The sequence below is a fragment of the Citrobacter telavivensis genome, from assembly GCA_009363175.1.
Taxonomy (GTDB): domain Bacteria; phylum Pseudomonadota; class Gammaproteobacteria; order Enterobacterales; family Enterobacteriaceae; genus Citrobacter_A; species Citrobacter_A telavivensis.
Map to the genome: position 1 here is coordinate 572,008 of CP045205.1, position 461,373 is coordinate 1,033,380.

At 53.9% G+C, this 461,373-nt stretch carries 419 protein-coding genes, 10 tRNA genes, 9 rRNA genes, 5 pseudogenes and 2 riboswitches (2 of these 445 cut by a window edge); of the genes and pseudogenes, 258 read left to right on the forward strand and 185 right to left on the reverse strand.

What is annotated here, in order from left to right:
* From GBC03_04925 to GBC03_04935, 3 genes are all read right to left on the reverse strand, one after another.
* Positions 1 to 325, reverse strand: the 5' portion of a protein-coding gene (locus GBC03_04925; protein QFS69595.1) for a DUF2628 domain-containing protein. Its footprint begins 56 nt before the window's first position; 325 of the gene's 381 nt are visible here — the first part of the coding sequence; its start codon is at positions 323 to 325; its stop codon lies beyond the left edge, outside the window.
* A gap of 205 nt (positions 326 to 530) precedes the next feature.
* Positions 531 to 1,427 (reverse strand): EamA family transporter RarD, encoded by an 897-nt coding sequence (gene rarD / locus GBC03_04930; GenBank protein ID QFS69596.1) that lies wholly within the window; start codon positions 1,425 to 1,427, stop codon positions 531 to 533.
* A gap of 43 nt (positions 1,428 to 1,470) precedes the next feature.
* Positions 1,471 to 1,938: a thioesterase family protein gene (locus GBC03_04935; protein ID QFS69597.1), complete on the reverse strand. Its 468-nt coding sequence runs from the start codon at positions 1,936 to 1,938 to the stop codon at positions 1,471 to 1,473.
* A gap of 164 nt (positions 1,939 to 2,102) precedes the next feature.
* On the opposite strand from GBC03_04935, the gene pldA reads away from it, so the two are divergent.
* The 3 genes from pldA (at position 2,103) to rhtC (ending at position 5,574) form a co-directional block, all read left to right on the forward strand.
* Positions 2,103 to 2,972, forward strand: coding sequence for a phospholipase A (gene pldA, locus GBC03_04940; protein QFS69598.1), 870 nt, complete (start codon positions 2,103 to 2,105; stop codon positions 2,970 to 2,972).
* Between the two features lie 84 nt (positions 2,973 to 3,056).
* Entirely contained in the window at positions 3,057 to 4,886 is a 1,830-nt protein-coding gene (recQ, locus tag GBC03_04945) for an ATP-dependent DNA helicase RecQ (protein ID QFS69599.1), read from the forward strand.
* A gap of 67 nt (positions 4,887 to 4,953) precedes the next feature.
* Positions 4,954 to 5,574 carry a threonine export protein RhtC gene (gene rhtC, locus GBC03_04950; GenBank protein ID QFS69600.1) on the forward strand — a complete coding sequence of 207 codons (621 nt, stop codon included), beginning with the start codon at positions 4,954 to 4,956 and terminating at the stop codon, positions 5,572 to 5,574.
* Between the two features lie 42 nt (positions 5,575 to 5,616).
* On the opposite strand, the gene rhtB is transcribed toward rhtC, so the two are convergent.
* A complete protein-coding gene (gene rhtB / locus GBC03_04955; protein QFS69601.1) occupies positions 5,617 to 6,237 on the reverse strand; it encodes a homoserine/homoserine lactone efflux protein in 621 nt (206 codons plus the stop codon).
* 111 nt (positions 6,238 to 6,348) lie between these two features.
* On the opposite strand from rhtB, the gene pldB reads away from it, so the two are divergent.
* The 3 genes from pldB to bioP all read left to right on the forward strand — a co-directional run bounded on the left by pldB (position 6,349) and on the right by bioP (position 9,160).
* On the forward strand, positions 6,349 to 7,371 hold the full coding sequence (pldB, locus tag GBC03_04960; protein QFS69602.1) for a lysophospholipase L2: 1,023 nt from the start codon (positions 6,349 to 6,351) through the stop codon (positions 7,369 to 7,371).
* 8 nt (positions 7,372 to 7,379) lie between these two features.
* The gene (yigL, locus tag GBC03_04965; protein QFS69603.1) at positions 7,380 to 8,180 is read left to right on the forward strand and encodes a sugar/pyridoxal phosphate phosphatase YigL; all 801 of its coding nucleotides are present in this window, start codon (positions 7,380 to 7,382) and stop codon (positions 8,178 to 8,180) included.
* An 80-nt stretch (positions 8,181 to 8,260) separates the two neighbouring features.
* A complete protein-coding gene (gene bioP, locus GBC03_04970; GenBank protein ID QFS69604.1) occupies positions 8,261 to 9,160 on the forward strand; it encodes a biotin transporter in 900 nt (299 codons plus the stop codon).
* Here bioP and metR read toward each other — a convergent pair.
* On the reverse strand, positions 9,048 to 10,001 hold the full coding sequence (metR, locus tag GBC03_04975) for an HTH-type transcriptional regulator MetR (GenBank protein QFS69605.1): 954 nt from the start codon (positions 9,999 to 10,001) through the stop codon (positions 9,048 to 9,050). The genes bioP and metR overlap by 113 nt on opposite strands.
* A 235-nt stretch (positions 10,002 to 10,236) precedes the next feature.
* Here metR and metE point away from each other — a divergent pair, with 235 nt between their 5' ends.
* Positions 10,237 to 12,498, forward strand: a complete 2,262-nt coding sequence (metE, locus tag GBC03_04980; GenBank protein ID QFS69606.1) for a 5-methyltetrahydropteroyltriglutamate--homocysteine S-methyltransferase — start codon at positions 10,237 to 10,239, stop codon at positions 12,496 to 12,498.
* Positions 12,499 to 12,536: 38 nt separating this feature from the next.
* On the opposite strand, the gene GBC03_04985 is transcribed toward metE, so the two are convergent.
* Positions 12,537 to 13,346, reverse strand: coding sequence for a prolyl oligopeptidase family serine peptidase (locus GBC03_04985; GenBank protein ID QFS69607.1), 810 nt, complete (start codon positions 13,344 to 13,346; stop codon positions 12,537 to 12,539).
* Between the two features lie 260 nt (positions 13,347 to 13,606).
* Here GBC03_04985 and GBC03_04990 point away from each other — a divergent pair, with 260 nt between their 5' ends.
* The 9 genes from GBC03_04990 (at position 13,607) to tatD (ending at position 21,553) form a co-directional block, all read left to right on the forward strand.
* Complete coding sequence (locus GBC03_04990) at positions 13,607 to 14,368, forward strand: uridine phosphorylase (protein ID QFS69608.1); 762 nt, start codon at positions 13,607 to 13,609, stop codon at positions 14,366 to 14,368.
* Between the two features lie 151 nt (positions 14,369 to 14,519).
* On the forward strand, positions 14,520 to 15,947 hold the full coding sequence (gene rmuC / locus GBC03_04995) for a DNA recombination protein RmuC (GenBank protein QFS69609.1): 1,428 nt from the start codon (positions 14,520 to 14,522) through the stop codon (positions 15,945 to 15,947).
* 94 nt (positions 15,948 to 16,041) lie between these two features.
* Positions 16,042 to 16,797, forward strand: coding sequence for a bifunctional demethylmenaquinone methyltransferase/2-methoxy-6-polyprenyl-1,4-benzoquinol methylase UbiE (gene ubiE / locus GBC03_05000; GenBank protein QFS69610.1), 756 nt, complete (start codon positions 16,042 to 16,044; stop codon positions 16,795 to 16,797).
* A gap of 13 nt (positions 16,798 to 16,810) precedes the next feature.
* Complete coding sequence (gene ubiJ, locus GBC03_05005) at positions 16,811 to 17,416, forward strand: ubiquinone biosynthesis protein UbiJ (protein ID QFS69611.1); 606 nt, start codon at positions 16,811 to 16,813, stop codon at positions 17,414 to 17,416.
* A complete protein-coding gene (ubiB, locus tag GBC03_05010) occupies positions 17,413 to 19,053 on the forward strand; it encodes a ubiquinone biosynthesis regulatory protein kinase UbiB (GenBank protein QFS69612.1) in 1,641 nt (546 codons plus the stop codon). The genes ubiJ and ubiB overlap by 4 nt, the downstream gene beginning before the upstream one ends.
* A 78-nt stretch (positions 19,054 to 19,131) precedes the next feature.
* Entirely contained in the window at positions 19,132 to 19,401 is a 270-nt protein-coding gene (gene tatA, locus GBC03_05015) for a Sec-independent protein translocase subunit TatA (protein ID QFS69613.1), read from the forward strand.
* 3 nt (positions 19,402 to 19,404) lie between these two features.
* A complete protein-coding gene (gene tatB, locus GBC03_05020; GenBank protein QFS69614.1) occupies positions 19,405 to 19,935 on the forward strand; it encodes a Sec-independent protein translocase subunit TatB in 531 nt (176 codons plus the stop codon).
* A gap of 2 nt (positions 19,936 to 19,937) precedes the next feature.
* Positions 19,938 to 20,729 (forward strand): Sec-independent protein translocase subunit TatC, encoded by a 792-nt coding sequence (tatC, locus tag GBC03_05025; protein QFS69615.1) that lies wholly within the window; start codon positions 19,938 to 19,940, stop codon positions 20,727 to 20,729.
* A 41-nt stretch (positions 20,730 to 20,770) separates the two neighbouring features.
* On the forward strand, positions 20,771 to 21,553 hold the full coding sequence (gene tatD, locus GBC03_05030; protein ID QFS69616.1) for a 3'-5' ssDNA/RNA exonuclease TatD: 783 nt from the start codon (positions 20,771 to 20,773) through the stop codon (positions 21,551 to 21,553).
* Positions 21,554 to 21,560: 7 nt separating this feature from the next.
* Here tatD and rfaH read toward each other — a convergent pair whose 3' ends face one another.
* A complete protein-coding gene (gene rfaH / locus GBC03_05035; GenBank protein ID QFS69617.1) occupies positions 21,561 to 22,049 on the reverse strand; it encodes a transcription/translation regulatory transformer protein RfaH in 489 nt (162 codons plus the stop codon).
* 168 nt (positions 22,050 to 22,217) lie between these two features.
* On the opposite strand from rfaH, the gene ubiD reads away from it, so the two are divergent.
* Entirely contained in the window at positions 22,218 to 23,711 is a 1,494-nt protein-coding gene (gene ubiD, locus GBC03_05040) for a 4-hydroxy-3-polyprenylbenzoate decarboxylase (GenBank protein ID QFS69618.1), read from the forward strand.
* 38 nt (positions 23,712 to 23,749) lie between these two features.
* Positions 23,750 to 24,451: an NAD(P)H-flavin reductase gene (locus GBC03_05045; GenBank protein QFS69619.1), complete on the forward strand. Its 702-nt coding sequence runs from the start codon at positions 23,750 to 23,752 to the stop codon at positions 24,449 to 24,451.
* A 169-nt stretch (positions 24,452 to 24,620) separates the two neighbouring features.
* On the opposite strand, the gene fadA is transcribed toward GBC03_05045, so the two are convergent.
* Together fadA and fadB are read right to left on the reverse strand one after the other, a co-directional pair.
* Positions 24,621 to 25,784, reverse strand: a complete 1,164-nt coding sequence (gene fadA, locus GBC03_05050; GenBank protein QFS69620.1) for an acetyl-CoA C-acyltransferase FadA — start codon at positions 25,782 to 25,784, stop codon at positions 24,621 to 24,623.
* A gap of 9 nt (positions 25,785 to 25,793) precedes the next feature.
* Complete coding sequence (gene fadB, locus GBC03_05055; GenBank protein ID QFS69621.1) at positions 25,794 to 27,983, reverse strand: fatty acid oxidation complex subunit alpha FadB; 2,190 nt, start codon at positions 27,981 to 27,983, stop codon at positions 25,794 to 25,796.
* Positions 27,984 to 28,171: 188 nt separating this feature from the next.
* Between fadB and pepQ the strand changes: the two genes are divergently transcribed.
* The 9 genes from pepQ to rrf (GBC03_05100) all read left to right on the forward strand — a co-directional run bounded on the left by pepQ (position 28,172) and on the right by rrf (GBC03_05100) (position 37,716).
* Positions 28,172 to 29,503, forward strand: a complete 1,332-nt coding sequence (gene pepQ / locus GBC03_05060; GenBank protein ID QFS69622.1) for a Xaa-Pro dipeptidase — start codon at positions 28,172 to 28,174, stop codon at positions 29,501 to 29,503.
* The gene (locus GBC03_05065) at positions 29,503 to 30,117 is read left to right on the forward strand and encodes an IMPACT family protein (protein ID QFS69623.1); all 615 of its coding nucleotides are present in this window, start codon (positions 29,503 to 29,505) and stop codon (positions 30,115 to 30,117) included. Before pepQ ends, GBC03_05065 begins: the two co-directional genes overlap by 1 nt.
* A 38-nt stretch (positions 30,118 to 30,155) precedes the next feature.
* A complete protein-coding gene (trkH, locus tag GBC03_05070; protein ID QFS69624.1) occupies positions 30,156 to 31,607 on the forward strand; it encodes a Trk system potassium transporter TrkH in 1,452 nt (483 codons plus the stop codon).
* An 11-nt stretch (positions 31,608 to 31,618) separates the two neighbouring features.
* Entirely contained in the window at positions 31,619 to 32,164 is a 546-nt protein-coding gene (hemG, locus tag GBC03_05075; GenBank protein QFS69625.1) for a menaquinone-dependent protoporphyrinogen IX dehydrogenase, read from the forward strand.
* Positions 32,165 to 32,543: 379 nt separating this feature from the next.
* Positions 32,544 to 34,095, forward strand: a 16S ribosomal RNA gene (locus GBC03_05080).
* 60 nt (positions 34,096 to 34,155) lie between these two features.
* Positions 34,156 to 34,232: transfer RNA gene (locus tag GBC03_05085), tRNA-Ile, on the forward strand.
* Positions 34,233 to 34,338: 106 nt separating this feature from the next.
* A tRNA-Ala gene (locus GBC03_05090) sits at positions 34,339 to 34,414 on the forward strand.
* 170 nt (positions 34,415 to 34,584) lie between these two features.
* Positions 34,585 to 37,517, forward strand: a 23S ribosomal RNA gene (locus GBC03_05095).
* Between the two features lie 83 nt (positions 37,518 to 37,600).
* Positions 37,601 to 37,716, forward strand: a 5S ribosomal RNA gene (rrf, locus tag GBC03_05100).
* Together the 16S, 23S and 5S rRNA genes with 2 tRNA genes alongside form the textbook arrangement of a ribosomal RNA operon.
* A gap of 143 nt (positions 37,717 to 37,859) precedes the next feature.
* On the opposite strand, the gene mobB is transcribed toward rrf (GBC03_05100), so the two are convergent.
* Positions 37,860 to 38,366: a molybdopterin-guanine dinucleotide biosynthesis protein B gene (gene mobB / locus GBC03_05105; protein ID QFS73918.1), complete on the reverse strand. Its 507-nt coding sequence runs from the start codon at positions 38,364 to 38,366 to the stop codon at positions 37,860 to 37,862.
* The gene (gene mobA, locus GBC03_05110; GenBank protein ID QFS69626.1) at positions 38,363 to 38,947 is read right to left on the reverse strand and encodes a molybdenum cofactor guanylyltransferase MobA; all 585 of its coding nucleotides are present in this window, start codon (positions 38,945 to 38,947) and stop codon (positions 38,363 to 38,365) included. Before mobA ends, mobB begins: the two co-directional genes overlap by 4 nt.
* A gap of 69 nt (positions 38,948 to 39,016) precedes the next feature.
* Here mobA and GBC03_05115 point away from each other — a divergent pair, with 69 nt between their 5' ends.
* From GBC03_05115 to dsbA, 3 genes are all read left to right on the forward strand, one after another.
* Positions 39,017 to 39,286 (forward strand): DUF1040 family protein, encoded by a 270-nt coding sequence (locus GBC03_05115; GenBank protein ID QFS69627.1) that lies wholly within the window; start codon positions 39,017 to 39,019, stop codon positions 39,284 to 39,286.
* A gap of 76 nt (positions 39,287 to 39,362) precedes the next feature.
* Positions 39,363 to 40,349, forward strand: coding sequence for a serine/threonine protein kinase (locus GBC03_05120; protein QFS69628.1), 987 nt, complete (start codon positions 39,363 to 39,365; stop codon positions 40,347 to 40,349).
* Positions 40,350 to 40,363: 14 nt separating this feature from the next.
* Positions 40,364 to 40,987 carry a thiol:disulfide interchange protein DsbA gene (dsbA, locus tag GBC03_05125; protein QFS69629.1) on the forward strand — a complete coding sequence of 208 codons (624 nt, stop codon included), beginning with the start codon at positions 40,364 to 40,366 and terminating at the stop codon, positions 40,985 to 40,987.
* Positions 40,988 to 40,999: 12 nt separating this feature from the next.
* Here dsbA and GBC03_05130 read toward each other — a convergent pair whose 3' ends face one another.
* Positions 41,000 to 41,908 carry an acyltransferase gene (locus GBC03_05130; GenBank protein ID QFS69630.1) on the reverse strand — a complete coding sequence of 303 codons (909 nt, stop codon included), beginning with the start codon at positions 41,906 to 41,908 and terminating at the stop codon, positions 41,000 to 41,002.
* Positions 41,909 to 42,299: 391 nt separating this feature from the next.
* On the opposite strand from GBC03_05130, the gene polA reads away from it, so the two are divergent.
* Positions 42,300 to 45,086: a DNA polymerase I gene (gene polA, locus GBC03_05135; protein ID QFS69631.1), complete on the forward strand. Its 2,787-nt coding sequence runs from the start codon at positions 42,300 to 42,302 to the stop codon at positions 45,084 to 45,086.
* Positions 45,087 to 45,533: 447 nt separating this feature from the next.
* Here the strand turns inward: polA and GBC03_05140 are convergent, their stop codons facing one another.
* Positions 45,534 to 46,166, reverse strand: a complete 633-nt coding sequence (locus tag GBC03_05140) for a YihA family ribosome biogenesis GTP-binding protein (protein ID QFS69632.1) — start codon at positions 46,164 to 46,166, stop codon at positions 45,534 to 45,536.
* Positions 46,167 to 46,451: 285 nt separating this feature from the next.
* Here GBC03_05140 and GBC03_05145 point away from each other — a divergent pair, with 285 nt between their 5' ends.
* The 3 genes from GBC03_05145 (at position 46,452) to hemN (ending at position 48,817) form a co-directional block, all read left to right on the forward strand.
* A complete protein-coding gene (locus GBC03_05145; protein QFS73919.1) occupies positions 46,452 to 46,640 on the forward strand; it encodes a hypothetical protein in 189 nt (62 codons plus the stop codon).
* Positions 46,641 to 46,743: 103 nt separating this feature from the next.
* On the forward strand, positions 46,744 to 47,256 hold the full coding sequence (yihI, locus tag GBC03_05150; GenBank protein ID QFS69633.1) for a Der GTPase-activating protein YihI: 513 nt from the start codon (positions 46,744 to 46,746) through the stop codon (positions 47,254 to 47,256).
* Positions 47,257 to 47,443: 187 nt separating this feature from the next.
* Positions 47,444 to 48,817: an oxygen-independent coproporphyrinogen III oxidase gene (gene hemN, locus GBC03_05155; GenBank protein ID QFS69634.1), complete on the forward strand. Its 1,374-nt coding sequence runs from the start codon at positions 47,444 to 47,446 to the stop codon at positions 48,815 to 48,817.
* A 78-nt stretch (positions 48,818 to 48,895) separates the two neighbouring features.
* Here the strand turns inward: hemN and yshB are convergent, their stop codons facing one another.
* The 3 genes from yshB to GBC03_05170 form a co-directional block, all read right to left on the reverse strand.
* Positions 48,896 to 49,006 carry a YshB family small membrane protein gene (gene yshB, locus GBC03_05160; GenBank protein QFS69635.1) on the reverse strand — a complete coding sequence of 37 codons (111 nt, stop codon included), beginning with the start codon at positions 49,004 to 49,006 and terminating at the stop codon, positions 48,896 to 48,898.
* Between the two features lie 110 nt (positions 49,007 to 49,116).
* A complete protein-coding gene (locus tag GBC03_05165; GenBank protein QFS69636.1) occupies positions 49,117 to 50,526 on the reverse strand; it encodes a nitrogen regulation protein NR(I) in 1,410 nt (469 codons plus the stop codon).
* Between the two features lie 8 nt (positions 50,527 to 50,534).
* The gene (locus GBC03_05170; protein ID QFS69637.1) at positions 50,535 to 51,584 is read right to left on the reverse strand and encodes a nitrogen regulation protein NR(II); all 1,050 of its coding nucleotides are present in this window, start codon (positions 51,582 to 51,584) and stop codon (positions 50,535 to 50,537) included.
* A 33-nt stretch (positions 51,585 to 51,617) separates the two neighbouring features.
* Between GBC03_05170 and GBC03_05175 the strand changes: the two genes are divergently transcribed.
* The gene (locus tag GBC03_05175; protein QFS69638.1) at positions 51,618 to 51,938 is read left to right on the forward strand and encodes a hypothetical protein; all 321 of its coding nucleotides are present in this window, start codon (positions 51,618 to 51,620) and stop codon (positions 51,936 to 51,938) included.
* Here GBC03_05175 and GBC03_05180 read toward each other — a convergent pair.
* Entirely contained in the window at positions 51,935 to 53,344 is a 1,410-nt protein-coding gene (locus GBC03_05180; GenBank protein QFS69639.1) for a glutamate--ammonia ligase, read from the reverse strand. The genes GBC03_05175 and GBC03_05180 overlap by 4 nt on opposite strands.
* A gap of 376 nt (positions 53,345 to 53,720) precedes the next feature.
* Between GBC03_05180 and typA the strand changes: the two genes are divergently transcribed.
* Positions 53,721 to 55,544 carry a ribosome-dependent GTPase TypA gene (typA, locus tag GBC03_05185; GenBank protein ID QFS69640.1) on the forward strand — a complete coding sequence of 608 codons (1,824 nt, stop codon included), beginning with the start codon at positions 53,721 to 53,723 and terminating at the stop codon, positions 55,542 to 55,544.
* A 60-nt stretch (positions 55,545 to 55,604) separates the two neighbouring features.
* On the opposite strand, the gene ompL is transcribed toward typA, so the two are convergent.
* The 9 genes from ompL to yihU all read right to left on the reverse strand — a co-directional run bounded on the left by ompL (position 55,605) and on the right by yihU (position 66,405).
* Positions 55,605 to 56,297 (reverse strand): porin OmpL, encoded by a 693-nt coding sequence (gene ompL, locus GBC03_05190; protein QFS73920.1) that lies wholly within the window; start codon positions 56,295 to 56,297, stop codon positions 55,605 to 55,607.
* Positions 56,298 to 56,364: 67 nt separating this feature from the next.
* On the reverse strand, positions 56,365 to 57,783 hold the full coding sequence (locus tag GBC03_05195) for an MFS transporter (protein ID QFS69641.1): 1,419 nt from the start codon (positions 57,781 to 57,783) through the stop codon (positions 56,365 to 56,367).
* 39 nt (positions 57,784 to 57,822) lie between these two features.
* Complete coding sequence (locus GBC03_05200) at positions 57,823 to 59,211, reverse strand: hypothetical protein (GenBank protein QFS69642.1); 1,389 nt, start codon at positions 59,209 to 59,211, stop codon at positions 57,823 to 57,825.
* Between the two features lie 41 nt (positions 59,212 to 59,252).
* On the reverse strand, positions 59,253 to 61,292 hold the full coding sequence (locus tag GBC03_05205; GenBank protein ID QFS69643.1) for an alpha-glucosidase: 2,040 nt from the start codon (positions 61,290 to 61,292) through the stop codon (positions 59,253 to 59,255).
* Between the two features lie 119 nt (positions 61,293 to 61,411).
* Complete coding sequence (locus GBC03_05210) at positions 61,412 to 62,287, reverse strand: TSUP family transporter (protein QFS69644.1); 876 nt, start codon at positions 62,285 to 62,287, stop codon at positions 61,412 to 61,414.
* A gap of 90 nt (positions 62,288 to 62,377) precedes the next feature.
* Positions 62,378 to 63,268 (reverse strand): aldose-1-epimerase, encoded by an 891-nt coding sequence (locus GBC03_05215; protein ID QFS69645.1) that lies wholly within the window; start codon positions 63,266 to 63,268, stop codon positions 62,378 to 62,380.
* 86 nt (positions 63,269 to 63,354) lie between these two features.
* Complete coding sequence (locus GBC03_05220; GenBank protein QFS69646.1) at positions 63,355 to 64,596, reverse strand: sulfoquinovose isomerase; 1,242 nt, start codon at positions 64,594 to 64,596, stop codon at positions 63,355 to 63,357.
* A 20-nt stretch (positions 64,597 to 64,616) separates the two neighbouring features.
* The gene (locus tag GBC03_05225; GenBank protein ID QFS69647.1) at positions 64,617 to 65,495 is read right to left on the reverse strand and encodes a sulfofructosephosphate aldolase; all 879 of its coding nucleotides are present in this window, start codon (positions 65,493 to 65,495) and stop codon (positions 64,617 to 64,619) included.
* Positions 65,496 to 65,514: 19 nt separating this feature from the next.
* Positions 65,515 to 66,405: a sulfolactaldehyde 3-reductase gene (gene yihU, locus GBC03_05230; GenBank protein ID QFS69648.1), complete on the reverse strand. Its 891-nt coding sequence runs from the start codon at positions 66,403 to 66,405 to the stop codon at positions 65,515 to 65,517.
* A gap of 166 nt (positions 66,406 to 66,571) precedes the next feature.
* Between yihU and GBC03_05235 the strand changes: the two genes are divergently transcribed.
* From GBC03_05235 to GBC03_05265, 7 genes are all read left to right on the forward strand, one after another.
* Entirely contained in the window at positions 66,572 to 67,468 is an 897-nt protein-coding gene (locus GBC03_05235) for a ribokinase (GenBank protein ID QFS69649.1), read from the forward strand.
* 32 nt (positions 67,469 to 67,500) lie between these two features.
* Positions 67,501 to 68,304 (forward strand): DeoR family transcriptional regulator, encoded by an 804-nt coding sequence (locus GBC03_05240; protein QFS69650.1) that lies wholly within the window; start codon positions 67,501 to 67,503, stop codon positions 68,302 to 68,304.
* Positions 68,305 to 68,740: 436 nt separating this feature from the next.
* Positions 68,741 to 71,362 (forward strand): autotransporter outer membrane beta-barrel domain-containing protein, encoded by a 2,622-nt coding sequence (locus GBC03_05245; protein ID QFS69651.1) that lies wholly within the window; start codon positions 68,741 to 68,743, stop codon positions 71,360 to 71,362.
* 142 nt (positions 71,363 to 71,504) lie between these two features.
* The gene (yihX, locus tag GBC03_05250; protein QFS69652.1) at positions 71,505 to 72,104 is read left to right on the forward strand and encodes a glucose-1-phosphatase; all 600 of its coding nucleotides are present in this window, start codon (positions 71,505 to 71,507) and stop codon (positions 72,102 to 72,104) included.
* Positions 72,098 to 72,970: a virulence factor BrkB family protein gene (locus tag GBC03_05255; protein QFS69653.1), complete on the forward strand. Its 873-nt coding sequence runs from the start codon at positions 72,098 to 72,100 to the stop codon at positions 72,968 to 72,970. The genes yihX and GBC03_05255 overlap by 7 nt, the downstream gene beginning before the upstream one ends.
* Positions 72,967 to 73,404 (forward strand): D-tyrosyl-tRNA(Tyr) deacylase, encoded by a 438-nt coding sequence (gene dtd / locus GBC03_05260; protein QFS69654.1) that lies wholly within the window; start codon positions 72,967 to 72,969, stop codon positions 73,402 to 73,404. The genes GBC03_05255 and dtd overlap by 4 nt, the downstream gene beginning before the upstream one ends.
* Positions 73,401 to 74,390: a GNAT family N-acetyltransferase gene (locus GBC03_05265; protein QFS69655.1), complete on the forward strand. Its 990-nt coding sequence runs from the start codon at positions 73,401 to 73,403 to the stop codon at positions 74,388 to 74,390. Before dtd ends, GBC03_05265 begins: the two co-directional genes overlap by 4 nt.
* A 16-nt stretch (positions 74,391 to 74,406) precedes the next feature.
* Here GBC03_05265 and GBC03_05270 read toward each other — a convergent pair whose 3' ends face one another.
* Entirely contained in the window at positions 74,407 to 75,339 is a 933-nt protein-coding gene (locus GBC03_05270) for an alpha/beta hydrolase fold domain-containing protein (protein ID QFS69656.1), read from the reverse strand.
* 22 nt (positions 75,340 to 75,361) lie between these two features.
* Between GBC03_05270 and GBC03_05275 the strand changes: the two genes are divergently transcribed.
* The 3 genes from GBC03_05275 to GBC03_05285 are packed head-to-tail and all read left to right on the forward strand — an operon-like array spanning position 75,362 to position 76,175.
* A complete protein-coding gene (locus GBC03_05275) occupies positions 75,362 to 75,544 on the forward strand; it encodes a hypothetical protein (GenBank protein QFS69657.1) in 183 nt (60 codons plus the stop codon).
* On the forward strand, positions 75,541 to 75,789 hold the full coding sequence (locus tag GBC03_05280) for a ribbon-helix-helix protein, CopG family (protein QFS69658.1): 249 nt from the start codon (positions 75,541 to 75,543) through the stop codon (positions 75,787 to 75,789). Before GBC03_05275 ends, GBC03_05280 begins: the two co-directional genes overlap by 4 nt.
* Positions 75,789 to 76,175 (forward strand): PIN domain-containing protein, encoded by a 387-nt coding sequence (locus GBC03_05285; GenBank protein QFS69659.1) that lies wholly within the window; start codon positions 75,789 to 75,791, stop codon positions 76,173 to 76,175. The genes GBC03_05280 and GBC03_05285 overlap by 1 nt, the downstream gene beginning before the upstream one ends.
* A gap of 30 nt (positions 76,176 to 76,205) precedes the next feature.
* Here GBC03_05285 and fdhE read toward each other — a convergent pair whose 3' ends face one another.
* The 7 genes from fdhE to fdnG all read right to left on the reverse strand — a co-directional run bounded on the left by fdhE (position 76,206) and on the right by fdnG (position 85,598).
* Positions 76,206 to 77,135: a formate dehydrogenase accessory protein FdhE gene (fdhE, locus tag GBC03_05290; protein QFS69660.1), complete on the reverse strand. Its 930-nt coding sequence runs from the start codon at positions 77,133 to 77,135 to the stop codon at positions 76,206 to 76,208.
* A gap of 144 nt (positions 77,136 to 77,279) precedes the next feature.
* The gene (locus tag GBC03_05295) at positions 77,280 to 77,966 is read right to left on the reverse strand and encodes a response regulator (protein ID QFS69661.1); all 687 of its coding nucleotides are present in this window, start codon (positions 77,964 to 77,966) and stop codon (positions 77,280 to 77,282) included.
* A gap of 4 nt (positions 77,967 to 77,970) precedes the next feature.
* Complete coding sequence (locus GBC03_05300; GenBank protein ID QFS69662.1) at positions 77,971 to 79,467, reverse strand: sensor histidine kinase; 1,497 nt, start codon at positions 79,465 to 79,467, stop codon at positions 77,971 to 77,973.
* Positions 79,468 to 79,484: 17 nt separating this feature from the next.
* Positions 79,485 to 80,822: a VWA domain-containing protein gene (locus GBC03_05305; protein QFS69663.1), complete on the reverse strand. Its 1,338-nt coding sequence runs from the start codon at positions 80,820 to 80,822 to the stop codon at positions 79,485 to 79,487.
* Positions 80,823 to 80,997: 175 nt separating this feature from the next.
* Positions 80,998 to 81,633: a formate dehydrogenase cytochrome b556 subunit gene (gene fdoI / locus GBC03_05310; GenBank protein ID QFS69664.1), complete on the reverse strand. Its 636-nt coding sequence runs from the start codon at positions 81,631 to 81,633 to the stop codon at positions 80,998 to 81,000.
* Positions 81,630 to 82,535: a formate dehydrogenase subunit beta gene (fdxH, locus tag GBC03_05315; protein ID QFS69665.1), complete on the reverse strand. Its 906-nt coding sequence runs from the start codon at positions 82,533 to 82,535 to the stop codon at positions 81,630 to 81,632. The genes fdoI and fdxH overlap by 4 nt, the downstream gene beginning before the upstream one ends.
* 12 nt (positions 82,536 to 82,547) lie before the next feature.
* Positions 82,548 to 85,598, reverse strand: a complete 3,051-nt coding sequence (fdnG, locus tag GBC03_05320; protein QFS69666.1) for a formate dehydrogenase-N subunit alpha — start codon at positions 85,596 to 85,598, stop codon at positions 82,548 to 82,550.
* 192 nt (positions 85,599 to 85,790) lie between these two features.
* Here fdnG and fdhD point away from each other — a divergent pair, with 192 nt between their 5' ends.
* The gene (gene fdhD, locus GBC03_05325) at positions 85,791 to 86,627 is read left to right on the forward strand and encodes a formate dehydrogenase accessory sulfurtransferase FdhD (protein QFS69667.1); all 837 of its coding nucleotides are present in this window, start codon (positions 85,791 to 85,793) and stop codon (positions 86,625 to 86,627) included.
* A 128-nt stretch (positions 86,628 to 86,755) separates the two neighbouring features.
* On the forward strand, positions 86,756 to 86,968 hold the full coding sequence (locus tag GBC03_05330) for a DUF1471 domain-containing protein (protein ID QFS69668.1): 213 nt from the start codon (positions 86,756 to 86,758) through the stop codon (positions 86,966 to 86,968).
* 54 nt (positions 86,969 to 87,022) lie between these two features.
* On the opposite strand, the gene GBC03_05335 is transcribed toward GBC03_05330, so the two are convergent.
* From GBC03_05335 to GBC03_05350, 4 genes are read right to left on the reverse strand one after another with little or no spacing between them, the layout of a single operon-like run.
* The gene (locus GBC03_05335; protein QFS69669.1) at positions 87,023 to 88,768 is read right to left on the reverse strand and encodes an HTH domain-containing protein; all 1,746 of its coding nucleotides are present in this window, start codon (positions 88,766 to 88,768) and stop codon (positions 87,023 to 87,025) included.
* A complete protein-coding gene (locus tag GBC03_05340) occupies positions 88,768 to 89,838 on the reverse strand; it encodes an aminopeptidase (GenBank protein QFS69670.1) in 1,071 nt (356 codons plus the stop codon). Before GBC03_05340 ends, GBC03_05335 begins: the two co-directional genes overlap by 1 nt.
* Positions 89,828 to 91,273 carry a PTS fructose-like transporter subunit IIBC gene (locus GBC03_05345; GenBank protein ID QFS69671.1) on the reverse strand — a complete coding sequence of 482 codons (1,446 nt, stop codon included), beginning with the start codon at positions 91,271 to 91,273 and terminating at the stop codon, positions 89,828 to 89,830. Before GBC03_05345 ends, GBC03_05340 begins: the two co-directional genes overlap by 11 nt.
* A gap of 10 nt (positions 91,274 to 91,283) precedes the next feature.
* Positions 91,284 to 91,730, reverse strand: a complete 447-nt coding sequence (locus GBC03_05350) for a PTS fructose transporter subunit IIA (GenBank protein ID QFS69672.1) — start codon at positions 91,728 to 91,730, stop codon at positions 91,284 to 91,286.
* Between the two features lie 482 nt (positions 91,731 to 92,212).
* Between GBC03_05350 and GBC03_05355 the strand changes: the two genes are divergently transcribed.
* The 7 genes from GBC03_05355 to GBC03_05385 are packed head-to-tail and all read left to right on the forward strand — an operon-like array spanning position 92,213 to position 97,064.
* On the forward strand, positions 92,213 to 93,193 hold the full coding sequence (locus tag GBC03_05355) for a permease (GenBank protein QFS69673.1): 981 nt from the start codon (positions 92,213 to 92,215) through the stop codon (positions 93,191 to 93,193).
* A gap of 11 nt (positions 93,194 to 93,204) precedes the next feature.
* Positions 93,205 to 93,519 (forward strand): PTS lactose transporter subunit IIB, encoded by a 315-nt coding sequence (locus GBC03_05360; GenBank protein ID QFS69674.1) that lies wholly within the window; start codon positions 93,205 to 93,207, stop codon positions 93,517 to 93,519.
* Entirely contained in the window at positions 93,512 to 94,879 is a 1,368-nt protein-coding gene (locus GBC03_05365; protein QFS69675.1) for a PTS sugar transporter subunit IIC, read from the forward strand. Before GBC03_05360 ends, GBC03_05365 begins: the two co-directional genes overlap by 8 nt.
* Positions 94,866 to 95,708, forward strand: a complete 843-nt coding sequence (locus tag GBC03_05370) for a ketose-bisphosphate aldolase (GenBank protein QFS69676.1) — start codon at positions 94,866 to 94,868, stop codon at positions 95,706 to 95,708. The genes GBC03_05365 and GBC03_05370 overlap by 14 nt, the downstream gene beginning before the upstream one ends.
* Positions 95,709 to 95,767: 59 nt before the next feature.
* Positions 95,768 to 96,037 (forward strand): hypothetical protein, encoded by a 270-nt coding sequence (locus GBC03_05375; GenBank protein ID QFS69677.1) that lies wholly within the window; start codon positions 95,768 to 95,770, stop codon positions 96,035 to 96,037.
* A gap of 32 nt (positions 96,038 to 96,069) precedes the next feature.
* Entirely contained in the window at positions 96,070 to 96,507 is a 438-nt protein-coding gene (locus tag GBC03_05380) for a PTS fructose transporter subunit IIA (GenBank protein ID QFS69678.1), read from the forward strand.
* The gene (locus tag GBC03_05385) at positions 96,504 to 97,064 is read left to right on the forward strand and encodes an AAA family ATPase (protein QFS69679.1); all 561 of its coding nucleotides are present in this window, start codon (positions 96,504 to 96,506) and stop codon (positions 97,062 to 97,064) included. The genes GBC03_05380 and GBC03_05385 overlap by 4 nt, the downstream gene beginning before the upstream one ends.
* Positions 97,065 to 97,110: 46 nt before the next feature.
* Here GBC03_05385 and GBC03_05390 read toward each other — a convergent pair whose 3' ends face one another.
* Entirely contained in the window at positions 97,111 to 97,434 is a 324-nt protein-coding gene (locus GBC03_05390) for an AzlD domain-containing protein (protein ID QFS69680.1), read from the reverse strand.
* A complete protein-coding gene (locus GBC03_05395) occupies positions 97,434 to 98,093 on the reverse strand; it encodes a branched-chain amino acid ABC transporter permease (protein ID QFS69681.1) in 660 nt (219 codons plus the stop codon). The genes GBC03_05390 and GBC03_05395 overlap by 1 nt, the downstream gene beginning before the upstream one ends.
* 98 nt (positions 98,094 to 98,191) lie before the next feature.
* Here GBC03_05395 and GBC03_05400 point away from each other — a divergent pair.
* Both GBC03_05400 and GBC03_05405 read left to right on the forward strand, forming a co-directional pair.
* A pseudogene (locus GBC03_05400) lies at positions 98,192 to 98,737 on the forward strand (helix-turn-helix domain-containing protein).
* Between the two features lie 341 nt (positions 98,738 to 99,078).
* Positions 99,079 to 100,470 (forward strand): porin, encoded by a 1,392-nt coding sequence (locus GBC03_05405; GenBank protein ID QFS69682.1) that lies wholly within the window; start codon positions 99,079 to 99,081, stop codon positions 100,468 to 100,470.
* Between the two features lie 42 nt (positions 100,471 to 100,512).
* Here the strand turns inward: GBC03_05405 and rhaM are convergent, their stop codons facing one another.
* The 9 genes from rhaM to rhaB form a co-directional block, all read right to left on the reverse strand.
* On the reverse strand, positions 100,513 to 100,827 hold the full coding sequence (gene rhaM / locus GBC03_05410; GenBank protein QFS69683.1) for an L-rhamnose mutarotase: 315 nt from the start codon (positions 100,825 to 100,827) through the stop codon (positions 100,513 to 100,515).
* Complete coding sequence (gene fucO, locus GBC03_05415; GenBank protein QFS69684.1) at positions 100,824 to 101,972, reverse strand: lactaldehyde reductase; 1,149 nt, start codon at positions 101,970 to 101,972, stop codon at positions 100,824 to 100,826. Before fucO ends, rhaM begins: the two co-directional genes overlap by 4 nt.
* Before the next feature lie 60 nt (positions 101,973 to 102,032).
* A complete protein-coding gene (locus GBC03_05420) occupies positions 102,033 to 103,037 on the reverse strand; it encodes an ABC transporter permease (GenBank protein ID QFS69685.1) in 1,005 nt (334 codons plus the stop codon).
* Positions 103,034 to 104,038: an ABC transporter permease gene (locus GBC03_05425; GenBank protein ID QFS69686.1), complete on the reverse strand. Its 1,005-nt coding sequence runs from the start codon at positions 104,036 to 104,038 to the stop codon at positions 103,034 to 103,036. The genes GBC03_05420 and GBC03_05425 overlap by 4 nt, the downstream gene beginning before the upstream one ends.
* On the reverse strand, positions 104,038 to 105,543 hold the full coding sequence (locus GBC03_05430) for an ATP-binding cassette domain-containing protein (GenBank protein ID QFS69687.1): 1,506 nt from the start codon (positions 105,541 to 105,543) through the stop codon (positions 104,038 to 104,040). Before GBC03_05430 ends, GBC03_05425 begins: the two co-directional genes overlap by 1 nt.
* Before the next feature lie 119 nt (positions 105,544 to 105,662).
* Positions 105,663 to 106,649: a rhamnose ABC transporter substrate-binding protein gene (gene rhaS, locus GBC03_05435; protein QFS69688.1), complete on the reverse strand. Its 987-nt coding sequence runs from the start codon at positions 106,647 to 106,649 to the stop codon at positions 105,663 to 105,665.
* Positions 106,650 to 106,748: 99 nt separating this feature from the next.
* Complete coding sequence (gene rhaD, locus GBC03_05440) at positions 106,749 to 107,576, reverse strand: rhamnulose-1-phosphate aldolase (protein ID QFS69689.1); 828 nt, start codon at positions 107,574 to 107,576, stop codon at positions 106,749 to 106,751.
* Between the two features lie 110 nt (positions 107,577 to 107,686).
* Complete coding sequence (rhaA, locus tag GBC03_05445; GenBank protein ID QFS69690.1) at positions 107,687 to 108,946, reverse strand: L-rhamnose isomerase; 1,260 nt, start codon at positions 108,944 to 108,946, stop codon at positions 107,687 to 107,689.
* Positions 108,943 to 110,412: a rhamnulokinase gene (rhaB, locus tag GBC03_05450; GenBank protein QFS69691.1), complete on the reverse strand. Its 1,470-nt coding sequence runs from the start codon at positions 110,410 to 110,412 to the stop codon at positions 108,943 to 108,945. The genes rhaA and rhaB overlap by 4 nt, the downstream gene beginning before the upstream one ends.
* Before the next feature lie 300 nt (positions 110,413 to 110,712).
* On the opposite strand from rhaB, the gene GBC03_05455 reads away from it, so the two are divergent.
* Complete coding sequence (locus GBC03_05455) at positions 110,713 to 111,549, forward strand: HTH-type transcriptional activator RhaS (GenBank protein QFS69692.1); 837 nt, start codon at positions 110,713 to 110,715, stop codon at positions 111,547 to 111,549.
* Between the two features lie 154 nt (positions 111,550 to 111,703).
* Complete coding sequence (gene rhaR, locus GBC03_05460) at positions 111,704 to 112,552, forward strand: HTH-type transcriptional activator RhaR (GenBank protein QFS69693.1); 849 nt, start codon at positions 111,704 to 111,706, stop codon at positions 112,550 to 112,552.
* Here the strand turns inward: rhaR and rhaT are convergent.
* The gene (gene rhaT, locus GBC03_05465; protein QFS69694.1) at positions 112,549 to 113,583 is read right to left on the reverse strand and encodes an L-rhamnose/proton symporter RhaT; all 1,035 of its coding nucleotides are present in this window, start codon (positions 113,581 to 113,583) and stop codon (positions 112,549 to 112,551) included. The genes rhaR and rhaT overlap by 4 nt on opposite strands.
* A gap of 286 nt (positions 113,584 to 113,869) precedes the next feature.
* Here rhaT and sodA point away from each other — a divergent pair, with 286 nt between their 5' ends.
* Both sodA and kdgT (GBC03_05475) read left to right on the forward strand, forming a co-directional pair.
* Positions 113,870 to 114,490 (forward strand): superoxide dismutase [Mn], encoded by a 621-nt coding sequence (gene sodA / locus GBC03_05470; GenBank protein ID QFS69695.1) that lies wholly within the window; start codon positions 113,870 to 113,872, stop codon positions 114,488 to 114,490.
* 193 nt (positions 114,491 to 114,683) lie between these two features.
* Entirely contained in the window at positions 114,684 to 115,667 is a 984-nt protein-coding gene (gene kdgT, locus GBC03_05475) for a 2-keto-3-deoxygluconate transporter (GenBank protein ID QFS69696.1), read from the forward strand.
* An 85-nt stretch (positions 115,668 to 115,752) separates the two neighbouring features.
* Here kdgT (GBC03_05475) and GBC03_05480 read toward each other — a convergent pair whose 3' ends face one another.
* On the reverse strand, positions 115,753 to 116,643 hold the full coding sequence (locus GBC03_05480; GenBank protein QFS69697.1) for a dihydrodipicolinate synthase family protein: 891 nt from the start codon (positions 116,641 to 116,643) through the stop codon (positions 115,753 to 115,755).
* Between the two features lie 153 nt (positions 116,644 to 116,796).
* Here GBC03_05480 and GBC03_05485 point away from each other — a divergent pair, with 153 nt between their 5' ends.
* The gene (locus tag GBC03_05485; GenBank protein QFS69698.1) at positions 116,797 to 117,471 is read left to right on the forward strand and encodes a 6-N-hydroxylaminopurine resistance protein; all 675 of its coding nucleotides are present in this window, start codon (positions 116,797 to 116,799) and stop codon (positions 117,469 to 117,471) included.
* Positions 117,472 to 117,585: 114 nt separating this feature from the next.
* Here GBC03_05485 and cpxA read toward each other — a convergent pair whose 3' ends face one another.
* A complete protein-coding gene (cpxA, locus tag GBC03_05490) occupies positions 117,586 to 118,959 on the reverse strand; it encodes an envelope stress sensor histidine kinase CpxA (protein ID QFS69699.1) in 1,374 nt (457 codons plus the stop codon).
* Positions 118,956 to 119,654 (reverse strand): envelope stress response regulator transcription factor CpxR, encoded by a 699-nt coding sequence (gene cpxR, locus GBC03_05495; GenBank protein ID QFS69700.1) that lies wholly within the window; start codon positions 119,652 to 119,654, stop codon positions 118,956 to 118,958. Before cpxR ends, cpxA begins: the two co-directional genes overlap by 4 nt.
* A 150-nt stretch (positions 119,655 to 119,804) precedes the next feature.
* Between cpxR and cpxP the strand changes: the two genes are divergently transcribed.
* Entirely contained in the window at positions 119,805 to 120,305 is a 501-nt protein-coding gene (gene cpxP, locus GBC03_05500; GenBank protein ID QFS73921.1) for a cell-envelope stress modulator CpxP, read from the forward strand.
* A 176-nt stretch (positions 120,306 to 120,481) separates the two neighbouring features.
* Here the strand turns inward: cpxP and GBC03_05505 are convergent, their stop codons facing one another.
* Together GBC03_05505 and GBC03_05510 are read right to left on the reverse strand one after the other, a co-directional pair.
* Positions 120,482 to 121,462: a tyrosine-type recombinase/integrase gene (locus tag GBC03_05505; protein QFS69701.1), complete on the reverse strand. Its 981-nt coding sequence runs from the start codon at positions 121,460 to 121,462 to the stop codon at positions 120,482 to 120,484.
* Between the two features lie 69 nt (positions 121,463 to 121,531).
* A complete protein-coding gene (locus GBC03_05510) occupies positions 121,532 to 121,852 on the reverse strand; it encodes a transcriptional regulator (GenBank protein ID QFS69702.1) in 321 nt (106 codons plus the stop codon).
* A 100-nt stretch (positions 121,853 to 121,952) separates the two neighbouring features.
* Between GBC03_05510 and GBC03_05515 the strand changes: the two genes are divergently transcribed.
* The 8 genes from GBC03_05515 (at position 121,953) to GBC03_05550 (ending at position 126,692) form a co-directional block, all read left to right on the forward strand.
* Positions 121,953 to 122,234, forward strand: coding sequence for a regulator (locus tag GBC03_05515; GenBank protein QFS69703.1), 282 nt, complete (start codon positions 121,953 to 121,955; stop codon positions 122,232 to 122,234).
* A gap of 10 nt (positions 122,235 to 122,244) precedes the next feature.
* Positions 122,245 to 122,448, forward strand: a complete 204-nt coding sequence (locus GBC03_05520) for a hypothetical protein (GenBank protein ID QFS69704.1) — start codon at positions 122,245 to 122,247, stop codon at positions 122,446 to 122,448.
* A 10-nt stretch (positions 122,449 to 122,458) separates the two neighbouring features.
* On the forward strand, positions 122,459 to 122,665 hold the full coding sequence (locus GBC03_05525) for a DUF4761 family protein (GenBank protein QFS69705.1): 207 nt from the start codon (positions 122,459 to 122,461) through the stop codon (positions 122,663 to 122,665).
* Positions 122,655 to 122,885: a hypothetical protein gene (locus GBC03_05530; GenBank protein ID QFS69706.1), complete on the forward strand. Its 231-nt coding sequence runs from the start codon at positions 122,655 to 122,657 to the stop codon at positions 122,883 to 122,885. The genes GBC03_05525 and GBC03_05530 overlap by 11 nt, the downstream gene beginning before the upstream one ends.
* A gap of 85 nt (positions 122,886 to 122,970) precedes the next feature.
* Positions 122,971 to 123,183, forward strand: a complete 213-nt coding sequence (locus GBC03_05535; protein QFS69707.1) for a hypothetical protein — start codon at positions 122,971 to 122,973, stop codon at positions 123,181 to 123,183.
* A gap of 1 nt (position 123,184) precedes the next feature.
* Positions 123,185 to 124,159 carry a Dam family site-specific DNA-(adenine-N6)-methyltransferase gene (locus tag GBC03_05540; protein QFS69708.1) on the forward strand — a complete coding sequence of 325 codons (975 nt, stop codon included), beginning with the start codon at positions 123,185 to 123,187 and terminating at the stop codon, positions 124,157 to 124,159.
* On the forward strand, positions 124,159 to 124,338 hold the full coding sequence (locus GBC03_05545) for a hypothetical protein (protein QFS69709.1): 180 nt from the start codon (positions 124,159 to 124,161) through the stop codon (positions 124,336 to 124,338). The genes GBC03_05540 and GBC03_05545 overlap by 1 nt, the downstream gene beginning before the upstream one ends.
* Entirely contained in the window at positions 124,335 to 126,692 is a 2,358-nt protein-coding gene (locus GBC03_05550) for a replication endonuclease (protein QFS69710.1), read from the forward strand. The genes GBC03_05545 and GBC03_05550 overlap by 4 nt, the downstream gene beginning before the upstream one ends.
* 102 nt (positions 126,693 to 126,794) lie before the next feature.
* On the opposite strand, the gene GBC03_05555 is transcribed toward GBC03_05550, so the two are convergent.
* From GBC03_05555 to GBC03_05570, 4 genes are all read right to left on the reverse strand, one after another.
* On the reverse strand, positions 126,795 to 127,253 hold the full coding sequence (locus GBC03_05555) for a type II toxin-antitoxin system death-on-curing family toxin (protein ID QFS73922.1): 459 nt from the start codon (positions 127,251 to 127,253) through the stop codon (positions 126,795 to 126,797).
* Positions 127,254 to 127,274: 21 nt separating this feature from the next.
* Positions 127,275 to 128,288, reverse strand: a complete 1,014-nt coding sequence (locus GBC03_05560; GenBank protein QFS69711.1) for a DNA-binding protein — start codon at positions 128,286 to 128,288, stop codon at positions 127,275 to 127,277.
* Between the two features lie 468 nt (positions 128,289 to 128,756).
* Positions 128,757 to 129,803: a phage portal protein gene (locus GBC03_05565; protein ID QFS69712.1), complete on the reverse strand. Its 1,047-nt coding sequence runs from the start codon at positions 129,801 to 129,803 to the stop codon at positions 128,757 to 128,759.
* A gap of 2 nt (positions 129,804 to 129,805) precedes the next feature.
* Positions 129,806 to 131,521: an oxidoreductase gene (locus tag GBC03_05570; GenBank protein ID QFS69713.1), complete on the reverse strand. Its 1,716-nt coding sequence runs from the start codon at positions 131,519 to 131,521 to the stop codon at positions 129,806 to 129,808.
* A 146-nt stretch (positions 131,522 to 131,667) separates the two neighbouring features.
* Between GBC03_05570 and GBC03_05575 the strand changes: the two genes are divergently transcribed.
* The 18 genes from GBC03_05575 (at position 131,668) to GBC03_05660 (ending at position 143,500) form a co-directional block, all read left to right on the forward strand.
* Positions 131,668 to 132,507 (forward strand): phage capsid protein, encoded by an 840-nt coding sequence (locus GBC03_05575; protein ID QFS69714.1) that lies wholly within the window; start codon positions 131,668 to 131,670, stop codon positions 132,505 to 132,507.
* Positions 132,508 to 132,546: 39 nt separating this feature from the next.
* A complete protein-coding gene (locus GBC03_05580; protein ID QFS69715.1) occupies positions 132,547 to 133,593 on the forward strand; it encodes a phage major capsid protein, P2 family in 1,047 nt (348 codons plus the stop codon).
* 44 nt (positions 133,594 to 133,637) lie between these two features.
* Positions 133,638 to 134,483: a terminase gene (locus GBC03_05585; GenBank protein QFS69716.1), complete on the forward strand. Its 846-nt coding sequence runs from the start codon at positions 133,638 to 133,640 to the stop codon at positions 134,481 to 134,483.
* A 99-nt stretch (positions 134,484 to 134,582) separates the two neighbouring features.
* A complete protein-coding gene (locus tag GBC03_05590; GenBank protein QFS69717.1) occupies positions 134,583 to 135,071 on the forward strand; it encodes a capsid assembly protein in 489 nt (162 codons plus the stop codon).
* On the forward strand, positions 135,071 to 135,274 hold the full coding sequence (locus tag GBC03_05595; protein QFS69718.1) for a phage tail protein: 204 nt from the start codon (positions 135,071 to 135,073) through the stop codon (positions 135,272 to 135,274). The genes GBC03_05590 and GBC03_05595 overlap by 1 nt, the downstream gene beginning before the upstream one ends.
* 40 nt (positions 135,275 to 135,314) lie before the next feature.
* Positions 135,315 to 135,704: a hypothetical protein gene (locus GBC03_05600; GenBank protein QFS69719.1), complete on the forward strand. Its 390-nt coding sequence runs from the start codon at positions 135,315 to 135,317 to the stop codon at positions 135,702 to 135,704.
* Complete coding sequence (locus tag GBC03_05605) at positions 135,688 to 136,008, forward strand: phage holin family protein (GenBank protein ID QFS69720.1); 321 nt, start codon at positions 135,688 to 135,690, stop codon at positions 136,006 to 136,008. The genes GBC03_05600 and GBC03_05605 overlap by 17 nt, the downstream gene beginning before the upstream one ends.
* A complete protein-coding gene (locus tag GBC03_05610; GenBank protein QFS69721.1) occupies positions 135,998 to 136,390 on the forward strand; it encodes a M15 family peptidase in 393 nt (130 codons plus the stop codon). Before GBC03_05605 ends, GBC03_05610 begins: the two co-directional genes overlap by 11 nt.
* Positions 136,387 to 136,923, forward strand: coding sequence for a DUF2514 family protein (locus GBC03_05615; GenBank protein ID QFS69722.1), 537 nt, complete (start codon positions 136,387 to 136,389; stop codon positions 136,921 to 136,923). Before GBC03_05610 ends, GBC03_05615 begins: the two co-directional genes overlap by 4 nt.
* Before the next feature lie 2 nt (positions 136,924 to 136,925).
* On the forward strand, positions 136,926 to 137,393 hold the full coding sequence (locus GBC03_05620; protein QFS69723.1) for a phage tail protein: 468 nt from the start codon (positions 136,926 to 136,928) through the stop codon (positions 137,391 to 137,393).
* Entirely contained in the window at positions 137,394 to 138,026 is a 633-nt protein-coding gene (locus tag GBC03_05625; protein QFS69724.1) for a phage virion morphogenesis protein, read from the forward strand.
* Between the two features lie 180 nt (positions 138,027 to 138,206).
* Positions 138,207 to 138,842 (forward strand): phage baseplate assembly protein V, encoded by a 636-nt coding sequence (locus tag GBC03_05630; GenBank protein ID QFS69725.1) that lies wholly within the window; start codon positions 138,207 to 138,209, stop codon positions 138,840 to 138,842.
* Complete coding sequence (locus tag GBC03_05635) at positions 138,839 to 139,204, forward strand: baseplate assembly protein (protein QFS69726.1); 366 nt, start codon at positions 138,839 to 138,841, stop codon at positions 139,202 to 139,204. The genes GBC03_05630 and GBC03_05635 overlap by 4 nt, the downstream gene beginning before the upstream one ends.
* Positions 139,201 to 140,112, forward strand: a complete 912-nt coding sequence (locus tag GBC03_05640) for a baseplate assembly protein (GenBank protein QFS69727.1) — start codon at positions 139,201 to 139,203, stop codon at positions 140,110 to 140,112. Before GBC03_05635 ends, GBC03_05640 begins: the two co-directional genes overlap by 4 nt.
* Positions 140,105 to 140,722: a phage tail protein I gene (locus GBC03_05645; protein QFS69728.1), complete on the forward strand. Its 618-nt coding sequence runs from the start codon at positions 140,105 to 140,107 to the stop codon at positions 140,720 to 140,722. Before GBC03_05640 ends, GBC03_05645 begins: the two co-directional genes overlap by 8 nt.
* Complete coding sequence (locus tag GBC03_05650) at positions 140,712 to 141,719, forward strand: phage tail protein (GenBank protein ID QFS69729.1); 1,008 nt, start codon at positions 140,712 to 140,714, stop codon at positions 141,717 to 141,719. Before GBC03_05645 ends, GBC03_05650 begins: the two co-directional genes overlap by 11 nt.
* On the forward strand, positions 141,719 to 142,312 hold the full coding sequence (locus GBC03_05655) for a tail fiber assembly protein (protein QFS69730.1): 594 nt from the start codon (positions 141,719 to 141,721) through the stop codon (positions 142,310 to 142,312). Before GBC03_05650 ends, GBC03_05655 begins: the two co-directional genes overlap by 1 nt.
* 159 nt (positions 142,313 to 142,471) lie before the next feature.
* Entirely contained in the window at positions 142,472 to 143,500 is a 1,029-nt protein-coding gene (locus tag GBC03_05660) for an acyltransferase family protein (protein QFS69731.1), read from the forward strand.
* A 125-nt stretch (positions 143,501 to 143,625) separates the two neighbouring features.
* Here the strand turns inward: GBC03_05660 and GBC03_05665 are convergent, their stop codons facing one another.
* Genes GBC03_05665 through GBC03_05690 form a run of 6 tightly spaced genes read right to left on the reverse strand, consistent with a single transcriptional unit; the run spans position 143,626 to position 149,220 of the window.
* Positions 143,626 to 144,075, reverse strand: coding sequence for an oxidoreductase (locus tag GBC03_05665; protein QFS69732.1), 450 nt, complete (start codon positions 144,073 to 144,075; stop codon positions 143,626 to 143,628).
* Positions 144,076 to 144,086: 11 nt separating this feature from the next.
* Positions 144,087 to 147,017: a phage tail tape measure protein gene (locus tag GBC03_05670; GenBank protein QFS69733.1), complete on the reverse strand. Its 2,931-nt coding sequence runs from the start codon at positions 147,015 to 147,017 to the stop codon at positions 144,087 to 144,089.
* Complete coding sequence (locus GBC03_05675) at positions 147,018 to 147,134, reverse strand: GpE family phage tail protein (protein ID QFS69734.1); 117 nt, start codon at positions 147,132 to 147,134, stop codon at positions 147,018 to 147,020.
* Between the two features lie 8 nt (positions 147,135 to 147,142).
* Complete coding sequence (locus GBC03_05680) at positions 147,143 to 147,481, reverse strand: phage tail assembly protein (protein ID QFS69735.1); 339 nt, start codon at positions 147,479 to 147,481, stop codon at positions 147,143 to 147,145.
* Positions 147,482 to 147,495: 14 nt separating this feature from the next.
* On the reverse strand, positions 147,496 to 148,011 hold the full coding sequence (locus GBC03_05685) for a phage major tail tube protein (protein QFS69736.1): 516 nt from the start codon (positions 148,009 to 148,011) through the stop codon (positions 147,496 to 147,498).
* A gap of 12 nt (positions 148,012 to 148,023) precedes the next feature.
* Complete coding sequence (locus tag GBC03_05690) at positions 148,024 to 149,220, reverse strand: phage tail protein (protein QFS69737.1); 1,197 nt, start codon at positions 149,218 to 149,220, stop codon at positions 148,024 to 148,026.
* Between the two features lie 161 nt (positions 149,221 to 149,381).
* Here GBC03_05690 and GBC03_05695 point away from each other — a divergent pair, with 161 nt between their 5' ends.
* Positions 149,382 to 150,509 carry a phage late control D family protein gene (locus tag GBC03_05695; protein QFS73923.1) on the forward strand — a complete coding sequence of 376 codons (1,128 nt, stop codon included), beginning with the start codon at positions 149,382 to 149,384 and terminating at the stop codon, positions 150,507 to 150,509.
* A 46-nt stretch (positions 150,510 to 150,555) separates the two neighbouring features.
* Positions 150,556 to 150,798, forward strand: a complete 243-nt coding sequence (locus GBC03_05700; GenBank protein ID QFS69738.1) for a hypothetical protein — start codon at positions 150,556 to 150,558, stop codon at positions 150,796 to 150,798.
* A gap of 283 nt (positions 150,799 to 151,081) precedes the next feature.
* Here the strand turns inward: GBC03_05700 and GBC03_05705 are convergent, their stop codons facing one another.
* Positions 151,082 to 152,215: an acyltransferase family protein gene (locus tag GBC03_05705; GenBank protein ID QFS69739.1), complete on the reverse strand. Its 1,134-nt coding sequence runs from the start codon at positions 152,213 to 152,215 to the stop codon at positions 151,082 to 151,084.
* 90 nt (positions 152,216 to 152,305) lie between these two features.
* Here GBC03_05705 and fieF point away from each other — a divergent pair, with 90 nt between their 5' ends.
* The 10 genes from fieF (at position 152,306) to GBC03_05755 (ending at position 163,788) form a co-directional block, all read left to right on the forward strand.
* Positions 152,306 to 153,208, forward strand: a complete 903-nt coding sequence (gene fieF / locus GBC03_05710) for a CDF family cation-efflux transporter FieF (GenBank protein ID QFS69740.1) — start codon at positions 152,306 to 152,308, stop codon at positions 153,206 to 153,208.
* Between the two features lie 184 nt (positions 153,209 to 153,392).
* Positions 153,393 to 154,355 carry a 6-phosphofructokinase gene (gene pfkA, locus GBC03_05715; GenBank protein ID QFS69741.1) on the forward strand — a complete coding sequence of 321 codons (963 nt, stop codon included), beginning with the start codon at positions 153,393 to 153,395 and terminating at the stop codon, positions 154,353 to 154,355.
* A gap of 203 nt (positions 154,356 to 154,558) precedes the next feature.
* A complete protein-coding gene (locus GBC03_05720; protein ID QFS69742.1) occupies positions 154,559 to 155,548 on the forward strand; it encodes a sulfate ABC transporter substrate-binding protein in 990 nt (329 codons plus the stop codon).
* Between the two features lie 103 nt (positions 155,549 to 155,651).
* A complete protein-coding gene (locus GBC03_05725; GenBank protein ID QFS69743.1) occupies positions 155,652 to 156,407 on the forward strand; it encodes a CDP-diacylglycerol diphosphatase in 756 nt (251 codons plus the stop codon).
* 266 nt (positions 156,408 to 156,673) lie between these two features.
* Positions 156,674 to 158,008 carry an MFS transporter gene (locus tag GBC03_05730; protein QFS69744.1) on the forward strand — a complete coding sequence of 445 codons (1,335 nt, stop codon included), beginning with the start codon at positions 156,674 to 156,676 and terminating at the stop codon, positions 158,006 to 158,008.
* Between the two features lie 10 nt (positions 158,009 to 158,018).
* Positions 158,019 to 158,969 (forward strand): aminoimidazole riboside kinase, encoded by a 951-nt coding sequence (locus tag GBC03_05735; protein QFS69745.1) that lies wholly within the window; start codon positions 158,019 to 158,021, stop codon positions 158,967 to 158,969.
* Between the two features lie 18 nt (positions 158,970 to 158,987).
* Positions 158,988 to 160,028: an ADP-ribosylglycohydrolase family protein gene (locus GBC03_05740; GenBank protein QFS69746.1), complete on the forward strand. Its 1,041-nt coding sequence runs from the start codon at positions 158,988 to 158,990 to the stop codon at positions 160,026 to 160,028.
* Positions 160,029 to 160,090: 62 nt separating this feature from the next.
* A complete protein-coding gene (locus GBC03_05745) occupies positions 160,091 to 160,813 on the forward strand; it encodes a UTRA domain-containing protein (GenBank protein QFS69747.1) in 723 nt (240 codons plus the stop codon).
* Between the two features lie 85 nt (positions 160,814 to 160,898).
* Complete coding sequence (locus GBC03_05750; GenBank protein QFS69748.1) at positions 160,899 to 162,203, forward strand: citrate transporter; 1,305 nt, start codon at positions 160,899 to 160,901, stop codon at positions 162,201 to 162,203.
* 112 nt (positions 162,204 to 162,315) lie between these two features.
* A complete protein-coding gene (locus tag GBC03_05755; GenBank protein ID QFS69749.1) occupies positions 162,316 to 163,788 on the forward strand; it encodes a DASS family sodium-coupled anion symporter in 1,473 nt (490 codons plus the stop codon).
* A gap of 44 nt (positions 163,789 to 163,832) precedes the next feature.
* Here GBC03_05755 and tpiA read toward each other — a convergent pair whose 3' ends face one another.
* Together tpiA and GBC03_05765 are read right to left on the reverse strand one after the other, a co-directional pair.
* Positions 163,833 to 164,600 (reverse strand): triose-phosphate isomerase, encoded by a 768-nt coding sequence (gene tpiA, locus GBC03_05760; GenBank protein QFS69750.1) that lies wholly within the window; start codon positions 164,598 to 164,600, stop codon positions 163,833 to 163,835.
* A 229-nt stretch (positions 164,601 to 164,829) separates the two neighbouring features.
* On the reverse strand, positions 164,830 to 165,432 hold the full coding sequence (locus tag GBC03_05765) for a DUF1454 family protein (protein ID QFS69751.1): 603 nt from the start codon (positions 165,430 to 165,432) through the stop codon (positions 164,830 to 164,832).
* A gap of 100 nt (positions 165,433 to 165,532) precedes the next feature.
* Between GBC03_05765 and GBC03_05770 the strand changes: the two genes are divergently transcribed.
* Positions 165,533 to 165,952 (forward strand): DUF805 domain-containing protein, encoded by a 420-nt coding sequence (locus GBC03_05770; protein QFS69752.1) that lies wholly within the window; start codon positions 165,533 to 165,535, stop codon positions 165,950 to 165,952.
* A gap of 43 nt (positions 165,953 to 165,995) precedes the next feature.
* Here GBC03_05770 and GBC03_05775 read toward each other — a convergent pair whose 3' ends face one another.
* The 4 genes from GBC03_05775 to glpF all read right to left on the reverse strand — a co-directional run bounded on the left by GBC03_05775 (position 165,996) and on the right by glpF (position 170,387).
* Positions 165,996 to 166,742 carry a ferredoxin--NADP(+) reductase gene (locus GBC03_05775; GenBank protein ID QFS69753.1) on the reverse strand — a complete coding sequence of 249 codons (747 nt, stop codon included), beginning with the start codon at positions 166,740 to 166,742 and terminating at the stop codon, positions 165,996 to 165,998.
* Positions 166,743 to 166,839: 97 nt separating this feature from the next.
* Positions 166,840 to 167,850, reverse strand: coding sequence for a class II fructose-bisphosphatase (glpX, locus tag GBC03_05780; GenBank protein ID QFS69754.1), 1,011 nt, complete (start codon positions 167,848 to 167,850; stop codon positions 166,840 to 166,842).
* A 160-nt stretch (positions 167,851 to 168,010) separates the two neighbouring features.
* Complete coding sequence (glpK, locus tag GBC03_05785; protein ID QFS69755.1) at positions 168,011 to 169,519, reverse strand: glycerol kinase GlpK; 1,509 nt, start codon at positions 169,517 to 169,519, stop codon at positions 168,011 to 168,013.
* Positions 169,520 to 169,541: 22 nt separating this feature from the next.
* Positions 169,542 to 170,387 (reverse strand): glycerol uptake facilitator protein GlpF, encoded by an 846-nt coding sequence (glpF, locus tag GBC03_05790; GenBank protein ID QFS69756.1) that lies wholly within the window; start codon positions 170,385 to 170,387, stop codon positions 169,542 to 169,544.
* A 388-nt stretch (positions 170,388 to 170,775) separates the two neighbouring features.
* Here glpF and zapB point away from each other — a divergent pair, with 388 nt between their 5' ends.
* A complete protein-coding gene (zapB, locus tag GBC03_05795) occupies positions 170,776 to 171,021 on the forward strand; it encodes a septal ring assembly protein ZapB (protein QFS69757.1) in 246 nt (81 codons plus the stop codon).
* 204 nt (positions 171,022 to 171,225) lie between these two features.
* Here zapB and GBC03_05800 read toward each other — a convergent pair whose 3' ends face one another.
* The 8 genes from GBC03_05800 to priA form a co-directional block, all read right to left on the reverse strand.
* Positions 171,226 to 171,969: an SDR family oxidoreductase gene (locus GBC03_05800; protein QFS69758.1), complete on the reverse strand. Its 744-nt coding sequence runs from the start codon at positions 171,967 to 171,969 to the stop codon at positions 171,226 to 171,228.
* A 191-nt stretch (positions 171,970 to 172,160) separates the two neighbouring features.
* Positions 172,161 to 172,646 carry a ribonuclease E activity regulator RraA gene (gene rraA, locus GBC03_05805; GenBank protein ID QFS69759.1) on the reverse strand — a complete coding sequence of 162 codons (486 nt, stop codon included), beginning with the start codon at positions 172,644 to 172,646 and terminating at the stop codon, positions 172,161 to 172,163.
* A 92-nt stretch (positions 172,647 to 172,738) separates the two neighbouring features.
* Positions 172,739 to 173,668 (reverse strand): 1,4-dihydroxy-2-naphthoate polyprenyltransferase, encoded by a 930-nt coding sequence (gene menA / locus GBC03_05810; protein ID QFS69760.1) that lies wholly within the window; start codon positions 173,666 to 173,668, stop codon positions 172,739 to 172,741.
* A gap of 66 nt (positions 173,669 to 173,734) precedes the next feature.
* The gene (gene hslU / locus GBC03_05815; protein ID QFS69761.1) at positions 173,735 to 175,066 is read right to left on the reverse strand and encodes an HslU--HslV peptidase ATPase subunit; all 1,332 of its coding nucleotides are present in this window, start codon (positions 175,064 to 175,066) and stop codon (positions 173,735 to 173,737) included.
* Positions 175,067 to 175,075: 9 nt separating this feature from the next.
* Positions 175,076 to 175,606 (reverse strand): ATP-dependent protease subunit HslV, encoded by a 531-nt coding sequence (hslV, locus tag GBC03_05820; protein QFS69762.1) that lies wholly within the window; start codon positions 175,604 to 175,606, stop codon positions 175,076 to 175,078.
* A gap of 91 nt (positions 175,607 to 175,697) precedes the next feature.
* Positions 175,698 to 176,681: a cell division protein FtsN gene (ftsN, locus tag GBC03_05825; GenBank protein ID QFS69763.1), complete on the reverse strand. Its 984-nt coding sequence runs from the start codon at positions 176,679 to 176,681 to the stop codon at positions 175,698 to 175,700.
* 85 nt (positions 176,682 to 176,766) lie between these two features.
* A complete protein-coding gene (gene cytR, locus GBC03_05830) occupies positions 176,767 to 177,792 on the reverse strand; it encodes a DNA-binding transcriptional regulator CytR (GenBank protein ID QFS69764.1) in 1,026 nt (341 codons plus the stop codon).
* A gap of 156 nt (positions 177,793 to 177,948) precedes the next feature.
* Positions 177,949 to 180,147 carry a primosomal protein N' gene (priA, locus tag GBC03_05835; GenBank protein ID QFS69765.1) on the reverse strand — a complete coding sequence of 733 codons (2,199 nt, stop codon included), beginning with the start codon at positions 180,145 to 180,147 and terminating at the stop codon, positions 177,949 to 177,951.
* 262 nt (positions 180,148 to 180,409) lie between these two features.
* On the opposite strand from priA, the gene rpmE reads away from it, so the two are divergent.
* The 3 genes from rpmE (at position 180,410) to GBC03_05850 (ending at position 183,198) form a co-directional block, all read left to right on the forward strand.
* Positions 180,410 to 180,622 carry a 50S ribosomal protein L31 gene (gene rpmE, locus GBC03_05840; protein QFS69766.1) on the forward strand — a complete coding sequence of 71 codons (213 nt, stop codon included), beginning with the start codon at positions 180,410 to 180,412 and terminating at the stop codon, positions 180,620 to 180,622.
* A 353-nt stretch (positions 180,623 to 180,975) separates the two neighbouring features.
* Positions 180,976 to 181,656: a hypothetical protein gene (locus tag GBC03_05845; GenBank protein QFS69767.1), complete on the forward strand. Its 681-nt coding sequence runs from the start codon at positions 180,976 to 180,978 to the stop codon at positions 181,654 to 181,656.
* A gap of 117 nt (positions 181,657 to 181,773) precedes the next feature.
* Positions 181,774 to 183,198, forward strand: a complete 1,425-nt coding sequence (locus GBC03_05850; protein ID QFS69768.1) for an MFS transporter — start codon at positions 181,774 to 181,776, stop codon at positions 183,196 to 183,198.
* A gap of 72 nt (positions 183,199 to 183,270) precedes the next feature.
* On the opposite strand, the gene GBC03_05855 is transcribed toward GBC03_05850, so the two are convergent.
* Both GBC03_05855 and metJ read right to left on the reverse strand, forming a co-directional pair.
* Positions 183,271 to 183,879, reverse strand: a complete 609-nt coding sequence (locus GBC03_05855) for a YiiX family permuted papain-like enzyme (GenBank protein QFS69769.1) — start codon at positions 183,877 to 183,879, stop codon at positions 183,271 to 183,273.
* A gap of 67 nt (positions 183,880 to 183,946) precedes the next feature.
* The gene (gene metJ / locus GBC03_05860; protein ID QFS69770.1) at positions 183,947 to 184,264 is read right to left on the reverse strand and encodes a met regulon transcriptional regulator MetJ; all 318 of its coding nucleotides are present in this window, start codon (positions 184,262 to 184,264) and stop codon (positions 183,947 to 183,949) included.
* Between the two features lie 276 nt (positions 184,265 to 184,540).
* Here metJ and metB point away from each other — a divergent pair, with 276 nt between their 5' ends.
* Both metB and GBC03_05870 read left to right on the forward strand, forming a co-directional pair.
* Positions 184,541 to 185,701: a cystathionine gamma-synthase gene (gene metB / locus GBC03_05865; protein QFS69771.1), complete on the forward strand. Its 1,161-nt coding sequence runs from the start codon at positions 184,541 to 184,543 to the stop codon at positions 185,699 to 185,701.
* 2 nt (positions 185,702 to 185,703) lie between these two features.
* Entirely contained in the window at positions 185,704 to 188,136 is a 2,433-nt protein-coding gene (locus GBC03_05870; protein QFS69772.1) for an aspartate kinase, read from the forward strand.
* A 62-nt stretch (positions 188,137 to 188,198) separates the two neighbouring features.
* Here the strand turns inward: GBC03_05870 and GBC03_05875 are convergent, their stop codons facing one another.
* The gene (locus GBC03_05875) at positions 188,199 to 188,570 is read right to left on the reverse strand and encodes a carboxymuconolactone decarboxylase family protein (protein ID QFS69773.1); all 372 of its coding nucleotides are present in this window, start codon (positions 188,568 to 188,570) and stop codon (positions 188,199 to 188,201) included.
* A gap of 89 nt (positions 188,571 to 188,659) precedes the next feature.
* Here GBC03_05875 and GBC03_05880 point away from each other — a divergent pair, with 89 nt between their 5' ends.
* The 4 genes from GBC03_05880 to GBC03_05895 all read left to right on the forward strand — a co-directional run bounded on the left by GBC03_05880 (position 188,660) and on the right by GBC03_05895 (position 193,974).
* Positions 188,660 to 189,553 carry a LysR family transcriptional regulator gene (locus tag GBC03_05880; protein QFS69774.1) on the forward strand — a complete coding sequence of 298 codons (894 nt, stop codon included), beginning with the start codon at positions 188,660 to 188,662 and terminating at the stop codon, positions 189,551 to 189,553.
* A gap of 169 nt (positions 189,554 to 189,722) precedes the next feature.
* A complete protein-coding gene (gene metF / locus GBC03_05885) occupies positions 189,723 to 190,613 on the forward strand; it encodes a methylenetetrahydrofolate reductase (protein QFS69775.1) in 891 nt (296 codons plus the stop codon).
* Positions 190,614 to 190,779: 166 nt separating this feature from the next.
* Positions 190,780 to 192,960, forward strand: coding sequence for a catalase/peroxidase HPI (gene katG, locus GBC03_05890; protein ID QFS69776.1), 2,181 nt, complete (start codon positions 190,780 to 190,782; stop codon positions 192,958 to 192,960).
* Between the two features lie 108 nt (positions 192,961 to 193,068).
* Entirely contained in the window at positions 193,069 to 193,974 is a 906-nt protein-coding gene (locus GBC03_05895; GenBank protein QFS69777.1) for an EamA family transporter, read from the forward strand.
* A gap of 45 nt (positions 193,975 to 194,019) precedes the next feature.
* Here the strand turns inward: GBC03_05895 and GBC03_05900 are convergent, their stop codons facing one another.
* The 3 genes from GBC03_05900 to ptsP are packed head-to-tail and all read right to left on the reverse strand — an operon-like array spanning position 194,020 to position 198,311.
* Positions 194,020 to 195,123 (reverse strand): iron-containing alcohol dehydrogenase, encoded by a 1,104-nt coding sequence (locus GBC03_05900; protein QFS69778.1) that lies wholly within the window; start codon positions 195,121 to 195,123, stop codon positions 194,020 to 194,022.
* Between the two features lie 12 nt (positions 195,124 to 195,135).
* A complete protein-coding gene (gene fsa, locus GBC03_05905) occupies positions 195,136 to 195,798 on the reverse strand; it encodes a fructose-6-phosphate aldolase (protein QFS69779.1) in 663 nt (220 codons plus the stop codon).
* Between the two features lie 11 nt (positions 195,799 to 195,809).
* Positions 195,810 to 198,311 (reverse strand): phosphoenolpyruvate--protein phosphotransferase, encoded by a 2,502-nt coding sequence (gene ptsP / locus GBC03_05910; protein QFS69780.1) that lies wholly within the window; start codon positions 198,309 to 198,311, stop codon positions 195,810 to 195,812.
* A gap of 308 nt (positions 198,312 to 198,619) precedes the next feature.
* On the opposite strand from ptsP, the gene GBC03_05915 reads away from it, so the two are divergent.
* From GBC03_05915 to GBC03_05935, 5 genes are all read left to right on the forward strand, one after another.
* On the forward strand, positions 198,620 to 199,699 hold the full coding sequence (locus tag GBC03_05915) for a PTS fructose transporter subunit EIIC (GenBank protein QFS69781.1): 1,080 nt from the start codon (positions 198,620 to 198,622) through the stop codon (positions 199,697 to 199,699).
* Positions 199,700 to 199,714: 15 nt separating this feature from the next.
* A complete protein-coding gene (locus tag GBC03_05920) occupies positions 199,715 to 200,035 on the forward strand; it encodes a PTS fructose-like transporter subunit IIB (protein ID QFS69782.1) in 321 nt (106 codons plus the stop codon).
* A gap of 224 nt (positions 200,036 to 200,259) precedes the next feature.
* Complete coding sequence (locus GBC03_05925; protein ID QFS69783.1) at positions 200,260 to 202,557, forward strand: formate C-acetyltransferase; 2,298 nt, start codon at positions 200,260 to 200,262, stop codon at positions 202,555 to 202,557.
* Positions 202,523 to 203,401: a [formate-C-acetyltransferase]-activating enzyme gene (locus GBC03_05930; protein ID QFS69784.1), complete on the forward strand. Its 879-nt coding sequence runs from the start codon at positions 202,523 to 202,525 to the stop codon at positions 203,399 to 203,401. The genes GBC03_05925 and GBC03_05930 overlap by 35 nt, the downstream gene beginning before the upstream one ends.
* A 1-nt stretch (position 203,402) precedes the next feature.
* The gene (locus tag GBC03_05935) at positions 203,403 to 203,759 is read left to right on the forward strand and encodes a PTS fructose-like transporter subunit IIB (protein ID QFS69785.1); all 357 of its coding nucleotides are present in this window, start codon (positions 203,403 to 203,405) and stop codon (positions 203,757 to 203,759) included.
* Here GBC03_05935 and GBC03_05940 read toward each other — a convergent pair.
* From GBC03_05940 to argE, 4 genes are all read right to left on the reverse strand, one after another.
* Positions 203,746 to 204,597, reverse strand: coding sequence for a helix-turn-helix domain-containing protein (locus GBC03_05940; GenBank protein ID QFS69786.1), 852 nt, complete (start codon positions 204,595 to 204,597; stop codon positions 203,746 to 203,748). The two genes, GBC03_05935 and GBC03_05940, sit on opposite strands and share 14 nt — an antisense overlap.
* A gap of 87 nt (positions 204,598 to 204,684) precedes the next feature.
* Positions 204,685 to 206,418, reverse strand: coding sequence for a phosphoethanolamine transferase CptA (gene cptA, locus GBC03_05945; protein QFS69787.1), 1,734 nt, complete (start codon positions 206,416 to 206,418; stop codon positions 204,685 to 204,687).
* Between the two features lie 206 nt (positions 206,419 to 206,624).
* Positions 206,625 to 209,276 carry a phosphoenolpyruvate carboxylase gene (locus GBC03_05950; protein QFS69788.1) on the reverse strand — a complete coding sequence of 884 codons (2,652 nt, stop codon included), beginning with the start codon at positions 209,274 to 209,276 and terminating at the stop codon, positions 206,625 to 206,627.
* Between the two features lie 357 nt (positions 209,277 to 209,633).
* Complete coding sequence (gene argE, locus GBC03_05955; protein QFS69789.1) at positions 209,634 to 210,785, reverse strand: acetylornithine deacetylase; 1,152 nt, start codon at positions 210,783 to 210,785, stop codon at positions 209,634 to 209,636.
* Positions 210,786 to 210,873: 88 nt separating this feature from the next.
* On the opposite strand from argE, the gene argC reads away from it, so the two are divergent.
* The 3 genes from argC to argH all read left to right on the forward strand — a co-directional run bounded on the left by argC (position 210,874) and on the right by argH (position 214,146).
* Positions 210,874 to 211,878 (forward strand): N-acetyl-gamma-glutamyl-phosphate reductase, encoded by a 1,005-nt coding sequence (gene argC / locus GBC03_05960; protein ID QFS69790.1) that lies wholly within the window; start codon positions 210,874 to 210,876, stop codon positions 211,876 to 211,878.
* A gap of 7 nt (positions 211,879 to 211,885) precedes the next feature.
* Positions 211,886 to 212,662 carry an acetylglutamate kinase gene (gene argB / locus GBC03_05965; protein QFS69791.1) on the forward strand — a complete coding sequence of 259 codons (777 nt, stop codon included), beginning with the start codon at positions 211,886 to 211,888 and terminating at the stop codon, positions 212,660 to 212,662.
* A gap of 110 nt (positions 212,663 to 212,772) precedes the next feature.
* The gene (argH, locus tag GBC03_05970; GenBank protein ID QFS69792.1) at positions 212,773 to 214,146 is read left to right on the forward strand and encodes an argininosuccinate lyase; all 1,374 of its coding nucleotides are present in this window, start codon (positions 212,773 to 212,775) and stop codon (positions 214,144 to 214,146) included.
* A 63-nt stretch (positions 214,147 to 214,209) separates the two neighbouring features.
* Here the strand turns inward: argH and araD are convergent, their stop codons facing one another.
* Complete coding sequence (gene araD / locus GBC03_05975) at positions 214,210 to 214,902, reverse strand: L-ribulose-5-phosphate 4-epimerase (GenBank protein QFS69793.1); 693 nt, start codon at positions 214,900 to 214,902, stop codon at positions 214,210 to 214,212.
* Between the two features lie 441 nt (positions 214,903 to 215,343).
* Here araD and GBC03_05980 point away from each other — a divergent pair, with 441 nt between their 5' ends.
* From GBC03_05980 to oxyR, 8 genes are all read left to right on the forward strand, one after another.
* Entirely contained in the window at positions 215,344 to 216,156 is an 813-nt protein-coding gene (locus GBC03_05980; GenBank protein ID QFS69794.1) for a DeoR family transcriptional regulator, read from the forward strand.
* A 142-nt stretch (positions 216,157 to 216,298) separates the two neighbouring features.
* Entirely contained in the window at positions 216,299 to 217,303 is a 1,005-nt protein-coding gene (locus tag GBC03_05985; protein QFS69795.1) for a substrate-binding domain-containing protein, read from the forward strand.
* Between the two features lie 63 nt (positions 217,304 to 217,366).
* On the forward strand, positions 217,367 to 218,881 hold the full coding sequence (locus GBC03_05990) for an ATP-binding cassette domain-containing protein (GenBank protein QFS69796.1): 1,515 nt from the start codon (positions 217,367 to 217,369) through the stop codon (positions 218,879 to 218,881).
* Positions 218,874 to 219,866: an ABC transporter permease gene (locus GBC03_05995; protein ID QFS69797.1), complete on the forward strand. Its 993-nt coding sequence runs from the start codon at positions 218,874 to 218,876 to the stop codon at positions 219,864 to 219,866. The genes GBC03_05990 and GBC03_05995 overlap by 8 nt, the downstream gene beginning before the upstream one ends.
* A gap of 13 nt (positions 219,867 to 219,879) precedes the next feature.
* Positions 219,880 to 220,932 carry an ABC transporter permease gene (locus GBC03_06000; GenBank protein QFS69798.1) on the forward strand — a complete coding sequence of 351 codons (1,053 nt, stop codon included), beginning with the start codon at positions 219,880 to 219,882 and terminating at the stop codon, positions 220,930 to 220,932.
* Complete coding sequence (locus tag GBC03_06005; protein QFS69799.1) at positions 220,925 to 221,806, forward strand: L-ribulose-5-phosphate 3-epimerase; 882 nt, start codon at positions 220,925 to 220,927, stop codon at positions 221,804 to 221,806. Before GBC03_06000 ends, GBC03_06005 begins: the two co-directional genes overlap by 8 nt.
* Positions 221,807 to 221,816: 10 nt before the next feature.
* A complete protein-coding gene (locus tag GBC03_06010; protein QFS69800.1) occupies positions 221,817 to 223,301 on the forward strand; it encodes a carbohydrate kinase in 1,485 nt (494 codons plus the stop codon).
* Between the two features lie 264 nt (positions 223,302 to 223,565).
* Positions 223,566 to 224,483: a DNA-binding transcriptional regulator OxyR gene (oxyR, locus tag GBC03_06015; protein ID QFS69801.1), complete on the forward strand. Its 918-nt coding sequence runs from the start codon at positions 223,566 to 223,568 to the stop codon at positions 224,481 to 224,483.
* Here the strand turns inward: oxyR and GBC03_06020 are convergent.
* Positions 224,466 to 225,866 (reverse strand): Si-specific NAD(P)(+) transhydrogenase, encoded by a 1,401-nt coding sequence (locus tag GBC03_06020; protein ID QFS69802.1) that lies wholly within the window; start codon positions 225,864 to 225,866, stop codon positions 224,466 to 224,468. The two genes, oxyR and GBC03_06020, sit on opposite strands and share 18 nt — an antisense overlap.
* Positions 225,867 to 226,064: 198 nt before the next feature.
* Here GBC03_06020 and fabR point away from each other — a divergent pair, with 198 nt between their 5' ends.
* Positions 226,065 to 226,718, forward strand: a complete 654-nt coding sequence (fabR, locus tag GBC03_06025; GenBank protein QFS69803.1) for an HTH-type transcriptional repressor FabR — start codon at positions 226,065 to 226,067, stop codon at positions 226,716 to 226,718.
* A complete protein-coding gene (locus GBC03_06030; protein QFS69804.1) occupies positions 226,715 to 227,074 on the forward strand; it encodes a YijD family membrane protein in 360 nt (119 codons plus the stop codon). The genes fabR and GBC03_06030 overlap by 4 nt, the downstream gene beginning before the upstream one ends.
* 57 nt (positions 227,075 to 227,131) lie before the next feature.
* On the opposite strand, the gene trmA is transcribed toward GBC03_06030, so the two are convergent.
* Complete coding sequence (gene trmA / locus GBC03_06035) at positions 227,132 to 228,232, reverse strand: tRNA (uridine(54)-C5)-methyltransferase TrmA (GenBank protein QFS69805.1); 1,101 nt, start codon at positions 228,230 to 228,232, stop codon at positions 227,132 to 227,134.
* A gap of 114 nt (positions 228,233 to 228,346) precedes the next feature.
* Positions 228,347 to 228,541: riboswitch (cobalamin riboswitch) on the forward strand.
* Between the two features lie 64 nt (positions 228,542 to 228,605).
* On the opposite strand from trmA, the gene btuB reads away from it, so the two are divergent.
* The 9 genes from btuB to birA all read left to right on the forward strand — a co-directional run bounded on the left by btuB (position 228,606) and on the right by birA (position 238,980).
* Positions 228,606 to 230,444, forward strand: coding sequence for a TonB-dependent vitamin B12 receptor BtuB (gene btuB / locus GBC03_06040; protein ID QFS69806.1), 1,839 nt, complete (start codon positions 228,606 to 228,608; stop codon positions 230,442 to 230,444).
* Positions 230,389 to 231,240 (forward strand): glutamate racemase, encoded by an 852-nt coding sequence (murI, locus tag GBC03_06045; GenBank protein QFS69807.1) that lies wholly within the window; start codon positions 230,389 to 230,391, stop codon positions 231,238 to 231,240. The genes btuB and murI overlap by 56 nt, the downstream gene beginning before the upstream one ends.
* A 382-nt stretch (positions 231,241 to 231,622) precedes the next feature.
* Positions 231,623 to 233,174, forward strand: a 16S ribosomal RNA gene (locus tag GBC03_06050).
* Positions 233,175 to 233,234: 60 nt separating this feature from the next.
* Positions 233,235 to 233,311, forward strand: a tRNA-Ile gene (locus GBC03_06055).
* Positions 233,312 to 233,417: 106 nt separating this feature from the next.
* Positions 233,418 to 233,493, forward strand: a tRNA-Ala gene (locus tag GBC03_06060).
* 170 nt (positions 233,494 to 233,663) lie between these two features.
* Positions 233,664 to 236,596, forward strand: a 23S ribosomal RNA gene (locus tag GBC03_06065).
* An 84-nt stretch (positions 236,597 to 236,680) separates the two neighbouring features.
* Positions 236,681 to 236,796 (forward strand): 5S ribosomal RNA (gene rrf, locus GBC03_06070).
* A gap of 196 nt (positions 236,797 to 236,992) precedes the next feature.
* Positions 236,993 to 238,021, forward strand: coding sequence for a UDP-N-acetylmuramate dehydrogenase (murB, locus tag GBC03_06075; GenBank protein ID QFS69808.1), 1,029 nt, complete (start codon positions 236,993 to 236,995; stop codon positions 238,019 to 238,021).
* On the forward strand, positions 238,018 to 238,980 hold the full coding sequence (gene birA / locus GBC03_06080; GenBank protein QFS69809.1) for a bifunctional biotin--[acetyl-CoA-carboxylase] ligase/biotin operon repressor BirA: 963 nt from the start codon (positions 238,018 to 238,020) through the stop codon (positions 238,978 to 238,980). Before murB ends, birA begins: the two co-directional genes overlap by 4 nt.
* Positions 238,981 to 239,010: 30 nt before the next feature.
* Here birA and coaA read toward each other — a convergent pair whose 3' ends face one another.
* Positions 239,011 to 239,961: a type I pantothenate kinase gene (gene coaA, locus GBC03_06085; protein ID QFS69810.1), complete on the reverse strand. Its 951-nt coding sequence runs from the start codon at positions 239,959 to 239,961 to the stop codon at positions 239,011 to 239,013.
* A 402-nt stretch (positions 239,962 to 240,363) separates the two neighbouring features.
* Here coaA and GBC03_06090 point away from each other — a divergent pair.
* From GBC03_06090 to rpoC, 13 genes are all read left to right on the forward strand, one after another.
* Positions 240,364 to 240,439: transfer RNA gene (locus GBC03_06090), tRNA-Thr, on the forward strand.
* A gap of 8 nt (positions 240,440 to 240,447) precedes the next feature.
* Positions 240,448 to 240,532: transfer RNA gene (locus GBC03_06095), tRNA-Tyr, on the forward strand.
* A gap of 114 nt (positions 240,533 to 240,646) precedes the next feature.
* Positions 240,647 to 240,721, forward strand: a tRNA-Gly gene (locus GBC03_06100).
* Between the two features lie 5 nt (positions 240,722 to 240,726).
* Positions 240,727 to 240,802: transfer RNA gene (locus tag GBC03_06105), tRNA-Thr, on the forward strand.
* 117 nt (positions 240,803 to 240,919) lie between these two features.
* A complete protein-coding gene (gene tuf / locus GBC03_06110) occupies positions 240,920 to 242,104 on the forward strand; it encodes an elongation factor Tu (protein QFS69811.1) in 1,185 nt (394 codons plus the stop codon).
* A gap of 239 nt (positions 242,105 to 242,343) precedes the next feature.
* Positions 242,344 to 242,727, forward strand: a complete 384-nt coding sequence (gene secE, locus GBC03_06115; protein ID QFS69812.1) for a preprotein translocase subunit SecE — start codon at positions 242,344 to 242,346, stop codon at positions 242,725 to 242,727.
* A gap of 1 nt (position 242,728) precedes the next feature.
* On the forward strand, positions 242,729 to 243,274 hold the full coding sequence (gene nusG / locus GBC03_06120) for a transcription termination/antitermination protein NusG (GenBank protein QFS69813.1): 546 nt from the start codon (positions 242,729 to 242,731) through the stop codon (positions 243,272 to 243,274).
* A gap of 157 nt (positions 243,275 to 243,431) precedes the next feature.
* Positions 243,432 to 243,860 carry a 50S ribosomal protein L11 gene (gene rplK, locus GBC03_06125; GenBank protein QFS69814.1) on the forward strand — a complete coding sequence of 143 codons (429 nt, stop codon included), beginning with the start codon at positions 243,432 to 243,434 and terminating at the stop codon, positions 243,858 to 243,860.
* 3 nt (positions 243,861 to 243,863) lie between these two features.
* Positions 243,864 to 244,568, forward strand: a complete 705-nt coding sequence (gene rplA / locus GBC03_06130; protein QFS69815.1) for a 50S ribosomal protein L1 — start codon at positions 243,864 to 243,866, stop codon at positions 244,566 to 244,568.
* Positions 244,569 to 244,919: 351 nt separating this feature from the next.
* On the forward strand, positions 244,920 to 245,417 hold the full coding sequence (gene rplJ / locus GBC03_06135) for a 50S ribosomal protein L10 (GenBank protein QFS69816.1): 498 nt from the start codon (positions 244,920 to 244,922) through the stop codon (positions 245,415 to 245,417).
* A gap of 66 nt (positions 245,418 to 245,483) precedes the next feature.
* Positions 245,484 to 245,849 carry a 50S ribosomal protein L7/L12 gene (rplL, locus tag GBC03_06140; protein ID QFS69817.1) on the forward strand — a complete coding sequence of 122 codons (366 nt, stop codon included), beginning with the start codon at positions 245,484 to 245,486 and terminating at the stop codon, positions 245,847 to 245,849.
* A 319-nt stretch (positions 245,850 to 246,168) separates the two neighbouring features.
* Entirely contained in the window at positions 246,169 to 250,197 is a 4,029-nt protein-coding gene (rpoB, locus tag GBC03_06145; GenBank protein QFS69818.1) for a DNA-directed RNA polymerase subunit beta, read from the forward strand.
* A gap of 76 nt (positions 250,198 to 250,273) precedes the next feature.
* Positions 250,274 to 254,497 carry a DNA-directed RNA polymerase subunit beta' gene (gene rpoC, locus GBC03_06150; GenBank protein QFS69819.1) on the forward strand — a complete coding sequence of 1,408 codons (4,224 nt, stop codon included), beginning with the start codon at positions 250,274 to 250,276 and terminating at the stop codon, positions 254,495 to 254,497.
* A 117-nt stretch (positions 254,498 to 254,614) separates the two neighbouring features.
* Here rpoC and GBC03_06155 read toward each other — a convergent pair whose 3' ends face one another.
* From GBC03_06155 to GBC03_06205, 11 genes are all read right to left on the reverse strand, one after another.
* Entirely contained in the window at positions 254,615 to 254,932 is a 318-nt protein-coding gene (locus GBC03_06155) for a PTS lactose/cellobiose transporter subunit IIA (protein ID QFS69820.1), read from the reverse strand.
* Between the two features lies 1 nt (position 254,933).
* On the reverse strand, positions 254,934 to 255,242 hold the full coding sequence (locus tag GBC03_06160; protein QFS69821.1) for a PTS sugar transporter subunit IIB: 309 nt from the start codon (positions 255,240 to 255,242) through the stop codon (positions 254,934 to 254,936).
* 179 nt (positions 255,243 to 255,421) lie between these two features.
* Positions 255,422 to 256,960, reverse strand: a complete 1,539-nt coding sequence (locus tag GBC03_06165; GenBank protein QFS69822.1) for a diguanylate cyclase — start codon at positions 256,958 to 256,960, stop codon at positions 255,422 to 255,424.
* A complete protein-coding gene (locus GBC03_06170) occupies positions 256,960 to 257,247 on the reverse strand; it encodes a hypothetical protein (protein QFS69823.1) in 288 nt (95 codons plus the stop codon). Before GBC03_06170 ends, GBC03_06165 begins: the two co-directional genes overlap by 1 nt.
* A gap of 59 nt (positions 257,248 to 257,306) precedes the next feature.
* Positions 257,307 to 258,440, reverse strand: a complete 1,134-nt coding sequence (gene thiH, locus GBC03_06175) for a 2-iminoacetate synthase ThiH (GenBank protein QFS69824.1) — start codon at positions 258,438 to 258,440, stop codon at positions 257,307 to 257,309.
* Positions 258,437 to 259,207 (reverse strand): thiazole synthase, encoded by a 771-nt coding sequence (locus GBC03_06180; protein ID QFS69825.1) that lies wholly within the window; start codon positions 259,205 to 259,207, stop codon positions 258,437 to 258,439. Before GBC03_06180 ends, thiH begins: the two co-directional genes overlap by 4 nt.
* A gap of 1 nt (position 259,208) precedes the next feature.
* Entirely contained in the window at positions 259,209 to 259,409 is a 201-nt protein-coding gene (gene thiS, locus GBC03_06185; protein ID QFS69826.1) for a sulfur carrier protein ThiS, read from the reverse strand.
* Positions 259,390 to 260,148, reverse strand: coding sequence for a molybdopterin-synthase adenylyltransferase MoeB (moeB, locus tag GBC03_06190; GenBank protein QFS69827.1), 759 nt, complete (start codon positions 260,146 to 260,148; stop codon positions 259,390 to 259,392). Before moeB ends, thiS begins: the two co-directional genes overlap by 20 nt.
* Positions 260,141 to 260,776: a thiamine phosphate synthase gene (gene thiE / locus GBC03_06195; protein ID QFS69828.1), complete on the reverse strand. Its 636-nt coding sequence runs from the start codon at positions 260,774 to 260,776 to the stop codon at positions 260,141 to 260,143. The genes moeB and thiE overlap by 8 nt, the downstream gene beginning before the upstream one ends.
* Positions 260,776 to 262,677 (reverse strand): phosphomethylpyrimidine synthase ThiC, encoded by a 1,902-nt coding sequence (gene thiC, locus GBC03_06200; protein QFS69829.1) that lies wholly within the window; start codon positions 262,675 to 262,677, stop codon positions 260,776 to 260,778. Before thiC ends, thiE begins: the two co-directional genes overlap by 1 nt.
* 84 nt (positions 262,678 to 262,761) lie before the next feature.
* A riboswitch (TPP riboswitch) is annotated at positions 262,762 to 262,885 on the reverse strand.
* Positions 262,886 to 262,936: 51 nt separating this feature from the next.
* On the reverse strand, positions 262,937 to 263,425 hold the full coding sequence (locus GBC03_06205; protein QFS69830.1) for an Rsd/AlgQ family anti-sigma factor: 489 nt from the start codon (positions 263,423 to 263,425) through the stop codon (positions 262,937 to 262,939).
* Positions 263,426 to 263,522: 97 nt separating this feature from the next.
* Here GBC03_06205 and nudC point away from each other — a divergent pair, with 97 nt between their 5' ends.
* From nudC to GBC03_06235, 6 genes are all read left to right on the forward strand, one after another.
* Complete coding sequence (gene nudC, locus GBC03_06210) at positions 263,523 to 264,296, forward strand: NAD(+) diphosphatase (GenBank protein ID QFS69831.1); 774 nt, start codon at positions 263,523 to 263,525, stop codon at positions 264,294 to 264,296.
* A 168-nt stretch (positions 264,297 to 264,464) separates the two neighbouring features.
* Complete coding sequence (gene hemE / locus GBC03_06215; protein QFS69832.1) at positions 264,465 to 265,529, forward strand: uroporphyrinogen decarboxylase; 1,065 nt, start codon at positions 264,465 to 264,467, stop codon at positions 265,527 to 265,529.
* 9 nt (positions 265,530 to 265,538) lie between these two features.
* Positions 265,539 to 266,210 carry a deoxyribonuclease V gene (locus GBC03_06220; GenBank protein ID QFS69833.1) on the forward strand — a complete coding sequence of 224 codons (672 nt, stop codon included), beginning with the start codon at positions 265,539 to 265,541 and terminating at the stop codon, positions 266,208 to 266,210.
* 41 nt (positions 266,211 to 266,251) lie between these two features.
* The gene (locus GBC03_06225) at positions 266,252 to 266,842 is read left to right on the forward strand and encodes a DUF416 family protein (protein ID QFS69834.1); all 591 of its coding nucleotides are present in this window, start codon (positions 266,252 to 266,254) and stop codon (positions 266,840 to 266,842) included.
* Positions 266,843 to 267,028: 186 nt separating this feature from the next.
* Positions 267,029 to 267,301, forward strand: a complete 273-nt coding sequence (hupA, locus tag GBC03_06230) for a DNA-binding protein HU-alpha (protein ID QFS69835.1) — start codon at positions 267,029 to 267,031, stop codon at positions 267,299 to 267,301.
* A gap of 12 nt (positions 267,302 to 267,313) precedes the next feature.
* Positions 267,314 to 268,009 carry a DUF1481 domain-containing protein gene (locus tag GBC03_06235; protein QFS73924.1) on the forward strand — a complete coding sequence of 232 codons (696 nt, stop codon included), beginning with the start codon at positions 267,314 to 267,316 and terminating at the stop codon, positions 268,007 to 268,009.
* Positions 268,010 to 268,094: 85 nt separating this feature from the next.
* Here GBC03_06235 and zraP read toward each other — a convergent pair whose 3' ends face one another.
* The gene (gene zraP, locus GBC03_06240) at positions 268,095 to 268,526 is read right to left on the reverse strand and encodes a zinc resistance sensor/chaperone ZraP (protein QFS73925.1); all 432 of its coding nucleotides are present in this window, start codon (positions 268,524 to 268,526) and stop codon (positions 268,095 to 268,097) included.
* A 250-nt stretch (positions 268,527 to 268,776) separates the two neighbouring features.
* Between zraP and zraS the strand changes: the two genes are divergently transcribed.
* Entirely contained in the window at positions 268,777 to 270,183 is a 1,407-nt protein-coding gene (gene zraS, locus GBC03_06245) for a two-component system sensor histidine kinase ZraS (protein QFS73926.1), read from the forward strand.
* Positions 270,180 to 271,505: a sigma-54-dependent response regulator transcription factor ZraR gene (gene zraR / locus GBC03_06250; GenBank protein ID QFS69836.1), complete on the forward strand. Its 1,326-nt coding sequence runs from the start codon at positions 270,180 to 270,182 to the stop codon at positions 271,503 to 271,505. The genes zraS and zraR overlap by 4 nt, the downstream gene beginning before the upstream one ends.
* Here the strand turns inward: zraR and purD are convergent.
* Positions 271,502 to 272,791: a phosphoribosylamine--glycine ligase gene (gene purD, locus GBC03_06255; protein ID QFS69837.1), complete on the reverse strand. Its 1,290-nt coding sequence runs from the start codon at positions 272,789 to 272,791 to the stop codon at positions 271,502 to 271,504. The genes zraR and purD overlap by 4 nt on opposite strands.
* Before the next feature lie 11 nt (positions 272,792 to 272,802).
* Positions 272,803 to 274,392, reverse strand: a complete 1,590-nt coding sequence (purH, locus tag GBC03_06260) for a bifunctional phosphoribosylaminoimidazolecarboxamide formyltransferase/IMP cyclohydrolase (protein QFS69838.1) — start codon at positions 274,390 to 274,392, stop codon at positions 272,803 to 272,805.
* Between the two features lie 624 nt (positions 274,393 to 275,016).
* On the opposite strand from purH, the gene GBC03_06265 reads away from it, so the two are divergent.
* From GBC03_06265 to rrf (GBC03_06280), 4 genes are all read left to right on the forward strand, one after another.
* Positions 275,017 to 276,568 (forward strand): 16S ribosomal RNA (locus GBC03_06265).
* Between the two features lie 75 nt (positions 276,569 to 276,643).
* Positions 276,644 to 276,719: transfer RNA gene (locus tag GBC03_06270), tRNA-Glu, on the forward strand.
* A 223-nt stretch (positions 276,720 to 276,942) separates the two neighbouring features.
* Positions 276,943 to 279,869, forward strand: a 23S ribosomal RNA gene (locus tag GBC03_06275).
* A gap of 87 nt (positions 279,870 to 279,956) precedes the next feature.
* Positions 279,957 to 280,072 (forward strand): 5S ribosomal RNA (gene rrf / locus GBC03_06280).
* Positions 280,073 to 280,164: 92 nt separating this feature from the next.
* On the opposite strand, the gene GBC03_06285 is transcribed toward rrf (GBC03_06280), so the two are convergent.
* Positions 280,165 to 280,620: an acetyltransferase gene (locus GBC03_06285; protein ID QFS69839.1), complete on the reverse strand. Its 456-nt coding sequence runs from the start codon at positions 280,618 to 280,620 to the stop codon at positions 280,165 to 280,167.
* A gap of 156 nt (positions 280,621 to 280,776) precedes the next feature.
* Here GBC03_06285 and metA point away from each other — a divergent pair, with 156 nt between their 5' ends.
* From metA to aceK, 4 genes are all read left to right on the forward strand, one after another.
* A complete protein-coding gene (metA, locus tag GBC03_06290; protein ID QFS69840.1) occupies positions 280,777 to 281,706 on the forward strand; it encodes a homoserine O-succinyltransferase in 930 nt (309 codons plus the stop codon).
* 267 nt (positions 281,707 to 281,973) lie between these two features.
* The gene (aceB, locus tag GBC03_06295; GenBank protein QFS69841.1) at positions 281,974 to 283,575 is read left to right on the forward strand and encodes a malate synthase A; all 1,602 of its coding nucleotides are present in this window, start codon (positions 281,974 to 281,976) and stop codon (positions 283,573 to 283,575) included.
* A gap of 158 nt (positions 283,576 to 283,733) precedes the next feature.
* Positions 283,734 to 285,038: an isocitrate lyase gene (gene aceA, locus GBC03_06300; protein QFS73927.1), complete on the forward strand. Its 1,305-nt coding sequence runs from the start codon at positions 283,734 to 283,736 to the stop codon at positions 285,036 to 285,038.
* Between the two features lie 102 nt (positions 285,039 to 285,140).
* Positions 285,141 to 286,865 (forward strand): bifunctional isocitrate dehydrogenase kinase/phosphatase, encoded by a 1,725-nt coding sequence (gene aceK, locus GBC03_06305; protein ID QFS69842.1) that lies wholly within the window; start codon positions 285,141 to 285,143, stop codon positions 286,863 to 286,865.
* A gap of 112 nt (positions 286,866 to 286,977) precedes the next feature.
* On the opposite strand, the gene iclR is transcribed toward aceK, so the two are convergent.
* Positions 286,978 to 287,802: a glyoxylate bypass operon transcriptional repressor IclR gene (gene iclR, locus GBC03_06310; GenBank protein QFS69843.1), complete on the reverse strand. Its 825-nt coding sequence runs from the start codon at positions 287,800 to 287,802 to the stop codon at positions 286,978 to 286,980.
* A gap of 193 nt (positions 287,803 to 287,995) precedes the next feature.
* Here iclR and metH point away from each other — a divergent pair, with 193 nt between their 5' ends.
* The 3 genes from metH (at position 287,996) to GBC03_06325 (ending at position 294,110) form a co-directional block, all read left to right on the forward strand.
* Positions 287,996 to 291,679: a methionine synthase gene (gene metH, locus GBC03_06315; protein ID QFS69844.1), complete on the forward strand. Its 3,684-nt coding sequence runs from the start codon at positions 287,996 to 287,998 to the stop codon at positions 291,677 to 291,679.
* 130 nt (positions 291,680 to 291,809) lie between these two features.
* Entirely contained in the window at positions 291,810 to 292,211 is a 402-nt protein-coding gene (locus tag GBC03_06320) for a hypothetical protein (protein ID QFS69845.1), read from the forward strand.
* Between the two features lie 267 nt (positions 292,212 to 292,478).
* Complete coding sequence (locus tag GBC03_06325) at positions 292,479 to 294,110, forward strand: Na/Pi cotransporter family protein (protein ID QFS69846.1); 1,632 nt, start codon at positions 292,479 to 292,481, stop codon at positions 294,108 to 294,110.
* 98 nt (positions 294,111 to 294,208) lie between these two features.
* Here the strand turns inward: GBC03_06325 and pepE are convergent, their stop codons facing one another.
* A complete protein-coding gene (gene pepE, locus GBC03_06330) occupies positions 294,209 to 294,898 on the reverse strand; it encodes a dipeptidase PepE (GenBank protein ID QFS73928.1) in 690 nt (229 codons plus the stop codon).
* Between the two features lie 926 nt (positions 294,899 to 295,824).
* Here pepE and GBC03_06335 point away from each other — a divergent pair.
* The gene (locus GBC03_06335; protein QFS69847.1) at positions 295,825 to 296,370 is read left to right on the forward strand and encodes a hypothetical protein; all 546 of its coding nucleotides are present in this window, start codon (positions 295,825 to 295,827) and stop codon (positions 296,368 to 296,370) included.
* Between the two features lie 109 nt (positions 296,371 to 296,479).
* On the forward strand, positions 296,480 to 299,320 hold the full coding sequence (locus GBC03_06340) for an autotransporter outer membrane beta-barrel domain-containing protein (protein ID QFS69848.1): 2,841 nt from the start codon (positions 296,480 to 296,482) through the stop codon (positions 299,318 to 299,320).
* A gap of 63 nt (positions 299,321 to 299,383) precedes the next feature.
* Here the strand turns inward: GBC03_06340 and GBC03_06345 are convergent, their stop codons facing one another.
* The 8 genes from GBC03_06345 to GBC03_06380 form a co-directional block, all read right to left on the reverse strand.
* The gene (locus tag GBC03_06345; GenBank protein QFS69849.1) at positions 299,384 to 300,196 is read right to left on the reverse strand and encodes a shikimate 5-dehydrogenase; all 813 of its coding nucleotides are present in this window, start codon (positions 300,194 to 300,196) and stop codon (positions 299,384 to 299,386) included.
* Position 300,197: 1 nt separating this feature from the next.
* Positions 300,198 to 301,418 (reverse strand): zinc-binding dehydrogenase, encoded by a 1,221-nt coding sequence (locus GBC03_06350; GenBank protein ID QFS69850.1) that lies wholly within the window; start codon positions 301,416 to 301,418, stop codon positions 300,198 to 300,200.
* Positions 301,419 to 301,471: 53 nt separating this feature from the next.
* Positions 301,472 to 302,296 (reverse strand): PTS mannose transporter subunit IID, encoded by an 825-nt coding sequence (gene manZ, locus GBC03_06355; protein ID QFS69851.1) that lies wholly within the window; start codon positions 302,294 to 302,296, stop codon positions 301,472 to 301,474.
* An 11-nt stretch (positions 302,297 to 302,307) separates the two neighbouring features.
* Positions 302,308 to 303,105, reverse strand: a complete 798-nt coding sequence (locus tag GBC03_06360; protein QFS69852.1) for a mannose/fructose/sorbose family PTS transporter subunit IIC — start codon at positions 303,103 to 303,105, stop codon at positions 302,308 to 302,310.
* A 64-nt stretch (positions 303,106 to 303,169) separates the two neighbouring features.
* Positions 303,170 to 303,664 carry a PTS fructose transporter subunit IIB gene (locus GBC03_06365; protein QFS69853.1) on the reverse strand — a complete coding sequence of 165 codons (495 nt, stop codon included), beginning with the start codon at positions 303,662 to 303,664 and terminating at the stop codon, positions 303,170 to 303,172.
* Positions 303,664 to 304,071: a PTS sorbose transporter subunit IIA gene (locus tag GBC03_06370; protein QFS69854.1), complete on the reverse strand. Its 408-nt coding sequence runs from the start codon at positions 304,069 to 304,071 to the stop codon at positions 303,664 to 303,666. The genes GBC03_06365 and GBC03_06370 overlap by 1 nt, the downstream gene beginning before the upstream one ends.
* A gap of 9 nt (positions 304,072 to 304,080) precedes the next feature.
* Positions 304,081 to 304,887 (reverse strand): SDR family NAD(P)-dependent oxidoreductase, encoded by an 807-nt coding sequence (locus GBC03_06375; GenBank protein QFS69855.1) that lies wholly within the window; start codon positions 304,885 to 304,887, stop codon positions 304,081 to 304,083.
* 70 nt (positions 304,888 to 304,957) lie between these two features.
* A complete protein-coding gene (locus tag GBC03_06380) occupies positions 304,958 to 305,911 on the reverse strand; it encodes a helix-turn-helix domain-containing protein (protein ID QFS69856.1) in 954 nt (317 codons plus the stop codon).
* A 468-nt stretch (positions 305,912 to 306,379) separates the two neighbouring features.
* Here GBC03_06380 and rluF point away from each other — a divergent pair, with 468 nt between their 5' ends.
* Positions 306,380 to 307,258, forward strand: coding sequence for a 23S rRNA pseudouridine(2604) synthase RluF (gene rluF / locus GBC03_06385; protein QFS69857.1), 879 nt, complete (start codon positions 306,380 to 306,382; stop codon positions 307,256 to 307,258).
* On the opposite strand, the gene GBC03_06390 is transcribed toward rluF, so the two are convergent.
* From GBC03_06390 to GBC03_06410, 5 genes are all read right to left on the reverse strand, one after another.
* Positions 307,255 to 307,527: a DUF3811 domain-containing protein gene (locus tag GBC03_06390; protein ID QFS69858.1), complete on the reverse strand. Its 273-nt coding sequence runs from the start codon at positions 307,525 to 307,527 to the stop codon at positions 307,255 to 307,257. The genes rluF and GBC03_06390 overlap by 4 nt on opposite strands.
* A gap of 63 nt (positions 307,528 to 307,590) precedes the next feature.
* Entirely contained in the window at positions 307,591 to 308,349 is a 759-nt protein-coding gene (locus tag GBC03_06395; protein ID QFS69859.1) for a DeoR family transcriptional regulator, read from the reverse strand.
* Positions 308,336 to 309,199, reverse strand: coding sequence for a Cof-type HAD-IIB family hydrolase (locus GBC03_06400; protein ID QFS69860.1), 864 nt, complete (start codon positions 309,197 to 309,199; stop codon positions 308,336 to 308,338). Before GBC03_06400 ends, GBC03_06395 begins: the two co-directional genes overlap by 14 nt.
* A 15-nt stretch (positions 309,200 to 309,214) precedes the next feature.
* Positions 309,215 to 310,057, reverse strand: coding sequence for a histidine biosynthesis protein (locus GBC03_06405; protein QFS69861.1), 843 nt, complete (start codon positions 310,055 to 310,057; stop codon positions 309,215 to 309,217).
* A gap of 27 nt (positions 310,058 to 310,084) precedes the next feature.
* Complete coding sequence (locus tag GBC03_06410) at positions 310,085 to 311,560, reverse strand: PTS sugar transporter (protein ID QFS73929.1); 1,476 nt, start codon at positions 311,558 to 311,560, stop codon at positions 310,085 to 310,087.
* 482 nt (positions 311,561 to 312,042) lie between these two features.
* On the opposite strand from GBC03_06410, the pseudogene GBC03_06415 reads away from it, so the two are divergent.
* Both GBC03_06415 and GBC03_06420 read left to right on the forward strand, forming a co-directional pair.
* Positions 312,043 to 312,398 (forward strand): annotated as a pseudogene (locus tag GBC03_06415) (type II toxin-antitoxin system RelE/ParE family toxin).
* Positions 312,395 to 312,733 (forward strand): XRE family transcriptional regulator, encoded by a 339-nt coding sequence (locus GBC03_06420; GenBank protein ID QFS69862.1) that lies wholly within the window; start codon positions 312,395 to 312,397, stop codon positions 312,731 to 312,733. Before GBC03_06415 ends, GBC03_06420 begins: the two are co-directional and overlap by 4 nt.
* Positions 312,734 to 312,765: 32 nt before the next feature.
* Here GBC03_06420 and panS read toward each other — a convergent pair whose 3' ends face one another.
* From panS to GBC03_06435, 3 genes and pseudogenes are all read right to left on the reverse strand, one after another.
* Complete coding sequence (panS, locus tag GBC03_06425) at positions 312,766 to 313,707, reverse strand: ketopantoate/pantoate/pantothenate transporter PanS (protein ID QFS69863.1); 942 nt, start codon at positions 313,705 to 313,707, stop codon at positions 312,766 to 312,768.
* Between the two features lie 236 nt (positions 313,708 to 313,943).
* Complete coding sequence (locus GBC03_06430) at positions 313,944 to 315,524, reverse strand: AAA family ATPase (protein QFS69864.1); 1,581 nt, start codon at positions 315,522 to 315,524, stop codon at positions 313,944 to 313,946.
* Positions 315,525 to 315,630: 106 nt separating this feature from the next.
* Positions 315,631 to 315,838, reverse strand: a pseudogene (locus GBC03_06435) (hypothetical protein).
* A gap of 139 nt (positions 315,839 to 315,977) precedes the next feature.
* Between GBC03_06435 and GBC03_06440 the strand changes: the two are divergent.
* Genes GBC03_06440 through GBC03_06450 form a run of 3 tightly spaced genes read left to right on the forward strand, consistent with a single transcriptional unit; the run spans position 315,978 to position 319,129 of the window.
* Positions 315,978 to 317,105, forward strand: a complete 1,128-nt coding sequence (locus GBC03_06440; GenBank protein QFS69865.1) for a slipin family protein — start codon at positions 315,978 to 315,980, stop codon at positions 317,103 to 317,105.
* A gap of 5 nt (positions 317,106 to 317,110) precedes the next feature.
* Positions 317,111 to 318,337, forward strand: coding sequence for an RtcB family protein (locus GBC03_06445; protein QFS69866.1), 1,227 nt, complete (start codon positions 317,111 to 317,113; stop codon positions 318,335 to 318,337).
* 6 nt (positions 318,338 to 318,343) lie between these two features.
* The gene (locus GBC03_06450) at positions 318,344 to 319,129 is read left to right on the forward strand and encodes a nucleotidyltransferase (GenBank protein QFS69867.1); all 786 of its coding nucleotides are present in this window, start codon (positions 318,344 to 318,346) and stop codon (positions 319,127 to 319,129) included.
* 98 nt (positions 319,130 to 319,227) lie between these two features.
* Here GBC03_06450 and lysC read toward each other — a convergent pair whose 3' ends face one another.
* Positions 319,228 to 320,577: a lysine-sensitive aspartokinase 3 gene (lysC, locus tag GBC03_06455; protein ID QFS69868.1), complete on the reverse strand. Its 1,350-nt coding sequence runs from the start codon at positions 320,575 to 320,577 to the stop codon at positions 319,228 to 319,230.
* Positions 320,578 to 320,869: 292 nt separating this feature from the next.
* On the opposite strand from lysC, the gene GBC03_06460 reads away from it, so the two are divergent.
* The 6 genes from GBC03_06460 (at position 320,870) to psiE (ending at position 327,325) form a co-directional block, all read left to right on the forward strand.
* Positions 320,870 to 322,516: a glucose-6-phosphate isomerase gene (locus GBC03_06460; GenBank protein ID QFS69869.1), complete on the forward strand. Its 1,647-nt coding sequence runs from the start codon at positions 320,870 to 320,872 to the stop codon at positions 322,514 to 322,516.
* Between the two features lie 450 nt (positions 322,517 to 322,966).
* The gene (locus GBC03_06465; protein QFS69870.1) at positions 322,967 to 323,209 is read left to right on the forward strand and encodes a hypothetical protein; all 243 of its coding nucleotides are present in this window, start codon (positions 322,967 to 322,969) and stop codon (positions 323,207 to 323,209) included.
* Between the two features lie 63 nt (positions 323,210 to 323,272).
* Complete coding sequence (locus GBC03_06470) at positions 323,273 to 323,911, forward strand: hypothetical protein (GenBank protein ID QFS69871.1); 639 nt, start codon at positions 323,273 to 323,275, stop codon at positions 323,909 to 323,911.
* Entirely contained in the window at positions 323,908 to 324,645 is a 738-nt protein-coding gene (locus GBC03_06475; GenBank protein QFS69872.1) for a hypothetical protein, read from the forward strand. Before GBC03_06470 ends, GBC03_06475 begins: the two co-directional genes overlap by 4 nt.
* A complete protein-coding gene (locus GBC03_06480; GenBank protein ID QFS69873.1) occupies positions 324,645 to 326,741 on the forward strand; it encodes a YjbH domain-containing protein in 2,097 nt (698 codons plus the stop codon). The genes GBC03_06475 and GBC03_06480 overlap by 1 nt, the downstream gene beginning before the upstream one ends.
* 173 nt (positions 326,742 to 326,914) lie before the next feature.
* Positions 326,915 to 327,325 (forward strand): phosphate-starvation-inducible protein PsiE, encoded by a 411-nt coding sequence (psiE, locus tag GBC03_06485; protein QFS69874.1) that lies wholly within the window; start codon positions 326,915 to 326,917, stop codon positions 327,323 to 327,325.
* Here the strand turns inward: psiE and GBC03_06490 are convergent.
* The 4 genes from GBC03_06490 to malE form a co-directional block, all read right to left on the reverse strand.
* Positions 327,253 to 327,489 carry a hypothetical protein gene (locus tag GBC03_06490; protein QFS69875.1) on the reverse strand — a complete coding sequence of 79 codons (237 nt, stop codon included), beginning with the start codon at positions 327,487 to 327,489 and terminating at the stop codon, positions 327,253 to 327,255. The two genes, psiE and GBC03_06490, sit on opposite strands and share 73 nt — an antisense overlap.
* Positions 327,490 to 327,528: 39 nt before the next feature.
* Complete coding sequence (malG, locus tag GBC03_06495) at positions 327,529 to 328,419, reverse strand: maltose ABC transporter permease MalG (GenBank protein QFS69876.1); 891 nt, start codon at positions 328,417 to 328,419, stop codon at positions 327,529 to 327,531.
* A gap of 100 nt (positions 328,420 to 328,519) precedes the next feature.
* The gene (malF, locus tag GBC03_06500) at positions 328,520 to 330,064 is read right to left on the reverse strand and encodes a maltose ABC transporter permease MalF (GenBank protein ID QFS69877.1); all 1,545 of its coding nucleotides are present in this window, start codon (positions 330,062 to 330,064) and stop codon (positions 328,520 to 328,522) included.
* A 126-nt stretch (positions 330,065 to 330,190) separates the two neighbouring features.
* Complete coding sequence (malE, locus tag GBC03_06505; protein QFS69878.1) at positions 330,191 to 331,381, reverse strand: maltose/maltodextrin ABC transporter substrate-binding protein MalE; 1,191 nt, start codon at positions 331,379 to 331,381, stop codon at positions 330,191 to 330,193.
* Between the two features lie 368 nt (positions 331,382 to 331,749).
* Here malE and malK point away from each other — a divergent pair, with 368 nt between their 5' ends.
* The 5 genes from malK (at position 331,750) to GBC03_06530 (ending at position 336,935) form a co-directional block, all read left to right on the forward strand.
* A complete protein-coding gene (malK, locus tag GBC03_06510) occupies positions 331,750 to 332,859 on the forward strand; it encodes a maltose/maltodextrin ABC transporter ATP-binding protein MalK (protein QFS69879.1) in 1,110 nt (369 codons plus the stop codon).
* A 74-nt stretch (positions 332,860 to 332,933) separates the two neighbouring features.
* Positions 332,934 to 334,235, forward strand: a complete 1,302-nt coding sequence (gene lamB / locus GBC03_06515) for a maltoporin LamB (protein ID QFS69880.1) — start codon at positions 332,934 to 332,936, stop codon at positions 334,233 to 334,235.
* 192 nt (positions 334,236 to 334,427) lie between these two features.
* Entirely contained in the window at positions 334,428 to 335,372 is a 945-nt protein-coding gene (gene malM, locus GBC03_06520; GenBank protein ID QFS69881.1) for a maltose operon protein MalM, read from the forward strand.
* 180 nt (positions 335,373 to 335,552) lie between these two features.
* Complete coding sequence (gene ubiC, locus GBC03_06525; GenBank protein ID QFS69882.1) at positions 335,553 to 336,050, forward strand: chorismate lyase; 498 nt, start codon at positions 335,553 to 335,555, stop codon at positions 336,048 to 336,050.
* A 12-nt stretch (positions 336,051 to 336,062) separates the two neighbouring features.
* The gene (locus tag GBC03_06530; GenBank protein ID QFS69883.1) at positions 336,063 to 336,935 is read left to right on the forward strand and encodes a 4-hydroxybenzoate octaprenyltransferase; all 873 of its coding nucleotides are present in this window, start codon (positions 336,063 to 336,065) and stop codon (positions 336,933 to 336,935) included.
* A gap of 135 nt (positions 336,936 to 337,070) precedes the next feature.
* On the opposite strand, the gene plsB is transcribed toward GBC03_06530, so the two are convergent.
* Complete coding sequence (gene plsB, locus GBC03_06535) at positions 337,071 to 339,491, reverse strand: glycerol-3-phosphate 1-O-acyltransferase PlsB (GenBank protein ID QFS69884.1); 2,421 nt, start codon at positions 339,489 to 339,491, stop codon at positions 337,071 to 337,073.
* A 170-nt stretch (positions 339,492 to 339,661) separates the two neighbouring features.
* Between plsB and GBC03_06540 the strand changes: the two genes are divergently transcribed.
* The 4 genes from GBC03_06540 to GBC03_06555 all read left to right on the forward strand — a co-directional run bounded on the left by GBC03_06540 (position 339,662) and on the right by GBC03_06555 (position 342,521).
* On the forward strand, positions 339,662 to 340,030 hold the full coding sequence (locus GBC03_06540; protein QFS69885.1) for a diacylglycerol kinase: 369 nt from the start codon (positions 339,662 to 339,664) through the stop codon (positions 340,028 to 340,030).
* A gap of 123 nt (positions 340,031 to 340,153) precedes the next feature.
* Positions 340,154 to 340,762 carry a repressor LexA gene (lexA, locus tag GBC03_06545; GenBank protein QFS69886.1) on the forward strand — a complete coding sequence of 203 codons (609 nt, stop codon included), beginning with the start codon at positions 340,154 to 340,156 and terminating at the stop codon, positions 340,760 to 340,762.
* A 93-nt stretch (positions 340,763 to 340,855) separates the two neighbouring features.
* A complete protein-coding gene (gene dinF, locus GBC03_06550) occupies positions 340,856 to 342,181 on the forward strand; it encodes an MATE family efflux transporter DinF (GenBank protein ID QFS69887.1) in 1,326 nt (441 codons plus the stop codon).
* Between the two features lie 130 nt (positions 342,182 to 342,311).
* A complete protein-coding gene (locus GBC03_06555; protein QFS73930.1) occupies positions 342,312 to 342,521 on the forward strand; it encodes a CsbD family protein in 210 nt (69 codons plus the stop codon).
* 77 nt (positions 342,522 to 342,598) lie between these two features.
* On the opposite strand, the gene zur is transcribed toward GBC03_06555, so the two are convergent.
* Positions 342,599 to 343,114 carry a zinc uptake transcriptional repressor Zur gene (zur, locus tag GBC03_06560; protein ID QFS69888.1) on the reverse strand — a complete coding sequence of 172 codons (516 nt, stop codon included), beginning with the start codon at positions 343,112 to 343,114 and terminating at the stop codon, positions 342,599 to 342,601.
* 312 nt (positions 343,115 to 343,426) lie between these two features.
* On the opposite strand from zur, the gene GBC03_06565 reads away from it, so the two are divergent.
* Positions 343,427 to 344,641: a conjugal transfer protein gene (locus GBC03_06565; protein QFS73931.1), complete on the forward strand. Its 1,215-nt coding sequence runs from the start codon at positions 343,427 to 343,429 to the stop codon at positions 344,639 to 344,641.
* 30 nt (positions 344,642 to 344,671) lie between these two features.
* Here GBC03_06565 and GBC03_06570 read toward each other — a convergent pair whose 3' ends face one another.
* Both GBC03_06570 and GBC03_06575 read right to left on the reverse strand, forming a co-directional pair.
* A complete protein-coding gene (locus GBC03_06570) occupies positions 344,672 to 345,004 on the reverse strand; it encodes a toxin-antitoxin system HicB family antitoxin (GenBank protein QFS69889.1) in 333 nt (110 codons plus the stop codon).
* On the reverse strand, positions 345,001 to 345,222 hold the full coding sequence (locus GBC03_06575) for an addiction module toxin, HicA family (protein QFS73932.1): 222 nt from the start codon (positions 345,220 to 345,222) through the stop codon (positions 345,001 to 345,003). The genes GBC03_06570 and GBC03_06575 overlap by 4 nt, the downstream gene beginning before the upstream one ends.
* Positions 345,223 to 345,410: 188 nt before the next feature.
* On the opposite strand from GBC03_06575, the gene dusA reads away from it, so the two are divergent.
* The gene (gene dusA, locus GBC03_06580; GenBank protein QFS69890.1) at positions 345,411 to 346,406 is read left to right on the forward strand and encodes a tRNA dihydrouridine(20/20a) synthase DusA; all 996 of its coding nucleotides are present in this window, start codon (positions 345,411 to 345,413) and stop codon (positions 346,404 to 346,406) included.
* A gap of 133 nt (positions 346,407 to 346,539) precedes the next feature.
* Complete coding sequence (pspG, locus tag GBC03_06585; GenBank protein ID QFS69891.1) at positions 346,540 to 346,782, forward strand: envelope stress response protein PspG; 243 nt, start codon at positions 346,540 to 346,542, stop codon at positions 346,780 to 346,782.
* 298 nt (positions 346,783 to 347,080) lie between these two features.
* On the opposite strand, the gene GBC03_06590 is transcribed toward pspG, so the two are convergent.
* Complete coding sequence (locus GBC03_06590) at positions 347,081 to 348,064, reverse strand: NADPH:quinone reductase (GenBank protein ID QFS69892.1); 984 nt, start codon at positions 348,062 to 348,064, stop codon at positions 347,081 to 347,083.
* A gap of 64 nt (positions 348,065 to 348,128) precedes the next feature.
* Here GBC03_06590 and dnaB point away from each other — a divergent pair, with 64 nt between their 5' ends.
* The 6 genes from dnaB to GBC03_06620 all read left to right on the forward strand — a co-directional run bounded on the left by dnaB (position 348,129) and on the right by GBC03_06620 (position 353,608).
* Complete coding sequence (gene dnaB / locus GBC03_06595; GenBank protein ID QFS69893.1) at positions 348,129 to 349,544, forward strand: replicative DNA helicase; 1,416 nt, start codon at positions 348,129 to 348,131, stop codon at positions 349,542 to 349,544.
* Positions 349,545 to 349,575: 31 nt separating this feature from the next.
* Complete coding sequence (gene alr, locus GBC03_06600) at positions 349,576 to 350,655, forward strand: alanine racemase (GenBank protein QFS69894.1); 1,080 nt, start codon at positions 349,576 to 349,578, stop codon at positions 350,653 to 350,655.
* A gap of 66 nt (positions 350,656 to 350,721) precedes the next feature.
* Positions 350,722 to 350,958, forward strand: coding sequence for a hypothetical protein (locus tag GBC03_06605; protein QFS69895.1), 237 nt, complete (start codon positions 350,722 to 350,724; stop codon positions 350,956 to 350,958).
* Positions 350,959 to 350,988: 30 nt separating this feature from the next.
* On the forward strand, positions 350,989 to 352,182 hold the full coding sequence (locus GBC03_06610) for an aromatic amino acid transaminase (protein ID QFS69896.1): 1,194 nt from the start codon (positions 350,989 to 350,991) through the stop codon (positions 352,180 to 352,182).
* Positions 352,183 to 352,416: 234 nt separating this feature from the next.
* A complete protein-coding gene (gene aphA, locus GBC03_06615; GenBank protein ID QFS69897.1) occupies positions 352,417 to 353,130 on the forward strand; it encodes an acid phosphatase AphA in 714 nt (237 codons plus the stop codon).
* A 127-nt stretch (positions 353,131 to 353,257) separates the two neighbouring features.
* The gene (locus tag GBC03_06620; GenBank protein ID QFS69898.1) at positions 353,258 to 353,608 is read left to right on the forward strand and encodes an MmcQ/YjbR family DNA-binding protein; all 351 of its coding nucleotides are present in this window, start codon (positions 353,258 to 353,260) and stop codon (positions 353,606 to 353,608) included.
* 41 nt (positions 353,609 to 353,649) lie between these two features.
* Here the strand turns inward: GBC03_06620 and uvrA are convergent, their stop codons facing one another.
* Positions 353,650 to 356,472, reverse strand: coding sequence for an excinuclease ABC subunit UvrA (uvrA, locus tag GBC03_06625; protein QFS69899.1), 2,823 nt, complete (start codon positions 356,470 to 356,472; stop codon positions 353,650 to 353,652).
* Positions 356,473 to 356,724: 252 nt separating this feature from the next.
* Here uvrA and GBC03_06630 point away from each other — a divergent pair, with 252 nt between their 5' ends.
* Both GBC03_06630 and GBC03_06635 read left to right on the forward strand, forming a co-directional pair.
* Positions 356,725 to 357,252 carry a single-stranded DNA-binding protein SSB1 gene (locus tag GBC03_06630; protein QFS69900.1) on the forward strand — a complete coding sequence of 176 codons (528 nt, stop codon included), beginning with the start codon at positions 356,725 to 356,727 and terminating at the stop codon, positions 357,250 to 357,252.
* 248 nt (positions 357,253 to 357,500) lie between these two features.
* Positions 357,501 to 357,932, forward strand: coding sequence for a universal stress protein UspG (locus tag GBC03_06635; protein ID QFS69901.1), 432 nt, complete (start codon positions 357,501 to 357,503; stop codon positions 357,930 to 357,932).
* A gap of 66 nt (positions 357,933 to 357,998) precedes the next feature.
* Here GBC03_06635 and GBC03_06640 read toward each other — a convergent pair whose 3' ends face one another.
* Positions 357,999 to 360,707 (reverse strand): HAD-IC family P-type ATPase, encoded by a 2,709-nt coding sequence (locus GBC03_06640; protein ID QFS73933.1) that lies wholly within the window; start codon positions 360,705 to 360,707, stop codon positions 357,999 to 358,001.
* Positions 360,708 to 361,262: 555 nt separating this feature from the next.
* Positions 361,263 to 361,544: a hypothetical protein gene (locus GBC03_06645; protein ID QFS69902.1), complete on the reverse strand. Its 282-nt coding sequence runs from the start codon at positions 361,542 to 361,544 to the stop codon at positions 361,263 to 361,265.
* 594 nt (positions 361,545 to 362,138) lie between these two features.
* On the opposite strand from GBC03_06645, the gene GBC03_06650 reads away from it, so the two are divergent.
* A complete protein-coding gene (locus GBC03_06650; protein QFS69903.1) occupies positions 362,139 to 363,725 on the forward strand; it encodes an EAL domain-containing protein in 1,587 nt (528 codons plus the stop codon).
* A 2-nt stretch (positions 363,726 to 363,727) separates the two neighbouring features.
* On the opposite strand, the gene soxS is transcribed toward GBC03_06650, so the two are convergent.
* Positions 363,728 to 364,051 (reverse strand): superoxide response transcriptional regulator SoxS, encoded by a 324-nt coding sequence (gene soxS, locus GBC03_06655; protein QFS69904.1) that lies wholly within the window; start codon positions 364,049 to 364,051, stop codon positions 363,728 to 363,730.
* Between the two features lie 85 nt (positions 364,052 to 364,136).
* On the opposite strand from soxS, the gene soxR reads away from it, so the two are divergent.
* The 6 genes from soxR (at position 364,137) to GBC03_06685 (ending at position 369,884) form a co-directional block, all read left to right on the forward strand.
* A complete protein-coding gene (gene soxR / locus GBC03_06660; GenBank protein QFS69905.1) occupies positions 364,137 to 364,601 on the forward strand; it encodes a redox-sensitive transcriptional activator SoxR in 465 nt (154 codons plus the stop codon).
* A gap of 254 nt (positions 364,602 to 364,855) precedes the next feature.
* A complete protein-coding gene (locus tag GBC03_06665) occupies positions 364,856 to 365,524 on the forward strand; it encodes a glutathione S-transferase (protein ID QFS69906.1) in 669 nt (222 codons plus the stop codon).
* A 346-nt stretch (positions 365,525 to 365,870) separates the two neighbouring features.
* Positions 365,871 to 367,220 carry a permease gene (locus tag GBC03_06670; protein QFS69907.1) on the forward strand — a complete coding sequence of 450 codons (1,350 nt, stop codon included), beginning with the start codon at positions 365,871 to 365,873 and terminating at the stop codon, positions 367,218 to 367,220.
* A gap of 148 nt (positions 367,221 to 367,368) precedes the next feature.
* Positions 367,369 to 369,015 (forward strand): Na+/H+ antiporter, encoded by a 1,647-nt coding sequence (locus tag GBC03_06675; protein ID QFS69908.1) that lies wholly within the window; start codon positions 367,369 to 367,371, stop codon positions 369,013 to 369,015.
* Positions 369,016 to 369,025: 10 nt separating this feature from the next.
* On the forward strand, positions 369,026 to 369,232 hold the full coding sequence (locus GBC03_06680; protein QFS73934.1) for a hypothetical protein: 207 nt from the start codon (positions 369,026 to 369,028) through the stop codon (positions 369,230 to 369,232).
* A gap of 160 nt (positions 369,233 to 369,392) precedes the next feature.
* Positions 369,393 to 369,884, forward strand: a complete 492-nt coding sequence (locus tag GBC03_06685) for a transposase (GenBank protein ID QFS73935.1) — start codon at positions 369,393 to 369,395, stop codon at positions 369,882 to 369,884.
* A 100-nt stretch (positions 369,885 to 369,984) separates the two neighbouring features.
* Here the strand turns inward: GBC03_06685 and GBC03_06690 are convergent, their stop codons facing one another.
* A complete protein-coding gene (locus GBC03_06690; protein QFS69909.1) occupies positions 369,985 to 370,878 on the reverse strand; it encodes a LysR family transcriptional regulator in 894 nt (297 codons plus the stop codon).
* Between the two features lie 103 nt (positions 370,879 to 370,981).
* Between GBC03_06690 and GBC03_06695 the strand changes: the two genes are divergently transcribed.
* Positions 370,982 to 371,392 (forward strand): CidA/LrgA family protein, encoded by a 411-nt coding sequence (locus GBC03_06695; GenBank protein ID QFS69910.1) that lies wholly within the window; start codon positions 370,982 to 370,984, stop codon positions 371,390 to 371,392.
* Positions 371,385 to 372,074: an LrgB family protein gene (locus GBC03_06700; GenBank protein QFS69911.1), complete on the forward strand. Its 690-nt coding sequence runs from the start codon at positions 371,385 to 371,387 to the stop codon at positions 372,072 to 372,074. The genes GBC03_06695 and GBC03_06700 overlap by 8 nt, the downstream gene beginning before the upstream one ends.
* A 79-nt stretch (positions 372,075 to 372,153) precedes the next feature.
* Here GBC03_06700 and GBC03_06705 read toward each other — a convergent pair whose 3' ends face one another.
* From GBC03_06705 to acs, 4 genes are all read right to left on the reverse strand, one after another.
* Positions 372,154 to 372,696, reverse strand: coding sequence for a DUF3828 domain-containing protein (locus tag GBC03_06705; GenBank protein QFS69912.1), 543 nt, complete (start codon positions 372,694 to 372,696; stop codon positions 372,154 to 372,156).
* A 195-nt stretch (positions 372,697 to 372,891) separates the two neighbouring features.
* Positions 372,892 to 374,541: a cation/acetate symporter ActP gene (gene actP, locus GBC03_06710; protein ID QFS69913.1), complete on the reverse strand. Its 1,650-nt coding sequence runs from the start codon at positions 374,539 to 374,541 to the stop codon at positions 372,892 to 372,894.
* Positions 374,538 to 374,852: a DUF485 domain-containing protein gene (locus GBC03_06715; protein ID QFS69914.1), complete on the reverse strand. Its 315-nt coding sequence runs from the start codon at positions 374,850 to 374,852 to the stop codon at positions 374,538 to 374,540. The genes actP and GBC03_06715 overlap by 4 nt, the downstream gene beginning before the upstream one ends.
* A 240-nt stretch (positions 374,853 to 375,092) precedes the next feature.
* Entirely contained in the window at positions 375,093 to 377,051 is a 1,959-nt protein-coding gene (acs, locus tag GBC03_06720) for an acetate--CoA ligase (GenBank protein QFS69915.1), read from the reverse strand.
* Between the two features lie 432 nt (positions 377,052 to 377,483).
* Here acs and nrfA point away from each other — a divergent pair, with 432 nt between their 5' ends.
* The 8 genes from nrfA (at position 377,484) to gltP (ending at position 385,719) form a co-directional block, all read left to right on the forward strand.
* Positions 377,484 to 378,920 carry an ammonia-forming nitrite reductase cytochrome c552 subunit gene (gene nrfA / locus GBC03_06725; protein QFS69916.1) on the forward strand — a complete coding sequence of 479 codons (1,437 nt, stop codon included), beginning with the start codon at positions 377,484 to 377,486 and terminating at the stop codon, positions 378,918 to 378,920.
* Between the two features lie 102 nt (positions 378,921 to 379,022).
* Positions 379,023 to 379,586: a cytochrome c nitrite reductase pentaheme subunit gene (gene nrfB / locus GBC03_06730; protein ID QFS69917.1), complete on the forward strand. Its 564-nt coding sequence runs from the start codon at positions 379,023 to 379,025 to the stop codon at positions 379,584 to 379,586.
* Positions 379,583 to 380,254 (forward strand): cytochrome c nitrite reductase Fe-S protein, encoded by a 672-nt coding sequence (gene nrfC / locus GBC03_06735; GenBank protein QFS69918.1) that lies wholly within the window; start codon positions 379,583 to 379,585, stop codon positions 380,252 to 380,254. Before nrfB ends, nrfC begins: the two co-directional genes overlap by 4 nt.
* On the forward strand, positions 380,251 to 381,207 hold the full coding sequence (gene nrfD / locus GBC03_06740) for a cytochrome c nitrite reductase subunit NrfD (protein ID QFS69919.1): 957 nt from the start codon (positions 380,251 to 380,253) through the stop codon (positions 381,205 to 381,207). Before nrfC ends, nrfD begins: the two co-directional genes overlap by 4 nt.
* Before the next feature lie 26 nt (positions 381,208 to 381,233).
* The gene (nrfE, locus tag GBC03_06745) at positions 381,234 to 382,961 is read left to right on the forward strand and encodes a heme lyase NrfEFG subunit NrfE (GenBank protein ID QFS69920.1); all 1,728 of its coding nucleotides are present in this window, start codon (positions 381,234 to 381,236) and stop codon (positions 382,959 to 382,961) included.
* Positions 382,962 to 383,061: 100 nt separating this feature from the next.
* Complete coding sequence (gene nrfF, locus GBC03_06750) at positions 383,062 to 383,457, forward strand: heme lyase NrfEFG subunit NrfF (GenBank protein ID QFS69921.1); 396 nt, start codon at positions 383,062 to 383,064, stop codon at positions 383,455 to 383,457.
* Positions 383,454 to 384,074, forward strand: a complete 621-nt coding sequence (gene nrfG, locus GBC03_06755; protein QFS69922.1) for a heme lyase NrfEFG subunit NrfG — start codon at positions 383,454 to 383,456, stop codon at positions 384,072 to 384,074. Before nrfF ends, nrfG begins: the two co-directional genes overlap by 4 nt.
* A gap of 334 nt (positions 384,075 to 384,408) precedes the next feature.
* Positions 384,409 to 385,719 (forward strand): glutamate/aspartate:proton symporter GltP, encoded by a 1,311-nt coding sequence (gltP, locus tag GBC03_06760; protein QFS69923.1) that lies wholly within the window; start codon positions 384,409 to 384,411, stop codon positions 385,717 to 385,719.
* Positions 385,720 to 385,831: 112 nt separating this feature from the next.
* Here the strand turns inward: gltP and GBC03_06765 are convergent, their stop codons facing one another.
* Complete coding sequence (locus GBC03_06765) at positions 385,832 to 386,521, reverse strand: hypothetical protein (protein ID QFS69924.1); 690 nt, start codon at positions 386,519 to 386,521, stop codon at positions 385,832 to 385,834.
* A 102-nt stretch (positions 386,522 to 386,623) separates the two neighbouring features.
* Positions 386,624 to 388,771, reverse strand: a complete 2,148-nt coding sequence (locus GBC03_06770) for a formate dehydrogenase subunit alpha (protein QFS69925.1) — start codon at positions 388,769 to 388,771, stop codon at positions 386,624 to 386,626.
* A 343-nt stretch (positions 388,772 to 389,114) separates the two neighbouring features.
* On the opposite strand from GBC03_06770, the gene GBC03_06775 reads away from it, so the two are divergent.
* Positions 389,115 to 389,444 carry a hypothetical protein gene (locus GBC03_06775; GenBank protein ID QFS69926.1) on the forward strand — a complete coding sequence of 110 codons (330 nt, stop codon included), beginning with the start codon at positions 389,115 to 389,117 and terminating at the stop codon, positions 389,442 to 389,444.
* Positions 389,445 to 389,465: 21 nt separating this feature from the next.
* Here the strand turns inward: GBC03_06775 and phnP are convergent, their stop codons facing one another.
* From phnP to GBC03_06855, 16 genes are all read right to left on the reverse strand, one after another.
* Positions 389,466 to 390,224, reverse strand: a complete 759-nt coding sequence (gene phnP / locus GBC03_06780; GenBank protein QFS69927.1) for a phosphonate metabolism protein PhnP — start codon at positions 390,222 to 390,224, stop codon at positions 389,466 to 389,468.
* Between the two features lie 63 nt (positions 390,225 to 390,287).
* Positions 390,288 to 390,722: an aminoalkylphosphonate N-acetyltransferase gene (gene phnO, locus GBC03_06785; GenBank protein QFS69928.1), complete on the reverse strand. Its 435-nt coding sequence runs from the start codon at positions 390,720 to 390,722 to the stop codon at positions 390,288 to 390,290.
* The gene (phnN, locus tag GBC03_06790) at positions 390,709 to 391,263 is read right to left on the reverse strand and encodes a ribose 1,5-bisphosphokinase (GenBank protein ID QFS69929.1); all 555 of its coding nucleotides are present in this window, start codon (positions 391,261 to 391,263) and stop codon (positions 390,709 to 390,711) included. The genes phnO and phnN overlap by 14 nt, the downstream gene beginning before the upstream one ends.
* Before the next feature lie 2 nt (positions 391,264 to 391,265).
* The gene (gene phnM / locus GBC03_06795; GenBank protein QFS69930.1) at positions 391,266 to 392,402 is read right to left on the reverse strand and encodes an alpha-D-ribose 1-methylphosphonate 5-triphosphate diphosphatase; all 1,137 of its coding nucleotides are present in this window, start codon (positions 392,400 to 392,402) and stop codon (positions 391,266 to 391,268) included.
* Entirely contained in the window at positions 392,399 to 393,079 is a 681-nt protein-coding gene (gene phnL / locus GBC03_06800) for a phosphonate C-P lyase system protein PhnL (protein ID QFS69931.1), read from the reverse strand. Before phnL ends, phnM begins: the two co-directional genes overlap by 4 nt.
* 189 nt (positions 393,080 to 393,268) lie before the next feature.
* On the reverse strand, positions 393,269 to 394,027 hold the full coding sequence (gene phnK / locus GBC03_06805; protein ID QFS69932.1) for a phosphonate C-P lyase system protein PhnK: 759 nt from the start codon (positions 394,025 to 394,027) through the stop codon (positions 393,269 to 393,271).
* The gene (phnJ, locus tag GBC03_06810; protein QFS69933.1) at positions 394,024 to 394,872 is read right to left on the reverse strand and encodes an alpha-D-ribose 1-methylphosphonate 5-phosphate C-P-lyase PhnJ; all 849 of its coding nucleotides are present in this window, start codon (positions 394,870 to 394,872) and stop codon (positions 394,024 to 394,026) included. The genes phnK and phnJ overlap by 4 nt, the downstream gene beginning before the upstream one ends.
* Entirely contained in the window at positions 394,862 to 395,929 is a 1,068-nt protein-coding gene (locus GBC03_06815) for a carbon-phosphorus lyase complex subunit PhnI (protein ID QFS69934.1), read from the reverse strand. Before GBC03_06815 ends, phnJ begins: the two co-directional genes overlap by 11 nt.
* Entirely contained in the window at positions 395,929 to 396,513 is a 585-nt protein-coding gene (gene phnH / locus GBC03_06820) for a phosphonate C-P lyase system protein PhnH (protein QFS69935.1), read from the reverse strand. Before phnH ends, GBC03_06815 begins: the two co-directional genes overlap by 1 nt.
* Entirely contained in the window at positions 396,510 to 396,962 is a 453-nt protein-coding gene (gene phnG / locus GBC03_06825; GenBank protein QFS69936.1) for a phosphonate C-P lyase system protein PhnG, read from the reverse strand. Before phnG ends, phnH begins: the two co-directional genes overlap by 4 nt.
* Positions 396,963 to 397,688, reverse strand: coding sequence for a phosphonate metabolism transcriptional regulator PhnF (gene phnF, locus GBC03_06830; GenBank protein QFS69937.1), 726 nt, complete (start codon positions 397,686 to 397,688; stop codon positions 396,963 to 396,965).
* 20 nt (positions 397,689 to 397,708) lie between these two features.
* Complete coding sequence (phnE, locus tag GBC03_06835) at positions 397,709 to 398,488, reverse strand: phosphonate ABC transporter, permease protein PhnE (protein QFS69938.1); 780 nt, start codon at positions 398,486 to 398,488, stop codon at positions 397,709 to 397,711.
* A gap of 98 nt (positions 398,489 to 398,586) precedes the next feature.
* Complete coding sequence (gene phnD / locus GBC03_06840) at positions 398,587 to 399,603, reverse strand: phosphonate ABC transporter substrate-binding protein (GenBank protein ID QFS69939.1); 1,017 nt, start codon at positions 399,601 to 399,603, stop codon at positions 398,587 to 398,589.
* 60 nt (positions 399,604 to 399,663) lie between these two features.
* Complete coding sequence (gene phnC, locus GBC03_06845; GenBank protein ID QFS69940.1) at positions 399,664 to 400,452, reverse strand: phosphonate ABC transporter ATP-binding protein; 789 nt, start codon at positions 400,450 to 400,452, stop codon at positions 399,664 to 399,666.
* 132 nt (positions 400,453 to 400,584) lie between these two features.
* Positions 400,585 to 401,031 (reverse strand): VOC family metalloprotein YjdN, encoded by a 447-nt coding sequence (yjdN, locus tag GBC03_06850; protein QFS69941.1) that lies wholly within the window; start codon positions 401,029 to 401,031, stop codon positions 400,585 to 400,587.
* Positions 401,032 to 401,112: 81 nt separating this feature from the next.
* Positions 401,113 to 401,448: a phnA family protein gene (locus GBC03_06855; protein ID QFS69942.1), complete on the reverse strand. Its 336-nt coding sequence runs from the start codon at positions 401,446 to 401,448 to the stop codon at positions 401,113 to 401,115.
* Positions 401,449 to 401,973: 525 nt separating this feature from the next.
* On the opposite strand from GBC03_06855, the gene crfC reads away from it, so the two are divergent.
* A complete protein-coding gene (gene crfC, locus GBC03_06860; GenBank protein ID QFS69943.1) occupies positions 401,974 to 404,328 on the forward strand; it encodes a clamp-binding protein CrfC in 2,355 nt (784 codons plus the stop codon).
* Positions 404,325 to 405,215 carry a hypothetical protein gene (locus GBC03_06865; GenBank protein ID QFS69944.1) on the forward strand — a complete coding sequence of 297 codons (891 nt, stop codon included), beginning with the start codon at positions 404,325 to 404,327 and terminating at the stop codon, positions 405,213 to 405,215. Before crfC ends, GBC03_06865 begins: the two co-directional genes overlap by 4 nt.
* A 17-nt stretch (positions 405,216 to 405,232) precedes the next feature.
* Here GBC03_06865 and kdgT (GBC03_06870) read toward each other — a convergent pair whose 3' ends face one another.
* Entirely contained in the window at positions 405,233 to 406,231 is a 999-nt protein-coding gene (gene kdgT, locus GBC03_06870) for a 2-keto-3-deoxygluconate transporter (protein QFS69945.1), read from the reverse strand.
* A gap of 701 nt (positions 406,232 to 406,932) precedes the next feature.
* Between kdgT (GBC03_06870) and proP the strand changes: the two genes are divergently transcribed.
* Positions 406,933 to 408,435, forward strand: a complete 1,503-nt coding sequence (proP, locus tag GBC03_06875) for a glycine betaine/L-proline transporter ProP (GenBank protein QFS69946.1) — start codon at positions 406,933 to 406,935, stop codon at positions 408,433 to 408,435.
* A 62-nt stretch (positions 408,436 to 408,497) separates the two neighbouring features.
* Positions 408,498 to 408,587: an LpxT activity modulator PmrR gene (gene pmrR, locus GBC03_06880; GenBank protein ID QFS69947.1), complete on the forward strand. Its 90-nt coding sequence runs from the start codon at positions 408,498 to 408,500 to the stop codon at positions 408,585 to 408,587.
* On the opposite strand, the gene pmrB is transcribed toward pmrR, so the two are convergent.
* The 7 genes from pmrB to melR all read right to left on the reverse strand — a co-directional run bounded on the left by pmrB (position 408,584) and on the right by melR (position 418,043).
* Positions 408,584 to 409,666 carry a two-component system sensor histidine kinase PmrB gene (gene pmrB / locus GBC03_06885; protein QFS69948.1) on the reverse strand — a complete coding sequence of 361 codons (1,083 nt, stop codon included), beginning with the start codon at positions 409,664 to 409,666 and terminating at the stop codon, positions 408,584 to 408,586. The two genes, pmrR and pmrB, sit on opposite strands and share 4 nt — an antisense overlap.
* Positions 409,667 to 410,341: a two-component system response regulator BasR gene (basR, locus tag GBC03_06890; GenBank protein ID QFS69949.1), complete on the reverse strand. Its 675-nt coding sequence runs from the start codon at positions 410,339 to 410,341 to the stop codon at positions 409,667 to 409,669.
* Entirely contained in the window at positions 410,338 to 411,981 is a 1,644-nt protein-coding gene (gene eptA / locus GBC03_06895) for a phosphoethanolamine transferase EptA (protein ID QFS69950.1), read from the reverse strand. The genes basR and eptA overlap by 4 nt, the downstream gene beginning before the upstream one ends.
* 99 nt (positions 411,982 to 412,080) lie before the next feature.
* Positions 412,081 to 413,418 (reverse strand): arginine/agmatine antiporter, encoded by a 1,338-nt coding sequence (gene adiC, locus GBC03_06900; GenBank protein ID QFS69951.1) that lies wholly within the window; start codon positions 413,416 to 413,418, stop codon positions 412,081 to 412,083.
* Between the two features lie 128 nt (positions 413,419 to 413,546).
* Complete coding sequence (locus GBC03_06905; protein QFS69952.1) at positions 413,547 to 414,308, reverse strand: AraC family transcriptional regulator; 762 nt, start codon at positions 414,306 to 414,308, stop codon at positions 413,547 to 413,549.
* Between the two features lie 335 nt (positions 414,309 to 414,643).
* Complete coding sequence (gene adiA, locus GBC03_06910) at positions 414,644 to 416,911, reverse strand: arginine decarboxylase (protein QFS73936.1); 2,268 nt, start codon at positions 416,909 to 416,911, stop codon at positions 414,644 to 414,646.
* 199 nt (positions 416,912 to 417,110) lie between these two features.
* Positions 417,111 to 418,043, reverse strand: coding sequence for a transcriptional regulator MelR (melR, locus tag GBC03_06915; protein QFS69953.1), 933 nt, complete (start codon positions 418,041 to 418,043; stop codon positions 417,111 to 417,113).
* Between the two features lie 268 nt (positions 418,044 to 418,311).
* On the opposite strand from melR, the gene melA reads away from it, so the two are divergent.
* The 3 genes from melA to GBC03_06930 all read left to right on the forward strand — a co-directional run bounded on the left by melA (position 418,312) and on the right by GBC03_06930 (position 421,439).
* Entirely contained in the window at positions 418,312 to 419,667 is a 1,356-nt protein-coding gene (gene melA / locus GBC03_06920; GenBank protein QFS69954.1) for an alpha-galactosidase, read from the forward strand.
* 84 nt (positions 419,668 to 419,751) lie between these two features.
* Positions 419,752 to 421,182 (forward strand): melibiose:sodium transporter MelB, encoded by a 1,431-nt coding sequence (gene melB / locus GBC03_06925; protein QFS69955.1) that lies wholly within the window; start codon positions 419,752 to 419,754, stop codon positions 421,180 to 421,182.
* A 2-nt stretch (positions 421,183 to 421,184) separates the two neighbouring features.
* Complete coding sequence (locus GBC03_06930) at positions 421,185 to 421,439, forward strand: hypothetical protein (GenBank protein ID QFS69956.1); 255 nt, start codon at positions 421,185 to 421,187, stop codon at positions 421,437 to 421,439.
* 26 nt (positions 421,440 to 421,465) lie between these two features.
* Here the strand turns inward: GBC03_06930 and GBC03_06935 are convergent, their stop codons facing one another.
* The 6 genes from GBC03_06935 to GBC03_06960 form a co-directional block, all read right to left on the reverse strand.
* Entirely contained in the window at positions 421,466 to 422,095 is a 630-nt protein-coding gene (locus GBC03_06935) for a DUF2238 domain-containing protein (GenBank protein QFS69957.1), read from the reverse strand.
* Positions 422,096 to 422,241: 146 nt separating this feature from the next.
* Positions 422,242 to 423,888 carry a class I fumarate hydratase gene (locus GBC03_06940; GenBank protein QFS69958.1) on the reverse strand — a complete coding sequence of 549 codons (1,647 nt, stop codon included), beginning with the start codon at positions 423,886 to 423,888 and terminating at the stop codon, positions 422,242 to 422,244.
* A gap of 76 nt (positions 423,889 to 423,964) precedes the next feature.
* Positions 423,965 to 425,305 carry an anaerobic C4-dicarboxylate transporter gene (locus tag GBC03_06945; protein ID QFS69959.1) on the reverse strand — a complete coding sequence of 447 codons (1,341 nt, stop codon included), beginning with the start codon at positions 425,303 to 425,305 and terminating at the stop codon, positions 423,965 to 423,967.
* Between the two features lie 636 nt (positions 425,306 to 425,941).
* Complete coding sequence (dcuR, locus tag GBC03_06950; protein QFS69960.1) at positions 425,942 to 426,661, reverse strand: two-component system response regulator DcuR; 720 nt, start codon at positions 426,659 to 426,661, stop codon at positions 425,942 to 425,944.
* A complete protein-coding gene (gene dcuS, locus GBC03_06955) occupies positions 426,658 to 428,289 on the reverse strand; it encodes a two-component system sensor histidine kinase DcuS (GenBank protein QFS69961.1) in 1,632 nt (543 codons plus the stop codon). The genes dcuR and dcuS overlap by 4 nt, the downstream gene beginning before the upstream one ends.
* Positions 428,290 to 428,408: 119 nt before the next feature.
* The gene (locus tag GBC03_06960) at positions 428,409 to 429,359 is read right to left on the reverse strand and encodes a nickel transporter (GenBank protein QFS69962.1); all 951 of its coding nucleotides are present in this window, start codon (positions 429,357 to 429,359) and stop codon (positions 428,409 to 428,411) included.
* Between the two features lie 483 nt (positions 429,360 to 429,842).
* Between GBC03_06960 and GBC03_06965 the strand changes: the two genes are divergently transcribed.
* The 26 genes and pseudogenes from GBC03_06965 (at position 429,843) to GBC03_07090 (ending at position 455,158) form a co-directional block, all read left to right on the forward strand.
* Positions 429,843 to 430,349 carry a molybdopterin-dependent oxidoreductase gene (locus tag GBC03_06965; protein QFS69963.1) on the forward strand — a complete coding sequence of 169 codons (507 nt, stop codon included), beginning with the start codon at positions 429,843 to 429,845 and terminating at the stop codon, positions 430,347 to 430,349.
* Positions 430,350 to 430,399: 50 nt separating this feature from the next.
* Positions 430,400 to 431,097 (forward strand): annotated as a pseudogene (locus GBC03_06970) (IS1 family transposase).
* A 16-nt stretch (positions 431,098 to 431,113) separates the two neighbouring features.
* Positions 431,114 to 433,051 (forward strand): annotated as a pseudogene (locus GBC03_06975) (molybdopterin-dependent oxidoreductase).
* A 13-nt stretch (positions 433,052 to 433,064) separates the two neighbouring features.
* Positions 433,065 to 433,691 (forward strand): dimethylsulfoxide reductase subunit B, encoded by a 627-nt coding sequence (gene dmsB, locus GBC03_06980; GenBank protein ID QFS69964.1) that lies wholly within the window; start codon positions 433,065 to 433,067, stop codon positions 433,689 to 433,691.
* The gene (locus GBC03_06985) at positions 433,684 to 434,457 is read left to right on the forward strand and encodes a dimethyl sulfoxide reductase (protein QFS69965.1); all 774 of its coding nucleotides are present in this window, start codon (positions 433,684 to 433,686) and stop codon (positions 434,455 to 434,457) included. Before dmsB ends, GBC03_06985 begins: the two co-directional genes overlap by 8 nt.
* A gap of 92 nt (positions 434,458 to 434,549) precedes the next feature.
* Positions 434,550 to 435,146: a dehydrogenase gene (locus GBC03_06990; protein ID QFS69966.1), complete on the forward strand. Its 597-nt coding sequence runs from the start codon at positions 434,550 to 434,552 to the stop codon at positions 435,144 to 435,146.
* Positions 435,143 to 435,676: a ferredoxin-type protein NapF gene (napF, locus tag GBC03_06995; GenBank protein QFS69967.1), complete on the forward strand. Its 534-nt coding sequence runs from the start codon at positions 435,143 to 435,145 to the stop codon at positions 435,674 to 435,676. Before GBC03_06990 ends, napF begins: the two co-directional genes overlap by 4 nt.
* A gap of 494 nt (positions 435,677 to 436,170) precedes the next feature.
* Positions 436,171 to 436,701 carry a fimbrial protein gene (locus GBC03_07000; GenBank protein ID QFS69968.1) on the forward strand — a complete coding sequence of 177 codons (531 nt, stop codon included), beginning with the start codon at positions 436,171 to 436,173 and terminating at the stop codon, positions 436,699 to 436,701.
* A 74-nt stretch (positions 436,702 to 436,775) separates the two neighbouring features.
* Positions 436,776 to 437,324: a fimbrial protein gene (locus GBC03_07005; GenBank protein QFS69969.1), complete on the forward strand. Its 549-nt coding sequence runs from the start codon at positions 436,776 to 436,778 to the stop codon at positions 437,322 to 437,324.
* A gap of 63 nt (positions 437,325 to 437,387) precedes the next feature.
* A complete protein-coding gene (locus GBC03_07010; protein QFS69970.1) occupies positions 437,388 to 439,862 on the forward strand; it encodes a fimbria/pilus outer membrane usher protein in 2,475 nt (824 codons plus the stop codon).
* Positions 439,863 to 439,934: 72 nt separating this feature from the next.
* Positions 439,935 to 440,648, forward strand: coding sequence for a fimbria/pilus periplasmic chaperone (locus tag GBC03_07015; protein ID QFS73937.1), 714 nt, complete (start codon positions 439,935 to 439,937; stop codon positions 440,646 to 440,648).
* 17 nt (positions 440,649 to 440,665) lie between these two features.
* On the forward strand, positions 440,666 to 441,289 hold the full coding sequence (locus GBC03_07020; protein ID QFS69971.1) for a fimbrial protein: 624 nt from the start codon (positions 440,666 to 440,668) through the stop codon (positions 441,287 to 441,289).
* Positions 441,289 to 442,344 carry a fimbrial protein gene (locus GBC03_07025; protein QFS69972.1) on the forward strand — a complete coding sequence of 352 codons (1,056 nt, stop codon included), beginning with the start codon at positions 441,289 to 441,291 and terminating at the stop codon, positions 442,342 to 442,344. Before GBC03_07020 ends, GBC03_07025 begins: the two co-directional genes overlap by 1 nt.
* Positions 442,345 to 442,353: 9 nt before the next feature.
* Positions 442,354 to 442,902 carry a fimbrial protein gene (locus GBC03_07030; protein QFS69973.1) on the forward strand — a complete coding sequence of 183 codons (549 nt, stop codon included), beginning with the start codon at positions 442,354 to 442,356 and terminating at the stop codon, positions 442,900 to 442,902.
* Between the two features lie 23 nt (positions 442,903 to 442,925).
* On the forward strand, positions 442,926 to 443,585 hold the full coding sequence (locus GBC03_07035) for a DNA-binding response regulator (protein QFS69974.1): 660 nt from the start codon (positions 442,926 to 442,928) through the stop codon (positions 443,583 to 443,585).
* 89 nt (positions 443,586 to 443,674) lie between these two features.
* Positions 443,675 to 443,875 carry a DUF4762 domain-containing protein gene (locus GBC03_07040; protein QFS69975.1) on the forward strand — a complete coding sequence of 67 codons (201 nt, stop codon included), beginning with the start codon at positions 443,675 to 443,677 and terminating at the stop codon, positions 443,873 to 443,875.
* A 59-nt stretch (positions 443,876 to 443,934) separates the two neighbouring features.
* Positions 443,935 to 444,606: a thioredoxin domain-containing protein gene (locus tag GBC03_07045; GenBank protein QFS69976.1), complete on the forward strand. Its 672-nt coding sequence runs from the start codon at positions 443,935 to 443,937 to the stop codon at positions 444,604 to 444,606.
* A 5-nt stretch (positions 444,607 to 444,611) separates the two neighbouring features.
* Positions 444,612 to 445,562, forward strand: coding sequence for an ABC transporter (locus GBC03_07050; GenBank protein ID QFS69977.1), 951 nt, complete (start codon positions 444,612 to 444,614; stop codon positions 445,560 to 445,562).
* A gap of 8 nt (positions 445,563 to 445,570) precedes the next feature.
* Positions 445,571 to 447,679 (forward strand): ATP-binding cassette domain-containing protein, encoded by a 2,109-nt coding sequence (locus GBC03_07055; protein QFS69978.1) that lies wholly within the window; start codon positions 445,571 to 445,573, stop codon positions 447,677 to 447,679.
* Positions 447,676 to 448,827, forward strand: coding sequence for an efflux RND transporter periplasmic adaptor subunit (locus GBC03_07060; GenBank protein QFS69979.1), 1,152 nt, complete (start codon positions 447,676 to 447,678; stop codon positions 448,825 to 448,827). The genes GBC03_07055 and GBC03_07060 overlap by 4 nt, the downstream gene beginning before the upstream one ends.
* 3 nt (positions 448,828 to 448,830) lie before the next feature.
* A complete protein-coding gene (locus GBC03_07065; GenBank protein ID QFS69980.1) occupies positions 448,831 to 450,762 on the forward strand; it encodes an ATP-binding cassette domain-containing protein in 1,932 nt (643 codons plus the stop codon).
* On the forward strand, positions 450,759 to 452,138 hold the full coding sequence (locus GBC03_07070; GenBank protein QFS69981.1) for an efflux transporter outer membrane subunit: 1,380 nt from the start codon (positions 450,759 to 450,761) through the stop codon (positions 452,136 to 452,138). The genes GBC03_07065 and GBC03_07070 overlap by 4 nt, the downstream gene beginning before the upstream one ends.
* Positions 452,125 to 453,378, forward strand: coding sequence for a beta-ketoacyl-[acyl-carrier-protein] synthase family protein (locus tag GBC03_07075; protein QFS69982.1), 1,254 nt, complete (start codon positions 452,125 to 452,127; stop codon positions 453,376 to 453,378). The genes GBC03_07070 and GBC03_07075 overlap by 14 nt, the downstream gene beginning before the upstream one ends.
* Positions 453,375 to 454,181 carry a protein dehydratase gene (locus GBC03_07080; GenBank protein QFS69983.1) on the forward strand — a complete coding sequence of 269 codons (807 nt, stop codon included), beginning with the start codon at positions 453,375 to 453,377 and terminating at the stop codon, positions 454,179 to 454,181. The genes GBC03_07075 and GBC03_07080 overlap by 4 nt, the downstream gene beginning before the upstream one ends.
* Positions 454,168 to 454,419: an acyl carrier protein gene (locus tag GBC03_07085; GenBank protein ID QFS69984.1), complete on the forward strand. Its 252-nt coding sequence runs from the start codon at positions 454,168 to 454,170 to the stop codon at positions 454,417 to 454,419. The genes GBC03_07080 and GBC03_07085 overlap by 14 nt, the downstream gene beginning before the upstream one ends.
* Before the next feature lie 16 nt (positions 454,420 to 454,435).
* Positions 454,436 to 455,158, forward strand: coding sequence for an SDR family oxidoreductase (locus GBC03_07090; protein QFS73938.1), 723 nt, complete (start codon positions 454,436 to 454,438; stop codon positions 455,156 to 455,158).
* Between the two features lie 33 nt (positions 455,159 to 455,191).
* Here the strand turns inward: GBC03_07090 and GBC03_07095 are convergent, their stop codons facing one another.
* The 3 genes from GBC03_07095 to GBC03_07105 are packed head-to-tail and all read right to left on the reverse strand — an operon-like array spanning position 455,192 to position 457,604.
* Positions 455,192 to 456,364 carry an HD domain-containing protein gene (locus GBC03_07095; GenBank protein ID QFS69985.1) on the reverse strand — a complete coding sequence of 391 codons (1,173 nt, stop codon included), beginning with the start codon at positions 456,362 to 456,364 and terminating at the stop codon, positions 455,192 to 455,194.
* 51 nt (positions 456,365 to 456,415) lie between these two features.
* Positions 456,416 to 456,883 (reverse strand): hypothetical protein, encoded by a 468-nt coding sequence (locus tag GBC03_07100; protein ID QFS69986.1) that lies wholly within the window; start codon positions 456,881 to 456,883, stop codon positions 456,416 to 456,418.
* Positions 456,876 to 457,604 carry a winged helix family transcriptional regulator gene (locus tag GBC03_07105; protein QFS69987.1) on the reverse strand — a complete coding sequence of 243 codons (729 nt, stop codon included), beginning with the start codon at positions 457,602 to 457,604 and terminating at the stop codon, positions 456,876 to 456,878. The genes GBC03_07100 and GBC03_07105 overlap by 8 nt, the downstream gene beginning before the upstream one ends.
* 168 nt (positions 457,605 to 457,772) lie before the next feature.
* On the opposite strand from GBC03_07105, the gene GBC03_07110 reads away from it, so the two are divergent.
* Positions 457,773 to 458,138, forward strand: coding sequence for a regulator (locus tag GBC03_07110; GenBank protein QFS69988.1), 366 nt, complete (start codon positions 457,773 to 457,775; stop codon positions 458,136 to 458,138).
* A 276-nt stretch (positions 458,139 to 458,414) separates the two neighbouring features.
* Here the strand turns inward: GBC03_07110 and GBC03_07115 are convergent, their stop codons facing one another.
* The 4 genes from GBC03_07115 to GBC03_07130 form a co-directional block, all read right to left on the reverse strand.
* On the reverse strand, positions 458,415 to 459,050 hold the full coding sequence (locus GBC03_07115) for a hypothetical protein (GenBank protein ID QFS69989.1): 636 nt from the start codon (positions 459,048 to 459,050) through the stop codon (positions 458,415 to 458,417).
* Positions 459,043 to 459,780: a hypothetical protein gene (locus tag GBC03_07120; GenBank protein ID QFS69990.1), complete on the reverse strand. Its 738-nt coding sequence runs from the start codon at positions 459,778 to 459,780 to the stop codon at positions 459,043 to 459,045. Before GBC03_07120 ends, GBC03_07115 begins: the two co-directional genes overlap by 8 nt.
* Positions 459,781 to 459,831: 51 nt before the next feature.
* Complete coding sequence (locus GBC03_07125) at positions 459,832 to 460,281, reverse strand: hypothetical protein (protein QFS69991.1); 450 nt, start codon at positions 460,279 to 460,281, stop codon at positions 459,832 to 459,834.
* Between the two features lie 363 nt (positions 460,282 to 460,644).
* A tRNA-Phe gene (locus tag GBC03_07130) sits at positions 460,645 to 460,720 on the reverse strand.
* Between the two features lie 169 nt (positions 460,721 to 460,889).
* Between GBC03_07130 and GBC03_07135 the strand changes: the two genes are divergently transcribed.
* Positions 460,890 to 461,373 carry the 5' portion of a helix-turn-helix domain-containing protein gene (locus GBC03_07135; protein ID QFS69992.1) on the forward strand. 362 nt of this gene lie beyond the right edge of the window, so only the first 484 of its 846 coding nucleotides appear in the window; its start codon is at positions 460,890 to 460,892; its stop codon lies beyond the right edge, outside the window.

Here is a 461,373-nt window from a genome sequence, read left to right on the forward strand (position 1 = left end):
CTTTGAAACCGACTAATGCGGAAATTGCGTATCCGATGATACTTATGTCATAGGCCATGGAGATAGCACCTACCGCCAGAAAGAGGAGTAATACGGTAATGCCTTTCTTCCACAGGCCTAAATAAAAAAGGTAAATGAAAGAAAACACTAATGCCCAAATATTTAACCCCATACTCATTTTCTGGCTGAAAGAGAGGGTTTTGTAGCCTGAAGCGTAAAGCGGAGGTGTCTTCCAGAAACCAGGAAGACCGTACTGGTCATAGAATGCAAATCTGGCCCGCCACTTTTCGCTAAGTTCTCCGATCGTATCCTCGTTCTTTTCCATAACATTCCCTTCTTCGCGACATAATAAACATGCTAAGCATCTGTCAGTGAAAAAAAGAACGAAACAAGATTATAGGGAAGTGGTGTTATTTCAGAATTTATAAAGATTCTTCCGACAGAAGAACGCTGCCGGATGGCGGCTACGCCTTATCAGGCCTACAGGTAACGTAGGCCTGATAAGCGAAGCGCCATCAGGCCTATCACGACTACATTCCCTTGCGCGTTCTGCGCTGGGTATAAATCGCATCCGTCACGAAGATCGCCAGTGCGACCCAGATAAAGGCGAACGTCACCATTTTATCCGATCCTGGAACCTCCCCGTAGAACGTCACGGCCAGCAGGAACATTAGCGTCGGGCCGATGTACTGGAAAAAGCCCAGCGTAGAAAGCCGCAGACGGGTCGCCGCACCGGTGAAGCACAGCAGCGGCACCGTGGTCACCACCCCGGCAGCAATCAGCAGCAGGTTGAGCGACATCGGGTTCTGTCCCATATGGCTGGTTGAGCTGTCGGCGATGCCGAACAGGTAGATTGCGGCAATGGGCAGCAGCCACAGGGTTTCCACCAGCATCCCGGTTTGCGCTTCAACGGCGATTTTCTTGCGCACCAGACCGTAAAAAGCAAAACTGAACGCCAGTCCCAGCGCGATAATGGGCAATGAGCCGAAGGTCCAGAGCTGCACCAGAACGCCACAGGTCGCCAGAATCACCGCCAGCCACTGCATCCGGCGAAAGCGTTCACCGAGAAAAAGCATCCCCAACACAATATTCACCAGCGGGTTGATAAAGTAACCCAGGCTGGCTTCCAGCATATGGTGGTTGTTTACCGCCCAGATAAACAGCAGCCAGTTACCCCCCACGAGTACCGCAGAGAGCGCCAGCAGGAAGATCTTTTTCGGCGTTTGCAGCAGCGCCTTCACGCTCGACCACTGACGGCTGATGCTGATCAGCGCCACCATAAAGAAAAACGACCAGATCACGCGATGGGTCAGGATTTCATCTGCGGGGACGTAATAAATTAGCTTGAAGTACGCCGGAGCGATCCCCCAAATAAAATAGGCGGCAAGAGCGAGTAACACGCCCAGCCGCGTTTGTTTTGCATCCATCGGGAAAACTCATGTCTGAAATGTAACAGCAGTTTACCTGTTTTTACCCCACCATATAAGTGGCGGTAGCGCTGGCAATATAAAGCCGGTCTTCGTTATGCAGTTCCACACGTGCCACGGCGACTTTGTTCCCTGCGCGCAGCAGACTGCTGGTGGCGGTAAAGCGATTGCCCCGACCCGGACGCAGGTAGTCCACGCGCAGATCGATGGTCCCCATGCGGGACAGACGCTGACGCAGTTCGTCTTCACTGATGGTTTCATGGCGCGTCAGGGTACTGCCGACACACACCAGTCCGGCTGCCACGTCCAGAGCAGAGGCGATCACTCCGCCATGCAGAATGCTCTGCGCCCAGTTCCCGACCATCATCGGCTGATTATTAAAGGCCAGTTGGGCAAATTCTTTTTCGTAGCGCTCCAGTTCCAGTCCCAGCGCCCGGTTAAACGGCATGTGATAGACAAACATTTCGCCCACGAGCTTCAGGGCTTGCTCAGCAGTCAGTACGGCAGACATACGATTTCGACACTCCAATGGTTAATGAAATGTTGATGTTATGCTTCTTAAATGTTGTTTTCCACTTTAAGACGGGATAACTAACGAGGTGGTGTGTAAATATGTAAAATGGTTGGCAGAATAATAAACAAATCAAAAATCTTTCGTTCAGGAGAACAACAAGAATGCGGGCGATTCTGGCTTGGTTGCTACCAGCAGCAATGCTGCCGCTGACGGCGTATGCGCAAGAGGCGACGGTGAAAGAGGTTCATGATGCACCGGCGGTGCGGGGCAGTATTATCGCCAATATGCTGCAGGAGCATGATAATCCTTTTACGCTTTACCCCTACGATACGAACTACCTGATCTACACCAATACCAGCGACATGAACAAAGAAGCGATTAGTTCCTACAACTGGTCCGAAAACGCCCGCAAAGATGAAGTGAAGTTCCAACTGAGTCTGGCGTTTCCGATCTGGCGTGGGATTGCAGGGCCAAACTCGGTTCTGGGCGCCTCGTATACGCAAAAGTCCTGGTGGCAGCTATCCAACACAGAAGAGTCGTCGCCCTTTCGTGAAACCAACTACGAACCGCAGCTGTTCCTGGGCTTTGCGACGGATTATCGCGTTGCCGGATGGACACTGCGCGACGTGGAAATGGGTTACAACCATGATTCGAACGGGCGTTCCGATCCGACATCACGTAGCTGGAACCGACTTTACACGCGCCTGATGGCGGAAAACGGCAACTGGCTGGTGGAGGTCAAACCGTGGTACGTCATCGGCAGTACCGACGATAACCCGGATATCACCAAATACATGGGCTATTATCAGCTTAAGGTCGGCTATCATCTGGGTGATGCGGTGCTGAGCGCGAAGGGCCAGTACAACTGGAATACCGGTTACGGCGGTGCGGAGCTGGGGCTGAGTTATCCGATGACGAAGCATATTCGTCTCTATACTCAGGTGTATAGCGGGTACGGCGAATCGCTGATCGACTATAACTTTAATCAGACGCGTGTCGGTGTGGGCGTGATGCTCAACGATATCTTCTGATCGATGATTGTGTTTTAAACATTGCAGTTTCTCCCTCAGGCGCTGAAAATAGCGCCTGTTTTGATTTAAGCGAACGGGGTTAATGTGGCGCAGGCGGAAGTGTTGAATCTGGAATCAGGTGCTAAACAGGTTTTGCAAGAAACCTTTGGCTACCAACAGTTTCGCCCGGGTCAGGAAGCGATCATCGACACCGTCGTTTCGGGGCGCGACTGCCTGGTCGTGATGCCGACCGGGGGCGGAAAATCCCTCTGCTATCAAATCCCTGCCTTATTGCTCAACGGTCTGACCGTAGTCGTTTCGCCGCTGATCTCCCTGATGAAAGATCAGGTCGACCAACTGTTGGCGAACGGCGTGGCGGCCGCCTGTCTGAACTCGACGCAAACCCGCGAGCAGCAGCTTGAGGTGATGACAGGGTGTCGCACCGGGCAAATCCGTCTGCTCTATATCGCCCCTGAACGCCTGATGCTGGATAACTTCCTTGAGCATCTGGCGCACTGGAATCCGGTGTTACTGGCCGTGGACGAAGCGCACTGCATCTCGCAGTGGGGGCATGACTTCCGCCCGGAATATGCCGCACTCGGGCAGCTCAGACAGCGTTTTCCTGCACTGCCGTTCGTCGCGCTGACCGCGACAGCTGATGAAACCACGCGGCTGGACATTGTTCGCCTGCTGGGGCTGAACGATCCCTTAATCCAGATCAGCAGTTTTGACCGGCCAAACATTCGCTACATGCTGATGGAGAAGTTTAAACCGCTCGATCAGTTGATGCGCTATGTGCAGGAACAGCGCGGTAAATCCGGGATTATTTACTGCAACAGCCGTGCGAAGGTGGAAGACACCGCCGCGCGTCTGCAAAGCCGGGGTATTAGCGCCGCCGCGTACCATGCGGGGCTGGAAAATCACATCCGTGCCGACGTGCAGGAGAAATTCCAGCGCGACGATCTGCAAATCGTGGTGGCGACCGTCGCCTTTGGCATGGGCATCAACAAACCCAACGTGCGTTTTGTGGTGCATTTCGATATTCCCCGCAACATTGAATCTTACTACCAGGAAACCGGTCGCGCCGGGCGTGACGGCCTGCCTGCGGAGGCAATGCTGTTTTACGATCCGGCGGATATGGCGTGGCTGCGCCGCTGTCTGGAAGAAAAACCGCAGGGGCAGCTACAGGATATTGAACGGCATAAGCTAAACGCGATGGGCGCGTTTGCCGAGGCGCAAACCTGCCGTCGTCTGGTGCTGCTTAACTACTTCGGTGAAGGACGTCAGGAGCCGTGCGGCAACTGCGATATCTGTCTCGATCCGCCAAAACAGTACGACGGTCTGATGGATGCGCGCAAAGCGCTGTCGACGATTTATCGCGTTAACCAGCGCTTCGGGATGGGCTACGTCGTGGAGGTGCTGCGCGGCGCGAATAGTCAGCGTATCCGCGAACTGGCACACGATAAACTGCCGGTGTATGGCATTGGTCGTGAGCAGAGCCACGAACACTGGGTGAGCGTGATCCGCCAGTTGATTCACCTGGGGCTGGTGACGCAGAACATTGCTCACCATTCGGCGCTCCAGCTCACCGAAGCCGCGCGTCCGGTGCTGCGCGGCGACGTCGCGCTGCAACTCGCCGTGCCGCGTATTGTCGCCCTGAAACCGCGCGTGATGCAGAAATCCTTTGGCGGCAATTACGATCGCAAACTGTTCGCCAAACTGCGCAAGCTGCGTAAAGCCATTGCCGATGAAGAGAACATCCCGCCATACGTCGTCTTTAACGATGCCACGCTGATTGAGATGGCGGAACAGATGCCGGTTTCCGCGAGCGAAATGCTCAGCGTCAACGGGGTGGGAATGCGTAAACTGGAGCGCTTCGGTAAAGAGTTTATGGCGCTGATCCGCGCCCACGTCGATGGTGATGACGAAGAGTAGTCAGCCGGGCAAAAAAGTGCCAGGATGGTGACTCACTGAACTGTTTCCCCCGCGAGTATTTTCGATCATGCTAATGTTATTTCTCACCGTGGCGATGGTGCACATTGTGGCACTGATGAGCCCAGGGCCGGATTTCTTTTTTGTCTCGCAGACGGCGGTCAGCCGCTCGCGCAAAGAAGCGATGATGGGTGTGTTGGGCATTACCTGTGGCGTTATGGTCTGGGCGGGCATCGCGCTGCTCGGCCTGCATCTGATCATCGAAAAAATGGCCTGGTTACACACCATTATCATGGTTGGCGGCGGTCTGTATCTGTGCTGGATGGGTTACCAGATGCTGCGTGGGGCGTTGAAAAAGCAGGATGTTGCCGCCCCCACGCCGCAGGTTGAGCTGGCGCAAAGCGGCCGCAGTTTCCTGAAGGGGTTACTGACGAATCTGGCTAACCCGAAAGCCATCATCTACTTCGGTTCGGTCTTTTCTCTGTTCGTCGGCGACAGCGTCGGTACCGCCGCGCGCTGGGGGATTTTCGTGCTGATTATTGTTGAGACCTTCGCGTGGTTTACCGTGGTCGCCAGCCTGTTTGCGCTACCGAAAATGCGTCGCGGCTATCAGCGCATGGCGAAATGGATCGACGGTTTTGCCGGGGCGTTGTTCGCTGGATTTGGTATCCACCTGATCATTTCGCGATAAGGCTTCGTGCCGGATACGCGCCAGCCGCTATCCGGCAACCTGTCAGGCATGGCGAGCCGACGCCAGTAGTGCGCCCACCAGCATAAACAGTGAACCGAACACTTTGTTTAACGCTTTCATCTGCTTCGGCCCTTTGATCCACAAGGCGATACGCTGCGCCAGCGTGGCATAGCCGATCATCACCACGATATCGACCACAATGGTGGTCACGCCAAGCACGATGTACTGCATCAGCTGCGGTTCCTTTGGCATCACGAACTGCGGGAAAAGGGCTGCCAGAAAGACGATGCTTTTGGGGTTCGTCAGATTCACGAATACCGCGCGTTTAAACAGGCGACCGCGTGACTGGGTCTGGGCCATTGTATTCAGGTCAATGGCCCCGGCGGCGCGCCATTGCTGAATACCTAACCAAATCAGATAGGCGGCGCCCGCCCATTTCAGCACCTCAAAGGCGATGACGGAGCGCGAAAACAGGGTACCCAGACCCACGCCGACCAGCACGATATGAATGCCCAGCCCGGCCTGTAACCCGGCAATCGACGCCGCTGCGCCGCGATAGCCGTGATTAATGGAAGTCGTCATGGTGTTGATGGCGCCGGAACCGGGTGAAAGGCTCAAAATTATGGATGTCAGTAGGTAGGCGAACCACCATTCGAAGGTCATGAGAAACTCCCTGATTGTCTGTTTTTATGCCACAATACGCTACTGTCACAGTAAAGTGTTACGCGCTACTGAAAAAACGATTTTTACCTGGTAAACGAGGCTGGATACCCGATGTTTCAGCAGCAAAAAGACTGGGAAACGAGAGAAAACGCGTTTGCGGCTTTTTCCATGGGGCCGTTAACAGACTTCTGGCGTCAGCGCGAGGAAGCGGAATTGACCGGTGTGGGCCGGGTGCCGGTGCGCTTTGTCCGGTTTCGCGCTGAGCATAACGATCGTGTCATCGTCATCTGCCCGGGGCGAATAGAAAGCTATGTGAAGTACGCCGAACTGGCGTATGACCTGTTTCATCTGGGCTTTGATATCCTCATTATTGACCATCGCGGCCAGGGACGTTCAGGGCGTATGCTATCGGATCCCAATCGCGGTCATGTCGACAATTTCAACGACTATGTTGATGATTTATCGGCGTTCTGGGAACAAGAAGTTCAGCCGGGGCCGTGGCGTAAACGTTATATTCTGGCGCATTCGATGGGCGGGGCGATTGCGACGCTGTTTTTGCAGCGTCATCCGCATCAGTGCGATGCTATCGCGCTCTGTGCGCCGATGTTTGGTATTGTAATGCGGCTGCCGGACTGGATGGTCCGCCATATTCTGGACTGGGCTGAAGGGCATCAGCGTATCCGGGAAGGGTATGCGATAGGCACCGGACGCTGGCGGGCATTGCCTTTTAGCATGAATGTATTAACCCACAGTCGACAGCGCTATCGGCGTAATTTACGTTTTTATGCGGATGAGCCGCAGCTGCGTGTCGGCGGCCCGACCTATCACTGGGTACGGGAAGGCATCCTGGCAGCTGAACAAGCGCTGGCAGGCGCGGGCGATGACGCCACGCCAACTCTGCTGATTCAGGCCGAAGAAGAGCGTGTGGTGGATAACCGCATGCACGAACGTTTTTGTGAACTCCGCGCCGCAGCGGGCCATCCTGTCGAAGGGGGTCATCCGCTGGTCATTAAAGGCGCTTACCATGAGATCCTTTTTGAAAAGGACGCTATGCGCTCAGTTGCGCTTCAGGCTATTGTTGGTTTTTTCAACAAGCATAACTCATCAGCGGAAACCGCTTTGCTCAGAGGTTGAATTTTTATATGTATCAGGTTGTTGCGTCTGATTTAGATGGCACACTGCTTTCTCCCGACCATACCCTATCTCCCTACGCGAAAGAAACGCTGAAGCTATTGACCGCGCGCGGCGTTAATTTTGTCTTTGCGACGGGTCGTCACCATGTCGACGTGGGACAGATCCGCGATAACCTGGGGATTAAGTCCTGGATGATCACCTCCAACGGTGCGCGTGTACATGACATGGACGGAAATCTGGTGTTTACCCATAACCTGGATCGCGATATTGCCAGCGATCTGTTTGGGGTGGTGAACACTAACCCGGATATCATTACCAACGTCTATCGTGATGACGAATGGTTTATGAACCGCCATCGTCCGGATGAGATGCGCTTTTTCAAAGAGGCGGTGTTCCATTACACGCTGTTTGAACCCGGTTTACTGGAGCCGGAAGGCGTCAGCAAAGTGTTCTTTACCAGCCATTCTCATGACATTCTGCTGCCGCTGGAACAGGCTATTAATGCGCGCTGGGGCGATCGCGTCAACGTGAGTTTCTCCACGCTCACCTGCCTGGAAGTGATGGCGGGCGGCGTGTCGAAAGGTCATGCGCTGGAAGCGGTTGCCAAAGCGATGGGTTACAGCCTTAAAGACTGCATCGCCTTTGGCGACGGCATGAACGACGCTGAAATGCTGTCGATGGCGGGTAAAGGCTGCATTATGGGCAATGCGCACCAGCGTCTGAAGGATTTGCATCCGGAACTGGAAGTGATTGGCATCAACGTCGATGACGCGGTACCGCACTACCTGCGCGATCTTTTCTTGCGCTAAAATGAATGCTTATTAATTAACCAGTCGTCAACTTAACTCTCCGCTACAATGGATACTCCTTATTCTCAGAGATATCCATTGTGGCGTTACTGATCATTACTACGATCCTGTGGGCCTTCTCCTTCAGTTTGTTTGGGGAGTACCTTGCCGGACACGTCGATAGCTACTTTGCGGTGCTGGTTCGGGTCGGTCTGGCGGCGCTGGTATTCCTGCCTTTCCTGCGTACCCGCGGGCACAGCCTGAAAACTATCGGCCTGTATATGCTGGTGGGGGCCATGCAGCTTGGCATCATGTATATGCTGAGTTTCCACGCTTATCTCTACCTGACCGTTTCTGAACTGCTGCTGTTTACCGTGTTGACGCCGCTCTATATCACGCTGATTTACGATCTAATGAGCAAGCGTCGCCTGCGCTGGGGCTATGCTTTCAGCGCGCTGCTGGCGGTGATTGGCGCAGGGATTATTCGCTATGACCAGGTGACCGATCACTTCTGGACGGGCCTGCTGCTGGTCCAACTTTCCAACATTAGCTTTGCCATCGGGATGGTGGGCTATAAGCGCCTGATGGAGACGCGCCCGATGCCGCAGCATAATGCATTTGCGTGGTTTTACCTCGGCGCGTTTCTGGTGGCCGTGGTCGCCTGGTTCATGCTGGGCAATGCGCAGAAAATGCCGGAGACGACACTCCAGTGGGGCATTCTGGTGTTCCTCGGCGTGGCGGCTTCAGGGATCGGCTACTTTATGTGGAACTACGGTGCCACACAGGTCGATGCGGGCACGCTGGGTATTATGAACAACATGCATGTGCCCGCAGGACTGCTGGTCAACCTGGCGATTTGGCACCAACAGCCTCACTGGCCGAGCTTTATTACGGGTGCGGCTGTGATACTGGCGTCACTGTGGGTGCATCGAAAATGGGTCGCTCCGCGCTCCGTACAAATGGCAGATGATCGCAGGCGTGATTGCGCGCCGATCGAATAAACGCCTCAGTCACCGGCTGACGCTGCTCTCCGTCACGCACGGCGGCGTACAGCCGGCTCCATAAGCCATCCCCCAGGGTTCTGGTCACCACCAGACCCTGGCGTTCAAAACTTTCCACGACCCAGTGCGGCAGGGCGGCAATGCCCATGTTTGCTGCCACCATCTGAATCAACAGCAGGGTGTTATCCACACTTTTCAGTGACGGGCTGACCCCCGCTGGCTGAAGAAAATGGCGCCAGACGTCCAGTCGACTGCGCTGTACCGGATAGATCAGCAGCGTTTCGCTGGCTAAATCTTCCGGCGTTACCTGTGTCTTGCTGGTCAGCGGATGATCGGGGGCCAGCACCAGGCGAACTTCAAAATCGAACATTGGCGAATAGTGCAGCCCGCTGCGCGGCAGAATGTCAGAGGTCATTACCAGATCCAGTTCGTCCTGCTGGAGCGCGGGCTGGGGGTCAAACGTCACGCCGGATTTAAAATCCATCTCCACCTGCGGCCATTTAGCGCGGAAGTTTTCCAGCGCCGGGGTCAGCCACTGAATACAGCTATGACACTCAATAGCGATGCGCAGACGAGTCTGCTGCGGTTCGTTGCAGGCCTGCAACGCGCGGTTAATTTGCGGCAGGACCTGACTGGCCAGCTGTAGCAGGATCTCACCCTGAGGGGTGAAACGTAGCGGCTGGCTTTTACGAATAAATAGCCGAAAGCCAAGGCGCTGCTCCAGATCGCTGAACTGGTGAGACAAGGCGGATTGGGTTTGATGCAGCGTCGCCGCGGCGGCTGCCAGCGACCCGGTATTCCGCAACGCCTGGAGCGTTTTCAGGTGTTTAATCTCGATCATGAAAGTCCTTCACTTCGGCATGAACAAATTGCGCTTGAGGAATATACAGTAACTGTCAAATATGGATGTGTAAACATCTGGACGTCCAAAATCCTTCGTCTTTTAAATTTATGGTGCGTTGGCTGCGTTTACTCACCCCGGTCACTTACTTCAGTAAGCTCCCGGGGATGAGCAAACTTGCCGCCTTCCCTAAATTCAAAATCCATAGGATTTACATATAATTAGAGGCAGTAAAATGACAATATTGAATCACACCCTCGGTTTCCCTCGCGTTGGCCTGCGTCGCGAGCTGAAAAAAGCGCAAGAAAGCTACTGGGCGGGTAATGCGACCCGTGAAGAGCTACTGGCGGTGGGCCGCGAGCTGCGAGCGCGCCACTGGGATCAACAAAAGCAAGCGGGTATTGATCTTCTGCCGGTGGGTGACTTCGCCTGGTATGACCATGTTCTGACCACCAGCCTGCTGCTCGGCAACGTGCCGGCTCGTCATCAGAACAAAGACGGTTGTGTCGATATCGACACGCTGTTCCGCATTGGTCGTGGTCGTGCGCCGACCGGTGAACCTGCGGCAGCGGCGGAAATGACCAAGTGGTTTAACACCAACTATCACTACATGGTGCCGGAGTTCGTTAAAGGTCAGCAGTTCAAACTGACCTGGACACAACTGCTGGATGAAGTGGACGAGGCGCTGGCGCTGGGTCACAAGGTGAAACCCGTGCTGCTGGGGCCGGTGACGTATCTGTGGCTGGGGAAAGTGAAAGGCGAATCGTTCGACCGCCTGAGCCTGTTGAATGACATTCTGCCGGTGTACAAACAGGTGCTGGCTGAGCTGGCAAAACGCGGTATCGAGTGGGTGCAGATTGACGAACCGGCGTTAGTGCTGGAGCTGCCGCAGGCGTGGCTGAACGCCTTCAAACCGGCCTACGATGCACTTTCCGGGCAGGTGAAACTGCTGTTGACCACTTACTTTGAAGGTGTGACGCCGAACCTTGATACCATTACCGCGCTGTCGGTACAGGGGCTGCACGTTGACCTGGTCCACGGTAAAGATGACGTGGCGGCGCTGCACAAACGCCTGCCGTCTGACTGGCTGCTGTCTGCCGGTCTGGTCAATGGACGTAACGTCTGGCGTGCCGATCTGACAGAAAAATATGCCCAGATTAACAATATCGTAGGCCTTCGTGCGCTGTGGGTGGCTTCTTCCTGCTCGCTGCTGCATAGCCCGATCGACCTGAGCGTCGAAACGCGTCTGGATGAGGAAGTGAAGAGCTGGTTTGCCTTTGCTCTGCAAAAATGTGGCGAACTGACGCTGCTGCGCGATGCGCTGAACAGCGGCGATACCGCCGCCATCGCCGAATGGAGCGCACCGATTCAGGCGCGTCGCCATTCAACCCGTGTACACAATGCGGCAGTGGAAAAACGTCTGGCGGCCATCACCGAACAGGACAGCCAGCGAGCGAACCCGTATGAGGTGCGTGCTGAAGCCCAGCGTGCGCGCTTCAACCTGCCGGCCTGGCCAACGACCACTATCGGTTCTTTCCCGCAGACCACTGAAATCCGCGGCCTGCGTCTGGACTTCAAAAAGGGCAATCTCGATGCCAACCACTACCGCACCGGCATTGCGGAGCATATCAAGCAGGCGATTGTTGAGCAGGAGCGGCTGGGGCTGGACGTGCTGGTTCACGGTGAAGCCGAGCGTAATGACATGGTGGAATATTTTGGTGAACATCTGGACGGTTTCGTCTTCACCCAGAACGGCTGGGTGCAGAGCTACGGTTCCCGCTGTGTTAAACCGCCGGTGGTGATCGGTGACGTTAGTCGTCCGGAAGCGATTACCGTCGAGTGGGCGAAATACGCCCAGTCTCTGACCGACAAACCGGTGAAAGGGATGCTGACCGGCCCGGTGACGATTCTTTGCTGGTCGTTCCCACGTGAAGATGTCAGCCGTGAAACGATTGCCAAACAGATCGCGCTGGCGCTACGTGACGAGGTGGCAGATCTTGAAGCGGCAGGCATTGGCATCATCCAGATTGATGAACCCGCACTACGTGAAGGGCTTCCGCTGCGCCGTAGCGACTGGGCCGCCTATCTGGCGTGGGGCGTGGAGGCATTTCGTATCAATGCAGCGGTGGCGAAGGATGATACCCAGATCCACACCCACATGTGTTACTGCGAGTTTAACGACATCATGGATTCTATCGCCGCGCTGGATGCCGACGTGATAACCATTGAGACCTCACGTTCCGACATGGAGTTGCTGGAGTCATTTGAAGAGTTCGACTATCCAAACGAAATTGGACCGGGCGTGTATGACATTCACTCGCCGAACGTCCCGAGCGTAGAATGGATTGAGGCGCTGTTGCAAAAAGCGGCGCAGCGTATCCCGGCTGAACGCCTGTGGGTGAACCCGGACTGCGGCCTGAAAACCCGCGGTTGGGCAGAAACCCGAGCCGCGCTGGCAAACATGGTCCAGGCAGCACAGAATCTGCGTCAGGCGTGATCCTGAAAAATCTGGCCCGGGTGTTTCCGGGCCAGAACTTATTTCTTACTTCCGTACTGCGCAAACCATGCCAGCATTCTTTGCCAGCCGTCTTTGGCGGATTCTTCGTGATAGCTCGAGCGATAGTCGGCATTGAAGGCATGACCGGCATCGGGATAGACGATAATCTCCGTGTTGGCGTTAGCGGCGCGTAGCGCCTGGCGCATGGTCTCCACGCTTTCCTGCGAAATACTGTTATCCTGACCGCCGTACAGACCCAGCACCGGGGCGTTCAGATCGGTCGCCACATCGACAGGATGCTTCGGCGAATTCAACGACTTATCACCCACTAGCTTTCCATACCAGGCCACTGCGGCTTTCAACTGCGGGTTATGCGCCGCGTACAGCCAGGCAATACGTCCGCCCCAACAAAAGCCGGTGATCATCAGGCGATGAACATCCCCACCGTTACGGGACGCCCAACTGGCAACGTGATCCAGATCGGCCAGTACCTGAGAATCCGGCACTTTCGCCACCAGACCGCTGAGCAGGGTAGGAATATCGGCGAAATCATTCGGATCGCCCTCGCGGAAATAGAGTTCTGGCGCGATAGCCAGATACCCGTCCAGCGCCAGGCGACGGCAGACGTCGCGGATATGTTCATGCACGCCAAAGATTTCCTGCACTACAATGACCACAGGCAGAGGGCCATCGCTCTTTTTCGGGCGCGCGTGATACGCCGGCATGTCGTCACCCTGGGAAGGGATCGACGTAATGCCCGCGACAATAGTGTCGTCCGGGGTATGAACTGAGGTAGAGGCAATCGGGGATGCTGCAGGTGCAAAACCGGTTTGTTGTGTTGATGTCATGGTATTCTCCGTACCCTTAGAAAAATAGCGCACTATTAACTATAGACAGCCTTTAACCATTCACACTGCCTCAAACGGCTCGCTTTTTGTGCGGAGAAAGAAAAAATCGGGCTGTTAATGTGACTTAAATCACTATTTATCGGTAAGTTTATGCAACTGATTTGTGTCATGGTGATGAGAGTCACGAAAATATCTTAAGTCCTTCGGTAAAGTGTCTTTTTGCTTCTTCTGACAAAAACCGAATCACAGAGGAGTTTTATATGTCCAGGTCTGACGTTTTTCATCTCGGCCTCACCAAGAACGATTTACAAGGGGCTACGCTGGCTATCGTCCCTGGCGATCCGGAACGTGTGGAAAAGATCGCCGCGCTGATGGAGAAGCCGGTTAAGCTGGCATCTCACCGTGAATTCACCACCTGGCGTGCAGAACTGGACGGTAAAGCCGTCATTGTCTGCTCGACCGGTATCGGCGGCCCGTCTACCTCTATTGCGGTGGAAGAACTGGCTCAGTTGGGCATTCGTACCTTCCTGCGTATCGGCACCACCGGTGCTATTCAGCCGCATATTAATGTCGGCGATGTGCTGGTCACCACGGCGTCCGTTCGTCTGGATGGCGCGAGCCTGCATTTTGCGCCGATGGAGTACCCGGCAGTCGCTGACTTTGAATGCACCACCGCGCTGGTTGAAGCGGCAAAATCCATCGGTGCCACCACTCACGTGGGCGTGACCGCCTCTTCTGACACCTTCTACCCAGGTCAGGAACGCTACGACACCTTCTCCGGTCGCGTGGTGCGTCGTTTCAAAGGCTCTATGGAAGAGTGGCAGTCAATGGGCGTGATGAACTACGAAATGGAGTCCGCCACGCTGCTGACCATGTGTGCAAGCCAGGGCCTGCGCGCCGGGATGGTAGCGGGCGTGATCGTTAACCGTACTCAGCAGGAGATCCCGAATGCTGAGACGATGAAACAGACCGAAAGCCATGCGGTGAAAATCGTGGTGGAAGCGGCGCGTCGTCTGATCTAATCCTCTTCCCTTCCATAAAAGGCCGACGCGTTCGGCCTTTTGCTTTTACGCGATTATTTGCGTAGCGCCTCGCAGGAAAGTTCTTTAAAACTGGACGTTTATACAGCACAATTCTATTTTGTGCGGGTGATGTATGGCGTCAGGAGGCATTTTGGATATCTCAATCATTATTTATGCGGTTATTGCGCTGGTGGGTATTGCGCTTGGCTGGCTGCTGGCCAGCTATCAGCATGCACAACAGAAAGCCGAGCAATTCGCTGAACGTGAAGAGATGGTTGCGGCATTAAGCGCAGCAAAACAACAGATAGCCCAAAGCGAACACTGGCGCGATGAGTGTGAGTTGCTCAATAACGAATTACGTAGCCTGCGCAGTATTAACACCTCGCTGGAAGCGGATCTGCGTGAAGTGACTACGCGGATGGAAGCGACGCAGCAGCATGCGGAAGATAAAATCCGCCAGATGATCAACAGCGAGCAGCGTCTGAGCGAACAGTTTGAAAACCTGGCGAACCGAATCTTTGAACAGAGCAATCGCCGGGTTGATGAGCAAAACCGACAGAGCCTGAACGGTCTGCTGACGCCGCTGCGAGAACAACTGGACGGTTTTCGTCGCCAGGTCCAGGAGAGCTTTGGTCAGGAAGCGCGCGAGCGTCATACCCTGGCGCATGAAATTCGCAATCTCCAACAGCTTAATGCGCAAATGACCCAGGAAGCGGTCAACCTGACCCGTGCGCTAAAAGGCGATAACAAAACGCAGGGGAACTGGGGCGAGGTGGTGCTCACCCGCGTGCTGGAGGCGTCCGGACTGCGTGAAGGGTACGAGTACGAAACGCAGGTCAGCATCGAAAATGACGTCCGTTCCCGTATGCAGCCTGACGTGATCGTACGCTTGCCACAGGGCAAAGATGTGGTGATCGACGCCAAAATGACGCTGGTGGCCTATGAGCGCTATTTTAACGCGCAAGATGATGACACCCGCGAAAACGCGCTCCAGGAGCACATTGCCTCGGTGCGTAACCATATTCGTCTGCTGGGACGTAAGGATTACCAGCAACTTCCGGGGCTGCGCACCCTGGATTACGTGCTGATGTTTATCCCTGTGGAGCCCGCTTTTCTGTTGGCGCTTGACCGACAGCCTGAACTGATTACCGAGGCGCTTAAAAATAATATTATGCTGGTCAGCCCAACGACATTACTGGTGGCGTTGCGGACCATTGCGAATCTGTGGCGCTACGAACATCAAAGTCGTAATGCGCAACAGATTGCAGACCGTGCGAGCAAGCTCTATGACAAAATGCGCCTCTTTGTCGATGATATGTCCGCCATCGGGCAGAGCCTGGATAAAGCGCAAGATAACTATCGTCAGGCGATGAAAAAACTCTCGTCGGGACGTGGTAACGTGCTGGCGCAGGCCGAAGCGTTTCGCGGCTTAGGAGTCGAAATTAAGCGCGAGATTAATCCTGAACTGGCGGAACAGGCCACGACGCAGGATGAAGAGTATCGGTTGCGATCGGTACCCGAAGAGCAGGAAAACACGTCTTATTCCGACGATGACGGGATAAAGCAGCAATCGAATTAGTCCGTTCGGGGCAGCCGGGACGGGCAGAAGGGTAGGGCAATGCGCCCCAATCTGTTACACTTCTCGAACAATTTTTAGATGAGCAGGCACTGAGATGGTGGATAATTCACAAGAAACGACGCACTTTGGTTTTCAGACTGTCGCTAAAGAGCATAAAGCGGACATGGTGGCCCACGTTTTTCATTCTGTGGCATCAAAATATGATGTCATGAATGATTTGATGTCTTTTGGCATTCATCGTTTGTGGAAACGCTTCACCATCGACTGTAGCGGCGTTCGCCGTGGTCAGACAGTGCTGGACTTAGCCGGGGGGACCGGCGATCTCACGGCCAAATTCTCTCGCCTGGTCGGTGAGACCGGCAAGGTTATTCTGGCGGACATCAATGACTCAATGCTCAAAATGGGTCGCGAGAAGCTGCGCAATATCGGCGTGATTGGCAACGTGGAATACGTTCAGGCCAATGCGGAAGCGCTACCGTTCCCGGACAATACCTTTGACTGCATTACCATTTCCTTCGGTTTGCGTAACGTCACGGACAAAGACAAAGCCTTGCGCTCCATGTACCGAGTCCTGAAACCGGGCGGCCGTCTGCTGGTGCTGGAATTTTCTAAACCGATTATCGAACCGCTGAGTAAAGCGTACGATGCCTACTCTTTCCATATCTTGCCGCGTATTGGTTCTATGGTCGCCAATGATGCCGACAGCTATCGCTATCTGGCGGAATCCATCCGTATGCATCCCGACCAGGACACATTGAAAGCGATGATGCAGGACGCCGGGTTCGAAAGCGTCGACTATTACAACCTGACAGCGGGTGTGGTTGCGCTGCATCGCGGCTATAAGTTCTGACAGGAGAACGGGGATGCCTTTTAAACCCTTAGTGACTGCAGGAATGGAAAGTCTGCTTAATTCATTCCTGTATCGTTCGCCGGCGTTGAAAACGGCGCGAGCGCGTCTGCTGGGAAAAGTGCTGCGTGTGGAGCTAAAAGGCTTTTCGACATCATTAATTCTGCTGTTCAGCGAACGTCAGGTTGACGTGCTGGGCGAGTGGGCTGGCGAGGCCGACTGCACGGTAATCACGCATGCCAGCGTGTTGCCAAAATTACGCGACCGCCAGCAACTGACCGCACTGATCCGCAGTGGCGAACTGGAAGTGCAGGGTGATATTCAGGTTGTACAGAATTTCGTTGCCCTTGCCGATCTGGCGGAATTCGATCCTGCTGAACTGCTGGCTCCTTATACCGGCGACATCGCAGCAGAAGGGATCAGCAAAGCGCTACGCGGCGGGGTCAAATTTATCCGACACGGGATCCAACGTCAGCAACGCTATGTTGCCGAAGCCATTACGGAAGAGTGGCGAATGGCGCCCGGATCGCTTGAGGTTGCCTGGTTTGCGGAAGAAACGGCAGCCGTGGAGCGTGCTGTCGATGCACTGACCCGGCGGCTGGAAAAACTGGAGGCTAAATGACGCCAGGTGAAGTACGGCGCCTATATTTCATCATTCGCACTTTCTTAAGTTACGGACTTGATGAGCTCATCCCAAAAATGCGGATCACGCTGCCGCTGCGGTTATGGCGTTATTGCCTGTTCTGGATGCCAAACCGACATAAAGAAAAACTACTGGGAGAGAGACTGAGACTGGCTCTGCAGGAGTTAGGGCCGGTGTGGATCAAGTTTGGTCAAATGCTCTCGACCCGACGCGATCTCTTTCCCCCGCATATTGCCGATCAGCTGGCGTTGTTACAGGACAAAGTCGCTCCCTTCGATGGAAAACTTGCGAAAGCGCAAATCGAAGAAGCCATGGGCGGACTGCCTGTTGAAGCCTGGTTTGATGAATTTGATATTCAACCGCTGGCGTCGGCGTCGGTTGCCCAGGTGCATACGGCGAGACTGAAATCGAACGGCAAAGAGGTTGTCATCAAAGTCATCCGCCCGGACATTCTGCCGGTTATCAAAGCGGATCTGAGACTGATCTATCGTCTTGCTCGCTGGGTGCCACGCTTGCTGCCAGATGGCCGCCGCCTGCGTCCGACGGAAGTCGTGCGGGAATATGAAAAGACATTGATTGATGAGCTGAATCTGCTGCGTGAATCCGCCAACGCTATCCAACTGCGGCGAAACTTTGAAGACAGCCCAATGCTCTACATCCCGGAAGTGTATTCTGACTACTGTAGTGAGAATATGATGGTGATGGAACGCATTTACGGTATCCCGGTTTCCGATGTGGTGACGCTGGAGAAAAACGGCACCAACATGAAGTTGCTGGCGGAGCGCGGCGTACAGGTATTCTTCACTCAGGTCTTTCGTGACAGCTTCTTCCACGCGGATATGCACCCCGGTAACATCTTTGTCAGCTATGAACACCCGGAAAACCCGAAATATATTGGCATTGATTGCGGCATTGTTGGCTCGTTAAATAAGGAAGATAAGCGTTACCTTGCGGAGAACTTCATCGCGTTTTTTAATCGTGATTACCGCAAAGTTGCGGAACTGCACGTCGATTCTGGCTGGGTACCACCGGATACCAACGTTGAAGAGTTTGAATTTGCGATTCGTACGGTGTGCGAGCCGATATTCGAGAAGCCGCTGGCGGAAATCTCGTTTGGCCACGTTTTGTTAAACCTTTTCAATACGGCGCGTCGGTTTAACATGGAAGTGCAGCCGCAACTGGTATTGTTGCAGAAGACATTATTGTATGTTGAGGGTGTAGGCCGCCAACTCTATCCGCAGTTGGATCTCTGGAAAACAGCGAAGCCTTTTCTGGAGTCATGGATCAAAGATCAGGTCGGTATTCCAGCGCTGATCAGAGCATTTAAGGAAAAAGCGCCGTTCTGGGTCGAAAAAATGCCAGAACTCCCTGAACTGGTGTACGACAGTTTGCGCCAGGGCAAATATTTACAGCACAGTGTTGATAAGATTGCGCGCGAGCTTCAGGAGAATCATGTCCGTCAGGGGCAATCCCGTTACTTATTGGGAATTGGCGCAACGTTGCTGTTAAGTGGGACGTTCTTGCTGATTAATCGCCCTGAATGGGGCTATATGCCCGGTTGGTTAATGGCGGGCGGCCTGGTTGCCTGGATTGTCGGCTGGTGCAAAACTCGCTGATTTTTTCATCGCTCAAGGCAGGCCGGGTAACGTATACTACGGCCTTATTAATTCATCATCTATCACAGAGGAACATGTATGGGTGGTATCAGTATTTGGCAGTTGGTGATCATTGCCGTCATCGTTGTACTGTTGTTTGGCACCAAGAAGCTCGGCTCCATCGGTTCCGATCTTGGCGCATCCATCAAAGGCTTCAAAAAAGCCATGAGTGATGATGATGCTAAACAGGATAAAGCCAGTCAGGACGCTGACTTTACCGCGAAATCTATTACTGACAAACCGGCAGACGCTGATAAAGAAACTGCGAAAAAAGAAGACGCGAAAAGCCACGATAAAGAGCAGGTGTAATTCGTGTTTGATATCGGTTTTAGCGAACTGTTACTGGTGTTTATTATCGGCCTCGTTGTTCTGGGGCCGCAGCGATTGCCGGTAGCCGTCAAAACGATAGCTGGCTGGGTACGCGCACTGCGATCCCTTGCGACAACCGTTCAGAATGAACTGACCCAGGAGCTTAAGCTCCAGGAGTTTCAGGACAGCCTGAAAAAGGTTGAGAAAGCGAGCCTGGAAAATCTGACTCCCGAGCTAAAAGCCTCGATGGATGAACTGCGTCAGGCGGCAGAGTCAATGAAGCGTTCCTATAGCGCAAACGAGCCCGAAAAAGCGAGCGACGAAGCGCATACCATCCATAACCCGGTGGTGAAAGGGAACGAAGAACAGCATGAAGGGGTCACCCCCGCCACTGCTGAAGTCCAGGCCAGTGCACCGGAACAGGCTCCTGAGATTGCCGGGGAGACACCCCCAATTGTCAACGTGAAGGACGCTGAACCGAAATCCGCTGCCCCTGTTGCTGGCTCCTCCCCTACGTCGAGTGATAAACCGTAAACATGGCTGTAGAAGATACTCAACCGCTTATCACGCACCTGATTGAGCTGCGTAAACGTCTGCTTAACTGCATTATTGCGGTTATCGTGATCTTTCTGGCATTGGTCTATTTTGCCAATGACATCTATCACCTGGTTTCCTCGCCACTCATCAAACAGTTGCCGCAGGGTGCGACCATGATCGCGACGGATGTCGCATCACCGTTTTTCACCCCGATCAAATTGACCTTCATGGTGTCGCTGATCCTGTCTGCGCCGGTGATCCTTTATCAGGTCTGGGCGTTTATCGCGCCAGCGCTGTATAAGCATGAACGCCGCATGGTGGTACCGCTGCTGGTCTCCAGTTCGTTACTGTTCTATATCGGTATGGCGTTTGCCTATTTTGTCGTGTTCCCGCTGGCGTTTGGCTTCCTTGCCAATACCGCGCCGGAAGGTGTGCAGGTCTCGACGGATATTGCCAGCTATCTAAGCTTTGTCATGGCGCTGTTCATGGCATTCGGCGTCTCGTTTGAGGTGCCTGTTGCCATCGTGCTGCTTTGCTGGATGGGTGTGACTACACCGGATGACTTGCGTAAAAAACGGCCTTACGTGCTGGTTGGTGCGTTTGTGGTAGGGATGCTGCTGACGCCGCCGGATGTTTTTTCGCAGACGTTACTGGCGATTCCGATGTACTGCCTGTTTGAGGTAGGCGTTTTCTTCTCACGTTTCTATGTCGGCAAGCGACAGACGCGGGATGAAGATAACGAGGCGGAATCAGAAGCCGAAGCTGAGAAAGCCGAGAAGACAGAAGAGTAAATTCAACCGCCCGTCAGGGCGGTTGTTATATGGAGCGAAGCATGTTTGATATCGGCGTTAATTTAACCAGTTCGCAGTTTTTGAAAGACCGTGATGAGGCCGTCGCACGCGCGACTGCTGCTGGCGTGAAGGGGCTGCTTCTTACCGGAACCAATCTACATGAAAGCCAGCAGGCGCAGCGGCTGGCGCAGACTTATCCTCACTGTTGGTCGACGGCCGGTGTTCACCCGCATGACAGCAGCCAGTGGCAACCTGAAACAAAGGATGCGATTGTGGCACTGGCGAACCAGCCGGAGGTCGTGGCGATTGGCGAATGTGGCCTCGATTTCAATCGCAATTTTTCCACTCCGCAGGAACAAGAGCGGGCGTTTGACGCGCAGTTGCGTATTGCCGCTGAGTTACAAATGCCGGTCTTTATGCATTGTCGTGATGCGCACGTGCGATTCATGACGCTGCTGGAACCGTGGCTGGACAAACTCCCGGGCGCGGTGCTGCACTGCTTTACCGGTACGCGCGAGGAGATGCAGGAGTGTGTCGACAGGGGCATGTACATCGGTATTACGGGCTGGGTATGTGATGAACGTCGTGGGCTTGAGCTGCGCGAATTGCTACCGTTTATTCCGGCCGAACAACTGCTGATTGAAACCGACGCGCCGTATCTGTTGCCGCGCGATCTTTCGCCGAAGCCCGCGTCGCGGCGTAACGAACCGGCACATTTGCCACATATTCTTGAGCGTATTGCTCACTGGCGTGGAGACGATCCGCAATGGCTTTCCGCCACAACGGATGCGAATGTCAGGAAGCTGTTTGGAATTTCGTTCTGAGTCGACGTTAAAGCTTACGGAAACCGGTATTTATCACGCTCTGCTTCACCTCTTTATTTAGCAGGTTGAGCAGTAGCATGGAACGCGCCTCGCCGTCCGGTTCAGTGAAAATAGCCTGCAGGCCTTCAAAAGCCCCTTCCGTGATGACCACGCGGTCGCCGGGGTAAGGCGTTTCGGGATCGACAATGCCTTCCGGTTTATAAACGGAGAGCTGGTGAATCACCGTGGAAGGGACTATCGCGGGTGATGCGCCAAAGCGGACAAAATGGCTGACGCCGCGCGTGGCATTGATCGTCGTGGTATGAATCACTTCCGGATCAAATTCCACGAACAGATAGTTTGGGAACAGCGGTTCGCTGACTGCAGTACGTTTTCCTCGCACCATTTTTTCCAGGGTGATCATCGGCGTCAGGCAGCTCACTGCCTGTCTTTCGAGGTGTTCCTGAGCACGCTGAAGTTGCCCGCGCTTGCAGTACAGTAAATACCAGGATTGCATAATAACTCTTATCCGCTTGTCCGGGGCGCAAGCATAGCAAAAGCAAAGCGTGAAGTTAATTATAATTCCGGTGGAGCCGGTGGGCTGCCAGAGTTCACGCTAATTTAACAAAAATACAGCATCACGATGGTGAACGCCGTATAATGAGGCGCTTACGAAGAGGCCATAATGGACGCCATGAAATATCACGATTTACGCGACTTCCTGACGCTGCTTGAACAACAGGGTGAACTCAAACGCATCACGCTTGAAGTGGATCCGCACCTGGAAATCACCGAGATTGCTGACCGCACGCTACGTGCTGGTGGCCCTGCACTGCTGTTTGAAAACCCCAAAGGCTATTCGATGCCGGTGTTGTGCAACCTGTTTGGTACGCCAAAACGTGTCGCGATGGGCATGGGGCAGGATGATGTCTCCGCGCTGCGGGAAGTGGGTAAATTACTGGCATTTTTGAAAGAGCCGGAGCCGCCGAAAGGCTTTCGCGATCTGTTTGATAAGCTGCCGCAGTTCAAGCAGGTGCTGAATATGCCGACGAAACGACTGCGTGGTGCGCCTTGTCAGCAAAAAATCATCTCTGGCGATGACGTCGACTTAAACCGAATTCCTGTCATGACCTGCTGGCCTGAAGACGCCGCACCGCTCATCACCTGGGGGCTGACCGTGACGCGTGGCCCGCATAAAGAGCGGCAGAATCTGGGTATTTATCGCCAGCAGTTGATTGGCAAAAATAAACTGATCATGCGCTGGCTGTCCCATCGTGGCGGCGCGCTTGATTATCAGGAGTGGTGTGCGGCGCATCCGGGTGAACGTTTCCCGGTCTCCGTTGCGCTGGGTGCCGACCCTGCCACCATTCTTGGCGCGGTGACGCCGGTACCGGATACGCTCTCAGAGTACGCGTTTGCCGGTCTGCTGCGTGGCACAAAAACCGAAGTGGTCAAATGCCTGTCTAACGATCTTGAAGTGCCCGCCAGTGCGGAGATTGTGCTGGAAGGGTATATCGACCCGGGTGAAATGGCGCCGGAAGGCCCGTATGGCGACCATACGGGGTATTACAATGAAGTGGATAGCTTCCCGGTTTTTACCGTCACGCATATTACCCAGCGTGAGGACGCGATTTACCATTCGACCTACACCGGTCGTCCACCGGACGAACCCGCCGTGCTCGGCGTCGCGCTAAACGAAGTGTTTGTGCCGATTCTGCAAAAACAGTTCCCGGAAATCGTCGATTTTTATCTGCCGCCGGAAGGATGCTCTTATCGTCTGGCCGTCGTCACGATCAAAAAACAGTACGCCGGTCATGCGAAACGCGTCATGATGGGTGTCTGGTCATTTTTACGCCAGTTTATGTACACCAAATTTGTTATCGTTTGTGATGATGACGTCAATGCACGCGACTGGAATGATGTGATTTGGGCGATTACCACCCGAATGGATCCGGCCAGGGACACGGTGCTGGTAGAAAACACGCCAATTGATTATCTGGATTTTGCCTCGCCGGTTTCCGGCCTGGGTTCAAAAATGGGGCTGGATGCCACGAACAAATGGCCAGGTGAAACCCAACGCGAGTGGGGACGTCCAATTAAAAAAGATCCTGACGTTACCGCCCGTATCGATGCGATTTGGGATGAACTGGCCATCTTTAATGACGGTAAAGGCGCCTGAGGCGCTCGTTTTGCCCTACAGACCCATAGAGGGAGCGCATGACAACCTTAAGCTGTAAAGTGACCTCGGTAGAAGCTATCACTGATACCGTATACCGTGTTCGTTTAGTACCCGATGCGGCATTTTCCTTTCGCGCCGGTCAATATTTGATGGTCGTGATGGATGAGCGGGATAAACGTCCGTTCTCGATGGCCTCTACGCCGAATGATCAGGGTTTTATTGAGCTCCACATTGGTGCATCAGAAATTAACCTCTATGCCAAAGCGGTGATGGATCGCATCCTGAAGGACCATGAAATTACGGTGGATATTCCACACGGCGACGCGTGGCTGCGTGACGATGAAGAGCGTCCGCTGATCCTGATCGCCGGGGGCACAGGCTTTTCCTACGCCCGTTCCATTCTGCTGACGGCGCTGGCGCGTAATCCCAATCGTGAGGTCACGATTTACTGGGGCGGTCGTGAAGAGAAGCACCTCTACGATCTCTCTGAACTTGAAGCGCTCTCTGTCAACCATCCTAACCTGCGCGTTGAAGCGGTGGTGGAACAGCCTGAAACCGGCTGGCGTGGGCGTACGGGAACGGTCTTAACGGCGGTGATGCAGGATCACGGAACGCTGGCTGAGCATGACATCTACATTGCGGGCCGCTTTGAGATGGCGAAAATCGCGCGTGACCTGTTCTGTAATGAGCGCAGTGCGCGGGAAGATCGCCTGTTTGGCGATGCGTTTGCATTTATCTAAGAAGAAAAATGAAGCAGAAAAAACCCGCCCCTGACAGGCGGGAAGAACGGCAACTAAATTGTTATACAGTGACGTTTTCGTTGTAGGCCGGATAAGATGCTTTAGCGTCGTCATCCGGCAATCGAGCCGGGGGCGCTTCGCTTACCCGGCCTACAATGAGTGAATATCTTTAAACCCGCTCAAACACCGTCGCGATACCCTGACCCAATCCGATACACATCGTCGCCAGACCGAACTGGACATCTTTGCGTTCCATCAGATTCAGCAGCGTGGTGCTGATACGCGCACCGGAGCAGCCCAGCGGGTGACCGAGCGCGATCGCACCGCCGTTAAGGTTGATCTTCTCGTCGATCTGCTCCATCAAGCCCAGATCTTTAATGCACGGCAGGATCTGCGCGGCAAACGCTTCGTTCATCTCAAACAAACCGATATCGCTGGCGGAAAGTCCCGCTTTTTTCAGCGCCAGTTTTGATGCCGGAACCGGACCGTATCCCATGATGGAAGGATCGCAGCCCACCACCGCCATTGAGCGCACGCGGGCGCGCGGTTTCAGACCCAGCTCACGCGCACGACTTTCGCTCATCACCAGCATGGCGGCCGCGCCATCGGAGAGTGCGGAAGAAGTACCTGCCGTAACCGTACCGCTGACCGGATCAAACGCCGGACGCAAGGTGGACAGCGTTTCAATCGTGGTTTCCGGACGAATCACTTCGTCATAGGTAAACTGCTTCAGCACGCCATCGGCGTCATGCCCGCCGGTTGGGATAATTTCATTCTTAAACGCGCCAGACTGCGTTGCAGCCCAGGCACGGGCGTGTGAACGTGCGGCAAAGGCATCCTGCATTTCTCGACTGATACCGTGCATGCGGGAGAGCATCTCTGCTGTCAGCCCCATCATGCCCGCCGCTTTGGCGACGTTGCGGCTCAGGCCCGGGTGGAAATCAACACCGTGGCTCATCGGCACATGGCCCATATGCTCCACACCGCCCACCAGACAGGCCTGCGCATCGCCGGTCATGATCATCCGCGCCGCGTCATGCAATGCCTGCATGGAGGAACCGCACAGCCGGTTGACGGTCACCGCCGGAACGGAATGCGGGACTTCCGCCAGCAGCGCCGCGTTACGGGCGATGTTAAAGCCCTGCTCCAGCGTCTGCTGCACGCAGCCCCAGTAGATATCGTCAAGCGCTGCCGCTTCCAGCGCCGGATTTCGCGCCAGCAGGCTACGCATCAAATGCGCGGAGAGATCTTCCGCGCGCACGTGGCGAAATGCGCCCCCTTTCGAACGGCCCATCGGGGTACGGATCGCATCAACAATTACAACCTGTTCCATTGTGACTCCTTAAGCCGTTTTCAGGTCGCCAACCGGACGGGCAGGCTCAACCGGGGGATAATACGGTTCGTTATGACGCGCTTTATTACGCAGACCTTCCGGAACGTCGTATAACGGACCGAGGTGCTGATACTGTTGCGCCATATCGAGATATTTCGCGCTGCCGATCGTATCCAGCCAGCGGAACGCCCCGCCGTGGAACGGAGGGAAGCCCAGACCGTAAACCAGCGCCATGTCGGCCTCTGCCGGACTGGCGATAATGCCTTCTTCGAGACAGCGCACCACTTCGTTGACCATCGGGATCATCATGCGGGCGATAATCTCTTCGTCGCTGAAATCCCGCTTCGCTTTACTGACGTCAGCCAACAGGCCGTCAACGGTGGCATCCTCTTCTTTCTTCGGCTTACCTTTGCTGTCTTCTTTATAGCGCCAGAAGCCCAGACCGTTCTTCTGACCAAAACGACTGGCGTCAAACAGCGCATCAATCGCGTCGCGATAATCTTTTTGCATTCGCTGCGGGAAACCTGCGGACATCACGGCCTGTGCGTGATGCGCGGTATCAATGCCCACGACGTCAAGCAGGTACGCCGGGCCCATCGGCCAACCGAACTGTTTTTCCATCACTTTGTCGACTTTGCGGAAGTCCGCACCGTCGCGCAGTAACTGACTGAATCCGGCGAAGTAAGGGAACAGCACGCGGTTAACAAAGAAGCCAGGGCAGTCGTTGACCACGATCGGCGTTTTACCCATTTTGCTGGCCCAGGCGACCACTTTCGCGATGGTTTCATCGGCGCTTTTTTCGCCACGAATGATCTCAACCAGCGGCATCCGGTGAACCGGGTTAAAGAAGTGCATCCCGCAGAAGTTTTCCGGGCGCTTCAGCACGCTTGCCAGCTCGCTGATGGGAATAGTGGAAGTGTTCGATGCCAGCACGGTGTCCGGGCGAACTTTATCTTCCGTCTCCGCCAGTACCGCTTTTTTCACTTTTGGATTTTCAACGACCGCTTCGACGACGACGTCTACGCGCTCAAAACCGGCGTAGTCCAGCGTAGGATGAATGGTCGAAATCACGCCAGCCATCTTCAGACCGTCAATTTTGTTGCGCTCAAGCTGTTTGTTCAGCAGTTTCGCGGCCTCGGTCATCCCGAGGGTCAGGGATTTGTCATTGATATCTTTCATGATAACCGGCACGCCTTTCCATGCCGACTGATACGCGATGCCGCCGCCCATAATGCCCGCGCCCAGCACTGCAGCCTGCTTCGGCGTCTCAACGTTTTTGGTCAGCGTCTTCGCTTTGCCTTTCACATACTGATCGTTTAGGAAAATACCGACCAGCGCGCGGGCTTCATTGGTGTGCGCCAGCGGGACAAAACTTTTGTTTTCCAGATTCAGTGCTTCTTCACGACCAAAGCGCGCGGCGGCTTCAATGGTTTTCACCGCTGTCATCGGAGCCGGGTAGTGTTTACCTGCCGTTTGCGCGACCATGCCTTTAGCAATGGTGAAGCTCATGGTGGCTTCAATCTTGCTGAGCTTCAGCGGTTCCAACTTCGGCTGACGCTTCGCTTTCCAGTCCAGATCGCCGTTGATGGCCTGACGTAATACCGCTTTTGCGCCCTCAATCAGCTTTTCTGCTTTCACAACGCCATCGACCAGGCCGATTTTCAGCGCCTGCTCGGCCCCAACGTCTTTACCGGCTGCAATGATCTCCAGCGCGCTGTCCGCGCCTAACATGCGCGGCATACGTACGGAGCCGCCAAAGCCTGGCATGATACCCAGCTTTGTTTCTGGCAGACCGATACGCAGATCCGGTGTCGCCAGACGGTAATCAGTCGCCAGCACGCATTCGCAGCCGCCGCCCAGCGCATAGCCGTTAACGGCCGAAAGGGTCGGGACCGGTAGATCTTCCAGACGGTTAAAGACGCTGTTGGCGAAATGCAGCCACTGGCTGAGCTGTTCTTCGGGAACGAGAAACAGCGACAGGAATTCGGTGATATCCGCACCGACGATAAAGGCCGCTTTGTTCGAACGCAGCAGCAGCCCTTTTAAATCTGTTTGTTTTTCCAGTACGTCCAGCGCCTGGCCGAGGCTGGCGACGGTTGCCGTGTCGAGTTTGTTCACTGAGCCTGGGGCATCGAACACCAGTTCGGCGATGCCATCTTCCAGCCAGTCGAGGTACAGGTTGTCGCCTTTGTAAAGCATGTCAGTCTCCTGAATCCGCAAGGTGATCTGGTCATACCAGATGAAGCGAAGTGTGTATTTTATGTTAATAAAATGCAAATGACTGATTAAAGAAATGCCGATCCGATCACACCTGGCAGAAATCACGCTCTCTCGAATCGATGTGCTAAGATGCGGAGACTTGAGGTCGAAAAACAGAAGGATAGAAAATGGAATCACTGGCCGCACTCTATAAAAATCATATCGTTACCCTACAAGAACGGACGCGTGATGCGCTGGAACGCTTTAAGCTTGATGCGCTTCTTATTCACTCCGGCGAGCTGTTTAATGTTTTCCTCGACGATCATCCTTACCCGTTTAAGGTCAATCCGCAGTTTAAAGCCTGGGTACCGGTGACTCAGGTGCCAAATTGCTGGCTGCTGGTTGATGGGGTGAACAAACCCAAACTGTGGTTCTACTTGCCGGTCGACTACTGGCACAACGTTGAGCCGCTGCCAACCTCCTTCTGGACTGAAGAAGTTGAGGTGATTGCCCTGCCGAAAGCGGATGGTATTGGCAGTCAACTGCCTGCCGCTCTTGGCAATATTGGTTATATTGGCCCGGTTCCGGAGCGTGCGCTGCAACTGGAGATTGCGGCCAGCAACATCAACCCGAAAGGGGTGATCGACTATCTGCATTATTACCGTGCCTACAAAACGGATTACGAACTGGCCTGCATGCGTGAAGCGCAGAAAATGGCGGTGAATGGGCACCGTGCGGCGGAAGAAGCCTTCCGTTCAGGGATGAGCGAGTTCGACATCAACCTGGCTTATCTGACCGCAACCGGTCATCGCGACACCGATGTGCCGTACAGCAATATCGTGGCGCTGAACGAGCATGCGTCGGTTCTGCATTACACGAAACTGGATCATCAGGCACCGTCTGAAATCCGCAGCTTCCTGCTGGATGCCGGTGCGGAGTATAACGGCTATGCCGCAGACCTGACCCGTACCTGGTCGGCGAAAAGCGACAATGAGTATGCGCAGTTAGTGAAAGATGTGAATGACGAACAGCTGGCGCTGATCGCCACTATGAAAGCGGGCGTCAGCTATGTGGACTATCACGTTCAGTTCCATCAGCGTATTGCGAAACTGCTGCGTAAGCACCAGATCGTCACCGATCTGAGCGAAGAAGCGATGGTCGAAAACGATCTCACCGGACCGTTTATGCCGCACGGTATCGGCCATCCTCTGGGTTTGCAGGTGCATGATGTTGCTGGCTTTATGCAGGATGACTCTGGTACGCATCTCGCCGCGCCGTCTAAATATCCGTATCTGCGCTGCACCCGTGTGCTCCAGCCGGGTATGGTGCTGACCATTGAACCAGGCTTTTACTTCATCGAATCGCTGCTCGCGCCGTGGCGTGAAGGGCCGTTCAGCAAACACTTCAACTGGCAAAAAATTGAAGCGCTGAAACCGTTTGGCGGTATTCGTATTGAAGACAACGTGGTGATCCACGAAAACAACGTTGAGAACATGACGCGGGATCTGAAACTGGCGTAATGGACAGTTGGTTAATCCCTGCGGCGCCGGTCACCGTTGTTGAAGAGATCAAAAAAAGCCGCTTCATTACGCTGCTGGCGCATACCGAGGGCGTAGAGGCGGCAAAAGCGTTTGTGGAGTCAGTGAAAGCGGAGCACCCGAGCGCCCGCCACCATTGCGTGGCGTGGGTGGCGGGCGCGCCGGATGATTCACAGCAGCTGGGCTTTTCTGATGACGGTGAACCGGCGGGAACGGCAGGTAAGCCGATGCTCGCGCAGTTGATGGGCAGCGGCGTTGGGGAAATCACCGCCGTTGTGGTGCGCTACTACGGCGGAGTCTTGCTCGGCACCGGCGGACTGGTTAAAGCCTACGGCGGTGGCGTAAACCAGGCATTGCGTCAGTTAACGACGCAGCGCAAGACGCCATTAACCGAATATACTTTGCAGTGTGAGTACGCGCAGTTGGCTGGCGTTGAAGCACTTCTGGGTCAACATGACGGCAAAATCGTCACCAGTGATTACCAGGCATTCATTCGGTTACGGGTGGCGCTTCCTTATGCGAAAGTGGATGAATTTTCAGCAAAGCTGGCGGATTTTAGTCGTGGTTCATTGCAATTGTTAGCGATTGAAGAATAATCCCCACCTCATTTTGAAGAACTAAGGAAGCGGCAGAGATGCATTTTCGCGCCATTACCCGAATCGTAGGACTACTGGTCATCTTATTTTCGGGCACGATGATCCTCCCGGGGCTGGTAGCGCTTATCTATCGTGATGGGGCGGGACGCGCATTTACGCAAACCTTTTTTGTCGCGCTGGTGATTGGCTCCATGTTGTGGTGGCCGAACCGTCGTGAGAAAGGCGAACTGAAATCTCGCGAAGGGTTTTTGATCGTCGTGCTGTTCTGGACTGTGCTGGGCAGCGTGGGTGCGTTGCCCTTCATCTTTTCTGAAAGCCCGAACCTCACGATTACCGATGCGTTCTTCGAATCATTCTCCGGACTGACCACGACCGGTGCCACTACGCTGGTGGGGCTGGATTCGCTACCACATGCGATCCTCTTTTATCGCCAGATGCTGCAATGGTTTGGCGGGATGGGGATCATTGTGCTGGCCGTCGCGATTCTGCCAATACTCGGTGTCGGTGGGATGCAGCTCTATCGCGCTGAAATGCCCGGACCGCTGAAAGATAACAAGATGCGCCCGCGTATTGCCGAGACGGCAAAAACGCTGTGGTTGATCTATGTCCTGCTGACGGTGGCCTGTGCACTGGCGCTATGGTTTGCCGGCATGCCGGCGTTTGATGCCATCGGACACAGTTTTGCCACTATCGCGATCGGCGGGTTTTCCACCCATGATGCCAGCGTGGGCTACTTTGACAGCCCAACGATTAACACCATTATTGCTATCTTCTTATTAATCTCCGGCTGTAACTACGGTCTGCACTTCTCGTTACTGAGTGGCCGCAGCCTGAAGGTTTACTGGCGTGACCCCGAATTTCGTATGTTCATTGGTGTCCAACTGACGCTGGTGGTCATCTGCACATTAGTGCTCTGGTTCCATAACATCTATAGCTCCGCGCTGACGACGCTCAACCAGGCCTTTTTCCAGGTAGTGTCGATGGCCACCACGGCCGGATTTACGACCGACAGTATTGCGCGCTGGCCGCTTTTCCTGCCGGTACTGCTGCTATGTTCCGCGTTTATAGGTGGCTGTGCGGGCTCAACGGGCGGGGGATTGAAGGTTATCCGTATCCTCTTGCTGTTCAAACAGGGGAACCGCGAACTGAAGCGTCTGGTGCATCCCAATGCGGTCTATAGCATCAAGCTGGGGAACCGCGCGCTGCCGGAACGTATTCTTGAAGCCGTCTGGGGATTTTTCTCGGCGTATGCGCTGGTCTTCATTATCAGTATGTTGGCGATTATCGCGACCGGTGTGGACGATTTCTCCGCCTTTGCCTCCGTGGTGGCGACGCTGAACAACCTTGGGCCTGGGCTGGGCGTCGTGGCGGACAACTTTGCCAGTATGAATCCGGTGGCGAAATGGATCCTGATTGCCAACATGCTGTTCGGTCGTCTGGAAGTCTTCACTCTGCTGGTACTTTTTACCCCGACTTTCTGGCGTGAATAATGGAGTAACACGTGAAAACACTGATTCTTTTCTCATCCCGTGACGGGCAGACCCAGGAAATCGCCGCTTATCTGGCGTCAGAACTCAAAGAACTTGGTATCTGCACGGATGTGGTCAATCTGCATCGTACCGATGAACCTGACTGGGAACGCTATGACCGGGTAGTCATTGGCGCATCGATTCGTTATGGGCACTATCATTCTGCCTTCCTCGCGTTTGTGAAGAAACATGCAACACGCTTGAATCACATGCCAAGTGCGTTTTACTCCGTCAACCTGGTGGCGCGGAAACCGGAAAAGCGGACGCCGCAAACCAACAGCTACGCGCGCAAGTTTTTAATGAACTCGCAGTGGCGGCCAGACCGTTCTGCAGTTATCGCCGGGGCGCTACTTTATCCGCGCTATCGCTGGTATGACCGAATGATGATTAAACTCATTATGAAAATGTCGGGCGGCGAAACGGATACGCGTAAAGAAGTTATTTATACCGACTGGGAACAAGTCGCGAGTTTTGCCCGAGAAATCGCTCAGTTAACCCCCGATTCGTTGGTTAAATAAACGTAAAGAATAAAAAATGCGCACTCGGAAAATTATTTTAAATTTCCCCTTGTCAGCCTGAAATAACTCCCTATAATGCGCCTCCACTGACACGGAACAACGGCACGCAAGCCGCCGGGTCAGCGGGGTTCAGAGATGAACGCCCACAGAGAAAAGCGAAATAAATGCTTGACTCTGAATGAGGAAAACGTAATATACGGGACCTCGCGACAGAGCGCTAAAGCGCGTCGCAACTGCTCTTTAACAATTTATCAGACAATCTGTGTGGGCACTCAAAGTGACATGGATTCTTAACGTCCTCGGACGAAAAATGAATACCAAGTCTCAAAGAGTGAACACGTAATTCATTACGAAGTTTAATTCTGTGAGCATCAAACTTAAATTGAAGAGTTTGATCATGGCTCAGATTGAACGCTGGCGGCAGGCCTAACACATGCAAGTCGAACGGTAACAGGAAGCAGCTTGCTGCTTTGCTGACGAGTGGCGGACGGGTGAGTAATGTCTGGGAAACTGCCCGATGGAGGGGGATAACTACTGGAAACGGTAGCTAATACCGCATAACGTCGCAAGACCAAAGAGGGGGACCTTCGGGCCTCTTGCCATCGGATGTGCCCAGATGGGATTAGCTAGTTGGTGAGGTAACGGCTCACCAAGGCGACGATCCCTAGCTGGTCTGAGAGGATGACCAGCCACACTGGAACTGAGACACGGTCCAGACTCCTACGGGAGGCAGCAGTGGGGAATATTGCACAATGGGCGCAAGCCTGATGCAGCCATGCCGCGTGTATGAAGAAGGCCTTCGGGTTGTAAAGTACTTTCAGCGGGGAGGAAGGTGTTGTGGTTAATAACCGCAGCAATTGACGTTACCCGCAGAAGAAGCACCGGCTAACTCCGTGCCAGCAGCCGCGGTAATACGGAGGGTGCAAGCGTTAATCGGAATTACTGGGCGTAAAGCGCACGCAGGCGGTCTGTCAAGTCGGATGTGAAATCCCCGGGCTCAACCTGGGAACTGCATTCGAAACTGGCAGGCTTGAGTCTCGTAGAGGGGGGTAGAATTCCAGGTGTAGCGGTGAAATGCGTAGAGATCTGGAGGAATACCGGTGGCGAAGGCGGCCCCCTGGACGAAGACTGACGCTCAGGTGCGAAAGCGTGGGGAGCAAACAGGATTAGATACCCTGGTAGTCCACGCCGTAAACGATGTCTATTTGGAGGTTGTTCCCCTGAGGAGTGGCTTCCGGAGCTAACGCGTTAAATAGACCGCCTGGGGAGTACGGCCGCAAGGTTAAAACTCAAATGAATTGACGGGGGCCCGCACAAGCGGTGGAGCATGTGGTTTAATTCGATGCAACGCGAAGAACCTTACCTGGTCTTGACATCCACAGAACCTTGTAGAGATACGAGGGTGCCTTCGGGAACTGTGAGACAGGTGCTGCATGGCTGTCGTCAGCTCGTGTTGTGAAATGTTGGGTTAAGTCCCGCAACGAGCGCAACCCTTATCCTTTGTTGCCAGCGGTCCGGCCGGGAACTCAAAGGAGACTGCCAGTGATAAACTGGAGGAAGGTGGGGATGACGTCAAGTCATCATGGCCCTTACGACCAGGGCTACACACGTGCTACAATGGCATATACAAAGAGAAGCGACCTCGCGAGAGTAAGCGGACCTCATAAAGTATGTCGTAGTCCGGATTGGAGTCTGCAACTCGACTCCATGAAGTCGGAATCGCTAGTAATCGTGGATCAGAATGCCACGGTGAATACGTTCCCGGGCCTTGTACACACCGCCCGTCACACCATGGGAGTGGGTTGCAAAAGAAGTAGGTAGCTTAACCTTCGGGAGGGCGCTTACCACTTTGTGATTCATGACTGGGGTGAAGTCGTAACAAGGTAACCGTAGGGGAACCTGCGGTTGGATCACCTCCTTACCTTAAAGAACCTGCCTTTGTAGTGCTCACACAGATTGTCTGATGAAAATTAGCAGTAAAAAATCTCTGCAGGCTTGTAGCTCAGGTGGTTAGAGCGCACCCCTGATAAGGGTGAGGTCGGTGGTTCAAGTCCACTCAGGCCTACCAAATTCCTTCTGATACTGCGTTGCGGCAACGCTCATATACTGATGTATGCTTCGCGTTACCACGCCTTGTCTCAGAACGAATTAAGGTTGATGAGATTAACTACGATGGGGCTATAGCTCAGCTGGGAGAGCGCCTGCTTTGCACGCAGGAGGTCTGCGGTTCGATCCCGCATAGCTCCACCATATTTACTGCAAAACCCAAGAAAACTTCAGAGTGTACCTGAAAAGGTTCACTGCGAAGTTTTGCTCTTTAAAAATCTGGATCAAGCTGAAAATTGAAACGACACACAGTCAATGTGTGTTCGAGTCTCTCAAATTTTCGCAACACTGACGGTGTTTTACGAAACATCTTCGGGTTGTGAGGTTAAGCGACTAAGCGTACACGGTGGATGCCCTGGCAGTCAGAGGCGATGAAGGACGTGCTAATCTGCGAAAAGCGTCGGTAAGGTGATATGAACCGTTATAGCCGGCGATGTCCGAATGGGGAAACCCAGTGCAATTCGTTGCACTATCGTTAAGTGAATACATAGCTTAACGAGGCGAACCGGGGGAACTGAAACATCTAAGTACCCCGAGGAAAAGAAATCAACCGAGATTCCCCCAGTAGCGGCGAGCGAACGGGGAGCAGCCCAGAGCCTGAATCAGCATGTGTGTTAGTGGAACGGTCTGGAAAGGCCGGCGATACAGGGTGACAGCCCCGTACACAAAAGTGCATATGTTGTGAGCTCGATGAGTAGGGCGGGACACGTGGTATCCTGTCTGAATATGGGGGGACCATCCTCCAAGGCTAAATACTCCTGACTGACCGATAGTGAACCAGTACCGTGAGGGAAAGGCGAAAAGAACCCCGGCGAGGGGAGTGAAAAAGAACCTGAAACCGTGTACGTACAAGCAGTGGGAGCCTCTTTTATGGGGTGACTGCGTACCTTTTGTATAATGGGTCAGCGACTTATATTCTGTAGCAAGGTTAACCGAATAGGGGAGCCGAAGGGAAACCGAGTCTTAACTGGGCGTTAAGTTGCAGGGTATAGACCCGAAACCCGGTGATCTAGCCATGGGCAGGTTGAAGGTTGGGTAACACTAACTGGAGGACCGAACCGACTAATGTTGAAAAATTAGCGGATGACTTGTGGCTGGGGGTGAAAGGCCAATCAAACCGGGAGATAGCTGGTTCTCCCCGAAAGCTATTTAGGTAGCGCCTCGTGAACTCATCTTCGGGGGTAGAGCACTGTTTCGGCTAGGGGGTCATCCCGACTTACCAACCCGATGCAAACTGCGAATACCGAAGAATGTTATCACGGGAGACACACGGCGGGTGCTAACGTCCGTCGTGAAGAGGGAAACAACCCAGACCGCCAGCTAAGGTCCCAAAGTCATGGTTAAGTGGGAAACGATGTGGGAAGGCTCAGACAGCCAGGATGTTGGCTTAGAAGCAGCCATCATTTAAAGAAAGCGTAATAGCTCACTGGTCGAGTCGGCCTGCGCGGAAGATGTAACGGGGCTAAACCATGCACCGAAGCTGCGGCAGCGACACTATGTGTTGTTGGGTAGGGGAGCGTTCTGTAAGCCTGCGAAGGTGTGCTGTGAGGCATGCTGGAGGTATCAGAAGTGCGAATGCTGACATAAGTAACGATAAAGCGGGTGAAAAGCCCGCTCGCCGGAAGACCAAGGGTTCCTGTCCAACGTTAATCGGGGCAGGGTGAGTCGACCCCTAAGGCGAGGCCGAAAGGCGTAGTCGATGGGAAACAGGTTAATATTCCTGTACTTGGTGTTACTGCGAAGGGGGGACGGAGAAGGCTATGTTGGCCGGGCGACGGTTGTCCCGGTTTAAGCGTGTAGGTGTGTGTTCCAGGTAAATCCGGTTCACTCTAACACTGAGGCGTGATGACGAGGCACTACGGTGCTGAAGTAACAAATGCCCTGCTTCCAGGAAAAGCCTCTAAGCATCAGGTAACATCAAATCGTACCCCAAACCGACACAGGTGGTCAGGTAGAGAATACCAAGGCGCTTGAGAGAACTCGGGTGAAGGAACTAGGCAAAATGGTGCCGTAACTTCGGGAGAAGGCACGCTGATATGTAGGTGAAGTGATTTACTCATGGAGCTGAAATCAGTCGAAGATACCAGCTGGCTGCAACTGTTTATTAAAAACACAGCACTGTGCAAACACGAAAGTGGACGTATACGGTGTGACGCCTGCCCGGTGCCGGAAGGTTAATTGATGGGGTTATCCTTAGGGAGAAGCTCTTGATCGAAGCCCCGGTAAACGGCGGCCGTAACTATAACGGTCCTAAGGTAGCGAAATTCCTTGTCGGGTAAGTTCCGACCTGCACGAATGGCGTAATGATGGCCAGGCTGTCTCCACCCGAGACTCAGTGAAATTGAACTCGCTGTGAAGATGCAGTGTACCCGCGGCAAGACGGAAAGACCCCGTGAACCTTTACTATAGCTTGACACTGAACACTGGTCCTTGATGTGTAGGATAGGTGGGAGGCTTTGAAGTGTGGACGCCAGTCTGCATGGAGCCAACCTTGAAATACCACCCTTTAATGGCTGGTGTTCTAACGTGGGCCCGTAATCCGGGTTGCGGACAGTGTCTGGTGGGTAGTTTGACTGGGGCGGTCTCCTCCTAAAGAGTAACGGAGGAGCACGAAGGTTAGCTAATCCTGGTCGGACATCAGGAGGTTAGTGCAAAGGCATAAGCTAGCTTGACTGCGAGCGTGACGGCGCGAGCAGGTGCGAAAGCAGGTCTTAGTGATCCGGTGGTTCTGAATGGAAGGGCCATCGCTCAACGGATAAAAGGTACTCCGGGGATAACAGGCTGATACCGCCCAAGAGTTCATATCGACGGCGGTGTTTGGCACCTCGATGTCGGCTCATCACATCCTGGGGCTGAAGTAGGTCCCAAGGGTATGGCTGTTCGCCATTTAAAGTGGTACGCGAGCTGGGTTTAGAACGTCGTGAGACAGTTCGGTCCCTATCTGCCGTGGGCGCTGGAGAATTGAGGGGGGCTGCTCCTAGTACGAGAGGACCGGAGTGGACGCATCACTGGTGTTCGGGTTGTCATGCCAATGGCACTGCCCGGTAGCTAAATGCGGAAAAGATAAGTGCTGAAAGCATCTAAGCACGAAACTTGCCCCGAGATGAGTTCTCCCTGACCCTTTAAGGGTCCTGAAGGAACGTTGAAGACGACGACGTTGATAGGCCGGGTGTGTAAGCGCAGCGATGCGTTGAGCTAACCGGTACTAATGAACCGTGAGGCTTAACCTTACAACGCCGAAGCTGTTTTGGCGGATTTGAGAGAATTTTCAGTTCAGCTTGATAACAGATTATGTCACTTCGAGGAAACGGGGTGATAAAACAGAATTTGCCTGGCGGCTGTAGCGCGGTGGTCCCACCTGACCCCATGCCGAACTCAGAAGTGAAACGCCGTAGCGCCGATGGTAGTGTGGGGTCTCCCCATGTGAGAGTAGGGAACTGCCAGGCATCAAATAAACAGGAAAACCTCATGCGAAAGCATGGGGTTTTTTTGTTTTATCTGCTGTTCAGTGAAGAGGCCATCCTGCGGATGGCCTTTTTGCGTTTATCGGGATGATTACTTGAGCGGAGAAAGAGACGCTTTATTGGGTTTACTGCGCCTTTAGCCAGCGTAAAATGAATGCTGAAATCTGCTGTATATCATTGATATTTAATTGCGGAATATCCACGTCAAGTTGAACGTCACTGGCAATCGCAATAACGTGTTCATCAATGGTCAGTTCTTCCACACTGCGTCCACATCCCTGTCGAAACAATAAGATCTTCGCGACGGCTTCGTGCTTAAATCCCTCAACCAGCACCATATCCAGCGTGGTAGTCTCCATCCTGCTGACCAGGTACGCTAAATCCAGCTCGGATGCTTCTGGCGTCTCGGTCATCAATGCCCAACGTTGCTGACTGGCGACCAGGGTTTGCGCTGCCCCCGCTTTGCGTAGCTCGTAGCTGTCTTTGCCGGGCTTATCCACGTCCATATCGTGATGCGTATGCTTGATAAGTCCAGGACGGATCCCTGCGGCGCACAGAGCCGGGATGAGCTTCCTGAGCAGTGTCGTTTTTCCCGTTCCGCTCCACGCGGCGATAGCCAGGAGAGGGATCATTGTTTTTCCTGCCATTTATCGAGCTCCTCAAGGGTATTCACATTCACAAACGCGTCCTTATAGTCGCTAAAATCAACGGCATGTCCACCGGCCTGACGCATAAAAACCATTACCCGTCGCTCGCCAGACTGTAGATAAGTCTGCAAAAACGGCTGAACCGAGCGGTGAACCAGCGCAATGGTGGGGTGATCCCGTTCGCCATCGTGCACCCATACCACCGGTGCCTGATTGCGTCGGGCACTTAATCGGGCAACCAGCGTCTGCGGGATAAAAGGGGTGTCACAGGGACAAAACAGAAACCAGTCGCCATTCTCCTGTTGGAAAACAGAAAGCATACCCGCCAGCGGACCGGGAAAATCCGCGATCACATCCGAAATGACTTTCAGGCCGCCAGAGCGATAAATATCCTGATGGCGATTGGCATTCACAACTACCGTTTCCAGTTGCGATAACAGCGTATCGGCGACATGTTTCCACAGCGGTTTCCCTTTAAGCTCAAGCAGGCCTTTATCAATGCCGCCCATCCGCCTGGCCTTTCCGCCAGCAAGTACAACCCCTGTTATTGCACTAACCTGATTCACTGATATCGCCTCTTTTATTGTGGGATTGACCCTGCTAACGTGTCTGTATCAAGAGTAAGGAGCACGACCATGAAATGTAAACGCCTGAATGAAGTTATTGAACTCCTCCAGCCAGCCTGGCAAAAAGAGCCCGACCTTAACCTGATGCAATTTTTGCAGAAACTGGCGAAAGAGTCAGGTTTTGACGGTGAACTGGCGGATTTAACCGACGACATTCTGATCTATCACCTGAAAATGCGCGACTCTGCAAAAGACGCTGTTATTCCCGGTATCCAAAAAGACTACGAGGAAGATTTCAAAACGGCGCTGCTGCGTGCCCGTGGCGTAATTAAAGAGTAAAAGCTTGTAAGTGGGGCCACCGAAGTTGTTATGAAATGATATCCTGAATCATTCGACGTATTTTCCGGATGATGGGATGAACAACAACGCTTTCAATTTCCAGACATTACACCCGGATACCATCATGGATGCGCTGTTTGAGCAGGGGATCCGGGTGGATTCTGGTCTTACTCCGCTTAACAGCTACGAAAACCGTGTCTACCAGTTTCAGGATGAAGACCGTCAGCGTTTTGTCGTTAAATTTTATCGCCCTGAGCGCTGGTCGGTTGATCAGATCCTGGAAGAGCATCAGTTTGCGATTGAACTGCTCGAAGATGACGTCCCGGTTGCCGCGCCGCTGGCTTTTAAGGGGCAGACGCTGTTGTCGCATCAGGGGTTCCACTACGCGATTTTTCCAAGCGTAGGTGGTCGGCAGTTCGAAGCGGACAATATCGATCAAATGGAAGCGGTGGGCCGTTATCTGGGGCGTCTGCATCAGATCGGTCGTAAGCGACCATTTACCTGGCGACCGACCATTGGGCTGGACGAATACCTCGTCGAGCCGCGTAAACTCTTCGAGTATGCTCGCCTCATCCCGTCAGGACAAAAGGCCGCCTTCCTGAAGGCGACGGATGCGCTGATTGTGGCCGTCACTGACCGGTGGCATACGAATTTTGACATGTTACGTCTACACGGCGACTGTCACGCCGGAAATATCCTCTGGCGCGAGGGGCCGCTGTTTGTCGATTTAGATGATTCCCGCAATGGTCCTGCCATTCAGGATCTGTGGATGCTTCTTAATGGTGATAAAGCTGAGCAACGTATGCAGCTTGAGACGATTATTGAAGCTTATGAAGACGTTAATGAGTTCGAAACGTCTGAAATTGAACTGATTGAACCTTTACGTGCCATGCGTTTGGTTTATTATCTTGCCTGGCTGATGCGTCGTTGGGACGATCCTGCGTTTCCTAAAAACTTCCCGTGGTTGACCGGGGAAGATTACTGGCAACGACAGACCGCGACATTTATCGAGCAGGCAAAAGTTCTGCAAGAACCCCCATTACAATTAACACCTATGTATTAATCGGAGACGTAATCATGAAAAAGATTTGGCTGGCGCTGGCTGGTATGGTTTTAGCTTTCAGCGCATCGGCAGCGCAATTCGAGGATGGTAAGCAGTATACCACCCTGGAAAAGCCCGTTGCCGGTGAACCGCAGGTGCTGGAGTTTTTCTCTTTCTATTGCCCACACTGCTACCAGTTTGAAGAAGTCCTTCATGTTTCTGATAACGTGAAGAAAAAACTTCCGGAAGGCGTCAAAATGACTAAGTACCACGTCGAGTTCCTGGGCCCGCTGGGCAAGGATCTGACGCAAGCGTGGGCTGTGGCGATCGCGCTGGGTGTTGAAGATAAAGTGACTGTGCCGATGTTTGAAGGTGTACAGAAAACCCAGACCGTACAAAGCGTTGCGGATATCCGTAAAGTATTCGTGGATGCCGGCGTTAAAGGCGAAGATTACGATGCGGCATGGAACAGCTTTGTCGTGAAATCACTGGTTGCGCAGCAGGAAAAAGCCGCTGCCGATCTGCAACTGCAGGGCGTACCGGCGATGTTTGTTAACGGCAAATATCAGGTGAATCCGCAGGGTATGGATACCAGCAGCATGGATATCTTTGTTCAGCAATATGCGGACACGGTGAAATACCTGGTCGGTAAGAAATAAAAGCAACGCCGGTCAGTGACCGGCGTTTTTACTTGTCGCTTTAATCTCTTCTATTAGCAAGTCTTTTTCTCCCCACAGCGTATTTAGCCATAGCTGGAAACGGCGCTTAAAACCTTTATCGTTCACGTAGTCACCGTGCAGATCTTCCTTAATGGGTTGCATATCCACGCGAACCACAATGCGCGTCAGTTTCCCGCTTAGCATATCGAAGAACGGCGTACGGTCGTTTTCTGGATAGCACAGCGTAACGTTAAGTAATTTATCGAATTGCGAACCTAACACGTTCAGCGCCATTGCGATGCCTGCTGCTTTTGGCGGTAACAGGTGTTTATACGGCGAGCGAGTCTGCTGACGTTTTTCTTCGGTAAAGCGAGAGCCTTCGACGAAATTGACGATCGTGGTGGGATGCGCCCGAAATTTTTCGCAGGACCGGCGGGTGGTCTCAACATCCTTACCCCGACGTTCTGGATGCCGCAAGAGGTACGCGCGTGAGTAACGTTTCATAAACGGCATATCCAGCGCCCAGCAGGCGAGACCGATAAAGGGCACCCAGGCCAGTTGCTGTTTGAGGAAATACTTATTCATGGGAATGTGTTTACGGAAGAGCACACACAGCACCACGATGTCAGCCCAACTGTGGTGATTACACACCAGCAGATACCAGTTTTTCTTGCTGAGACCTTCCAGACCTTGCACATCCCATTTCAACCACGGGTTGAGATGCAGCAGCAGGGCGAGCCCTTCACACCAGCAGTACATCATGAAATTACAAAACAAAGACACCTTGCGCCAGACGAAAGGAACGGGTAGCAGGAGCTTTACCAGTCCAGCAAGAATGATCGGTACAGAGCATAAAATCGTGACCACAATGGTCAATGCGATGCTCAGCAACAGGGTGACTGTAGCGAGCAATCTCGCCATGATTAAATTATTCAAAGGATTAGCCATAAACAGTACGCTAAAGTCGCGCAAGGGGGCTGATTTTATCAGAAAATAACTCAAATGACGGTTCTTCACGACAGAGAAAAATACGCCATATCTATCCACATTCCGTAATTCAATGAAAACATAAAGGGTTTATTTTGTTGTTTTTATAACTTATTGAAAATAATCAATAAAATAAATGATGATAAAATCATTGATTTGATATTAATGTGATGAAAATTAATTATGCACAAAGTTATCCACAGGCGGCTTTGCGAGCGATCCAGAAGATCTACAAAAGATTTACGACAAATGTGGTGAAAAACTCATGTTTTCATCCCGTCTGTGGCATCCTTTATCCATAATCTGATAAACAGGCACGGACATTATGGTTCAGATCCCAGAAAACCCACTTATCCTTGTAGATGGCTCCTCTTATCTCTATCGCGCATACCATGCGTTTCCACCGCTAACCAATAGCGCGGGTGAACCGACGGGCGCGATGTACGGTGTCCTCAATATGCTGCGCAGCCTGATCCTGCAGTATCAGCCAACACATGCCGCAGTGGTATTTGATGCCAAGGGTAAAACCTTCCGTGACGAATTATTTGAGCATTACAAATCGCATCGCCCGCCAATGCCGGACGATCTGCGGGCGCAGATCGAACCGTTACATGCGATGGTGAAAGCGATGGGGTTGCCGCTGCTGGCCGTATCCGGCGTGGAAGCGGACGATGTTATTGGCACCCTGGCACGTGAAGCGGAAAAAGTGGGGCGTCCGGTGCTGATCAGTACCGGTGATAAAGATATGGCCCAACTGGTTACGCCAAACATCACACTCATCAATACCATGACTAACACTATTCTTGGTCCGGATGAAGTTGTGACGAAATACGGCGTGCCGCCCGAACTGATCATCGACTTTCTGGCGCTGATGGGGGATTCCTCCGATAACATTCCGGGCGTACCGGGCGTTGGGGAAAAGACCGCTCAGGCGCTGTTACAGGGACTGGGCGGGCTGGATACGCTTTACGCTGAGTCAGATAAAATTGCCGGGTTGACGTTCCGTGGTGCGAAAACCATGGCGGGTAAACTTGAGCAAAATAAAGAGGTTGCCTATCTCTCCTATAAACTGGCGACGATCAAAACAGACGTTGAGCTGGAACTAACCTGCGAACAGTTGGAAGTACAACAGCCACAGGCTGACGAACTGGTCGGGCTGTTTAAAAAGTATGAGTTCAAACGCTGGACCGCTGATGTTGAAGCGGGCAAGTGGCTACAGGCGAAAGGGGCAAAACCGGCGGCAAAACCGCAGGAGACGATCGTTGTCGATGACGCACAGGAAGAAACCGCTGCTGTGCTTTCCTACGATAACTACGTGACGATTCTCGATGAACCGACGCTGGAAACGTGGATTGCGAAGCTGAAAAAAGCGCCCGTGTTTGCCTTCGATACCGAAACCGACAGTCTGGATAACATCTCTGCCAATCTGGTGGGGCTCTCATTCGCTATTGAACCAGGCGTGGCGGCTTATGTGCCTGTGGCGCATGACTATCTGGATGCGCCGGATCAAATTTCCCGCGATCGTGCGCTGGCGATGCTCAAGCCGCTGCTTGAAGATGAAAACGCGCGTAAGGTTGGACAAAATCTGAAGTACGATCGCGGTATTCTGGCGAATTATGGCATCGAACTGCGTGGCATCGCTTTTGATACCATGCTCGAATCGTACATTCTGAACAGCGTTGCCGGACGTCACGATATGGACAGCTTGTCCGATCGCTGGCTGAAGCACAAAACCATCACCTTCGAAGAGATTGCGGGTAAAGGGAAGAACCAACTGACCTTTAATCAGATCGCGCTGGAAGAGGCCGGGCGTTATGCGGCAGAAGATGCTGACGTCACCTTACAACTGCATTTGAAAATGTGGCCAGAACTGCAGCAGCATAAAGGGCCGTTGAATGTCTTTGAAAACATCGAAATGCCGCTGGTACCGGTGTTATCTCGCGTAGAGCGTAACGGTGTGAAGATAGACCCAGCGGTACTGCATAAGCACTCCGAGGAGATCACCCTGCGTCTGGCGGAGCTGGAACAGAAAGCGCATGACATCGCAGGAGAAGTGTTTAACCTCTCTTCAACTAAGCAGTTGCAGACGATCCTGTTCGAAAAACAGGGCATTAAGCCACTGAAGAAAACCCCAGGCGGCGCGCCATCGACGTCTGAAGAGGTGCTGGAAGAGCTGGCACTGGATTACCCGCTACCTAAAGTGATTCTTGAGTATCGTGGCCTGGCGAAGCTGAAATCGACCTACACCGACAAACTGCCGCTGATGATTAACCCGAAAACCGGGCGTGTGCACACGTCGTATCATCAGGCCGTGACCGCGACGGGCCGCTTGTCATCGACCGATCCAAACCTGCAAAACATTCCGGTCCGTAACGAGGAAGGTCGTCGTATCCGTCAGGCATTTATCCCGCCGAAGGATTACCTGATTGTTTCTGCGGACTATTCACAGATTGAGCTGCGTATTATGGCGCACCTGTCACGCGACAAAGGTTTGCTGACAGCGTTTGCTGAAGGGAAAGATATTCACCGCGCCACCGCTGCAGAAGTATTTGGTCTGCCGCTGGAGACGGTAACAAGTGAGCAGCGTCGCAGCGCGAAGGCGATCAACTTTGGCCTGATCTACGGCATGAGCGCGTTCGGTCTGGCGCGTCAGTTGAATATTCCGCGTAAAGAAGCGCAGAAGTATATGGACCTCTATTTCGAACGTTATCCTGGCGTACTGGAGTACATGGAACGCACTCGCGCTCAGGCGAAAGAGCAGGGCTATGTTGAAACGCTGGAAGGCCGTCGTCTCTATCTGCCGGATATCAAATCCAGCAACGGCGCGCGTCGTGCTGGTGCTGAGCGTGCGGCGATTAACGCCCCAATGCAGGGAACCGCAGCCGATATCATCAAACGAGCGATGATTGCGGTCGATGGCTGGCTGGAAACAGAGAAACCGCGCGTGCGTATGATCATGCAGGTGCACGATGAACTGGTGTTTGAAGTACATAAAGACGACCTGGATGCGGCAGCGAAAAGGATCCATCAGTTGATGGAAAACTGCACGCGCATTGATGTGCCACTGCTGGTGGAAGTCGGGAGTGGTGAAAACTGGGATCAGGCGCACTAAGTGGCCGCTGGATAACGCGCTTTTTTCGTAATTAAGCAACATAAGTGCACGCATTTTGTGATGGGTATTGGAATTACCTATGTAAAGAATGAAAAAAAATTACAAAAAGTGCTTTCTGCGCTGCTCAAAAAAGAGTAAAGTTATTCGCGTAGGGTACAGAGGTAAGATGTTCTATCTTTCAGACCTTTTACTTCACGTAATCGGATTTGGCTGAATATTTTAGCCGCCCCAGTCAGTTTCTGACTGGGGCGTTTTTTATTTTACTCTTCATACTTCACGCTGCAGGTGCATTGGTTTCCTCTCTCACCTCAGCCACTTACTGATGTAAGCCCCTGAGCATTCACTGCGTCGCTGCCTTCCTGCAACATGAATTATTTTGAGTAAAAGCGAAACACGATCTGTGGGCTGGATAAGACGCGCTGCGTCGTTATCCGCCCTCGCGATGAATTACTCTCCGTCCTGATCCTCTTCAACCGGTGCCAGTTCGCTAAACCAGCTGTCCAGCTTCTGCCGTAATTTGTCCACGCCCTGCTTTTTCAGCGATGAAAAGGTCTCAACCTGCACATCGCCGTTAAAGGCTAACACCGCTTCACGGACCATATTCAACTGGGCCTTACGCGCCCCACTTGCCAGTTTGTCCGCTTTTGTCAGCAGCACCAGCACCTGGATGTTACTCTCAACGGCCCACTGGACCATCTGCTGGTCGAGATCTTTCAGCGGATGGCGAATATCCATCAACACCACCAGTCCCTGCAGGCTCTGGCGTTTTTCCAGGTACTCACCCAGTGCGCGTTGCCATTTGCGCTTCATTTCTTCCGGCACTTCGGCGTAACCATAGCCGGGTAAGTCAACAAGTCGTTTGCCGTCGACCACTTCAAACAGGTTAATAAGCTGAGTACGGCCAGGCGTTTTCGAGGTACGCGCCAGGCTCTTCTGATTGGTCAGCGTGTTCAGTGCGCTGGACTTACCTGCGTTGGAACGGCCAGCAAATGCCACTTCGATTCCAGTATCGGAAGGTAAATGGCGAATATCAGGCGCGCTCATTACAAAGTGCGTCTGTTGATAATTCAGGTTAATCAAAGCGGTCGTCTCCGTCAGTTAAAGCTTTGCCGCGATTATACCTGAACAGGAGCAAAAGACTGATTTTTCGACATGGGCCTGCTGTGAGTAAAAACCTTGCTCGTTGTGAGACATTGCCGATCGTTCTTATACGAAATTTAGGAGTAATTGCAGGGCAAATAATTAAATAAATCAACTAAATCATGGTATTAAAAGTATGTAATATTCTGAAAATATCAGAACTGTGCGACCAGTGACTTGTTACTTTACTTCAAAAGAGTAGAGTAGCCCCCATAGCGAGGATAGCTGTACAGGAAGACGACTCAGGATGAGGGTCAGGAGCGCCAGGAGGCGAAGACACAGGATTGTCAGGATGACAGGCGTTCGGAGACGTTGGTATACGGAAACGGAAAAGACACGGAATGTTCCAGGCTGAAGGATAAACAGGGTGTGTTGACAGCCGACAGGGAATGTAGGACCCGTTCAGGGTTGTGAGTAAGGTGAAAAGGCGACAGAGCAATCTGTCGCCTTTTTTCTTTATTTCTGCTAGATTCCGGCGCAATTGTATACTGAATAAAACAGCCAAAGACGAATCACTATGAAATCCACTTCTACACCACGCGGCAAAGGTCCTGCAAAGGCACGCCGTAAAACCCGTGAAGAGCTGAACCTGGAAGCTCGTGACCGCAAGCGTCAGAAAAAACACCGTGGACACGCGGCGGGTAGCCGTGCGACCGGTGGCGACGCGGCGTCAGGCGGCAAAAACAAGAACCAACAGAAAGATCCACGCATCGGCAGTAAAACCCCTATTCCATTGGGCGTGACCGAAAAAGTCACCAAACAGCACAAACCGAAGAGTGAGAAACCTATGCTTTCACCGCAGGCTGAGTTGGATTTACTGGAAACGGATGAGCGCCTGGATGCGCTGTTAGAGCGTCTGGAAGCAGGCGAAACCCTGAGCGCGGAAGATCAGTCCTGGGTAGATGCCAAACTGGATCGCATCGATGAACTGATGCAGAAGCTGGGCCTCTCCTACGATGATGACGAAGAAGAAGAGGAAGATGACGAGAAGCAGGAAGATATGATGCGCCTGCTGCGGGGCGGTAACTAACGGTTTACGCCGTGGGCCTGCCCGTCCTGCTTATAACCCTTCCGGTTATATGTTATCTGGTGTGGTTATTCGTTAAACTACAGCGGTTGTCGCGGCGACAGAAGTGGCTGCGCAGCCGGCTTAGCACTCGAAATGGAGTGAGGCCGGTACGCCGTACCCGCCAGAGACGCCATCGGAAGGAGTGAGCATGTCTGAACAACAAATAGACTGGGATCTGGCCCTGATCCAGAAATATAACTATTCCGGGCCACGCTATACCTCGTACCCGACCGCGCTGGAATTTTCAGACGCGTTTGGCGAATCGGCGTTTTTACAGGCCGTCGCGCGCTATCCTGAGCGCCCGCTCTCGCTTTACGTTCATATTCCGTTTTGCCACAAACTCTGCTACTTCTGTGGCTGCAATAAGATTGTGACCCGACAGCAGCATAAGGCCGATCAGTATCTGGATGCGCTGGAACAGGAAATTCTTCATCGTGCGCCGCTGTTTGCCGCACGCCAGGTTAGCCAACTGCACTGGGGCGGTGGCACGCCAACCTACCTGAATAAAGCGCAAATCAGCCGTCTGATGACGTTGCTGCGGAATAATTTCCACTTCAATGCGGATGCGGAGATTTCGATCGAAGTCGATCCCCGAGAGATTGAACTGGACGTGCTCGATCATTTACGCGCAGAAGGCTTTAATCGTCTCAGCATGGGCGTGCAGGACTTCAACAAAGAGGTTCAGCGACTGGTTAACCGTGAACAGGATGAAGAGTTTATCTTTGCGCTGCTTAATCACGCGCGTGACATCGGCTTTACCTCGACCAATATCGATCTGATCTATGGTTTACCCAAACAGACGCCGGAAAGTTTCGCGTTTACCCTGAAGCGGGTGGCGGAATTGAGTCCCGATCGTCTGAGCGTCTTTAACTATGCGCATTTGCCAACGCTGTTTGCCGCACAGCGCAAAATTAAAGACGCCGATCTGCCCAGCGCACAGCAGAAGCTGGATATTTTACAAGAAACCATCTCCTCGCTGACAGAGACCGGTTATCAGTTTATCGGCATGGACCACTTTGCCCGCCCGGATGACGAACTGGCAATTGCCCAGCGCAAAGGTGTTCTCCACCGTAATTTCCAGGGGTACACCACCCAGGGGGACACCGATCTGTTGGGGATGGGCGTTTCTGCCATCAGCATGATTGGCGATTGCTATGCCCAGAACCAGAAAGAGCTGAAACTCTACTATCAGCAGGTGGATGAACAGGGGAATGCCTTGTGGCGCGGCATCGCGCTAACCCGTGATGACGGTATCCGTCGTGACGTCATTAAGTCGCTGATCTGCAACTTCCGTCTCGACTATGCCGCAGTTGAGCAGCAGTGGGATCTGAACTTCGCGGATTACTTTGCCGAAGACCTGAAGCTGTTGGCACCGCTGGCGAAAGATGGGCTGGTGGATGTGACAGAGAAGGACATTCAGGTCACGCCGAAAGGCCGCCTGCTGATTCGTAACATTTGCATGTGCTTTGATGCGTATCTGCGCCAGAAAGCGCGGATGCAGCAGTTTTCGAGAGTGATTTAATCTGTTGCCGGATGGCGCTTCGCTTATCCGGCCTACAACGTGTAGAGCCATTAAGCATTAGCGCCATCCGGCACAGCGTTAGCTGAACAGCCCAACCAGCGCGGCGCACAGTACTGCGGCGACCGCAGTTTGTGGCGTATGGCTGTCGACCGCTCCGCTTGATAGCAGATTTATAATCGATTCCAGCATGGTAAGTCCCCCGTTTGCCGGGCACGATCATACTGAACTCATCGGAACAGTAAAGCGCAAAATAACGGCAATTTGCGCTCAATTATTAATCTTTACACAAGCGTGTGACGTTACTCCATTCCCAGCTCTTTTAACTTACGCGTCAGGGTATTACGCCCCCATCCGAGCAAGCGTGCCGCTTCCTGTTTATGGCCCTGTGTATGACGGAGCGCTGTGGTCAGCAACGTGCGTTCCATTTCAGGCTGTGCCTCTGACAACAGGTTTTGATGACCGGAACGCAGCGCCCGATCCGCCCACTGCGCCAACAGCGTAGCCCAACTGTCCGGCTGGAGATGAGACGGACTTTCCGGCGCGGTGGCTTCGAACAGCTCTGCAGGGAGATCCTGAATCAATACCTCTTGCCCGGCCGCCATCACGGTTAGCCAGCGACAGGTATTTTCCAGTTGGCGAACGTTGCCAGGCCACGCCAGTCGCGTCAGCGCGGCTTCGGTTTCCGGGTGCAATAGCTTGGCTTCTACGCCCAGTTCGCGAGCCGCAACTTGCAGGAAATGGCGAGCCAGGCGCGGAATATCCTCCCGACGCTCGCGCAGCGGTGGAAGGTGCACACGGATGACATTCAGACGATGGAACAAATCCTCACGAAACTTGCCTTCCTGGACGCGTAACTCCAGGTTCTGGTGGGTCGCAGCGATAATTCGCACGTCCACCTTCACCGGCGCATAGCCGCCAACGCGGTAAAACTGACCGTCGGCTAACACACGCAACAGGCGTGTTTGCACATCCAGCGGCATGTCACCGATCTCATCAAGAAACAGCGTGCCGCCATCGGCCTGTTCGAAGCGTCCCTGACGAATAGTATTTGCCCCGGTAAACGCCCCCTTTTCATGACCAAACAGTTCAGACTCGATCAAATCTTTGGGTATCGCTGCCATGTTCAGTGCGATAAACGGTGCTTTGGCGCGCGGGCTGTGGCGATGCAGGGCATGCGCAACCAGTTCTTTACCCGTCCCGGATTCTCCGTTGATCAACACGCTGATGGAAGAGCGAGAGAGCCGCCCGATAATACGAAACACATCCTGCATGGCCGGCGCTTCACCGATGATGTCGGTGGTCGGGCCGTTGAGCTGGATATTGCGCGGCTGCTGCTGTTCCTGATAATGGCTGATGGCGCGTTCAACCAGCGCCACTGCTTCATCGATATCAAAGGGTTTCGGTAGATAATCAAACGCCCCTTGTTGATAGGCGCTGACGGCGGCATCCAGATCGGAATGTGCGGTCATTATGATGACCGGAAGCATCGGATGACGCTGTTTAATCTGCTTTAACAGCGCCAGCCCGTCCATCCCCGGCATCCGAATATCGGACAACAGTACGTCCGGCGTTTTGCTGGCCAGCGCACCCAGCACGTCGTTACCGTTTTCAAAGGTCGTACAGCTCAGACCCGCTCCGGCGAGAGCACGTTCAAGCACCCAACGGATGGAACTATCGTCATCAACTACCCAGACTATCCCTCGTTGCATAAGCACCTCTATTTCCGAATCGGCAGATAAACCGAGAACTCGGTATGACCTGGCCAACTGGTAAATTCAATTTTGCCGGAATGCTGATCGATCAAATTACGGGCGATGGATAATCCCAGCCCGGTACCGCCTTCGCGGCCGCTGACCATGGGGTAAAACAGCGTATCCTGTAAGTGGGAAGGGATCCCCGGCCCGTTGTCCTCGACGTCAATACGCGCCGCCAGGCGATAGCGCTCGCCGTGCAGCGTGAGCTGGAAAGCCGTGCGGGTACGCAGCACGATCTCCCCGCCGTCGGGCCCCAGCGCCTGCAACGCATTGCGGACAATGTTCAACAACACCTGCTCTATTTGTTCCGGATCGTGCGGCAGTTCCGGCAGGCTGGGATCGTAATCACGGACCAGCGTGACGTTGGCCGGTAACTCCATAGAAACCAGAGCCACCACACGCTCTGCCACTTTATGGATGCTTTCCGTGACATGCGTGCCTGGCATCTGCGGGCCTAATAACCTGTCGACCAGATTACGCAGTCGGTCAGCCTGTTCAATAATGACTTTGGTGTATTCCAGCAACGCCGGATCGGGCAGGGCTTTGCTTAATAGCTGTGCTGCGCCGCGTAAGCCACCGAGCGGGTTTTTAATCTCGTGCGCCAGTCCACGTACCAGATCGCGCGCGGCGACCTGCTGAGCGTGCTGTAGCTGCTCCTGGCTCAGGCGGCGCTGGTTATCCATCGGCGCCATTTCAAGCAGGATCTGTCCGTCCGGCAAACGCTGCGCAGTGAGCGACAGAATGTGCGAGCGCCCGTCAATCACCAGCGTGACCTCATTGTCGGTAAAACCTTGCCCCGCCTCTAAGCTTTCGCGCATCAGCCCGATATTCAAAGAAAAATAGCTCAGGAGTTCAGGAAGCGGCGTACCAAACAGTTTGCGGGAGCTTTGAGCGAGTAACTGCTGCGCAGCCGGGTTGGCGTAATGCACTGCAAGCTCATCGTCGACCAGTAAGATGCTGTTGATTAAAGAATTGAGGATCTGCCCAGCATCGGGCAGCGTGCCTGTTGCCATATAGCAGTCTCCTGAATAGTGTGCACCAATTTAGTGCATTATAGCTTTTTATGTAGAAAAAGCGCGAAGGATCAGGTTGTTGACGGTGAAAAAAGCCCATCGTGTGATGGGCTAAAAGTTTCCACGGCAACTAAAAAACTCCTGACGCCTTTCACGCCGCTGCTGCGTTGGCTACGGGTTACTCGGCTCATCCATGAGCCTCGCCCTTACGGGCCGTCACTCCGTGACGTTCAAATCTGTTCCAGACAGATTTGTCGCTCACCCCAGTCACATAGTTATCTATGCTCCTGGGGATTCGCTCCGTTGCCGCCTTGCCGCAACGCGAAATTCGTCGGATTTTTAAGATACTGTTAAACGCTGTAGTACAGCTCAAACTCTACCGGGTGCGGCGTCATGCGTACGCGGTCATTTTCTTCAATGCGCAGCGCGATGTAAGCATCGATGGCTTCATCAGTAAACACGCCACCCGCTTTCAGGAATTCGCGGTCCAGATTCAGTTCGTTCAGTGCTTCTTCCAGAGAGCCAGCAACCTGTGGGATCTCTTTCGCTTCTTCCGGCGGGAGGTCGTACAGGTTTTTGTCCATTGCTTCGCCCGGGTGGATCTTGTTCTTAATACCGTCAAGACCCGCCATCAGCAGGGCAGCAAAGCACAGGTACGGGTTCGCTGCGGGATCCGGGAAACGGACTTCGATACGACGTGCTTTCGGAGAAGCCACCACCGGAATACGGATAGAAGCAGAACGGTTACGGGCAGAGTAAGCCAGCATGACCGGAGCTTCGTAACCCGGGACCAGACGCTTGTAAGAGTTGGTGGTCGGGTTCGCCAGGGCGTTGATCGCTTTAGCGTGTTTGATTACGCCGCCAATGTAGTACAGCGCTTGCTCAGACAGGCCCGCATATTTGTCGCCAGAGAACAGGTTGGTGCCGTTTTTGGACAGAGACATGTGGCAGTGCATGCCGGAACCGTTATCACCAAACATGGGTTTCGGCATGAAGGTCGCAGTTTTGCCGAAGCGGTGAGCGACGTTGTGCACTACGTATTTGTAGATCTGAATTTCGTCCGCTTTTTTGGTCATGGTGTTGAAGCGGGTCGCCACTTCGTTCTGACCTGCGGTTGCTACTTCATGGTGGTGAGCTTCAACAACCAGGCCCATCTGCTCCATTACCAGACACATTTCAGAACGGATGTCCTGAGCGGAGTCAACGGGTGGAACCGGGAAGTAGCCGCCTTTCACCGCCGGACGGTGACCTTTGTTACCACCTTCGTACTGGGTGGAGGAGTTCCATGCGCCTTCGATGTCATCGATGGCCACGTGAGAACCGGAGATTGACGCGCCGAAACGGACGTCATCAAACAGGAAGAATTCAGGTTCTGGCCCAAACAGAACGGTATCCGCGATACCCGTGGAGCGCAGGTACTCTTCAGCACGCTTGGCGATAGAACGCGGGTCGCGGTCATAGCCCTGCAGGGTGCCAGGTTCCAGGATATCACAACGGATGATCAGCGTAGAATCCGCGAAGAACGGGTCGATAACCGCGGTAGATGCATCCGGCATCAGCACCATGTCGGATTCGTTGATGCCTTTCCAGCCACCAATCGAAGAGCCGTCAAACATTTTGCCTTCTTCGAAGAATTCGGCATTTACCTGATGAGCAGGAATCGTGACGTGCTGTTCTTTACCTTTGGTATCAGTGAAGCGCAAATCAACAAACTTCACTTCGTGCTCATTCAGCATCGTCAAAACGTGTTCAGCGGACATACTTAACTCTCCAGATTGGTCATAGTCGTCGTGGTAACGAGGTGTTCAATTCTTTATTCATTGGCCGTGTCGCCGTAAAAAAGATAAAGCGAAATCTGTGCCAACTTTTAAATTGCCCCTAAAAGGCGTTATCATGCGCACCATCGTGCAAAAGGGTTGCACCATGTTGTGTATGTTGCACCAGTATAGTGCTTTAATGTGAACATTGAGCACCATATTGGTGCAATGAACCGTGTATAACCCTTTTAACGCTCCGTGAAAGCGATCACAAAGAATCTCTGCAATACTTGTTTGCGGAGGATGTTTGTGATCCTGTTTTGTAGTGCGATTAATCCGTGTACAATAACGCGCTATTTCTAATGCCTGAGGCAAAGTTGTGATCGAAAATTTGCGTAACATCGCCATCATCGCGCACGTTGACCATGGTAAAACTACCCTGGTTGATAAGCTGCTGCAGCAATCCGGTACGTTCGACTCTCGTGCCGAAACTCAAGAGCGTGTGATGGACTCCAACGATTTGGAGAAAGAGCGTGGGATTACCATCCTCGCGAAAAACACCGCTATCAAATGGAATGATTACCGTATCAACATCGTTGATACCCCTGGGCACGCAGACTTCGGTGGTGAAGTTGAGCGTGTCATGTCCATGGTTGACTCAGTGCTGCTGGTGGTTGACGCATTTGACGGCCCGATGCCGCAGACGCGCTTCGTGACCAAAAAAGCCTTTGCGCATGGCCTGAAGCCAATCGTGGTTATCAACAAAGTTGACCGTCCCGGTGCGCGTCCGGACTGGGTTGTCGATCAGGTATTTGACCTGTTCGTGAACCTCGACGCGACCGACGAACAGCTGGACTTCCCGATCATCTACGCTTCCGCGCTGAACGGTATTGCCGGTCTGGATCACGAAGATATGGCGGAAGACATGACCCCGCTGTATCAGGCGATTGTCGACCACGTACCTGCGCCGGACGTTGACCTTGATGGTCCGTTCCAGATGCAGATCTCTCAGCTGGACTACAACAACTACGTTGGCGTTATCGGCATCGGCCGCATCAAACGCGGTAAAGTGAAGCCGAACCAGCAGATCACTATCGTGGATAGCGAAGGCAAAACCCGTAACGGTAAAGTCGGTAAAGTCCTGACTCACCTGGGTCTGGAGCGTATTGAATCCACCGAAGCTGAAGCAGGTGACATCATCGCGATCACCGGTCTGGGCGAGCTGAACATCTCTGACACCATCTGCGATCCGCAGAATGTGGAAGCGCTGCCGGCGCTGTCTGTTGATGAACCGACCGTCACCATGTTCTTCAACGTCAACACCTCTCCGTTCTGTGGTAAAGAAGGTAAATACGTTACCTCTCGTCAGATCCTTGACCGCCTGAACAAAGAGCTGGTGCACAACGTTGCGCTGCGTGTTGAAGAAACCGAAGATGCAGACGCGTTCCGTGTATCGGGTCGTGGTGAGCTGCACCTGTCCGTTCTTATCGAAAACATGCGTCGTGAAGGTTTCGAAATGGCGGTTTCCCGTCCGAAAGTTATCTTCCGCGAAATCGACGGCCGTAAACAAGAGCCGTTCGAAAACGTCACACTGGACGTCGAAGAGCAGCACCAGGGTTCTGTCATGCAGGCACTGGGTGAGCGTAAAGGCGACCTGAAAAACATGAATCCAGATGGTAAAGGCCGCGTACGTCTCGACTACGTGATCCCAAGCCGTGGTCTGATTGGCTTCCGTTCAGAATTCATGACCATGACCTCCGGTACGGGTCTGCTGTACTCCACTTTCAGCCACTATGACGACGTACGTCCGGGTGAAGTGGGTCAGCGTCAGAACGGTGTACTGATCTCTAACGGTCAGGGTAAAGCCGTCGCGTTTGCGCTGTTCAGCCTGCAGGATCGCGGTAAGCTGTTCCTGGGCCACGGTGCAGAAGTGTACGAAGGCCAGATCATCGGTATTCACAGTCGTTCTAACGACCTGACCGTAAACTGCCTGACCGGTAAGAAACTGACCAACATGCGTGCTTCCGGTACTGACGAAGCAACGGTTCTGGTTCCGCCGGTTAAGATGACCCTGGAGCAAGCTCTGGAGTTCATCGATGACGACGAACTGGTAGAAGTGACTCCGCAGTCTATCCGTATTCGTAAACGTCACCTGACGGAAAACGATCGCCGCCGCGCGAACCGTGGTCCGAAAGAAGATTAATTCATAATCTTGTGATGAAAAAGCCGCTGATATCAGCGGCTTTTTTTTACCTCAATGTAATTAAAAGAAATATTTCACCCCAACGCGAATCTGGTTTTGTTCGCGGTGATAGGGTTCCACGTTACGGTCCAGCCAGCGCAGTTCGAAGTAGGGTAACCAGTTCTGGTTGATCCGATAACGGAAGGTATTGGTAATTTCCCAGTGATGATCCTTGCCATTGCTGCTATTAAAATCATTCACCCGCATAAAATAGTGGGGTTCAAAGGTATACGAAAACTTATCGGTAATAATAAAGTTCCAATAGTTGCCGATCTCATAGGTATCGTTATTATCCCGCTCCCCGTTTAAATCAACCGAGCTGTAATTATTATGGTTATAGCGGTTACGCACGGTCAGGTTAAACCACGGTGCAAACTTGTAATTGACGTCCAGATAGACAGCGCCGCTGGAACCTATGCTCTTGTCGGTAATCAATCCGCCGGGTTGGATCGTTAATTTATCCGTGGGTTTGAATAACGGGTACCAACCCTCGATCTCGTTATAGCCGTGCTTTAACTCGTCTTCGCGCTGGAGCGTGTAGGTGTTGGTGAGCATAATGCCTGCTCCCATATCGAAGTTATAGCCAACGCGTAACATGATCTCTTGCTGGTCAGAGGCCAGATTATAAGCTTCCCGGTTTTCGACATAAGCACCGGCAAAAACAGAGGTTGATATCACTGAAGATAACAGAATGATTGAGTTTAATGTTTTCATCATAAATCCATTTTTTAAGCGTAGGGATGCCGCCATCCATCAGGATGGAAATAGCGGCAAGGTTTATTTATAGATTTACAGTAGCGATATTTTTATTGTTATTGGTTACATCAGGAATATTGTTATTCTTTTTTCGTTGATTAATTTCCTCGATAATAAAGGCGAAACGCGCTTCGTTGAGTTTATAAAAGAAACCCATGGTCAATGCGGCAATAATCGCCAGACCACAGGGCCAGAGAAATATTAACTGACGTAATCCCTGTAGAGTGGTATCGCTTTGCGCGATGTTTGGCACATAGCCAATCTGGGTCAACATAATACCGGGCAGAAACCCCGCCAGCGCAGCAGAAATCTTCCGCGAAAAGGTATATCCCGTGTAGACGGTACCTTCCGCGCGAATCCCCGTTTTCCATTCGCCGTAATCTACGGTATCCGGTACCAGCGCCCAGTTCAGGCTATTGACGAAGGCGGTGCCGAAGAAGGCAATACAGGAGAAAATGATAAAGGTGAAGGAACTGTTACCCCAGAAATAATTCAAGATATCGCCAAGCGCCCATAACATCATGCCGGCTAAGTACACCTGCTTTTTACCGAAGCATTTAACCGTCCAGGGGACAAGAATGACGCCAATCAACACACATCCCATGCTGAAGAATCCCATCCATGATAATAGATGCGGATCGTTCAGGACATATTGTGTGTAATAAACTTGAATGGCTAATTTGATATTAAATGCGGCCAGCGTGCATAAGTTCGCGATACAGAGCACGAGCAGTGGCGGATTATGAAAAATAGCGAAGAATGATTTAAAAATACCCATCTTATGTTCTGTTGAAACCGTTGCCCGGTAATGTTCCTTAACGCCTTTAAAGCATAGCATCATGAACCCGAATCCGCAGGCAGAAAAAATGAAGGCGGCACAAGCATAACCGAAGGCTGAAGAGGAAAAGAGCGCTTGCAGAGGAATAAATGCCACCGTGCAAACTAATAAACCTATGGTCGCGCCTCCCTGCCGAAAAGCAGCGAGTTGCGCTCGCTCGTTTGAGTTTTTAGTCATCGCCGGGATCATCGCGCCATAGGAGCAATTCATCAGACTATAGAACAGGCCAAATAACATAAACAAACCCGTCGCGAGAGCTGTTTTGATTGGCAGACTAAATGTCGTGGTAATAAATTGTACCGTCGCAATGATCGCTGAAGGGATTGCCGCATACAGGATAAAGGGGCGGAATTTTCCCATTGGTCCAATATTTCTGCGTGAATCAAGCAGGAATCCGGTGAGCATGTCGGTGAATGCGGTAAAGAATTTTGCCACCAGAAAGATAATTCCACCGTACCAGGCGGGCATTCCCAATTCATCAGTATAAAATTTCAGCAGATATAATGTGCCGACGCTCAGCATGAGATTGGAGCCAATATCACCCACGCCGTAGGCCAGCTTTTCTCGCAAACTCAGTTTCAGGGTTAGTGGATCATGGTCAGACATAATCAATCCTCGTGAAGTCCCGCAAGTTGCCATTCATTTTCACTCTGCAATGGCGCGTTTGCGGGCTTCGATTTCGCCAACGATACGGATGTACATCTTTTCGTTGAGATCGTAGAAACAGCCCATCGCAATAATGGTGACGACTGCCAGTGCACACGGATAAATAAAGATCAGTTGTCGCAGGCCCTCGACCGTTCCCGCCGATTGCACCACGTTGGGCACATAGCCGATTTGGGTCAGCATCCATCCCGGGAAGAAACCTGCCAGCGCCTGCGAAACCTTACGGAAGAAGGTAAAACCGGTGTAGACCGTCCCTTCAGAGCGCACGCCGGTACGCCATTCACCGTATTCCACCGTGTCGGAGACCAGCGCCCAGTTCAGGCTGTTCACAAACGCGGAACCGAAGAACGCCAGGCAGGAGAAAGCGACAAAGCTGACCGACCCTCCGCCGAAGAAGTAGTTGAGCAGATCCCCTGCGACCCAGATTAGCAGGCCGCCGATATAAACCTTTTTCTTACCGAAGCGGCGGACCATCCCCGGCATTAAAAAGACGCCGATGAAAATACATCCCATGCTGAAAAAGCCCATCCACGACAGCAAGATCGGGTCGTTCAGCACGTACTGGGTGTAATAGACCTGGATAGCCAGCTTGACGTTGAACGCGCCGAGCGTGCAGAGGTTGGCAATACACAAAATGAACAGCGGACGGTTGCCGGCGATGGCGCGAAATGACTGCAATAATCCGGGTTTCTGTGCCGCGTCGACGGGGGTCACTTCAACATAGCGCTCTTTTACACCGGCATAGCAGCACCACATAAAGAACAGTCCGCACAGGGAAAACAGCGTCGCGGCGAAGATATAGCCCAACTGCGAATTGCCTTCGATCAGATTCATCACTGGCACAAAGCCGACGGTGCACAACAGCAGGCCGAGCGTCGCGCCGCCCTGCCGCCAGGCAGCGAGCGAAGCGCGTTCATCCGGGTTTTTGGTAATGGCAGGCACCATTGCCCCGTAGGAGCAGTTCATCATGCTGAAGAACAGCCCGTAGAGCATAAACAGTACGGTCGCCATTACCGTTTTACCGGTGATTTCAAACGGCGTACCGACAAAATTAGCAATAGCCAGCAGGGTCACCGGAAACGCGGCATACATCACGAAAGGTCGGAATTTCCCTTTTGGACCGATTTTACGCCGTGAATCGAGCATAATACCGGTTCCCATATCGGTAAATGCGGTAAAAAACTTGGCGATAAGGAAAATGATGCCACCATACGTGCCCGGCAAACCGAGGACATCGGTATAAAACTTAAGTAAATAGAGGGTACCGATATCCAGAAGGATATTGGAGCCTAAATCACCTATCCCGTAGGCGATTTTTTCCTTAAAAGGCAAGCGTAGGGTTGCCGGATTGGTTATGTTTTGACTCATGATAATCTCTCGTTTGCCCGTGGTTTTCCCACGGGCGAGTCTTACGCGATGTGGCGCAAAGACGCGAACAGCGACGCCCACTCACTTTTCGCGCGATAAAAGACCGGCGGTTTGCCCAACGGCGCGTCCACGGTTACCTCGCCACCACGGTGGGTTTCACCGGTCCAGAGGTTCACCCAGTTATCCTCCGGCAGATACAGCGTCCAGTCGCTGCGGTCCTGCTCATGTACCGGAGCGACCAGCAGATCCTGTCCCAGCAGGTACTGGTATTTCAGGGTGTAGGTGTGCGCATCGTCTTCGTAATGCAGGAACAGCGGACGCATAACTGGCAGGCCGGTTGCGGCGTTTTGCGCGACGGCTTGTTTGAGATACGGCTTCAGGGTGGTGAAGATGGTCGTCATTCTGGCGAAATGGGCAATGGTTTCGCCATCGCCGTCAAACTGCCAGTTATCACCGGGACGGTTACCTTCATGGGTACGCATCATCGGCGTGAAGGCGCTGAAATCACACCAGCGCAATAGCAGCTCTTTGCTACGCTTCATCTCAAACAGGGTGGTGTAGCCGCCGATGTCGCTGTGGTGCAGGCCGTGACCGGTCATGGCTAACGAGAGCGCAGCGGGGACGACGGAAGCAAGACCATCATCCAGACTCCAGTCCACGTTCTGATCGCCAGCCCACATCATGGTGGAGTACTTCTGACTGCCGGTATAACCCGCACGCATGAAGAACAGGATTTCGCCAAGCTTGCCGGTTTCCTCGAGCGCCTCGTAGTTACATTTTGCCCACAGTGCAGGCCAGGCGTTATGCATGATCTCAGCACTGACGCCGTTATGCAGAACCGTGTCGGTCGGCAGGTACTCGCCAAAGTCCGCCATCCAACCGCCGCAGCCGAGTTCGATCATATTTTTCTTGATGACGTCTTTGAACCAGTCATAGGCCGCCGGGTTGGTTAAATCGACCACACCGCCGTAAAACTCACCAAATTCAACGAGGTAATCATCACCCGCCGCATTTTTTGCCAGATAGCCGTGCTTTGCCGCTTCGGCGCACAGGTCTTTATCGCTGGCGACATACGGGTTGATATAAGTGAGGAACTGCACGCCTTCGGCATTCCACTGTTTGATACGGCTGTCCAGTTGCGGGTAGTTGTCGCTGTTCCACTTCCAGTTCCACATCACGCGCTTACCGAATGAGGTCATGCGGATCCCGGACCAGTCCTGCGCCCAGATGCCATTTACCTTCACGCCTGCACGACGCATCGTATCCAGTTTCTTCTGGCAAACCTCGGTGCCGCCCTGAATGCCCAGCGTGACGCCATCATAAATCCAGTCCGGCAGTTCCGGCTGGCGCCCCAGCAGCGCAGTCAGTTTTTCCAGCAGTGCAATATAGCTGTCGGCACATTCAAAACGCAGAGTAGTTTTATCCTCCCACAGCGCCAGTTCGTGATAATCCGGCGCGCTGAAGTCAAAATTCATGTAGCAACTGTTCTCAACATGACAGTAGTACTTTTGCGTACTGACAAACGTGGGCTGCGGGAAGAAAGTCCAGTAATAGTCGCCGCCAGCGTTCTCTTTGCAGTCGGCCTGCCAGGTGACGTAGCTGGTTTTGTTACGGCCCACCCCCTGCTCACTGGTCCACAGCGGGAAAGGTTTGCCGCGCAGGTCGAAGTAAGAGAACTGTTCGCCGCAGCCGTAGATATGGTCGTCCGGGTTAGCCGCCAGCCGTAGCCAGATACGGTTATGGTTGCGATCGTCATTGTGCAGATCCAACTGTAGGCGACCTGCCTCATCGACAGAAATAAGCAGCGTCGCATTGACGGTATCACCACGGCTAAAGCGTATCCGCCAGTCGTCGGCTGATTCGTTGATCGTGGCATCGGTCAGCGCAATTTTCTCGTTAAGCTTATCTTTAATACTGAAGTTACCGCGAAACATGTCGATATCAGCGACGCCAGCACCGACCCACAAACAGGGGTTTTCTGACGTATGGCGTAAGATCACACGCTGCCGATAACGTAATGCAAAACCATCAATAATTTTTTCGACCTGGACAAAGGATAAATGTCGGGTTTGCGTACTCATATAAAACACTCCATGAATTTGGGAACGCGAGCACAGTAATGGATTATGGTTTGCTATTTTTCATTCGCTTTACATCGTTACGCGCGACCGTCAGGTAGCGCGTAAAAAAATAACTCGTATTATTTTTCGGCATCCGCTTTACGGATCTCCGCTATTTTTTTACCCAGCAATAAATGTAATACCGCCAGCAGGACAAAAGGTGGCAGGAGCGCAGTGAGCGCGGAAATACCCATTGCCCCTTTAATTAGCATGGCACCTGAAGCGATCAATAATAAAAATACCAGAGTACGGAATACTTTTACTGAAATACGTTTATGCACATACTGTCCCACCAGTGAACCGAGGATCATGGTAGGAATACAGAAAATGACCAGTTTAAACGTTGAGATTGTCAATATTCCACTGGTTGCCAGACCGCCAACCACGGCAATATTATTCGCCGTAAAGAACGCATTCAACGTACCGCGAAAAGCCGCCGGGCCTAAATTACGTAACATGCCGTACATCACAACCGGCGGTCCATTTGTGGAGAAGGCGGCCCCCAGCGCACCCGCGACAGCACCCAACGGCGCAGCAATCCAGCGCCGGTCATAAACGGGCAGGCGAGGAATAAACATGCTGTAGAATGAGTAGAGGATCAGAAACCCACCCAGTCCCATTTTCATGATGTGATCGGGCAGGTAAGACAGCGCGTACAGGCCAACCGGGATCCCAAGAAATGAGAAACCGATCAGTACCGCCGCCGAACGCCAGTCGGTCTCTTTACGTGATAGCCAGGTGGCATAAATGGCCGTCGCCGTACCGACAATAACGGAAAGCGGAGTCGCCATTTTAACCGGCAGCATCAGAGTGATGAGCGGCATGGTAGTTAATCCGCCACCAAAACCTGCACATATCCCCACAAAGGTATAAAGAAACATTAATGCAATGACGGTATAGACAACCTGGTTATCTAGCATCACGCCATCGGGAGTAAATAAAGTAAAGAAATCCATCGTCATTCCTTCATTATCAAATAAAGCTTCAAAATGTGACCCCGTTTTTTTTAATTCCGGAGCGGTGAGCTTTTTACATTAAATGCGTTATTACACTGCTGTTTTTCCTCGAATATTAAAAAATAACTGATGTTGTTCTTCTGGTTTGAGTAATATTAAATCTGTTCCAGAGTTAAACGCATTTGGCGGACAACTCATAGGTTCGACCGCTAATCCCTGACGGTTTAATTTTTCACCACTGTAAACCTGTAACCACGGCTGATCGGAAAATAGACTGACAGACAGTGCCTGTTGTTGATGAATCATCTGCATTTCCCACGGATTACCGTGAGTTCTGAAGGTATGATCGATTTGTTTATCACCGACGGCACGCAGAATGGAGTAGTCCAAATCCATTTCTTCAACGGGATATAACGTCGTGGGGTTCGCCTGGGCATCGACGGCAAAAACCTGCTTCGCCGGAAGGTGCAGCATACAGTCATCAACAGGCGCTAAGTTGCAGGTTAAATAGGGGTGGATCCCGACGCCGTAGGGTGCAGGTTGTTTACCCCTGTTTTTACTGACGATGGTGACCGAAAGCCCCGTCTCAGCATCCAGTGAGTAGATAACCTGAGACATCAACGTGAAGGGGTAACCATAGCTGGGCGGTAAAAACAGCGTCAGAGTGGCCCTTGTCGCCGTTAACGCCTCAATCTGCCAGTCGCGCCAGGCGAGCAGGCCGTGAATGGCGGCCTGAGAACTGTGCTCATTGATCGGTAACTGGTAGTCCTGCCCCTCATACTGATAGCAACCGTTGGCAATACGATTAGGCCAGGGGATCAACACCTTGCCCAGATGAGCCAGCGGCATCTCTTCTGGGTTATGCGGTATGACCAGATGTTTGCCCTGCCAGGTCAGTTCGGCAAGACCTGCACCGACAGAAACAATCTGCGCCCGGTAATCACCCGCAGCGAGTAAAATCGTATTCCCACTACTTTGCATATATATCACCTGTCTATGAGAGCCCCTTCGTGAACAACGGCACAGGCAACGTTCGCATGTTGCTATGCCGTATTTCTCAGGCGGATTTATTTCGCATTAATATCCAACAGGCCCGCTGCAACGGCAGGTGCCAGACCTGGCGCTAACGGGATGCGCGGAATGACCAGACAGTGCAACAGGTGATAAATATCCTGCTTACCATCCCACACCCGAGTGGTGACCTTGTTGTCCGCATCCAGTTCCTGCCACCAGGAGCCATTTTCGTAATCCATCAGGTATTTAATGCAGTAGTCCCACCATGTCTGATACCAGGTTTCGTACTGGCGATCGCCCGTTACTGTATACAGCGCATAGGCAGTGCCCATCGCTTCCACAATGGGCCAGCGCACACGTTCACGAACAATGGGTTTGCCATCCCAGCCAACGGTGTACACGATGCCGTCAGCCCCATCGGGTGCCCAGGCATCACGAATGGTGGCGTGGAAGAGACCTTTCGCGTCTTCCAGCAACCAGGCAGGAGGCTGTTCGCATCGAGCTTCTAACGCGGCGTGGATGTGCAGCATCAGGCGGCCCCATTCAATCCAGTGGCCTGGGGTGCCGCCATAGGCACGGAAACGGTGGGCAGGGTTGTCTTTGTTGTAATCGCGGACCGGGTTCCAGTTCACGTCGAAATGCTCATTGACGCGGTATTCCCCTTTGCGGGCGACATCGTGAATGATGACCGAGGCAATGCGGATAGCACGATCCAGCCATTTTTTGTCATGGGTGACGTCGTAAACAATCAGGAAGGCTTCGACGGCGTGCATATTGGCATTGCCGCCGCGATAGTCTTCGGTTTTGCTGAACGCCTCATCCCAGGATTCCAGACACATTTGCTCTTCTTCACTCCAGAAGTATTTCTCAATAACTTCAATGGTGTAATCGAGCAGTTTCCTGGCCTCAGGATGTCCGGTAGTGACCGCGCTGGCAGCGCCCAGTAGCGCAAAAAAGTGTTGGTATCCCTGCTTGGACGCATCCACAACGCCTTCGTCATTCACACAGGCGTACCAGCCACCGTATTTTTTGTCCCGCAGCGCGCCGTTCATGGCATTGATGCCGTGATCGACCAGGGCGTAGGCGCCCGGTCTGCCCATCGCGGCGGCAACGGAATAGACGTGCAGCATGCGTGCGGTGATCCACAGATGCGTGCCCATCTCTTCTTTGATTTGTCCCTTGTTACCCAGCCAGCCGAATCCGGTTGGTACCGCCGCATTCTTACCAAAATTGAAGATGCGGTCAGTTTCTTGTTCCAGCCAGCGGTTGTGGCTCATTGTGTTAAACCATTTCATTCTTTGCTCCTCGTATCGTATTAACGGCGGCGGGCCATCATTTCATCGACAATTTCACCTAAGCGTTGCAATTTAGGTGCAGAAACATCTCGCAGCATCAGCTCGCTGTCCGGCAGGCCAACCACTGAAGACCAGACCGCACGACCGGCCAGGAAGCCGGAAGCGCCTGCGCTCATCGCGACGCTGACCGCACGTGGAAACAGCTTTTCGTCAACGCCGGAAGAGAGAATGACCCACGGCATGTTGATGTGTTCGTTCAGGTGCTGAGAGGCACTGAGCAGGGCTTGCTGTGTGCCTTTACCGTGCAGTGGCATTTCAACCTTGTAGAGATCGGCGCCGCTGTCGCCCAATTCTTTGGCGGCATCGATAATTGCCTGTTCGCGATCGAAGTTATCTCCGCGACGGGGCGGGCGGACCACCGGTTCGATGATGCTCAACAGGCCATTGGCATGGCACAACGTATTGAACTCTTTCACCATCGCCAGACGTTGCTGCGCGTCTTCATCACTGCGCCAAAGCACCAGCAGCTTTAAGGCTTTCGCACCATCCTGCTTGACGGCCTGCGGATTGATGCTTTTATCAATCACCACGCTATCGACGGGAATGCCGTTGCCCGGGATGAAGGCGTCGGCGGCGACAATCATGCCGCAGCTTTTGGCGACGGCTTTTTGCTCCACTGCCTGGCGGTAACAGAACTGTTGGTCCAGCAGGATCGCGGAGGCATACGGCGAGAGAATTTTTGCAGCATTGACTTTGAAATCCGTGAGATGTTGATCGGTGACCGGCGTTGGCGCGCCTGCTGCGGCAAACATCAGGCGCATCGCTTCACGCTGGTCAACGGCCAGCATGGCGAAACCGCCGGAAGGTCGGGTGATATCTTTCAGGGTGTACGTGGTCATTCTTCAGTCCTTTTACCTGTCAATGGTGGTTTTTCAGTCCGGCAGTAGTGCGAACCTGTTCGAGAATGGCGGTCCAGTCTTCCCGCCCACGGCCAGCGGCTCGCGCCTGGTTATAAACTTCCCTGGACGCCGCGCCGAGCGGCATAGGAACGTGCAGTTGATTGGCGACATCCAGCGCGATACCAAGATCTTTATGGGCCAGGTCGATCATGAAGGCCGGTGAAAGATCGCCCTTCAGCACTTTGTTCGGCCACGAGGTGGTGAAGTGGCCTTTTCCGGCAGGCGTCCCGCTCATGACCTGTAGCGCTACATCGAAGGAAAGGCCCAGTGCTTCACACAGTACGGCGGCTTCGGCTGACAGGGCATTTAGCGCGATGCTCATGTAGTTGTTAATCAACTTCACGCGGATCCCCATTCCCGGACCGCCGGCGTTAATCAACTCATTCCCCATCGCCATCAGCACCGGCGTGGCGCGCTCGACCTGGTTCGGCGTGCCGCCTACCAGCAATAGCAATGTGCCAGCAACGGCGTGATCGGAGGTCCGCCCGACCGGTACATCCATCATGGCGAAACCTTTGGCATGCAGTTCGGCGATCAATTTGTCGGTCTGCAAGGGATGGATGGTTGACATATCGATCACCAGCGCCTGCGGGGAGAGGCTTTCGCAAACACCGTCTTCACCCAACAACACGCGGCGAACCAGATCGCCATTGGGCAGCATCGTGATGACAAACTCAGCGCCTTGCGCGGCCTGTGCTGGAGAGCAAGCGGGTTGCGCCCCTTTTTCGACCAGACGTTGTACGGCATCGGCGTTAACGTCAAAAACGCTGAGTTGGTGACCCTGCCTGAGCAGGTTGCTCGCCATCGGGGAGCCCATCTGCCCTAATCCGATAAATGCTATTACTGCCATATCGTTCTCCTGAGACGGTGATGTCATTTTTTGTCATTTCAGATCGGTTGTTTTTGTCTGTTTTTGATCGTATTTGTAATTTATGGTCAAAAAATTGACAGCCGTCACTTTTTAAACATTTAGTGAAATTAAAATAACCTCATCCCAACATGCTTAAGGAACGACCATGATTCGTATTGCTTGTGTAGGTATTACCGTGCTGGATCGCATCTATTACGTAGAAACGTTACCGACAGAAGGCGGTAAATATGTGGCGCATCGCTATACCGAGGTCGGCGGTGGGCCGGCCGCGACAGCCGCGGTGGCGGCGGCGAAGTTAGGTGCGCAGGTAGACTTTATTGGCCGCGTGGGTGATGACGACACCGGAAACCGTCTGCTGTCGGAGCTGGAATCCCTGGGGGTCAATACCCGCTACACCCGGCGCTATGCCGGCGCGAAGTCGTCACAGTCGGCCATTACGGTCGACGCTCACGGGGAGCGAATTATCGTCAATTTCCCGAGCCCCGATCTGCTGGCGGAGGCAGACTGGCTTAACGACATCGACTTTTCCCAGTGGGATGTGGTACTGGCGGACGTCCGCTGGCATGAAGGGGCAAAACAGGCATTTACGCTGGCGCGTCAGGCGGGCGTGAAAACGCTGCTGGATGGTGATGTGACGCCGCAGGACATTAGCGAGCTGGTGGCATTAAGCGATCATGCCGCATTTTCGGCCCCAGGTTTGGCGCGTCTGACCGGTATCAGTGAGGTCGCCAGCGCATTAAAACAATCACAAACGATCACAAATGGACATGTCTACGTCACGCAGGGTCGCGAAGGGTGTTACTGGATAGAAGATGGCATGCTGCAACACCAGGCCGGTTTTACGGTGGATGTGGTGGATACGACCGGGGCAGGCGATGTTTTTCACGGTGCGCTGGCATTCAGCCTTGCATCAGGAAGCGAACTAAAAGACGCTGTCAGATTCGCCAGCGGCGTTGCAGCGCTAAAATGCACCCGACCCGGTGGGCGCGCAGGAATCCCTGACTGTGATCAAACCCGATCTTTTCTGTCACTTTTTGTATAAAATGCAGGGCAATGGTTTTTTGAGGAATTTTCATGAGTTTTACCGAACTGACCGGTAACCCACGGCACGATCAGTTGCTGTCGCTCATAGGTGAGCGCGGGTATATGAACATTGATGAACTGGCGGCTTTACTGGATGTCTCCACACAAACGGTGCGTCGTGATATTCGTAAATTAAGCGAGCAGGGGTTGATCACCCGTCATCACGGGGGTGCCGGTCGCGCGTCCAGCGTCGTGAATACTGCCTTTGAGCAACGTGAAGTTTCATGGACGCAAGAGAAAAAAGCCATCGCGGAAGCGGTGGCAGACTATATTCCGGATGGTTCAACGGTGTTCATCACCATTGGTACCACCGTGGAGCAGGTGGCGCGGGCATTGTTGAACCACAATCATCTGCGCATCATCACCAACAGCCTACGGGTTGCGCATATTCTCTATAACAATCCCCGCTTCGAAGTGATGGTTCCCGGTGGAACGCTGCGGCCACATAACAGCGGTATTATTGGTCCTTCTGCGACCGCGTTTGTCGGCGATTTCCGGGCGGACTACCTCGTCACCAGCGTGGGGGCGATAGAAAGTGATGGGGCGATGTTAGAATTTGACGTCAATGAAGCCAGCGTGGTGAAGACCATGATGGCCCACTCCAGGCATATTCTGCTTGCTGCCGACCATACTAAATACCACGCCTCAGCAGCGGTTGAAATTGGCAATATCTCTTCCGTTACCGCATTGTTTACGGATGAACTTCCCGGTCCGGCGCTCCATACGCTTCTCCAGTCTAATCAGGTGGAGATTGTACAGGTGAGCCCAGACCAGGATGATAGTGTTTCTGCGTAACAGTCCCCTTTTGAATAAACCGTCGTTTCAGGCGGTTCTTATCACAAAAAATAGAAATAGCTAAACATCCTGGTATGATGTGTAAAATTCCTAAAGCCTGCGTAATTTATCAATAAGTGCCTTTAATTCTTCTTGATTTATAAGCCTTTTTAACCTTCTGCATTCATTTTTTTATCTGTTTAAAAAAACACCCAGGAATAGTGCGAATAAATTGATGGCCTTTTATTAATTTGCTTTTTCCGTCAACTGAAGCCCCGTTGACATGATATTTGAATAATTGTATTAATCGCGCAAAGGAAAAATTTAGTAATTTTAAGGTAAGTGAATCTTTAATTTTTAAAGATGAACAGACCCGCTTTGCCTTTTAATTAAATTATTTTTTGCCGCGTCTTTTATGCTCTTATCCGAAAAAGAGTGGTACGGAAAAGGTATTCCTATGAAAACACAAAAAATGAAATGCAAAACACCCTCACCAGGTAAATTGGCACTCTGTATCGCGAGTGCGCTGGCTCTGGGGAGCCTAAGCGGACAAGCGATTGCTGCGGGATGTAGTTACACGACTACGGCCCAATTTTTCTGTGACGATCAGACGATTTACTATAATGGTAACCCGCTGTTGTCAAATAGCCGCGACTACACGTCATTTGACGAAGTCTTAATTAATACAAGCCAGAATGGCATAACCACGCCTTTGCAAGGTTGGGGTGTATACCTTGATAGTACGGGTTATAAATTTAAAAATCTGGTCATTAACACGACTGGCTCGGAAGCGGATGGGATCCACTCTAAAAACGCCGGCGGTCGATTAGAAGCAGAAAATATTACCATTACGACGACCGGAACGAGTTCTGATGGGATAAACCTCGGTCGTGAGCTTTCAAGTGCTTATTCTGTTGTCGAAGTTAGCGGCAATGTTTCTGTCGACGCTTCAGACGGCATGGGGCTGCGTGCCAATATCTCCAGAGCAAACACAAGCGCGTACTCTTCAATCATTGTTCACGGCGATGCTGATATTGTTACTCGCGGTAGCGGTGGCATGAACTCCGGATACGGGATTTATGCGGGTAAAGACCTCGGTGACCTATTCGGTAGCGCTGCGGGGATCGCCGATGTCACAATCGGTGGAACCACAACCATTACGACTTCCGGTACAAATGCTTATGGGGTTTACGCCGGGAGAAAAGGTGAAGTTAACCTCAATAACCTGGATGTTACTACCACTAATAGTGGGGCGCATGGCATCTATGCTTCCGCCAGTAGTGATTTCGCCACGGTGAATCTGGGGGGAAACACGGCTATTGATGCTACAGGCAACAACGCTTACGCGATGTATGCCTATCAAAGTAAAGCGCTCATTCGCTCCTGGGATAAGGCAACAGATACTGCAGCTTCAGGCGTCTATGACATTAAAGGTAATCTGTACGCGCGTTCAAGCGGCGTTATTGACCTGACCATGGATGACGGTAGCCAATTCGTCGGTAGCGCCAACTCTTCACAACTGGAAAACACGGCTTCTTATCGTGCAACCATTAATCTGGATATGAAAGGGGCCAGCAGCGAATGGAAAATGACCGGAAACTCCGTCGTTTCTAACCTGACGCTGGATCAAGCCACGCTGCGCTACAGCCCTGACGGCGTTTCTCGCGACGATGCAACCACCTTCAAAACGCTGACTGTTGTGGGCAACTATATCGGTACCAACGCACTGTTAGTGCTGAACACGGTGCTGGAAGGCGATACTTCCCTGACGGATAAACTCGTCGTCCAGGGCGATACCTCTGGCAATACCAAAGTGGGCATCAACAACATTGGTGGTGCCGGTGAACTGACTGTCGACGGGATTAAAATCGTTGAAGTTGCCGGGAACTCTGACGGTACCTTTACGAAATCAGGGCGTATCGTTGCCGGCGCGTATGACTATGACGTGGTGAAAAAAGCCAGTGACTGGTATCTGACAAGCGAACTGTCACCGGTGGATCCGCCACCGCCGCCGCCACCACCGCCAACCGAGCCAGAACCCGATCCCGCGCAGCCAGACCCAGAGGATCCTCCTGGACCGCCAGTGCCAACACCGCCCTCTACAGAGCACCAGTATCGCCCTGAATTTGGGAGCTACCTGGCGAACAACTATGCGGCCAATACCCTGTTTATCACCCGTCTGCACGACCGTCTGGGTGAGACGCAGTATACCGACATGCTGACCGGCGAAGAAAAAGTCACCACCATGTGGATGCGTAATGTAGGTGGCCATAATCGCTTCACTGACGGCAGCGGACAGCTGAAAACCACCGCTAACCGTTATGTTCTGCAGTTAGGTGGCGATCTGGCGCAGTGGAGCAGCGACGGCCTCGATCGCTGGCATCTGGGTGCCATGGCGGGTTATGCCAACCAGAAAAGTAAAACCCATAACAGCTACACGGGCTATGCGTCCCGTGGACAGGTAGACGGTTACAGCGTGGGTCTGTATGCCACCTGGTATGCAAACGAAGCGGATAAGACCGGGACCTATCTGGACAGTTGGGTGCTGTACAACTGGTTTGATAACACCGTGCGCGGCGATCATCTGGCCAGTGAAAACTACAAATCCGACGGTATCACGGCGTCTGTTGAAGGCGGTTATAGCTTCCTGGTCGGGGAAAGTGAAAATAAAACCTACTGGATCCAACCGAAAGCGCAGGTTATCTGGATGGACGTGCAGGCTGATTCACACCGTGAACACAACGGGACTCAGGTGAAAGACAAGACTGACGGTAACCTGATGACGCGCCTTGGCGTTCGTGCTTACCTGAAAGGTCACGCGGAGAAAGATGCCGATAAAGGCCGTGATTTCCAACCGTTTATTGAAGCGAACTGGATCCACAACACCAATAACCAGACCGTACAGATGGGCTCCATCAAGGATGAAATCAGCGGGACGCGTAACATTGGTGAGCTGAAAGTGGGTATGGAAGGGCAGATCAATCCACGTCTGCAGGTGTGGGGTAACGTTTCGCAGCAGGTCGGCGACAACAGCTACAGCGATACCTCCGCGATGCTCGGGGTGAAATACAGCTTCTAAGAAACCGATAAATATCACACCAGAACAAGGCGATGCTGTAAGGGCATCGCCTTTTTTTCCGTCATCTTTCCCTGACGGGCACATAGTCAAAACGTCCCTTTCCCGCTACAGTTATTCATCCACGGCAAGTAAGGAGAGGGACATGCTCTATATCTTTGATTTAGGAAATGTGATTGTCGATATCGACTTCAACCGCGTATTAGGTACCTGGAGCGATCTGAGCCGTGTGCCGCTGGCGTCGTTAAAGCAAAGTTTTACGATGGGTGAGGCCTTCCATCAGCACGAACGAGGCGAAATCACCGACGAAGCGTTTGCCGAGGCCCTTTGCCATGAGATGGATCTGTCGCTGAGCTACGAGCAGTTTTCTCACGGCTGGCAGGCCGTTTTTGTCGCGCTGCGACCTGAGGTTATCGACATCATGCAGAAACTGCGTGAACAGGGACATCGCGTGGTCGTCCTGTCGAATACCAACCGGCTGCATACAACATTTTGGCCAGACGAATATCCGGAGATTCGCCGGGCGGCGGATCATATTTATCTGTCGCAGGATCTGGGTATGCGAAAGCCGGAGACGCGGATTTATCAGCATGTTCTACAGCAAGAGGGTTTTTCAGCGAGCGATACGGTCTTTTTTGACGACAACGTCGATAATATAGAAGGGGCCAACCAGTTGGGGATAACCAGCATTCTGGTGACCGATAAAACCGTCATCCCGGATTATTTCGCGAAGCTGTTATGCTAAAAACGGTACATCAAAAAGCCAGGCATCATACCCGACCGATATGGGCCTGGCTGAAACTCCTCTACAAGCGCATTGATGAGGACAACATGACGACGCTGGCAGGGAATCTTGCCTATGTTTCGCTGCTCTCATTAGTGCCGCTGATCGCCGTCGTATTTGCACTTTTCGCCGCTTTTCCGATGTTTTCTGATGTCAGTGTCCAGCTGCGCCACTTTATCTTTGCCAACTTCATCCCGGCAACCGGTGATGTGATCCAACGCTACATCGAGCAGTTTGTCGCCAACTCCAACAAAATGACGGCGGTGGGGGCCTGCGGGTTAATCGTTACCGCGCTGTTGTTGATGTATGCCATTGATAGCGCGCTGAATACTATCTGGCGCAGTACGCGCGTGCGGCCAAAAGTGTACTCCTTTGCCGTGTACTGGATGATTTTGACGCTAGGGCCATTGCTGGCAGGGGCCAGCCTGGCGATCAGTTCGTATCTCCTCTCATTACGTTGGGCCAGCGATCTCAATACGGTCATCGATGATGTATTGCGCCTCTTTCCGCTGATCCTCTCCTGGCTCTCATTCTGGCTCCTCTACAGCGTGGTGCCGACCACGCGCGTACCGAATCGTGATGCGATTGTCGGCGCCTTTGTTGCTGCGGTACTGTTCGAAGCAGGAAAGAAAGGTTTCGCGCTTTATATCACCATGTTCCCGTCATATCAGCTTATTTACGGCGTATTAGCGGTGGTGCCCATTTTGTTTGTCTGGGTGTACTGGACGTGGTGTATCGTCTTGCTTGGCGCGGAAATAACTGTCACTCTCGGGGAATACCGCAAACTTAAACAAGCCGCAGAACAAGAAGAAGCAGACCAACCATGATTGCATTAATTCAGCGCGTAACCCGTGCCAGCGTCACCGTGGAGGACGAAGTGACGGGTGAAATTGGCTCAGGACTTTTAGTGTTGTTGGGTGTCGAAAAGGATGACGACGAGCAGAAAGCGAATCGCCTGTGCGAACGCGTGCTCGGCTACCGTATTTTTAGCGATGCCGAAGGCAAGATGAACCTGAACGTGCAACAGGCGGGCGGGAGCGTGCTGGTGGTGTCACAATTTACGCTGGCGGCGGATACCGAACGCGGCATGCGTCCGGGGTTTTCTAAAGGGGCGACGCCGGAGCGGGCGGAAGCCCTGTACGACTATTTCGTCGAACGCTGCCGCCAACAGGAAATGAACACGCAGACCGGACGCTTCGCTGCGGATATGCAGGTTGCGCTGGTGAATGATGGCCCCGTGACGTTCTGGTTACAGATATGAATCAGCTTCCGGCGTGGCCGCGGGTAACAAGAGAGAGTACAGCTATGTATCACCTTCGAGTACCGCAAACAGAAGAAGAATTAGAGCGTTACTATCAGTTTCGCTGGGAGATGCTGCGCAAGCCGCTGCATCAGCCGAAGGGGTCCGAGCGTGATGCCTGGGACGCGATGGCGCATCACCAGATGGTGGTGGATGAAGAGGGGAATCTGGTGGCCGTCGGGCGTTTGTACATCAATGCCGATAATGAGGCTTCTATCCGCTTCATGGCCGTCGATCCGACCGTGCAGGAGAAGGGGTTGGGTACGCTGATGGCGATGACGCTGGAGTCCGTCGCGCGTCAGGAAGGCGTCAAACGGGTGACCTGTAGCGCACGGGAAGATGCGGTTGAATTCTTCGCCAAACTTGGGTTTGTCAATCAGGGTGAAATCACCACGCCACAAACCACGCCGGTTCGCCACTTTTTGATGATCAAACCGGTTGCCTCGCTCGATGACATCTTGCATCGCGGCGACTGGTGCGGACAACTGCAGCAAGCGTGGTATGAACACATCCCGCTGAGCGAGAAGATGGGTGTGCGCATTCAGCAGTACACCGGGCAGAAATTTATTACCACGATGCCAGAGACGGGCAATCAAAATCCGCACCACACGCTGTTTGCCGGGAGCCTGTTTTCACTGGCCACGCTGACCGGTTGGGGGCTTATCTGGCTGATGCTGCGCGAGCGCCATCTCGGGGGCACGATTATTCTGGCCGATGCCCATATCCGCTATAGCAAACCGATTAGCGGCAGGCCCGCAGCGGTTGCCGATCTCGGCTCTCTGAGCGGCGATCTTGACCGTCTGGCGCGGGGGAAAAAGGCGCGTGTCCAGTTGCTGGTGGAGCTATCAGGTGACGAGACCACCGGCGCCATTTTTGAAGGTACCTACATTGTCCTGCCCGCCAGACCGTTTGGCGCCTATGAAGAAGGCGGAAACGAAGAAGAGTAGGGGGAAACCCCCCTCTTTATTTGATAACGTTTTTTGTGCGCTGAATACCAATCCGCCAGGCAATATCCTGCATTGCGCTGCGCGCCGCATGGCTGATGCCAGCTAGCTGGAAAAAACCGTGAATCACGCCGAGATAGCGCTGGCAGGTGCAATCGACGCCTTGTGTCGTAAGTCGGTGATACAAAAGTTCACCTTCGTCGCGCAGCGGATCAAATTCAGCGGTGATGATGTGCGTGGGCGGTAAGCCGCTGAGATCGTCTCGCCAGAGTGGGCTGGCTTCGGGGTGTTGGCGTTCAGTATGGGGCAAATACATCTCATATCCGGTAAGCAGCGTATCGCGGGTAATGATGTAGTCCAGACCATTGCGGATATAGCTTTCACATTTTGCGGTCGCGTCAAGCATCGGGTAGATCAGTACCAGTTGTGTTGGCTGCCATTGCGTCGCAGCCTTCAGGCGCAATGCCGTTACCAGCGCCAGGTGTCCGCCCGCACTGTCCCCGGCAAGCGTGATGCGCTCGCGTTCAACGCCAAGTTGTTCTGCGTATTGCCAGATCAGGTTGGCCCCTTTTTCGGCATCGTCATGCGCTGCCGGAAACGTGTGTTCAGGCGCGAGGCGGTACTGCACGGCAATAACCCGGCAACCGCTGATATACGCTAACTGCCGCAACTGATTATCGTGGGTGGCGTATCCGCCGCTCACGAAACAGCCGCCGTGGTAGTAGATAACACAGGGCAGGGAGCCTGACGCGTGGCGCGGTGATACGACGCGCAACGTCATCCCCTCCAGCTCAACATCGCTGACCTCTACACGCGTTTCAGTCTCTCCGGCCAGCACGGTACTCGCGATATAGCCCGCCCTCCGGTCATCAATACTTTGCCGACGCGCTGATGGGCGCCCCGCTGCGATGAATTCCTCGACCTGTTGTGCGATGCCGTTTTCAAGCGCCATTTTCTTAATCCCTTAAATCTGTATGAATATACAGTGTTATAACCTGGTTTTTCGTGAAAGAGAATGGTGGATTTTGGTCAGGGTGAAATTCTGGAAAGCGCCTCGCAAAAGGAAAAGTCACTGTGGGGATCACTTTTTTCCTGCTTGTCGACGGTGTATGTTGTTTGAAAAATATTCGCCACTGATATACTGGAGGTATATGTGAACACAATGGCTGGAATGGACATGGGCAGAATATTACTCGACTTATCGGATGAGGCGATCAAACGCCTTGATGATCTCAAGCAACTGCGGAATCTGCCGCGTGCGGAGTTGCTGCGCGAAGCAGTGGAACAGTACCTTGAAAGGCAAGGCCAGGCTGAAACCATGATTTCCAATGCGCTAGGAATCTGGCAAGGCTGTGAAGAAGATGGCGTTGAGTATCAGAAGAAGTTGCGCGAAGAATGGTAATGCACAAGAAACCCGTGCTGTTCGATACCAATATCCTGATTGATTTATTTAGCGGTCACCAGGAAGCGCAGCGAGCACTGGACGCGTATCCGCCGCAGAATGCCATCAGCCTGATCACCTGGATGGAAGTGATGGTGGGAGCAAAAAAATACCATCAGGAATATCGTACGCGCGTGGCGTTGAGTGCGTTCAACATCATCGGCGTTTCACAGGAAATTGCTGAGCGAAGCGTGAATCTCAGGCAGGAATATGGGATGAAACTTCCGGATGCAATCATTCTTGCCACCGCGCAGATTCATCGGTTTGCACTTGTGACGCGCAACACCCGAGATTTTGCAGGGATCCCTGGCGTCATCACGCCTTATCAGTTGCAGGCCGGACGGTAAGCACCGTCCGGCCTCACGTGTTAAAGGCGTTTACTCCCCTTCTCCCGGGAACAGGAACGGGTTGATGGAACTGCGGGCGAAGCCTTCTTGCTCCATGCGCGCGTCCAGTACCAGCGACGCGAGGTCGTCGGCGACGGCTTCCACTTTCGGGTCTTTTTCCTGATAGAGGATCTTCAAGTAGGTCCCGCAGTCACCACAGCTTTCGGCTTTGACAGCCGCCTGCTCATTGTCCAGTGACCAGTAGTGCAAGTCACGGCTTTGCTCGCAGTTGCTGCATTTAACACGAACCACATGCCACTCGGTTTCGCAGAGGTTGCAGTGCAGGTAGCGCAGCCCCTGGGTGGTGCCAATTTGCACCATGCTGGAGACCGGCATCGAGCCGCACACCGGGCAGTACTGACGTTGTTCGCCGTATTCAGCGCGAGCTTTACCCGGGATCAGGCTGGCCATTTGCGCCCAGTACAGCGACAGCGCGGCCCAGATGAACGGGGCCTTATCACTGCTGACAGAGGCGAAATCAGAGGCAAACAGGGCGCTGGCCATCTGCTCCAGCTCCTGTTCGGAGGCTTTTTCCAGATTCTCGATCACCGCTAGCGCAGGGCCGCTCATCTCGGGTTTCAGTTCGGCGATCAGCGAGTGCAGCAGTTTTTGCCAGTGCTTATCGCGCGGCAGAACGTGGATATCCAGCGGCGGTTTACCCTGATCGTTGGCTTCTTTGATGCGTGCGGTCAGATCCATCTGCAATGGATGGTCATACAGCACCACTTCCTGGGCATGGGCGATCAGCGCAGCAAAGCGCAGGTAATCTCCCAGCGGGTTGTTCTCAGCCAGTTCGCGCAGACGTTCGGCACGACGGTTATACAGGTTTTTGAGCCGGGGGAATAATAACGGTGGAATCATATCCGTCGCGCGCTTCTCGCTCTTTTCCAGCTCATCTTGCGGGATGATACGAATGCTCATTCAGTCACTTCCTGGTTAGGCAGATTTAGCTATGTGTAATCCGCTCTGTGAATTGGCGGGCATTTCGCGCCCGCTCTGGTGAATGTCATTAATGATAACCGCAATCGGCCTGCAGGTTATACCTGTGACATCGCAATGTGTGCGTTACGATACCTGATATCGATACCCCAGACCATGCACCGTTCGGATTAGCTGCGGGTGATTGGCATCCCGTTCGATGACTTTACGTAGCCGGGAAATGTGCTGATCCAGCGTGCGGCTATTGGGTAAATAGTCGTATCCCCACGCCGCATCGAACAGCATATCGCGCGTAACCACCTGATTTTGATGACGCTCCAGGCAGCTTAAAATGCGTACTTCCCGTAGTGTCAGTTCCAGCTTTTGCTCGCCGCGCCAGGCGCACAGTTCATTCGGGAACACCGTAAGGTCGCCAAATGCAAAGCTGAGGTTAGGCTGGGTGGCGTTATGGTTCAAACAGCGACGGGCGATCGTTTTTATCCGCGCCCGCAGTTCATGAATGCCAAACGGTTTGCTGATGTAGTCATCCGCCCCCAGTTCCAGCCCTACAACCCGGTCGATCTCTTCATCTTTGGCGGAGAGAAACACGATGGGAATGTGTTCATTTTGACGGCGAATTTCCCGGCAGACCGTGTAGCCATCCATTTCGGGCATCATGATGTCTAACAGCACGAAGTCCGGTTTGTCCCGATGATAACTCTCCAGCGCCGCGCGTCCGTCCGGTGCGGCAATGAGCGAATAACCTTCGCGCGACAGCGCATCCACCAGACCCTGGCGGATGTTGGCATCATCTTCTGCAATCAGTATCTTCATGTTTTCATCCCTGAGGTAGCGTAAGGGTAAAACGGACGCCAGGCTCTTGTGCTGTTACCTGAATCTTGCCGCGCAGGCGCTGCGCCAGTTGGCAAGCGATGGTTAGGCCAATACCGGTACCCGAAACGCCTTCGGTAATGGAGGATTTGACCCGATAAAACGGGCGAAATATCAGGGGCATTTCGTTCTCCGCAATGCCGGGACCATAGTCGCGAACGGCGATCTCCACGTTTCCCGCGACGCTTTCAACGGTCAGATCGACGCGCTGACCTTGCGAAGCGTATTTTTCGGCATTACTCAAAAAGTTGCTGACAATTTGCGTGATCACGTCGCGATCGCTGTGCAATGTCAGATTCTCAGGGCAGGACAGTTGAACCGTCATCCCTTTTGCCTGCAATGCGGGCGTAAAGATCTGCGTGATTTCTGTCATCAGGCGAGGGATATCGACCGCCTGAAGATGCAGTTTCGGCGCGCGCGTAAAGGTCAGGATATTCTGGATAAGCCGTGATAACCGCTGACCTTCCTGAGTGATCACATCCACATAGCGTCGCTCGTGCGTTTGTTCATCATCCAGCCCTTCGCGCAGCAGTTCGGCATAGAGCGTGATGTTGGTCAGCGGCGTTTTCAGTTCGTGCGACACCTGGCTGACAAAATCGACCTGCTGGCGCGCCTGCCGCGCCGCGCGGGTATATTCCCGCCACAGCGAGAAGCCCAGCAGTGCGGCGGCAACCAGCAGCAGGACGACTAGCGCACCGCCCCACAGCCAAATGTGCCAGAGCGGCGCGTTGACACCGTAAGCGCTGACTTGCCACGTTGTAAGCGGATACTCCAGCGTGCGGGAGTCCAGTAAGGTGAGCCGGCGTAAATCCGCCGGCGCGTTCTGATAAAGCTGACGGCCGTTTTCCGTCACCCGGACAATCTGCTGCGGGTCTTCCAGATTCACCTGAATGCCGTTCGCCATATCCATCATCAACTGTACCCAGGAGAGGCGAAAGCCGACGATCGCCCCGTCTTTCTGCCGCCAGTAAATCAGCAGAGGTTCCTGCGTCTCAAAGCTAATAAACCAGCCGGCCTGCGGCGTGTCCTGCTCGCTGTGCGCCATGTGGCTGGCAAGTTGGCTGGGATCGTTGACCAGGGGGTTGAGCAAGCGTACCCACTCTTTATCCTCGTTGCTCAACGGCTGACGTTCATCGGGGTAGAGGAGATGATTTTTCCGCAGGATAAAGACGTCGGCAATGTCGCTGTCGTTCTCTTTGAGCGCGCTGAGGGTCGCGACGTCAGCAGGGTCGATAAAATCGCCGATCGCATGCAGACGTGAGGCTTTTTGCTGCAGGATATTTTCGATACCCGTGGCAACGCTGGCCGTCTGTGATTTCGCCAGGGTCTGGGTCTGATACTGGCGCAACAACACTTCATGTTCCAGGGTGCGAACGCCCAGGTAAGCAAGCAGGATAAAAAACATCAATGTGATGACGAGATAAATCGGCTTGCGTCTGAGCATCCAGCACTCCTTGTGGATCAGTTCGATTTCGAACTCTGGTTTTTGGTTTTATAGCTCTGTTCTTTCAGCGATTTACGAGAAGCTTCTTTGCTTTCGCTTTCCATTCTGTCCAGCAACTTAAGGTTTTCCTCTGCGCTCTCCTGCGCCTTCATTCTGGCGGCCGGTGCGCTAAGCGGTAACGCGCTGAGCGTACTGGAGTTTTCACGCAGGATCGCTTTTGCCTCGTCCATTTTGCCTTCATCTATGAGCTGTAACGCCTGCTCATTCTGAATGGCGGATTTTTGAATGGCGGAATCGACGACCACATCTTCCACCTGCGCTTTCTGAACATCGCTGGCAGAGGCGGTATAGCTGACGGCCATCTTGTCATCCCAGCGCTCTTTCTGTCCGGTGGCGAGGTTGTTGTAGCTGACGTTAACCTCGGCAAGCGGCTTGCTCTGTGCGGCGTTGCCTTTGGCCGGCAGCACTTCCAGCATGACATATTTCTCCTGGTTGGCGTAAAGCTGGTTCAGTTTTACGGTAACCGTGTTGTCGCGGATTTCACCCTCACGCCCCAGCAGGCGCAACGGCTTAACGTTGTCGGCGACGTTAATTTGCACCACCACATCCTGAGCGACGACGGACATCACATCGCCAAACTCATGGGCAAATGCCTTCTCCAGCGCATCGGTGTTTTGCACGAACACGTGGTTGCCATCGCTGTACTGGGCAATCGCCGCCATCAGATCTTCATTGTAGCCTTCACCGATGCCCATCGTCGTGATAGCAATCCCTTTGCGGGCGGCAATTTTACCCAGTTCCGCCAGTTCGCTGGTGGAGGAGGGACCGACGTTCGCCTGACCATCAGACAGCAGGATGATGCGATTAACATGGGCTTTATCGAGGAATTTACTGGTTTCTTTGATGCCGCGACTGACCCCGGCAAACAGCGCGGTGCCGCCGCGAGCGGTCAGCCGTTCACGAATTTGGCTGATAAGCTTCGCTTTGTTGCCGACTTTGGCCGCAGGCACAATGACATCCACAACGTCGTCATAAATCACTACCGAGAGTGTGTCCTGAGCGCTTAGGGTGTTCACCGCCATGACGGCGGCTTCTGTGGCCTGTTCAATGCGGTCGCCGCCCATAGAACCGGAACGGTCAATCACCAGCGCGAGGTTGATCGGGCTGCGTTTGGTGGCGTTGAGGGGGAAGCCTGTCAGCGAGATTTTCAGGTAGTTTTTGTCCTGGCTATTTTCCAGCACCAGCGGAGAAGCCAGTTCAGATTTAATGGCCACTTTTGGCGCAGGCGGCTGTGCCGACGTTGTTGTCGCAAGCAGACCTAATGTCAGGACTGCGAAGAGGTGTTTGAGATTCACGGTACGTCTCCTTGTCTTAAGAATCGACTCCATTCTTATGCGACCGCAACGCCGGTTGGTCTGTTATCTGTATAAAGTTGTCAAAAAGTTGTCAAAACCGCACGATACCCCTAAAAAATAACGCCGGATGCAATGGCATCCGGCGCTACGTTGTTGACTCGCGAACCGCCTCTGCTTACGGCTGGGTCTTATCCTGCTTTTCGCGAACTTCACGATACCAGCGCGGGTGATGCTTCTTCGCCCAGGCGCCGGTTACCCAACCTTCCACCATTGCCGTAATGGTGCCTTTTACCCACAGCGCGGCGTAAATATGCACCATGATAACCACAATCAGCGCGACGGCGGCAAATGAATGCAGCATTAACGCGAAGCGGATCACCGGAATGGAGAACGCTGGCGCAAAGTACGGACGCCAGATGATCACACCGCTCACCAGCAGCAGGACCAGGAAGATAATCGCCGCCCAGAACACGCATTTCTGACCGAAGTTATACCGCCCGGTGTCGCCCACCTCTTCATTGACGACAATCTTGCGGATGTTCTTCGCCCAGAAGATGTCGTCCCGGTTGATCAGGTTGTGGTGCCAGTAACGGAAGAACATGATGATGAACGAGGCAAACATGATGACGCCTACGAACGGGTGCAGAATACGCGCCAGTTGCGGTGTCCCCATGATTTGCATCAGCCAGTTGAAGGACGGGAAGAAAAAGCCCAGTCCGCTCACCGCCGCCAGCACGAAGCAGAAGGCGGTGACCCAGTGGTTGATGCGTTCCGGCGCCGTGTAGCGCACGATGGTGTCACGTTTTTTCATTTGCGCACCTCATCGTCTTTCTCTTCATGCAGGTTGTTTTCTTCCTCATCCGCACGGTTCGGACCGACACCGACATAGTGGAAGATGCTGGCCGCAAAGGTCGCAGCAAAGCCGACCGCTGCAAGAGGCTTCCAGATCCCTTTCCAGAATTTCACGGTAGCGCTGATTTCCGGGTTCTCCGGCAGACCGTGATACAAATTCGGTTTGTCGGCATGGTGCAGCACATACATCACGTGCGTCCCCCCAACGCCCGCCGGATCGTACAGGCCTGCATTGTCGTAACCGCGGGTTTTCAGCTCTGCCACGCGCTCGCCTGCCAGCGTTTTCATATCCTCTTTAGAACCAAAGTGGATAGCACCCGTTGGGCAGGTTTTCACGCAGGCCGGCTCCTGGCCGACGTTCACGCGGTCAACGCACAGCGTACATTTGTAGACGCGGTTGTCTTCCGGGTTTAGTCGCGGCACGTCGAACGGGCAACCGGCGATGCAGTAACCACAGCCGATGCACTGCTCGGACTGGAAGTCGACAATCCCGTTGGCATACTGAATGATAGCCCCTTCCGCCGGACATGCCTTCAGGCAGCCCGGATCGGCGCAGTGCATACAGCCATCCTTGCGGATCAGCCATTCCAGTTTGTCGTTCTGCTCCACTTCCGAGAAGCGCATCACCGTCCACGATTTGGCGGTTAAGTCCGCCGGGTTGTCATACACCCCGACGTTGCTACCGATTTCATCACGGATGTCGTTCCACTCTGAACAGGCCACCTGACAGGCTTTACAGCCGATGCAGGTGGTGACGTCGATGAGCTTCGCCACCTCTTCCTGATGGTCCCGCGCACGCGGCGCGGGGGTGAAACCGTTAGTCGCGGAACGACGGATAATGTCTTGCGATTGATAAGCCATAAGTCGTCTCCGTTACACCTTTTCCACGTTCACCAGGAAGGACTTAAATTCCGGCGTTTGTGAGTTTGCATCGCCCACCGACGGCGTCAGGGTATTCGCAATAAACCCTTTCTTCGCCACACCTTCATAGCCCCAGTGAATGGGTATACCGATAGTATCGATATCCTTACCGTCTGCCTTCAGCGTGCGAATACGCTTGGTCACCACTGCTTTGGCTTTGATATAGCCGCGGTTAGAGGAGACTTTAACGGTATCGCCATGCGCGATACCGAGCTTGTTCGCCAGCGTCTCGCCTATCTCCACAAACTGTTCCGGCTGTGCGATGGCGTTGAGCAGCGCATGCTTGGTCCAGTAGTGGAAGTGCTCGGTCAGACGGTAAGTGGTCCCGACGTACGGGAACTTATCGGCTTTACCCAGCGCTTCGGCGTCGCCCTTAAAGATACGAGCGGCAGGGTTAGAGATAACGTTCGGATGCAGCGGGTTGGTTCCCAGCGGCGTTTCAAACGGTTCGTAGTGTTCCGGGAACGGCCCTTCTGCCATCTTGTCGAGAGCAAACAGGCGGCCCATCCCTTCCGGCTGCATGATGAACGGTCCGACATCGCTGCCTGGTGCGGCGGCGCTGTAGTCCGGAATATCCATCCCGCCCCATTTTGCGCCGTCCCATTTCAGGATTTGGCGTTTTGGATCCCACGGGTTGCCCTGCGGGTCAGCGGAAGCACGGTTGTACAGGATGCGGCGGTTCAGCGGCCACGCCCATGCCCAGCCCAGCGTATTGCCGAGACCGGATGGATCGGCGTTATCACGACGCGCCATCTGGTTGCCTTCCGGCGTCCAGCTACCGGCGAAAATCCAGCAGCCGCTGGAAGTGGTGCCGTCGTCACGCAGTTGGGCAAACGAGCTGAGCTGTTGGCCTTTTTTCACGATCACTGCGCCCGTTGCCGGGTCGATGAGATCGGCCAACGCTTTGCCGTTGCTCTCCATCGCCACTTCTTCCGATGCCGGTTCATGCGGTGTGGAGTAGTTCCAGGTCATGCTCAGCACCTGTTCCGGGTTGGCACCGCTCTGTTCGGCATACATCTTACGCAGGCGCAGGAAGATACCGGCCAGGATTTCACCGTCAGTCACCGCGATCCCCGGGGCGTCTGCGCCTTTCCAGTGCCACTGTAGCCAACGACCGGAGTTGACGATTGAACCGTTCTCTTCGGCGAAGCAGGTGGATGGCAGACGGAACACTTCGGTCTGGATTTTCGATGGATCCACATCGTTCGACTCACCGTGGTTTTGCCAGAAGGTGGAGGTCTCTGTGTTAAGCGGATCGATAGTCACCAGGAACTTCAGTTTAGACAGTGATGCAATCGTCTTGTTTTTGTTCGGGAATGACGCGACCGGGTTGAAGCCCTGGCAGATGTAGCCATTGACCTTACCTTCTTTCATCATCTCGAAGTATTGCAGTACGTCGTACCCTTTGTCCCACTTCGGCAGCCAGTCAAAGCCCCAGTTATTTTCCGCCGTTGCTTTATCGCCATAGAAGGCTTTCATCAACGAGACGAAGAATTTCGGGTAGTTGCCCCAGTAGTTGACCTGGTCCTTCAACAGCGGTTTCGGCGTGTTGGCGGTCAGATACGTTTGCAGGTCGGTCTGCTTTTCATTTGGCAACGTCAGATAGCCCGGCAGGCTTTGCGAGAGCAAGCCAAGGTCGGTCAGACCCTGAATATTCGAGTGACCGCGCAGGGCGTTAACGCCGCCGCCAGCCATCCCCATGTTGCCGAGCAGCAACTGGATCATCGCCATGGTACGGATGTTCTGCGAACCAATGGAGTGCTGCGTCCAGCCCAGCGCATACAGGAACGACGCGGTTTTGTCTTTCGCGCTGGTCTCTGCAATGTACTCGCAGACTTTCAGGAAGTCGGCTTTTGGCGTACCGCAGATGTTTTCCACCACGTCCGGCGTGTAGCGGGAGACGTGGTGTTTCAGCAGGTTCCAGACGCAGCGCGGGTGTTGCAGGGTGGTATCGCGTTTCGCAAAGCCGTTTTCGTCCAGCTCATAGTTCCAGCTGGTTTTGTCGTACTTGCGTGCATCCGCGTCATAGCCAGTAAACAGACCATCATCGAAGCCAAAATCTTCACGCACGATCAGGCTGGCGTTGGTATAGGCTTCGGTATATTCGCGGTTATATTTTTCGTTAGTTAGCAGGTACAGGATGACGCCTGACAGGAAGGCAATGTCAGTACCAGAACGAATAGGTGTGTAGAAATCGGCTACCGACGCCGTACGCGTAAAGCGAGGATCGATCACAATCAGCTTCGCGCCGTTATGAATTTTCGCTTCCATCGCCCAACGGAATCCTACCGGGTGCGCTTCAGCGGCGTTACCGCCCATCACCACAATAAGGTTGGCGTTCTTGATGTCGACCCAGTGGTTGGTCATCGCACCGCGACCAAATGTTGGAGCAAGACTTGCTACCGTTGGTCCGTGTCAGACACGCGCCTGGTTGTCGACCGCGAGCATACCGAGCGCGCGGGTAAATTTCTGTGTTAAAAAGCCGGTTTCGTTACTGGACGCGGAAGCACACAGCATCCCGGTAGAAAGCCAGCGGTTAACGGTGACGCCATCGGCGTTTTGCGCAATGTAGTTGGCATCGCGGTCTTCTTTCATCAGCTTAGCGATGCGGTCAAATGCCTCATCCCAGCTGATCTGCTGCCATTTATCCGAGCCTGGCGCGCGGTATTCCGGGAATTTCAGGCGGCTTTCTGAGTGGATGAAGTCCACCAGACCGGCCCCTTTCGGGCAGAGCGCGCCACGGTTGACCGGATGGTCCGGGTCACCTTCGATATGGAAGATAGATGCTTTGGCGTTTTTTGCACCGTCGCCGAGGCTGTACATCAACAGCCCACAACCAACGGAACAGTAAGTGCAGGTATTACGGGTTTCGCGGGTGCGCAGCAGTTTATATTGCCGTGTTTCCGCGAGCGCTACGCCGGGCGCAAAGCCCAGTGCTGCCGCCGTGGTGCCTGCCATACCGCCAGCGCAGATCTTAAAGAACTGCCTTCTGCTGACCTGCATGGTTTGCTCCTTTTTCGACATTGTCACATCCCTTACACATTCATGTTGGTGAGCGCTCAGGGTGTGGTTGTTATTTTTCTTTGCGGACGGGACCGCAAAGGTCCAGAATTGGGTCAATTCCCCCCATCCAGGAGGGGCTTGTGACAGAATACCACAATGTTGGTATGTGTGTTCTTATACGGTTAAAAGAAAGTGAATAAGATACATCCAAAAGAAGTTAAAAATGTGATAAATGTCACGAGTTCCCGGCGGATTAACCTTTGGAAACGTGAAGATTTGCAACATCCTCAGCCGGATGAGGTAGCCGAAGAGGTGCCCGTTGCGCTGGTCTATAACGGCATTTCTCATGTCGTGATGATGGCTTCGCCGAAGGATCTGGAACACTTTGCGGTCGGTTTTTCCCTCTCCGAGGGCATTATTGACAACCCGCGCGAGATCTATGGCATGGATGTTGTCCCCTCCTGTAACGGTCTTGAAGTCCAGATCGAGCTTTCCAGTCGCCGTTTTATGGGACTGAAAGAGCGTCGTCGCGCGCTGGCCGGACGCACCGGCTGTGGCGTATGCGGCGTTGAGCAGCTCAATGATATCGGTAAACCCGTACAGCCGCTGCCGTTCACCCAGACCTTTAACCTCGCCAGGCTTGACCACGCGTTAAGGCATCTGAAGGATTTTCAACCCGTGGGGCAACTCACCGGATGTACGCATGCTGCGGCGTGGGTGATGCCATCAGGCGAACTGGCGGGCGGACATGAAGATGTTGGTCGACACGTTGCGCTGGATAAACTGCTGGGGCGACGCGCTGCGGAGGGGGAAAGCTGGCTGCCGGGAGCGGCGCTGGTCTCCAGTCGCGCGAGCTATGAGATGGTGCAGAAGTCCGCAATGTGCGGCGTAGAGATCCTGTTTGCCGTTTCTGCCGCCACCACGCTGGCGGTTGAAGTCGCCGAGCGCTGCAATCTGACGCTGGTGGGGTTCTGTAAGCCGGGCAGAGCAACCATTTATACGCATCCACAGCGTTTAGTCGCTGAGTGATTTATGTTCAGTTAATTTGAATAAGATGGGCAAATCCTTCCGCTTTTAGTTGTCTGGGTAACGGCCTATTATTTATCACATCAAGGCACGGTGCCTTACTCAAACAACTAACTTAAAGGGTTTACATCATGAAAAGCATCAAAACTTTTGTCGCAGTTATCGCTCTCGCTACCTCTTTCGGCGCTTTCGCTGCCCAGTCCGTGACTGCTACCGGTTCGACTCTGGAAAGCACTGAAGCAAAAATCGCAGCCCAGGCTGAACAAGCGGGTGCAAGTTCCTACAAAATCACACAGGCTTACACCGGTAACCGCGTGCACATGACGGCGGAACTGCTGAAATAAGTTCATCTTCATCGTCGAAAGAGCGCCCCTGAGGCGCTTTTTTCGTTTCTGCGCTTACTGCTTTAATAGCCCGATAAAAGCCTCATATCCCTTTAATTCGCAAATGGTTTCAGCGGGATGACTACACAGCACGCTGGCCAGATAGCTAAAGATTTTTAGCTCATGACGCGCATCGGCGGCAGCGCAGGCGATCAGCACATGGCTCACGGGTTCATTATTGACCTGAACGGTATGCGCGAGGGTAATGAAGAATCCGCGAAAACGCCGCTTTTGTTCGCTCCAGCAATGGGGGATTGCCAGATGATTGACTATCAGGTTCTCACCTTCGCCTTCACGGGCGCAGATGCGTTGTGACTCATCGTCGGTAATCTGGTGTTGCGTCACAAGTCGGGTACAAATCTGGCGAATGATGTCGGGCCAGCCTTCGTTGGGGGTATTTGAATAGTGGAAACTGCCTGATTCAGAAAAGAAACGTTCCGGCTGCTGGCGAATAAAAGCAGTGGCAAGAAAGCTTTTAATTTGTTCAGTGCCGGCAGAGGAAATGATGTTCTTGATGGTCAGGACATTTTTTAATGATTCATTCAGCAAATAATGGCTGTTATTGACGATCAGTAGCGGTTCCACCTCCTGACTTATTGAGATCACCTCACCGGGAGTTCGTGCAATGATTACCCGGCAATTTAATACGTCACGCTCAATGGCCTGCTGGTTAATGGTGGCAATTGCATTTTGATCGGATAACAAAATGATGGGCTGACGCTCATTTTGATGCCGCTCCAGCGCACAGGCAAAGTAGAGCCCGATCAGATCGCTGTCGAACAACGGGATAGCGAATTGTTCACGCAATAGGGCAATGAAACGCAGGCTCATATCGAACGCGGCGGGCCAGGCGGCTTTCAGGTTATTCATGCTGCTCTGGCGATGTTCCGGAACCCAGATTGGGGCCGAAACGCATCTGCGCAGGTGATCGGTAATATTATCAACCAGTTGCGTATCAATGATGTTCAACGCGGCGACACCGGGTACACGTTGTAGCAAAGAAGCCACAGCGTCGGCAGATATTGTCATTGCCTGCTGTTGCTGCGTTTCCAGCAGTCCAGACAGCGTGTTGAACGCGTTTTCGCCGAGATAGATCCCGCTCTGCTCTACGATATTTTTTAGCAACGTATGCCGACATTCTGGCCATGCGCGGGTGAGTTGATTACGCAGCGCATAGACCGCCAGTACCAGGCTCGCAAGATATTCTCCCGACATCAGCGCAAACGCATCAAGACTTTCGCAGGCGGTGTTGAGTCGTTCAATATTGTCTCGTGTCACGCCAGGGAGCGGAATTAACAGCGGATCTTTTTTAAGCAGATTCGCCAACAGAACAATGCGTTTTTCTTCAGGTTCATCAATGAAATGGCCAACGCCCGGGCGACTGGAAAGGCAAAATGCACGTTCATAGCGTTGCTTCAGACGCGAAAGACGATCGGCAACCCAGGTCTCCGGCAAGTTAAGCGAAGCGGCCAACTGTACGCGGGGAGTAAAGGGATTCAACAGCAGGAGCGCCAGCAACCGGTCATCATTATCATGACGTTGCAGAAGCTGGAAAAAGCTGCGTCTGTCGATGATATCCAGTTGATAGCCTGCGCTACCGCCAGGCTGAATACGGGCCTTACCGCTGAGCGTAAAGTTGATGTAATCAATATCGCGCAGGATGGTTCTGCCCGAAACGCCAGTTTGCCGCGCCAACGCGTTTAGCGAGCAGGGCTGCTGTTCAAGAAGGTCGACGAGCGTTAACTGGCGTTCGCTGAGCATCAGTTCACCTGACGAAAGTCGGTGAACGCGTTGACCTTATCTGTCGTCAGCGACATCAGCAGTTCGCGCACCAGCGTAAACAGAGCATCATAGTCCTTCGCGGAAATCATACCGCTGTTGGCGTGAAGGTAACGGGTGGGTAAACAGAGCGCCGCTACCGGGCGACCACCGCCCATCACGTTATAGCGCCCGCCGTCCGTCGCCCCGGTTTTCATGGTGCAAAACTGTACAGGAACAGTACGGCTTTCCGCACTCGCTTTTAACGCAGCAACCAGTTGCTGATTGGGGAAATAACGTTTATCAAACAGCATCAGGCCAGGGCCCGCGCCCAGTTTCAAGGGGTATTTGATGCTGTCGATGCCGGGCACATCGCCTGCGACCGCCGTATCCAGCACGATAACCACGTCAGGTTTGATATGTTCTGCTGAGGTTTGCGCCCCGCGCAGTCCGACCTCTTCTTCCACGCTGCCGACGCCGTAAAGCGTAATGTCGGGGTTATCCACCGTCTGTAACAGCTCCGTCATCAGCGCACAACCGACTCGGTTATCCAGCGCTTTGCCAACGATTTTATCCTCACCCCAGCGGGCAAAGTTCGCTTCCGGGCTAATAAAATCACCGATCGCAATGCCGCGTTTTTCCACCTCTTCGCGGCTGTTCGCGCCAATATCAATGAACATATCGTCAAAGGTCAGCGGCTGCTGTTTCTGCTTATCCGTTAAGGCGTGCGGCGCAACGGAGCCGATGATTCCGGGGATTTTTACGCCTTTGCGGGTGCGAATGGCGACCCGATGGTTCAGCATTGATTGACTCCACCAACTGCCAATGGTGGTAAAGCGCAGAAAACCATTATCGTCGACATGCGTGACCATAAAGCCAACTTCATCCATGTGACCGACGATCGCGACCTTTGGCCCGCGGTTGCCTTTGCGGGCGACAAAACTGCCGAGACCGTCAAAGGTAATGTCATCTACGTTGTGCTCCAGCGCGTTGATGAGGATATTACGCACTTCTTGCTCATCACCGCTGACGGCGCTGGCTTCGCATAATTGCTGAAGTAACTCAATGTTCATGTGCAAGCTCCTGCTGTGCGGCTTTACGTCTGAGCCACAATCCCTTCAGGATAATAATCAACGAAATGTTCAGCGCCAGACCGATTGCCAGCACCAGATAAAAGGAACCGACCGGCGACATCAGGCCGATCAGAGGGTCAAAGATACCTAATCCTGGCGCGAGACGTTTGATTCCGAAGGCGATCACCAGCATGCCGGTTATGCCGCCTGAGAGCGTATTCGCGGTAATCATCGGCAGCGGTGCGGCCAGCGCGTAGGGAATCGCCGGTTCGGTGGCGACGGTGGCGCCGACCACAATCGCGCTGCTGGCGGCCGCCTTTTCTTGTTGAGTAAACAGTTTTGGCGTCAGGTATGTCGCGATACCTGCTGCGACGGGCGGCATCAGTGCCACAACGCCGACAATGGCGTACCAGTCATAGATATGTTTTTCCAGCAGCGAAAAGCAGAAGAACCATGCGGTTTTGTTGATTGGCCCCCCCATATCAAACGCCAGCATTGCCCCAACGAGGAAGGCGGCACCCATTTTCATGGAGGGCGGAATGGTATTCAGGAAATGCAGCAGACCGCCCATGATATCTGACATCACCGGGCCGATGACGTAATACGTTAATACGCCAAACACCAGCAGAGTAACAAACGGGATCAGCATTGAACCGAGTAGCGGCTGGAGCGCTTTGCCGAGACGGACTTTACGAAACCACAGCACGAAATAACCGATCGCCAACCCCAGCACGACCGCGCCGAGAAATCCCGCGCCAGACTGAGTGCCGAGCAGCCCTTTATCGTTAGCGAGATAACACACTAAAAATGCCGGAGCAAAGGCGGGTTTATCCGCAATCGACCACGCGATATATGCCCCCATAATCGGGATCATAAAGGTGAAACCCAGATAGCCGATGGATTCGACAATCCAGGTAAATGACGGCGCGCCTTTCGACATATCGGTATAGGGCAAGCCGAACTGGACCAGCATATTGGCGATAGCGACCAGGATACCCCCACCAATAACAAACGGCAGCGCAGCGGAAACCCCGGCCATCAGATGGCTCATGATGCTGCCCTGTTGGACATCCTGTTTACCCAGCTTCACGCCGCTATCTGTGGCAAAAATCTGCGAATGAGAAGGTAATTGCGTGAAAATTTGGTCGATGTTTTTCAGTGCCTGTGAAATGGCGATCTCATAGACTTTTTTCCCGGCGAAACGCGCCCTGTCTTCACCGCCTAAGCCTCGCCCGGTGGCTAAAATGACATAATCAGCCGCGGCAATTTCATCCTGCGTCAGGCGGTTTTCGACGCCGCTTGCCCCCTGGGTTTCGACTTTAATGGTATGGCCGAGCGAACGCGCTTTTTGTTCCAGCGCTTCCGCGACCATGTAGGTGTGAGCAATGCCCGCAGGACAGTTGGTGATTGCCACTAAACGTAAGGATGACTGCATAGCCGCTTCCTTATGAGGTTAAGGTCTGATTTAACAGGGCAAGCACCTGGCTGGCGTCACCCTGCTTCAGTTGATTGATGAAATCCTGATGGATAATTTTGCGGCATAGCGTGCCGATGATTTTGACCTGGTCCTCTTCACCGGTTTGCGGCACGCCGAGGCAAATCCAGCAGTTGACGCCTTCGCCGTCGCTCGCCTTCCAGTCAAGACTCTGGGTTTTACGGGCAAACAGAACAAAGGGTTGCTTCACGCAGATGCTTTTTCCGTGAGGAACGGCGATGCCTGAGCCGAATCCCGTGGAATGCAGTTTTTCCCGCATCAGTAGCGTTTGCAGAAATAACGAACGATCGGTGATATAGCCATTCTTAAACGCTATTTCCGCGAGTTGTTTGAGGATGGAATAAGGGGTATTCCCCTGAATATTCAGATCAATACAGTTTGCGCCGACTGCTGGCATAGAGTGACTCCGTTAAAATCTTTTTTATGATTTTAACGATGAACGGACGATGAGATGAGCGGCAATATGTCGGCGGGTAATGACATAATTCGCGCTAAGCATGTGCAGCCTTTGTGCGCAAGCCCACATTTTGACGCCTTACACCGGGAAAAATAGAGGCGTTGTGGACCTCTTAATCGTAAAAAAAAGCGATGGTTATCACATTTTTCTCTTTTTATAAAAGCGACATAACCCGTTGCCGAGGGAGTCTTAATGGCGATTTTTTCATGCTTTATTAACTCAATGATAAGTAAGGGAATTGAAAAGTAATCTCTGGATAAAATTCAATTTATAAATGAGATATATATCACAAAAAACAGCTTTATAATGAGCCTGTCAATATTAGGTGATTACGAATTTATCAGCATTATGTGATCTTCATTGCAAATATCAAGCATGGAGTCAGGGAAAAATGTTTCTACGGACGCTTCGGAGGAAACACAATGAAAATGGGTATTGTCATTAGTGGTGGAGACGTTTCTGGAATAAATAATTTCATATTCCAGGTCGCCAGACTCGCGGATGCAAAAATTACGTTATTCAATGGTGGTATTCCCGGTTTACTGGAGAAAAATCACCATGACGTGACATGGCGGGATTTGGTCGATTTTTCTATCGCGGCGATACCTGTCATTACCTCAGGAAGAACCACCCGGAAGTTGCAGCGTAGCGAGTATGAAGCGATCGCCAGAAAACTTAAGTCGTTGCACATTGATGTGCTGATTATGGCGGGTGGCGACGGCAGTTTACAGTTTCTCAATACCCTGAGCGAGTTTGATATTAATTGTTTTGGCGTAGGAATGACTATCGATAATGATGTTTATGGCAGCCATTATACGATTGGTTTTTCGACCGCCTGCGAACAGATTATTAAGGAGGTTTCACGTTTAAGAAATACCGGCAGAGCGCTGCCCGGCCGCGTGTTTATGGTGGAATTGTTGGGCGGATATTGTGGTGAATTAACCCTGCAATCGGCCATTAAATGTAATGCAGATATTGCCCTGATCCCGGAATCCCAGATGCCGCTTGAAACCTTAGCGCAGCGGGTGAAGCAGAAACTGGCCATCCAGAACAGCGTGATTATTCTGTGCTCCGAAGGCTACACCCGAGAATATTCTCCCGGCTTTCAGGGAGCGATTGACACAATGATTAAACAACTCGAACCGCGAATTGGCGAGCGAATTCGTAAAACGATAGTCGGTTACGGTTTACGGAATGGCGATCCGACCTGTGAAGAAATTTATCAGGGCACCATTATGGCGAGCGAAGTGGTTCGGTGCATCCAGTCAGGGATGAAAAATAAAGCGATTATTATAAATCAAAGTAATAAACCTATTCCGATTGATCTCGTAAGTATGAAAAAACGTCTGGTTGATACAGAAGGACATCATTACAAACTTGCCAAACAACTCAATATTATTTGAGGAGACCTTACATGCTGAAAATTCTTTGCGTATGTGGCTGCGGCCTCGGTTCAAGTTTTGCTATTGAAATGACGGCGAAAGCGGTTTTAAAGAAACTGGAAATTCCTGCGCATATCGAACATACCACGGTATCCGAAGCGGGAGCGTTTAAATCTGACATGATCCTGACGCAAAAAACCTTTGCTGACATCTTAACGGCTGATGCCAGCGAAGAAGAAATTAAACGGGTCGTGGTTCTGAATAAGCTCACAGACAAAGACGAAATTGAAGCCAAGATCGTCGCGTTTTTAAAAGAGCGGAATCTGAAGGTAGCCCATTATGAATAGCTTCGTTGAATTCATCGTTAAAGATTTGCTCGGTCAGGCGTCGATATTAATTGCTTTTATCGCGATGCTCGGGCTTATCCTGCAAAAGAAATCGCCGGGAAAAACCGCTGAAGGCACGTTTAAAACGTTGCTCGGTTTTTTAATCATGATGGCCGGGATTAACATTATTGTCGCCACACTGACCTTCCTGAACGATATTTTTACTCAGGGATTTGGCATGAAGGGTTACATTACCGATGTGGCCGCCATTGCCGGATTAGCCAACCGCGAGTTGGGCTCAGAAGTGGCGTTAACCCTGATGGTGATTTTTGCTGTCAACATCATCATCGCGCGTCTGACGCCGCTGAAATACATCTTCCTGACCGGACAGGCGTTATTGTGGATGGCGACCATTGGCGCGGTCATTGGCTATAAATCGGGTCTTACCGGACTGCCGCTGATTCTGACCGGTGGTATTTTTGGCGGCATCATGGCGGTTCTGATGCCTGCGCTGGCGCAACCGGTGGTCAGACGTATCACCGGCTCGGATGATGTGGCGCTGGGACACTTTTGCACCATTGGCTACCTGGTACAGGCGGCGGTGGCTAAGGTGGTGGGCAAAGGGTCCCGCTCCACGGAAGACCTCGAATTACCTGATAACTTCAAGTTCTTACAGGATACCTACCTCGCAATGGCGGTCGTGATGGTACCGATGTACCTCATTCCGGCGCTGGCGGCGGGTCCGGAATATATCGCCCAGTTCTCCGGTGGTGTTAACTACCTGATGTATGCCTTCATGCAGTCCATTCAGTTTGTGGCCGGCGTCTTCGTGCTCTACAGCGGCGTGCGTTTGTTGCTCAACGAACTGGTTCCGGCGTTTCGCGGTATCGCCATGCGTATCGTCCCGGATGCTAAGCCCGCGCTGGATTGCCCGGTGCTGTTCCCTTATGCGCCCAACGCGGTGATTGTTGGATTCCTGGCGACAACCGTTGGTTCCATCATTGGCATGCTGGTGTTCCCGATGTTTGGTCTGGCGATGATTCTGCCGGGTCTGTTAACCAACTTTTTTGCCGGGGGGACGGCGGGGGTGTTTGGCAATGCGCTGGGCGGTCGTCGCGGGGCGATGATCGGCGGCGTGGTTCACGGTTTGTTCATCACCTTCTTGCCTGCGATTCTGGTGCCGATGCTGGAAACCTACGGTTTCACCGGCGTCACGTTCAGCGATTCAGACGTCATCAGCTCTGGCCTCGTCTTAGGTCACGCCTTCCAGAATAACTGGCTCTTTGTTGCGTTGTTCATTGTTTTTGTTGCCGCACTGGCATGGTTCGTAAACGGTAAATCCGCTAAGCCAAAAGGGGAAAATGTTCATGAGTCTGTATAACTTCAACGAGATCCTTAAAATCGGCCAGGAAAGAAATTTCAAAGCGATTGGATCTTTTAACCTGCACTGTATTGAAATGCTGCCCGCGTTTTTTAAAGCGGCGCAAAAAACGAATAGCCCGTTGATGATTCAGATTTCAACCGGGACGGCAGAATATCTGGGCTATCGCCTGTTAGTGGATGCGGTACGTTCGCTGGCAGAGAGCGAGAATGTCCCGACCTGCCTGCATCTGGATCACTGCTCTGATATCAGCGCCATTGAGACGGCGATGAATGCCGGGTTTTCCTCGGTCATGTATGACGGCTCGCACCTGGGACTGGAAGAGAATATCGGTAATACCCGCATCGTGGTGGAGATGGCACGACCACGAAATATTACGGTGGAAGGCGAGCTCGGGGCTATCGGCGGCTCAGAGGATGGTAAAGCGGTGGCGGCGGAGGATATCTGCTTTACGACGGTAGAAGATGCCAAACGCTTTGTTGATGAAACGCAGGTCGACATGCTGGCGGTGTCGGTGGGCACGGTGCACGGTTTGTATACCGGTAAGGCGCAGATTCAACATCAGCGGCTGAAAGAGATCAGCGCCGCGACCGCTGTTCCGCTGGTATTACACGGTGGAACAGGGGTGAGTGATGACGATATGCGTCTGGCGGTTACCGAAGGCATTAATAAAGTGAATGTCGGTACGGAAATGAACGTGCAATGGGTCGATCAGTGTAAAAACACCTTTGAGAAAGGCAAGGTGAATGACAGCGTACGTAAGTTTTTAATTCCGGCAAATAATGCGGTAACCCAGGTATTAATGGAAAAGATCGCTTTATTTAAATAACGCCGTTATTAATGAATGATATTTTGTTGCCCTGTTGTCCATCAGGGCGGGGGATCGCTATGTTTGAATCTTTGAAATCGTTATGGAAAAAAGAAACACGCCCGCCGGAAGAATATGATGAACAATCCCGTGTTCTGGCGGAAGAAATCGCCAGGCTGGAAGGTGAACTGCAGGGCAACCCAGGTAATGGCGAAATACAGAAAGCATTAATGCTTACCTATAATCGGGCGCTGTCGGTTTATGCCAAAAGCCAAACGTACCGACAGGAAATTGATTCGCTTTTTGTACGTATAGATGAGTTACGTAATGTTATTCGCCGGAATATTTAGAGCCAGATTCATTAAGCTCTTAGGGAGTCGTCATGACGATAAAAGAATTACTTATCGAGGCCGATGCGATTCAGGTTGGCGTAGCAGAAACTGACTGGCAGAAGGTGATTCAACTGGCGGCCAGTCCATTGGTTGCAAAAGGGTATATTTCAGCGGAATACGGTCAGGCGGTTATCGACAACACCCTCAGTCATGGGGCGTATTATGTGTTTGATGAAGGTGTCGCGATCCCCCATGCCCGTCCAGAGTGTGGGGTGAAGCGTAACTGTTTTAGCATGGTGCTGCTGGATAAGCCCATTCAGTTTGCTGACAGTGAAGCCGCCGACATTGTCATTATGTTTGGCGCGCAGGACAGTAATGCGCATATCGAAGAGGGCATTCGCGCCATCGTCGCCTTACTCGACAATGATGAACGCATGGCGAAGCTGCGAGCGGCAAGTTCCCGCGAAGAGGTGGTCGCGCTGCTATGAAACGACACCTCTCGCCAGACTGTAAAACAGTCATTTTAATCAACGGGATCCCCGCTTCAGGTAAAAGCACGATCACCCGGCAGTTATCGGAAGCATTTAGCCTGCCGCTGCTGACGATTGATGGGATCAAAGAGCCGTTTATGGCGCGCTTTACGGATATCGACCGGCCTTTCAATCGGCAGTTAGGCTGTGCGGCCTATGAGGTGATCTGGTCGATTATCGGCCACTCTCCGGCGAGCGTCGTCTGGCTGGTTGACGCCTGGTTTGGCTTTCAGCCTCGTGAAACGTTACTGCGACTATTGCAGCAGGCGGGCGTTGAGAAGGTGGTTGAGGTGTGGAACCACATTACGCCCGAGCTCGCGGTGACGCGCTACGCCACGCGGCTACAGGCCCGTAAGTCGGGCCATCCTGGTGAGGAGTATCTGCCTGAACTGGCGCAACTGGCAGCACGCGCTGAGCCGATGCGGCTCGGGCCGGTATTAACGGTAGACCAGGCGCAAGCGTTGGATATTAACGCCGTTATCACCTGGATAGACGAACAGATAGCGAAAACCTGAACGACAAATTGTCGTTAACACGTTAAGGGCGCCCACGGGCGCTTTTTTAGTGTATCCCCGCCATCCGCAGCAGTGCCGTGACCACGGCAGCGGCAATAATCACCACAATCAATGGCATTTTTCGCCAGGCGAGGAAGACCGCGAAGGCGACGCCGAGGACGCGCGCCATGCCGGCAAAGTGCTCGCCTTCATAAAAGGTGGTGGCCAGCGCGACGGAAAACAGCAGTACCGTAGCGGCATCGGATAACAACGCCTGAGAGCGTTCAGAGAGTGCCAGTCGGCTGCCGAGTTTGGCGCCGCCGAGGCGCATTAAATAGGTTCCCGCCGATAAAATGGCGATGCCGACGATGAACAGCGTCATGTTGCCCATTATTTCTTCCTCGTCAGTAAACCCAGCAGGGAGAGCAGAACCGGCAGTCCGACCGGTGCAAAGGGAACGGCGGCGAGCGACACGACGGCACCGCTCAGGCCACGAATCAACGTGGTGCGGTTTTTAAACGCCGGGACGACGAGTGCCAGCAGGATGGCCGGGAACACGGCGTCCAGTCCAATGGTTTCCGGGGCGGGCAACAGTTGCCCCACCACCGTACCCAGCAACGTTCCCAGCGGCCACAGAATGGCGACGCCAAGGCCGCACAGCCAGTAGGCGGCTTTGCGCTGCTCCGGGGTTTTCTGCGACAGGCCGAACACCACGCTTTCATCGTTCATAATATGGCAGCCGAAAAAGCTTGCCGCGCGGGTGCCGACCAGGTCGCGTACCGTCACGCCAAACGGGACATGACGGGCGTTAACCAGTAAGCCAGCAGCGGCGGCGGCTAACGGATTGCCGCCGCTGGCGATAATGCCAATAAACATAAACTCGGACGCCCCCGCCAGCACACAAATAGAGAGTATAAACGGCACCCAGACCGGGAAGCCGTAAGCCATCGCCAGCGAACCGTAGGACATCCCCACCACGCCTACTGCCAGGCAGACCAGAAAGATTGCTTTTATTGTGTCTGCCTTCAGACAGGAGAAGAAGCGCGTCATGATTTAGCCATATCGAACGAATTTCCATTATAATGAACGCAACACAGATGTTTGACAAGATGAACGATTCGTTCGATATAAAAAACATGGAGTCGTGTATGACACAACCCATCAGCGTGATTGCTAAGAGTCTGGTTCGCGAACGTCAGCGAACGGGGCTGTCTCTGGCAGAAATCGCCCGACGGGCGGGGATTGCCAAGTCGACGCTTTCCCAACTGGAAGCGGGAAATGGTAATCCTAGCCTGGAAACGCTCTGGTCGCTCTGCGTGGCGCTGGATATTCCCTTTGCGCGGCTGCTGGAGCCGCAGGCGCAAAAAACGCAGGTGATCCGTTGCGGTGAGGGCACAAAAGTGGTGGCCGAACAGGCGCACTATCAGGCGATTTTACTGGCCGCCTGCCCGCCAGGCGCACGGCGCGATATCTATTTGCTGTTGACCCAGCCTGGAGCCGACCGCATTTCTCAGCCGCATCCGCCGGGATCGATCGAACACATTATTGTGACGAAGGGAAAAGCGCTGGTCGGCCTGACGGAAGCCCCAGAAGTGTTAGGTGAGGGCGACTATATTTGTTATCCCGCCGATCAGGAGCATATCTTTAAAGCGCTGGAAGCCGATACCCAGGCGATTCTGGTGGCTGAGCAGAGTTTAGCGAACCTGGAATTTCACCGCTATGGTATGCAAAAGGCGCCATCGAATGATTACTCTTAACTATTTTCTTTCTTAATTCATATTTAATTATTTTTATGATATTTCGTTTATTTTAGCCCTTTTGTTATATTCCTCACGAACTGAAAGCTTTCGGCGTTTACACAAAGAAAGCTGCGTGTTAGTAATTGTTGGCCTGTGGCGTTGTAACAGTTGATTATTATTTTTATCAATTGCTGCCGTTTTTAAATATAAAAATAATACATATTACCTTGTTATTCACTCTGCGTATTTCTAAAGGAAATACGCTGTTCATTATTTATTTAAAGGAACGCGAATAAATGAAGGAATCGACGCTGGCTTTAGCAATAGGTCTATTATTAGTTGCTAATAATAGTTTTGCTAAAACGCAAAAAATGACACTGGAACAACGACTCGAACAGCTGGAAGCGCGACTGGAAGCGGCAGAAAACCGGGCGGCGAAGGCGGAAAATCAGGTTCAGCAATTACAGACCCAGCAGGCAACTGAAATACGTGAGATTAAAGCGGCACAGGGCAATACGCCCGTAAACGGTCAGACCTCTGCGGAGGAGACGAAAAAGAATGCCGCGACGCCGAATCTGCTGCTGTCCGGTTATGGCGATCTGAAAATCTACGGTGACGTAGAATTCAACATGGATGCGGAAAGTAATCATGGCCTGCTGGCAATGACCAATGCCAATGTTAATAACGATCCGACTAACGAACAGTGGAATATTAATGGCCGAATTTTACTGGGCTTTGACGGCACGCGTAAGTTAGATAATGGCTATTACGCCGGATTCTCCGCTCAACCGTTGGGTGATATGAAGGGCATGGTGAATATTGATGATGCCGTCTTCTTCTTTGGTAAAGAGAATGACTGGAAGGTGAAGGTCGGGCGCTTCGAAGCCTACGATATGTTCCCTCTTAATCAGGATACGTTTATTGAGCACTCGGGGAATACCGCCAACGATCTGTATGACGACGGCAGCGGCTATATTTACATGATGAAAGAAGGCCGTGGTCGTTCTGATGCCGGCGGCAACTTCCTCGTCAGCAAGCAGGTGGATAACTGGTACTTTGAGTTAAACACTCTGCTGGAAGAGGGGACCTCACTTTATAACGATGACGAATTCCACGGTCGGGCAATGGAACAACAGAGGAGCGTTGCCTATTTGCGTCCGGTTATTTCGTGGTCACAGGATGCGTTCTCAGTTGCTGCCGCGATGGAATCGAACGTCGTCAATAACGCTTATGGTTACACTAATTCAAACGGTAAATTTGTCGATCAGTCCGATCGTACCGGTTACGGTATGACAATGACGTGGAATGGTTTAAAGACCGATCCGGAGAATGGCATCGTGGTAAACCTGAATACCGCGTATCTGGATGCCAACAACGAAAACGACTTTACTACCGGGGTGAACGCGCTGTGGAAGCGTTTTGAGCTGGGCTATATCTACGCGCATAACAAGATTGATGATTTTGAAGGGGTAGTGTGTGATGACGGCTGCTGGATTAACAATGAAGGCACCTATGACATTCATACTATTCACGCGTCGTATCAGTTCGCTAATGTGATGAATATGCAAAACTTCAATATTTACCTTGGTGCATATTATTCGATTCTGGATAGCGACGGGGATAACGTGAACGGTGACGATTCTGACAGTCGCTATGGTGGGCGCGTCCGCTTTAAATATTATTTCTAAACGAAAGGGCCCGGTAGCGCTGATGCCTACCGGGCTCATCGGTTACTCCAGATAAAACACGTCTTTCAGCTCCGCGCTCACCGGGCTGTTATCCGGGTTTGCGGGCATGACGTCACGCATATGCTTCCACCAGCGCTGACAAACGTCGGTGCTGGCAACGGCGTTCCAGCGTTCTTCGGACTCAATCTCGACGGTTGCGAACAGCAGATTGCGGTCTTTATCGAGATAAATCGCGTAATGATGCGCGCCGTGAGCCTTCAGCACCGCTTCCAGCTCTGGCCAGATGGGATTATGACGACGCTGATATTCCTCGTGCGCGTCGGCATTCACCTGCATCACGAACGCTTTGCGGATCATAACGCCTCCAGGTACAGCTCGCGCACATCGTCACGGCTGGCGGTACGCGGGTTGCACGGTGCGCAAGGGTCTGCCAGCGCTTTGTCCAGCCAGCCTTCGATATCCTCTTTAGTGACGCCGAGCTGGCTGAAACCTGTCGGAATGCCGACGCGTTTGCTCAGCGCGCGGATGGCGTTGATTGCTTCCTGACTCGCGGCTTCATCGCTCATACCACGGGTATCAACACCCATCGCCTGCGCGATACGGGCAAAACGCGCTACCGCGTTCGGACGGTTAAAGTTTTCGATAATCGGCAGCAGGATAGCGTTACAAACGCCGTGCGGCAGGTTATGCGTGGCACCCGGCTGGTGCGCCAGAGCGTGAACCAGTCCCAGACCGGCGCTGTTAAACGCCATACCCGCCAGATACTGACCAAATGCCATCTGCTCGCGCGCTTCCAGGTTGTGACCATCATCAACCGCTTTTGGCAACCACAGGTTGATCAGGCGAATCGCCTCCAGCGCATTGGCGTCGGTTAGCGGGTGCGCGCCGACAGAAACATACGCTTCCACCGCGTGAGTCAGCGCATCCATGCCGGTTGCCGCCGTTACGGAGGCCGGGATTTCCAGCATCACGCTGGCATCGTCCACGGCGATGTCCGGGATGATGTTCGGATCGATGATGACCTCTTTCACCTGGCGTCCGGAGTCGATAATGACCGCGTTACTGGTCATTTCGGCGGCTGTCCCAGCGGTGGTATTGATAGCAACCAGCGGCACGCCGGGGTTTTTCACTTTACCTACGCCGGAATAGGCGGTGGAGGGGCCAGGGTTTGCGGTGAGTATTTTCACGGCTTTGGCGGTATCGATCGGGCTGCCGCCGCCAAAGGCGATGATGTAATCACAGTTCGCACCCTGATAGGCCGCGTAACCTTTTTGTACCAGCGCTTCGGTCGGGTTCGGGAACACTTCATCGAACAGGTGGTACGACATTTTGTGCTCATCCAGCGCCGTAAACAGGCTGTCGAGCAGGCCCAGCTTAACCAGTTGACCGTCGGTGACGATCAGCGCTTTGCCCCATTGCTTATTCGCAACGAGGTTCACCATATCGCCAATCGCGCCCGCGCCATGCAGACTGATTTTTGGAAGTGCCAGCATAAAGCTCATGTTTTTTCTCCTTAAAGTGATGATATTTCCGGCGGCAAAACTCCATGTCGCCGGGGGGATTCAGATTCGTCGTCGTTGCATAACCCGGCGCGTCAGGATGGGCAGCGAGATAACCACAATCAGCATCGCGCCGATAATGATCGACATGACGATGCCCGGCACGTTGAGCAGACTCAGACCGAAGGTCACCAGCCCCATCAGGAAGGCCGCGATGATGACGCCGGTCATACTGCCGGAGCCGCCGAGAATATTGACGCCGCCCAGCACCGCCATCGTTACCACCGCCAACTCCCAGCCCATCGCGATGGTGGGACGCGTACTGCCAAGTCGGGAGGTGAGCAACACGGCGGCCAGTCCCGCCATGAGTCCGACCAGGGCGAATAAAATCAGGTTGTGGCGTTTGACGTTAATGCCGGAATACCACGCGCCCACCGGGTTATTGCCGATGGCGTAGGTGCGGCGACCAAAGTTTGTTTTGTGCAGCAGGAAGGTGAACGCTATCGCCAGCACGATAAACAGCGCGAACTCGAACGACAGCGCCCCCCAGACATAGCCCTGACCAAACCACGCAAAGCTCTCCGGCCAGGCATTCAGCGCCTGATCGCCGAGCAAAATGTAGGTTATGCCGCGATACAAGCTCATGGTGCCGATGGTTATCACAATGGACGAGAGGTTGAACCGCGTGACCAGGATGCCGTTCAGCAGCCCGCACAAGAGTCCGGTTCCCAGTCCGACACAGACCAGCAGGGGCGTATCCATCCCCGCCGCCGCGCAGAATCCCATGGCTGTCGAACTGAGCGCCAGGGTCGAGGCCACCGAGAGATCGATCTCCCTGGCGATAATCAGCATCGCCATCGGCAGCACGATGATCGCTTTTTCGGTGAAGTTGAACGTCGCGTCGGAGAGATTCCAGATATTAAGGAAGTACGGCGAGGCCAGCGCATTGACGATAAATACCGCCAGGGTGACGGTAAGCAGAAAACCTTCCCAGCACAACAGGCGTTGCCAGACCGCACGCGTATCGGGGGCGCGTTCGATCGCTTCAGACGTCATCACTTTACTCATGAGTTCACCGCCTGTTTTTGCCGTGCCAGTGCCGCGTTGCGCAGAATTAAACGGCCTTTCTGTTTATTGCTGCGTTCATTAAGCAGAACGGCAATCACGATCACCGCGCCGGAAATGGCCATCTGCCAGAAAGGTGAGATGCCAATGACGGGCAAAGCGTTATTGATCACGCCGAGGAACAACGCGCCACACAGGCAGCCGAGAACGCGACCGATCCCTCCCATCGTACTGATCCCCCCAATCACACAGGCTGCCACAACCTGTAACTCAAAACCGTTAGCTACATCGACATAGGCAACAGCGAATCGGGAAATCCACAGGTAGCCGCAGAAACCGGCGAGGGCACCCGACAGGCAGAAGCTGACGAACTGCATTTTCCCGGCGTTGATCCCGGTGTAGTACGCTGCGGTGGCGTTACCGCCTGCGGTGTAAAGCGCCCGCCCAGTGCGGCTGTAGCGCAGGAAGTAGCTCACCACGATAACGGCGGCGATAGCACACCAGCTCAGCACCGGCAGGCCAAGCAGGACGAAACGGGGAAGGGCGAGGAAGCTGTCGCTCATCTGATGCGAGTTAATCCAGCCACCGTTCGACAGCAAAAAGATAATGCCGCGATAAATACTCATGGTGCCGAGCGTGACCACAATTGCCGGAATACCTAATTTCCAGACCAGCAGACCGTTGATCATCCCCATCACCAGGCCACAGGCGGTTGCCAGTAACATCAACGCCCAGACGGGGATCTCAGGATGCTGGAAGTTGAGCAGGGCGACGATCATCCCGGTGAGCGCCAGATTGGCGGCCATCGACAGATCGATACCTTTGGTTAGCAGCACCATCATTTGCCCGAGCGCCAGGATGATAAGAATGGCGGTGTCATTGAAGATTTCGGCCAGGTTGCCGGGGGAGACAAACGACGGGACGCGACTGCCGATGGCGGCGATCATCAGGAGGATGACCGCCGCCAGCAGGGCTTCGCGATGTTTAAGCAGACGCTGAATCATTATGCTGCCTCCTTAGCGATGCCGCTGGCGGCGCTGACAATGGCCTCCGCCGTGGCTTCACCGGCGCGGTATTGCGCGACCATCAGCCCTTCGTGCATGACAATAATTCTGTCTGCCATGCCCATCACTTCCGGGAGTTCTGAGGAAACCATGATCACCGCCAGACCTTGCGCCACCAGTTCGGACATAAACTGGTGCACTGCCGCCTTCGAACCGATATCAATGCCTTTGGTCGGTTCGTCGAGAATAATCACTTCAGGATGGGTGGCGAGCCATTTGCCAATGACCACCTTTTGCTGATTGCCGCCAGAGAGCGTTTCGACCGCCTGACGCCAGCTAAAGGCTTTGACCTGCAGGCGTTTGGCGTAGCTGTCAGCCAGTTGCCACTCCCGCGCCGCATTGAGCACGCCGCGCGGATTCAGCTTACTCAACTGCGGCAGGCTGATGTTCTCGGCGATACTCATTTCAATGATTGCCCCCTGTTTTTGCCGCTCTTCCGGCACGCAGACAATACCGGCGCGAATTGCATCGGCGGGCTGATGAAAATGAATGGCCCGCCCGTTGAGGCGGATCTCACCGTGAGAAGGCCGGGAAACGCCGGACAGCGCCTGCATCAGTTCGGTACGCCCCGCGCCCACCAGTCCGTAGAAGCCGAGGATCTCCCCTTTTCTCAGGGTGAAATCAATGTGAGCAAATTCGGTGGGATGACAGAGATCTTTCACCTCCAGCACCGTCTCGCCTTTCTCACTGGCCACTTTCGGGAAGGTTTGGGTAATGGCGCGTCCCACCATCATGGCGACCATCCGCTCTTCGCTAATCTCATGGATGTCGCCGGAACTGACAAACGCGCCGTCGCGCAGAATGGTGTAGTAGTCTGCCAGCTCAAAGATTTCATCAAACTTGTGAGAGATAAACAGAATCGCTTTGCCTTCCTGCTTCAGGCGCTCAACGATTTGATAAAACTCCAGAATTTCGTGCTGTGACAGCGCTGCGGTTGGCTCATCGAGAATCACCACCTGGGCCTCAAAGGAGAGCGCACGGGCAATGGCCACCATATGGCGCTGCGCGATACTCAGGGTTTTCAGCGTGGCGTGCGGATCGATCTGCACCTCAAGCCGGGTGAGAATTGCCAGTGCCCGACGGTGCATTTCTGGCCAGTCGAGCTTTTTGAGAAGACCTTTATACAGGTACTGGCCGACAAAAATATTCTCGGTCACTGACAGCTCATCGAACAGCACCGTTTCCTGATGAATCGCGGTGATGCCGACTTTATGCGCCGCTTCCGGATTCGGGAGCCGAACAGGAATAGCTTTGTAGAGGATTTCCCCCTCTTCTGGCTGATAGATACCGGTCATCACTTTGACCAGCGTGGATTTCCCCGCGCCATTTTCGCCCACCAGCGCGGTCACTTTGCCAGGCCAGAGATCGAGTTGCACGTTCTCAAGGGCGCGCACGCCGGGGAATATCTTGGTGATCCCATGAAGTTGTAGTAAAGGGGTGGACATGTCAGTTCTCCTCTTCATGTAGCGTTGCCGGATGGCGCTAACGCTTATCCGGCCTACAAAACGTATCGGTACTCGCCGGCCGGATAAGCACAACGTCATCCGGCGGCGTGACCCTGGGATCAGAAGATTTTTGAGAACTTATCTATGTTGCTGGCATCGTAGACGAATGGCTTAGCCATCGCGCCATTGCCGTCGGCATCCAACTGCACTTTGCCCAGTCTCCCCATATTGGCTTCGGTTTTGCTGGCGGTGCCTTTGACCAGATCGACCGCCAGATATGTTGCCGCATAGCCCAGATCGATAGGGTTCCAGATCGCAAAACTTTTCGACGCGCCCGACTTCACCGCCCCCGCCATTTCAGACGGCAAGCCAAGGCCGGTCACGTACACTTTGCCAATTTTGCCCTGATCCTTCACCGCCTGTGCCGCGGCGACAATGCCGACGGAAGAAGGGGAGACGATCACTTTCAGGTCAGGGTAAGATTTGAGCAGCCCCACCGCTTCACGGTAGCTCTTGTCAGAGAGATCGTCGCCATAGGCCACGGTCACCAGGTTGATGGACGGATACTGCGCAAGCACCTTTTTCATCTCCGCAATCCAGATATTCTGGTTGGTCGACGTTGGCGTGGCGCTCAGGATCGCCACATCCCCTTTCTCCACGTTCAGCGCCTTCAGCGCATCGGCGGCGAGCTTGACGTTGGTTTCGCCGATCAGCGCATTATTCGACGGATTAAGGTGGATCTGCCGACCCGCAGGCGCCACGCCGGAATCCCATGAGACCACTTTGATCCCGCGCTGCATCGCTTTTTTCAATACGGGCACGACGGCATCGGGATCGTTGGCGGAGATGGCGATCGCATCAACACCCTGGGCGATCAAGCCGTTCAGAACTTCGATCTGGGCTTCTGCGGTGGTCGTGGTGGGACCGGTGTAGATCACGTTGACATCACCGATCTCTTTGGCGGCTTCCTGGGCGCCGACGTTTGCGGCTTCGAAGAATCCATTACCTAACGATTTCGCCACCAGGGCGATTTTCACTTCAGCTAAAGCGGAACCGGACAACGCCAGAATGGCAACGGTGAGGATCAAGCTTGTCTTTATTTTCATTGCTTTTACTCCACATAATGTTGATTCCCATAGGGAATGGTTTGGATTTGCAGGTGACAGAGTTCGCCCCGTCTCAGTGAGCGGGGCGCGATGTTGTTATCAATACAGTTCTAATGCACTGGCGAGCGGGGTGACGCCAAAGCGTTTACCCAGCGCAATCAGGTCCTCGCGGCTGATGGTTTGCTTCATACCGCCCATCGACAGCACTTTGACTAACACTTCAGCGGACTTCTCGGCGGTATCGATCAGCCCAAACGCTTCATCCAGCGTCGGGCCGCTGCCGAATACGCCGTGGAATGGCCACAGCACCAGCGAATGTTTCTGCATTTCTTGCGCGGTAGCCTGACCTATCTCGTCGGTGCCCGGCACCATCCACGGCAGAATGCCCACGCCATCCGGGAAGACCACCAGACACTCGGTACTGCCTTCCCACAGTTTGCGGGTGAAAAGCGCGGTGCTGTTTTCCAGCACATAGGTCAGGGCGATCAGGTTGGTGGCGTGGCAGTGCATGATCACGCGATCTTTACCTTGAGTGGTCTGGATGCGCTCGCAGTGTGACAAGAAGTGTGCCGGTAGCTCAGAGGTGGGAACCGCTTCGTTCGTCAGCCCCCATAGAATGTGGTAGCCCGCCCCGTCGCTGTCCACTTTCACGATGCCTAAATTGGCGGCGGGATCGAGCTGTACGTTGCGGAAGAATTTACCGGAGCCGGTTACGATAAACGGCGTGTTCGCCAGCAGCGGCATTGGCTGGCTCAGGGCAATGTAGCGCGGCGCACGATGGAAGTCGGCGCTGAAGGGGGAGAGGTCCGCGTCGTCGAGACGCAGCGTCAGGTTGCCGCCGTTGCGCTCATCCCAACCTTTCAGCCAGGCATCGGAAGTGGCTTTAATCATTCCCTGAACAAACCAGGCGTCGAGAATATTTTGCATAAAAGATGTACCTGTCTTAGTAAATGCCCGATGGCGCTGCGCTTATCGGGCCTACGATGTTGAGAGTGCCAGTAGGCCGGATAAGCGCAGCGCCATCCGGCAATGATGCGTTAACCGCGTTTGCTCAAAATCTCTTTCTCATAGGTGCGAACGCTCTCCAGCCACTGGCTACCGGTTGGCGTGTCATGGCGCTGGCAATACATCTCCCATACCGCCTGCCACGGCAGACATTTCTGCTCTTCCAGCAGTGCCAGACGCGCGGTGTAATCACCGCTGGCTTCCAGTTGACGCAGATGTTCGGTCGGTTCCAGCAGGGCGCGCAGCAGCGCTTTTTTCATGTTGCGGGTGCCGATGACCCATGCCGCGATGCGGTTGATGGAAGCGTCGAAGAAGTCGAGACCGATGTGGACGCGGTCGAACAGGTTGTGGCGTACGATCTCGCTGGCAATCGCCTGGGTTTCATCATCCAGCAGCACCACGTGGTCGCTGTCCCAACGCACCGGGCGGCTCACGTGCAGCAGCAGACGAGGCACGTACAGCATGGCAGCGGAGATCTTGTCGGAGATCACTTCAGTGGGATGGAAGTGGCCGGCATCGAGACACAGCGCGGTCTGGCGACTGGTGGCGTATCCCATGTAGAACTCGTTGGAGCCGACGGTGTAGCTTTCCGCGCCGATACCAAAGAGTTTGCTTTCGACGGCGTCGATATGGTGCGCCGGATTCAGTTTTTCACTGATGACCTCATCCAGCGCCTCCATCAGGCGCTGACGCGGGGCCAGACGGTCCACAGTGACATCTTTCATGCCGTCCGGGATCCAGATATTCATCACCGACGGCGTACCCAGTTGTTCACCAAAGTAAGCGGATACGCGGCGGCTGGCCTTGCAGTGGTCGATCCAGAACTGGCGGATGTTGTCATCGGCGTGCGCCAGCGTGAAGCCATCTGCGCTCAGCGGATGCGAAAAGCAGGACGGATTGAAATCCAGACCGAGTTGATGCGCTTTTGCCCACTCCACCCAGTTTTTAAAGTGCTCCGGTTTGATATTGTCGCGGGCGACCGGGGTATCCGATTCCAGATAGATAGCATGCAGATTCAGTCGTTTGGGACCTGGGATCAGGCTGATCGCCTGTTCCAGATCGGCGCGTAGCTCACGGGCATTGCGCGCTTTACCCGGATAGTTGCCGGTGGCCTGAATACCGCCGGTTAGCGACCCTTCCGGGTTTTCGAAACCGGCTACGTCATCGCCCTGCCAGCAGTGCATCGAGACCGGCAGACGATCGAGCTGGCGCAAAGCCTCCTCGACATCAATACCTACTGCGGCGAAGCGTTGTTTCGCCAGTTCCCAGGCTTGTTCCAGTTGAGTGGTCATGCGCAAAGCTCCTTTGTCTGTCGTTTTGAATGAAATTGCGCGATATAGCGGGCAATCTCACTATCAGGATTGGGGGTAAAAGTGGTCAGGTTGTCGTTGGCGGTGACCACCTGGCGGAAGTCATCGACGTTGCTCAGTTCATCCAGCGTCATCAACTGGATACCAATGTTGCCGAGCGTGGAGGCTTCAACAGGGCCGGCGATGACGCGGATACCGCAAGCATCGGCGCAAAGCTGGTTCAGCAAGACGTTCTGGCAGCCACCGCCAACAATATGCAACTGGCTGAAAGACTCGCCGCGCAGCGTCGCCAGTTCCTGCAACACATCGGCGTACAGCAGCGCCAGGCTGTCGAAAATACAGCGGGCCAGTTCCGCATCGCTGTCGGGCACCGGCTGCCCGGACTCGCGGCAGGCGGCCTGAATTTCGGCACTCATGTTGGCGGGGTTGATAAAGCGATCGTCATTCGGGTTGATCAGGAAACGACAAACGGGCAATGACCGCGTGGCGGCAATTAACGCGGACAGGTCGTCCACCTGACGCTCTTTCAGCACACGCTGTAACAGCCACAGTCCCATGATATTTTTCAGTACCCGATAACGCCCTTCCGCGCCGCCTTCGTTAGTGATGTTCGCTGCCAGTGCGGCGTCGTTGGTGTAAGGCGTTCTGCTTTCAAAGCCCATTAACGACCAGGTGCCGGATGAGAGATACGCGCTGTGTTTATCGGCCAGCGGCGAGGCGATTACCGCGCTGGCGGTGTCATGACTGGCGACGGCCACCACCGGGATTTGATTTTTCTGTGGGCAAATCCAGTAACCAATCACGTTGCCCGGATGCGTGGGGCGGCCAAACCAGGCGTTGTCCGCCCCCGTCCACGCCAGCAGCGTTTCATCCCAGTCGTCGCTGTTGATATTCACCAGTTGAGTGGTGGTGGCGTTGGTGTATTCCCAGTTCAATTCCCCGGTCAGACGAAAGCTGAAGTAGTCGGGAATCAGCAGGGCGTGCGCGACCTGCGCAACCTGCTCCGGCTGTTGTTCGACCTGTGCGCGCAGTTGGTAAAGCGTGTTGAAGGGCAGGAACTGGATCCCGCTGCGTTGATAAATCGCGCATTTACCGAGCTGTTCCTGCGCGCGCTGCATCACTCCCGTGGTGCGGCTGTCACGGTAGGAAACCGGTAGTCCGACACGTTGACCTTGTTTATCGAGCAGGACATAGTCCACGCCCCAGGTATCAATACCGATACTGTCAATGCGGATACCTTCATCGCAGACTTTTTCCAGACCCAGGCGGATGGCGTCTTCGAGGCTGTCGAGATCCCAGGTGTCGAAACCGTCCTGCTTTTGCAGGCAGTTAACGAAGCGGTGAATTTCACGCAGCGTCAGGGTGCGATGTTCACTGTCATAGCGCGCCAGCATTACGCGTCCGCTGGAGGCGCCAAGATCGACAGCGACACAATGGCGAAAAGTCATAGTGAGGTCCTTCTGAGTTTCATTAAGCCCAGTCTAGAAAACCTCGTCATGGCTCACCTTCTTGTTACTGACAGGCAAAATTGGCCGCTGGCAAGAAAGCAAAGGTGAACGTGATAACGTTCACAGTTTCCGGTAATAAGCGCGATATCCCCTGATGTGACGCCGTCCGCATTTCCGGATCTTTCCCGTCTTTTCTTGAAAAATTGACCCTGTTTGCACGGTTTCGTGTCAAAAATTTAAGGTGAGGTGGCTAACCCTTAATTACTATTTCTGACATGTTCATTTGACCCGGATGCCATCATGACCGTACTGCACAGCGTGGATTTTTTTCCATCAGGTAAAGCGCCCGTGGCCATCGAGCCCCGGCTACCGCAGCCTGCTTTTCCAGAGCATCATCATGATTTTCATGAAATTGTGATTGTGGAACATGGCACCGGTATTCATGTGTTCAATGGGCAGCCCTATACCATCAGCGGCGGTACGGTTTGCTTTGTCCGCGACCATGACCGGCACTTGTATGAACATACGGACAATCTTTGCCTGACCAATGTGCTCTACCGCTCGCCCGATGCGTTCCGCTTCCTGGCCGGACTGGATCAACTGCTGCCGCAGGAACAGGATGGCGTGTATCCCTCCCACTGGCGGGTAAATCAGGGTGCGCTGCAACAGGTGCGTCAACTGGTGGCAAAAATGGAACAGGATGGCGATGAGAGCGATCTCCCCGGCGTGGCCAATCGTGAAATTCTGTTTATGCAGTTGCTGGTGCTGCTACGCAAAAGTAGCCTGATGGAAGGGGCGGAAAATAACGATGCACGGCTGAATCATCTGATGGCCTGGCTGGAAGATCATTTTGCGGAAGAAGTGTGCTGGGAGGCGCTGGCCGGTAGGTTCTCGCTGTCCCTGCGCACATTGCATCGCCAGTTGAAGCAACAGACCGGATTGACGCCGCAGCGCTATCTCAACCGTCTGCGTTTAATCAAGGCCCGCCATCTGTTACGTCATAGCGATGAAAGCGTCACGGAGATCGCCTATCGCTGCGGTTTCGGCGACAGTAACCACTTTTCGACCCTGTTTCGCCGTGAATTTGACTGGTCGCCGCGCGACATCCGCCAGGGACGGGATGCGTTACTTCAGTAACGCGAATACTATCAACGTTTTTCGCCGCCAAATTGCTGATAATCATCGATCTGTGATGCCGGATGGCGACGCGGTGGCGTCTTATCCGGCCTACGTGTTCACGTAATTTGTAGGCCGGATAAGGCGAAGCCGCCATCCGGCAAGGAATATTCTGGTGGCGAATCAACTGATTCTTCTAAAAGACGACTTCTTTGCGAATGCCGGGCAGGCCGTCGCCGTTGCCGATCGCTATCCGCAGGATGTGTTTGCCGAACATACGCATGATTTCTGTGAGCTGGTGATTGTCTGGCGAGGCAATGGTCTGCATGTGCTGAACGACCGTCCCTATCGCATCACCCGTGGCGATCTGTTTTATATTCGTGCCGAAGACAAGCACTCCTATACCTCCGTTAATGACCTCGTGTTGCAAAACATCATCTATTGCCCGGAGCGGCTAAAGCTGAACCTGGGCTGGGAGGGGGCGATTCCCGGATTTAACGGCACGCCGCGGCAGCCGCACTGGCGGCTGGGCAGTGCTGGAATGACGCAGGCGCGCCAGGTGATAAGCCAGATTGAGCATGAAAGTAACCAGCACGATCCGCTCGCTAACGAGATGGCAGAGCTGCTCTTTGGCCAGCTGGTAATGACGCTGAAGCGCCATCGCTATGCCACCGACACGCTGCCAGCGACCTCCAGCGAAACGCTGCTGGATAAACTGATTACCGCGCTGGCCGCCAGTCTGGAACGTCCGTTTGCGCTGGATACCTTTTGCTGCCGGGAGGCGTGCAGCGAACGCGTGCTGCGTCAGCAGTTTCGTAGTCAGACCGGGATGACGATTAACCAGTATCAGCGTCAGGTTCGCGTCTGCCATGCGCAATATCTTCTTCAGCACAGCCGTCTGATGATCGGTGAAATTTCGATGAAGTGTGGATTTGAGGACAGTAACTACTTTTCTGTGGTGTTCACGCGGGAAACCGGGATGACGCCCAGTCAGTGGCGTCATCTCAGTAACTCAAGTGATTAGCTTGCCATGCCCAGACCGACAATGTTGGCGGCGATGATGATCACTACGCATCCCAGACTCAGTACGCTGACGGGACGACGCCCGGCGTTGTTCCACTCTTTCAGCACCAGACCGACGATACCACCGCACAGCACGTAGAAACTCATGTGCAGCATCCAACTGATGTAGTCATATTGCGCCGGAATGCGCGCGTGGCCCCAGGCGTAGAAGAAGAATTGCAGATACCACATCAGGCCACCCAGCGCGGACAGCAGCACGTTGGTGATGATAAGCGATTTTGCCAGCGAGAAGTCGGCTTTTACCGACAGGTTCTTCACTTTTGCCAGACGAACAAAACAGAAGCCCAGGTTGACCAGCGCGCCGCCGCCCATGATCACCACGTAGCTTGGCAGCGCGACATACAGCGGGTCTACACCCAGCGCCGCGGCTGCTTCATGCATCGGCTTCGCGGCGTTCATCGCAAACGACATGCCTGCGGAGAAAATCCCGCACATCACCGCCAGCAGTAGCCCTTTTTTCAGGTTGAAATCTTCGGCTTTGATGCCCATTTTGCGCTCTTTGAGCTGGCCCGCACGGGTGACAATCCCGACGCCAATCAGCGCAACCAGTACCCCGAGCAGGGTCATCCGCCCGCCTTCGGTGTTAATCAGCACATCAAAGTTGCCGTTGATGATAGGGGTCATCAGCGTACCGACAATCAGCGTGATGCCAATGGCAATGCCAATCCCCATCGACATGCCGAGGTAGCGCATGGTCAGGCCGTAGTTGATATTACCAATGCCCCACATTGCGCCGAACAGGAACACCGGAAGCAGAGTGGAGAGGTTGAAAGAACTGTAGTAGGCCCAGAAGTTGGGCAGCAGCATGGCGCTGATGGTCCAGGGAAGAATCAGCCAGGAGACAATCCCGCCGACCGACCACATGGTTTCCCATGACCACTGTTTCACTTGTTTGAACGGGGCATAGAAACAGGCTGCACTGGCCGCGCCTATCAAATGCCAAAAAATACCCATCGTAATCGCGTTACTCATTACATCATCCTCATTGTTTTTATCGTCGTTTCTACCCTTCCGACGTCATGAGTTTAAAAATTGCGCAGATGTATAACCTTTTGCCGATTGCCGCGATTTTTCCTTTCTGGCAAAGGCCCGGTTAAGTGGGTGATATGGCTCACATAATCAACAATAGACGTAAAGGTAATAACCTTATAAAAAGTACGGCATTGATAATCATTTTCAATATCATTTAATTAACTATAATGAACCAACTGCTTACGCGGCGTTAACACCCGGCCGCTCGACAATAATGGAGATGAATATGAGTTATACACTGCCATCCCTGCCGTACGCTTATGATGCGCTGGAACCGCACTTCGATAAGCAGACGATGGAAATCCACCATACCAAACACCACCAGACCTATGTAAACAACGCCAACGCGGCGCTGGAAAGTCTTCCTGAATTCGCTAACCTGTCTGCGGAAGAGCTGATCGCTAAACTGGATCAGGTACCGGCCGACAAAAAAACCGTTCTGCGTAACAACGCGGGCGGTCACGCTAACCACAGCCTGTTCTGGAAAGGCCTGAAAAAGGGCACGACCCTGCAGGGCGATCTGAAAGCGGCTATCGAACGTGATTTCGGCTCCGTTGATAACTTCAAAGCAGAGTTTGAAAAAGCTGCTGCAACCCGTTTCGGTTCTGGCTGGGCCTGGCTGGTGCTGAAAGGCGATAAACTGGCGGTCGTTTCTACCGCAAACCAGGATTCCCCGCTGATGGGTGAAGCGATTTCTGGCGCTTCCGGCTTCCCGATTGTGGGTCTGGACGTGTGGGAACACGCTTACTACCTGAAATTCCAGAACCGTCGCCCGGACTACATCAAAGAGTTCTGGAACGTGGTGAACTGGGACGAAGCGGCTGCGCGTTTCGCGGCGAAAAAATAAGTCTTATTTAACAAGACGTAGCGTTTGTATGACCCCGTCGGCGCGGCCGGTGGGGTTTTTTTGTGATCAAAATCAAATCAAAAACAGCGATCCACAAAAAATGAAACATTGTTTTGTTATGTGGTTGGGATCACTTTTATTATTGTGCTGAATGTCTATCGTTGACACATCTTTACATCGGAAGGTGATGGAAATGCAGATTAAACGCACGATAGAAAAAATCCCTGGCGGCATGATGCTCGTCCCTCTGTTCCTGGGCGCGTTGTGTCACACGTTCTCTCCCGACGCGGGGAAATATTTTGGCTCATTCACCAACGGGATGATCACCGGTACGGTGCCGATTCTGGCCGTGTGGTTTTTCTGCATGGGGGCCTCCATCAAGCTGAGCGCAACGGGTACCGTCCTGCGTAAGTCTGGAACGCTGGTGGTGACCAAAATTGCTGTGGCGTGGGTGGTGGCGGCGATTGCCTCGCGGATTATCCCTGAACATGGCGTGGAGGTAGGATTCTTTGCCGGGCTGTCGACACTGGCGCTGGTTGCGGCAATGGACATGACCAACGGTGGGCTGTACGCGTCGATCATGCAGCAGTACGGCACCAAAGAAGAGGCCGGGGCATTTGTCCTGATGTCGCTGGAATCTGGCCCGCTGATGACGATGATCATCCTCGGTACGGCCGGGATTGCGTCGTTTGAACCGCATGTTTTTGTCGGCGCGGTGCTGCCATTCCTGGTGGGCTTCACGCTGGGTAATCTGGACCCTGAGCTGCGCGAGTTCTTCAGTAAAGCGGTACAGACGCTGATCCCCTTCTTCGCCTTTGCGCTGGGCAACACCATCGATCTGAGCGTGATTGCGCAGACCGGTCTGTTGGGCATTCTGTTGGGTGTGGCGGTGATTATCGTGACCGGTATTCCGCTGATCGTTGCCGATAAACTGATCGGCGGCGGCGACGGTACGGCAGGGATTGCCGCTTCCAGCTCAGCAGGTGCGGCGGTGGCGACACCGGTACTGATCGCAGAAATGGTGCCCGCATTTAAACCGATGGCGCCGGCGGCAACCTCGCTGGTGGCAACCTCGGTGATTGTGACGTCAATCCTTGTGCCAATTATCACCTCTGTCTGGTCGAAGAAGGTCAAAGCGAAAGCGGCGGCAATCGAAATCCAACATGCTGTAAAATAAAACAATAATGCCGGATAGCACTGCGCTTATCCGGCCTTTTTTTGCATCATAAAAAGGCCTGGTGAATCTCACCAGGCCTTGTCTTTTAACGACCAAAGACCTCATCAATTGTCCGGCAGTCGTGTTCGTTCAACTCGCCGCCCGCATTACGTGAAACCCCGCTGCAATAGCCGAACTTCCGCGATACCACCGTCTTGATGGTGGTGACGAAATCTTCGCCGATGGCATAAATCGACATATAGACGCCAATTTTCTGCTGAATGTCGCGCAGGGCCGCCAGGTCTCCGGCTTTGAACGCTTCACGCGCGCTGACAAACAGTTCCGGCATAACGTTGTTGAGTCCGGAGATAATCCCCGCCCCGCCAGCCAGCAGGTTAGGAATGAAATACTCGTCATAGCCTGAGAGTACGGCAAAATCGTCACGTACGGCCTGGGTTGCCTCGATCATTCTACGGGTATGCGACTGACAGTCGACGGTATCTTTGATCCCGGCAAAGTTAGGGAACTCGCTGGCAAGTTGGGCGACCAGATCCGGCGTTAAATCGCTGCCGGTGCGTGGCGGGAAGTTGTAGGCGAACCATTTCCCGCTGAGCTTTTGCCCCAACTGGCGGAAGTAGCTCAGCAACTGCTTCGGCGTTTGGCCGTAGTAATACGGCGGCAGAACCATCACTGCATCGTAGCCTGTGCGATACGCTTCCTGCGCCATCCGTAATACATCGTGGATGCAGGTGGAGGAGACGTTAGCCACCATCTTCAATGAGCTCATGGCGCGCGCCTCGCGAATCAACAGCAAGCGTTCGTCAAGAGTGAAGGACGCGAACTCCCCGATACTGCCCATCAGCAAAATCACGTCGATTTTTGCCTCAGTCAGGCGTTGAAGGTGTTGGCTCAGACCGTTGAGATCGATATTACCATCCTGATCCATTGGCGTAATGGAGGGGCACCAGACGCCAGCAAACTGCGTTTGACCTGTCACGTTGTTGACTCCTTATTATGAAATGGCGTTTCAAAATCCCTTCAATAGATAGCATGGATAGTTGCGCATCGTGTGAACCTTGCTCTCATTTTGCGCGGTTGAGGTAAAATAATTGTGGTTAAATAAGGCAAATTTATCGGGGAGAGGGACCAGATGCGATATCCAGTAGACGTGTTCAGCGGCAAGATTCAGGACTACGCGGGAAGCCGCCCCAGTGCGATTGGCAAAATTCAGGTCGATGGCGAACTGATGCTGACGGAACTGGGCCTGGAAGGCGATGAACAGGCAGAAACGAAAATCCACGGCGGGCCCGATCGTGCGCTGTGCCATTATCCACGCGAGCATTATCTGTACTGGGCGCGCGAGTTCCCGGAGCAGGCGGATCAATTCGTGGCGCCGGCTTTTGGTGAGAACCTCTCTACCGATGGCCTGACGGAACAAAATGTCTATATCGGCGATATTTTCCGTTGGGGCGAGGCGCTGATTCAGGTCACGCAGCCGCGTTCACCGTGCTTCAAGCTCAATTTCCACTTTGGGATCGGCGATATGGCGAGCCTGATGCAGAACTGCGGCAAAACGGGCTGGCTGTGCAGCGTGGTTGCTCCAGGCATGGTATCAGCCGATGCGCCACTGGAGCTGGTCTCCCGGGTTAGCGACGTCAGCGTGCAGGAGGCTGTTGCCATTGCCTGGCATATGCCTTTTGACGATGAACAGTATCACCGTTTGCTGTCAGCGGCGGGGCTGTCGAAGAGCTGGACGCGAACGATGCAAAAGCGCCGACTGAGCGGCACAATCGAAGACCAGTCACGTCGTTTGTGGGGTAAATAAACGCCGCTATCTGGCAACCGAAAAAATGCCTGATGGCGCTCGCTTATCCGACCTACCGTTCGTGGAGATTTGTAGGCCGGATAAGGCGTTTACGCCGCCATCCGGCACAATCCGTTACGAACGTTTGTACAACGGTAGCCAGATAACCAGACGTAAGCCGCCCAGCGGACTGTCTTCGGCTTTCACCCAGCCGCGATGCTGCTGAATGGCGGTTTCCACAATCGCCAGACCCAGACCGGTGCCGCCGGATTCGCGATCGCGCGCTTCGTCAGTACGATAGAACGGGCGGAAAATCTGCTCGCGGTCTTCCGGGCTGACGCCAGGGCCATCGTCATCCACCGTGATCGTAATACCGTCTTTATCCACCGCGAAGCCAACTTCAATCTTCGTATGTGAATAGCGCAGGGCGTTACGGACGATGTTTTCCAGCGCACTTTCCAGCGCGTTCGGGTTACCGTACAGCGGCCACGGCCCCGGCGGGAAATTCACCGTGAGTGATTTACCCATCTGCTCGGCTTCAAAGGCCGCGTTATCCAGCACCTCGCCCCACAGATGATTAGCCTTCATCGTTTCGCTGACCAGCGCGTTTTTCTGCTGATTGCGCGACATCACCAGCAGATCGTTGATCATGCTGTCCAGACGTTGCGCTTCGGTTTCAATACGCTCCAGCTCTTTGCTCTCGCCGCTACGGCGACGCAACAGCGCGGTTCCGAGTTGCAGACGCGTGAGCGGGGTTCTCAGTTCGTGCGAGATGTCTGACAACAGACGTTGCTGCGTCGTCATCATGCGTTCCAGGGCGGTCACCATCTGGTTGAAACTGGCGCCTGCGGCAAGGAACTCCTGCGGGCCAGCTTCCAGTTCCGGATGCTGACGCAGGTTACCCTGAGCGACCTCATCCGCCGCGTTTTTCAACTTACGCGCCGGTTTCGCCAGACTCCACGCCAGCCATAACAACAGCGGGGAACTGACTAACATTGTGACAATCAGCAACAATAGCGGACGGTCAAACAGCAGGTTGATAAAATCGGATTGGGAATTGCTGGCTGGGCGAATCAGGTAAAGCTGGTAGTTATCTTCTCCATCTCTGACGGAGAATGGCCCAACCATTTCGACGCGACCGTACTTTTTCTTCTGCGGGTGATCGGCGTTGTCCGCCTGACCAATAAAGTTACGAATGATCTGCATCTCGCTGCGTTCAGCGCCGATCACGCGTCCTTCTGTGGTCACCAGCAATAATCGCTGCCCAGGCGGCGCCCACTTGTCAATCGCACGGAACAAGCGACGCCACCACATCAAATCGTTGGGTGGATCGTTCGCGAGTTCAGCTTCAACGTGTTGCTCAATCATTAACCCCTGGCGCTGTTCGCTATCCAGCAGCTCGGTCATTTGGCGTGAGTCGAGCTTGGGTAACATCAGTACCAACATCAACACCAGTGCCAGCGTCAACCAGAAGATGGCAAAGATGCGCGCGGTTAAGCTCCCTATCATGAAGCTGAAACCATCAGATAGCCACGACCACGCAGGGTTTTAAACCACGGATGCCCGTCTTTCCGCTCCGGCAGTTTGCGCCGCAGGTTTGAGATATGCATGTCGATGGCGCGGTCGAAAGGCGTCAGGCGTTTACCCAGCACTTCCTGGCTCAAATGTTCACGCGATACCACCTGGCCGAGATGCTGTGCCAGTAGATAGAGCAGGGTGAATTCGGTGCCAGTTAACTCCAGCGCCCGACCGTCAAAGCTGGCTTCCTGGCGACCCGGATTGAGGCTGAGGGCATCCACTTCCAGCGTCGGCGAGCCGTTATCGCTGCTTTGCTGCTGTTCGCTCCAGTGCGAGCGGCGCAAAATAGCGCGGATACGCGCGACCAGTTCACGATCGTTAAACGGTTTCGGTAAATAGTCATCCGCGCCCAGCTCAAGGCCAAGTACGCGATCCAGTTCGCTGCCGCGGGCGGTCAGCATAATCACGGGGGTCTGGTGTGTCTGGCGAAGCGCTTTCAGCGTATCGATACCGTTTTTCTTCGGCATCATGACATCAAGCAAAAGTAAATCAATGCTGTCGTCCAGAAGTTCAAGCGCCTGCTCCCCGTCATGGGCAACCAGCACATTGAAGCCTTCCATTTCGAGCAGCTCCTTTAACAGGGAAGTCAGCTCTCGGTCATCATCAACTAACAGGATTTTATTCATTGTTTAAGTACCTCCGAGGCAGAAATTACGTCATCAGGCGTCGCTAATCCATGACTTTACGTTGTTTTACACCCCCTGACGCATGTTTGCAGCCCGAATCGTAAACTGTCTCTCGTTGAATCGCGACAGAAAAGATTTTGGGAGCAAATGATGCGCAAAGTTACCGCTGCCGTCATGGCCTCAACGCTGGCACTCAGTACCGTTAGCCAAGCAGCTGAAGTCGTTACAGGCGATAACTGGCACTCGGGAGAATCCCCTGCGCCGCGCACTGTACAAAGCCATATGTTTGACGGCATAAGTTTAACCGAACATCAGCGTCAACAGATGCGAGATCTGATGCAACAGGCCCGACATGAACAGCCGCCTGTTAATGTTAGCGAAATGGAGACGATGCATCGTCTTATTATTGCAGAAAAATTTGATGAAACCGCTGTACGCGCTCAGGCAGAAAAGATGGCGCAGGCACAGGTTGCCAGACAGGTCGAAATGGCCAGAGTTCGCAACCAGATGTATCGCCTGCTTACTCCCGAGCAGCAAGCGGTTTTGAACGAGAAGCATCAACAAAGAATGGAGCAGTTGCGCGACGTGACGCAATGGCAAAAAAGTTCTTCGTTGAAGTTATTGAGTAGTAGCAACTCACGTTCCCAGTAGTAAACCCTGTTTTCCTTGCCATAGACACCATCCCTGTCTTCCCCCACATGATGTGGGGTTTTTTTTATCAGGCACTTAGAAAAAATCCCATATAAATCAATCCTCCTTGCAACAGCCATAAGCAGTTACAAGAAGGATATAGCGCTACGGGTGTAGACAAGATGTAGACAACATTGTCACACCATCAGCCCGCCGCCAAGAGGGTTTAAAGTTACTGCGTGTTGCAGGTAATCAGGTGCAAGGTGAGCATAAACCATCGTCTGTTGTATGCTGGCGTGCCCCAGAATTTGCTGTAACGCAATAATGTTCCCCCCGTTCATCATGAACCAGCTTGCAAATGTATGCCGAAGCACATGCGTGGCCTGCCCGCGTGGTAAATCGGGCTTAACCTGTCTGAGCCGTTCGCAGAAGTTTTCATAGTCAACTTTGAACAATGGCCCGGTGTCGCTGGTCTTGATCTCTTTCTCCAGTTCTTCCGATATGGGAACCGTGCGCTTTTTCCCGTTTTTGGTCTTAAGGAACGTCACGCGTCCGTGATTAACCTGCTCACCTCGCAGCGTGCTACCTTCACCCCAGCGTGCGCCAGTGCTGAGGCATAGCAGTGCTACACGTCGATCGTCACCGGTCAGAGTATCCAGCAATTTGCTGATCTCTGATTTGGCGAGATAAGTCATAGCTGGCGGCGCTTCTTTCAGTGGTTCCAGACCCTTACAGGGGTTTTCCTTTCTGAACTCTTCCAGCTTTATCAACGTGCTGAACATCCCGGACACACGGTAAATATCCCGGTTGATCGTTGCTGCGCTGATACCGTCTTCCAGCCGTTGGCTTCGGTGCTGTGCAATCATTCGCTTGTTCAGTCGGTTAACGGCTGGATCACCAAGCGCCCTGATTGTTTTATTCAGGTGCCGCTTTTCAATCTCGCCATTTTCCTGAGTCTGTCCATATAGCAGCCACCAGGTATCTAACAACTCGCTTAAGGTGCGGCGGTCAACGCTCGCGCCCAGCCATTCTTTTTTGTCGGCGTTGGCTAATACATAACGCTCAAAAAGAACTGCCTCTTGTTTCTTCTCAAATCGCCTGCGGATACGTTTTCCGTTACGTCCGCGCGGCCATACGTCCACTTCATATTGACCACCTTCGAGCTTCTTAATCGACATAAGAAAGCCCTCCGGCGTTTATTTCCCCATCCTGATAACAGATAGTGAAAATGTAATGTTTATAAACAGTTAACCAGTTTGTTTCTCGGAGCGGTCTGATCCAGTTGACTCTGGCCCAATGTGTGCGAGGGCCGGTGCGATTTGACCAGCTTGAGGGGCGGTCTTATCAGTCATTAGCCAGAGCGTATATTTTGCGAAACGTGAATGCTGAGTGATCTTAAGCAAGATATCGCTACCAATACTCTCCACTCTTCCTGTCTCGTAATACTTCTGCGTGCCAGCAGGTATTCCTGTTAATTCAAAGAATTGCTGCCTTGTTAACCCCTCCGCATCCCTGATAGCTCTGATTTTTTCACCCACGCCGCTTGACGGGGTAGGGATCTCTACCATAACATTCTCCTTAAGGGTGGTAATCTCTACCATTAGCAACCGCCAATATAAGCAGTTACAAGCCGAAATAAGCGCCTAGCGCCGATGGAGATTATGACACATGACAGAGAAAGAGTTAGAGGGGTTCATTGAAGTGCGTCACGCCGTTGACGCGGTTCCATACCCTAAATTTGCCGAGTTAATCGGTAAGAAGCCCGCCACGGTTAAGAGCATGATTGAAGACGGTAAGTTGCCGATCATTCCGTGGAAGAACCCGGAAAGCCTGGGCGCCCGTGCTGAGAATTGGATCTATATTCCTGAGTTCAATCGTGCAATGCGTGACGCCTACTACAACCGTCCGAGAGAGCAGCGCGACGCTTGGTTGCTGTGGATCGGTCTTTGAGGTTATCGCGATGAGCCAGAAAACAGCCAACCACGAAAACCGGGTGCGTGAATGCAACGACATTCTGGACACCCATTTAAAAGATATGCAAACGGGATTCATGATTCGCACTAATAGCGGCGAGTTTATGATCAGGGATAAAAAGCTGATTAAGAAAATAACCAAAGACGTGGCCCGCCATGTTGATGGTAAATTGCTTAAATTGGGAATGTGAGGGGGCTTTTGTGGCTGTGCAATTAATACAGTTAAGTCGTCATTCATATTTATATCGTGGCTTCACTATTCAGAAATGCCCGCGTAATCCATTTACGTTTAAGCACTCTTATCGTATTTCCAGCAATGGTGATTATTACGGGCGTGACTTTGCTTTAGCGGAAGCCATGCGCACGGTTGATCAGATGTATAAGCAAGGGGGCAGTGATGCACGATGAAGGCCCAACACTGGCAAGCCTGCTTAAGCACGGGTGCCAGGTCACACACTTCAAGAACTCACGCGGCTGGCTGGAAACGCCGGACGGAAGATTTTTTAAGCCCGAACCGGCGAAGGTTCAATTTATCAAAGGTAAAAATAAACCGTTTATTTATACCCAAAGAATAAATAAAGGATTCCTGCTTGCACTGGCTGAATTATTTAAAAAACTAATTAAGTAATTCGGTTTTAAAAAATCAACTCTATTTTCTCCGCCTCTTTATTAAGTGGCGGCGGTTCAACTCATTATTTTTTGAGGAAGAGATAATGACTAGACGTGATCAATATAGCTTCATTTTGCATGTTCTTTTACCTGCTATCGAAAATGAAGGTTTAACCATTAAAACCCGCCGTGATGGCGAGTTAACCCTTTCTGCCAGTGGGTCAGTAACCACCAATTTTATAAGCAATCTGCGCCAGCACTGCATTGAAGAGTTGCAGCGCCCTTCTATTCCAGCTTCCCATTACGGAGTCCTGTAAAATGATCCGCCCGTTCATCAAATGGGCAGGGGGTAAAACCCGTGTCCTTCCTGACCTGCTGCCGCACCTTCCTAAAGCCGACTGCCTGATCGAACCGTTCGTAGGCGGCGCATCGGTATTTCTCGCGACTGAATACCGCCGCTATGTGCTGGCTGATATCAACCCGGATCTTATTAACCTGTATCGGGAAGTCACCCGTTACCCGGACTTAGTGATCGATGCGGCCCGCGAACTGTTCAACAGTAAGAACAGCCCGCAGGGATACAACGAAGTCCGCGCCGCATTCAATAAGCAGGTGGGTACGGTTAAAAGCGGTGGGTTGCGTTATGGCGCTGAAATGGCGTGCATCATGCGTGCTGCTCAATTCCTGTATCTGAACCGCCACGGTTATAACGGCTTATGCCGTTACAGCCGTAAGACCGGCTTTAACGTGCCGTTTGGCAAGTATAAGAGCAGCGTCTACTTTCCTGAAAATGAAATCCGCCTGTTTGCCGAAAAGGCCAACGATACAAAGGCAATATTTCTTTGCGCGCCGTTCCAGCGTTCTTTACAGGTCGTCACGGGTGGCGATGTTCTCGTTTACTGCGATCCGCCTTATCTGCCTGAGAGCAAAACAGCGGACTTCACCCAATACCATACCGAACCATTCACGGAAGACAACCACCGCCAGTTAGTCCAGGCACTGCTGGAAGTTAACCGTAAGCATGGCGTGAAGGTCGTCATTTCAAACAGCGACACCGAAGCCACCCGCGCGATTTATCAGCCCTTCAAGATGCACGAAATCAGCGTGCAACGTTCCGTCAGCACCGACAAAGACAACCGCCAGAAGGCCAAAGAAGTGATCGGCGTGCTGCCTGTCTGCGACTGCTGCGGGCGTTACGGCGGCGGTTGCCCTGATTGTGGCGCCGTGATGGGTGATGCGACTTACAACGCGATGGTTGCGGCGGGCACGTTTGACGATCTGGAGGCTTTTTAATGAATCTTATAGACGCCTGGATCGTTGAAATCATAAGCGTGAGTCGTGGCGAGATTGCGCCGTATTGGTTGGTTGAGGCGAAAGTAACAGCTTATGGAAGGGAGTCAATAACCACAATTCTGAAGAAATCAGAAGAGGAAGCCAAAGCCGTTAAAGTAGGGGATGTAGTTCAAATATGACCACGGAAACCCGTGGCCGTCGCGCCCCTTCTCCACCTCCACCGTATCCGGGTAGCACTGACAATGCTATCCCTTACGCTTATGGGGGAAACAGACCATACCAGCCTATTGGCGTTGATGTAGCGCCGGGGCTGGATGGTTTCGACTATCTCACGCCGGACGGCACGCGTAAGCATATTGCGTTCAGTGAACTGGTAGCGGAAGACGAAAAGCCGGAGCGCAGCAAGCTGCTGCGTCGCCGTCTGGCTTCACTTCCGCAGTATATCCGCCGCCACTTTGCCGCGAAGCTGGATGCACTGGAAGCGAAAGACCGCAAAGCGGCAGATCACTGGCTGGTTAATACCTTTGAGCGCCACGTATTAACGCGAATTGATAGCGTGAACAGTGTTTACCAGCCTGACACTATGATGCCCGGCATTCTGCTGCCAATCCGCGATCAGCTGTTCCGTATGCTCTGGGCAGGGAAGAAAGGGTTAAAAAGACTGGCTTATACGCTTGCCGATATCTTTACGAGCGAGTTTATACGCGAGTCCGATCACCAATTGGCACGCACCGGAGATCCTGAGTTCGCGGCGCTTTCTGGCTATGGCCGTATTGCGTCGCTGGCGGTGCATCTGAAAACGCCGATCCCCGGCTGGAAGGCGTATTGCAATGAAGAACTGGAAGCAGAGGACGCGTTACGCGCGGTTCTTCGCCTTGAGTCACCGCAGTGGTGGTTAAACCGCCTGCGCCGTATCCATGCCCGGTGGCGTGAGCATTTGATGATCGCAGCGGGATACGTCCAGAAAAAATCTTCCCCATACAGTAGCGCCCCGTGCCTTACGGAATGGCTGGCCCAGAAAAAGTCTAACCGTGAATACCTCAAGGCTATGGAACTGGAAGATCAGGACACGGGCGAGCGCATTTCACTGATCGATAAAGTCGCTGGCAGTGTTGCCAATCCGGCCAACCGTCGCCGCGAACTCATGACGAGAATGCGCGGCTTTGAAGATCTGGCGAAGCTGGAAGGGCTGGCCGGTGACTTCTACACGCTGACAGCACCTTCCCGTTACCACTCCATGCAGCATAACGGGCGCCGCAATAATAAATACTGTGGCGCGTCGCCGCGCGAGACGCAGCAATATCTTTGCAAAGTCTGGGCGAGAACCCGCGCAGCGTGGAAGAGAAAAGGGATCCGCGTCTTTGGTTTTCGCGTGGTCGAACCGCACCACGATGCAACGCCACACTGGCATTTACTTCTTTTTATGCGCCCGGAATGCGTCGAGCAGGCGCGCGAAATCTTCCGTAAATATGCCCTGAAAGAAGACGGCAACGAACCGGGAGCGCAGGAAAACCGCTTTCAGGTTGTGCCGATCGACGATGCCCACGGCAGCGCAACCGGCTACATAGCGAAATACATTTCGAAGAATATCGACGGCTTCGCGCTGGATGGTGAGAAAGACGACGAAACCGGGGAAGACCTGAAAGAAATGTCACTCCGCGTTAGCGCGTGGGCATCGCGCTGGGCTATTCGTCAGTTTCAGCAGATCGGCGGTGCGCCGGTCACGGTATATCGCGAACTTCGCCGCCTGGGCGATCGCGAACTGGTGTTACACCCTGAACTGGAAACCGCCCGGCAGGCCGCTAACGGTGGCGAATGGGATAACTACGTATTAGCCCAGGGTGGCCCATTGGTTGAGCGCGATAAGCTGCGCATCCGTCTGAATTATGAAACCACTGAAAACGGCAACGCCTACGGCGATAACGTCCAGCGAATCACAGGTATTTACTGCCCTATTACAGGCAATGACTCTTTGATCTTCACCCGCACCACTCAATACAAAATCGTGCCGAAGCGCCAGAGCGCTGACGGTGTGGCCGTTGACGTTGGTTTTTCAGGCGGCAGCGCCGCCCCTCGGAGTTCTGTCAATAACTGTACGCGGGATCCCGCGACATGTGCAGACGGTCTTGAACATGCCGATCACGAAGTGGGCGAGACGGTTAATTTTGATGCGCTTTCACGGCAGGAAAAGCGAGAACTGGCGCAGCGGCTTAGTGACGATGTGCGAAGTAAGCGTAAAAAACGGCCATCGGAACGGGAAGAGGGGGCCGGGCTATCCGTGAAAGAGCAGCAGATCAGTGAACTGCTGGTGCTGCGTGGAATTGATGCCAGTGCCGGAATGGTCAGATCGATGATGGCCGGTGCATCAGTGGCGTGTGGAGATCTTGTTATGACAGTGCAGGACGGGCGGCTGGTATCTCGCAACCGCGCAGCGTCCGGGCTGGATAAGCTGCCGTCGCAGGTCATGGCAGCGAAGAAAAAGACAAGTGACCTCGTGAATAGGATGAAGGCTGCTTTTTCGGGGCGGAAGTAGGGCGCCGATAGGCATGGCAGGTTTTGACAATGTGAAACCGAATTTCTTCAAATCGCGAGCAGATAGCAGGCGGTAAAGCTTACCGCCGCAGCGCAAAATATCTTAATCGCCTTCATGAATGTTATTTTGATGATCCATTATCGCCATTGCCAGTTCCAGCTTAGTGCTTTCTAATAATTCCTCACATAGAACCAAATCATGAATAATCTGTTGTAGTAAATCCTTGCTGACAGCGCCATCCGCAACCCAAACAGCAATGTTCTCCATTTCTTGGACAAAGAGCTTTACACAATGCTCAAACCCATTGATTTCAAGGAAGAATGCGGAGAGAAATATTCCGGATCTTTTATTGCCATCAGTAAAAGCGTGAAGTTTGTTCACTGAAAAAAACAAATGTGTGAGCTTTGACTCAAAGCTTGGGTAGTACCAATCATTTTGGATATGATCGAGGACACTCTCCAGTACTCCTCGATCGCGAATGCCTTGTAAACCGCCAGAGCGTTCAATGATGTGATCATGTACTGCTATGGCGTGCTCAATATCAAAGTAATTAAACTGAATCTCATCCATGGCAGCACCCTCTTAGCGATCTTTTAAGCGTTTAAACACTTCAAGAGTTTCAGGGTCATTGAGTCTCTCTTCGAGTGACTTGCTTTTCTCGCCTAAGAATCTCTCAAAGTCGCCTTCTGGTACCGATCGGACATAAGCCTCAAGTTTTTCATGCAAGGCATCACGGAAGCATAGATCCCTGCTCGCCATTTTGGTGCGAACATCAACCAGCATTGGCTCGTATAAGGGATGCTTTTCCATTGTTGATAAGATGGATTCTGCTTCTTTATATGTGAGTTTTCTGCCCAGGTGGGTGGCTTTTTGTTTTATCTCGTGAGCGAGGCCAGCTTCGAAACTAGCAATTAAGGTGAGAACCTCAGAATACATCGTGTCACGAATTTTATCGTTTTGATGTAGTTTCAGCACCTTGCGGTACTCATTTGCATTCTCATGGAAAATGCTCTGATAAATCGCATTGGTGAGTTTTCCAAACTTCCAACCATTGGCATCTACATAATCATTAAGAGCATCGGTGAACTGTTTCCGATAGCTTTCTTCCTTGAATGCTGCAACAAAATAATCTTCATCTCTTTGGTTGATAAATTTTGTATGTCCGCCAGCGCGTTCTGCCAGTGTGTCGATAACGATATCAAGTAAACGTGTTCGAATGATCCTCGCTTGCTCACTTTCAACAAGCAACATGGCAAGGTTTAATACGGCTCGAAATTTAAACACTCCAAGAACAGACGTTTTGGTACCCTCATTCATGAGGGTACCATCTGCCACCTCTTTGAATTCCTTTAAAATTTTCCCTTTTAGAATGATGTATCCGTTGTTCTTTAATTCATCAATGTTGCTGGTTAGGTACCTTTCTATCGTTGCGTCGCTAACATCAAAAATCTCAACCAATTGATTTTTGGTAAACACTATCTCGCCATCAAATTCGATCCCGCCCAAAGCAAGATGCTTTTCGGCGTGCTTGAGTGCATACGAATTATTGAGAATGTTTTGTCTGTCGTGAGCGGAGGTTGTCAGATCCTTAGCCATACCTTTTCCTCGATAGGGATACGATGCGAGTAAGATAGCATTGATTGCTAAGGCCGGTTAGTGCGGGAGTGTTGGAAAGGGGCTGCATTTTTTTGAAATCCAGAAGGAAAAAAATGCTGCAAAATTCCGCGCAAAACTGCACAAATTTTATGGTGGTTATTTTTCAGGAGCAGACCAGACGGGGCGGGCCTTCCGGTGGTCTGCACATTTGCACAAAAAAGCGGGGTTTCTGCGTGCGGGCGAGGCGGGGGAACCATCGCGCGCTGAGGGGGTAGGGAGGGTATGCCTGTTAATGCCCTTTTTCGCGTTTGTGCGGCTCTGTTTTGATGCGGTTGCGTTGTGGTCGGGTGAGGGGATGGAAAAGAAAAGCCCCTGCCAGCGTGGCGCTGAGGGGCTTCTATGGCGTTTGGCTTTTGGGCGGGCTGTGCTCACCCTCTGGCAGGGTGAAGCGTCAATCTTTTTGAATGGTCAGGCGGATGTTGATGGGGCTGCGAGGGCGTAAGGGTTGAAGCGGATCACCTCAATGCCCAGCCAGTCATTCAGCTCTTTCAGGCTTTCCTGTATCGGCGTCAGCTCGTTGATGGAGAAGACGCGGGCGGCTTTCTCAACGTCGCCAAACCCCCCGGCGTTGCCTGGCATCACCCCCATCAGTTGAGGCGGGACGCGATGCGCGGCAAGCATATCATCCCGCGTTGCATCCTTGATGCCGGTAAACTCATCCTTTGCCGCTATCTGGCTGAATGGCAGGATTTGCAAGCCGTCTTTCTTTCCGCCTGCTGCGTATACGAACAGGTTTTTAAAAGCGCCACCGCCGCGCGCATCCTTCAATGACTTTTTCAGGCTCTCAACGTCTTTGTTGTTGGCGATCGGGTCGGTCAGGTAGACGATTACCCCGGCGTGACTGCCGTTGATGTAGTAGTTACGGCGGAACATGGTCGCTTCACTGTTGAGCATGGCGCTTTGTAACGAGGCCATGTATTCAGGTGCACCGTAGATCTCCTGGTGGATGCTGGGGTTTTTTATCTGGCAGATGCTGCCCGGCTTGAATGGGTAGTCCGCATCGCGGCGGGTGATAAACCAGTATTGATCCTTTTTCAGGTCGCTGCCGCGCCGGGTATATTTGGCCTGGGCATGTTTTAACGCAATAGGCTCACCCAGCATGTTACGGCGCACCTCCATGTAGTTGTTGCCGAATACCAGATAATCCAGCACCCAAGCGCTCATTTCCTGCCTGCTCAGCAGTGGGTGAGGGATGTAGCAGGATGTGATCACATTACGCTTAAAGACCAGCGGAGACTGATGATAGGCCGTTGAATCAAACATTCGGGCAATGCCGTAGGGGCTGATCGGGGGTTCAAAATATACGCCGTTATCAGCACACTCCATGCAATCCAGCAACATACTGCGATCGGTGATGGCTACCGGGTCGCCAAAGCTGAATGACTCAATGCCTGCGGTTTCGTCGCTGGCTGGCTGCTGCGGTTTGGCCTGAAACTTTTGCTTTTTGCGGCTCACGTTTAAAACTCCTCTACAAAACTATCATTACCGCCGCCGCTTTCGCTGCCGATCGGCTCGTTATACAAGGCTGTCATAGATGCCCAGGCAAGATCGCCGTGATTGCTGCCGCGTTTGCGGTCGGAAACGTAGGTCATTACCCCGCCTTTCTGCACCTTGCGAACCGTCATAAATGACTGGACGAGATCCAGCATTCCCGCATCCATTTCCAGACGACCGGCACGGATTAGCATGAGCGCTTTCAGCACCATGGCGCGCTTGAGCGGGGCGGAATACTGGTATTTCACCGCCAGCGGGAAGAACTTGATCACCAGTTGCCAGACAGCATCGCCAATCCCGGTGGCATCAATCGCGATGTGCTGGACGTTGTAACGCTCTGTCAGTCCCTGAATGGCCTTTGCCTGCTCCTCAAACTCCATCCCACGAAGCTGGATGCGTTCAATGATGCGGAACTTGCCGCCCGGTACCGCTGGCGGAACGATGACGACCAGCCCGGCAGAGTCACCGTTACCGCTTCCCCCATTGGGGTCATAGCCAACCCAAACACCGCGATCGCCTATCGGTCTGGGTGCGAATGGGTTCCAGTCGGGCCATACATCATCGTTAAAGCCGTCAACGCAGCAGCCGATCATGGCGTTGTAGTTAAAAGCGCGCTCTCCAGCAGTCACGAAACGGCAACGATAGAGGTTGTCGTATTCTTCCGGGGAGTTCTCCATCTTGATGGTTTCAATTTTCACCAGGTTGAAGCCGAGTTTTACCGCGTCTTCAATGGTGACAATCTGCCGCCAGATCCCATCACCACCCAGCTTGCCGTTTTTCAGCGCCTTGTGGCTGACGTCTATTTCTACCCGTTCACCTCTGGGCCTTGCCTTGTTGAACAGGTCGCCAGTCCAGAAGGCATAGGCCTCATGTTCCTCCGTGGATGGCGTGGAAAAGTAGGTACGGCGCAGCCCTTCATGGGTTGCCATGCCTGCGGCGACTTTACGCAGCTCAAGGAAATTGTTGATCCAGAATGCTTCATCAAGATACAGATCGCCGGTGTAGCTCTGTGCCGTCGCTGCTGAGGTGCCGAGAAAGTAGAACGTTGCGCCGTTGCTTAGGGTGATGGCGTCGCCGCCTTTCAGCTCAACGCCAACCTGTGCCGCCAGTAGTTGGATGAACTTCTTGAACTGGAACGCCTGGGCGCGGCTGGCTGACAGAAAGATCTGGTTGTTGCCAGTTTCCAGCGCCCGTAACAGTGCTTCGCGGGCAAAGTACCAGGTGGCACCAATCTGGCGCGATTTGAGGATAAAGCGGTTGCGGCGTTCGCGCTGCTTGTACCAGCGTTTTTGATGCTCGTAGAGCGAATCCAGCACCAGAGCGCGCAGATCCCCGATCTGCTCTTCCGTAAAGTGGTTTTTCGGCTTTTTCTCGCGGCCTTTCTCTTCGCTGCGGCGCTCTTCGCGCTCCATCCTCACCAGTTGACGGGTTAACAGGTCAATGGTTTTGAAGTCATGCGCCGTCAGGTCTGGCTTTTCCGTCAGACGTAACAGCCGCACCTGCATCCGATCCTGTACGCGCTCCAGCGCTGTGGACTCGTCCCACTTATCGCGGCGACGCCATGAATACAGGGTGTTGGTACTCACGCCGATCGATTTGGCGATCTGCGTGATGCTGTATGCCTGCCAGTACATGACCTTAGCGGCAATCCGTGGCTCATCGTGGGAAGTCTGTTTCATGGTGGCAGAGTACCGCGCCCGCGCGCGCGTCGCTTCGGGTTGTCATTGTCGGAAAACGGCAACAACGGCAACGCTTTGCGCGATCCGGCTGGGGCGGGAATGATAGAGGCACTGGTTAATATCATTCACTCATTCGGGATTTCGACATGCCAAAGTCTAAATTTTTCCGCGTCGCTGTTGAGGGTGCCACCTGCGATGGTCGGACGCTGGAGCGCCAGCACATCGAACAGATGGCTAAACGCTTCAACCCAGCGTTATACGGTGCTCGCGTCAATCTGGAGCACTGGCGCAGCGCTTCACCAAACAGTGATTTCCGTGCTTATGGCGATGTTATTGCCGTCAAGGCTGAGGAAGTCACCGAAGAGCCGTTAAAAGGCAAGTTGGGGCTGTATGTGCAGGTTGATGCCACTGATGATCTGGTTGCCCTCAAAAAGAGCCGTCAGAAGATTTATCACAGCATTGAAGTGCATCCCTCATTTGCTGATACCGGCGAAGCCTATTTGATGGGGCTGGCCTGTACTGATAGCCCTGCCAGTCTGGGCACGGAAATGATGGAGTTTTGTGCCAAAAGCACCGTTAACCCGCTGGCCTCACGCAAGCACGATCAGGCTTGTTTCTTCACCGCCTCCGTTGAATCCACGATGGAATTTGAAGATGAGCAGCCGCCGCAGGACGAAGGCAAAAACTTCTTTGCCCGTATTAAGGCGCTGTTGGGCGGTACGCAGCAGCAGTTTAACCAGCAGAACGGTGAAAACCGTGAGGCTATCGAGGCGATTGCCGAGAGCCAGGGCAAGCTGCTGGACAGTACAACCCAGCTTTCTGCTGCGGTGAAAGGTAAGGCTGACGCCACCGAGCTGGAAAGCCTGCGTAAGGACTTCAAAGCGCTGGAAGAGAAACTGAAAGGCCAGGACGCCGAGCAGTACAACCAGCGCCCGCCTGCCACTGGCGGCGATGGTCAATCAACTCAACATCTGGCTGATTGCTGATAAGGCTCAGTGCGTCAGGCTCAGGAAAGGAAAAATAAGATGCGTAATACAACCCGCGATTTGTTTGATAAGTACATTCAGCGACAGGCTGAACTCAACCATATCAGCGCTGCCCACGTCACCAAGGCGTACAGCATTGATCCGAGCGTTGAGCAGACGCTTGAGGATAAGATCCAGCAGTCGTCTGAGATGCTGAAAAAAATTAACATTTACGGCGTTAACGATCAGACCGGTGAAAAAATTGGCCTGGGTGTGAGTGGCCCGGTATCCAGTACCAACAATTCCACCACGGATCGCCGTCAGCCTACCTCTGTGGCGGCGCTGGATTCGAATAAGTACACCTGTAACAAGGTGAACGCCGATACCTTTACGCCGTACACGCAACTTGATGCTTGGGCAAAATTCCCGGACTTTCAGCAGCGCCTCAGCAATCAGATCATCAAGCGTATTGCGCTCGATCGCATCATGATCGGCTTCAACGGTACCAGCTACGCGGAGAAATCAGACCGCGCCGCCAACCCGCTGTTACAGGATTGTGGTATCGGCTGGCTCCAGCAGTACCGCACTAACGCGGCCCAGCGTGTGATGAAGGATGTCACTGTGACCAGCCGTGACGACACCAACCAGGTGATCGCCAAAGGTGATTACGGTAACTATGACTCCATCGTATTTGATGCGGTCAACTCGCTTATGGATGAGTGGTACAAGGATTCGCCTGATCTGGTGGTGATTACCGGGCGTAATCTGACGGTTAACCGCTCCTTCCCGATCATCAACGCTGTAAGCACCAATAACCCTAACTCCGAAGCACTTGCCGGGCAGTTGATTGCATCGCGCAAAACGATCGGCAACCTGCCGTCATTTATCGCGCCATTCTTCCCTGATGGCAGCATGTTCATTACCTCCTGGGAAAACCTGTCCATCTACTGGCAGGAAGGCGGGCACCGTCGCCGCATCGTTGAAGAGCCGGAGTATAACCGCGTCTCAACGTACAGCTCTTCGAATGATGCCTACGTCATTGAAGACTACGGCTATGGCTGTCTGATCGAGGGCATCACCGCCGCCGAGCCAGCACCAGCACCATAAGACGCCGCAGGCCAGCAGTGCGCTGGCCTGCTCAGGGGGCATAAATGTTAACACCAGCACAAAAACATTTTGATCGGGTGATGGCTGAGCGCCGCAGTAATCGCGGTACAACCACCGCCGAAAGAACTGCATACGAGCAGATACTTTTTCGCCTGCGCATGGATAAAGCCGACCTCAGCCGCATCCAGTCGAATGCCGGTAAGGCGAAGCTGAAAAGCGAGCGCCTGCCGGATTACCAGCCATGGATTGATGGCGTACTGGCAGCGGATACGGGCCAGGCGGATGAAGTGATCACCACTGTAATGATCTGGGCAGCGGATGCCGGTGATATTGCGCAGGCGCTACGGATAGGCCAGTACGTGCTGCGCCATAAAATCCCGATGCCTGACCAGTACAAGCGCACCACCGCCACGGTACTGGTTGAAGAAATTTGTGATCCCATCCTTGCCGCCTTCAAAGCGAACCCGGCAAAGGCAAGCGTGAGCATTGACAACCTCAACGCACTGAACGGCATCACCACCCATGAAGATATGCCCGATCAGGTAAGGGCTAAGTTGTTTAAGGCCATGGGGTACACCGTGCGCCTTAATCAGGATGTTGAATCCCAGCAGCTTGCCCGCTCGCATTTGCAGGAAGCTATCAGGCTCAACGCAAAAATTGGCGTGGCGCGTGATATCGAACTGCTGGATCGCAATATCAAAAAGCTGACCGCAGCCAGCGGCGGAGAAGGCGAGGGCGATGCGCCACCGGTACAGCCGGAAGCGCAGCCAGAGGCCGCGAAAGCTGCGCCGGAGAAAGCGCCGCGCACTACCGCAGCCAAAAAGCCGAAAAACAGCCAGGCAAAACCGGCAGCAAAGAACAGGGCGACGCGCAAAGCCGCGAAGTCATAACGAATGTGCCCCCGCGCACCAGGCGGCACGGTGTGACGCAATAAGGCCCGGCCTCTACTGCGTCACGCCGTCCACCGCCTGCCTTATGGAGATACCTGTATGAGCCTGGTCGCCACTGAACCGGTAAGACCGCCATCAGATCCCGCGCCGGACGATGGCGGCGCAAAAGTTGAGAGCCTGCCTTTCTGGCCTGTGATTGTGCTGGCTGACCTGCGCCGCGCGATGCGCCTTGACGGGCAGGTAACAACCGATCGTCTTATGTCCCGCACCATTGAGGCCGTGGCCCACGTTAACGATCAGCTTCTTCTGTGGCGTCAGGTTCAGGTTGATGCTGGTTATCAGACTCTGGCTGAGATTCCCGCTGATCCGGTGAATGGCGAATCGGTGAAGGTCTGGCGCTATAAAAACGCCGTCTGGTCACTGACCAAAGCCCTGTTGATAGAGGGATATCGCGATATTGATACCACCAGTAAAGGGGATGACCACGCGCAGGCGCTCAGCACCCAGATAGATACGCTCTGGCGTGATGTTCGCTGGTCGATTCGCGATATCCAGAATGAAGATCGCGGCCTTGCGGAGCTGTGCTGATGAACGTACAGGCGCAGCAGGATGACACCGTTGATGAACTTTGCTGGCGGTATTACGGCAGGACGGCGGGAGTAACCGAAGCCGTGCATGAAGCCAATCCGGGACTGTGCGACAGCGGCCCGCTGCTGAGCGCCGGGCAGGTTGTTTATCTTCCCGAATTACCACCACCAACCCAGCGGGAAACCGTGCAGCTATGGGATTAATTACATATGAAAAATTCAAAGGATTAAGCGGGGTGTAAGTATGGTCGGTGAACCAATTTCTGGCGCTGCCGCTGCAACGGTGACTATTACGGGCGTCACATTCGCCAGCATGCTATCAGGCACTGACGCGGGCGTATTTGTCGGGGCTTTTGCCGGGGCTGTGGTTTATGTACTTTCCGCTGCGGAGTTAAGCCGGTTTGCTCAAGTTGGGTATTTCATAGCCTCTTTTTTGATTGGCGTACTCGCGGCAGATATGACAACGGGGCTTATCACGTTGGCGATCGGTAAATATCTCCCTGACGGCATTACGGTGGGTAAGTCTATTGGTGCAACCGTCGCCGCCGCACTGGGAGTTTATGTGCTTCTCATGCTCAGAAAAATAAACCCAGGGCGTTTATTTTCGGGGGGTGGCGATGGTAACGCTAAATGAACTTCTGCTTATCGTGAATGCAATTACATGCGCAGTGATCGCGGTGACTTTGGGTACTTATCAGCGTAATGGGGCGACTCATAAGCGTCTGGCTGCTTTGTTTGCCTGGGTGCTCATTGTTGCATGTGGTTCCGTCACCATCCTGATCGTTACCGGAAGGTATTCAACCGCAAACTTTGCAGAGACGGCGATCAATATGGCGCTCTGTGTGGCTGTTCTATCGGCTAAAGGCAACGTTATGAAGATCGTTAACCGGTCGGACGCAATGAACATAAGCAAACGAGGTGCCCGTAATGGCAAATAACTTTAATTTCAGCCAGCGAAGTGAAAATAACCTGAAAGGTGTTAACGCTGACCTTGTGAAAGTTGTCCGCCGCGCCCTTCAACTTTCCGCTGTTGATTTTGGTATCACCGAAGGGCTGCGCTCTGTAGAGCGGCAAAAACAGCTTGTTGCGGAAGGGAAAAGCCAGACGATGAACAGCAGGCACCTTTCAGGCCATGCGGTTGATGTGTTTGCGTACCCAACCCCGGCAGGCTCATGGGACTGGAAATTTTACCAGCAGATTTCCGAAGCCTTCAAACAGGCGGGAAAAGAGCTAAATATCCCCATTGAGTGGGGCGGCGACTGGAAGACGCTGAAAGATGGCCTGCACTTCCAGCTTCCTTATGCGGCGTACCCTGCATGATTCTGGCATGGCTCAGGCGATACTGGCGCGGCCTTCTGGCTGCGTTAATTCTGGGTGGTGCCTTCCTTTCTGGTTCATGGTTTGGTGCCCACCAGGCGAATACGGCATGGGCACTGAAATGGAAACAGCGGGATGCCGACGACGCTACCGCGCTGGCAAAGCGGCAGGCAGAAGCCAGAGCCGAAGAGCAGCGCCGACAAGGTGAAATAGATGCGATTGAGAGAAGGGCTGAGGGGCAGATTGCTCAGGCCGTTGCTGATGCTGACCATGCCCGCGCTGTTTCTGACGGGCTGCATGACGAAGCCGCAAAACTCGCCGCGAGATTGGCAGCAAGTGAACGCGCCCGCCGTGCCGCAACTGCCAGCGGAGGCCAGGCAGGCACCACCGGCAGCGAACTGCTTGCCGAGCTGTTCCGCCGCGCTGACCAGCGAGCGGGAGAGTTGGCGGCAATTGCTGATCAGGCAAGGATTAGAGGGCTGACCTGTGAAGCCGCTTATGATGCGCTGACAGGAGCCAGCGCGGTGGAGAAATAGCGATGTTAAAACCCGATCTGCTTCGCAAACATATCAGCCAGGCGGTGCCGTGGTTGCGTGACAACCCTGACAATCTGGCGGTGTACGTCCAGAAGGGGCGCATGGTCAGCACCGGGCAGCGCTCTGCCTCGTTTGAATACGAGTACACCATTGAGGTGCTGGCGATGGATTACCCTGAGCCACTGGATACCCTCAGCCTGCCAATTCTGGCATGGGCGCGCCTGTATCAGCCTGAGCTGCTATTCAACCCTGACCGTGCCCGCGATGGCATCACCTTTGAAGCGGATATCCTGAGCAATTCCACCATGGATGTGCTTATCAAAATTCAGGCCAGTGAGGCGGTTGTTGTCAAAGTTGAAGAGGGTAAGCCGGTCATACATCACCGCGCTGATCCTATGCCGGGGCCGGAGCTGGGTGCCTGGTCACTGGTCTTTGAGGATATGGTAAGCGGCGAAACATGGACGGACTAAATGAACGCTGATCCGCTGTTCCATGCCCTTGATGATTATCTGGCAACCGTGGCGGCGCAGCTCGCACCGGGCCAGCGTCGCAAGCTAACGCGCGAGGTGGCTATTGGTCTGCGCAAGCGCCAGCAGCAGCGTATCAACAGCCAGAAAAACCCCAGCGGAGAGAGCTATACGCCGCGCCGCCGTAAGATTTTGCGCACTCAGGGCGGGGTTAAATTCCTGTGGAAAGATGAAGTGCGCGAGCTGAGCAACTGGCGCACTACCGGGCGCGGCGAACAGCGCGCCATCACCGGCTATGATGTCGAGAAAGGGGCATTGCGCACGTTCTATAAGCGCGATATTGAGCGCTATATTGAAATCCATCTCAACCAGACCAAGCGCACCACCACCCGTAAAGAAAAGATGTTCCGCCGCCTGCGCACCGCTCGCTTTCTCAAGGCATACGGTACCGCCAGCGCCGCCGTGGTGGGTTACTCCGGGCATACCGCCGAGATCGCCAGTGTTCACCAGTATGGTGAGGTTGATACCGTGGCACCGGGTGCCCGTACCCGTTACCCGGCGCGTGAATTGCTGGGCTTTACGGAAAGCGATCTTGACTGGCTGGCGGATACTATCGTCAGTTTTCTGCAACCCTGACCCATTTCTGCAGTACTGTTAAAAGTGACAGTGCTCGATGCTTTTTCCCGCCACTGTCATAACTGGCAGTGTCTGCCGGTACCACCCTCCATTGTTACCAACCCCTGACAACGCCAGCGCGTTGCTTGCGCGCGCGTGGATCATGAAACTGGCTGTAAATTTAATAACGCAAGCCAGCTTATGAACCTGAATGAACTCTATCGCCTGATCTGTAACCTTGTCCGTATTGGTACGGTGACGGATGTTGATCTTGCTGCTGAGCCGCCAGTTGCGCGAGTCTCAACGGGAGAGAATACAACGGACTGGATTCGCTGGGCGGCTTTGCGCGCCGGAACGGCTGTTACATGGTGGGCACCTACGCCAGGCGAACAGGTGTTACTTTTTGCCCCATGCGGCGATCTGGAAAATGCCGTCATCATGGGCAGCTTGTACAGCGATAGCGTGAAGCCACCGGATAACGGTGAAACGTCAAATGTCACTTTGTACCCTGACGGGGCAAAGGTTCTGTATGACCCGGAAACCGGCGCACTGGCTGCTACTGGTATTAAGAGCGCAACCGTAGAGGCGTCTGACTCTATCGCCGCGACTGCCCCCAAAATGACCTGTACCGCAACAACCTCAATCACCCTTGATACGCCAGAAGTGATCTGCTCTAAAAAGCTCTCATGCTCCACGTTTGAGATGAAACAGGGCGGCAAGATGACCGGCAATGTTGAGCATAGCGGCGGCAGCTTTACATCAAATGGCGTTGTGGTGCATACCCACAAACATGGCGGCGTAGAACGTGGCGGAAGCCAGACGGACGGCCCACAATGACCAGTGCAAGATATCGCGGGATGAACGCCGAAACCGGCGAAACGCTCACCGATAACGAGCATATTTCTCAGTCCATCAATGACATTTTGTTAACGCCGGTTGGCTCTCGCGTTATGCGCCGTGCCTACGGCTCGCAGCTCAATAACCTGATTGACCAGCCAGGCAATGCCGTAACGCGCCTTCGCATTATGTCCGCGATATACAGCGCGCTTTTCCTTTGGGAGCCGCGTATCTCACTGACCAATATTGTACTGACGGAAACCGGGGCGGGGCAGATGATTGCCACCATCAAGGCCAGCCGTACCGATACCCAATCACCCTTTACCACGGACGTAACGATCGGCAGGCAGGTGCAGGCATGAGCGGAACAATCGATCTTTCACAATTACCGCCTCCGGTGGTGGTGGAGCCGCTGGACTTTGAAACGCTGTTCAATGAGCGTAAAGAGGCGTTTATCGCACTTTACCCGGAAGATGAGCAGGACGTTATCAGGCGCACCCTCTCGCTGGAATCTGAGCCGATCACCATGCTGCTGGAAGAAAACTGTTATCGCGAATTGTTGCTACGCCAGCGCGTGAACGAAGCAGCGCGCGCGGTAATGGTGGCGTACTCTGTGGGCAGTGATCTGGATCAGCTGGCGGCAAATTTCAACGTGGAGCGCCTGACCATCACGCCGGAAGATGACAGCGTTGTACCGCCTGTGCCTGCGGTGATGGAATCGGATGCCGATCTGCGCGTCCGCACTCCGCAGGCGTTTGAAGGGCTGAGCGTTGCCGGGCCAACGGCGGCATATGAATTTTTCGGCCTGTCTGCTGATGGGCGCGTTGCTGATGTATCTGCCGTAAGCCCAACGCCTGCCTGCGTCACCATCTCTGTGCTTTCCCGCGAGGGTGACGGTACCGCCAGCCAGGAGTTGATCGATATCGTTGCCAGCGCGCTGAATGGCGAAGAGGTGCGCCCGGTTGCCGATCGCGTGACCGTGCAGGCGGCGGAGATCGTGCCTTATGAGATTGATGCCACGCTGTATATCTATCCGGGGCCGGAGTCGGAACCCATCCGCCAGGCATCTGAGCAGAAGTTACAGGCGTACATAGCCGATCAGCGTCGCCTGGGGCGTGATATCCGGCTGTCTGCCATTTATGCCGCGCTGCACGTTGAAGGAGTCCAGCGGGTGGAGCTGGCCCAGCCGGTGGCGGATATGGTGCTTGATGATACTCAGGCGTCCCACTGTACCGGCTACACCATAACCGTTGGGGGGTACGATGAGTAAAACCCTCACGCCGCCCAGCTCAACGCGCCTTGAGCGTGTCGCCGCCCGTGTTTGCGCCTCTCTGGGGGAAGTGCGGGTACCGCTGCGTCAGCTCTGGGATCCGTATACCTGCCCGGTTGATCTGCTGCCCTATCTGGCGTGGGCTTTCTCCGTTGATAGATGGGATGAGAACTGGCCCCAGACAACGAAGCGTAAGGCGATAGCTGATGCGTTTTACCTGCACCGCTACAAAGGCACCACCGGAGCAATGCGCCGCGTTGTGGAGCCGTTTGGGTACTTCATCCGGGTTAACGAGTGGTGGAACATTGATACCGACCCAGGCACGTTTACGCTGGATATCGGCGTTGAAGACGAAGGCATCAGCGAAGAAACCTATCAGGAGCTTGAGCGGCTGATCGCTGACGTTAAACCGTGTAGCCGTCACATGCTGGGCATGAGCCTGCACTTACAGACTACCGGCCCCCTTTATGTTGGTGCGTCTGCCTATCTGGGCGACACGCTAACCGTGTACCCCTATTTCCCCGAAACCATTTCAGTTGGCGGTGAGGAGTATGTGGGTAGTGCAATTCATTTGATTGATACTGTGGAGATCTCACCAAGTGGCAACTAAATATTATGCCCTGCTAACCAATGTCGGGGCCGCGAAGCTGGCGAACGCCACGGCATTGGGTGAACAGGTTGAAATTACTCAGATGGCGGTAGGGGATGGCAACGGCGCACTGCCGACGCCAAACCCTGCGCAGACCGCGCTTGTACATGAGCTGCGCCGCGCGCCGCTCAACACGCTGACCATTGACCCGGTAAACACCAACCAGATTATTGCTGAGCAGGTGATCCAGGAAGACGTGGGCGGGTGGTGGATCCGTGAGATTGGGCTATATGACAGCGACGGCGATTTGATTGCCATTGCCAACTGTGCGGAAACTTATAAACCGTTATTGCAGGAAGGTAGCGGGCGTGTGCAGGTAATTCGCGTCATTCTGATCGTCAGTAGCACTCAGGCGGTAACGCTTAAGATTGATCCATCTGTGGTACTTGCAACCCGGCAGTATGTTGACGACCAGATAATCCAGGTTAAAGCCTACGTTGATCAGCAACTGGCGGCGCATATTGCAGCCAGTGACCCGCATCAGCAATATCTGCTTGAGGCGGATATTGATAAATATATCCCCGCTGGTTTTCCTCTCCCATGGCCTGCGGCAACGCCGCCAACAGGATGGCTAAAATGCAACGGAGCGGCATTCGATAAAGCAAAGTATCCGAAACTGGCGGTAATTTATCCTACTGGCAGCTTGCCAGATCTTCGCGGTGAGTTTCTGCGTGGCTGGGATGATGGGCGTGGTGTTGATAGTGGGAGGGCTTTACTGTCAACGCAGGGGCACGGTATCCCTAAAATTTATGGTTATTTTCAGACCTATGATGTTGAGGGTGATGAAGCGCCAACAGGGCCATTTACTCAAGGCGATATGGGAACCACAAAATTAGTTGGAGGAGGGGCGTCAGGCCATGATGAACGCATCTTTTTTGACTCTACCAGAATTATTCCTGATGCCGCAGAAGTCAGACCGAGAAGCACCGCATTTAACTACATTGTGAGGGCAGCATAATGACGCAGGCAAAATTAAACAGTGAGTTTGTTGCTACCGTTGCGGGGGATATCACCGTATTTAATTACGATAGCAAAACTCATGAGTACATTTCTTCATCAGAAGAATATCTGGCGGTAGGTGTTGGCCTGCCTGCCAACTCATGCACTGACGCGCCAACAGAAGAGAAGGCCGGTTATGCCATTTGCCGGACAGCAGAATTATCAGGATGGGAATACATTATTGATCATCGTGGTGAAGATGTTTTCAGTACGGAAACGGGGGAGCCTGTTGCCATCACATCACTGGGCGATTACCCAGAAAATACCACCACGCAGGCACCTGCCACACCATACGATTCGTGGAACGGCAGCAAATGGGTGACGGATACGGAAGCGCAGCACACGGCAGACGTGGAGGCAGCAGAGCAGCAGAAAACGGCCCTACTGGCAGATGCTCAGGCAACAATCAGCCTTTGGCAAACTGAGTTACAGCTAGGCATCATCAGCGATGAAGATAAAGCCAGCCTGATAGCCTGGATAAACTACATCAAAGCGGTGCAGGCTGTAGACACGTCAACCGCGCCAGATATTGAATGGCCTGACAAGCCATAAAACTACCGAGATTCGTCTTAAAGGCTGGATTAACCAGCCTTTTTTATTGGCGCGGATCACGTTACCCGTCACCTAAAGCCAATTTTTAACGGTAGATGGTAACTTTAGCTCAGGTTATAATTAGGTTAATGAGTTCATGACTTTTAACGAGAGGCAAAATTGAAAAGGGTCTTTTGGCTGGATGCTGCGAGAGCGATAGCAATTATTCTTGTGGTTTTTACACATGCTCATGAGAGGGCTGGGATCCAAAGCGAGATGCTAAGGAGTGTTTTTTACAGTATCGATCGTTTGGGTGTGCCGCTGTTTTTTATGATTTCAGGCGGTCTAATATTGCCTAAATTAGTTAACTGTGACCTGCTAGACTTTTATAAAAAAAGGGTGCCTCAATTTATTATATTGTTGGTTGTTTGGTCGGTGGTTACGAACTGCATAAAGTATTATGTAGATGGAGGTGGCGTTTGGGATTCATTAAAAACAGCATTCGTCAATAACAATGGGGTCTATCCCAGCAATTATGGCGGCGCATCTCAAATGTGGTTCTTGTATTCAATAACTCAGCTATATCTAGTCGCGCCATTTTTAGCCAAGATGCTTCATAAGGCATCAAACAGAGAGATAATGGTATTTCTTCTTGTATGCGTTATTTTCAACCAGTTTAAGCATACGGCAACCTTCTTTGGTGGTGATTGGGGTGCTCTGCATCGAATGGGCGCAGACTTAACTGGCCCGTATCTTATCTTTTTTGTTCTGGGCTATCTGATAATTGAGCGATCAGTATGGTGCGGTAAAACAATAAAGCACTTTACAGCTTATGCTTTAATAGCAATGGTTCCTGTAATTTCATTGGTGCTAATAGATCACTGGAGCGGTAAAGTTAATGATGGGTTGCACTGGTATAGTGGTTCATTGTTTATTGTTATATCTGGAATTGGGTTACTGTTGCTTATCAAATGGTTATTTGAGAATGCCAGCAGCAGAATTTTAAGTTTTGTTAGCAAGTGTTCTTTTGGTATCTATTTAACACATTATGCTTTTATTTATGTGTCCCAAGGGATTATGAGAGGGCACCTTTCAGGAATGAGCGACATTGAGCGGATGATGGTTTATTTTACATTTTCGTTCTTTGCGGGAGCGCTGCTTACTTCCGTTATGATGCGAACAAAAATTACTAAGTATCTGGTAGCTTAAAGAGCTATAGCCGGGATTGAAGGGTATCAACCCCGGCGAAGCAGAAGCACCGCCATAAGTGACGGTGCTCGATGATTTCGGTACCACACTGCCAACAATGAACGTGTTGGCCATAAAAAATAAAGTTAGAAATTCACTCCTGCTTTCACCATAGACAGCACATCATCATTGGTGATTTCCGCCAGCTTCTCCCTGATATCTTCGCTGACCTTTTTCAGGCTGAGGGTAAAATCAATCTTCCGCGCTTTCCCGTCCTGAAAGAACTCAGTGCGATTTTGGGTTAACCCGTCGATCACGTACATCCCGTAAATCTTGCCGGTGCCTTCAATCAGGGGCCAGGCTCTGCCGGTATATGCCATTGTCTCCAGCGTGGTGAGTGACACATCGCCGCCGCTGATTTCCGGGTACAGTGTACCGGAGAGGGTGATCGGCTCTTCATCCGGGCCTATGTACTGATAGCGCGGGGATTTCCCCACGCGATCGTTTTTGACGTGTCGCCATGTATTCGACTGGTTCGACGTCTGGTAGGGCGTCGTTTGCAGCGCAAACGGAAACATGCCCAATATCATCATCATGGCTTTGCCCCTTATTCATGGTCGGTCAGTTGCGAGCGTTTGCGCCGCGCGGCCTGCTGCTGGGCAACGGTGAACTCTTCGCGGATGCGCCGGACAAGTTTTTGTTCATCCATCTGGCCCGCGTCGTTGATATTGATCTCAAAGTTAAACACGTCGCCGCCAGGCATCAGCGCCGCGACGGAAGCCGCAGACGGAACCGCCGACACTGGCGAACGGGCGGCAGGTTGCTGAACGCTGTACGGCAGCACCGAAGAAACGAGCGCACCAGCCTGCTGCTGCATCCATGCGGTGAGTGATGGCACCTGCCGCTGAACCTGCTGCACCGGTTCGGCATACCCTCCACGGATAGGAATGTACGGCTGTTTATTTTTGAAGACGATTTCACCGGGGCCGTCTTTCTTCTCTGCCGTGTTGCTGGCAATTTTATCCAGGCTACCGCTGATCTTCGGTGCGAGGTTCGCCGGGCCTTTCAGGTTATTGGCAAGCGCCTGTTGCTGCTGGCTCTGTTCCGTTTTCCGCTTCTGCTCCTTCTTCTCTTCCTCCTTCTTCGATTGCGCGGTGACGGCTTTCAGATCCCCGGCGAGCGTATCCGCCAGCCCGGTAAGTTTCTTCTGCGTGTTCACCTGCTCAACGGCTTTTTTGGCCCGCTCTGCCTGATCGGGGATTAGGCCCAGCTTTTCCAGCACCAGATCCAGACCTTTCCAGAGCTGTTCAACGGGCCATAGAACCAGTGAAATGGCATCACCCACAATCTTGCCGAAGGACTCCCCGGCACTGGTGCAGGATTTCAGCGCCTCAGTGGAGAACTGGATCGGTTCAAACAGCTTTGTAAACCAGTCCCATACCGAACTGAGCGCTGAGATGATGGCGTCAAATATGGGTACCAGCGGCGAGAATACGGCAGAGACGATAGAAAAGATCGGCTGTAGCCCCTGCATCAGGCCGGTAAAGAACCCGCTGAAAAACGCCTTGATAGGTTGCCAGAACTGGATGATCGCAATAGCGACGCCAGCAAACAGGGCAATCAGACCCCAGACAGGGGCAGAGATACCCGCCAGCAGCGTGATCAGGGGGCCAAAGACCGCACGACCGGCAGTAAGCAGCGCCTGCATAGGTGAACCCGCCAGCCACTGAAACGCGCCGCCCAGCCGGGTGATGCTGGTCAGCAGTTTGGCGATCCCGCCTTCGCCTGCCAGCGTGGTAAAACTCAGGCGTACAAGCGCCATCGGGCCGAGTATTGCGCCCAGCGCCAGCATAAGCGACCCCAGCACCGTGAGAATGGCACCAATCGCGGCGACGGTCTTCATGATGGCGGCAACCAGTGCCGGGTTGGCTTCAATCCAGCTCCGGATTGATTGCAGGACGCCGCCGACTGATTTCATAATCGCCATCATTGGCCCGCGCATGGTTTCGCCCAGCGCGCTGAAATTGTTGCCAAACTCAGCTTTGGTTATCTGCCACTGTGATGAGAGGGAATCTTTATCGATATCGGATTCCCGCTTCATGGAGCCTTTCGACGCGGTACCGTGGGTTAATTCGAGTTGCCTGCGCAGCTCAGGCAGGTTATTGGCGACTTTGGAAACCGCCATTGCATATTCATCACCAAAGAGCTGAGTAAGCACGTTCATTTGCTTATCTGGTTCCAGCTTTTTGGTGGCTTCCATTACCGCCATAATGGTGCCCATCGCGTCTTTTGCCATGTTCTTCTGCACCTTCTCGGCGCTCAGCCCCAGCGCGTCCAGACCTTCCATAAAGCGATCTGGTTGCACCATTGCGTTACCCAGCTCGCGCACCATCGCTTTAACAGCGGTGCCCGCTGTTTCTGACTGCTCACCAAGGCTCAGGAACGTGGAGCCAAGTGCCGCCGCATTCTGATAGCCGAGCTGGTCGGCTGCACCACCCACACGCTGCAACACGTCGATAATGTCAGAGCCTTTGGATTTGGCGTTATCGTCCAGATAGTTGATGACGTCGCCCAGATTGCCAATATCCTGAATGGGGATTTTATACAGACCGGCGATTTTACCCAGGCTTTCCGACAGCTGATCGGCAGGCAGCTCAAACGCCTTTGAGGCCATGGCGGCGGTGTTGGCAAAATCCAGTAGATCCTTCTTCTGCTTCTGCCATGGATCATCGCTGTTAGCCACGCCCATACGCGCGCCACCCTCTACCAGTGCGGCATAGTCAACGGCCCCGTTGGGCATTGGCAAATTTTCGGCGGCGTCTTTGATAGCGTTTTGCATCTCAGCAAACTGAGCGGTGCGGTTGCCGTCATCATCGCGCAGGCCATTCACCTGTTTGGATACGCCCTTCATGGCATCTTCCAGGCTGCTGTAACTCTTGATGGCGGCTGCTACGGGGGCAAGTACCGCCGCGCCGGTCGCTGCGGTCTTCATGCCTGAACTTTGCAGCTTCTCGCCGGTTTCCTTGGCGCGGGCATAGCGGGCCTGCGCCTGAGTGACAGACTCAAGCCGACGCTGCTGCTCAGTAAGTTGGCGATTGTACTGCGCGGTGCGCTGGCTGATTTGTTCCGTTGCCCGGCTGGTACTGCTGATCGCAATCCCTTCGCTGTAGAAGCTGGCGCGCAACTGGTTGAGCTGGGCCTGTTCCGTTTTCTGCTGGGCTGTCAGGTTGCGGATCGCTGCCCGCTGCTGATTGAGGGCGGTAACTTGCTCAGCGCTGCGCTGGCGTAGCGGGCCGAATGCCGCCGCCATTTCACGTGCCTGCGTCTTTGCCTGAGCCAGTTGATCGGTGGTCTTCTTATTGGCTGCGGTCAGCCGGTCAAAGCTGGAAGCCTGACGCTCAAGCCCTTTGATGCTGCTTTGCGTCTGCTTGATTTCAGAGGCCAGCGCGGCGGCACTCTGGCGCGCCGCACTGACAGGGCGGGACATATTATTCAGGGCGCTGAAAGCAACCTGAATATTTAATTTGCGGTCTGCCATTTATTGATCTCCGCCACTGCGCGCAGCGGCTTGATCACGCCATAACAGAAGTTCCTCTACCGTCATGGCGTCCATCTCCGCTGGTCGCCAGTGGAAAATGACGGCGATATCCGCCATTAAGTTTTCTATGCGTTCGCAGGGGCATCGGATGACGCGCTGCCCGTATCCGTCCCGCTCTGATCCGAAGGTGGCTGCAAAAAATCAACCACCGCATTGGCGAGCTGGCAGAAGTCCCACGTATCCATGCGGGCGATTTCGTCAGCGGTCAGCGCCGGGGCGGTAACGCGGGGCAGCAGAACAACTAGCGCATCATAATTCGACGTCAGAACGTCATAGACTTTTAAGCCACGCAGCGATCCGGCCTGCTTTAAGACTGGCGTGATCGTGATTTCACTGATTGCCGTCTTGCCGCGAACGATAGGCGCATTGAGCGTTACAACTTCTTTACCGGTTACTTTGGTCATGGTGCGTTAATTCCTTATAAGCCAATGTTAGCGCGGTGTTTTTCCATCATGTCAACGCCGCCAACTTTGTAGATCATATTGAGCACATCAACTTCAATGATTTCTTCGCCGTTGATGGTCAGCTTGTAATAGGTATTTTTCAGGGTGTACTTATGAGAAGTGTCATCCCCGGTTTTGGACGTACCCGGATCCATCTCCGTGAAGCGTCCGCGCGTCTGGATTTCTACGGGTACCGCTTCGCCGGTTGAATCATCCTGGTAAGACCCGGCATAGCGCGTTTGCATACCATCGGCGGTGGCGATGCCCCATTTTTTCAGCAGCCCCGCATCCATGCCGCCAAGGGTGATATCCATATCCAGCGCCCCGGCATCAAAGCCGAGATCAACCGCGACAGAACCAGGCATACCACCGGCCTGATAATCCTCGGTCTTGCGGGTTAACTTCGCCGGGGTGATTTCCGGCACCATGCCGAAATAGTTATCCCCATCAAAGAACATGTTGAAGTATTTAAGTTTTTTAGGCAGAGCCATACGCGCCCCCGGTTAGTTATTCACTGCGCTGGAAAACGTAGCGAAGTATTCATCAGTGAACTCCTGCACCAGGCTGAGATTTTCCAGCGGCGGGACAGGCGTGTAGTTGTATTTGATGGTGAGCTGCCCGTTGCGCAGCGTTTCGCTGGTATTCGGTTCAGGGTCATACCAGCAGCGCGCGCCCAGCAGCTTGCCCGCCGTCACATAGGACGTCAGCTTGCGGTTGATACCGTCAACGATATCTTTCACCAGCGACGGGGTGAGCGGCTTATCAACATAGGAGAAATGCGCTTCTGCCACGGTATCCGCCACAATCTGAGCGGTACGGGTGTAGCTCTCAAAAATGTAGGTTTCTTCGTCGCAGGTTCGCGATCCCCAGATGCGATAGCCATCCTGTTTGATCAGGGTGGTGACGCCTGCCGCGTTTAGCTCGTCCGCGTCGGTGTCGGTTCCCTGTAAGGTGAAATAGATATCGCGATCCATCCCCAGCACGTTATTCACCGGCACGTTGGAAATGGTTTTGTGCCAACCCTGCGTTGCGTCGATTTTGGCGCGCATTCCTACCGCATGAGCACCCACCGGCACGGTGGCGTTTGCTCCCGCGTTGGTGTCGTAGCAAATGAAGTTAGGCCAGATCACCATCATTTCACGCTGGGCAAACTGCTCCCGGTATTCCTTCGCCTCTGCAATGGTGTTGCAGCCATTTGCAGACACATAAGCAAAGGCGCGCAGCTTCTCAGCCATTACACCGAGCTGCGCCGCCACTGGCTGAGTATCAAGGCCGGGAACGGCAAGCACACGCGGACGGACGCCAACACGCATCTCCGCAGATAGCAGTGCATACATGCCGGTGAAAAGCCCCGTTTCTGGGTCAGTACCGCCAATGACCAGCTGATCCTGAGTCGGAGCCGTACCACCTTCAGGGGGTACGATTTTGGACGCATCAGCCACGCGGATCACAATGGTCTGCGGGCTGGTCTGGTCTGAAATAGCTTTCAGGGTGGTGAACAGGGTGCCGGTTTTGCCTGCCTTGCCCAGCATGTTAGCCACGCGGGTAATAAGTACAGGGGTATCCAGCGGGAACGCTTCTTCGTCTGCATCGTCAGCGATACAAACGACGCCGATAACCGCCGAATCAATATCGGTGATCATCGTGCTCAGATCGGTGGTTTCCGTGACGGTTACACCGTGATGGTAATTTGTGGCCATGTAGTTGCCTCGCCAGGTCAATGATTGCCACTTATCATTGCGACAATTGCCAGCCGGTGCGAGAGGTGGGCGTTGTCAGCAGACCGCAACAACAGCCCCGCGTTGTCTGTACGCGCGCGCGTGGCGACGATGGTACCCTCACCAATGAGGGAACCAATAAGATGTTGGATGATGAAGCGCGTTATTCGCCCCGCCCGGCGTTCAGTATTCAGATTGAGGGCAAGCAGCTCACCGCGCTGGATGACCGTTTGATCTCGTTGTCGCTGACGGACAATCGGGGATTTGAAGCGGATACGCTTGATCTCACGCTGGACGATTCAGACGGGCAGATCGTGATGCCATCGCGCGGCGCTAAGATTTCCGTTTTGCTGGGCTGGGATAATGACCCGCTGGTATTTAAAGGGCTGTACACCGTTGATGAGGTTGCGCACCGTGGCCCGCCTGACCAGCTCACCATCAGCGCCCGCAGCGCAGACTTTCGCGACACGTTCAACGTGAAGCGTGAATACTCCTGGCACGATATTACCGTTGGTGATGTGGTTGCCAGTATCGCCAGCCGGTACGACCTGCGCGCCGGGGTAAGCGAGGAGCTGGCGAAGATTGAGATCGATCACGCTGACCAAACCAGTGAATCAGATATCAGTTTTCTCACCAGAATGGCGGATATGCTGGGTGCTGTTGCTACCGTTAAAAACGGCATGTTGCTGTTCATCACGCCGGGGCAGGGCGTAACCCAGAGCGGTAAACCTTTACCGGCGATCAGCATCGTGCGGGCCAGCGGCGACAAGCATAGTTTTAGCATTGCCGATCGTGACGCTTATACCGGCGTTACCGCTTACTGGCTGGATCTGAATTTCGGTAAGAAACCCGCCACCACGGTACAGACAAACACCCGCAGACGTCGAAGGACAACCCAGCCGAAGAAGCCAAAAGAACCAGTCTCAAGCAGCAAGGAAGGGGATTACATGGCAGGCGCGGAAGGTAACGTATTCGTGATCCGCAAGACGTTTAAAACGGAGAAGGCAGCGAAGCGGGCAGCAGCGGCGAAGTGGAGCCAGTTACAGCGTGGCGCGGCGTCATTCTCCATCACGCTGGCGCGGGGCCGGGCGGATTTGTACCCGGAACAACCGGCAAGCGTATCGGGCTTTAAGTCCACGATTGATAATGGTTACTGGACGATTACCCGATGTGTGCATGATATCGGCAGCGGCGGCTTTACCACCTCGCTGGAGCTGGAAGTTAAGATTGATGAGTGGACGGCTGAGGCGGGTGACGAATCAACGGGTTAAGCGTTATACTTGACGTGATATTAACCAGCCCAGAGGAGGCCCGCGTATGGCAATGCGCTGTCCTCGCTGCCGTGCAGTTGCGAAAACTCGTACCAGTGTAGAGTTGAGTGATTTAGTGCGACGCAGTTATCACCAGTGTCAAAATATGTTGTGCGGCTACTGCTTTACCAGCATGACGCAAATAGACGAATCATTAAACCAGACTCAACCAGTCCCCGGCGCGGTGGTTCCACAAGATGTTTTCCCACGAAGTCACCACGGCGAAGATCAGTTAAGCTTGATACTTTAGTCACTTAGAAATAGCGGTCTTGATATCACATCAGGCCGCTTTTTTGTCGAAGTGTAGTCAAAATGTAGACGATGTTTAGAATAAATCCTTTTATTCCAGTTTGTTACGTGCGGGATATCTTCACCATCCCTGTCTTCCCCCACATGATGTGGGGGTTTTTTTTGCCCTTTGATACGTAACTCTTTATTTTTCAATTCGTTATTTTATCTGATGCAGGATTTATTCCCTCATTCTCATCGGCAGGAAACCATTTTATGTGTTGCATGCAACTTAGAGATGATATTCAAGATGCGAGTTCCCGTTGTTGTGGCTTATGAGCGATGAAGCGACTCTCAACATATTTGTACATGACTGGTGCAATAATCCCTGATGCAATAATTGCACATGCCTGCCATAGATAATTCCCAGCGCTGTATAAATAGTGTTTAGACACGGTTTGAGTAATACCATGTACTAAATAGAGAGAAAAACTACAGGTTCCTAACATAGTAACTGGCAGTGAAGTCAATAGACCAAAGTAGTCACAACCGCTCTTAATTGTGTAGAATATGATAAACATGTAGAGTGGTGTTGTTGTATTATAAGCATGTTTTGTGAAAAATAATGCGACGAATAATAAGAGTAAACAAACTACATCCGATGGTCGTTTGTTGCTCTTGATTGTTGCGATAAGGAATCCAGTCAAAAAATACATTAAATAGCTAAGGAATTGTTCCTGGTTGATGAAGTATTTATAACTCAGGACAAGAACCATTAAAAAAATAATAAATATTTTTTTGTATTCTATCTTTTTCATTATTAGATATAAAAAAGGAATAGCAATGTAGAGGCGTAGCTCCCAGACTAATGTCCAGAAGACGCCTGAAGTCGCTATCTGCAACGATATGCCGTTGATGTTAGCTCCGGGTGCATCAAAGATAAATGGCAGCGACGGGACTAACCAACTCGTTATTGGCGTATGGTGTAATGGGTTCATTATTAACGTTATTAAATAAATCAATAATAACGTCACAATAACTGGAGGGTAAATTCTTAAACAACGGGAAATGAAAAATTCTTTAACATTAAATGTTGGGGCTAATGCTTTGCGAAAAAAAAGAAAGGCCGAAAGTATAAAAAAGATACCGACTGAAAGTTCACCTGTGAGAAAAATAATTCGCTTAATATTGCTTGCCGTAATATAATCAAGGGACCAGTAATTGTCGAATTCTCCTCCCGCCCTCCAGTATAAATGAAATATTGCAACGAGTGCTGCACAGATTCCTCGTAATCCGTCGAGAGCGGCAAATTTATGTTTTGCTGGTGTAATTCCAAGCAACTTGGATGTGATGAAGATGGTTAATACTAATAAGCTGATGTAAGTAGCGTACTCAATTAAATAAGACATTTTATTGTTTTCAATAATATTTTTCGACATATTATCATTTTTTAAATGTCAAGTGAATCACCAATCACCAATCACTTACACCATCCGTTATACTACCGGCATGAGATGGCAGGAGTGTTTATGAATCAATCCTATGGGCGGTTAGTCAGTCGGGCGGCCATTGCCGCGACAGTGATGGCGTCGCTGTTACTTTTGATCAAAATTTTTGCGTGGTGGTACACCGGGTCGGTGAGTATTCTGGCGGCACTGGTCGACTCGCTGGTGGATATCGCCGCGTCGCTCACTAACCTGTTAGTGGTGCGCTATTCGCTGCAGCCAGCGGATGATGAACATACCTTTGGTCACGGCAAGGCGGAATCCCTGGCCGCGCTGGCGCAAAGTATGTTTATTTCCGGTTCGGCGCTGTTTTTGTTTTTAACCGGTATTCAGCATCTGATTTCACCTACCCCGATGAACGATCCTGGCGTGGGGGTTGTGGTTACCATTATCGCCCTGATATGTACTGTAGTGCTGGTCTCGTTTCAGCGCTGGGTGGTGAAACGGACGCAAAGTCAGGCGGTGCGGGCAGATATGCTTCATTATCAGTCTGATGTTATGATGAACGGTGCTATTCTCGTGGCGCTCGGTCTGGCCTGGTACGGCTGGCATCGTGCGGACGCGTTGTTTGCATTGGGGATTGGCATCTATATTTTATATAGTGCATTACGCATGGGCTATGATGCAGTGCAGTCGTTACTGGATCGTGCATTACCCGATGAAGAACGTCAGGAAATTTTTGAAATCGTGAAATCATGGCCCGGCGTCAGTGGTGCTCACGATCTCCGTACGCGGCAGTCAGGGCCGACCCGCTTTATTCAGATTCATTTGGAAATGGAAGATAATCTGCCGCTCGTTCAGGCGCATGTTGTGGCTGAACAGGTAGAGCAGGCGATTTTACGGCGTTTTCCGGGATCCGATGTCATTATCCATCAGGACCCGTGTTCTGTCGTCCCCAGGGAAGGCAAAAGGTTTGAGCTTTCGTAAGTGAGCGTAAAAAAGAGAGCCAGGCCCGCATTTTGTGTATAAATTACCGCCATTTGGCCTGACCTGAATCAATTCAGCAGGAAGTGATTGTTATACTATTTGCATATTCGTTGGATCGTCTCGCTATGCAGGATCGACTTCCGGCAACAGACTTCATTTTGCATTCCAAAGTTCAGAGGTAGTCATGATTAAGAAAATCGGTGTGTTGACAAGCGGCGGTGATGCGCCGGGCATGAACGCAGCAATCCGTGGTGTGGTGCGCGCAGCACTGACGGAAGGACTGGAAGTCATGGGTGTTTATGATGGCTACCTGGGTCTGTACGAAGACCGTATGGTGCAGCTTGACCGTTACAGCGTGTCCGACATGATTAACCGCGGTGGTACCTTCCTGGGTTCCGCACGCTTCCCGGAGTTCCGTGACGAAAACGTCCGCGCCGTGGCTATCGAAAACCTGAAAAAACGCGGTATCGACGCGCTGGTGGTGATCGGCGGTGACGGTTCTTACATGGGTGCAAAACGCCTGACTGAAATGGGCTTCCCGTGCATCGGTTTGCCTGGCACCATCGATAACGATATCAAAGGCACCGACTACACCATTGGTTACTTTACGGCGCTGGGCACCGTGGTTGAAGCGATTGACCGTCTGCGCGATACCTCATCTTCTCACCAGCGTATTTCTATCGTTGAAGTGATGGGCCGTTACTGTGGCGACCTGACTCTGGCAGCGGCGATTGCGGGTGGTTGTGAGTTCGTTGTGGTACCGGAAGTGGAATTCAGCCGGGACGATCTGGTCAATGAAATCAAAGCGGGCATCGCGAAGGGCAAGAAGCACGCTATCGTGGCGATCACTGAGCACATGTGCGACGTAGACGAACTGGCGCATTACATCGAGAAAGAGACGGGCCGTGAAACCCGTGCGACCGTACTGGGCCACATCCAGCGCGGCGGTTCTCCGGTGCCTTACGACCGCATCCTGGCTTCCCGTATGGGTTCTTACGCCATTGAACTGCTGCTGGAAGGTCACGGTGGTCGTTGCGTCGGTATTCAGAACGAAAAACTGGTTCACCATGACATCATCGACGCTATCGAAAACATGCAGCGTCCGTTCAAAGGTGACTGGCTGGATTGCGCGAAGAAACTGTACTGATTCTTCTCTGCGCCTGATGGCACTACGCTTATCCGGCCTACAGATCGCAAAGACGTGTAGGCCGGATAAGGCGTCAGTCGCCATCCGGCATAAGCCCTTCATATATTCCCTCAAGTTATAGCCAATCTTTTTTTATTCTTTAATGTTTGGATTTCTTTCTGGCACGCTTTGCTCATCACAACACAACATAAGAGAGTTGGGCGATGAACAAATGGGGCGTGGGGTTAACTTTGCTGCTGGCATCCAGCGGCGTTCTGGCAAAGGATATTCAATTACTGAACGTGTCTTACGATCCAACGCGTGAGCTGTACGAGCAGTACAACAAAGCGTTTAGCGCACACTGGAAGCAAGAGACGGGCGATAACGTGGTGATTCGTCAGTCGCACGGCGGGTCGGGCAAACAGGCCACCTCGGTGATTAACGGTATCGAAGCGGATGTGGTGACGCTGGCGCTGGCCTATGATGTTGATGCGATTGCCGAGCGCGGTCGTATTGATAAAAACTGGATCAAACGCCTGCCTGACAACTCTGCGCCTTATACCTCCACCATTGTGTTCCTGGTTCGCAAAGGCAACCCGAAGCAAATTCATGACTGGAACGATCTGGTTAAACCTGGCGTCTCTGTGATCACCCCTAACCCGAAAAGTTCCGGCGGCGCTCGCTGGAACTACCTGGCGGCGTGGGGCTATGCGCTGCACCATAACAACGGCGATCAGGCGAAAGCCCAGGATTTCGTGAAGGCGCTGTTTAAAAACGTTGAAGTGCTGGACTCCGGCGCGCGCGGCTCCACCAATACCTTCGTGGAACGCGGCATCGGCGACGTGCTGATCGCCTGGGAGAACGAAGCGCTGCTGGCGACCAATGAACTGGGCAAAGATAAGTTCGAAATCGTGACGCCGAGCGAATCCATTCTGGCTGAGCCAACGGTCTCCGTCGTGGATAAAGTGACCGAGAAGAAAGGTACCCAGGCCGTGGCGGAAGCCTACCTGAAGTATCTCTACTCACCGGAAGGTCAGGAGATCGCGGCGAAAAACTACTACCGTCCGCGCGATGCAGAAGTGGCGAAGAAATACGAAAATGCGTTTCCGAAACTGAAGCTCTTCACCATTGATGAGGTGTTCGGCGGCTGGACGAAAGCGCAGAAAGAACATTTCTCGAACGGCGGAACGTTCGATCAGATCAGCAAGCGTTAAGCGCGGATCGCAGAAGAGGCCCGGGGCATTTGCCGCCGGGCTTTTTTTATTTGTCATGATTTTGCGTTACTCTTGCAGGTCGTTGAGATACAGGGAACGCGTTATGAAAAAAACTGGCTATGGGCTACTGGCCGCTGTCGTTATTGTTGCGGCAGCCGGTTTTGGCTACTGGAAGCTGGCCGGAAACCCGGATGCGTTGCGTAAGATTGTCCTTGAGCAATGTCTGCCCAATCAGTTGCAGCATCAAAACCCTGCGCCATGCGCCGAAGTGAAGCCCGGTGCCGGATACGTGGTCTTCAAAGACCGCAATGGCCCGCTGCAATATCTGCTGATGCCGACTTACCGCATTAACGGCACCGAGAGTCCGCTACTGGTGGAACAATTCACGCCGAATTTTTTCTGGCTGGCCTGGCAATCTCGCGACTTTATGAGCAAGACGTATGGTCAGGATATTCCGGACAGCGTCGTTTCGCTGGCAATTAATTCACGCAGCGGACGGACGCAAAATCATTTCCACATCCATATCTCCTGCCTGCGTCCTGATGTCAGAGCACAACTGGACGCTAATCAGGCCAAAATCAGCACCCGCTGGTTGCCGCTGCCGGGCGGACTGCGCGGACACGAATATCTTGCCCGTCGCGTGACGGAAAGCGAACTGGCGCAGCGCAGTCCGTTTATGATGCTGGCAGAAGAGGTGCCGGAGGCGCGCGAGCGGATGGGGAGCTACGCGTTGGCGTTGGCGCGCCAAAGCGATGACGCTTTTGTTCTGTTGGCGACACAGCGCAACTGGCTGACGTTTAACCGGGCGTCGGCGGAAGAAATCCAGGATCACGACTGCTCACTGCTCACCCAACCCTGAACGCGGTCCCACTAGGCTGTCGGCGTTTTTTTGCACAACCTCTCACTTCAGGCCAGCGATGATGTATCGTTGGTTAAATTAATGTGAAATCGATCAAAAGATATAAAGGTATACCTTTATATCTTTTGTGATTCCATTACACTCCCTCATAACGCCTGACCCTGACTGCCCGGATCATGCGTTAATCATAAAAGCTTTTATTTCACGTAGTTACGTCATCCTTTTTTCGACATTCTTGTGCCCAACGGCGCAAAAGGAATACCGATATGAAATTGTCTATCGTGGAAAAAATAGGTTTCGGCGCCGGGGATATGGCGATCAACGTAGTGATTATTGCCATGCAGCTACTGCTGGCATATTTCTACACCGATATTTACGGTTTACGTGCAGCAGATGTGGGTGTGCTGCTGGTGGTTGTGCGGATGATCGATGCCATTATCGATCCGGCAATGGGAATGCTGACCGATAAAGTCTCGACCCGCTGGGGGCGATATCGTCCGTGGTTGTTATGGTTTGCCATTCCGTTTGGTTTCGCCGTCTATCTGATGTTTATCACGCCGGATATGGCGTATACGGCGAAGCTGGCGTGGGCCTATTTTACTTACATCCTGATGACGCTGGTCTATACGGCGATCACCATCCCTTATATCTCTCTGATTGGCGTCATCACGGACGATCCGGGCGAGCGGTTGAGCGCCAACGGGTATCGTTTTGTGATGACTAAAATCGCCGCGTTTCTGGTGACGATTGTGGTTCCCATGCTGGCAGTCTGGCTGGGGCAGGGCAATAAAGCGCTGGGTTATCAGCTCTCTATGGGGTTGATGGGCGCGATGGGCGCAGTGCTGTTTATCTTCTGCTTTATGACCACCCGCGAACGCAGCGAGCCTGAACTGCCGTCACTGTCGGTAAAACAGCAGTTCGCCAATCTGCTGCGCAACGACCAGTGGCTGATTCTGGGCGTGGTGATTATGTTGCTGATGTGCGGCTACGTGATCCGTGGTTCGGTTGCCGCCTATTACGCCAAATATTATCTGAATGGTGGTGACAGCATGATTTCACCGTTCCTGACCGTCGGCGTTGTGGCATCTATTCTGGCGATGATTGCGACCACATGGGTGACCAAGTTCTGGGACAAAATAAAAATGTTCCGCTACACCCAACTGATGACCTTCGTGCTGAGTATCGCCATGTACTTCTGCGTCGGGCAGCAAAACCTGATCCTCGCCTTTATCTTTTACTTTCTCATCAACTTCTTCTGCGACATGCAAATGCCGGTGTTCTGGTCTTCCATCGCGGAGGCGGTCGATTACGGCGAGAAGAAAACCGGGCTGCGCGTCTCCGGACTGGCTTTTGGCGGCATTCTGTTCTTTCAGAAATTCGGCATGGGGATTGCCGGCGGCGTCCTCGGCTTCCTGCTGAGCCACTTCGGCTACCAGGCGGATGTCCAACAGAGCGCGAGTTCGCTGGCAGGAATTGCACTGATGATGACGCTCATCCCCGCCATCTTCCATCTGGTGGTTGGCGTCGTGATGAAAAAGTATCTGATCAACAACGATTATTACCGCGATATCCAGCGTGAACTGGCACAGCGTCAGGCGTGAGGAGGAGCAAATGAATCATCTCAATAAAGTCTGGGTGATTGGCGATGCGTCCGTGGATCTGGTGCCGGAAAGAACGGACTCTTACCTGAAATGTCCGGGCGGGGCATCGGCTAACGTCGCCGTTTGCGTCGCACGACTGGGAGGCGACTGCGGATTTATCGGCTGCCTTGGAGAGGATGATGCCGGGCATTTCCTTCGTCAGACGCTGGCAGACAACGGAGTGGACGTGAGTTCGCTACGCCTCGACCCGCAGCAAACCAGCGCGGTGCTGGTCGTTAATCTGACGCCAGAAGGTGAACGCAGTTTTACCTATCTGGTGCATCCCGGCGCGGACACCTTTGTCTCCGTGCAGGATTTACCGGCCTTCAGCGCTAACGAGTGGTTTTACTTCAGCTCGATTGGCCTGACCGACAGTCCGGCGCGCGAGGCGTGTCTGGAAGGTGCCAGACGCATGAAGGCGGCGGGCGGGCACGTTATGTTCGACGTCAACCTGCGCGTCAGCATGTGGCGGGATCGTCATGAAATCGCCCCCTTACTCGCACAGTCCATTGCGCTGGCCTCTATCTGCAAGGTCTCTGCCGATGAGTTGTGTTGGCTGGGTAAGGTCGAGCGCTGGCAGGACGCACGTTATCTGATGCGTGAACTCGGCTGCGATACCACCGTTATCTCACTGGGCGATGCGGGCGCGTATCTGGTGACGCCAGAGGGCGAATGCGCGTTCCCGACTGCGAAAATTTCCGTGGTGGACACCACCGGGGCAGGCGATGCCTTTGTTGGTGGGCTGCTCTATACCCTTTCACAGGCCGCTAACTGGGATAGCCGCCTGCTTGCTCAGGCGATTGGCACGGCCAACGCCTGTGGCGCGATGGTGGTCACGGCAAAAGGGGCAATGACCGCGCTGCCCTACCCGGAACAGCTCGCTGCCTTTCGCGTCAGTCATCCGCTGGAAAAATTATGCTAAACCGTTAAGGAGTCATTCATGCACGTTGAAATTAACAAAATACTGGGCTGCCTGATTGGTGCCGCTGCGGCGGACGCGATGGGCGCGGCGACCGAAGTGCGCACTCAGCAACAGATTCGCGAATACTTTGGTGGTTGGGTGACCGGTTTTGAGAAACCGCCCGCCGATACGTTTGGTCGCTGTAATGAGGCCGGAATGTGTACCGATGACTTTATTCAGGCGAAGTACATCATGGACGCCCTGTTACAGCATCATCGTCAGGTGAGCGATGAGGCGATGCGTGAAGCCTTTCAGCGCTGGCTGGCCTATCCGTATTATGCCAATTTTACCGGGCCAACAACCCGGGCCGCGATGAAAGCCATTTTTAACGATAACCGTGCGTCCCTGCAGGGGGAACTGGAAGGGGAGAAGCAGTCGGTACAGATTATCAACAAAGGCAATGCGGAAGCCACCAACGGCGCGGCAATGAAGATTTGGCCTGCCGCCGTATTGCATCCTGGCGATATTGAAAAAGCGATTCAGACTGCGCTGGATATCTGCCGTTTTACCCACAACAACGTGCTGGCAATGTCTGGTGCTGCGGCGATGGCGGCGGCGACCAGCGAAGCGCTACAGCCTGTGGCGAGTGCGGAAAGCATCATTGCGGCCGGGATTTACGGTGCCGACCGGGGCTATGCGCTGGCGGCAGAACAGGGCGCGATGATGGTCGCCGGGCCGTCGGTGGGGCGTCGTATCGAACTGGCGGTGGCGATCGGCAAACGCCACGCCCATTGGGAGACGGCGATTGTCGACATCGCCGATATCATTGGTTCCGGGCTGCACGTCAGCGAAGCCGTTCCGGCGGCGTTTGGTTTGTTCGCATGTTGTCCGAATTCTGCCGTTGATGCTATTATTTCCGCCGTTAATATCGGCAATGACACCGATACCGTCGCCACCATGGTTGGGGCACTCTCCGGCGCCTGGCACGGTGCTGATGCTTTTCCTGCCGACTATTTAACTACCGTTAATCGTATGAATCATTTCGATTTGGCTGAACTCGCCAGACAGATTAAAGGGTAGTGCGCTGCCCTGCGGGGGCGGCGACAACCGTCCCCGACTGGCAGACTTTCGAGGTAAATGGCTTGCAGGTTGATAAAACGAGTTTCACTCCGCTGTATAAGCAGTTGTTTTATATCATCTGCCAGCAGATCCAGAACGGCACCCTGCCGCTGGGGAGTCAGTTGCCTACGCAAAAAGCGATCGCGCAAACCTACAACGTGTCGCTGATCGTCGTGAAGCAGGCGTGGAGTGAGTTAATCAACGCCGGTGTGATTACCTCCCAGCGCGGAAGCGGTTCTGTGGTGAGCGCGGTGCCGGAAGGCGTCAGCTATGGCCATACCTTTCGCGGGATCACCAGCGATCTGCGTGATGCCAGCGTGGCGGTTGAGAACCGCATTCTGGAGATCGCCACACGCCGGGCGCGCGACGCGCAGGAAGATGGTTTAAGCCTGCCGACCCATCATCACTATCTCTATATTTCTCGGGTGCGATACCTGAATAATCGCCCGTTTAACCACGAGAAAATTTATCTCGATCTCTCCTTCTTCCCGGGGTTAACGCTGACGGCGGATGAACTGGCCCATACCTCGCTTTATCACCTGTTGAATGTCAAAAGCGACTCGGCCATCGAAAAGGTCGATGCCATTCTGCCCAGTCCCGATCTCTGCGAGAAGCTACAGATTGCTGAGAACAAACCGCTCCTTTCCGTGGCGCGCCAGACATTTATGGCGGGGGAAGAGCACCCCTTTGAGTATTGCCGCTACTATGTGCTGTCTGACTACTTTGGCGAAATCCATTATCACTAACCCTCTGCTTTTTTAGGGGAAGACGCGCGTTTACAGAAGGGAGATGCCCCCGTATTCTTGTTGAAAAAAACAACAGGAGACAGGCATGTCGCTCTGGTTTTCACACCCTCTGTTTCTGCCCTCGCTGGTGGTGGTGGTCACCATCCTGCTCTGGGCGACCTCGCTATTGCCGGAATTTATCACCGCGCTGCTGTTTTTCACCGTGGCGATGGTGGCGAAAATCGCCCCACCGGACGTCATCTTTGGCGGTTTTGCCTCGTCGGCGTTCTGGCTGGTATTCAGCGGCTTCGTGCTGGGCGTGGCGATCCGCAAAACCGGACTGGCAGACAGGGCGGCAAGAGCGCTGTCCTCACGGCTAACGGAATCCTGGCCGCTGATGGTCTCAAGCGTGGTACTGCTGAGCTATGCGCTGGCGTTTGTGATGCCCTCCAATATGGGACGAATCGCGCTGCTAATGCCCGTCGTTGCCGCGATGGCGAAACGTGCCGGGATCCTCGATGGCACTCGCGCGTGGTATGGACTGGCGCTTGCCGTGGGCTTTGGCACCTTCCAGCTCTCCGCCACTATTCTGCCTGCCAACGTACCGAACCTTGTGATGAGCGGGGCGGCGGAAGGGTCGTACGGTATTCACCTGAACTATTTGCCTTACCTGCTGCTGCATACGCCGGTATTAGGCTGGCTGAAAGGCGGGTTGTTGATTGCGCTGATCTGCGGGCTGTTCCCCGGGAAACCCCATGCGCCGCGTGAACTCACGCCGCCGGAACCGATGAGCCGCGACGAAAAACGACTGGCCTGGATGCTGGCAGTGGTGCTGGTGATGTGGGTCAGCGAAAGCTGGCATGGCATTGGCCCGGCATGGACTGGACTGGCGGCGGCGGTCATCACCCTGTTACCGCGCGTCGGGTTTATCAACGGAGAGGAGTTTTCCACGGGGGTTAACATCCGCACCTGCATTTATGTTGCCGGTATTCTTGGACTGGCGAGCGTGGTGACGCAAACCGGCATTGGCGATGCGGTCGGTGAGGCGCTGCTGCACGTGATGCCGCTGGACCCGGAGAAACCGTTCACCAGTTTTCTCGCCCTGACCGGCATCACCACCGCACTTAACTTTATCATGACCGCTAACGGCGTTCCGGCGCTGTATACCACCCTGGCGCAGAGCTTTTCTGAGGCAACGCAATTCCCACTGCTGTCGGTGATTATGATTCAGGTGCTGGGCTACTCAACGCCGCTGTTGCCGTATCAGGCATCGCCTATTGTGGTGGCGATGGCGCTGGGAAGAGTGCCGGCGAGAGCCGGGATGTTGCTGTGCCTGGTGCTGGCGGTGGCGACGTATCTGGTCCTGCTGCCACTGGACTATGCGTGGTTTAATCTATTAGGCAAATTGTAGTGTTAATTACCTGATAATTTTGGTTTTGTGAGAGGGCGGTGAGTTTTACCGGCACGAATGACGGTTAATATCGAAACGCATACTTATGCGCAGGATACTCAAGGATTGATCCATGGACAGATTGACCCCTATTCGCTGCTGGCCCGCCATTATCTCGATTGTTATCACACTGACTATCTGGTTTATCATCCCATGTCCTGCGGACGTGACGCCACAGGCGTGGCATCTGCTGGCACTGTTTATCGGCACTATTGCGGCCATTATCGGTAAAGCCATGCCCATTGGGGCGATTGCCGTTGTGGCTATCATGCTGGTGGCGATGACCGGTGTGACGAATCCCGGTAAGCCAGCTGCGGCGCTTAACGATGCGCTGAGCGGTTTTTCCAACCAACTGATCTGGCTGATTGGTTTATCGATCATGCTGTCGCAAAGCCTGCTAAAAACAGGACTCGGCGCGCGCATCGGCTACGGATTTATTGCGTTGTTTGGTAAGCGAACCTTAGGTATCGCGTGGGCATTAACGCTCGCAGAAACGCTGATTGCCCCCGTCACCCCAAGCAACACGGCGCGCGGTGGCGGTATTATCCACCCGGTAATGCGGGCCATCGCCGACAGCCTCGGGTCGCAGCCTGGCAACAGTGAAAATGGCTCAACGGGTCGCTATCTGGCGCTGGTGAATTACAACATTAACCCCATCAGTTCGGCGATGTTCATCACCGCAACCGCTCCTAACCCTCTCATTGTCACCTTTTTGACTCAGGGGACGGACGGGGTACTGACTATGACCTGGGGGATGTGGGCCATTGCGGCGCTCCTTCCGGCGGTGGTCTCGCTGCTGGTGATGCCCATCGTCATCTGGTGGCTCTATCCACCCGCCATTACCCGCACGCCTAACGCGCCGCAGTTCGCCCGGCAAAAGCTGGATCTTCTCGGCCCGCTGTCGCTGGCAGAGAAAATCACGCTGGCGGTATTCATTTTGCTGCTCTGTCTGTGGGCTGGCGTTCCTGCGATGATCATGGGCAGCGGCTGGACCGTGAACCCCACTAGCGCGGCGCTGATCGGCTTATCGATTCTGTTGGTGACGGGGGTCTTAAACTGGGAGGATATCCTTAAGTGTCGCGGTGCCTGGGATACCATTGTCTGGTTTGCCGCGCTGGTGATGATGGCGGATTTCCTCAGTAAACTGGGACTGGTCGGCTGGCTGGCGACGAGTGTGGGGACGGCAATCAATCATCTTGGCGTTCACTGGAGTATCGCGACGCTGCTGTTGATCCTGCTTTACGTCTATTCTCACTACTTTTTCGCCAGCACCACGGCGCATATCACGGCCATGTTCTCCGCCTTCTTCATCGCGGGGTTAGGTCTGGGCGCACCACCGGCTCTGCTGGGGCTGATGCTCGGTTTCTCCTCCTCGCTGATGATGTCGCTCACCCACTATGGCACGGGTACCGCGCCGATTATTTTTGGCTCTGGCTACGCCACGCTGGCGGAATGGTGGAAGACGGGGCTGGTGATGAGTGTGGTGAACCTGACTATCTGGGCGGTAACCGGGGCTTTCTGGTGGCACTGGCTGGGATACTGGTAATACGGAGATAAGCCGGGGGGAGAGGTTCCCCCCGGCTACACAACTTAAGCCTGTTTTGCTGCTTCAGCCGCTTTCACGATCACCGCGAAAGCATCAGCTTTCAGGGAAGCACCGCCAACCAGCGCGCCGTCGATGTCCGGCTGAGTGAACAGTTCTGCCGCATTGGCTGCGTTTACGGAACCGCCGTACTGGATGATGACCTGCTCAGCAATTTTCGCGTCTGCTTTGGCAATGTGGTCACGGATGAATTTGTGAACAGCCTGTGCCTGCGCTGGCGTTGCGGATTTGCCAGTGCCGATCGCCCAAACGGGTTCGTAAGCGATAACGACGCCTTCGAATGCCGCAGCACCCTGGGTTTTCAGAACGGCGTCGATCTGACGTGCGCACACTTCTTCTGTTTTGCCCGCTTCGTTTTCAGCTTCGGTTTCACCGATGCACAGAACCGGCGTCAGACCCTGCTCTTTCAGCACGGCGAATTTTTTCGCGATCAGTTCGTCAGACTCTTTGTGGTAAGTACGACGCTCAGAGTGGCCGATGATGATGTACTGCGCGCCGATGTCTTTCAGCATTTCAGCGCTTGTTTCACCGGTAAATGCGCCGGACAGGTTCAGGTCAACGTTCTGTGCGCCCAGGAGGATGTGGCTACCGGCCGCAGCGTGTTTTGCCAGGTCGATGTACATTTCCGGCGGCGCGATCGCTACCGCGCAGCCTGCGACGCCAGCCAGCTCTGTACGCAGGTTAGCAATCAGTTCGTTTACCATGTGGCGGCTGCCGTTCAGTTTCCAGTTACCCATCACTAAAGGATGTCGCATTTCTATTCTCCACGCTTTGTCAGCGAATTAAGGAAGATGGCCGCCCCTCAGGGCAGCATGGTCTGTGAAACAGTATAGAGATCACTCCCCGGAAAGGCTTTGCTTTTTATCATCTCCCCGTCATTCTCCGCGTTACAGGTGCGTTGTCTATACTCGCTCACCCCAGTCACTTACTGATGTAAGCTCCTGGGGATTCGTTGCGTCGCCGCCTTCCTGAAACGTGAATAATTTAGGGGGAATTGGACCCGTCCAGGTTTTCAGATAACGCCAGCTTAATCGGTTCAACTGCGAAGGTCAGCCCCTTTTCGCCGTTATCTGCGACAACATAGCGAATTGCGCCTTCGGTCTCTGCGTAATAGCGCTTATTTTTCCCGGCGGTAAGCAGCTTTTGCAGCTTTTTCTGGCTCTGCTCTTTGGTTAGCAAGGGGGCAACGGTGCGGATCACCGCCGCCATATACTCCAGCGCTTTGGCTTTTGCCGCTTTCTGTTCCGGCCCCTGAATCGGCAGCCAGGTTATCTGCATACTCTTGATCTTCAACGTCCCGCGCTCAAGGGCGGTCGAAGCATAGAGATTTTCATTAATTTTGCTGGCCGCACGGGTGAGGTTGGCTTTGTCACGACTGCTGTCGATCGCGCGGAATTCGTTTAAGGTAAGCTTCGGATTTTGCGTATTAAAGTTTTCGCGAAACTGGCTGATGGAAAGATCAAACGTGGGGGCTCCAGCGAGCAAATACGGTGCGGTGGTGGCTGTCAATGGCTCAGCCGCCAGCGCCGGGGTGCTGGAGAATATCGCAGAAAACAATAATAAAAACAGTGAACATCCTGGCTTCATCAATCTTACCTTTCGTTATGACTGTTCACGATTAAAACGATAACCGTCTGGCTTGTCAAAAGGGTAAACTGTCGAAGATAGTCATTTTAAAGGAACAGGCATGACCTTACAGCAGTGGTTATTCTCATTTAAAGGGCGTATCGGACGCCGTGATTTCTGGATCTGGATTGCGCTGTGGATTGTCAGCATGGTGGTTCTGTTTTCGCTCGAGAGTCAAAAATTACTCCCCGATCAGATAGCCCCCTTTGCGCTTGTGTGTCTGCTCTGGCCGACGGCGGCAGTTACGGTGAAACGTCTGCACGATCGTGGGCGTTCAGGGCTGTGGGCGTTATTGATTATTCTTGCCTGGATGCTGTTAGCCGGCAACTGGGCCATTCTTCCGGGGATGTGGCAATGGGTGGTCGGACGCTTTGTGCCGACGCTGATCCTCATTATGACGATTATCGATCTGGGGGCGTTTGTCGGCACCCTGGGCGTAAATAAATACGGCAAAGACACCCAGAATGTGAAGTTCAGGTAAAGTGCAGGCCGGATAAGGCGAGGCCGCCTGTCCGGCAACGTGCTTACCAGTAGTGCTCTGCGGTCATGTGGCCCGGTCGGCGGCGCAAATGTTTAGTCATTTGCCGGGTCTCTTTCAGCAACTGCTGCGTGTCGCGAACCATCTGCGGATTCCCGCACAGCATCACATGGCTGGTCTCTTTATCCATCACTAAGCCTACCGCTTTTTCCAGTTCACCACTTTCAATCAGCGCCGGAACGCGACCGGTCAGTGAACCTGCGACCGTCTCACGGCTTACCACCGTCTGGATCCGCAGTTTGCCTTCGTAGCGCGTTTGCAGCGCCTGCATAAGCGGCAGGTAGCTTAAATCAGCGGCGTAACGTGCGGCATGGACCAGCACCAGGTTTTTGAAGCGATCGAGATCTTTACCCAACTGCAGAATCGATAAATAGGGGCCGATGGCGGTGCCGGTTGCCAGCATCCACAGCGTGTCGCAGTCCGGCACTTCATCCAGCACAAAGAAACCAGCGGCTTCGCTCACTACCTGCACCTCATCGCCGGGCTTCAGTGCTGCCAGACGCGGGCTCAGCTTACCGTCAGGTACGGTGACCAGGTAAAACTCCAGATTGGGATTATCAGGGGCATTCACATACGAGTAAGCGCGCTGGACGCGCTCGCCGTCAATCTCAAGACCGAGCTTGGTAAATTGACCGGCGGTGAAGGGATGAACGGGGGCGTGAACGGTCAGACTAAACAGGGCATCGGTCCAGTTCTGTACCTTTGTGACTTTGCCTGTTACCCAATCTGCCATGGTTTTCTCCTGTACGGGTCTCGTTCCCTTATCTTCGTTTGTTGGCAGAAAGATTTCCAGCCTGAAGGGGGCTGGAAGGCTCTAATGAACAAATTCGTTAAAGGATATGTGTCTGCACGTCCGGGTCTTTGCGATCGAGGTAGTGAATCGACTGAATGCGGCGGATGGTGCGTGATTTTCCGCGGATCAGCAGCGTTTCGGTGGTCGCGATATTACCTTTACGACTAATCCCTTCCAGCAGATCGCCTTTAGTAATGCCGGTTGCAGAGAAGATGACGTTGTCGCTGCGCGCCATCTCATCCAGACGCAGCGCTTTACCGGCCTCGATGCCCATTGCTTTACAGCGCGCCAGCTCCTGTTCGCCGATGCGGCGGTTCTCTTCGCTATCGCCTTTAACATCATGACGCGCCAGCAGACGGCCCTGCATGTCGCCATCCAGCGCGCGGATCACCGCAGCGGACACCACGCCTTCCGGCGCGCCGCCAATTCCGTACAGCACATCCACTTCACTGTCCGGCATACAGGTCAGGATGGAAGCGGCAACATCGCCATCAGGAATCGCGAATACACGTACGCCCAGCGTCGCCATCTCTGCGATCACCTCATCATGGCGCGGTTTCGCCAGAATCGTCACCGTCAGTTCGCTCAGCGGTTTGCCCAGCGCGTTAGCGACATTGCGCAGGTTCTCTTCCAGCGGCAGATTGAGATCGATGCTGCCCTTTGCGCCCGGCCCGACAATCAGCTTTTCCATGTACATATCCGGCGCGTTCAGGAAGCAGCCCTTGTCACCGACGGCCAGAACGGCCAGCGCGTTGGCCTGGCCCATCGCCGTCATTCGCGTACCTTCGATGGGATCGACGGCAATATCCACCGCGTCGCCGCGACCGGTACCGACTTTCTCACCAATGTAGAGCATTGGCGCTTCGTCGATCTCGCCTTCACCAATCACGATGGTTCCGTCAATGTTGACCTGGTTTAGCATAATGCGCATGGCGTTAACCGCAGCACCGTCGGCGGTGTTTTTGTCACCGCGTCCCAACCATTTATAGCCAGCCAGCGCCGCCGCTTCGGTTACGCGGGAAAATTCGATGGCAAGTTCTCGTCTCATAGCAAACTCGTAGCAAAAAGGAATGGCGCGAAGTGTAGCACAGGGGAGGGGAGGGAATTATTGATATCAGAGGGTGAGTGTGCGGGGTTGCCCCCCGCACACGTAATACAATCCGTAGACCGGATAAGACGCGTTCGCGTCGTCATCCGGCAATTCACGATTACTCTTCGTGATCTTCCCACGCCAGCGCGCGTTTGACCGCTTTCTTCCAGCCGCTGTAACGGTAGTTACGCTCGGTGGTTTCGATACCAGGGCGGAATTCACGTTCGATAACCGCTTTCTCCTGCAGCTCATCGAGGTTCTGCCAGAAACCAACCGCCAGACCGGCCAGGTAGGCTGCACCCAGCGCCGTCACTTCACGCACTTCCGGACGCTCAACGCGCGTGCCGAGAATGTCAGACTGGAACTGCATCAGGAAGTTGTTGGCAACCGCGCCGCCGTCCACGCGAAGAGCGTGCAGGCGAATACCGGAGTCTGCCTGCATCGCTTCCAGCACGTCGCGAGTCTGGTAGGCAATCGATTCCAGCGTTGCGCGAATGATGTGGTTGGAGTTCACGCCACGGGTCAAACCGAAGATCGCCCCACGCGCATACGGGTCCCAGTAAGGCGCGCCCAGACCCGTAAAGGCCGGCACCACGTACACGCCGTTGGTGTCCTTCACTTTGGTCGCGAAATACTCGGAATCGAAGGCGTCGCTGATGAGCTTCATTTCATCACGCAGCCATTGAATGGAGGCGCCCGCCATAAACACGGCGCCTTCCAGCGCGTAGTTCACTTCTCCGGTCGGGCCACAGGCGATGGTGGTCAGCAGCCCGTTCTCGGACTTCACCGCTTTCTCGCCGGTATTCATCAGCATAAAGCAGCCGGTGCCGTAAGTGTTTTTCGCCATCCCTTCCTTCACACACAGTTGGCCGAACAGCGCCGCCTGCTGGTCACCGGCGATGCCGGAGATAGGAATACGCGTACCGCCTTTACCGCCAATGTTGGTCTGACCGTAGACTTCAGAAGAACGACGGACTTCCGGCAGCATGGCACGTGGAATATCCAGCGCATCCAGCATCTTGTCGTCCCAGTCCAGCGTGTGGATGTTGAACAGCATAGTACGTGAGGCGTTGGTGTAATCCGTCACGTGTACGCGTCCCTGCGTCATTTTCCAGATAAGCCAGGTATCAACGGTACCGAACAGCAGTTCGCCGCGACGTGCGCGCTCACGGGAGCCTTCAACGTGGTCGAGGATCCACTTCACTTTGGTGCCGGAAAAATACGGGTCAATGACCAGCCCGGTGTTATTGCGGACGTATTCTTCCATGCCATCGCGCTTCAGGCGCTCGCAGATCTCCGCGGTCCGACGACACTGCCAGACAATCGCGTTATAGATAGGTTTACCGGTTTCACGTTCCCAGACGATGGTAGTTTCACGCTGGTTAGTAATCCCGATAGCTGCAATCTGATCGGAACTGATGTCCGCTTTGGCCAGCACTTCCACCAGAGTAGAGCTCTGTGTTGCCCAGATTTCCATCGGGTCGTGTTCTACCCAGCCTGCTTTCGGGTAGATCTGCTCAAACTCGCGCTGTGAAACGCTCACTATATTGGCATCATGATCCATCACGACGGCGCGGGAGCTGGTGGTTCCCTGGTCGAGCGCAACGATATACTTTTTCTCAGTCATAATTATTTGTCCCGTAGTCACATTACAGCGAAGCTTTTTGTTGTGAAGTGGTCGTGGTTTCCTTCTCTTCCACGGCACAGGTATCGCACGGTAAATGGCGACCGATCAGCTTGCGATAGGCGAAAGCGCCCAAAATAGCGCCAACGATGGGGCCAAACAGCGGCACCAGGAAGTAAGGAATATCTTTGCCACCGGTGAAGGCGACATTACCCCAGCCCGCGAGCCAGGCGAACGCTTTCGGACCAATGTCACGCGCCGGGTTCATCGCAAACCCGGTCAGTGGGCCCATGGATGCGCCGATAACCGCAATCAGTAAACCAATCAACAATGGAGCCAGCGGGCCACGCGGTACACCGTTACCGTCATCAGTCAGCGCCAGGATAAGCCCCATCAGGATAGCGGTAATCACCATTTCAACCGCGAAGGCCTGCACAAAATTGATATGTGGGTTGGGATACGTTGAGAAAGTGCCGGCCAGATCAACACTCTCAATGCTGCCACGTACAATGTGGTGCGTCTGTTCGAAGTCGGCGAAAAGATTGTAGTAAAGCCCGTAAACTAACGCCGCTGCGCAAAAGGCACCGGCAAATTGAGAAAGGATAAAAGGAACAACCTTGCGCTTGTCGAAACACGCAAACAGCCACAATGCAATCGTGACTGCCGGGTTGAGATGTGCGCCAGACACACCTGCGGTCAGGTAGATAGCCATGGCTACCCCCAGTCCCCAGATAACGCTGATTTCCCACTGTCCAAAAGACGCACCCGCGACTTTAAGCGCAGCGACACACCCCACACCGAAGAAAATCAACAACCCGGTACCGAGGAATTCAGCAATGCACTGGCCTTTTAAGGTTGATGTTTGACTCATAATCGGATCCTGAAGAGTTTAATGTTTATTGTATGCGAGGAGGTCACTGACGTCCGCGATGCCCTGTAGGCACACTGTTAATTTATCGTTAACGAGCAAAAACGAGAAATATCGAACTTAAAATGTGTGTGCTCCGTCAATAAAATGAGCGTTTTCGCGCCATAAAGCGCGTTTTGTTATACAAAAACAGTGTGAGCTGAATCATTTCATTAACCAAAGTATTAACACTTAAGGGTTAGGGGGTTATTGTCTGTAAGAGTCGACTGAAAAGTGTTGTAAACCGCAATCAGCGCGGGATGCTGCTGGACAGCGAGGACGGGGCTTCATACAATCGGCACTATATATTGTGCGCGTTCACGTGAAGCGTCGCCTTGCAATTCAGGAGAGTATGACCATGTCTTTAGAAGTGTTTGAGAAACTGGAAGCAAAAGTACAGCAGGCGATTGATACCATCACCTTGTTGCAGATGGAAATTGAAGAGCTGAAAGAGAAGAACAACTCGCTGTCACAGGAAGTGCAATCTGCACAGCATGGCCGCGAAGAGCTCGAGCGCGAAAACCAGTCTCTGAGAGAACAACAGAATGGCTGGCAGGATCGTCTGCAGGCGCTGCTGGGCCGCATGGAAGAAGTCTAATCCTCGTCATATTTCACGTTATGGCGGCGTTGGCTGCGCGTATTCACCCCAGTCACATGGTTATCTATGCTCCTGGGGATTCATGCGCTTACCGCCTTGCCCTAACGCGAAATCTTTAGCGGATTGCGGTAAGTCATGTAGGCCGGATAAGGCGCAAGCCGTCATCCGGCAATATCATAGCGTTACCGCGATACAACGTTAGTTTCAGGCATTCAAACCTCCATCCACGTCCAGACCCGTGCCGGAAATCTGCCCAGCCGCTTGGCTTGCCAGAAACGTCACCGCCGCTGCAACATCCTCCGGTGTACCGTAATGCCCTGTCGCAATAAGCTGTCGTTGGGCGTCCGCCTGTTCGCCATCTGCTGGGTTCATATCACTGTCCGTTGGGCCGGGATGGACAAGGTTGACGGTAATACCCCGCGGGCCGAGATCACGAGCCAGGCCACGGGTTAGCGAGTTGAGCGCTGATTTAGTCATCGCGTAGACAGCAATCCCCGGTTGGGCGACACGGTTGGCAAGGCAACTGCCAATATTGATAATCCGCCCACCTTCAGGGAGATGTGGCAACGCGGCCTGTATGGCTACCACCACGCCACGGATATTCACGTTAATCAACGCGTCGATGTCTTCCAGTGACAGCGACTCCAGCGGGCCACCGCGTGCGATCCCTGCGTTGTTGACCAGAATATCTAATCCTCCCAGTGACTGTATCGTGTGATTTACGGCGTTCTGAATAGCCTGAGCGTTTGCACTGTTTGCCTGAATAGCCTCGCCATGGCGGCCGAGTGCTGTAATTTCATTGGCAACGGCTTGGGCTTTCTCCGCAGATTTTTCATAGGTTATAACAACATCAGCACCGGCTTTTGCCAGCGACAGTGCAATAGCGCGCCCTAATCCACGACTGGCTCCGGTAACCAGCGCTTTTTTACCTGTCAGATCGATATGCATGATGACCTCGTGACGAGAGTGATGAGATTCATCATTAGGTATAGAGAGAGTTTTCTCTTCGTCAATGCGCTGAATGGGGGAATCGAAAGGGTGAAGTGACAAAAAAGAGGATCTGGAGATGTCCAGAATCGAAGTAAATTGCCAGTCAGTTGTTTAACCGACTGGCATCACACCGAATGGCGGTATTTTCTTTACTCGATATCGAGTGGGTCTTCGGAGAGGATGATTCCCGTATTGTCGGCGTACAGATGGTCGCCGGAGAAGAACGTCACGCCGCCAAAATTGACGCGGACATCGCTTTCCCCAATCCCTTCACCTGCTGCACCTACCGGAATCGCGGCAATCGCCTGAATGCCGATGTCCAGCTCTTCCAGATCGTCTACCTGACGCACTGCGCCGTAGATGACCAGCCCTTCCCATTCATTCTGTACCGCCAGACGCGCCAGTTCGGCGTCGACCAGCGCACGACGGACAGAACCGCCGCCATCGACCAGCAGAATGCGTCCACGACCATTTTGTTCGAGCAGATCATACAGCAACCCGTTGTCCTCGAAACATTTCACCGTGACGATTTGTCCGCCAAACGACGACCGTCCTCCAAAGTTAGAGAACAGCGGTTCCACGACGTTGACATCTTCTTGATAGATGTCACAAAGCTCGGAAGTATCGTATTTCATAGGCTTAACGTTCAGTTGCTGCGAGAATTTTTAGTATATCGCGCTATGTGTACTGTTGGCAAAATCATCAATTGTTAATTGATATTTGTCAGTTATCTTGCCCACTGACTTAAGAAAATCCCGACGACAAACAGCAGGTTAGTCAGCAACGCGGCTTTTACCGTACGTTCGAGCATCGGACGCATCGCCGCCGGTTCCATCTGGCGCATAACGTAACGCGCCTGTTTAACCAGTACCGGTGCGGCCAACAGGAACAGCCAACCCCACGGACTTTGCAGCGAAAGCAGGTTAAACAGCGCCAGGCAGACCAGCGTCCCCATCAGCAGACAGGCATGGTAACGACGGGCATTGACGGCACCGAGGCGAACGACCAGCGTATTCTTTCCGTTTTCCCGGTCGCTGTTGATATCGCGCAGGTTATTGATGTTAAGCACGGCAGTGGCCAGCAGACCACAGGCGGTTGCCGGAAGAATGAGCGCCGGGATCAGCGTATGCGCCTGCAGATACCAACTGCCCATCACGCTCAGCCAGCCAAAGAAAACCAGCACGGAAATATCACCCAGGCCGATGTAGCCATAGGGACGATTGCCCACGGTATAGGTGATGGCGGCAATAATCGACAGCACGCCAAGCACCAGGAAACCGACAAAATCCGCCGGCGTACGGCACGCCACGGCAACCAGCGACAGACCGGACAAACAAATGAGTACGACGGTGATGATCAGTGCGCGCTTCATCTCCTGTTGGGTGATCACCCCTTTTTGCATCCCACGCAGCGGTCCGAGGCGGTCCGGCTTGTCGCTGCCCTTAACGGCATCGCCATAATCGTTGGCGAGATTTGACAGGATTTGCAGAAGCCCTGCCGTAATGAGTGCCAGCAGAGCGACCAGCGGATCAAAGTATCCCTGCCACCATGCCAGGGCCGTACCGACGATGATCGCCGCGAAGGCGAGCGGTAGGGTCTTGGGTCGTAAGCTTTCCAGCCAGGCCTGGGAGCGGCTAATTTGTTGTTGTTCAGTCATATTTAGCGCCAATAAAAATGGGGCCTTTCAGCCCCATCAACAGTGATGAAAATGCAGTGAACGCGATTATAGGATAAAACGGCTCAGATCTTCATCTGCGACCAGCGCATCCAGATGTTTGCTCACATAATCCGCATCAATTGTTATGCTTTGACCATTCAAATCGCTCGCATCATAGGAAATATCTTCCATCAGGCGCTCCAGAACGGTGTGCAGACGACGGGCACCGATGTTTTCGGTGGTCTCGTTAACCTGCCATGCCGCTTCAGCAATTTTCTTGATACCGGATTCAGTAAACTCAATGTTGACGCCTTCAGTCGCCATCAGTGCTTTGTACTGCACGGTGACAGAGGCATTAGGCTCCGTCAGAATGCGTTCAAAGTCGCTGGTGGTCAGCGCCTGCAGTTCCACGCGAATCGGCAGACGACCCTGCAGTTCCGGGATCAGGTCAGACGGCTTCGCCACCTGGAACGCCCCAGAGGCGATAAACAGAATGTGGTCGGTTTTGACCATCCCGTGCTTGGTGGAGACGGTGCAGCCTTCAACCAGCGGTAGCAGGTCGCGCTGTACGCCTTCACGGGACACGTCCGGGCCGGAGGATTCGCCGCGCTTACAGATTTTGTCGATTTCGTCGATAAACACGATCCCGTGCTGCTCAACAGCGTCGATCGCTTCCTGTTTCAGCTCTTCCGGATTCACCAGTTTGGCTGCTTCTTCTTCAATCAGCAGCTTCATCGCGTCTTTGATTTTCAGCTTACGCGCTTTCTGCTTCTGCCCGCCCAGGTTCTGGAACATGGACTGCAACTGGCTGGTCATCTCTTCCATTCCCGGAGGCGCCATGATTTCCACGCCCATCGGTGCAGCAGCGAGATCGATCTCGATTTCTTTATCGTCGAGTTGGCCTTCGCGCAGTTTTTTACGGAATGCCTGACGCGCAGCAGACGGTTCAGACTGCTGTTCCGCCTGGCCCCAGTTATTTTTAGCCGGTGGGATCAGCACATCAAGAATGCGCTCTTCTGCCATCTCTTCTGCACGATAGCGATTTTTCTCGATCGCCTGGACGCGAACCATTTTGATGGCGGCATCGGTCAGATCGCGGATGATAGAGTCAACTTCTTTACCGACATAACCTACTTCGGTGAATTTTGTCGCTTCTACTTTGATGAACGGCGCGTTGGCAAGCTTTGCCAGACGACGGGCGATTTCGGTTTTACCGACACCGGTGGGGCCTATCATCAGAATGTTTTTCGGTGTGACTTCATGGCGCAGTTCTTCGTCGAGCTGCATGCGGCGCCAGCGGTTACGCAGTGCAATCGCCACGGAACGCTTGGCGTTATCCTGGCCGATGATGTGCTTGTTCAGTTCGCTGACGATTTCGCGTGGGGTCATTTCAGACATGGGAGATCCTTACGCTTTAGACGGTAATTCTTCAATGGTATGGAAATGGTTGGTGTAAATGCAGATATCACCTGCAATATCCAACGCTTTTTCAGCAATGTCGCGAGCGCCGAGCTCGGTGTTTTCCAGCAGAGCACGTGCCGCAGCCTGGGCGTAGGGACCGCCGGAGCCGATGGCAATCAGATCGTTTTCCGGCTGCACGACGTCACCGTTACCGGTGATGATAAGGGAGGCGTTTTCATCTGCGACTGCTAACAGCGCTTCAAGTTTGCGTAGCATCCTGTCGGTACGCCAGTCTTTCGCCAGCTCAACGGCGGCTTTGACCAGATGTCCCTGATGCATTTCCAGCTTGCGCTCAAACAGTTCAAACAGCGTGAACGCATCCGCCGTACCTCCCGCAAAGCCAGCAATGACTTTGTCGTTGTACAGACGACGTACTTTTTTCACGTTGCCTTTCATTACGGTGTTACCCAGTGTGGCCTGACCATCACCGGCGATAACCACATGGCCGTTACGGCGTACGCTTACTATTGTTGTCACGAGCAGACCCCTTGGTTACAAATACAGAATACAAGCCCCGCACGGTGTACGGGGCGTAATGCAAGTATAGATGGGGGGGATTTTGGGGGTTTCAACCCCCGGAGGCGAGTCGAATACAGTTTGTGTGACCCGCCATCTTCAGGCGGCTAATCGTGCTGTCGGCATTCTCTTTGCCTTTCACCGGCCCGATAACCACGCGATTCCAGCCATTGTTGGTGGTGATTTTGGAGTCAAAGCCTTCGAAAGCCAGCTGTGCACGCACGGTTTCTGCCTGTTCAGCGCCTTTAAACGAACCGCACTGCACCATCCAGCGACGTTCGTCTTTCTTCTCCGCAGTCGGCTTCGGTGCTTCTGGCACGCGCTCAACCGGAGCGGCAGGTTGTGTTTTCGGCGCAGACGCCGCTGTGTGCGCAGGGGTCTGCAGCAGATCCTGATACGGCTGTGACGTTGCCGCAGGTTTCTGCGGCTGCGCGACAGGCTTCGACGGTTGCTGTACCGGTGCCGTTTGCGCTGTGCGCGTTTGTGTCTGCGGCTGCGTACGCGGCTGTTGAACCGGTGGCGTGCTGTTCCACTGCTGCTGCTGTTGCTCAACCTGACGTTGCTGAGCCTGGCGCTGCAACGTTTGCTGACGCTGTGCCGGTGTCTGCTCGTTCCACGGTACTTCGTTGAGTTGCGTTGGCTGCTGGCGCATATCGGCCTGCATTTGCGCAAGCAACTGGCGCTGTTCGTTGGTCAGTTGATCCGGCTTCATCACTTCACCGCCTGCAGACGGTTCTGTCGGCGCACGTACGCCCGGCTGGCGGCTTTCCAGCTCTTTAATATAGCGCCAACGCTCTTCCGGCTTCGGCGGCAGCCCGTTACCGGTCACTTTCTGACCCTGCAACGTTTCGGATTCTTCTTTCTTATGATGCGTAATGAAGTACAAACCACCGATAAAGGCCACAAGAACGGCGGCGGCAATGGCGACCATTGCGGGCGATACCGCAGACGTGTTGCGTTGCTTTTTCCGTGAGGTGCTCTTTTTGCGCCGCGAAGGTGCCGGTTGGCCGCGACGTACATAATCTCGTTGTGCCACTATCGTTTCGCTGTATTGATTTGTTCGTCAGCCCGCCATGTTACTTAAGCGGCGGGCCTTTGACCAGACACCGTGTCTGAAAGGTTTACGTTAAGGCACGCGTGGTACCCCGAAGGATCAGTTCACAGTCCATCAAACGCGAGCCGCTGTTGACATTTTGTCCATGAATTTGGTCAAGCAGCAACAGCATCGCTTCACGACCAATTTCGAAACGCGGTTGCGCAACGGTGGTCAGCGGCGGATCGCAAAATTCCGCCAGGGCGATGTTGTCGAAACCAATAATCGACAGGTCATCCGGAACTTTGATGCCCTGACGTTTGGCCCATGAGAGGGCGCCGAGCGCCATGACATCGCTATGACAGAATACCGCTGTCGGCGGTTGCGGCAATTCGAACAACTGCCTGAGCGCATTGCCGCCAGCTTCGAAGGTGAAATCCCCGCGAGCGATATAGTGCGGATCCACCGTCACACCGCAACGGCGCAGCGCTTGCACGTAACCCTGCAAGCGGTAATGACATAGCGGCATCTCTTCCGGCCCGGCAATGCAGCCAATGCGCTGATGTCCCAGTTCATGCAGATAGTTCACGGCATTGAAGGCAGCGGTCAGGTTGTCGATATGGACGGTGGGCAACTCCAGCTCCGGCGCAAACTCGTTCGCCATCACCATCGGCGGCAGATTGCGCTGCTCTTCAATACTGGCGTCAAACGGCAGACGAGAGCCCAACAACAACATGCCATCAATTTGCTTGGTGATGATCAGATTGACGAAGGTTTTTTCCTGCTGGTTCTGGTGCGCGCAATCGCCGATCAACACCAGATAGCCATGACTGGCGGCGGTGACCTCGATCCCACGGATCAGTTCGCTAAAGAAGGGATCGCAAATATCCGGGACAATCACCAGGATCGTTCGCGATTCATTACGTTTAACATTGCGACCCGTCGCCTGCGGTAAATACCCCACTTCTACAGCTGCCTGTTCAACCCGGTTTCGGGTGGACTGAGAGACTTTATCGGGGTTCATTAGCGCGCGGGACACCGTTGCCGTTGAGACTTTCGCCTTTATGGCAACATCTTTCATTGTAGCGGCAGCGGCCTGCTTATTCGGTTTCACTCTTTCTCCTCGCCTGGAAAATTCGGCGCAGCACAATCCCTGTTTAAATTCACATCGAAAACATTTTTATCAGATAGCGGATGGAAACGGTTACAGAATTTTCATAAAAAGTGTGATGAATGTTGAATTTTACGATCCGCCTCGCATCTGAGGGGGCTATCCCTCGATGGGATCGACATCCAGCACCCATTTCACCTTGCGCGACTCCGGTAACGTATTGATGAGTGCTAGCGTGCCACTCACGATATGCTGCAAACGAATCCGTGACGGATGCTGCAATAAAATCTGCCAGCGATAGCGTCCGCCGCGCTTCGGCGCCAGTGCCGGTACCGGGCCTAAAATCCAGAGCTTATCGTCAGCCAGCGGACTGGCCTGAATCAGATTACGCAGTTGCTGCAAAAACAGCGGCGCCTGCTGATTATGATGATCTTCTGCGCGCACAATGACGTGACTGGTCCACGGCGGCAGTTGCAGAGTTTGCCGTTCCGCCAGCGCTTGTTCAGCGAATGCGTCATAGCCCTTATGCAACAGAGTCTGTAGCAGCGGATGTTCCGGATGGTGGGTCTGCAAAACCACTTCTCCCTGTTTGCCAGCGCGTCCTGCGCGCCCGGAAACCTGCGTATAAAGTTGGGCAAAGCGTTCTGCTGAGCGGAAATCTGCCGAGAACAGCGCGCCGTCCACATCCAGCAGCGCAACCAGCGTCACGTCAGGGAAGTGGTGACCTTTTGCCAGCATCTGGGTGCCGATCAGGATCCTTGCGCCACCGCGATGCACTTGTGCCAGATGCTGCTCAAGCGACCCTTTGCGGCTGGTGGTATCGCGGTCAATGCGGGAAATCGGCACGCCGGGAAAGAAGGGAGCCAGCGCTTGTTCAAGCTGCTCAGTGCCCAATCCGACCGGTACCATATGCGTAGAGCCACAGGAAGGACACTGACGTGGCACCGGACGCTGGCTGTCGCAGTGATGACAGCGCAAATGGTGCTGTGCCTGATGCAGGGTGTAGTAGTGATCGCAACGCGGACACTCCGCAATCCAGCCGCAGTCGTGGCAAAGCAGCGCAGGCGCAAAGCCCCGGCGATTGAGAAATAAAATCACCTGGTTGTCGGCCTGTAAATGCTGGCGCATACGGGCGATCAGCGCCGGTGCCAGACCGACCTGTACCTGCTGACCTTTTAAATCCAGCACGTGCTGAGTCGCGGGACGCGCGTTTCCGGCGCGGCGCGTCAGGCGCAGCATCCGGTATTTTTTCTGCCGCACGTTACACAGCGTTTCCAGTGCCGGAGTTGCCGAACCGAGGATTATCGGAATGCGTTCGCTATGGGCGCGCCAGACCGCCAGATCGCGGGCATGATAGCGCCAGCCTTCCTGCTGTTTATAGGAACTGTCGTGTTCTTCATCGATAACGATCACGCCAAGATTTTTAAACGGCGTAAATAAGGAGGAGCGTGTGCCAATGACAATCGCCGCTTCGCCGTTTTTGGCTTTCAACCAGGCAGAAAGGCGCTCGCTGTCATTGAGGCCGGAATGCAGCACTTCCACCGGCGCGTTGAACCGTTCGCGAAAACGGGCGATGGTTTGCGGCGTCAGACCAATTTCCGGCACCATCACCAGCGCCTGCTTACCCTGTGCCAGAACGTTTTCCAGTACGCTCAGATAAACTTCGGTTTTACCTGACCCCGTCACCCCGGCCAGCAGCCAGGCGGAGAAACAGTCTGACGCGCTGTGAATTGCGCCAACGGCGGTGGCCTGTTCGGTGTTCAGTCGCAGACGTTCGCCGCAAACCGCGTAGTGCGTGCGCCAGTCGCTAAAACCTGGGGTTTCGCTCGCCAGTTCACACAAGCCTTTTTTACGCAGAGCCTGAAGCGCGGCATCGTTGAATTCAAGGTCGGCGACCCGATCGCGCCAGATTTTCCCCTGTCGCAACGCGGCCAGCGCCTGCTGCTGTTTGGGGGAACGTTTCAGGCTATTAAGATCAACGGCCTGGCCCTCTTCGGTGGCAAACCAGTACCACATTGGCGTGTTGGTGGCTGGTTTCCCCTGACGCAGCAGGATGGGCAGGGCATGGAACAGCACGTCGCCAATGGGATGATGATAATAATCCGCCGCCCAGATCAGCAGACGCCAGACGGAGGTCGAAAAGAGCGGCTCATCATCCAGCACATCAACGACAGCTTTCAGTTCATTCAGCGGCAGCTCGCTTTTGTCACTAACCGAGACTACGATCCCGACGCGCTCCTGCTGTTTGCCAAACGGTACGCGCACGCGACACCCTGCTTTGACATTCATGCCTTCCGGCAGAAGATAGTCAAAGGTGCGAGGGAGCGGAACGGGTAAGGCAACGTGCACTACGGGCATAAATCATCCTGACTTGAAATCTGGCCGGTTAGTATACACATTACTCATGGGTGATGAGCGAATCAGTTTGCATGAGCGGGCTAATTTCTGTATGATTCGCCGCCTTTGATGCAAATTGATTGTGTCAAAACTTGACCGTTACCCGAGAATTTCACGCAGCCAACATATCAGCGGTGTGAAAGGCGACGGGTAAAAATTAACATCGCGTGGTGTCTGGCGTTAGGGCTGGAAGAGCGACGCGGCCTTAAACTGAGGTTTTCCCATGAAAAAAGATATTCACCCGAAATACGAAGAAATTACTGCTACCTGTTCTTGCGGTAACGTCATGAAAATTCGCTCTACCGTAGGTCACGATCTGAACCTGGACGTCTGCGGTAAATGCCACCCGTTCTACACTGGCAAACAGCGTGACGTTGCAACCGGTGGCCGTGTTGACCGCTTCAACAAGCGTTTCAACATCCCGGGCAGCAAATAAGTTTCAGCTGTCAAAAAAAAGCGCCGACTGGCGCTTTTTTTGTATCTGAATTTTATCTTTTTTATATTTTTTATTGACGCCTTGAATAAATAACGAGAAACTAACTTGAAATGCCGTTTCTAATTTTTCGGTAAATTGTTTCTATTGGTGATGTTCATCTCTCTTATCTTTCTTTTTTTGCCATGATTTTTAGTTGCTGGCAAAATTTAAAAGGTTTTAGCTTCCCCGCTTAAATAAACTTCATTACGTAATATAAAATTAATTCTGTCCCTTATTTTCATCATGTCGTTTTAGCAGTGGTGGTGCTGATAAGGTCAGATTGTTTTTGACGTTTTCTATTGAGAGGGATTGCTATGAAGCGTGGATATGCATTATTACTTATTCCATTATTATCTGGGGCCGCTCACGCAGGCTATGTAGATTATCGTCATGAATATTATGATGATGGACGTAACTATGACCGTGTTTATATGTCTCACCGCTTTGCGACTGGTTTTGGTGTGGCAGTAGAAGCTATCTCTCGTTCCGATGATGCGCAATCAAATGATGCGTGGAACAATATGGAAAGTAATGGCAACGAGTATACGGCAAGTTATCAATTCACCTGGCAGGGGCTCATCTGGCAGCCGGGCATCGCGGTGGAAACGGGTGATAATATAGCGATCTATAAGCCTTATCTTCGCGTACAGTATAATATCAATGATAACTGGTGGACTGCGTTCCGCTATCGTCAGGAATATATGCGCAGAAATGCTGACGGCAAAGATGACCGGATGGTCTATCGCCCGGAAGCGTGGCTCGGTTATAACGTCAATAACTGGATGTTTGAACTTAACGGCATTTATAAAATTGCCGATAGTGAAGATTTGTATAACAACAAAAATGAAGATTATGAATATAACTTCCGTGTTGCTTATAAGATAGGATCCTGGGTTCCTTTTGTTGAAGTGGGTAACGTTTCTTCTGGTTATAACACAACAACGACGGACGATCGCCAGACGCGTTATCGCGTGGGTCTGGGTTATAACTTCTGATTGTTAATTCCGTTAACGTGAAATTTATCTAAACAAAACATCATCAAGTTGCCTTTCAATACGCAAAATACGCTTGTTCTCATTTTCGCGTGAATAAGGCACTCAGGAGTTGACATAATGTCCAGTGATGAACATGTTATAAGAAGTAATGCAAGCATTGCTATCAGGCCTTTCGGATTCAGAGATAAAATAGGTTACTTGTGTGGCGACCTGGGAAATTGTTTTATTCTTGGGTTGGTCAATAGCTTTTTAATGATTTACTACACTAATGTGCTCGGTGTTTCCGGGGTTATTGTCGGGTCACTCTATTTTATAACAAAACTCTTTGATGCGTTTGTTGATGTCGCCGTAGGGCGCATATGCGATACGTCTAAACTGACCGTTTACGGGCGTTTTAATCCCTGGGTTCGTCGCATGAAATACCCTTTCTGCATCATTTCGGTGGTTCTTTTTCTGCCGTTTGTTCATGAATTTTCTGAAACAGCGAAAATTATCTATATCTGCTGTTCCTATTTTATTTACGGTTCGTTGTTATCGACCGTTAGCATTCCTTATGGTGCAATGTCAGCCGCGATTAGCTCGAATCCGGACGATCGTGTTTCGCTTTCGACTTACCGCAGCGTTGGCTCGGCGATTGGTGGTGGGGCAACCGGTTTTTTTATTCCCATTCTGATGTATACCACCCTTGTTGACGGAAGCCTGGTGATTTCCGGGCAACATTTCTTCTGGATTGCGATTGGCTGCTCGATACTGGCTTTTATCTTTTTAACACTGACCTGTCACTTAACGACAGAGCGCGTGCGTGTGGAAAGAAAAGAGAGCATGCCCGTTTCTGTTTTGCTGAAGGGATTGCTACGCAATAAGGCGTTGATTGTGCTGGTTGTGGTTGATCTGCTTATTGTGATTAATCAGGGTCTCTCCGGCACCAATATGACCTATCTGTTTAATGACTATTTCCACAATAAAGCCGCCATGTCTGTCGCACTCTTATTTACCTTTGGTTCCCTGATTCTGCTGGCGCCATCGGCGTCCTGGCTCACGAAGCGGTTTGGTAAAAAAGAAGCCAGCGTCGGCGCACTGTTCTTTTCAGTGGTGATGTATCTGATTATGTACTTCATCCACATTACGGATGCGAAAATCTATCTGGTCTTTCTTTTCCTTGCGACGCTAGGGGCCGGATTATTCAACCTGATGATTTGGGCGTTTATGACTGATGTTTGCGACTACCATCAGTATATTACTGGCGATCGCGAAGATGGCACCGTTTATGGTGTGAACTTCTTTGCTCGCAAAGTGGGTCAGGCATGTGCGGGGGCCATTGGGGGTTTTATGCTGGCTATCATCGGCTACCAATCCTCATCAACGGGCGGGGCTGTGCAAACCAGCGTCGTGCGGGAAAATATTTACACGATGGCGAATCTGATACCGGCTTTATGCCTGTTTTTGGCCGCCGTGATGCTGATTTATTTCTATCCACTGAACCGTAAAGAAACGCTCAAAATGGAAGCAACACTGAATAAATTTAATGGGATTAGCAAATAACCCATGAGCACCACTATGAAAATAGTGGGCAGTGAGTCTGAAAGGCAGGGGAAAACCTCTGCCTTTGTTGCGTCACCACCAAAGCAGCGGCCACGACTTCTCAACCGTTTCCAGTTGCGGCGCATCAAAAAGCGCCTGCGGGGAAATAACCGTTTCATTCAGCGGGATATTTTTACCGTAGCGTTCTTTCATTTTGGCTTGCACCGCCGGGTGACTGAGATCGAAATCCTTCAGCTTTTGCAGCTTACCCATTTTCATCCCGAGCGCATGGTCATACACCTTCCACACCACTTCAGAGCAGTACTGACGCTCGTCACTCCAGGAAAAGGCCAGATCGTAAGGTTTACCAAGATATTGTTTTGCGGTTTGCGCGAGCTTTTTCTGCTGCTGTGGCGATAGCCCACCGTCAACGCGACGCACGATGTATTTTCCGTCTTTACCGTGTTTTATCCACTTTTGCAGAGGGGTATAAACCACCGGGCCAATGGCCTCAAAGACATACGGTTTTTTCTCGCGGATAACGATCATGCCGATATGGCTATAGTCAGAATGCGTTGCCAGTTGAATCGCCTGGCTCTGGGAGGATAAGGACATTTGAAAGATGATATCGCCGGTTTGCGGCTGCCAGGCAAAAACAGGCGTCGCAATCAGCAGACTGAAAACCAGTAAGCCTCGATTCATGGCATAACGTCCTTGTTACACAATTAAAAAGAGCGGCCAGGAAACCCGCGCCGCTCTTTTCTGCAAATCAATATTCCCATGTCTCCGGGTCGATCCCCAGTTCACGCATGATCTCTTTCGCCGCTTCCGGGATTTCATCACTGCGCTCTTTACGCAGGTCTGCGTCGTTTGGCAGGGGTTGCCCGGTAAAGGCATGCAGAAACGCTTCACACAGCAACTCGCTGTTGGTGGCGTGGCGCAGGTTGTTCACCTGACGACGCGTGCGTTCATCGGTGAGGATTTTTAACACCTTCAGAGGAATGGAAACCGTAATTTTCTTTACTTGCTCACTCTTCTTACCGTGCTCAGCGTATGGGCTGATATATTCGCCGCTCCATTCAGCCATGAGATACTTAATCCTCTTTGTCATTAATATGAGGCAATGCCGCACTATTTGTGTGGCTACTCGCCATAATTCCGCATAGTTTACCGTACAGGCGATACTGTGACACTGATAAAGCGCCTGTAGTTGTGCGCTAATGCAGATAATTTTAACGGCTATTTCCAGTTTGCTCAATCTATACGCAAAGAAGTTTAGATGTCCAGATGTATTGACGTCTATTGTTAACCTGTTTACTCTGGGACCTGACTTTTCATCGACTCAGCTCAGGAACACCCTAACATGACGCGTAAACAGGCCACCATCGCAGTGCGTAGCGGGTTAAATGACGACGAACAGTATGGTTGCGTCGTTCCGCCGATTCACCTTTCCAGCACCTATAATTTTACCGGTTTTAATGAGCCTCGCGCCCATGACTACTCCCGTCGCGGCAACCCTACGCGCGATGTGGTGCAGCGTGCGCTGGCCGAACTGGAAGGGGGGGCGGGTGCGGTGCTGACCAATACCGGCATGTCGGCGATTCACCTGGTGACAACCGTGTTTCTGAAGCCAGGCGATCTGCTGGTGGCACCGCATGACTGCTACGGCGGCAGCTACCGCCTGTTTGACAGTCTGGCGACGCGCGGATGCTATCGCGTGCGGTTTGTCGATCAAGGGGATGAGCAGGCGTTGCAGGCCGCGCTGGCAGAAAAACCCAAACTGGTACTGGTGGAAAGTCCGAGTAATCCGCTGTTACGCGTGGTGGATATTGCGAAAATCTGCCAACTGGCGCGTGAAGCCGGAGCCGTCAGCGTTGTCGACAACACTTTTTTAAGCCCGGCGCTGCAAAATCCGCTGGCATTGGGCGCCGATCTGGTGTTGCATTCATGCACGAAATATCTGAATGGCCACTCTGACGTGGTGGCGGGCGTGGTGATAGCCAAAGATCCGGAAATCGTCACCGAACTGGCATGGTGGGCGAATAATATCGGCGTGACCGGCGGCGCGTTTGACAGTTACCTGCTGTTGCGTGGGTTGCGTACGCTGTCGCCGCGCATGGAAGTGGCGCAACGCAATGCGCAGGCGATCGTCGATTACCTGCAAACCCAGCCGCTGGTGAAAAAGCTCTATCACCCGTCGCTGCCGGAAAATCAGGGGCATGACATTGCCGTGCGTCAGCAAAAAGGTTTTGGCGCAATGTTGAGTTTTGAACTGGATGGCGATGAGCAGACGCTGCGTCGTTTCCTGAGCGGGCTGTCGTTGTTTACGCTGGCGGAATCCTTAGGGGGAGTGGAAAGCCTAATCTCTCACGCCGCAACGATGACGCATGCCGGCATGGCTCCAGAAGCGCGTGCTGCTGCCGGGATCTCCGAGACGCTGCTGCGTATCTCCACCGGTATTGAAGATGGCGAAGATTTAATTGCCGACCTGGAAAATGGCTTCCGGGCTGCAAACAAGGGGTAAACATGAGTATGATTGCGCAGGCAGGGGCGAAGGGTCGTCAACTGCACAAATTTGGTGGTAGTAGTCTGGCTGACGTGAAATGTTATCTGCGCGTCGCGGGCATCATGGCGGAATACTCACAGCCTGACGACATGATGGTGGTTTCCGCTGCGGGCAGTACGACCAACCAACTGATCAGTTGGCTGAAATTAAGTCAGACCGATCGCCTCTCTGCGCATCAGGTGCAACAGACCCTGCGCCGCTATCAGTGTGAGCTGATTAGCGGCCTGCTTCCCGCTGACGTGGCGGATGGATTAACCAGCCTGTTTATTAGCGATCTGGAGCGTCTGGCAAACCTGCTGGACAGCGGTGTGAATGACGCTGTTTATGCGGAGGTGGTAGGTCATGGTGAAGTATGGTCGGCACGTCTGATGTCTGCGGTGCTGAATCAGCATGGCATGGCGTCGGCCTGGCTGGATGCGCGTGAATTCTTACGCGCCGAGCGCGCCGCGCAACCGCAGGTGGATGAAGGGCTTTCTTACCCGTTATTGCAGCAACTGCTGATCCAGCACCCGCAAAAACGTCTGGTGGTGACCGGTTTTATCAGCCGTAGTAATGCGGGTGATACGGTGCTGCTGGGCCGTAACGGTTCTGACTATTCCGCCACGCAGGTTGGCGCGCTGGCGGGCGTTTCCCGCGTCACCATCTGGAGCGACGTGGCCGGGGTGTACAGCGCTGACCCGCGTAAAGTTAAAGACGCCTGCCTGTTGCCGCTGTTACGTCTGGATGAAGCCAGCGAGCTGGCGCGCCTGGCGGCACCGGTTCTGCACACCCGTACGCTGCAGCCGGTTTCCGGGAGCGATATCGATCTCCAGTTGCGCTGTAGCTACACGCCGGATCAAGGCTCTACGCGCATTGAGCGCGTACTGGCTTCAGGTACCGGCGCGCGTATCGTGACCAGCCATGATGACGTTTGCCTGATTGAATTTCAGGTTCCTGCCAGCCAGGACTTTAAGCAGGCGCATAAGGATATCGACCAGGTCCTCAAGCGTGCGCAGGTGCGTCCGCTGGCCGTTGGCGTTCATACCGATCGTCACCTGCTGCAGTTCTGCTACACCTCGGAAGTGGCGGATAGCGCTCTGCGAATCCTCGATGAAGCGGGTTTGCCGGGTGAACTGCGTTTGCGTCAGGGGCTGGCGCTGGTGGCGATGGTGGGGGCGGGCGTCACCCGTAATCCGCTGCACTGCCACCGTTTTTGGCAGCAGCTGAAAGGACAGCCGGTGGAATTTACCTGGCAGTCGGAAGAGGGCATCAGCCTGGTGGCCGTGCTGCGTACCGGCCCGACGGAGAGCCTGATTCAGGGTCTGCATCAGTCCATTTTCCGCGCAGAAAAACGCATCGGCCTGGTGCTCTTTGGCAAGGGCAATATTGGTTCCCGCTGGCTGGAACTGTTTGCTCGCGAGCAGAGTACGCTCTCGGCGCGTACCGGTTTTGAATTTGTGCTGGCAGGGGTGGTGGATAGCCGTCGCAGCCTGTTGAACTACGAAGGGCTTGATGCCAGCCGGGCGCTGGCGTTCTTCAATGATGAAGCCATTGAACAGGATGAAGAGTCGCTGTTCCTGTGGATGCGCGCGCACCCGTATGACGATCTGGTGGTGCTGGATGTGACCGCAAGCGAACAGCTTGCCGATCAGTATCTCGACTTCGCCAGTCACGGTTTCCACGTCATCAGCGCTAACAAACTGGCCGGGGCGAGTACCAGCAATAAGTATCGCCAGATCCACGACGCGTTTGATAAGACCGGGCGTCACTGGCTGTACAACGCCACCGTGGGGGCGGGGTTGCCGATCAACCACACCGTGCGCGATCTGATCGACAGCGGCGACACTATCCTGTCAATCAGCGGGATCTTCTCCGGCACGCTGTCCTGGCTATTCCTGCAGTTTGATGGCTCTGTGCCGTTTACCGATCTGGTGGATCAGGCCTGGCAGCAGGGACTGACGGAGCCGGATCCGCGCGTCGACCTGTCGGGTAAAGATGTGATGCGCAAGCTGGTGATTCTGGCGCGTGAAGCGGGCTACGACATCGAGCCGGATCAGGTTCGCGTTGAGTCGCTGGTTCCCGCACATTGTGAAGAAGGTTCAATCGATCACTTCTTTGAAAATGGCGATGAACTGAACGACCAGATGGTGCAACGTCTGGAAGCGGCCCGCGAAATGGGGCTGGTGCTGCGCTATGTGGCACGTTTCGATGCCAACGGCAAAGCGCGCGTCGGCGTCGAAGCCGTTCGTCCAGAGCACCCGCTGGCAGCGCTGCTGCCGTGCGATAACGTCTTCGCCATTGAAAGTCGCTGGTATCGCGATAATCCGTTGGTGATCCGCGGACCCGGTGCCGGTCGTGACGTTACCGCCGGGGCGATCCAGTCAGATATTAACCGTCTGGCGCAACTGCTGTAGTTTTTGCCGGATGGCGCTGCGCTTATCCGGCCTACGGTTCGTCAATCATGCTGGCCGGTGCGTTACCGGCCGGCAAACACTTCTTTTGCGGCAAACAGACCGTTTAACGCGGCTGGAAAGCCTGCATATACTGCCATCTGCATCATCACCTCAATAATTTCCTCCTGCGTTAACCCGACGTGCAGCGCGGCGGCAATATGTACCTTCAACTGCGGCGTGGCATTACCCAGCGCGGTCAATGCGGCGACGGTGGCAATCTCCCGACTGCGTAAATCCAGCCCGGGTCGGGAATAGATGTCGCCAAAAGGAAACTCAATCAGATAGCGGGCGAAGTCGGGAGCAATATCTTTCAGGCTCTCGACGACGGCATCGCCGCCTTTGCCATCGACCTGCTGTAGCATGTCCTGACCGGTAATAAAACGTTCCGAATGCATGGTGTCTTCCTCGTTTGTGTAATGTATGGCGTGAGGATAGGGCGGGCGGAATCATTTGGATAATACCGTTTCCGTGATACCTTTTCGGTATGACAACACCGCCTCTGTACTCTCTGGATATCCGCCTGCTGCGCTACTTTGCCGTGGTGGCGGAAGAGAACAACATGAGCCGGGCGGCCCAGCGACTGTTTATGTCGCAACCGCCGCTCAGCCGCCACATACGCCAGCTTGAAGAACGTCTGGGGATAACGCTGTTTGTCCGTCATACCAAAGGCCTGACGCTGACAAATGAGGGACTACGGGTGCTGGAGATCGTACGTCCGCTGCTGGAACTGCAGGATAAAACCTGGGCAGCTCTGAGTCAGCTCGCGCCAAATGATGTGCAGTCGCTGCGTCTGGGGCTGACGACGGCGTTTGAGCAGGGTGTTTTCGCTGGGCTGGAAACGCAGATGAATACCCGGGTGGAGACCCTGCGTCTGGTGCGCCAGGGCTCACCCGATCTGGTGCGTCAGGTGCGACGCGGAAAACTGGATGCTGCCGTGGTGGCGTTGCCGCTGGAGTCCGACGGACTTGCCGTCACGTCGCTCGACTGGCACGAGCCGCTCATCGCGGCGCTACCCGCCATCTGGCCAGAGGCAGGCAGAGAGTCTCTCCTCCTGGCGGAACTTAACCACCGACCGCTGTTCTGGTTCAGCCGGGAACGTAATCCGGCCTTCTTTGACGCTACGCGGGAACGCTTTCAGCGCGTGGGTTACGCCCCGACCTGTCTTGAAGAACCGCTGGAGCATGACGTTCTGCTGGCGCGAATTGCGCATGGCGACGGTCTGAGCTTACTTCCGGCCTCCTTTGCCGCCATTCAGCGCCAGGGCGTGGTTTTTCGTCCACTGCACAACGGTGAACTCAGTATTCAGGCGGGGCTGGTAATGCTGCCGGAGAACGTTGCGCGCTTACAGTGGCTGAAAAGCGTGATATCAGCCCTCTGAATGGCGGGCTAACGTGAATTTTTTTCATCTTCCCTGACTTTTCCTCACCATCAACGATGATTTTTCAGTTGACGTCATCGTGCTTTTCCGTCATTTTTACATCTGGACGTCTAAACGGATAGATGTTCACAACACAACATATAATGACAAGCGATTGATGAGGTAAGGTATGAGCTTTTTTCACGCCAACCAGCGGGAAGCCCTGAATCAGAGCCTGGCGGAAGTCCAGGGTCAGATTAACGTTTCGTTCGAGTTTTTCCCGCCGCGCACCAGTGAAATGGAGCAAACCCTGTGGAATTCCATCGATCGCCTGAGCAGCCTGAAGCCGAAGTTTGTTTCGGTAACCTACGGCGCAAACTCTGGCGAGCGCGACCGTACGCACAGTATTATCAAAGGGATTAAAGATCGCACGGGTCTGGAAGCCGCACCGCACCTGACCTGTATTGACGCGACTCGCGATGAGCTGCGCACTATCGCGCAGGACTACTGGAACAACGGTATCCGCCACATTGTTGCGCTGCGTGGCGACCTGCCGGCGGGCAGCGGCAAGCCGGATATGTATGCTGCCGATCTGGTGAGCCTGCTCAAAGAGGTGGCTGACTTTGATATCTCCGTCGCCGCTTACCCGGAAGTGCACCCGGAAGCGAAAAGCGCGCAGGCGGACTTGCTCAACCTGAAGCGTAAAGTGGATGCCGGGGCGAATCGCGCCATCACCCAATTTTTCTTTGATGTCGAAAGCTACCTGCGTTTTCGCGACCGCTGCGTCTCTGCGGGCATCGACGTGGAAATCATTCCTGGCATTCTGCCGGTCTCGAACTTTAAGCAGGCGAAGAAGTTTGCTGATATGACCAATGTGCGCATTCCGTCGTGGATGTCACAAATGTTTAACGGCCTTGATGACGATGCGGAAACCCGCAAGCTGGTGGGGGCAAATATCGCCATGGACATGGTGAAAATTTTAAGCCGGGAAGGGGTAAAAGATTTTCATTTCTATACACTTAACCGCGCTGAAATGAGCTACGCGATTTGCCACACGCTGGGCGTCAGACCCGGTGTATAAAATGCCTCGGCCCTCCCCGGAGGGCTTTTTTACACCTCATTTTGATCTACATCTCTGTAACTAAAAATATAAAAGGTATCAGCTATCGAATCTGTGGATTATTTCGACTATATCTTATCTCTGTAGGTGTATATCGTAATGTAAACACTGTAAAGGGAGCATATAGATGAGCACGCCAGACGATATCCATAACCCGACGTCCGCCGGAAAATGTCCTTTTCATCAGGGCGGCCATGACCAGAGCGCTGGAGCAGGAACAACCAGCCGTGACTGGTGGCCTAACCAGCTCCGCGTCGACCTTTTAAACCAACATTCCAATCGCTCAAACCCGCTGGGTGAAGATTTCGATTACCGCAAAGAATTCAGCAAATTAGATTATTCCGCGCTGAAAGGCGATCTCAGAGCGCTTCTCACCGAATCTCAACCGTGGTGGCCTGCTGACTGGGGAACTTATGCCGGTCTGTTTATCCGCATGGCCTGGCACGGTGCAGGTACCTATCGTTCCGTTGACGGCCGCGGTGGCGCGGGTCGTGGACAGCAGCGTTTTGCTCCCCTGAACTCCTGGCCGGATAACGTGAGCCTGGACAAGGCGCGTCGCCTGTTGTGGCCAATCAAGCAAAAATACGGGCAAAAAATTTCCTGGGCAGACTTGTTTATTCTGGCGGGTAACGTCGCGCTGGAAAACTCGGGCTTCCGTACCTTTGGTTTCGGTGCGGGTCGCGAGGACGTCTGGGAACCGGATCTGGATGTTAACTGGGGCGATGAGAAAACGTGGCTTGCCCACCGTGACCCGGAAGAGCTGGCAAAACGTCCTTTAGCCGCCACCGAGATGGGGCTGATCTACGTTAACCCGGAAGGCCCTAACGCCAGCGGTGAACCGCTTTCTGCGGCCTCAGCAATTCGTGCAACCTTTGGCAACATGGGGATGGACGATGAAGAAACCGTCGCGTTGATTGCAGGCGGTCACACGTTGGGTAAAACCCACGGCGCAGGCCCGGCGACACATGTCGGTCCGGACCCGGAAGTGGCACCGATCGAAAACCAGGGTTTAGGCTGGAAAAGCGATTTTGGTAGCGGTGTGGGCGCGGATGCGATTACCTCCGGACTGGAAGTGGTCTGGACGCAAACCCCAACCCAATGGAGCAACTACTTCTTCGAGAACCTGTTCAAATATGAGTGGGTACAGACGCGTAGCCCGGCTGGCGCCATCCAGTTTGAAGCGGTTGATGCGCCAGAAATTATTCCCGATCCATTCGACCCGTCGAAAAAACGCAAGCCCACCATGCTGGTCACCGACCTGACGCTGCGCTTTGATCCGGAATTCGAAAAAATTTCCCGTCGCTTCCTGAACGATCCGCAGGCGTTTAACGAAGCCTTCGCCCGTGCGTGGTTCAAATTGACCCACCGTGATATGGGGCCGAAAGCGCGTTACATCGGACCGGAAGTGCCAAAAGAAGATCTGATTTGGCAGGATCCGCTGCCGCAACCGACCTTCAATCCGACAGAAGAAGATATCCTGAGCCTGAAATCTGCGATTGCCGCGTCTGGCCTCTCTGTTGGCGAGCTGGTGTCCGTCGCGTGGGCATCTGCGTCGACCTTCCGCGGTGGTGATAAACGTGGCGGGGCGAACGGTGCGCGTCTGGCATTAGCGCCGCAGCGTGGTTGGGATGTCAATGCGATTGCCACGCGTGTGCTACCGGTTCTGGAGAAAATCCAGCGCGACTCTGCTAAAGCCTCGCTGGCCGATATCATCGTTCTGGCCGGTGTCGTCGGGGTTGAACAAGCCGCCAGCGCCGCAGGTGTCAGCATTCATGTGCCGTTCACCCCAGGTCGCGTGGACGCGCGCCAGGATCAGACGGATGTCGAGATGTTTGAACTGCTCAAACCGATCGCTGATGGTTTCCGTAACTATCGCGGTGAACCTGGCGCGGCAACGACAGAGTCTCTGCTGATTGATAAAGCGCAGCAGTTGACCCTGACCGCACCGGAAATGACCGTGCTGGTGGGAGGTCTGCGCGTTCTTGGCGCGAACTACGATGGCAGTAAGCATGGCGTCTTTACCGATCGTCCGGGCGTGCTCAGCAATGACTTCTTCGTCAACCTGCTGGATATGCGTCATGAATGGAAACCGGTGGATGAGTCAAACGAACAGTTTGAAGGCCGCGATCGTCAGACCGGTGAAGTGAAATACACCGCTTCACGTGCGGACCTGGTCTTTGGCTCTCATGCCGTATTGCGTGCTCTGGCGGAAGTGTATGCCGGTAGCGATGCGCATGTGAAGTTCGTGAAGGACTTCGTTGCGGCATGGGTGAAAGTGATGAACCTGGACCGCTTCGACCTGCAGTAATCCCGATTCAGACGTAATCTGACCCCACTTCAGCGACTGCTTGCAGTCGCTGAAGTGTATCCGTAGGGGTATAGTGTTTACAGGAAACGTCAATCTACTGGATTAATCATGTCTGTCTCAGGAAAGGGCAATCCACTGGCAATCGGTGGTCTTATCTTACTTACCCTTATCTGGAGCTATAGCTGGATTTTTATGAAGCAGGTCACGAGCTATATCGGCGCGTTCGACTTCACTGCATTACGCTGTATCTTCGGAACCTTACTATTATTCATCGTCCTCCTCCTGCGTGGCCGCGGTCTGCGCCCGACGCCGTTCAAATACACGCTGGCGATTGCGCTATTACAGACCTGCGGCATGATCGGGCTGGCGCAGTGGGCGCTGATGAGCGGCGGGGCGGGAAAGGTCGCGATTCTGACCTATACCATGCCATTCTGGGTCGTCATTCTGGCGGCGCTGTTTCTGGGCGAAAGGCTACGGCGTTTGCAATACGCGGCAATTATGATTGCGGCTATTGGTTTACTGCTGGTGATGCAGCCGTGGCAACTGAATTACGCCTCGCTGAAGAGTGCGTTGCTGGCGATCCTCTCCGGGGTCAGTTGGGGCGCGAGCGCCATTGTCGCCAAACGAATGTATGCCCGCCATCCTCGTATCGATTTACTGTCGTTAACCGCCTGGCAGATGTTGTATGCCGCGCTGGTGATGAGTGTGGTGGCCTGGTGGGTTCCACAACCGGTGGTTGACTGGCAGCCCATCGTATTCTGGGCGCTGGCCTATAGCGCGATTCTGGCGACAGCGCTGGCCTGGAGTTTGTGGCTGTTTGTGTTGAGGAATCTGCCTGCCAGTATTGCCAGCTTAAGTACCCTGGCGGTTCCGGTGTGCGGCGTTCTGTTTTCCTGGTGGCTGCTTGGCGAAAACCCCGGTCCTGTCGAGGGTGGGGGAATTGTGCTGATTGTCATGGCGCTGGCGATTGTCAGCCGGAAAAAGCGCGAAGTACGGACAGTTGAACAGGCGTGATAACATAAGAAACACTCCCGGACGATGCCGGGAGTGTTATGCGTTTTATTCCCACTCTTGCAGATAGCGCTGACCGTACTGGTCGGCAACCAACAGCGCTGCATAAACCTGATCCGGCGTCGCGCCGCCAGGCATGTTATGAATGGTTTCGCCTTCCGCACAGGCGGCTTCCGCCACGATACGCATCTTCGCCGGAATATCCTGTTTGATATCCAGTTGCGCCAGCGTAATCGGCAGACCGACGGAATGGCAAACTGCGGCAACGGTCTCAATCTCTTCAACCGGCGCGTTTTCCAGAACCAACTGAGTCAGCGTGCCAAATGCCACTTTTTCACCGTGATAATAGTGGTGCGCATCCGGGATCGCCGTCAGACCGTTGTGAACCGCGTGTGCGGCGGCCAGACCGCCGCTTTCAAAGCCGACGCCGCTCAGATAGGTATTAGCCTCAATCACGCGCTCAAGCGCCGGGGTGACGACGTGCTGCTCGGCGGCCAGCATTGCTTTTTCACCCTCTTCAAGCAGCGTGTTGTAGCACAGTTCAGCCAGCGCCAGTGCCGCCTGAGTGCATTTGCCGCCCGCCATGGTGATCGCGCCGCTGCGTGAACACGCGCGCGCTTCAAACCAGGTCGCCAGCGCATCACCAATCCCTGCGGCTAACAGACGCGCCGGTGCACCGGCAACGATTTTGGTGTCGACAATCACCATATGCGGGTTATGCGGTAGCAGTAGATAACGGTCAAATTCACCGGCGTCGGTGTAGATAACGGAAAGGGCGCTACATGGCGCATCGGTTGAGGCGATGGTTGGTGCGATCGCCACAGGCAGGTTCATAAAGTGGGCAAGGGCTTTCGCGGTATCCAGCGTTTTGCCGCCGCCGATGCCGAGAACGGCGCCGCACTGCGCGTTTTCCGCCACGCTGCGCAAACGGTCGATCTCGTTTTGCGAGCATTCACCGCCAAATGGCGCAACTTCCAGCGCCAGTCCTGCGTTTTTAAAGCTTTTTTCCAGTTCGCCCTGGGCGAAACCGAGAACAAATTTATCGCCGACAACCAGCCAACGTTCAGCCAACGGCTTGAGGTATTCGCCAAGACGAGTGATGACATCTGCACCCTGGATGTACTTACCGGGGGATTGAATAATGCGGTCCATATCCTATTTTCCTCACAGGTTGATGTTACCGAATGCGTTTTTCCAGTCTTGCTCAAACTTCTCAACAGCTGACTGTACCGCAGGGGTATCGAGCATTTGTTGCGCTACATCTAAAGGAAGGGTGATCGCTTCACAACCCGCCAGCAGACAATCCAGTGCCTGGCGTGGGGTTTTAAAACTGGCGGCCAGCACCTTGCTTTTCGGCGCATGCCGTTCCAGCAGCGTCTGTAATTCCTGTACCGTGCGGATACCGTCTCCGCCCTGGGCATCCACGCGGTTGACGTAAGGCGCGACATATTTCGCCCCCGCCAGCGCGGCAAGCAGTCCCTGAGATGCGCTGTACACAGCGGTACCCAGTGTGACAATGCCCTCTTTTTTCAACTGCTTGATGGCGACCAGTCCTTCAGAGGTCACCGGGATTTTCACCACAATTCCCGGAACGGCATTGTTCAGACGTTTGGCTTCGTTCACCATTCCCTGCGCATCGCGGCTCATGGTCTGGGCAAACAGAATGCCGTGTTCGCCAATCACCCTTTGCAGACGCGGCAGGACATCCCAGATAGATTCTTTGCTTGCCGCCACAATGCTCGGGTTGGTTGTTACCCCGGCGATGGGGAAGATGCGGGCCAGACGTTCAACTTCCGCCACATTGGCGCTATCCAGATACAGTTCCATTTTGCTTCCTCTTAAAGTTCAAGCTCATGTTGCAGTAGGTTGGCAATCGCGTCTGCAGACGCGGCGTTCACCAGCGCGTTGCGAAATTCTTCATGCATAATGCGACGGGCCAGGCGCGAGAAGATACGCATATGCTGGTCTCCCGCAGCGTGTTTGTTGAGCGTGAGCATGATGATGAACTGCGCCTCATCATCTCCCCAGCGTACGGGGGCTTTCAGGCGCGCGACGCTTATCGTGGACTGCTCAATATGCTCAGATTTGCTGTGCGGAATGGCGAAACTGAAGCCCAGTCCGGTGGAGAATACCGCCTCGCGGGCCCACAGATCGGCTTCCAGTTTGCGAGGGTAGCGGCAGCGGCTGGCGAGCAGCAGGTTGTCGGTCATCCCTTTGATCACCTCTTCTTTGCTGCGCCAGTCGCTGTCGAGGGTGATGCACTGGGCGGTGACCAGCGGGGCATCCTGCTGCGTCATGCGGAACTGCGCCAGCAGATGCTCCACTTCCAGCGACGTGCGACAGGCCATCGCCTGATTCAGTAACTGTCGGCAAGCGCGACTGTCGAGCTGTGCCATCCGCGCTTTGGCGGCAGGAATGGAGGGGGCGCTCATGCTGATTTCGTCCAGTCCCAGCCCGACCAGCAGCGGCAGAACGGAGCCTTTTGCCCCGAGTTCGCCACACAGGCCGATCCATTTCCCCTGACGGTGTACTGCCTGCACCGCGAAATCCAGCGCGCGCAGGAAGGCCGGGTTCAGGCTGTTGTAATGGCGGGTGACTTTGGCGTTATCGCGGTCAACGGCCAGCAGGTATTGCGTCAGGTCGTTACTGCCGATGCTAAAGAAATCAATCTCTTCACAGCACTGATCGATGATGAACATTACTGACGGGACTTCCAGCATAATGCCGAGCGGGATCTTTTCATCAAACGGGATCTGCTCATTGCGCAGCTGCTGTTTGGCTTCCGCCAGTTTCTCTTTAACCCACAGGATCTCTTCCATCGAGGAGATCATCGGGATCATGATTTTCAGACTACCGTGCGCCGAGGCGCGCAGGATCGATCGGAGCTGAGTGGTAAACAGTGCGGCGTATTCTTCATAGATACGCACGGCGCGATAGCCGAGGAACGGGTTGGCTTCAGCGGGAATATTCAGGTAATCAACGGGTTTATCGCCGCCGATATCCATCGTGCGCACAATAATGCTGCGTCCCTGCGCGGATTCCAGCGCCTGGCAAAAAATGTTGTACAGCTCGTTCTCGCCTGGGGCGCAGATCCGGTCCATATACAGCATTTCGGTGCGAAACAGACCGACTGCCTCCGCGCCGTTGCCAAATGCCGCCTGTGCTTCCACGGAGTGGGCGATGTTGGCGGCAACTTCCATTCGGATACCATCAGCCGTGCGCGCTTCCTGGGTCAACCAGACGCGCTGTTGCTCGCGCAGCGCCTCGTGCACGCGGGCTTCCTGCTGATAGTAGCGGCTGACCGGCTCGTCAGGCGCGACCACCACCGCCCCTGCATTGCCGTCGATATAGACCTCTTGTTGCAGCCACGGGGTTAAGGCATCAGTCGTGACGCCAACCAGCGTTGGAATGTTGAATGAACGAGCCAGGATCACGGTGTGCGAGGTGGTACCGCCGCTTTTCAGCAGCAGGCCTTTGAGGAAGGTTTTGTCCAGTTCGAGGAACTGGCTGGGCGTCAATTCATCCGCCATGCAGACGGTAGGTTGGGTCAGTTTTCCGGGGGCCGGAAAGCGTTTTTCGCCGTAGATGTGTTGCAGCAACTGGAAGCAGACGTCACGCACGTCCAGCGCGCGTTCCTGCAAATAGCTGCTGCTGGAACGAGCAAACTCTTCGCAGAAGTGGTTAGCGCTGTCGACAATCGCCTGTGCGCAGCTTAAGCCGCGAGAAACGCCCGTCAGCAGATGCTGACGCAAGGAGGTATCGCCTGCCAGCGAACGGTGGGCTTCCAGAATAGCGCTGGTGGCGCCGTCGCTGTCGAGCAAACGAAATTCAATGTTTTTCACCAGTAGCGTTAAGCCGCGATCCAGCGCCGACTGCTCGCTTTCCACATCGCTTGCCGCAGGAAGTTCGCCGAGCGCATTGAGATCCAGCGAAGAGAGAAGCGTCAGGATGCCGCCCGCGCTGCCGCTGCAAACGCTGCGGGCGCGGAAAAGCTGCGGATTCAGGTGGGTCAGCGAGGCCGGTAGCGGTTCTAATTCGCTGTTGTTGACCTCAGCCAGCGGCGCATCGCAGTGGGGAAACTCGTCGCACAGCCACTGGCTCAGGCGCTGATGGGCATCGGCTTCATCCGCGCCGGTAATCAGCAACTGGCAATGGTCGCCGGCCAGCGTATCTGTGCCAATCAGCGCCAGCGCGCTCTTGGCGTTGCCTTTACGATCGGTTCGTAGGTTGTGCCACTCAATGTGTGAAGTAAAGGTATTACACAGTGTCTCAACATGGCTTGCCGGGCGTGCATGAACGCCATTGGGCAGCTCACAGGTAAATTCCACAATCAGGGCCATTGCCTCTCTCCCATAACGGTTTTCTGCCTACAGGATAAAAGGCCTTGGTTGTTCGCTGCCATGTGACAATTCTGCCAAAAACTGGACAAATGTAATGTAAGACGAAAAGTGGGAGATAGTTCACAAGTCGACGTGATATCCATAAATCCTCCTATTTCTCAACTTATGAGGCGGATCCCATTTTTGTACTGACATTACAAAAATCCAGTAAATGGCCTTTTTATCCACTGTCTGCGCTCTTGCGGATTGCCTATTGTTTTCCACAACAACGTTATGGACATGGGCAAACATGTGCCCGGGAGCGACTTATGAATGAGTTGGTACAAATCCTGAAAAACACCCGTCAGCATCTGATGACGGGGGTGTCGCATATGATCCCCTTTGTGGTCGCGGGCGGCATATTACTGGCAGTCTCCGTCATGCTGTATGGCAAAGGCGCGGTGCCTGACGCCGCGACCGATCCGAATCTCAAAAAACTGTTTGATATCGGCGTGGCCGGGCTGACGCTGATGGTCCCTTTCCTCGCGGCGTACATCGGTTATTCCATTGCCGAACGCTCTGCCCTGGCACCGTGTGCGATTGGCGCCTGGGTGGGCAACAGCTTCGGCGCCGGGTTCTTCGGGGCGCTGATTGCCGGGATTATCGGCGGCATCGTTGTGCACTACCTGAAAAAAATCCCGGTTCATAAGGTGTTGCGTTCCGTGATGCCGATCTTCGTGATTCCTATCGTCGGGACCTTTATCACGGCGGGCATCATGATGTGGGGGCTGGGCGAACCCGTTGGCGCACTGACCGCCAGTCTGACCCAGTGGCTGCAGGGTATGCAGCAGGGCAGCATCGTGATGCTGGCGGTGATTATGGGACTGATGCTGGCCTTTGACATGGGGGGCCCGATCAACAAGGTTGCCTACGCCTTTATGCTGATTTGCGTGGCGCAGGGGGTTTACACCGTGGTGGCCATTGCGGCTGTTGGGATCTGCGTGCCGCCGCTGGGCTTAGGGCTGGCGACGCTGGTGGGGCGTAAAAACTTCTCTTCTGAAGAACGCGAAGCCGGTAAAGCGGCGCTGGTGATGGGCTGTGTCGGCGTGACCGAAGGGGCGATTCCTTTCGCCGCCGCTGACCCGCTGCGCGTCATTCCTTCCATCATGCTGGGCTCGGCCTGTGGTGCGGTCACTGCGGCGCTGTTCGGCGCGCAGTGTTACGCCGGTTGGGGCGGACTGATCGTTCTGCCGGTGGTTGAAGGCAAACTGGGCTATGTCGCCGCGGTGGCGGTGGGGGCGGTGGTGACGGCTGTCTGTGTGAACGTGCTGAAAAGTCTGGCGCGCAAGAATGTCTCTCAGACCGACGAGAAAGAAGACGATCTGGATTTAGATTTTGAAATTAATTAAGTGAGGAGTGGCGTCATGACGAAAATTATTGCAGTAACCGCATGTCCTTCAGGTGTTGCACATACTTATATGGCCGCTGAAGCGCTGGAAAGCGCAGCCAAAGCAAAAGGCTGGGAAGTGAAAGTTGAGACGCAGGGCTCGATTGGTCTGGAAAATGAACTGACGCCAGCCGATGTGGCGCAGGCCGATATCGTCATTCTGACCAAAGATATCGGTATCAAATTTGAAGAGCGTTTTGCAGGCAAAACCATCGTACGCGTCAACATCAGCGATGCGGTGAAACGCGCTGACGCGATCATGAACAAGATTGGCGCGCATCTGGCGCAGACTGCGTAACCGTTTTGTTTGCCGGATGGCGCTTCGCTTATCCGGCCTACGAATCAGAGCAAGTTTTAAGTTTAAGGGGCAACCTCATCAGGCGTCATCGTTGCAGGCAGTTTGAACACGGACAGCGCGCAGGAACCCGAGCGTACACGTAGTACGTGAGGGTTACGAGCACTGCCCAGGTTCAAAATGACAAATAAGATAGCCTGATAGGTTTGGCCCCACAGGAGTTCCTCATGACCAACCGTATCCATCGTCTCAAAACCGCCCTTTTTAAAAATAACCGTGAAATCTCACTTGAGCGTGCTGTGTTGTATACCGCCAGCCATCAGCAGACAGAAGGGGAACCGGTCATTTTACGTCGGGCGAAAGCGACGGTTTATATCCTTGAGCATGTCGCGATTTCGATTCGTGATGAGGAACTGATTGCCGGCAACCGTACCGTTAAGCCGCGTGCGGGCATCATGTCGCCGGAAATGGACCCGTACTGGCTGCTCAAGGAGTTGGATCAGTTTCCGACCCGTCCCCAGGACCGTTTCGATATCAGCGAAGACGATAAACGGCTCTATCGCGATGTGCTTTTCCCTTACTGGGAAAAACGGTCAATGAAGGATTTCATCAACGGTCAGATGACGGATGAGGTCAAAGCCGCCGTCAGCACCCAGATTTTTAGCATCAACCAAACGGATAAGGGACAGGGACATATCATCATTGATTATCCACGTCTGCTGAATCACGGGCTGGGTGAACTGGTCGAGCAGATGCGCGTGCACTGCCAGCAGGCACCGGATAACGTCTTTTATCAGGCGGCGCTGCTACTGCTGGAGGCATCGCAGAGCCACATTCTGCGCTATGCCGTACTGGCGGAAAGTATGGCTGAACGCTGCCCGGACGCCACGCGTCGCCAGGAGTTGCTGACTATCGCCGCCAACTCGCGGCATAACGTGCAGCATAAGCCGCAAACTTTCTGGCAGGCGTGCCAGTTGTTCTGGTACATGAATATCATTTTGCAGTACGAGTCCAACGCCAGCTCGCTGTCGCTGGGCCGTTTCGATCGGTACATGCTGCCATTTTATCAGGCGTCGCTGACGCAGGGGGAAGACCCCGCATTCCTGAAAGAGTTGCTCGAATCGCTGTGGGTGAAATGCAATGACATCGTGCTTCTGCGTTCGACCAGCAGCGCGCGTTATTTCGCCGGCTTCCCGACCGGGTATACCGCGCTACTCGGCGGCCTGACGGAAAATGGCCGCAGCGCGGTAAACGTGCTTTCGTTCCTCTGTCTGGATGCCTACCAGAGCGTGCAGTTACCCCAGCCGAATCTGGGCGTACGCACGAACGCGCTGATTGATACGCCGTTTCTGATGAAGACCGCCGAAACCATCCGTCTGGGGACCGGCATTCCGCAGATCTTTAATGACGAAGTGGTGATCCCGGCATTCCTCAACCGGGGCGTCTCGCTGGAAGATGCGCGTGATTACGCGGTGGTGGGGTGCGTGGAGTTGTCGATTCCGGGCAGAACCTACGGCCTGCACGATATCGCCATGTTCAACCTGTTGAAGGTTATGGAGATAAGCCTCTATGAGAACGAAGGCAATCGCGAGCTGACCTGGGACGGACTGCTGGCGCATATTCGCGCCAAAATCAGCCACTACATCACGCTGATGGTGGAAGGCAGCAATATTTGTGATATCGGTCATCGCGACTGGGCGCCGGTGCCGCTGCTCTCCTCGTTTATCAGCGACTGTCTGGAGAAGGGATGTGACATCACCGACGGCGGCGCGCGCTATAATTTCTCTGGGGTACAGGGTATTGGTATCGCCAATCTGAGCGACTCGCTGCATGCGCTGAACGGACTGGTGTTTGATCAGCAGCGCGTCAGTTTCGACGCATTGCTTGCGGTGTTGAAGGCCAACTTCGCCACGCCGGAAGGGGAAAAGATCCGCGCGAGGCTCATCAACCGCTTCCAGAAGTACGGTAATGACATTGATGAGGTGGACAACATCAGCGCCGAACTGCTGCGTTATTACTGCAAAGAGGTGGAGAAATACCAGAATCCGCGTGGCGGCCAGTTTACGCCAGGCTCTTATACCGTTTCTGCACACGTTCCGTTGGGGGCAGTGGTAGGGGCGACGCCGGACGGGCGTTTTTCCGGTGAACAACTGGCCGATGGCGGCCTGTCGCCGATGCTCGGGCAGGATATGCAGGGGCCGACGGCGGTACTGAAATCAGTCAGTAAACTGGATAACACGCTGCTGTCCAACGGGACGTTGCTGAACGTGAAGTTCACGCCCGCCACGCTGGAAGGAGAGGCGGGATTACGCAAGCTGTGTGATTTTTTGCGTGCCTTTACCCAGCTAAAATTGCAGCACATTCAGTTTAACGTGGTGAATGCCGAAACGCTGCGGGAAGCACAGCTGCGACCCCAGGATTTCGCCGGGCTGGTGGTGCGCGTGGCGGGGTATAGTGCCTTCTTTGTCGAGCTGTCGAAGGAGATCCAGGATGACATCATTCGCCGCACCGCGCATCAGTTGTGAGGTTGTGGAGTCGCGCGACGAGGAGGTTGCGCGCATCTTCAATATTCAACGCTATTCGCTGAATGACGGTCAGGGGATCCGCACGGTGGTTTTTTTTAAAGGCTGCCCGCATACCTGCCCGTGGTGCGCTAATCCGGAATCTATCTCGCCACGGATTGAAACGGTGCGGCGGGAAAGTAAATGTCTGCACTGTTCGCCGTGTCTGCGTGATGCCGATGAATGCCCGTCCGGGGCGTTTGAGCGGATTGGTCGCGACATCACCCTGGATGAACTGGAACGTGAGGTGATGAAAGATGACGTTTTCTTTCGTACCTCTGGTGGTGGGGTGACGCTGTCGGGCGGCGAAGTGCTGATGCAGGCGGCCTTTGCTACGCGGTTCTTACAACGTCTGCGGCGCTGGGGTGTGCACTGTGCGATTGAAACGGCAGGCGATGCCCCCGCCCGTCGCCTGCTGCCGCTGGCGAAAACGTGTGATGAGGTACTGTTCGATTTAAAGATAATGGAGCCAGAACGGGCCCGTGAGATTGTGGCGATGAACATGCCACGCGTGGTGGCGAATCTGCAAATGCTGGTGGAAGAGGGCGTGAACGTGATCCCCCGCTTGCCGCTGATCCCCGGCTACACGCTTACGCAGGAGAATATACAGCGTGCGCTGACGTTGCTGTTATCGCTTGGTATAAAGCAACTGCACCTGTTACCGTTTCATTTATACGGTGAACCGAAATACCGGTTGCTTGGGCAGCAATGGTCAATGAAGGACGTCCCTGCGCCAACGGAGCAGGTTGTCGCCCAGGTGCGTGAGATGGCGGAGAACGTTGGCTTTCAGGTCACAACAGGAGGGTAATATGTCCGTTTCAACAGGACGATATCTGGTCGCGGTGACGGCCTGCGTAAGCGGCGTGGCGCATACCTACATGGCGGCTGAACGACTGGAGAAGTTGTGCCAGCAGGAAAAGTGGACCATCAAGATTGAAACGCAGGGGGCGCTCGGCACGGAAAATCGCTTAACTGAAGATGATATCCGCCGGGCGGATGCCGTGCTGCTGATTACCGATATCGATCTGGCGGGCGCGGAGCGTTTCACCCAGTGCCGCTATGTCCAGTCCGGGATTAACGCCTTTCTGCGCGAACCGCAGCGTGTGATGAGCGCGGTACGTAAGCTACTTTCCGCTCCGCAATATACCCACCTTATTCTGGAGTAATCTGCTTTTCCGTTAGCTGGCTGTGATACTGACGACGATATTCTGACGGTGAGCGTTCGGTATTTTTACGAAACAGGCGGCAAAAGTAGTTACTGTCGACAAATCCACAGGTGTGAGCCACCTCTTTGATCTTCAGATCGTAGCCTTTTAGCAATGCTTTCGCGTGCTCCAGTCGCATATGGTTCAGGTATTCGTTAAAGCCGGTGGCCCCGGTTTTTTGAAACAGGTGCGAGAGATAGTTCGGTGAGATATAGAACGCCTGCGCTACCGACTCCCGGGTAAGCGGTGATGCGTAACGCTCGTCAATGTAGTCGCGGATAGCCTCAAATAACGCCTGACTGCGTGAGGCGGTTTGAATCTGGCTGCCAAGCAGATCGCGACAGTGGCTGAGCAGGCTGGCGACAATCAACCGCGCTGTCTGCTGCTCCTGTGGTTGCATCTGCATTTCATTGAGCGTCTGTAACAGAAAGGAACCGATACGCGGTCCACGGCGCGCCACGTGCTGTTTGACCAGGTTCTGGTACGTTTTCCCGTCCCATTGCACAACGCTGAACCCCAACTGTTGTTTGCCAAACAGAATACTGAGCGTGATGACGGGCACTTGCCATCGCGGGAGGTTCCAACCGCCAGCCGGTACATAGAGCACATCGCAAGGCGTGAGCGTATCGGTAAGGCTGGCGTCGGCCAGTTCACCTTCCAGTACGATTTCCAGACGGGGAAAATCGACCTGATACGCCAGTTCCGGGATGGGGGTGAGCGTACTGGCGAAGAAAATCTGGCGCAGCGGCGAGGGGCCATGAATCAGGCGGGAAAGAAGATGGCTGACGTCTTGATACATGATGATCCCTTGCGTTGCGCAGACAGGGAAACAGTAACCGCCATGGTGAAAAAAGGCCACTCTAAAAAGAGTGGCCTGTTGAATCACTTACTGATTTCCTACCTGCTCGCCATACGGCAGGCTGTCGTAGTCAATCAGCGCATTTTTCTTGTACGGGTTGCCAATCCAGCGCGTCGTTTCTTTGAACTGCGGGCTGGTGAGGGAACGCGTCGGATCGAAACCGTCGTAGGTCAGGCCAGCTAAGTCGGACCAGGTGTGGATCAGTTCCGAACTGCTGTACTTACGATTCACATCCTGTGATAAATCACGCGGATGCGCGGCCTGCCATTTCTCTGAGGTCCACAGCAGGAACGGCACGGTATACATGTGACGCGTCGGGTTGTCCTCGTTGCGACCCTGTGTTTTGTGCGGCGGCGTGTCATACACCTCTTCACCATGGTCGGAGAAATAGAGCAGGAAACCGTTCGGATCGGTTGCTTTATAATCCTTAATCAGGCTCGCGACGACCTTGTCGTTATACAGGTTGGCGTTGTCGTAATCGTTATACGACTCCTGCTCTTCTGCGTTCAGGCCCGGCGGGAGATGATCGGTACTGCCGTCGAATTTACCCTGGTCTTCCGGGTAGCGGAATTTGTACTTAATGTGCGTGCCCAGCAGATGAACAATGATGAACTTTTTCGGTGCAGGATCGGCCATGATTTTCTTAAATGGCGTCAGCACGTTAGTGTCATATTCGCGCGCGCTTTGCGTACGCTGCTGGTTCATATAGAACTGCTCGTCGGTCTGCTTAGAGAAGACCGTCAGCATGGTGTTACGAGCGGTCATCGTCTGCTGGTTTGTGATCCAGTAGGTTTTGTATCCCGCCTGTTTCATCATGTTCATCAGCGACGGTTTCGTCAGATACAGGTCCGGGTTCTTCTCGTTCGCGAAGGTCAGCGCCTGTTGCAAGATTTCGATCGTGTAAGGGCGTGAGGTCACGACGTTATTAAACACGGTCAGATTCGGGTCTGACTTATGCAATTCGTCCAGTTCCGGTGTGGTTTCACGCGGATAACCGTACAGACTCATGCGGCCACGCTGGGTAGACTCGCCAATTACCAGCACCAGCGTGCGCGGTGCGTCGCCGGAGTTGTCTTTAAAATTGGTCAGCGGAGGCAGAGCGTGGTTCTGGCTCAACAGGTTGTTGAGTGAGGTCAACTGGCGCTGATACTGATAATACCCAATGACAAACTGCCACGGCGCGGCCGGTTCCATACGCGAGGAGAGGCCGCTTAGCGTCTTCTCATACGGTGAGTTGCCAAACGCAGAACGAACCACAAACGGGTTCAGGATCAGTCCGTATAGCAACGCAAAAGAGACGAGCCAACGCCAGCGTCCGGGAATATAGACGGGGCGCAGTCGCGTCCAGAGAAATACGGCGACAACGGTATAAGCCAGCGCAATGGCGATGATCTTCAGACTGAAGTACTGGCTCAGGTATTCGCTGGCTTCGTTGGCATTGGTCTCAAACATCACGAACAGGACGCTTTGCGAAAACTCTTGTCCGTAGATGACGTAATAACAGAGCGTGGCCAGCGACGTGGCCCACAACACGACGCCCACCACCGCAGCAATAATGCGGGTTCGGTTGGGAAACAGGAAAATCGGGATCAGCCAAAGGGAGCTGTAAAGCAATGAGTCACGCAGCCCGTTGGTGCCGCTGAAACCCGTAACTAAAATAATGGCCTGTAGTAAGGTGGAAAAAAACCAAAAATAGAGAAGCGCCCAACCAAGGGCTTTCCAGCTAAATGATGGCGTAGACTGGAGGGTTGTGGATTGCATATTGTCAGCCTGTCTTTAAACGTGGTGCCAAACGTAGCGACTAAACCTTAAGAGAATCTGAAGCATCGGCGCAAAGGCGCACGTTGCTCTGGAAAAATCTCACGGTGGAAAAAACAGACAGAAATATAGTGAATGTGCGGAGGTTATGACAGCAATATTTCAGCCCCCTCGCGCGCAATAGCACGAGAGGGGGGAAGAGGGTGAAATTAGCCGGTATTACGCATACCTGCCGCCACGCCGGCAATGGTGACCATCAGCGCTTGTTCAACGCGAGGATCGGGCTCTTTGCCCTGCAGTTCCGTCAGTCGTGAGCGGTGTAACAGCTCTGCCTGCAGAACGTTCAGCGGGTCGGTATAGATATTACGTAACTGAATAGACTCGGCAATCCACGGGAGATCGGCCATCAGGTGTGAGTCGTTGGCAATGGCCAGCACCACTTTGATGTCCTCTTCCAGCAGTTCGCGCAGTTCTTTGCCCAGCGGCCACAACTCTTTCGCCACCAGTCGCTGATCGTAATATTCCGCCAGCCACAGATCCGCTTTCGAGAACACCATTTCCAGCATGCCGAGGCGAGTGGAGAAGAACGGCCAGTCGCGACACATCGCTTCCAGTTCGCTCTGCTTACCATCTTCAACCACTTTCTGCAGCGCGGTACCGGCACCCAGCCAGGCTGGCAGCATCAGGCGGTTCTGGGTCCAGGCGAAGATCCACGGAATGGCGCGCAGGGATTCTACACCGCCGGTCGGGCGACGTTTCGCCGGACGTGAGCCGAGCGGCAGTTTACCCAGTTCCTGTTCTGGCGTTGCGGAGCGGAAGTACGGGACAAAGTCTTTGTTTTCACGAACATAACCACGGTATACGTCACAGGAGATGACCGAGAGTTCGTCCATGATATGACACCAGGCGTCTTTCGGCTCCGGCGGCGGCAGCAGGTTCGCTTCCAGAATCGCACTGGTGTACAGCGACAGACTGCTAACGGTGACTTCTGGCAGGCCGTATTTGAAGCGGATCATTTCGCCCTGTTCGGTCACGCGCAGACCGCCTTTCAGGCTGCCCGGCGGTTGTGAAAGCAATGCCGCATGGGCTGGCGCGCCCCCGCGACCGATGGAGCCGCCGCGACCGTGGAACAGCGTCAGCTCGATACCCGCTTTCTCGCAGGTTTTAATCAACGCATCCTGCGCCTGATACTGCGCCCAGGAGGCGGCCATCACGCCGGCGTCTTTTGCCGAGTCGGAATAGCCAATCATCACCATCTGCTTGCCCTGAATCAGACCGCGATACCAGTCGATGTTCAGCAGTTGGGTCATCACGTCGTCGGCATTGTTCAGGTCGTCGAGGGTTTCGAACAGCGGCGCAACCGGCATAGCGAAGCCAATTCCAGCCTCTTTCAGCAGCAGATGCACGGCCAGCACGTCGGACGGCGTTTTTGCCATCGAGATAACGTAGGCGGCAATTGAACCTTTCGGCGCTTCGGCAATGACCTTACAGGTATCGAGCACTTCGCGAGTGTCATTGCTCGGTTCCCAGTTGCGCGGCAGCAGCGGGCGTTTGGAGTTCAGTTCGCGGATCAGGAAGGCCTGTTTGTCCGCTTCTGACCAGCTTTCGTAGTCCCCGATGCCGAGGTAACGGGTCAGTTCACCCAGCGCTTCGGTGTGGCGGGTACTTTCCTGACGGATATCAATACGGACCAGCGGAACGCCAAAACATTTCACGCGACGCAGGGTGTCGAGCAGTTCACCGTTGGCGATAATGCCCATGCCGCAGGCTTGTAGCGACCGGTAGCAGGCGTACAGCGGTTCCCACAGCTGTTCGTTTTGCGTCAGCAGACCTGCTGGTTTCGGCAGCTTCTCGCCTTTGAGGCGCGCTTCCAGCCAGGCCTGGGTTGCCATCAGGCGTGCGCGCAGGTTTTTCATCAGATAGCGGTAAGGCTCCGATGCGCCTTCTTCACCGACCATTGCTAACAGTTCCGGCGTGGCATTGACCATCGACAGTTCAGAAACCAGAACATGAATATCTTTCAGGAACAGATCGGTCGCTTTCCAGCGACTTAGCAGCAGAACGTGGCGGGTGATATCCGCGGTTACATTTGGGTTGCCGTCACGGTCGCCGCCCATCCACGAGGTGAAACGTACGGGAACGAAATCAACGGGTAACTGGTAACCCAGATTCTCTTCCAGCTGTTCGTTTAGTTCGCGTAAATAGTTCGGAACCCCCTGCCACAGGCTGTTCTCGACCACCGCGAAGCCCCATTTGGCTTCATCAACCGGGCTTGGGCGCAGCTTACGAATTTCATCGGTGTGCCAGGACTGTGCAATCAGTTGGCGCAGACGGCGCATCAGCTGGTGGCGTTCGTACTCAACGATATCTTTGTTATCGAGTTGCTTCAGACAGGCGTTAATTTCGCCCATTTTATGGATCAGCGTGCGACGGGTGATTTCCGTCGGATGTGCGGTCAATACCAGTTCCAGAGACAACGACTCCACCGCTTTTTTGATGATGGCGTCGTTCAGATCCGGCTGGTTTTTCAGTTTACGCAGGGTGCGGGCAATCACTTCCGGGTTGCTGGCGCCTTCGCCTTTTGGCGAACTGCTGTGATATTGCTCGGCGGTGTTGGCCAGGTTCAGGAACTGGCTAAACGCGCGTGCGACCGGCAGCAGCTCGTCATTCGACAGATTTTGTAACGTGGTGAGTAACTCCTGGCGATGAGCTTCATTGCCAGCGCGCGAGGATTTAGACAGCTTACGGATTGTTTCTACGCGATCAAGAATGTTCTCTCCCAGCGCATCCTTGATGGTTTCTCCCAGCACTTTGCCGAGCATACTGACATTACTACGCAACGCGGAATATTGTTCGTTCATATTAACCCAGACACCCCATCTCATATGTTTTACCCTTCGTCTTTCGCGCCGCAGATGCGTTGGCTGCGTTTGTGGACCCCGGTCACTTACTTAGGTAAGCTCCCGGGGCTCCACAAACTTGCCGCCTTCCTGCAACACGAAATACTGTGGGTTTGAGTCCTGTGATCAGGACATTTGTTAATTCATCTCACTTTATAAAGCCACGTAAAAAACCATTCGTCAATTGCGGCGAAATCGCTTCAGCAAACGAATAAATGTCGATAATTTACGAAATTTAATTCACTTTGCGGCAGATAAGTATTACTTATGGAATTGTGACAAAAGTCACTCTCCGGTGTTACCGGAGAGTGATGGAGGTCAGTGCCAGCAGAAATGATGAACAACCTGGGTAATCAGTTCACGCGTCGGTTTGATGAACCGGGTTTCCAGATATTCATCCGGCTGGTGCGCCTGATTGATAGAGCCCGGGCCCAACACCAGCGTCGGACACAGGGTCTGAATAAACGGCGCTTCGGTACAGTAGTTCACCACATCGGTTTTCTCGCCCAGCAGTTTCTCCACTACTTCAACCAACTGATGGTCTGGCGGACATTCGTAGCCCGGGATCGGCGGATGCAGTTCGGCAACGGTCAGCCGACCCGGCCAGCGTTCGCTCACCGGTGCCAGGGCTTCTGTCAGCAGGCCATCCAGATCGCCCAGCGTCATGCCCGGCAGCGGGCGGATATCCATATGCAGTTCACAGCAGGCGCAAATGCGGTTCGAGGCATCGCCACCGTGCAGACTGCCCAGATTCAGGGTGGGATACGGCACGGTGAAGGCATCGTAGTGATAACGTTCCTTTAGGGTGTCGCGCAGTTGCATAATGCGACCAATGGCGTCGTGCATCAGTTCGATAGCGTTCACGCCGCGCGCCGGATCGCTGGAGTGACCGGACTGGCCCATCACCCGTACTGCCGTTGAGATATGGCCTTTGTGCGCGCGAATCGGTTGTAGCGACGTGGGCTCACCGATGATCGCGCAATCGGGGCGAATCGCCGTGTTTTCTGAGAAGTAACGCGCGCCCGCCATGCTGGTCTCTTCATCTGCCGTCGCCAGGATGTAGAGCGGCTTTTTCAGTTGTGTCACATCAACGTCGCGAAGCGCGTCGAGAATAAAAGCGAAGAAGCCCTTCATGTCTGCCGTGCCCAGACCGTAGAGCTTGTTGTCATGCTCGGTGAGGGTGAAGGGATCGCGCGTCCAGCGCCCATCGTCAAACGGCACGGTGTCGGTATGACCCGTCAGCAGCAGGCCGCCCGCGCCCTGTCCGGTGCTGGCCAGCAGATTGAATTTATTGCGGGTTCCCGGGACCGGTTGAATCTCAACGTTAAAACCGAGATCGCTGAACCAACCCGCCAGCAGATTGATTAAAGACTCATTGCTTTGATCCAGCGCTTCTTCGGTAGCGCTGATGGACGGCGTGGCAATCAGCGCGCGGTAGATCTCGATAAATGGCGGTAAGTTCATTTTCATTGTTGACACACCTTAGGTCGTGATAGTATCAATATTCATGCAATAAATGTGCATAAAAATACATTAACGTTGAGCATAAAGGAACCTGATGTTGAATACGCTGATTGTAGGCGCTAGCGGTTATGCGGGCGCAGAGCTTGTAAGCTACGTGAATCGCCACCCCCATATGACCATAACCGCTTTGACCGTCTCAGCGCAAAGCAATGATGCGGGAAAGTTAATTTCTGATTTGCATCCACAGCTTAAAGGCATTGTCGATCTGCCGTTGCAGCCGATGTCCGATATCAGCGAGTTTACCGACGGCGTGGATGTGGTGTTTTTAGCCACCGCCCACGAAGTCAGCCATGACCTGGCGCCGCAATTTCTGGCCGCCGGTTGCGTCGTTTTCGACCTGTCCGGTGCCTTCCGTGTGAACGATGCCGGGTTCTACGAAAAATACTATGGTTTCACCCATCAGCACCCTGACCTGCTTGAGCAGGCGGTGTACGGCCTGGCGGAGTGGAGCGCCGACAAGCTGAAAGAGGCGAATCTGATTGCGGTGCCGGGGTGCTATCCCACGGCGGCGCAACTCTCTCTTAAGCCGCTGATCGACGCCGGGTTGCTGGATTTGGCGCAATGGCCGGTGATTAACGCGACCAGCGGCGTGAGCGGGGCAGGACGTAAAGCGGCGCTGTCTAACAGTTTCTGCGAAGTGAGCCTGCAACCGTATGGCGTGTTTACCCATCGTCATCAGCCGGAGATTGCCACCCATCTGGGGACCGAGGTGATTTTCACGCCTCATCTGGGTAATTTTCCGCGTGGGATTCTGGAAACGATCACCTGTCGGCTGCAGCCGGGCGTGACGCATGCGCAGGTCGCTCAGGTATTACAGCAGGCGTATGGTGATAAACCGCTGGTGCGTCTGTATGACAAAGGCGTTCCGGCGCTGAAGAATGTCGTTGGGCTGCCGTTCTGCGATATCGGTTTCGCCGTGCAGGGTGAACATTTGATTGTGGTGGCTACCGAAGATAACTTGTTGAAAGGCGCCGCCGCACAGGCAGTGCAGTGCGCTAATATTCGTTTCGGCTTTGCTGAAACGCAGTCTCTTATTTAAGGGTGCAATGATGAGTCCATTAATTATCAAGCTGGGTGGCGTATTACTGGATAGCGAAGAGGCGCTGGAGCGTCTTTTTACCGCGCTGGTGAACTATCGTGAGTCGCATCAGCGTCCGCTGGTCATTGTGCACGGCGGCGGCTGCGTCGTCGATGAACTGATGAAAGGGCTTAACCTGCCGGTGAAAAAGAAAAACGGCCTGCGCGTGACGCCTGCCGACCAGATCGACATCATCACCGGTGCGCTGGCGGGGACGGCAAACAAAACGTTGCTGGCCTGGGCGAAGAAGCATCACATTGCCTCCGTTGGTCTGTATCTTGGCGATGGCGATAGCGTAAACGTGACTCAGCTCGACGAAGAGCTTGGCCACGTTGGACTGGCGCAGCCGGGTTCGCCTGAGCTGATTAACACGCTGCTGGAAAAGGGTTTTCTGCCGGTGGTCAGCTCGATTGGGGTGACGGAAGAAGGGCAACTGATGAACGTGAACGCGGACCAGGCGGCGACGGCGCTGGCGGCGACGCTGGGCGCGGATTTGATCCTGCTCTCCGACGTGAGCGGGATTCTCGACGGTAAAGGTCAGCGCATTGCCGAAATGACCGCCGCGAAAGCGGAACAACTGATCGACCAGGGTATCATTACGGATGGCATGATTGTGAAGGTAAATGCCGCGCTGGATGCCGCGCGTACGCTGGGACGTCCGGTGGATATCGCTTCCTGGCGTCATGCCGAGCAACTCCCGGCGCTGTTCAACGGCACGCCGATTGGTACGCGTATTCTGGCGTAATGATTTTGTGCCCGATGGCGGCTACGCCTTATCGGGCCTACGAAAACACAACCTGTAGACCGGATTAGCGCAGCGCCATCCGGCAATTCAAGAATTTAAGGAAGCATGTTATGGCACTTTGGGGTGGGCGTTTTACTCAGGCAGCAGATCAGCGGTTCAAACAGTTCAACGATTCGTTGCGCTTTGATTACCGTCTGGCGGAGCAGGATATTGTTGGCTCTGTCGCCTGGTCCAAAGCGTTAGTCACCGTTGGCGTGTTAACCGCTGACGAACAGCTTCAGCTCGAAGAAGCGCTGAACATTCTGCTGGAAGAGGTCCGCGCCAATCCTCAGCAGATTCTGCAAAGCGATGCCGAAGATATTCATAGCTGGGTGGAAGGCAAACTGATCGACAAAGTGGGTCAGTTAGGTAAAAAGCTACATACCGGGCGTAGCCGTAATGACCAGGTCGCCACCGATTTGAAACTGTGGTGCAAAGAGACGGTGACCGAACTGCTTACCGCGAATCGTCAGTTGCAAAGCGCGCTGGTCGAGACGGCGGAAAATAACCAGGATGCGGTAATGCCGGGGTATACCCATCTGCAGCGTGCGCAGCCGGTGACGTTTGCGCACTGGTGTCTGGCCTATGTCGAAATGCTGGTGCGTGATGAAAGTCGTTTGCAGGACGCGTTAAAACGTCTGGATGTGAGCCCATTAGGCTGTGGCGCCCTGGCGGGGACGGCGTATGAAATCGATCGTGAACAGCTGGCCGGCTGGCTGGGTTTTGCCTCGGCAACGCGGAACAGTCTGGACAGCGTTTCCGATCGTGACCATGTGCTGGAACTGCTGTCTGACGCCGCTATCGGGATGGTGCATCTGTCGCGTTTTGCCGAAGACCTGATTTTCTTTAACACGGGTGAGGCGGGCTTTGTTGAGCTTTCCGATCGCGTGACCTCCGGCTCGTCGCTGATGCCGCAGAAGAAAAACCCGGATGCGCTGGAGTTGATTCGCGGTAAATGTGGCCGTGTTCAGGGTGCATTGACCGGCATGATGATGACGCTGAAGGGGCTGCCGCTGGCCTATAACAAAGACATGCAGGAAGACAAAGAAGGCCTGTTCGACGCGCTCGACACCTGGCTGGACTGCCTGCATATGGCCGCGCTGGTACTGGACGGTATCCAGGTGAAACGTCCGCGTTGTCAGGAAGCCGCGCAGCAAGGTTATGCAAACGCCACCGAACTGGCGGATTATCTGGTCGCGAAAGGCGTTCCGTTCCGTGAAGCGCACCATATCGTGGGTGAAACGGTCGTTGAGGCGATTCGCCAGGGGAAACCGCTGGAAGATCTGCCGCTGGGCGACCTGCAGAAATTCAGTAGCGTCATCGGCGATGATGTGTATCCGATCCTCTCCCTGCAGTCGTGTCTGGACAAGCGCGCGGCGAAAGGCGGCGTGTCTCCTCAGCAGGTTGCGCAAGCGATCGGCTATGCGAAGGCGCGTCTGGCATAACGGTTATGCGGTTTCACTCAGCCTGGCGCGATGCCAGGCTTTTTTATGTCACTGCATCAGGCATTACTGACCATAGTAGGCGTTCGCGCCGTGCTTCCTTAAAAAGTGCTTGTCCAACAATGTTTGCTGCATCGCGGTGAGATGGGGTTGCAGTTGCTGTGTGAACAAATTCATATACGCGATTTCTTCAAGCACAACGGCGTTATGCACGGCGTTGGCAGGATCGGTGCCCCAGGCAAAGGGGCCATGACTGTTTACCAGTACGGCAGGAATATGGTTGGGCGCGATCCCTCGTTGTTTAAAGGTTTCAATAATGACGCTGCCGGTGTCGTATTCGTAACGTTCATTGATTTCTTCATCCCGCATGGGGCGTGTACAAGGAATTGCGCCATAGAAATAATCAGCATGTGTTGTGCCCAGCGGCATTAAATCTTTTCCGGCCTGCGACCAGATGGTCGCGTGGCGCGAATGGGTATGGACGATGCCGCCAATATCTGGAAAGGCGTGATACAGCGCCAGATGCGTGTCGGTATCCGATGACGGTTTTTTGTTCCCTTCGACAACCTTTCCACTGTGTATATCGACGACGACCATATCATCCAGACTCATATTGTCGTATTCGACACCGGAGGGTTTAATCACCATTACCCCTTTTTCGCGATCAATTCCGCTGACATTTCCCCATGTAAAGGTGACCAGTTGATGAGCCGGCAAAGATAAATTAGCGGCCAGCACTTTTTTCTTCAGTGTATTCATTCTTTACTCCTGAATTACCGTTTGCTTTTATAAAAAGCGGATTTTCTCTCGTTCTTTAATTGGCGCGGTTTGTAACGTTGTTATTTAAATTACGCTGAATAAATAAGATGTAAAATTCATACAGATTCTTTGTGTTACCAAAACAACGAAAACGGTCAAATTCGGAACTAGTCGGGCATGTTTTTGTGTTTTATGAATGCCCGTAAATGACCGAATGGTGGTTTTCTTGTGGAAACAACAGAATAAAAGAGCGATGTTTTGTGATGTAGATTGGATTTCTTCATTGCTTTTTGCTTTTGTTGCAGTCGGATTTTTGGTTTTTGTCACGTTACAGTGTGTGTGATATTTCTGTAAAACGATCCTTGACACCACTCACTTTAATTTAGGGCAAAAAGATTAATGATAAACACATGATGAAATCGGTTTTCGTGGGTCGATATTATGTTGCAGGCAGAACGTTATAAAATGATTTGTGCGCATGTTCAGAAGTTGGGGGCGGTGCGCGTCACGGAACTGTCGCAATTATGTCAGGTGTCGCAGGAAACAATTCGCAGAGATCTGACGAGGCTGGAAAAAAATAAGAAGCTCACCCGCAGCTTTGGTGGTGCGGTTTCACTGGATGCGCCGGATATTACGCCTGTGGCGATTGAAGACAACACCTGGCAAAAAAATAGCGTGGATCGGGCGGAATCATTTCGTAAACGTACTGAAGAACATCCTGATATTAAAGCAAAAATCACCAAAGCAGCGCTCCAGTTTATTCATCCTGGCGACTGCATTTTGATGGATAACAGCAGCACCTGTTGGTTTCTGGCCCGGCAAATCCCGGATATCGATATAACGGTCGTGACCAATTCACTGCGTATTATCCAGGCGTTAGCTTGTCGGGATAACGTTCGTATTATTGGTATCGGCGGCGAGTATTCCGAACGTCATGATGATTTTCATGGTCCGGTTGCGGAGAGCGCCATCAGAAACTTTCAGATTAATAGTTTCTTTTTTTCCTGTCAGGGCGTGAATCTGGAAAATGGAATCCGTGATGGTAGTGAAATAAATGCCCGGTTGAAACAGGTTATGTTACAGGTTTCGGCGAAAAAAATATTAATGGTTGACTCCAGTAAGTTCGAACAGTTCGCCTTTAGCAAAATATGTATGCTGGATGAAATTGATATTATGGTTACCAATAGTTGTAGTGATGAGCGTTACCGTAGTTTGCATCCGCAGTTAAATGTTGTTGAAGTTGATAAGTCATAGATGTGAATCGTTATCTGAATAATTGAGGTAGCATCCCGATTATTTAGCCAATACCAGAGAAAAGTTGAAATTAATAAAAAGTCAGGCTGATATTTTTATCGGGTTTCCCTGACACATGACGCTATTTCTTAAGGAAATTACGATGAGAAAATTAATCTTACCCTGCCTGATTACTGCTGTTTTAACGTCAACCGCAGCCTGGGCGGAACAACCCGCTACACCGCAAAAAGCCAACAAACCTTTCACGATGGGTGTCGTGGTTAAGGTGGGGGGCATTCCCTGGTTTAACGTGATGGAACAAGGCATTAAGGAAGAAGGAAAAGCATTAGGCGTTAATGCCTGGCAAGTCGGGCCGACGACCGCAGACCCGGCTGAACAGGTCCGCGCCATCGAAGATTTAATTGCTAAAAAAGTCGATGTGATTGGCGTTGTGCCAAACGATGCGAAAGTCCTGGAGCCTGTGCTGAAGCGCGCGCAGGAAGCCGGTATTAAGGTCATTACGCATGAGTCGCCGAACCAGGCTAATGCTGACTGGGACTTTGAATTGTTGAACACCCAAACAATGGGTGCCAACCATATGAAAGATATGGCGAAATGCATGGGTGAAGAAGGAAAATACGCCATGTTCGTCGGCAGCCTGACAGTTCCCCTGGTGAATGACTGGGCTGACGCTGCTATCGCGTATCAAAAAGAACATTACCCAAAAATGACGCTGGTTGAGGATCGTTTTGGCGTGGCGGAATCCGTGGACGACTCAATGCGTACTGCGAATGACCTGATGTCAAAATATAAAGATCTCAAAGGTATCATGTCATTTGGTTCGCAAGGTCCGATTGGCGCAGGCCGCGCAATTGATAAGCGTAAGAAAAACGATGCGATTTGCGTATTTGGCACATTCACCCCGGGACAGGGAATTAAGCTGCTGGAAAAAGGCGCGATTGATGGCGGATATATTTCTAATCCGATGACGGCGGGCAAAGTTTTTGTTCAGGTCGCCACGGCGATGATGAATGGCGAACCTATCAAAGATGGCGTGAAACTTGGCGATATGGGGGAAATTAACGTTCAGAACAATACCATTCTGAGTGATAACCCTGAAAAACTCGATCTTGAAAATACGCAACGTTTAGTGAAATTAGGTTTGTAATTTTAGGTTGCATCACCGGGCCAGTCGTGGCCCGGATATCCTTTGGTCGTTCAGGAGCCGCAGATGCCCCATATTGCAGAGCGAAATGCAGATGTGCCGTTAGTGACGCTAAAATCGCTGACTAAAAGCTTCGGCGGTCATCAGGCATTAAAAAATATTGATCTCACGCTAAATAAAGGTGAAGTCCACTGCCTTGCGGGTGCGAATGGTTGTGGCAAAAGTACGTTAATCAAAACGTTGAGCGGTGTTTATACCCCGGATACCGGCAGTGAAATTATCATCGATGATAAATCATGGAGCAGACTCTCACCCGATAAAGCGCGCGAGTTAGGCATTCAGGTTATTTATCAGGATCTTTCTTTGTTTCCAAACCTGACGGTAGCGGAAAATATTGCCTTTGAGTACAACCTGAAAGGGTATTTTCGCTGGCATAAAAAATCTCACCTGAAAGCTGTATCGCAGAAAATTATTCAGGAATTGAATTTTAATCTTGATGCAGATGCGCTGGTTCAGCATTTGCCTATTGCACAACGCCAGCAGGTAGCGATTTGCCGTGCGCTGGTCGCAGAAGCCCGGCTGGTTATCATGGATGAACCGACGGCTTCACTTACCCGCACCGAAGTGAACCAGCTATTACGAACGGTAAATTACCTCCGTGATAAAAATATTACGGTGGTTTTTGTCAGTCACCGACTGGATGAAGTTAAAGAAATCTCCGACCGTATTACGGTGATTCGCGATGGCGAAATCATCGGAACCTGGGCAGCAGACTTATTGTCGCCAGGACGGATTACTGAACTGATGACTGGCAGAACGATTGTTCATCAGAAAAAATTACCGAATGGTATTGGCGGGAAAGTCGTCCTTGAGCTGAATAAATTGAGCCGGAAAGGGCAATTTGAAGATATTTCCTTCCAGCTTCACCAGGGTGAAGTGCTGGGATTATGTGGCTTACTAGGTTCAGGGCGAACAGAACTGGCATTGAGCCTTTTTGGTATTACTCATCCAGATAGTGGGGATATTTATCTGGATGGGAAGAAAGTCGTGATTAACGATAATACGCAAGCCGCGAAACTGGGTATTGCTTATGTCTCTGAAGACCGCCTGACGCTGGGGGCCGTTTTACCGCAATCGGTCAGTGACAATATGGTGCTCTCGATCCTGAATCGGTTAAAAACACCCTGGCAATGTATTGATAAAAAACGGCAGGAGACCCTTGTTAAGGAATGGATTCAGGATCTGGATATTAAAGTCACCGATCCTGATAACCCGTTATCCACGCTTTCTGGCGGTAATCAGCAAAAAGTAGTGTTGGCAAAATGGATTCTCACTCGGCCGAAAGTATTGATTCTCGATGCGCCAACGGTAGGCGTTGATATTGGTGCGAAAGACAGTATTTACCAGCTTATCCACCGGCTTTCCGGTGTCGGTATTTCCGTGTTGCTGATTACTGATGAAGCGCCAGAAGCGTATTACAACTGCGATCGTATTTTCCATATGCAGCGAGGAAAGATTATTAATGAATTGCTGCCTTCTCTCTATACCGAACAGCAACTTGCGGAGGTGATTAATGGCTAATGTATTGCAGCTCCGGTTCCCACGTTCGGTCGAAGGATGGTTGGGCTGGGTCATTGTCCTGATGCTGGCGCTTTTTTCTCTGATGAGTGATGAGTTCCTGTCGATTCAGAATTTGCTGGATCTGACCGAGAGCTATGCCGTAACGGGAATTTTTGCCCTCGGTTTATTTGTCGTGCTGGTGACAGGAGGCATTGATATTTCGTTCGCGGCCGTCGCTTCCGTGGTGCAGTACATTGTGGCGTCGCTGTTGTTGAATGGGGCGATCGCGAATCCCCTGCTGTGCCTTGGGTTGGCGATCGTGCTGGGCATTCTGTTTGGCCTGATTAACGCGATCCTCATTTATTACCTCAATGTGGTTTCCATCATTATCACTATCAGTATGCAATCACTGCTATTTGGCATGTTGATGTGGCTGACCAATGGTCACAGCATTTACGACTTGCCTGACTGGTGGGTTACACAGCGATCCCTTTTCAGCTTTGGCTTTGAAGGGGAAGTTTACCAGGTTGGGCTGCCGTTGGTGGTGATGCTGGGCATGGCCTGCTTCACCTGGATTGTGATGAACAAAACCCACATTGGACGTCAGCTTTATGCCGTGGGCGGCAGTACTGAGTCGGCGCGGCGTATTGGGATTCGGGTTTCACTCATTTATCTGTTCGCCTATGGCTATCTTGGCGCTGCGGCAGCGATTGGGGGAATGCTTCAGGCTTATCGTATGAGCGAGGTCGTGCCCAATGCGTTAGTGGGAGGCGAACTGGATGTACTGGCTGCCGCCGTGTTAGGTGGCGCGAGCTTATCCGGCGGTCGCGGGTCAGTCATTGGCACGTTGATGGGGGTATTCCTCATCGGCATTCTAAAAAATGGTCTCAACCTGGTCGGTGTCTCCAGCTACTTCGTCAACATCGTCATCGGGGTGGTCATTGTCTCGGCAATTTGCGTCACTCACTACAAAAAACGTAAAGAAACGGACGTTGGATTCGTCTGACAAGGGGCTTGAAATGAAAAAACAGGCATTTTTACCAATTGATGGCACCAGCTCCGGTTTACTGGCGATATGTTTCTTCGCGGTGGTGGCATTTAGTCTGGCGATGCCCGGACGTTTTTTTACCGATAATACGTTTCTGAGTATTGCCTTCCAGTTGCCAGAACTGGGGCTGCTCACTTTCGCAATGTTTGTCCCTATGCTGAGTGGCGGGTTGAATCTGGCGATTATCGGCACGGCGAATCTGACCAGTCTGTTTATGGCCTGGTTGTTAATCCAGTATGTGCCTGCTGAGGCGTCTACCGGCCTGCAGTTGTGGTGGTTATTTCTGGCGATGCTGGGCGCGATGATGATCGCCATCGTGATTGGCGCTATCACAGGGATCATTATTTCCCGGGTGGGGGCACACCCGATTCTGGTCACGCTGGGCAGTATGACGATTATCAGTGGCATTGGTATTTATCTTACCAAAGGCGCCGCGCTCAGTGGGATGCCACCCATTGTTCGCAGTATGGGGTCGGAAGTGGTTTATGGCGTGCCGGTTCCCATGGTGATTTTTATCGTCACGACGATCATGCTGGCACTGTTCCTCGGAAAAACCCGCACCGGGAAGGTTATTTACATGTGCGGCAGCAATATCAATGCGACCTGGTTTAGCGGTATTCGGACCGACCGTGTTCTGATGGCGATTTACGCCATATCCAGTCTGCTTTGCGTACTGGCGGGGCTCATTATGCTGGCCCGCTTTAACTCTGCACGTATGGGCTATGGCGATTCTTATCTCCTGCTGACGGTGCTGGCCATTGTCCTTGGCGGCACCGATCCATTCGGCGGGGTCGGTAAAGTCGGTCATGTCTTCTGCGCGTTGTTGGTGCTCCAGGTTATCGCCACCGGGCTGAGCCTGTCAGGACTGAGTCTGCATTTCAATCTGGCAGTATGGGGAATAACGTTGATTGCCGCCCTGGCCTTTAAGTTCTTCAAACAAAAATGGCAGGCGCGACGCGCCATGAATAACAGCCTGAAAGCATTTCGACAACAACTGGCCACTCGTGAGGGAAAAAATGCGTAGCCATCCATTAGGTATTTATGAAAAGGCGCTTCCCAGGAACACCAGTTGGGTAGAAAAACTGGCGCTGGCGAAATCATGCGGGTTTGATTTTGTTGAAATGTCAGTCGATGAAAGCGAAGAGCGCCTGGCTCGTCTGGACTGGTCGCTTGCCGAGCGCATGGAAATCATTAGCGCCATTCAGAAAACCGGCGTGCGTATTCCGACCCTGTGTTTATCGGCGCACCGCCGTTTCCCGTTTGGCAGTCACGATAGCGACACCCGCCTGCAAGCGCGAACGATCATGCAAAAAGCATTACGGCTGGCGCAGGATTTGGGCATTCGAACCATCCAGCTTGCCGGGTATGACGTCTATTACGAGCCGCAGAATGACGACACTATCGCCTTGTTTGAGGATGCGATGGCCTGGGTGGCGGAGCAGGCCGCCGCTGCGCAGGTGATGTGCGCTGTGGAAATTATGGATACTCCCTTTATTAACTCCATCAGCAAATGGAAAGTGCTGGATGCAAAAATCAATTCTCCGTGGTTTACCGTTTACCCCGATGTTGGCAATCTCACCGCATGGGGCAATGAGCTGGAGAGTGAGTTGGCGAAAGGTATTGACCGGATTGCCGCCATCCATCTTAAAGATACCTTTCCGGTGACGCCGGATTCCCCAGGGCAGTTCCGCGATGTCCCCTTTGGTGAAGGATGCGTAGATTTCGTGAAGCTCTTCAGAATATTACGCCGTCTGAACTATAGGGGCACTTTCCTGATTGAAATGTGGACAGAAAAATCCCCTGAACCGTTACTGGAAATTATCCACGCGCGCCAGTGGATAGAAAGCAAGATGCAGGCGGCGGGGTGGCACGACGAGCGGGCATTGATCGCAGGATAAGGAGAGGACGATGGACCATTACTTTATGGGCATTGATTTGGGCGGCACCGTCACCAAGGCGGGAATCTACACTGCCGAGGGTAGAGAAATCACGGTGGCTGCTCAAACCTTATCGTTACTCAGCCCACAGGCAGGATTCTGCGAACGCGATATGGAGGCCCTTTGGGCGGCAACGTGTGACGTTATCCGGCGTGCGCTGGTTGAAAGTCATCTGTCGGCGGAACAGATTAACGGAATTGGTTTTTCCTCACACGGTAAAGGACTTTATCTGGTCGATAAGTCAGGAAGGCCCGTACGCAACGGGATTGTCTCTTCGGATTCCCGGGCACAGTCTCTGGTTGCGGACTGGAAAGCGCAGGATATCGACCGTCTGGCATATCCGCATAGCTTTCAGCAGTTATGGCCTTCACATCCGGCGGCATTGCTGAGGTGGCTGAAACAGCACGAGCCGGAGCGTTATGCGCGTACGGGTTATGTGTTGATGGCCCACGATTACATTCGTTATCGTTTGACGGCGGAATTGACCTGCGAAGAAACCAATATTTCGGGAAGTCAGTTATTTAATTTGCAGCGTAATGATTTCGATCCTGCGCTGTTCACCCTGTTCGGCATAGAAGAGATGATGGATTGCATGCCGAAAGTGATTGGCTCCGCTGAACTGGCAGGGGTTGTCACCACGGACGCCGCCGCGTTATGCGGGTTAAACGCAGGAACGCCGGTATTTGGCGGGGTGTTTGATGTCGTTGGCGCGGCAATGACTTCCGGCGTCTATGACAGCACGCAGCTTAGCGCGGTTGCCGGAACGTGGTCGATTGCCACCCGCGTTTTTGATGACATTATCCCGGCAGACTATCCGTATGTATGGGGTAAATTCAGTATTCCGGGGCACTATTTTGCCCACGAAGGCAGCCCCACTTCTGCCAGCAATCTGACCTGGTTTATTCAGCACTTTTTACCGGAACTGCAGGATGACCACGACACGCTTAACCAGTGGGCGGCGCGTGGGTATGAGAAACCCGATAGCATTCTGTTTTTCCCCTGGCTATACGGTTCGAATTATGGCGATTCACTGAGTGGCGGATTCTTCGGGCTCGGAGGCCACCACGACGCGGCAGACCTCGTTTACGGTATCTATCAGGGGATTGTGTTCTCGCACTTACTGCATCAGGACAAACTGTTGCAGCTCGGAGAAGGTATTCAAACGATTCGTTTCACCGGCGGCCCTACGCATTCACGTATCTGGATGCAGATGTTTTGCGATGCCAGCAATTTGCCGCTTGAAATTGTCGACGTTGAGCAGTCCGGCTGCCGGGCGGCGGCGATGTGTGCGGCTGTAGGTACGGGTGATTATCCTGGGTTTGAGCAGGCCATTAAAGCGACCCTGCCGCCGGTGATTCGTCTGGAACCGGATGCGAAGAAGCACGGCATGTTGCGTCGCCGGTTCGAACGGTTTAAGCGTGTCGCCGATGCGCTGAGTACTGTCGAACGCGAATAACAACCTGTTTTTGTCTCATCACGGCCTGGCGTTAAGCCGGGCTTTTTTACGTAAAAAAAATGCGGACCTGAGGTCCGCAAAAGTTCACGTTGGCTTTAGTTATTTGGGTTTGAGAGAGACTCTCAAAACGGGCAGTGGCTTCAAGGGTTAAACGAGACCGCTCCGTTTCTGTGATGGATTATCAGACAGAAAGCTTGATAGGGATAATCGTTCGTTGCTATGCTACCTATCGCCATGAACTATCGTGGCGATGGAGGATGAATAATGAATATTCGTGATCTTGAATACCTGGTGGCATTAGCCGAACATCGCCACTTTCGGCGCGCGGCGGACTCTTGTCATGTCAGTCAGCCAACGCTGAGCGGTCAAATCCGCAAGCTGGAAGATGAACTGGGCGTGATGCTGCTGGAGCGTACGAGTCGTAAAGTGCTATTCACCCAGGCAGGTTTACTGCTGGTGGATCAGGCACGCACCGTGCTGCGTGAGGTCAAAGTGCTCAAGGAGATGGCAAGCCAACAGGGCGAGACCATGTCAGGTCCGCTGCACATTGGTTTGATTCCCACCGTTGGTCCTTATCTGCTGCCGCATATTATTCCGATGCTGCACCAGACTTTCCCGAAGCTGGAAATGTATCTGCATGAAGCGCAGACCCATCAGTTGCTGGCACAGCTGGATAGCGGCAAGCTCGATTGCGTGATCCTGGCGCTGGTGAAAGAGAGTGAGGCATTTATTGAAGTGCCGCTGTTCGATGAGCCGATGCTGCTGGCGATCTATGAGGATCACCCGTGGGCGAATCGCGAATGCGTGCCGATGTCCGATCTGGCAGGCGAAAAACTGCTGATGCTGGAGGACGGTCACTGTCTGCGCGATCAGGCGATGGGTTTCTGCTTCGAAGCGGGCGCTGACGAAGACACCCACTTCCGCGCGACCAGTCTGGAAACGCTGCGTAACATGGTAGCGGCGGGAAGCGGTATTACGTTGCTGCCGGCGCTGGCGGTTCCACAGGAACGCAAGCGCGATGGCGTCGTGTATCTGCCCTGCATTAAGCCTGAACCGCGTCGCACAGTGGGGCTGGTTTATCGTCCGGGTTCACCCCTGCGCAGTCGCTATGAGCAACTGGCAGAGGCCATCCGTGGTGCAATGGATGGCCATTTCGACAATGCGTTAAAAAAGGCGGTTTAAGCCGTTTAGCGCAGCGACCCGATAGGCTTCTGCCATGGTCGGGTAGTTAAAGGTGGTGTTAACAAAGTACTCAATTGTGTTACCGCCACCTTTCTGCTCCATAATCGCCTGACCGATGTGAATAATCTCGGCTGCGCGCTCGCCAAAGCAGTGAATTCCCAGAATCTCTTTGGTTTCCCGATGGAACAAAATCTTCAGCGTGCCCACGTTCATGCCGACGATTTGCGCACGTGCCAGGTGTTTAAACTGGGCACGTCCCACTTCGTAAGGCACTTTCATTGCCGTCAGTTGCTGTTCGGTTTTACCCACAGAACTGATCTCCGGAATGGTGTAAATCCCGGTTGGGATATCTTCAATCAGGTGCGCGTTCGCTTCCCCTTTCACCAGCGCCTGGGCAGCAATGCGTCCCTGGTCGTATGCAGCGGACGCCAGGCTCGGGTAACCAATCACGTCACCCACCGCGTAAACGTGCGGCAGCGCGGTCTGGTACATGCTGTTGACCTTGAGCTGACCACGGCTGTCGGTTTCCAGACCGATATTCTGTAACGCCAGGGAATCGGTATTCCCGGTACGACCATTGGCATACAGCAGGCAGTCGGCCTTCAGTTTCTTACCGGACTTCAGGTGCATGATCACCCCGTCGTCACAGCCTTCGATCTTCTCATACTCTTCATTGTGGCGAATGACGACGCCGCTGTTCCAGAAGTGATAAGAGAGGGAGTCGGACATCTCCTGATCGAGGAACGCCAGCAGACGATCACGGGTGTTGATGAGGTCAACTTTGACCTCCATTCCGCGGAAAATAGACGCATACTCGCAGCCGATCACCCCGGCGCCATAAATAATGACGTGGCGAGGCTCGTGGTGCAGACTGAGGATCGAATCGCTGTCATAAATGCGCGGGTGCGAGAAGTCCACGTCTGTCGGATGATAAGGGCGCGATCCGCAGGCAATGACAAACTTCTCTGCCGTCAGGGTTTCAACCGTACCGTCATGACATTCCAGCGCCAGCGTGTGTTCGTCGACAAAATGGGCGTTGCCCTGCAAGATTTCGCAGTGGTTACGCTCATAAAAACCCTGCCGCATCCGTGTTTGCTGATTAATCACGTTGTCGGCATGGTTGAGAATATCGGCGAATGAGGAACGAAGCAGGCGGGAATGATCGCTGTAAAGGGGGTTCTGATTGAATTCGATAATACGGCTGACTGCGTGACGGAGCGCTTTCGACGGGATGGTGCCCCAGTGGGTGCAACCGCCGCCAACGTTATGATAGCGCTCGACAACGGCAACGCGAGCTCCTTGCTTAACCAGACCCATTGCAGCGCCTTCGCCGCCGGGGCCGGAACCTATTACTATGGCATCGTAATCGTAGGAATGTGGCATGGTAAGGCTTACCTGTTCTTATACATAAAAGCAACAGAATAGTAACATCATTGCCGGGATAACCCAATTATCGTTGTGCTTTTTTGCGAAGCTGAAGCACAAACTGCGCGCAAACAATCATTCACAAAGCGGAACAAGCAGATTAACTTTGAACTCTGGTATAGTGCCAGACAAGACATATGGAAGGATTCAGACATCGTGATGGGCGTTAGAGCGCAGCAAAAAGAAAAAACCCGGCGTTCGCTGGTAGAGGCCGCATTTAGTCAACTGAGCGCAGAGCGTAGCTTCGCCAGCCTGAGTTTGCGTGAAGTCGCGCGCGAAGCGGGCATTGCGCCAACCTCCTTTTATCGTCATTTCCGTGATGTTGATGAACTCGGCCTGACGATGGTCGATGAAAGCGGTCTGATGCTGCGTCAGTTGATGCGCCAGGCTCGTCAGCGTATCGCCAAGGGCGGGAGTGTGATCCGCACCTCGGTCTCTACATTTATGGAGTTCATCGGTAACAACCCCAACGCCTTCCGTTTATTATTGCGTGAACGTTCTGGTACCTCAGCGGCTTTCCGTGCCGCCGTTGCACGAGAAATTCAGCACTTCATCGCGGAACTTGCGGATTATCTGGAACTCGAAAACCATATGCCGCGCGCGTTTACTGAAGCGCAAGCCGAAGCGATGGTGACGATTGTCTTCAGTGCAGGCGCCGAGGCGCTGGACGTGGGGGCGGAACAACGCCAACAGTTAGAAGAGCGACTGGTACTGCAACTGCGCATGATTTCGAAAGGCGCGTTTTACTGGTATCGCCGCGAACAAGAGAAGATGACCCTCATTCCAGGTAACGTGAAGGAAGAGCAATGAAACAGTCAGTTCAGGATAAAGGTACGCTGTTGCTGGCGCTGGTCGCTGGCTTGTCGATCAATGGCACATTCGCGGCGCTGTTTAGCTCCATCGTGCCGTTCTCTGTATTCCCGATTATCTCGCTGGTGCTGACGGTGTACTGTCTGCATCAACGTTATCAGAATCGCACCATGCCTGTGGGGTTACCGGGCCTGTCTGCCGCCTGCTTTATTCTCGGCGTTCTGCTTTACAGCACCGTGGTGCGCGCGGAGTATCCGGATATCGGCTCCAACTTCTTCCCGGCGGTGCTGTCGGTCATTCTGGTCTTCTGGATCGGCGTGAAAATGCGTAATCGCAAGCAGGAAGTGTCGGAATAAGCGCGGCTGACGTCCAGGCCGGATGCGGCATAAATGCTTTATCCGGCCGATAACCGATTACTTCGCCGTCAACAACACTCCGCACTCCATATGGTGCGTATACGGGAACTGATCGAACAGCGCCAGACGTGAGATGTTATGCGTCTGGCTCAAGGTTTCCAGGTTCTTGCACAGCGTCTGTGGATTGCAGGAGATGTACAGAATACGCGGATACGCCTGCACCATTTTCTCCGTCTCACTGTCCAGACCGCTGCGGGGCGGATCGACAAAAATCGTTTCGCACTGATAGCTTTTCAGATCGATGCCCTGTAAGCGGTTAAACTCGCGCACGCCGTTCATCGCCTGCGTAAACTCTTCCGCCGCCATGCGGATGATCTGCACGTTATCAATCTGATTCGCCGCAATGTTGTATTGTGCGGCGGCAACCGATGGTTTAGCGATTTCGGTCGCCAGTACGCGCTCAAAGTTGCGCGCCAGCGCGAGCGAAAAGTTGCCATTCCCGCAGTACAGTTCGAGCAGATCGCCTTTCGATTCGCGGGTGACATCCAGCGCCCACTCCAGCATCTGAATGTTCATTGCCGCATTGGGCTGCGTAAAGCTGTTCTCGACCTGACGATAAATCATCTCTTTGCCCGCAACCGGCAAGCGTTCGTCGATGTAATCCTGGTCCAGCGCGATTTTCGTTTTCGTCGCGCGGCCAATCAGATGCACGTTCAGGTTCTGCGCGCGCAGAGCATCGCGCAATGCTTCGGCGGCTTCACGCCACTCATCGTCCAGCTTTTTATGATACAGCAGCGAGACCACTGCCTGATTGCTCATGGTGGTCAGGTAATCAATCTGAAACAGCTTATGGCGCAGCACGCGGTTGTCGCGTACGCCAGCGATCATCGCGGTCATTAACTGATTGATCAGTTCACTCGCCGCCGGGAAGCTGTCGACGCGAATTCGGCTTTTGCTCTGCTGATCAAAAATGATGTGATACAGGTCGTCACCGTCGTGCCAGATGCGGAACTCCGCACGCATACGGTAGTGACTGACCGGCGAGCGAAACACTTCCGGAACCAGGCCAGAAAAGGGCGCCATCATACTCTGCAAGCGCACCACTTTCTCGGCGAGCTGCGCGTCATACTGTTCTGTCGGAAGGTGTTCGGGGGTCATGATGTATCCTGAAAAATATAAGTACGCGGGGATTGTAGGGATTGCTCAACAGATGTCCAGACATTGATGACTTCCGATATTTAACAAACGCGCTGGACAGTAAGATGTTACAAACTGTAGCATCCGTGTGCCGGTCCTGTGAGTTAATAGGGAATCCAGTGTAAATCTGGAGCTGACGCGCAGCGGTAAGGAAAGGTGAGATGAGAGCGTAAGCAGACACTGCCCTCGGGTGGGAAGTCTTCATTTCTGGTATCCCTGACGGGGATACCCTTCCAAGCCCGAAGACCTGCCGGCTAACGTCGCAACTGGTTTTCATCATCGCGTACTATCGGTGGGACCTGCGGCATCCTTCTTATATTGTGGATGCTTTACAATGATTAAAAAAACATCGCTGTTGACGGTGCTCTCCGTCACGGCCTTTTCAGGTTGGGCACAGGATGCCACGCCTGACACGCTTGTCGTGACGGCAAACCGTTTTCAGCAACCTGTTAATACCGTTCTGGCACCAACTGACATCGTCACGCGTGAAGATATCGAACGCTGGCAGTCCCGAACTGTCCTTGATGTCATGCGCCGTCTGCCTGGCGTGGATGTCGCCCAGAATGGCGGCATGGGGCAAAGCTCTTCTCTGTTTGTGCGGGGTACCGAAGCGAAACACGTTCTGGTGTTAGTGGATGGTATTCCGGTCGCCCGTCCGGGCATTTCGAATAACTCCGATATTGATCAGATTCCGGTCTCGCTGGTGCAGCGCATCGAATATATCCGCGGCCCACGTTCAGCGATTTATGGTTCCGGTGCCATTGGCGGAGTGGTGAACATTATCACCATGGCCGGTGAGGAGCGTTCGCAGATCAATGCTGGCGTGGGGTCAAAAGGCTATCAGCAGTATGACGGCACTTATCGCCAGCGTTTTGGTGATACCGTGGTGACCGCTGCCGGGGCATATCAGACCACCAAAGGCTTCGATGTTCAGCCACGCTCCAGCTACAGCGGTGATAGCGATCGCGATGGCTATCGCAACAAGCTGTTCTGGGGAGGCGTTGAGCACAAATTTAACGATCAATTCGATGGTTACTTCCGTGGCTACGGCTATGCCAGTAATGCCGATTATGACCAGGGGAAATGGGGTTATGACGGCGGAAACGACGAGCACCAGAATTACACCCAGTCGTGGGATACAGGGCTGCGCTTCAATTCCGGTATCTACTCTTCGCAACTGGTCGCCAATTACCAGCGTATTAAGGACTACAACTACAGCAGTCTGAACGGGCGCTATGCGACAGGTTACAGCCTTGATGACATGGAGCAGCGCTATGTCCAGTGGGGTAACAACGTTATTGTCGGGCACGGTGCTGTCAGCGCGGGCGTCGACTGGAAGCAAGAAAAGTTGATGTCCTTTGGCGAGTATGGGACAGACAACTATAAGCGTGATAACACGGGCCTCTATTTGACCGGACAACAGCAAATTGACAGCGTGACGCTGGAAGCGTCTGGTCGTGAAGACCATGACGACCAGTTTGGCTGGCATGGCACCTGGCAAACGGCGGCGGGCTGGCAGTTCGTTGATGACTATAAGGTGACGCTCTCTTACGGCACGGGCTTCCTTGCGCCTTCACTGGGGCAACAGTTTGGTGCGGAGCGTTTTGGCATTGCCTCTAACCCGAATCTGAAGCCGGAAGAATCGAAGCAGTGGGAAGCCGGGCTGGAAGGGCTGACCGGTCCGCTTGACTGGCGCTTGTCGACCTATCGCTACAAAATCCAGAATCTGATCGACTACAACAACAATACCTACTTCAACGTCAAATCTGCGACCATCAAGGGGCTGGAATGGACAGGGAACCTGACAACCGGTCCGGTCGATCACCGCTTAACGTTGCAGTATGTGGATCCGCGCGATGATGAAACCGATCAACAGCTTTATCGCCGCGCCAAGCAGCAGGTGAAGTATGAGCTGAGCGGGCAGATCTACGAGCTGGGCTGGGATGTGACCTATCAGTACATCGGCGAGCGCTACGATTACGACTATGACAATTCCCGTAAGGTGAAAATGGGCGGGCTGAGCGTGTGGGATATTGGACTTTCATATCCGGTCACCTCACATCTCACAGTTCGTGGTAAAATAGCCAACCTGTTCGATAAAGATTACGAGACAGTTTATGGCTACCAAACTGCAGGACGGGAATACACCTTGTCTGGCAGCTACACCTTCTGATCCACGCCCCACCGTACTGGTATTTGATTCCGGTGTCGGTGGGTTGTCGGTCTATGATGAGATCCGGCATCTCCTGCCGGATCTCCACTATATCTACGCTTTCGATAACGTGGCTTTTCCTTATGGGGAAAAGAGCGAGGCATTTATCGTTGAGCGCGTTGTTGAGATCGTGACGGCGGTACAGCAGCGTTATCCTCTCTCCCTGGCGGTTATCGCCTGTAACACGGCCAGTACGGTCTCTCTTCCGGCCTTGCGTGAGAAGTTTGCTTTCCCGGTCGTGGGCGTGGTGCCGGCGATCAAACCGGCGGCGCGTCTGACGGCGAATGGTATTGTTGGGTTACTGGCAACTCGCGGGACGGTGAAACGTCCTTATACGCATGAGCTGATTGCGCGCTTTGCGAATGAGTGTCAGATAGCCATGCTGGGGTCAGCGGAGCTAGTGGAGTTGGCGGAAGCGAAGCTGCATGGCGAGCCGGTGCCGCTGGAAGAGTTGCAACGGATTCTGCGCCCATGGCTGCGGATGCCGGAACCGCCTGATACGGTAGTGCTCGGGTGCACCCATTTCCCACTGTTACAGGAAGAACTCTTACAGGTTCTTCCTGAAGGGACGCGGCTGGTAGATTCCGGAGCGGCGATTGCGCGCCGCACGGCCTGGCTACTGGAACATGAAGCGCCGGATGCGAAATCCGCAGATGCCAATATCGCCTATTGTATGGCGATGACGCCGGAAACTGAGCAATTATTACCCGTTTTGCAGCGTTACGGCTTTGAATCGCTCGAAAAACTGACGGTTTAAACCTGTTTTGGATAAATATTACGCACTCGGAAAATTATTTTAAATTTCCCCTTGTCAGCCTGAAATAACTCCCTATAATGCGCCTCCACTGACACGGAACAACGGCACGCAAGCCGCCGGGTCAGCGGGGTTCAGAGATGAACGCCCACAGAGAAAAGCGAAATAAATGCTTGACTCTGAATGAGGAAAACGTAATATACGGGACCTCGCGACAGAGCCGCTAAAGCGCGTCGCAACTGCTCTTTAACAATTTATCAGACAATCTGTGTGGGCACTCAAAGTGACATGGATTCTTAACGTCCTCGGACGAAAAATGAATACCAAGTCTCAAAGAGTGAACACGTAATTCATTACGAAGTTTAATTCTGTGAGCATCAAACTTAAATTGAAGAGTTTGATCATGGCTCAGATTGAACGCTGGCGGCAGGCCTAACACATGCAAGTCGAACGGTAACAGGAAGCAGCTTGCTGCTTTGCTGACGAGTGGCGGACGGGTGAGTAATGTCTGGGAAACTGCCCGATGGAGGGGGATAACTACTGGAAACGGTAGCTAATACCGCATAACGTCGCAAGACCAAAGAGGGGGACCTTCGGGCCTCTTGCCATCGGATGTGCCCAGATGGGATTAGCTAGTTGGTGAGGTAACGGCTCACCAAGGCGACGATCCCTAGCTGGTCTGAGAGGATGACCAGCCACACTGGAACTGAGACACGGTCCAGACTCCTACGGGAGGCAGCAGTGGGGAATATTGCACAATGGGCGCAAGCCTGATGCAGCCATGCCGCGTGTATGAAGAAGGCCTTCGGGTTGTAAAGTACTTTCAGCGGGGAGGAAGGTGTTGTGGTTAATAACCGCAGCAATTGACGTTACCCGCAGAAGAAGCACCGGCTAACTCCGTGCCAGCAGCCGCGGTAATACGGAGGGTGCAAGCGTTAATCGGAATTACTGGGCGTAAAGCGCACGCAGGCGGTCTGTCAAGTCGGATGTGAAATCCCCGGGCTCAACCTGGGAACTGCATTCGAAACTGGCAGGCTTGAGTCTCGTAGAGGGGGGTAGAATTCCAGGTGTAGCGGTGAAATGCGTAGAGATCTGGAGGAATACCGGTGGCGAAGGCGGCCCCCTGGACGAAGACTGACGCTCAGGTGCGAAAGCGTGGGGAGCAAACAGGATTAGATACCCTGGTAGTCCACGCCGTAAACGATGTCTATTTGGAGGTTGTTCCCCTGAGGAGTGGCTTCCGGAGCTAACGCGTTAAATAGACCGCCTGGGGAGTACGGCCGCAAGGTTAAAACTCAAATGAATTGACGGGGGCCCGCACAAGCGGTGGAGCATGTGGTTTAATTCGATGCAACGCGAAGAACCTTACCTGGTCTTGACATCCACAGAACCTTGTAGAGATACGAGGGTGCCTTCGGGAACTGTGAGACAGGTGCTGCATGGCTGTCGTCAGCTCGTGTTGTGAAATGTTGGGTTAAGTCCCGCAACGAGCGCAACCCTTATCCTTTGTTGCCAGCGGTCCGGCCGGGAACTCAAAGGAGACTGCCAGTGATAAACTGGAGGAAGGTGGGGATGACGTCAAGTCATCATGGCCCTTACGACCAGGGCTACACACGTGCTACAATGGCATATACAAAGAGAAGCGACCTCGCGAGAGTAAGCGGACCTCATAAAGTATGTCGTAGTCCGGATTGGAGTCTGCAACTCGACTCCATGAAGTCGGAATCGCTAGTAATCGTGGATCAGAATGCCACGGTGAATACGTTCCCGGGCCTTGTACACACCGCCCGTCACACCATGGGAGTGGGTTGCAAAAGAAGTAGGTAGCTTAACCTTCGGGAGGGCGCTTACCACTTTGTGATTCATGACTGGGGTGAAGTCGTAACAAGGTAACCGTAGGGGAACCTGCGGTTGGATCACCTCCTTACCTTAAAGAACCTGCCTTTGTAGTGCTCACACAGATTGTCTGATGAAAATTAGCAGTAAAAAATCTCTGCAGGCTTGTAGCTCAGGTGGTTAGAGCGCACCCCTGATAAGGGTGAGGTCGGTGGTTCAAGTCCACTCAGGCCTACCAAATTCCTTCTGATACTGCGTTGCGGCAACGCTCATATACTGATGTATGCTTCGCGTTACCACGCCTTGTCTCAGAACGAATTAAGGTTGATGAGATTAACTACGATGGGGCTATAGCTCAGCTGGGAGAGCGCCTGCTTTGCACGCAGGAGGTCTGCGGTTCGATCCCGCATAGCTCCACCATATTTACTGCAAAACCCAAGAAAACTTCAGAGTGTACCTGAAAAGGTTCACTGCGAAGTTTTGCTCTTTAAAAATCTGGATCAAGCTGAAAATTGAAACGACACACAGTCAATGTGTGTTCGAGTCTCTCAAATTTTCGCAACACTGACGGTGTTTTACGAAACATCTTCGGGTTGTGAGGTTAAGCGACTAAGCGTACACGGTGGATGCCCTGGCAGTCAGAGGCGATGAAGGACGTGCTAATCTGCGAAAAGCGTCGGTAAGGTGATATGAACCGTTATAGCCGGCGATGTCCGAATGGGGAAACCCAGTGCAATTCGTTGCACTATCGTTAAGTGAATACATAGCTTAACGAGGCGAACCGGGGGAACTGAAACATCTAAGTACCCCGAGGAAAAGAAATCAACCGAGATTCCCCCAGTAGCGGCGAGCGAACGGGGAGCAGCCCAGAGCCTGAATCAGCATGTGTGTTAGTGGAACGGTCTGGAAAGGCCGGCGATACAGGGTGACAGCCCCGTACACAAAAGTGCATATGTTGTGAGCTCGATGAGTAGGGCGGGACACGTGGTATCCTGTCTGAATATGGGGGGACCATCCTCCAAGGCTAAATACTCCTGACTGACCGATAGTGAACCAGTACCGTGAGGGAAAGGCGAAAAGAACCCCGGCGAGGGGAGTGAAAAAGAACCTGAAACCGTGTACGTACAAGCAGTGGGAGCCTCTTTTATGGGGTGACTGCGTACCTTTTGTATAATGGGTCAGCGACTTATATTCTGTAGCAAGGTTAACCGAATAGGGGAGCCGAAGGGAAACCGAGTCTTAACTGGGCGTTAAGTTGCAGGGTATAGACCCGAAACCCGGTGATCTAGCCATGGGCAGGTTGAAGGTTGGGTAACACTAACTGGAGGACCGAACCGACTAATGTTGAAAAATTAGCGGATGACTTGTGGCTGGGGGTGAAAGGCCAATCAAACCGGGAGATAGCTGGTTCTCCCCGAAAGCTATTTAGGTAGCGCCTCGTGAACTCATCTTCGGGGGTAGAGCACTGTTTCGGCTAGGGGGTCATCCCGACTTACCAACCCGATGCAAACTGCGAATACCGAAGAATGTTATCACGGGAGACACACGGCGGGTGCTAACGTCCGTCGTGAAGAGGGAAACAACCCAGACCGCCAGCTAAGGTCCCAAAGTCATGGTTAAGTGGGAAACGATGTGGGAAGGCTCAGACAGCCAGGATGTTGGCTTAGAAGCAGCCATCATTTAAAGAAAGCGTAATAGCTCACTGGTCGAGTCGGCCTGCGCGGAAGATGTAACGGGGCTAAACCATGCACCGAAGCTGCGGCAGCGACACTATGTGTTGTTGGGTAGGGGAGCGTTCTGTAAGCCTGTGAAGGTGTGCTGTGAGGCATGCTGGAGGTATCAGAAGTGCGAATGCTGACATAAGTAACGATAAAGCGGGTGAAAAGCCCGCTCGCCGGAAGACCAAGGGTTCCTGTCCAACGTTAATCGGGGCAGGGTGAGTCGACCCCTAAGGCGAGGCCGAAAGGCGTAGTCGATGGGAAACAGGTTAATATTCCTGTACTTGGTGTTACTGCGAAGGGGGGACGGAGAAGGCTATGTTGGCCGGGCGACGGTTGTCCCGGTTTAAGCGTGTAGGTGTGTGTTCCAGGTAAATCCGGTTCACTTTAACACTGAGGCGTGATGACGAGGCACTACGGTGCTGAAGTAACAAATGCCCTGCTTCCAGGAAAAGCCTCTAAGCATCAGGTAACATCAAATCGTACCCCAAACCGACACAGGTGGTCAGGTAGAGAATACCAAGGCGCTTGAGAGAACTCGGGTGAAGGAACTAGGCAAAATGGTGCCGTAACTTCGGGAGAAGGCACGCTGATATGTAGGTGAAGTGATTTACTCATGGAGCTGAAATCAGTCGAAGATACCAGCTGGCTGCAACTGTTTATTAAAAACACAGCACTGTGCAAACACGAAAGTGGACGTATACGGTGTGACGCCTGCCCGGTGCCGGAAGGTTAATTGATGGGGTTATCCTTAGGGAGAAGCTCTTGATCGAAGCCCCGGTAAACGGCGGCCGTAACTATAACGGTCCTAAGGTAGCGAAATTCCTTGTCGGGTAAGTTCCGACCTGCACGAATGGCGTAATGATGGCCAGGCTGTCTCCACCCGAGACTCAGTGAAATTGAACTCGCTGTGAAGATGCAGTGTACCCGCGGCAAGACGGAAAGACCCCGTGAACCTTTACTATAGCTTGACACTGAACACTGGTCCTTGATGTGTAGGATAGGTGGGAGGCTTTGAAGTGTGGACGCCAGTCTGCATGGAGCCAACCTTGAAATACCACCCTTTAATGGCTGGTGTTCTAACGTGGGCCCGTAATCCGGGTTGCGGACAGTGTCTGGTGGGTAGTTTGACTGGGGCGGTCTCCTCCTAAAGAGTAACGGAGGAGCACGAAGGTTAGCTAATCCTGGTCGGACATCAGGAGGTTAGTGCAAAGGCATAAGCTAGCTTGACTGCGAGCGTGACGGCGCGAGCAGGTGCGAAAGCAGGTCTTAGTGATCCGGTGGTTCTGAATGGAAGGGCCATCGCTCAACGGATAAAAGGTACTCCGGGGATAACAGGCTGATACCGCCCAAGAGTTCATATCGACGGCGGTGTTTGGCACCTCGATGTCGGCTCATCACATCCTGGGGCTGAAGTAGGTCCCAAGGGTATGGCTGTTCGCCATTTAAAGTGGTACGCGAGCTGGGTTTAGAACGTCGTGAGACAGTTCGGTCCCTATCTGCCGTGGGCGCTGGAGAATTGAGGGGGGCTGCTCCTAGTACGAGAGGACCGGAGTGGACGCATCACTGGTGTTCGGGTTGTCATGCCAATGGCACTGCCCGGTAGCTAAATGCGGAAAAGATAAGTGCTGAAAGCATCTAAGCACGAAACTTGCCCCGAGATGAGTTCTCCCTGACCCTTTAAGGGTCCTGAAGGAACGTTGAAGACGACGACGTTGATAGGCCGGGTGTGTAAGCGCAGCGATGCGTTGAGCTAACCGGTACTAATGAACCGTGAGGCTTAACCTTACAACGCCGAAGCTGTTTTGGCGGATTTGAGAGAGAATTTCAGTTCAGCTTGATAACAGATTATGTCACTTCGTGGAAACGGGGTGATAAAACAGAATTTGCCTGGCGGCTGTAGCGCGGTGGTCCCACCTGACCCCATGCCGAACTCAGAAGTGAAACGCCGTAGCGCCGATGGTAGTGTGGGGTCTCCCCATGCGAGAGTAGGGAACTGCCAGGCATCAACAGTGAAGAAGCCCATCCTGACGGATGGGCTTTTTTGCGTCTGTGCACCACGGAAAATGCCGGATGGCGGCTTCGCCTTATCCGGCCTACGGCAAGGGGGAATCCTCTGTATAACGCTAGCCCGCCATAATACAAGCCATACTGCGGCAGATGCGGTAAACTAACCGCGATTTTGCATCAGGAAAGCGTCTATGAATCACTCCCTTAAATCCTGGAATACCTTTGGCATCGATCAAAATGCCAATGAGATTGTTTGCGCCGAAAATGAACAACAGCTACTGAATGCCTGGCAATCCGCCAATGCGTTGCATCAGCCGGTACTGATACTGGGTGAAGGGAGTAACGTCCTGTTTCTTGATACCTTCCGCGGAACGGTGATCGTCAACCGTATCAAAGGCATTGAGGTGACAGAGCAACCGGATGCCTGGCTGCTGCATGTCGGCGCGGGTGAAAACTGGCATCACCTGGTACAGCACACGCTACAGCTTGGCATGCCGGGTCTGGAAAACCTGGCGCTGATCCCCGGCTGTGTCGGTTCTTCACCGATCCAGAATATTGGTGCTTACGGCGTGGAGCTCCAACGAGTTTGTGATTACGTTGACTGTGTTGAGCTGGCGACAGGAAAATCGCTGCGCGTCAGTGCGGCAGAGTGTCGATTTGGCTATCGTGACAGTATCTTCAAACATGAATATCAGGATCGTTTCGCGATCGTTGCAGTGGGTCTACGCCTGACTAAGCAATGGCAGCCAGTGTTGACCTATGGTGACCTGACGCGTCTGGATCCGGCCACAGTAACGCCCCGGCAGGTGTTTGATTCGGTTTGCCATATGCGCATGACGAAACTGCCCGATCCGAAAGTAAACGGTAATGCGGGCAGCTTTTTTAAGAACCCCGTAGTGGTGGCTGATGTGGCACAGGCATTATTGTCTCAATTCCCGAATGCGCCCCATTATCCTCAGCCTGATGGTTCAGTAAAGTTGGCGGCAGGTTGGCTCATTGATCAGTGTCAGTTGAAAGGCTCCGGGATCGGAGGGGCAGCAGTGCATCGTCAACAGGCCCTAGTGCTGATCAATGCTGATAATGCGACAAGCAAAGATGTTGTTCAGCTGGCGCACCTTGTTCGTACGAAAGTGGGTGAAAAATTTAACGTCTGGCTGGAGCCTGAAGTGCGCTTCATCGGGCAAACAGGCGAAGTCAATGCTGTGGAGATCATTGCATGAAGGATAATACCGTTCCTCTGACGCTTATCTCCTTACTGGCCGATGGCGAGTTTCATTCCGGCGAGCAACTGGGTGAAAAGTTGGGGATGAGTCGGGCTGCCATCAATAAACACATCCAGACCTTACGTGACTGGGGTGTCGACGTCTTTACCGTGCCAGGTAAAGGATACAGTTTGCCTGAGCCGATTCAGTTACTGGATGCCGACCGTATATACAGCCAGTTGGATCGCGGTACGGTGGCAGTGCTTCCGGTTATCGATTCCACCAATCAATACCTGCTGGACCGTATAGATCTGTTACAGTCAGGCGATGCCTGCGTGGCGGAATATCAACAGGCAGGCCGTGGACGTCGTGGGCGTAAGTGGTTCTCTCCCTTTGGTGCAAACCTTTATCTTTCGATGTTCTGGCGTCTGGAGCAGGGACCGGCCGCAGCGATCGGCTTAAGCCTGGTGATCGGTATCGTGATGGCCGAGGTGCTGCGCGATCTCGGTGCTGATAAAGTTCGGGTGAAGTGGCCAAACGATCTCTATCTGCTGGATCGCAAACTGGCGGGGATCCTGGTCGAATTAACGGGTAAGACGGGCGATGCTGCGCAGATCGTCATTGGTGCCGGCATTAACATGGCGATGCGTCGTGTGGAAGAAGACGTGGTGAATCAGGGATGGATTACGCTGCAGGAAGCCGGGATTACGCTCGATCGCAACACGCTGGCCGCGAGGCTCATTCGTGAATTGCGTACCGCGTTGGAATTATTTGAGCAGGAAGGACTGGCTCCTTATCTTTCCCGTTGGAAAAAACTCGATAACTTTATTAATCGTCAGGTAAAACTGATCATCGGCGAAAAAGAAATATACGGTACTTCGCGAGGGATCGACGCACAGGGTGCATTACTACTGGAACAGGATGGTGTGATAAAACCGTGGGTTGGGGGAGAAATCTCCCTGAGAAGTGCAGAATAATAAAAAGGGAGCTTTCGCTCCCTTTTTTAATTATTTCCGCAGGCGAACCTGTTCGACGGCATGATTCGCGCTCTTGGTCATGATAAGACTCGCGCGCTCACGCGTGGGTAAAATGTTTTGCTTTAAATTCAGCCAGTTAATTTCTTTCCATAATGAGGTGGCCGTATTGATTGCCTCCTCTTCCGTCAGTTTCGCATAGTTATGGAAATAAGAGTCGGGGTCGGTAAACGCCCCCTCGCGGAATTTAAGAAAGCGATTGATATACCATGTCTGCAGTAACTCTTCCGGCGCATCAACATAAATAGAGAAATCGACGAAGTCCGAAACAAATACATGATGTGGGTCGTGCGGATAATCCATCCCACTCTGCAAAACATTGAGTCCTTCGAGAATTAATATATCGGGCTGGGCAACGGTTTTATCCCCGTCAGGGATCACATCATAAATCAGATGCGAATAAACCGGAGCGGTGACGTTTGGCACGCCGGATTTGAGGTCGGAGACAAACTTGACCAAACGGTGCATGTCATACGATTCAGGAAAGCCTTTCTTCTTCATTAACCCACGGTCTTTTAATACCTGGTTTGGATGAAGAAAACCATCGGTGGTGATTAGCTCAACGCGGCGATGTTCTGGCCAGCGACTCAGTAGCGCCTGTAATACACGCGCGGTGGTGCTTTTCCCTACCGCCACACTGCCAGCAATACTGATGATATAAGGAATGCGCTCACCGTTAGTGCCCAGAAACTGTTCGAGAACAGCCTGACGGCGCAGGTTCGAGCTGATATAGAAGTTAAGCAAACGCGACAGGGGTAAATAGATCTCTGCTACTTCTTCCAGCGATAAATCTTCATTAATCCCCTTTAACCGCGCGATCTCTTCTTCAGTAAGGGTCATCGGCACGGAATCACGAAGCGCAGCCCACTGGTTGCGGTTAAAATGTAGGTAAGGCGTCATTAACGTTTGCTCTTTTATACTCATAAGCATGTTTCTGGCTGTCATTACACCATCAGGGCAGTGATAAAAAGCGCATCATCCCCGGCATGCAATGGCACGTCACATTTCAGTTAATTTGGACAATGGGCAGGAGGGTAACACCAGATGGGAGGGAATAATAAGAAAAAATCTCTTCCTGGTGCCATTACCTGAAAAGTAATGTGACAGATATTCCAGATGTGCAGACGATGATTTGAGGCGTTAGAAGTGCCAGCTGGCGCAGGTGGGAGGAAATGGGCTGCCAGATAATGTCGAAATTTTATGCTAAGCTGACTGAAAATACGTCATTTATTGGCCGTATAGCGCAAAATGTGAGCAATAGAACATTTTATGCAATTTTTTAGTTGCATGAGTTCGCAGGTCTCCATAGAATGCGCGCTACTTGATGCCGACTTAGCTCAGTAGGTAGAGCAACTGACTTGTAATCAGTAGGTCACCAGTTCGATTCCGGTAGTCGGCACCATCAAGTCCGGTGGGGTTCCCGAGCGGCCAAAGGGAGCAGACTGTAAATCTGCCGTCACAGACTTCGAAGGTTCGAATCCTTCCCCCACCACCACTTTCTGGCAGCAATTGCTGTCTGAGCTGGTTAAGAAAATAATCGGCTCGAATGAGAAAAGAGACTTGTCTCTTTTTTTGTTACAGAAAGAACTGGGTAGCCGAGTTTCAGGATGCGGGCATCGTATAATGGCTATTACCTCAGCCTTCCAAGCTGATGATGCGGGTTCGATTCCCGCTGCCCGCTCCAGACGTGCTGATATGGCTCAGTTGGTAGAGCGCACCCTTGGTAAGGGTGAGGTCCCCAGTTCGACTCTGGGTATCAGCACCACTTCACTTCTCCTCCCCGTGTTTTCTCTGTAACGACTCAGTGATTCAACAGTTCAGGCATATCGCCTGGTTGATGTGGTGATATCACCGATTTATCCGTGTCTTAGAGGGACAATCGATGTCTAAAGAAAAGTTTGAACGTACAAAACCGCACGTTAACGTCGGTACTATCGGCCACGTTGACCATGGTAAAACAACGCTGACCGCTGCCATCACTACCGTACTGGCTAAAACCTACGGCGGTGCTGCTCGCGCATTCGATCAGATCGATAACGCGCCGGAAGAAAAAGCTCGTGGTATCACCATCAACACCTCTCACGTTGAATATGACACCCCGACTCGCCACTACGCGCACGTAGACTGCCCGGGCCACGCCGACTATGTTAAAAACATGATCACTGGTGCTGCGCAGATGGACGGCGCGATCCTGGTTGTTGCTGCGACTGACGGCCCGATGCCGCAGACTCGTGAGCACATCCTGCTGGGTCGTCAGGTAGGCGTTCCGTACATCATCGTGTTCCTGAACAAATGCGACATGGTTGATGACGAAGAGCTGCTGGAACTGGTAGAGATGGAAGTTCGTGAACTGCTGTCTCAGTACGATTTCCCGGGCGACGACACGCCGATCGTTCGTGGTTCTGCTCTGAAAGCGCTGGAAGGCGAAGCAGAGTGGGAAGCGAAAATCATCGAACTGGCTGGCTTCCTGGATTCTTACATCCCGGAACCAGAGCGTGCGATTGACAAGCCGTTCCTGCTGCCGATCGAAGACGTATTCTCCATCTCCGGTCGTGGTACCGTTGTTACCGGTCGTGTAGAGCGCGGTATCATCAAAGTTGGCGAAGAAGTTGAAATCGTTGGTATCAAAGAGACTGCGAAGTCTACCTGTACTGGCGTTGAAATGTTCCGCAAACTGCTGGACGAAGGCCGTGCGGGTGAGAACGTAGGTGTTTTGCTGCGTGGTATCAAACGTGAAGAAATCGAACGTGGTCAGGTACTGGCTAAGCCGGGTTCCATCAAGCCGCACACCAAGTTCGAATCTGAAGTGTACATTCTGTCCAAAGACGAAGGCGGCCGTCATACTCCGTTCTTCAAAGGCTACCGTCCGCAGTTCTACTTCCGTACAACTGACGTGACTGGCACCATCGAACTGCCGGAAGGCGTAGAGATGGTAATGCCGGGCGACAACATCAAAATGGTTGTTACCCTGATCCACCCGATCGCGATGGACGACGGTCTGCGTTTCGCAATCCGTGAAGGCGGCCGTACTGTAGGCGCAGGCGTTGTTGCTAAAGTTCTCAGCTAATCGCTGATAACATTTGACGCAATGCGCATTAAAAGGGCATCATTTGATGCCCTTTTTGCACGCTTTCGAACCAGAACCTGGCTCATCAGTGATTTTATTTGTCATAATCATTGCTGAGACAGGCTCTGAAGAGGGCGTAGAGCCCGGAATGCCCACATGCATTTCGGCACAAGGTTGACAGGTTAGCCTCGCATTCGCGGGGTGAAATTATTTGTAGAATACTTCTGACAGGTTGGTTTATGAGTGCGAATACCGAAGCTCAAGGGAGCGGGCGTGGCCTGGAAGCGATAAAGTGGATCGTGGTTGTGGCATTGCTGATCGTGGCAATTGTTGGCAACTATCTTTATCGTGACATGATGCTGCCGCTGCGTGCGCTGGCCGTAGTAATTCTGATTGCTGCAGCGGGTGGTGTCGCGCTGTTGACGACAAAAGGTAAAGCGACCGTTGCTTTTGCCCGCGAAGCGCGTACTGAAGTACGTAAGGTCATTTGGCCGACTCGCCAGGAAACATTGCACACCACGCTGATTGTGGCTGCGGTTACCGCAGTAATGTCACTGATCCTGTGGGGACTGGATGGTATTCTGGTTCGCCTGGTTTCCTTTATCACTGGCCTGAGGTTCTGAGATGTCTGAAGCTCCTAAAAAGCGCTGGTACGTCGTTCAGGCGTTTTCCGGTTTTGAAGGCCGCGTAGCAACATCGCTGCGTGAGCATATCAAATTACACAATATGGAAGAGTTGTTTGGCGAAGTCATGGTGCCGACCGAAGAAGTGGTCGAAATCCGTGGTGGTCAGCGCCGTAAGAGCGAGCGTAAATTCTTCCCGGGTTACGTGCTGGTCCAGATGGTCATGAATGACGCGAGCTGGCACCTGGTGCGTAGCGTGCCGCGTGTGATGGGCTTTATCGGCGGTACATCTGACCGTCCGGCGCCGATCAGCGACAAAGAAGTTGATGCGATTATGAACCGCCTGCAGCAGGTTGGTGACAAGCCGCGTCCGAAAACGCTGTTTGAACCGGGTGAAATGGTGCGTGTCAACGATGGCCCGTTTGCTGATTTCAACGGTGTCGTTGAAGAAGTTGACTACGAGAAGTCCCGCCTGAAAGTGTCCGTCTCTATCTTCGGTCGTGCGACCCCGGTAGAACTGGACTTTGCTCAGGTCGAAAAAGCCTAAGCAGCGATCAAAAAAGCGGCGATTTAATCGTTGCACAAGGCGTGAGATTGGAATACAATTTCGCGCCTTTTGTTTTTATGGGCCTGGCCCGTAGAACGATTTTTATATCACGGGGAGCTTCTCTGAAGCGTTATCACCCAATTTGAGGATTATTAGAATGGCTAAGAAAGTCCAAGCCTACGTCAAGCTGCAGGTTGCAGCTGGTATGGCAAACCCGAGTCCGCCGGTTGGTCCTGCTCTGGGTCAACAGGGTGTTAACATCATGGAATTCTGCAAAGCGTTCAACGCTAAGACTGATTCCATCGAAAAAGGTCTGCCGATTCCGGTTGTTATCACCGTTTACGCTGACCGTTCTTTCACCTTCATTACCAAAACGCCTCCGGCAGCTGTTCTGCTGAAGAAAGCGGCTGGTATTAAGTCTGGTTCCGGTAAGCCGAACAAAGACAAAGTAGGTAAAATTTCCCGCGCTCAACTGCAGGAAATCGCGCAGACCAAAGCTGCCGACATGACTGGTGCCGATATTGAAGCGATGACTCGCTCCATCGAAGGTACTGCACGTTCCATGGGCCTGGTAGTGGAGGACTAAGAAATGGCTAAACTGACCAAGCGCATGCGTGTGATCCGTGAGAAAATTGATGCGACCAAACAGTACGACATCAATGAAGCTATCTCTCTGCTGAAAGAACTGGCTACTGCTAAGTTCGTAGAAAGCGTGGACGTTGCCGTTAACCTCGGTATCGACGCGCGTAAATCTGACCAGAACGTACGTGGTGCAACTGTACTGCCGCACGGTACTGGCCGTTCCGTTCGCGTAGCCGTATTTACCCAGGGTGCAAACGCTGAAGCTGCTAAAGCGGCTGGCGCTGAACTGGTAGGTATGGAAGATCTGGCTGACCAGATCAAGAAAGGCGAAATGAACTTTGACGTGGTTATTGCTTCTCCGGATGCAATGCGCGTTGTTGGCCAACTGGGCCAGGTTCTGGGTCCGCGTGGCCTGATGCCAAACCCGAAAGTGGGTACTGTAACCCCTAACGTTGCTGAAGCGGTTAAGAACGCTAAAGCAGGTCAGGTTCGTTACCGTAACGACAAAAACGGCATCATCCACACCACCATCGGTAAAGTGGATTTTGACGCTGACAAACTGAAAGAAAACCTGGAAGCTCTGCTGGTTGCGCTGAAGAAAGCAAAACCGACTCAGGCGAAAGGCGTGTACATCAAGAAAATCAGCATCTCCACCACCATGGGTGCTGGTGTTGCCGTTGATCAGGCTGGTCTGAGCGCTTCTGCGAACTAAGATTAGCTTTACGTGGGCGGTGGATTTGTCTACAATTCTACCCCCACGATTCTGTTGAAAGAGACAGACGCTATGTGAGTCATTTGAATTGCGGCCAATGCGGTTGAGATTCAAATGTCGAAGTCATAGAAAAGATTTGTTCGTTGGAGCCTGGCCTATCCAGGCCTCCGTCGAAGACCGCAGGTGTTTCGTAAGAGACTTAATCCCCTGCGTAGACGGTGACAGAACGCTAAGATTATTTTTGGATACTCTGGCTTGTTTCTGCTCACCGTATTAAGACGCTCTTTTCGTTGGAAAGAGTGAAGTGAGTTCCGGAACATGAGTTCCGGCAAACATCCAGGAGCAAAGCTAATGGCTTTAAATCTTCAAGACAAACAAGCGATTGTTGCTGAAGTCAGCGAAGTAGCCAAAGGCGCGCTGTCTGCAGTAGTTGCGGATTCCCGTGGCGTAACTGTAGATAAAATGACTGAACTGCGTAAAGCAGGTCGTGAAGCTGGCGTTTACATGCGTGTTGTTCGTAACACCCTGCTGCGCCGCGTCGTTGAAGGTACTCAGTTCGAGTGCCTGAAAGACACGTTTGTTGGTCCGACCCTGATTGCATACTCTATGGAACACCCGGGCGCTGCTGCTCGTCTGTTCAAAGAGTTCGCGAAAGCGAATGCAAAATTTGAGGTCAAAGCCGCTGCCTTTGAAGGCGAGCTGATCCCGGCGTCTCAGATCGACCGCCTGGCAACTCTGCCGACCTACGAAGAAGCAATTGCACGCCTGATGGCAACCATGAAAGAAGCTTCGGCTGGCAAACTGGTTCGTACTCTGGCTGCTGTACGCGATGCGAAAGAAGCTGCTTAATTGCAGTTATCTTTTTAAAGCATCTGCTTACGTATAAACTTATTCTGATATTCAGGAACAATTTAAATGTCTATCACTAAAGATCAAATCATTGAAGCAGTATCCGCTATGTCCGTAATGGACGTTGTAGAACTGATCTCTGCAATGGAAGAAAAATTCGGTGTTTCCGCTGCTGCTGCTGTAGCTGTAGCTGCTGGCCCGGTTGAAGCAGCTGAAGAAAAAACTGAATTCGACGTAATTCTGAAAGCTGCTGGCGCTAACAAAGTTGCTGTAATCAAAGCAGTACGTGGCGCAACTGGCCTGGGTCTGAAAGAAGCTAAAGACCTGGTAGAATCTGCTCCGGCCGCTCTGAAAGAAGGCGTGAGCAAAGATGACGCAGAAGCACTGAAAAAATCTCTGGAAGAAGCTGGCGCTGAAGTTGAAGTTAAATAAGCCAACCCTTCCGGTTGCAGCCTAAGAAATTAGGCTGATGGCTGGTGACTTTTTGGTCACCAGCCTTTTTGCGCTGTAAGGCGCCAGTAGCGTTTCACACTGTTTGACTACTGCTGTGCCTTTCAATGCTTGTTTCTATCGACGACTTAATATACTGCGACAGAGCGTCCGTTCTGGGTAAATCGCAATGAAATGGTTTAAGCGTGATAGCAACAGGCATTGCGGAAAGTATTCGATTTTCCGGTCAACAAAATAGTGTTGCACAAACTGTCCGCTCAATGGACAGATGGGTCGACTTGTCAGCGAGCTGAGGAACCCTATGGTTTACTCCTATACCGAGAAAAAACGTATTCGTAAGGATTTTGGTAAACGTCCGCAAGTACTGGACATACCTTATCTCCTTTCTATCCAGCTTGACTCGTTTCAGAAGTTTATCGAGCAAGATCCTGAAGGGCAGTATGGTCTGGAAGCTGCCTTCCGTTCCGTATTCCCAATTCAGAGCTACAGCGGTAATTCCGAGCTGCAATACGTCAGCTACCGCCTTGGCGAACCGGTGTTTGACGTTCAGGAATGTCAGATCCGTGGCGTGACCTATTCCGCACCGCTGCGCGTAAAACTGCGTCTGGTGATCTACGAGCGCGAAGCGCCGGAAGGCACCGTTAAAGACATTAAAGAACAAGAAGTCTACATGGGCGAAATTCCGCTCATGACCGACAACGGTACCTTTGTTATCAATGGTACTGAGCGTGTTATCGTTTCCCAGCTGCACCGTAGTCCTGGCGTCTTCTTTGACTCCGACAAAGGTAAAACCCACTCTTCGGGTAAAGTGCTGTATAACGCGCGCATCATTCCTTACCGTGGTTCCTGGCTGGACTTCGAATTCGATCCGAAGGACAACCTGTTCGTACGTATCGACCGTCGCCGTAAATTGCCTGCGACCATCATTCTGCGTGCGCTGAACTACACCACTGAGCAGATTCTGGATCTGTTCTTTGAAAAAGTTATTTTCGAGATTCGCGACAACAAGCTGCAGATGGAGTTGGTGCCGGAACGCCTGCGTGGTGAAACCGCCTCCTTCGACATCGAAGCGAACGGCAAAATCTACGTTGAGAAAGGCCGTCGTATCACTGCGCGTCACATTCGCCAACTGGAAAAAGATGATATCAAACACATCGAAGTTCCGGTTGAGTACATTGCAGGAAAAGTATCCGCAAAAGATTACGTTGATGCTTCAACTGGCGAGCTGATCTGCCCGGCGAACATGGAGCTGAGCCTGGATCTGCTGGCGAAACTGAGCCAGTCTGGTCACAAACGTATCGAAACCCTGTTCACCAACGATCTGGACCACGGCCCGTACATTTCTGAAACCGTACGCGTCGACCCAACCAACGATCGTCTGAGCGCGCTGGTAGAAATCTACCGCATGATGCGCCCGGGTGAACCGCCGACGCGTGAAGCGGCTGAAAGCCTGTTTGAGAACCTGTTCTTCTCTGAAGACCGTTATGACCTGTCTGCGGTCGGTCGTATGAAGTTCAACCGTTCTCTGCTGCGCGACGAAATCGAAGGTTCCGGTATCCTGAGCAAAGACGACATCATTGAAGTGATGAAGAAGCTCATCGATATCCGTAACGGTAAAGGCGAAGTCGATGATATCGACCACCTCGGCAACCGTCGTATCCGTTCCGTAGGCGAAATGGCGGAAAACCAGTTCCGCGTTGGCCTGGTACGTGTTGAGCGTGCGGTGAAAGAGCGTCTGTCTCTGGGCGATCTGGATACCCTGATGCCTCAGGACATGATCAACGCCAAACCGATTTCTGCCGCAGTGAAAGAGTTCTTCGGTTCCAGCCAGCTGTCTCAGTTTATGGACCAGAACAACCCGCTGTCTGAGATTACGCACAAACGTCGTATCTCCGCACTCGGCCCAGGCGGTCTGACCCGTGAACGTGCCGGCTTTGAAGTTCGAGACGTACACCCGACTCACTACGGTCGCGTATGTCCAATCGAAACGCCTGAAGGTCCGAACATCGGTCTTATCAACTCCCTGTCCGTGTACGCACAGACTAACGAATATGGCTTCCTTGAGACGCCGTACCGTCGTGTTGTTGATGGCGTGGTAACTGATGAGATTCATTACCTGTCTGCTATTGAAGAAGGTAACTTCGTTATCGCTCAGGCGAACTCCAACCTGGATGACGATGGCCACTTCGTAGAAGATCTGGTTACCTGCCGTAGTAAAGGCGAATCCAGCTTGTTCAGCCGTGATCAGGTTGACTACATGGACGTTTCCACCCAGCAGGTGGTTTCTGTCGGTGCGTCCCTGATCCCGTTCCTGGAACACGATGACGCCAACCGTGCATTGATGGGTGCGAACATGCAACGTCAGGCGGTTCCGACTCTGCGCGCTGATAAGCCGCTGGTAGGTACCGGTATGGAACGTGCTGTTGCCGTTGACTCCGGTGTAACTGCGGTGGCTAAACGTGGCGGTACCGTTCAGTACGTGGATGCATCCCGTATCGTTATCAAAGTTAACGAAGACGAGATGTACCCGGGCGAAGCAGGTATCGACATCTACAACCTGACCAAATACACCCGTTCTAACCAGAACACCTGTATCAACCAGATGCCGTGTGTGTCTCTGGGTGAGCCGGTTGAACGTGGTGACGTGCTGGCTGATGGCCCGTCTACCGACCTCGGTGAACTGGCGCTCGGTCAGAACATGCGCGTCGCGTTCATGCCGTGGAATGGTTACAACTTCGAAGACTCCATCCTCGTCTCCGAGCGTGTTGTCCAGGAAGACCGTTTCACTACCATCCACATTCAGGAACTGGCGTGCGTGTCCCGTGACACCAAGCTGGGGCCGGAAGAGATCACCGCTGACATCCCGAACGTGGGTGAAGCTGCGCTCTCCAAGCTGGATGAATCCGGTATCGTTTATATCGGTGCGGAAGTGACCGGTGGCGACATTCTGGTTGGTAAGGTAACGCCGAAGGGTGAAACCCAACTGACGCCGGAAGAGAAACTGCTGCGTGCGATCTTCGGTGAGAAAGCGTCTGATGTTAAAGACTCTTCTCTGCGCGTACCAAACGGTGTTTCCGGTACGGTTATCGACGTTCAGGTCTTTACGCGCGATGGCGTAGAAAAAGACAAACGTGCGCTGGAAATCGAAGAGATGCAGCTGAAGCAGGCGAAGAAAGACCTGTCTGAAGAACTGCAGATCCTCGAAGCGGGCCTGTTTAGCCGTATCCACGCTGTGCTGGTTTCCGGTGGCGTTGAAGCTGAGAAGCTCGACAAACTGCCGCGTGACCGCTGGCTGGAACTCGGCCTGACCGACGAAGAGAAACAAAATCAGCTGGAACAACTGGCTGAGCAGTATGACGAACTGAAACACGAGTTCGAGAAAAAACTCGAAGCGAAACGCCGCAAAATCACTCAGGGCGACGATCTGGCACCGGGCGTGCTGAAGATTGTTAAGGTATATCTGGCGGTTAAACGCCGTATCCAACCTGGTGACAAGATGGCAGGTCGTCACGGTAACAAGGGTGTTATCTCTAAGATCAACCCGATCGAAGATATGCCTTACGATGAAAACGGCACGCCGGTAGACATCGTACTGAACCCGCTGGGCGTACCGTCTCGTATGAACATCGGTCAGATTCTGGAAACCCACCTGGGTATGGCTGCGAAAGGTATCGGCGATAAGATCAATGCCATGCTGAAACAGCAGCAGGAAGTCGCGAAACTGCGTGATTTCATCCAGCGTGCGTACGATCTGGGCGCTGACGTTCGTCAGAAAGTTGACCTGAATACCTTCAGCGATGAAGAAGTTCTGCGTCTGGCTGAAAACCTGCGCAAAGGTATGCCAATCGCAACGCCGGTGTTTGACGGTGCGAAAGAAGCGGAAATTAAAGAGTTGCTGAAACTGGGTGACCTGCCGACTTCCGGCCAGATTACTCTGTTCGATGGCCGTACGGGTGAGCAGTTCGAGCGTCCGGTAACCGTAGGTTACATGTACATGCTGAAACTGAACCACCTGGTCGACGACAAGATGCACGCGCGTTCTACCGGTTCTTATAGCCTGGTTACTCAGCAGCCGCTGGGTGGTAAGGCGCAGTTCGGTGGTCAGCGCTTCGGGGAGATGGAAGTGTGGGCGCTGGAAGCTTATGGCGCAGCATACACCCTGCAGGAAATGCTCACCGTTAAGTCTGATGACGTGAACGGCCGTACGAAGATGTATAAAAACATCGTCGATGGCAACCATCAGATGGAACCGGGCATGCCGGAATCCTTCAACGTACTGTTGAAAGAGATTCGTTCGCTGGGTATCAACATCGAGCTGGAAGACGAGTAACTCTCGCTCAAACAGGTCACTGGTGCTGGCGTAACCGCCAGCACCAGATTGTGCTAACTCCGACGGGAGCAAATCCGTGAAAGACTTATTAAAGTTTCTGAAAGCGCAAACTAAAACCGAAGAGTTTGATGCGATCAAAATTGCTCTGGCCTCGCCAGACATGATCCGTTCATGGTCTTTCGGTGAAGTTAAGAAGCCGGAAACCATCAACTACCGTACGTTCAAGCCTGAGCGTGACGGCCTTTTCTGCGCCCGTATCTTTGGGCCGGTAAAAGACTACGAGTGCCTGTGCGGTAAGTACAAGCGCCTGAAACACCGTGGTGTTATCTGTGAGAAGTGCGGCGTTGAAGTGACCCAGACTAAAGTACGCCGTGAGCGTATGGGCCACATCGAGCTGGCGTCTCCGACCGCTCACATCTGGTTCCTGAAATCGCTGCCGTCCCGTATCGGCCTGCTGCTCGATATGCCGCTGCGCGATATCGAACGCGTACTGTACTTCGAATCCTATGTGGTTATCGAAGGCGGCATGACGAATCTGGAACGCCAGCAGATCCTGACTGAAGAACAGTATCTGGATGCGCTGGAAGAGTTCGGTGACGAATTCGACGCGAAGATGGGTGCGGAAGCTATTCAGGCCCTGCTGAAGAGCATGGATCTGGAGCAAGAGTGTGAAACTCTGCGTGAAGAGCTGAACGAAACCAACTCCGAAACCAAGCGTAAGAAGCTGACCAAGCGTATCAAACTGCTGGAAGCGTTCGTACAGTCTGGCAACAAGCCAGAGTGGATGATCCTGACCGTTCTGCCGGTTCTGCCGCCAGATCTGCGTCCGCTGGTTCCGCTGGATGGTGGTCGTTTCGCAACGTCCGATCTGAACGATCTGTATCGTCGCGTGATCAACCGTAACAACCGTCTGAAACGTCTGCTGGATCTGGCTGCGCCTGACATCATCGTACGTAACGAAAAACGTATGCTGCAGGAAGCAGTTGACGCCCTGCTGGATAACGGTCGTCGTGGTCGTGCGATCACCGGTTCTAACAAACGTCCTCTGAAATCTTTGGCCGATATGATCAAAGGTAAACAGGGTCGTTTCCGTCAGAACCTGCTCGGTAAGCGTGTTGACTACTCTGGTCGTTCTGTTATCACCGTAGGTCCATACCTGCGTCTGCATCAGTGCGGTCTGCCGAAGAAAATGGCACTGGAGCTGTTCAAACCGTTCATCTACGGCAAGCTGGAACTGCGTGGCCTCGCCACCACCATCAAAGCCGCGAAGAAAATGGTTGAGCGCGAAGAAGCTGTCGTTTGGGATATCCTGGACGAAGTGATCCGCGAACACCCGGTACTGCTGAACCGTGCACCAACACTGCACCGTCTGGGTATCCAGGCATTTGAACCGGTACTGATCGAAGGTAAAGCCATTCAGCTGCACCCGCTGGTTTGTGCGGCATATAACGCCGACTTCGATGGTGACCAGATGGCTGTTCACGTACCGCTGACGCTGGAAGCCCAGTTGGAAGCGCGTGCGCTGATGATGTCTACCAACAACATCCTGTCTCCTGCGAACGGTGAGCCAATCATTGTTCCTTCTCAGGACGTTGTATTGGGTCTGTACTACATGACCCGTGACTGTGTTAACGCCAAAGGCGAAGGCATGGTGCTGACTGGCCCGAAAGAAGCTGAGCGTATTTATCGCGCTGGCCTGGCCTCTCTGCATGCGCGCGTTAAAGTGCGTATCACTGAATACGAAAAAGATGCTAACGGCGAGTTCGTTGCGCACACCAGCCTGAAAGACACGACCGTTGGCCGTGCCATTCTGTGGATGATCGTACCGAAAGGTCTGCCTTTCTCCATCGTCAACCAGGCGCTGGGCAAGAAGGCTATCTCCAAGATGCTGAACACTTGCTACCGTATTCTGGGGCTGAAACCGACCGTTATTTTTGCGGACCAGACGATGTACACCGGCTTTGCTTATGCAGCGCGTTCAGGTGCATCCGTTGGTATCGATGACATGGTCATCCCGGAGAAAAAACACGAGATCATCTCTGAAGCGGAAGCGGAAGTTGCTGAGATCCAGGAGCAGTTCCAGTCTGGTCTGGTAACCGCCGGCGAACGCTACAACAAAGTTATCGATATCTGGGCCGCAGCGAACGATCGTGTATCCAAAGCGATGATGGACAACCTGCAGACTGAAACCGTGATTAACCGTGACGGCGTAGAAGAACAGCAGGTTTCCTTCAACAGCATTTACATGATGGCCGACTCCGGTGCGCGTGGTTCTGCTGCACAGATTCGTCAGCTGGCAGGTATGCGTGGTCTGATGGCGAAGCCAGATGGCTCCATCATCGAAACGCCAATCACCGCGAACTTCCGTGAAGGTCTGAACGTACTCCAGTACTTCATCTCCACGCACGGTGCGCGTAAAGGTCTGGCGGATACCGCACTGAAAACAGCGAACTCCGGTTACCTGACGCGTCGTCTGGTTGACGTTGCACAGGACCTGGTCGTTACTGAAGATGACTGCGGCACCCTGGAAGGCATCACCATGACGCCGGTTATCGAAGGTGGCGACGTGAAAGAGCCGCTGCGCGATCGCGTTCTGGGTCGTGTGACTGCGGAAGACATTCTGAAGCCGGGTACGGCGGACATTCTGGTTCCACGCAACACGCTGCTGCACGAACAGTGGTGTGACCTGCTGGAAGCGAACTCCGTTGACTCTGTGAAAGTCCGCTCCGTTGTATCCTGTGACACCGACTTTGGTGTGTGTGCGCACTGCTACGGTCGTGACCTGGCGCGTGGCCACATCATCAACAAAGGTGAAGCCATCGGCGTTATCGCGGCACAGTCCATCGGTGAGCCGGGTACACAGCTGACGATGCGTACGTTCCACATCGGTGGTGCGGCATCTCGTGCGGCTGCTGAATCCAGCATCCAGGTGAAAAATAAAGGTAGCATCCGTCTGAGCAATGCGAAGTCGGTTGTGAACTCCAGCGGTAAACTGGTTATCACCTCCCGTAACACTGAGCTGAAACTGATCGACGAATTCGGTCGTACCAAAGAAAGCTATAAAGTGCCTTACGGCTCTGTGATGGCGAAAGGTGATGGTGAGCAGGTTGCCGGCGGCGAAACCGTCGCGAACTGGGATCCGCACACCATGCCGGTTATCACGGAAGTGAGTGGTTTTGTCCGCTTCACTGACATGATTGACGGTCAGACCATTACGCGTCAGACCGACGAACTGACCGGTCTGTCTTCTCTGGTGGTTCTGGATTCCGCAGAACGTACTACCGGTGGTAAAGATCTGCGTCCTGCGCTGAAAATCGTTGATGCTCAGGGTAACGACGTTCTGATCCCGGGTACCGATATGCCTGCGCAGTACTTCCTGCCGGGTAAAGCGATTGTTCAGTTGGAAGATGGCGTACAGATCAGTTCTGGTGACACCCTGGCGCGTGTTCCGCAGGAATCAGGCGGTACCAAGGATATCACCGGTGGTCTGCCGCGCGTTGCGGACCTGTTCGAAGCACGTCGTCCGAAAGAGCCGGCAATCCTGGCTGAAATCAGCGGCATCATTTCCTTCGGTAAAGAAACCAAAGGGAAACGTCGTCTGGTTATCACCCCGGTAGACGGTAGCGATCCGTACGAAGAGATGATTCCGAAATGGCGTCAGCTCAACGTATTCGAAGGTGAACGTGTAGAACGTGGTGACGTGGTTTCCGACGGTCCGGAAGCGCCGCACGACATTCTGCGTCTGCGTGGTGTTCATGCTGTAACTCGTTACATCGTTAACGAAGTTCAGGATGTATACCGTCTGCAGGGCGTTAAGATTAACGATAAACACATCGAAGTTATCGTTCGTCAGATGCTGCGTAAAGCCACCATCGAAAGCGCAGGTAGCTCCGACTTCCTGGAAGGCGAACAGGTTGAATACTCTCGCGTCAAGATCGCTAACCGCGAACTGGAAGCGAACGGCAAAGTGGGCGCAACGTTCTCCCGCGATCTGCTGGGTATCACCAAAGCGTCTCTGGCAACCGAATCGTTCATCTCTGCCGCATCGTTCCAGGAGACCACGCGTGTCCTGACCGAAGCAGCCGTTGCGGGTAAACGCGACGAACTGCGTGGCCTGAAAGAGAACGTTATCGTAGGTCGTCTGATCCCGGCGGGTACCGGTTATGCGTACCACCAGGATCGTATGCGTCGCCGTGCTGCGGGTGAACTCCCGGCTGCACCGCAGGTGACTGCAGAAGACGCCTCTGCCAGCCTGGCAGAACTGCTGAACGCAGGTCTGGGCGGTTCTGACAACGATTAATCGTTGACTGCCTGATAGTAAAAAACCCGCTTCGGCGGGTTTTTTTATGCCTTCTGGCATGTCGTTTGTAGGCCGGATAAGTCGCTTGTGACGCCATCCGGCAAAACATGATGCGTATCAATTGACCGGCGGCAAGCGGCGATACAGTTCAATCATGTCGCCCGCCAGATCCTGAATTACCATCGCGTTCATCAGATGGTCCTGCGAGTGGACGGTGATCAGATTCACCGGAAGCTTACCGGTTCCTTCATCAATACCTATTAGCTGTGTCTGGATTTTATGCGCCAGCTTGACGTAATCGCGCGACTCTTCCATCGCCTGTTCTGCACCGGCAAAGTCGCCCTTGCGGGCCAGTTGCAGGGCAGTCAACGCCTGGCTACGCGCCGAACCGGCATTAACCAGCAACTCCATAATGATGGTTTCTAACTCTTCCATATTATGACTCCATCAGCTTCAGGGCTTTTTCCAGAACGGCGTCACCTTTCATCATGCCGTAATCCATCATGTCGATCACCGCGACTTTCTTGCCGAGCGGATCGGCCAGCGCCTGCAATTTTGCCTGTTCGTACTTGACCTGCGGTCCCAGCAGGACGATATCCGCTGTGGCTATATTCTCCTTGAACTCAGCGACAGGCACGGCCTTGATCGTCACCTCGATCCCTTTCTTTTGAGCGGCATCTTTCATTCGTTGTACCAGCATGCTGGTGGACATACCGGCGGCACAGCATAAAACGATATTCTTCATAGTTCGCTCTCACGGTTCGTTGATACCCCATCTTTAGTCTGAGGTTGTGATGAGAACAACCGCCTTACCGTGAATGTGTGTAAAGCATCACAAAGTAATCGCACAAATAATGAAACCGGTTGCGGTTTTTCTCAAAATGGAAAAAGCCTGTCGTAACGGGTGTTACAGAGAAGGAGAGACTAGCGGTTCGCGTTGACGATCCGGTTTTTTCCTTCCTGTTTGGCCTGGTATAGCGCTTCATCAACGCGCATGATCAGTTGTTCCTGCGCTTCCAGATTCCATTCCCCGAGTCCGGCGCTAAAAGTGACGTGCAGTCCCTCTTCACGCCAGGTGCGCTTCGCGATCTCAGTGCGCCAGTGTTCCAGCAGGTTATGCGCGTTGTTCAGTGACTCACCCGAGAACAGCACGGCAAACTCCTCGCCGCCATAGCGATAAACGGAAACGGCGGCGGACTGCATGATCTGAATCCCTTCACGCGCGACGTTGCGAAGGACAATGTCACCATTCAGATGTCCCCAGGTATCGTTGATGGACTTAAAGTCATCAATATCCACCAGTGCCAGGGCGAACGGTTGGTGATCGTTCATCAGCGCGGCAATATCGCTGTCGAATGCGCGGCGGTTTTTACAACCGGTCAGGGCATCAATGGTCGCCTGTCGAACATAAGCCAGTTCGCGCGCTTTATTGGACTCGATAGCCTTGCTCAGCATCGCTTCAAGGCGCGGTGCGCGTTTAACATCACCAGTTTTGATAGCGTTGATGATATTCATCAGCACGGTGTGTGAAGCGTGTCGTAGATAGAGACCAAACAGCGCAATGATGATCGCCGCGAGGGCAAATCCCCAGATCACAATATTGGTCTCATGGCGCGTCAGGTCGACCAGCGTCGTGTCTGAAACCCGATAAATCACAAACCAGTCCGGGTTAGTGAACGAATAGTAGTAGTACCAGTCCTGAGTCTCCGGATCGTATAAATGCCCCTCACCGTTGGTCATCTGGCGCATGGTTTTTTTACTAACATACGGCTTAAACAGTGAGCCCGTATCCGGATGCAACACCACTTTCCCGTCGCGGTCGACCACAAAGAACTCGCCCTGGACGGGAGCCACCATCTGGCGCAGAGCGTAGCCCATCGACGTCAGATCAAGATGAAACGCAATCGTGCCTTTCAGTTTCCCTTCAGGAGAGATGACCGGTTTGTAGATAGTCACAGTCGGGTGGTGCGTGAAATAGTCAATATAGGGCGCGGTATAGTTGCTAAATGTGCTGGCTTCGGCCTGATCCACAAACCAGGGCCGCGATTTCGCATCGAACGTTTTGCTGCGTTCGGTGTTCTGTACCTGAGGGGCGCGCAGGTAATGTCCTTCGACATCCGCCAATGAGATTGAGGAGACTGACGGCATCAGCGTCTGCAGTTGCATGAGCGTTTTCAGCCCCTCCTCCGGTTCGAGGTTCACCGTGTCGTTCAGGTGGTCATTGCGAGAAAAGTAGGTCGCTGCACGACCCAGAATATAATCATTTTCACGCAGCAAAGACTCGGTGTAGTTCACTGCCAGGTTGTGGGTAAAGTTCCGGTTAATGCCATGATAATCCTGAAGAAAATCATTCTTCTGCATAAAGGTAATGAATATGGCGATCAGTACAAAGCTGAGTATGATCCCCGTAAAGCTCACCAATATTGGAGTCGTGAATGAAAGTTTTCTGTTATGACCTGCCATTACTTTAACTTATCCAGAAAGTGTAAATCCTGAAAAGAAGTGCAAAGTGAAATCAGCAACGTGGCTCTGCATATCAGGAAAGAGTGTATGCAATTATAATCTCGCGAAGATAAGTCGGGATGATTTATCTTAAGAAGTGGACCTCTCTGTTGCCTGTTTATTAAGCAATTCGGTGCTTTATATCGCGGGTTGTGGTGAAGGCAGGGCGAAACGAGGAAGAAGCTTTTCGCCCTGGACAGCGCTACGGCTGACGGTGATACGTTAAAAAAGTGAGAGGCTGACGACAACCTCTCGTTTTCTCTTTTTCGTCGCGACTCGTAAAAGGGTTACCCGTTTGCACGACGGTTCATAGCCTTTGCGAAGCGCGCCCCAGATACGCGTCCCAGTCCTTCCATACCGGCTGTAGCCCCTGCGCGGAGAGCACGTCAGCAACAGTTGCAGGATGGCGGTTGTCATGTGGTGCAAACTGTTCCAGTTCAGGGCGATCGTCTGCATACCCGCCGGGCTGGGTTTTCGAGAACGCGCTGACATTGTTAATCGCCAGTGGGATCACGTGGTCACGAAACCAGGGTGATTCCCGTGTAGACAGCGACAGCTCAATCTCCGGTGCCAGCAGACGGAACGCGCAAATGGTTTGCACCAGTTGGCGCTCATCCATGACGGAGGCGGGTTCAATTCCGCCAGCGCACGGACGCAGGCGCGGGAACGAAATCGAGTAGCGGCTCTGCCAGTAGTGTTGCTGAAGCCACAGCAGATGCTCAGCCACCATATAGCAGTCCACCCGCCAGTTGTCGGAAAGGCCAATCAGCGCACCGAGGCCTATCTTGTCGATACCGGCCCGCCCCAGCCGGTCCGGGGTTTCCAGACGCCAGAAGAAATCCTGTTTTCTCCCCCTCAGATGGTGCTGCGCGTACATCGCGTCGTGATAAGTCTCCTGATAGACCATCACCCCGTCGAGCCCCAGCTTTTTCAGTTCGGCATATTCTGCTTCGGCTAACGGCTGAACCTCCATTTGCAGCGACGAAAACTGCTGGCGAATAGTGGGCAAGTGGCGACGAAAATAGTCCATCCCGACCTTTGCCTGATGCTCGCCGGTGACCAACAGGAGATGTTCGAAACCCAACTCGCGGATCGCCGCGCACTCCCGGACAATTTCCGCCTCATCCAGCGTTTTGCGCTTGATGCGGTTGCTCATCGAAAAACCGCAGTAGGTACAGTCGTTAGCGCACAGATTGGAGAGATACAGCGGGACGTAAAAGCTCACCGTATTGCCGAAGCGCTGGCGGGTGAGCGTCTGTGCCCGCTGTGCCAGCGGTTCGAGGTAGGCACTCGCGGCAGGTGACAGCAACGCCATCATATCGTCGCGACTGGGGCGGGACGCATTTAGCGCCCGCTCGACATCAGCAGGCGTTTTGCTGTTGATGCGCAGGCGGATATCGTCCCAGTCGAGTTGCCGCCAACGGTCAGTGAACGTTTTCATGCCGAAACCTCCAGGAAACCGGTTAGCGGGCTGGTGGCCTGCGCCTGGCGGCTGCGACTACCCGGTCCGGCCTGACGCGCCAGAAGACCCGCTTCTACGGCCAGACGGAAAGCGCGGGCCATCATCACCGGATCGTCTGCTACGGCAATCGCCGTATTCACCAGCACCGCATCCGCACCCATTTCCAGCGCCTGCGTGGCATGGCTGGGTACGCCGATTCCGGCATCCACTACCACCGGAACGGTGGACTGCTGGATAATGATCTCCAGCATGGCCCGGGTCTCCAGCCCCTGATTCGAGCCAATCGGCGCACCGAGCGGCATCACCGCTGCGCACCCGACCTCTTCCAGCCGTTTGCACAGCACCGGATCCGCACCGCAGTAAGGAAGCACCACAAATCCTTGTTTTACCAGCGCGTCGGCGGCTTTCAGCGTTTCAATCGGATCCGGCAGTAACCAGCGCGCATCGGGATGAATTTCCAGCTTCAGCCAATGGGTGCCGAGTGCCTCACGCGCAAGCTGTGCGGCAAAGATAGCCTCTTCTGCCGTTTTCGCCCCGGACGTGTTGGGCAACAGTGTGACGCCCGCGTCGAGAAGCGGGGCCAGAATGGCGTCATTGTGTTGGCGCAAATCCACCCGCTTCATGGCCAACGTCACCAGTTGACTGCCAGAGGCGCGGATCGCGTCAACCATTACGGCCGGTGACGCAAATTTACCCGTGCCTGTGAACAGATGTGAATCAAACGTTTTGTCTGCAATACGTAACATTTCAGCCCCCTGCGATAACCTGAAAAAGCAGGATCTGGTCACCTTCCTGCACGATGTGCTGCGCCCACTGCTCGCGGGGCAGAATCTGTTGATTCAGCGCCAGTGCGGTGCCGGGTTTTAACTGATTCAACTGAGTCAGCAGCGTATGTACGCAGAGCCCCTCTGCGCACTGCATCGGCTCATCATTGAACTGGATTCGCATGTCGTCCTCCACATACCGGACACCCGTTGGCGCGGCGTAATGCCAGACTGCGCCACTGGCTGGTTTTACCATCAAACAAACGCAACTCGCCGCCGGGTATGTCCATACCACTGAGGAGCTTGATCGCTTCCAGCGCCTGTAGCATCCCCATCACGCCGACGACGGGACCGACAACGCCCGCCGTACGGCAGTTGCGTTCGGGTTCTGCTTCGTCCGGCCACAAACAGCGGTAGCAGCCCTGCGTCCAGGGCGGCGTCAGTACCATCAACTGGCCGCCAAAACCGACCGCGCTGGCGGTGATCAGCGGGGTATCGAACGCCACGCATGCGGCGTTAATTTCCTGACGCGTTGCCATGTTGTCGGTGCAATCGAGTACCACATCCGCTTGCGCTACCGCATGGCTGAGGGCGTCTCCACTCAAACGTTGCGGTAGCGAGAGCAGGTCGATATCCGGATTGAGTCGCGCCAGCCGCTGTTGTGCAACCTGCGATTTAGATCGGGCAATGTCATCCGTGGTGAACAGGATCTGCCGTTGCAGATTGCTGAGATGAACGTCATCGTCGTCAGCCAGCACCAGCGTGCCGACACCGGCACCTGCCAGATACAGCGCGGCCGGGGAACCTAATCCACCCAACCCGACGATCAATACGCGGCTGGCGAGCAGCTTTTGTTGACCGTCAATGGCGATATCGTCCAGCAGGATCTGACGGCTATAGCGCATAAAGTCACGATCATTCATCGCCTGCTCCTGCTATCGCCAGCAACTGCGCGGTTGCCGCGCGCCAGTCCGCAGCCTGGGTAATGGCGCTGACCACCGCAATGCTCCCTACGCCAGTCGCAAGGACCGCCGGCGCGCGGTCCAGGCTGATCCCCCCAATGGCGACAGTAGGGTAATCGTGCAGACGGTCGATATGCCGCGCCAGCTGTTCCAGTCCCTGCGGCGCAGACGGCATCTGCTTGGTTTGCGTCGGGAAGACATGCCCCAGCGCGATGTAGGAGGGACGTGCCGCCAGCGCCACGTCGATCTCCATGTCGTCGTGCGTCGAGACGCCCAGACGTAATCCCGTCGCCTGAATCGCTTTCAGATCGGTGGTTTCCAGGTCTTCCTGACCCAGATGCACGCCATAGGCACGGTGTTTAATTGCCAGTCGCCAGTAATCGTTAATAAACAGGCGGGCGTTGGCGTTCCGCCCCAGTTCGATGGCCGCAACCACGTCGGCTTCCACCTCTTCATCGCGCTTATCTTTGATGCGCAACTGAAGCGTGCGCACGCCAGCGTCGAGCAGACGCGCGATCCACGCCACGCTGTCGACAACCGGATAGAGGCCTAAGCGAAACGGAACCGTTGGGAAATCAGGCTGATACATCAGGCTTCCTCCCGTTTGAGGTAGATTTCACCGCCTTTGGCGCGGAAATTTTCTGACATATCCGCCATCCCCACTTCGATTGTCTGGGCGGCGGCGTAGTCGCGAACCTCCTGGCTGATTTTCATTGAGCAGAATTTCGGGCCACACATGGAGCAGAAGTGCGCCACTTTGCCGGATTCCTGCGGCAGGGTTTCGTCGTGGTACGCGCGGGCGGTGAACGGATCGAGCGCCAGATTGAACTGGTCTTCCCAACGGAATTCGAAGCGCGCTTTCGACATCGCGTTATCACGGATTTGCGCACCCGGATGCCCCTTCGCGAGGTCGGCGGCATGGGCGGCAATTTTGTAGGTAATCAGCCCCTGTTTCACATCCTCTTTGTTCGGCAGGCCGAGGTGCTCTTTCGGCGTGACGTAACAGAGCATCGCACAGCCAAACCAGCCGATCATCGCCGCGCCAATCCCCGAGGTGAAATGGTCGTAACCCGGTGCGATATCGGTGGTCAGCGGGCCTAAGGTGTAGAATGGTGCTTCGTGACAATGCTCCAGCTCTTCGGTCATGTTGCGGCGTATCATCTGCATCGGCACGTGGCCCGGACCTTCAATCATCACCTGCACGTCATATTCCCAGGCGATCTTCGTCAGTTCACCCAGCGTATGCAGTTCCGAGAACTGCGCCTCGTCGTTGGCGTCCTGAATGGAACCGGGGCGCAGGCCGTCACCGAGCGACAGAGAAACGTCATACGCGGCACAGATTTCGCAAATTTCGCGAAAGTGCTGATAAAGGAAGTTCTCTTTGTGATGAGAGAGACACCATTTCGCCATGATGGATCCCCCGCGCGAGACGATCCCCGTCAGGCGTTTTGCGGTCATCGGCACATAGCGCAGCAGTACACCGGCATGGATGGTGAAGTAGTCTACTCCCTGTTCAGCCTGCTCCAGCAGCGTATCGCGGAAGGCTTCCCAGGTAAGATCTTCGGCGATCCCGTTAACCTTCTCCAGCGCCTGGTAGATCGGTACGGTGCCGATCGGCACCGGGCTGTTACGCAGGATCCACTCGCGGGTTTCGTGAATATAGCGCCCGGTGGAGAGGTCCATCACGGTGTCCGCTCCCCAACGCGTTGACCACACCAGTTTTTCGACCTCTTCTTCGATAGAAGAGGTGACGGCAGAGTTACCGATGTTGGCATTCACTTTCACCAGAAAGTTACGGCCAATAATCATCGGCTCAGATTCAGGGTGGTTGATGTTGGCGGGGATGATCGCCCGTCCAGCGGCCACTTCATCACGCACAAATTCCGGCGTGATATTCTCCGGTAGACGTGCGCCGAATCCCTCACCCGGATGCTGCTGGCGCAACACGTCGCTGCGAATGCGCTCACGGCCCATGTTTTCACGGATGGCGATAAACTCCATTTCCGGTGTTACGATGCCCTGGCGGGCGTAGTGCAGTTGGGTGACGCATTTACCCGCTTTGGCGCGTTTTGGCGTCAGCAGGCCGGTGAAGCGCAGTTCATCAAGGCCATCATCGGCCAGGCGCGCTTTGGTGTACGCCGAGCTCCGGTCGGTCAGCGCCTCGCTGTCATGACGCGCATCAATCCACGGTTGACGCAGCTTCGCCAGACCCTGCTGAACGTTAATCGCTACGTCCGGATCGCCATAGGGACCGGACGTGTCGTACACCGGCACCGCTTCGTTCTCTTCAAACTGCGGCTGCTCTTTACTGCCGCCGATGAGCGTCGGGCTAAGCTGGATCTCACGCATCGGAATGCGGATATCCGCTTGCGAACCCGTGATATAGATTCGTTTTGAGTTCGGGAAAGCGGTGCCTTCCAGGGTGTCGATGAAGTGTTGTGCTTGCGCGCGCTGTTCGCGGCGGGACAATTTAGGTGTAGTTGCAGACATAGCTCATTCCAAAAAGTTAGGAGATGGCTTGTCAGACGACGGAGGAGTAATAGATGTGCGCCGCCCGTTAAGGCTTACGCATAAAGCAGAATTACTCTTGTTCCCTTCGCAGGTTTTAACCTGATCAGGTTCCGCGGATCCCGAATTAACGGTCTCAGCCTTTTCCACTTCACGCTTTCGTGGAAAATAAGCACTCCGACAAGATAACACCCCTCAGAAGAGGGGGACGTTTGTAAATTACGCGTTAGTCACGCAAAACTCAAGCAGGACGTTTGATGACGGCGTTGTCGTGCATGGCGTCAAATACCAGCATGATAAGCTTATCTTCAAGGGCAAACCGGGCTTCCAGCGCTTCGCCGAGATCGGACAAAACCTGTTGAAACTCCAGGCAGTTATCGTGATCTATCGCCGTTTCCAGGCTGGAGTCATAATAGTCCATGATGCGTTGTGTGTTAGCTTCCAGTAGCGGCCAAATTTTTGTCGCTTTTAAAAGCTGCCCGTTACCTTCCAATTTATGGAGAATACGTTCATAAATACTGAAGTGTCCGGTGGAGAGATAATCGACCAGGCTCTGACAAAAATCATCCAGCGCTTTTTCATTCAGCCGCATGTACGATTCTTTGCCAGGCTTAATGCCAACCAGATTGTAGTAAGCCACGAGCAGGTGCTTACGTATATGTAGCCAGCGATCAACCAGTTTGTTACTTCCTCTGACGCGCTCTGTCAGGTCTTCCAGCTGGTTTAGCATGATTGACTCCGCAAGTGTGGATTTTAAAACTGCTCACGCAGGAATTGTAAAAATAATGTTATCAACATGCCAGTGAAGCAAAGGTAGTGCAAGAGCTATGGATCGTATTATTGAAAAATTAGACAGCGGCTGGTGGATAGTCAGCCATGAGCAAAAATTATGGTTGCCTCACGGTGAATTGCCACATGGCGCCGCGACAAATTTCGATCTTGTTGGGCAGCCTGCGCTGCATATCGGAGAGTGGGAAGGAGAGGCTGTCTGGCTGGTGCTACAGCATCGGCGTCACGAGATGGGATCGGTTCGCCAGGTGCTCGATCAGGATGCGGGTCTGTTTCAACTGGCGGGGCGCGGTGTACAACTGGCCGAGTTTTATCGATCGCATAAGTTCTGCGGCTACTGCGGACACCCCATGCATCCCAGTAAAACCGAGTGGGCGATGCTCTGTACCCACTGCCGCGAACGTTACTATCCGCAAATCGCCCCCTGCATTATTGTCGCTATCCGCCGCGATGATTCCATCCTGCTTGCCCAACACGTACGCCACCGTAACGGCGTGCATACCGTGCTCGCCGGGTTCGTTGAGGTGGGCGAAACCCTGGAACAGGCGGTGGCGCGTGAGGTAATGGAAGAGAGCGGTATCAAAGTGAAAAACCTGCGCTATGTGACCTCGCAGCCGTGGCCTTTCCCGATGTCGCTGATGACCGCATTTATGGCGGAGTACGACAGTGGCGAGATAGTCATCGATCCGAAAGAGCTGCTGGAGGCTAACTGGTATCGTTACGATGATTTACCGCTCCTGCCGCCACCGGGCACCGTCGCACGGCGTCTGATCGAAGATACCGTGGCAATCTGTCGGGCTGAGTATGAATGAATCACGTGATACACTTCATCCTTCAAAGTGGCCCTTCGTTGACTGCCTTCAATCACCCCAGTCACTTACCTGAGTAAGCTCCTGGGGATTCATTCAGTTGTCGCCTTGCTCCACTCTGAATGATTTTGTGTATACACTGGCGGCCTGACGCAATAAGGAACTGCAAAAATGACCGAACTGAAGAACGATCGTTATCTGCGTGCGCTGCTGCGCCAGCCCGTTGATGTCACCCCGGTATGGATGATGCGCCAGGCGGGCCGCTATTTACCTGAATATAAAGCCACCCGCACAGAGGCGGGCGATTTTATGTCGCTGTGCAAAAATGCGGAACTGGCCTGCGAAGTGACACTCCAGCCGCTGCGCCGTTATCCGCTTGATGCGGCGATCCTCTTCTCGGATATTCTGACTATTCCGGATGCGATGGGGCTGGGGCTTTATTTTGAAGCCGGCGAAGGTCCGCGTTTCACCGCCCCGGTGGCCTGCAAAGCCGATGTCGACAAACTGCCGGTTCCCGATCCTGAAGATGAACTGGGCTACGTGATGAACGCGGTACGCACGATTCGTCGCGAGCTGAAAGGCGACGTGCCGCTGATTGGTTTCTCCGGCAGTCCGTGGACGCTGGCGACTTACATGGTCGAAGGCGGGAGCAGCAAAGCCTTTACCGTGATTAAAAAGATGATGTATGCCGACCCGAAAACGCTGCATGCGCTGCTCGATAAGCTGGCGAAGAGCGTTACGCTGTACCTCAATGCCCAAATCAAAGCGGGTGCGCAGTCGGTGATGATTTTCGACACCTGGGGCGGCGTACTGACCGGGCGCGATTATCAGCAGTTCTCGCTGTATTACATGCATAAAATCGTCGATGGTCTGCTACGTGAACACGACGGTCGCCGCGTGCCGGTGACGCTGTTTACCAAAGGTGGCGGACAATGGCTTGAAGCGATGGCGGAAACCGGCTGCGATGCGCTCGGACTCGACTGGACCACCGATATTGCCGATGCGCGTCGTCGTGTCGGGCACAAAGTGGCCTTGCAGGGCAACATGGATCCGTCGATGCTCTATGCGCCTGCGGCGCGTATCGAAGAAGAGGTGGCGACGATCCTCTCCGGTTTCGGCCAGGGCGAAGGCCACGTCTTTAACCTCGGTCACGGCATTCATCAGGACGTGCCGCCAGAACACGCAGGCGTCTTTGTGGAGGCGGTTCACCGCTTATCTGCGCAGTATCACAAATAGGGCGTCAGTATGGATCTCGCGTCGCTACGTGCTCAGCAGCTTGAACTGGCCTCATCGGTGATCCGGACGGATCGTCTCGATAACACGCCACCGGGTCTGATCGCCGGTGCCGACGTGGGGTTTGAGCAGGGCGGAGAAGTGACGCGAGCTGCGATCGTGTTGCTGAAATATCCCTCGCTGGAACTGCTCGAATACCAGGTGGCGCGCATCGCCACCACCATGCCCTATATCCCTGGCTTTCTCTCCTTTCGCGAGACGCCCGCGCTGCTGGCCTCGTGGGCGCAATTGTCGCAAAAACCTGATTTGCTGTTTGTGGATGGACACGGTATCTCCCATCCGCGTCGTCTCGGAGTGGCCAGCCACTTTGGGCTGCTGGTCGATGTGCCGACCATTGGCGTGGCGAAAAAGCGTCTGTGCGGTACGTTTGAGCCCCCCGGTGCCGAACCTGGCGCATTGTCGCCGCTGATGGACAAAAATGAACAACTGGCATGGGTCTGGCGCAGCAAAGCGCGCTGTAATCCGCTGTTTATCTCAACAGGCCATCGCGTTGGGCTGGACAGCGCTCTGGCGTGGGTACAGCGCTGTATGAACGGCTATCGTCTGCCGGAACCGACCCGCTGGGCGGATGCCGTGGCATCAGAACGTCCGGCGTTTATGCGATGGCAGGAAATCCAGCCCTGATTGATGTACACTGCCGCTAATTTCTGATTTGAGAATTCATCATGTTACAAAACCCGATTCATCTGCGTCTGGAACGTCTGGAAAGCTGGCAGCATGTCACTTTTATGGCCTGCCTGTGTGAGCGCATGTACCCGAACTATGCCATGTTCTGCCAACAGACCGGGTTTGGCGACGGACAGGTCTACCGTCGTATTCTGGACCTGATCTGGGAGACGCTGACGGTCAAAGACGCGAAAGTGAATTTCGACAGCCAACTGGAGAAGTTTGAAGAAGCGATCCCGACGGCTGATGATTATGACCTGTACGGAGTTTATCCGGCCATTGATGCCTGCGTGGCGTTAAGCGAATTGGTGCATTCTCGTCTGAGCGGTGAGACGCTGGAACACGCCATTGAAGTCAGTAAGACCTCCATTACCACGGTTGCGATGCTGGAAATGACCCAGGCTGGTCGAGAAATGAGCGATGAAGAGCTCAACGATAACCCGGCGGTGGAGCAGGAGTGGGATATTCAGTGGGAAATATTCCGACTTTTAGCAGACTGCGAAGAACGCGACATTGAACTGATAAAAGGGCTTAGAGCAGACCTGCGTGAGGCTGGCGAGAGCAATATCGGTATAAATTTGCAGCAGTAAGACACGAAAACGTGATTTAACTTCTGAATTGTCGTACCTGGAGGCTTCCCTTCCGCCCCCCGTCTGGTCTACATTTGGAGGGCGAAAAAAAGTGGCTATCGGTGCGTGTATGCAGGAGAGTGCTTTTCTGGCATTTCCGTCGCACTCGATGCTTAGCAAGCGATAAACACATTGTAAGGATAACTTATGAACAAGACTCAACTGATTGATGTAATTGCAGACAAAGCAGAACTGTCCAAAACCCAGGCTAAAGCTGCTCTGGAATCCACTCTGGCTGCTATTACTGAGTCTCTGAAAGAAGGCGATGCTGTACAACTGGTTGGTTTCGGTACCTTCAAAGTGAACCACCGTGCTGAGCGCACTGGCCGCAACCCGCAGACCGGTAAAGAAATCAAAATCGCCGCAGCTAACGTACCGGCGTTTGTTTCTGGTAAAGCACTGAAAGACGCAGTTAAGTAAGACCGCGTGGCTGTGAACAGTTTTAATGAAGGGGCGGTTTCGCCCCTTTCGTCTGTCTGGCGTCGCATGTTGACGTTAGCGGGCGTGCTGTTGCTGACGGCCTGTAGCCATAACAGCTCTCTTCCACCGTTTACCGCCAGTGGGTTTGCTGACAATCAGGGTGCGGTGCGTATCTGGCGTAAAGATGCCGCAGATGGCGTCCATTTGCTTTCCGTCTTTAGCCCGTGGCGTAATGGCAGTACCACAACCAGCGAGTACCGTTGGCAGGGTGATTCCCTTTCACTGATAGAACTCAATATTTATGGCGAACCGCCGGAACATATCCGCGTGCGTTTTGACGATCGCGGCGAGCTGAGCTTTATGCAGCGCGAAGTCGATGGCCGTAAACAGCAGTTGTCGAACGATCAAATCGAATTATACCGTTATCGTGCCGAGCAGATCCGCCAGACCAGCGATGCATTGCGTCAGGGGCGGGTGGTATTGCGTCAAGGACGCTGGCATGCCGCTGAACATGCGGTTACCACCTGCGAAGGCGAGACGATTAAACCCGATTTAGACGCCAGGGCGATGAGTCATATTGAGCGCCGCCAGCGCCGTTCATCTGTTGATGTCAGCGTGGCATGGCTGGAGGCACCCGAAGGGGCACAGCTTCTGCTGGTGGCGAATTCCGACTTCTGCCACTGGCAGCCAAAAGAAAAAACGTTTTGAATGCCTGATGGCGCTACGCTCATCAAGCCTACAGCGTGTCTGTCGTAGGCCGGATAAGGCAAATCCGCCATCCGGCCATCAGCGATTACCAGCGCCCCATTCCCATGTGACCGCCGCCACCGCATCCGCCGTAACCCATTCCCATACCGCCAGGGACTCCGGCCTGAGCCATTGCGACATCCCGTTTCACCCGCTGTTCATCCAGTGACTGTCTTAAGGATTCCATCTCTTTCGCCACCGCATTGATTTTGGCGGTATCCGGCGGATTCGTCGCTAACAGCGCGTTGTACTCATAGCGTTTGGACATCAGTTGCTGGCGCAGGGCGTTAGTCTGGTTGTAAAAATCATTGTGGATTTTTTGCGCGGCAGTCTGTTGCTCTGCGCTCAGTCCACTACCATTTTGTTGCCACATGCCGCCGCCGTTCCCCCAGTGATGCTGTGCCAGTGCGGGGCTGGAGCCCAGTACCATTAGAGAGAGGGCGATCAGCGCCAGGCCTGCTTTCGTGTTCCGTTTCATCATTGATCCTCCTGTGGGTGGTCTTATCTTCCGTATTGCATCTTCCGTGCCAGGCCGATTTTTCCCGTCCAGCGTGGGTTCTGGCGACGCGCGGGGGCGCAAGGCGGGTAAAAATGACTCGCTGGAAAGAGGCAGCGGGTCATTTTTACCCGGTGGTGTCGGCAGTTTGTGTACCAGGACCGGGATACGGACCGCGAAAAGTGGCATGATTTCTGCTGAAGCAAAGAAGGGATTGAGTCACTCAGAGCTGATGAGAATGATGCGAGAACATAAGGATACGGTAGCCCGATGGTTGAGCGGGGGGCTACCCGCCGTCATCCTGATTCTGGTTGGGCTATTTGCCGTGATGGTGATCCGCGATTACGGGCGCGAAAGTGACGCGGCGCGGCAGACGCTGCTGGAAAAGGGCAGTGTGCTAATCCGTGCGCTGGAGTCGGGGTCGCGCGTCGGGATGGGCATGCGGATGCATCATGCCCAGCAGCAAACGCTGCTCGAAGAGATGGCGGGGCAGCCTGGCGTACTGTGGTTTGCCGTGACGGATGCGCAGGGCAACGTGGTGATGCACAGCGATCCTGCCCAGGTCGGGAGAACGCTCTACTCGCCAGCAGAAATGCAAACATTACATCCGGGAGAAGAGGCGCGCTGGCGTCCGGTTAACGCGACGGACGCGCAGGGGGAAGCCATTCCGGCGCTGGAGATCTATCGTCAGTTCCAGCCGCTGTTTTTCGCGGGTCGGCACGGTATGCGAGGGATGTCGCGTGGTAATGGCGCAATGTCTGACGCTGCCCATCAATCTATTTTTATCGCCTTTGATGCCAGTGAGCTGGCAGTGACGCAGGCGCGTGAGTGGCGCAATACGCTGATTATGCTTTTCGCGCTGACCACCGTGCTACTGGCGACCCTCCTGACGTTTTTCTGGTACCGGCGCTACCTGCGTTCTCGCCAGCTTTTGTTGGATGAGATGAACCGCAAAGAGAAGCTGGTAGCGCTCGGGCATCTGGCGGCAGGCGTCGCGCATGAGATTCGTAATCCGTTGTCATCTATCAAAGGGCTGGCAAAGTACTTTGCCGAACGCGCGCCGGCTGGCGGTGAAGCGCATGAACTGGCGCAGGTGATGGCGAAAGAGGCCGACCGTTTAAACCGGGTGGTAAGCGAACTGCTGGAACTGGTGAAGCCCGCACATTTATCCTTGCAGTCGGTGGATCTCAATGCGGTGATCGCTCACTCTCTCCAGCTAGTTAGCCAGGACGCGCAGAATCGGGCGATCGATCTGCAATTTGTGCCTGACCCTGCGCTACCGCTTATTCAGGCCGACCCGGACAGGCTGACGCAGGTACTGCTGAATCTTTATCTGAATGCAATTCAAGCCATCGAGAGTCAGGGGACCATTCGCGTTGAGGCAAGCACAAGCGGAGCCGATCGCGTTAAAATCACCGTTGCCGACAGCGGGAAAGGGATTGCGGCGGAACAGCTGGCCGCCATTTTCACCCCTTATTTCACGACCAAAGCGGACGGTACGGGGCTGGGGCTGGCGGTGGTACAGAACATCATTGAACAGCATGGCGGGACGATTCAGGCCGACAGCCCGCCAGGTCAGGGCGCAACGTTCACCCTCTGGCTCCCGGTGACGTTAACACGTAAGGATTCACAAGGATGATTCGCGCAAAGATCGACATTCTGGTGGTGGATGATGACGTCAGCCACTGCACCATTTTACAGGCATTACTACGAGGATGGGGCTATGACGTCGCGCTGGCCTACAGTGGACGAGCCGCACTCGAGCTGGTGCGTGACCACGTCTTTGACCTCGTGCTGTGCGATGTACGCATGGCTGAGATGGACGGCATCGAGACGCTGAAAGAGATCAAAGCGCTGAACCCGGCCATTCCGGTTCTGATCATGACGGCATTCTCCAGCGTGGAGACGGCGGTAGAGGCGCTGAAGACCGGCGCGCTGGATTACTTAATCAAACCGCTGGATTTTGACCATCTACAAACGACGCTGGAAAATGCGCTGGCGCATACGCGAGAGCCCGCCAGCGAGCTGCCCTCCGTTTCCGCCTCGCAGTTTGGGATGGTTGGTAAAAGCCCGGCGATGCAGCAACTGCTGAGTGAGATTGCGATGGTCGCGCCTTCGGATGCGACAGTGCTGATTCATGGCGACTCCGGTACCGGGAAAGAGCTGGTGGCGCGCGCGCTGCATGCCAGCAGCGCGCGGAGCGACAAACCGCTGGTGACGCTGAACTGCGCGGCACTCAACGAATCGCTGCTGGAATCTGAACTGTTTGGCCATGAAAAAGGGGCATTTACCGGTGCCGACAAACGCCGGGAAGGGCGCTTTGTCGAAGCCAACGGCGGCACGTTGTTTCTTGATGAGATTGGCGATATCTCGCCGATGATGCAGGTGCGGTTGCTGCGGGCGATTCAGGAACGCGAAGTTCAGCGCGTGGGCAGCAACCAGACGCTCTCGGTTGATGTCCGTCTGATTGCCGCAACCCATCGCTGTCTGGAGGAAGAGGTGCAGGCCGGGCGCTTTCGTCAGGATCTCTACTACCGCCTGAACGTCGTGACGATTGAAACACCGGCGCTGCGTCAGCGGCAGGAAGATATCCCCCTGCTGGCTGACCACTTTCTCCAGCGGTTTGCTAAACGCAACCGTAAGGTCGTAAAAGGGTTTACCCCCCGGGCAATGGATCTGCTGATTCATTACGACTGGCCGGGGAATATTCGCGAACTGGAAAATGCCATTGAACGTTCGGTGGTCCTACTGACCGGAGAGTACATCTCTGAGCGCGAGTTGCCGCTGTCGATTGCGAGTCAGCCGCTGCCGTTCGTAGCGGATCGGGCCATTCAGCCGCTGGTGGAAGTCGAAAAAGAGGTGATTCTGGCGGCGCTGGAGAAAACGGGCGGCAATAAAACGGAAGCCGCCCGTCAGTTAGGGATTACGCGAAAAACGCTACTGGCGAAGCTCTTGCGTTAGTGCTGTTCACGCTCGATGGCGCGCCAGCCGATATCTTTACGGCAGAAACAGTCGTCCCAGTGGATATCGGTCATTAAGGCATAGGCGCGTTTCTGCGCGTCGGCCACGGTGTCACCCAGCGCGGTAACGCACAGTACACGACCTCCGCTGGTGACAACCTGCTCGTCATCGGCAAGTTTGGTCCCTGCGTGGAACACTTTACCGTCTGCCACGTCTTCCAACGGCAGACCGTGGATCACGTCACCGGTGCGGTAATCGCCAGGATAACCGCCTGCCGCCATCACGACGCCGAGCGAGGCGCGTTCATCCCACTCTGATTTTTGCTCATCCAGTTTGCCTTCGCAGGCGGCCAGGCAGAGCTCAACCAGATCGGACTTCATGCGCAGCATGATGGGCTGCGTTTCCGGGTCCCCAAAGCGGCAGTTGAATTCAATCACCTTCGGATTGCCCTGTTTGTCGATCATCAGACCGGCATACAGGAAACCGGTATAGGTGTTGCCTTCTGCCGCCATGCCTTTCACGGTAGGCCAGATGATGCGTTCCATCGTGCGCTGGTGGACGATATCCGTGACCACCGGAGCTGGGGAGTAAGCGCCCATTCCGCCGGTGTTCAGGCCGGTATCGCCATCGCCGACGCGTTTATGATCCTGACTGGTCGCCATCGGCAAGACGTGTTCGCCGTCGACCATCACGATAAAGCTGGCTTCTTCGCCATCAAGAAACTCTTCAATCACGATGCGATGACCCGCATCGCCAAACGCGTTGCCTGCCAGCATGTCATGTACGGCGGCCTCGGCCTCTTCCAGCGTCATCGCGACAATCACGCCTTTACCGGCTGCCAGACCGTCAGCCTTAATGACGATCGGCGCGCCTTTCTCACGCAGATACGCCAGTGCAGGCTCAATTTCGGTGAAGTTCTGGTATTCGGCCGTCGGGATCTGGTGGCGTGCAAGGAAATCCTTGGTGAACGCTTTGGAGCCTTCCAACTGAGCGGCACCTGCGGTTGGACCGAAGATGTTCAGGCCTGCTGCACGGAAAGTATCGACCACGCCTTTCACCAGCGGCGCTTCCGGGCCGACGATCGTCAGGTCGATCTTTTCACTCTGGGCAAAGCTCAGCAGCGCTGGAATATCGGTCGCGCTGATGGCGACGTTTTGCAGCGTCGGTTCCAGCGCGGTGCCGGCGTTACCCGGCGCAACAAATACGGTTGCCACTTTCGGTGACTGAGCGGCTTTCCATGCCAGAGCGTGCTCGCGCCCGCCATTGCCGATAACTAATACTTTCATATCTCGCTCCATTAATGGCGGAAGTGGCGCATGTCGGTGAAGATCATTGCAATGCCGTGTTCGTCAGCGGCGGCAATGACTTCATCATCACGGATGGAACCGCCCGGCTGGATAACGCAGCTCACGCCAACGGCGGCGGCGGCATCAATACCATCGCGGAACGGGAAGAAAGCGTCGGATGCCATGGCGGAGCCTTTCACTTCCAGACCTTCATCAGCGGCTTTGATCCCGGCAATTTTGGCCGAGTAGACGCGGCTCATCTGGCCTGCGCCAATGCCGATGGTCATGTTCTCTTTGGCGTAAACAATGGCGTTGGATTTAACGAACTTCGCGACTTTCCAGCAGAACAGCGCGTCACGCAGTTCCTGTTCAGTCGGCTGGCGCTTCGTCACCACGCGCAGTTCACCGGCGGTGACCATACCCAGATCGCGGTCCTGAACCAGCAGACCGCCGTTAACACGTTTGAAATCCAGGCCCGGCACGCGTTCAGCCCACTGGCCGCAGGTCAGGACGCGAACGTTCTGCTTGGCGGCGGTGATTTTCAGCGCATCTTCGGTGGCGGACGGGGCGATAATCACCTCGACAAACTGACGGGAGATGATGGCCTGCGCGGTTTCAGCATCCAGCTCGCGGTTAAAGGCGATGATGCCGCCAAAGGCAGAGGTCGGGTCCGTTTTATACGCGCGATCGTAAGCATCCAGAATTGAGGTGCTGACCGCGACGCCGCAGGGGTTGGCGTGTTTGACGATCACGCAGGCCGGCTCGCTAAACTCTTTTACACACTCCAGCGCCGCGTCGGTATCAGCGATGTTGTTATAGGAAAGCGCTTTGCCCTGAACCTGCTGAGCGGTCGCGACGGAGGCTTCTTTCACATTCTCTTCTATATAGAAGGCAGCCTGCTGGTGGCTGTTTTCGCCGTAGCGCATGTCCTGCTTCTTAATAAAGTTCAGATTCAGCGTACGCGGGAAGCGACCTGCGGCTTCTTTGCTTTCACCGTGATAGGCCGGAACCATGCTGCCAAAGTAGTTGGCAATCATGCTGTCGTAGGCGGCGGTGTGTTCGAAGGCTTTAATCGCGAGGTCGAAACGGGTGTCGAGAGTCAGAGAACCGTCGTTGGCATCCATCTCGTTAATAATGGCGTCGTAGTCGCTGCTCTTCACAACGATAGCGACATCTTTATGGTTCTTCGCGGCGGAGCGCACCATCGTCGGTCCGCCGATATCGATGTTCTCTACCGCATCTTCCAGTGAGCAGCCTTCGCGGGCAACGGTCTGGGCGAACGGATAAAGGTTAACAACCACCATATCGATGGGGGCGATGCCGTGCTGTTCCATAATCCCGTCATCCTTGCCGCGACGACCGAGAATGCCGCCGTGCACTTTAGGATGCAGGGTCTTCACGCGTCCATCCATCATTTCCGGGAAACCGGTGTAATCGGAAACTTCGGTCACCGGCAGACCTTTCTCTGCTAACAGACGGGCAGTGCCCCCTGTCGACAGCAGCTCCACACCACGTGCGGAAAGTGCCTGGGCGAATTCGACGATACCGGCTTTGTCAGAAACACTGAGCAGAGCGCGGCGGACTGGACGACGTTGTTGCATGGTAAATCCCCTGGATTTGACGATTACAGAGAGCGTTAGCTGAATTTTTCGTGAAAAACTTAGCTAACGCCCCTTACGGGGCATCCTTGTTTTGCGGTGGCATTGTAACGAAAACGTTTGCGCAACGCTCGCGAATTTTTCTTTTTCGATTCTGGCGCTCATTTTCTCTCTATAACGATCCCATACGACAGAGAAGATCCGGCAAATGATCCTTATAATTGTGGATAAGTCTGTGTGTAAAAGGGTATAAGGCGGGGTTTTGCTGGGGAATGCAGCAGTCAGTCATTTTTCTGACATTTTTCTATTGCGGATGCTCGGGAACTCCCTATAATGCGCCTCCATCGACACGGCGGATGTGAATCACTTCACAGAAAAACGCCAGTGAGATTGAAGAGAAAAATCCTGAAAAAAGATTGACTCTGAAAGAGGAAAGCGTAGTATACGCCACCTCGCGACAGAGCGCTAAAGCGCGTCGCAACTGCTCTTTAACAATTTATCAGACAATCTGTGTGGGCACTCAAAGTGACATGGATTCTTAACGTCCTCGGACGATAAATGAATACCAAGTCTCAAAGAGTGAACACGTAATTCATTACGAAGTTTAATTCTACGAGCATCAAACTTAAATTGAAGAGTTTGATCATGGCTCAGATTGAACGCTGGCGGCAGGCCTAACACATGCAAGTCGAACGGTAACAGGAAGCAGCTTGCTGCTTTGCTGACGAGTGGCGGACGGGTGAGTAATGTCTGGGAAACTGCCCGATGGAGGGGGATAACTACTGGAAACGGTAGCTAATACCGCATAACGTCGCAAGACCAAAGAGGGGGACCTTCGGGCCTCTTGCCATCGGATGTGCCCAGATGGGATTAGCTAGTTGGTGAGGTAACGGCTCACCAAGGCGACGATCCCTAGCTGGTCTGAGAGGATGACCAGCCACACTGGAACTGAGACACGGTCCAGACTCCTACGGGAGGCAGCAGTGGGGAATATTGCACAATGGGCGCAAGCCTGATGCAGCCATGCCGCGTGTATGAAGAAGGCCTTCGGGTTGTAAAGTACTTTCAGCGGGGAGGAAGGTGTTGTGGTTAATAACCGCAGCAATTGACGTTACCCGCAGAAGAAGCACCGGCTAACTCCGTGCCAGCAGCCGCGGTAATACGGAGGGTGCAAGCGTTAATCGGAATTACTGGGCGTAAAGCGCACGCAGGCGGTCTGTCAAGTCGGATGTGAAATCCCCGGGCTCAACCTGGGAACTGCATTCGAAACTGGCAGGCTTGAGTCTCGTAGAGGGGGGTAGAATTCCAGGTGTAGCGGTGAAATGCGTAGAGATCTGGAGGAATACCGGTGGCGAAGGCGGCCCCCTGGACGAAGACTGACGCTCAGGTGCGAAAGCGTGGGGAGCAAACAGGATTAGATACCCTGGTAGTCCACGCCGTAAACGATGTCTATTTGGAGGTTGTTCCCTTGAGGAGTGGCTTCCGGAGCTAACGCGTTAAATAGACCGCCTGGGGAGTACGGCCGCAAGGTTAAAACTCAAATGAATTGACGGGGGCCCGCACAAGCGGTGGAGCATGTGGTTTAATTCGATGCAACGCGAAGAACCTTACCTGGTCTTGACATCCACAGAACCTTGTAGAGATACGAGGGTGCCTTCGGGAACTGTGAGACAGGTGCTGCATGGCTGTCGTCAGCTCGTGTTGTGAAATGTTGGGTTAAGTCCCGCAACGAGCGCAACCCTTATCCTTTGTTGCCAGCGGTCCGGCCGGGAACTCAAAGGAGACTGCCAGTGATAAACTGGAGGAAGGTGGGGATGACGTCAAGTCATCATGGCCCTTACGACCAGGGCTACACACGTGCTACAATGGCATATACAAAGAGAAGCGACCTCGCGAGAGTAAGCGGACCTCATAAAGTATGTCGTAGTCCGGATTGGAGTCTGCAACTCGACTCCATGAAGTCGGAATCGCTAGTAATCGTGGATCAGAATGCCACGGTGAATACGTTCCCGGGCCTTGTACACACCGCCCGTCACACCATGGGAGTGGGTTGCAAAAGAAGTAGGTAGCTTAACCTTCGGGAGGGCGCTTACCACTTTGTGATTCATGACTGGGGTGAAGTCGTAACAAGGTAACCGTAGGGGAACCTGCGGTTGGATCACCTCCTTACCTTAAAGAACCTGCCTTTGTAGTGCTCACACAGATTGTCTGATGAAAAGTGAATAGCAAGGCGTCTTGCGATTGAGACTTCAGTGTCCCCTTCGTCTAGAGGCCCAGGACACCGCCCTTTCACGGCGGTAACAGGGGTTCGAATCCCCTAGGGGACGCCAGCGTTCAAACTGATGAGGTGCAAACCTCCCAGGGGACGCCACTTGCTGGTTTGTGAGTGAAAGTCACCTGCCTTAATATCTCAAAACTGACTTCAGAGTCATGTTTGAGATATTTGCTCTTTAAAAATCTGGATCAAGCTGAAAATTGAAACGACACACAGTTAATGTGTGTTCGAGTCTCTCAAATTTTCACAACACTGACGGTGTTTTACGAAACATCTTCGGGTTGTGAGGTTAAGCGACTAAGCGTACACGGTGGATGCCCTGGCAGTCAGAGGCGATGAAGGACGTGCTAATCTGCGAAAAGCGTCGGTAAGGTGATATGAACCGTTATAGCCGGCGATGTCCGAATGGGGAAACCCAGTGCAATTCGTTGCACTATCGTTAAGTGAATACATAGCTTAACGAGGCGAACCGGGGGAACTGAAACATCTAAGTACCCCGAGGAAAAGAAATCAACCGAGATTCCCCCAGTAGCGGCGAGCGAACGGGGAGCAGCCCAGAGCCTGAATCAGCATGTGTGTTAGTGGAACGGTCTGGAAAGGCCGGCGATACAGGGTGACAGCCCCGTACACAAAAGTGCATGTGTTGTGAGCTCGATGAGTAGGGCGGGACACGTGGTATCCTGTCTGAATATGGGGGGACCATCCTCCAAGGCTAAATACTCCTGACTGACCGATAGTGAACCAGTACCGTGAGGGAAAGGCGAAAAGAACCCCGGCGAGGGGAGTGAAAAAGAACCTGAAACCGTGTACGTACAAGCAGTGGGAGCCTCTTTATGGGGTGACTGCGTACCTTTTGTATAATGGGTCAGCGACTTATATTCTGTAGCAAGGTTAACCGAATAGGGGAGCCGAAGGGAAACCGAGTCTTAACTGGGCGTTAAGTTGCAGGGTATAGACCCGAAACCCGGTGATCTAGCCATGGGCAGGTTGAAGGTTGGGTAACACTAACTGGAGGACCGAACCGACTAATGTTGAAAAATTAGCGGATGACTTGTGGCTGGGGGTGAAAGGCCAATCAAACCGGGAGATAGCTGGTTCTCCCCGAAAGCTATTTAGGTAGCGCCTCGTGAACTCATCTTCGGGGGTAGAGCACTGTTTCGGCTAGGGGGTCATCCCGACTTACCAACCCGATGCAAACTGCGAATACCGAAGAATGTTATCACGGGAGACACACGGCGGGTGCTAACGTCCGTCGTGAAGAGGGAAACAACCCAGACCGCCAGCTAAGGTCCCAAAGTCATGGTTAAGTGGGAAACGATGTGGGAAGGCTCAGACAGCCAGGATGTTGGCTTAGAAGCAGCCATCATTTAAAGAAAGCGTAATAGCTCACTGGTCGAGTCGGCCTGCGCGGAAGATGTAACGGGGCTAAACCATGCACCGAAGCTGCGGCAGCGACACTATGTGTTGTTGGGTAGGGGAGCGTTCTGTAAGCCTGCGAAGGTGTGCTGTGAGGCATGCTGGAGGTATCAGAAGTGCGAATGCTGACATAAGTAACGATAAAGCGGGTGAAAAGCCCGCTCGCCGGAAGACCAAGGGTTCCTGTCCAACGTTAATCGGGGCAGGGTGAGTCGACCCCTAAGGCGAGGCCGAAAGGCGTAGTCGATGGGAAACAGGTTAATATTCCTGTACTTGGTGTTACTGCGAAGGGGGGACGGAGAAGGCTATGTTGGCCGGGCGACGGTTGTCCCGGTTTAAGCGTGTAGGTGTGTGTTCCAGGTAAATCCGGTTCACTCTAACACTGAGGCGTGATGACGAGGCACTACGGTGCTGAAGTAACAAATGCCCTGCTTCCAGGAAAAGCCTCTAAGCATCAGGTAACATCAAATCGTACCCCAAACCGACACAGGTGGTCAGGTAGAGAATACCAAGGCGCTTGAGAGAACTCGGGTGAAGGAACTAGGCAAAATGGTGCCGTAACTTCGGGAGAAGGCACGCTGATATGTAGGTGAAGTGATTTACTCATGGAGCTGAAATCAGTCGAAGATACCAGCTGGCTGCAACTGTTTATTAAAAACACAGCACTGTGCAAACACGAAAGTGGACGTATACGGTGTGACGCCTGCCCGGTGCCGGAAGGTTAATTGATGGGGTTATCCTTAGGGAGAAGCTCTTGATCGAAGCCCCGGTAAACGGCGGCCGTAACTATAACGGTCCTAAGGTAGCGAAATTCCTTGTCGGGTAAGTTCCGACCTGCACGAATGGCGTAATGATGGCCAGGCTGTCTCCACCCGAGACTCAGTGAAATTGAACTCGCTGTGAAGATGCAGTGTACCCGCGGCAAGACGGAAAGACCCCGTGAACCTTTACTATAGCTTGACACTGAACACTGGTCCTTGATGTGTAGGATAGGTGGGAGGCTTTGAAGTGTGGACGCCAGTCTGCATGGAGCCAACCTTGAAATACCACCCTTTAATGGCTGGTGTTCTAACGTGGGCCCGTAATCCGGGTTGCGGACAGTGTCTGGTGGGTAGTTTGACTGGGGCGGTCTCCTCCTAAAGAGTAACGGAGGAGCACGAAGGTTAGCTAATCCTGGTCGGACATCAGGAGGTTAGTGCAAAGGCATAAGCTAGCTTGACTGCGAGCGTGACGGCGCGAGCAGGTGCGAAAGCAGGTCTTAGTGATCCGGTGGTTCTGAATGGAAGGGCCATCGCTCAACGGATAAAAGGTACTCCGGGGATAACAGGCTGATACCGCCCAAGAGTTCATATCGACGGCGGTGTTTGGCACCTCGATGTCGGCTCATCACATCCTGGGGCTGAAGTAGGTCCCAAGGGTATGGCTGTTCGCCATTTAAAGTGGTACGCGAGCTGGGTTTAGAACGTCGTGAGACAGTTCGGTCCCTATCTGCCGTGGGCGCTGGAGAATTGAGGGGGGCTGCTCCTAGTACGAGAGGACCGGAGTGGACGCATCACTGGTGTTCGGGTTGTCATGCCAATGGCACTGCCCGGTAGCTAAATGCGGAAAAGATAAGTGCTGAAAGCATCTAAGCACGAAACTTGCCCCGAGATGAGTTCTCCCTGACCCTTTAAGGGTCCTGAAGGAACGTTGAAGACGACGACGTTGATAGGCCGGGTGTGTAAGCGCAGCGATGCGTTGAGCTAACCGGTACTAATGAACCGTGAGGCTTAACCTTACAACGCCGAAGATGTTTTGGCGGATTTGAGAGAATTTCAGTTCAGCTTGATAACAGATTGTGTCACTTCGTGGAAGCGGGGTGATAAAACAGAATTTGCCTGGCGGCTGTAGCGCGGTGGTCCCACCTGACCCCATGCCGAACTCAGAAGTGAAACGCCGTAGCGCCGATGGTAGTGTGGGGTCTCCCCATGTGAGAGTAGGGAACTGCCAGGCATCAGACAGTGAAAAAGCCCATCCTGACGGATGGGCTTTTTTGCGTCTGTGCACCACGGAAAATGCCGGATGGCGGCTTCGCCTTATCCGGCCTACAGGCAGGGCGAGCCACCGTGGTAGCGTAAATGCAATAACGGATACGGCCGCCCAAGATCATCGACCTCTGCGCGCCCCGCCACCCAGAATCCCATCTTCTTATAGAACCCAACGGCTTGTTCATTCTGTTCGTTCACGTTAGTTGTTAACGCGGGTGCTAACGAAAGCGCATGCTCAATCAACAGCTTACCTACGCCACGGCCCCGAACGTCGGGATCAACAAACAGCGCATCCATATGATCCCCGGTGAGTAACATAAATGCGACGGGCTCATCCTGCTCATTAGCGGCGACCCATAAAGGCGCTTCGGGTAAAAACGAGCGGACTAACTCCTCCAGCTCGATACGGTATTCTTTAGACAGAAAATCATGAGTGGCGTCGACCGAACGACACCAGATCGCGATCAGTTTTTCTCCTTCATCATGCTGGGATCGGCGGATGTTAATAACCATATTCTCTCCTTTTCGTTATGCTTATATTCTAACGTCTCCGTCGTCGTGAAACTTTCTCACCTTTAACATGCAGACTCGACATTGGCGTAATTTCTGGGTATCTTCAGCTATCTGGATGTCTAAACGTTTAAACGTATGTAGTGAGGTTATCAGGTTATGCCGATTCGCGTGCAGGACGAGCTACCCGCCGTCAATTTCTTGCGTGAGGAAAACGTCTTTGTCATGACGACTTCCCGCGCTTCAGGTCAGGAAATTCGTCCGCTCAAGGTGCTAATCCTCAACCTGATGCCGAAGAAAATCGAAACGGAAAATCAGTTTTTGCGTCTCCTGTCGAACTCTCCGCTGCAGGTGGATGTTCAGTTACTGCGCATTGATGCTCGTGAGTCGCGTAATACGCCAGCCGAACACCTGAACAACTTTTACTGTAACTTTGAGGATATCTGCGATCAGAACTTCGATGGACTGATCGTCACCGGTGCGCCGCTGGGTCTGGTGGAGTTCAATGATGTTGCCTACTGGCCACAGATCAAACAGGTGCTGGAATGGGCGAAAGATCATGTCACCTCAACGCTGTTTGTCTGTTGGGCGGTACAAGCCGCACTCAATATCCTCTACGGTATTCCGAAGCAGACCCGCACCGACAAGCTCTCTGGCGTTTATGAGCATCATATTCTTCACCCTCACGCACTGCTGACGCGGGGTTTTGATGATTCATTCCTTGCCCCGCATTCGCGCTACGCTGATTTCCCGGCTGTGCTGATCCGTGACTATACCGATCTTGAGATCCTCGCCGAGACTGAGAATGGTGATGCCTACCTGTTTGCCAGTAAAGATAAACGCATTGCGTTTGTCACGGGTCATCCGGAATATGACGCTAACACGCTGGGCAGCGAATATTTCCGTGATGTGGAAGCCGGGTTAAGTCCAGAGATTCCGTACAACTATTTTCCGAAAAACGATCCCCAAAACAAACCTCGCGCCACCTGGCGAAGCCACGGTAATTTGCTGTTTATCAACTGGCTCAACTATTACGTCTATCAGATCACACCATATGATCTGCGTCACATGAATCCAACGCTGGATTAATCGTCTGTCGCTGACGATCCTAAAGCGTTTCAGCATATTGAATCAGGCACCTTCGGGTGCTTTTTTATTTCCGAAATACACCTCATCTTGTAATTAAACTTTATTTTTATTGTTATCAATAGGTTAATTGATAATTTAATTAAAAATGGAAATTGTTTTTGATTTTGATTTTGAAATGAGTAGTCTTAGTTGTGCTGAACGAAAAGCGCACAACGATCCTTCGTTCGCATTGGGAATGCTTTGTTATCAATGACGAGGAGTTACAGAATGAATCAACAGGCAACGACTACCGATGAATTGATCTTTACCAGGCCTTACGGTGAGTCAGAGAAGCAGATCCTGACCGCTGAAGCGGTCGAATTCCTTACCGAACTGGTGGCGCGCTTTACGGCAAAGCGCAATAAGCTGCTCGCGGCTCGTATTCAGCAGCAGCAGGATATCGACAACGGTATATTGCCTGATTTTATTTCGGAAACTGTTTCCATTAGAAATGATGACTGGAAGATTCGCGGCATTCCGGCGGATTTACAGGATCGCCGGGTTGAAATTACCGGGCCGGTTGAGCGCAAGATGGTTATCAATGCGCTGAACGCGAATGTGAAGGTTTTTATGGCCGATTTCGAAGATTCGCTGGCACCGGAATGGAGCAAAGTGATCGACGGACATATCAACCTGCGCGACGCGGTAAACGGCACCATTAGCTACACCAATGAAGCCGGCAAAATCTATCAATTGAAACCCGATCCGGCTTTACTGATTTGTCGTGTGCGCGGCCTGCACCTGCCGGAAAAACATGTGACCTGGCGCGGTGAAGCGATCCCCGGCAGCTTGTTCGACTTTGCTCTCTATTTCTTCCATAACTACAAATCATTACTGGCTAAAGGCAGCGGTCCCTATTTTTACCTGCCGAAAACGCAGGCGTGGCAGGAAGCGGCCTGGTGGAGTGAAGTCTTCAGCTATACCGAAGATCGTTTCAATCTGTCGCGCGGCACGATTAAAGCCACACTGCTGATTGAAACCCTGCCGGCGGTGTTCCAGATGGATGAGATCCTGCACGCGCTGCGCGATCATATCGTCGGCCTGAACTGTGGGCGTTGGGACTACATTTTCAGTTATATCAAAACGTTGAAGAATCATCCGGATCGCGTTCTGCCGGACCGCCAGGTAGTGACGATGGATAAGCCCTTCCTCAGCGCATATTCGCGTCTGCTGATTAAAACCTGCCACAGGCGTGGTGCCTTCGCGATGGGTGGTATGGCGGCATTCATCCCGAGCAAAGACGTTGAACGCAACAATCAGGTGCTCAGCAAGGTGAAAGCGGATAAAGCGCTGGAAGCCAATAATGGCCACGACGGCACGTGGATTGCGCATCCTGGTCTGGCGGATACCGCGATGGCGGTCTTCAACGAGGTGTTGGGCGAGAACAAAAACCAACTGTTTGTGACCCGTGATGAAGACGCGCCGATTACCGCAGAACAATTGCTGGCACCGTGTGAAGGCGAGCGTACCGAAGAGGGGATGCGCGCCAATATTCGCGTTGCGGTGCAGTACATCGAGGCGTGGATCTCTGGCAACGGCTGCGTGCCGATTTATGGCCTGATGGAAGATGCAGCGACGGCGGAAATCTCCCGTACGTCAATCTGGCAGTGGATCCATCACGAGAAAACCCTGAGCAATGGTAAACCGGTCACTAAGGCGCTGTTCCGCCAGATGTTGGCTGAAGAGATGCGGGTCATCCAGGACGAACTGGGCGAACACCGCTACAGCAGCGGCCGTTTTGACGATGCCGCGCGCCTGATGGAACAAATCACCACCTCTGACGAATTAATCGATTTCCTGACGTTGCCAGGCTACCGCCTGCTGGCTTAATTGCCCAGGCTATTTTGTTCGCCATTTTGGCCCTGGGCTGTGCTCAAAATCCTCACGTACTCTTAGTACGCTCCGGTTTTTTGCGCGCAGGCCCGTGACCAAACTGCCTTCACCAATAACGCCTGGGAAGCCAGGAAGATAATATGGAGCATCTGCACATGAAAACCCGTACCCAACAGATCGAAGAATTACAGAAAGAATGGACACAACCGCGCTGGGAAGGCATCCGTCGCCCGTACAGCGCGGAGGACGTGGTGAAATTACGCGGCTCGGTCAACCCGGAATGCACGCTGGCACAGTTGGGCGCGGCCAAAATGTGGCGCCTGCTGCACGGTGAATCAAAAAAAGGCTACATCAACAGCCTCGGTGCGCTGACCGGCGGCCAGGCGTTGCAGCAGGCAAAAGCGGGCATCGAAGCGGTGTATCTGTCGGGCTGGCAGGTCGCGGCGGACGCTAACCTGGCATCCAGCATGTATCCGGATCAATCGCTCTACCCGGCAAACTCTGTTCCGGCAGTGGTGGATCGGATCAACAACACCTTCCGTCGTGCGGATCAGATCCAGTGGTCCAGCGGTATTGAACCGAACGATCCGCGCTATGTGGATTACTTTCTGCCGATCGTTGCCGATGCGGAAGCCGGTTTTGGTGGCGTACTGAATGCCTTTGAGCTGATGAAATCGATGATTGAAGCCGGTGCAGCGGCTGTTCACTTCGAAGATCAGCTGGCGTCGGTGAAGAAGTGCGGCCATATGGGCGGTAAAGTGCTGGTGCCGACTCAGGAAGCGATTCAGAAACTGGTGGCTGCGCGTCTGGCGGCTGACGTCATGGGCGTACCGACACTGGTGATCGCCCGTACCGATGCGGATGCGGCGGATCTGATCACTTCCGACTGCGACCCGTACGACAGCGAATTTATTACCGGTGAGCGTACCAGTGAAGGCTTCTTCCGTACGCATGCTGGCATTGAGCAGGCGATCAGCCGTGGTCTGGCCTACGCCCCGTATGCCGACCTGGTCTGGTGTGAAACCTCCACGCCGGATCTTGAACTGGCGAAGCGTTTTGCCGATGCCATTCACGCGAAGTATCCAGGTAAACTGCTGGCCTACAACTGCTCGCCGTCGTTTAACTGGCAGAAGAATCTGGACGACAAGACCATCGCCAGCTTCCAGCAACAGTTGTCCGATATGGGCTACAAGTACCAGTTCATCACCCTGGCGGGTATCCACAGCATGTGGTTCAACATGTTCGACCTCGCGCGTTCCTACGCACAGGGCGAAGGCATGAAGCATTACGTTGAAAAGGTACAGCAGCCAGAATTCGCCGCAGGCTCGGACGGTTACACCTTCGTCTCTCACCAACAGGAAGTGGGCACCGGCTACTTCGATAAAGTCACCACCATCATTCAGGGCGGCGCATCATCGGTGACCGCGTTGACCGGTTCGACCGAAGAATCGCAGTTCTGATTAATGCCCGGTGGCGCTGCGCTTACCGGGCCTACGAAGGGATGTAGGCCGGATAAGCGAACGCGCCATCCGGCATGACGTTGTGCCGGATGGGGAGAAGCGATGACGCGTGGCCTGGAGTTACTGATTGCTCAGACGATTTTGCAAGGTTTCGACGCCCAGTATGGTCGATTTCTGGAAGTGACCTCCGGCGCGCAACAGCGCTTTGAACAGGCCGACTGGCATGCCGTGCAGCAGGCGATGAAAAGCCGTATTCACCTCTACGATCACCATGTGGGTCTGGTGGTGGAACAACTGCGCTGCATTACTGGCGGCAAAAGTACCGACGCCGCGTTTTTGCTGCGTGTAAAAGAGCATTACACCGGGCTCCTGCCGGATTACCCGCGCTTCGAGATTGCGGAGAGTTTTTTTAACTCCGTATATTGTCGGTTATTTGACCACCGCTCGCTCACTCCCGAGCGGCTCTTTATTTTTAGCTCCCAGCCGGAACGCCGTTTCCGGACGATCCCGCGTCCTCTGGCGAAAGATTTCTTCCCCGATCATGGATGGGAACCGCTGCTCACCCGTATTCTTAGCGATCTGCCGCTGCGTCTGCCCTGGCAGAACAAAGGGCGAGATATTCGCTACATCATCATGCATCTGCGCGAAACCTTTGGCGAAGAGACCTTGCAGCACTGTCGTCTACAGGTGGCAAACGAGCTGTTTTATCGCAACAAAGCCGCCTGGCTGGTGGGCAAACTCATCACGCCAACGGCCACGCTGCCTTTTTTACTGCCGATTCATCGTACCGATGAGGGTGAACTGTTTGTGGATACCTGCCTGACCACCACGGCAGAAGCCAGCATCGTGTTCGGTTTCGCCCGCTCCTATTTTATGGTGTATGCGCCGCTGCCCGCCGCGCTGGTGGAATGGCTGCGCGAGATCCTGCCGGGAAAAACCACGGCAGAGTTATACATGGCGATCGGCTGTCAGAAACATGCGAAGACCGAGAGCTATCGCGAGTATCTGTTGTATCTGCGCAACTGCGATGAGCAGTTTATTGAAGCTCCGGGCATACGCGGGATGGTGATGCTGGTCTTTACGCTGCCGGGCTTTGACCGGGTATTCAAAATTATCAAAGATAAGTTCGCGCCGCAGAAAGAGATGTCTGCCGCTCACGTACGCGCCTGCTATCAACTGGTAAAAGAGCACGATCGCGTGGGGCGCATGGCGGATACTCAGGAGTTCGAAAACTTCGTACTGGACAAACGCCAGATCGATCCGGCGCTGATGGCGCTGTTGTTTGAGGAAGTGCCGGAAAAGATTACTGACCTTGGCGAGCAGATTGTCATCCGTCATCTTTATATTGAGCGGCGGATGGTGCCGCTCAATATCTGGCTTGAGCAGGTGGAAGGCCAGCAGTTGCGGGATGCGATTGAGGAGTATGGCAACGCGATCCGCCAGCTTGCCGCGGCCAATATTTTCCCCGGCGACATGCTGTTCAAAAATTTCGGCGTCACCCGCCATGGTCGCGTGGTGTTCTACGATTACGACGAAATCTGCTACATGACGGAAGTGAATTTCCGCCATATCCCACCGCCGCGCTACCCGGAAGATGAGCTGTCGGGTGAGCCGTGGTACAGCGTGTCGCCGGGCGATGTGTTTCCTGAGGAGTTTCGTCACTGGCTGTGCGCCGACCCGCGAATCCGGCCGCTGTTTGAGGAGATGCACGCCGACCTGTTCAGCGCCGACTATTGGCGCGGCCTACAGATGCGTATTCGCGAAGGGCATGTGGAAGATGTTTACGCCTATCGCCGTCGCCAGCGATTCAGCGTACGGTTTACCTGATTACTATAGGCCGGATAAGGCGCTTACGCCGCCATCCGGCAATATGCGCCGATCTACCTGATGGCGCTACGCTTATCAGCCCTACCGAAAATGCCCCTTAGGGATATTTTGCTTACCGGATCCCGCCGTACGCCAGCGTGACTTCTTTCGCCGCCTTGATCACCATCGCGCCAAACTCGGTAACGCGGTCGTCGGTGATGCGCGAAATCGGGCCGGAGATAGAGATCGCCGCGAACGGCTCGCGATGCTCGTCAAAAATGCACGACGCCACGCAGCGCAGACCGAGCGCATGCTCCTCATCATCAAAGGAATAACCGCGCTTGCGGGTCTGGGCGAGGTCGTCCTTCAGATGAACCGGGGAGACCAGCGTCGCGTGGGTGTACGCATGCAGCCCTTTGCGGTGCAGCAACTGGGTTACCTGTTCTTCACTCAGCTGCGCTAAAAACGCTTTGCCTGCGCCAGAGGCGTGCATCGGCAGCTTACCGCCAATCGGTGCAGACATGCGCATCAGTTGGGTGCACTGCACCTGGTCAATGATAATCGCCTGATGGTCACTCTGATCCAACACCGCCAGATTTACCGTTTCACCGGAATCCTCCATCAGTTTGCGCAGAATCGGATGGACGATTGCCAGCAGATTGCGGCTCTGTAAAAAGCTGCTGCCGACGATGAACGCGTGCGCGCCTATCGCCCAGTGCCCAAGATCGCCCACCTGACGCACAAAGCCCTGCTGCTGCATGGTGGTGAGTAAACGGTGAGTGGTGGAGTTTGGCAAACCAGCCTGCTGTGCCAGTTCGGTCAACGCCACGCTGCCGTTGGATTCCGCGATCCATTCCAGTAGTTTCAGGCCACGGGTCAGCGACTGAACCTGTCCGGCAGCGGGGGCGGTTGTCGCAGCGGGTTTTCTGCCGCGTTTGGCGGGAACGGGTGCAACCATAGCGGACTCCTTTTCTGTATCGTGGAAATCATTTTCGTTTTATTCAATTATAATGCAAGAAGACTTGTACTGATCGGATGAGTGAAGCTGAACATGTCTCATGTTGCCCGTTGTTGGCTTTTCCGTCAGCCCTGTTTATGCCACTATGTTTTGTTGACTTTTTCGGTCTGGTTGAGCGTTGTCGGGAGCAAGTGTGAGCAGCAAAGTTGAACAACTGCGTGCGCAGTTAAATGAACGTATTCTGGTGCTGGACGGCGGCATGGGCACGATGATCCAGAGCTACCGTCTGAGTGAAGAGGATTTCCGTGGTGAACGCTTTGCCGACTGGCCGTGCGACCTGAAAGGTAATAATGACCTGCTGGTGCTTAGCAAGCCAGAGGTGATTGCTGCCATACACAACGCGTATTTTGACGCGGGCGCGGACATCATTGAAACCAACACCTTCAACTCCACTCCTATCGCAATGGCGGATTACCAGATGGAATCCCTGTCGGCGGAGATCAACTTTGCCGCCGCGAAACTGGCGCGCGCCTGTGCTGATGAGTGGACCGCTCGCACCCCGGAAAAACCACGCTATGTTGCGGGCGTTCTCGGCCCAACCAACCGGACCGCGTCGATCTCGCCGGATGTGAATGATCCGGCATTCCGTAATATCACCTTTGACCAGTTGGTGGCCGCTTACCGCGAATCCACCAAAGCGCTGGTGGAAGGCGGCAGTGATCTGATTTTAATTGAAACCGTCTTTGATACGCTGAACGCGAAAGCGGCGATTTTCGCCGTTAAAGAGGAACTGGAGGCGCTGGGCGTCGACCTGCCGATCATGATTTCCGGCACCATCACCGATGCTTCAGGCCGTACGCTTTCCGGTCAGACAACGGAGGCGTTTTATAACTCCCTGCGCCATGCCGAGCCTCTTACCTTCGGTCTCAACTGTGCGCTGGGACCGGACGAACTGCGCCAGTATGTGCAAGAGCTTTCACGCATTGCCGAATGCTACGTGACGGCACACCCGAACGCCGGGTTGCCCAACGCTTTCGGTGAATACGATCTGGACGCCGATACGATGGCGGGTCAGATCCGCGAGTGGGCCGAAGCGGGTTTCCTGAACATCGTTGGCGGCTGCTGCGGTACCACTCCGGAACACATTGCGGCGATGAACCGCGCCGTCGAGGGATTGGCGCCACGTCAGTTGCCGGAGATCCCCGTCGCCTGCCGCCTGTCCGGTCTTGAGCCGCTGAATATTGGCGACGACAGCCTGTTTGTGAACGTCGGTGAACGTACCAACGTCACCGGTTCCGCCAAATTTAAGCGCCTGATCAAAGAAGAAAAATACAATGAAGCGCTGGATGTTGCCCGTCAGCAGGTCGAAAGCGGTGCGCAGATTATCGATATCAACATGGATGAGGGGATGCTCGACGCCGAAGCGGCGATGGTGCGCTTCCTCAACCTGATTGCCGGTGAGCCGGATATTGCTCGTGTGCCGATCATGATTGACTCCTCAAAATGGGAAGTCATCGAGAAAGGGCTGAAGTGCATTCAGGGGAAAGGCATCGTTAACTCTATCTCCATGAAAGAGGGGGTTGAGATCTTCACCCACCACGCGAAGCTGCTGCGTCGCTACGGTGCGGCGGTAGTGGTGATGGCCTTTGATGAACAGGGCCAGGCGGATACCCGCGCGCGTAAAATCGAGATTTGCCGCCGTGCGTACAAGATTCTCACCGAAGAGGTGGGCTTCCCGCCGGAAGACATTATTTTCGACCCGAATATTTTCGCGGTAGCGACCGGGATTGAAGAGCACAACAACTACGCGCAGGACTTTATCGGCGCGTGTGAAGACATCAAACGCGAGCTACCGCATGCGCTGATCTCTGGCGGCGTGTCCAACGTTTCGTTCTCGTTCCGCGGTAACGACCCGGTACGTGAAGCCATTCACGCGGTGTTCCTTTACTACGCCATTCGCAACGGTATGGACATGGGGATTGTGAACGCCGGACAGTTGGCGATTTACGACGATTTGCCGGCTGACCTGCGCGACGCGGTCGAGGACGTGATCCTCAACCGTCGTGATGACGGCACTGAGCGACTGCTGGAACTGGCGGAGAAATACCGTGGCAGCAAGAGCGATGAGACGGCCAACGCCCAACTGGCGGAATGGCGCACCTGGGAAGTGAAAAAACGCCTCGAATACTCGCTGGTTAAAGGCATCACCGAATTTATCGAGCAGGACACCGAAGAGGCGCGTCAGCAGGCCGCCCGTCCGATTGAAGTGATTGAAGGGCCGCTGATGGACGGTATGAACGTCGTCGGCGACCTGTTTGGCGAGGGCAAGATGTTCCTGCCGCAGGTGGTGAAATCCGCTCGCGTAATGAAACAGGCGGTGGCGTATCTCGAACCGTTTATCGAAGCCAGCAAAGAGAAAGGCTCCAGCAACGGTAAAATGGTGATCGCCACCGTGAAGGGCGACGTTCACGATATCGGCAAGAATATTGTTGGCGTGGTCCTGCAATGTAACAACTACGAGATCGTCGATCTTGGCGTGATGGTGCCGGCAGAGAAGATCCTCAGAACCGCGAAAGAGGTGAATGCCGATCTGATCGGCCTTTCCGGGCTGATTACCCCGTCGCTGGACGAAATGGTCAACGTGGCGAAAGAGATGGAGCGTCAGGGCTTCACCATTCCGCTGCTGATTGGCGGGGCGACGACCTCGAAAGCGCATACGGCGGTGAAAATCGAGCAGAACTACAGTGGCCCCACGGTTTACGTGCAGAACGCCTCGCGCACCGTCGGCGTGGTCGCCGCGCTACTTTCCGACACCCAGCGCGATGACTTTGTCGCCCGTACCCGCAAAGAGTATGAAACCGTGCGTATCCAGCATGGGCGTAAGAAACCGCGTACGCCGCCGGTGACACTGGCGGCCGCGCGTGAAAACGATCTGGCGTTTGACTGGGAAAACTATACTCCGCCGGTGGCGCATCGTCTGGGCGTGCAGGAGGTCGAAGCCAGCATCGAAACGCTGCGTAACTACATCGACTGGACCCCGTTCTTTATGACCTGGTCGCTGGCCGGGAAATATCCGCGCATTCTGGAAGATGAAGTGGTCGGCGTCGAGGCGAAGCGCCTGTTTAACGATGCTAACGACATGCTGGATAAACTGAGCGCGGAGAAGGCGCTGAATCCGCGCGGCGTGGTGGGGCTGTTCCCGGCAAACCGTGTGGGCGATGACATTGAAATCTATCGCGATGAAACGCGTACTCACGTGCTGACGGTCAGTCATCATCTGCGTCAGCAAACCGAAAAAGTGGGCTTTGCCAACTACTGTCTGTCTGACTTCGTGGCGCCAAAACTGTCCGGTAAAGCGGACTACATCGGTGCCTTTGCGGTGACGGGAGGTCTGGAGGAAGACGCGCTGGCCGATGCGTTTGAAGCGCAGCACGATGATTACAACAAGATCATGGTGAAAGCGCTTGCCGACCGTCTGGCGGAAGCCTTCGCGGAATACCTGCATGAGCGCGTGCGTAAGGTCTACTGGGGCTATGCGGCCAACGAGAACCTCAGTAACGAGGAGTTGATTCGCGAAAACTACCAGGGGATTCGTCCGGCGCCAGGGTATCCGGCCTGTCCGGAGCACACCGAGAAAGGCACCATCTGGCAGTTGCTGGATGTGGAAAAACACACCGGTATGAAGCTCACCGAATCCTTCGCCATGTGGCCTGGCGCATCGGTCTCCGGCTGGTACTTCAGTCATCCGGACAGCAAGTACTACGCAGTCGCGCAGATTCAGCGCGATCAGGTAGAAGACTATGCTTTCCGTAAAGGGATGAGCGTCTCTGAAGTTGAACGCTGGCTGGCCCCTAACCTGGGCTATGACGCCGACTGATCGGTCCGGGCGTTTCCCGTCAGCGTCAGCCGTTCAGCGGCGCTGGTGGGAAACGTAATGGCAACGGAGGCCATGTAACATGTTTAGCCTGTTCAAAACCCGAAATAAAATTCTCTTATTCTGGGGGCTGATGGATCTGCTGGCGCTGGGCGCATATTTCTGGCTGTCCACGCGTCAGGGCAACGTACCCTTTTATTCGGATGTGGTTAATTTCACCCACACCTTTTCCGCTTTTGGGGCGAGTGAAGGACCCGGCGCAGCGATCCAGATCGTCTTCTTCGTTGGCCTGTTAATGAAGATTTCGCTCGTCTACACCGCATATTTGTTTCTGTTTAAAGATAAATTGAATTATATCCTGCTGGGCATTCAGGAGGTTTTACGCTTTGCGTCACTGACCTGCTCGGTCTCACTGTTTCCCCTGTTTTTCTCGCTCATCGGCAGCCATTCGGCAGCGTTGGCGCTGTCCGGATTTCTGTTATCCGAATGCGGCAAAGTGGGGTCGCTATGGTGGTATCACAGACGTTCGGCATGACGTGAGCGGGGAAATTCCGACAGGATGTCACGAAACTGTCATCTTTCCTTACAACTAACAGGGTGCTCACCGGGCACCCTGTCTCTTTCTTGCGTTTAAACCCTTATACTGGAAGAAGGCTCATGAACGTTACTTGCCGGATGGCGGCGTATGCGCCTTATCCGGCCTACCGGGCTTATTTGTAGGCCTGATAAGCGCAGCGTCATCAGGCATGATGCGGGCGCCATGAGTCCCGGGAACCTATAACAATAAGGAGTACCTGATTCCGTGTTAACTTTGCTCCACCTGCTTTCTGCTGTCGCCCTGCTGGTCTGGGGTACCCATATTGTTCGTACTGGCGTCATGCGGGTGTTTGGCGCTCGCCTGCGTACCGTTCTGAGCCGTAGCGTTGAAAAGAAACCGCTCGCCTTCTGCGCGGGGATTGGCGTCACTGCGCTGGTACAAAGCAGTAACGCCACCACCATGCTGGTGACCTCGTTTGTCGCCCAGGATCTTGTCGCGCTGACGCCTGCGCTGGTGATTGTGCTCGGCGCTGACGTGGGGACCGCGCTGATGGCGCGTATTCTCACCTTCGATTTATCATGGTTGTCGCCGCTGCTGATTTTTATCGGCGTGATCTTCTTCCTCGGCCGTAAACAGTCACGCGCCGGGCAACTGGGGCGGGTGGGTATCGGCCTTGGCCTGATCCTGCTGGCGCTGGAGCTGATTGTCCAGGCCGTCACGCCCATGACGCAGGCCAACGGCGTGCAGGTGATTTTCGCCTCGCTGACCGGCGATATCATGCTGGATGCGCTAATTGGCGCGATGTTCGCGATAATCAGTTACTCCAGCCTGGCGGCGGTACTGCTAACGGCCACCCTGACGGCGGCGGGGATCATCTCCTTCCCGGTGGCGCTGTGTCTGGTGATTGGCGCCAACCTTGGCTCCGGCCTGCTGGCGATGCTCAACAACAGCGCGGCCAATGCCGCGGCTCGCCGCGTCGCGCTCGGCAGTCTGCTGTTCAAGCTGGTGGGCAGCCTGATTATTCTGCCGTTTGTACACCCACTGGCGAATCTGATGGATGAATTACCGCTGCCGAAATCCGAGCTGGTGATCTATTTCCACGTCTTCTACAACCTGGTGCGCTGCCTGGCGATGATTCCTTTTGCCGAGCCGATGGCGCGCTTCTGTAAGCGCATCATCCGCGACGAGCCGGAGCTGGATGCACATCTCAAGCCGAAGCACCTGGACGTTAGCGCGCTGGATACGCCGACCCTTGCGCTGGCCAATGCCGCCCGTGAAGCGCTGCGCATCGGCGATGCGATGGAACAGATGATGGAAGGGCTGAAAAGGGTGATGCACGGCGAGCCGCGTGAAGAGAAAGAGCTGCGCAAAATGGCGGATGACATTAACGTGCTCTACACCGCCATTAAGCTCTACCTGGCGCGAATGCCGAAAGAGGAACTGGCGGAGGAGGAGTCGCGCCGCTGGGCGGAGATTATTGAGATGTCGCTCAACCTTGAACAGGCGTCGGATATTGTGGAGCGCATGGGCAGTGAAATTGCCGACAAGTCGCTGGCGGCGCGTCGGGCGTTTTCGATTGAGGGGTTAAAAGAGCTGGATGCGCTCTATGACCAACTGCTCAGCAATCTGCAACTGGCGATGTCGGTGTTCTTCTCCGGCGACGTGACCAGCGCCCGCCGGTTGCGTCGTAGCAAACATCGTTTCCGGATCCTGAACCGTCGTTACTCGCATGCGCACGTAGACCGTCTGCATCAGCAAAACGTACAAAGCATCGAGACCAGTTCCCTGCACCTGGGGTTACTGGGCGATATGCAGCGTCTGAACTCGCTGTTCTGTTCTGTGGCCTACAGCGTGCTGGAACAGCCGGACGAAGACGATGAGCGGGATGATTACTAACCGGCGGTAATGCCGGATAGCGCGGCGTTTATCCGGCCTACAGTGAGCGCAATCTGTAGGCCGAATAAGGCGTTTACGCCGCCATCCGGCAACGTCGGTTAAAAGCAGTGACCTGCCTCAACGGCAACCGCATCTTTACCGGCTTCGAACACGTACGTGGTGTTCGGGCCGCCAAGCACCGCCTGGCCTTTGCTCACTTTAATCCAGTTCCCTTCCGGCAGACCGATCACCGTCAGTTCTGGCGCGACAACCAGTAGCTCGCGAATACGCTGTTCACGCGTTTCGCCTTTATGACCTTCCGGCAGCGCGTTGGTGAAATGCGGGTTAATCTGTAGCGGGAACAGGCCCAGCGCATCGAAACCTTTTGGATCGACAATCGGCATGTCGTTGGTGGTGCGGATGGTCTGGCAGGCGAGGTTCGCACCCGCGCTCCAGCCGATGTACAGCGCACCGCGTTTTACCACGTCAACCATCGGCGCCAGCAATCCGCGTTCGCGGCTCTCTTTCAGCAACTGGAAGGTATTCCCTCCGCCGACGATCACCACTTCCGCATTTTCAATTGCTGCCAGCGGATCGGCGACGCTGTGAATGCCCACCACCCTGACGCCCATGGGGGCGAAAATCGCTGCCGTTTTTTCCGTGTACTCATCCCAGGTCTGGGTCACGCCTGCGAAGGGAATAAACACCGCTGAGCGGCGACCATTCAACTGTTCCACAATCAGCGGCAGCGCGTGTTCCATCCAGTCTTTACCTGGCAACGTCGAGTTACTCAATAAAAGCAGTTCCATCATTTCTCCGTAAAATCAGAAAATTACAAAACGCGATAATGTACCACTGACAGTGTAGCGTCTTACTGACATGGCTCACGATGTTGGAAGGGGATTGCGGAAAGGCAAAGCCGTGTTTTAACGATGCGCCCGGTTCCTGGCGCATTCATCAGCACTGACCGGTATTCACTGTCGGACGATTTTCTCGCTAATTTGCGATGAAACAGGCGCGACAGACGCATTAAACAGCGCGAGACATTTCCAATATTTAAGTTTGAAAATGATAACTATTTTTAATACGGTAAATGCAGAATAGCGTTTAGCGGTTTTATATTTATTATTGCTGATGTTTTTTATTCAATATTCCTGAGGGTTAAAAGGGGTTCTTATTTTAAAATTTAGAAAATGTTCTATTTAATAAGACAGTCAAAATGCGGCTCTGTCATAGCGTTAACCAGGAAAAGACGGGCATTAAGTGGAAAAGGCATACGGCGCTCGCTCGCCCCTCTGAAGCCTCGAATCCGGTGTCTGAAGGGGAGGTATCGTCTGGATGGTGCCATGCAAGCAATTTTCATATTTGTGTAACTAAATATTTCATTTCGAATATATAATTTTACGTAACTAGCTGAAATATGGGAATTTTACCAAAAATTTAATTTTATGTATCTTTTTGTTTTACCTACAATCAGTAAGGTAAATTCCGAAAAAAAGATCGATTACAACGATCGATATTTCTCCAGTAATAGTCTTTGTCTATTGGTTTTGTTCTATCGATCAGGTTTGACAATCAATATTGCTCATGTACTATTCTGGTTGAATCAATATTATACCGACAGCAACAGAGTGGGCGTGCCGGACTATGTCAGAATAAATAATCTCGCCGGATAACAGACTCCCTACTAAGAATAAATGAACGGGCTGTCCTTGATATAGGGAGCATAATCTGTATGACAAAGGAATATGTAAAGAAGTGCCATATCGCCAGTTGGCCTGAAAATGATTTTTATTTTTCCAGGGGAATTTCCGTTCTGTCCAGGAAATTGATTAATTCTCATTCCGGCTCAGACTACCTGTTTATTCACCTTAATAGCTACACATTAAAGAGTTTCTTTCGATCATTCTCTCAATTGAGTAAGAGTGGTTATCAGCTGATCATTATTTCCAGCCAACGACTCATGCCACTGGCTTTTTTCTGGCACCTGAAATGTCAGGCTGTTAGCGCAATCTTTGAATCGCGTTGTTCTGTTAACGATATCATCCGCGGTCTGGACACTGTCGCGACGGGGCGTCAAATCGTGTGGTCATTCCCGGGACCAGCCTGTCGGCTCTCCTCAAGAGATGTTTTGCTTCTGCGACATTATCTTGAAGGCGGAAGTATGAGTTATTTGCAGGAGAAACATTGCCGCGCCTATTCCACCTTGCAAGGATGGAAAACCACTGTTGCTCGTAAATTTAAAGTAAAGAAACTCGAACATCTGCTTATTCCGAACTGAATAACACGCTCAAAAATCAGTTTTCTTTTCTTCGGCCGGCCCATGACACTTTCATAAGCCGCAGAGAAGTGCTCGTCAAATATGGACTTTATTAACTATGGATTTAGATATGAAACGCGTCTTTTACCATGCTTTTTTCCCTGCATTATGCTTAACGGCGTATCCGCTTGCGGCGGCAGAAACGCTCCCCACGCCTTATCCTCCCGTACAAACAACTACGATGCCGGGCGATCTGACGTCGAATCCGGACTATACCAATCACTGGGATTGGGTGAAAGAAACGTGGGAAAAAGGCTATTCCACTTTTTCCATCAAAGACAAAAAATATATTGCGAACCAGGAAATCGTCCTGCTTAACCCCGCATATTCCAAACAGGTCGTGACGTTATTAAATGAGTCGTACAGTTACAACAATACGTTAAACTCTGTTCAGCTTAATATCGGCGACGGTATTTATGATGCTGCGGGTTCTGAAGCGGTGAATACCACGGTTAAAGGCGAATACACCAATAGCAAAGGGAATATTGAAACGGGGGTTTTACAACTGAACAGTGGTGGTAAAGCCTTCCATACGCTGGTTGAAAATAACGGCGCCCTTACGCTGAATGGCGATTCCGAAGCCTATGACACCGTGGTGAAAACAGGCGGAAGACAGACTGTGGGTGGGCGTGGCTATGCCCAGGCGAACCTCATTGATGGCGGCACGCAGGTGCTTTCTGTCACCAGCACCGCGCTGGTTGAAGATACGATTGTGCAAAATGGCGGCCAGCAGATTATTTATAGCGGGACCGCGAAAAACTCTCATATTGGCGCGGGCAGCTATCAGCTTGCCAGCGGGCTGGCTCTGGACACATTCCTGTATAACGGCGCATTCCAGCAGGTTTATAGCGGAAAAGGCGCTGAATACGTCGCTGACCGGGATACCACGGTGTATGCGGGCGCGCGACAAACGATTACCTCCGGAATTTCAGAAAATGCGCAGGTTTATGGTACGCAGGTGATCACTGGCGTAGACGGTCAATGGAGTGGTGGAGACTGGATTTCCGACAGCAATTCAACAGTGCGCGTCAACGGACAACAGGCGAAGGACGCCACCATTCATGCGGGAGGGTTGCAACGAATTCAAACCGGTAATGCCGACGGGACGCAGGTCTACGGCACGCAACTGGTTAATGGTCAGAAAGGCGGTTGGTCCGGTGGAAGCTGGGTTGAGCAGGAAGGCTGGACGGGCGGTATTCGCGCCAACGCGACCAATACAACCGTTCATGCCGGAGGCCTCCAGCAGCTCGCCTGGTACGGTGAAGCCAGTAACACGGTCGTTGATGGCGGACGCCAGGAGGTGCTCGCGCGGGGGCATATTTCGAACACAACGCTTCGCAATGGCGGGAGCAGCCTGATTGCCTATGGCGGTTACTCAACTGACGCGCTGACGGTAGAAGAGGGTTCGCTGACGATGGAAGGGGGAAGCGTACATGACTGGACAGGAAATCTGGGCAAGGGGGCCTGGGCTGCCGCCGTGGACTTACAAAGCCCTTCATCGGTTCTCTACCTGAAACACAATGCTGACACCACCGAATCCGTCGCTACGATTAAAGCCTTAACGAACAATGGCGTGGTCAATTTTAGCGCGTCAGAGGGTCACACGGCGGGGCAGTTTAACCGTCTGGAACTCACCACGCTTGAGGGTAACGGTACTTTCGTCATGAACACCAATTTATCCGGTGGCACAGGCGATTTTCTGAATGTTTCTGAATCTGTCAGCGGGCAATTTAATGTCACAGTGCAGGATTCAGGAAGTGAGTTACGTAGTCGCGCTGCTGCGCCTTACCATCTGATTTATGCGAACGGGAGTGTGGCCAATACGTTTGCGATGACAAACGGCAGCGTCGATCTTGGCGCATATAAATACTATCTGGTGCACGGCGCTGACAGCGACAAAGACAACTGGTATCTGTCGCCACAAGCGAATACGCCAGAGCCAGGCCCCAACCCTGATCCAGGCCCAGGCCCTTCTCCGACTCCAGAACCAGAGGTAAAACCGGATTTATCAGAAAGCGCTAAAGCGGTGATTGCCATGGCGAATGTGACCCCCACCATATGGGATGCTGAGCTGACAACGCTGCGGACACGTCTCGGTGAAATTCGTCAGATGCGTGACCATGAAAATGGCGTCTGGGGCAAATATATCAGTAGCCGCTACCGTGTATCCACAGAGCACGTAGGTTACCGTCAGGATGTGAATGGCGTGATGTTCGGCGGTGATACGCGTTTTGCGTTGGAAGATAGCGCATTCATTGTGGGCAGTATGACTTCTTATACGCGTGCGGATCTCGACGCATCCAGCACAAATGGTAAAGCCGACAGTTATGGCATCGGGCTGTATACGACCTGGTTACACAACAGCGGTTATTACGTTGATGGCGTATTGAAAGCTAACTATTTCCGCACTGAGAATAACCCTTACTTCAACGGCGGACGCACACATGCGAAAGATAATACCGTTGGCGGCGGCCTGTCTGTCGAAGCCGGGAAGCATATTGCGCTGGAGAGTTGGTTTGTAGAACCGTACATTCAGGCATCGTGGTTTATGGGGGACAGAACCCATTACAAACTCGACAGCGGCATGTCGGTTAAAGCGGATGCAACCCGGTCTCTGAAAGGGGAAACGGGGTTAACCTTCGGTAAGAATGTGGCGTTGGCGGATGGGACAATGCTACAGCCTTACGCGAGACTGGCTGTTCGCCATGAGTTTATGAAGAACAATGATGTCGTTATTAACCACACCGAGAAGTTTACCAACGATCTGTCTGGCACAAGCGGTAAATACGGCCTGGGGATGACAGCAAAACTGAACGATCGGTGGTCCGCCTGGGGAGAGGTGAGCTACGAAAAAGGCCAACATATCGAGACGCCTTACAGTGGCCAGTTGGGCATCCGCTACAGTTTCTGATTGCGCTGATTAATCGTTAAATCAATATCCTCCGGCATAGCCGGAGGATATTTTTACCCCTTCTTATCCCGCACGGGCAAATTCCGCGGCTTCAACAATCAGCGCGTCATCCGGGCGCACGCCGGTGTACATCGCGAACTGCTCGACGGCCTGCAACGCAATCACTTCCGCGCCGCTGATGGTCTTTTTACCCAGCTTCCGTGCCAGCGTAATCACCGGGGTTTCCGGCGGCAGGGCGACGACATCGAACACCACGCTGGCGTTGGCGACCATTGGCTCGCTGTACGCCAGTTCATCGCTCTCTTTGCCACCGGCCATGCCAACGGGCGTGACGTTGACCAGAATGTCACAGGCAATGCCTTCCGGCAGCGGCTGCCACTGAAAGCCATACTGTTTTGCCAGCGCCGGGCCGCTGTCCCGGTTGCGAGCGGCGACGATCACATCGCGAAAACCGGCGTCGCGAAAGGCGGCAATCACCGCTTTGCCCATCCCGCCGCTGCCGCGAATCATCACCCGCGCAGCGGTGTCGAGCTGGTGGCTGGCGATCAGGCTTTTTACCGCGATGTAGTCGGTGTTGTAGCCCGTCAGCCTGCCGTCGTCATTGACGATGGTATTGACGGAATCAATCACTTTCGCCGACGGATCGACGGCGTCAAGAAACGGCATGCAGCTTTCTTTGAACGGCATCGAGACCGCGCAGCCACGAATGCCTAACGCGCGAACCCCTTTCACCGCCGCTTCAATATCTTGGGTGGTGAATGCTTTGTAGATGAAATTTAAACCCAGCTTTTCATAGAGATAGTTATGAAAACGGGTCCCAAAGTTGCCGGGCCGACCGGCAAGCGACATGCACAACTGGGTGTCGCGGTTAATCATGTTAAATCTCCTCGGCATGCGACAGTAAATACTGTTCGGCTTCCTTAGACCAAATCCCGTGATGGCGTTCCAGAATAGCGCACAGCGTGGGATCGTCAATCTGGTTGAGGGCGGTTAACGGTAATGCTTTCCCGGTATAGACCAGCTTTTTACCGCCGCCCACTTTCGGCAATTCCAGCGTGGTCTCGCCTGCGGCATTCAGTCCAAGAATGTGTGTCACCACTTTGGCCGCCTGCACTTTCTTCTCTTCAATCAGTTTGACCGCCGCGCGCATGTCGTCAGTATTTCCGCCCGAGGTGCCCACATAGTGAGTGAAGGCGTAATGTACGTCGTAGAAGTTGATCGGCGCGCTGAACTGCTTATCCTGCGGGCCGGCAAAGAAGTTCATGCAGCCGTCGGGAGCGAGCAGAGAAGAGGCCAGGGTGACCAGTTGTTCGCTCGGCACGAAGACAAAAATATCATCAAAACCGTGGCCGCCACTCAGCGTCATCAGCGTGTCGTACGAGGCATCCTGCGCGTGCAGGTAGTGGATCAACGTTTGTGGTTCAGAAGGATAGTGTTTACGGGCATAGCTCAGCTTGTCGTCGTTGGTATCGGTCACCACCAGTAGCGCCGGGTTGACTGGGCCATGCAGCGCATAGTCGATTGCCAGCAGCCCCATCGGTCCCGTCCCGCCGAGGATCAGCGTGCGACCCTGCGGACGAATCCCCATGTTGTGGTTATAGCTGCCTTCCTGCAGGTGATAGTTTGCGTTGAACGCGCCGATCACGCAGGAGAGCGGCTCAACCAGCGATCCTTCAAAGTAGGTTTCGCCTTCGTAAGCCAGCAGGCAGTCCTGCTCCATCACCACATTGGGGATCACGACGTGCGTGGCTTCGCCACCCACCCACGGGAAGGAGTAGCCGGGGCAATCCGGGCGATCCGCCAGTTGCAGGTTCGCCTGGATCACATAGCGCTGGCCGGGCTGAAACTTGTGCTGCCACTTTTTCCCCACGGCGATAATATCGCCGCAGAACTCGTGGCCGATGATGATCGGGTGGGTTGCCACATCGTCTGGCACCTTTTTATGATCCTCACCCTGATTGGCCTCTTTCCAGGAGGAGAGGCACAGGCTGTCGGTGACCACGGTTGCCAGAATTTCATCGTCCTGCATCTCAGGAAGTTCAAACGTTTCCAGGCGCAGATCGCGTTTGCCATAAAGGCGCAGAGCTGTCGTTAACATATATTCCACCTCATGTTGAGCGAGAGCCCCGGCTTACCACCGGGGCGAAAAAATCAGGACAGGAAGCCCAGTGCGTTACCGATAATCCCCAGACCAAACAGGGCGAAGATCAGCCATACCGGGTTAATTTTTTTGTTGAGCAGACGTACCATCAGCATCGTCAGGCCCAGCGCCAGCAGGCCGGGGCAGAGCTGGTCGAGGATGTTCTGCACGGTCATCGTGACGGTGCCGCCGTCCGCGCCGGGGGTTTGCGATACCACCAGCGGCACGTTGATACTGGTCCACTTGGTGACCAGCACCCCCATCACGAACAGGCCGAGAATCGATGCGCCTTCGGTCAGTTTTTGCAGCAGGTTGCCACCCATGTCGCTGACGATGTTGACTCCTTTGTTGAAGCCAATTTGCAGGCCGTACCACTTCATCGCCAGACGGACCGCGTTGAAAATAAAGAAGAACAACAGCGGGCCGAGAACGTTGCCGGACAACGCCAGCGACGCGCCGAGCGCGGCGGTGATCGGTCGCAGCGTGCCCCAGACCAGCGGGTCGCCAACGCCCGCCAGCGGTCCCATCAGGCCAACTTTGATGCCGTTGATCGCGCCATCGTCAATTTCCGCCCCGTTCGCTCGCGCCTCTTCCATGGCGGCGGTCACGCCAATCACCGGACCGCACACCGCGGGCGTGGTGTTGAAGAACACCAGATGACGCTTGAGGGCTGCCACCTGATCTTCCTTCAGCGGATACAGGCGCTTGATGGCGGGGATCATGTCGTAGCAAAAGCCCAGCCCATGAATACGTTCAAAGTTGAAAGACGCCTGCTGCAGGTTGGAGCGGACAAACATGCTAAACAGGTCAGATTTGGTCAGTTTTTTCTGTTCCATGATGGGCTCCGTTAGTCATCAAGCTGGTCAAGGGCGGTGGTGGAGGCGGTCTGCGCCTGCGGTTCGGCTTTACGCCACTGCGGGTTTAACTGGATGTAGACCAGCGCAATAATCGCGCCGACGCCGCCAAAGGCCAGCAGGCTCAGGTCGAGGTAACCACCGGCGATAAAACCGAGGAAGAAGAAGGGCATCAGGTACTTCACGCCCATCATGCGCAACACCATGGCGTAGCCGACCACCACGATAAAGCCACCGGCAATTTGCAGGCCGCGAGTGACGAATTCCGGGATGGCATTCAGCATATTGCTGACCATATCAGCACTGACAAACAGCGAGACAATCAACGCCGGGATGGCGACGCGTAGCGCCTGTACGCCCAATGCGGAGACGTGGAGGATGTCGATGGTGCGAAAACGCGCGTCTTCTGCGGCCTTATCCGCCGCATGCTGGAACACCACGGTGATAGTACGAGCGAAGACGGTCAGGACCTGGCCTGCCGCCGCCACTGGCAGCGCGATAGCGATACCGGTCGCGATGCTCTGCTGGCCGACGATCACCAGAATGGCGGAGATAATACTGGCGAGCGCGGAGTCCGGAGACTGCGCGGCGCCGACGTTCATCCAGCCAAGCGCGATCAGCTCCAGCGTCCCGCCGAGCATCACTCCGGTTTTTAAATCACCGAGGATCAGGCCAATAACCGTACAGGCAATGAGCGGGCGGTGGGTCTGAAATTCATCCAGCACGCTGCCCATCCCGGCAATACAGGAAAATATAAATATGGCGATAATTTGTAGGGTACTGATTTCCATAATGGGTCACCTTAAAGTGTGAACATCCCTGCCTGTTAAAGCATACGTACACAGGCGCTTTTATTTATTCAGCGAACGACTGTTCTTTTATTTTTTCGAGAATATTAATGGATGGATCGGAGGCGACCACGCGCAAATCCAGGTTGACGCCAAATTTATCCAGTTCGCGAAACGCATTAATATCATCGTCATCTAAGGATACGGCTTTGGTTAATTGTTTTTTACCCGGTCGCCAGGCCATGCCGCCAATATTTAAGGTGGCAATTTTCACGCCTTGCTTGACCATTGCCAGCGCATCCTGTGGGCGGGTAAATAAATAAAATACCGTTTCGTCCTGATACTGCGGATTATGATAAACCGCGACGGCTTTTTCGATATTCACCACGTTGACCTTCATCCCCGGCGGGGCGGCCTGGCGTAATAATGTCCGGCGCACTTCATCGTTATAAACCTCGTCATTACAGATAATAATCCGCTGAGCATTCGCCACCTTCGACCAGACGGTGGTGACCTGACCGTGGATCAGGCGGTCATCAATACGGGCAAGGGTAATATTCATCAGAAATCCTCTTCGGTCGTTTCCAGATGCTGCCAGACCACGCAGGTTTGTTGTGCAATGGTCGTCAGGTGTTCGCACAGTTCATCCACATTCATACTGCTCTGGTTATCCACCAGTTCCAGCGCCAGCGGCAGGGAAAGCCCGCTGATCACCCGAATATCCGGATTGCGCATCGCAAGCAATGCCGCGGCGTTCCACGGACTGCCGCACTGCAGGTCAACGGCTATCAACCATTCACTGTTGGTGTGAGTACTCACCAACTTTTCCAGCTTCGCGACGATATCGCTGGCGTTCTCGCCGGGGACAAAGGCTACCGCCTCAACGTTGGCGTCGCCGTAAACCATCTGCACCGATTCCAGCATGGCGCAGGCCAGTTTGCCGTGAGCACAGAAGATTGCATTAACCATAACGCCTCCTTAGCCGCGCGTTTTTCCGCCCGCAATGTTAGTGGTTACTCCGGTAATGTAGCTGGCGCGTTCTGACAGAAGATAACAAACGAAATCAGCAACTTCGGTCAGGCGTCCTGAGCGACCAATCGGAATGGCGTTCTTGCTATAGCCTTCGCGCAGCTGATCAACGGTGATATTGCGGGTCCAGGCCAGCGCTTCTTCATATTCCGGCGTGCGCAGTCCGGTTTTTTCCAGAATCCCGGGGGCAATGCCGACCACGCGAATACCGTGTTTACCCAGCTCTTTTGACCAGGAACGGGTGAAGCTATTCAGCGCCGCCTTCGTTGCGGCATAGCAACTCTGGCCTTCTGACCCTTCCAGCCCGCTTTCAGAAGAGACGTTAACGATAACGCCGTTACGTTGTTTCACCATCTGGCGCGCCACCGCTTGTGACATTAAGAACACGCCTTTCTGGTTGATATTGACCATTTTTTCAAATGCGGCTTCGTTTAATTCATACTTTCCAGCCGGGGCTTTTTCATCGACCAGTAGACGGGGGAAGTTAACGCCGGCGTTATTGACCAGACCGTCAATTCGGCCAAAGCGCTGGATGATTTCATCCACGGTGTGATTAACTTCTTTAGCGCTGGAAATATCCGTCGGCCAGAAGTGATAACCGTTATTTCCTTCATGTGTTGCTTCACCACCGTGAATATCTGCCATCTGGACATTCGCGCCTTGTGCTAATAACTCTTCGACAATAGCCAGGCCAATTCCGGATGCACCGCCGGTTACAATAATGACTTTGTCCTGTAGGTTTAACCACGTTTGCATAATTAACTCCCAATTTCAGAGAAGGGGATCCTGCATAAAATAAATTACGTCAGGATCAAGATGAATATATCTACTTCAATAACAATTCAGCGGTATGGCTGTTAGTGACTAAACAATTAATATATTTTCCACGTAATGCACCGAGAATACCGCTTAACTTTTCTTCACCCATTGCGATGCCGATGGAATAACGCGCCTGCTTTAATTTGTTGGTTTCGATGGAGAGTGTTTTTTCGCTCATATTGGTCTCCACCGTTACGCCGTTGGTATCGTAAAAGCGCGAGCAAATGTCTCCGGCAACCTGCCGGGCGTGCAGGTCGTCGCTTTCTTCGCTACCGTAAAATGCGTGCCAGTTTGCGCCGTCGCGAATTGCCGGAGAACCGATCCCCACCAGTGCGACATCCAGATTCTCCCAGTAGGCAGAAATCGACTTAAAGTGCTGAGACTGCATAATACCGTTACGGATCAATGGGTTTTCCAGCAGCGCCGGAAAATCGGCCAGGTGTGATTCTCCTTTCAGCTTTGCCGCCGCGCCGTAGGTCAGCGTATTGACGTGATAGCGGCTCTCAAGCTTGCCGGACGGCCCGCCGATGATCGGCACACAGATCAACTGACGTGACTGGCTGGCTGGCGACAACCCCTCGACCAGCGCGCATACCGCACGTCCCCAGGAAAAACCAATGATGTCGCCGGGTTCCAGTAAACGTTCCAGCAACTGCGCGCCATGCACGCCCATCATTGCGAGTTGTTCCTCTTCCTGCTCGCTGTCGCAGGTGATCACCACCGCCTCTTTAAGACCGAATCGTTGTTTGAGTTGCTGTTCCAGCCACAGGTTTTCGTTGTAGTCGTAGTTGATGGCAATAGTGACAATGCCCTGTTCGCGACCGCGTTTCAGCAGGCGGCTGATGGTGGTGCGATAAATCCCCAGTTCACGGGCGATCTGCGCTTGTGTCATATCCTGTTCGTAATAGAGCTGCGCTATTTTTACGATCAGGCGGATATCATCACTGTTTTCCGTCGCCATCTGTAGACTCCTGCACATTTGTGCAAATCACGAACCAGCCTTCTTGATCTGATATAACCTCATAAAAGCGGGAGTTCAAAGCAATTTTCTCTTCTTTCCACGTCCTGTACTGGCGGTTTATATTGCACATATGATGTGCGGGTCGATCGTTGTTGGCACAGATGTGCAAGTAATCCTAATGTCTTGATTCTGCTGATTTTCATTCAACAAAATTGCAGGCTAAGATCGGCGACACTTTTGTGTCGAAAGGTGTGGCGGATCACAAATAGTGCAGAGGCCATTCTGCACGATTATTTTTTATCGCCAGCAAGGTAGGGTATATTCCGCATTTATTACACAAAGCATTCAGGCTGTATCAAGGCGGCAAGGGAGCGAATCCTCTGGAGCATAGATAACTATGTGACTGAGGTGAGTGCGGGCAGCCAACGCAGAGACAGCCTGAAGGATAAAGTGTACAAAGGAGAAATTATGCTGCCCGACTCATCATCCATTCGACTCAACAAATACATCAGTGAAAGCGGAATCTGCTCGCGTCGCGAAGCCGATCGCTTCATCGAGCAAGGAAACGTCTTCATCAATGGCAAACGCGCCACCATTGGCGACCAGGTGATGCCTGGCGACGTCGTGAAGGTGAATGGTCGGTTGATTGAGCCGCGTGAAGCGGAAGATTTGGTCTTTATCGCACTGAATAAGCCGGTAGGGATCGTGAGCACCACTGAAGACAGCGAACGCGACAATATTGTTGATTTCGTTAACCACAGCAAGCGCGTGTTTCCGATTGGCCGTCTGGATAAAGACTCCCAGGGACTGATCTTTCTGACCAACCACGGCGATCTGGTGAATAAGATCCTGCGTGCCGGTAACGATCACGAAAAAGAGTATCTGGTCACGGTCGACAAACCGGTTACGGATGAATTTATTCGTGGGATGAGTGCGGGCGTGCCGATTCTGGGCACCGTCACCAAAAAGTGTAAGGTGAAGAAAGAGGCGCCGTTTGTATTCCGCATTACTCTAATCCAGGGGCTGAACCGTCAGATCCGGCGCATGTGCGAACATTTCGGTTATGAGGTGACGAAGCTTGAACGTACGCGCATCATGAACGTTAGCCTCTCCGGTCTGCCGCTGGGTGAATGGCGTGACCTGACGGATGATGAGCTAATTACGCTGTTTAAGCTTATCGAAAATTCCACTTCGGAAGCAAAACCGAAGGCGAAAGCGAAGCCGAAAACGGCGGGAATCAAGCGCCCGGTGGTGAAAATCGAAAAGACGGCGGAGAAAGAAAAATCACGCCCGGCGGCAAACGGTAAACGCTTTACCTCGCCGGGGCGTAAGAAGAAAGGGCGTTAACGTCTGCCGCGCGTTGGCGTATTCGCGGACCAGGAAAAAGAGGCCTCCGCATCCGGTTTATAAGCCTGCTTTTTCTTCAACTGACGGGCTTTTTTTGCCTCGGCTTCGCGCAAGACCATCAGCTTATCAATGTACTCTTTCTTCACGCTGTTGGTTTCTGCGTTGGTCAACTGACGACCATGCGCGATACGGGCGCGATCAAGCAGCGTTTTCAGTTCGCGCTGTTCGCGCTCGGTCATCTCTTTTTGGGTAATGCGGGGGAGTGCCATACGGGTGCCCTCTGTCTGCCAGGTGATTTCAGTGTACGGCAATACGCCACGGGCGGATAGCGCTCAGTCAGCAATACGCAGTTTTCCTGCGAAATCCTGCTGTGTATAACCCGTTGTTTTAAATCCCTTATCCGTAATGACGTGATCAATCTCTTTGAGCGTGGCGATACACATCACGCCGTCCTGACCAAATTTAGTATGGTCGGCGAGAATCACGGATTTTTTACTCATTGCAATCATCGCTTTGGCAACGTAAGCCTCATCAAAGCTCTTCACGAGTATGCCATGCTGCGGTGAAATGCCGCCCGCACCGATAAAGCAGATATCGGCGTGAATCGCGTTAATCTGCTGGCATACCGAGACGCCCAGATTGGCGCGGAAATGGTAATCATATTCGCCGCCTAAGACATAGACACGCGCCTGGAGATTATGCTCTTTTATTTTATCGGCAATTAAGGCGGAATTGGTAATAACGGAAAATGCGAAAGGAGGTAAGTGTTCGGCAAGAATAAGATTCGTGGTACATGAATCAATAAACAGCGTATCGCGCTCGCTGACCATTCCCGCGGCGACTTTGCCAATTGCCATTTTTTCTTCACGATGCGCATCTATTCTTGCGCCAAATGCATCTTCCTGGACAACCTGTTTTTTGACTGCACCACCGTGAATTTTGGTGATCTGACCTTCAGACTCCAGTAAAGAGAGATCGCGGCGAATGGTTTCTGAGGTCACATTTAGCGTTTCTGATAATTTAATAACGGTCACTTCACCGAATTTGTTTAATTCATCAAGAATATGTTTTCTTCTTTTAATCGGGTTCATTATTTTCCGCCTGGGCCGAGCTTTGCCGCATGGTAACTGGATGCGCAGAGCAACGCAACCACTCCAGCGCACAGACGATACCCTCATCATCATTCGTGGTTGTCACATAGCGGGCCTGACGTTTCACACTCTCTGGTGCGTTGCCCATCGCGATGCCGAACCCGGCAACGGCAAACATACTGACGTCGTTCTGCTGATCGCCAATGGCGGCAATCTCTGCGGTAGGTCGATTTAATTGCCGGGCGATTTCATTTATCGCATAGCCTTTATTAATCTCGCTACGTTGAATATCAATATAATTGCCGCCAGTGATCGTCGCCTTATAGTCATCAGGCAGCAGGCTGTTTATTTTCAGGCACAGATCGTCGATTCTGTCGTGTTCTGCCACCAGCGTGATTTTAAATATATCGCGACGATTAAAGATATTCCCTGGTGCGGCGTTAATAAGTGGTAACTCAAATAAGCTGGCCTCATACGATGTCCACGGAGCGATAAGGCGATCGTAACGGTGATAAATTGCCTGTGGAGTAAAAAAATGGTGAGGATAGCGGGACAGCGAAATATGCCGGTCAATATCTCTGAGATCCATTTGGGTGAGCGCGGCAGAATGCAAAATGCGCTGCTGCGCCGTTTCAAGAATTTGCCCGCCGTTGAAGCCGGCGCACCAGCCAAACAGCGTCTCAACCTGCTGCTGTTGTAACAGGCGCGCCATGGAGGAGACCGGTCTGGCGGAACAGGCGGCCAGCAGACCGCCGTGCTGGCGAAATTCAACCAGCGCCTGACGCGTACGTGAACTGATGGTCTTCTGCGACGTCAGTAATGTTCCATCCAGATCGGTAACCAGTAGCATTATTGTTCTCTGTGGTTATGCGTGCGCAATAAAGGGGGCTACGGCCTCTTTAGCGGCATTGCAAACCATATTGTCGATTGCCGTGCCGACGACCAGAATATTGACCCCGGTGTCCTTAAACGCTTTGGCATTGGCGAGGTTAATTCCGCCTTCTGCCAGCGTCGGGACGTCCACCGCGCTAACCAGCGCCCGAAGACGGTCTTTAATCATCTGCGGGATATCGCCTGCCGCCACGCCCTCATAGCTCATCCCGGTCATCAGGCCGATCATATCGACCCCCATCTCCTGCATGCGCTTCGCCACGCTGGCGACCTCTTCCGGGGTGCGTGCCGGAATGCCGAAGGTATGCAGGTCATCCGGATGACCAATGTAGGCGTCAACGGTCAGGCCATATTCATGGGCGAGGTTGACGATGTCCTGCAGGTCGTCCCAGTCAGATTTGTGGGTGTGTAAACCGTCGGCCCCGGCGCGGGCAATCTCCAGAATCTCCGTTTCACTGAGCGGCACGGGCAGCGTTTCGGTAAACCCGCCCGCAATACCCACGGTGATGAAGATGTCGTCCGGCACCACATTACGCACACCGTGTACCGCTTCTGCCATCTGACCGTTGGTGATTTCGTGGCGGATTTGCTCCGCAGCGTGCATGTTGCTCACCCCCTTGTGTCCGCGAGCCAACGCCAGTGCCGGATGGTTGGGCTCCAGCAGTTTCACGCCTGCTTCACACACCGCTTTCGCCAGGCGCGCATCGTCGCCGGTGATCCCCGTACTGAGGATGGTTTGCCCGCCGTGCAACGCGATGGCATCTTTCACTTTCTGTAACGCTTTGGCGCGTTTTTTATTCATATCGCCTTTAAACATGGTGTACCTCTGGTGTTGGTGCATTAATTAACGGGCAGACGGCACAGATTCACTCTGTACGACAGCCTTAAAACGGTTCGCAACGATGGTGGTAATGCAGGTCATGATCATGACGGTGGCCATCACGATAGCCATCTGCAGCGCATTGCTGGATAAGAACGGTGAGGCGAAAGCCGGAACGTAGGCCACCCCTTTGACGTTAAAGAAGCCGAGCATCATGCCGCCCATTCCTGCCCAGAAAATGGCGGAGCCAAAGACGATTTTGTTGGCGAACATGAAGGGGTAGGCGGATTCCACGAAGGTCCCGAAGCCCAGGTTGATAAGCAGTCCTGGTGTGGCAACGGCCGCTTCGCTTTTTTCGCGTGGCGCGATGACGTTGGCCAGGTTGATACCGGCTGCGACCATGACCAGCCCGACCATGTCCACTGCACCGAGGAAGCTGACGCCGGATTTTTCCATCTCCAGCAGCACCAGTGGCAGGATGACCGCGTGATAGACGCCACCCAGAATGGCAGGCCAGATAACCAGACCGGCCAGCAGCCCGGCAAGAATCGGACTAAATGCCAGCGTGCTTTCGATAGCCAGTTTGATGTAGTTACCCGCGGAGAGCGCCAGTGGGCTCAACAGATAGTGCATGATCAAGCCGGCAGCCAGGCCCGAAATACCGCCAGCAACGATGTTGACGGTGGTCATCGGGAAGCGCCAGTTCAGGCACAGTTCAAACAACCAGCGCACAAAAATCCCGGCCATCACGCCGCCAATAATCCCGCCGATCAGGCCGCCTTCAACAGAAAGCACCCCGGCGACGACCCCGGCCACAATAGAAACTTCATCAAGTTCGGAAATCTGTTTTGCCGCCAGCACAGCAACCAGCACCGGCAGCCCTTTCAGCAGGATTTCAAAGATATCGTTGAGTTTTTCCAGCCCGGGAATGTGGCTCAGGGCGAGTACGATCGCCATCGCGATAAAGCCCGGTAGCGCTGGAATCATGATGCTGCGAATGTTAAAGCGCTTGAGCAGGCTCTTTCCGGAACCGCCCTGTGAAGGTGACGCGCTGCCCAACTGGGGTTTGTACTTGATGCCCCAGTATTTACACAGCGAAGCCACGAAGGAGACCGCGCGGGTGCGGCTGGTGGTGCCGGTTGTGCCTGAAGTCGCGACCACATTGGCGCCTTTTGCGGCGACCAGTGCCATCGACGTGCCTCCGGTGCCGACGATAGGGGTTTTCATCTCCACGGCGGCATCAAAAACGGCCTGGTTTGCTTTTACCGGATCGGCGCTCATCACGACGATCCCGTCGATCTCACCACGGCGGATCATTCCGGCTATCCGACTATCGCTCTCGACGACGGAGGCATTCACCTCAGAGAGTTTGCCCTGGAAGATGCGTTGTGGTTTTGTTTGGTTTTCTGTGGTTAATGCATAGACGGAGGCGGGGGTGTCAGGTTTAGCGACATCCATCGAGGCATCTGCCGCGATGAACTGCACGGCGGCGACATCCACACCTGCGGCTTCGCACTGCTGATAAATCTCCTGGAGTAACTTTTCTGGCTCGGCGCCACCCAGGTTGTAGAGGTTGCCTCCACTGCTTCCAATAATCGCAATTTTTTTCATAGCGGCCTCAAAGGTAGGGTAAGGGGTTATCTGTGTTGTAGTGGAATCATATTCCCAATCAAAACAAAATAAAGCAACATGAAAAGATCGATGACAATAACCGATGAGACAATGTGACTGGCTTAATTTTATGAAAATTCAGGGGTTACGTTGTTTTTTGTTTTATGTTGTTATTTGTTGTTTTGTGATGCACTTCAAATACTGTACCGGGAGTTGAAGTACCAAAAGAAGGAATAACCTGGAAAGCGCCTCGCAGATTATGCCTTTCTGAAGTGACGATATGTCTTGCCTGAATTAGTTTACCCGAGCAGGGATGGTGCGCTTGTATTTTACTCAACAAATGCGTATAAAATTTTATACAAGGATGCGATATGCTGCTAAACAAGCAGGTACTTAGATCTGTTGCCTGGGTCGGGCATTCTTTCGAAGACTGCGCGATTTCCCGCCAGAGGTACGTAAAGATGCCGGTTACCCACTACATCGTGTCCAGGCGGGATTAGAGGCTGCTGACTGGAAACCGATGCCTGAGATTGGGCGTGGTGTTGAAGAGCTCCGATTACGTAATGAAGCTGGAGCATACCGGATTATCTACCTTGCCCGCTTTGAGGATACCGTCTATGTGCTGCACTGTTTCAGTAAGAAAACGCAGCGGACTTCCGGGCAGGATAAACACATTGCGCAGGTTCGCTTTCAGGCGGTCTGTCAGGAACACAGGAGGCGTCAATGAGCCACGAAGTGGATACTAAAATTCGTCATGTCACTTCTGCACAGGCGAATATTTTTGCTGAACCAGGCTTTGATGACGCAGAAGCCAAACACCTTCAACAAGACGCAGAACGTGAAGTGGAACAACTCATCCGTCTCAAACAACAGCTTATGCAGGAAATCGCTGTCTGGATTGAAGAAAATCACATGAAACAATCAGAGGCGGCGGTGAGATTAAATATCTCGCGGCCCCGCGTTTCCGATGTCGTTAACCAGAAAGCGAGCAAATTTACCCTGGATGCATTGGTCATGATGCTGATGAAGTTAGGAATACCGGTGACGGTGCAGGTAGGTTAGGCCCGGTTTTTCGTCATATCGGGCCTGTGCCTTTAACTTTCTTTAACCGTATTCCGTTGCGGCTTATCAATCGGTTTACCGGACCAGTAGCCGGCCAGCAGGGAACCGGAAAGGTTGTGCCAGACGGAGAACAGTGCGCCAGGCAGCGCAGCGAGCGGTCCGAAGTAAATTTTACCCAGCGCGGCGGCGAGGCCTGAGTTTTGCATTCCAACCTCGATTGCCAGCGTGCGGCAGGTTGACTCGTCAAAGCCAAACAGACGTCCCCCCCAGTAACCGCCGAGCAGGCCGATAGTGTTGTGCAGGATCACGGCGATAATCACCACGAAGCCGACGGACGCGATATGCGCCGCGGAACCCGCGACCACCGCGCTGATGATTGCCAGAATGCAGACCATCGAAAACGCAGGCAGGTAAGGCTCAACTGCCTTCACCACGCGCGGGAACAGGTGGTGGATCACCAGGCCCAGGGCAATCGGGATCACCACAATCTGCAAAATACTGAGCAGCATGCCCATCACATCAACCTGAATATGCGCATCGACATACATACGTGTTAGCAGCGGCGTGGCGACCACGCCCACCAGGGTGGAAACGGATGAGATCGTCACCGAGAGCGCCACATCCCCTTTCGCCAGATAGATCATGACGTTAGATGCCGTGCCGCTGGCCACGCTACCGACCAGTACCATCCCGGCAGAGAGTTCCGGCGGCATGTTAAACGCCAGCGCCAGTATCCATGCCGCGAGCGGCATCACCAGATAGTGCAGGAAGATCCCGGCCGCAACCGGCGCAGGGCGCGAAAGCACGCGTTTGAAATCATCCACTTTCAGATGAACGCCCATACCGAACATGATCAGCATCAGCAGTGTCGTCACCCACGGGCCGACAGGCGTAAAGGTGGTTGGCGTGTAATACGCAATAACAGAGAGCAGCAGCGCCCATAACGGGAACAGCCTGGTGAGAGTGGCGAGCATGTTGTTTTCCTTGCACGTATGTTGTGTTTGCTTGTTATTAACCGGTTGGGATCGAGCCCAACCATAGTTAGTTTTTATCGTGTGAAGGAATATTATTCAAACAAATTATACACTTTATCCTTCAAGCTGCCTCAGCGTTGGCTGTCTTCGTTCACCCCTGTCACTTACTTATGTAAGCTCCAGGGGATTCTCTCAGTTGCCGCCTTGATGCAACTCGAATGATTTTGTGTATATGCTCATGTTCTGACTTTGAGATTTTCCCAGCTCAGGCCGAACCGTGCGAGGTACTTACGCAGACGGTCGGCATCGTTGGGATTGGCTTTCTTCTGTCGGGAGACGGCGAAGAGTTCACGTCCGGCTTCGGACAACGATGCGCTGCGTCGGCATACCTCGAGCACCGTTTCCAGTTGGCGGCGGTCAAAGAGGTCGAGTTCCATCTCTCGTTCCGGTTGCAACGCCGTCTCCCCCCAACTCTCCTGCAAAAGCGCGATCTCTTCTTCGACGAGGGCGGGCGTAATACGCCCTTGCTCAGCCAGCGTTGCCATTCGCGCGACGGAGGAGCTCAGCTCGCGGAAATTGCCGCGCCACTGCGCCTGGGGCGAACAGGCAAACGCCAGATAGCGTTCGCGCGCCTCTTTATCAAAGCGGATCTGATTCTGTCGACTGCGGGAGAAACGTTGCAACTCATACTCAACGTTAGGGGCAATGTCTTCACGCCGCTGGGCAAGGCCGGGCAAGGCAAAGCGCCACATGTTAATACGTGCGTAGAGATCTTCGCGAAAACGCCCTTCGGCGACCCACTGTGGCATATCGCGATGGGTGCCGGCAATCAACTGGAAGTCGCTGTGCACCTCTTTATCTGAGCCAAACGGGAAGAAGGTTTTCTCCTCGATCGCTTTCAGCAGCATGGCCTGTTCGTCCAGCCCCAGTTCAGCGATTTCATCCAGAAACAGCACCCCGCCGTCGGCTTCGCGTAACAGTCCGGTTCGCGATGACAGGGCACCTGTAAACGCGCCTTTCACATGTCCAAACAGCGTCGACATAGCGTTATCGCCGCGCAGGGTAGCGCAGTTAACCGCTACCAGTTTTCCACCCACCAGATGTCGCGACTGGCGAAGCTGGAAAATCCGTTTGGCGAGGAAGGATTTCCCCGCGCCGGTCGGGCCGGTGAGCAGGATAGGATCGCCTGAGCGCAAGGCCACGCGCTCAATGCGGTCAATCAGTTTGTTGAAGGTAGCATTGCGCGTCTCGATACCGGCTTTGAGGAAGGAGACCGACTGCTGCTGCTCACGCTGAAAGCGACTGGTGAGCGTGGCATAGCGGCTTAAATCGAGATCGATAACCGAACAGGTGCCAGCGGCAACGTCCTCCGGTGGAGCGCCCTTCGGCGCGGGGCCGGTTTGCAGCAGGCTGGCGGGCAGATAGCGGGCTTCCGTCAACAGGAACCAGCAAATTTGTGCCACGTGAGTGCCGGTGGTGATGTGCACCAGATACTCTTCGTTCTCGGTATCGAAGGTGTAGTGCGTGGCAAAGTCGAGGAACGCGGCATAGACCTCTTCGAAATCCCACGGATCGGCAATGGTGATCGCATGCGGGCGGACCTGGGTATGTGGGGAGAGCAGGTTGATATCCTCCGCCAGTTGCTGACACATCCCGGCATCGCGTGGCTGGTGGATAAGCTCCAGTCGATCGACCGGGAAATCCGGCTGTTGACACAGTCCGACCGTTGGTCGCCATTTCTTGAGCCGGTTTGCCCGCTTGCCGCGTTTATCCAGCACCGTGCCCAGCACGCCAATCACCACCCGCCGCTTTTTCATGGTTTATCCCAAAAGATAAATATCGATATTGAAAGATAAAAAATACGGAAGGCATCTGCAATCACCATTATTGGCGATAAAAATTAATCCATTATTAATCAGATAATTAAAAATTAATTTTGTCTTTTTTTCGTTCTGGCACGCTTCTGGCAATAACACTCTCGTCAACACGTTGAAAGCGCAGGGGGTTAAACCCCGCCGGCACGTCAGGAACGGCAGCGGCTGTTTTCCGGAGGTGTTCCGTCAACCGATGACACCTGAACAATGGGTTCGATTCCCGATTCATTCTCCCAATGAAACTGGTTGTTAATCATAGAAATAAAAACGGGTACTGCGCAGTCAGCAGGCCCCAAAACAGGTTGCCGGTCACGATGCCGCGCCGCAGGCAAAAGGGAATTCCCCTGTAGCTTCGCCTCCGCACCCGCACCTGACTTTGATAAGGAAAAGAGAAAAATGACGAAGAAAATCACTATCCGCAAAGGACAATTAGGTCTGTTAGCGAAAAACGGCGACTACTATCAGGTTCTGGAGGCGGGTGAACACCGTCTGCCGTGGTTCAATACGCCAGAGGTGCTGGTGGTTAATCTGGACGGTAGCGAAGTGCCGGAAGCGCTGGCGAATTATTTACGCCGTTTTCAGCCGGACTGGGTAACGCGTTACGGTCTGGCCGTCGATCTTAACGACAGCGAAGCGGGGGCGTTATACATGAATGAGGTGTTGCAGGAGATCCTGCCGCCGTCCACGCGCCGTTTGTACTGGCGAGCCGACGAGGCGTTGAAACTGGTACGCATGGATACGCGTCAGGTTCAGGTGCCCACAGAGGTCATGAATGCGGTCCTGCAACCGCGACGTAACGGTGCGGTTAAAGGTCGTGAAGCGATGCTCACCGTGCAGGTTCCGGCCTGGCATGCGGGTGTGTTGAAAATTGACGGTGAGACGCAGGCGCTGTTGCCGCCGGGTCTGACGGCGTACTGGAAAGTGAATCATCTGGTTGACGCGGAAGTGGTGGATACCCGTTTGCAGGTACTGGAAGTGGGCGGTCAGGAAATTTTGACCAAAGATAAGGTCAACCTGCGTCTGAATCTGGCGGCGAACTGGCGTTACAGCGACGTGCTGCAGGCTTTTGCGCAGCTCACTAAACCGCTCGATCATCTGTACCGCGAACTGCAGTTTGCACTGCGTGAAGCCGTCGGGACGCGCACGCTGGATGAGTTGCTGGAAGATAAGCAGGTGATTGATGACGTAGTCAGCGCGCAGGTGAAAAAACGTATGGCGCCCTATGGCATCGACGTGGCCTCGCTGGGCGTGAAGGACATCGTGTTGCCGGGGGATATGAAAACGATTCTGTCCCGTCTGGTTGAAGCGGAAAAATCGGCGCAGGCCAACGTGATCCGCCGTCGTGAAGAAACGGCCGCGACGCGCTCGCTGTTGAATACGGCGAAAGTGATGGAAAACAACCCGGTAGCGCTGCGCTTAAAAGAGCTGGAAACCCTCGAAAGAGTGGCGGAGCGTATCGATAAAATCTCGGTATTCGGTGGCCTGGACCAGGTTCTGCACGGCTTAGTGAACATTAAAGGATAAGAAACATGGCACATAACGACTATGCGCTGTTGGCGTCGCAGAACGCGGCGCCGGTGAAAATGTGGACGCACGGCGTTCCGGTGGAGCCCGAAGCGCGCCAGCAACTGCTGAACACGGCGAAGATGCCGTTTATTTTTAAACACCTGGCGGTGATGCCGGATGTGCATCTGGGGAAAGGGTCGACCATCGGCAGCGTGATCCCAACCAAAGGGGCGATTATTCCGGCGGCAGTAGGGGTGGATATCGGCTGTGGGATGATCGCAGTGCGTACTTCGCTGCTGGCCGGCGATCTGCCGGATAACCTCAGCGGGTTGCGGAGCGCGATTGAGCAGGCCGTTCCACACGGGCGTACGAATACGCGCTCCCGTCGCGACAAAGGCGCGTGGGATACGCCGCCAGAGGAGGTGAGTACTCACTGGGGGATGCTGGCACCGCGCTTTAAGCGCCTGACTGACAAGTATCCCTCGTTGCTGAAGACCAACAACTATCAGCATCTGGGAACATTGGGAACCGGTAACCACTTCATTGAGGTTTGTCTGGATGAGCAGCAGCGCGTCTGGGTGATGTTGCACAGCGGCTCGCGCGGCGTGGGGAATGCCATCGGCAACGTTTTCATCACGCTGGCGCAGCAGGATATGCAGCAGCATATCGCGAATCTCCCGGACCGAAACCTGGCGTACTTCCAGGAAGAGAGCCAGCACTACAACGACTACATTGAAGCGGTGGAATGGGCGCAGGATTTTGCCCGGCAAAACCGGGAGGTGATGATGTCCCGTGTCCTGGCCGCGCTGTCGCGCATCGTGAGTAAACCGTTTATCACCCAGCAGGAAGCGGTGAATTGCCACCATAACTATGTGCAAAAAGAGCGTCACTTTGGTGAAGAGGTGCTGGTGACGCGTAAAGGCGCTGTTTCAGCGCAGAAAGGCCAGATGGGGATTATTCCGGGGTCGATGGGGGCGAAAAGCTTCATCGTGCGTGGGCTGGGGAATGAAGAGAGCTTCTGCTCCTGCAGCCATGGCGCAGGAAGAACCATGAGCCGAACGGCGGCCAAAAAACGCTTTACCGTGGCGGATCAGATCCGCGCGACGGCCCACGTTGAATGCCGTAAAGACAGCGAGGTGATCGATGAAATTCCAATGGCTTACAAAGACATTGATGCCGTGATGGCGGCGCAGTCTTCACTGGTGGAGATCGTGCATACGCTGCGGCAGGTGGTGTGTGTAAAAGGATAAAAGAAGATGGCGAAAAATGCAGTGAGTGCCGCGATGCGCGAACGGGTCGCGCGGCAACTCAAAGAAGTGGAAACGCGTTACGGCGTCAGGGTGCTGTATGCCTGCGAGTCAGGGAGTCGCGGCTGGGGATTTGCCTCGCCGGATAGTGATTACGATGTGCGGTTTTTGTATGTTCATCCGCCACAGTGGTATCTGCGGGTCGACGCGCCGCGCGACGTGATCGAGCTGCCGATAGACGATGAACTGGACGTGTGCGGCTGGGAGTGGCGTAAAGCGCTGGGACTGCTGAAGGGGGCCAACCCGACGCTGATCGAGTGGCTGGATTCCCCGGTGGTTTATCAGCAGGATGAGGTCACGGTCAGCGCACTTAAAACGATGATACCGCAGTGGTTTTCTCCACTTCGCGCACGTTGGCATTACTACTCGATGGCGCGAAAAAACTTTCGCGGCTATTTGCAGGGAGAAGAGGTGCGGCTGAAAAAATACTTCTACGTCCTGCGTCCGCTGCTGGCGGTGCGTTGGGTCGAAGCGGGTAAAGGCGTTCCGCCCATGCGCTTTGCCGAACTGCTGGCCGGAAGCGAACTGGAGGCGCCGTTACGTCAGGAGATAGACGAACTGCTGGCGCGCAAACAGCGTGCGGGAGAGGCGGAGTATGGTCCGCGCCGTCCGTTGCTGCATGCGTTCATCCACGCTGAACTGGCGAGAGGCGAAATCCCGCCCACGCTGCCGGACAGCCGGGAAGGCGACGTGAAGGCACTGGATAAACTGCTTTATGAGACGGTGATGGTATGACTACGTTGCCCGATGGCGCTGCGCTTATCGGGCCTACGTGGGCAAAATTTGTAGGCCGGATAAAGCGCGGAGCGCCGCCATCCGGCATTGAATCTATATCACTCAAACAAATTCTGGTGCAGTTTTTGCACCACTTGCTCGGCTTCGGTGCCAGGCACCAGGAAACAGAGGTTATGGCTGGAAGCGCCATAGCAAATCATACGGATATTGAACGGTTCCAGCACGCCGAACACCTCTTTGCCGACGCCGCAGGCTTTCGACAGATCGTTACCAATCAGCGCAACCAGCGCGAGACCCTCTTCAACCTCCACCCGACACAAGGCAGACAGTTCCATTAGCAGCGACTGCGTCAGCAGCGTATCGCCAGTGGAGGTCGAGCCGGTGGTATCCAGCGTTAGCGCCACGCTCACTTCGGAGGTGGTGATCAGATCGACCGAGATATTATGGCGTGCCAGAATACCGAATACTTCGGCCAGGAAACCGCGCGAGTGCAGCATATTCAGGCTGTGCAGCGTTAACAGGGTTTGTTTACGACGCAGCGCCAGCGCGCGGAACAGCGGTGGATTCTGGGTTTTATTGCAGACCAGCGTACCGCCCGCTTTCGGATCTTTACTGGAGCCGACGAAGACCGGGATATCGCTGCGCACGGCGGGCAGCAGGGTGGCCGGATGCAGCACTTTCGCACCAAAGGTGGCCATTTCCGCCGCCTCTTCAAAGGCGATTTCATCAATGCGCTGCGCCGCAGGCACCACGCGAGGATCGGTGGTGTAGATGCCCGGAACGTCCGTCCAGATATCGACACGCGCGGCATGGAGCGCTTCGGCCAACAGGGCCGCCGTGTAGTCGCTGCCGCCGCGTCCGAGTGTGGTTGTGCGCCCTTTGCCTTCGCTGCCGATGAACCCCTGAGTGATCACCAGCCCTTCGTTCAGACGTGGGGTCAGTTGCAGCGTTGCCAGTTCTGCCAGCGCCGCGACGTCAGGTTCGGCGCGACCAAAGCGATCGTTGGTACGCATCACTTTACGCACATCGAACCACTGCGCCTGAACGTGACGCTCACGCAGGATTTCAACAAACAGCAGAGTAGACATCAGTTCGCCGTGGCTGACCAGTTCATCCGTCAGCGCGGTGGAAGTGGCGAGTGAGGCCGCTTCCGCCAGCGTGGTGATATTTTCCAGCAGACGTTCGATCTCTTCACGAATAACGTTTGGATAACGCAGACGTTCCAGGATATCGAATTGAATTTTGCGGATAGCGTCGAGTTTCTCGAAGCGTTCGGTGGGTTCCAGACCTTCAGCCAGTGCAACCAGTAAATTAGTGATGCCTGCGGAAGCGGAGAGCACCACTAAACGCACGTTTGCATCGGAAAGCACCACGTCGGCGCTGCGGTTCATGGCATCGAAATCAGCGACGCTGGTTCCGCCAAATTTGGAAACAACGATTTCTGTCATAACAACCTCGTGTCAGGGAGTGAGAAAGCGACCTGGGCACAAAGGCAGAACAGAAACCGGTGCAGGCGCAAATACCGTATTTATAAATAAAATGTGTGGCCTGGACTGTCAACGCTGGGATTATGCGGATTTTTCATGCTGCGTTTAGCCTCAGTAATGGTGCTTATAACAACGATACTTTTCGGCGGCATTTGACCGTGGCCAGGCAACGGCACTAAAACAATCACACTTTTCTGTGACTGGCGTTACAATCGATCCCAGTCACAATTCTCAAATCAGAAGAGTATTGCTAATGAAAAACATCAATCCAACGCAGACCTCTGCCTGGCAGGCACTACAAAAACACTTTGATGACATGAAGGACGTTACTATCGCGGATCTGTTCGCGAAGGATAGCGATCGCTTCAGCAAATTCTCCGCAACGTTTGACGATCTGATGCTGGTGGATTACTCCAAAAACCGCATCACCGAAGAGACGCTGGCGAAACTGCAGGATCTGGCGAAAGAGACCGATCTGGCGGGCGCCATCAAGTCCATGTTCTCCGGCGAGAAAATCAACCGTACTGAAGATCGTGCCGTGCTGCACGTGGCGCTGCGTAACCGTAGCAATACCCCGATTATCGTGGACGGCAAAGATGTGATGCCGGAAGTCAACGCGGTGCTGGAGAAGATGAAATCCTTCTCTGAAGCCATTATTTCGGGCCAGTGGAAGGGGTATACCGGTAAAGCGATCACCGACGTGGTTAACATCGGTATCGGCGGCTCCGACCTCGGCCCGTTCATGGTGACCGAAGCGCTGCGTCCGTACAAAAACCACCTGAATATGCACTTTGTTTCTAACGTCGACGGTACCCATATCGCCGAAGTGCTGAAGAAAGTGAACCCGGAAACCACCCTGTTCCTCGTGGCGTCCAAAACCTTTACGACGCAGGAAACCATGACTAACGCCCATAGCGCGCGTGACTGGTTCCTGAAAACCGCCGGTGACGAAAAACACGTTGCGAAACACTTCGCCGCGCTGTCTACCAACGCGAAAGCGGTCGGTGAGTTCGGTATCGATACCGCCAATATGTTCGAGTTCTGGGACTGGGTGGGCGGTCGTTACTCGTTGTGGTCAGCGATTGGTCTGTCGATCATCCTGTCCGTCGGTTACGACAACTTTGTGCAACTGCTGTCCGGCGCGCATGCGATGGATAAGCACTTCTCGACCACGCCTCTGGAGAACAACCTGCCGGTGCTGCTGGCGTTGATTGGTATCTGGTACAACAATTTCTTCGGTGCAGAAACCGAAGCGATCCTGCCGTATGACCAGTATATGCACCGTTTCGCGGCCTATTTCCAGCAGGGCAACATGGAGTCTAACGGGAAATACGTTGACCGTAACGGCAACCCGGTGGATTACCAGACGGGCCCGATCATCTGGGGTGAACCGGGAACCAACGGTCAGCACGCCTTCTATCAGCTGATTCACCAGGGAACCAAAATGGTGCCTTGTGATTTCATCGCCCCGGCGATTACCCATAACCCGCTGTCCGATCACCATCCGAAGCTGCTGTCTAACTTCTTCGCCCAGACGGAAGCGCTGGCGTTCGGGAAATCGCGTGAAGTGGTTGAGCAGGAATACCGCGATCAGGGTAAAGATCCGGCCACGCTGGAACACGTGGTGCCGTTCAAAGTGTTCGAAGGCAACCGCCCGACCAACTCCATCCTGCTGCGTGAAATCACTCCGTTCAGCCTGGGTGCGCTGATTGCGCTCTATGAGCACAAAATCTTTACTCAGGGCATCATCCTGAACATCTTCACCTTCGACCAGTGGGGCGTTGAGCTGGGTAAACAGCTGGCGAACCGCATTCTGCCGGAGCTGAAAGATGATAAAGCGATTGAAAGCCACGACAGCTCGACTAACGGATTGATTAACCGTTATAAAAACTGGCGTTAATCTGGCGCAGTGCCGGATGGCGACGCTAATGCGTCTTATCCGGCCTACTCTCTACCGTAGGCCTGATAAGCGCAGCGTCATCAGGAAAGTTAATAATGAAATGAGCCGATATTATTATCGGCTTTTTTTATAAGATAATTCCGGTTGTCCGTGTTGTTTCCCGCAATTTTATATTGAGCATAATCCTAAAATAATAAATAACCGTAAAATAACCCAGTGTTATTTTAGGATAATACGGATCGTTTAGCTAAATGAATTTAATGTTAATATGCTGTTTTTAATGATTATTATTATTTTTATAAAAATGAATTGTTCAGCAAAAGTCCAATTATCCTAAAACCACCTTGCTATTTCCCCCTGCCGTAATTCGCATGCTTTAGTTGTGTATACTCGATCCCGCCCGAAATGCTTTTGGGTAAATCTCCATTCATTCAATGAAGGGAAATTGTTATGAAAAAAGTTCTGTATGGCATTTTTGCCATATCTGCGCTTGCGGCGAGTTCTGTCTATGCAGCCCCCGTTCAGGTGGGTGAAGCGGCAGGGTCGGCAGCAACGTCGGTGTCGGCGGGTAGTTCCTCCGCATCCAGCGTGAGCACCGTAAGTTCGGCGGTGGGTGTCGCGCTTGCGGCAACCGGCGGCGGTGACGGTTCCAATACCGGGACCACCACTACCACGACCACCAGTACCCAGTAAGATCGGTACATTTAATCCTAACCACACTTCGGTGTGGTTATTTTGCCCCTCTGGAGAAGAGTCGTGAAGCGACCTGCACTCATACTACTTTGCCTGCTGTTACAGGCATGCTCAGCCACGACAAAGCAACTGGGCAACTCACTGTGGGACAGTCTGTTTGGCACGCCCGGCGTACAGCTAACGGACGATGACATTCAAAACATGCCCTACGCCAGCCAGTACATGCAGCTTAACGGCGGGCCGCAGCTGTTTGTGGTGCTCGCTTTCGCAGAGAACGGACAGCAGAAATGGGTGACGCAGGATCAGGCCACCCTCGTGACCCAGCACGGTCGTCTGGTGAAGACGCTGCTGGGCGGCGACAACCTCATCGACGTGAATAACCTCGCGGATGACCCGCTGAATAAACCAAATCAGATCGTCGACGGCACGACCTGGACACGCACGATGGGCTGGACCGAATACAAGCAGGTGCGCTATGCCACCGCGCGCTCGGTCTTTACATGGGATGGCAACGACACGGTAAAAGTCGGCAGCGAAGAGACCCCGGTTCGCGTGCTGGATGAAGCCGTCACGACCGATCAGGCTCGCTGGCATAACCGTTACTGGGTCGATGACGAAGGGCAAATCCGCCAGTCGGAGCAATATCTGGGGGCGAACTATTTCCCGGTGAAAACCACGCTGATTAAGGCGGCAAAATCATGATGAAACGGACTATTGCGGCACTGATCTTCAGTCTGAGCACGTCATCTGTTTTTGCTGCGGGAACCGTTAAGGTCTTTAGCGCAGGCAGCGCAGAACCGAAAACACTTACCGGCGCTGAACATCTTATCGATCTGGTGGGACAGCCCAGACTGGCGAACAGCTGGTGGCCCGGTGCAGCGATCGCGGAAGAGAAAGCGACCGTGACGGCGCAGAGCCAGCAGCAGGCGCTGCTGGGGCGTCTGGCGGCGTTAAGCGGCGAAGAGAGCGGGGAGGGTGCAGCCGCCATTAACGCGCTGCGCCAGCAAATTCAGGCGCTGAAGGTGGCAGGTCGACAGTGGGTAAATCTCGATCCGGACATTGTGCGGGTCAGCGAGCGCGGCAATCCGCCATTGCAGGGCAACTACACGCTGTGGGTAGGCGCGCAGCCGACGGATGTCACAGTCTTTGGTCTGATAAGCCGTCCCGGAAAGCAGCCGTTTATGCCAGGACGCGATGTTGTCAGCTATCTCGAGGGACAACAGCGGCTCAGCGGTGCAGATCGCAGCTATGCATGGGTGGTTTATCCCGATGGACGAACGCAGAAAGTGCCGGTTGCGTACTGGAATAAGCGTCACGTTGAGCCGATGCCCGGCAGCATCATTTTTGTCGGCCTGGATGACGCTTTCTGGAGCAGCGAACCGGAAGCGCTTAACGCCGACATTCTTCACACCCTGACGCAGCGGATACCCGAATAATGAAAAAAACACATCTGCTTAGCTTACTGGCGCTGGGCATCAGCGCAGCGTGCCATGCCGAAACGTATCCGGCACCGATTGGGCCCTCCCAGTCGGATTTTGGCGGCGTGGGATTATTACAGACCCCAACCGCGCGCATGGCGCGTGAAGGGGAGTTGAGTCTCAACTATCGCGATAACGATCAGTACCGTTATTACTCCGCGTCCGTGCAGCTTTTCCCCTGGCTGGAAACCACACTGCGCTACACCGACGTGCGGACCAAACCGTACAGTAGCGTCGAGTCGTTCTCGGGCAATCAGACCTACAAAGATAAGGCGTTCGACCTGAAGTTGCGGCTGTGGGAAGAGAGCTACTGGACACCGCAGGTGTCGGTCGGCGCGCGGGATATCGGTGGGACCGGTCTGTTCGATGCGGAATACATCGTGGCGAATAAAGCCTGGGGACCGTTTGATTTCTCGCTTGGCCTCGGCTGGGGTTATCTGGGGACCAGCGGCAACGTCAGCAATCCGCTCTGTTCGTACAGCGATAAATATTGCTACCGCGATAACAGCTATAAACAGGCCGGCTCTATTGACGGCAGTCAGATGTTTCACGGTCCGGCGTCGCTGTTTGGCGGTGTTGAGTACCAGACGCCGTGGCAACCGCTGCGACTGAAGCTGGAATATGAGGGCAACAACTACCAGCAGGACTTCGCGGGCAAGCTGGAACAAAAAAGCAAGTTTAACGTCGGTGCCATTTACCGCGTCACCGATTGGGCCGACGTTAACCTCAGCTACGAACGCGGTAACACCTTTATGTTTGGGGTGACGCTGCGGACCAATTTCAACGATTTGCGGCCGTCGTATAACGATAACGCGCGGCCGAAATATCAGCCGGAGCCGCAGGACCCGATCCTGCAACACTCGGTGGTAGCGAACCAACTGACGCTGCTGAAATACAACGCCGGACTGGCGGATCCGCAGATTCAGGTGAAGGGCGACACGCTGTACGTGACGGGCGAGCAGGTGAAATACCGCGACTCGCGTGAAGGGATCGAACGAGCGAATCGGATCGTCATGAACGATCTCCCGGAGGGGATCCGCACGATCCGCGTGACGGAAAATCGCCTCAATCTGCCGCAGGTGACCACCGAAACGGACGTCAGCAGCCTGAAACGCCATCTGGAAGGCGAACCGCTGGGACAGGAAACGCCGCTGGCGCAAAAACGCCTTGAGCCGATAGTGCCGGAAAGTACCGAACAGGGCTGGTATATCGATAAATCGCGCTTTGACTTCCATCTCGATCCGGTGCTGAACCAGTCCGTGGGGGGGCCGGAAAACTTCTACATGTACCAGTTGGGCGTGATGGCGACGGCGGATCTGTGGGTCACCGACCACCTGCTGACCACCGGCAGCCTGTTTGGCAACCTTGCCAATAACTACGATAAATTTAACTACACCAACCCGCCGAACGATTCGAAGCTACCGCGCGTGCGTACCCGCGTGCGTGAATACGTACAGAACGACGTTTACGTGAATAACCTGCAGGCCAACTACTTCCAGTACTTCGGTAATGGTTTCTATGGTCAGGTTTACGGCGGCTATCTTGAAACCATGTACGGTGGGGCGGGAGCGGAAGTGTTGTACCGTCCGGTCGACAGCAACTGGGCGTTTGGCCTGGATGCCAACTACGTGAAGCAGCGTGACTGGCGCAGCGCACAGGACATGATGAAATTCACCGACTACAGCGTGAAGACCGGACACTTGACGGCCTACTGGACGCCATCATTCGCCCAGGACGTGCTGGTGAAAGCGAGCGTCGGTCAGTATCTGGCGGGGGATAAAGGCGGCACGCTGGATATCTCTAAACGCTTCGACAGCGGCGTGGTGGTCGGTGGTTACGCCACTCTCACTAACGTCTCGCCGGATGAGTATGGCGAAGGGGATTTCACCAAAGGCGTCTACGTGTCGATTCCGCTGGATCTCTTCTCTACTGGTCCGACCCGCAGCCGTGCGGCAGTGGGCTGGACGCCGCTGACGCGTGATGGGGGTCAGCAGCTTGGACGTAAGTTCCAGCTGTATGACATGACCAGCGATAAAAGCGTGAATTTCCGCTAAGGTTGTTTTGCCGGATGGCGCTGCGCTTATCCGGCCTACATTCCCATAGGCCCGGTAAGCGAAGCGCCACCGGGCGATTCTTCTGGTTTGCACAAAATATAAACAAAAAATATAGATCTCCGTCACATTTTTGCGTTATACAGGAACCTCACCACTGAGATCGAGGTGCTGTTATGACGTCACTCTCTCGTCCGCGCGTGGAGTTTATCTCCACGATCCTACAGACCGTGTTGAACCTTGGGCTGCTGAGTCTGGGTATGATCCTGGTCGTATTCCTCGGTAAAGAGACGCTGCATCTGGCAGATGTGCTCTTCGCGCCTGAACAAGCCAGCAAGTATGAGCTGGTGGAAGGGCTGGTTGTCTACTTTCTCTATTTCGAATTTATCGCGCTGATTGTGAAGTACTTTCAGTCAGGCTTTCACTTTCCGCTGCGCTATTTCATCTATATCGGGATCACCGCGATCGTCCGGCTGATCATTGTCGATCACAAATCCCCTCTCGATGTGCTGATCTATTCGGCGGCGATCCTGCTACTGGTGATCACGCTCTGGATGTGTAATTCAAAACGCCTGAAGCGCGAGTAGGTCGGATAAGGCAATGTGTGTCGTGGTTGCCTGATGGCGCTGCGCTTATCAGGCCTACAAACTGAAGCGCGAGTAGGCCGGATAAGGCAACGCCGCCATCCGGCAGACAAAAAAAAAGGCGCTCCGTGGAGCGCCGAATTACAGTCACAAGTTGGATAAAACAAGTTGAGGGTGCAGTGGCATTACAGGGACTTCAATGAAACTTAACCTTTGACTCCGCCCGCCGTCAGGCCGTTGACCAGCCAGCGCTGTGCCAGCAGGAAGACCAGGGTGATCGGGATCGCAGAAAGCACGGCCGCAGCGGCAAAATCGCCCCACAGGTAGTTTTGCGGGTTGAGGTATTGCTGCATCCCGACGGCCAGGGTGTAGCTGTCCACATCACGTAGCAGCAGTGAGGCAACCGGCACTTCGGTAATGGCGGCAATGAACGACAGAATAAAGACCACCGCCAGAATCGGCACCGACAGCGGCAACAGCACCAGGCGGAAAGCCTGCCACGGGGTTGCGCCATCCAGTGCGGCCGCTTCTTCAAGCGACCCGTCGATGGTTTCGAAATAGCCCTTGATGGTCCACACATGTAGAGCGATACCGCCGAGATAGGCGAAGATCACCCCACCATGGGTGTTCAGACCAATGAACGGAATGTACTGGCCAAGGCGATCAAACAACGCGTACAACGCGACCAGCGACAGCACCGCCGGGAACATCTGGAAAATCAGCATCCCTTTGAGCAGCGTGGCTTTACCCGGAAAACGCATACGGGCAAAGGCGTAGGCGCAGGTCGTTGACAGCGCCACGATGCCAATCGCGGTGATCCCGGCGATTTTCACCGAGTTCCACAGCCATAACAGAACCGGGAAGGGGGGCGGCGTGATGCGGCCATCAGCATGTTCAACGCTGAAGCCCAGCGCCAGCCGCCAGTGCTCCCAGGAGATGGTTTCCGGGATCAGGCTGCCGGTCGCAAAGTTACCTTCACGCAGGGAGATGGCGATAACCATCAGCAGCGGGAACATGATGGCCGCGATAAAAATCAGGAGTAACAGGTGCGTCGTGAAGAGACGCAATTTTTGAGATTTCGGTTGTACCATAGCCATAATTTTTTACTCCTTAACATCGCTCCAGGCTATTTCACTTGCCATTCTGAACGCTGGCAGCATCCAGACTGGCTGCGCCAATTACGCCTGGTGATTCTGATTAATCAAACTTCATGCGTGTGGCTTTCAGGTTCACGATGGCAAGCGCACCGACCAGCAGGAAGATCAGCGTGGCGATTGCCGCCGCCAGGCCGAAGTCCTGTCCGCCGCCGCCTTCAAAGGCGATGCGGTAGGTGTAGCTTACTAACAGGTCGGTATACCCGGCTGGCGTGGTCGTTCCGAGACGATCCGGACCGCCGTTGGTCAACAGTTGAATCAGCACGAAGTTGTTAAAGTTAAAGGCAAAGCTGGCGATCATCAGCGGCGTCAGCGGCTTAATCAACAGCGGGAGCGTAATCTTAAAGAAGTTCTGGAACGGGCCCGCGCCATCCATTGCCGACGCCTCGTACAGGTCGTCCGGAATCGCTTTCAGCAGACCCATGCACAGGATCATCATGTACGGGTAGCCCAGCCAGGTATTGACGATAATAATCATCGAACGCGCGGTGGTCGGGTCGCTAAACCATGCCGGCTTGATGCCAAACAGCGCGCTTAGCATCATGTTGATTTCACCAAAGCTCTGGTTGAACAGGCCTTTGAAAATCAGAATCGAGATAAACGACGGTACGGCGTACGGCAGAATCAGCAGGACACGGTAAATCGCTTTACCTTTCAGCGACTCCCACTGAACGAGACACGCCAGCACCATCCCGACCGCCACGGTCAGGATGACGGTGAGTACCGAGAACACCACGGTCCAGACGAAGATGGCGAAGAACGGCTTCTGGATCCCTTCGTCAGTGAAGACGCGGGTAAAGTTATCCCAGCCGATGGTCACGGTGTAGCCCGGACTGAGCTTTTCGTCACCCCAGTTACCGTCCGCATTGATGGACTGGTAGTAGCCAATGTCGTTATTGGGACGGTATTTCACGCCGCTCTGGTTGTTGGTCAACATGCCGTCATCGGCGAGCGCGTACAGCGGCTGCGTGCCGGAGAACTGGCGCAGCGAGCTCATGATCACTTTGCTGTCATCGGGCAGCACGGCGGTAATCTGGTTCAGCGCCTGGCGATTCTGGGTGATGATGCGCAGCGTCGCGCGCTCACCCTCTGGCAGGGCGTCCGTTTCTTTCAGCGCCAGCTTTTGTTCGCCGCCAAATTTAAAGGCGTCGGAGAGGTAATTCTTACCGGTTTCGCCGTCGGTGAGGGCCAGTTGCCACTCTTCACCTGCCGGATAGAGCCCGAAGTTATAGGATTTACCCGCCTGATAAGAGCGGTCCATCAGCACCTGTTGGGCGCGTTCGAAAGTGAGCTGGTTGGTGCTGCTGTAGTTGGTAAAAGCGATGGCGATGGTGCAAATCAGCGGAAACAGAACGAACAGTCCCATGCCCGCCATGCCAGGATAAACGTAACGCCAGGCGTAGGCCTTACGGTTAGCGAAAATGTACAGGCCAGCAGAGCTTAAAATCAGCGTCATGATGGCGAACAGATATTCCCCTTGTGCATACATTAAAACGACAAGGTAACCCACCAGCAGGCCCAGCAATCCGATCGCGGACCACTTCAGCATGTCGCTCTGCCACCAGTGACTCTTTTTAACGGCATCCATGGGGATCTTCCTCTACAACGGTGAAATCTTGTCGTAAATGTGCCAGATGGCGGCATAAATGCCTTATCCGGCCTACAGACGTTTGTAGGCCTGATAAGCGCAGCGCCATCAGGCACATCGACAGCATTACTTGGTGATACGGCCCTGCGCGTCTTTCAGTGCAGCATCAACCGTCTGGCGACCGCTGGCGGCGTTGATGACCGCCGTACGCACGGCGTACCAGAACGCAGACATCTGCGGGATGTTCGGCATGATTTCGCCTTTCTGGGCGTTATCCATGGTGGCCGCGATGCGCGGGTCTTTCGCTAACTGCTCCTGATAGGATTTCAGCGCCACGGCCCCCAACGGTTTATCCTTGTTCACTTCTTCCAGACCCTGATCGGTCAGCAGGTAGTTTTCAAGGAACTCTTTCGCCAGCTCTTTGTTCGGGCTGGCGGCGTTAATACCGGCACTCAGCACGCCCACGAACGGTTTAGACGGTTTGCCTTTGAAGGTTGGCAGCAGGGTGACGCCGTAATTCACTTTGCTCTTGTCGATGTTCGACCAGGCCCACGGACCGTTGATGGTCATCGCCGTATCGCCTTTGTTAAAGGCCGCTTCTGCGATGGAGTAATCGGTGTCCGCGTTCATGTGTTTGTTCTTGATGAGGTCAACCAGGAAACCCAGGCCCGCTTTCGCGCCTGCGCTGTCGACGCCCACATCTTTCACATCGTACTTGCCGTTTTCAAACTTGAATGCGTAACCGCCGTCGGCAGCAATCAGCGGCCAGGTGAAGTACGGTTCTTGCAGGTTGAACATCAGGGCGCTCTTACCTTTCGCCTTCAGCGCTTTATCCAGTGCCGGGATCTCTTCCCAGGTCTTCGGCGGGGTCGGCACCAGGTCTTTGTTGTAAATCAGCGACAGCGCTTCTACCGCGATGGGGTAGGCGATCAGCTTGCCGTTGTAACGTACAGCATCCCAGGTGAACGGATAGAGTTTGTCCTGGAACGTTTTTTCCGGGGTGATTTCAGCCAGCAGGCCAGACTGTGCGTAACCGCCAAAACGATCGTGCGCCCAGAAGATGATGTCCGGACCATCACCGGTTGCCGCAACCTGCGGGAATTTCTCTTCCAGCTTGTCCGGGTGTTCAATGGTCACTTTGATACCGGTGTCTTTCTCGAATTTTTTTCCGACTTCGGCCAGGCCGTTATAGCCTTTATCGCCGTTAATCCAGATAACCAGTTTACCTTCTTCGATTTTGGCCAGAGCCGGTGCGGAAATCATCATTGCTGCGAGGGCGGACAATGCGAAAACGCGTGCGCCAGTCTTGATCTTCATATCTGCCATCCTTTTGGTGATGTGCTCGTGGTATGACTTCAGTGATTCAACGTGACTCAGTCTCCTTATTTGACATCCTCTTTCCATCCTCCTTACCCCTACGCCCCACCTCCTCTTTATGTGATCTGTGTTGCAGAAATGTGAGTAATGCGTACTGGCGCACATAAAAATAGACTCATTTTTGCGGGGGACTTCACGAAATTACGCGATCTCCCCCGGACAGGGTCTCAGACTTCCTTCCCTCATCCTCCCGACTCCTCCCCCATGAAAAAGCCGGGGGTGGAGGATTTACGCACGCAGTGAATCCCGCATAGTCAGGCCATCATGAATGTTGCTGTCAATGACAGGTTGTAACGAAGGGAGAAGGCATGGCGAGCGTACAGCTGCGAAATGTAACGAAAGCCTGGGGTGACGTGGTGGTATCGAAAGATATCAATCTCGACATTCACGAAGGGGAATTCGTGGTGTTTGTTGGACCGTCAGGCTGCGGCAAATCGACCCTGCTCCGTATGATTGCCGGACTTGAAACGATTACCAGCGGGGACCTCTATATTGGGGATACCCGCATGAACGATATCCCACCCGCGGAACGTGGCGTCGGTATGGTCTTCCAGTCCTACGCGCTCTATCCCCATTTATCCGTTGCCGAAAATATGTCGTTTGGCCTGAAACTGGCGGGCGCGAAAAAAGAGGTGATGAATCAGCGTGTTAACCAGGTTGCGGAAGTGCTGCAACTGGCGCACCTGCTGGAGCGTAAACCGAAAGCCCTCTCGGGGGGGCAGCGCCAGCGCGTGGCGATTGGCCGTACGCTGGTGGCGGAACCGCGCGTGTTCCTGCTCGATGAACCTCTCTCTAACCTCGATGCCGCGCTACGTGTGCAGATGCGCATCGAGATCTCCCGTCTGCATAAGCGCCTTGGGCGCACGATGATCTACGTTACCCACGATCAGGTCGAAGCGATGACGCTGGCCGACAAAATCGTGGTGCTGGACGCCGGTCGCGTCGCGCAGATCGGTAAACCGCTGGAACTGTATCACTACCCGGCAGACCGCTTCGTCGCGGGCTTTATTGGTTCGCCGAAGATGAACTTCCTGCCGGTGAAAGTTACCGCGACGGCCATCGACCAGGTCCAGGTTGAACTACCGAACCGTCAGCACGTCTGGCTGCCGGTCGACAGCCGTGATGTGCAGGTGGGCGTAAACATGTCGTTAGGTATCCGTCCTGAACACCTGTTACCCAGTGATATCGCCGATGTCACGCTGGAAGGCGAGGTTCAGGTCGTCGAACAGCTTGGTCACGAAACACAGATTCATATCCAGATCCCCGCCATTCGTCAAAACCTGGTGTACCGCCAGAACGACGTGGTGTTGGTAGAAGAGGGCGCCACATTCGCTATTGGCCTGCCGCCAGAGCGTTGTCATCTGTTCCGTGAAGATGGCACTGCATGTCGTCGGTTGCATAAAGAGCCAGGCGTTTAAGGTGTCCCATTAAAAAAAAGCGCAAAGCCCTACGGTGAAGCGTTCAAAGAAAAGCAATGATCTCAGGAGATAGAATGATGATTACTCTGCGCAAACTCCCCCTGGCGGTTGCCGTCGCAGCAGGCATTATGTCTGTTCAGGCAATGGCAGTGGATTTCCATGGTTATGCTCGTTCCGGTATCGGCTGGACGGGTAGTGGCGGCGAACAACAATGTTTCCAGGCAACCGGTGCTCAAAGTAAATACCGTCTTGGTAACGAATGTGAAACCTATGCGGAACTGAAACTGGGTCAGGAAGTGTGGAAAGAGGGTGATAAGAGCTTCTATTTTGACACCAACGTTGCCTACTCTGTGGCACAGCAAAATGACTGGGAAGCCACTGACCCGGCATTCCGTGAAGCTAACGTACAGGGTAAAAACCTGATCGACTGGCTGCCAGGCTCCACCATCTGGGCAGGTAAGCGCTTCTATCAGCGTCATGACGTTCACATGATCGACTTCTACTACTGGGATATCTCGGGTCCTGGTGCCGGTCTTGAAAACATCGACCTGGGCTTCGGTAAGCTGTCTCTGGCTGCCACCCGTTCTCAGGAAGCGGGCGGCTCGTACATCTTTAGCAGCAACGATGTCTATCGCGATTACAAAGACACCGCCAACGACGTGTTCGACGTGCGTTTAGCCGGTCTGGAAACCAACCCGGACGGCGTGCTGGAGCTGGGTGTTGACTACGGTCGCGCGAACAAAACTGACGGTTACCACTACGTTGACGGCGCAACCAAAGACGGCTGGATGTTCACCGCTGAACATACCCAGAGCATGCTGAAAGGCTACAACAAGTTTGTCGTTCAGTACGCGACTGACGCGATGACCACCCAGGGTAAAGGGATCCCACAGGGTACCTACACTATCAATGACAGCGATAACATCACAACCAACAACAACGGTTCTCTGGTGCGTATCCTCGACCACGGCGCGATCTCCCTGGGCGACCGTTGGGATCTGATGTACGTCGGTATGTATCAGGATATCGATCGTGACGATAAAAACGGTACAACCTGGTACACCGTGGGTGTGCGTCCGATGTTCAAATGGACACCGATCATGAGCACCCTGATGGAAGTCGGTTACGACAACGTGAAATCTCAGCGTACCGACGACACCAACAACCAGTACAAAATCACCCTGGCGCAACAATGGCAGGCTGGCGACAGCATCTGGTCTCGCCCGGCTATCCGTGTCTTCGCAACCTACGCGAAGTGGGATGAAAAATGGGGTTACGACAACGGCATCGCCTACAGCGATACCAGCGCGCATACCTTCAGCCGTGGTGACAACGATGAGTGGTCCTTCGGTGCTCAGATGGAAATCTGGTGGTAATCCAGCACTAACCTGACGTAACGAGGGGCGAAAGCCCCTCCCAAACTGCTGCAATGCCCGATGGCGCAAGCTTATCCGGCCTACGGCACCAGTTTGTAGGCCGGATAAGGCGTCCGCCGCCATCCGGCATCATCTGGTTTAGCGCGCTATTGCCTGGCCACCGCTGAACCCACGCTTTCTGAGGTGATAACAATGAAAATGAAGAAAAGTCTCGTCGCCCTTTGTTTATCCGCAGGGTTATTTGCCAGTGCGCCGGGCATCAGCCTGGCTGACGTTAACTATGTGCCGCAAAATACCAGCGCTGCGCCGACGATTCCGACGACTGCGCTCCAGCAGTTAACCTGGACGCCGGTTGACCAGTCCAACACGCAAACGACGCAGCTTTCGACTGGCGGTCAGCGTCTTGACGTGGCTGGCATTTCCGGTCCGGTTGCCGCGTACAGCGTACCGGCGAACATTGGGGAGTTAAACATCACGCTCTCCAGCGAAGTGAACAAACAGACCAGCGTATTTGCGCCCAACGTCCTGATTCTTGATCAGAACATGACGCCTTCTGCGTTCTTCCCGAGCAGCTATTTCACCTACCAGGAGCCCGGCGTGATGAGCGCGGATCGCCTGGAAGGGGTTATGCGCCTGACGCCAGCACTGGGCCAGCAGAAACTTTATGTTCTGGTCTTTACGACCGAGAAAGATCTCCAGCAGACCACCAAACTGCTCGACCCGGCGAAAGCCTATGCCAAAGGGGTGGGTAACTCTGTTCCGGATATTCCGGATCCGATTGCCCGTCATACCACCGACGGCCTGCTGAAGCTGAAAGTGAAAACCAACAGCAGCTCCAGCGTGCTGGTGGGGCCACTGTTTGGTTCTTCCGGCCCAGGTCCGGTGACGGTGGGGAATACTGCCGCCCCTGCGCCGACCTATGCTGCACCTGTTGCCGCGCCGGTGGTGACTCCTGCACCTGCGAAGAAAAGCGAGCCGATGTTGAATGACACCGAAAGCTACTTTAACAAAGCGATTAAAGACGCCGTTGCCAAAGGCGACGTTGATAAAGCGCTGAAACTGCTTGATGAAGCTGAACGTCTGGGATCGACATCTGCCCGTTCCACCTTTATCAGCAGTGTAAAAGGCAAGGGGTAATGTTCTCCCCACATTGCTGATTTGCAACAACTGGTGCGTCATCTGGCGCACCTTTTTTTTAGCATTTCCTGCGACTTGTTACGCTTCTGTTGCGCAACAGATCACTTAATTATGTTTCCATCTCCCGTAAGCTCTTTTCTGCGATACAATGCCTTTCAGTTATGAAACGGAGAGTCAGGCATGTCACACCCCGCGTTAACGCAACTGCGTGCGCTGCGCTATTTTGAAGAGATCCCCGCCCTGGACCCAGAACAGCTCGACTGGCTGCTACTGGAAGATTCCATGACAAAACGTTTTGAGCAGCAGGGAAAACGGGTCACTGTGACACTGATCAGGGAAGGATTTGTGGGTCAACATGAGGTGGTGGAAGAGCTAACCCGACTGCCAAAAGAAACCCGCTACTGGCTGCGTGAAATCCTGTTATGTGCCGATGATGAACCCTGGCTGGCCGGACGCACCGTGGTGCCCGAATCCACGCTGTCTGGCCCTGAGCTGGCCCTACAAAATTTGGGCAAGACCCCGCTGGGGCGTTATCTGTTTACATCATCGACGTTGACCCGAGATTTTATTGAAATTGGTTGTGATGTCGGGCTGTGGGGACGCCGTTCCCGACTGCGACTGAGCGGTAAGCCGCTGATGTTGACCGAACTGTTTTTACCCGCATCACCGTTGTACTAAGAGGAAAATAAAATGGAGTGGAGTCTGACGCAGAATAAGCTGCTGGCGTTTCACCGCTTGATGCGTACGGATAAGCCCATCGGCGCCTTACTGCTGCTCTGGCCGACGCTGTGGGCGCTGTGGGTGGCGACCCCTGGAGTCCCTCAATTGTGGATCCTAGCGGTGTTTGTCGCCGGGGTCTGGCTGATGCGTGCCGCCGGATGTGTGGTTAATGACTATGCCGATCGGAAATTCGACGGGCATGTTAAACGCACGGCGAACCGCCCGTTGCCCAGCGGCGCGGTGACGGAGAAAGAGGCCCGGACGCTGTTTGTCGTGCTGGTGGTGCTCTCGTTTCTACTGGTGCTGACGCTCAATACCATGACCATTCTGCTGTCAATTGCGGCGCTGGCGCTGGCGTGGGTCTATCCGTTTATGAAGCGCTACACCCATCTACCGCAGGTGGTGCTGGGGGCGGCGTTTGGCTGGTCGATTCCGATGGCCTTCGCGGCGGTGAGTGAATCGGTACCGTTGAGCTGCTGGCTGATGTTCCTGGCCAACATTCTGTGGGCGGTGGCCTACGACACGCAGTACGCGATGGTTGACCGCGATGACGATCTGAAAATCGGCATCAAATCGACCGCCATTCTGTTTGGCGAGCATGACAAGCTGATCATCGGTATCTTGCAGGTGGCGGTGTTGGCGCTGATGGCGCTGATTGGTTGGCTGAACGGCCTGGGGCTGGGCTATTACTGGTCTGTACTGGTCGCTGGCGCGCTGTTTGTCTGGCAGCAGAAGCTGATTGCCAACCGCGAACGTGAAGCGTGCTTCAAAGCGTTCATGAACAATAACTACGTGGGACTGGTACTCTTTATCGGTCTGGCGATGAGTTACTGGCACTTATAAAGCATCTTGTCCGATGGCGCTGCGCTTATCGGGCCTACCAAACGGTAAGCTGATGTAGGCCGGATCAGGCGGAACGCCGCCATCCGGCAATCTGACATAAAAAAAGCCGGTCATCTCGACCGGCTTTTCTATGTATTACTCGCCTTGTGTTGCGCTCTCAATCGTCAGGCGCACATCCGACGTGATGAGCTCCGCCAGCATCTGATACACCTTCATCGTTTCGCCCGGTTCCGCATCGCCGGTATCGCTGATGTAACCCTCGTCACGCAGGGTCAGCACCAGTGAGCTGAACACCGCCTTGTCGAAGAATTCCGGTGCGTTGATACCGTGCAGCACGGACAAACGCTGCGCCACGGTGCGGCTTTCTTTCTCCAGCGTCCCGCGGTTGATAGACGGGTTGGCGCTCAGCAGCCAGAAGGTGATGGCATAGCGTTGCAGCGTTTCGCGCGCGCCCGCCGCCAGCAGTTGCAGCGTGCGGGAGTGGGCCGGGTTGATATGCAGCTCGTCGTCCTGAACGGTAATCAGCCCCTGACGCTGCATTTCAGCCGTCAGCGCGTCAATCACGCCTGCCAGTTCATCACGCTCCCAGCGCAGGAACAGCTCGGCTTTCAGCATCGGGTAGAGCACGTCAACGTGTTGCAGCAGCGCTTCGCGGGAAATATGACGATGCTGGGTGACGATCGCCGCCATCAGTGAAGGCAACACCAGCATATGCGCGATGTTATTGCGATAGTAGGTCATCAGCACCGCCTGCTCGCGCGGCAGAATGATGATATCGCCAATGGTATCCTTCTCGACTTCGAACTTGTTCATCTGCAACGCGTGATCGATAAGATCGCCGGCGCTGACAGATGGCACGGTCGAATCAGAGGAATACGGCACATTGCGCATCAGATCCAGATAACAGTTGAGCTGCTCGGTCAGTTGCTCGCGGGTCAGCGAACGCTGACGAGAAGCTAACAGCGCGGTGCAGCACAGGTTCATGGCGTTTGCCGCACCCGCGTTGTTAATACGCACCATCAGCTCTGCCGCAATCCCGTTCACCGTTGGCGTCAGCCAGGCCGGACGCACGGCTTCGATAGGATCGATAGACTCGCGCCACTCCGGCACGTGGTGATTCAGGTACGTCATCAACGGCATCGGCTCGCCAAAGTTCACGTAGCCCTGACCGAGATTACGCAGCTTGCTCAAGCCACGCAGCATCTGCGGCAGACTCTCTTTCTCTTTGGTTGCCCCGCGCAGCTCTTTGGCATAGGTTCCCACTTCCATCACGTGTTCGTAACCGATGTAAATCGGCACCAGGGTGATCGGACGGGTGCCACCGCGCAGCATCGCCTGGATAGTCATCGACAGCGTGCCGGTTTTCGGATCCAGCAGACGACCGGTACGGGAACGACCGCCTTCGACAAAGTATTCAACCGAGTAGCCGCGGCTGAACAGTTCGCCCAGATACTCACGGAAGACGGTGGAATAGAGCTTATTGCCCTTAAAGGTACGACGAATAAAGAACGCGCCCAGGCGGCGGAAGATCGGGCCTGCCGGCCAGAAGTTCAGGTTGATACCCGCGGCAATATGCGGCGGCACCAGCCCCTGGTGATAGAGCACGTATGAGAGCAACAGATAGTCCATGTGGCTGCGGTGGCAGGGAACATAGACAATTTCGTGCCCGTCGTGCGCCAGCTGGCGCACGCGCTCAGCGTTGTGAACGTTAATCCCCTGATAGAGCCGATTCCAGGTGAAGCCCAGGATACGGTCAGTCAGGCGAATCATCTCGTATGAGAAGTTGGCGGCGATCTCTTCCATCAGCGCAATCGCGTTTTGCTGCGCCTTTTCATGGGAGATTTTCTTGCTGCGCGCTTCATCTTCTACCGCGCGGGCAATCGCTTTGGACGCCAGTAGCTTGTTGAAGAGATCCTGACGTGCAGGCAGACGTGGCCCCACGGCAGCCAGTCGCTGACGGGCAAAGTGCATACGCGCCACGCGTGCCAGTTTCTGCGCAATGATTTTATCCGTGCCGTGCTCATCGGCCATGCGGCGCAGGGAGACGGAAGGAGAGAAACGGACAAAGCTGTCGCGACCCAGCCAGGAGACGGCAAAGAATTTCTGGATGCCGTTAAGCATACGCAGCGGCGGGTTAACCTCACCCTTCTCGCGACCCGGTGAGCGTCCAAACATCACCGACACCGGCACCATTTGCACATCCAGATCCGGATTGCTGCGATGCAGGTCGAGATAGTTATGGAACAGCTTAATGGACTCTTCTTTCGGCGTGTAATAGGTGAACACCCGCGGTCCGCCGTGAATGAACACATAGCGCGGCAACTGCGTACCATCGATCTCCAGCGGCTCTAATGGGTCGGGGAGATCGTGCGCCAGGCATTGCGCGCGCAGCGTCAGCAAGTCCGCTTTGGAGTTGTACGGTAAAACGTACATAATTGGACGAGAGGTATCGAGTCCTAACTCCGGGGCAGGATCTGCCGGAATAGACTTGCTTTTTACCAGTACGCTTAATGGTAAATTCAGGATTTTGTAGTAAATTCGTGGCCAGCCGGACATAAACGATGTAAAGCCTCTGGTTAATAATGCAATTGCGTTGCAAGGATATCAGAAAGTCATGTGAATTTCTGGTGTATCCCGTCATACTTCGCGCCGCGTTGCCTTAACTCGAATCACATGAGTTAACAAGACAATGTCATTGACGCCAATAATGCAAAAAGGTTCTTTTAATGGCTAATAATACCACTGGATTCACCCGAATTATCAAAGCCGCAGGCTATTCCTGGAAAGGTTTTCGCGCCGCGTGGATTAACGAGGCCGCGTTCCGTCAGGAGAGCGTGGCGGTTCTGCTGGCCGTGGCTATCGCCTGTTGGCTGGATGTGGATGCCATTACGCGCGTGCTGTTGATTGGCTCCGTCATGCTGGTCATGATTGTTGAAATCCTGAACAGCGCCATCGAGGCCGTGGTGGACCGTATTGGTTCTGACTATCACGAACTCTCTGGTCGCGCAAAAGATATGGGCTCGGCGGCGGTGCTGCTCTCTATCATTGTGGCGCTGATCACCTGGGGCATCCTGCTGTGGACACATTTTCGCTAAGGTTTTTTCGACCCTGATTCCATAACAGGTTAAATCTGCTGTTGAATGTGCAGTTTGTGGTTCCAAAATCACCTTTAGCTGTATATACTCACAGCATAACTGTATATACACCCAGGGGGCGGAATGAAAGCGTTAACGGCCAGGCAACAAGAGGTGTTTGATCTCATTCGGGATCACATCAGCCAGACAGGTATGCCACCGACGCGTGCAGAGATCGCACAGCGTTTGGGGTTCCGTTCCCCAAACGCGGCTGAAGAACACCTGAAAGCGCTGGCGCGTAAAGGAGCAATTGAAATCGTCTCCGGCGCTTCTCGCGGCATTCGACTGCTGCAGGAAGAAGAAGAGGGTTTACCGCTCATCGGTCGTGTTGCGGCGGGCGAACCCTTGCTGGCGCAGCAGCACATTGAAGGCCATTATCAGGTGGATCCGTCTTTGTTTAAGCCGAATGCCGATTTCCTGCTGCGCGTCAGCGGAATGTCGATGAAAGATATCGGCATTATGGATGGCGATTTGTTGGCGGTACACAAAACCCAGGATGTGCGTAACGGCCAGGTGGTTGTGGCGCGTATCGACGACGAAGTGACGGTCAAACGCTTGAAAAAACAGGGCAACAAAGTTGAGTTGCTGCCTGAAAACAGCGAATTTAAACCTATCCTGGTTGACCTTCGCGAACAGAATTTCACCATCGAAGGATTGGCCGTTGGCGTCATCCGTAACGGTGAATGGCTGTAGTATTCCTGTAGGCCGGATGAGGCGTTTACGCCGCTATCCGGCACTCTCACCACTCTCACCACTCTCGTTATGACCTCTTCTCAGGCTCGCTCCATGCCGTTTTTTGCTCCTGCTGACAAAGCGCTCTGGCGTCTCGCCTTACCGATGATTTTCTCCAATATCACCGTTCCGCTGTTGGGACTGGTGGATACGGCGGTCATTGGTCACCTGGACAGCCCCGTGTATCTCGGCGGGGTGGCGGTGGGGGCGACGGCAACCAGTTTTCTGTTCATGCTCCTGCTCTTTTTACGCATGAGCACGACCGGGTTGACGGCGCAGGCGTTCGGTGCGAAGAATCCTCAGGCGCTGGCGCGGGCTCTGGTGCAACCGCTGATCCTGGCGTTGGGCGCAGGGGCAGTGATTGCGCTCTTTCGTACACCGATTATCGATCTGGCGCTGCACATTGTGGGTGGTAGCGAAGCGGTACTGGAACAGGCAAGACGGTTTCTGGCCATTCGCTGGCTGAGCGCCCCGGCATCGCTGGCGAATCTGGTATTGCTCGGTTGGTTACTGGGCGTACAGTACGCGCGTGCGCCGGTGATCCTGCTGATTGTCGGCAATATCCTGAATATTGTGCTCGACCTCTGGCTGGTGATGGGGTTGCACATGAACGTGCAAGGAGCCGCGCTGGCGACGGTGATCGCGGAATATGCGACGCTGCTGATCGGTTTGTTGATGGTGCGTAAAGTGTTGCACCTGCGTGGCGTCTCCCTCGTTATGCTCAAACAGGCCTGGCGGGGAAACATTCGTCGCCTTCTGGCGCTCAATCGCGACATCATGCTGCGTTCACTGCTGCTGCAACTTTGCTTTGGCGCTATCACCGTGCTGGGGGCCAGACTGGGCAGCGATATCATCGCCGTTAACGCCGTATTGATGACGCTGCTGACATTTACGGCCTATGCGCTGGATGGCTTTGCTTACGCCGTGGAGGCGCATTCTGGTCAGGCCTATGGTGCCCGCGACGGCAGTCAGTTACTGGAAGTCTGGCGTGCCGCGTGCCGCCAGTCAGGTATCGTCGCGCTGCTGTTTTCACTGGTTTATTTACTCGCCGGCGAACCGATCGTTGCGCTGCTGACATCACTACCACAAATCCAACAACTGGCCGATCGCTACCTGCTCTGGCAGGCGATTTTGCCTCTGGTCGGCGTCTGGTGCTATCTGCTGGATGGCATGTTTATCGGCGCAACGCGGGCGGCTGAAATGCGCAACAGCATGGCGGTGGCCGCCGCCGGGTTTGCGCTGACGCTATTCGCGCTACCCGTGTTGGGTAATCACGGTTTATGGCTGGCGCTGGCGGTATTTCTGGCGCTGCGCGGGCTGTCATTAGCCTGGATCTGGCGGCGTCACTGGCGAAACGGAACCTGGTTTACTGTCTCGTAATGGTTAAAGATTCTGAATAGTGAATTTAACCCAGAATCTATGACTACACTTAATCTCACGTCCAGCAGAAAACGAACGCAGTTGGGCGGTTTACTCTCACTATTCACAGCCTAATAAAGAGGACTTTATGATGAATAAAGACGAAGTCGGCGGTAACTGGAAACAGTTCAAAGGTAAAGTGAAAGAGCAGTGGGGCAAACTGACCGATGACGATATGACGGTCATTGAAGGTAAGCGTGATCAACTGGTGGGTAAAATCCAGGAACGTTATGGTTACGCGAAAGACCAGGCGGAGAAAGAGGTCGATAGCTGGGAAAAACGCAACGACTATCGCTGGTAATCCCCCCTCTTACCCGTGAGTACAAGGATGTACACCCCTCTGTTTGCTTCGGGCGGCATCGCGTGCCGCCCACGCCCTTAACGGGGCTTCTTTTTAACCTGAATCGAATGGTCGTGCTGGCACTCGCCAGGATGACGACAGGCTTCTACTTCCACGCAGGCTGAACATAATCCGTGTGCTTCAATGACATTGTGGCGCAGGGCAAATCCCATCTTCGCTGCCAGCGTATGCATAATGTCTTCCACGCCTTCCGCACACTCTTCCTTCACCGCGCCGCAGCGGTCACAGATAAACATGGCGGAAGTATGGGTCGGCTGATCGAACAGGTAGCACAACACGTAGCTGTTGGTGGATTCGACCTTATGCACAAACCCTTGTTCAAGTAGAAAATCGAGGGCGCGATAGACCGTTGGCGGCTTGGCCTGCGGTTCGGATTCACGCAGCAGGTCGAGCAGATCGTAAGCGCTAATCGCGCCTTCCTGCAGGCTCATCAGACGCAACACTTCGAGGCGCTGTGGGGTCAGGCGCACATTGCGTTGCGCGCACAGTTTTTCAGCTTGCGCCAGCAACTCTTGCGTTGTGGTCTTTTCCATTGGGCACCTCGGATCGCGTGGAGTAAGAAAACCCTCACTTTATCATGTTATGGGAGAAACGCCGAGTTCCAGGCCAGAGCGATAAATCGCCCGCTAATCTTTCCCTGATTTACAAACTCTTCTATATATATTGAGGCATGTCACAAAAATAAACGCCCCGGCGATAAAAGGACGGGGCAAAACAGGCAACTTTTTCCTTGTTAATCACAGCAATGCTCCAGCTTTGTCCGGTTGATACTGGCAGAGACGATTTTCACCTGCGAATAAAATGGGCTTACTGTGAATAAAAATTTGAATATTTTGGTGGTGGCGATGACGGGCTCGCTGTTGGCGTCTCAAACCGCGAGTGCCGCGAATTCCTGGACAGAAGCGCGTAATGACGCGATGGGCGGCACGGGCGTGGCGTCAGCAAATTATGGCAGCGGCGTACTCATCAACCCGGCATTATTGGCGAAGTCACAGCCGGATGATGACATTACGGTGATCTTCCCGGCTATCGGTGGACAGATTTCCGACAAGGATAATCTGCGCGATAAGATTGATGATGTCACCGACGACGTGAATAACTACCGCCGCTCCCTGGACAATATCAACCCTCTCGATCTCTTTGTTCCCGGCAGCGCAGGCTACCGGCAGGTGTCTAATGCCGCGGGCGATCTGGCTGACCAACTGGAATCCCTGAAAGGGAAAACGGCCAGTGCGAAAGCCGGGGGCGGGCTTGCGGTCAGCATTCCGAACGATGTGTTAGCCGTGGCCTTTGTGGCGAAAGCCAACGCCCGCGCCCGTGTGAGTTCGTCTATTGATCAGGGCGACATTGACACGCTGCGCGGCGTTGAAGCGGTGCCTTCCAGCATCCTGGCGGTGGATCCTGAGAACCTTAAGTCAAAAGGGTTTGGCCGCGCCGCCATTGTCTCTGATTACGGTGTCGCGGTGGCTCGCCAGTTCGACCTGGGCGGCGTACCGGTTTCGGTTGGCGTGACGCCGAAACTGCAAAAAACCTGGCTCTACAACTACACGGTCTCGATTTACGATTTCAATAGCGACGACATCAACAGCAGTCGCTATCGCAATGATGATACCGGTTTTAACGTTGATGCGGGCCTGGCCGCGGACTTTGGCGAACACTGGACGGTTGGCCTGAGCGGGCAAAACCTGTTCTCTCGCGATATCGACACAAAAGAGGTGGCTGGCGTCCGCGATACTTACCAGATTCGACCGTTGGTCACCGCCGGTGTGGCGTGGCACAACGATCTGCTGACGCTGAGCGCAGACGGTGATTTAACCGAAACTAAAGGCTTCAAAAGCGAGGAAAACTCACAGTATGTTGGCGTCGGTGCTGAAGTCCGACCGCTCGACTGGTTGGCCGTCCGTGCCGGTTATCGTGCTGACGTGAAGGACAATGACAGCAATGTCTTCACCGGCGGTGTCGGGTTTGCCCCGTTCAATCGCGTCCATCTTGATTTGATGGGGCTGTACGGCGAGGACGAAACCTGGGGTGCAGGCGCGCAGGTCAGCGTGACGTTCTGATGAGGATGGCGGGGCAGTATGCCCCGTCTTTCAGCCATGAGCTGCTTTAGTCAACGTATCGTTAATCCATTGATTTACACTTTTCCCGGAGACTTCGGCGGCGATGTTAATCGCCGAATGCACCTCCGGAGAAATACGCAGACTGATCTTTCCACTAGCCGGGCGCAGAGGTTCTCTGCCTTGTTCAGCACAGTAAGAAAGGTAATCATCGACCGCTTCTTCGAAGGCATTGCGAAGATCGGAAACGTTGTCGGCATGGAAACCAATCACATCACGTATACCGGCAACATGCCCGACGAAGCACAAATCTTCGTCACTGTAATCAATTTTGGCGGCATAGCCTTTATAAGTCATGGTGTTCATGGGATCACTCCTACTGCGATAAGAAAGGCCATAGCATCCTTGACCTGATAAACTTTGGCTTCCTTTTCAGGATGTGGGCGATGAAAAGAGGCCACAACCTGATTGATTTCAAATCTGACACGGGATCCGTTCCCCTCTGAGACCTTTGCACCTAAGGCAACAAACAGCGCCTCAATTTTTCGCCATTCCAGCGCCGCAGGCGTTGGTAGTGAGAAAATCTGCTGTAATGTTTTTTTGGTATCTGGCGCTTAGTGATGTCATATCAATGCCGTTTCCTTGTGAGTATAATGCCCGCCAGGACAATTTGATGCTATCATTTTTTGATAGCACATCAAGGTGAATCGTATCCCTTTCCTGCCTGTGCTATAGTAGCGCCCCCAAATCACCGGATGCTCAAAAAATCACCATGTCACCAGAATTACAATCCGTCTTTCCGGCCCACCGTTTTTCCATCGCGCCCATGCTCGACTGGACGGACAGGCACTGTCGCTATTTCCTGCGCTTGTTGTCTCGCCAGACGTTGCTCTACACCGAGATGGTGACGACGGGGGCGATTATTCATGGCAAAGGGGATTATCTGGCGTACAGCGAAGAAGAGCATCCGCTCGCGCTGCAACTGGGCGGCAGCGATCCGGCAGCGCTGGCGCACTGTGCGAAGCTGGCTGAGGCACGCGGCTACGATGAGATTAACCTCAATGTCGGCTGTCCTTCCGATCGCGTGCAGAACGGCATGTTTGGCGCCTGTCTGATGGGCAATGCGCAACTGGTGGCGGATTGCGTAAAGGCGATGCGCGACGTGGTGTCGATTCCGGTGACGGTGAAAACCCGCATTGGTATTGATGACCAGGACAGCTATGAATTTCTCTGTGATTTCATCAGTACGGTGTCCGGTCGCGGTGAGTGCGAGATGTTCATCATCCACGCCCGCAAAGCCTGGCTTTCCGGGTTAAGTCCGAAAGAAAACCGTGAGATCCCGCCGCTGGATTATCCGCGCGTTTATCAACTGAAACGCGACTTCCCGCAGCTGACGATGTCCATCAACGGCGGCATTAAGTCGCTGGATGAGGCGAAGGCGCATCTCGAACATATGGACGGTGTGATGGTTGGCCGCGAGGCTTATCAGAACCCGGGTATTCTGGCCTCTGTCGACCGCGAAATCTTTGGCTCCCCGACCGCTGATGCCGATCCGGTGGCGGTGGTGCGGGCCATGTATCCCTATATCGAGCGCGAACTGAGCCAGGGGACGTATCTCGGCCACATTACGCGCCATATGCTGGGTCTGTTCCAGGGGATCCCTGGGGCGCGCCAGTGGCGTCGTTACCTGAGCGAAAACGCCCATAAAGCCGGTGCCGATATCAATGTGCTGGAGCATGCGCTAAAGCTGGTTGCCGATAAGCGGTAGATTTTCACTAAAAGTTAGTCAATTTCACCACGCCCTGCAAAAATTTACGGGGCGTTTTGTTGATAAATCAACAAATTAACTTTGGCATGATTTTTGTAATGGATTGTGCAGGAATTCATTATGGGAGAGCATCATGCTGGAACTACTTTTTGTGCTTGGCTTCTTTATCATGCTGATGGTCACCGGCGTCTCGCTGTTGGGCATTCTGGCTGCGCTGGTTGTCGCCGCGTTCGTGATGTTCCTTGGCGGCATGTTTGCACTGATGATCAAACTGCTGCCGTGGCTACTGCTGGCTGTTGCCGTAGTGTGGGTGATCAAGGCGATTAAGTCGCCGAAAGTCCCACAATATCAGCGCAATAACCGTTGGCGTTACTAAAGATGTGAGGGATGCGTCACAACCTGTAATTTTGGCGTCATAACCAAATAGGAATTGATCGTCAAATCTGTCAGTATTGCGCGTCTAACAGATTCATCGAGCTGTACCCTACATACAGCCGAACAAAAAAAGAAAGGGCTTCCCAATGGGAAGCCCAATTTCTTTCTCCCTGTCATAATTAAAGCTGCAGGTGTGTTGGCTGCTGTCACTCACCCCAGTCACTGATTTCAGTAAGCTCCTGAGGATTCGTTCCATTGCCGCCTTCCTGCAACTTGAATGATTCAGGGGAGCCAGGCAGTTAAGGAATCAGCAAACTGGAACCCTGCGTCGCCCGACTCTCCAGCACTTCATGTGCTCGCCGCGCCTCTTTCAACGGATATTTCTGACTGTCTGCCACATCCACTTTGATCACACCGCTGGCGATCAGCGAAAACAGTTCGTTGCTGGCTTCGGTCAGTTCTTCCGCGTTGGTGATGTAGCCCTGAAGAGAAGGGCGCGTGGCGTACAGGGAACCTTTCTGATTCAGAATCCCCAGGTTCACGCCGGTCACTGGCCCCGATGCGTTGCCAAAACTGACCATCAGTCCACGACGTTGCAGACAGTCCAGCGAGGCTTCCCAGGTATCCTTGCCGACGGAGTCATAGACCACGCGGACTTTTTTACCGCCGGTTATCTCTTTTACCCGCTCGACAATGTTCTCTTCGCGATAGTTAATCACCTGCCATGCGCCGGCATCCAGTGCCCGCTGCGCCTTCTGCGCGCTGCCGACGGTGCCAATCAGTTTCGCGCCGAGTGCTTTTGCCCACTGACAGGCAATCAGCCCGACGCCGCCAGCGGCCGCGTGGAACAGGAACGGTTCGTCGGGCTTGATTTCGTAAGTTTTGCGCAGCAGATAAAAAACGGTCAGTCCCTTCAGGAAAGAGGCAGCAGCCTGCTCATAGGAGATGGCATCAGGCAGGATAGCGGCCTTATCAGCCGGTACGTTGTGGACTGAACTGTAGGCGCCGAGCGCGGACTGCGCATACACCACGCGATCGCCCACGTTAATATGGCTGACGCCGCTGCCGACTTTGACGACGACGCCAGCCGCTTCGGTCCCTAAACCGCTGGGCAGCGCGGGAGGCGGATAGAGCCCGCTACGAATATAGGTATCGATAAAATTAATGCCGATCGCTTTGTTTTCGACCTGGATTTCGTTCGCCGCCGGATCGGAGGGGGTAAAGTCCACGGCCTGAAGCACGTCAGGGCCGCCATGCTTGTGAAATTCAATTCGTGTTGCCATGATTTCTCCAGTATCATCGGAAGATTAGCTTCAACTCACTTTTATCTCGGTAACTCCATTCACTATGGCAGGAAATAAACCCTTCAACAAACAACAGACTGATGTCCGTGACCGCGACCCACAGGTTGCCGGACTGAAAGTACCGCCGCACTCGATTGAAGCGGAACAGTCGGTGTTGGGCGGTTTAATGCTGGATAACGAGCGCTGGGACGATGTCGCCGAGCGCGTGGTGGCGGAAGATTTTTATACCCGTCCACATCGTCACATCTTCACCGAGATGGGACGGTTGCAGGAAACCGGCAGTCCGATTGACCTGATTACGCTCGCGGAATCGCTGGAGCGACAAGGGCAACTGGACAGCGTCGGCGGTTTTGCTTATCTGGCTGAACTCTCCAAAAATACGCCAAGTGCGGCGAACATCAGCGCGTATGCGGATATCGTGCGCGAACGCGCGGTAGTGCGCGACATGATCGCCGTTGCCCATGAAATTGCCGATGCGGGTTTTGATCCGCAGGGGCGCACCAGTGAAGACTTGCTCGATCTCGCCGAGTCACGCGTCTTTAAAATCGCGGAAAGCCGCGCCAATAAAGACGAAGGACCAAAAAACATTGCCGATGTGCTCGACGCAACCGTCGCGCGTATCGAACAACTGTTCCAGCAGCCGCACGACGGGGTGACGGGCGTTAACACCGGCTATGACGATCTCAACAAAAAGACCGCTGGCCTGCAGCCGTCAGATCTGATTATTGTTGCGGCACGTCCGTCGATGGGTAAAACCACATTTGCGATGAACCTCGTCGAAAACGCGGCGATGTTGCAGGATAAACCGGTTCTTATCTTCAGCCTCGAGATGCCCTCTGAGCAGATTATGATGCGTTCTCTGGCATCGCTGTCCCGCGTGGATCAGACCCGTATTCGTACCGGACAACTGGACGATGAGGACTGGGCGCGGATTTCCGGCACAATGGGCATTCTGCTGGAAAAACGTAACATCTATATCGATGATTCCTCCGGTCTGACGCCAACGGAAGTGCGCTCCCGCGCGCGCCGTATCGCCCGCGAACACGGCGGTATCGGGCTGATTATGATCGACTACCTGCAGTTGATGCGAGTGCCGTCGCTGTCCGACAACCGTACGCTGGAGATTGCTGAAATTTCCCGCTCGCTGAAAGCGCTGGCGAAAGAACTGCATGTGCCGGTCGTGGCGCTGTCGCAGCTTAACCGCTCGCTGGAACAACGTGCCGATAAGCGTCCGGTCAACTCCGACCTGCGTGAATCCGGCTCCATCGAACAGGATGCCGACTTGATCATGTTCATCTACCGTGATGAGGTTTATCACGAGAACAGCGATCTGAAAGGTATTGCGGAAATCATCATTGGTAAGCAGCGTAACGGCCCCATCGGGACGGTGCGACTGACCTTTAATGGACAATGGTCGCGCTTTGATAACTATGCGGGACCGCAGTACGACGACGAGTAAATCTCCGTCCTTCTTTTATTAAGGATTTGAAATGCAAGCGGCAACTGTAGTGATTAACCGCCGCGCTCTGCGACACAACCTGCAACGTCTGCGTGAGCTGGCACCCGCCAGTAAGCTGGTTGCGGTCGTGAAAGCGAACGCTTACGGACACGGTCTGTTAGAGACCGCGCGAACGCTCCCCGATGCTGACGCTTTTGGCGTGGCGCGTCTCGAAGAAGCGCTGCGTCTGCGAGCGGGTGGGATCACGCAGCCCATCCTGCTGCTGGAAGGCTTTTTTGAGGCGGCCGATTTGCCCACCATTTCCGCGCAGCGCCTGCATACGGCTGTCCATAACCAGGAACAACTGGCCGCGCTGGAAGCCGCCGAACTGGATGAACCGGTAACCGTGTGGATGAAACTCGACACCGGTATGCATCGCCTGGGTGTCCTTCCCGAAGAGGCGGACGCCTTCTGGCAGCGCCTGACGCAATGTAAAAACGTGCGTCAACCGGTGAATGTCGTCAGCCATTTTGCCCGTGCGGATGAGCCGGAATGCGGTGCGACTGAACGGCAGCTTGATGTGTTCAATACCTTTTGTGAAGGCAAAGCGGGTCAACGCTCAATTGCCGCGTCCGGCGGGATTTTACTCTGGCCGCAGTCACATTTTGACTGGGTGCGACCGGGCATTATTCTCTACGGCGTGTCGCCGCTGGAAAACCAGTCCACGGGAGCGGATTTCGGCTGCCAACCGGTGATGTCGCTGACCTCCAGCCTGATCGCCGTGCGCGAGCATAAAGCGGGTGAGCCGGTAGGCTATGGCGGAACGTGGATCAGTGAACGTGATACGCGCCTTGGCGTCGTGGCGATGGGCTATGGCGATGGTTACCCGCGCGCAGCGCCATCCGGTACGCCGGTGTTGGTGAATGGCCGCGAAGTGCCGATTGTGGGCCGCGTGGCGATGGACATGATTTGCGTTGATCTTGGGCCGCAGGCGACTGACCAGGCCGGTGACCCGGTGATTTTATGGGGAGAGGGCCTCCCGGTTGAGCGTATTGCGGCAATGACTAAAGTTAGTGCTTACGAACTGATCACCCGCCTGACCTCACGGGTGGCGATGAAGTACGTGGATTAAGTACGCCGGTTCCTGCCGGATGGCGCTAACGCTTATCCGGCCTACAAGGTGTTGCCGGGATGCCGGATGGCGCTACGCTTATCCGGCCTACAATATGTTGCCGGGATGCCGGATGGCGCTAACGCTTATCCGGCCTACAATATGTTGCCGGGATGCCGGATGGCGCTAACGCTTATCCGGCCTAAAAGCGTTTCCCGTATATCGCGCACGGACCGTAGGCCGGATAAGGCGATTACGCCGCCATCCGGCAATATTCCCACCAGGCGCTCGATCTTCCTCTCCATCCGGTTTATTGTGTCTTAACCCCTGCCTGTAAACCTGGAGAACCATCGCGTGTTTCAAAAAGTTGACGCCTACGCTGGCGACCCGATTCTGTCGCTCATGGAGCGGTTCAAAGAAGACCCGCGTAGTGACAAAGTGAATCTGAGTATCGGCCTGTATTACAACGAAGACGGGATTATCCCGCAGTTGAAGGCCGTGGAGGAAGCCGAAGCGCGTCTTAACGCGCAACCGCACGGTGCCTCGCTGTATCTGCCGATGGAAGGGTTAAATACCTATCGTCATACTATCGCGCCATTGCTGTTTGGAGCTGACCATCCGGTTCTCCGGCAGCAGCGAGTGGCGACGATCCAGACATTGGGCGGCTCTGGCGCGCTGAAAGTGGGGGCCGATTTCCTGAAGCGCTATTTCCCGGATTCCGGTGTGTGGGTCAGCGACCCGACGTGGGAAAACCACATCGCCATTTTTGAAGGGGCGGGATTTAACGTCAGCACATATCCCTGGTACGACAATGCCACCAACGGCGTGCGTTTCAACGATCTGTTAGCGACCCTGAAAACCCTGCCTGCGCGCAGTATCGTCCTGCTGCATCCTTGCTGTCACAACCCGACCGGTGCAGATTTAACGCATGCGCAGTGGGATGCGGTTATCGAGATCCTGAAAGCGGGCGATCTGATCCCGTTCCTCGACATTGCTTATCAGGGCTTTGGTGCCGGTATGGACGATGATGCCTATGCTATCCGCGCGATTGCCAGCGCCGGACTGCCAGCGCTGGTCAGCAACTCGTTCTCGAAAATCTTCTCTCTGTACGGCGAGCGCGTCGGTGGGCTTTCTGTTGTCTGTGAAGATGCAACTACCGCAGGTCGCGTGCTGGGGCAACTGAAGGCGACCGTCCGCCGTAACTACTCCAGTCCGCCGAACTTTGGCGCACAGGTGGTCGCGACGGTACTCGGCGATGAAGCGCTGAAAGCCAGTTGGCTGGCGGAAGTGGAGGCGATGCGAACCCGTATTCTGGCCATGCGTCAGGAACTGGTGAACGTGCTAACCGCTACGATTCCGGGACGTAATTTCGACTATCTGCTGCAACAGCGCGGTATGTTCAGCTACACCGGGCTGAGCGCGGCTCAGGTCGATCGCCTGCGTGACGAGTTTGGCGTCTATCTGATCGCCAGCGGACGCATGTGCGTGGCTGGTCTGAACGTGGCGAATGTGCAGCGCGTGGCGAAGGCTTTTGCCGCAGTCATGTAATTGCCAGGCCAGATAAGCGCAGCGTCATCCGGCAAAACGCCACTGGCCGGATGACGACGAATCGCCTTATCCGGCCTGGTAATGGTCTCTTCCATACTTATGTGATCCTCCTCCTTTTCCGGGACAAAACCGCAGAAAATCCTTCCTTTCACCTGCCGCCGGGGTTATGGTCAGAGGGTTTTTTGAACAATTGGTCTAATAAAATGATAACTAAATGACTTAACAGGGAAAAATATGCGAAGGCTCACACTGGCGCTGAGCGCCATCTGCTTGTTATTCACATTAAACCATTCCGCCAGCGCGCTGGCCTCTTCTCCTTCTCCGCTCAATCCAGGTACTAACGTTGCGAAACTCGCGGAACAAGCCCCCATTCACTGGGTTTCCGTGGCGCAGATCGAAAACAGCCTCGCTGGTCGTCCGCCGATGGTCGTTGGTTTCGACATTGATGACACCGTGCTGTTTTCCAGCCCTGGCTTCTGGCGCGGTAAGAAAACCTGGTCCCCTGACAGCGAAGCGTATCTGAAAACCCCGGCATTCTGGGAGAAAATGAACAACGGCTGGGATGAGTTCAGTATTCCAAAAGAGGTCGCCCGTCTGCTGATCGATATGCACGTCCGTCGCGGCGACAGCATCTTTTTTATTACCGGACGTTCGCCGACAAAAACCGAAACCGTGTCGAAAACGCTGGCCGATAACTTCCACATTCCGGCGACAAATATGAATCCGGTGATTTTCGCCGGAGATAAGCCCGGTCAGAACACCAAAACGCAGTGGTTGCAGGATAAAAATATCCGCATGTTCTATGGCGATTCGGACAACGACATTACCGCCGCGCGCGATGCGGGCATTCGTGGGATCCGAATCCTGCGCGCCTCAAACTCGACTTACAAACCGCTGCCGCAGGCTGGCGGGTATGGCGAAGAGGTGATCGTAAACTCGGAGTATTAAAAAGCGGGGAGGGCATTTGCTGTTTTTTTAAACAAAATTGATCTGTCAGCTTTTACCTTTTGCAGTCTTGCTGCACACTGAGTAGATGACATTTCAGTGGAGCATCACGCTTGCAAGGGGAATAACGATGACCAATTCGGAGTTACTGCAATACTGCATGGCGAAAATCGGCGCGGAGCAGAGTGTGCACAGTGACTGGAAAGCCACACAAATCAAAGTTGAAGATGTGCTCTTTGCCATGGTGAAAGAGGTGGAAGATCGCCCGGCGGTATCTCTGAAAACCAGCCCCGAACTGGCAGAACTATTACGCCAGCAGCACAGCGATGTGCGTCCGAGCCGACATCTCAATAAGGCGCACTGGAGCACCGTCTACCTCGACGGCTCGTTGCCGGATTCACAAATCTATTATCTGGTGGATGCGTCCTACCAACAGGCGGTTAATACGCTACCGGAAGAGAAACGCAAACAGCTGCAATGAACAACGCCGTTCACATCTTCACATGAACGGCGTTTTGCGTTTTACAGCATCGGTTTGAGGAAGCGGGCAGTATGCGATGTTTCACATTCCGCCACGGTCTCAGGGGTACCGGAAACGAGGATTTCCCCACCGCCGCTACCGCCCTCCGGTCCCAGGTCGACTATCCAGTCCGCCGTTTTGATAACGTCCAGGTTGTGCTCAATCACCACGATAGTGTTGCCCTGATCGCGTAACTGATGGAGCACGTCCAGCAGTTGCTGAATATCAGCAAAGTGCAGACCGGTAGTCGGTTCATCCAGAATATAGAGCGTCTGACCGGTACCGCGTTTCGACAGTTCGCGCGCTAACTTCACGCGCTGCGCTTCGCCACCGGAAAGCGTCGTCGCCGACTGGCCAAGACGAATGTAGGTCAGCCCTACGTCCATCAGGGTTTGCAGCTTACGCGCCAGCGCCGGGACGGCATCAAAGAACTCGCGGGCTTCTTCGATAGTCATATCCAGCACTTCGTGGATGGTTTTACCCTTGTACTTAATCTCCAGCGTTTCGCGGTTATAGCGTTTGCCTTTGCACTGGTCGCACGGCACGTAAATATCCGGCAGGAAGTGCATCTCGACTTTAATCACGCCATCGCCCTGACAGGCTTCGCAACGCCCACCACGAACGTTAAAGCTGAAACGCCCTGGCGTATAGCCGCGTGAGCGCGACTCCGGTACCCCGGCAAACAGTTCGCGCACCGGCGTAAAGACCCCGGTATAGGTCGCCGGGTTGGAACGCGGCGTCCGCCCAATCGGGCTCTGGTCGATGTCGATAACCTTGTCGAAATGCTCCAGCCCCTGCACGTCGCGGTACGGCGCCGGTTCGGCGATCGTTGCGCCGTTCAACTGGCGCTGAGCAATCGGGAACAGCGTATCGTTGATCAAGGTCGATTTACCGGAACCCGACACGCCGGTGATGCAGGTGAACAGCCCCACGGGCAGGGTCAGCGTCACGTCTTTCAGGTTGTTGCCGCGTGCGCCGGTCAGTTTCAGCACTTTTTCCGGATTCGCTGGCACGCGCTGTTTCGGCACTTCAATCTTGCGCTTGCCGCTCATGTACTGGCCGGTCAGTGATTCCGGTACCGCCATAATGGCTTCCAGCGGACCTTCGGCAACCACTTCGCCGCCGTGGACGCCGGCTCCCGGACCGATATCAATCACGTGGTCAGCGGCGCGAATTGCATCTTCATCGTGCTCCACCACAATCACGGTATTGCCAAGATTACGCAGGTGGATCAGCGTCCCCAGCAGACGTTCGTTATCGCGCTGGTGAAGACCGATGGACGGTTCATCCAGCACGTACATTACGCCGACCAGCCCGGCACCAATCTGGCTTGCCAGACGAATACGTTGGGCTTCGCCGCCGGAGAGCGTTTCTGCGGAGCGCGACAGCGTCAGATAGTTAAGGCCGACGTTGACCAGGAACTTGAGGCGATCGCCAATCTCTTTGAGGATTTTCTCTGCAATCTTTGCCCGCTGGCCTGCGAGTTTGAGATTGTTAAAGAAGTCCATCGCGTGGCCGATGCTCATGTCGGAGATGGTCGGCAGCGGCGTATTCTCAACGAAGACGTGGCGCGCTTCGCGACGCAGACGGGTTCCTTCACAGCTGGCGCACGGGCGGTTGCTGATGAACTTGGCTAGCTCTTCACGTACCGCACTGGATTCCGTCTCTTTATAGCGGCGTTCCATGTTGTGCAGCACGCCTTCAAACGGATGGCGGCGCACGGAGGTGTCGCCACGATCGTTCATATACTTAAATTCAATATTGTCTTTACCGGAGCCGTACAGCACCACTTTGTGCACGTTCGCATTCAGGCTGGCCCACGGGGCCTCAACGTCGAACTTATAGTGCTCCGCCAGCGATTTCAGCATCTGGAAATAATAGAAGTTCCGACGATCCCAGCCGCGGATGGCTCCGCCTGCCAGCGACAACTCAGGGTTCTGGATCACGCGATCGGGGTCGAAATACTGCTGTACACCGAGGCCGTCGCAGGTTGGACAGGCACCCGCCGGGTTGTTAAAGGAGAACAGGCGCGGTTCCAGTTCGCGCATGCTGTAGCCACAAATTGGGCAGGCGAAGTTGGCGGAAAAGAGCAGTTCTTCTGCTTTTTCGTCGTCCATATCGGCAACTACCGCCGTCCCGCCGGAAAGTTCCAGCGCGGTTTCAAACGATTCCGCCAGACGGGTACTGAGATCGTCACGCACTTTGAAACGATCGATCACTACCTCGATGGTGTGTTTCTTCTGCAGTTCCAGCTTGGGCGGATCGGAGAGGTCACACACTTCGCCATCAATGCGGGCGCGGATATAACCCTGGCTTGCCAGGTTTTCCAGCGTTTTGGTGTGCTCGCCCTTACGCTCTTTAATGACCGGCGCCAGCAGCATCAGGCGCTTGCCTTCCGGTTGTGACAGGACGTTATCCACCATTTGACTGACGGTCTGCGCCGCCAGCGGGACATCATGATCCGGACAGCGCGGTTCGCCAACGCGAGCAAACAGCAGACGCAGGTAGTCGTGGATCTCGGTAATAGTACCGACCGTGGAGCGCGGGTTATGAGACGTCGACTTCTGTTCAATTGAGATAGCGGGCGACAGCCCCTCAATATGATCGACATCCGGCTTTTCCATTAGCGACAGAAACTGACGCGCATAGGCAGAAAGGGATTCAACGTAACGACGCTGTCCTTCGGCATACAAGGTGTCGAATGCGAGCGAGGATTTGCCTGACCCCGAAAGCCCGGTCACGACAATCAGTTTGTCGCGGGGGATGACGAGGTTGATGTTTTTGAGATTATGGGTGCGGGCGCCCCGAACTTCGATCTTATCCATTCACCTTTCCCGGATTAAACGCTTTTTTGCCCGGGGCAGCAGGGTGCCACCGGCGATCACAAACGGTTAATTATGACACAATAAAACCTGAATGGATATACAGTATTGGAATGCAAAACACAGAGTCTTGTGTAACAATACCCGGCTGAAGTTGTTTCGCGGAATCCGCGTCGCAACGTAGTAAAATCGCTATTGGTAATGCTACAATCGCGCGTTTACACTTATTAAGAAACGTTTTCAGGAGACTCGATCATGGCCAGCAGAGGCGTAAATAAGGTTATTCTCGTGGGTAATCTGGGCCAGGACCCGGAAGTACGCTACATGCCGAATGGTGGCGCTGTCGCCAACATCACGCTGGCTACTTCCGAATCCTGGCGTGACAAGCAGACCGGCGAGATGAAAGAGCAGACGGAATGGCACCGCGTTGTGCTGTTCGGCAAACTGGCGGAAGTGGCCAGCGAATATCTGCGTAAAGGTTCTCAGGTCTACATTGAAGGTCAGTTGCGTACCCGCAAATGGACCGATCAGTCCGGTGTTGAGAAATACACCACGGAAGTGGTGGTGAACGTTGGCGGCACCATGCAAATGCTGGGTGGTCGTCAGGGTGGTGGCGCCCCGGCGGGTGGTCAGCAGCAACAGGGCAGTTGGGGTCAGCCTCAGCAGCCACAGGGCGGTAACCAGTTCAGCGGCGGCGCGCAGTCTCGTCCGCAGCAGCAGTCTGCGCCAGCAGCACCATCCAATGAACCGCCGATGGATTTCGACGACGATATCCCGTTCTGATCATTATTCATGTCGAATTCTCAGTATCGTTATAAGACCCCGTGAAAACGGGGTTTTTTGTCAGTTTATCTCCCGCAAAGTAAATAAACCTACATACTTTTCAATAAGATAATTAAATTGCCTGTGATCAAATCGTAGGTGGGATTATCGGTTATCCTGCGTTCGCAACTTTCACCCATTAAGACTGAACCTTGCCGGGCTTTTCAGGGAAACACGATCAGCCTGTCAGCGAACATAAGGAAATTAGAATGAACAAAGCCATTTTAATGCCGGTTGATATTCTGGCGATGGACCTTTCTGACAAAGCGATTGCCTGGGCCGATCACATGCTCAATAGAGAAGAGGGCGTTCTGCATCTCCTGCACGTTTTCCCCAAGCTGCACACGTCGCCGATTCGCGGTTTTGCTTCGGATATCAAAAAATACGAAGAGTACATGACCAACGATGCGCAGGAGAAAATGCTCGCCCTGGCGAGAAAATTCAAAACGCCGCTGGAGAGGATTCGCTTTGAAGTCCGTCATGGCAATATTCGTGATGAAGTGAATAACGCGGTAATCGCACATAACGCCGAAATGATTATTATCGGCTCGCGCAAGCCGGGGATTGCCACCCATCTGCTGGGCTCGGCAGCCGCCAATATTTTACGTTACGCAAAGGTACCGGTAATGGTTGTGCGTTAATCCGTTATCGCATTTGAAAAAAGGCCTCCCAATATGGAAGGCCTTTTTATTGCCGGATACCGCCGGTTATTTCCGGCGGAATTTGCGGGTGAGCGGTTTCTCAATCTCAACAATGAAGAATAGCGCGATGCCGATGGCAAAGGTAATTCCCCAGTAGCGCAGCGGCAGGGCTTCGGTACCAAACAGCATTTGCAGGAACGGCACATAGATAATCGCCAACTGCAGCAGCAACAGAATACCGCTGACCAGCCAGATGCCTTTATTCATCAACAGTCCACGACCCAGCGAGAAGCCATCGGAGACGCGGCAGTTAAGCATGTATACCCACTGCGCCGTCACCAGCGTTTGCAACAGGACCGTACGGATGAATTCCGGGCTGTGACCGCGCGGCTGCAGCCAGGCTTCCAGCGTAAAGGCACAGGCGGCAATCAGCGTGCCGACAAAACCGACGCGCCAGATAGCAAAGCCATCCATCACGTTCTCGTTACTCTGACGCGGTGGGCGGCGCATGATGTTTCGCTCACCGGCTTCAAACGCCAGACCGAATGACAGCGTGGCAGAGGTCGCCATGTTCATCCACAAGATCAGTACCGGAGTCAGGGGGATCAAATTGCCAGCCAGTAGCGCGACGACGATCAGCAGACCCTGCGCCAGGTTAGTGGGCATGATAAACAGAATGGTTTTCTTCAGGTTGTCGTAGACGCGTCGCCCTTCCTGTACCGCGCTGGCGATGGTCGCGAAGTTATCGTCCGTCAGCACCATGTCGGCGGCTTCTTTCGTCACTTCGGTGCCTTTAATACCCATCGCGATCCCCACGTCGGCCTGCTTCAGCGCCGGGGCATCGTTCACGCCATCGCCGGTCATGCCGACGATCTCGCCTTTCTCTTGCAGGGCTTTTACCAGACGCAATTTATGTTCCGGGCTGGTACGGGCAAAGATATCGTAGGTGACAGCCGCTTCGGCGAGTTCAGCATCATCCATCTGCTCGAGCTCATAGCCCGTCACCGCGTGGCAGCTGTTATGGATACCCAACATGCCGCCGATGCTCATGGCGGTTTGCGGGTGATCGCCAGTGATCATTTTGACGCGGATCCCGGCCTGCTGGCAGGCGCCGATCGCCGCAATGGCTTCCGGGCGCGGCGGATCCATCATCCCGGCGATGCCGAGGAAAATGAGCCCCTCGTTCAGACAGTCATGAGTCAGCGTACTGGCATCGGCACGCGCGGGTTTCCAGGCGGCGGCCACCATCCGCAGACCTTCTTTGGCATAGCGGGCAATTTCGGCCTCCCAGTGCGGCTGGGTAAAGGCTTCCGTACCGTTCGCGGTTTGCTGCAACTGGCAGAGTTTAAACAGCACATCCGGCGCTCCGGTCACCAGCACGCGCTCGTCGTTGCCGATGCGATAGTGCGTCGCCATGTATTTGTACTGGGAATCGAACGGAATTTTACTGCGCAGTTCGCACTCGACGGCAGGTAGCATGGCTTTGGCGGCCAGCACTTTCAGCGCCCCCTCCGTGGGGCCGCCGGTAATCCCCCAGTGACCCTGATCATCGCGAATCAGCTGGCTGTCGTTACACAGGTCAATCGTGCGCAGATAGTTTTCAAGCAGGCTGCCTGGCGCAATCTCTGCCAGCGCGTCATCTTCCTCGACGTGGATCTCGCCCGTTGGCTCGTAGCTGTTGCCCTGCACGCGGTAATTTTTATCCGCCGTGATGATGGCTTTGACCGTCATCTCGTTCATGGTCAGGGTGCCAGTCTTATCGGAACAGATCACCGACATGGCCCCCAGCGTTTCAACGGTAGGCAGTTTGCGGATGATCGCGCGTTTGCGGGCCATGGTCTGCACACCCAGCGACAGGATGATCGAGATAATCGCCGGTAAACCTTCCGGAACGGCCGCGACAGCAAGGCTGATTAACGAAAGCAGCAGCTCGCTCATTGGCATATCGCGTAGCAACAGGCTGAAGATAAACAGACCGGCCATCATGGCGAGAATGAGGGAGAAAATCGCTTTGCCGAGTTTATCCATCTGCACCAGTAGCGGCGTGCGGTGCTTCTCGATCCCGGTCATCATCTGGTTGATATGGCCCAGTTCCGTCGCTTCCCCGGTGGCGATCACCACGCCAAGCCCGGCACCGGCGCTAATCGTTGTACCAGAGAACAGCAGGTTTTTGCGATCGCCCAGCGGCAACTCGCCTGCCAGCGCGTCTGCCGTTTTATCCACAACGGTAGATTCGCCGGTCAGGATGGCCTCTTCAACCCGCAGGTTATGGGCTTCCATGACGCGAAGATCGGCGGGGATGCGGTCGCCCGCGCGCAGCACCACGATATCGCCAACGACCAGATCGGTGGTCGCGACCGTCTCATGTTGCCCGTTTCGTACCACCACAGCAGAAGCGGAGAGCATATTGCGGATACTTTTTAGTGATTTTTCCGCGTTGTTTTCCTGAATGTGACCTATCATGGCGTTGATCACTGCGACGCCGAGGATGACGGCAGTATCCACCCAGTGCCCCATTACGGCGGTGAGTGCCGCTGCGGCAATCAGGACGTAGATCAGGACATCGTGAAAATGGGCCAGAAAGCGTAGCCAGGCGGGTTTGCCGGCTTTTTCAGGCAGTGCGTTAAGACCATCCCTGGCAAGACGTGCGCTGGCCTCATCATGAGTCAGCCCGGAAGGTTGGCTCTGTTGATTTTTCAGAACCTCCTCAACGGTCAGCTGGTACGGCTTTTTTCCAGCGCATGGCGCAGAATGGAGACGATTGCTGTTCGGCATTCTGGTCAAAGTAAAATTCCTCGAAGTATTAAATTTAAATATTTTGAAACACAGGCATACTATTTGAATAATGCCTGCAGATATTTGACATTAATCAATGGCGTTTCTGTAATTATTATTTTATCTTTGAATGAAGATGATATTTTTCCATGCGGGTCATGGGGTTAAATGGAAATGTAAATTTAGGAAAGGAGGTTTTATGTTTGGAATTTATAATGCTAAGAAATTGATTTTATTGATTGTTTTTGCAATTGTTGTGGCGGCCATTAGCGGTATTTCAACTTATGCCTTTGTAAAATATCTGGGGTGAAAATAATAAAAACAGTCTTCCTTACATAACTTTTAAATCCTGAATAATAATGACAATAGGGAAACGAACACAGAGCAGAAAATATATTTTAAGCCGCGGTCTGTTGAGTAAACCGACCGCGCCAGATGAACGCATAATAGACGCGGACTTGCTGAAATCGAGACGGGACGAATTTGTCCGCAAGAGATAGGTCGGGATTTTCTGGAAACAATAAAAAAGCCTCCGTCAGGGAGGCTCAAGTGAAATCAGGTCAAGACCATCGGCCATTCCGGCGGGGTCTGACTCATCACTTCGACCATCACGGATTCAATGTTGTTCCAGATGGCGGAGAGATCCATCAGGGTGATGCCGAGTAACCCCGTCGCAAACCAGCAGGCGGCGACAACCCCGAGTCCACTGCTGATCACAGCCAGACCAATGTAATCTGAGCGACGAAAACGAATATTTAACGTGCTGGCTAAAAACATGAGCACAGCGCTCAGCAGTTGCCAGCGGAGAAGAACCACGCCAGTGGTTAGGGTAGCCATGAAACATTTCCTCTGAGAGTAGCAGGTGCCCTGGACAGCGCGGCGTTTTCACGGGAAGCGTGGCACACTCCTGGCTATCGACGGGCATTTACATCAATACCGAATGAAACGTTGTTTCTGTTTCAGAATATTTGTGAACTATATCACGTTTAGTCATTCGTTCGCCAGCCTGTACGCCTCTTTTTTGTTTGTTTTTTAACCACACTTTAAAAATGGTTATTGGTCGATAATGAACACGTTTTGATCGTGGCGTAACTGGAGGAAGGCGATGTAAAAAGATGTATTTATTCTACCCTTTCTGTTTTGTCCTAAATAAGCATACAGGGAAATTTAACTTAATTTCATTTTGTGTATGAACCGACAAAACTTTCATAAAAAACTACCCCTTTCGGAGAATGGATTACCCTTAATAAAATTAATCGTCACTGTAGGTTTGCTTTACGGTCGAATATTATCACCATCCTGCAATATCAGACTTTTGCTAATAAAAGTCTGTTGCTAATATCGATAGATTCATGCAACGTAATCACCTGTGTGATTTAGCATCCTGCCTTGATGATAAAGGCACATAAAATGCAGGGATATAGGGCTTAAATGAATCATCGGGCGCGACGCAAGATGCTGAGGTTCCTCGGGATAATCATGGTGGTTTTGCTCCCCGTGATGCTGGCGCTATGGTTTGCCCAGTTGCGAGCCACCTCTCAAACCAGTAGGCAACTGAGCACCTTTGCCCATTTGGCTTTAGATAAAACAGAACTGGTTGTTTTACAGGCTGATTTAGCGCGTGATGCCGCTGAACAGTACCAGGGGCAGGCGTGTACACCGGCGCATCAACAACGGATGTTGAATATTATCCGTGGGCGCCTGTATATCAACGAGTTAATTTATGCACAGGGCGATCGTTTTTTATGCTCTACGGTAATGGCACCGTCAGAGCCCTATATTATGCCGACGGCAGACTATAAACGAAAACCTAATATCTCCATTTATTACTTTCGCGATACGCCTTTTTTTACCGGTTATAAAATGACGTATATGCAACGCGGAAACTATGTCGCGGTGATCAACCCGCTGTCATATAGTGAAGTGATGTCCGAAGACCCCGAAATGGCCTGGGGGGTATATGACACCGTGACCAATACCTTTTTCTCCGTCAGCGAACAGGCCTGGGTGGCACAACTGTTGCCACTGGTCCAGCGTCATCAATCTGTCTTTCAGCAGGACGGTCACTTTTATACCATCGCCCACTCGGATAAACGGCCCATTGCCGTGATTGTGTCGACCTCGATGCAGCGGTTTTATCAGAACCTGTATCAGCAGTTGCTGATCACCCTTCCGCTGGCGGTCATCAGTAGCATTCTGTTGTTAATGTTCTGGTCGCGGGCGCGTCGGCAATACTACTCCCCGCGTCGTATGCTCCAGCGCGCGCTTAAGCAACGCCAGCTCTGCCTGCACTATCAGCCGATCATTGATATCAAAAATGAGAAATGCGTGGGGGCGGAAGCGCTGCTGCGCTGGCCGGGCTGCAAGGGTCAGGTCATGAGTCCGGCCGAGTTCATCCCGCTGGCGGAAAAAGAGGGGATGATCGCGCAGATAACCGACTATGTGGTGGAAGAAGTGTTCAGCGATATGGGGACATTTCTGGCTGCCAACCCGCAGTTGTATATCTCTATCAACCTTTCCGCGTCGGATTTCCACTCTTCGCGACTGATTGCCATGATTGCGGATAAAGCGCGCGAACACGCCGTGCTTGCACAACAAATTAAAGTGGAAGTGACTGAACGAGGATTTATCGATGTGCCGAAAACCACGCCGGTGATCCAGGCATTTCGCCAGGCGGGCTATGAAGTGGCGATTGATGATTTCGGCACCGGCTACTCTAACCTGCACAACCTCTATTCACTCAACGTCGATATTCTTAAGATCGACAAGTCCTTTATCGATACGCTGACCACCAACAGTACCAGCCATCTGATTGCGGAACATATCATTGAGATGGCGCAAAGCCTGCGTCTTAAAACCATCGCGGAAGGCGTGGAGACGGCGGATCAGGTGAGCTGGTTACTTAAACGCGGGGTGCAGTACTGTCAGGGGTGGCACTTCGCGAAGGCGCTGCCGCCGCAGGACTTCATTCACTGGTTGCAACAACCGCCCGCACTCCTGATGCAGCGCGGACAGTAACACTACAGGCGGTGACGGTAGTCGCTGGGGGTGCGATCAAATTCCCGGCGAAACACGCGGGAAAACGTCTGCTGCGACACATAGCCTAAATCCATCGCAATATCGAATATCGGTCTTTCGGTGTTGCGCAGTTCAACGGCGGCTAACAGAAGTCGGCGCTGACGGATATAGTCACCCAGCGTCTGGCGCATCACCGTGCGGAACATCCTCTGTAAATACCACTTTGAATAACCTGATTTTTTTGCGACCACATCAATATTCAGCGGTTGGTCGATATGTTCATCAATCCATTCAATAAGGGTTTGAATAATTTGCTGATGGGACATATTGCTGCCTCCTTCTCAGTGTTCGATTCGTCTTTTGTCTGCGGGCGAGTATAATTCCTCAAGTTAACTTGAGGTAAAGAGATTTATGGAAAAGAAATTACCCCGTATAAAAGCGATGCTCACGCCGGGAGAAGTGGCAAAGCGCAGCGGCGTGGCGGTTTCCGCACTGCATTTCTATGAAAGCAAAGGGCTGATCAGCAGTATCCGCAACAGCGGCAATCAGCGCAGATATCGGCGTGATGTGCTGCGTTATGTCGCGATTATCAAAATTGCCCAGCGAATCGGCATCCCGCTGGCGACCATCAGCGAAGCGTTGGGCGTGCTGCCGGAGGGCCATACCCTCAGCGCTAAAGAGTGGAAGCAACTCTCTTCGCAATGGCGCGAGGAGCTGGACCGGCGCATTCATACGCTGGTGGCGCTGCGTGACGAACTCGATGGCTGTATTGGCTGTGGCTGTTTATCGCGTAAAGACTGTCCGTTGCGTAACCCAGGGGATCGGTTGGGCGAAGAGGGCACGGGCGCACGCCTGCTGGAGGATGAACAAAACTAAAGCGCCGCAAGGGCGCTTTAGTTTGTTTTCCGGTCTTTGTCTTTCTCTCTATCCCGCTGGTTCACGGGAGGGTTTCCCCCGACGTCAACACCCCTCATTCGAGCACGTGGTGGAGGTTCCGGTTTGTGTTGATACTGTAAGTGTAAGCCGCATCATCCCGTTTGCCAGCTAATCTGGCGTTTTTTTAGGCGAATTTTTTTCGTCATCTCCCATAATTTACTAGAGTGAGTAAGAGGAAATAACGGGAGAACATCATGCTGACGGTGCATCATTTAAACCAGTCCCGCTCACAGCGCATTCTCTGGGCGCTGGAGGAGTTGTCGCTGCCTTACCAGATTGTTCGCTATCAGCGTGAAAAGAGTATGCTCGCCCCGCCTGCCCTGAAGAAAATCCATCCGCTGGGTAAATCCCCGGTAGTTGAAGATAACGGTGCAATCCTCGCGGAATCAGGGGCCATTCTCGACTATTTGCAGGACACCTACGACAGCGAAGGGCGATTTAAACCGAATGAAGCGGAGCCAAAGCGCCAGTATCGCTTCTGGTTGCACTACGCCGAGGGTTCACTGATGCCGTTGCTGTTAATGAAGCTGGTCTTCGTCAGTCTGGGTAAACCGCCGATGCCCTTTGGTTTGCGCACGCTGGGCGGCGCGCTGGGGCAGGGCGTGCAAAAAGCGTATCTCAATCCGCAACTGGAAACCCATGCGCGCTTTATTGACGCGCATCTTGCTGAGCGGCCATGGTTTGCCGGGGAGCATCTCAGCATGGCGGATATTCAGATGAGTTTCCCCCTGTTTGCACTGCTGGCGCGGGGTGGTATTGCCGATCTTCCCCATATCCGCGAGTGGAAAAAACGTGTGGAGATGCGTCCCGCCTGGCAACGTGCCATCCAGCAGGGGGGACCTTTTGAAATTCCCGGCGGCTGATGGCGGGTTTTTAGCTGTCTTCAGCTGTGCATCTGCAATATGGCCGGGAAAATGATGTTGCCGGATTGCGCATTGACGATAACGTTTGCGCATCAGTTGATGATTTCTTCAGCGTTAGCGCAAGAAATGAGTAAAAAGCGGCAAAGTTCAGTTGAAAATCCCCGTATGATCGCTGGATAATCGTTTGCTTTTTTTTACTACCCGTTTTTTTATGCGCGGAGCTAAACGTTTGCTTTTTGCGACACCCCTTTTGTCGCGATCAGAGCACAGGGAGTTGACGTTGCGCTGGCAGTGGATTGTCCACCACGCATAAGAACGAATAATAAACTCTCAGGGGATGTTTTCTATGTCTACGCCTTCAGCGCGTACCGGCGGTTCGCTTGACGCCTGGTTTAAAATTTCACAACGTGGAAGCACTGTCCGTCAGGAAGTGGTGGCAGGTTTAACAACGTTTCTGGCGATGGTGTACTCCGTTATCGTCGTGCCTGGCATGCTGGGCAAAGCCGGATTTCCGCCCGCAGCGGTGTTCGTTGCGACCTGTCTGGTGGCTGGTTTGGGTTCTATCGTCATGGGGCTGTGGGCAAACCTGCCTCTGGCGATTGGTTGCGCCATCTCGTTGACCGCTTTCACGGCGTTCAGCCTGGTACTGGGCCAGCAGATTAGCGTTCCGGTCGCGTTGGGCGCGGTATTCCTGATGGGTGTGCTGTTTACCATTATCTCCGCGACCGGGATCCGTAGCTGGATCCTGCGCAATTTACCGCAGGGCATCGCGCACGGCACCGGCATCGGTATCGGCCTGTTTTTACTGCTGATCGCGGCGAACGGCGTAGGTCTGGTCATCAAGAACCCGCTGGACGGTCTGCCGGTAGCCCTCGGTCATTTCGCGACCTTCCCGGTGATTATGTCGCTGGTTGGTCTGGCGGTGATTATCGGTCTGGAGAAACTGAAAGTGCCGGGGGGGATTCTGCTGACGATTATCGGCATTTCTATCGTCGGCCTGCTTTTCGATCCGGCCGTGAAATTCTCCGGCATTTTCGCCATGCCGTCGCTGAGCGATGAAAACGGCAAATCGCTGATTGGCAGCCTGGATATCATGGGCGCGCTGAACCCGGTTGTACTGCCAAGCGTCCTGGCGCTGGTGATGACCGCCGTGTTTGATGCCACTGGCACCATCCGCGCCGTGGCGGGTCAGGCGAATCTGTTGGATAAAGACGGACAGATCATCGACGGCGGTAAAGCGCTGACCACCGACTCCCTGAGCAGCGTGTTCTCCGGTCTGGTGGGCGCGGCGCCGGCAGCGGTCTATATCGAGTCAGCGGCTGGTACGGCAGCGGGCGGTAAAACCGGTCTGACCGCCATCACCGTTGGCGTACTGTTCCTGCTGATCCTGTTCCTCTCTCCGCTCTCTTATCTCGTTCCGGTGTATGCAACGGCGCCTGCGCTGATGTACGTCGGTCTGCTGATGTTGAGCAACGTGGCGAAAATCGATTTTGCTGACTTTGTTGATGCAATGGCGGGTCTGGTGACAGCCGTATTCATCGTACTGACCTGTAACATCGTGACCGGTATTATGATTGGTTTTGCCACGCTGGTGATTGGCCGTGTGGTTTCGGGTGAGTGGCGCAAGCTGAACATCGGCACCGTGGTGATTGCCGTGGCGCTGGTGGCGTTCTATGCCGGCGGCTGGGCCATCTGATTACGAAATGTACTCCGAAAATGGGTGGCTTTTGCCGCCCATTTTTATTTTCAGCACACACTTGTTGTCTTTTGCGATACTCTGAAAAAGGTAAAATCAAGGCACGACGCCTCTCAAACACATAAGAAACATCGCAAACAGGGAACGCATGGAAATCTTCTTCACAATACTCATCATGACCCTTGTGGTCTCTCTGTCCGGGGTATTTACGCGCGTATTGCCCTTCCAGCTCCCCTTACCCCTCATGCAGATTGCGATCGGCGCGCTGTTGGCGTGGCCCACGTTTGGTCTGCACGTCGAGTTTGACCCCGAACTGTTTCTGGTTCTGTTTATCCCGCCGCTGCTGTTTGCCGATGGCTGGAAGACGCCAACGCGAGAATTTCTTGAACATGGGCGAGAGATATTTGGCCTCGCGCTGGCGCTGGTCGTCGTCACGGTGGTCGGGATAGGGTTCCTGATTTACTGGGTGGTGCCGGGTATTCCGCTGATACCCGCCTTTGCGCTGGCCGCCGTGCTGTCACCCACCGATGCGGTGGCCCTTTCCGGTATTGTCGGCGAAGGCCGTATACCGAAGAAAATCATGGGCATTCTGCAGGGCGAGGCGCTGATGAACGACGCCTCCGGCCTGGTCGCGTTGAAATTTGCCGTTGCCGTGGCGATGGGGACGATGATTTTTACCATCGGCGGTGCGACCGTGGAATTCTTCAAAGTCGCGATCGGCGGTATCCTGGCAGGGTTTGTGGTGAGCTGGCTGTACGGTCGCTCGCTCGGGTTCCTCAGCCGCTGGGGCGGTGACGAACCCGCCACGCAGATCGTCCTGCTGTTCCTGCTGCCGTTTGCTTCTTATTTGATTGCCGAACATATCGGCGTGTCGGGCATCCTGGCCGCCGTCGCGGCGGGGATGACCATCACCCGTGCGGGCGTGATGCGCCGTGCGCCGCTGGCGATGCGTCTGCGCGCCAACAGCACCTGGGCAATGCTGGAGTTTGTTTTTAACGGCATGGTGTTCCTGCTGTTGGGCCTGCAGTTGCCGGGCATTCTGGAGTCCTCTCTGGTGGCGGCAGAAGCCGACCCGAACGTTGAAACCTGGATGCTGTTTACCGACATCGTGCTGATTTATGCGGCGCTGATGCTGGTGCGTTTCGGCTGGCTGTGGACGATGAAAAAATTCAGCGTGCGTTTTCTGCACAAGAAGCCGATGGAGTTTGGCTCCTGGTCCACGCGTGAGTTGCTGATTGCCTCCTTTGCGGGGGTTCGCGGGGCCATCACCCTGGCGGGTGTCCTGTCTATCCCGCTGCTGCTGCCGGATGGCAACGTCTTCCCGGCGCGCTACGAACTGGTCTTCCTCGCCGCTGGGGTGATTCTGTTCTCGCTGTTTGTCGGCGTAGTGATGCTGCCGATTCTGCTGCAACATCTGGAAGTGGCCGATCATTCTCAGCAGTTGAAAGAGGAACGGATTGCTCGTGCGGCGACGGCGGAAGTGGCGATTGTCGCTATCCAGAAAATGGAAGAGCGTCTGGCGGCGGATACTGAGGAGAATATCGATAATCAGCTCCTGACCGAAGTGAGCTCCCGCGTCATCGGTAACCTGCGTCGTCGTGCTGACGGGCGTAACGATGTCGAGAGTTCGCTCCAGGAAGAGAACCTGGAACGCCGCTTCCGCCTCGCGGCGCTGCGATCAGAGCGGGCGGAGTTGTATCATCTGCGCGCCACCCGCGAAATCAGCAATGAAACCCTGCAAAAATTACTGCACGATCTCGACCTGCTGGAAGCGTTGCTGATCGAAAATCAGTAAAACCGTCGTGTTGCCTGATGGCGCTGCGCTTATCAGGCCTACGGTTCGTGCATGTTGCAGGCCGGATAAGGCGTTAGCCGTCATCCGGCGATATTTGTCGTGTTGCCTGATGGCGCTGCGCTTATCAGGCCTACGGTTCGTGCATGTTGTAGGCCGGATAAGGCGCCAGCCGTCATCCGGCGTTGGTCTGTCTGCACATATTTGTCGTGTTGCCTGATGGCGCTGCGCTTATCAGGCCTACGGTTCGTGCATGTTGCAGGCCGGATAAGGCGCCAGCCGTCATCCGGCAATTTAGTTTGCGAGTTGTATTCCTGAATAAGTCAGTCACGCTTGCCACCTCCCTCGTCCCCGCCTATTTTTGCGAAAAAGGAGGAAATATGTCTGATTATCGGCGCAACTACATCAACGGTGGAACGTGGTTTTTTACCGTTAACCTGCGTAATCGCAGAAGTCATCTTTTAATAAAACAGATCGCAGCGCTGAGAAATGCCATTTGGATGGTTAAAAGAAACAAACCTTTTCAAATCGATGCCTGGGTCGTTCTGCCCAAGCATATGCACTGTATCTGGACGTTGCCTGAAAACGAGTATGATTTTTCAGCACGTTGGCGGGCTATTAAAAAGACTTTTTCAAAGTCGCTGGCGTTACGGCAGGTCTGGCAGCCCCGTTTCTGGGAACACACTATACGGGACCAGCATGATTACCAAAGACATGTTGATTATATTTATATCAATCCCGTTAAACATGGTTGGGTAACGCAGGTAAAAAATTGGCCGTACTCTACGTTTCACCGCGATGTGAAGCGAGGTTTATACCCTCAGAAGTGGGCAAGTAGCATGGCATCGTTACAGGCGGGTGAACGAGTGTAGGCGTTAGCCTGATGCCTGATGGCGCTGCGCTTATCAGGCCTACGGTTCGTGCATGTTGTAGGCCGGATAAGGCGTTAGCCGTCATCCGGCGGTACGATGTTTATCGGTCAGCCGAGGTTAACCAAAACCCTTCACAACAGGACAGCCAGGCTTTGGCGCTGTGTGAGAGATACACCCCTTCGCGCCAAATCATCCCTAGCTGCCAGCGTAACTCACTTTCCAGCGGGATCCAGCGCAGCGTATTCTTATCCAGCCGTTCGCAAATAGGCTCCGGCAAAATGGCGATCCCCACGCCTGCCTGCACCATTGCCGCAAGAAAGTCCCACTGACCGCTGCGCACCGCGATACGCGGCTTCACCTCATGCTCACTAAACAGTTGCATCAGTTGGCGGCTCAGGGCGAAATCCTCGTTGTAGATCAGCAGTGGATGCTCGGCCAGCGCTTCCGGCGACACGGACTGGCAGGTGGTCCACTGACCGGAGCGCGGCACCAGTACGCAAAGAGGATGGCTGAATACCGGTAACGTCGCCAGACCGCTCCCTTCCTCCACGGGGAGCGCGGTCATCGCGACATCCAGTTCCCCGTTCATCACCGCCTGCTGCACCGTCAGGCCGCCAAACTCAGAAACCTTAAGCTCCACGCCGGGGTAGCGCTGGCGAAACAAGCCGATCGGTCCGGCCATCAGCATGCCAACCATCGGCGGGATGCCGAGACGCAGCAGTCCTTTATTAAGGTGGTTGATGTCGCCCAGTTCGGCTTCCAGTTGGCGAAACTCGGCCAGAATCGCCAGCCCGCGTTCGAACACGACGCGACCGGTGTCGGTGAGCAACAGTTTGCGACCATCGCGGATCAGCAGCGTACAGCTCAGCTCATCTTCCAGGTTTTTCAGCATCTTACTGATGGTCGGTTGGGTGACAAAGAGCTTCTCCGCTGCGCGGGTGAAGCTCTGTTGGCGTACCACTTCAACAAAATAACGCAGCGTTCTGATATCCATGAGTATTCCTTCCGACTATGCCTGTAATGATTTTAATTCATTTCAGTCATCGACGGGGTCTCTCTATACTGGCGTTCCGTATTATTTTTCAGGATGTTCCCTCATGGCTGTGGCGATAAGCCGCGTTACGCCTGCCGTTATGCAACGACTCCAGGTTCCGGTTCAGGTACTGCTGTATGCAGGTTTGTTTATCGTTGCGCAATATCTGGTTTCCTGGCTGCATCTGCCGCTACCGGCCAATCTGGTGGGGATGATGCTGATGCTGGCGCTGATTGTTTGTCGCATCCTTCCATTGCGCTGGGTTCGCGCCGGGGCGCGCTGGCTGCTGGCGGAGATGCTGCTGTTCTTTGTTCCGGCGGTGGTGGCGGTAGTGAACTATGCCCATCAGCTACTGGTGGACGGCTGGCGGATTTTTTCGGTCATTGCGATCAGCACGCTAATGGTGCTTGGTGCAACGGCGTGGGTAGTGGATAAAGTCTATCGTTATGAAATAAGCAGGGTAAACCGTGACTAATCTCCAGCTCAGCGTGCTTTGTCTGGCGATCACGTTGATTATCTATTTCGCCAATAAACGCCTGTACCGTCGTTTTCGTAAGCTGCCGCTGATGCCGCTGGTACTCACGCCCGCGCTGCTGGTGCTGATGCTGGTATTTGGTCATATCTCCTGGCAAAGCTACATCGGTGAATCACACTGGTTGCTGTGGCTGCTTGGTCCGGCAACGATCGCCTTTGCTGTGCCGGTTTACGACAATTTTGCCATTATCAAACGTCACTGGATGTCGCTTACCGCAGGCGTGGTAACGGCAACGGTGGTCGCGGTGACCAGTTCAGTCTGGCTGGCACGTTTATTTACCCTGCCGGACGAAATTCAACGCAGCCTGGCGGTGCGTTCGGTGACCACGCCGTTTGCCCTGGCGGCGGCTGAACCGCTGGGTGGGCAGCCAGATTTAGTGGCGCTGTTCGTGGTGGTGACCGGCGTATTTGGCATGGCGGTCGGCGATGCGCTGTTTTTGCGTCTGTCGATTCGTGAAGGGATGGCGAAAGGTGCGGGATTTGGCGCGGCTTCGCACGGGGCAGGGACGGCGCGCTCGTATGAGCTTGGCCAGCAGGAGGGCGTGGTCGCCAGTCTGGTGATGATGCTTTCCGGTGTGGTGATGGTACTGGTTGCGCCGCTGGTAGCGAAGCTGATGTTCTGATAAATCGGGTAGCGAAGCGCTACCCGACAGAGAGTCAGTCTCCACTTTTTCTTCCCGTACAATTCATGATCATGAATCGCTAATGTTGGGACAATGTGGCGGCCTGTGCTCTGGCCGCGCTAATCGCGTTATCGTCAAAGATGTTTTGCTCAAACCCGTTGGAAACATCTACCACCCGGTAGATTTTCCAGTTGCCGTCTTCCTGGCGCAAATAGTCGCGAAGTTTGCGTTTTTTACCATCCTCAATACCCAACCAGACATCCAGCACTTTACCTCCCGCATCATCCCTGGCCGTTCCGACGTCGAGAGCGGATATCCATTCGGCAGCATAATCCTGGCAGTAGGTGAAATAGTCCGCGTCTACGATCTCTTGTTCCTTGATATCCTGAATGGCTTTAAGCCTGGTCAGCGTCTCTTTCGCGACGTATTGCTGCATTTTGGCGGAATTCAACGGATTTTCTTGATTATCAGAGACAAAATCTGTCAGGTAAAAATGATAGAAATCTCTGACGGTTGCTTCAGGTGTCTGTGCATGAGTGATGCAACTCATCAGCAGGAGTGATATCAGTAATAGTGTGCGCATTGTGGCATGATCGACCGCTGTATTGATATTCCATTCCATACTGATTTCCGTTTTTAGTTCGGTGAAAACCACAAATAATCCACTGATTTAAAATGAATTTTTTGCATAAAATGCCATAGATGAAAAGTATGGAAGGTGTTAACGCAGAGGGAATGTGGATGAATTTAAGAAGGGTGATTAACGCCGGGTCAGCCATTGAAATATCCCCTCCAGATATGAAGGGGATAATGTTGATTAGTGGGCGCGGCCTTGCTCGACCCCGAAGCCCGTCTGGGAACGGATGAACTGAGCACGGAACTGCTCGCGTTCGCGATTCCCTTCTGCCGAGTTATCGGTGGCAGAGAAGAACCAGATCCCAAGGAATGCCACGGTAATGGAGAACAGCGCCGGGTATTCATACGGGAAGATAGCCTTTTCGTGGCCGAGGATTTGTACCCAAATGGTAGGGCCAAGCACCATCAACACCACGGCAGTCAACAGGCCTAACCAGCCGCCCAGCATTGCGCCACGCGTGGTCAGTTTCGACCAGTACATGGAAAGCAGGATGATCGGGAAGTTACAGCTCGCGGCGATAGCAAACGCCAGACCTACCATGAAAGCGATGTTCTGATTCTCGAACAGCACGCCAAGAATAATGGCGATGACGCCCAGCACCAGCACGGTGATTTTCGACACCCGCAACTCGTCACGTTCGGTCGCACCTTTGCGGAACACGTTCGCGTACAGATCGTGAGAGACCGCAGAGGCGCCCGCCAGCGTCAGACCGGCGACGACCGCCAGAATAGTGGCGAACGCCACCGCTGAAATAAAGCCGAGGAACAGGTTGCCGCCCACCGCATTCGCCAGGTGTACCGCCGCCATGTTGTTCCCGCCAATCAGCGCGCCCGCCGCATCTTTATACGCCGGATTCGCACCGACCAGCATAATGGCGCCAAAACCGATGATGAAGGTCAGGATGTAGAAGTAACCCATAAAGCCGGTGGCATAGAACACGCTCTTACGCGCTTCGCGGGCATCGCTGACCGTGAAGAAACGCATCAGGATGTGTGGCAAACCCGCCGTACCAAACATCAGGCCGAGCCCCAGTGAGAGCGCAGAGATCGGGTCTTTCACCAGCCCGCCCGGACTCATAATCGCAGAACCTTTCGGGTGCACCGCCATCGCTTCGGTGAACAGGTTATTGAAGCTAAAGCCCACGTGCTTCATCACCATAAAGGCCATAAAGCTGGCGCCGAACAGCAGCAGCACGGCTTTGATGATCTGCACCCACGTGGTTGCCAGCATGCCGCCGAACAGCACGTACATCATCATCAGCACGCCGACCAGCACCACCGCGATGTGGTAGTTCAGACCGAACAGCAGTTCAATCAGTTTGCCCGCGCCGACCATCTGGGCAATCAGATAAAGGGCAACGACCACCAGCGAACCACAGGCCGACAGAATACGGATCGGGCCTTGCTTCAGGCGATAGGAGGCCACATCGGCAAAGGTATAGCGACCGAGGTTACGCAGACGTTCGGCGATCAGAAACAGAATGATCGGCCAGCCCACGAGGAAGCCCAGCGAGTAGATCAACCCGTCATAGCCGGAAGTAAACACCAGTGCCGAGATCCCGAGGAACGACGCTGCCGACATGTAATCGCCGGCAATCGCCAGTCCGTTCTGGAAGCCGGTGATATTCCCGCCCGCCGTATAGTAATCGCTACGCGAACGTACGCGTTTAGAAGCCCAATACGTAATACCCAGTGTAAATACGACGAAAATCAGGAACATGATAATCGCCTGCCAGTTGGTCGGCTGGCGTTGTACCGCACCGCTAATGGCATCCGCCGCGTTGGCCGCGAAGGGTAGTGTGGCGGCAAGCGCCGTCAGGACTCTCTTCATGATGCGTTAACCTCGCGCAGTACTGCATTGTTCAGACGGTCGAATTCGCCGTTCGCCCGCCAGATATAGATGCCGGTCAGAACGAAGGAGATCAGAATCACCCCCACGCCAATCGGAATACCCCGGGTGACGCTGGTTCCCTCGTGAAGCGGGGTTCCCAGCCAGCCAGGCGCAAAGGCAATCAGTAGAATAAAGCTGATATAGACCACCAGCATGATGATCGACAGTATCGTGGCAAACCGTTGCCTTTTTTCAACTAACTCCCTGAAACGCGCATTGTCTTCTATCCGCTGATAAATGGTGTCATTCATCACAGAGTCTCCAGAGGTTCCCTTCGTCTTTCACGCCGCAGGCAAGACCTGACTGCTGTCGTAGTCCTGCAACGCGAAATCCTTTGGGGAGGTTTTATCATTTCCCTCTCTCATGTAGAGAAAGGGTAGGGGGTATTGTTTATTTTGCCGATGGCGGCTAACGCCTTATCGGGCCTACAAAGGTTGCTGAACCTGTAGGCCCGATAAGCTTTTGCGCCATCGGGCATTTCACGGTGGTGGTTATGATGGCATCGCGATGGCCTGCTTCTCTTCGAGCAGTTTCTCTACCACGCCAGGATCGGCGAGGGTCGAGGTATCGCCCAGATTGCTGGTATCGCCCGCCGCGATCTTGCGCAATATGCGGCGCATGATTTTGCCGGAGCGGGTTTTCGGCAGTGAGTCGGTCCAGTGCAGCACGTCTGGCGTCGCCAGCGGGCCAATCTCTTTACGTACCCAGTTGCGCACTTCGGCGTACAGCTCAGGGGACGGTTCTTCGCCGTGATTCAGCGTCACATAGGCATAAATCGCCTGTCCCTTGATGTTGTGCGGGATGCCGACCACCGCCGCTTCGGCGATCTTCGGATGTGCGACCAGCGCGGATTCAATTTCCGCCGTGCCAAGACGGTGACCGGAGACGTTCAGTACGTCATCAACGCGACCGGTGATCCAGTAGTAACCGTCTTCGTCACGACGAGCGCCATCGCCGCTGAAGTACATGTTTTTAAAGGTTGAGAAGTAGGTTTGCTCAAAGCGTTCGTGATCGCCAAACAGCGTACGCGCCTGTCCCGGCCAGGAGTCGGTGATCACCAGGTTGCCTTCGGCGGCCCCTTCTTGCGGATGACCTTCGTTATCCACCAGCGCCGGTTGCACGCCGAAGAACGGACGCGTGGCAGAACCGGCTTTCAGTTCGGTCGCGCCGGGCAGCGGGGTGATCATGAAGCCACCGGTTTCGGTCTGCCACCAGGTATCCACCACCGGGCATTTTTCATTACCGATCTTCTTCCAGTACCACTCCCATGCTTCCGGGTTGATGGGCTCGCCAACCGAACCCAGAATGCGCAGCGATGAGCGGTCAGTGCCCTCAATCGCCTTATCGCCTTCCGCCATCAGGGCGCGGATCGCCGTCGGCGCGGTATAGAGAATGTTAACCTTATGCTTATCCACCACCTGGCTCATACGCGCCGGAGTTGGCCAGTTTGGCACCCCTTCAAACATCAGCGTGGTGGCGCCGCAGGCCAGTGGGCCATACAGCAGGTAGCTGTGTCCGGTGACCCAACCCACGTCGGCGGTACACCAGTAGATATCGCCCGGATGGTAGTCAAATACATACTTAAAGGTGGTTGCGGCATACACCAGATAGCCGCCGGTGGTGTGCAGCACGCCCTTCGGTTTACCGGTGGAGCCAGAGGTATAGAGGATGAACAACGGATCTTCGGCATTCATTTCCGCAGGCTGATGCTCGGCGCTGGCCTTATCAATCAGGTCGCTCCACCACAGGTCGCGACCTTCCTGCCACTCAATGTTGCCGCCGGTGCGCTTGAGGACAACCACATGTTCGATGGTTTTTACGTTCGGGTTTTTCAGCGCATCGTCGACATTTTTCTTCAGCGGAATGCTGCGACCGGCACGTACGCCTTCGTCGGCGGTGATCACCAGCTTCGAACTGGAATCAATGATGCGCCCGGCAACGGCTTCCGGTGAGAAGCCACCGAAGATTACTGAATGTACGGCACCAATGCGGGCGCAGGCCAGCATCGCGACAGCGGCCTCTGGCACCATCGGCATATAGATAGCAACCACATCGCCTTTTTTAATGCCCAGATCCTGCAGCGTGTTGGCGAAACGACAGACATCACGATGCAGTTCGCGATAGCTAATCTGTTTGCTCTGCGAGGCGTCATCGCCTTCCCAGAGGATGGCGGTACGATCGCCATTTTCCTGCAGGTGACGGTCGAGACAGTTTGCCGCCAGGTTCAGCGTACCGTCTTCGTACCATTTAATGGACACATTGCCCGGCGCGAAAGAGGTGTTCTTCACTTTCTGGTACGGCTTGATCCAGTCGAGAATTTTTCCCTGCTCGCCCCAGAAGGTATCTGGTTCGTTAATAGATTGTTGGTACTTCGCTTCGTACTGCTCCGGATTTATCAGGCAACGATCCGCAATGTTTGCGGGAATAGCGTGTTTGTGAATTTGGCTCATGGCTTTTGTTCTCCTTGTAGGATGTTAATAATATGTCTCACAAACGTTAAATGTAGGGGCTTTGACAGTTTTGTTTAGGTTTTGCGCGACAGATCACGCAATACGGGAATTGTGCAAATTAGCGGCAATACGTTTTTTGAAGGAAACCAACAAAAGTTGCCAAAATCTTTCCGTTACAGAGGGTTATGTTAATTTTTCCAGAAAGGCGATCGGGGTCGAAAAAGGGGAAAGGAGTAGAGAGAAAACGGCTTGACTAACTCTAAAGTGGTATTTTACATACACTTACAATTGATTAAAGACAACATTTTGTGTGTGGTTTTTTGTTACATCTAGATTAGGGCAATGTCATGGCGGTGTGTGTGGTTATCGTCATGGATAGAATAAAAAAAGAACCGTCATTGAACACAATGGCGCAATCTGGATGAGACCTCTATGGCAAGGATTACACTACGCGCACGCCGTTTCTTCAGCCTGGTCGTACCGCTGTTTTTCATTTCTGCGGTTTATGCTGAGCAAACGCCCGAACCCGCAAAGACTGTTACCGTTGAAGCGAAGAATGAAGTCTTCGCCCCTCAGCACCCCGATCAATACCTTTCATGGAAAGCCACCTCAGAGCAATCAAAACGTGAAGACGCATTAGCGGAAGATCCCCGTCTGGTGATCTTGTGGGCGGGATATCCGTTCTCCCGGGATTACAACAAACCGCGTGGGCACGCCTATGCGGTGACCGATGTACGCGAAACGTTACGTACCGGCGCACCAAAGACGGCTGAAGACGGTCCATTACCGATGGCCTGCTGGAGCTGCAAAAGCCCGGACGTGGCGCGTCTTATCCAGAAAGACGGTGAAGACGGCTACTTCCACGGTATGTGGGCGCGCGGCGGTCCGGAAGTCGTTAACAACCTGGGCTGCGGCGATTGCCACAACACGGCGTCACCTGACTTCGCGAAAGGCAAACCTGAGCTGACGTTGTCTCGTCCGTACGCTGAACGCGCGATGGAGACCATCGGCAAGCCGTTCGATAAAGCCGGTCGTTTCGACCAACAGTCGATGGTGTGCGCGCAGTGTCATGTGGAATACCACTTTGACGGCAAAAACAAAGCCGTTAAGTTCCCGTGGGATGACGGCATGAAGGTCGAAGACATGGAGAAATATTATGACGCCATTACCTTCGCTGACTGGACCAACTCGCTGTCAAAAACCCCGATGCTGAAAGCGCAGCATCCGGAATATGAAACCTGGAGCGTGGGCATTCACGGCAAAAACAATGTGACCTGTATCGACTGTCACATGCCGAAAGTGCAGAACGCCGATGGCAAACTCTATACCGATCATAAGATTGGTAACCCGTTCGACAACTTCCCACAGACCTGCGCGAACTGCCATACCCAGGACAAAGCCGCCCTGCAAAATGTCGTTGCTGAGCGTAAGAAGGCGATCAATGGGCTGAAAATCAAGGTTGAAGATCAACTGGTGCGTGCTCACTTCGAAGCGAAAGCGGCCTGGGATGCGGGCGCAACGGAAGCGGAAATGAAACCGATTCTGAGTGATATCCGTCACGCGCAGTGGCGCTGGGATCTGGCCATTGCTTCTCACGGAATCCATATGCACGCTCCGGAAGAAGGTCTGCGGATGTTAGGCATCGCGATGGACAAAGCCGCCGATGCCCGGACGAAACTGGCGCGTCTGCTGGCAACCAAAGGCATCACCCATGAAATCGCGATACCAGATATCTCCACCAAAGAGAAAGCCCAGGCGGCCATTGGTCTGAACATGCAGCAGATTAACGCCGATAAGCAGGACTTTATCAAAACGGTGATTCCGCAGTGGGAAGAACAGGCGCGTAAAAACGGTTTGTTAAGCCAATAACCTCAATTTGCCGGATGACAGCGCCAGCGCTTTATCCGGCCTACGGAAGTCTTGTAGGCCTGATAAGCGTAGCGCCATCAGGCATTATGCAACGGAGTGAATATGAGCGTATTCCGTTCGTTATTAACTGCTGGGGTGCTGGCGTCAGGTCTGTTATGGAGCCTGAGTGGGATAACCGCCACGCCAACGCCGCAGGAGTCTGAACGCTGGACGGTCACCCAACAGCGTAGCCCGGATGCCGCGTGTCTGGACTGTCACAAGCCGGATACCGAAGGGATGCATGGTAAGCATGCATCCGTGACCAATCCGAACAACAAACTGCCGGTCACCTGTACCAATTGTCATGGCAAGCCATCGCCTCAGCACCGTGAAGGGGCGAAGGATGTGATGCGCTTCAACGAGCCGATGTACAACGTGGAGCAGCAGAACAGCGTTTGTCTGTCCTGTCACTTGCCTGAGCAGTTGCAAAAAGCGTTCTGGCCGCACGATGTCCACGTGACTAAAGTGGCCTGCGCCAGTTGTCACTCACTGCATCCGAAGCAAGACACGATGCAGACGTTAAGCGATAAAGGACGGGTTAAGATTTGCGTCGATTGCCATAGCGATCAGCGTAACAATCCGAACTTTAATCCGGCGTCTGTTCCTTTGCTTAAGGAGCATCCATGAGTTGCTCTCGTCGCCAGTTCATCACCGGCGTCGGCGCGCTGGTGGCCGTCAGCGGTACTGCAGGACGCGTGGTGGCGAAAACGTTGAATATTAACGGCGTGCGATACGGCATGGTGCATGATGAATCATTATGCATCGGCTGTACCGCCTGTATGGATGCCTGTCGGGAAGTCAACAACGTACCGGAAGGGGTGTCGCGACTCACCATCATTCGCAGCGAACCGCTGGGCACGTTTCCGGATGTGAAGTACCGCTTCTTCCGTCATTCGTGCCAGCACTGCGATCATGCGCCGTGTGTTGACGTCTGCCCGACCGGGGCATCGTATCGCGATGCCGCGAATGGCATCGTGGACGTGAACCCGGATCTCTGCGTCGGCTGCCAGTACTGCATCGCCGCGTGTCCGTACCGCGTGCGCTTTATCCATCCGGTCACGAAAACGGTGGATAAATGCGATTTCTGCCGCAAAACCAACCTGAAAGCGGGCAAATTGCCGGCCTGCGTCGAGTCGTGCCCGACGAAGGCGCTGACGTTTGGCAATCTGGACGATCCTGACAGCGATATTTCCCGACTGCTGCGACAGAAAACCACGTATCGCTACAAGCTGGCGCTGGGTACCAAACCGAAGGTCTACCGCGTTCCCTTTAAATATGGGGAGGTGAGCCAATGACAAACGCATCTGCTTTCCACTTTGAATCGCTGGTGTGGGACTGGCCTATCGCCATCTATCTGTTTCTGATCGGTATCTCTGCCGGACTGGTGACGCTGTCGATCCTGCTGCGCCGTTACCATCCGGAGGCGGGCGGAGCGGACAGTACACTGCTGCGCACCACGCTGGTGGTGGGGCCAGGGGCGATTATTCTCGGTCTGCTGATTCTGATCTTCCACCTGACGCGTCCCTGGACCTTCTGGAAGCTGATGTTCCACTACAGCTTTACGTCGGTGATGTCGATGGGGGTTCTGCTGTTCCAGTTGTATATGGTCGTGCTGATTGTGTGGCTGGCCATCATCTTTCAAAAAGAGGTCATTGCCCTGCAACAGCGTTGGTTCCCCCGTCTGGAGGTGGTGCAGAAGGGGCTGACGCTGTTAACGCCGTTCAACCGTGGACTCGAAACGCTGATGCTGGTGCTGGCCGTGCTGCTGGGGGCTTATACCGGTTTCCTGCTTTCGGTACTGAAATCCTATCCGTTCCTGAATAACCCGATCCTGCCGGTATTGTTCCTGTTCTCCGGGATCTCTTCCGGTGCGGCGGTGGCGCTGATCGCGATGGCGTTACGCCAGCGCGGTAACCCGCACAGTACCGAGGCGCACTTTATTCACCGCGTGGAAACCCCGGTGGTGTGGCTAGAGATCTTCCTGCTGGCCGCCTTCTTTGTGGGGCTGGCTCTGGGGGATGACGGCAAAATGCGCGCGCTGTCGGCGGCGCTGGGCGGAGGCTTCTGGACGTGGTGGTTCTGGATCGGCGTCGCGGGGCTGGGACTGATCGTTCCGATGCTACTGAAACCCTGGGCCAGTCGTGGTTCGACGTTTCACGGTGTGCTGGCGGTATGTGGTGCCAGCCTGACGGGCGTACTGTTGCTGCGCTTTTTCATTCTTTATGCTGGACAGCTCACGGTTGCATAGGCCTGGCTGTGAGGGAAAGGTGATTTCTGGACGTACTCCTTCCTGAAGCCGGTTTTCTGGCGCTGCTATTCAGTCTCGGGGTCAACGTGTTGACCCCGCTTGCCGTACTGGCAGGTGAACGCCTGCGCTGGCAGGGCGTAATGCGTCTGGCGAGCGCAGGCGTCTGGGCGCAATTTGCGTGCCTGCTGCTCGCCTTTTCGATTCTGGTATTCTGCTTTCTGACCAGCGACTTCTCGGTTCTCTATGTGGCACAACACAGCCACAGCCTGTTGTCGTGGGGACTCAAACTGGCGGCGGTATGGGGTGGTCACGAAGGGTCGCTGTTGTTGTGGGTACTCTTCCTGTCCGGCTGGAGCGCGCTGTTTGCCTGGCGTTATCGCCGCGAATCGGATCCCCTGTTCCCGCTGACGCTCGGCGTGCTCTGCGCGATCGTCGCCTTTCTGCTGCTGTTCATCGTGTTCTGGTCCGATCCGTTTGTCCGCATTTTTCCGCCGGCAATAGAAGGACGCGATCTCAACCCGATGCTGCAACATCTGGGGCTGATCCTGCATCCGCCGCTGCTGTATCTCGGCTACGGTGGTTTGATGGTCGCCACCGGTGTGGCGCTGGCGTCCCTGCTGCATGGCGATTTCACGAAGATGACGGCCTGGGTATGCTGGCGCTGGGCGCTACCCGGCTGGTGCGCGCTGACGCTCGGTATCATTCTCGGTTCCTGGTGGGCGTATTGCGAACTGGGGTGGGGCGGCTGGTGGTTCTGGGACCCGGTGGAAAACGCCTCTTTATTACCCTGGCTTTCCGCCAGTGCGCTGCTGCACAGCCTGTCTGTGTCGCGCGAACGCGGCCATTTCCGCCACTGGTCGCTGCTGCTGGCGATCGTCACGCTGATCCTCTCTTTGCTGGGAACGCTGATAGTCCGCTCCGGCATTCTTGTTTCTGTACACGCCTTTGCGCTGGATAATGTGCGCGCTGTACCGCTGTTTGCCCTCTTTGCCATTCTGAGTCTGGTCTCGCTCGGCTTGTACGGCTGGCGGGCGCGAGCCAGTCAACAGACAGTCCGTTTAGGCGTATGGTCGCGCGAGATGTTGATTCTGGCAGCGCTGCTGCTCTTTTGCGCGGTGCTGCTGATTGTGCTGATTGGTACACTCTACCCGATGATTTATGGCCTGCTGGGTTGGGGACGACTCTCCGTGGGCGCACCGTATTTTAACCGTGCTACCTTACCGTTTGGGCTGTTGATGCTGGTAGCGATCGCTATTTCGATGGTCAGAAGCCGGAAGGGGTCTGTACGCCGCCAGCGTCCGGCGCTGCTGGCGCACGCTGGCGTGCTGGTTTTTGCCGCGGGGATTCTCTTCTCCAGCGGCAGTCGCCAGGAGATAAGCCTCAACCTGAGCCCGGGTCAGCAGGTTGAACTGGCAGGTTACACCTTCCGTTTTGAACGGCTGGAGCTGGCCGCGAAAGGGAACTACACCACCGAAAAGGCGCTTATTACGCTGTGGCAGGGTGACAAACGGATAGGTAGCCTGACGCCCGAGCGGCGCTTTTATTCCGCCCGCCGCCAGCAGATGATGGAGCCTGGCATCCGCTGGGATCTGCTTCACGACTGGTATGCGGTGATGGGCGAAAAAACCGGCGAGGAGCGTTATGCCATGCGCCTGTACGTGCAGAGCGGTGTGCGCTGGATCTGGGGCGGCGGGCTGTTGATGATTGCCGGGGCGCTGCTCAGCGGCTGGCGTGGGAGAAAGCGCGATGCGTAGTCTTATCTGCAATGTGCCGGATGGCGGCGCACACGCCTTATCCGGCCTACGATTTAAGCGCTGCGCAGGCCTGATAGGCACAGCGTCATCAGGCACTCTCATGGCGTTTATCTTACTGTTGGTTATCTCCTTTTCCGCTCATGCTCAGGTGGTGGATACCTGGGCTTTTGATAACCCGCAGCAGCAGGAAAAGGCGCTGTCGATCGCCAGCCAGCTACGCTGCCCGCAGTGTCAGAACCAAAACTTGCTGGAATCCAATGCGCCGGTTGCCGTCAGCATGCGTCATCAGGTCTATACGATGGTGGCAGAAGGGAAAAATGAAGCCGAAATCACCGCCTGGATGACCGAACGGTATGGTGATTTTGTCCGCTATAACCCGCCGCTCAATGGACAGACCATGCTGCTGTGGGCGCTTCCGTGCCTGCTGTTGCTGCTGGTGGGCGGGGTGCTCTGGCGGGTCAGTACGCGTCAACGTAAAGAGGAGGACGAGCCATGAGTCTGCCCGAACGTTCAGACGCACCTTTTCGTCCGCTGCCGCTGAAGTGGCTGGCGCTGGCCGTTGCGCTGATGGTCATCGTTTGTTTCAGTGGTTATCTGCTGTCACCAAAATGGCAGGCCGTGCGTGACGAACAACGACGACTGGCCGATCCGCTGCATGAATTTGCTGAAACATCGACGCCGGAAGCCCAGTTGTTAGCCCTGCAAAAACAGATTCGCGCCAACCCGCAGGACAGCGAAAAGTGGGCGCTGCTCGGCGAGTATTATCTGTGGCGTAATGATTACGATAATGCGCTACTGGCTTATCGTCAGGCGCTGCGTAGCCGTGGAGAGAATGCGGAGATCTATTCGGCGCTGGCGACCGTGCTCTACTACCAGGCCGGGCAGCACATGACGCCGGCGTCTCGCGAGATGATTGACAAGGCGCTGGCGCTGGATGCTTCGGAAGTCACCGCATTAATGCTGCTGGCGTCGGATGCATTTATGCAGGCGGATTACAAACAGGCGATTTTGCAGTGGCAAAAAGTGCTGGATTTAAATTCGCCGCGGGTGAATCGTGTACAACTGATAGAGTCGATTAATATGGCGAAATTGTTACAGAATCGGCAGAAATAATTTTGTGATTTGCGTCATTTATCTGTTTAAAAAACAGGCAAATGAACCTCGCGGTCAAAATAATTCCTGAAAGTTATAATTCAAAAATGCAGATTTAAAAATCTTTCCATAACAAATGGTTATGCAACTCAATCCCGATAAATTCGCGTTATTATGCATTATTTCAGCGAAAAGCCCTGTTCTTAAAGGGTTGCGTAAGATGCCCTGCAAATGGTACTGATTATGCGCGTTAAAAAACTCTACAAACCAACGCAACACAATTCATACCCTTTCAGTATGTAACCATTCCTGTTTTTTTTACCGGAATGGCGCTCCATTGAGGAAGTCCGTCGTTATGAAAAGTTTTAAACTCAGCCTGGCCTGGCAGATCCTGATTGCCATGGTGCTGGGCATTTTACTCGGCAGTTATCTGCATTATCACAGCGATAGCCGCGAGTGGCTGATTGCAAACCTGCTCTCTCCGGCAGGGGATATCTTTATCCATCTGATTAAAATGATCGTTGTGCCGATTGTGATCTCTACGCTGGTTGTCGGCATTGCCGGTGTCGGCGATGCGAAACAGCTGGGACGTATCGGCGCGAAAACTATTCTCTATTTCGAAGTGATCACGACCATCGCCATTATCCTCGGGATTACGCTGGCGAATGTGTTTCAGCCGGGGTCCGGCATTGATATGTCGCAACTGGCGACCGTGGACATTTCGAAATACCAGAACACGACGGCAGAAGTGCAGAGCCACGCGCATGGCCTGATGGGCACGATTCTGTCGCTGGTCCCGACGAACATCGTCGCCTCGATGGCGAAGGGCGACATGCTGCCTATTATCTTTTTCTCGGTGCTGTTTGGTTTGGGGCTTTCCTCACTGCCGGCAACGCATCGTGAGCCGCTGGTGACGGTGTTCCGTTCCATTTCCGAAACCATGTTTAAAGTGACGCACATGGTGATGCGCTATGCGCCGATCGGGGTATTCGCGCTGATTGCCGTGACCGTGGCGAACTTCGGTTTTGCCTCACTGTGGCCGCTGGCGAAGCTGGTACTGTTGGTTCATTTCGCGATCCTGTTCTTCGCGCTGGTGGTGCTGGGTATTGTCGCGCGCATTTGCGGGCTGAGCATCTGGATCCTGATCCGCATTCTGAAAGACGAGTTGATTCTGGCGTACTCTACCGCCAGCTCCGAAAGCGTTTTGCCGCGGATTATCGAGAAGATGGAAGCCTATGGCGCGCCGGCCTCGATCACCAGTTTTGTGGTGCCGACCGGTTACTCGTTCAACCTCGATGGTTCGACCCTGTACCAGAGTATTGCCGCGATCTTCATCGCGCAGTTGTACGGTATCGACCTGTCACTGTGGCAGGAAATCGTGCTGGTGCTGACGCTGATGGTGACATCGAAAGGGATTGCCGGCGTACCGGGCGTCTCCTTCGTGGTACTGCTGGCAACGCTTGGTAGCGTAGGCATTCCATTGGAAGGCCTGGCCTTTATCGCGGGTGTGGATCGTATTCTCGACATGGCGCGTACGGCGCTGAACGTGGTGGGGAATGCGCTGGCGGTGCTGGTTATCGCCAAATGGGAACACAAGTTTGACCGCAAAAAAGCGCTGGCGTATGAGCGCGAAGTACTGGGCAAATTCGATAAAACCGCTCAGTAACGGTTAGCGGATTGCCTGATGGCGCTTCGCTTATCAGGCCTACACATCCTTTGTAGGCCTGATAAGACGCGTGAGCGTCGTCATCAGGCAATCCGCCATCCGGCAATCTGATTCACCCATTGGTTAACTTATCAAACTCTTCGCAGCCGGTATCAAACCCTTCGCTACAGCTCAGATTTAACCAGTGCAGCGCCTTCTGTTTATTCTTCTCAATAAAGCCCTGTTCGCCGTTCAGAAAAATCATTCCCGCCCAGTATTCGGAATATCCGGTACGAGAGATGGCGGAACTGCGCTTGAAGTACCAGGTCGCTTTATCATCATCGGCCTGAATCCCGACGCCGTTGGCGTAAATCAGACCGAGCAACATCTGCGCGTCTACAGCAACATCGCTCTCCAGATTTTCAGAAGCGTTTTGCAGCAGGGAAATGGCTTTGGGGTAATCGGGTCTACCGGCCTGAGTATTGACCAGAATTCGCGCCAGCGTAATTTCACCCGCTTTACTGCCCGCCTGGGCAGCCTTTTCCGCCAGCATTTTCGCTTCCGGATAATCCAGACTGACCGGGTTAGTGATTTTAATTTGCGCCAGCAGCGCACAAGCATCCGCATCGCCATTGTCCGCAGATTTCTGTGCCCAGTACTCGGCTTTGCTCAAATCGCCGAAGCTAAACCAGCTGTCAGCAAGGTAATATTGCGCGCGTTTGTCACCTGCCTCTGCGGCCTGCAAATACTGGCTTCCAGGCTCAGGATCGGCAGCACGGGCAAAGAATGTCATCAATAACATCAATGCAAGAAGTGGTTTCATTATTAAGTTTTAATTAGGGTACGGAATGGACAGTATAAAGAGATCGTATGGATAAAAAAACAGCCTCCAGGAGGAGGCTGTTGAGATGCATCAACGTTGTGGTTAACCCATTGCGGTTTCGCGCAGGCGGGCCTTCAGCTTGTTGTACTCATCAATCACGTACTGCTCGGCGGCGGATTGATCGGCAATCGGCTCCACACGCACGGCGCAATACTTGTACTCCGGCGTTTTGGTAATCGGGCTTAAGTTCTCCGTCACCAACTCGTTACAGGCGCCAATCCACCACTGGTAGGTCATATAAATCGCCCCTTTGTTCGGGCGTTCGCTGACCTGTGCGCGGGTGATGATTTTGCCTTTGCGCGAGTGAACCCAGACCAGCGCTTCATCTTCAATGCCCAGACGCGCCGCGTCGGCCGCGTTGATTTGCGCATAGCCCGGTTCGTCTGCCAGCGCGGCCAGGGCCGCACAGTTACCGGTCATCGAACGACAGGAGTAGTGACCGACTTCACGCACCGTTGACAGTACCATCGGGTACTCTTCGGTGAGTTTATCGATAGGCGCCACCCAGTCGCAGGTGAAGAACTGTGCCATGCCGTTCGGGGTATCAAACTTCTCTTTAAAGAGGTAAGACGTCCCCTGATCGGCGTCCGACGTGTCACGGCAAGGCCACTGGATATACCCCAGTTCGCCCATCTTCTCGTAAGTGGCACCGTAGAAATCCGGGCACAGATGACGCAACTCATCCCAGATCTCCTGGGTGTTGTTGTAGTGCATCGGATACCCCATCCGTGTGGCAATTTCACTGATGATTTGCCAGTCGGTTTTCAGATCCCACTTCGGCTCAACGGCTTTAAAGAAGCGCTGGAAGCCACGGTCAGCCGCGGTAAATACCCCTTCATGCTCACCCCATGACGTCGACGGTAAAATAACATCCGCCGCCGAGGCGGTTTTGGTCATAAAGATGTCCTGCACGATGACCAGCTCCAGATCCTCAAAGCCTTTGCGCACCGCAGAGAGTTCCGCATCGGTTTGCAGCGGATCTTCACCCATGATGTATGCCGCACGCACTTCGCCATGCGCCGCACGGTGCGGCAGCTCGCTGATGCGATAGCCGGTGTGCGCAGGCAGACTGTCCACGCCCCAGGCTTTGGCGAATTTCTCGCGGTTGGCCGGTTCTTTCACATACTGATAGCCCGGATAGGTATCCGGCAGCGCACCCATATCGCACGCGCCCTGAACGTTGTTCTGACCACGTACCGGGTTAACGCCCACGCTGGGCTTACCGAGGTTGCCGGTCAGCATCGCGAGGCTGGTCAGTGAACGCACGGTTTCCACGCCCTGATAGAACTGGGTTACACCCATGCCCCACAGGATGGTCGCGTTTTTCGCCCCGGCATACATCCGCGCCGCCTGGCGAATTTCACTCGCGCTGACGCCGGTTATCTCCTCAACGGACTCCGGCGTATAGCCTTCGACAATCTTGCGGTACTCTTCAAAGCCTTCCGTACGCGAGGCCACAAACGCCTGGTCGTAGAGGCTTTCTTCAATAATGACATGACCCATTGCGTTCAATAGCGCGATATTCGAGCCGTTTCGCAATGCGATGTGCATGTCGGCAATGCGCGCGGTTTCAATTTTGCGCGGATCGCAGACGATAATTTTCGCCCCGTTACGTTTAGCGTTAATCACGTGATTCGCCACAATAGGGTGGGAATCCGCCGGGTTGTAGCCGAAGATAAACACTAAATCGGTGTTATCAATTTCGTTAATTGCATTACTCATTGCGCCGTTACCGACCGACTGGTGCAGACCTGCAACCGATGGGCCGTGTCAGACGCGAGCGCAGCAGTCAACGTTATTGGTACCAATAACGGCGCGCGCAAATTTTTGCATGATGTAGTTGGTTTCATTCCCGGTACCACGAGACGAGCCGGTCGTCTGGATGGCATCAGGGCCGTATTTCGCTTTGATGGCGCTCAGGCGCTCGGCGACGTAGTTCAGCGCTTCATCCCAGGAAACAGATTCCAGTTTGCCGCCACGCTGGCGACGAATCATAGGGGTTTTCAGGCGCGGGGTCAGGATCTGGGTATCGTTAATGAAATCCCAGCCGTAATAGCCCTTCAGACACAGAGTACCCTGATTGGTTTTCCCCTGCGCCGCCTCAGCCCGGACGATTTTGCCGTTATCGACCACCAGGTTTATCTTGCAACCTGATGCGCAATACGGGCAAACCGTGACGACTTTTTTCATCGGTTTCGCTCCAGTTAATCAAATCGCGCATACACGCTTGTCGCCCTGAGTATGCATCTTTTATGCCACATTTTAATTGGGGACTTTCCCTGATATTACGGGTATTTTTTGGTCAAAACCCTGACGAAAAGCAGGCTGTCGTCATATTTGACGTGACGATTTCCCGTGAATGACAACATATCGACCCCGCGCAGCGGCAGAGTCGTGTTGGCTGGCTAAGGCTTTGAACCCGGTACACCCATGGAGGGACGCTGCTGACCCAGACTGAATTTGAGATTCCTCCTCTGGTTGCATCAGGTTGCGTTGACTAACGTAGAAAACGTCCCCTTTTGAGGCTGGTTTTATGAAACGCACTCCGACGCTCTTTTTATTCAGCCTGCTGTCGCTGGCTACCGTGCCGGCGCAGGCCGATATTATTGATGATGCCATCGGCAACATTCAGCAGGCGATCAACGATGCCTATAAGCCTGACAGCGGGCGGGACTACGAGGATTCGCGTGACGACAGGTGGCAGAATGAAATGAGCGACGATCGCCGCAGGCAGTATGACGACCGTCGCCGTCAGTTTGAGGACAGACGTCGTCAACTGGATGAACGCCAGCGCCTGCTCGATCGCGAGCGCCGCCAACTGGAAGATGAAGAGCGTCGAATGGAAGAGGACGACGAACGTTAACGCAGTCGTGCACAAAATGCCCTAATCCACCACAATCTGCATTCCGTCATAGCCCGCTTCAAATCCGTCCGGGAGCGGGTTATCCATCAGCCAGACGTCGAACTGGTGGCTAATATGGGTGAGGATCACCTGCGGGCAGTGGATCACCTCATTCATCGCCATCACCGTGGTTAAATCACCGTGGTTGCGCGGGGGTTCCGGACTCGGCGCATGGCTACAGTCGATGACGATAACCTGCGGCTGATTGTTGAGCAGAAAGGTGAGCGTTTTATCGGGCAGTCCGGCGGTGTCGGATAGCCACGCCACGCGGCTGTGCGCCGTCTCCAGAAGATAACCCAACGTCAGCTTTGAGTGATTCAGCGGCAGCGGTGTGACCTGTAATCCCTGTAACTCAAACACCACAAACGGCTCGACGGTGTAGCTAAAGTCCAGAATGCCGGGGTGCTTAAACAGATCGTCGCAACCCTGTTCGTCCGGCGGGCCATACACCGGGATAGACGCACCAACGCCCCAGCGCAGCGGAAACAATCCCTGTACATGATCCATGTGGTAGTGGGTGAGTAAAAACTGTCGGAAACTGCCCGCCGGCCAGTCGTCCATCAGGTGCGGTATGCCCGCATCCAGCAGCGTCACCGCATCGTTGAATTTGACCACGCCGCTACACGGGCGTCGGCGATACTGTTCCTGCAAGCGTGCGCGACGACAGGCGGCGCAGTCGCAGCCATACGCCGGCACCCCTTGCGCGCCGCCCGTGCCGCTCAGCGTAATGGTCAGGCTCATCGTGACTCCCCTTGTCGTATCGTGCCGGATGGCGACGCGAGCGTCTTATCCGGGCTACGTACCTCACAATGCTTTTGTGAAGCGAAAATGGCTCTGTTCGTAGCCTTCGCGCAGATAAAAACGGTGGGCGTTATGGCGCTTCACGCTGGTGGACAGCTCCGTCATCTCCGCTCCCGCCTCGCGGGCTTTCTGTTCCGCCCATGCCAACAACTGGCTGCCGATTTTCAGACTCCGCGCCTGCGGCATCACCACCAGCTCCTGAATCTCGCCAATCCAGTTGGCGTGATGTAAATGATACTGCAAATGCAGGCCAATCAACCCAACCGCCTCACCGTCAAGCAGCGCCAACTGATAGCGCAATCGGGCATCCTGCAAATTGGCGGTGAATCCGGCGCGAAAGGCCGGGTAATCAAACGTGGTTTGTTTCAGTTCGCAGATGAGCGCGTACACGGCCTCGGTGTCTTGTGCCGTGGCGCGACGAAGTTCACAGGCAGACATGGCGTGGCTCCTTGCGTCCCATTAACGTTAACAGTGTATCGACGGACTGGTGCAAACTGCCGTCGTTATTCAACGTATGGCAGTCAAACGGGGCATAGCGGGCGGCGCGTTCGAGACGCGCGGCGATCTCCGTTTCGCTTTCCCGCCCGCGCGCCTGTAAACGCTGGCGCAAAATCGTGGGGGAGACCTGCAAACAGACCGGCAGCAGCGCCGTACCGTAGCGCGCCTGCGCCTGGGGAAGATGCGCCCGGGAGCCGTTGACCACCACGTCGAAGCCGCCGTTGAGCCAGAGGTCGATCTCCACGCCGACGCCATAGTAAAAGCCGTTAGCATGCCAGCTTAACGCCAGCAGGTTATGCCCGGCGCGGGTGAAAAACTCCTGTTCGCTCAGGGCAACATGATTCTCGCTCCCGGCGTTCGCCGCGCGGGTGATGTAACGATGCGCCACCAGCAGTTGCGCATGTTCCTGCTGACGGAGTGCCGTCAGCAAACTGTCCTTTCCGGAGCCGGACGGCCCCATCAGCCAGATCAGTTTTCCCATACTCAGAACACCCTCTTTCCCTGACGCCAGACGTGGTCGATGTGGATGTGATCGCCCTTGCGGTGCGCCAGTACCAGATCGGCGCGTTTCCCTTCGGCGATCGTGCCGCGATCGCTGAGACTGAGCGCCCGTGCCGGGTTGGCGGTGACCAGGCGGATCGCCTGCGGCAGGGTGAAGCGGTTGGCCGCGTCGTCCGCGACGCGAAACGCCGCATCCAGCAGGCTGGCAGGGTAGTAATCCGACGAGAGAATATCCAGCAGGCCCAACTCCGCCAGCGTATGCGCCGCGACGTTGCCGGAGTGAGAACCGCCGCGCACGATGTTCGGCGCGCCCATCAGCACGTTCATGCCGTGCTGGCGTGAGGCTTCTGCAGCTTCAAAGGTGGTGGGAAATTCGGCGATCACGCTGCCAAGCTGATGTGATTCAAGCACATGTCCGGCGGTGGCGTCATCGTGGCTCGCCAGCGCAATGTTGCGCTCATGGCACAACTTCGCGATGGCCGTCCGGTTGGGCTGTGACCAGCGTGCGGCAAGCTGAAGCTGTTCCTCTTCGTAACGCGCCATCTGTTCATCGGTCAGCGAATACTTGCCCTGATAATACTCACGGTACTTCTCGCGGTTGGCGAACTGGCGCTGGCCCGGCGAGTGATCCATCAGCGAAACCAGCGTGACCGGTTCACGACCCACCAGTTTCTCGAACAGCGGTAACGTGGTGTGGTGCGGCAGTTCGCAGCGCAGATGCAGGCGGTGTTCGGCGCGGTTCACCCCACGCTTTTGCGTCTCCTCCACGGCGTTGATCATTTTCTCCAGGTTTTCCAGACGATCGCCGCCGTCGCGGACATCGCCAATCGCTACCGCGTCTAGCACGGTGGTGATACCGCTGGCGACCATCAGCGCGTCGTGGCTGCTCATCGCCGAATGGGCGGGCCAGTCCACCTTCGGGCGGGGGGTGAAGAATTTGTCGAGATTGTCGGTGTGAAGCTCAATCAGTCCCGGCAGCAGCCAGCCGCCTTCACCGTCGAGCGCCTGTGGAAGACGGCTCTGACTTTGCGCAAACGCGCGAATCACACCCTCCTGCATTTCCAGCGATCCCTGCACCACTTCATCTTCCAGCACCAGCTTTACATTGTTGATAATCATGGTGTTGTTCCCATCAGGTGCAAACGATCCGCTACGCGGTCGCGCACAGTTTGATCGTGAAAAATGCCGACAATGGCCGCGCCGCGCGCTTTTGCCTCTTCAATCAGCGCCACCACGGCGGCACTGTTTTTGGCATCGAGCGATGCGGTCGGTTCGTCGAGTAACAAAATCGGGTAATCGACGATAAAACCGCGCGCAATGTTGACGCGCTGTTGTTCACCGCCGGAAAAAGTTGACGGGGCAAGGTGCCACAGGCGTTCCGGCACGTTCAGGCGCGTCAGCAGGTTTGCGGCTTTGGCGGCGCACGCCTCGCGCGGCACGCCGAGATCCAGCAGCGGCTGCATGACGACATCCAGCGCGGAGATCCGCGGGATCACCCGCAGAAACTGGCTCACCCAGCCGATCGTGGCGCGGCGTACTTCCAGCACTTTGCGCGCCGGGGCCTGCACCAGATCCACCCATTCGTCGCGATGGCGAATATGGATGTGTCCTTCATCGGGCAGGTAGTTGGCATACAGCGAACGGAGCAGTGTCGATTTCCCGCTGCCGGAATGGCCATGCAGCACGACGCATTCACCGTTTTTTACCTCCAGCGAGGCGTTTTGCAGCACCGGCAGGCGCACGCCGTTTTGCTGGTGGAGCACAAAAGTCTTGCTGACATTTTCTACGCGAATCATGTTGGCCTCTTCGTTCTTTTTGCCGGATGTCCGATCGCCGGATGGCGGCTTTGCCTTATCCGGCCTACACGTTTCGTAGCCGGATGGCGGCTTTGCCTTATCCGGCCTACATGTACCGTAGGTCGGGTAAGCGCGGTTCTGTAGGCCGGATAAGACGCGTTAGCGTCGTCATCCGGCACAGCAGCGACATCAATTCTGTAAAACTGACGACACCAGCAGTTGGGTATAAGGGTGGTGCGGATCGTCGAGCACGCGGTCGGTTAATCCACTTTCCACCACCTGACCCTGTTTCATCACCAGCAGACGGTCTGCCAGCAGGCGCGCCACGCCTAAATCGTGGGTGACAATCACCACCGCCAGATCCAGTTCCACCACCAGGCCGCGCAGCAGGTCCAGTAGCTTCGCCTGTACGGAGACGTCCAGGCCGCCGGTCGGTTCATCCATAAACACCAGCTTCGGATGCGTGACGAGGTTGCGGGCGATCTGCAGACGTTGCTGCATGCCGCCGGAAAAGGTGGTCGGCAGGTCGTCGATACGTGAGGCCGGAATTTCGACCTCTTCCAGCCAGCGCTGCGCCGTGGCGCGGATCTCGCCGTAGTGGCGCGCACCGGTCGCCATCAGGCGTTCGCCGATATTGCCGCCCGCAGAGACCTGACGACGCAGACCGTCCAGCGGATGCTGATGCACCACGCCCCATTCGGTGCGCAGCAGGCGACGACGGTCGGCCTCGCTCATGGCGTAGAGCGAACGGTTCTGGTACTGAATCTCGCCCGACTGCGGCGTCAGGCGTGAGGAAATGGATTTCAGCAGGGTGGTTTTACCTGAACCGGACTCGCCGACAATGCCCAGCACTTCGCCAGGCCACAGGTCAAAAGAGACCTCGCTGAAGCCTTTGCCCGGCGCGTAGAGATGGGTCAGGTTATTAACCGAAAGCAGCGGTTGCGTCATTGGCTGAGTGCCTCGCTCTGTTGGCGGCAGTAGTCGGTGTCGGAGCAGACAAACATCCGTTTGCCGGTGTCATCGAGCACCACTTCGTCAAGATAACTGTGTGTTGAACCGCAGATGGCGCAGGGCTCATCCCAGGTCTGCACGGTGAACGGATGATCGTCGAAGTCGAGGCTTTCCACGCGGGTATACGGCGGCACGGCGTAGATCCGTTTTTCGCGTCCCGCGCCAAACAGCTGGAGGGCGGGCATCATGTCCATCTTCGGGTTATCGAATTTCGGGATTGGCGACGGGTCCATCACATAGCGGCCATTCACCTTCACCGGGTAGGCGTAGGTGGTCGCGATGTGGCCGAAGCGGGCGATATCTTCATACAGTTTTACCTGCATGATCCCGTACTCCTCCAGCGCATGCATGGTGCGGGTTTCTGTTTCGCGCGGCTCGATAAAACGCAGCGGTTCGGGGATCGGCACCTGGAAGATAATGATCTGATCTTCTCCCAGCGGCGTTTCCGGGATCCGGTGACGGGTCTGGATAAGCGTGGCGTCTTCCGTGCGTTCGGTGGTATTAACGCCGGTGACGCGTTTGAAGAAGTTGCGGATCGATACGGCGTTGGTGGTGTCATCCGCGCCCTGATCGATAACCTTCAGCACATCCGGTTCGCCAATCACACTGGCGGTAATCTGGATCCCGCCGGTTCCCCAGCCGTAGGGCATCGGCATTTCGCGACCACCGAACGGCACCTGATAGCCTGGGATCGCCACCGCTTTGAGGATCGCGCGGCGGATCATGCGTTTAGTCTGCTCATCCAGATAAGCAAAGTTGTAGCCGGAGAGGTTAGTGGTCACGGGCGGCCTCCTGTTGCAGGCGTTTGAGCAGTTCCAGCTCGGCCTGGAAATCGACGTAGTGGGGGAGTTTGAGGTGCGAAACAAAACCCGCCGCCTCGACGTTATCCGCATGCGCCAGCACGAACTCTTCGTCCTGTGCTGGTCCCGTGACCGTTTCATCGTAGTCGGGTGCCTGTAGGGCTCTGTCCACCAGCGCCATTGCCATCGCTTTGCGTTCGCTCATGCCGAACACCAGCCCGTAGCCGCGAGTAAAGTGGGGCACGTCGTGTTCCGGGGCGACAAAGCCGTTGACCATTTCGCATTCGGTCATCAGCAGTTCGCCAACGTTGACCGCAAATCCCAGCTCTTCCGGCACCGTTTCCAGCGCAACGTAACCGCTGCGGATCTCGGCCGCGAACGGGTGATTGCGCCCGTAGCCGCGCTGGGTAGAGTAGGCCAGCGCCAGCAGATAGCCCTCATCGCCGCGCATCAGCTGTTGCAGGCGCGAGGCGCGGGAGCAGGGATAAACCGGCGGCGTGCGGGTGATGTCATCCGGCGCGATGCCGTTATCTTCTTCGGGCTTCGCCAGCCCCTGATTCGCCAACAGCGAAAAGACGTGCGGGGCGGCTTCCTGTGTACTCTCTGCGGTCCGCAACGGTGGCGTTTCGCCATTCGCCAGCAGCGTAAAATCGAGCAGACGATGGGTGTAGTCATAGGTTGGCCCTAACAGCTGTCCACCCGGAATATCTTTATAGACGGCGGAGATACGGCGTTCCAGGCGCATTTCCGCGCTGTTCAGTGGCTCACTCACCGCCAGCTTCGCCAGCGTAGTGCGATAGGCGCGCAGCAGAAAGATGGCTTCGACGTTATCGCCGCTGGCCTGCTTGAGCGCCAGCGCCGCCAGTTCGCGATCGGCAATACCGCCTTCGGTCATTACCCTGTCGACAGCCAGATTCATCTGCTGTTCGATCTGCGCCACGCTCAGTTCGACAACCGCATCGTCGCCCCGGCGTCGGTGCTCCTGTAACGCATGGGCATTGGCTATTGCCTTCTCGCCCCCCTTGACGGCTACGTACATCAGCACACCTCCACATGGGTGGTTCGCGGAATGGCCAGCAGCCGTTCGCCACAGGTGAGGATAAGATCGACGCCCAGCGGGAACGGATGCGGGCGCTCGGTGAGTTCGTGAATCAGGCACTCTGGCAACTGCGGCGCGATCATCCGCTCTTCGGCGATACCTGCGCCGGTCAGACGCAACATCCGCCCGCCGCTCAGGCTGGAGACCTGCACGATCAGCGTGGCGCTGGATTCCGGCGCGACGGCAGAACCGGCGGAGAGGGCATTAAGCTGTTCGCTGCTGATCTGCTCGTCGGCCACGGCAAAGGTTGCCAGTTGCGGCTGTTCGACCATCGGCGCGTTGGTGTGAAAACGCAGGTTCTGGCTGGCGATGTCATTATTAAGCGCAGGCGATAGCCAGACCGGCGTATCGCCATCGACCAGCGTCAGCAGAACGCTGGTGGTTGCCAGATTCAACGGCTGCCAGCCGTGTTTCAGTTGATGCAGGGCAACAATCACCCCCGGTTCGCTCATCGCTTTCAGCAGGCGGCGAAAGCTTTGTTGGGCGTCCTGGACGGGCAGGGTAAAGGCGGTCTGTAGGGTCATTCGTTATCTCCGCGTACCAGCGTAAAGAAGTCGACCCGGCTGGCGTTGACTTCGGCGCGACGTGCGGTAATTTCCGCCTCGCGTTCTGCCTCCAGCGGGCTAATTAAGGTTTCCATCAGGTTCTGGAAATGCGTCTGTTCCTGCAGTAAGGCGTCGATGACGGCGCACTGCTCGGCGTGATGTTTGTTGCGTCCCAGCAGGTAGCTGTAGCCCAGCGTGCCGCTTTTCAGGCGTACTACTGCGCGGGTCAGCGTGGTGTCTCCGGCAAAGAAGCGGTTGCCGGTGCCGCCCATGCGCGCCTGAATTTGCATCAGCCCGGTTTCCGGGGCGCGAATCAGCTCATATTCCGGTGCCAGCTTTAACGCCTGGAGCCGCGCATTCAGGGCATCGGCCTTGCTGAAAGCCAGCGCGCGCATCCAGCGCTGGCGGGTGGCGGTATCGAAATGCATTCAGTGCTCCATAGTGAATTCGATCATGTCGGCGCGGGTCAGGCTGACGGAGTACTCCATCGCGCGTTCTTCGCCTTCACGGTGGTTCAGGGTGCGCACGCAGAGCAGCGGCGCCATATTGGGGATTTCCAGGACCTTGCTCTCTTTCGCCTGCGCACGGCGGGCGCTGATGCGTGTCTGTGTGCGCTTGAGCGTGAGGCCGGACTGCTCGCGCAAGTAGTCGTGCAGCGAGCCGTGATTAAAGCCCTGCAACAGCGGCCAGAGGGTGAGGTCGGAAAAGTAATGGTCAATCAGACACAGGGCAATGCCGTTCACCCGTCGCAGGGTGCGCAGGTGGATGACGTTAGTGCCCTCCTGCGTGCTGAGCGCATCGGCAACGTGACGGGAAGCCGGGCGCAGCACCGCCAGCAGTTTTTCGCTGGTGGGATGGCTTCCCTGATCCAACAGGTTTTGACTGAAGCGTGCCTGGGCGTTAAGCGGATAATCGAACGGGCGCATCAGTACCAGCACGCCAACGCCCTGACGACGCTGTACCCAGCCGCGCTCAACCAACTGGTCGATGGCGCGGCGCAGGGTGTGACGGTTAACCTCATAATGCGCGGCAAGCTGATGCTCGGCGGGCAGGTAATCGCCGCAGCGGTAGTGTTGGCGTAGCTCCTGCTCAAGTCTCGCGGCAATCTCCTGATAACGCGTCGGATAACTGGTCGGATGTGTAGACAAGTGCATAGCAATCAATGCCTCGCTAATCAGATAAAGTGCTTACGTAAACGCTGGGAGAGAAAATCCAGCAGGCTGACGGTGACGATGATCAACACCATCAGGGCGCAGGTTTGCTGGAACTGGAAACCGCGAATCGCCTCCCACAACGTGACGCCAATGCCGCCTGCGCCCACCATCCCCACCACGGTTGCCGAGCGGACGTTAGATTCAAAGCGGTACAGCGAGTAGGAGATCAGCAGCGGCATCACCTGGGGCAGCACGCCGTAAAGAATCTCTTCGATTTTGTTGGCACCGGTGGCGCGAATGCCTTCAACCGGACCGGGTTCAATGGCTTCCACCGCTTCGGACAACAGTTTGGAAAGTACGCCGGTGGTGTGGATAAACAGCGCCATGACGCCAGCAAAGGGACCGAGACCGACGGCGACCACGAACAGCATGGCAAACACCATTTCGTTGATGGCGCGGCAGGCGTCCATCGCCCTTCGCATTGGCTGGTAGATCCACCAGGGCACGAGGTTGTCGGCGCACATCAGGCCGAAGGGAATAGAGAGGATCACGGCCAGCGCGGTGCCCCAGACGGCGATTTGCAGGGTTACTGCCATTTCGCCGAGGTAGTCCCGCCACTGGCTGAAGTCCGGCGGGAAGAAATCGGCGGCGAAGGTCGCCATGTTGCCGGAGTCCTGAATCAGCGTGAGCGGGGCCATTTCGGCGCCTTTCCACGACACGACCAGCACGGCGAGCAGAATGGCCCAACTCACGAGCGAGAACCAGCTACGTTTCGGAGGTGGGACGGTGATGGTTTGCATGAAGTTCTCCGTGGTCTGTCATTGCCGGATGACGCTACGCTTATCCGGCCTACAGGTGGAACGTAGGCCCGGTAAGCACAGCGCCACCGGGCATAGCATTACTGCACCGCTTTGTTCACGCTGGTCATGGCGCTGAGCGCGGCGGTCAGACGGTCAAGATCGTCCAGTTGCGCTTTAATCGCGGAAGATTTACTGGTTTTCTCTTCAGCGTTCAGTCCTTTGTTGTCCTGCACGCTCTGCATCTCTTTAAACAGCGCGAGCTGGCGAATCGGTACCAGTTGCAGGTCGCTGGAGGCACGGAACGGTGCCCAGCCCAGACGTTCCAGCACGGTTTTTTCTTCCGCTGTTTTGCCGTAGTTCATGAAGAAGCCGTACACCTTGTCCTTGGTGGTTTCTGAGAGGTTCTTACGCCAGACGATCGGATCGCCCGGGATCAGCGGCGACTTCCAGATAACCTTCAGTTCTTTCAGCTTGTCCGGCGCGGAGGTTTTCAGCTTATCGAGGTTCTCGGTATTGTTAGTGGCAACGTCTACCTGTTTGTTAGCGACCGCGAGGGCATTGGTTTCATGACCGGCGTTGACGGTGCGTTTGAAGTCGCTGGCGGCGATGTTGTTTTTTGCGAAGACGTAATAACCCGGGACGAGATAACCGGAGGTGGAGTTAGGATCGCCGTTACCGAAGGTGAGATCTTTGCGTTTGGCGATCAGTTCGTCGAGGTTGTTGATCGGGCTGTCCTTGTTCACGATCAGCACGCTCCAGTAACCCGGAGATCCATCGGCGGCGACGGTCTGGGCGAAGACCTGGCCGTTGGCGCGATCCACGGCTTCCATTGCCGAGAGGTTGCCGTACCAGGCGATATCGACTTTATTAAAGCGCATACCCTGGATGATCCCGGCATAGTCCGGCGCGAAGAAGGCGTTCACTTTTACGCCCAGCGTCTTCTCCATGTCCTTCAGGAACGGGTCCCATTGGGGTTTCAGGTTTTGCTGTGATTCGGTCGAAATAATGCCAAAGTTCAACGCTTTTTCCTGCTCTTCAGCAAAGGCGGGACTGAGCAGAGTACTGAGGCTGAACATGCTGGTGAACGCCAGCGCGGCTACCGTTTTATAGCTCATCTATCATCCTTATTTAGCATTGTTCCAGGCTATTTCACCTGCCAGCCTGGGCTTTTTGAATTAAGCAGCCTGTGCGTTCTGTTCGACGCGGTTCATGCTGCGGTAGAGATGATCAAATCTTTCGTTATCAAAGAGCTGGCTGCTGCCGTCATAGAAGACGTGTCCCTGACGCAGTGCGACAATGCGTTCGCAGTAGCGCAGGGCGTAATCCACCTGATGCAGCGTGACGACGACGGTAATGCCGTCGGTCTGGTTGATGTCGCGCAAAGTGTCCATCACGATGCGCGCCGATTCCGGGTCCAGTGAGGCAATTGGTTCGTCGGCGAGGATCACTTTGGCCTGTTGCATCAGCGCCCGGGCGATTGCCACGCGCTGCTGCTGGCCGCCGGAGAGCGTTGAGACGCGCTGGTGCGCAAAATGCGCCATCCCGACGCGGGTCAGTGCCTGAAGCGCGCGCTGTTTCTGCTCTGCGCTAAACCAGCTAAAACAGGTGCGCCAGAACGGCGTACTGCCGAGCGCGCCAATCAGCACGTTCTCCAGCACCGTCAGGCGATTCACCAGATTGAATTGTTGGAAGATGTAACCGGTATGCGCGCGGCTCTTGCGGATATCGCGCGCCAGTCGGCCTTCATGCTGAACGGTGCGACCGAGCAGTTCGACGCGGCTACCTGGCGATTTATCGCCGGTGATCAATCCGCTCAGATGACGTAAAAGGGTGGATTTGCCGGAGCCTGACGGCCCAAGCAGAGCCACCATCTCACCGGAACCGATGTTCAGATCAACCGCATGCAGCGCCTGATGCTGATTAAACGTTTTGGAGAGTTTCTCGACGCGAATGATCGTTTCCATGATGCGGCCTCTCTATAAAAAGTGGCCCCATCGTGGCGGATCAATATGACGTTTGGGTTAAGGGGACGTGACTTGCCGATGAAGAGTTAAGGTGAGTTTGATGACAAGACGGGAGGCACGCCTCCCGCTGTGTTACTCGGTTGGCTGGGGTTGTTTGACGACATTGATCATCCACGGTATACCGTAGCGATCGCTGACTTTGCCAAAGCCATGTGCCCAGAAGGTTTCCTGCCAGTCCATTTCGATTTGACCCTCAGCGGCGAGATGGTCAAACCAGCGCTTCCCTTCGTCGACATTTTGCGTGTCGAGGACCAGCGTGAATCCCGAATAGTGGGCGTTGTCCGATGAAATGGCATCACTCATCATGATGTCGCTATTGGCGATACGCAGGTTGGCATGGGCGATAGCGGTATCGGGGAATGTCATTGCGGACGGGCAACCGTCTTCGCTGTCCTGCGCCGATTTGGGCATTTCACCGAAGCTGATTTTATAAAGGAGTTCTGCACCCAACGTCTTTTGATAATACGCGATGGCGTCAGCACAGTTTCCGGCAAAAGAGATGTAGGGACTTAACGGCATAATCTTTACCTCAGGTAAGAGAAGCCACTTAAGTGTAGTTACCCCGGGCCCGGTAAGCGAAGCGCCACCGGGCAATTAAAATCAGTTCTTTTTCACGAACTCTGATTTCAGTTTCATCGGGCCAAATCCATCAATTTTGCAATCGATGTTGTGGTCGCCTTCCACCAGACGAATGTTTTTTACTTTCGTACCGATTTTCAGCATCGAGGAGCTGCCTTTCACTTTCAGATCCTTCACCACGGTGACGCTGTCGCCGTCAGCCAGCAGATTACCGTTGGCATCTTTCACAATCAGCGAATCGTCTTCATGCGCCGATTCCGCATCGTTCCATTCGTGGGCACATTCCGGGCAGATGTACATGCCGTTATCTTCGTAAGTGTATTCGGAGTTGCATTGTGGGCAGTGGGGTAATGACATGTCGATTTCCTCAAAAGTCAGCAAGGGCAAAAGCGCCCAAAAAATGGCAGATTGCCGAAAAAGGACGCAATTATACACAAAATCCTTAACGTTGTCGGGACTACTCTGTTTTTAACGTAAATGCCGAACTGTGACCGTAACCGGACGGCCAGGCCAAAAAATCGAGGTAATATTTTTAAGGGAAATTGCTACCGTTTGTTATTTGAGATAAGGTGGCGAGAAATATCCTAAATAATTGGCTGGTCGATTTTCAGTCTGGGTTCTTTCAGCGCTTTACCCCTTATTTTTGGTAGGTGAAATTAACCTAAACTGGTCTGGTTTTTTATAAAACTGAACTACGCTTTTTTACTTCTTTACGTCACTGAGCGTCATTCAAAAGACAGTAATTAAAATAATAATTTCAATAATATCAGTAAATTAATTAATAAATCCTTTTCCATACGTAATTATTAAAGCCGAATATTCACTAATAAAATGAAACGGCTAAATAAAAGCAATAAAATTTGCGTTAAGGAAACATTTTTTATGTACACACAGACAATATATGAATTGAGCCAGGAAGCGGAACGCTTGCTGATGCTCTCTTTAGAACATCTTAAAACGGTAAAAAAAATGCCAACGGCAACGCTGGAGGGCGCTTCCTCATTAAAGAGAGAGGACGACCTTAACGTTCAGCCCATGCATTTTAGCGCCCGTGGGATCGAAACCCAGCAGGCCACGCTGAACAATGAGTTGCGAAAAATCTCGCGACTGGAAATGGTGCTGGCGATCGTCGGTACCATGAAAGCGGGAAAATCGACAACGATCAATGCCATTGTCGGGACGGAAGTACTGCCCAATCGCAATCGTCCGATGACGGCATTGCCGACGCTGATCCGCCATACACCCGGTCAGAAAGAACCGGTGCTGCATTTTTCCCACGTTGCGCCCATCGAGGCGCTGATGAAGACCCTCCAGGAGAGCATGCATGCTTGCGATCGGCAGAGTCTGACTCAGGTGCTGGAAATTGATAAAGACATGAATGGTCTCATGCAGCGCATCGAAAGAGGGGAAGCGTTTGAGCGCCACTATCTCGGCGCGCAGCCGATCTTTCACTGTCTGAAAAGCCTCAACGATTTGGTGCGCTTATCGAAAGCGCTGGAGGTCGATTTTCCTTTTTCTGCCTATGCGGCTATTGAACATATTCCAGTGATTGAGGTGGAATTTGTACACCTGGCGGGGCTGGAGAACTATCCTGGTCAACTGACGTTACTGGATACGCCGGGGCCAAACGAAGCCGGGCAGCCGCACCTGCAAAAAATGCTCAATGAGCAACTGGCCCGTGCCTCCGCCGTGCTGGCGGTGATGGACTATACACAGCTGAAATCGATTTCCGATGAAGAGGTCCGCCAGGCCATCGCCGCGGTCGGAAAATCGGTGCCGCTGTATGCGCTGGTGAATAAATTTGACCAGAAAGATCGCAACAGCGATGACGAAGAGCAGGTGAGGGCGCTGATTTCCGGCACCCTGATGAAGGGCTGTATTAACCCGGCGCAGATTTATCCGGTCTCTTCGATGTGGGGATATCTGGCCAACCGGGCGCGTCATGAACTGGCAAGCCGCGGTCATCTGCCGGATCACGAGGAGCAGCGTTGGGTGCAGGACTTTGCCGAAGCGGCGCTCGGGCGGCGCTGGCGAAGCGCCGACCTCGATGATATTGAACACCTTCGCCACGCCGCGGATTTGTTGTGGGAAGATTCGCTGTTTGAACAGCCGATCCGGACCTTAATTCATGCCGCTTATGCCAATGCATCGCTGTATGCATTGCGCTCCGCCTCGCATAAATTGCTGAATTACGCCCACAGCGCCCGCGAATATCTGGATTTCCGCTATCACTGTCTGACGGTGGCTTTTGACACGCTGCAACAAAATATCGTGCGTCTGGAAGAGGACATGCAGCAGTTGAAGGTGAGTCAGGACAGCGTCAGCGATGAAGTCCACCATGAGGTCGGGCTGGCGCTGACGTCGGCCAACGGCTTTCTCAACCAGCAGCAGGCCACGATCTTGCGCAGTATCGAGACCTTTTTCAGCCGCGAGCAGATACTGAAACTGTCGCGTGGCGATAGCTGGTCGCCGCTACCGCAGGCGGAGTTTGACGCAGAGATGCTGGTGCTGCACGACGAAGCGCAGGCGCAGGTGATCCTCAGTAAGCTGCGTGCCGCCTGTGAGGGCGTCCTGCTGGCGGCGCAGGAAAACATCAGCCGTGACCTGGGAATACGTTTTGAACAACTGGAAGTGACCCTCAGCCGTTCGCTGAATGAGGCGATGCGCCCCATCGAAATGCGGGTGAAAGCGGAGTTGAGTCATGCGGGATTCAGTCCCAGGATAAGCTTCCCGGCCTTTCACGCCGCCATGTTTAACTTCACGACGCGGCAGTTGTTCAGCGACGCGATTGCCCAGCAGGACCACGTCGAAAGCGACGAACCCCGGGTGGGCGGGGTGCGTGAGACGTTCTCCCGCTGGCTGAATCAGCCGAACTGGCGCTGGAATGACTATGTTGAAGCGAAGACGCGCTATCTGATTGATATCAACGCGCTGCACCAAAGTCTGGTGGAGTACGTCAGCCATTTCTGCCAACAAATTCGTAAAGCTTTAGCCGCGCAGGTCGATGTTTCAGTTACGGCAGGTATGGCAACATTTTTTGCCGATTTCTCATTGTGCCTGGCGGGATTGCAGGAGAGCCTGCGTGAGAGTTTGCTGGTTCGTCAGCAAAATGAATCGGCTGTCCAGAGTCTGAGTCAGCAGTTGCAGCACAGTATTGCCGCCTCCGCCTGGATTTATGAAGACTCCCGTCTGCTCCGTGACGACATTCAAACCCTTTTTGCGGCCGAACACACATGACAAACGCGTTACTGGAAGGCCCCGGACGGACGCTGGAATGTATCCACCCGAAGTTTATGGTCGATCTGGTTCAGGGAGAAGAACCGAAACGGGCAGGCGGCACGCTGCAACAGCAGCAGTTTCGCGAACGCCTGACGCTGGAGATCCTCTCCCGGACGCAGTTGCGGGCGTGGGCCATGGCCGGAATGTTCAGTGAACATCTAATGATGCGCCTGAAGCTGGTGGAAAAACTGGCGGGCATGCTCGATCCGGGGCATCTGGCGCTGACGCGAATCTCTGCACGACTGCATGTTTTACAACAGACTGACCTCTCTCGCGGGCCGTCTATCCCTGGACTGGCTCAACAGCTTACTTCGCTGAGCGAATGGTTTCGCCAGCGCAGCGCCTGGAAGGAGAAGGCGCTGAGCCAGCGTGGTCTTACGGTCCAGGCCGGGGAACACAGCGAGCAGGTGTTTACCCGCTGGCTGGCGGGCGCGTATGAGGGGTGGTCGTTACCGGGGCGCTGTTTTATTGCGCTGGAAGAGTTGCGCTGGGGACCGTTTGGCGATGCCTGCCGTCTGGCGAATCCGGACGTGGCGGCGATGCTGAAAGATAATCTCCGGGCGATGGCGACAAACTATCTGGCCCACAGTATCAATGCCGCACCCACGACGCGTCACTACTATCACCAGTGGCTAAATACCACCGCGACCACCGGTTCAGGCGACTACAGCGACATGCTGAGCTGGCTGGGAGACTGGTGTGAGGCGGATAAACATCCGGTGTGCTGGTCTGTGACGCAGCGCTGGCAGACGGTTGCGCTGGGTATGCCGCGACTCTGTTCGGCAAAACGACTGGTGGATGCGATGGTTGAAGAGGTGTTTCCACCCTCTCCCCTCATGCGCTGAGAGGAGAGGGGTGATGATTAGTGGTTTGCGGATTCCGCTGTCGTTTCTTCCACCGTCGCTGGTGCCGGAAGCCTGGCGAAGCGTTTGGCGTAGAGCGCCGTAATAATTGGCACCAGAATCGCCGTGACCACTACGCTTGCGGCGACCAGCGCCGTTGCGGAGGCGGCGACCGGTTCAAACGCCGGGTTGATTTGCGCGATGATCACCGGGTTGGCGACGGCGGCACCTGCCGCAGAGGACGCCGCGACACCCGCAGTACCATTACCGCCACCGATCACGCGGTCAGCAATAATCAGCGGAATACCGGTGATGATAATGACCGCCACACCCAGCAGGATACCCAGCAGACCCGTATCAACAATCACGCCCAGGTTGATGGTGTTACCCAATGCAAAGCCGAAGAACGGAATCAGTACCGGCGTCGCTTTGCTGAAGAACGCACGCAGATCGTGGTCAAGGTTGCCCAGCGTGAAGCCGACCAGGAACGGCAGCACTGCGCCGATAAAGTGATGGGGTTCAAAGGAGCCCAGACCCGCCGCGCCCAGAATGACCATCGTCATCAACGGACCGGATTCCAGAGACATCAGGACGAACGCACCAGACTCTTCTTTCGTACCGTACTGGTTCATCAGGCTGGCATACAGACCGCCGTTGGTCATATCCATCGCGGAAACAATCGCCAGTACGGAAAGACCGGCAAAGAAACCGGTCTGAATACCGGTATCCGGAATAAACGATGCAGCAATCATTGCCACTGCCCACGCTACGGCAATTTTGGTAATCACCAGCGTGCCGGATTTACGCAAGACCGTACCGGTAGCGCGTAAATCAATCGATGCCCCAATACAGAAAAACCACACAGCAAGAATCGGTACCGTGCCGGTAATCATGCCTTTTGTAAAGGAACCAAAATAAGCACCGGTATTTGGTGCAAGGGTATTTACAACCGCACCCAGCAGCAATGGAATCAACATCATCCCACCAGGGATGCGTTCAATGGTGGCTTTAATTCTCATAAATGTCCTCACTTCTTGCCCGCGGAACAAACGGGTAAGGTGGCAAAAAATATTAAAATTCAGATTGTTATATCTAAACAGAAAGCAAGGAGAACCTGCATTCTCTTTATGTTGTACGTAGCGATTGCGCCTGGGATCGGCGTCTTTCGCTTCCCGGTGGTATTACATCGGCTATTATCTTGCATTCATCGGAATGCTGATTCAATCAAAACGAAACAGTGTTTTAGTTATCTTTGTCACATAATCAATCTAAACATTCCAGTGCGATCTGAATATTTAAAATTACCGTAAAGAATTTGTGAAAAATGAGAGAGAATTACCTGGCAGAATAATAATAACGACAGTGACTTTTTATTAAGGAAGCGCAATAAAATAGAGATTGAAAGCGTAAAAAAGCACAACACCGCGCTTTAAAAAAAGAGACTCAGAATCACCTTATTTACCTCCGTTGACGAAACCTAAACATATATGTGAAGTTGATCACAATTTTAAACACTGGTAGGGTAGATAGCTCATTAACCGCCCAAATCAGGCGTCAACAGGTTCGGTTGTACAGGCCTTAACCAGTCCGTGTAAGTAAACCTGCTACGCTTGTTTCAGGGGTTGCACCTGAGCAACCCGCGCTCGACGGTGACGTTCGCGCTTAGTGCGCCAATGGCGTCGGTATGCAGCGAGACAGGGCTTAGTCTACGAGGACAGCTATGCTGAAAAGGAAAAAAGTAAAACCCATTACCCTTCGCGATGTCACGATTATTGATGACGGTAAATTGCGCAAGGCGATTACCGCAGCGTCGCTGGGTAATGCGATGGAGTGGTTTGATTTTGGGGTTTATGGGTTTGTTGCTTACGCATTAGGTAAAGTGTTCTTCCCGGGGGCTGACCCCAGCGTGCAGATGATTGCCGCCCTTGCCACCTTCTCTGTTCCCTTTTTGATTCGTCCGCTTGGCGGTTTGTTCTTCGGTATGCTTGGCGATAAATATGGTCGCCAGAAGATTCTTGCCATCACCATTGTGATTATGTCGATCAGTACTTTCTGTATCGGCCTGATACCGTCCTACGCCTCGATAGGCATCTGGGCACCTGTCCTGCTGCTGTTGTGTAAGATGGCACAGGGCTTCTCTGTCGGCGGTGAGTACACCGGCGCGTCGATCTTTGTGGCCGAGTATTCCCCGGACCGTAAACGCGGCTTTATGGGAAGCTGGCTGGATTTCGGCTCCATTGCCGGGTTCGTGCTGGGTGCAGGCGTGGTGGTGCTGATTTCGACGGTTGTCGGGGAAGAGAACTTCCTGGAATGGGGCTGGCGTATTCCATTCTTTATCGCCCTGCCGTTAGGGATTATCGGACTCTATCTGCGTCATGCGCTGGAAGAGACACCGGCGTTCCAGCAGCACGTTGATAAGCTGGAACAGGGCGATCGCGAAGGTTTGCAGGACGGGCCAAAAATCTCCTTTAAAGAGATTGCCACTAAGCACTGGCGCAGCCTGCTGGCCTGTATTGGCCTGGTGATTGCCACTAACGTCACCTACTACATGCTGCTGACCTATATGCCGAGCTATCTGTCGCATAACCTGCATTACTCTGAAGATCACGGCGTGCTGATTATCATCGCTATTATGATCGGGATGCTGTTTGTTCAGCCGGTGATGGGGCTGCTGAGTGACCGCTTTGGCCGTCGCCCGTTCGTAATCATGGGCAGTATCGCGCTGTTTGCGCTGGCCATTCCGGCCTTTATCCTGATTAACAGCAATATCATCGGCCTGATTTTTGCTGGTTTGCTGATGTTGGCGGTGATCCTCAACTGCTTCACCGGGGTGATGGCCTCTTCGCTGCCGGCCATGTTCCCGACGCACATTCGTTACAGTGCGCTGGCGGCGGCCTTTAACATTTCAGTACTGATTGCCGGTCTGACGCCAACGCTGGCGGCCTGGCTGGTGGAAAGTTCGCAGAATCTGATGATGCCGGCCTACTACCTGATGGTGATCGCCGTGATTGGTTTCATTACGGGTATCACCATGAAAGAGACCGCGAACCAGCCGCTGAAAGGGGCAACGCCTGCTGCCTCGGATATTCAGGAAGCGAAAGAAATTCTCGGCGAGCACTACGATAACATCGAGCAGAAAATTGAGGATATCGATCAGGAGATTGCTGACCTGCAGGTGAAGCGTACACGCCTGGTGCAGCAGCATCCACGGATTGACGAGTAAGCCTTAAGGTTCGCTTAATCTCTGACTGGCACACTCTCTTCCATACCCTGGAGGAGAGTGTGATGAAACAGCGTGTTTATGAAAGTGTAATGACCGTGTTCAGCGTAGTGATTGTCAGTAGCTTCCTGTACATTTGGGTCTCAACCTACTAAGCCTTCTTCAATATCACCGACGCGCGGGTTCCGGTTGTTCCACTGCGATTTTGCAGGAAAAACTGCCCGTGATGCAGCTGCGTAATGCGGCTTACAATGCTTAACCCCAATCCGATTCCGCCGTAACGGCTGTCCATGCGTACGAAGGCTTTGCTGAGTTCGCCGCACTTGCTCTCGTCGATCCCCGGTCCTTCATCTTCTACCGCCATGGTTGCCCGATCATTAACATTTAGCGTAATGGTGATGGTAGTTCCTTCCGGACTGTAGCGATGGGCGTTCTCTACCAGATTGCGCAGCAGCATTCGCAGGAGCGTCGCATCGCCCTGCACGATGGCATCGTCCTGACGATCGGGCAGCAGCAACAGCGTTTGTTCGCGCTGTTCCAGCATTGTGCTCAGCTCATCGTAAGACGGCAGGACAACATCTTCCAGCAGCCTGACCTGTTGATAATTTCCCGATGAAAAGGACTGGCCCACGCGGGCGAGTTGTAGGAGCTGCGAGACGCTGTCCATCATTTGATCCAGACGGCCAAGCAGCGGGGCGACATCCACGTTATGCGCCTTTGACAATAGCTCCAGATGCAGGCGAACACCCGATAACGGCGTTCGCAACTCGTGTGCGACGTCGGCGGTAAACAGGCGTTCGTTCTCGATGGTTGCGGTCAGTCGATTCACCAACTGGTTGAGTGCGGAAACAACCGCTTCAATTTCGACCGTCGAACTGTGAATTTCGATGGGGGAGAGATTATCCGCCGTGCGGGTCTCTAACTCTTGCTGCAGATTGGCGAGCGGACGGGTGATGCGGCGAACGGCCTGATAGCAAATGAACAGCGTTAGCCCCACCATAAACACGCTGGGGACGATCAGACTGGCGATCGCCTCGCGGATTTCATGCATGATGTGGCGATCGTTATTGCGGTTATCCCGCAGCGCCTGTTCAAACAACTGGATCTGCTCAGTGCTTTCGTGCCAGAGCCAGAAGGTGCTGATAAGCTGGAAAACCAGCAAAATCATGCCGATGGTTATCATCAACCGCCGACGCAGGGTCATTGGCTGGCGCAGAAAACGCTTCAGATTCAATTAGCTTTCCTCAGTCGCGGTCGCCACCAACATGTAGCCAAAACCGCGCACGGTACGAATACGTGACTTTCCAACTTTATCGCGCAGGTTGTGGATATGCACTTCCAGGGTGTTGGTCGACGGTTCGTTATCCCAGTTATAGATGTCGTTATAGAGAATTTCCCGGTGCACCGGACTTCCCGATTTCAACATCAGGCGTGACAGCAGCGCGTACTCTTTGGGGGTGAGGATTAACTCTTCTCCCTCTTTCCACACCTGCCGACGGCCCATGTTCAGCGTCAGATTGCCGACGACCAGTTCGCTCTCGCCCTGGTTATTGTGACGACGCAGCAGCGCGCGAATACGGGCGTGCAACTCTTCCAGCGCAAAAGGCTTCACCAGATAATCATCCGCGCCGACGTCCAGCCCGGAGATCTTATCGCCGAGCGTGTCGCGTGCGGTGAGGATCAGCACCGGCAGGGTATATTTTTTCTGCCGGATGCGGGTAAGAAAATGCAGGCCATCTTCGTCAGGCAGGCCGAGATCCAGCACCACCAGACTGTAATGACCGGTCTCCAGACATTGCTCAGCCGCGCGGGCGGTCGACACGCCATCGCAGGCATACCCTTCGGTTTGCGCCGCCAGAATCAAGCCCTGCAAAAGCAGCGTATCGTCTTCAACAATCAATATTTTCATTCAGTGGTTCTCCTGCAAGGCTGCAGAATATCATCTGCGGCTTGATATTGCGTGGTCTGTACGCCGGTCAGTCCCAGCATGGTCGAGAAAAGATTGTCCTGCGAGTAGTCCCGATCGTGCGCCTGTTTTTGCAGGCAGTTTGCATCAACCTGGTAGCGCTGCTGATAATCCTCTGACAGCCACAGCAGCATCGGCACATGCTTCTGCGCATCTGGCGCAATGGCATACGGCAGGCCGTGCAGATAGACGCCGTTTTCGCCCAGCGACTCGCCGTGGTCGGAAAGATAAACCAGGCTGGTGGTAAATTTGTCCTGATGCGCTTTCAGGAGATTAATTGTTTTATCAACAATATAGTCGACATACAGCACGGTATTATCGTACGTGTTCACTAATTGTTCCTGTGAACAGGTCTGGATTTCATTGGTATCGCAGGTCGGGGTAAATTTCCTGAACTGCGGCGGGTAACGGTTGTAATAGGTGGGGCCGTGGCTACCGATGGTATGCAGCACGATCACCCCGTCGCTCTTCAGGCTGTTGATGTACTCCTCCAGACCGTGGAACAGCACCTCGTCATAGCATTCGCCGTCGATGCATTCACCTTTCAGGTTTAGCGCCGTCATATTCTGATGCGGTACGCGATCGCAGGCGCCTTTACAGCCGCCGTCGTTGTCGTTCCACAGCACGTTAATCCCCGCGCGCTGGATAATATCGAGCATGCCTTCCTGATGCTGCGCCAGTTCTTCGTCGTAGTGCTTGCGCGGCATGTTGGAGAACATGCATGGCACAGACACCGCCGTGGCGGTACCACACGACGTGGTGCGCGGGAAGTAGACCACATTATCTTTTGCTAACAATGGGTTGGTTTCACGTGAGTAACCGCCAAGCGAGAAGTTTTCGCCACGTGAGGTTTCACCGACGATCAGGATGGTCAGATTTTTACGCTTCTCTTGCTGCATCTGCGGATTGCGATGTGCATCTTCACCGATACGTACCAGCGGCAGGTGCGCGAGGCGTTGATGGGAGTACCAGGACGAACTGGCGACAATGCCGTTTGACGGGCTGAGGGCTTTGACCAGTTCCTTATTGTTGCGAAACAGCGAGGCGTAATCTTTATAGAAAAAGGCCGCCACCAGAACAATCAATAATACCGACACCAGCACGTTGGCGGCGCGATACAGCACGCTGCGCAGGGCCGGCGTGGTCGGTTTGATTTTGATCCAGCAGGCGACGAACGCCGCCAGAATGCCGCTAAGACCGAGTGTGAGAACCATTCGTGGCGTCATCAGGGCGAACGTTTCGGCAGGCGTGGTATCCACCATATTGGCAATCATCGAGCGGTCGATGATGATGCCGTAGGTCATGATGAAGTACTGCGCCGACGCGGCCATCAGAATAAACAGGCAGGCCAGCAGGCGGTTTAGCCACAGGAAAGAGGCCAGCGTCAGGACAATATTGATGACGCTGAACGCCACCACCGGCATTGATAAGAAGACCAGTACGTTACGCAGGGAATCCAGCGGCAGGGCCTGCACAACCTGCTTGTAGAATGCGATGTTCAGACAAACAGACAAATAGAATGAAACCAGTAGTAACCAGGCCAACAGGCTGAGAATGGGTCTTTTGATAATGCGCTTTAACATGGTGGAGCTTCCGTAGACTAAGTAGCGCCGATCCTCGCAGAGTAAAGTTAAGCCAACCTTAAGAACTTAAGGTTGGCTTAATGGGGGAAAATGACGGGGTTAGTTCCGGTTAACCGGCGCATCCAGCGGGAAGGGGTTTTTGTGGATCCGGTTGTAGTTCAGGGCGTACAGCGCGGTGATGATCATCAGGGTCACAAACGACCACATCACCTCTTTCGCGCCAGAACCGACCACCGCCCAGATGCAGTAGATAAAGGCGACAAAGGTCACCAGCAGATAGAGCGGACGCGCTTTGCCGAAGTGTCCGTGGCCGAGCAAAAGCAGCGCAGCGCAGGTGTACAGATACGGCACCAGCGTAAAGATGACGGACACAGAGGAGACGAGACCAAACTCTTTCGCGGCGTTGGGCGACATGCTGCTGAACTGGAAGACCGTCATCAGAATACCGACGATAATCAGCCCGGCAACCGGTGTACCGGCCTTATTCACGCGGGCAAAAATGGGCGGGAAAAGACCGTCATCGGCGGCGGCTTTTGCGGTCTGTCCGGCCAGCAGCGTCCAGCCACCCAGTGAGCCTAAACAACCTGCTGCCGCGCAGAAGGAGACAATCGCGCCGGCGGTATTGCCCAGCGCCATGCGTGCTGCGTCACCGAACGGTGATGCGGAGACGCGCAGCGCGGCGTTGGGGATCATCCCCATGATGGCGGTCGTGGAGAGCACGTAGCACACGGCAGCAATCAACACGCCGCCAATGGTGGCAATCGGCACGTTGCGTTTCGGGTTTTTGACCACCCCTGCCGCGACCGAAGCGCTTTCGACCCCGATGAACGACCATAGCGTGACGTTAAGGGTGCTCTGAATCGCGCCAAAGGTGTTCATACCGCTCACGTTCCAGGCGGCCATATAGGTTTCGCCACGAAACCAGAACCAGCCAAACACCGCGATACCGACGATGGGGACCAGCGCCAGCACGGTGGCGACGGCCTGAACGCGGGTGATCATTTTCGGACCGACAATATTGAGCAGAACGAAGATCCACAGTACCATCACGCAGGTCAGCGTTAGCACCAGCGGGTCTTTCAGAATCGGGAAGAAGTAGCTCAGGTAACCGACGCCGATAACGACCATCGCGATGTTACCGATCCAGCAGGCCAGCCAGTACAACACGTTGGTTTGATAACCGAGGAACGGCCCAAAGCAGCGGCGTGCGTAAGCGTAAGAACCGCCGGGACTGGGATCTAAGGACGACATTTTCGCGTAGACCATCGACAGCGCCAGCGCGCCGATAATCGTGACTAACCATCCGTAGATTGCAATCCCGCCGGTGGCGGCCAGGTTAGCAGGCAGCAGGAAAACCCCTGAACCCATTATATTCCCCGACACCATTAAGGTGACGGGGATTAAGCCCACTTTGTGAGCATCAGCATCCGAGGACATAAATAGACTCCTGAAAGGAACAACAAATGATGTTCTATAATACGCCTTCAGGGGTCGGTTGAATTATGTCCGGTACGGGTTATCGCTAATGCTGATATTATCGTGGCTCATTGTAAAGCGATCAAAAATCACGCTACTGCACGGTCTTTAAACTGGCTGACATAATGCAATGGGGTCATGCCATAATACTCTTTGAACACAGAGATAAAGTAAGATGTACTGTTATAACCACACAGTTCGGAGACCTGGGATATATTCTTGCCATCCATCAGGAGCTGATTAACGGCGTAGCGCATGCGGCAAGTGGTGATGATTTGACTGTAGCTGGTATTTTCGCTTTTGAGTTTCTTCTTTAGCAAACTCGGGCTCAGACAGAGGCAACGGGCGACCTGGTTAAGATTCCAGGCTTTATGAATATCACTCTCAATAATATGATAAACGCTGTCGCTGACGCGACTTCGCAGCATATACATGAGCAGGGGCATGAACTTCTTACTGTCGAGGAAACGTGATAACACGGTGAACAGCAGGGCGCGCGTGCGTTCCTCTTCACCTGGACTGTCGGTATGCGCAATGCTGTGTTGCGCCGCTACCCGAAAAACATCGGGGGTCAGACAATCGGCGGTTAATACCGGGGAGGAGCTCCGTTGCCAGAGTGGAATAGCCGTGAGATCTTTATTTAAGAAACGAAGGTAGTCTTTAATTATATCGCGGCTAATATGTGCGACCAGTGCGTTATTAATTGATGATATATCGACGATGTTATTTTCACAGGCGATGAGTGCCATATGATTCGCTTTTAAATTGATAGCCTCTTTACCATTTACACGTAGCCAGACGTCTTTTTCAGTTAACACGATGATGCAAGGATTATTGCTGAAAATTCTCATACCCCAACTCCCGAAATATGAACATAAAATACCCGTTCTCGCCAAAGGGGAGAGATAAAACAGATATTTTGATTTGTATGACGAATGAAGTCCACAATAAAATAATGGTTTTGGTTAAAATTACAATAGGCGCCAGCTAAATGCTATGTACAGAAATTTTTACGCGGTGGAAACCCTGCATTGTGGATAAAAAAAAGCGCGGGGGGCACCCGCGCAAAAAGGTATGACAATGTTAGTTTTTTTCAGCAATACTCAGGAAACGCACGTCATCACCTTGTGGCCAAAACCAGGCTGCGTCAGGATGGCCATTTCATGACGCAGTCGTCGGAATAGACTTACGCTTTCACGCACATCACGTGATAGACACCATCAATGATTTCAGTGCCTTCGGTTTCATGCTCGAAGCCTGGGAAGTGATGATCCCAGGATTGCAGAGCGCGAAGATAAGCAACCTGCGGACTGTTTTCATCACCAAAGTTCTCGCCGGAGAGCAGCATCGGAATTCCCGGCGGGTAAGGGATGACGGAGTTCGCCGCGATACGTCCCGGCAAATTCTCAATGGCAACCATTTCGATGTTGTCGTTAACGATGGCGTTATAAGCCTCACGCGGCGTGATCTCGGCAACCGGCAACCCGGAATAGGCGGCGTTCAGTTGCGCGCCTGGGTTGTTCTCACGCAGCCAGGCAAACATCTGGTCGCCCAGATCGTGGATCCCCATGTTGGCATAGGTTTGGGGATGTTCCTCCACCAGTTCCGGCATGACCTGCGCCAGCGGGGTGTTGGCATCGTAGTGATGTTTGAAGGAGCACAGCGTATTGATCAGCGTCCCCCATTTCCCACGGGTGATGCCCATCGAGAACAGAAACATAATCTGAAAATCGGTGGTACGGGTCGGAACGATACCGTGACGTCCAAGCCAGGCGGTGACCAGAGCAGCAGGCACACCCGTCTCTTCCAGTTCGCCATCGTCGCCCATACCCGGTGCAAGGATACTGACCTTGATCGGGTCGAGCATACTCCAGTTATCGGGTAAGTCCTTAAAGCCGTGCCAGGATTCGCCTGGACGCATCACCCAGCAGTTCTGGTTAGTGGCCAGCAGTTTCGCCGGAGCATCAGCAAAATCGAATGTTTTACCGGTCTGTGGATCGGTGACCACCTCTTTGTTCCACGGCTTGAAGAACCAGTCGCCGTCGGCGCTGAACGCTTTATACAGACGCGCCATGGCCTGGCGGAAGTCGATGGCTTCGTCGATCACTTCCTGAGTCAACGACAGGCCGCTGTTGCCGTCCATCATCGAGACCGCGACGTCGTTGGATGCGCAAATGGCATACAGCGGCGAGGTGGTGGCATGCATCATGTATGCCTGGTTGAAGCGGGAGAAATTCACCGCGCCGCGACCTTCCCGCACATGAATGTAAGAGGCCTGAGAGAGCGCGTTCAGCAGTTTGTGCGTGGAGTGGGTGGCAAAAACGGTAGGACCGCTGTGATCGCCCGGTTCGCCGCGCATCGCATAGTGATCGGCGTAAATCGGATTGAAGCGAGCATACCCGTACCAGGCTTCATCGAAGTGGATACGGTCGGTGGTTTGCGCCAGTAACGCCTGTGCGGATTTCGCGTTATAGCAGACACCGTCATAAGTGCAGTTGGTTACGACGCTGTAAGAGGGCTTTTGTCCCACTTTATCCTTGGTTAGTTTACTTTCGCTGATTTTTTGCTGTAGCGTTTCCGGCTGCATTTCCTGTGGGTAGATAGGGCCGATGATGCCGTAGCGGTTACGGCTCGGCACCATATACACCGGTTTCGCCCCGGTCAGGATCAGCCCCTGTTCGATCGATTTATGGCAGTTACGGTCCAGTACCACCACATCGTTATCGGTCATACAGGCCTGCATAATGGTACGGTTAGAACCGGAGGTCCCGACCACTACGGACCAGGAGCGGTCTGCGCCAAATACCCGTGCGGCGTACTTTTCACTTTCGCCAAAGGCACCGGTGTGATCGAGCAGGGAGCCCAGCGATGCACGCTCAATCCCCATGTCGCTGCGGAACAGGTTTTCGCCGTAATAATCATGATAGAAGCGACCGGCAGGCGTTTTGGTAAAACCCACACCGCCCTGGTGGCCCGGCGCGGCCCAGGAGTATTCGTGGATATCGCTGTACTTCATCAGCGCATTGAACAGTGGCGGTAATAGTTGTTGGCGATAACGGGTCATCGCCGCAACGGCGCGGCCTGCGATAAAGTCAGCGGTGTCTTCGAGGATCCAGGCGAACTCATCGACAAGCTCCAGCATATCGCGGTCCAGCGATGCGGTGGCTTTCTCTCTGTCACCTAACAGAAAGACCGGCACGTTTTGCTGGCGCTCATGAAGCTTACCGATCAGTTCTCTGACGTTCTGATGTTCATCAGGATGTTCCATTTGATAGCTGAACATCAGGCAATCAATGGCTTCGTTTGCCGAAAGGATGGCGTAGCCGTCGTCGAAAGACGTGGACTTAATGACGGTAACATTTTGCCGACTTAAGGCGTCTGCCAGACGTTCCACGGCCTTGCCGACCCAGGTGTCCTGATGCAGAAATTCACTTTCAACAATTAATACTTTCATCATCTTTTACCCGGTTGTGGAGGAATCTGTGATGCGGGCAAGTATTACCCTGACAAAAAAAGGTGTAAAGAGGGGGTAAAATGATGATTTTTTGAAATTAGTTGTTTATAAACAATGTGTTAAAGTGATTTTTCTGGTGTTTTTTGCAGCGGTTTATCGACAGCTGAACTATTTTTTGAGCTGATAGTGATATCACGCATCACCCGACCATGAGCTGCCGACGCTGCTGGCTCAACTTACGGTATTGTTGCGGTGACATGCCGACATATTTACTGAAGGTACTGTAAAAACGACTACTGGAGCGGAAGCCTGCTGTCAGCGCCACGTCGAGAATGGTTTTATCCGTATCGCTAAGCAGGGCGCGGACGTGATTAATCCGCATGGCGGTGATGTATTGCTTCAGGGTCAGCTGCATCACGCGTTGAAATATCCCCATCGCATAGTTGGCATTGAGTTTCACATGGTCCGCGACGTCATTAATGGTGAGTGCCTGATCGTAATTATCAGCAATAAATCCCAACATCTGGCTGACGTAAAACTGCGCGTGGCGCGAAACGCTATTCTTATGCGTGCGTGAGGTTTTGTTGAGCAAAATCGGCTGCCAGCCGGAAAGGCTAAAGCGCTTAAGCATCAGGCCGATTTCATCGATCGCCAGTTGACGAATTTGTTCATTTGGGCTGTTTGTCTCCTGCTGCCAGCGCAGAACTTCAAAGGTACTGAGTTGCTGAGTGGCCAGGGATTTAATCACCATGCCGTGTGTGACATGGTTGATAAGCTCCCTGTCCAGCGGCCAGGAGAGAAACAGGTGCATCGGCAAACTGAAAATCGCCATCTGCCGGCAGTTGCCGGGACGGGTAAGCTGATGTGGCGTACAGGCCCAGAACATTGTGATATGCCCTTGTTTTATCTGTACAACCTCATTGTTGATCAGATACTCCACGTCCCCGTCAAAGGGGACATTCACCTCGACCTGACCATGCCAGTGACTGGCGGCCATCGCATGTGGCGGGCGTAGCTCAATATCCATCCGTTGATATTCGGAATAGAGCGACAGCGGACTGCGCGTCTGTTTTTCGTCACCATTGCACATATGCGGGTCAGGTGGGAGAAAGGGGATTGGTTGCGTGCTCATCGACACTCCGTTTCCTGAATTGTCAGAATCATGCCAGCTTTACGGGAACAGAACCGGGAATTCGGACACAAAACCGACGGTTATAATTGATAGTAGCCCTTATAACCGCCCGGATACTCTGCTTTTCTGGCTATTTTGTCCCAAAAACTCAGATCGCCGTGCGACCAGCAGAGGATCTGAGTTTTCGGGAATGCTCATCGGGGAAGACGGAGGTTTTCACTCAGATCGCGTGCCACCATGAATCTGTTCACTACTGTTCTGGAGAGTCATGATGACAGCACCCAAAATTACCTTTATCGGCGCCGGTTCAACGATTTTCGTGAAAAACATTCTCGGCGATGTCTTTCACCGCGAGGCGCTGAAGTCGGCGCATATTGCCCTGATGGATATCGATGAGACGCGCCTTGAAGAGTCGCACGTCGTTGTACGTAAGCTAATGGATTCTGCCGGTGCGTCCGGACACATTACCTGTCATACAGAACAAAAAGCGGCACTACAGGATGCCGATTTTGTCGTTGTCGCCTTTCAGATTGGCGGCTATGAGCCCTGCACGGTGACCGATTTTGACGTCTGTAAACGTCACGGTCTGGAGCAAACCATTGCCGATACGCTCGGCCCTGGCGGCATCATGCGCGCGCTGCGTACCATCCCGCACCTGTGGCAGATCTGTGAAGATATGACGCAAGTCTGTCCGGATGCCACCCTGCTGAATTACGTCAACCCGATGGCAATGAATACCTGGGCGATGTATGCCCGCTATCCGCACATTAAACAAGTGGGGCTTTGCCACTCCGTGCAGGGAACGGCGGAAGAACTGGCGCGCGATCTGAACATTGATCCTGCTTCATTACGCTATCGCAGCGCCGGTATTAACCATATGGCGTTTTATCTGGAACTGGAACGTAAAACCGCCGATGGCACGTATGTGAATCTCTATCCGGAACTGCTGGCAGCTTATGACGCCGGGCAGGCACCGAAACCCAACATTCATGGCAACGATCGCTGTCAGAATATTGTGCGTTACGAGATGTTCAAAAAACTGGGGTATTTCGTCACCGAATCCTCGGAACACTTTGCTGAATACACCCCGTGGTTTATTAAGCCAGGCCGCGATGATCTGATCGAACGTTACAAGATTCCACTAGATGAGTACCCGAAACGCTGTGTGGAGCAACTGGCGAACTGGCATAAAGAGCTGGAGGAGTACAAAACCGCAGAGCGTATCGATATTCAACCGTCGCGGGAATATGCCAGCACCATTATGAACGCCATCTGGACGGGTGAGCCGAGCGTGATTTATGGCAACGTGCGTAACGACGCGCTGATCGACAACCTGCCGCAGGGCAGTTGCGTGGAAGTGGCCTGTCTGGTGGATGCGAATGGTATTCAGCCAACCAAAGTCGGGGCGATTCCGTCGCATCTGGCGGCGATGATGCAGACCAATATCAACGTACAGACGCTATTGACCGAAGCCATTCTGACGGAAAACCGCGATCGCGTTTACCATGCGGCCATGATGGACCCGCACACCGCTGCCGTACTGGGTATTGAGGAAATCTATGCGCTGGTGGATGACCTGATCGCCGCCCACGGCGATTGGCTTCCCGCCTGGTTACACCGTTGATTGTCAACGTCGCCGGGCTCAGACCCGGCGTTTACCCTCTCTAATAACAGAAGGCGGGCGCTGGTAACAGCGACCCGGTACCCTATGAGCATCTCTCTGACAACAAAATTAAGTTACGGATTCGGTGCGTTTGGTAAGGATTTCGCCATCGGCATCGTCTATATGTACCTGATGTATTACTACACCGATGTGGTGGGGTTATCGGTGGGTGTCGTGGGTTCGTTGTTTCTGGTGGCAAAGATCTGGAATGCGTTCAACGATCCGGTAATGGGCTGGATTGTGAACGCCACCCGGTCGCGGTGGGGAAAATTTAAACCGTGGATCCTGCTCGGAACACTGGCGAATTCGCTGGTACTGTTTCTGCTGTTTAGCGCCCACCTGTTTGAAGGCACGGCACAGGTGGTCTTTGTCTGCGTGACCTACATTCTGTGGGGCATGACGTATACCATCATGGATATTCCGTTCTGGTCGCTGGTGCCGACCATTACGCTTGATAAACGTGAGCGTGAGCAGCTGGTACCGTTTCCGCGCTTCTTTGCCAGTCTGGCGGGATTTGTTACCGCCGGGGTGACGTTGCCGTTTGTGAGTTATGTTGGGGGGGAGGATCGTGGGTTCGGTTTCCAGATGTTCACGCTGGTGCTGATCGCGTTCTTTATTGCCTCCACTATCGTGACATTGCGTAATGTGCATGAAGTGTATTCGTCTGACAGCGAGGCTACCGCTGACAGTACCCGGCTGTCGCTGAAGTCGATCCTCGCGTTGATCTACAAAAACGATCAACTCTCCTGTCTGCTGGGAATGGCGCTGGCTTACAATGTGGCCGCCAATATTATTACCGGTTTCGCGATTTATTATTTCACCTATGTGATTGGCGATGCTGACCTTTTCCCGTATTACCTGTCCTATGCCGGCGCGGCGAATTTATTGACGCTGATCCTCTTTCCTCGTCTGGCGAAGGCGCTATCCCGGCGGAGTTTATGGGCGGGCGCGTCGGTGATGCCGGTTCTCAGCGGCGGGGTATTGTTAATTATGGCGCTGGCTGGATACCACAATGTGTTTCTTATCTGCCTGGCCGGAGTCTTTCTGAACATAGGCACCGCGCTGTTCTGGGTACTACAGGTGATCATGGTGGCAGACACCGTCGATTACGGTGAGTATAAGTTTAACGTGCGCTGCGAGAGCATTGCCTATGCTGTGCAAACGATGGTGGTAAAGGGCGGCTCCGCGTTTTCGGCTTTCTTTATCGCCGTGGTGCTGGGGATCATTGGCTATATCCCCAATGCGGTTCAGTCTGCTGAAACTATCCTGGGCATGCAGTTCATCATGATTGCATTACCGACGCTGTTTTTCATCGTGACGCTGATCCTTTACTTCCGCTACTACCGTCTGAACGGCGATACATTGCGTAAGATCCAGATTCATTTGCTGGATAAGTATCGTAAAGTGCCGCAGTCCACTTTGCATCCGGAAACACGCCCGATACCGGTTAGCGCGACTGGCGATGTGAAGGCGTAATCATGGAATGGATTTCGTTGATAGGCTATCTGGCGGCAAGCCTGACCACGCTCTCTTTTCTGCCGCAGGCGATAAAAGTCATCACCACCCGTAATACGCAGGGGATTTCCGGACTGATGTACGTCATGTTTGTCTGCGGGTTAGTGATGTGGTTGATTTACGGATTGCTCATTGAGGACACGGCGGTCAGCATGGCGAACTTCCTGACGCTGGTGTTCGCCTTGCCGATTCTGGTGATCAAATACCGCAGGGGATAGTGCAAATTGCCGGAGGGCGTTGTGGCTTATCCGGCAATTAACCGATAGCGCTTCAACTGTCGGCAATGAATGCGCGCCAGCAGCATCACCGAGGTTAACGCGCCCAACAGCGCGCAGAACATGTCTGACTGGGTATCCCACGGGTCGCCCTGGGTACCAAGAAAATCATCCGCGCCTTGTCCCATCGCCAGTGCCGCCCACCATTCAATCAGCTCGTAAGTGGCGCTGATCGCCAGCGCCACGCAGCAAACCAGAAATGCCAGCATCTTGTTTCCGCGAACAATCTTTCCACGAAGCAGAATTTCGCGCGCCACCAGTGCCGGCACCAGCCCCTGGAAGAAATGCCCCAGTTTGTCGTACGGATTGCGGCTTAAGCCCAGCCAATCCTGTACCTCAAAACCGATGGGCACTTTGGCGTAGGTGTACATTCCGCCGACCATCAGGATGATGGCGTGGAAGAAAATCAGCGTATAAAGCAGCGGGGTAAGCGGGTAGCGCGTTGCGGTTGCCAGCAGCAGCGGTACCACAATAATCACCGGCGTCACTTCCATCAGCCAGGTGATTTTCTCACCCGCCGAGACGCCGGTGTAGATGAGGATAAGCGTCAGTATCAGGGCAGCAACAGTGAGCAGGCCGGGATTCAGTGTGCGGATCATCGAGATTCTCTCAGTAAGGGAAAAGACGACTATTCACCGATGCCGATAAAAATTCAACGTCTGCTATGGGAGGATAATAAGTGGCCCGGGGGGATCACCGGACTGCCCTCAAACGTTGAGAACCGTCCGGTGCCGGGCCGAAGAGGTTATTTCGCGCAGTTAGCGCACTGCTTGCTGACTATCTGCTGGAAGAAATCGTTGCCTTTGTCATCCACCAGGATGAACGCCGGGAAATCTTCCACTTCAATTTTCCAGATAGCCTCCATACCCAGTTCCGGATACTCAATGCATTCCAGATGCTTGATACTCTGCTGCGCCAGGACCGCTGCCGGGCCGCCAATGCTGCCCAGATAGAAGCCGCCGTGTTTCTGGCAGGCATCGGTCACCTGCTGACTGCGGTTGCCTTTCGCCAGCATGATCATGCTGCCGCCGTGTGATTGCAGCAGATCAACATAGGAATCCATGCGGCCTGCGGTGGTCGGCCCTAATGAACCTGACGGATAGCCCGCCGGTGTTTTCGCCGGACCCGCGTAGTAGATGGGGTGATCTTTAATGTACTGCGGCAACCCTTCGCCAGATTCGATACGCTCTTTCAGCTTCGCATGCGCAATATCGCGACCCACGATAATGGTTCCGGTCAGCGACAGGCGGGTTGAAACCGGGTACTGCGAAAGCTGAGCCAGGATCGCTTTCATCGGGCGGTTGAGGTCAACTTTTACCACTTCGCCTTCGCCGGCCTGGCGCAGGGCTTGCGGGATGTACTGGCCTGGGTTGTGCTCCAGTTTTTCGATCCAGATCCCTTCGCGGTTGATTTTTGCCTTGATGTTACGGTCTGCCGAGCAGGAGACGCCCATACCGACCGGACAGGAGGCACCGTGACGCGGCAGGCGGATCACGCGGATATCGTGGGCGAAATATTTGCCGCCAAACTGCGCGCCGAGACCGAGTTTTTGCGCCTCTTCCAGCAGTTCCTGTTCCAGTTGTGTGTCGCGGAACGCCTGACCGTGCTCGTTACCGGTGACCGGCAGCGCATCGTAGTAGTGCGTGCTGGCGAGCTTCACGGTTTTCAGCGTGCTTTCTGCGGACGTACCGCCAATCACAAAGGCGATATGGTACGGCGGGCAGGCTGCGGTGCCGAGGGTACGCATCTTCTCAACGAGGAAATTTTTCAGCTTGCCCGGGGTGAGCAGCGCTTTAGTTTCCTGATACAGATAGGTTTTGTTGGCAGAACCGCCGCCTTTCGCCACGCAGAGGAACTTATATTCATCGCCATCAACGGTGTAGAGGTCGATCTGTGCCGGCAGGTTGGTACCGGTGTTCACCTCTTTGTACATATCCAGCGCGGCGTTCTGTGAATAGCGCAGGTTGTCTTCGATATAGGTGTTGTACACCCCTTTTGACAACGCGGCTTCGTCACCACCCCCGGTCCAGACACGCTGGCCTTTTTTCCCCATGATAATGGCCGTACCGGTATCCTGACAGGTCGGCAGAATGCCTTTAGCGGCGATTTCGGAGTTTCTCAGGAATTGCAGCGCGACGTATTTATCGTTTTCGCTGGCTTCGGGGTCGTGGAGAATGGCGGCAACTTGTTGCTGATGTTCGGGGCGGAGCATGAAGGAGGCATCGTGGAAGGCTTGTTGCGCCAGTAGCGTCAGGGCTTGCGGCTCAACCTTCAGTATGGACTCGCCTTCAAACTCACTTACGCTGACATAATCGGAAGTGAGCAGGTAGTACTCTGTTTCATCTTTCCCCATCGGGAAAGGTGCCTGATAGAAGAACTCTTTATTTGACATGTGCTTCCAGCCTATTGATTTCTTTTAATATCATAAGTGACGCGCCGCCCGGTGAAGGGCGGCACGCGGGAGACCTTTACAGGAATCCGTACATGGCAGCAAAGATCCAGCCAAAGACGCAGGAGACGCTCACGCCAATCAAACCCGGCAGAATAAAGCTGTGGTTGATGACGAAACGACCAATGCGGGTGGTACCGGAACGGTCAAACTGAATCGCAGCCAGATCGCTTGGATAGGTCGGCAGAATGTAGTAGCCGTAGCACGCCGGGGCAGATGCCACGATGTACGCCGGGTCAACGCCGATCGCCAGAGCGACTGGAACGATAGCCGCCAGCGCCGCAGCCTGGGAGTTAACAAATTTGGACACCAGCAGCAGAACAATTGCATAGGCCCACGGATACTCTTTCACCATCTCGCCCAGCACGCCCTGGATCTCATCCATATGGGCACCGAACATGGTCTCTGCCATCCAGGCGATACCGTACACCGCCACAATCGCGATCATACCTGAACGGAAGACTTCGTTTTTAGAGATTGAAGCGGGATTGGTTTTGGTCAGGATAATAATCAGCGCGCCGGTCAACAGCATGAACATCTGGATAACCAGCACCATTGACAACGCTTTGCCGCCAAAGGAAGGACGCAGCTCGGAGAAAGCACCCAGAATGGCTACAATCGCGATAGAGCCCAGGAAGATCCACATCGCCAGCCAGTTGCTTTTCGGCAGCTTTTTGTCCAGCAGCGTTGCGGTGTCACCATACACGTAGTGATGGTTTTCCGGTACGGAGATGAATTTCTGGAAGTCTTCGTCTTTATCCAGATCTTTACCGCGGAACCAGCTGAAAATACCGATTGCCAGGATACCCAACAGCGTGGACGGGATGGTGATTGCCAGCAGGTCGAGGAATTCCAGGTGTTTACCTTCAAACGTCACATTACCCAGCATCGCAACCAGAGAAACCACTGCGACTGATACTGGACTTGCGATAATCCCCATTTGCGCGCCGATGGAGCTGGCGGCCATTGGACGTTCCGGGCGAATGTTGTTTTTAATCGCAACGTCGTAAATGATTGGCAGGATCGTGTAGACCACGTGGCCGGTACCGCAGAGGATAGTCAGGGTACAGGTCACGAACGGCGCAACGATAGAGACATATTTTGGGTTGCGGCGCAGCAGTTTCTCTGCGATCTGCAACATGACATCCAGACCCCCGGAGGCCTGTAGGGTTGCTGAGGCCGCGACCACCGCGATGATCACCAGCATAACGTCAACCGGTGGTTTACCCGGCTGGAGGTGGAAAACGAAGACCAGAATGACCAGGCCGATACCGCCTAACAAACCCAGCGCGATACCGCCCTTTCTGGCACCATAAAACAAACATATTAATATTATGAGAAGTTGTATACTAAATAGCATTTATTTACCCTCGCGATAAACCAGTCAATTTTGATAAATGGATCACAGCCATGTTCTGTTTTTTGTGTAGTGGGCGCAGAGCCTGGCTAATATTCGTTTCGTCTGAAAGTGTGATTAGTTTCTAAACATTGAATAAAAGTTTTTCATAAGGAACATGGAAACTCTTATCGTTTTTTCAGGCTGTTTTCAGAAAGCAAGACTCTCTGGCGATGGGCAGTGTTGAAAAAGGAGAGCAGAAGCAGTTTCGGGATCTTTTTTTGTATCTTTATGAAAAATATGAACATGTCATCTGCTCACAGAGTGTGCTTATCCCTAAGATGTAGCATGAGCTCCGTTGCTACCGTTTATCGTTTTTGTTAATCCGTCTGGTTATTTCCAGACTACTCCTTTGTGATTAAAAATACACACTCTATGAGGTGGATAATACTTTATTAACTTTTGTTAGCGTTTTTGAAATTAAAAACAATGCTATGTCGGATAATAATAAAGCATTGATAAATGTGAAATGATGCAATTATATTTGATCTGGCACAATTTCTGAATTTTCAGATAGTAACCTTAACCTTTTTATTTTTTCATTATTGTAATAATTGTTACCAATATATAACGAAATAACGCAAGGTTAAGATTCTTCTTCTACTGACAATATTGCTTAAGTAAAGAATAATGTTCTGCCTGAATACGGTAGCGGTAAACCGGTCTGCCCGTGACGCCATAATGAATGCTGGTGACCAGAATATGGCAGTTAACCAACCAAATGAGGTATTTGCGGCAGGAGACGCGGGAGATATTCACCGCATTCGCCAGCTCATCGGTTGAAAACTCATAATCCTGATGCGCATCAATCCACTGACACAGCGTACGCAGCGTTTGCGGCGTTAGCCCTTTCGGCAGGCGGCGAGTGTCCTGCTCATTGGACGCACTGCCGTGAATCAGTTGGTCCAGCTCTGACTGCTCATAATACTGGTGCTTGTCCATGTCCCTTTTCTTTTGCAGCCAGCTGGTGAGGGCTTCTTCAAAACGTGAGGCCTGAAACGGCTTGATTAAGTAATCAACGACGCCGTAGTGCAGCGAGTCCTTAATCGTTATGGCATCGGCGGCAGACGAGATGACAATGACATCAATTTTGCAGCCGGCGGCATGCAGAAGGGGAAGCAGATCCAGCCCATTCTCTTTCTGCATGTAAATATCCAGCAAAATCAGGTCTATCTGAACGTCGCTATGAAAAATAACTTCTTTGGCTTTCTCCAGCGTTGAGGCGGTTCCGCAGCACTGAAAACCGGGGATCTGTGCGACATAGCGGCGGTTTAACTCCGCTACCATTGCGTCGTCATCGATAATAAAGACATTGATCATGTGCTGGCCCTCTGCCCATCCCAGGGTATTTGTACAAAAAATTGTGTGAAAACGCCAGGTTCGGATTCCACAAAAATATTGCCGCCAAGACTTTCAACTTGTTGTTTAACAAGCGCTAAACCGACGCCGCGTTCAGTTCCTTTAGACGAGACGCCTTTCTCAAAGATAGCGTCAACACGGTGCGGTTCGATGCCGGGACCATCGTCACTCACTTCACAATGCAACCAGCCATTGCGATAGTATAAGGAGACGTTGATTTCACCTCCTGACTGCTGTGCTAACGCGTCGATCGCGTTTTCAATCAAATTTCCGAGCGCGGTGATCAATACCGCAATTTGATCTTCATTGCCGCTGTCCGGTAATTGGCTGTCATGGCTAATCACCAGTTTGTGCCCTGAATCGGATGTGCGATTAATCTTACTGAGTAAAAAGCCCGCAATGACCGGCGATCTAATTTTGCCTAGCAGTGAGCCGATCTCTTCCTGATAGTTGTTAGCCGTCCTGATAATATAGTCTTCAAGTTGCTTATAACTCTTCAGATGTAACAATCCCAGAATCACATGTAATTTATTCATGAATTCGTGGGATCGTTCACGGAGTGAGTCGGCATAGTTCACCATGCCATCGAGGCGCTGCATCAACTTGCGAACTTCCGTTTTGTCCCTGAAGGTGGAGATCGCGCCAATAATCTTGCCGTCGCTACGAACCGGGACGGTATTAATGAGCAGCAACCGGTCTTTGATGTTGATCTCTTCATCGCGGTGCGGCGTACCGTCGCGCAAAACTTCGCTGAGATCCACCACCTGCGACCAGGCGTGGCTGAGCGTGGAAAACTGGGGATCGTCCTGTGACTTGCGATAGTTCAGCAATTCCTGGGCGGCATCGTTAATCAACGTCACTTCGCCTTTGTCGTCAACGGCGATCACCCCTTCCTTGATCGACTGTAGCATCGCCTGGCGCTGTTCAAACAGGGTGGAAATCTCATATGGCTCCAGACCAAACAGGATGCGCTTGAGCACTTTCACCAGCACCCAGGTGCCCAGCAGACCCACCAGCACGCCAAAAAGTACGGACCAGATAATACTGCCACGACTGTTGTTAATCTGTTCGGTGACCCGGCTCAGTTCCAGACCGATCGCCACCACCCCAATCTGGCGGTGATTGTCGTCATAAATGGGGGTGAAAACGCGCAGCGCCTGGGCGAGAAAGCCCCGGTTGATGGCAATATTCTCTTTGCCATCTAACGCCCGCAAAATATCGTCGCCTTTAAACGGCTGTCCGATGCGCTGGGCTTCCGGGTGGGAATAACGCAGGCTTTTCATGTCGGTGACGACAATAAACAGCATATCGTTACGCTTGCGCACCGCTTCGGCAATTGCCTGAATCCCGCTATCCTCCGGTTTTTTCATCAACCCCCTGCGGATCTCCGGCGAGTCTGCCAGCGTTCGGGCAACGGCCAGCGCCTTATTTGCTAACGCATCACGCGTCATGTGGCTGATTTGTGAGAAGTAGAACAGGTGGACGACCAGTAGTACAGAAAACAACACGGCGCTGACCATCAATATTACCGTCGTACCGAGTTTCATCGGCCGTGTACGTAGCGTGCGGCAAGGCAGAGAGTGTCTCATTGTGGTCCCGGGTTCACTGTTCGTGTGGTTATTATCCCTATTGGGACACGTAATTCCAAGGTGGCAGGGAAATTCACCGGAGCAGGTACGCAATTATCGGACAATTATTGCGCTTACCGTTAGCAACCTGCGGCAATAAAATCGCCATTGGCGCTAATCGGGATCACCGTTAAGAACAGGATCGTGGCAAAAAGAATCAGCACCACGCCACCGACAATTCTGGCTGCAGGCGCCAGCCATTTCAGGGCCGGATGTCCAGTGCCGAACCATGAGAGCGTCTGATTGCGGGCATAGCGTACCGCCAGAGACAGTCCCATGATTGACAGCGCGGTGCCAAAGGACATGGTCATCACCGCCGCAATGCCCCAGGTGACGATGCCGAGCGCGTTGGAAAATAACAGGATCATGATCGCCCCACTGCACGGCCGGGCGCCGATGGCGAGAATCACCCCCAGTCGGGTTTTCCAGTTGCCGTCCTCCAGCGTCTTCCCGACGCCGTGATGCCCGCAGCCGCACTTCTCGTCATGGATATGCAGGGGAGTAAACCGGGTGAAGGTGATGGGACGCAGGGATTTTAAAGCATGATAGATCATAAACGCGCCAAACCCGGCGATCAGCACCGCGCTAATTTTCTCAACGTACCACCGGCTGGTGCTCAAATCACCGGATGCCAGGTTAAAGCCAATCGCGAGGATAAACACAAACAGAATCGCGCTGACGCCTTGCATCAGGCTGCCAACAAAAGGCACAACCCGTGCAGCCAGCAGGCTTTCCTTATTGGTACTCAGATAAGTCGTCACGATGAACTTCCCATGTCCCGGCCCGATGGCATGCAGCACGCCGTACAGAAAGGCCCCCGTCAGTAACCAGAAACCGCCGCTGTACTGATGATTATTCAACTGCAGCAGGTACATCACCAGATAACGGTGCAGCGTGATTTGCGTCGCCAGACACCATTGAATGAATGCCCCCCAGTGCAGATGCAGGGTATAGCCGACCCCGAACAGTGTCAGAGTCAGGAGTCCTGCCAGCGACAGGCGCAGAGAGGGATGGCGTCCGGATGCGATCATGATTCGGTCTGGCTATGGGTATGATGAAACAGTATAGCCTGATTAAGGGGAGAACCCAGCTCACTGAGCAGACTTCCCCCTTTTTTTACATAACAAATAATTATATTATCTATAAATTATCATGAAAAGTTTATATGACACCGGCTGCCAGGAGTATCACTTTCGTCCAGGAATAATCTTTTTGCGCACGCCGCGAAAATAAGAATTTTATTTCACTTGCCTGACGGGATATTGATTCGTAATATATTTAAATACATAACGACTATGCCGTTGTTGTTCTATTTTTATTTCTTGTTTGTATCGAGAAATGTCACTTTCAGTTAAATCACTGCTTTTTATCAGATGAAAAATGATAAGACGGTCATGGTTTTTCCACTTTATTTTCCCATAAAAGTTCGTTTGATCATAATCAACCATCAGCCGTGTTTAGCCCTTTATGATGACTTATTAATAATAACTATGGATGAAATGTGAGAAATAAAGATGGAAATAAAAAAATGGCTAAACACAACACTGTCCCGACGGGATGCGGTGACAGGAACCGCCAAAATAGGTGCCGCGGTTGCGCTCAGTAACGCGATTACGTTGCCTTTCTCTGTTACCGCGCAGGCCGAAACGATCGCTGCGCCGACGCAGGGTGGTAATGGTGAAACCGTTCGCCACAGCGCCTGTCTGGTCAACTGCGGCAGCCGTTGCCCGCTGAAAGTGATCGTTAAAGACGACCGTATTGTGCGTATTGAACCAGAAGACGCAAAAGACGACGCGGTATTTGGCGAGCACCAGATTCGTCCATGTTTGCGCGGACGTTCCAGTCGCTGGCGGGTATATAGTCCGGACCGAATTAAATATCCGATGAAACGCGTAGGTAAACGCGGTGAAGGGAAATTCAAACGTATTTCCTGGGATGAAGCGACCGCATTTATCGCAGCAGAATTGAAACGCGTGACGGAAAAATATGGCCGTGAGGCCATTTATTATAATTATCGGTGATGCTGCCAACTTACTGATTTAGTGTATGATGGTGTTTTTGAGGTGCTCCAGTGGCTTCTGTTTCTATCAGCTGTCCCTCCTGTTCAGCTACTGACGGGGTGGTGCGTAACGGCAAAAGCACTGCCGGACATCAGCGCTATCTCTGCTCTCACTGCCGTAAAACATGGCAACTGCAGTTCACTTACACCGCTTCTCAACCCGGTACGCACCAGAAAATCATTGATATGGCCATGAATGGCGTTGGATGCCGGGCAACCGCCCGCATTATGGGCGTTGGCCTCAACACGATTTTCCGCCATTTAAAAAACTCAGGCCGCAGTCGGTAACCTCGCGCATACAGCCGGGCAGTGACGTCATCGTCTGCGCGGAAATGGACGAACAGTGGGGATACGTCGGGGCTAAATCGCGCCAGCGCTGGCTGTTTTACGCGTATGACAGGCTCCGGAAGACGGTTGTTGCGCACGTATTCGGTGAACGCACGATGGCGACGCTGGGGCGTCTTATGAGCCTGCTGTCACCCTTTGACGTGGTGATATGGATGACGGATGGCTGGCCGCTGTATGAATCCCGCCTGAAGGGAAAGCTGCACGTAATCAGCAAGCGATATACGCAGCGAATTGAGCGGCATAACCTGAATCTGAGGCAGCACCTGGCACGGCTGGGACGGAAGTCGCTGTCGTTCTCAAAATCGGTGGAGCTGCATGACAAAGTCATCGGGCATTATCTGAACATAAAACACTATCAATAAGTTGGAGTCATTACCTAATTATCAGTCAGGCGCTTATTACCATACCCAGGGAACGCCAGCCTGGAAGCGTCTGCTGAATCTCACCGGCGGCTATTTAAATTATCATAACACCTATTCCACTGCGCAAATTGCCACGGCAACGCCCTACACCCATGGTGTTTATGTCGGGAGCCACTTTACGCAAATTGCCCATTCCGATTTGGTCGTGCTGTTTGGTCTGAATTTGTCTGAAACGCGCATGTCCGGTGGCGGACAGGTTGAAGAGTTACGTCGCGCGCTGGAAGTCTCAAAGGCGCGAGTGATTATTATCGATCCGCGTTATACCGACTCGGTGGTGACCGAGCATGCCGAGTGGCTGCCGATTCGCCCAACGACCGATGCTGCGCTGGTGGCCGGTATCGCGCACACGCTGATTACCGAACAGTTGATTAATGAAGCTGAAGTGAATAAGTACTGCGTGGGTTATGACAGCAGCACGCTGCCAGAAGGCGCTGCGCCGAATGCCAGCTATAAAGACTACGTGACCGGTAAGGGCGATGACGGTATCGCTAAAACGCCGGAATGGGCGGCGGAGATAACCGGTATTCCGGCGACGCGCATTCGCCAACTGGCGCGTGAAATCGCCTCGGCCCGTGCCTGTTACATTTGTCAGGGTTGGGGACCGCAGCGTCACGCCAATGGCGAGCAAACTGTGCGCGCCATTCAGACGCTGCCTGCGCTGACGGGCCACTTTGGCCTGCCGGGAACCAATAACGGTAACTGGCCTTATGGCACCCCGTACGGCGTGCCGCTGTTACCGATTTTGACCAACCCAATCAAAACCTCTATTCCGTGCTATCTCTGGACGGATGCGATTCAACGTCCTGAAATCATGACGGCCACCACGATGGGCGTGAAGGGGGCGGACAAACTGAAAACCGGCATTAAGCTGTTCTTCAACCAGGCCGGTAACACGCTGTTGAACCAGCACGGTGAAACCAACCGTACGCGCAAAATTCTCGCGGATGAAAGTTTGTGCGAAACCATTATCGTCATTGAAAACCACATGACGCCGAGCGCGAAATACGCCGATCTCCTGCTGCCGGAAACCAGCTATCTCGAAGCGGAAGATCTGGTGGACAGCTCCTATGCAGCGGGTTCTCACAACTACATGATAGCCCTACAGAAAACGGTCACGCCGATGTGGGAAGTGCGTAGCACCTACGACATCTGCGCCGATATTGCCGGGCATCTTGGCTTGCGCGAACAGTACACCGAAGGGCGGACGCAGGCGCAGTGGGCAGAAATGCACTATCAGCAGATCCGCGAAAAACGTCCGTATCTGCCGGAATGGCCGGTGGCGAAAGAGATGGGGGTTATCGACCAGCGCGTCGCGACAAACAAACAGAGTCTGGCGTTTGCTGATTTTCGCGCCGATGCCGTGGCGAATCCACTGACTACGCCATCCGGCAAGATTGAGATCTACTCTCAGGCGCTGGCCGATCTCGCAAAAGCGTGGACGCTGCCGGAAGGCGATCGTATCCCGGCGGTGCCGGAGTTCTGCGAAGTGAAAGAATCACACCTGAACAAAGTGTTAACCGTGAAATATCCGCTACAGCTGAGCGGTTTTCACACCAAAGGCCATACCCACTCAACCTATACCAACGTGCTGATGCTGCATGAAGCGGTACCGGATGAAGTGTGGATCAACCCGATAGACGCCAGCGCGCGTCAACTGAACTCAGGCGATCTGGTGCACGTGTTCAACGATCGCGGGGTGGTGGCGATCCCTTGTAAGGTGACCCAGCGTATTCTTCCGGGCGTGGTGGCGATGCCGCAGGGGGCGTGGACCCGTCTGGACAGCAACGGTGTGGACGTTGGCGGGTGCATCAACACCCTGACCAGTCATCTGCCGTCGCCGCTGGCGAAAGGGAACCCACAGCATACCAACCTGGTTGAAATCAAACGCGCTTAAGGAGTGATCTGCAATGAAACAGTATGGCTTTTATGTTGACTCCTCGCGCTGCTCAGGCTGTAAAACCTGCCAGGTCAGCTGTAAGGATAATAAAGATCTGGATGTCGGTCCGAAATTCCGCCGGGTCTATGAATACGGCGGCGGAAGCTGGGTGAAAGAGGGGGAAAGCTGGCACAACGACACCTTTACCTACTATCTCTCTATCGCCTGTAACCACTGTGATGAGCCGGTCTGCGTATCCGGTTGTCCGACCGGAGCGATGCACAAACGTGAAGAGGATGGTCTGGTGCTGGTCGATGACAGCATCTGCGTCGGTTGCCGCTATTGCGAAATGCGCTGCCCGTATGGTGCGCCGCAGTTTGATGCTAAGGCTAAAGTGATGCGCAAATGCGACGGCTGCCTCGACCGACTGGAGCAGAATCTGCGTCCAATCTGCGTGGACTCCTGTCCGCAGCGGGCGCTGGATTTCGGTCCCATTGACGAACTGCGGGCGAAGTACGGCACCGGAAATGAGATTGCGCCGCTGCCTGCCGCGTCGTTTACCCATCCTAACCTCATTATTAAGCCGCACCCGAAGGCCAAACCTACGGGCGACAAGGAAGGGGCCATTATGAACATGGGGGAGGTGCGCCATGCATGAGTTACCGCTGGTCTTCTTTACCGTCTTTACCCAAAGCGCGGTCGGCGCGTTCATTCTGCTGCTAATTGGCGGCACGCTGGGGCAGATTGACGCGCGGCGGATGGCCATTGGCCTGTTCTCCGTCATGTGTCTGTTTGGCGTTGGGGTACTGCTGGGGATCATCCACGTCGGGCAACCGCTGCGTGCGTTGAACATGCTGCTGCGCGTAGGCCATTCGCCGATGAGCAACGAAATCGTGCTGTCGGCGGTGTTTGCCACGCTTGGCGGGCTGGGTTCCCTTGGTTTGCTTCTCAATCGTGGGGCGACCGCAGTGTGTAAAGCGCTGGTGTGGCTGGCTGCGATAGTGGGCGTGGCCTTTATTCTGGCGATCCCGCAAATCTACCAGTTGCCGACGGTGGTCACCTGGCGCACTTCGTATACAACGGCGATGATGGTGCTGACGCCGCTGATTGGCGGCGGCATTCTGGCCGGACTGTTTGGGCTGCGTCTGGGTCTGCTGGTCAGCGTGTTGGCGATCCTGGCCAGCTTCTGCCTGCGTCCTGGGTATATGTCGACGTTGATGAGTGCGGACGGCGCCTTGACGGCGGCGCAAACCAGCTGGTTTACCGCGCAGGCGGCGCTGTTGGCCGTGGGGATTGTTGGCGTGGTGACCTGGGCGCGACTGAAGTCCAGTGTCACCGTTCTGGCGATGACCGCACTGATTGTCATCGTGGCGGAGCTTGTGGGAAGGATTGCGTTCTACAATTTGTGGACGCTGCCGATGTAAGCTGTGAGCGGCCTCGGCCGCTCTTTTTCCGTAGTCGTCGTAGGCCTGATAAGGCGTCAGCCGCCATCAGGCACGTTCAGGAGTATTTAGAGATGTCGTCTCTTGCCGTATTACCCCGTATCCTCGGTGCCCTGTTTTACTACTCTCCCGGGCGACCGGAGGTGAAAGCGCTTTTCGACAGTTTGCCCACGCTGCCCGATCTGTACCCGTGGCGCGATCCGGTGCAGATTGCCAGACTGTGTGCCGACTGGCCGTTGCCGGACGATGATGAACTGGCGTGGCAATTTTCCGTGCTGTTCGAGGGGCAGGGCGATATGCCCGCGCCGCCCTGGGGTTCCGTCTGGCTGGAACGCGATAATCTGCTGATGGGCGATACCACCGCGGAGTACCGTGGTTTTTTACAGTCTCAGGGAATGGCGTTTGACGCGCGTCAGAGTGAGCCCGAAGATCAGTTTGGCCTGATGCTGTTAGCCAGCAGCGCGCTGCTGGAGGCCGGCAAAGATGCGGCGGTTGATCAGCTATTCGAGATGTATCTTCTGCCGTGGGGATATCGCTATCTGGAACGGTTACAGGACTGCCCGGTGAGCCCGTTCTATGCCCGCCTTGCCGCCGTAACCGCGCGTTATCTGCAGGATATGGAGCAGCAACGGGCGCTGCAACCGGTGGTAAAACGGTTGTACTTCGGATGAACAAGTCAGAGAAATATTATCAGGCGCTGATGACGCACCGGCACGTCAGTCGACGCGGGCTGTTTCGCGCGTTTGTCAGTGCCGCAAAACACACTGCGCCTCAGGTGCCGGTGTCTCAACTGACGCATCCGCTGCCGCCGGGTGCCGTGCCTGATGTGCAGTTCATCACGCAATGTACCCGCTGTAACCAGTGCATTACTGCCTGCCCGATGGGAATTCTGACCCGACATGAGGACGGCTACCCGCAACTGGCGATTGAGTATGCCAGTTGCGATGGCTGTGGTTTGTGCATCGCTGCATGCCCGAGCGACGCGCTGTGCGTACAGGCTCGTTTTGATACCGGCCTGCGCCCGACGTTCAGCTCTGCCTGCGTTAATCCGTTACGCCCGTGCAACCAGTGTATCGAAGCCTGCCCTGAACAGGCTTGTGCCATCGGCGCGGCGGGGATCCCTGTGCTGGACAGCGAGCGCTGTACCGGCTGCGGCGAATGCCGGGTGCAGTGCAACGCTGATGCTATTCGTCTGAGATAACCCTCCAGCCTGGATTTGCGAGGCGGCCTTCCGTTTTGATGTGACTGGCGATGTTAAAAGATTTGCAGGCAGGTCTTTAATGTTGAACGTCGCGCTAAATATCTAATGATTTCCTAAATTATTATTTTATTTTCACTATAATTATGAATTATCCTAATCTCCCTTCTGATTTTTTATTTTATATCCGTTAAAAACCTATCATGTATTTAGGATTAATCGCACTGCTTCGCGAGATATAAATCCGCCTTTCTTCTCCTTGCGAGTTAACAATGCGTATCTATTCCACAGCAAATGTAGTGCTTTGTGTGGAAATTTGGATTTGGTAGCATTTTCATCAGTTCAAAGGAGTGGTGATAATTAATATTATTGCATATTTAATTATTGCCGGAACAATTCCAGAACAAAGCCAAGAGTTGATTACAGCAGAACGAAATAACGATTGCGACGTGATGACTCTTTATTTCTCAGGATATTGGTACAAACAGGATATTGTTATGAAAATGAATAAAGTTGCTATGGCTGTTGCTTTCACCGCTGCTCTGGGTTCTATGTCTGTTTTAGCTGACACGACGAACGGTGTGATTGAATTCCAGGGTGAACTGGTGAATACCGCCTGTGGTCTGGCACCTGGTTCAAGCCCGGTGACCGTTGATTTTGGTCAAATTCCTGTTTCTGCGCTGGCTAACGGTGCACGCGTCGGGAACGTACACCAGAACATCGAACTGCAGCACTGCGACATCACCGTGGCGCAAACTGCAGAAGTGACTTACACCCCGACCAGCTTAAACCAGGCTGACGGTACTCTGGCTGCATTCACCTCTGGCACCGCCTCTGGCGCGGGTATCGGCCTGCGTGACAGCGCCAGCCAGGATGTGGTGTGGGGCACGGCTACAACACCTGTTCAGTTAGTTAACGGCACCAACAGCATTCCGTTTGTCGCCTATGTGAAAGCAGAAAGCGCAAGCGCAACCGTGGCTGCGGGTTCTTTCCAGTCAACGGTTAACTTCGAGATTGCTTATCAGTAATCCACCCGACGTTCTGAGTGCGGGAGTTTATCCCGCACTTTTTTAAATCAGGGATCGTACCAGGGAGGGACAAAATGAAAATAAGCAATATGTTCATAATATCGCTTTATTTGTGTGCTCTGACGGGGTCGGTTTCTGCTTTAGGATCCACCGTCACGCCGGGTAAATTAGCGATGAGCGGTGAACTGATTGAGGCGGCATGCAGTCTTGACCCGAACAGTCGGGATATTGTGGTTGAGTTTGGCGATGTGTCTGCCAGTCTGATTAATCGAAATGATGAAGGCAATATTACGCGGCCAGTATTGGTACGCCTGACCGGTTGTTCCGTGGTGAAACGGGGCAACGATGGTTCACTTTATCCTTATGCCTCGGTCACCTTTATAGGTAATGCGGCGGCATCCGATCCCACCACGTTATTAGTCAGTGGTGAAGCCGATGGTTTCGGTATTCGTCTACGTGACAGTCAGGGTGAAATATTAACGCTGGGTCAGCCCTCTCCGGGATATGAACTGAGCGAGACTGATAACGTTTTAAAATTTTCCGCATCGCTGGTACCGGTTCAAAAATATATAAGAGCGGGCGAGTTTACTGCGGTTGCGCAGTTTTTTATGGATTACCACTAACAGCATAACAATAACGTCGCGGGACGCAGAACGTATTTAACGGATTTATTTGGGACGAAAATCATGTCGGTAAAATTAAAAACCCATATAACGATGATTGCTCTTCTGGTGATGAATAGCGGCTACGCGGCGACGGCCAGTGCCGAGGAGAGCATAGAGTTTAATACCGATGTCCTGGATGCTTCGGAGCGTACCCAGATTGATTTGTCGCGTTTTGCGACCGACAACTATGTCACCCCTGGCGATTATTTGCTGGATATCCGCATTAACGGTCAACCGGTCGGCCAGGAGAAAATTCGTTATATCGATGCTCCCGAAGGCAAGCGCACGCTGCCGTGCATCAGCGGCGACCTGCTGGATAAGCTGGCGCTGAAAGATGACGCGCGCGCGCAGGTCACTCAACTCTATGAGAATTGCTACTCATTGCAAAGCCTGCCGGGGGCGAAATTAAGCAACTACGCCGGCGTGCTTGAAATTACTGTACCGCAGGCGTGGATGAAGTATAACGATCCGAGCTGGACGCCGCCTGAACGCTGGGATGAAGGGATCGCGGGGCTCCTGTTCGATTACAGCCTCAACGGGCAACTCACTCGCCAGTTCAACGGCCAGGAAAACTACAGCGCAGTTTCAGGCTACGGTCAGGCAGGGGCGAACATCGGCGGCTGGCGTCTGCGCGGTGAGTATCAGACCAGCTACTACAGCCAGAACCATCAATTCGATTTCGACTGGAACCAGATCTACGCCTACCGCCCCTTGCCGATGATCGCGGCGAAACTGACGCTGGGTGAGATCTACCTGAATTCGCAGGTTTTCGATACCGTGCGTTTTACCGGGATCAACCTTGCCAGTGATGAGCGGATGCTGCCACCGGCGTTACAGGGCTATGCCCCTGAAATTCATGGTATCGCCCGCACCAACGCCAAAGTGACCGTCAGCCAGAGTGGGCGCGTCATCTATGAAACCACCGTGCCCGCCGGACCGTTCAATATTCAGGATTTACGCAGTTCGGTGCGCGGTACGCTCGATGTGCGCGTTGAAGAGCAGGACGGCTCGGTGTCGACCTTCCAGGTGAACACCGCCAACATTCCGTATCTCACGCGTCCGGGCTATGTTCGTTACAACATCTCAGGCGGTACGCCATCCCGCTACAACCATAAAATGCAGGGCCCGACGTTCCTCTCCGGCGATTTCTCCTGGGGGGTCAGCAACGCCTGGTCGCTGTACGGCGGCTTACAGTCTTCCGGTGAAGAGTACACCGCGGCGTCGTTGGGTATTGGGCGCGATCTCTACGCATTTGGCGCCATTTCCGTTGATGCCACCGAGTCATGGAGTCGCGAGTCTGACGGTAAACGACTGAAAGGGACCTCTTACAAGCTGAGTTACGCCAAAACCTTCGACGAATACAACAGTTCCATTACCTTCGCGGGTTACCGGTTCTCGCAGGAAGACTTCCGTTCAATGTCGCAATACCTCGATGAACGTTACCAGGGATATGACCATCTGGGACGCGAAAAAGAGCTCTATACCATCACCGGGAATAAAACGTTCTGGGCTGGCGAAGCGGGGAAGGCGACGACCGTCTTTCTCACCTGGACGCACCAGAACTACTGGGATAAGCGCAGCCAGGATCGCTACGGTATGTCTGTGGGACGCTCCTTCCGGATTGGCGAGATCAACGGCATCTCTGCCAACCTTTCCGCTTACCGTACCGATTACAAAGGGCGCAAAGACGACTCGATCTCCTTCTCGCTGTCGGTGCCGATTGGCGACAACAAATGGGCGGGGCTGGATATCCAGACCAACAACGGCAAAACCAGTCCGATGGCGTCTTACACCGACAACAGTGATTACAACAATTTGTGGCGTATTCGTGCCGGCGCCAGCCAGAGCGGTAACGCCAGCGTTGACGGCTATTACCAGCATCGTTCGCAACTGGCAGAAATTAATACCAACGCCAGCTATCAGCAGAACCAGTACATGGCGCTGAGCACCACCCTGCGCGGCGGCTTCACGGCAACCCGCCACGGCGCGGCGATGCATAACAGCGGCGCAACGATCAATACGGCACGCGTCATGGTGGATACCAACGGCATTGGCGGCGTTCCGCTCAATGGCAAGAAGTCGAGGACTAACGGCTACGGCATTGCCGTGGTGCCGGATGTGGTGAGCTACAACAGCTTTGACACCCGCGTGGACGTGGATGCGATGGACAGTGATGTCGAACCGTCAAAAGCCATCAGTACAACGACCCTGACGGAAGGCGCGATTGGCTATCAGGCCTTCGGCATGGCGAAGGGGATGAAGATGATGGGGACGTTGCGCCTCGCGGATGGCAGCGTACCGCCATTCGGCGCGGAAATTTACAACACCGATGGGGTGAGCGTCGCGATGGTGCTGGAAGACGGGCAAGCCTGGCTTGCCGGGGTCAATGCTAACGAAACGCTGAACGTGATGTGGGGCGGCAAACAGCAATGTCAGGTCACGATCCCGCCAGGTGCAAACGACGGGCGAGCGAACGGGTTTTTGCCGTGTCGTTAACCTCGACGCAACGAGTTTTCTCACTGTAATAAAAGGCCAAAAATGAGCAAGAAAAGACATAACGGATATCTGATGGCGGCGTGGGCGCTGAGCATGATTGGCGGCTACGCGCAGGCAGGGGTCTCTCTGGATCGGACCCGCGTCATTATTACGGAGAAAGAGGCCTCGTCGAGTGCCAATCTGTCCAACACCAGCCCGGATATTCCCTTCCTCGCCCAGTCGTGGGTAGAGGATGAAAAAGGCAACAAGATTACGTCACCACTGATTGTGTTACCGCCTCTACAGCGGATCAACGGGGGACAGAAAGGGATCGCGCGCGTCACCAAAACCGCCGGGATTGAAAAGCTGCCGCAGGACAGAGAGAGCCTGTTCTACCTCAACGTCAGAGAGATCCCGCCGAAGCCGGATAAACCGAACACGCTGCAACTGGCCATGCAGTCGCGCATCAAGCTGTTTTACCGCCCGGCGGCGGTGATCCCGAAGACCCGAAGTGAAGTCTGGCAGGACCAGGTGGTGTTCCATAAAAACGGCAGCCAGATGACGGTACAGAACCCAACGCCTTATTACGTCACGATCCTTGGGCTGTCCAAAGGGGCTGGACAGAAGATCACCCAATTTCCGGGGATCATGATCGCGCCCAAATCGAGCCAGCAGTTTGCGGTAACGGACGGGAATGTCAGTCAGTTTTCCATGATGTTCGTGAACGATTATGGCGGACACCCTGAGCTGAAGTTTCGTTGCGATGGCAACACCTGCAAAGCGCTTCCACCCGCGCAGCAGGGCTAACCAGGAGGAACCTGACAATGCAAAATCCTTTAACCACTGTGGCCCTCCTCGCGATGGGCGTGGCGTTTCAGTGCGGGGCGGATGTGCCGGCGCAGCCACAACATAACGCTCAGGAACATGTCAGCGAAGATAGCGGCATTGTCCGGTTTCACGGTTCTGTGTTTGCTTCTCCCTGCGTACTGATGACACAAGGGCGCATTCAGGACGTCGAGATGGGCGAGATCAGCGCGCAGCATTTTCGTCAGGCGGGCGATCGCAGCGAGCCGGTGCGCTTCAAGTTGCACCTGAAGGACTGCCTGAAAGGGGCGTCGCAGTCGCGAGGGAGTCTGGCTTCCAGAACCACCGGGAATGACTGGCGGGCTTACAGCACCGGGGAGCAGGCGGTGCAACTGACGTTTGTCGGCGAGTCCGACCACAATAACGGACAGCTGTTACGCGCCCACGGTACGACTCAGGGCGCGGGCGTGCGCCTGCTCGATAAGGACGGGAATGCGCTGGATGTCGGCCAGACCCATGCCCCCTGGCTGGTGAATTCCGGTGACAGTGAGCTGAATTTTATGGCGGCGCTGGAATCCACCGGTTTGCATGTGAGCGCGGGCGACTTTAGCAGCCTGGTCCGCCTGAAGATGGAGTACTTGTAATGAAACTGTCAGGCCTGTTCCGCCGCAAATTGCCGGTCTTACTGGCACTCAGCACGCTCGGCTTGCCGGGCGCGGCGTGGTCCGTGGTGGACGGTGAAATTGAACCGGTGAACGGCACCTACGACTATCTGATTAATATTTCTAATCATGACATTACCAACAACCAGATGGGCGCAACGGTTACCGATGAATTCGACCTGGCCGGAATGTTCCAGGGGCGCGCTTACTGCTCACAGCCGATGAGTAATCAGCCGGTATTTTTCATGGCGCAAGCGACGTTAACGCAGTCCGGCATGACGCCGGGTTACCTCAAGCTCAACGACTATATGGACGTCAAAATTGAGATCTACATCGGTGGTAATCTGCAAGACTATAAAACCGTGCCGTTCGAGAACGTCTCAAACGGCGCCGATCAGAACTTCTGTAACGTCCCCAGCACCATTCTGCAAAACCAATTCGCTTCCGGTGCGAGGGGGCGGGTGACCTTTATGATCACCAAACCGATTATCAACGGGGTGAATCTGCAAGGCTCTGAAATCGCCAAACTCTTTGGCCGTCTGGGGCCGGGGGCCATGGGGCAAACCCCGCTGTCGCGCGTCACCATTGCCTCAGGCGTCATCACCGTACCGGATAAATGCATCGTCAATCAGGGAACGCCGATCGTCGTCGACTTCGGCAACATTCCGGGGAACGGCAGTCGGCTGAACGGCACCAACTACAGCCAAAACGTGCCGATTCATGTGAAGTGCGAGGGCGGCAGTTTTGCCCAGGGCGCACTGAATATCAAATTAGGGATCCAGCAGGCCAATCCGGCGTTTGATGACGGCAAATACCTGAGTACGCAAGGAACCACGGATCGTTCCGAACTGGGTATTGCGCTGCGTGACCGTCAGGGTAACCCGGTGGCGCCGAACACCTTCTATAACGTACCGGGGTTTGCCAATAACGAAGGCGACTGGAACCTGACTGCCGCACCGGTGGCGAAATACGTCACCTCAGTCATTCCGGAAGGCGAGTTCCATGCATCTGCAACGGTTGTGGCTGAATTCCAGTAAGGAGGGAATATGCATCGCATAACAATGATCTTTGCCTGTTTATTGACGACGTTCGCTCCGGCCCCGGTATGGGCATTGGGGGAGTTGATTGGCGGCGATCTCAGTTTCAACGGCGTAGTGATGGCTTACCCGTGCAGCATTGCGCCCGAGTCAGAACGGGTGCCGGTCGATTTCGGAAACATATCGACAAAGTCATTGTATATCAACGGCAAAACAGTACCTGTTCCGTTCACGATCAAATTAGAGGATTGCACGCCAAACGTCTTTAATTCTGTGACGGTAACGTTCAGCGGGGCTGCCAATGGCAATCTGGCGGACCGACTGGCGATCAGCGCGACGTCACCGGGCAATGCGGGTGGCGTCGGGGTTGGCCTGCTGGAAGAGGACGATACGCCCGTGCGTCTGAATGTGGCGACTCGTCCGACCGCGATCGGCGACACCGTTTTGCGGCTTAACTTCCAGGCGTTTGTTGAAGCCGAACCTGCTGCCTTAGCAAACGGCACCCTGACCACCGGCCCCTTTACCGCCACGGCAAATTACACATTGAACTATCAGTAACGTCATCAACAGGGAATTGAGGCATGGAGTATCGGTGTTTTCTTTACAATAAAGATCTCTTTTTTTCGCAAGGAATAAAAACGGTCATTGCCAGTTTGCTCGCGGAGCAGACGGACGTTTTATATTCCTTAACGGATGACTACACGCAGCTTATCTGGCAGCTACAGACTCGCGTTAATGATGACTGCTGCCTGTGGATCCTGTGCGATCTGGACAGCCTGCCGCGGGAGCGGATTCGTGCGCTGCAACTCATGAATAATTTCTATCAGCGTGAAAATAAGAATCTGATTATTTTATTAAGCGAGCACAACATGCCGCTATTTTTCACGCTTTATGCGCTCTTGCCAAACGCCCATTGGTTATTGAAAAGCGAGAATCTCGCCAATACCACCCCTTTTTTTCAGGAATTATTGGATCAACGACGTCAGGGATGCTGCTTTAGCTATTCATTGGTGAATTACACGCGCAGAAGACTGCACCGCCGGGAAGTGAATTATACGATTTCCGGTAATGAATGGTGGCTGATGGAAGAGATATTCAAAGGAAAATCGCTGTCGCAGATTTCCTGCGAGGTAAATATCGATGTCCGACGCCTGAGCTATATCAAGCGGCACTTAATGAAGCGACTGAATATCAGAAACAACATTGCGTTATTTACGGTGTTCAAGGGAATTATGCCGTGACCCGTTAAAAGTCTTTTCGGCAGTAGCATTCGCCGAACTATCGGTGCAAATGATTGCACTACATTAAACCCTAAGTAAGGAAAACAGAGATGAAAAAATTAACTGCAATCGAAGTGGCTAACGTTGTGGGCGGAACCTGTAAAACCTGCGAAACAACGTATCAGAACGTCACCGTTGGTGGTGTGACCTCCTGTAAGGAACTGACAACCTGCACGGATAAGCACGGTAGCACCACGTCAATGAAAGATGCAAATGCCAGCAAGTGTGGTGGGATTCCGAACCGCTTCTAATTGGCTATAGCCTGGAGGTACCCGCGCCTCCAGGTTTATTTTTCCACTGCGAGAATACTATGGCGACCCAATTTAAACGTATCACCATTATTAGCTATTCACTGTTTCTGATCGTTATCTCTTCGCTGATAACGGTGCTTTGCTATCACCTTTTTGTCTTTAATACGTTTGCCACGGATAGCTCGCAAACGCAGGCTTTTCGTGAAGTCAGCGCAGAGCAAATTGCGAATAGTCCGATCAAAGAAGCGCGCAGTATTATCGAAGTGATGTCTTACGGTTGCCATTATTGTGCGGCAAACGAAGAGAATCTGGCGGAATTTTCTCGCACGCTGCCGCCGGGAAGTTCGTTTACCTCGATCCATATTACCAGTGAGAACAGCGGCCTTGCCGCTTACGCCCCGATTTTTGCCACGCTGGAAGAGATGGGGATTGAAAAGAACGTTCGCGACAGCGCCTATAACGCCGTTATTACGCGCAATGTCGATCTCACCGATGAGAAGGTACTGAATGCCTGGCTGGAAAAAAACAAGATTGATGCGGATAAATTTAAAACCCTGCGCCAGAGTGACGCGGTAAAAAACCGTCTCAGCACGATGGCGGCCATTACCGCACACTATGACATTAACGCGACGCCGATGTTTATTATCAATAAACGCTATGTGGTGGCCCAGGACAGTGAATTTCCTCAATTTGCGCAGCGCATGCTGCAATTGCTGAAAGAGGATAAATAACCCCGGTGGTCAGATTTTTTATTATCTGGAGCGTGTTTAGTTTTAAAAACAGCACGGGATGGCTGTATAACGCGAAACGTGATTTTTCTCAGGGAAGGCTGCTTCTGCTGCGAAAAATGGTGCGTTATCTGCCGCTGCCTGCGTTGCTGACCGTGGCGAAAGGACTTTGCGCGCTACGGTTGCTGGGGCGTCCATTCCGTTTACGCAATGCCGTGGCAAACGAAAACGCCCGTTGCCTGATCGGGCAAACTGGTCGGGTGGACGCGGTCTGGGTTGCCGTGCGTCGCCGACTGCTGGAAGAAGCCGCGACCTGGGGACAAAACCCAGAGCTGTTACGGCAGATCCGCGCCTGCGCGTCTGAACTCGACGCGGTTGTCGCACCACTGCATCAGCAGAACATACCTTACATTCTGGCACCGTTACATACGGTGTCGGACGTACTGGCGGCGATGGTTGGTGCCTGCGTCACGCCAGGCAAAGCCAGCGTGGTGGTCTCTTCCAGCGCTGAACTTTATAACGCGCAGACTCGCGCGCTTGGCGGTATCGACCTTTCCTACTGCTCCATTCATCAGCAGAACAAAACGCTGGCCGGCAGCCTGATGGGACTCATCACCGATGTCGCCGCCGGGCAGCAGAACATGATTATTTTTCCCGATATTTCGCCGGACTACACCTTACAGGCCGAAGGGGCGCTGGCAGCGAAATTGCCGTGTCGTTTATTCGGTCGCAGCGCGAAGTTACACAATGGCGTGGTTCGCCTCTCCGGGGTGATTGCGGCGCAGGTGGTGTTTTATCACCTCAGTTATGACAACGGCCTGCGCATCCACATTCATCCACCGGTGAGCAGCCAGAACGTCGCCCACGCGCTGCCCGGCATTATTGAATCCACTCTGCGTGAACATCCGCAGGAGTGGCTCCTTTGGCACAGCCATTCTCTCTTCTTTATTAATCATTGATGATAAAAATGACAACCACGATCCCGAATCTGATCTTTCAGGAAGAGACCAACGAATGCGGACTGGCGTGCGTGGCGATGCTGGCGCAGACGCAGGGGCAGCCCGTTTCGCTGGCTACATTGCGCGAGCTGTTTCCGGCGTCCGATCACGGTACCTCGCTGGATACGCTGATGAGCATCCTGGCGCGACTGGGCATTGCCACGACGCCGGTGCTGTTTGAGCACGATGAGCTGAGCAGTCTGCCGCTGCCGGCCATTTTGCATTACGGCGCGAGCCACTATGTCCTGCTGGCCTGGCGCAAAGGCAACCACGTCTGCGTGATGAATCCGGCGATTGGCGAGCAGTGGCTGCCGTTTGCCGCGCTTAAGCAGGAGATCAGCGGCTATGCCCTGATTGTCGAAGCTGAGCAAGCGTCAGCCGCCGACCCTGATTTACCGTTGCCGACAACAGCGCAGAGTGCGCCGCGGGCGATGAGTATGCAGGAGACCGCTGCGGTGCCGGGGATCTATCGGCTGATGCTGTTGACCTTTCTCGTCTCGCTAACGCTGTTTCTGATGCCGACGATGGTAAGCAGCGCCATCAACCAGGCCTTCTCCAGCGTGGAAAGCAGCGGCTTTCCCTACGGCTGGTTTATCCTGGCGTTTGTCGCCTCTTCACTGATGGCGCTCGGTGTGCGGGTCGTTAGCGAACGCTTTATCAAACGCTTTGTGCTGATCCACAGCGGCGTGGGATTTTCCCGCCTGCTCCGTAACCCGCTGCGCTTTTTCGAAAAAAGGGCGCCGGGGGAGATCTTCAGCCGCTTCACGGCCTGGCAGATTGGCCTGCTGCAAAAAATTGAACTGGATAACGGCCTGCGCTCCGACTGGGTGATCTGCGCGATCGCACTGGCTGTCATGTTCTGGATTGCGCCCGTGCTGGCGGCGATCTCCGCCGTCGGCGTCACGGTGATGGGGATCATCAGCGTCTGGGCGGTGATCCGCGACCGCTGGTTCACCCAGCAACTGCAGTTGAAAAGCGCCACCCTGAACGATTTTTTCATGGAGACCATTCAGGGCATTTTGACCGTCAAAACCGCCGGACTGGAAGGTCAGCGTCAGGGGCAGTTTGCCAACTTCAGCCGCGATCTGTTTTCGTGTCTGCAGCGCCAGAAGGTCTATCAGCAGGTGAAAGAGGGGTTGTATCAGCTCACCGGGAGTCTGGAGATGGTGGTGTTCATGCTGGTGGTCCTGCCGATGGTGCACAACAAACTGATCTCACTGGGCGATTTTTTTGCCTACAGCTTCCTGCGGCAAATATTCACCTCCTACGTTACGCGGATTTTCTACGCCATCATTCAGAAATCTCAGTTGAATGTGATAGACACCCGCGCCCATGCGCTGTTTGCGCCGCGAGACGAAGACGCACCCGCACCGCTGGCGGCACAGCCTCCCGCCGATACGGTGCCGGACCTGACGTTTGAGTCGCTGTGTTACGGCTACGATCCTGCAAGACCGGTGCTGTCGTCGGTTTCGCTGTCGCTGCGCGCGGGCGAGCAGATTGCGATTGTCGGTGAATCCGGCGCAGGTAAGAGCACCTTACTGCGGCTGATTGCCGGACTGTTTTCTCCTCAGGCGGGTGGCTGTTATGCCGCTGACACCGCGCTCCCGGCGCAGCAACTGGCGCAGTTTGTCTGCCTGCAAAGTCAGGAGGATATTTTGTTTAATGCCTCGGTTCGCGAAAACATCACCCTGTTCGATGCGCACTACCGTGAACGTGACCGTGGGCGGATTGAGGCGCTGCTGGAATCCCTCGCGCTGGGTGAGGTGGTGCGTGGATTACCGGGCGGTATCGACGCCCTGATCCGTGAAAGCCATGCGGCGCTTTCGCTCGGTCAACGTCAGCGGTTATTGCTGGCGCGTGCGCTGTACAGTTCGCGTCCGATTTTGTTGCTCGACGAACCGACCGCCAATCTTGATGACGACACGGCAGCCATTGTGATGGAGACGATTCACGCGCATTGCCAGAAAGCCGGTAAGTCACTGATTGTGGTCACCCACAGCGACGCGATTCTGTCGCGGTTCCAGCGGGTTTATCAACTCACTGAAGGCAAACTCAGCCCGCTGGAGGTCAACGTATGACGCTGAAATCCCGTTGGTTGCCGATCGGCTGCGGCCTGGCGCTGGCCGTTGCGGTCGGTGGGACGTGGGTGACGATGGCCTCGACCTCGCCGCAGGAGAATTTACCGCTGGAGACCATTGGCACTGGCGATATCGAAAAGGTGGTGCTGGTGACGGGGGTTCTGAAACCGGCGGTGCAGGTTAACGTCGGCGCGCAGGTCAACGGACAACTGCGCAAGCTGTACGTGCGCCAGGGCGAGAAGGTCCAGAAAGGGCAACTGCTGGCGGAAATTGACCCCACTTTGCAGGAGTCAGATCTGAACAACACGCGCGCACAACTGGCCAGCGCCAAAGCGCAAAAGCTGTCGGCGCAGGCGACGCTGTTACGTTATCGCCAGGAGCTGAACCGCCAGAGCATGATGCTGCGCGATGGCTCCGGCGTGCGCAGTGAATATGAACAGGCCAGAGCGCAATACGATGCGCAGGTGCAGCAAATTGACGTGAGTGACGCGCAGATTGTGCAGGCGGAGATGGCGGTGAAAACGGCGCAGGCCAACCTCAGCTATACCCGCATTGTGGCGCCTATCGATGGCGAAGTGCTGGGCATTGTCACCCGTGAAGGGCAAACCATCGTCTCCTCGCAAACGGCACCGACCATTCTGGTGCTGGCGGATCTCGATACCATGCAGGTGCAAACGCGCATTTCTGAAGCCGACGTGCAAAAAATCCGCCCCGGCCAGCCGCTGCGTTTCTACGTCATCGCCAACCCGGATAAACGCTACACCGGTACGATGGGCTTCGTGCAGCCAGCGCCGCAGGAAGCGCTGGAAGCGCCCGGCGAAGGCGGAATGGGCGGCAATCAACAGGCGATGGCGGTGTACTACACCGGCACCTTTGAAGTGCCTAACGCTGAGCGCGAGCTCAAAACGTCGATGACGGCGCAGGTCTTTATTCAGACCGCCGAAGCAAAAAACGTCTTGCGCGTGCCGGTCGCCGCGCTCGGGCAGGCGCTGGACACCGAGCGATACACCATCACCACCGTTGAAGACGGAAAAACGCGCACCCGCACGATCCGCATCGGGATCAACGACCGGCAGTACGCCGAAGTGCTGGAGGGATTGCAGGCTGGCGATCGCGTGGTGCTGGCGCAGGACACGGTGCGAGGGTAGCGGATGGAACCGATTATCGTCTTACGCCAGGTTTGCCGGACATTCAGCGCCGGGAGCGAAACGCTTGCGGTGCTGAGCGATATTTCGCTGACCATCCACGGCGGTGAGATGGTGGCGATTGTGGGCGCCTCTGGTTCGGGGAAATCCACGCTGATGAACATCATCGGCTGTCTGGACAAGCCTTCTTCCGGTGAGGTGTTGATCAACGGTACGCCGGTGCATGACGCTGACAGTCTGCACCTGGCCGATCTGCGCAGCCGCTATCTGGGGTTTATTTTCCAGCGCTATCACCTGATGCCGTATCTGACGGCGGAAGAGAACATCGCCATTCCCGCGCTGTACACCGCGATGTCGGAAGCCGAGCGCAAAGCGCGCACCCAGCGGCTTGCGGGCCAGCTCGGCCTGGAAAACCGGCTCCAGCATCGTCCTGCCCAGCTTTCGGGCGGGCAGCAGCAGCGCGTGAGCATCTGTCGGGCGCTGATCAACGGTGCGCATATCATTCTGGCGGATGAACCTACCGGTGCGCTCGACAGCGTCAGCGGCAAAGCGTTGATGGACGTGCTGCACCAGCTACATGCGGTGGGGCACACGGTCATCATCGTCACCCACGATCGCGACGTCGCCCGACAGGCGCAGCGAATTATTGAAATCAGCGACGGGCGGATGATTAGCGATGTTCAGCACGCCGCCGCCCGCCGACCGAGTGCGCTGCCGGAGCAGGATAACGGGCGCGCCTCGTTGGGGCGCCGTCTTCGTGAGTCGGTCCGCATGGCCTGGCGTTCGCTGCTCGGACACCGGATGCGCGCGTTTCTCTCCATGTTGGGGATCATCATCGGCATTGCGTCGGTGGTGTCGTCGATGGCGGTAGGTGAAGGCGCACGGCAGGCGATTATGAGCGAGATTGGCAAGCTGGGAAGTACCACGCTGGAGATCCATCCCGGTACGGGGTGGGGCAGTAAGCGCCCGGACATGGAGCGTGCGCTGTCGATGGACGATGTGCGCAGTTTGCAGACGCAGCCGTGGATCATGGGCGTCTCGCCGGTGGTCAGCAGCACAACGCTCGCGGTACGCAAGGGGCTCGACTCCTCCATGATGCTCTCCGGCGTTTCTCAGGACTTTTTTGCTCTGCAAGGGCTGCGTTTTGTGCAGGGAAATGGTTTTACCGCGCGCGACGTCGCGGAAGGCGAACCGGTGTTGATTCTTGATGAGACCGGGCGCGATACGCTGTTCCCCGGTGGTGAAAATCCGCTTGATGAGATAGTCCAGATTGGCGGCGCGCCGTGGCGGGTAATCGGCGTGGCGACGCGACCCGGTCCGAAAGTGGTGGGCGGATTTATGACTGCCTGGGTTCCGCATACGTCATTACAGCAGCGGCTCACCGGCGAAAAGCCGCTGGAATCGTTGATTCTGCGTTTTCAACCGCCGCTGGAACCGCATGAGGCAGCGCAACGAGCGGAGCGTCATCTGTTGCGGGAACATGGCCGAAAAGATTTCTTTATCCAGACCGACGATCAGCTGGCAAACGCGCTGCAAAAAACCTCTGACTCCCTGTCGCTGTTGATCACCGCCATTGCGGCTATCTCCTTGCTGGTGGGCGGCGTCGGGGTGATGAACATCATGCTGGTATCAGTGACCGAACGGACCCATGAGATTGGCATCCGCTTATCGGTTGGCGCGCGTCCCTCGGACATCATGAACCAGTTTCTGATTGAGGCGGTGATGATCTGCGCCCTCGGCGGCCTGCTGGGGGTTTTGGGATCGTGGGTGGCGGGGCATCTTTTCGCCTTTGCGACCGATGCGTTCTCGATGGTGTTCACCGCGTTCCCGGTGCTGATGGCCTGTGGGTTTTCCGCCCTGATCGGTCTGACGTTTGGCTATTTTCCGGCGCGCAGAGCGGCTCGCCTCAATCCGACCGAGGCGCTGGCTCGCGAATGAAAAGACTCCTTTTGTTACCCGTGTTCTTATTGCTGGCTGGTTGTAGCTCGCTGACCCGCAGCGACTACCAGCGGCCGCTGTTGTCATTGCCCACACGGTGGCAACCTGCTACCGACACGGTGTCGGAATATGGCTGGCAGCGCTTTGGCGATCCCCGGCTATCGCGGGTGATTGAACAGGTGCTGGAAAGCAATAACGATCTCGCTGCGGCGGCGATCACCGTGCAGCAGGCGCGCGTTGCTGCGGGGTTAACCGACACCAATATGACACCTGACGTGGCGGTTAGCGGATCCGCCAGTAACAGCAAAAACGTGCGCCGTGGGACATCGTCGCAGGAAAGCTACAGCAGCGGCATCACCATCGCCTGGGAACTGGATCTGTGGGGAAAACTGGCACGAACCCGTGAACAAAGCGAATGGGAAGCGGTGGCGAGCGAGCAGGATTACCATGCGACGGTACTTACCACGATGGGCACCACCGCCCAGCTTTACTGGCGTATCGCGCTGTATAACCAACAGATTCGCAATCAGCGTGACGGTCTGGCTATCTCGCAGCAAACCGTGCAGCAGGTGCAGTCATGGTTTAACGCCGGGAAGGTTGGCCAGCTCGATGTGTTGCAGTCGCAGCAGTCCCTGCTGGAACGAGAGAATCAGTGGCGAACGCTGGTTCAGCAGCGCCAGAACACGCGCAATGCGCTGGCGCTGTTGCTCAACAGACCGGCGGAGCAGCATGCCGATGAATCGCCCGCGCTGGATGCCAACCAGCAGGTGCCGATCGCGCAAAAAACACCGCTGCGGGTGATCGCGCAGCGGCCTGACATTCAGGCGGCAGAGTCGCGCCTGCGTGCGGCGCTTGCCGGTTACGACGCCTCGCGACTGCAGTTTTATCCCGCACTTTCTCTTGATGCCTCGCTGAATGCCGGCAGTCAGATCTTCAGTCAATGGTTCAGCGACCCGATCCGCTCGATTGGCGGCGCGCTGACGCTGCCGTTTATCCAGTGGAATACCCAAGAACTCACCGTGAAGCAGGCGGATCTCGCGGTAAAACAGGCGGCGATAACCTTTCGCTCGACGGCCTATGCGGCGCTCGCAGAAGTGGATGAGGCAATGGAGAACCGCCTGAGCGCCGATGAACAACGCGCGCGACTTCACCAGTCGCTGGTCCTCAGCCAGCGGCGTTTAACCCTGACGGAAAGCCGCTATCGCGCGGGCGCCGTGGATTTTCAGACGTTGTTGAACGCGCAGGACGATCTGTTGACGTTAGAGAACTCCCTCGCACAAACCCAATACGACTACCTCTACGCCACGTTGCAGCTCTGGCTGGCGCAAGGGGGTGGCGAAACGCAATACAGGATGATGCAACATGAAGCTGAATAATGAATTTAAGCGGGTCGTCGTTACCGGGTATGGCGCCGTGACCCCACTTGGCGCAACGGCTGATGAGAGCTGGCAGGCGATGATGGATAACCGCCTGGGCTATCGCTACGTCGATAAAACGGCGCTGAATATCAAAACCCATTTTCTCGGGCTGGTGGATAACGAACCGAGCCTGGCAGGTATTCCTGCGGTTATTCGCCGTCGGCTGCCGCGCTTTGCCCGGCTGACCGTCGGCGCGGCGCGTCAGGCGATGACGATGGCTTTTGGCGTCAGGCCGCCGCAGGAGTACTACAGCACGCTCGACTGCGGCGTGATCATGGGGACCGGCTGGGCGGGGCTGGACGAAAGCTACGACGCGCAAAGTGAGTTTGCGACCACGGGCGTCGCCTCGCCGTTTAACTGTTTCTACTCGATGCCCAGCGTCACCACCGCGGCCTGCAGCCAGTACTGGGGACTCAATGGCTATCAGAACACCGTGATTGCCGCCTGCGCGACGGGGACGATCGCCATTGGCGACGCTTACGAGGTGATCCGCAGCGGCAGGGCGAAGATGATGCTGGCCGGTGCCGGAGAGTCTCTCACCAGCCACTGCGCGGTGTGGAACATTGACGTGCTGGGCGCACTGAGTAAGGAGGCGTCGGATCCGCAGCGCGCCAGCTGTCCGTTTAGCGCCCATCGTAGCGGCTTTGTATTGTCGGAAGGGGCGGCGGTGCTGTGCCTGGAAGAGCGCGAAGGGGCGCTGGCACGCGGCGCGACGATTCTCGGCGAGATTACGGGCTACGCCAATTTCTCTGACGCGTGGGATTTCACCTCGCCGGCGGAAGACTGTCTGGCCCGCGTACAAACCATTACCCACGCGTTGCAACAGGCGGCGCTGGAGCCGGATCAACTCGACTACATTAACGCCCACGGCACCTCGACGCCGCTGAACGATATCAATGAAACGCAGTCGCTGAAAATGGCGCTGGGGGACGCCGTGTGGTCTATTCCGGTTTCCAGTACGAAATCGTACTCCGGGCACTTAATCTCCGCGGCGGGCACCTTCGAGAGCATCGTCTGTCTGCAGGCGATCGCCAACGGCATTATCCCCGCAACGGCCAATTTCCAGCAGGCGGATGAATGCTGCGATCTGGATTATGTGGTTGAAGGCCATCGGGCGGGCAATGTCCGTCGCACGCTGAATCTGAGCTTCGGCTTTGGTGGCGCGAATGCGGCGCTGGTTCTGGAGAAGCACGTATGATGCCCCTTCATTACGGTCAACAGGATGCCCGACGCTGGGCCGCGTTTTCGGGCGATTACAACCCGGTGCATTTTGACGAGGCGTGGGTGAAAGCGCAGGGGGGAAGCGGGCTCAGCGTGCATGGCATGCGCGCCTTGCTGGACGTAAAACGGTTTATCAGCCCGCCGGTTGATGACGCCCCGTTTCTGAAATGTACCGTGCGTTTGCGCCGACCGCTGTGGCGGGATACCGCCTATCGCCTGACGCGCGATGTGAATAAACGTGTTGCGGCATCGGTGCGCGAGTTTTCTGCCGAAGAGGCCTGCCTTTCCTGCCAGATTACACCGGAAAACCACCTGCCGTTGGCCGATGGAGAAAGCCGGCGGGTGCTGGATACAGCGGCGCTGGCTGCGCTGCATCAGACGTTCATGCCGTTGCTTCCCGATGCTCAGCAATGGCACTTTCTCGATGCTTTGCTGTTTCGTCATCTTCTTCAGGATACTGCGCTGTTACGCCAGCAGGCCATTGCCGCCATTTTGCCGACGTGTCGGACGCTGGATGCGCTGTTTTCTCACTTTCCTGTCGTGCAAACCCATCAGGAAGTCATTTTCGACAGCCATCTGCTGGCTCCCTGGCAAGCAGAGTCGCTACCGGAAAACCTTGAAATCGACACATTGCCCGCCCTGGTGGTTGGCGATCTTGCGAGTGGCGCGGTGGTGGTGCGAATCGCCGCGCGAACCTGTTATCAACATCACTACATTAGCAATGCCGTGACGCTTAAAGTCGGCGCGCTGACAAAAGGAAAATCGAATGAGCCAGCATGAAATGATCTACGACAAAATCAGTGAAATGATCTGCGACGCAAAAGACCTGACGCCGGAGGCGTTGACGCCAGAGACGACGCTGCCTGAACTGGAACTGGACAGTCTCGACTATGTTGAGCTGATGGTGCTGGCGAAGCGTGAATTTAACGTCACGCTTAACCCCGAAATGTTTATGAAAAATCCAACCATGACGCTTCGCGAACTCAGCCAGCGCATTGCGCAGGAAATGGCGGATTGATATGGCAAAGAAATGGATGCTCATCACTGGCGGCAGCCGGGGAATCGGCCAGGCGCTCGTGAGTCACCTGCTGCCCGAATGGAACATTGTCTTTACTGGTCGTAACGAGGTCGGTATCGCTCACACGCTGGACATCGCGAAAAGCCAGAGTACATCGACCTGGGTAAAAGGATTTCGCTGTGACGGCAGCGACGAAGCCAGCGTTGCGCAGTTAGCCACGTCGCTGCTTGACGTGCATGGCGCGCCCGCCGCCATCATCCATAACGCTGGCATGACTAATGATGCGCTGCACATCCACCAGAAAGCACGCGACTGGCAGGAGGTGCTGGGAAATAATCTGGTCGCGGTGGTCAACTGGAATCGTATCCTGCTGCCCGCCATGATGACCCAGGGCAACGGTTCGATTGTGTTTATGTCGTCCGTGACGGCTATTAAAGGCAACAGTGGACAGACGGCTTATGCGGCCAGCAAGGCAGCGATGATTGGGCTGACGCATTCACTGGCGCGAGAAGTGGGGCGCTTTGGCATTCGGGTTAACTGTCTGGCACCGGGATTGATTGAAGGTGAAATGGTTCAGGCTATTCCGGAAGCCCGATTAAAAGCGATGCGGCAGAATATTCCTCTGCGCCGTCTCGGGCGTACGCAGGATGTTGCCCGCGCGGTCGCATTTCTGGCTGGAGAAGGGAGTAGTTACCTCACCGGTCAGACGCTGGTGCTGGACGGCGGTTTGTCCGCCTGATAAGGGGAAATCGCGAGAACGACGTCTCGCGGTTCAGGACAGGCTGAGTTGGTTTATTCTCTGAACCAGGGCGCGTCGCTCTTTGACGGACTCCTGAAAGATCTGCAATAACGCCCCACAATTTTGTCGCACAATGCCCGCCAGTTCGGGGGCGATTTCTGCGGTTTCTCCAACGCGCGCTTTAAATTCTGACGACAGCGTGACGCCCTGCAGCAATGACGCCAGCCAGATGCTGGCTTTCAGAATCTTCACCTCCGGAGGATGCGCGGCTTGTGCAATCACCGTCTTCTGGATCTGGCACCAGCGGGAAATATCCCGAATGGCTTCAATAGGATAGAGTTCATCCCAGACGGCATTCTCTTCCCCGGTATGTGCTGGCGCGGCACACAGCGCCAGAGACGTCAGGTTGTGCAGCAGGCCACCTATTTCGATTTTCAGACACCGGACCGGGGAAATCCCCATTTCTCTGGCCAGAAAACCGGATATACGACCGACGACCAGAGAGTGCTGGACGCCGTTCTGGCTGAACCCATCAATAATAAACGCCAGCATGGTGGCGATATCGCGAAAGTTATGCAAAGAGATGGAGTCGTTATGGATGCGGGGGATGTCCTGGATGTAATCATCGAACTCTGTGGATTTAATTTTTAACCAGAAGTGCTCGCAGTTTGCTATTTTTCTGAATGCGTTGATAAATTCGGGGTTATACAGGATGTGTTCGCCGCCAACAATTATATTAATAATCTCATCTTTTACCGATATTATATCGCTGGAGCGGTAATGGGCGATTAAAACATCCAGACGATCCGCCAGATAAACAACATGGCTCTCTTTGGGCACTTTTTCACCGTTAACATGGTCACCCTTCCCATTATCCCAGTGGGTGTGGTGATAGCGAACAATGGGACTTAACGGGGTCAGTAAAGGGACACTGGCCAGTAATTCCGCGCCGACGGCCGCGTGGTTATTGAGTTCATTGTCGTAATAGCTGAGGGGCTGAAGGCGTGACTCCTCGTTCAACCCTCCAATATCATGAAGCAGGGCCGCCAGCAGGGTTTTCCTGCACTGTGCCGGCGTGAACCGGGACTCACGGGCCAGGTGCCAGGCGATAAATGCCGTTCTGACATGATGCAGGTTAAGCCTGGGGTTAATCATGTCTATTATTTTTGAGATGCAAGCCAGTGATTCTATTAATTTTATATTCATATAATGAGCAATTTAACTTTCGCTGTGCTTCATGAAAGAAAACCACGCAAATTAATCTCGTTTGCAACCATATTGCGGGAATGCGTGGTTACCAAATAGTATGACATTTTTATTGAGTTTTTTTAGAAAAATTATTTTATCGTTCGGGCCTTTACCAAATAACAAACTATTAGCAATCTCATCATCAACATTGTCAGTATTATCATGTATAGTTTTGACACTCATTATCTTATACAGATTCGCATTGGCATTGTACGTTTCATATTTCATTTTAAGCGTTCGCGAGATTAAATACTTTTTTTCATTATGTGTGAGAAGGCCATCAATATTGACAAGAAGTTGCTCGTCCGTCATGTGAACAAAAATTAACCCTTCGGCCCGAATGTTGTCACCGTTGATACTCTGAATGACAGAAAACTGTGACTCGCAAGAGAAAACCGGAACCCGGGTTAAACAGTAAACGGTGCCGATCAATAAGAGACCGACACAGCTCAAAAGCAAGATGGCTTGTTTAGGCATTATTTTTTTCTCTGTAATAAAAACTCATGCAACTGTCTTTATCACATTTGATCAGGAGCAATTGTACAGTATCGCCCAGGGCACCTTTTACCTGCTGCTTGTAAATGTACAACTCCTTTTGCTGTGAGCAATCGAACGGTTGCGGGACAAAGTCAAAACTTTTTGTCACCTCTCGCAACGAGAGTGAAGAGGGCATAAAAATGACGCACTGGCCCTTAACCATTTTTTGTATATCGGTGTCGGCCCTGAATGACTCGGGATTTATTATGAGAAGGAGAAAGGCGATTGCCAGGGCGATAATGCGGGTAAACCGCTTAAAACCGTTTTTTTGCGGTTCAATGGGTTGCGGCTCAGGCTCCTTTTCTTCGAGAAATGGGGTTCGATACTCACGATCGTTATTGATAATGGCATCTTCCGCTATTTTGAAACCAATACGGGGAACCGTGACGATGATTTCTTTTTCGACGCCCAGATCATTCAGGTTTCTACGCAATGTTGAGATATATTGATTTAGATTACTATTTGACGCTCTGGCACCGTATTTATCAAAAACGGCCTGAAAGATTTCATTTCTCGAAAGGATATCGCCGTGGTGATTGAGCAATTCTGCCAGCAGGCGCGTAGAGGTTTGGGATAATTCAACGCAATCCCCAGTCAACAGGTTTACGAGAGACGCATCCTCGGTGTCAAAAGTGATAAATCCCTCAATGTCGAACCTCATGTTCATCTCCACCCTAAACCTTGCTTTTCTCTAACACGCAGCTTTTTTTTAATAAAACGGCGTAAATGTTAGATAAAAATCCTGAATTTACATTCATTTCAAGCTAATGTTGCTGGTTGACACAGGAGAACGCATACTGCTAACACCTTCAAAATCCAGGAGTCTGTAATGAAACTCTCGCTGTGTTCATATAACCCGGGTGCAGCACATCCAGGCTACAACGTACCTCATGACAATCTGCAGATGTTAGCGGCGGAAATGGGAATAAGTGACCTGGCGATGATCAGGGGTCCGGAACAAGTTTTTATTCTCAATCTATTAAAAGATCGCAGTACTCAAGGCCTGTCGACCAGGGAGCTTGCCGATCTGTGTGGCGTTTCAATTTATAAAGTCAGACACTTACTTCTTCCGCTGGAGAAATATGGTCAGGTTATAAGAGATAAAATGCAAAAACACCATCAGTGGTTTTTGTCAAAGGACTCTACAGATATTGATTGGCATTCTAACAAGCGGTATTTTCATTTGCAACAATGACCAGAAAGTCAATTAGATAACCCTGGGGATATGGAAAATACTGATTATTATCTCGCAAAATACTAGGAAAAATCTCAATAAAATTTTAATATTCTCGCACTCACACTATTGCCTTTAGTCCATTTTGTTTATGTATCGCGCATAGGGCGCGTGTGACCCATATCTTTACGATAAGAACAAGAGTAACGCTTAACACTTTTTAACAGTGTATAACATTTGCGAATAGACTGGCCTGTCAGATGCCCGTGAAGCATAGTTTCAACGGGCAACCATTTTTTAACTCTCTTTATATGATAACAGATGTGTTAGCTGTGTATTAATCTTGTCAACCAGCCACTCGCATCCTTTTTTCTGCGCTAACGTATATAGGGGTAATAAAATGCCGGTCCCCTTAACGCCCTTATTGTCAGAGAAATAGATGCTTTCATCAGGCTCCGGGTAGCCATCATAACTATTCCACAGGGTATAAGGCGTAGCGTAAGTGGCATCATTTTCGGTTGGTGAAAAAAGATAAATGCACAGATAACTTTTGGCATCTTGTGCAGAGATTTTTAGCTCAGTAGCAAGCGGTTCACTGTTTTTTCCATATTGTTTCTGACGCTGCTCATAGAGAAGTTCACTGTCCGTGATCAGCTTGAAGTCGAGAACATAATCCCGTGTGGTCATGGGGGTTCCGGGTTCATGCTGTCGGCTGAAAACAAATGAAACGTCCATGATGGGAAGGTAGTCCCATTTCCACGACTCAAAAGGATTTTTATTTGATTGCGGAGGCTTATTAAAGCTCCACGTATTCCAGACCAGGAAGGTGGTATCCAGTTTTTGCGCGGTTTCATTTAGTAGAGGAAAGAGTTGTTGATAATAAGCGGCGCAAATCCGATGTGCTTGCCTGACAGCAGTAAAAGGATCAGACATGTGAGTTTCCTTCAAAAAAAGAGTAGGTTGTGGGAAGGTTTTGCGATGATAAATAGTCCAAAAGCGGCTGCCAGGACTGGAGTGGAGAATGGATGCCATACAATGCAAGCGCATTCAGGCAATCCTGGATAATTCTCCCCTCTTGTTGCGTTGCCCATTCCGTCGCAGAGTATTGAATTTTTTCTCTGACCGTGCGCCATTCCAGTCCGTGAAACGTTACTTCAGGAAAACAGTATTTGAGTTCAGCAAACCATGCGGTATGCTTTTCCGGCAGATTTCCCAGAGCTAAAAAGTGCAGGGTAGATTGTTGATCCTCACTGTTTTGCCAGCCATAGATCTCTTTGCACCATTGCTGTTGATACTGTTGCCCGCCTGTTGGGGGTTTCACTTCAACGAGCAGTGCGGCGTGGGTGAAATTTAGAATAACATCGGGTTCCGCATAGTTATCTTCTTCACTCACCCATCGCGTGACATGATCATCGATCTTTGGCGGGAAATCGTACTTCGGCCAGAAAACAATGGACTCAAATTTTCCCCAACTTCTAACATCAACATCAAGCAGTGAAGTAAGCACTGTATGCAGCGATTCTTCTGACAGATAACTTATGCGTCCCCAGAATGCCGCCGTAAGCAGATCCTCATAACGCTGGAATACCGAACGCCAGCTCTGTTCATCACCGTTTTCCAGGCTTACTCGCCGTGCTTTTCCGTTTAATATTGCCTGTAGCATAAAAGTGCCCTTGCTATGAGGTAACAACTGTTTTTTATCATGATTAAGTGTTTAATCTAATGTAAAAAAACCTGGATTCAATAAATAAACAAACGAGAGCATGAGATAGCCGTAACCGGCTAAAAAACGCCAGTTTCGTTTAAGGATAAAAACAACGTTTTTATTACGTCTGAATTTTCTGATTTTACTCAAGCGCAGATGAAGTGCGCTTTTTTCTGCATCCGAAATAGGCGCTTCAACGATCCTCTTTGAGATATATTTCTCTGAGTCAATAAATGAATGTCTATGGTGCAGTTTTAACAATTTACCCGCGAAAAAAATCAGTGTGAGTAAAAAAGCGGCAAGCTGAAAGACGCGATTCGGAATTCCCCAACAAGCGAAGCTTGTGAGTAGTACCCATTCAGCGACAGAATCACTTTGCAGGTTTTTCCACCAGTGATTCATATCATGAGCATAGACTTGAATCGCTTTTTTGATGTCTTTGTAATGATGGGTTGTCATCTCATTCTCCTGGGGAAGCATCTGTGCGAATGACTGCAATGTAACACGCCAGAATAGAGATCAAGAGGTTGGGGTATTGGCACTATAGGTTGTTTTCTAAGACGGGAAATTAAATGGCGAGGTAAAAATAGGATGATTGCTGTTAATGGTCAGAACCCCAAAAGCAAAAAAACATCCTGGAGGCGGGTTCTCTGAAGACGTGGTGCCCGGACTCGGACTAAGGCCGGAGGCGTTGAACAGCGCGCTTGTCGCGCTGGCCCCGAAGGGATGAGTCGCTCGCGGCGAATAATCGAACGGAGTTCGATGGAGGAGTCCGTTTCGCCAAAAGCAAAAAACCCGCCATAGGCGGGTTCTTCTAAATAGTGGTGCCCGGACTCGGAATCGAACCAAGGACACGGGGATTTTCAATCCCCTGCTCTACCGACTGAGCTATCCGGGCAACGGGGCGCATTAAACCGTAATCATGCCTGACAGTCAACCAAATTTAGGGGAAAGCTGTTCAACTGCTTAAGTTTGCGGCAATCTGTGCGTTTCTGCATTCAGTTTGCACAAATATTCCAGACAGACGCGTTCTGAACAGGCAATGCTGACAGCGAGAGGAGGGCAGTATGGCAAACGACTGGCTTGAGCTGCGACAACATGCCGATACCGGTATTGAAACAATCAAAGCCCATTTTGAAGGGCATGCGTTCGATCCGCACTGGCACGACAGCTATCTGGTCGGCATTACCCTTTCCGGCACGCAGCAATTTCACTGTCGGCGTGAACGTCACCGCAGCCAGCCTGGTGATGCTTTTTTACTGGAACCGGGTGAGATTCACGATGGCGATGCGCCGATGGCCGGTGGGTTTACCTATCTCACCTTTTATCTGGATGAACAGTGGCTGACAAAAACGTTGCAGGGCCTTTATGACACCACGCCGGACCGCTATTCCCTGCATTTTAGCCGCACGTTGTCGCGTGAGCCGCAACTGGTGCGTGCCATCGGCGAAACGTTTAGCGCCTTGCATACCGAAGAGATGCGCATTGTGCAGCAAAGCACGATGGATAATCTTCTTTCGCAACTCACCACCCATTGCCACTGGCGAAAGC

Excerpts from the sequence above, each read along its gene's own strand:
- mobB (QFS73918.1), bottom strand. The coding sequence starts at position 38,366 with ATGATCCCTCTCCTGGCTATCGCCGCGTGGAGCGGAACGGGAAAAACG.
- nrfF (QFS69921.1), top strand. The coding sequence starts at position 383,062 with ATGGCGTTTATCTTACTGTTGGTTATCTCCTTTTCCGCTCATGCTCAG.
- GBC03_06480 (QFS69873.1), top strand. The coding sequence starts at position 324,645 with ATGAAAAAAACACATCTGCTTAGCTTACTGGCGCTGGGCATCAGCGCA.
- GBC03_06570 (QFS69889.1), bottom strand. The coding sequence starts at position 345,004 with ATGAACACCATGACTTATAAAGGCTATGCCGCCAAAATTGATTACAGT.
- gltP (QFS69923.1), top strand. The coding sequence starts at position 384,409 with ATGAAAAGTTTTAAACTCAGCCTGGCCTGGCAGATCCTGATTGCCATG.
- nrfG (QFS69922.1), top strand. The coding sequence starts at position 383,454 with ATGAGTCTGCCCGAACGTTCAGACGCACCTTTTCGTCCGCTGCCGCTG.
- GBC03_05330 (QFS69668.1), top strand. The coding sequence starts at position 86,756 with ATGAAAAGCATCAAAACTTTTGTCGCAGTTATCGCTCTCGCTACCTCT.
- metE (QFS69606.1), top strand. The coding sequence starts at position 10,237 with ATGACAATATTGAATCACACCCTCGGTTTCCCTCGCGTTGGCCTGCGT.
- GBC03_05365 (QFS69675.1), top strand. The coding sequence starts at position 93,512 with ATGAATAGCTTCGTTGAATTCATCGTTAAAGATTTGCTCGGTCAGGCG.
- GBC03_06375 (QFS69855.1), bottom strand. The coding sequence starts at position 304,887 with ATGCAAACGTGGTTAAACCTACAGGACAAAGTCATTATTGTAACCGGC.
- GBC03_05755 (QFS69749.1), top strand. The coding sequence starts at position 162,316 with ATGGACAGATTGACCCCTATTCGCTGCTGGCCCGCCATTATCTCGATT.
- rpmE (QFS69766.1), top strand. The coding sequence starts at position 180,410 with ATGAAAAAAGATATTCACCCGAAATACGAAGAAATTACTGCTACCTGT.
- GBC03_06440 (QFS69865.1), top strand. The coding sequence starts at position 315,978 with ATGACGAAGAAAATCACTATCCGCAAAGGACAATTAGGTCTGTTAGCG.
- soxR (QFS69905.1), top strand. The coding sequence starts at position 364,137 with ATGGAAAAGAAATTACCCCGTATAAAAGCGATGCTCACGCCGGGAGAA.
- GBC03_05620 (QFS69723.1), top strand. The coding sequence starts at position 136,926 with ATGTTAAAACCCGATCTGCTTCGCAAACATATCAGCCAGGCGGTGCCG.
- GBC03_06565 (QFS73931.1), top strand. The coding sequence starts at position 343,427 with ATGACGGGCTCGCTGTTGGCGTCTCAAACCGCGAGTGCCGCGAATTCC.
- priA (QFS69765.1), bottom strand. The coding sequence starts at position 180,147 with ATGCCCGTAGTGCACGTTGCCTTACCCGTTCCGCTCCCTCGCACCTTT.
- iclR (QFS69843.1), bottom strand. The coding sequence starts at position 287,802 with ATGGTTGCACCCGTTCCCGCCAAACGCGGCAGAAAACCCGCTGCGACA.
- acs (QFS69915.1), bottom strand. The coding sequence starts at position 377,051 with ATGAGCCAAATTCACAAACACGCTATTCCCGCAAACATTGCGGATCGT.
- thiC (QFS69829.1), bottom strand. The coding sequence starts at position 262,677 with ATGTCTGCAACTACACCTAAATTGTCCCGCCGCGAACAGCGCGCGCAA.
- GBC03_05225 (QFS69647.1), bottom strand. The coding sequence starts at position 65,495 with ATGACCACGTACACCCTGAAAGATATCACCCGACCTTCCGGCGGTTTC.
- GBC03_05730 (QFS69744.1), top strand. The coding sequence starts at position 156,674 with ATGAAATTGTCTATCGTGGAAAAAATAGGTTTCGGCGCCGGGGATATG.
- rhaS (QFS69688.1), bottom strand. The coding sequence starts at position 106,649 with ATGAAAATAAAGACAAGCTTGATCCTCACCGTTGCCATTCTGGCGTTG.
- GBC03_05530 (QFS69706.1), top strand. The coding sequence starts at position 122,655 with ATGCACGATGAAGGCCCAACACTGGCAAGCCTGCTTAAGCACGGGTGC.
- GBC03_05245 (QFS69651.1), top strand. The coding sequence starts at position 68,741 with ATGAAAACACAAAAAATGAAATGCAAAACACCCTCACCAGGTAAATTG.
- GBC03_05370 (QFS69676.1), top strand. The coding sequence starts at position 94,866 with ATGAGTCTGTATAACTTCAACGAGATCCTTAAAATCGGCCAGGAAAGA.
- GBC03_06690 (QFS69909.1), bottom strand. The coding sequence starts at position 370,878 with ATGGATATCAGAACGCTGCGTTATTTTGTTGAAGTGGTACGCCAACAG.
- fadA (QFS69620.1), bottom strand. The coding sequence starts at position 25,784 with ATGGAACAGGTTGTAATTGTTGATGCGATCCGTACCCCGATGGGCCGT.
- GBC03_05600 (QFS69719.1), top strand. The coding sequence starts at position 135,315 with ATGGTCGGTGAACCAATTTCTGGCGCTGCCGCTGCAACGGTGACTATT.
- malG (QFS69876.1), bottom strand. The coding sequence starts at position 328,419 with ATGGCTATGGTACAACCGAAATCTCAAAAATTGCGTCTCTTCACGACG.
- GBC03_05615 (QFS69722.1), top strand. The coding sequence starts at position 136,387 with ATGATTCTGGCATGGCTCAGGCGATACTGGCGCGGCCTTCTGGCTGCG.
- GBC03_06540 (QFS69885.1), top strand. The coding sequence starts at position 339,662 with ATGGCTAATAATACCACTGGATTCACCCGAATTATCAAAGCCGCAGGC.
- phnH (QFS69935.1), bottom strand. The coding sequence starts at position 396,513 with ATGACCCTACAGACCGCCTTTACCCTGCCCGTCCAGGACGCCCAACAA.
- GBC03_06605 (QFS69895.1), top strand. The coding sequence starts at position 350,722 with ATGGCGCTACGCTTATCCGGCCTACAATATGTTGCCGGGATGCCGGAT.
- ptsP (QFS69780.1), bottom strand. The coding sequence starts at position 198,311 with ATGGCCCTGATTGTGGAATTTACCTGTGAGCTGCCCAATGGCGTTCAT.
- GBC03_07080 (QFS69983.1), top strand. The coding sequence starts at position 453,375 with ATGATGCCCCTTCATTACGGTCAACAGGATGCCCGACGCTGGGCCGCG.
- aceK (QFS69842.1), top strand. The coding sequence starts at position 285,141 with ATGACGCGTGGCCTGGAGTTACTGATTGCTCAGACGATTTTGCAAGGT.
- GBC03_05235 (QFS69649.1), top strand. The coding sequence starts at position 66,572 with ATGATTCGTATTGCTTGTGTAGGTATTACCGTGCTGGATCGCATCTAT.
- pepQ (QFS69622.1), top strand. The coding sequence starts at position 28,172 with ATGGAATCACTGGCCGCACTCTATAAAAATCATATCGTTACCCTACAA.
- GBC03_07005 (QFS69969.1), top strand. The coding sequence starts at position 436,776 with ATGAAAATAAGCAATATGTTCATAATATCGCTTTATTTGTGTGCTCTG.
- GBC03_05390 (QFS69680.1), bottom strand. The coding sequence starts at position 97,434 with ATGGGCAACATGACGCTGTTCATCGTCGGCATCGCCATTTTATCGGCG.
- GBC03_05940 (QFS69786.1), bottom strand. The coding sequence starts at position 204,597 with ATGTATCAAGACGTCAGCCATCTTCTTTCCCGCCTGATTCATGGCCCC.
- kdgT (QFS69945.1), bottom strand. The coding sequence starts at position 406,231 with ATGAGAATTAAAGCCACCATTGAACGCATCCCTGGTGGGATGATGTTG.
- GBC03_05120 (QFS69628.1), top strand. The coding sequence starts at position 39,363 with ATGAACAACAACGCTTTCAATTTCCAGACATTACACCCGGATACCATC.
- GBC03_05690 (QFS69737.1), bottom strand. The coding sequence starts at position 149,220 with ATGGCCACAAATTACCATCACGGTGTAACCGTCACGGAAACCACCGAT.
- phnE (QFS69938.1), bottom strand. The coding sequence starts at position 398,488 with ATGCAAACCATCACCGTCCCACCTCCGAAACGTAGCTGGTTCTCGCTC.
- soxS (QFS69904.1), bottom strand. The coding sequence starts at position 364,051 with ATGTCCCATCAGCAAATTATTCAAACCCTTATTGAATGGATTGATGAA.
- GBC03_06400 (QFS69860.1), bottom strand. The coding sequence starts at position 309,199 with ATGCTACTGGTTACCGATCTGGATGGAACATTACTGACGTCGCAGAAG.
- aceB (QFS69841.1), top strand. The coding sequence starts at position 281,974 with ATGAATCAACAGGCAACGACTACCGATGAATTGATCTTTACCAGGCCT.
- ubiC (QFS69882.1), top strand. The coding sequence starts at position 335,553 with ATGTCACACCCCGCGTTAACGCAACTGCGTGCGCTGCGCTATTTTGAA.
- GBC03_05420 (QFS69685.1), bottom strand. The coding sequence starts at position 103,037 with ATGAGTAAAGTGATGACGTCTGAAGCGATCGAACGCGCCCCCGATACG.
- GBC03_06620 (QFS69898.1), top strand. The coding sequence starts at position 353,258 with ATGACCAATTCGGAGTTACTGCAATACTGCATGGCGAAAATCGGCGCG.
- ubiJ (QFS69611.1), top strand. The coding sequence starts at position 16,811 with ATGCCTTTTAAACCCTTAGTGACTGCAGGAATGGAAAGTCTGCTTAAT.
- purH (QFS69838.1), bottom strand. The coding sequence starts at position 274,392 with ATGCAACAACGTCGTCCAGTCCGCCGCGCTCTGCTCAGTGTTTCTGAC.
- dinF (QFS69887.1), top strand. The coding sequence starts at position 340,856 with ATGCCGTTTTTTGCTCCTGCTGACAAAGCGCTCTGGCGTCTCGCCTTA.
- phnC (QFS69940.1), bottom strand. The coding sequence starts at position 400,452 with ATGGAAACGATCATTCGCGTCGAGAAACTCTCCAAAACGTTTAATCAG.
- GBC03_06695 (QFS69910.1), top strand. The coding sequence starts at position 370,982 with ATGGCTGTGGCGATAAGCCGCGTTACGCCTGCCGTTATGCAACGACTC.
- tatA (QFS69613.1), top strand. The coding sequence starts at position 19,132 with ATGGGTGGTATCAGTATTTGGCAGTTGGTGATCATTGCCGTCATCGTT.
- GBC03_06645 (QFS69902.1), bottom strand. The coding sequence starts at position 361,544 with ATGGCTACCCTAACCACTGGCGTGGTTCTTCTCCGCTGGCAACTGCTG.
- dsbA (QFS69629.1), top strand. The coding sequence starts at position 40,364 with ATGAAAAAGATTTGGCTGGCGCTGGCTGGTATGGTTTTAGCTTTCAGC.
- GBC03_05165 (QFS69636.1), bottom strand. The coding sequence starts at position 50,526 with ATGCAACGAGGGATAGTCTGGGTAGTTGATGACGATAGTTCCATCCGT.
- GBC03_07060 (QFS69979.1), top strand. The coding sequence starts at position 447,676 with ATGACGCTGAAATCCCGTTGGTTGCCGATCGGCTGCGGCCTGGCGCTG.
- rplL (QFS69817.1), top strand. The coding sequence starts at position 245,484 with ATGTCTATCACTAAAGATCAAATCATTGAAGCAGTATCCGCTATGTCC.
- hemN (QFS69634.1), top strand. The coding sequence starts at position 47,444 with ATGTCTGAACAACAAATAGACTGGGATCTGGCCCTGATCCAGAAATAT.
- malE (QFS69878.1), bottom strand. The coding sequence starts at position 331,381 with ATGAAGATCAAGACTGGCGCACGCGTTTTCGCATTGTCCGCCCTCGCA.
- GBC03_06460 (QFS69869.1), top strand. The coding sequence starts at position 320,870 with ATGAAAAACATCAATCCAACGCAGACCTCTGCCTGGCAGGCACTACAA.
- GBC03_06945 (QFS69959.1), bottom strand. The coding sequence starts at position 425,305 with ATGCTATTTAGTATACAACTTCTCATAATATTAATATGTTTGTTTTAT.
- GBC03_06220 (QFS69833.1), top strand. The coding sequence starts at position 265,539 with ATGGATCTCGCGTCGCTACGTGCTCAGCAGCTTGAACTGGCCTCATCG.
- GBC03_05635 (QFS69726.1), top strand. The coding sequence starts at position 138,839 with ATGACCAGTGCAAGATATCGCGGGATGAACGCCGAAACCGGCGAAACG.
- proP (QFS69946.1), top strand. The coding sequence starts at position 406,933 with ATGCTGAAAAGGAAAAAAGTAAAACCCATTACCCTTCGCGATGTCACG.
- fucO (QFS69684.1), bottom strand. The coding sequence starts at position 101,972 with ATGAGCTTTATGCTGGCACTTCCAAAAATCAGTCTGCATGGCGCGGGC.
- phnL (QFS69931.1), bottom strand. The coding sequence starts at position 393,079 with ATGATTCGCGTAGAAAATGTCAGCAAGACTTTTGTGCTCCACCAGCAA.
- GBC03_05700 (QFS69738.1), top strand. The coding sequence starts at position 150,556 with ATGGCAATGCGCTGTCCTCGCTGCCGTGCAGTTGCGAAAACTCGTACC.
- GBC03_06225 (QFS69834.1), top strand. The coding sequence starts at position 266,252 with ATGTTACAAAACCCGATTCATCTGCGTCTGGAACGTCTGGAAAGCTGG.
- fdhE (QFS69660.1), bottom strand. The coding sequence starts at position 77,135 with ATGAGCATTCGTATCATCCCGCAAGATGAGCTGGAAAAGAGCGAGAAG.
- aphA (QFS69897.1), top strand. The coding sequence starts at position 352,417 with ATGCGAAGGCTCACACTGGCGCTGAGCGCCATCTGCTTGTTATTCACA.
- GBC03_06340 (QFS69848.1), top strand. The coding sequence starts at position 296,480 with ATGAAACGCGTCTTTTACCATGCTTTTTTCCCTGCATTATGCTTAACG.
- GBC03_06815 (QFS69934.1), bottom strand. The coding sequence starts at position 395,929 with ATGTACGTAGCCGTCAAGGGGGGCGAGAAGGCAATAGCCAATGCCCAT.
- rplJ (QFS69816.1), top strand. The coding sequence starts at position 244,920 with ATGGCTTTAAATCTTCAAGACAAACAAGCGATTGTTGCTGAAGTCAGC.
- psiE (QFS69874.1), top strand. The coding sequence starts at position 326,915 with ATGACGTCACTCTCTCGTCCGCGCGTGGAGTTTATCTCCACGATCCTA.
- malF (QFS69877.1), bottom strand. The coding sequence starts at position 330,064 with ATGGATGCCGTTAAAAAGAGTCACTGGTGGCAGAGCGACATGCTGAAG.
- pspG (QFS69891.1), top strand. The coding sequence starts at position 346,540 with ATGCTGGAACTACTTTTTGTGCTTGGCTTCTTTATCATGCTGATGGTC.
- phnM (QFS69930.1), bottom strand. The coding sequence starts at position 392,402 with ATGATTATCAACAATGTAAAGCTGGTGCTGGAAGATGAAGTGGTGCAG.
- GBC03_05800 (QFS69758.1), bottom strand. The coding sequence starts at position 171,969 with ATGCATATCGATCTGACAGGTAAAAAAGCGCTGGTTACCGGAGCCAGT.
- GBC03_06640 (QFS73933.1), bottom strand. The coding sequence starts at position 360,707 with ATGCCGAACAGCAATCGTCTCCATTCTGCGCCATGCGCTGGAAAAAAG.
- GBC03_06180 (QFS69825.1), bottom strand. The coding sequence starts at position 259,207 with ATGTTACGTATTGCAGACAAAACGTTTGATTCACATCTGTTCACAGGC.
- GBC03_05350 (QFS69672.1), bottom strand. The coding sequence starts at position 91,730 with ATGCCAGCAGTCGGCGCAAACTGTATTGATCTGAATATTCAGGGGAAT.
- napF (QFS69967.1), top strand. The coding sequence starts at position 435,143 with ATGAACAAGTCAGAGAAATATTATCAGGCGCTGATGACGCACCGGCAC.
- rhaT (QFS69694.1), bottom strand. The coding sequence starts at position 113,583 with ATGAGTAACGCGATTACGATGGGTATTTTTTGGCATTTGATAGGCGCG.
- thiS (QFS69826.1), bottom strand. The coding sequence starts at position 259,409 with ATGCGAATCCAGTTCAATGATGAGCCGATGCAGTGCGCAGAGGGGCTC.
- GBC03_05510 (QFS69702.1), bottom strand. The coding sequence starts at position 121,852 with ATGGTAGAGATCCCTACCCCGTCAAGCGGCGTGGGTGAAAAAATCAGA.
- yshB (QFS69635.1), bottom strand. The coding sequence starts at position 49,006 with ATGCTGGAATCGATTATAAATCTGCTATCAAGCGGAGCGGTCGACAGC.
- zur (QFS69888.1), bottom strand. The coding sequence starts at position 343,114 with ATGGAAAAGACCACAACGCAAGAGTTGCTGGCGCAAGCTGAAAAACTG.
- GBC03_05640 (QFS69727.1), top strand. The coding sequence starts at position 139,201 with ATGAGCGGAACAATCGATCTTTCACAATTACCGCCTCCGGTGGTGGTG.
- GBC03_05540 (QFS69708.1), top strand. The coding sequence starts at position 123,185 with ATGATCCGCCCGTTCATCAAATGGGCAGGGGGTAAAACCCGTGTCCTT.
- GBC03_06165 (QFS69822.1), bottom strand. The coding sequence starts at position 256,960 with ATGGCAGGTCATAACAGAAAACTTTCATTCACGACTCCAATATTGGTG.
- melA (QFS69954.1), top strand. The coding sequence starts at position 418,312 with ATGATGACAGCACCCAAAATTACCTTTATCGGCGCCGGTTCAACGATT.
- rhaA (QFS69690.1), bottom strand. The coding sequence starts at position 108,946 with ATGACCACTCAACTGGAACAAGCCTGGGAACTGGCGAAACAACGCTTC.
- GBC03_05580 (QFS69715.1), top strand. The coding sequence starts at position 132,547 with ATGCGTAATACAACCCGCGATTTGTTTGATAAGTACATTCAGCGACAG.
- GBC03_05725 (QFS69743.1), top strand. The coding sequence starts at position 155,652 with ATGAAAAAAACTGGCTATGGGCTACTGGCCGCTGTCGTTATTGTTGCG.
- dusA (QFS69890.1), top strand. The coding sequence starts at position 345,411 with ATGTCACCAGAATTACAATCCGTCTTTCCGGCCCACCGTTTTTCCATC.
- GBC03_06020 (QFS69802.1), bottom strand. The coding sequence starts at position 225,866 with ATGCCACATTCCTACGATTACGATGCCATAGTAATAGGTTCCGGCCCC.
- GBC03_05430 (QFS69687.1), bottom strand. The coding sequence starts at position 105,543 with ATGTCCACCCCTTTACTACAACTTCATGGGATCACCAAGATATTCCCC.
- GBC03_05505 (QFS69701.1), bottom strand. The coding sequence starts at position 121,462 with ATGTCGATTAAGAAGCTCGAAGGTGGTCAATATGAAGTGGACGTATGG.
- GBC03_05990 (QFS69796.1), top strand. The coding sequence starts at position 217,367 with ATGCCCCATATTGCAGAGCGAAATGCAGATGTGCCGTTAGTGACGCTA.
- cpxA (QFS69699.1), bottom strand. The coding sequence starts at position 118,959 with ATGATAGGGAGCTTAACCGCGCGCATCTTTGCCATCTTCTGGTTGACG.
- GBC03_05595 (QFS69718.1), top strand. The coding sequence starts at position 135,071 with ATGAACGTACAGGCGCAGCAGGATGACACCGTTGATGAACTTTGCTGG.
- GBC03_07045 (QFS69976.1), top strand. The coding sequence starts at position 443,935 with ATGGCGACCCAATTTAAACGTATCACCATTATTAGCTATTCACTGTTT.
- hupA (QFS69835.1), top strand. The coding sequence starts at position 267,029 with ATGAACAAGACTCAACTGATTGATGTAATTGCAGACAAAGCAGAACTG.
- phnK (QFS69932.1), bottom strand. The coding sequence starts at position 394,027 with ATGACGCAACCGCTGCTTTCGGTTAATAACCTGACCCATCTCTACGCG.
- GBC03_06985 (QFS69965.1), top strand. The coding sequence starts at position 433,684 with ATGCATGAGTTACCGCTGGTCTTCTTTACCGTCTTTACCCAAAGCGCG.
- GBC03_05680 (QFS69735.1), bottom strand. The coding sequence starts at position 147,481 with ATGACCAAAGTAACCGGTAAAGAAGTTGTAACGCTCAATGCGCCTATC.
- GBC03_05665 (QFS69732.1), bottom strand. The coding sequence starts at position 144,075 with ATGATGATGATATTGGGCATGTTTCCGTTTGCGCTGCAAACGACGCCC.
- GBC03_07065 (QFS69980.1), top strand. The coding sequence starts at position 448,831 with ATGGAACCGATTATCGTCTTACGCCAGGTTTGCCGGACATTCAGCGCC.
- kdgT (QFS69696.1), top strand. The coding sequence starts at position 114,684 with ATGCAGATTAAACGCACGATAGAAAAAATCCCTGGCGGCATGATGCTC.
- GBC03_06965 (QFS69963.1), top strand. The coding sequence starts at position 429,843 with ATGGAAATAAAAAAATGGCTAAACACAACACTGTCCCGACGGGATGCG.
- GBC03_06865 (QFS69944.1), top strand. The coding sequence starts at position 404,325 with ATGACAAACGCGTTACTGGAAGGCCCCGGACGGACGCTGGAATGTATC.
- zapB (QFS69757.1), top strand. The coding sequence starts at position 170,776 with ATGACCATGTCTTTAGAAGTGTTTGAGAAACTGGAAGCAAAAGTACAG.
- phnO (QFS69928.1), bottom strand. The coding sequence starts at position 390,722 with ATGTCTGCCTGTGAACTTCGTCGCGCCACGGCACAAGACACCGAGGCC.
- GBC03_06665 (QFS69906.1), top strand. The coding sequence starts at position 364,856 with ATGCTGACGGTGCATCATTTAAACCAGTCCCGCTCACAGCGCATTCTC.
- GBC03_05265 (QFS69655.1), top strand. The coding sequence starts at position 73,401 with ATGAATCAGCTTCCGGCGTGGCCGCGGGTAACAAGAGAGAGTACAGCT.
- GBC03_06705 (QFS69912.1), bottom strand. The coding sequence starts at position 372,696 with ATGGAATGGAATATCAATACAGCGGTCGATCATGCCACAATGCGCACA.
- thiE (QFS69828.1), bottom strand. The coding sequence starts at position 260,776 with ATGTATCAGCCTGATTTCCCAACGGTTCCGTTTCGCTTAGGCCTCTAT.
- GBC03_06670 (QFS69907.1), top strand. The coding sequence starts at position 365,871 with ATGTCTACGCCTTCAGCGCGTACCGGCGGTTCGCTTGACGCCTGGTTT.
- GBC03_06155 (QFS69820.1), bottom strand. The coding sequence starts at position 254,932 with ATGGAAGAGTTAGAAACCATCATTATGGAGTTGCTGGTTAATGCCGGT.
- GBC03_06475 (QFS69872.1), top strand. The coding sequence starts at position 323,908 with ATGATGAAACGGACTATTGCGGCACTGATCTTCAGTCTGAGCACGTCA.
- GBC03_06765 (QFS69924.1), bottom strand. The coding sequence starts at position 386,521 with ATGAAACCACTTCTTGCATTGATGTTATTGATGACATTCTTTGCCCGT.
- alr (QFS69894.1), top strand. The coding sequence starts at position 349,576 with ATGCAAGCGGCAACTGTAGTGATTAACCGCCGCGCTCTGCGACACAAC.
- GBC03_06395 (QFS69859.1), bottom strand. The coding sequence starts at position 308,349 with ATGAACCCGATTAAAAGAAGAAAACATATTCTTGATGAATTAAACAAA.
- GBC03_05855 (QFS69769.1), bottom strand. The coding sequence starts at position 183,879 with ATGAATCGAGGCTTACTGGTTTTCAGTCTGCTGATTGCGACGCCTGTT.
- rhaD (QFS69689.1), bottom strand. The coding sequence starts at position 107,576 with ATGCAAAATATTCTCGACGCCTGGTTTGTTCAGGGAATGATTAAAGCC.
- GBC03_05425 (QFS69686.1), bottom strand. The coding sequence starts at position 104,038 with ATGATTCAGCGTCTGCTTAAACATCGCGAAGCCCTGCTGGCGGCGGTC.
- GBC03_05295 (QFS69661.1), bottom strand. The coding sequence starts at position 77,966 with ATGAAGATACTGATTGCAGAAGATGATGCCAACATCCGCCAGGGTCTG.
- glpK (QFS69755.1), bottom strand. The coding sequence starts at position 169,519 with ATGACTGAGAAAAAGTATATCGTTGCGCTCGACCAGGGAACCACCAGC.
- GBC03_05570 (QFS69713.1), bottom strand. The coding sequence starts at position 131,521 with ATGAAACAGACTTCCCACGATGAGCCACGGATTGCCGCTAAGGTCATG.
- GBC03_06380 (QFS69856.1), bottom strand. The coding sequence starts at position 305,911 with ATGGCGACGGAAAACAGTGATGATATCCGCCTGATCGTAAAAATAGCG.
- GBC03_07090 (QFS73938.1), top strand. The coding sequence starts at position 454,436 with ATGCTCATCACTGGCGGCAGCCGGGGAATCGGCCAGGCGCTCGTGAGT.
- GBC03_06390 (QFS69858.1), bottom strand. The coding sequence starts at position 307,527 with ATGGCACTCCCCCGCATTACCCAAAAAGAGATGACCGAGCGCGAACAG.
- GBC03_05895 (QFS69777.1), top strand. The coding sequence starts at position 193,069 with ATGTCTGTCTCAGGAAAGGGCAATCCACTGGCAATCGGTGGTCTTATC.
- katG (QFS69776.1), top strand. The coding sequence starts at position 190,780 with ATGAGCACGCCAGACGATATCCATAACCCGACGTCCGCCGGAAAATGT.
- argH (QFS69792.1), top strand. The coding sequence starts at position 212,773 with ATGGCACTTTGGGGTGGGCGTTTTACTCAGGCAGCAGATCAGCGGTTC.
- GBC03_05380 (QFS69678.1), top strand. The coding sequence starts at position 96,070 with ATGACGATAAAAGAATTACTTATCGAGGCCGATGCGATTCAGGTTGGC.
- rhtB (QFS69601.1), bottom strand. The coding sequence starts at position 6,237 with ATGACCTTCGAATGGTGGTTCGCCTACCTACTGACATCCATAATTTTG.
- yjdN (QFS69941.1), bottom strand. The coding sequence starts at position 401,031 with ATGCCGTTAAGTCCCTACATCTCTTTTGCCGGAAACTGTGCTGACGCC.
- GBC03_07085 (QFS69984.1), top strand. The coding sequence starts at position 454,168 with ATGAGCCAGCATGAAATGATCTACGACAAAATCAGTGAAATGATCTGC.
- argC (QFS69790.1), top strand. The coding sequence starts at position 210,874 with ATGTTGAATACGCTGATTGTAGGCGCTAGCGGTTATGCGGGCGCAGAG.
- GBC03_05705 (QFS69739.1), bottom strand. The coding sequence starts at position 152,215 with ATGTCGAAAAATATTATTGAAAACAATAAAATGTCTTATTTAATTGAG.
- pmrR (QFS69947.1), top strand. The coding sequence starts at position 408,498 with ATGAAACAGCGTGTTTATGAAAGTGTAATGACCGTGTTCAGCGTAGTG.
- basR (QFS69949.1), bottom strand. The coding sequence starts at position 410,341 with ATGAAAATATTGATTGTTGAAGACGATACGCTGCTTTTGCAGGGCTTG.
- yihI (QFS69633.1), top strand. The coding sequence starts at position 46,744 with ATGAAATCCACTTCTACACCACGCGGCAAAGGTCCTGCAAAGGCACGC.
- secE (QFS69812.1), top strand. The coding sequence starts at position 242,344 with ATGAGTGCGAATACCGAAGCTCAAGGGAGCGGGCGTGGCCTGGAAGCG.
- GBC03_07125 (QFS69991.1), bottom strand. The coding sequence starts at position 460,281 with ATGACAACCCATCATTACAAAGACATCAAAAAAGCGATTCAAGTCTAT.
- GBC03_06635 (QFS69901.1), top strand. The coding sequence starts at position 357,501 with ATGAACAAAGCCATTTTAATGCCGGTTGATATTCTGGCGATGGACCTT.
- GBC03_06990 (QFS69966.1), top strand. The coding sequence starts at position 434,550 with ATGTCGTCTCTTGCCGTATTACCCCGTATCCTCGGTGCCCTGTTTTAC.
- pldB (QFS69602.1), top strand. The coding sequence starts at position 6,349 with ATGTTTCAGCAGCAAAAAGACTGGGAAACGAGAGAAAACGCGTTTGCG.
- nudC (QFS69831.1), top strand. The coding sequence starts at position 263,523 with ATGGATCGTATTATTGAAAAATTAGACAGCGGCTGGTGGATAGTCAGC.
- manZ (QFS69851.1), bottom strand. The coding sequence starts at position 302,296 with ATGGAACAGAAAAAACTGACCAAATCTGACCTGTTTAGCATGTTTGTC.
- GBC03_06905 (QFS69952.1), bottom strand. The coding sequence starts at position 414,308 with ATGAGAATTTTCAGCAATAATCCTTGCATCATCGTGTTAACTGAAAAA.
- GBC03_05655 (QFS69730.1), top strand. The coding sequence starts at position 141,719 with ATGACGCAGGCAAAATTAAACAGTGAGTTTGTTGCTACCGTTGCGGGG.
- GBC03_05170 (QFS69637.1), bottom strand. The coding sequence starts at position 51,584 with ATGGCAACAGGCACGCTGCCCGATGCTGGGCAGATCCTCAATTCTTTA.
- GBC03_05180 (QFS69639.1), bottom strand. The coding sequence starts at position 53,344 with ATGTCCGCTGAACACGTTTTGACGATGCTGAATGAGCACGAAGTGAAG.
- GBC03_07000 (QFS69968.1), top strand. The coding sequence starts at position 436,171 with ATGAAAATGAATAAAGTTGCTATGGCTGTTGCTTTCACCGCTGCTCTG.
- ubiD (QFS69618.1), top strand. The coding sequence starts at position 22,218 with ATGGACGCCATGAAATATCACGATTTACGCGACTTCCTGACGCTGCTT.
- GBC03_05255 (QFS69653.1), top strand. The coding sequence starts at position 72,098 with ATGCTAAAAACGGTACATCAAAAAGCCAGGCATCATACCCGACCGATA.
- GBC03_05335 (QFS69669.1), bottom strand. The coding sequence starts at position 88,768 with ATGCTCAGCGAACGCCAGTTAACGCTCGTCGACCTTCTTGAACAGCAG.
- GBC03_06000 (QFS69798.1), top strand. The coding sequence starts at position 219,880 with ATGAAAAAACAGGCATTTTTACCAATTGATGGCACCAGCTCCGGTTTA.
- fadB (QFS69621.1), bottom strand. The coding sequence starts at position 27,983 with ATGCTTTACAAAGGCGACAACCTGTACCTCGACTGGCTGGAAGATGGC.
- rhaB (QFS69691.1), bottom strand. The coding sequence starts at position 110,412 with ATGACTTTTCGCCATTGTGTCGCTGTCGATCTTGGCGCCTCCAGCGGA.
- GBC03_06365 (QFS69853.1), bottom strand. The coding sequence starts at position 303,664 with ATGAATATTACCCTTGCCCGTATTGATGACCGCCTGATCCACGGTCAG.
- GBC03_07120 (QFS69990.1), bottom strand. The coding sequence starts at position 459,780 with ATGCTACAGGCAATATTAAACGGAAAAGCACGGCGAGTAAGCCTGGAA.
- GBC03_06405 (QFS69861.1), bottom strand. The coding sequence starts at position 310,057 with ATGTTTAAAGGCGATATGAATAAAAAACGCGCCAAAGCGTTACAGAAA.
- melR (QFS69953.1), bottom strand. The coding sequence starts at position 418,043 with ATGAGCACGCAACCAATCCCCTTTCTCCCACCTGACCCGCATATGTGC.
- GBC03_05115 (QFS69627.1), top strand. The coding sequence starts at position 39,017 with ATGAAATGTAAACGCCTGAATGAAGTTATTGAACTCCTCCAGCCAGCC.
- glpF (QFS69756.1), bottom strand. The coding sequence starts at position 170,387 with ATGAGTCAAACATCAACCTTAAAAGGCCAGTGCATTGCTGAATTCCTC.
- argB (QFS69791.1), top strand. The coding sequence starts at position 211,886 with ATGATGAGTCCATTAATTATCAAGCTGGGTGGCGTATTACTGGATAGC.
- argE (QFS69789.1), bottom strand. The coding sequence starts at position 210,785 with ATGAAAATGAACTTACCGCCATTTATCGAGATCTACCGCGCGCTGATT.
- malM (QFS69881.1), top strand. The coding sequence starts at position 334,428 with ATGAAAATGAAGAAAAGTCTCGTCGCCCTTTGTTTATCCGCAGGGTTA.
- fsa (QFS69779.1), bottom strand. The coding sequence starts at position 195,798 with ATGGAACTGTATCTGGATAGCGCCAATGTGGCGGAAGTTGAACGTCTG.
- pldA (QFS69598.1), top strand. The coding sequence starts at position 2,103 with ATGCGGGCGATTCTGGCTTGGTTGCTACCAGCAGCAATGCTGCCGCTG.
- metA (QFS69840.1), top strand. The coding sequence starts at position 280,777 with ATGCCGATTCGCGTGCAGGACGAGCTACCCGCCGTCAATTTCTTGCGT.
- GBC03_06555 (QFS73930.1), top strand. The coding sequence starts at position 342,312 with ATGAATAAAGACGAAGTCGGCGGTAACTGGAAACAGTTCAAAGGTAAA.
- cpxP (QFS73921.1), top strand. The coding sequence starts at position 119,805 with ATGCGCAAAGTTACCGCTGCCGTCATGGCCTCAACGCTGGCACTCAGT.
- GBC03_07105 (QFS69987.1), bottom strand. The coding sequence starts at position 457,604 with ATGAGGTTCGACATTGAGGGATTTATCACTTTTGACACCGAGGATGCG.
- rpoB (QFS69818.1), top strand. The coding sequence starts at position 246,169 with ATGGTTTACTCCTATACCGAGAAAAAACGTATTCGTAAGGATTTTGGT.
- GBC03_05485 (QFS69698.1), top strand. The coding sequence starts at position 116,797 with ATGCGATATCCAGTAGACGTGTTCAGCGGCAAGATTCAGGACTACGCG.
- GBC03_07055 (QFS69978.1), top strand. The coding sequence starts at position 445,571 with ATGACAACCACGATCCCGAATCTGATCTTTCAGGAAGAGACCAACGAA.
- GBC03_06350 (QFS69850.1), bottom strand. The coding sequence starts at position 301,418 with ATGTTAACGACAGCTCTGCGCCTTTATGGCAAACGCGATCTGCGCCTG.
- GBC03_05775 (QFS69753.1), bottom strand. The coding sequence starts at position 166,742 with ATGGCAGATTGGGTAACAGGCAAAGTCACAAAGGTACAGAACTGGACC.
- GBC03_05205 (QFS69643.1), bottom strand. The coding sequence starts at position 61,292 with ATGAGTACGCAAACCCGACATTTATCCTTTGTCCAGGTCGAAAAAATT.
- GBC03_06530 (QFS69883.1), top strand. The coding sequence starts at position 336,063 with ATGGAGTGGAGTCTGACGCAGAATAAGCTGCTGGCGTTTCACCGCTTG.
- GBC03_05915 (QFS69781.1), top strand. The coding sequence starts at position 198,620 with ATGAATGAGTTGGTACAAATCCTGAAAAACACCCGTCAGCATCTGATG.
- GBC03_05900 (QFS69778.1), bottom strand. The coding sequence starts at position 195,123 with ATGGACCGCATTATTCAATCCCCCGGTAAGTACATCCAGGGTGCAGAT.
- GBC03_06630 (QFS69900.1), top strand. The coding sequence starts at position 356,725 with ATGGCCAGCAGAGGCGTAAATAAGGTTATTCTCGTGGGTAATCTGGGC.
- thiH (QFS69824.1), bottom strand. The coding sequence starts at position 258,440 with ATGAAAACGTTCACTGACCGTTGGCGGCAACTCGACTGGGACGATATC.
- menA (QFS69760.1), bottom strand. The coding sequence starts at position 173,668 with ATGACTGAACAACAACAAATTAGCCGCTCCCAGGCCTGGCTGGAAAGC.
- zraP (QFS73925.1), bottom strand. The coding sequence starts at position 268,526 with ATGAAACGGAACACGAAAGCAGGCCTGGCGCTGATCGCCCTCTCTCTA.
- GBC03_05950 (QFS69788.1), bottom strand. The coding sequence starts at position 209,276 with ATGAACGAACAATATTCCGCGTTGCGTAGTAATGTCAGTATGCTCGGC.
- tatC (QFS69615.1), top strand. The coding sequence starts at position 19,938 with ATGGCTGTAGAAGATACTCAACCGCTTATCACGCACCTGATTGAGCTG.
- GBC03_05575 (QFS69714.1), top strand. The coding sequence starts at position 131,668 with ATGCCAAAGTCTAAATTTTTCCGCGTCGCTGTTGAGGGTGCCACCTGC.
- GBC03_05270 (QFS69656.1), bottom strand. The coding sequence starts at position 75,339 with ATGGCGCTTGAAAACGGCATCGCACAACAGGTCGAGGAATTCATCGCA.
- GBC03_06930 (QFS69956.1), top strand. The coding sequence starts at position 421,185 with ATGGAATGGATTTCGTTGATAGGCTATCTGGCGGCAAGCCTGACCACG.
- GBC03_05925 (QFS69783.1), top strand. The coding sequence starts at position 200,260 with ATGACCAACCGTATCCATCGTCTCAAAACCGCCCTTTTTAAAAATAAC.
- araD (QFS69793.1), bottom strand. The coding sequence starts at position 214,902 with ATGAATACACTGAAGAAAAAAGTGCTGGCCGCTAATTTATCTTTGCCG.
- GBC03_07070 (QFS69981.1), top strand. The coding sequence starts at position 450,759 with ATGAAAAGACTCCTTTTGTTACCCGTGTTCTTATTGCTGGCTGGTTGT.
- GBC03_07020 (QFS69971.1), top strand. The coding sequence starts at position 440,666 with ATGCAAAATCCTTTAACCACTGTGGCCCTCCTCGCGATGGGCGTGGCG.
- GBC03_05770 (QFS69752.1), top strand. The coding sequence starts at position 165,533 with ATGACCTTACAGCAGTGGTTATTCTCATTTAAAGGGCGTATCGGACGC.
- GBC03_05200 (QFS69642.1), bottom strand. The coding sequence starts at position 59,211 with ATGAGTCAAAACATAACCAATCCGGCAACCCTACGCTTGCCTTTTAAG.
- ompL (QFS73920.1), bottom strand. The coding sequence starts at position 56,297 with ATGAAAACATTAAACTCAATCATTCTGTTATCTTCAGTGATATCAACC.
- phnP (QFS69927.1), bottom strand. The coding sequence starts at position 390,224 with ATGAGCCTGACCATTACGCTGAGCGGCACGGGCGGCGCGCAAGGGGTG.
- GBC03_06005 (QFS69799.1), top strand. The coding sequence starts at position 220,925 with ATGCGTAGCCATCCATTAGGTATTTATGAAAAGGCGCTTCCCAGGAAC.
- crfC (QFS69943.1), top strand. The coding sequence starts at position 401,974 with ATGTACACACAGACAATATATGAATTGAGCCAGGAAGCGGAACGCTTG.
- adiC (QFS69951.1), bottom strand. The coding sequence starts at position 413,418 with ATGTCCTCGGATGCTGATGCTCACAAAGTGGGCTTAATCCCCGTCACC.
- GBC03_06715 (QFS69914.1), bottom strand. The coding sequence starts at position 374,852 with ATGAATGACACCATTTATCAGCGGATAGAAGACAATGCGCGTTTCAGG.
- GBC03_06030 (QFS69804.1), top strand. The coding sequence starts at position 226,715 with ATGAAACAGTCAGTTCAGGATAAAGGTACGCTGTTGCTGGCGCTGGTC.
- GBC03_05405 (QFS69682.1), top strand. The coding sequence starts at position 99,079 with ATGAAGGAATCGACGCTGGCTTTAGCAATAGGTCTATTATTAGTTGCT.
- GBC03_05560 (QFS69711.1), bottom strand. The coding sequence starts at position 128,288 with ATGGCTAAGGATCTGACAACCTCCGCTCACGACAGACAAAACATTCTC.
- actP (QFS69913.1), bottom strand. The coding sequence starts at position 374,541 with ATGAAGAGAGTCCTGACGGCGCTTGCCGCCACACTACCCTTCGCGGCC.
- GBC03_05675 (QFS69734.1), bottom strand. The coding sequence starts at position 147,134 with ATGGCGGATATCGCCGTCATTTTCCACTGGCGACCAGCGGAGATGGAC.
- GBC03_05670 (QFS69733.1), bottom strand. The coding sequence starts at position 147,017 with ATGGCAGACCGCAAATTAAATATTCAGGTTGCTTTCAGCGCCCTGAAT.
- GBC03_06420 (QFS69862.1), top strand. The coding sequence starts at position 312,395 with ATGAGCCACGAAGTGGATACTAAAATTCGTCATGTCACTTCTGCACAG.
- tpiA (QFS69750.1), bottom strand. The coding sequence starts at position 164,600 with ATGCGACATCCTTTAGTGATGGGTAACTGGAAACTGAACGGCAGCCGC.
- GBC03_06650 (QFS69903.1), top strand. The coding sequence starts at position 362,139 with ATGAATCATCGGGCGCGACGCAAGATGCTGAGGTTCCTCGGGATAATC.
- GBC03_05935 (QFS69785.1), top strand. The coding sequence starts at position 203,403 with ATGTCCGTTTCAACAGGACGATATCTGGTCGCGGTGACGGCCTGCGTA.
- metR (QFS69605.1), bottom strand. The coding sequence starts at position 10,001 with ATGATCGAGATTAAACACCTGAAAACGCTCCAGGCGTTGCGGAATACC.
- GBC03_05920 (QFS69782.1), top strand. The coding sequence starts at position 199,715 with ATGACGAAAATTATTGCAGTAACCGCATGTCCTTCAGGTGTTGCACAT.
- GBC03_06430 (QFS69864.1), bottom strand. The coding sequence starts at position 315,524 with ATGAAAAAGCGGCGGGTGGTGATTGGCGTGCTGGGCACGGTGCTGGAT.
- GBC03_05735 (QFS69745.1), top strand. The coding sequence starts at position 158,019 with ATGAATCATCTCAATAAAGTCTGGGTGATTGGCGATGCGTCCGTGGAT.
- btuB (QFS69806.1), top strand. The coding sequence starts at position 228,606 with ATGATTAAAAAAACATCGCTGTTGACGGTGCTCTCCGTCACGGCCTTT.
- yihU (QFS69648.1), bottom strand. The coding sequence starts at position 66,405 with ATGGCAGTAATAGCATTTATCGGATTAGGGCAGATGGGCTCCCCGATG.
- fdoI (QFS69664.1), bottom strand. The coding sequence starts at position 81,633 with ATGAAAAAACGTGACACCATCGTGCGCTACACGGCGCCGGAACGCATC.
- GBC03_06935 (QFS69957.1), bottom strand. The coding sequence starts at position 422,095 with ATGATCCGCACACTGAATCCCGGCCTGCTCACTGTTGCTGCCCTGATA.
- GBC03_06010 (QFS69800.1), top strand. The coding sequence starts at position 221,817 with ATGGACCATTACTTTATGGGCATTGATTTGGGCGGCACCGTCACCAAG.
- GBC03_05645 (QFS69728.1), top strand. The coding sequence starts at position 140,105 with ATGAGTAAAACCCTCACGCCGCCCAGCTCAACGCGCCTTGAGCGTGTC.
- phnF (QFS69937.1), bottom strand. The coding sequence starts at position 397,688 with ATGCACTTGTCTACACATCCGACCAGTTATCCGACGCGTTATCAGGAG.
- nrfA (QFS69916.1), top strand. The coding sequence starts at position 377,484 with ATGGCAAGGATTACACTACGCGCACGCCGTTTCTTCAGCCTGGTCGTA.
- GBC03_06345 (QFS69849.1), bottom strand. The coding sequence starts at position 300,196 with ATGATTAACCGCGACACCCAGTTGTGCATGTCGCTTGCCGGTCGGCCC.
- moeB (QFS69827.1), bottom strand. The coding sequence starts at position 260,148 with ATGAATGATCGTGACTTTATGCGCTATAGCCGTCAGATCCTGCTGGAC.
- GBC03_06285 (QFS69839.1), bottom strand. The coding sequence starts at position 280,620 with ATGGTTATTAACATCCGCCGATCCCAGCATGATGAAGGAGAAAAACTG.
- rhaM (QFS69683.1), bottom strand. The coding sequence starts at position 100,827 with ATGATCCGCAAAGCGTTCGTGATGCAGGTGAATGCCGACGCGCACGAG.
- tuf (QFS69811.1), top strand. The coding sequence starts at position 240,920 with ATGTCTAAAGAAAAGTTTGAACGTACAAAACCGCACGTTAACGTCGGT.
- GBC03_05590 (QFS69717.1), top strand. The coding sequence starts at position 134,583 with ATGAGCCTGGTCGCCACTGAACCGGTAAGACCGCCATCAGATCCCGCG.
- GBC03_05630 (QFS69725.1), top strand. The coding sequence starts at position 138,207 with ATGAACCTGAATGAACTCTATCGCCTGATCTGTAACCTTGTCCGTATT.
- panS (QFS69863.1), bottom strand. The coding sequence starts at position 313,707 with ATGCTCGCCACTCTCACCAGGCTGTTCCCGTTATGGGCGCTGCTGCTC.
- GBC03_06675 (QFS69908.1), top strand. The coding sequence starts at position 367,369 with ATGGAAATCTTCTTCACAATACTCATCATGACCCTTGTGGTCTCTCTG.
- dtd (QFS69654.1), top strand. The coding sequence starts at position 72,967 with ATGATTGCATTAATTCAGCGCGTAACCCGTGCCAGCGTCACCGTGGAG.
- nusG (QFS69813.1), top strand. The coding sequence starts at position 242,729 with ATGTCTGAAGCTCCTAAAAAGCGCTGGTACGTCGTTCAGGCGTTTTCC.
- ubiB (QFS69612.1), top strand. The coding sequence starts at position 17,413 with ATGACGCCAGGTGAAGTACGGCGCCTATATTTCATCATTCGCACTTTC.
- GBC03_06360 (QFS69852.1), bottom strand. The coding sequence starts at position 303,105 with ATGGAAATCAGTACCCTACAAATTATCGCCATATTTATATTTTCCTGT.
- hslU (QFS69761.1), bottom strand. The coding sequence starts at position 175,066 with ATGTCTGAAATGACCCCACGCGAAATCGTCAGCGAACTGAACAAGCAC.
- fieF (QFS69740.1), top strand. The coding sequence starts at position 152,306 with ATGAATCAATCCTATGGGCGGTTAGTCAGTCGGGCGGCCATTGCCGCG.
- yigL (QFS69603.1), top strand. The coding sequence starts at position 7,380 with ATGTATCAGGTTGTTGCGTCTGATTTAGATGGCACACTGCTTTCTCCC.
- GBC03_05720 (QFS69742.1), top strand. The coding sequence starts at position 154,559 with ATGAACAAATGGGGCGTGGGGTTAACTTTGCTGCTGGCATCCAGCGGC.
- malK (QFS69879.1), top strand. The coding sequence starts at position 331,750 with ATGGCGAGCGTACAGCTGCGAAATGTAACGAAAGCCTGGGGTGACGTG.
- GBC03_05750 (QFS69748.1), top strand. The coding sequence starts at position 160,899 with ATGTCGCTCTGGTTTTCACACCCTCTGTTTCTGCCCTCGCTGGTGGTG.
- GBC03_05355 (QFS69673.1), top strand. The coding sequence starts at position 92,213 with ATGAAAATGGGTATTGTCATTAGTGGTGGAGACGTTTCTGGAATAAAT.
- sodA (QFS69695.1), top strand. The coding sequence starts at position 113,870 with ATGAGTTATACACTGCCATCCCTGCCGTACGCTTATGATGCGCTGGAA.
- dmsB (QFS69964.1), top strand. The coding sequence starts at position 433,065 with ATGAAACAGTATGGCTTTTATGTTGACTCCTCGCGCTGCTCAGGCTGT.
- GBC03_05360 (QFS69674.1), top strand. The coding sequence starts at position 93,205 with ATGCTGAAAATTCTTTGCGTATGTGGCTGCGGCCTCGGTTCAAGTTTT.
- GBC03_05740 (QFS69746.1), top strand. The coding sequence starts at position 158,988 with ATGCACGTTGAAATTAACAAAATACTGGGCTGCCTGATTGGTGCCGCT.
- GBC03_06205 (QFS69830.1), bottom strand. The coding sequence starts at position 263,425 with ATGCTAAACCAGCTGGAAGACCTGACAGAGCGCGTCAGAGGAAGTAAC.
- GBC03_07115 (QFS69989.1), bottom strand. The coding sequence starts at position 459,050 with ATGTCTGATCCTTTTACTGCTGTCAGGCAAGCACATCGGATTTGCGCC.
- rluF (QFS69857.1), top strand. The coding sequence starts at position 306,380 with ATGCTGCCCGACTCATCATCCATTCGACTCAACAAATACATCAGTGAA.
- GBC03_05550 (QFS69710.1), top strand. The coding sequence starts at position 124,335 with ATGACCACGGAAACCCGTGGCCGTCGCGCCCCTTCTCCACCTCCACCG.
- GBC03_07025 (QFS69972.1), top strand. The coding sequence starts at position 441,289 with ATGAAACTGTCAGGCCTGTTCCGCCGCAAATTGCCGGTCTTACTGGCA.
- cpxR (QFS69700.1), bottom strand. The coding sequence starts at position 119,654 with ATGAATAAAATCCTGTTAGTTGATGATGACCGAGAGCTGACTTCCCTG.
- GBC03_05880 (QFS69774.1), top strand. The coding sequence starts at position 188,660 with ATGACAACACCGCCTCTGTACTCTCTGGATATCCGCCTGCTGCGCTAC.
- phnN (QFS69929.1), bottom strand. The coding sequence starts at position 391,263 with ATGGGAAAACTGATCTGGCTGATGGGGCCGTCCGGCTCCGGAAAGGAC.
- rhtC (QFS69600.1), top strand. The coding sequence starts at position 4,954 with ATGCTAATGTTATTTCTCACCGTGGCGATGGTGCACATTGTGGCACTG.
- GBC03_06370 (QFS69854.1), bottom strand. The coding sequence starts at position 304,071 with ATGGTTAATGCAATCTTCTGTGCTCACGGCAAACTGGCCTGCGCCATG.
- eptA (QFS69950.1), bottom strand. The coding sequence starts at position 411,981 with ATGTTAAAGCGCATTATCAAAAGACCCATTCTCAGCCTGTTGGCCTGG.
- murB (QFS69808.1), top strand. The coding sequence starts at position 236,993 with ATGAATCACTCCCTTAAATCCTGGAATACCTTTGGCATCGATCAAAAT.
- GBC03_05695 (QFS73923.1), top strand. The coding sequence starts at position 149,382 with ATGTTGGATGATGAAGCGCGTTATTCGCCCCGCCCGGCGTTCAGTATT.
- GBC03_05520 (QFS69704.1), top strand. The coding sequence starts at position 122,245 with ATGAGCCAGAAAACAGCCAACCACGAAAACCGGGTGCGTGAATGCAAC.
- GBC03_05130 (QFS69630.1), bottom strand. The coding sequence starts at position 41,908 with ATGGCGAGATTGCTCGCTACAGTCACCCTGTTGCTGAGCATCGCATTG.
- plsB (QFS69884.1), bottom strand. The coding sequence starts at position 339,491 with ATGTCCGGCTGGCCACGAATTTACTACAAAATCCTGAATTTACCATTA.
- GBC03_07100 (QFS69986.1), bottom strand. The coding sequence starts at position 456,883 with ATGCCTAAACAAGCCATCTTGCTTTTGAGCTGTGTCGGTCTCTTATTG.
- GBC03_05275 (QFS69657.1), top strand. The coding sequence starts at position 75,362 with ATGAATATACAGTGTTATAACCTGGTTTTTCGTGAAAGAGAATGGTGG.
- hemE (QFS69832.1), top strand. The coding sequence starts at position 264,465 with ATGACCGAACTGAAGAACGATCGTTATCTGCGTGCGCTGCTGCGCCAG.
- GBC03_04990 (QFS69608.1), top strand. The coding sequence starts at position 13,607 with ATGTCCAGGTCTGACGTTTTTCATCTCGGCCTCACCAAGAACGATTTA.
- GBC03_06335 (QFS69847.1), top strand. The coding sequence starts at position 295,825 with ATGACAAAGGAATATGTAAAGAAGTGCCATATCGCCAGTTGGCCTGAA.
- GBC03_06160 (QFS69821.1), bottom strand. The coding sequence starts at position 255,242 with ATGAAGAATATCGTTTTATGCTGTGCCGCCGGTATGTCCACCAGCATG.
- GBC03_07110 (QFS69988.1), top strand. The coding sequence starts at position 457,773 with ATGAAACTCTCGCTGTGTTCATATAACCCGGGTGCAGCACATCCAGGC.
- nrfB (QFS69917.1), top strand. The coding sequence starts at position 379,023 with ATGAGCGTATTCCGTTCGTTATTAACTGCTGGGGTGCTGGCGTCAGGT.
- dcuS (QFS69961.1), bottom strand. The coding sequence starts at position 428,289 with ATGAGACACTCTCTGCCTTGCCGCACGCTACGTACACGGCCGATGAAA.
- GBC03_04935 (QFS69597.1), bottom strand. The coding sequence starts at position 1,938 with ATGTCTGCCGTACTGACTGCTGAGCAAGCCCTGAAGCTCGTGGGCGAA.
- aceA (QFS73927.1), top strand. The coding sequence starts at position 283,734 with ATGAAAACCCGTACCCAACAGATCGAAGAATTACAGAAAGAATGGACA.
- GBC03_05870 (QFS69772.1), top strand. The coding sequence starts at position 185,704 with ATGAGTATGATTGCGCAGGCAGGGGCGAAGGGTCGTCAACTGCACAAA.
- polA (QFS69631.1), top strand. The coding sequence starts at position 42,300 with ATGGTTCAGATCCCAGAAAACCCACTTATCCTTGTAGATGGCTCCTCT.
- dnaB (QFS69893.1), top strand. The coding sequence starts at position 348,129 with ATGGCAGGAAATAAACCCTTCAACAAACAACAGACTGATGTCCGTGAC.
- melB (QFS69955.1), top strand. The coding sequence starts at position 419,752 with ATGAGCATCTCTCTGACAACAAAATTAAGTTACGGATTCGGTGCGTTT.
- rarD (QFS69596.1), bottom strand. The coding sequence starts at position 1,427 with ATGGATGCAAAACAAACGCGGCTGGGCGTGTTACTCGCTCTTGCCGCC.
- GBC03_06855 (QFS69942.1), bottom strand. The coding sequence starts at position 401,448 with ATGTCATTACCCCACTGCCCACAATGCAACTCCGAATACACTTACGAA.
- GBC03_05995 (QFS69797.1), top strand. The coding sequence starts at position 218,874 with ATGGCTAATGTATTGCAGCTCCGGTTCCCACGTTCGGTCGAAGGATGG.
- GBC03_05300 (QFS69662.1), bottom strand. The coding sequence starts at position 79,467 with ATGCTCAGACGCAAGCCGATTTATCTCGTCATCACATTGATGTTTTTT.
- GBC03_05455 (QFS69692.1), top strand. The coding sequence starts at position 110,713 with ATGACCGTACTGCACAGCGTGGATTTTTTTCCATCAGGTAAAGCGCCC.
- GBC03_06445 (QFS69866.1), top strand. The coding sequence starts at position 317,111 with ATGGCACATAACGACTATGCGCTGTTGGCGTCGCAGAACGCGGCGCCG.
- lysC (QFS69868.1), bottom strand. The coding sequence starts at position 320,577 with ATGACAGAAATCGTTGTTTCCAAATTTGGCGGAACCAGCGTCGCTGAT.
- nrfD (QFS69919.1), top strand. The coding sequence starts at position 380,251 with ATGACAAACGCATCTGCTTTCCACTTTGAATCGCTGGTGTGGGACTGG.
- yihX (QFS69652.1), top strand. The coding sequence starts at position 71,505 with ATGCTCTATATCTTTGATTTAGGAAATGTGATTGTCGATATCGACTTC.
- nrfC (QFS69918.1), top strand. The coding sequence starts at position 379,583 with ATGAGTTGCTCTCGTCGCCAGTTCATCACCGGCGTCGGCGCGCTGGTG.
- glpX (QFS69754.1), bottom strand. The coding sequence starts at position 167,850 with ATGAGACGAGAACTTGCCATCGAATTTTCCCGCGTAACCGAAGCGGCG.
- tatD (QFS69616.1), top strand. The coding sequence starts at position 20,771 with ATGTTTGATATCGGCGTTAATTTAACCAGTTCGCAGTTTTTGAAAGAC.
- GBC03_05535 (QFS69707.1), top strand. The coding sequence starts at position 122,971 with ATGACTAGACGTGATCAATATAGCTTCATTTTGCATGTTCTTTTACCT.
- GBC03_06465 (QFS69870.1), top strand. The coding sequence starts at position 322,967 with ATGAAAAAAGTTCTGTATGGCATTTTTGCCATATCTGCGCTTGCGGCG.
- fdxH (QFS69665.1), bottom strand. The coding sequence starts at position 82,535 with ATGGCTTATCAATCGCAAGACATTATCCGTCGTTCCGCGACTAACGGT.
- GBC03_05240 (QFS69650.1), top strand. The coding sequence starts at position 67,501 with ATGAGTTTTACCGAACTGACCGGTAACCCACGGCACGATCAGTTGCTG.
- GBC03_05930 (QFS69784.1), top strand. The coding sequence starts at position 202,523 with ATGACATCATTCGCCGCACCGCGCATCAGTTGTGAGGTTGTGGAGTCG.
- trkH (QFS69624.1), top strand. The coding sequence starts at position 30,156 with ATGCATTTTCGCGCCATTACCCGAATCGTAGGACTACTGGTCATCTTA.
- GBC03_05845 (QFS69767.1), top strand. The coding sequence starts at position 180,976 with ATGAAGCGTGGATATGCATTATTACTTATTCCATTATTATCTGGGGCC.
- GBC03_07015 (QFS73937.1), top strand. The coding sequence starts at position 439,935 with ATGGCGGCGTGGGCGCTGAGCATGATTGGCGGCTACGCGCAGGCAGGG.
- trmA (QFS69805.1), bottom strand. The coding sequence starts at position 228,232 with ATGACCCCCGAACACCTTCCGACAGAACAGTATGACGCGCAGCTCGCC.
- GBC03_07035 (QFS69974.1), top strand. The coding sequence starts at position 442,926 with ATGGAGTATCGGTGTTTTCTTTACAATAAAGATCTCTTTTTTTCGCAA.
- pfkA (QFS69741.1), top strand. The coding sequence starts at position 153,393 with ATGATTAAGAAAATCGGTGTGTTGACAAGCGGCGGTGATGCGCCGGGC.
- GBC03_05065 (QFS69623.1), top strand. The coding sequence starts at position 29,503 with ATGGACAGTTGGTTAATCCCTGCGGCGCCGGTCACCGTTGTTGAAGAG.
- GBC03_05215 (QFS69645.1), bottom strand. The coding sequence starts at position 63,268 with ATGCAAAGTAGTGGGAATACGATTTTACTCGCTGCGGGTGATTACCGG.
- murI (QFS69807.1), top strand. The coding sequence starts at position 230,389 with ATGGCTACCAAACTGCAGGACGGGAATACACCTTGTCTGGCAGCTACA.
- lexA (QFS69886.1), top strand. The coding sequence starts at position 340,154 with ATGAAAGCGTTAACGGCCAGGCAACAAGAGGTGTTTGATCTCATTCGG.
- GBC03_05545 (QFS69709.1), top strand. The coding sequence starts at position 124,159 with ATGAATCTTATAGACGCCTGGATCGTTGAAATCATAAGCGTGAGTCGT.
- GBC03_05625 (QFS69724.1), top strand. The coding sequence starts at position 137,394 with ATGAACGCTGATCCGCTGTTCCATGCCCTTGATGATTATCTGGCAACC.
- cptA (QFS69787.1), bottom strand. The coding sequence starts at position 206,418 with ATGCAATCCACAACCCTCCAGTCTACGCCATCATTTAGCTGGAAAGCC.
- GBC03_06960 (QFS69962.1), bottom strand. The coding sequence starts at position 429,359 with ATGATCGCATCCGGACGCCATCCCTCTCTGCGCCTGTCGCTGGCAGGA.
- GBC03_05875 (QFS69773.1), bottom strand. The coding sequence starts at position 188,570 with ATGCATTCGGAACGTTTTATTACCGGTCAGGACATGCTACAGCAGGTC.
- zraS (QFS73926.1), top strand. The coding sequence starts at position 268,777 with ATGAGAATGATGCGAGAACATAAGGATACGGTAGCCCGATGGTTGAGC.
- GBC03_05340 (QFS69670.1), bottom strand. The coding sequence starts at position 89,838 with ATGAACATTGAGTTACTTCAGCAATTATGCGAAGCCAGCGCCGTCAGC.
- oxyR (QFS69801.1), top strand. The coding sequence starts at position 223,566 with ATGAATATTCGTGATCTTGAATACCTGGTGGCATTAGCCGAACATCGC.
- GBC03_06775 (QFS69926.1), top strand. The coding sequence starts at position 389,115 with ATGAAACGCACTCCGACGCTCTTTTTATTCAGCCTGCTGTCGCTGGCT.
- GBC03_05605 (QFS69720.1), top strand. The coding sequence starts at position 135,688 with ATGGTAACGCTAAATGAACTTCTGCTTATCGTGAATGCAATTACATGC.
- GBC03_05285 (QFS69659.1), top strand. The coding sequence starts at position 75,789 with ATGCACAAGAAACCCGTGCTGTTCGATACCAATATCCTGATTGATTTA.
- GBC03_07075 (QFS69982.1), top strand. The coding sequence starts at position 452,125 with ATGAAGCTGAATAATGAATTTAAGCGGGTCGTCGTTACCGGGTATGGC.
- GBC03_05850 (QFS69768.1), top strand. The coding sequence starts at position 181,774 with ATGTCCAGTGATGAACATGTTATAAGAAGTAATGCAAGCATTGCTATC.
- GBC03_05610 (QFS69721.1), top strand. The coding sequence starts at position 135,998 with ATGGCAAATAACTTTAATTTCAGCCAGCGAAGTGAAAATAACCTGAAA.
- GBC03_07010 (QFS69970.1), top strand. The coding sequence starts at position 437,388 with ATGTCGGTAAAATTAAAAACCCATATAACGATGATTGCTCTTCTGGTG.
- uvrA (QFS69899.1), bottom strand. The coding sequence starts at position 356,472 with ATGGATAAGATCGAAGTTCGGGGCGCCCGCACCCATAATCTCAAAAAC.
- GBC03_05685 (QFS69736.1), bottom strand. The coding sequence starts at position 148,011 with ATGGCTCTGCCTAAAAAACTTAAATACTTCAACATGTTCTTTGATGGG.
- GBC03_05375 (QFS69677.1), top strand. The coding sequence starts at position 95,768 with ATGTTTGAATCTTTGAAATCGTTATGGAAAAAAGAAACACGCCCGCCG.
- GBC03_05045 (QFS69619.1), top strand. The coding sequence starts at position 23,750 with ATGACAACCTTAAGCTGTAAAGTGACCTCGGTAGAAGCTATCACTGAT.
- phnD (QFS69939.1), bottom strand. The coding sequence starts at position 399,603 with ATGAGCTATAAAACGGTAGCCGCGCTGGCGTTCACCAGCATGTTCAGC.
- GBC03_07040 (QFS69975.1), top strand. The coding sequence starts at position 443,675 with ATGAAAAAATTAACTGCAATCGAAGTGGCTAACGTTGTGGGCGGAACC.
- rraA (QFS69759.1), bottom strand. The coding sequence starts at position 172,646 with ATGAAATACGATACTTCCGAGCTTTGTGACATCTATCAAGAAGATGTC.
- coaA (QFS69810.1), bottom strand. The coding sequence starts at position 239,961 with ATGAGTATAAAAGAGCAAACGTTAATGACGCCTTACCTACATTTTAAC.
- GBC03_05515 (QFS69703.1), top strand. The coding sequence starts at position 121,953 with ATGACAGAGAAAGAGTTAGAGGGGTTCATTGAAGTGCGTCACGCCGTT.
- rplA (QFS69815.1), top strand. The coding sequence starts at position 243,864 with ATGGCTAAACTGACCAAGCGCATGCGTGTGATCCGTGAGAAAATTGAT.
- metB (QFS69771.1), top strand. The coding sequence starts at position 184,541 with ATGACGCGTAAACAGGCCACCATCGCAGTGCGTAGCGGGTTAAATGAC.
- metJ (QFS69770.1), bottom strand. The coding sequence starts at position 184,264 with ATGGCTGAATGGAGCGGCGAATATATCAGCCCATACGCTGAGCACGGT.
- pepE (QFS73928.1), bottom strand. The coding sequence starts at position 294,898 with ATGGAACTGCTTTTATTGAGTAACTCGACGTTGCCAGGTAAAGACTGG.
- metF (QFS69775.1), top strand. The coding sequence starts at position 189,723 with ATGAGCTTTTTTCACGCCAACCAGCGGGAAGCCCTGAATCAGAGCCTG.
- GBC03_05985 (QFS69795.1), top strand. The coding sequence starts at position 216,299 with ATGAGAAAATTAATCTTACCCTGCCTGATTACTGCTGTTTTAACGTCA.
- phnG (QFS69936.1), bottom strand. The coding sequence starts at position 396,962 with ATGCATTTCGATACCGCCACCCGCCAGCGCTGGATGCGCGCGCTGGCT.
- GBC03_05980 (QFS69794.1), top strand. The coding sequence starts at position 215,344 with ATGTTGCAGGCAGAACGTTATAAAATGATTTGTGCGCATGTTCAGAAG.
- rplK (QFS69814.1), top strand. The coding sequence starts at position 243,432 with ATGGCTAAGAAAGTCCAAGCCTACGTCAAGCTGCAGGTTGCAGCTGGT.
- GBC03_05220 (QFS69646.1), bottom strand. The coding sequence starts at position 64,596 with ATGAAATGGTTTAACACAATGAGCCACAACCGCTGGCTGGAACAAGAA.
- dcuR (QFS69960.1), bottom strand. The coding sequence starts at position 426,661 with ATGATCAATGTCTTTATTATCGATGACGACGCAATGGTAGCGGAGTTA.
- adiA (QFS73936.1), bottom strand. The coding sequence starts at position 416,911 with ATGAAAGTATTAATTGTTGAAAGTGAATTTCTGCATCAGGACACCTGG.
- GBC03_06685 (QFS73935.1), top strand. The coding sequence starts at position 369,393 with ATGTCTGATTATCGGCGCAACTACATCAACGGTGGAACGTGGTTTTTT.
- GBC03_05210 (QFS69644.1), bottom strand. The coding sequence starts at position 62,287 with ATGGATTTCTTTACTTTATTTACTCCCGATGGCGTGATGCTAGATAAC.
- GBC03_06940 (QFS69958.1), bottom strand. The coding sequence starts at position 423,888 with ATGTCAAATAAAGAGTTCTTCTATCAGGCACCTTTCCCGATGGGGAAA.
- lamB (QFS69880.1), top strand. The coding sequence starts at position 332,934 with ATGATGATTACTCTGCGCAAACTCCCCCTGGCGGTTGCCGTCGCAGCA.
- GBC03_06320 (QFS69845.1), top strand. The coding sequence starts at position 291,810 with ATGGATCTGCTGGCGCTGGGCGCATATTTCTGGCTGTCCACGCGTCAG.
- GBC03_07030 (QFS69973.1), top strand. The coding sequence starts at position 442,354 with ATGCATCGCATAACAATGATCTTTGCCTGTTTATTGACGACGTTCGCT.
- GBC03_05585 (QFS69716.1), top strand. The coding sequence starts at position 133,638 with ATGTTAACACCAGCACAAAAACATTTTGATCGGGTGATGGCTGAGCGC.
- zraR (QFS69836.1), top strand. The coding sequence starts at position 270,180 with ATGATTCGCGCAAAGATCGACATTCTGGTGGTGGATGATGACGTCAGC.
- GBC03_05195 (QFS69641.1), bottom strand. The coding sequence starts at position 57,783 with ATGTCTGACCATGATCCACTAACCCTGAAACTGAGTTTGCGAGAAAAG.
- GBC03_04985 (QFS69607.1), bottom strand. The coding sequence starts at position 13,346 with ATGACATCAACACAACAAACCGGTTTTGCACCTGCAGCATCCCCGATT.
- GBC03_06590 (QFS69892.1), bottom strand. The coding sequence starts at position 348,064 with ATGGCAACACGAATTGAATTTCACAAGCATGGCGGCCCTGACGTGCTT.
- GBC03_07095 (QFS69985.1), bottom strand. The coding sequence starts at position 456,364 with ATGAATATAAAATTAATAGAATCACTGGCTTGCATCTCAAAAATAATA.
- GBC03_05765 (QFS69751.1), bottom strand. The coding sequence starts at position 165,432 with ATGAAGCCAGGATGTTCACTGTTTTTATTATTGTTTTCTGCGATATTC.
- GBC03_05385 (QFS69679.1), top strand. The coding sequence starts at position 96,504 with ATGAAACGACACCTCTCGCCAGACTGTAAAACAGTCATTTTAATCAAC.
- rfaH (QFS69617.1), bottom strand. The coding sequence starts at position 22,049 with ATGCAATCCTGGTATTTACTGTACTGCAAGCGCGGGCAACTTCAGCGT.
- GBC03_06450 (QFS69867.1), top strand. The coding sequence starts at position 318,344 with ATGGCGAAAAATGCAGTGAGTGCCGCGATGCGCGAACGGGTCGCGCGG.
- GBC03_05345 (QFS69671.1), bottom strand. The coding sequence starts at position 91,273 with ATGCAGTCATCCTTACGTTTAGTGGCAATCACCAACTGTCCTGCGGGC.
- GBC03_05395 (QFS69681.1), bottom strand. The coding sequence starts at position 98,093 with ATGACGCGCTTCTTCTCCTGTCTGAAGGCAGACACAATAAAAGCAATC.
- ubiE (QFS69610.1), top strand. The coding sequence starts at position 16,042 with ATGGTGGATAATTCACAAGAAACGACGCACTTTGGTTTTCAGACTGTC.
- purD (QFS69837.1), bottom strand. The coding sequence starts at position 272,791 with ATGAAAGTATTAGTTATCGGCAATGGCGGGCGCGAGCACGCTCTGGCA.
- birA (QFS69809.1), top strand. The coding sequence starts at position 238,018 with ATGAAGGATAATACCGTTCCTCTGACGCTTATCTCCTTACTGGCCGAT.